Raw genomic sequence first — 449335 nt, forward strand, 5'->3', positions numbered from 1 at the left:
TACAGGAATCTCCTCTTGAACATTCCGGTTCAGTTCCAGGTCGTCGTCTTCGCCTTCATCGCAGCCTTCGTGCTGTTCCAGCTCTACAATGTGCTGGGCAAGCGGGTGGGCCGTCAGCCGCAGGAAGACGCCAAGATCGCGCCGCCCGGCCCGGCCCAGGCCGAGACGCCCAAGATCGCGGCGATCGACCCGGCGACCCTGGCCTCCATCGCCAGCCTGAAGGCGCGCGATCCGGCGTTCGACCCGGCCCGTTTCCTGGACGGCGCGCGCCAGGCCTATGAGACCATCGTTCGCGGCTACGCCGCCGGCGACCGGGCCGCGCTGAAGCCGTTGCTGAAGCCGAACGTCTTCGCCTCGTTCGAGACCGGCATCGCAGCGCGCGAGACACGCGGAGAGACCGAGACGGTCGAGTTCCTGTATCCGCCCCGGGCCGATCTGGAAGGCGCGGTCGCCGAGGGCGACAAGGCCGTGGCCAAGGTCCGTTTCCTGGCCGAACTGCGCAGCCGGGTGACCAAGGCCTCGGGGGAAACGGCGGACGCGACGACGGGCGAGCCGCTGGTGGAGGAACGCCGCACGGCCGAACACTGGACCTTCGAACGCACCCTGGGCGCGACGGACCCGAACTGGGTCCTGGCGCGCGTCGAGCCGGCCAACGCCTGATGGCGGTTCGCGGCTGGTCGGGCGGATTGGTGACGCTGACGGCCGCCCTGGCTGTCGCCGCCTGTTCGACCGGGCCGATGACGCCGACCGGCGCGACGGGGCCGCAGACGGGGCCTGTTCCCTATACGCCCTCGACCAATCCGACCCCGCCTCCCGCGCCGTCCGACGCCCTGAGCCCCGCCGTTCTGCCGGGGTGGAACCAGGAGGATCACCTGGCCGCCTTCCGGGCCTATGTGGACGGGTGCGGCGCGGCGCGTGACGAGGCCGCACGCCGGGTCTGCGGACGCGCCAAGGCCATGGCGACGACGATGACGATCACGCCGTCGCAGGCGCGCGCCTTCTTCGAAGCCAGCTTCAGCGCGATCCCGGCCCAGACGCCGGACGGGCGACCAGGGCTGCTGACCTCCTATTTCGCGCCCGAATATCCGGCGCGGCGACGGCCGGACGCCGAGTTCTCAGCCCCCGTCCTGCCCAAGCCCGCCAATCCCCGCGCCGCCGGCGACCGGGCCTATATCGAATCCGCCGCACGGCCGGAGCAGGCCCTGGCCTGGATGCGGGCCGAGGACCTGTTCTTTCTGCAGATCCAGGGGTCGGGGTATCTGACGTTCGAGGACGGCACGCGCGGCCGCGCCGCCTACGCCGCCGACAATGGCAAGCCGTTCGTGGGCATCGCCCGACCGATGGCGCAGCAGGGGCTGTTGCCGCAGAACGGCACCTCCGGCGACGCGATCCGGGACTGGCTGGCCAGCCATAGGGGCTATGAGGCGCAGGCGGTCATGGCGCTGAACCCGCGCTACATCTTCTTCCGGCTGGACCCCGACGATGACGGCCATCCGGCAGGGGCGGCCGGCGTACCCCTGACCGAGCGGCGGGCCATAGCGGTCGATCCGGCGCACTGGCGCTATGGTGAACTGGTCTGGCTGGAGGCCGACGGGGGCAATCTGCGCGGCGCCACGGCCAGCTATCGCGGTCTGGCCATGGCGCTGGACACCGGATCAGCCATTCGCGGACCGGTGCGCGCCGACCTCTATATGGGTCGCGGCGACCGCGCGGGGGCCGAGGCCGGGACCGTGCGCCACCCCTTGCGGATGTGGCGCCTGGTCCCGAAGGGTTAGGCCCCTGCCCGGCTAGGCCAGGTCTTCGATCTCGTCTTCGGTCAGTTCGCCGGGGACGATGGTGACGGGCAGTTTGCGGCCGCCGATCTGCGCGCCCTGTTTGATGATGGCCGAGACCAGCGGGCCGGGGCCGCGCGAACTGGTTCCAGCGGCCAGGACCAGGATCTTGATCTCAGGGTCGGCGGCGACGACTTTCTTGATCGCGGCCTGGGCCTCGCCCTTTTCGATCAGGAAGACCGGCGCGGCGCCGGAGCGGGTCTGCGCCTCCTCGCCCAGACGGTTCAGCAGGATTTCCGCCTCCTGGCGCTGCTGGCGTTCGATTTCCTCGCGCACGCCCGACCAGTGGGCGTCGCTGTCGGTCGGCAGGACGCGCAGCATGACCACGCGCCCGCCCGTCGATTTCGCCCGGCGCGAGGCGAACAGCAGGGCGGCCTCGAACTCCGGACTGTCATCGACGACGACGAGGAACTTTCTCGGCATTGCGGCCTCCCCAGCCTGATCAGCGGCTGAAGAGGCCGTGAGACGACGGCTTCGTCAAGCGATCACGTGCTCAAGCAGGCCGACGGCCGATAGCACGACTAACCATTCACCGCCGCCGTCGCCAGATCGCGGATCGTGGCGTTGGCGATGGTCAGTTTGGCGAAGGTCCAGCCCGAGCCGGACTGTTCGATCTCGTCCACCGAAGCGCGCACGCCCTCGACCGTCGCCTGTTTGGAGCCGATCCAGGCGTCCACGGCGGCCTCGGCCGCGTCCTCGCTGACGCCGACCGACGGATCGGAGGCGCGGGCGACGGCGCGGGTCAGGGCCGCCTGCTCGTTCATTAGATCCTCGATCAGACGACGGACGGCGAGACGATCGAAATGATCCGCAGACGGAATGGAGCCGGCGGCGGCGCGCAGACGGTCGAAATCAAAGGCGGCGCCGACCTGGTGATACAGGCGCGCCATGGCCGCGACCGGCCAGTTCGCCTCCTGCGCCAGGTCCCCGATGTCGGAGGCGGCGACGAGGGGGCGCATGATGGCGATGCTGCGGGTCAGATCCTCGGGCGCGCCGTGGTCGGCGAAGCGTTTGACGCGCGCATCCAGACGCCCCTGTTCGAAGCGCGACAGGACCGGCGCGCCCTCGGCCTGCAAGGCGTCGGCGATCGGACGATAGCGGTCGATCAGGGCCTGGACCGACAGACCGCCCTTGGCGCGGCGGGCCAGCCAGAAGGTCTGACGACGCAGGACGACGGCGATCTCCTGATACAGGGCGATCTGGGCCTCGGCCGAGATCTTCAGGTCCAGGGCCGACACAGCGTCCCAGGCCTCGTCCAGACGGAAGACGCGACGCGCCGCCTCGAAGGCGATGATCAGGGCGGTGGTGTCGCATTCCGCCGAGCCGCGCAGGCGGTCGGGGAAGGTCGGGCCGCACATGTTGACGACTTCGTTGGCCATGACGGTGGCGATGATCTCGCGCCGCAGACGGTGGCTCTTCATCTCCGGTTCGAACCGGGCCAGGGCCTCGGGGAAGTAGCGGACCAGGATCTGTTCGAAGAAGGGATCCTCGGGCGCCTGCGAGGCGACGATGTCGTCCGACAGCTCAAGCTTGGCGTAGGCCATCAGTACGGCCAGCTCGGGCCGGGCCAGCGGAATGCCCGCCGTCATCAGCTCCTTGACGCGGGCGTCGTTGGGCAGGCCCTCGACCTTGCGGTCCAGCTTTCCGCGCGCCGACAGGCTCTGCATGAACCGCTGCTGGGCGTCCAGGGCGCCGACGCCCTCGGCCTGTTGCAGCGTCAGGGCCAGGGTCTGGTCGTAGTTGTGGGCCAGCACCTTCAGGCCGACCTCGTCGGTCATTGAGGCCAGAAGCGGCGTGCGCTCCTCGGCTGGCAGGACGCCGTTGGTCACGGCCGAGCCAACCAGGATCTTGATGTTGACCTCGTGGTCGGAGGTGTCGACCCCGGCGGAGTTGTCGATGGCGTCGGTGTTGATGCGACCGCCGGCCTGGCCGAAGGCGATGCGCCCGGCCTGGGTGAAGCCGAGGTTTGCGCCCTCGCCCACCACCTTGACCCGCAGTTCGTCGGCGTTGATGCGCAGGGCGTCGGTGCCCTTGTCCCCGACCTGGGCGTCGGTTTCGGCCGCCGATTTCACATAGGTGCCGATGCCGCCCAGATAGAGCAGTTCGACCGGCGCCTTCAGGATGGCGCGGATCAGGCTGACCGGGTCCAGTTCGTCCTCGGCGATGTCCAGGGCCGCCTTGATCTGCGGCGTCAGCTGGATCGACTTGGCCGAGCGCGAGAAGACGCCGCCGCCCTCCGAAATCAGGACCTTGTCGTAGTCCTGCCAGGACGAGCGCGGCAGATCGAACAGACGCTTGCGCTCGACCCAGCTGGTTACATGATCCGGGTTCGGATCAATGAAGATGTCGCGGTGATCGAAGGCGGCGACCAGGCGCGTCGCCTTGGACAGAAGGACGCCGTTGCCGAAGACGTCGCCGGACATGTCGCCGACGCCGACCATGGTGAAGGGCTGGGTCTGGATGTCCTTGCCCATTTCGCGGAAGTGGCGCTTGACCGCCTCCCACGCGCCGCGCGCGGTGATGCCCATGGCCTTGTGGTCATAGCCGATGGAGCCGCCCGAGGCGAAGGCGTCGCCCAGCCAGAAGCCGTAGGAGGCCGAGACGCCGTTGGCGATGTCGGAGAAGGTCGCCGTGCCCTTGTCGGCGGCCACGACCAGATAGGGGTCGTCGCCTTCCCAGGCGATGACATTGGCCGGATGGGTCACCGAACCGTCGGCGGCGATATTGTCGGTGATGTCCAGAAGGCCGGACAGGAAGGTGCGATAGGCGCGGATGGCCTCGCCCTGAATGGCCTCGCGGTCGGTCGTGCGGGGCAGTTGCTTGGGATAGAAGCCGCCCTTGGAGCCGACCGGCACGATGACCGCGTTCTTGACCTGCTGCGCCTTGACCAGGCCCAGCACCTCGGTGCGGAAGTCGTCGCGACGGTCCGACCAGCGCAGACCGCCGCGCGCGACGGGACCAAAGCGCAGGTGCACGCCCTCGACGTGGGGCGCCCAGACGAAGATCTCGCGATAGGGTTTGGGCAGCGGCAGGTCGTCCAGCTCGCGCGAGGCGATCTTGATCGAAATGTGCGGCTTGGGCTGACCGTCGGCGTCCAGCTGGAAATAGTTGGTGCGCTTGATCGCGCCGATCAGGGCGGCGATGCGGCGCAGGGCCCGGTCGTGATCCAGACTCTTTACGTCCTGCAGCAGGGTGACGATCTTGGCGTCGAGCTCGGCGACGGCCGGCGCGCGGTCGTCGGCCGACCCCCCTTCCGGCGCGAACTTGGCCTTGAACAGCGACAGCAGGGCGCGCGCCACGTCGGGATATTCGCGCAGGGCCTCTTCCTGCACCGTCTGGGAGGGGTCGAGACCCGTCTGCTGGCGATAGTGGGCCAGGGTGCGGATCAGGGCGGCGTCGCGCCATTCCACGCCCAGTTCGATCACCAGGCGGTTGAAGCCGTCGCTTTCGTTGCGGCCGGTCCAGACGGCGGCGAAGGCGTCCTCGAACGGGCCCTTCACGTCATCGAAGACCAGCGCCTCTCCGCGGGGATCCTCCATCAGGAACTCGTGGACGTGGATCTCCTCCTCGCCCATCGGGCGGATCGGATAGCCGTATTCCTCCAGCGTCTTCAGACCCATATCGGCCAGGATCGGCAGGACGTCGGACAGGGGCACGGCCGGGCCGCGACGATAGAGTTTGAAGCGGAACTGCAGACGGCTGTCGTCCGGCGTGCGGAAGGCGCGCACGGCGACGGCCTTGCCCTCGCCCGGCAGGCCGGTCTCGTTCAGCCGGTTCACATATTGCAGGTCGGTCGCGGCCTCATCGGCGTCATAGCGATCGCGATAGGCGGCGCCGAAGGCGCGGGCCCATTGGGCGCTCAGCGGACCGACGGCGACTTCCTCGACGCCCGAGCGGCGCAGGGCGCCTTCGAAACGATCGACCCAGCCGCGACCAGCCTCGGCGACGTCGGCTTCCAGCTGGGCGGCGTCCGGGATTGGGTGGGCGCCGGGCTCGACGCCGATGATGTAGTGGATGCGCACCAGGGGCGCGTCGGAGAGCTCCGGATACCAGGCCGAGATGCGGCCGCCCCAGGCGCGGGCGATGATCTGGCCGATGCGTTCGCGTACGGCAGAGTCGAACTTCTCGCGCGGAATGAAGCACAGGACCGAGACGAAGCGGTCGAACGGATCCTGGCGCGAGAACAGACGGATGCGCGGCCGGTCGTAGAGGTGAAGGATGCCCAGGGCGATGGACAGCAGCTCGTCCTCGCTGACCTGGAACAGTTCGTCGCGCGGATAATTCTCAAGGATGTTCTTGAGGCGTTTCTCATTGTGGCTGCCGGGCGCCTTGTCGGCGCGGGCCAGGGCGTTGGCCACCTTGCGACGCAGCAGAGGCACCTCGGTCGTCAGCTGGTCGTAGGCTTCCGACGTGAACAGGCCGACAAAACGGGTCTCGCCGGTCGCCTTGCCGTCCGGGCTGTAACGCTTGACCCCGACATAATCCATGTAGGCGCGACGGTGGACGCGCGAGCGGGCGTTGGCCTTGGCCACCGTCACCGGTTCGCTGAGATCCAGCTGGCGACGCATCTGGCGTGTCAGGACGGCGGGCTCCGAGGCGCGACGCAGCACCGTGCGCTCAGGATCGGCCAGGATCCCCAGGCCGTCGGTGGACAGGCCCAGCGGCGCCTCGGCCTCATAGTCGCCGTCGGCGTTCAGCGGATAGTCGTAGTCACGCGCGCCCAGGAAGACGAAATGGTCGCTCTTCAGCCATTTCAGGAAGGCGATGTTCTCGGCCAGGACGGCGGGATCGACCGGGGGCGGGGTCTCTTCCAGACGCTGCACGGCCTGGCGCATCAGAGACGTCATGGGGTCGTGATCGGCGACGGCGGCGTGGACGTCCGACAGGCTCTGGGCCAGGCCTTCGCCCAAGGCGTCGCGGCGCTCCTGCGGCACGCTGTCGATGACCAGCATGATGATCGACAGGCGGCGGCCGTCCAGTTCGACCACCGGGTGGAACAGGGCGCGCACGGACACGCCGGCCTCGGCCAGGGCGCCCATGACGCTGTCGACCAGGAAGGGGGCGTCGGACTGGACGATACGCACCAGATCGTAATCAAGCACCTTGTCCGACGCGCCGTGCAGCGGGCCGACGGTGATGGCGGGAGCGGCCGCGTCGGTCGGATAGGCCTTGGCGGCGGTCCAGGAGGCGGCGAGCAGGGCGGCCAGATCCTCGCCGCTGAGCTCGGGCGTCTCATCGGCCGAATAGTCTTCGTGCGCCTGGGTCAGATAGGTCTGTTCGACTGCGCCGGGCCCGGTCCCCACGATCTTGGCGAAGGCCGCCTCCAGCGCGGCCTTGGTGATCGGCTGAACGGGTTGGCGCAGATCGTGGGCGGTCATGGACGAGCAGTCTCGAACGACGCGGCAGGGCCGCAAGGGATGCGGCGCGACGGGGCGCCACCCCCGCTGACTAGGCCAGGTCCGGTCGCTCGGGAAGCCCCTGGCGACCGTTCATTGTAATGATCAGTGATCAGGTTGGAATTATTGTGCAGCGCCACAAAGCAGAAAGCCGCCGGACTGGGGGAGTCCGGCGGCCTGCGCGAGCGGCGCCTGGAGGGGAGGGGAGGGCGCCGGCTTCGCTTCGCTGCGGTTCGGAGGGGGAGTGTCCCGCAGCGTCGAAATCGGAAATGGGAAGCCGCCTGCGCCGTTCAAGAGCGCATCGGGCGGAATCTTTCGCGACATTTTGGCGCCTCTGGTTGGCGCCTCTGGGCTCTGATGAAGACGTCGGCGAACGCGGGCGACAACGGATTTCGATGCTATGCGTTAGGGAGGGTCAACGGTGAAGCTGGAGCACCCGATTACATGCGTCGCTTTTTGATGGGTTCGATCGTGGCGGCCGTGGTCGGCCTGCTGCTCGCCGGCGCCGGATACTGGGCCTATTGGAACTTCTACTCGCGGTTCCAGCCGGTCACGATCAGCCGCAATCAGGCCGAGGTGCAGCAACTGCTGGACGAGGCGTCCTGGGTGTCGGACGGCAGCGGGGGACAGGCCCTGTATATCGTCACCTATCGCGACAGCGCCTCGGCCCTGCGTTACGCGCGCGACGAGGCGCCCAAGCTGAAGGCGGCGGGGATCGAGACGCGCTACATCCTGTTCGCTCGCCCCGATCTGGAGGGCGCGGCGCAATCGACGGCGGCGGAGCGGGCCACAGTCGCGGAACTGTGGCTGACCCGCGACTGGCCGCTTTATCAACGCTGGATGGCGACGCCGGCCAATAGCTGGACCGCCGCCGGTGTGCCGCAGGCGGACGGCAATCTGGCGCGCACCGCCGTGGTCGAGGCCGGCCGTCGTTTCAACGAGCGGCTGAGCCAGCTACTCAAGGAGTCCGGCGTCGACATCAGCTATCCGCTGATCCTGTGGCGCGACAAGCAGGGCTTCCTGAAGGCCTGCGGCTGCTCGGACCGGCAGGCCTGGGCCTTCATCCGCGACGATGTCGGCGCTCCCGACCGGTTGGGCCAGCCCGACGCAGGACCGATCGCGCCCGATGAAGCGGCGCCGGCGCAGGACGCCCGCCCTTCGGCCATGCCCTATCCGGACCTGCCGGCGATCCCTCCGGTCAATGCGCCGGCGGGAGGGACCACGCCGACGCCGCCCTCGCCTGAAGCCCGCCCGGCGACCCCGCCCGCAACGAACCGACCGGCGCCGTCGCCGCGCACGGCCCCGGCGCCCAGCAAGCAGGACGACACGACCTTCTACTGATCAGAGAGATCGGCAGGCCGCGATCAGGCGGTCGACGTCCTCGGCGTCCTGGTACAGGCCGAAGCCGAAACGGATGACGTCGTCGCGCACGTCGGTGACGATGTTCGCCGCCCGCAGAACGGCGCACCAGGCCTGGGCGTCGGGATGACGTAAGGCGAGGAAACGGGCGCGAGGCGCGTCGCCCTCGACCGGATTGAGGATTTCGGCCTGCGACAACACCCCGGCCTGTCCACCCTGGACGGCCTGCTGGAACCTGGTCGCCAGATCGCGGCCATGGGCGGCGATGGCGGCGGTGTCGAGCCCCTGCTGATCCAGCATTCGGCGCACGGCGTTGAAGCGATACAGCGGCGTGCAGTCGAAGGTGGCGCCCCAGAAGCGACCACCGTCGCTGCGATATTGGACGCCGCCGGGCGGACCCGACAGGTCGCCAAACTCCGCGAACCAGCCGGTGACGACAGGACGCGGGCAGAAGCCGGGCGGGGCGTGCAGGAAGCAGACGCCCTCGCCAGACATGGCGTATTTGTAGCCGCCGGAGACATAGAAGACCCGGTCGGCCACCGCCGACAGGTCGGTCGGGGTCGCCATAAAACCGTGATAGCCGTCGATCAGCACCCAGGGCCCTTCGGGTCTCGCCAGGGCGGCGAGCTCCTCGATCCGGTCGAACAGGCCCCCGGTGCGGAAGAAGACGTAGCTGACCACGATCCAGTCGTAACCGCCCCTGGACGCCTCGGCGACGAAGCGATCGGCGAAGGTGTCGAAGGGCGCCAGCGGAACGCGCGTGACCACCGCCGCCCCGATCTCTTCCCACCGTTCCGCCTGGCGACGGAAGGAGTGGAACTCGCCGTCGGTCGCCAGAATGCGAACCGGCCTGGTCTCCACGCCCGAAAATAGGCGCAGCAGGAAGTCGTGGGTGTTGGACGAAAAGACGATGCTGTCGGGCGAGGGCAGTCCCAGCTCGGCCGCGACATGGGCCTGGGCCTCGGGGATCACCTGACCGAAGACGAGGTCCCACTTGTGGTCGGCATGCAGATTGGCGTCGAGCCAGGTCTGCTGCTGCGCCTCGAAACTGGCGTCGGGCCACAAGTGATGGCTGTGCGCGGCGAAATGCAGCCGACCGGGCGCCGCCGACAGGGCGCGGGAGAAGAGGGACTTGTAGGTCATCCCCCTTCTTTAGGACATCTCACTCAGCGCTCAAGCAGCGAGCCGAAGCGCGGCGAGCGAGAGCTCCGCGCGGTGGCTCGCCTCTTAAACGAGAGCCCCGTGGCAGTGTTTGAACTTGCGGCCCGAGCCGCAGGGGCAGGGGGAGTTGCGGCCGGTCATTTCCCAGCCGGGCGGCAGAGCCTCGACGGGCAGTTTGGAGCGGTCGTCGCCGATCAGCGTGCCTTCGGGGTTCTGGGCCGACGGATTGGCCATCTCGTTCTCGCCGGTGCCGGGGTTCAGGTGGATTTCCTGGAACTCAGGCAGTTCGGGCGGCGCCTGGAAGCGGAACTCCACCGTCATCAGCCAGCGGGTCACATTGTGGCGCAGGTCGTAGAGCAGGTTCTCGAACAGGGAGAAGGCTTCGGTCTTGTATTCGTTCAGCGGGTCACGCTGGCCGTAGCCGCGCAGGCCGATGACGCCGCGCAGGTGGTCCAGGTGGACCAGGTGCTCGCGCCACTGCATGTCGATCATCTGCAGCATGAACTGCTTTTCCAGACCACGCGTCTGGTCGGCGCCGATCTGTTCCAGGCGTTCGGCGGCGCGGGCGTCGGCGGCGGCCAGCAGCCGCTCCTCGATCTCCTCGTTCGACACGCCTTCCTCGGCGGCCCAGTCGTGCAGCGGCAGCTCCAGACCCAGGGTCGAGCGGACCTTTTCGTCCAGGCCGTCGATGTCCCACTGTTCGGCATAGGCCTTGGGCGGCATGTAGCGTTCGACCAGGTCGGACACCACGTCGCGGCGGAAGTCGCCGACCAGTTCGGACAGGTCCTCGGAGTCCATGAACTCCTGGCGCTGTTCAAACACGGCCTTGCGCTGGTCGTTCACGACGTCGTCGTATTTCAGCAGGTTCTTGCGGATGTCGTAGTTGCGGGTCTCGACGCGCTTCTGGGCGGTCTCGATGGCGCGGTTCAGCCAGGGGTGGGTGATGGCCTCGCCCTCCGCCACGCCGAAGGTCTTCATGATCGAGTCGAGGCGGTCGCCGGCGAAGATGCGCAGCAGGTCGTCCTCGCAGGACAGGTAGAATTTCGAGGTGCCGGGGTCACCCTGACGGCCGGTGCGCCCGCGCAGCTGGTTGTCGATGCGGCGGCTCTCGTGGCGCTCGGTGCCCAGAACGAACAGGCCGCCGGCGGCCAGAGCCTTTTCTTTCTGGACAGCGATCTCGGCCTTGAACTCGGCCTCCTTGGCCGCTTCCATTTCCGGTGTGACCTCGACGGCCATGTTGCGTTGTTCCAGCAGCCACTTCTGCATCTTCATCTCGAGGTTGCCCCCGAGCTGAATGTCGGTGCCGCGGCCCGCCATGTTGGTGGCGATGGTCACCACGCCCGGCAGGCCGGCGTCGGCGACGATGTAGGCTTCCTGTTCATGCTGGCGCGCGTTCAGGACGCTGTGCGGAATGCCGCGCAGCTTGGTCTCGTAGGTGATGTCATAGGCGGCGTCACCGATCTTTTCGGCTTCCTTGGCCTTGCCCGCATATTCCGGCTTCAGCGTGCGCGAGGTCTCGACCTTGTATTCGAAGCGGCTCAGCAGGTCCGACAGCTGTTCCGAACGCTCGATCGATACGGTGCCGACCAGGATCGGCTGACCGGCGAGGTGGCATTCGGCGATCTGGCGCGCGATGGCCTGGTTCTTCTCGGCGTGGGTCCGATAGACCTCGTCGTCGTAGTCCTTGCGCTGGATCGGCCGGTTGGTCGGCACTTCCAGCACGTCCATTTTGTAGATGTCGCCGAATTCCTGGGCTTCGGTCGCGGCCGTGCCGGTCATGCCCGACAGCTTTTCGTACAGGCGGAAGTAGTTCTGGATCGTCACCGAGGCCAGGGTCTGGTTCTCGGGCTGGATCTTGACGTCTTCCTTGGCCTCGATAGCCTGGTGCAGGCCTTCGGACAGGCGGCGTCCGGTCATCATGCGGCCGGTGAACTCGTCGATCAGGACGATCTCGCCGCCCTTGATGATATAGTCCTTGTCACGCTGATACAGGGTGTTGGCCCGCAGGGCCTGGTTGGCGTGGTGAACCAGGCTGATGTTGGCGGCGTCGTACAGGCCGGTGGTGTCGGCGGCGAAGTGACCGCCGGCCTCCAGGGCCTCTTCCATCCGCTCGGAGCCCAGCTCGGTCAGCAGGACCTGCTTCTGCTTCTCGTCGAGCTCGAAGGTGTCCTTGTCCTTGATCAGGTCTTTGATCAGGCCGTCGAGGATCTTGTAGAGATCCGAACGGTCCTCGGTCGGGCCCGAGATGATCAGAGGCGTGCGCGCCTCGTCGATCAGGATGGAGTCGACCTCGTCGACGATGGCGAAGTTGTGCGGACGCTGCACCATCTCGCGCCGGTCATAGACCAGGTTGTCGCGCAGATAGTCGAAGCCGAATTCGTTGTTGGTGCCGTAGGTGACGTCGGCGTTATAGGCCTGCTGGCGCTGGCCCTGGCTGAGGCCGTTGACGATGACGCCGACCTCAAGACCCAGGAAGCGATAGACCTTGCCCATCGTCTCGGCGTCGCGGCGGGCCAGGTAGTCGTTGACGGTGATGACGTGCACGCCCTTGCCCGGCAGGGCGTTCAGATAGACCGGCGCCACGGCGACCAGGGTCTTGCCTTCGCCGGTCCGCATCTCGGCGATGCCGCCTTCGTGCAGGATCATGCCGCCGGCCAGCTGAACGTCGTACTGACGCTGGCCCAGCACGCGCTTGGAGGCTTCGCGCACGACGGCGAAGGCTTCGGGCAGGATCTTGTCCAGGGTTTCGCCGTTCGCCAGCCGATCGCGGAAGGCGTCGGTCATCATCCGCAGTTCGTCGTCGGACAGGGCGGCGAACTTGGGCTCCAGCGCATTGATGCGCTGGGCGTGGTCCTGGAAGGCCTTGACCTTGCGGTCGTTGGAAGAGCCGAAAAGTTTCTTGGCGAAGCCGAGCATATTGGATCCGGTAAGCGGTCGAGCGTCTGCGAGCTGAGCGGCTCTGAAATCCCGTGAGGGGCGGCGATACGGACGCCGTGAGAGAGGCCCTGACCGACCGCAGCCCCGGAGCGCCGCATCAGGCGCGCGCGAAGGGCCGCGCAGACGATCAAAACCCCTCGACTTGGGCGCAGGCGGGACTTAAGCACCGGCCTAACCCCTGTCAACGCGAGGGGTTTTCGGCCGCCTTCGACGGAGCGCCCCCTTGACCCCATTCCGGCGATCTTCACGCATCCTGACGGCGGCCTTGCTGACGGCGACGCTTTCGACCGCCGCCTGTTCGCGCGGCGGCGACAACCGGCCGCCCGAACAGGGCGACCAGGCCGTGGCCACTGTGCAGGACGAGACCATCTGGGCCTCGGACGTGAAGCGCGAGGCGGTGGCGCAAGGCCTGATCGGCGAGGACGAGACGCTGGATACGACGTCGGATCTCTTCCGCCGGGTGCTGGACGAGGTGATCGATCAAAAGCTGCTGGCCGGAGAGGCGCAGCGGCGTCGACTGGATTCCTCGCCTCTGGCGCAGCGGCGTCTGGAAGCGACGCGCGAACGCATACTGGGCGACATGCTGGTCGAGAGCGTGGTCAACAAGGCCGTCTCGGACCAGGCGGTGCAGACCCTGTATAATGAGCAGTTGCGGCTGGCGAAGACCTCGGAAGAAATCCGCGTGCGGCTGATCCTGTCGCGCACCAAGCCCGAGGCGGACGCCGTGATCGGCATTCTGGGTCAGGGCGCCGGCTTCGAGGCAGTGGCGGCGGAGCGATCGATTGACGAAGCGACGCGGTTTTCCGGCGGCGACCTGGGCTATTCGACGCTGGACGTGATGCCCCAAGCCTATGCCGACGCCCTGCGCGACAAGCCGGCCGGTTCGACCGTCGGGCCGTTCCAGACCGAGGGCGGCTGGGCTGTTCTGAGGGTCGAGGACCGGCGCAAGGAAAACCCGCCGACGCTGGAGCAGGCCCGGCCGCAGATCCTGCGCTATCTGACCTATGAGGGCGTTCGGCAACTGCTGGAACAACTGCGCGGCAAGGCCAAGGTCGATGTGCGCCTGCCCGCGCAGACGCCGCCCGCATCGCCTGCTCCTTCCGCTCCTCCGGGCGCCTGACATGACCAAGCCTCCCTCCACGACCGGCCAGAAGATCGAGCATGCGTTCGAAAAGGCGCTGGACCCGTTCGCCACGGCGCTGAAGCGCGCCACCCGCACGCCGGGATCGGATGGGGCCACGGCCGCCGCGCCTGCGCCCGCCGCCGCCGGCAAGCCGGGTCTGGCCATCTCGCCACTGGCCGTGCCGTTCCCGACCATTCCGCCGATCGGGGGGGTCGAGATCGCGACCGCGCGCGCCGGCTTCTACAAGCACGAGCGTGACGACCTTGTGGTGTTCCGGTTCGCGCGCGGGACCAGCTGCGCCGGGGTCTTCACCCGCCACAAGATCGGCTCGGCGCCCGTCGATTGGTGCAAGAAGCATCTGGCCGGAGCCGAGGGCGGCAAGGATGTGCGCGCCCTGGTGATCAACGCCGGCTGCGCCAACGCCTTCACCGGCAAGGCCGGCGCCGACGCCGCGCGGCGCACGGCCTCGGAGGTCGCCAAACGGTTCGGCTGTCGCCAGCGCGACGTCATGCTGGCCTCGACCGGGGTGATCGGGGTGGTGCTGGACGACAAGAAGATCGTCACCAAACTGCCCGAGATCGAGAATGGGCTGGAGGCGGACGCCTGGGCCCGGGCGGGTCGCGGCATCATGACCACCGACACCTTCCCCAAGGGCTCCTACGCCGAGGCCGAGATCGAAGGCTACAAGGTCCGGATCGCCGGCATCGCCAAGGGATCGGGGATGATCGCGCCGGACATGGCGACCATGCTGGCCTTCATCGTCACCGATGCGGACATCCATCCGAACGTGCTGCAGGCGCTGCTGGGCCTGCATGTCCGCACCACCTTCAACAGCGTGACAGTGGATGGCGACACCTCGACCAACGACACGGCGCTGCTGTTCGCCACCGGGACGTCCGGCGCGCCGCGCATCGGGCGGGTCGGGGATCGCCGGCTGAAGAGCTTCTCGGCCGCCCTGGACAAGGTGATGCTGGACCTGGCGCACCAGCTGGTACGCGACGGCGAGGGCGCGACCAAGTTCGTCAAGGTGACGGTGGACGGCGCCGCCTCGCCCGCCTCGGCCCGCAAGCTGGCCAAGTCCATCGCCGACAGCCCCTTAGTCAAGACCGCCATCGCCGGTCAGGACGCCAACTGGGGCCGGGTCGTCATGGCGGTGGGCAAGACCGAGGAGCCGGTCGACCGCGACCGCCTGGCCATCAAGTTCGGCCCGCACCAGGCCGCCGTCGACGGCGCCCCGTCCCCGACCTACGACGAGGCCAAGATGACCGCCTATATGAAGAACCCCGAGATCGACATCACCGTCGATGTAGGTTCGGGCCGGGCGTCGGCGACCGTGTGGACCTGCGATCTGACCAAGGGCTACATCGAGATCAACGGCGATTATCGCTCGTGACCGACACGGCGCTTCCCACTGTCTTGGTCGTCGCCGTCGCCCTGATCGATGTGGATGGGCGGGTGCTGATCGCCAAACGTCCCGAGGGCAAGAAACTGGCCGGCCTGTGGGAGTTTCCGGGTGGCAAGGTGGAGCCCGGAGAGCGGCCGGAACAGGCCCTGATCCGCGAGCTGAAGGAAGAGCTGGGCATCGACGTCAGCGAAAACTGTCTGTCGCCGTTCGTTTTCGCCAGTCACGCTTACGATTCGTTTCACCTGTTGATGCCATTGTATCTGTGCCGACGGTGGGACGGCGTGGTCACCGCGCGTGAACACGACGGCCTGGCCTGGGTCAAGCCGAGCAAGCTTTCGGACTATCCCATGCCGCCGGCGGACGAACCTCTGGTCGCCTGGTTGCGCGACCTGCTCTGACCACCGCCGACCAGGGAGGCCGGCCATGCGACGTCTTATCGGCCGGTTCCTGCGCAATGAGAGCGGGGCCACAGCCATCGAATACGGCCTGCTCTGCGCCCTGATCTTCCTGGCGATCGTGACTTCGATCAGCGCCTTGGCGAACAGCCAGAACGGCGGCCTGGCCGCCACGGTGAACAAGCTGAGCGCCGCCATACAGGCCGCGATCAGCTAGTCCGGCTCTTCGCCGGTCATTTCCTTGACGCCCAGGGCATCGGCCAGCCGCGTCTTGGCCGAGCCACGCGGCAGGGGCTTCTGCTGGCTGTCGTGGGGCTTCCAGCCGGCCAGGTGAATTATCTCGAAGGTCGCCGGGATGCGGCCGTCGTCGAGACCGTATCGCTCGGCATAGAGGGCGGCGGCGCGCGCCACGATGCGGCGGCTTAAGGGTCGAACGGGCCCGTACAGCACATTGGTCTCGCCCATGGCGCGCAGGTCGCGGATCAGGGCGAACAGGTCGGCGTAGCGGACGGTGAAGCGGTCCACGTCCGACACCGGCAGGGCGAACCCGGCGCGCTGTAAGAGGGCCGCCCCGTCATAGCCGTCGGCGAAAGGCGAAACCCGCGCCTGGGCGCCGCCGCGCTCTTCCAATTCGACCTCGGTCAGGACGGCGCGAAGTTCTTTCAGCGTGCCCGCACCGAACAGCGTGCCGATGAACAGGCCGTCCGGTTTCAACGCGCGCCGGATCTGGGCCAGGGCGCCGGGCAGATCGTTGGCCCAGTGAAGGGTCAAAAGGGAAATGATCAGATCGGTCGAGGCATCGGCCAGCGGCAAAGCGTCCCCCCCCGGCGCTGCGCGTTGGGCCAGAGAGACGGGCGTCTGGACGGGGCCGACCCGTCCAGCGGCGTCGCTTGACCGAACCGCCGCATCGAACACGCCTGGATGGGCGGACAGATCGACCGCAACGGGAAAATCGCGCAGTATGGCTTCAAGGCTCTCGGCGGCGTTGGCGGCGGCGCGGGCATGCAGGAAGTCGGCCTGGGGGAACCGGGCGGCGGACCGCACGAGCCGCGCCTGACGTCGAACGGCGTCGAAGATGCGCGGGGGGCCGTCGGAAGGGGATTGGGGCGCGGTCATGGACGCACAGGATGGGGGCTGGCGACGCGCCTGGGAAGGGGCGGGGCGTCACTTGCGCGGCGCGGGGCGGGGACTGGCCGACCTGATCCTGCCGCCGATGGCGCACGACAGCCGTGAGGCGACGGCCGCGGCCGGCCTGACGCCCGACGCCTGGAGCCGGATCAGATTTCTGGAGGCGCCGGTCTGCGACGGCTGCGGAGCGGCCTTCGACTTCGACGGCGGCGCCTTCGCCGAGGATCGCTGCGCCGCCTGTATCGCCAAGCCCTACGCCTTCGCGAGGGCGCGGGCGGCCTGCCTGTATGACGAGGCGTCGCGTGGCCTAATCCTGAGGTTCAAGCACGGGGATCAGCAGCAGTTCGCGCCCCTGTTCGCGCGATGGATCGGGCGGGCCGCCGCCGATCTGGTCGAAGACGCGGACGTGGTCCTGCCCGTGCCGCTGCATCGGTTTCGCCTGTTGTCGCGACGGTTCAATCAGGCGGCCGAAATCGCCCGGCCGCTGGCCCGGCACGCCGGCCGCGACTATTTGCCCGACGCCCTGGTCCGCACGACCCACACGACCAGCCAGGGCGGCAAGAGCCAGCGCGGGCGGCGGCTGAACGTCAAGAAGGCCTTCGCTGTGACCGAGGCCGGCCGGCGTCGGATCCGGGGACGACGCATCCTTCTGATCGACGATGTGTTGACCACGGGCGCGACCGGAGAGGCCTGCGCGCGCGCCCTGATCGACGCCGGAGCGCGCGCCGTGGATCTCGCCGTCATCGCGCGGGTGCGAAACGCCCGTGAACTTATTATGTAGGCCCTAGCGCTCGCCGCGCGGCGGTTCGCTGCTTTAGGGCGCCCTCATTTCTGGAGATCTGAATTTGGCCGACGTCGTCATCTACACCAAGCCTGGCTGCCCCTACTGCTTCAGCGCGATGTCGCTGCTGAAGAAGAAGGGCGTGGACTATACGGAGATCGTCGCCTCCAACGATCCCGACAAGAAGGCCGAGATGGTCGAGAAGTCGGGCGGCCGCATGACCTTCCCGCAGATCTTCATCGACGGCCAGCACGTCGGCGGTTCCGACGATATCCACGCGCTGGATCGCGACGGCAAGCTGGACGGACTTCTGGCCGCCTGATCCATGAGCAGCGGGCTCGACATCGCCCTGATCCAGACGCGCACGCCGGCGACGGCGCGAGCGGCGCTGGCCCATGTCGAGCCCCTGATCTGCGAGGCGGCGTCGGGCGGGGCGAAGTTCGTCCTGACGCCCGAGGGGACCAATGTCCTGGAGCAACGCCGCGACCGGCGTGATGCGGCGATCACGACCGAGGACGAGGACGCCGCCGTGCTGGGTCTGCGTCGTCTGGCGGCGGAACTGGGCGTCTGGCTGCTGATCGGTTCGGCCATCGTCCGGTCGGGCCAGGCGGGAGACGGCCGCGCCGCCAATCGGTCTCTGCTGATCGATGCGTCGGGCGGGATCGTGGCCCGATACGACAAGCTGCACGTCTTCGACGTGAATCTGCCCAATGGCGAGACCTATCGCGAGAGCGCGACGGTGCGGCCCGGCGACGGGGCGGCGGTGGCGGATACGCCCTGGGGTCGGCTGGGCCTGACCATCTGCTACGACATCCGCTTTCCCCATCTGCATCGCCAACTGGCCAAGGCCGGGGCGTCGATGATCGCCGTGCCGGCCGCCTTCACCGCCCCGACCGGGGAGGCGCATTGGGAAACCCTGTTGCGCGCCCGCGCCATCGAGACGGGCGCCTTCATCCTGGCCCCGGCGCAGGGCGGACGGCACGAGGACGGCCGTCGCACCTGGGGGCGATCCACCGTCGTCGGACCCTGGGGCGAGATCATCGCCAAGGCGGATCACGACGAGCCTTGCATCGTGCGTGCGAAACTGGACATGGAGGCCGTGGCCAGGGCGCGCGCCGCCGTGCCCAGCCTGACCCACGATCGCGATTTCCTGCCCGCTGTTTGACGCCCCATGATCCGCTACGCCCTGAAATGCGACCAGGCCCACGCTTTCGAAGCCTGGTTCGGCTCTTCGACCGACTATGACGATCAGGCGGCGCGGGGGCTGGTGGAATGCCCGTTCTGCGGTTCGCACGCGGTCGAAAAGGCGATCATGGCCCCGGCCGTCAACGGCGCCCGCAAGGCTGATCCCGCCTCTGACGTCGCCGCCAAGATGCAGACGATGATGATGGCCGCCGCCCGCGAGGTTCGCGCCCATGTCGAGGCCAACTTCGACTATGTCGGCGACGCCTTCGCCCGCGAGGCGCGCGACATTCACGAGGGCCGGTCCGAGAAGCGCGAAATCTATGGCGAGGCCACGCCCGCCGAGGTCAAGAAGCTGAAGGACGACGGCGTTCCGGTTTCCGCCCTGCCGGCTGCGCCCGTCGATCCGGCAAAGGTGAACTGATGACCCTGCAATGGCGGTCCATGCGGCCGACGGACATCGATGCGGTGGTGGAGGTGGCGCGGCTGTCGTTTCCCGATCATTTCGAGGATCGCGCCTGTTTCCAGAACCGGCTGGCGCTTTATCCGCGCGGCTGTTTCGTGCTGGCGGAGGGCGAGGGCGCCGCGCGGGGCTATCTCATCGCCTATCCATGGAAGACCGAGAGCGCGCCGCCGCTGAACACGGTGATCGAGGGTCTGCCGGCCCAGCCGGACCTGATCTATCTGCACGATCTGGCCCTGCACCCCGAGGCGCGGGGCGGGGGCGTGACTGGCGCCGTCGTCGAGCGTTTGGCCAAACAGGCGACGGAAGACGGCTGGCCCGCCATCGCCCTGGTCGCGGTCAATGACGCCGTCGGCTTCTGGTCACGACACGGTTTCGTCGAGCAACCCGCCGAAGCCATGGCGGCCAAGCTGGCCAGCTACGGCGCCGATGCCCGCTATATGCTTCGGCGGCTCTAGCGCCGATTGAGCGCGGTCTGTCCGCCCGCGCGCACGAAATGGATGCGCTGAGGACGGGGCAGGGCGACATAGGCCCGGCGTCTCATTTCACGCTCGCAGACGCTGGCGTCGCCAAGACTGTCAGGCGTCAGAACCGCGCGATGGACGGCGCACCAGTCATGGCTGGCGGCGCGAATGCGGCCGGCCAGGATCATCGCCTCGCCCGGTCGGGCCATGTTCAGCCCCTCGGCGTTCACATGCATGCCTGGCGCCTCGCCCGCGGCCAGGGCGGCGGCAAGCGCGGCTGCGATCATCAAACCCATAATCATCTCCCCTTCGGAATGGGCCTGCGTCAGGCCCGTCGTGGGAAGGAGGCGTCCGTCGGCGGCGTCGGATGCGGGATCGGGGATGAAATATCGGTAAGGCGGCGATCGCCGCGACGAACGCCCGCTCTGGTCTTTCTGTCCACATGCCTGTAAGAGGCGCGCGCCTCCCGCATGCCTTTTCATGACCAGCGGCCGCCCGTATGCCGGCCGCGCCTTTTCGCGATACTCAAATGAACCTGCGCAACGTCGCCATCATCGCCCACGTTGACCACGGCAAAACGACCCTGGTTGACCAACTGCTCGCCCAATCCGGCGTGTTCCGAGCCAATGAGGCGACGACCGAGCGCGCCATGGACTCCAACGACCAGGAAAAAGAGCGCGGCATCACCATCCTGGCCAAGTGCACCTCGGTGCTCTGGAACGGCAAGGCGGGCGAAACCCGCATCAACATCATCGACACCCCCGGCCACGCCGACTTCGGCGGCGAGGTCGAGCGCATCCTGGGCATGGTGGACGGCTGCGTCATCCTGGTCGACGCCGAAGAGGGCGTCATGCCCCAGACCAAGTTCGTGCTGACCAAGGCGCTGAAGATGGGCCTGCGCCCGATCCTGTGCATCAACAAGGTCGACCGCGCCCACGCCGATCCGGACCGCGTCCACAACGAAACCTTCGACCTGTTCGCCGCCATCGGCGCGACGGACGAGCAGCTGGACTTCCCGCACATCTACGCCTCGGGCCGCAACGGCTGGGCGACGCTGGACCTGAACCAGCCCAACGACAATCTGGCCCCGCTGTTCGACCTAATCGTCGATCACGTCCCGCCGCCCGCCGTTCAGGCCAACAAGGACAAGCCGTTCCGCATGCTGGACGTGCTGATCGAAAGCGATCCGTTCCTGGGCCGCCTGCTGACCGGCCGTATCGAGAGCGGCAAGGCCGTTCCCGGCATGGCGATCCACGCCCTGGACCGTGAAGGCAAGGAAATCGAACGCGGCCGCATCACCAAGGTGCTGGCCTTCCGCGGCCTGAAGCGTCAGGCCTTGGACGAGGGTTCGGAAGCGGGCGACATCGTCGCCATCGCGGGCATGTCCAAGGCGACCGTGGCCGACACCCTGTGCGCCATGGAAGTGACCGAGCCGCTGGACGCCCAGCCGATCGACCCGCCGACCATCTCCATGACCGTCTCGGTCAATGACAGCCCGCTGGCCGGTCGCGAAGGGGACAAGGTCCAGTCGCGCGTCATCCGCGATCGCCTGCTGAAGGAAGCCGAGGCCAATGTCGCCATCCGCGTCACCACGACCGAAGGCGGCGACGCCTATGAAGTCGCCGGCCGTGGCGAACTGCAGCTGGGCGTTCTGATCGAGAACATGCGCCGCGAAGGCTTCGAGGTCTCGATCTCGCGTCCGCGCGTCGTGTTCAAGGAAGGCGAGAACGGCGAGAAGCTGGAGCCGATCGAAGACGTCATGATCGACGTCGACGACGAGTTCTCGGGCATCGTCATCGAGAAGCTGTCGGCCCGTAAGGCCGAAATGACCGACATGGGACCGTCGGGCGCCGGCAAGACCCGCATCCAGCTGAAAGCCCCGTCGCGCTCGCTGATCGGCTATCAGGGCGAGTTCCTGACCGATACACGCGGTTCGGGCGTGCTGAACCGCGTGTTCAGCCACTATGAGCCGCACAAGGGCGCAATCGCCGGTCGTCTGAAGGGCGTTCTGATCTCGAACTCCGACGGTGAAACCGCCGCCTTCGCCCTGTGGAACCTGGAAGATCGCGGCGTCATGTTCGTCGGCGCGGGCGAAAAGACCTATCAGGGCATGATCATCGGCGAGAACGCGCGCTGGGACGACCTGGACGTCAACCCGATCAAGGGCAAGCAGCTGACCAACGTCCGCGCCGCCGGCAAGGACGAGGCCGTTCGCCTGACCCCGCCGCGCCAGATGTCGCTGGAACAGGCCATCGCCTATATCGACGACGACGAGCTGGTCGAGGTGACGCCCAAGTCCATCCGCCTGCGCAAGCAGGTGCTGAACCCGTCGTTCCGCAAGAAGCGCGTTCGCCCGGAGTAGTCCGCAATCCCTGACTGACGCGGGGTGGGATGGGGCCTATAGACGGCTGACATGAACGCCTCGCCCAGTCTGGATGACCGCCTTGATGAGGCCGCCCGCGCGGAAAACCCGCGCGCGGCGGTCTCTGTCGTTTTGCGCGAGACCTATGACGCCGCCCGCGCGCGGGCCGAGCGCAAGCTGGATGGCGGCATGAAGGGTCGCGACGTGGCGCGCCTTTACGCCGCCGCCGCCGACGAGATGCTGGCCGGCCTGTGGCGGGTGGCGACCCAGACCCTGTGGCCGACCTCGCCGGTCGAGGCCGAACGGCTGGCCCTGGTCGCGGTCGGGGGGTACGGCCGGGGGGTGCTGGCGCCGCATTCCGATCTGGACCTGCTGTTTTTGAGATCGTCCAAGGCGACGCCGCGCGGCGAGCAGGTGATCCAGTTCGTCCTCTATGTGCTGTGGGACCTGGGAGCCAAGGTCGGGTCGGCGGTGCGTTCGGTCGAAGAGTGTCTGAGCCTGTCGCGGACAGACATGACGGTGCGGACGACCCTGCTGGAGGCGCGTCCGCTGGCGGGGGACGAGGCGCTGGCCCAGCTGATGATCGGCCGGTTCCGCGACATGGTGTCGAAATCCGATCCGCGCCCCTTCATCGCCGCCAAGCTGGAGGAGCGGGCCGCCCGGCACGAGAAGGCCGGCTCGACCCGCTACAAGGTCGAACCCAACGTCAAGGACGGCAAGGGCGGCTTGCGCGACCTGAACACCCTGTACTGGATCGCCCGGTCCCTGGCGCCCGAAAGCCGGCTGGGCGCGACGGTGATGGACGAACTGTTCACCCCGCGCGAGCGCCGGACGTCGGACGAGGCGTTCGATTTCCTGTGGCGGGTCCGCATCCATCTGCATCTGATCGCGGGCCGGGCCGAAGAGAAGCTGACGTTCGACATGCAGCCCGAAGTGGCGCGGCGCATGGGCTGGCGTGGGCGCGGCGACGAACCGGCGGTCGAGCGGTTCATGCGGCGATACTTTCTGGTGGCCCGCGACGTCGGCGCCCTGACCCGCGCCATGTCGGCCAAGCTGGAGGCGCGCCACCAGAAGACGGCGCACGGCCTGTCGCGTCTGATGGCGCCGTTCCGACCCGCCCCCCGCCGCAAGCTGGAGGTCGAGGGGTTCTGGATCGATCAGGGCCGTCTGTCGGTCGAGGGGCCGGAGGTGTTCGCCGCCGATCCGGTCAAGCTGCTGACCCTGTTCGTCTGCGCCGACAAACATGACCTGGACCTGCATCCGGACGCCTTTTCGGCGGTGACGCGGTCGCTGTCGCTGGTGACGCCCCGGCTGAGGCGCGATCCGGCGGCGACGCGGGCGTTCCTGGACGTTCTGGCGCACGGGCAGCGGCCCTATCGCGTCCTGACCATCATGAACGAGACGGGTTTGCTGGGCCGGTTCCTGCCCGAATGGGGGCGGATCGTCGGCCAGACCCAGTTCAACATGTACCACGCCTATACGGTCGACGAGCACACGCTGCAGGCCATCGGCATCATCAACGACATCGCGCGCGGCAAGCTGAAGACCGACCACCCGATGGCCAGCGAGATCGTGCATCTGATCTCGGACATGGAAGCCCTGATGCTGGGCATGCTGCTGCACGACGTCGGCAAGGGCGGCGAGCGGGGGCAGCTGGAGGACGGCGCCATCGCCGCGCGTCGGGCGTGCGAGCGGCTGGGCGTCGATCCGCGCCGGATCGAACTGGTCGTCTGGCTGGTGCGCAGCCATCTGGCGCTGTCGGACTATGCCCAGAAGCGCGACTTGTCGGACCCGGCGACGATCCGCGCCTTCGCCGAACTGGTCGGCGATCCCGAGCGGCTGCGGATGCTGCTGGTCCTGACGGTCGCCGATATCCGGGCCGTGGGGCCGGGGGTGTGGAACGGCTGGAAGGGTCAGCTGATGCGCACCCTCTACAACCAGGTCGCCGCCCTGTTCCGGGGCGAGGACGTGACGCACGAGGACCCGCTGGCGGCGCATCCGGCCCTGGTCCAGCGGGCGCGCGAGACGGGCGCGGCGGCTGAAGCGGCGCCGACCGCGCCTGTGCAGGGGCTGACGGTCCAGACCACCGAAATCTCCATCGCCGCCGCCGACCGACCGGGCCTGTTCGCCGATCTGGCCCAGACGATGGCCGCCCTGGGCGCCGACGTGACCGACGCCCGGGTGGCGACCGAGGACGGTGTCGTCCTGGACGTGTTTCGCGTTCAGGACGGGGCGGGCCTGCCCTACGGCCAGGCCGAACCCCGCCGACTGAAGGCCCTGGTCGAGGCGCTGGAAAAGGCTGCGCGGGGCGAGGGCCGCATCGGCCAGGCGCCCGATCCGACCGGCAATGCGCGCAAGGCGGCCTTCGAAGTTCGGCCCGTGGTCATGGTCGATCACCACGCCAGCGAAGTCGCCACCGTGGTCGAGGTGTCCTGCGCCGACCGGCCGGGCCTTCTTGCGGACCTGTCGCGCGTGTTCAACGACGAGGGCCTGAGCATCCGCTCCGCCCACGTCGCCAGCTATGGCGAGCGGGCGGTGGACAGTTTCTACGTCGTGGATCGCAAAGGGCGGAAGATCACCTCGGAACAGCGGATCACCGAACTGCGCACGGCGCTTGAGGCCGTGCTGGACAGCCGCGCGCCCGCGCCCGCTGGACGCAAGGTCGCCTCGGCTCGCGCCAGCGCGCGCGACGTCTCCGACCTGGGCCGCCGCAGCCCGCGCGCAAAGCCCGTATCGCCCGGCGAACAAGCGCGCTAAGCGACAACCTTCCTCCGCGCCCTGTCGAATGTCCGCATGAGCCTCGCCCGAAACACCCTGGTGCAGTCGACCCTGACGCTGGGCAGTCGAATTCTCGGCTTCGTGCGCGACATGGCGCTGGCGGCGCGCTTCGGCCAGGGGCCGATGATGGACGCCTTCACCACGGCGTTGATGCTGCCCAACATGTTCCGCCGCCTGTTCGCCGAAGGCGCCTTCGCCCAGGCCTTCGTGCCGGTCTATGGCGGGGTTCGGGCGCGCGAAGGCGAAGAGGCGGCAGCCGTCACGGCGTCCGAGGCGCTCAGCTTCATGCTGGCGGTCGTCGCCGGCTTCTGCATCCTGCTGCAGGTCGTGATGCCCTGGATCATGCCGTGGCTGCTGTCGGCCTATCGCGACCAGCCGATGGTGCTGCGCGCGGCCGTGATCGCGACCCAGCTGGCCATGCCCTATCTGGCCTGTATGACCGTGGCCTCTCTTTTATCGGGCGTGCTGAACACCGGCGGTCGGTTCGCCCTGTCAGCGGCCGTGCCGGTGTTTTTGAACCTGTGCACCCTGGCCGCCTTGATTCCGCCGCTGATCCTGCCGATCCCACAGGAGACAGTGCTGCTGATGGTGACGGCGGCGGTGACGGCATCGGGCTTGATCCAGGCCGGTCTCTTGTGGTGGGGCGTGCGGCGTCTGGGCGTTCGGCTGAAGATCGGTTTGCCGCGCATCACGCCGAATGTGCGTCACACCCTGGCGCTGGCCGTGCCCGGCGCCCTGGCGGGCGGGGCGCTGCAGATCAACTCTCTGGTGTCGCAGTTCCTGACCGGGTCGGACGAGGGCGCGCGTTCGGTCCTGTATAACGCAGACCGCCTGTATCAACTGCCGCTGGGGCTGGTGGGCGTCGCCATCGGCCTGGCCCTGGTGCCGCGCCTGACCAGGGCGTTCGTCGATGGCGATCACGAGGGCGGGCAAAAGACTCTGGACGACGGCATCAACCTGGCGATGGCCTTCACCCTGCCAGCGGCCGTGGCCCTGTTCGTCATTCCCTTCTTCATCATCGACGCGACGGTGACGCGCGGCGCCTTCACCTCGGCCGACGCCGCCCGCACCGCCGACGTTTTGCGTCAGTTCGCCTGGGGCGTGCCGGCCTTCGTGCTGGCCAAGGTGCTGACCCCGCCCTTCTTCGCGCGCCAGGACACGCGCCGGCCGATGATCTTCGCCGTGGCCAGCGTAGTCATCACCGTCATCCTGGGCTCGGCCCTGTTCTTCTGGTTCCGTCGTCAGGGCTGGGACGGGGTGCTGGGCCTGGCCATCGCCACCAGCACCTCGGCCTGGGTCAATGTCGCTCTGCTGGGCGACGTCCTGATCCGCGAGAACAGCTGGCGGCCGTCGCCAGCTTTCCTTTCGCGCATCGCCCGCGTGATCGCCGCCAGCGCCATGATGGCCGCCCTGCTGTTCGCCGCCGACGTCTTCTATCCGCAGCTTAGCCGACTGTTCCTGGCCAAGGAGATCGCGGTCCTGGTGGTCTGCGGCGCCGGAGCCGGGCTTTACGGCTTCTGCCTGCTGGCTTTCCGGGCCGTCACGCTCTCGGAACTGAAGGCCACGCTGAGGCGCGAGCCCGGCGGCGGCGCAGTCTCCGGTCTGGACTGACAGGCGGCGAACCGATAAGCGCGAGGCCATGACGACCTCGGGCCTGATCCATGACCTGCGATGGCACGGCTGAACCGCCGCCTGCCTCGCCACGCCTGCCTTTCGACCTTCCGAGACCCGATCCCATGACCGACCAAACCCCGGACGTTGCGACCCCCTTCCCTAACTATGACGGCCCGCGCCGCATCCTGTCCGGCATCCAGGCCTCAGGCGCGCTGCACCTGGGCAACTACCTCGGCGCCCTGAAGCGGTTCGTCGAACTGCAGGACCAGGGCGCGCCGGTCTATGTCTTCGTCGCCGACATGCACGCCATCACGGTTTGGCAGGATCCGGACAAGCTGACCGCCCAGACGCGCGAGATCGCCGCCGCCTATCTGGCTTCGGGCCTGGATCCGGAAAAGGCGATCATCTTCCCGCAATCGGCAGTGCGCGCCCATGCGGAACTAGCCTGGATCTTCAACTGCGTCGCCCGCCTCGGCTGGCTCGACCGGATGACCCAGTTCAAGGAGAAGTCAGGCAAGCACAAGGAACGCTCGTCGGTTGGCCTCTACACCTATCCCGTGCTCCAAGCGGCCGACATCCTACTGTATAAGGCCACCGAAGTGCCGGTGGGCGAGGACCAGAAGCAGCATCTGGAGCTGACCCGCGACATCGCCGCCAAGTTCAACAACGACTTCGGCGTTCCCGGCTTCTTTCCCGTGCCTGAGCCGATCATCCAGGGGCCGGCGACCCGCGTCATGTCCCTGCGGGACGGAGCGGCCAAGATGTCCAAGTCGGACCCGTCCGATAACAGCCGCATCAATCTGACCGACGACGCCGACACGATCGCCTCCAAGATCAAGAAGGCCAAGACCGATCCCGAGCCGTTGCCGGAAACCCTGGACGGGCTGAACGAACGCCCCGAGGCCAAGAATCTGGTCGCCATCTATGCGGCGCTGGCGGGCCTGACCCGCGAACAGGTGATCGCGCAGTTCGGCGGTCAGGGCTTCGGCGCCTTCAAGCCGGCGCTGGCGGACCTGGCGGTGTCGTCGCTGGCGCCCGTGACGGCCGAGATGCGCCGCCTGATGGACGATCCGGCCGAGATCGACCGCGTGCTGAAGGCCGGCGCCGAGCGCGCCGCCGAGGTCGCCGATCCCGTGGTGGACGAGGTCAAGAAGATCGTCGGCTTCTGGAGGGCGTAATGGGCGTCTACGAGGCCAAGGTCGTCTGGAACCGGGGCGACCAGCCCTTCCTGGACAAAAGCTACAGCCGCGCCCATTCCTGGAGCTTCGACGGCGGGGCGGTGGTGCCGGGGTCGTCGGCGCCCTCCAGCGTGCCCGTGCCGATGTCCGATCCGGCCGGGGTCGATCCGGAAGAGGCGATGATCGCCTCCCTGTCCAGCTGTCACATGCTGTGGTTCCTCGCCTTCGCCGCCAACGCCGGCCTGGTGGTCGACAGCTACGTCGACGAGGCCTCGGGCAAGATGGGCAAGGACGATAACGGCAAGCGCTACCTCGTCGAGGTGACGCTGCGCCCCTTCACCAGCTTCACCGGCCGCGAGCCCGTTCAGGCCGAGATCGACGCCCTGCACCACCAGGCCCACGGCCATTGCGAAATGGCCCATTCGGTCCGCGCGACCATCACGGTCGAGGCGACGGTCGGCTAGGCGGCGATCGCCGTCTCTTCCTCGACCAGGGATCTGAACAGGGCGTGGGCGGCGATCATCCCGTCCGAGGTCGCCAGGGTGATGTTGGAGGCGGCGCGCGCCAGGTCGCCGGCGGCGAAGACGCCCGGCTGGGTCGTCTGCTGCATGGCGTCCACCTTGATCACCCGCCCCATCGGGGTGTCGGTCATCTCGCAGCCCAACCGCTCGGCGAAGGGGCTGGCGACGCGCACATTGGCGCCGACGAAGATGGCCTTCAGCTCGACGAACCGTCCGTCGGTCAGCCGCGCGCCGCTCAGGCCCGGCGCCTCGCCCTCCAGCCGCACGATCGGCGTGGCCTCGATGGTGACCCCGCGTCGATCCAGCAGATGGGCGTCCTCGGGCGACAGGCCCTGATCAAGGTCCATGAACAGGGTGACCTGGCCCCATTCGGCGACCGTCGCCGCATACGGAACCACGTGATCGCCGCGCCCCAGCACGCCGATGGGGCCGCCGCCGATCTCATAGCCATGGCACCAGGGACAGTGCAGGGCGGTGCGGCCCCAGCGTTCCTTCACCCCCGGGATGTCGGCCAGCACGTCCTCGACCCCGTGCGACAGCAGCAGCCGGCGACCGCGCGTACGTGTGCCGTCAGCGAAGGCGACCGAGAAACCGCCGTCGATCCGTTCGACCTCGACCGCCTCCGCCATGCGGAAGGCGGCGGTGGGATAGGCCGCGACCTGAGACCGGGCAGACGCCGTGATCTCGGCGCCGGGCTTTCCATCATTGGTCAGGACGCCATGGGCGCGGGCGGCGAACCGATTGCGTGGCCGGCCGTCATCTATGACCAGAACGCGGCGGCGCGCGCGGACCAGCTGCATCGCGGCGGACAGGCCGGCATAGGAGCCGCCGATGATCAGAGCGTCGTGCGGCATGGGCTCAGGACTTTCGGGCATGGGCATGGAGCAGGTCTCTCTTGGGATGTTCGGCCATGCGGCGCGAGAAGTCCGCCGCCAGATCGGCCAGGGTTATGTCGTTCAGGCGCGCGATCAGCAGGGCGCGGGCGGCGGCGTAGGTCTCGGCCAGAGCGTCATTGACCGCCGCCTCGACCAGGCAGCCGTCAGCCTCGATTGGCGGAGCGGCCGGAAACAGATCCGCACCGCCGAGAGCCGTGTTCACTTGGCCCAGGGTGACCTGATCCAGCGGTCGCGACAGACGCCAGCCGCCGCCATGCCCCTTTTCCGACGCCACCAATCCCTGCTCGCGCAGGCCGGCCATGGTTCGGCGCACCACCACGGGATTGGTGGACAGGCACACCGCCAGCTGGTCCGAGGTCATGGGCGAGCCGGTGCGTGTCTCATGCTCGGCCATGTGCAGCAGGGCGTGGAGAATGTTGGACAGACGGGAATCCCTTTTCATGTAACTGCAATTGTTACGTGATGGGTCGCCCGTCAAGAGCGCGGGAGAGTTTTCTTTTTCAGCTGTGTGGGACGGCGTCGGTCAGGAAGGCGCCGAAGCGGCGCAGGGCTTCGGTCGTTAGTTCCGGGTCGTGGCGCATGGGGCCGTTGTTGGTCGGTTCGTCGAAGGCGTGGGTGCCCCCGGCGATCCAGCTTTCGACTTCGGAGCCGCAGTTGCGGATCATGGCGTTGACCTGCTCGGCGTTGCGGACGGTGGTCAGGTGGTCGCGCTTGCAGGTGACGGCCAGGACGCGCGGGCAATGCCGCCAGGGCTTCAGCCGGTTGAAGGCGAACGGGCCGATATAGGGATAGGCCAGCCACACCGCCTTGACGCCGGACAGGTCGGCCTCGGCGGGATCGGTCACGCCAAAGGCGCCGGGCGTCGGCGCGCCGCTCATCATCTCCATGATCGACCAGCCCCCGTGGCTCCAACCGGCCAGGGCCAGCTTCGTCGCATCGACATCTGGGCGGGCCGAAACGCCTTGGATCGCCGCCAGCACGTCACCCACCCGCTCATAGCCCCGGAACGACAGGCCCGTGCAGACCGCCGCCAGGGTGAAGATCCGGCCCCAGCCGCGAGGGCCATAGGAATCGACGATGAAGGCGCGCCAGCCCGCCGCCTTGGCGACCTCGGCGTAGCGGGGCAGGTGATCGCGCAGGCCACCGCAGCCATGGAACATCAGCACGGCAGGACGGGGCCGGTCGTCGTCCGGGCCCACGACGGTGATGTGGGGCTCCAGCCGGGCCCAACGACGCTTCAGATCATCCATCTCCGACATACGCCGCAGCCGGACGGCGAAAGCCAGTCCAAAAATCCGATGCTCAACCGGCGCAGCGCAGCGTCAGGTTCAGCCGGCCGCCGCCGGGGATCAGGCGCGACGATCCGGCCAGCACGCGGTCGACGCCGTGACGGGCCAGGCGCGCGGGTCCGGTCAGGGCGCAGACATCGCCGCTGTCCAGCCTCAGCGTCGTGGTGCGTCCGCCCTCCGCCGCGCCGATGCGGAACGTCGCCGTGTCCCCTAGCGACACCGACAGGACGGGCGCGCCGAGGTCGGCCTCGTCCTTGTCCTGGTGCAGGCCCATCTTCGCCGCATCGCGATACAGATTGACCAGACAGGCGTCCGGCGGCGTGGGCCAGCCGACCGTGGCGTCCCACAGGTCAAGCAGCATAGTCGGGATCGCCGGCCAGGGTCGCCCGGTCTCGGGATGGGTCGACTGATAGCGATAGCCGCCCCGGTCGGAGACCCAGCCCAGCGGCCCGAAGTTGCTCATCTGAACGGAAAAAGGCCGCCCGCCCGGCGTGGTCGGCCGATAAAGGGGCGCGTCATCCAGCCGGCCGAACACCTCGGCGACCAGATCAGCCTGCGCCGCGGCGTCGAACGCGCCCGGCCAGAGCCGGAAGCCCTCGACGGCGGTCTTCACCTCAACGGGTGTAGGTGTATTCGCTGACCTCACAGACATTAATGCGCGACCGCGTCAGCTCCTGACCGTTGGTGAACTCGGCCTTGAAGTCATAGATGCAGGCGCCCGAGCCGTCATCGATGTTGATGCGCACATCCTGCCCGCTTTCCAGAACGTCCGAGCCCAGGATGTCCTCTTCCCAGTCGTCGCTGCGCGAATCCGACGCGTAGAAGCGCAACATGGTCCAGCCGGTGCGGTTCTTGATGGTGACGTGGCGATCATAGCCGTCACGCGACTGTATGGCCGGCGCCCCAGCAGGCGGCGCGGCGGCAGCCGCAGCGCCGACCAGAATGGCGGCGGCGACGGCCGCCTTGAGCATGGTCTTGATCATTGTTTCCTCTCCCTTCCTTCATCGCGGTCCCCTGGGCGCGATGGGAAATCTTATGCCCGACGATCGCTGTGTCCGCATCTTTGAATTTCAACGTTCTTCGAAAGCGTTGAATCGCAATAACGCCCTTGCGGGCGGGGGGGATTTTCCCATATCGGGGCCAGCTTCGGAGAAACCCCGCGAAACTTGGGGCTATCCAGCCTGATCCACGCCAACCCAACCGGGGGCGGTCACGCGCGGCGCTTCGTCGAAGGCCGCCGCATCGCCCGCCGAACCAGAGAGACTGAAGAACACATGGCCAAGATTATCGGCATCGACCTGGGCACCACCAACTCGTGCGTCGCCGTCATGGACGGCAAGACGCCGAAGGTGATCGAAAACGCCGAGGGCAACCGCACGACCCCGTCGGTCGTGGCGATCCAGGACGGCGCGGAAGTGCTGGTGGGTCAACCCGCCAAGCGCCAGGCCGTCACCAACCCGTCCAACACCTTCTTCGCGATCAAGCGCTTGATCGGCCGCAACTTCGATGATCCCGTCGTCGCCAAGGACAAGGGCATGGTGCCCTATGAGATCGTCAAGGGCCCGAACGGCGACGCCTGGGTGCGCGCCTTCGGCAAGGACTATTCCCCGCAGCAGATTTCGGCCTTCACCCTGACCAAGATGAAGGAAGCGGCCGAGGCCTATCTGGGCGACAAGGTCACCCAGGCCGTGATCACCGTGCCGGCCTACTTCAACGACAGCCAGCGTCAGGCGACCAAGGACGCTGGCAAGATCGCCGGCCTCGAAGTGCTGCGCATCATCAACGAGCCGACCGCGGCGGCCCTGGCCTATGGCCTGGAAAAGAACGACGGCCAGAAGATCGCCGTCTATGACCTGGGCGGCGGCACCTTCGACGTCTCGATCCTGGAGATCGGCGACGGCGTTTTCGAGGTGAAGTCGACCAACGGCGACACCTTCCTGGGCGGCGAGGACTTCGACCTGCGTCTGGTCGACTACCTGGCCGACGAGTTCAAGAAGGAGCAGTCGGTCGACCTGCGCCAGGACAAGCTGGCCCTGCAGCGCCTGAAGGAAGAGGCCGAAAAGGCCAAGAAGGAGCTGTCGACCACGACCCAGTACGAGGTCAACCTGCCGTTCATCACCATGAACGCCTCGGGTCCGCTGCACCTGAACATCAAGCTGACGCGCGCCAAGCTGGAAAGCCTGGTCGAGGATCTGGTCCAACGCACGATCGAGCCATGCAAGAAGGCCCTGGCCGACGCCGGCCTGAAGGCCTCGGACATCGACGAAGTGGTTCTGGTCGGCGGCATGACCCGCATGCCCAAGGTCGTGGAAGCCGTGAAGGCCTTCTTCGGCAAGGAACCGCACAAGGGCGTGAACCCTGATGAAGTCGTGGCCCTGGGCGCCGCCGTTCAGGCCGGCGTTCTGCAAGGCGACGTCAAGGACGTGCTGCTGCTGGACGTGACGCCTCTGACCCTGGGCATCGAGACCCTGGGCGGCGTGTTCACGCCCCTGATCGAGCGCAACACGACGATCCCGACCAAGAAGAGCCAGACCTTCTCGACCGCCGACGACAACCAGTCGGCCGTGACGATCCGGGTCTTCCAGGGCGAGCGTCCGATGGCGTCGGACAACAAGATGCTGGGTCAGTTCGACCTGATGGGCATTCCGCCGGCGCCGCGCGGCATGCCGCAGATCGAGGTGGCCTTCGACATCGACGCCAACGGCATCGTCAACGTGTCGGCCAAGGACAAGGCGACCAACAAGGAGCAGTCGATCCGCATCCAAGCGAACGGCGGCCTGTCGGACGCCGACATCGACAAGATGGTCAAGGAAGCCGAGGCCAACGCCGCGACCGACAAGGCCAAGAAGGATCTGGTCGAGGCGCAGAACGCCGCCGACAGCCTGATCCACTCGACCGAGAAGGCCCTGGCCGAGCACGGCGACAAGGTCGGCGCGGACGAGAAGACGGCCATCGAGACCGGCCTTGCCGAGCTGAAGACCGCGCGCGAAGGCACCGACCCGGAAGACATCCGCGCCAAGACCAACACCCTGGTCCAGGCCTCGATGAAGCTGGGTGAAGCCATGTACGCCCAGCAGCAGGGCGACGCCGCCGCCGAAGGCCAGCCGGCCGACGACGGCGTGGTCGACGCCGAGTTCGAGGAAGTGTCGGACACGGACGGCGACGACAAGAAGAGCGCCTGATCCGTCACAGGTCGCTGAAATGATACGGCCCCGCTTGTCTTGCGATAGGCGGGGCCTTTTCATGAAACTTGCATCATTGGTCCCGGACCCCATGTCAGCCGGGACATCGATTTCGACCAACGCTCGATAAGAGGCGAGGCGAAAGCGAACGGGGAAGTATGAGGACGAACGCCCGATGGCGCGTGATTATTACGAAGTTCTGGGTGTCGAACGCACGATCGACGCCCCCGGCCTGAAAGCCGCCTATCGCAAGCTGGCCATGGTTCACCACCCCGACCGCAACGGCGGCTCGGAAGAGTCGATGGCCAAGTTCAAGGAGCTTTCCGAGGCCTATACGGTGCTGTCGGACGACAACAAGCGCGCGGCCTATGATCGTTACGGCCATGCGGGCGTGAACGGCGGCGGGGGCGGCAATCCCTTCGGCCAGGGCGGCCAGGGCTTCTCGGACATCAACGACATCTTCTCCCAGGTCTTCGGCGACGCGTTCGGGGACGCGTTCGGCGGACGCCAGGGCCGGGGCCAGCAGGGCGGACCGCGCCGGGGCTCGGACCTGCGCTACGATCTGGAGATCACCCTGGAGCAGGCCTACAAGGGCGAGGACGTCGAGATCGACATCCCCTCGACCATGACCTGCGACACCTGCGAGGGGTCGGGCGCCAAGCCGGGCACCAAGCCCGTCACCTGCACCACCTGCCAGGGCGCCGGTCGTGTGCGCCAGGCCAACGGCTTCTTCCAGGTCGAGCGCACCTGCCCCCGTTGCCACGGCCAGGGTCAGATGATCGCCGACCCCTGCACCACCTGCCACGGGCATGGCCAGGTTCGCAAAACACGCACCCTGAACCTGAAAATCCCCGCCGGCGTGGACGACGGTTCGCGCATCCGGCTGTCGGGCGAAGGCGATGCGGGCCAGCGCGGCGGACCGCGCGGCGATCTGTACGTCTTCATCTCGGTCACGCCGCACGACCTGTTCGAGCGCGACAACCTGGACCTGCTGGTAACCGTGCCCGTGCCGATGACGGTGGCGGCCCTGGGCGGCGAGATCGACGCGCCCTGCCTGGTCTCCACGGCCTGCGACGGCAAGTGCAAGGCCTCGGTCGCCGTGCCGGCCGGCGCCCAGACCGGCAAGACCGTGCGCATCAAGGGCAAGGGCATGCCCCATCTGAACGGCCGCAACCGCGGCGATCTGGTGGTCGAGCTGTTCGTCGAGACGCCCACCGATCTGACCGCGCGCCAGCGTGAGTTGCTGGAAGAGCTTGCCCTGTCGTTCGGGGAGGGGCAGAACCCCAGGAATTCCAGCTTTGCCGGAAAGGCGAAGCGTTTCTGGGCCGACATCCTGGGCAATCAGGACGCGGACGGGTCGAAAGAGAACGCGGTTTGAGCGCAATCTTCCACGCCGGCATTTCCGGCTATCGCGGCCGGATGGGGCGTGCGGTCTCTCAGGTTCTGGACGCCCGCGAAGACGTGGTGGTCGCCGCCCGCTTCGATTGGGGCGAAACCGCCGACCTGTCGCTGTGCGACGTGATCATCGACTTCTCGACCCCGGCCGCTTCGGTGGCCCTGGCCCAAGGCGCAGCCGAGCGCGGCGGCCCGGCCCTGGTGATCGGCTCGACCGGCTTCACGGACGAGCAGGAGGCCGACCTGATGAAGGCCGCCGAAAAGGTCGCCATCGTCAAGAGCGGCAACTTCTCCTTGGGCGTCAACATCCTGATCGGCCTGGTCCAGCACGCGGCCCAGCGTCTGGACGCCCAGGACTGGGACATCGAGATCACCGAGGCCCACCACCGCCGCAAGGTCGATTCACCCTCGGGCACGGCCCTGATGCTGGGCGAAGCCGCCGCCGAGGGGCGGTTCGCGGATCTGGATGACCTGCGCTCCAAACCCTACGACGGGGTCCAGGGCGAGCGTGAGAGCGGCAAGATCGGCTTCTCCTCCATCCGCGCCGGCGGCATCATCGGCGAGCATACGGTGCTGTTCGCATCGGAAGACGAGGTGCTGACCCTGAGCCATTCGGCGATCGATCGGTCGCTGTTCGCCAAGGGCGCGGTCGCCGCCGCCGCCTGGGTGCGGACGCGAGGCCCCGGTCTCTATGACATGCAGGACGTGCTTGGCTTTCGGCAAGCCTGATATCTGAGGGCGCTTCGCGCCGCGCTACGATCGCGACGCGGTCGCTCACGACTTGAGCGCTTCTGAAGCGGGGGCTTCTGAAAACTAAGCCGCGTCTTCCTGAATGGGCAGGCCATAGGCTTCCCACAGCGACCGGTCCTTCAGCGCCTTGGCGAGGAAGGCGACGTGGGCGGCCTGTTCCTCGGGCGTGGAGCGCGGCGCCAGGGGGCGGGAACGCTGGCCGTAGGCGGCGGTTTCGATGACGCCGCCGGGACCGCGACCGACCGGCGCCGACGACAGGTCCAGCACCCGCTCCTTGCCGCCGCGAAGCTCCAGATAGACCTCGGCCAGCAGACGGGCGTCGATCAGGGCGCCGTGCAGCGTCCGCTCGACCAGCGACACCTTGTAGCGTTTGCACAGGGCGTCCAGCGAGTTGGGCATGCCCGGAAACCGCGTCTGGGCCAGTTTCAGAGTATCGATCCAGCGCGCCTCGCCGGTGATCGGCCGGCCGCATCGCGAATATTCGAAGTCGATGAAGTTGCGGTCGAAGGCGGCGTTGTGAGCGATCATCTGCGCATCGCCGATGAATTCGATCAGCTCGTCGGCGATCTCGGCGAACTTGGGCGCATCCTTGACCTTTTCGTCGGTGATGCCGTGAACCCGGATGGCGTCTGGCGGGATCAGCCGCTCGGGATTGACGAACCGATGGAAGGTCCGCCCCGTCGGCAGCAGATCCTGGATCTCGATACAGCCGACCTCGATCAGCCGGTCGCCCGTCTTGGGGTCGAAGCCGGTGGTTTCGGTATCCAGAACGATCTCGCGCGCCATTCGCCCTTAATGGCGGCATTCGCCTCAGCGCGAAAGGCTCGCCGCGCCGCGCCGGGGAGATATCCACGACGGGTCAAGAACGGCGGCCACGATCACCTCGACCTCGGCCCGCGCGGCCTCCAAACCCCGGCCGGTGTCGATGACGAAATCGGCGCGGGCGCGCTTTTCCGCGTCCGGCATCTGGCGCGCCAGGATGGCGTCGAACCGTTCGCGGGTCATGCCGGGACGAGCCAGAACACGCTCCGCCTGGATCGCCGGATCGGCGGTGACCACCACGACGGCGTCGACGGCCCTGTCTCCGCCCGTCTCGAACAGCAGGGGGATGTCCAGAACCGCCAGTTTCACACCGGCCGTGCGCGCCGCCTCCAGATCCGCCGCGCGCCCCTGGGCGACCAGGGGGTGCACGATGGCTTCCAGACGACGGAACGCCGTGTCGTCTTTCCCAAGCGCCTCGGCCAGACGCGTGCGATCGACCGCGCCGTCCACGACGACGCCGGGAAAGGCTTCGCCTACCGGACCAACCGCCGCACCGCTAGGCGCGTATAGGCGGTGAACCGCATCGTCGGCGTTCCAGACGACCGCGCCCAGATCGGCGAACATGGCCGTCGTCGTCGACTTGCCCATGCCGATGGAGCCGGTGAGACCGAGCAGGATCATGCCGTCTCGCCCAGATGGGTCATCAACAGGGCGCGAAGATCGAGAGGCGGCGGCGGGCGGCGGAACAGGGCTTCGAACGACGGCGCCGCCTGGCCGATCAGCATGGCCAATCCATCCACCGTCGGCAGGCCGCGTTCGCGCGCCGCCTTCAGCAAGGGCGTGGCCAGCGGCTTGTAGGTCATGTCCATCACCACCGTGCCGGGCGCGATCCGGTCGAAGTCGATGCTGGGCGGGACGCTCAGCGCATTGATGACCAAGGCTGCGCCGTCAAAAGCGTCATCGGCCGTCATGACCCGAACCGACGGCCCGAGATCGGCGGCCAGGGCCTGGGCGCGTTCGGGCGAACGGTTGACGATGCGCACCTTGGCGCCGGCCTCGACCAGGGCGCCGGAGCCTGCGCGGGCCGCGCCGCCGGCGCCCAGCATCACCACCGGCCGCCCCGCCACGTCCAAGTCCGGCGCCTGTTCCTTCAGGCCGCGCACCAGGCCAATCCCGTCGGAACTGTCGGCCAGCACCCGCCCGTTTTCGAACTGCAGGATATTGGCCGAGGACGTCAGCAGCGCCGCCGTCGTCGCTTGATCCGCCAGGGCGAAGGCCTGTTCCTTGAACGGGGCGGTGACGTTCAGCCCCATGATCAGACCGGCGCGCCCCGCGGCGACCAGGGCCTCGAAACCGTCCGCATCGGCAGGGGCGAAGGGGACATAGGCGCCGTCGATCCCGCCGGCCGCCAGCCAGGCGTTGTGGATGACCGGACTAAGCGAATGGGCGACCGGATTTCCGGCGATCCCGGCGACCATGGCGGCCCCGGTTATGCGGTGCGTGCTCATGCCGCGATCACCCGCGCCCGACGCAGCTCTTTCAACACCAACCAGAGCGGCAGACCCAGCACTGTGAAATAGTCGCCGTCCACCGCCTCGAACAGCTGCGAGCCCAGCCCCTCCAGCCGGTAGGAACCGACGCAGGACAGCAGGGCCTCGCCCTCGGCCGCCAGATAGGCGTCGAGGAAGGCGTCCGAGAAATTGCGCATCCGCATTTGAACCGTATCGACGCCAGACCAGACGATCTGGCCATTGGTCGCCAGCGCTGCGCCGGAATGCAGTTGGTGCGACTTGCCGCGCATGCCTTTCAGCCGCTCGCGCGCCGCGTCCAGCGACCTGGCCTTGGACACCAGGCCGCCGTCAAAGGCCAGGGTCTGATCCGAGCCCAACACCCAAGCGGTCTCATCATCGCGCGAGACGGCCAGGGCCTTGGCTTCCGCAAGACGAACCGCAAGGGCGGCGGCGTCCAGATCGGTCGAGACGGCCTTGATCGCGTCCTCGTCCACATCGGCGACGCGCACTTCAAAGACGACGCCGGCGTTTTCCAACATGGCGCGGCGGGCCGCGCTCTTGGACGCTAGGATGAGAGTTCCGCGCTCAAGCAGCCCGGAGGGCGATAGCGCTGCAGGAATGCTTTTCACCAAGTCGTCCCGATCTTGTGGTTGCGATGCTCGCTCAACAGATTGGTGATCGCCGCCGCCGTCTCTTCCACCGAGCGGCGGGTCACGTCGATGGTGGGCCAGCCACGCCGCTCGAAGGCCCGCCGGGCCTTGATCGTCTCGTCGCGCACGGCGTCCTGGTCGGTGTAGTTCGACGACTGGCTGGCGTTCAGATTGTCGATGCGGTTGCGCCGGATCTGAACCAGCCGATCGGGCGACACGGTCAGGCCGATCACCAAGGGATTCTTCAGCTTGGTCAGCCGCTCACCGTCCTCCTGACCCGGCACCAGGGGCACGTTGGCCGCCCGAATGCCCCGGTGGGCCAGATAGATGCAGGTCGGGGTTTTGGACGTCCGGCTGACCCCGCACAGAACGACGTCGGCGCCCTCCAGCTGGTCCAGCGAACCCTGGCCGTCATCGTAGGCCATGGCGAAGTCCAGCGCCGCGATCCGGTTGAAATAGTCGTGGTCCAGCGCGTGCTGGGCGCCGACGCGGGTGGACAGGGCCGCGCCGAGATAGCGCGACATGGCGCCGACCAAGGGATCCAGCGCGCCGATCTGGGGCATGTCGAGGCGACGGCAGCCCTCTTCCAACTGCTCGCGCAGATCGCGGTCGACCAGGGTGTGGAGAACGACGCCCGGCGCGGACTCCACCTCCTGCAGCACCCGCTCCATCTGCTTTGACGATCGCACCAGGGAATAGATGTGCTCGATCGGAATGACGCCGTCGAAACGCGCGGTCACCGCCTTGGCCATGGCGTTCAAGGTCTCGCCGGTGGAGTCCGACACCAGGTGAACGTGGAAATAGGTGGCCAGACGGGCCGGTCCCGAGGGTCTCGCAGGGCTCATGAGACTGTCTGTCTCCCTGTTGAAAGTTGGGGGACGGCGTTGGACCGTCGGGGCGCCGTTTTTCTTAGCCGCTGATCGATCCGCCCGCGAGCGGGGATGATGGTGGATCGCGTCAGCCGTCCGCCGCCGGATCATCCCAAGGCGGAAAACCGAATTTCCAACCGCTGTGGAAAATCCTAATGAAAGGTTAACGACGCTTAACCGCGTTCACAGCCGCAAGCCCCCGCAAACCCTTGCCCGTTAAGGTTTCGTTAGGGATTGTCCACCGGCGGGATCAGTCGTTTCGACATCCCCGTTAACGATAGGCCAGGCGTGGATATCCGCTTTTGTTCCGCCGCCGGCGATCGAGTCATCCCCGCCATTCCACCGCCCTACCTGCCACTTCGAATCTTTCAATTCTTAATCTGATTAGGGATTGAGAGCGGGGGGCTGTGACCTTAATCCTCCGGTATGACCGATCAGACCCAGACTGCCGATCCGACACCCTTGGTGCTTCGGACTCTCCGCGGGGAGACGTTGGAGCGTCCGCCGGTGTGGTTCATGCGCCAGGCCGGTCGGTATCTGCCGGAGTATCGCAAGCTGAGGGCCGAGGCGCCCGACTTCATCGCCTTCTGTCTGAACCCTGAAATGGCCGCCGAGGCGACGCTTCAGCCCATGCGCCGGTTCGGCTTCGATGCGGCGATTGTCTTCGCCGACATCCTGTTGATCCCGCGCGCCCTGGGCCAGGACGTCTGGTTCGAGACGGGGGAGGGGCCCCGCCTGGGAGAAATGCCGATCCCGGGTCGGATGGCCGAACTGGCCCCGGCGGCGGGCGAGCATCTGTCGGCGGTGGGCGAGACCCTGTCCATCGTGCGCGCGGCTCTGGAGCCGGAACGGGCCCTGATCGGCTTCGCCGGCGCCCCCTGGACCGTGGCGACCTATATGCTGGACGGCCAGGCGCGCACCATCGGCAAGGGTGAACGCGCCCAGGCCCGCTCCTACGCCTATGCCGATCCCGAGCGTGTCGACGAGACGCTGGAGGTTCTGGTCGAGGCCACCGCCCGATATCTGAAGATGCAGGCCGACGCCGGCGCCCAGGTTCTGAAGATCTTCGAGAGCTGGGCCGAGGGCTTGCCGGACGACCTGTTCGAAAGATTGGTCTTGAAGCCCCACCAAGCGCTTGTGAAGCGCACGCGGGAGCTGGGGGTCACCGTACCCCTCATCGGCTTCCCACGGGGCTCTGCGGCGCTTGCAGAGCGTTATGCCGAGGCGGTCGAGGTCGACGCCGTCGCCCTGGACACCGCCTGCCCGCTCGAGGTCGGTAAACGCGTGCAGCAGATCAAGCCGATCCAGGGCGCGCTCGACCCGCTGTTGCTGCGCGCTGGCGGCGATCTGCTGGACCGACGCGTCGACCAGCTGATGGAGGCCTGGGGGCAGGGGCCCTGGCTGTTCAACCTCGGCCACGGCATCCTGCCGGACGTGCCGATCGACCATGTCGAACAGGTTCTGAGACGGATCGGCGCCCAATGAGCGATGCGACCCCCGGCCGCCGCATTGCGGTGGTGTTGTTCAATCTGGGCGGGCCGGACGATCAGGCGTCGGTCAAGCCGTTCCTGTTCAACCTGTTCAACGATCCGGCCATCATCGGCCTTCCGGGGATCTTGCGCACGCCTCTGGCCAAACTGATCTCCAGCCGGCGCGAGACCAGCGCCCAGGCCAACTACGCCCTGATGGGCGGGGGATCGCCGCTGCTGCCTGAGACCCGTCGGCAGGCCGAGGCTTTGCAGGCGGTGCTTGGCGCGCGGCTGGGCGGCGATGAGGTCAAGGTCTTCATCGCCATGCGCTACTGGCATCCGCTGACCGAGGAGACGGCGGCCGAGGTCGCCGCGTTCGGACCCGACGAGGTCGTCCTGCTGCCGCTCTATCCGCAGTTTTCGACCACGACGACGGAATCCTCGTTGAAGGCCTGGAACGCTGCCTATCCCGGCCCGGGCGTCAGCCGCGCCGTCTGCTGCTATCCGGCTGCGACAGGTTGGGTCGAGGCCCAGGCCCAGGCGATCGGCGAGAAGCTGGACGAGGCGGTGGGCCAGCCGGTGCGGGTGCTGTTCTCCGCCCACGGCATCCCCGAAAAGCTGGTGACCGGCAAGGGCGATCCCTATCAGGAGCAGATCGAGACGACCGTCGCCGCCGTAGTCGCCGCCATCGAGGCCAGGCGCGGGCCGATCGACCACGCCATCTGCTACCAAAGCCGGGTCGGGCCGATGAAATGGCTGGGCCCGTCAACGCCCGAAGCCATTGAAACGGCGGCCAAGGACGGCGTCGGCGTGGTCGTCACGCCGATAGCCTTCGTCTCGGAGCATATCGAGACCCTGGTCGAGCTGGATATCGAATACGGCGAACTGGCCCACGAAAAAGGGGCCAGTCCGTATTTGCGGGCGCCGGCGGTCGGGATCGAGCCGCTGTTCATCGACGCCTTGGCCGATGCGGCGGTGGGCGCACTGTCCCACAAAGGCGTCGCGCCGTTCGGCCAGGGGTGCAAAGCGGACTGGAAGGCCTGTCCGCATCGCAAGGCAAGGCAGGCGGCATGAACACCTACGATCTCGCACGCGGGCTGCACATTCTGGCGGTGATCGCCTGGATGGCGGGTCTGCTGTTCCTGCCTCGGCTCTACGCCTATGACGCCGAGCAGAACGCCAAGCCCGAACCGCTGAAAGGCGAGATGCAGGGCCTGCTGCGCCTGTGGCAGACGCGGCTGCTGCGCATCATCCTGACCCCGGCGATGATCCTGGCCTGGGTCTTCGGTCTGTGGCTGATCCACATCGACGTCTCGGCGCGCGGCGCCGCCTTCCTGGCCGAGCCGTGGATGGTCGCCAAGCTGGCGGGCGTCTTCCTGCTCAGCGGTTGGCATGGCTTCCTGGCGGCCCAAAGGAAGAAGATCGCGGCCGGTACATCGAAATATTCAGGCAAATTCTGGCGCATGACCAACGAAGTGCCCTTCGTGCTGGCCATCGTCATGGTGCTGTCGGTGACGACGGAGTGGACGTTCCGTTAAGTTAAGCGGCTCCGCTTGACCTGACCCGCGGCCTGTGGTTCCGCTGGCGGCGAACTGTTCGGCGTCCCGCGTCGGCGGTCCCTCTCTTTCGTGACGCCTGCAGGCCTTGGAGCCAGCGGGAGCCCGTCGCATCTCCCTTCGGCCTTTCGGCCCGACATTTTCAGAGACCCGCGCCGCAGCCGTCTGGCCGCGCGCGCCCGCGAGCCTGCATCATGACCGACGTCCGCGACACTAATCCCGACACCCTCGAGAACGAAGGCGTGGAGGTTGAAACCCCCACCCATCACGGGGCCGCGCACGAAGCCGGCGAGGCGGCGGGCGCCGATTCCGGCGTGGATACGACGGCGGACGACGAAGAGGACGGCGAGCCCGTCGTCGCCAACGGCCGCATCACGCTCGCCGAACTGAACGAGAAGACCCCGGCCGACCTGGTCGCCTTCGCCGAACAGCTGGAGGTCGAGAACGCCTCCAACCTGCGCAAACAGGATTTGCTGTTCGCCATCCTGAAGGCCCTGGCCGACGAAGAAGTCGAGATCATCGCTGACGGCGTGCTGGAAATCCTGCCGGACGGCTTCGGCTTCCTGCGCAGCTCGGACGCCAACTATCTGCCGGGGCCGGACGACGTCTATGTCTCGCCGTCGCAGATCCGCCGCTTCGGCCTTCGCTCGGGCGATACCGTCCATGGGGCCGTACGGGCCCCGCGCGAAGGCGAACGTTACTTCGCCCTGCTCAAGGTCGACACGATCAATCTGGAAGACCCCGAAGCGGTCAAGACCAAGGTCCTGTTCGACAACCTGACGCCCCTCTATCCCGAAGAGCGGCTGCACATGGAAATCCAGGACCCGACGCTGAAGGATCGCTCGGGCCGGGTCATCGATATCGTCGCGCCGCTGGGCAAGGGCCAACGCTGCCTGATCGTGGCGCCGCCGCGCGTGGGTAAGACGGTGATGTTGCAGAACATCGCCAAGTCGATCGAGCGGAACCACCCGGAAGTCTTCCTGATCGTCCTGCTGATCGACGAACGCCCTGAAGAAGTGACGGACATGCAGCGCACGGTGAAGGGCGAGGTCGTCGCCTCCACCTTTGACGAGCCGGCCACCCGCCACGTCGCGGTCGCCGAAATGGTGATCGAAAAGGCCAAGCGTCTGGTCGAGCACAAGAAGGACGTGGTGATCCTGCTCGACTCCATCACGCGTCTGGGCCGCGCCTACAACGCCACCGTTCCGTCGTCGGGCAAGGTGCTGACGGGCGGCGTGGACGCCAACGCCCTGCAACGGCCCAAGCGCTTCTTCGGCGCCGCGCGCAATGTGGAGCAGGGCGGTTCGCTGACCATCATCGCCACGGCCCTGATCGACACGGGCAGCCGTATGGACGAGGTGATCTTCGAAGAGTTCAAGGGCACCGGCAACTCGGAAATCGTGCTGGACCGCAAGGTCGCCGACAAGCGCATCTTCCCCGCCATCGACGTGCTAAAATCCGGCACCCGCAAGGAGGACCTGATCACGCCGAAGGATCAGCTGGCCAAGACCTATGTCCTGCGCCGCATCCTGAACCCGATGGGGCCGCAGGACGCGATCGAGTTCCTGCTCGACAAGCTGCGTCAGTCGAAGAACAACTCGGACTTCTTCCAGTCGATGAACACGTAATACGTCTTCGGACGTTTCACGTGAAACAGGAGACCGCGCGATGAAGGTCAATGTGGAAGTCGAGTGCACACCGGCGGAGGCGCGCGCCTTTCTGGGCCTGCCGGACGTGACGCCGCTGAACGACGCCATGGTCGCGGAGATGCAGAAGCGGATGGAGGCCAATGTCGCCGCCATGCAGCCCGAGGAACTGATGAAGACCTGGACCAGCTTCGGCCTCCAGGCCCAGGACCAGTTCCGTCGCCTGATGGAAGCGGCGGTGAAGTGAGCCCGCGCTCGCTTCGGAGCCGCTCGGTCTGAGTCGATGATCGACACCATCTTCGCCTTGGCGACGCCGCCCGGCCGAGGCGCCATTGCGGTGATCCGTTTGTCGGGCCCCGGCGTCGAGACCGCGTTGACGGCACTGGGCGCAACCCGTCTGAAACCGCGCATGGCGTCCGTGCGTGATCTCAGCCATGCCGGCGACCACATCGATCAGGCGCTCGTCCTGCGTTTTGTGGCGCCCAACAGCTACACGGGAGAGGACGCGGCCGAGCTGCATCTGCATGGCGGTCGCGCGGTCGTTGAGGCCGCCAGCCGCGCCCTGATCGCGCTAGGCCTGCGGCCGGCAGAGCCCGGCGAGTTCACACGCCGCGCGTTTCAGAACGGCCGCATGGATCTGGCGCAGGCCGAAGCGGTCGCCGATCTGATCGACGCGGAAACCAGCGCACAAGCCAAACAGGCCTTGGGGCAGTTGGACGGCAAGTTGAGCGAGACCTACGCCGGTTTCCGCCGTGACCTTCTCCACGCCCTGGCCCTGGTCGAGGCCGAGATCGATTTTCCCGATGAAGAGGTGCCGGACAATCTGGCCCGTACGGCGGGGCCGGTGTTGGACCGACTTGGCGCCGACCTGCGACGCGCGGTTGATACCGGGCGGCGTGGCGAACGGGTGAGGGACGGTTATCGCATTGTCCTGATCGGAGAGACGAACGCTGGCAAGTCGTCGCTGTTCAATGCGCTGGTTGCACGTGAAGCGGCCATCGTGACGCCGATCGCCGGCACCACGCGGGATGTGCTGGATGCGGATCTGGTGATCGGCGGCTATGCCGTGACCTTATCGGATACGGCCGGCTTGAGAGATAGCGATGACCCGGTCGAGGCGGAGGGTGTGCGCCGCGCCCGGATGCGCGCCGAGCAAGCCGACTTGCGTCTTTGGGTCCGTGCGCCTGGCGACCCGGATGGGGTGGCTGCGGCCTACGTCAAGGATGGTGATCTGATCGTGGCGACCAAGTCCGACCTTGGCGTCAGTTTAGCACGCGGCGGCCATGAGACTCTGGCGGTCAGCACCACCACTAGCGATGGCTTGGCCGAGCTTCGGGACTGGATTGCTGCTCGTCTTGCGCAAGATCTGTCAGGCGCTGACTTTCCAGCTGTGACCCAGGAACGGCATCGGCTACGTTTGCTTGAGGCGCTGGAAAGCGTCGATGCCGCGCGCGTTGCGCTCAATGTCGCGCCGGAAATAGCTGGCGATGATCTGAGACGAGCTGCAGATGCGCTGGCACGTGTCACAGGTGCGATCGGTGTCGAGGACATTCTGGGCGAAGTCTTCTCGACCTTTTGCATCGGAAAGTAGGTCTAGCCATACCAGCGTTTCACGTGAAACAGAGCCGGTTCTCGGTCCGATCCGATTGCCCACCTCTGGCGGTCACACGCGTTCTGGCTTATGTGGCGGCGATGAATTCTCCCTGTGATCTCTTGTTCGACGTCGTCGTTATCGGCGGCGGCCATGCCGGCTGTGAAGCGGCGGCGGCTTCTGCGCGCGCCGGCGCCAACACGGTTCTGCTGACCCAGAAGCTGGAGACGATTGGCGAGATGTCGTGCAACCCGGCCATCGGAGGGCTGGGGAAGGGCCATCTGGTTCGCGAGATCGACGCCATGGACGGCGTCATGGGACGGTTGGCCGATGTGTCCGGCATCCAATTCCGCCTGCTGAACCGATCCAAGGGGGCCGCGGTTCGGGGTCCGCGCAGCCAGATCGACCGCCGCCTCTATCGCGAGGCCATGCAGGCCGAACTGCAAGGGACGCCCAATCTGACCCTGATGGCGGGGACGGCCGAGCGGCTTATTCTCGAAGGTGATCGGGTCGTCGGGTTCGTCACCGGCGCGGGAGAGACGGTTCGGGCTGCGGCAGTCGTCCTGACGACCGGCACCTTCCTGAACGGGGTCATCCATCGCGGCGACGAACGCATCCCGGCGGGGCGGCATGGCGAGGAGCCCTCGACTGGCCTGGCTGCCGATCTTCACGGCGCCGGCATGATGATGGGACGTTTGAAGACGGGCACGCCGGCACGCCTGGACGGCCGGACGATCGCCTGGGACCGTCTGGAAATGCAGCAGGCCGACGAGGCGCCGTCCGCCTTCTCCTTCCTGACCGACCGGATCGACGTGCCGCAGATCGCCTGCGGCGTAACCCACACGACCGAAGAGACCCACCGGATCATCGCGGAGAATCTGGGCGAGAGCGCCGTCTATGGCGGCAAGCTGTCGGGCCGGGGGCCGCGTTATTGTCCGTCGATCGAAGACAAGGTCGTTCGGTTCGCCGACAAGACCAGCCATCAGATCTTCCTGGAACCAGAAGGTTTGGACGATCCGACGGTTTATCCGAATGGAATTTCGACCTCGGTATCGGAGCCGACGCAACTCGCCTTCCTGCGTACCATTCCCGGCTTGGAAGCGGTTGAGGTTTTCCGATACGGCTACGCCATCGAGTACGATTACGTCGATCCGCGCGAGCTGACAGCGGCGCTGGAGGTTAAGAAGCGCCCCGGGCTGTATTTGGCCGGACAGATCAACGGCACCACGGGATATGAGGAGGCAGCAGCTCAGGGGCTGATGGCGGGGCTGAACGCCGCGCGGTCGGCGTCGGGGCAGGAGTCGGTGATCCTGGGGCGTGATCAGGCCTATATCGGCGTCATGATCGACGATCTGGTGACGCGTGGAGTCACCGAGCCGTATCGGATGTTCACCAGCCGGGCGGAATATCGGCTGACACTGCGGGCCGACAATGCCGACCTTCGGCTCACACCCCTTGCGATCGAGCTGGGCATCGTCGGCGAGGAACGGCGCGTTCGGTTTGAGTCCAAGGCTTCGGCGCTTGCGGCAGCGAGCGCTGTTTCACGTGAAACACTATTCACGCCCAATGAAGCCGGTGCGCTTGGCATTTCTGTCAATGCTGACGGTCGGCGACGGTCGATGCGCGAACTGCTCGCCTTCCCCGATGTGACTTTGGATCAATTCGTTTCGGCCGTGCCCGTCATCGCCGACTGGACCGACGACGTTCGGGAGCAGATTCAAATCGACGCTGCCTACGCCAACTATCTGGATCGACAGTCGCAGGATGCGGATGCGCTGAAGGCGGAGGAGGGGCTGATGCTTCCGACCGATCTCGACTATGGCGCCGTTGGCGGCTTGTCGAACGAGGTGAAGGAAAAGCTGGCGCGCGTTCAACCTCGCACCTTGGGCCAGGCCGGTCGGATCGAGGGCATGACGCCTGGTGCTTTGACGGCGCTCTTGGCCTATGTGAAGCGCGCGCCCAAGGCATCGGTCGCAGCTTGATGTTGGAGGCAGAACAAGAGGCGTTCCGCGCACGCGCCAGTGCATCTGCGGAACAGATCGCCGACCTCGAGGCCTTTCGGTTGCGGTTGGTCGAGGCCAATGCGGTGATGAATCTGGTCGGTCCGGACAGTCTGCCGGACTTCTGGAATCGCCATGTCTGGGATAGTGCGCAACTGCTTGATCTGGCGCCGGACGCGAAGACCTGGGCGGATCTGGGGGCAGGCGCCGGATTTCCCGGACTGGTCCTTTCCATCATGCTGAAGGGGCGGGACGGGGCGCATGTCTGGCTGATCGATAGCCTGGCGAAGCGCTGCCGATTTCTTCAGGAAGTGGTGGATGCGCTGTCTTTGCCGGCAACGGTCATCGTCGGTCGGGCTGAAGCGCAGTCTGTGACGTGTGACATCGTCACCGCCCGCGCCGTCGCGCCGTTGGACAAACTGTTGGGTTATGCACAGCCCTACTTCCAAAGAGGTGCACAAGGTCTGTTCCTGAAGGGGGAACGTGCCGATTCCGAGTTGATCGAAGCGCGCAAATCCTGGCATTTCGAGGCTGAACTGGCCCCGTCGCAAAGCGACGTGCGCGGCCGCATCGTGACAATCCGGAGCCTCCGCCGTGCCCGCTCAACGCGCTAGAAAGCCCGCCCGCGTCCTCGCTGTGTCCAACCAGAAGGGCGGGGTCGGCAAGACGACGACGGCCATCAATCTCGGCACCGCCCTGGCCGCCATTGGTGAGCGGGTCCTGATCGTCGACATGGATCCGCAGGGCAATGCCTCGACGGGCCTGGGTGTTCCACGTGAAACACGGCGCGTCACCATCTACGATGTTGTCGTGGATCAGCGCTCCATCGCCGATGCGTCGGTGCAGACGACGGTGCCGGGTCTGTGGATCGTGCCCGCCGACGCCGACATGTCGGGCGTCGAGATCGAACTGAGCCAGGCGGATCGCCGGTCTTATCGGCTGCGCGACGCCCTGCGCGCCCACGACGACGGACCTACCGCGTATGACTATGTGCTGATCGACTGCCCCCCGTCGCTGAACCTTCTGACGCTGAATGCTATGGCGGCGGCGGACGCGGTGCTGGTGCCGCTACAATGCGAGTTCTTCGCCCTGGAAGGCCTGAGCCAGCTGATGCGCACCATTGATATGGTCAAGCACAGCCTCAACCCATCGCTGGAAATCCAGGGCCTGGTCCTGACCATGTTCGACCGTCGCAGCGCCCTGTCGGGACAGGTGGCGAACGACGTGCGCGCCCACTTCGGCGACAAGGTCTATGAGAGCGTGATCCCGCGTAACGTCCGCGTCGCCGAGGCGCCGTCGTTCGGCAGGCCCGCGCTGATCTATGATCTGAAGTGCGCCGGCAGCCAGGCCTATCTACGGCTGGCCAAGGAAGTGGTGAAGCGCGAACGCCAGCGGCTGAAGCTGGCTGCCTGAGTTTTAATAGAACGGAACAGTATCTTGGCTGAACGACAAAGAGGTCTGGGCCGCGGCCTGTCGGCGTTGATGGGACAGGACGCCGAAGCGCCGGTCGCATCCGACGCGCCCGTGCCCGCCGGCGTGCGACGCGTGCCGATCGAAAGCCTGAAGCCCAATCCGGACCAACCCCGCAAGACCTTCCGCCAGGAGGATCTGGAAGAGCTGACCGCCTCGATCCGCGACAAGGGGGTGCTGCAGCCGATCCTGGTGCGGACTCAACCGGGCGAGGACGGCGTCTGGCAGATCATCGCCGGCGAACGCCGCTGGCGCGCGTCGCAGGCGGCGCGACTGACCGAGGTGCCGATCGTGGTCCACGAAATGGACGACGTCGAGGTGTTCGAGGTCGCCATCGTCGAGAACGTCCAGCGCGCGGACCTGAATCCTCTGGAAGAGGCTGAAGCCTACCGCGTGCTGATGGAGCGCTTCGGGCGGACGCAGGATGCGGTGGCGGGCGTGGTCGGCAAGAGCCGCAGCCATGTGGCCAACACCATGCGCCTGCTGCAACTGCCCGAGCGGGTGCTGTTCTATGTGCGCGAAGGCAAGCTGTCGGCGGGGCACGCTCGGGCCCTGATCAACACGCCCGATCCGGGCCAGTTGGCGGACATCGCCTTCGTGGATGGTCTGAGCGTCCGTGAGACCGAGGCCCTGGCGCGCCGTGCGGTGGAGGGGCCAAGGCCCACGAAGGTCAAGTCGGCGCCGGCGGCCGCAGGCGGGGAGGGGGCGGCCGATGTCGCCGCCCTGCAGCAGGACCTGGCCGATGCGCTGGGCCTGAAGGTCCAGTTGTCGGACAAGGGCGGCAAGGGCGAGCTGACGATCGGCTACGGCTCGCTTGAGCAGCTGGACGACCTGTGCCGCCGTTTGATGCGCGGCTGAGCGGCGGACTGTGATAGGGTGCCGATATGACTGAAGACACGACACCCACCGCCGCCGACAAGCTGAAACAGGCGCTCGCCGCCAAGAAGGCCAAGGCTGGACACGGATTCAACGCCCAGCCGGGCGCGAAGGCGGAAGAGAAGGCTGTGTCGGCGCGCAACGTCGCCATGGCCCAGCCCGCCTTCCGCAAGGCGTCCAAGCGCGGCTAGGACTAAAGCCCCAGCCGTCTGGCGCGACCAGCGATTTCCAGCAGCAGGCGTTCGGCGATCAGTTGGTCCGGCATTCCGGTCGTCTTGGTGGCGACATCGGCCGTGTTGATGCTGTCCAAGACTTCGTCCAGGGCTTCGAGCCGCCAGGACCGCGCCTGACGCAGCATTTCCGCCTCTTGTTTCCAGAAGACGCCGGCCGCCTTGGCAGCCTCCTTGGCGTTTGCGCCGTTGGCCTGCAAGATATTGATCCGGCGTAGCTTTCCGAGATGGATCGCCGCAGAGCGAACGGCGAGCACGGACGATTCGCCTTCGGCGAAGGCGCGCCTGAGCCCCGCCTGCGCCGGGCCGGGACGCGCGCCGAAGGCCTGGAGCGCCGCATCCGAAAGAGAGGCGTCCGGCTCGACGCCGAGATGATGCTCCAGCGCATCCATATCCAGCGTCTTGCCGGAGCCGGGGCCGATGAAGAGCGCCAGGCGCTCGATCTCTTGCCGCATCAAGCCGCGCTCGCGCGGCAGGCGCGCGACGAAGCGGTCCAGCGCGTCGGAGGTCAGGCCCACCTTGTCGGCGGCCAGGGCCTCGCGGACCATGCGGGCGACATCGCCGGTCTCGTCCTCGTAGCAGACGATGCCGACCGCGCCGTTTTCCTTCTCGGCCGCCTTTCTGAGCGTGGATTCGCGGCCCAGCTGGTCGGCCTCGACCACCATCATGGCGTCGGGATTATAGCCGCCGTCGGCGTGGATTTTCAGCGCGGCGGCGACCGCCTTGTCCACGCCGGGCTTCAGCGCCGACAGACGGATGCGCACCAGACGACGGCCGCCCATCAGGGACATGGCCGTCAGCGCCTCTTCCAGCTTCGTTTCATCGCCATCGATGTCGCTGTCGGTCAGGACGGTGACGTTGAAGGGGTCGTTCAGATCGGGCGTGACCGTCTTGCACAGCACCTCGGCCCGCTCGGCGACGCCCGATCGGTCCTTGCCGTGGATCACCGCCGCCCGGATCGCCGGATCGGGCGCCTTCAGAAAGCGATCGATCTCGGGGCGTTTGGCCAGGATCACGGGTTCGACAGCGCCTGCATCAGATCCAGTCGGATCAGGCGAGCCAGTTCGGCGGCGGCGCGCTCCTCGCCATCCTGCTGGGCGGCGATGGCGGCATAGGGCTGGTCGGCGGCAGCGTAGGTCGTGGTGACCGTTTCCGTGCCGCTGACGGGCGTTCCCCCGGCGGCCGGGGTCAGGGTCCAGGTCGCCTTGACCGTCAGTTCATAGCGGGTGGCGGTGTCGTCGATGCGGCGACCCAGCGAGCGGCGGTTCTGCTGGACCTCTGTCGTCAGGCGATACAGCGGCGTCGCGCCGCGATCCCAGGCGAGGACGTCTTCCAGCTGCTCGCGCAGCCGATAGCCCAGGCGGTCGTCCTGGGTCGTGACGGCGATCCGGCGCAGGGACGACCCCACGGCCGGCTCGGCGTACATGGGCGTGAAGCCGCAGGCGGAAACCGCCAGAGACGCGAGTAACGCGAGAGCCGCCGCAATACGCATCAGCCGGCCACCAGATTGACGATGCGGTCCTTGACCACGACGATCTTCTTCACGCTCAGACCCTCCAGCCGCGCCTTGACCGTTTCGTCGGCCAGGACCAGGGCTTCGACCTCGGACGGCTCCATGCCGCGCGGCACGCGGATTTCCGCGCGACGCTTGCCGTTGATCTGGATGGGCAGGACCACCTCGTCGTCGGCCGCGAGCGCAGCGTCCCACACGGGCCACGGCGCGTCCAGAACCATCCCGTGCTCACCCAGCCGCGTCCAGGCCTCTTCGGCCAGGTGCGGGGTGAAGGGGGCGATCAGACGGGCCAGCGCCGACAGGGCCTGACGCTTGGCCTCGCCGCCGGCCTGGGCATTGTCGCGGATGGTGGCGACGAAGGCGTAGAGCTTGGCGATGGCCGAGTTGAAGCGGAAGCCTTCGACCCCTTCGGACACGGCCTTGATGGCCTTGTGCGTCTCGCGCAGCAGCTCGGCGTTGGCCTTGTCCTCGCCCACGAAACCGGCGTCATAGGTGTCAAACAAGGTCCAGGCGCGCTGGACGAAGCGGCTGGCGCCTTCGACGCCGCCGGGGGTCCATTGCACGTCCCGCTCGGGCGGGCTGTCGGACAGGACGAACAGGCGACCGGCGTCCACCCCGTGGCTTTCCAGAATCTCGGCCGGAGCGACGACGTTCTTCTTGGACTTGGACATCTTCTCGATGTCGCCGATGACCAGGGTCTCGCCGGTCGAAAGCTGGCGGGCGGAACGCACGCCGTTGTCGTTCTTGAGCTCGACGTCGGTCGGCTCGACCCAGGCGCCGTCGGCGCGGCGATAGGTTTCGTGGACCACCATGCCTTGGGTGAACAGTCCGGCGAACGGCTCCTTCACCGACAGCATGCCGGCGTCGGACAGGGCGCGCGTGATGAAGCGGGCGTACAGCAGGTGCAGGACCGCGTGCTCGACCCCGCCGATGTATTGATCGACGGCCAGCCAGCGGTCGGCGGCGGCCTTGCCGATCGGCGCCTCGGCCGTCGGATCGGTGAAGCGGGCGAAATACCAGCTGGAATCGACGAAGGTGTCGAGCGTGTCGGTCTCGCGCGTCGCATCCGCGCCGCACGACGGGCATTTGACGTGCTTCCAGGTCGCGTGACGCGCCAACGGGTTGCCGGGCACGTCGAAGGTCACATCATCAGGCAGGACGACCGGCAACTGATCGGCGGGAACCTCGACGACGCCGCACGACGGGCAGTGGATGATCGGGATCGGGCAACCCCAATAGCGCTGACGCGAGACGCCCCAGTCGCGCAGGCGATAGATGGTCTCGGCGCGGCCCTGACCGGCGGCCTCGACTTTGGCGATCGCGGCGGCCTTCGCGGCCTCGACGTCCATGCCGTCCAAGAAGTCGGAGTTGAAGATGCGGCCGGGGCCGACATAGGCCTCGGTTCCGATCTCGACCGTGTCGGAGTCGTCGGGCTTCACCACCGGCGTCACCGGCAGATCGTATTTGCGGGCGAAGTCCAGATCGCGCTGGTCATGGGCCGGGCAGCCGAAGATGGCGCCTGAGCCATAGGTGGACAGCACGAAGTTGGCGGCCCAGACGGGCAGGGTCTTGTCCGGATCGAAGGGATGGCGGACGCGAACGCCCAAATCCACGCCCAGCTTCTCGGCCTTTTCAATCTCGGCTTCGCTGGTGCCGGTCTGAGCACAAGCCTTGATGAAGTCCGCCACGTCCGGCCGATGTTCGGCGATGGTCTTGGTCAGGGGATGGTCGGGCGCCAAGGCCAGGAAGCTGGCGCCGAACAGGGTGTCGGGGCGGGTGGTGTAGACCTCGATCGGATCGCGGGCGTGGTTCGGTTCGCCCTCGGGCGAGGCGGGCAGGAAGTCCGGCGCCTCGGCGATATCCCACCACAGGGTCGCGCCCTTGGACTTGCCGATCCAGTTCTCCTGCATCAGCCGGACCTTTTCGGGCCAGCGGTCCAGGGTCTTCAGACCGTCGATCAGGTCGTCAGCATAGTCGGTGATGCGCAGGAACCACTGGTTCAGCTTGCGCTTCTCCACCAAGGCGCCCGAGCGCCAGCCGCGTCCGTCGATGACCTGTTCGTTAGCCAGGACGGTGTTGTCGACCGGATCCCAGTTGACCACCGCATCCTTGCGATAGACCAGACCGCGCCGATACAGCTCCAGGAACCAGGCCTGCTGCTTGCCGTAGTATTCCGGATCGCAGGTGGCGAACTCACGCGACCAGTCCAGCGACAGGCCCAGCAGCTTCAGCTGCTCGCGCATGTTGGCGATGTTGGAATAGGTCCAGCCTTTCGGGTGGATGCCGCGCTCCATGGCCGCGTTCTCGGCCGGCATGCCGAAGGCGTCCCAGCCCATCGGGTGCAGAACGTCGTACCCTTGCGCGCGTTTGGACCGCGCCACCACGTCGCCCATCACATAGTTGCGGGCGTGACCCATGTGGATGTTGCCCGACGGATAGGGGAACATCTCCAGCACATAGTATTTCGGCCGACCGGTGTCCTTCGTGACGAAGGCGGAAGCCTTGGCCCATCGGGCCTGCTGGCGGGGTTCGGCGGTCTTGGGTTCGTAACGGGCCACGGTCGTCCTGAAAGTCGAAAGGGCGCTGACGCCCTCCCGGCTCAACTAGCCCGAAGGACGACAGCGCCCAAGAAGTAATGCGTTTCGACGGCTTCTAGCGGAAACGACGAAACGAGATCTAACGCGCTCAAGTAGCCCGCAGGGCGATAGCGCCTACAAAGACTCCAACGCAGGCCTAGCCTGCGTTGGACAGGTTCAGCTGGCGCGCCTTGGTCAGGATGGCGTTTTCAAGATCGGCCTCGGTCTGGGCGGCGACCGGGGCCGCGGTCCACTGACCATCGGCGCCCTTTACTTCCTTGGTCACCGTGACGTTCAGCGCGTCGGCGCGCAGACGGGTGTCCAGGATGAAGACGGTCGCCTTGAAGCGCTCGTTCGGCGTCTGGGGGTTGATGTACCAGTCGTAGTTGATGACGCCGCCCCACGGATCGGCGGTCAGCAGCGGCATGAAGCTGAGGGTGTCCAGCGAGGCGCGCCACAGGAAGGCGTTGACGCCGATGCCCTGTTGCACGTTCGTCTTGGGCGCAGACTTCTTGCCGCCGACGAAGGGAATGCTCGAGCAGGCCGACAGGGACGCGCCCAGGGCCACGCCCGAGACCAGCACGACCGCGACGTTCCGAACCAGGGCCTTGTTGAGGCTCATCAAGAGAAGTCTCCGTAAACTCAGGGACGTGAGAGCCCTCGCCCGCACGCGCGCACGGCATGAGAAATGCCGACTGCCAGGCTCTATAACACGGCGAAAAGGGGCGATGACAAGGCGAAGTCGGTTCCCGTCGCATCGCGCGTCGCGGTGTTTTGTGAAGGGGGCATGTGAGATTTCGCCGAAATCCGCCTGAATCCCGTGACGCTTGAGACACATACGCCGACAACAATGCGCGGGAACCTTGTTATCGCCGGCTCATTGCGTTGACCGCGCAGACACCCGGTGTCTAATCGCGGGGCTCACGACCATATAAGGTCGGTTCAGGGTTGAAACGTCGCCTCATGGCGGGGTTCGAAGGATTTGGTATGCGGTTCGGTGGTTTCCTGGCTGTGATGATGGCGACGACGGCGATGGCCGCGTCGACGTCGGCGCTCGCCCAAAGCACATCCACCGTTTCCCTCTCGGAAGCCCAGGCGGCGCAGCGCAATGCGCCGGCGCCGCAACGTCGCGGCCTGCGCCTGAACGACCGTGGCCGCTGGGGTCTGGATTTCAACCTGAACCAGCCCGTGGGTCGCGAGACCGACTGGGGTGATGTCGAGGCCGGCGCCTACTACCGCCTGAACGACCGTCTACGTGTCGGCGCCGCCGCCGCCGTCAGCACGCCGGAAGCCGATCCGGCCCGCGCGCCCGAAACCAACGGCCGGGCCCAGCCCCGCGTCCGTCTGGAAACCATCTTCAAGTTCTGATTTCGACCGGTCAGCGAAACGCCGACTGGATCGCATTCACCGCCGCCAGACCGCATGCGCCTGTGCGTGCGAGCGTTGCGGCGTTTTGTGGCGTGACGCCGCCCAGCGCATGAACCGGCAGGCGGGCGGCTTTCACGTTCTGCTCGAATGCCGCGACGCCCAGGACGGGTTTAGCTGCGGACGCGCCGCCCGCCGGAAACACCGGCGACAGGATCAGGGCGTTCAGGTCTTCGGGCGGGGGGGATAGACCGTGCCAGGCCGCCGTCAAAATCCAGCCGGGTCGGTCCGATCGAATGCGCGCCGCTTGGTCCGCCGCACGTTCGGGCAGGTGCAGCCCGTCGGCGTCGATCGCCTCGGCCAGATCGGGGTCCAGTCCGACCAGCAATTTCACGTCCCGACCGGCCGTCGCTTCCCGAAGCCGATACCCCGTCTCGACGGCATCGGAGGCGCCAAAGGCGCGATAGACCACCGCCGAGCCGGCGGGTAAGCGCGCCGCCGTCTCCCACGGTCGGGGCGTGCGATCGGGGTCGGTAAAGAACAGCATCGCCGGCAAGGCTGCGGCGGCCGGGCTGACAGCGGCGGCGGCGCGGTTTAGAGCGGTCGCGGCGTTCCAGAGCGCGCGCGCATCGTCGCTGTAACCGGCCGGCAGGATCATGACCTCTTCTTCCTCCGCTTTTTCCGCCCCGTCCATCGCCGAAAGGGTCGCCGAGGTGCAGGCGCGTATCGACGCTGCCTGCCAGGCGGCCGGTCGGAATCCAGCTGGCGTGACCCTGACCGCCGTTTCTAAGACGCAAGCCCCAGAGGCCATCGACGCTATCCTGGCGACGGGTCAGCGGATCTTCGGCGAGAACCGGGTGCAAGAGGCGCAAGGTCGTTGGGCCGAACGTCGCGGAGTCGTGCCGGGCCTGGAGCTGCGGCTGATCGGCCCCTTGCAGACCAACAAGGCCGAGGATGCGGTCGCCCTGTTCGACGTGATCGAAACCCTGGACCGTGAAAAACTGGCGCGCGCCTTGGCGCAGGCGGGCGAAAAGCGCGGCCGATCGCCGCGCGTTCTGGTCCAGGTCAACAGCGGTGCTGAACCCCAGAAGGCCGGCGTCCTGCCCGACGCCGCCGACGCCCTGATTTCGGCGGCCCGCAACACCTATAGGCTGACGGTCGAGGGATTGATGTGCATTCCCCCGGCGGATCAGGACGCAGAGCCGCATTTTCAGATGTTGCGGGACATGGCCGAACGCAACGGTTTGTCGGTCCTGTCGATGGGCATGAGCGGCGATTATGAAACCGCCATCCGGTGCGGTGCGACGCACGTCAGGGTCGGAACGGCCTTGTTCGGGGAACGAAATCGACCCGAAACGCCCTCTAGCTCGTAACCCGATGTGAATATTCGCACCCCCAAGCCTTGGCGCGGGGGCCAAGCCTCGCCATTGTCTGTCCCATGCCTACGCCCAAGACCATTCTGATTATCGACGACGACGACGACCTGCGCGAGGCCCTGGCCGAGCAGCTGAACCTGCATGAGGAGTTTCGGACCCAGCAGGCGTCGACCGCCACGGACGGGGTGCGGATGGGGCGCGAGATTCGCGCCGATCTGATCCTGCTGGACGTCGATCTGCCCGACATGGACGGCCGCGAGGCCTGTCGCCTGTTGCGCAAGGACGGGGTTTCGACCCCCGTGATCATGCTGACGGCGCAATCGGCGGACGCCGACGCCATCCTGGGTCTGGACGCCGGGGCCAACGACTATGTCACCAAGCCCTTCCGGTTCGCCGTGCTGCTGGCGCGCATCCGCGCTCATCTGCGCAGCCATGAACAGTCCGAAGACGCCGTCTTCACCATCGGCCCCTACGAGTTCCGGCCCGCCGCCAAGGTGCTGATGGACTCAAAGGGCAAGAAGGTGCGGTTGACCGAGAAGGAAACCAATATCCTGAAATACCTCTATCGCGCCGGGGCCAAGCCGGTGTCGCGCGAAGAGTTGCTGACCGAGGTCTGGGGCTACAACGCCGGGGTCACGACCCATACGCTGGAAACCCACATCTATCGCCTGCGGCAGAAGATCGAGCCCGAGCCGGGCCATGCGCGTCTGCTGCTGACCGATGCGGGCGGATATCGGCTTCAACCGTAGAACCGTCTGGACGACAGCGTTCGCGCAGGCGATGAAACGGCATGATCGCCGCCTTCGCTCTCGCCGCCCTGCTCCAGCAATCACCGATGCCGTCCGTGGCGCCGGACGGCGTGTTTCGATCGCGCGGCTATGGTCTGGTGATCGTCCGCGCCGGGCTAGACATCAGGGTCTATCACGAGGCCGGCGGGGCCTGCTGGCCGGACGCTGATGGCGAAGATCTGAAAGACAGCTTCGCCGCCGCCGTCCCTGTGGCTGACGGCATAGGCTTGACCGAAGCGCACGACGATCAGGCGAGCATCTATGTGTTCGACAGGCTGCCGGCTCTGCCCCCGGCCTGCCAACATCCAGATCAGAGCGACCGTGCCGCCGTCCTGGCCGTCGCGGATTTGATGCAGGCCTACTATCCCGGTTTCGAGACTCGAAAGATCGATTTCCAAGCCCGTCGCAGAGATGTGCTTGCGCGTCTTTCGCAGACGTCATCCCCCAGCCAGGCGTTCGCCGCCGCTGCCGAACTTCTGTCAGGACTGGATGACGCACATATCGAACTGAGCGCAGAAATCGAAGGCCGCGCGCAGGACCTTCAGGTGTCGAGCGGACGAACCCTGGACGCGGTAAACGCCCGCTCCGAGCCAAGGGCCGAGAGGGCGTGGCTGGGCGCGTGGCGCGAAGGCGTCCTTCAGACCATTCTTGACGGTGAAGGTCACGCCGTCGCCAACAACCGGGTCTTCTGGGGGTTGAACGACGGCGTAGGCTATCTGGCGATCGTGACCATGGGAGGGTTCGACGCCGAGGACGCCGCTTCCACAGAGCCGCTGGAAGCCGCGCTGGACGAAGCGATGATCGCTTTCGACGGGGCGCGAGCGGTCATCGTGGACGTGTCCAACAACCGCGGCGGCTATGACTCTGTCAGCCGGTTGATCGCGTCGCGTTTCGCCGACCAGCCGCGCGTCGCCTACACCAAGAGGGGCTGGGCATCGGGCGTCGCTCCGCAGGTCGTGGAGGTGCGACCCTCGGATCGGCCGAGCTATCACGGCCCCGTCTGGCTTCTGACCAGCGACATCACCGTCAGCGCCGGCGAGACATTCAGCCAAATGATGACGGTATTGCCCAATGTCACGCACGCCGGGACCCGAACGAGAGGCGCGTTTTCGGATCAGAGCCCCATCGTTCTCGCCAATGGTTGGCGCTTCGCCATGCCGATGGAGCTTTACGTCGATCCGCAAGGCCATCCGCTTGAAGGACGCGGGTTGACGCCGCAGGTCCGCATCGATCTCTATCCCGAGGGCGATCTAGACCATCGTCACGCCAAGGCCGTGAAGGCCTTGATGCGACGACTGTCGCATTAGGCCGCTTCACCTCGATCAAACCGGCGGACGGACCAAGGCTGACGGAATCTATCGGCGGATCGTGAAAAGCGGCAGGAAGACGTGCACCAGCGGGCCGATGGTCAGGGCGTACAGCACCGTCCCCAACCCGACCGAACCGCCCAACAGCCAGCCGACGGCGATGACGGTTAGCTCGATGGCCGTCCGCACCCATTTGACCGGCCAACCTGTGCGCGCGACGATGCCGGTCATCAGGCCGTCGCGGGGACCGGGACCGAGACCCGCGCCGATATAGGCACCGCTGGCCACGCCGTTCAGGACGATGCCGGCGATCAAAAGGCCGGCCCGGAGCGGTAGGCCCAGGTCGGACGAAATCCAGTCGAGGCCGAAGTTGGCGACTGTGCCGATGACCAGCACATTGGCCACGGTCCCGATCCCTGGTTTCTGGCGCAGGGGAATCCATAGAAGCAGCACAGCCATACCGATCAGATTGACCACTAGACCGAAGCTGACTCCGCTGGGTTTCGCGAGCCGCTCGAACACCCCTTGGTTCAGCACGTCCCACGGATCCAGACCGAGATCGGCGCGAACGATCAGAGCGATGGAGAGGCCGTAGAGAAATATGCCGATGAACAGCTGGATCAGGCGACGGGTCATAGATCGACCAGATGCGCCAAACTGGCTATCGGAAACAGAGCCAGTTATGCCATTCTGGCCTCATGTCTTCGCGGTCGATCGGTCTTGTTTCCCTGACACGCCATCTCGGCGCCTGGCGGTCGCCGGGCGCTGGCGCAGCCTATCGGCAGCTGGCGGGAGCGGTACGACTGCTGATTCTGGATGGCCGACTGCCCTTGGCGGCGCGGTTGCCCGGCGAACGGGAACTGGCCCAGGCGCTGGGCCTGAGCCGAACGACCGTCTCGGCCGCCTACAGACGCCTGCGGGATGACGGGTTCCTGACCGGCGGGCAGGGCGCCGCCGCGCGCACCAGCCTGCCAACCGGACCGGCGCCGCGTCATGAGACGACGCAAACGGACAGGTCTGGCCTGGTCGACCTGACCGCCGCCGTCCTGCCGGCCGATCCCAATGTGCATGCGGCCTATGTGCGGGCGCTGGAGCGGTTGCCCGCGAACCTGCCGGGACATGGGTATGAGACGGCGGGGCTGGAGGAACTGCGTGAGGCGGTGGCGGCCGGCTATCGGCGGCGCGGCCTGGCGACCTCGTCGGGGCAGATTCTGATCACGCACGGCGCGCACAACGGCTTGGTGCATCTTGTGCGCCTGACGACGCGCCCCGGCGCCCCGGTGGTGTTCGACCACCCCACCTATCCGCAGGCGATCGACGCCATACTGGCGGCGGGCGGTCGCGCTGTCCCCGTCGCCTTTCCGGACGGCGAAGGCGAGGAGGGTTGGGATGTCGAGGGTCTGATTGCGGCCTGCCGAAGCAGCAATGCGGCGATGGCCTATCTGGTGCTTGACCACAACAATCCGACCGGGCGGATGATGCGAGCGGCGGACCGGACGCGCCTGCTGGCGGGGCTGAAGGGGTCCGAGACCCTGCTCGTGCTGGACGAGACCCTGGTCGAGCTGACCTTGAGCGGACCGCCAGCGCTCAGCGCCTCCGCCGTCGATGCGCCGCGGATCGTCAGGCTGGGATCGATGTCCAAAAGCGTCTGGGGCGGTTTGCGCATCGGCTGGATCCGCGCTGACCGGGCGGTGATCCAGCGCTTGGCCCAAAGTCGCGCCAGCTTCGATCTGGGTGTTCCGATCCTGGAGCAGCTGGCGGCGGTCGAACTGTTGAACGACGGCGGCAAGGCTCTGGCGGTGCGTCGGCCCCTCTTGCGCGCCCGGCGGGATCATCTGCGGGCGCGGCTCGCTGAAAAACTACCTGACTGGGTCTGTCCGCGCCCGGCTGGAGGATTGTCCCTGTGGGCGCGGCTGCCCGGGCCGATCAGTTCCGCTTTGACGATCGCGGCCGAGGCCGAAGGCCTGCGCCTCGCCGCCGGTCCGCGATTCGGCGTCGACGGCGCCTTCGAACGTCGGTTGCGCCTGCCCTACACCTTGCCGGAAGATCAGTTGGACGAGGCGGTGGTTCGGCTGGGGCGCGCCGTCAGGAAGGTCGGCCGGGGTCGCAAGGCGCCGGGGTCAGTCAAGCCGGTCGCCGTCTATTGAAGATCAGACGTCCAGATCGACCGTGACCGGCGCATGGTCGCTCGGGCGCTCCCACTCGCGGACGTCGTCGTGGATGCGGGCGGTGTCCTTGACCACGGCGGGGGTCAGGCCGGGCGACGTCCAGATGTGGTCCAGGCGCAGGCCGCGATTCGATTTGCGGAAGTCGGCGGCGCGGTAGCTCCACCAGCTGGCCAGTTTCTGCGGCTCGGGGAAACGGTCGCGCAGCACATCGGCGAAACCGCCCGTCTCCTGAAGCCGGTTCAGGGTCTCGACCTCGATCGGCGTGTGGCTGACGATCTTGGACATATAGCGGTGGTTCCAGACATCGCCTTCGCCGGGGGCGATATTGAAATCGCCGGCCATGACCAGGGGACGAGACTTGTCCTGCTTGGCCACGATGGCGGTCAGCTGTTCATAGAAGTCCATCTTGTGATCGAACTTGGGGTTCAGCGCCCGGTCGGGAACGTCGCCGCCGGCCGGAATGTAGAAGTTCTGCACGTCGATGCCGGACACGCGGGCCGAGACGCAGCGCGCATGACCCAGTTTGCAGACCTGGAAGGTATCGCTGTCCTCAAGCGGCAGACGGCTGGCGATGGCGACGCCGTGCCAGCCCTTCTGGCCCGCCACGCGAAGGTGGGGCATGCCCATGTCCTCGAAAGCGCCCCGCGGAAACTGGTCGGTGGTGCATTTGATCTCCTGCAGCATCAGGACATCGGGCGCGCGTTCGGCGACGAAGCGGGCGACCTGGTCGATGCGCAGGCGGACGGAGTTGATGTTCCAGGTGGCGAGGCGAAGGGTCATGCCCCCGTCTAGCAGGCGTGCGGCGTAAAAAAAGCCCGGCCGCGACGGGCCGGGCTATGGGAGGTTCGTCTCTCTCGCCGCCGGGGAGGGGGATATTCCAGGGCGGTAGAACGGCCGCCGCCGTTCCTGTGCCCAAAGTGTCACTGGCGAGAATAAAAGTCAAACCGTCACAATCGACGCTTGCACGTGCTCATTATGAAACAGTCAGGGCGCGGATCAGTCTCGCGGCGTTTGCGCTTGCGGGGCCGTCGCCCATTCGCCGCGCCAGTCGTAGCTGAGCGTCACGCAGTGCCGATAGGCGCCGTCCGACCATCGACCCACCGCCTGCATGGTCAGGGAACGGGGCGCACGCACGCGGCCCAGGATCACCCAGACCTCGTCGGCGCCGGGACACAGGGCGCGCGACAGGCCGCGGCCGTCGCCGTCCTGATCGATCGCATAGATGTCGTTTTCCTCGGCGCCTTGCGGCAGGACGCGTCGCGCGGCGTCCGGTCCGCCACGCGTGAAACCGGCCGTGCCGCGCGCGGTGGTGGAGAACAGACGCTCCACCTGCACCGCGCCGAACAGACCGCGCCGCACCTGCAAGGTGACGCCCTTGGTCAGCGCCTGGGTGATCCGGTCCGACGCATTATAGGCCAGGTAGCGGGTGTCCGCATGGGCGGGCGCCGCCGCCGAACCGACGGCGATCAGGGCGAGAGCGGTGGCGGTGATACGGCGCATGCGTCTCTCTTCCTCAGGTTTTGCGGCGAGAACGGGGCTGATCCGATCAGTGCTCGCCAAGGCAGCGCAGCGCGACCTCGAGATTGCGCAGACCGTCTTCGCCGGTGACCGCCGGCGTTTCCCCGGTCGTGATGGCGCGGGCGAAGGCCTCCAGTTCTTTTTTCAGCGGTTCGGCCGGCCAGCTGTTCAACATACGGGTCGAATAGGAGCCATCCGGCTGCTGGCCGAAATATTCGGTGACCTGGCGCGTGATCAGATCGGCGACGATGAATTTGGTCTTGGTCGCGACCTGCAGCGTGCGGGTCTTGTAGGGGGTGACCCAGTTGGTGGTGATGTGGGCGATCACCCCGCTGTCCAGGCGGAATTGAAGCAGGGCCGTATCTTCGCGATCGGCGCGGGTGTGGGCCAGTTGCGGCTGGACCTCGACGATCTCCGAGCCCGTCAGGTGGCGGATGATGTCGATGTCGTGCACGGCCAGATCGATGACCACGCCAACCTCGCCCATGCGGGGCGGGAAGGGACCGACGCGGGTGATCTGGATCGAGATGATGTCGTCGTCGGCGACGGCGCGCTTGACGGTCTCGACCGCAGGATTGAAGCGCTCGACCTGACCGACCATCAGGACCCGGTCATTGGCCTTGGCCGCATCGATCATGCGCTGGGCGTCGGCGACGCTGGCGGCGATCGGCTTTTCGACCAGGACGTGGACGCCCTTTTCCAGCAGGGCGACGCCGATTTCGGCATGGAATCGGTTGGGCGTGGCGACGATGGAGGCGTCCAGACCGGCGTCGACGAAGGCCTGGGCCGTCGTGACGGGCGATGCGCCATAGGCGGCGGCGACGCCCTCGGCCGTCACCGCATCGGGATCGAAGACGGTGGTCAGGTCGAACTCGCGCATCTCGGCCGCGACGCGCGCATGGTTGCGGCCCATGACGCCGACGCCGGCGACGCCGATCTTGAGGGCGGGGGTGTTCGGCATCGGCTTAGCCCTTGTAGCTGGCGACGGCGACGACGACCTTGTCCTGGGTCGCCTCGTCCAGATCGGCGTGCATCGGCAGGCTGAGGACTTGGGTCCTCAGCCGTTCGGTGACGGGCAGGCCGCCCGCGCCCTGCGGGAAGCGCTGATAGGCCGGCTGCATGTGCATCGGCACCGGATAATAGACGGCGGTGGGCACGCCGTGATCCTTCAGGTGCGCGGCCAGACCGTCGCGATCCTCATGCTCGATCGTGTACTGCGCCCAGATGGAGACGCCGCCGTCGATGACGTGGGGCACGGCCGAGACATGGGGCGCGAGGCGTTCGTTGTAACGGGCGGCGATCCGGTTGCGCCATTCGATCTCCTGACCGAAGACCTTCAGCTTCTCGATCAGGATGGCGGCCTGGATGGTATCCAGCCGGCTGTTCATGCCGATGCGCATGGCCAGATATTTGGGGTCGTGGGCGAAGGCGGCGGCGCCGGCCTCCAGGTCCTTGGCGACGACCTTGCCGTGCACGCGCAGGGAATCCATTTCCTGCGCCAGATCGTCGTCGTCGGTCAGCACCGCACCGCCGTCGCCGTAGCAGCCCAGGGGTTTTGCCGGGAAGAAGCTGGTCGTGGTGACATCGGCCCACTTCAGCGGATGGTCGCCGTTCAGGGTGCAGCCGAAACCTTGCGCCGAATCCGAGATCAGCTTCAGCCCATGGCGGTCGCAGATGGCGCGGATGGCGGGATAGTCGGCGGGCTGGCCGAACAGGTCGACGGCGATGACGACCTTGGGCGTCAGGCGCCCTTCGGCCTTGACCGCTTCGATGGCCGCCTCAAGCTTGGCCGGGTCCATATTGTAGGTGTGGGCGTCGACGTCCACGAACACGGGCGAGGCGCCCAGCCACGGCACGACCTCGGCCGTGGCCGTGAAGGTGAAGCTGGGGCAGAAGACGGCGTCGCCGGTGCGGACGCCCCAGGCGATCAACGGCAGGATCAGGGCGTCGGTGCCATTCCCGCAGCCCAAGGCGTGTTTGGCCTGACCGAAGGCGACGAGGTCTGCCTCGAACTGACGGACCTGCGGACCCATGACCCAGGCGCCGCCGACGACGGCCTCCTGAACGGCGGCCTCGATCTTGCCGCCGAGGCGCTGGCGCTGGGCCTGAAGGTCGATGAAGGGGATCATGAGGGACGCTCTCCACGGGGGATCGGGGGCGGCGGCCGGACAGGCGGGCCGCGAATCTCGGGTCGTCCTAGCAAGATCGGGCGCGCGGGCCAAATCGCGCGGCGTCACATCGCGTTGCCCTTTGCTACCGCACACAGGCCTTGGCGCCCGTCGGCTTGCGTCCTAAGCCAGCGCCATGACGACACTTTCCGCCGCCCGGACCAGGGTCTCGAACTGGCTGTTCGACTATGCCCTGCCGCTGTGGGCCGAGCGGGGCGTGGACGCGCAGGGGCGCTTCTTCGAGCAGCTGGATTTCGATGGCCGGCCGGTGATTGGTCTTCGTCGTCGCACGCGGGTTCAGGCGCGTCAGGTCTATGTGTTCTGCGAAGCGGCGGCCTTGGGATGGGCGCAGGGCCGTGCGGTGGCCAAGGCCGGGCTGGATCAACTGATAGCCGACCGCCGACGTGACGACGGCCTTTGGGTCGCGGCGACCGATGACGACGGCGTTGTGGTCGATGAGACGCCTGATCTTTACGACCTGGCCTTCGTTCTGTTCGCGCTCGCGGCGGCGCACCGCGTCCTGGATGATGCGCGAGCGCGGCCCCTGGCGCTTGAGACGCTGGCCGCGATCGATCGGTTGATGGCGTCTTCGCAGGGAGGATGGGAGGAGGCCCTGCCGCCGCGCCTGCCGCGTCGTCAAAATCCCCACATGCATATGCTGGAGGCCATGCTGGCCTGGCAGGCGATTGCGCCCGATCCCGCGTTCGAGACGGCGGCGCGGGTGTCGCTGGACCTGTGCAAACACTGCTTCCTGATCGACGGCGCGATCCGCGAATATTTCACTGAGGACTGGTCCGCCGATACAGCGACGGGTCACGTGATCGAGCCGGGCCACCTCGAAGAATGGGCCTGGCTGTTGCAACAAGCCGGGGGCGGCTCTGATCTGGCCGCGGCGCTACATCGTCGAGCGGCGGCGCAGGGTTATCGCGACGGATTCGCCATCCGAGAGATCGGCCCGGCGGGAGAGGTGCTGGATGGCGGGCGGCGTCTATGGGCTCAAACCGAGGCCATTCGCACGGGGTTGAGTTTTGGCGACGCCGGCGTTTCGGCCCTGATCGCCGCCGTGTTCGACACGCATCTGGCGACCGCTGTGCCGGGCCTATGGGTGGACAGCTACGACGCCAAAGGCCGCTCTCACGATGCGGCGGCGCCCGCGTCCAGCCTCTATCACCTGATAACCGCCTTTTCTGAATTGCTACGGAGCGATGCATGACCGGCCGGCCCGCCGCCTTTCTGGATCGGGACGGGGTGCTGATCGAGGACAGCGGTTATCCGCATCGTCCGGAGCATCTGACGCTGATCCCCGGTGCGGCGTCGGCGGTGCGGCGGATGAACCAGGCCGGTTATCGCACCGTGATCGTGACGAACCAGTCGGGCGTGGCGCGAGGCCTGTTCAGCGAAGAGACGATGAACGCCTTCAACGATTTGCTGGTCGCGCGACTGGCCGAAGAGGGGGCGATCATCGACGCCGTCTATTCCGCGCCCTTCCATCCCGAGGCGATCGAGGCGCGCTATCGCCATCCCGACCACCCTGATCGCAAACCCAATCCGGGCATGTTGCTGCGGGCCATCGCCGAGCACGCTCTGGATCCGACCCAGTCCTTCATCATCGGCGATCAAAAGCGTGATCTGCAGGCCGGCGAGCGGGCCGGGGTGGCGGGCTATCTCTTCGAAGGCGGCGATCTGGACGCTTTCGTGCGCGATGTGGTCGGTCTCTAGGACCGGACGTCGCATTTCCTCGCCTGGTGAATTACTTTGAGCCAAAATCGGAGGACATCGCCAATGAGCGCGCCTTATCCATTCGTTGAACGCCGCTGGACCTCGCCGGATGGGCTCACGCTCTTTGCGCGGGATTATGCGCCCGCCGCCGGAACTGCGCGGCCGCCGGTGATCGCCATCCACGGCCTGACCCGCAACAGCGCCGATTTCGAAGCCATCGCGCCGCTGCTGGCCCAGAGCGGGCGGCGGGTGCTGGCGGTGGATGTGCGCGGGCGTGGCCTGTCGAACCGTGCGCCCGACCCCATGACCTATATGCCCGATGTCTATGCGCGCGACGTTCTGGCCCTGATGGAGCAGGCCGGGATCGACCGCGCCGTCTTCGTCGGCACCTCTATGGGCGGGCTCATCACCATGGCGCTGACGGCGATCCGGCCCAAGGCGGTGGTCGCGGCGATCCTGAACGACATCGGGCCGGAGGTGGCACCGGAAGGCTTGGCGCGGATCGCAGCCTACAGCGGCCAGCCGATCGAGATCGGCTCGTGGGCCGATGCGGCGGCCTATGCGAAGCGGATCAATGCGGTGGCCTTCCCCCATTATACGGATGCGGACTGGGACGCCTTCGCGCGACGCATTTTCCGCCAGCAGCCCGACGGCGAGATGGCGCTCGACTACGATCCCGACATCGCCGTGCCGATCCGCGCGGCGGGGGCCAAGGCGTTGGTCCCCAATCTGTGGCCCATGTTCCGGCGGCTGGCGAAGAAGAGGCCGACGCTGCTGGTGCGGGGAGCTAACTCTGACTTGCTGAGCGCCGACATCGCCGCGCGGATGAAGAAGGCGGCCCCGACGATGTCTTATGTCGAGGTTCCTGGCATCGGCCACGCGCCCATGTTGGACGAGGCCGAGGCCAAGGCGGCGATCTTCGAGTTCCTGGCCGAGGTCGATTAGTCCTTGGTCGGATCGACCCGTGACGTATCGCCGTAGGTCAGGGCCAGGAAGACGTCCTCCAGGTCCGGATCTTCGGTGGTGATGTCGGCGATGGTGACGCCGGCGGCGCGCACGGCGTTGATGACCTGCTCGACCGACGACTGCCCCTTCTTGTAGGCGACCGCGAAGGCGCCGCCCGGACGGTGCGTGACCTCGAAGCCAACCAGCACCGGCGGCGTCGCCTGGGGCGTTTCCGGGGTCACGACCACATTGCGACTGTCCAGACGGCGCAGAAGCTGCGGCGTCGGTTCGCAGGCCACCACCTCGCCCCGGTTGACGATGGCGATGGTGTCGCAAAGCTCTTGCGCCTCTTCGAGATAGTGGGTGGTTAGGACGATGGTCACCCCCTCCTCGTTGATGCGGCGGACGTAGGCCCACAGCTGGCGACGCAGTTCGACGTCCACGCCGGCCGTCGGCTCGTCCAGGATCAGGATGGGCGGATTGTGGACCAGGGCCTTGGCCACCATCAGGCGGCGCTTCATGCCGCCGGACAGGGCGCGGACATAGGCGTTGGCCTTGTCCGACAGGCCCAGCGCGGCCAGAAGTTCGTCGGACCGGCGCTCGTCCTTGGGCACGCCGTAAAAGCCCGCCTGCACCTCCAGTGATTCGCGCGGGGTGAAGAAGACGTCGGCGACGATCTCCTGCGGCACGACGCCCAGAGCGGCGGCGGCGTCGCGCGGCTCCTTGTCGATGTCGCGGCCCCAGATGGTCACCGAGCCCTCGGACTTCTTCACCACCCCGGCCAGGATGTTGATCAGGGTCGACTTGCCGGCGCCGTTCGGGCCCAGCAGGCCAAAGACGGAGCCGCGCGGAATGACCAGATCGACGCCGCGCAGGGCCGTCTTCGGGGCGGCTTTTTTCGACCCGGCATAGGTCTTCTTCAGGCCCCGCACCTCGATGGCGTTGTCGGGCAGGGCGGGGGTCTCAGACATGGTCGGTTATTCACTCGGACGGGACGGCGAGCGGCATAGGTAGGGCGAGGGATCGCAATCGCCAACCTGTCTCACCGACAGCATCAGACAAGCAGGCCTGTCCATGTGTCAATGATGCTTGACTTTAGCATTTTGCGTGTCTAGCTTGCTTGTCATAAAGACAACCAAACTTGATGGAGACCGTTGTGACCGCCGTTCAAAAAGCCAAGACGCCTCTGACCCGCACCCGCCTGATCGGCTTCGTCGCTATGGCGGTCTGCGCAATCGGCTACATCGGTGGAGGACTGGCGCTGCTGGCGGGCAAGACTGATCAGATCGAGATGACGCATGCCGCCATCGCCGGCGCCGCTCTGCTGCTGATCGGCGAGATCGGTCTGTGGGTCGGCGCGGCCTGTCTGGGCCTGACCCTGTTCAAGAAGCGCAAGGCGATGCTGAACCGTCTTCTGGGCCGTCGCCCGGCGGCGCCCAGCAAGGTTTGACCTTCGGGGCCGGTCCGCCTAGGAAGCCCGCAAGCCTTTCAGACCCGGACCGGACCATGCCTCCCCGCCATTCCGACGCCATCATCCCGCCGCCCGAAGAGATCGTCGTCTCGACCAAACGCGTGGCCTGCGACGGCGGCGGCGGGGCCTTGGGGCATCCGCTGGTCTATATGGACATGGGCGAGGACGACTTCATCGAGTGCGGCTATTGCGACCGGCGTTTCGTCCTGTCGGCCCAGGCCCACGACGAGAACGAATATCTGAGCCCCGCGGCCCGCGCGCCCGAGGCCCACTGAGACCGTAACCTCAGTTCAGTCGCGGTGTTGCGGCGGTTGGGTCTATAGACGGCTGACACGCTGTTCGGACGGAGACGAGCCTTGCGCTATCTGCACACCATGGTCCGGGTAAAGGACATCGACGCCTCGCTGCACTTCTATTGCGACCTTCTGGGTCTGCAGGAGGTGCGCCGCACCGAGAACGAGGCGGGCCGGTTCACGCTCGTGTTTCTCGCCGCGCCCAAGAATCTTAAACAGTCGGCGGCGGAACGCTGTCCCGAGGTTGAGCTGACCTTCAACTGGGATCCGGAAGAGTATCAGGGCGGCCGCAACTTCGGTCACCTGGCTTATAAGGTCGATGACATCTACGCCGCCTGCCGGACGCTGATGGATGGCGGGGTGACGATCAACCGTCCGCCGCGCGACGGCAACATGGCCTTCGTCCGCTCGCCCGACGGCATCTCCATCGAACTGCTTCAGGAAGGCGCGCCGCTGGCGCCGGCCGAGCCCTGGGCCTCCATGCCGAACGTCGGCGCCTGGTGATGACGGCGCGGACGGCGGCTCTGCTGACGGTTGCGGCGGTCGTGCTGTCGGCCTGCGCCTCGACCACCGAGAGCAACACCGGCCGCACAGCGACGGAGCAACTGCTCCTGGCGCGCGCCTCGGACCGGGCGGTCGAGGGGCTGGTCCTGCCGCTGCCGACAGGCGCTTCGGTCTTCATCGACGACGCCTATTTCCAGGGCGAGGGCACCCGCTACGCCGTCAGTGCGATACGCGGCGCGATCTCGGACGCCGGTTTCAGCCTGGCCCGCAACAAGGACGAGGCGAACGCCGTGTTCGAAATCCGCGCCGGCGCGCTTTCGCTGGAGCAGATGCGGCGCGTCTTCGGCATCCCCGAGATGCGGATCCCGATCAACGAGACCTTCAACGTCGTCTCCCTGCCGGAACTGTCGGTCTATAGCCACCGCGACCGGGTCGGGGTCGCCGAGTTTTCCGGCTTCCTCTACGAAGCCAAGACCGGTGCGCCGCTGGGCGCGGTGGTGCCGATGATCGGCACCTATCGTATCCGCAGCCACAAGGCTTTCATGGTCGTGTCCTGGGGCCAGCAGCAGGCCCAGCCGGGTCAACGCGATCCCGGATCGAGCTGGACCGAATTCTGACGCTGACGCGGGGGCGTAGGAGCCCTATGTTCCCGCCATGACCGAGACGACTGCGCCCGCAAATCCAGAGACCGAACGCCAGATGACGCAGGACGGCCCTGCGCTGCGGTTGTGGATGATCGACGCCTCGGCCTACATCTTTCGCGCCTATCACGCGCTGCCGCCTCTGACGCGCAAGTCCGACGGCCTGCCGGTCGGCGCGGTCCAGGGCTACTGCAACATGTTGTGGAAGCTGCTGAAGGACATGAAGGGCGCCGATGGTCCGACCCATCTGGTGGCCATCTTCGACCATTCGGAAAAGACGTTCCGAAACACCCTGTACGATCAGTACAAGGCCCATCGCCCGCCGCCGCCCGAGGATCTGGTCCCGCAGTTTCCGCTGGTGCGCGAGGCGACGGCGGCGTTCGGGGTGCATTGCGTCGAACTGCCCGGCTATGAGGCTGACGACCTGATCGCCACCTACGCCTGCAAGGCGCGCGATGCAGGCGGGGAGGCGGTGATCGTCTCGTCGGACAAGGATCTAATGCAGCTGATCGGCGGCGGCGTCGTAATGTGGGATCCGATGAAGGACCGGCGTCTGGCCGAGCCTGAGGTCTTCGAAAAGTTCGGCGTCGGCCCGGAGAAGATGGTCGATCTGCAGGCCCTGATCGGCGACAGCGTCGACAACGTCCCCGGCGCGCCAGGCATCGGACCGAAGACGGCGGCGCAGCTGCTGGACGAATACGGCGATCTGGACACCCTGTTGGCCAATGCCGGTGAGATCAAACAGCCCAAGCGCCGCCAGACTCTGATCGACTTCGCCGACCAGATCCGTCTGTCACGTGAGTTGGTGCGCCTGACCTGCGATGCGCCGGCGCCCGAGGCGATCGACGATTTCGCCGTGCGCGATCCCGATCCTGCGATCCTGTCGGCCTTCTTGGAGACGATGGAGTTCCGCTCGCTGCAGCGCCGCGTCGGCGACGGCAAGGCGGGACCCAGCGACGTCTCCGCCTTTGCGCCCAAGCGCGCGCCGAACCTGAGCGCGCCTGTCGCGACCCCTCGCTACGGCCAGGTCGTCGAAGGTCCGGCCGAGGTTCAGACCTTCGATCACGCAGCCTACGAATGCGTTCAGACTGAAGAGGCGCTGGATCGCTGGATCGCGCGCGCAACCGAGGTCGGCGTCGTCGGCTTCGACACCGAGACCGATACGTTGTCGGCGACCCATGCTGGCCTGTGCGGCGTGTCGTTGGCGGTGGGGCCGAACGAGGCCTGCTACATCCCCCTGACGCACGAGCACGAGCCGCAGGCCGGCGAAGGCGGTCTCTTTGGCGAAGCGGGCGAGGCGCCGGAGCCGATCCATCAGCTGGATAAGCCCATGACCCTGGCCAAGCTGAAGACGCTGCTGGAAGACCCGTCGGTCCTGAAGGTGCTTCAGAACGCCAAATACGACATCGCCGTCATGGCGCGTCGGGGCATCCGCGTCGCGCCCTATGACGACACGATGCTGATTTCTTATGTGCTGGAGGGCGGGCTTCACGGGCACGGCATGGACGAGCTGGCGCGCCTGCACCTGGGCCACGAGCCGATTCCGTTCAAGAGCGTCGCGGGGACCGGCAAGAGCCAGAAATCCTTCAAGCACGTCGCGCTGAAGCCCGCCTCGGAATATGCCGCCGAGGATGCGGACGTGACCCTGCGGCTGTGGCATATTCTAAAACCGCGTCTGGCGCGCGAGGGCCTGTCCACCGTCTATGAGACGCTGGAGCGCGGCATGCCGACGGTGCTGGCGGACATGGAGCTGAACGGGGTCCGCATCGATCCCGACCGGCTGAAGCGCCTGTCCAGCGAGTTCGGCCTGCGCATGGCCGAGCTGGAGGCTCAGGCCCACGAGATCGCCGGACGCCCCTTCAACATCGGCTCGCCGCGCCAGATCGGCGAGATCCTGTTCGGCGAACTGAACCTGCCGGGCGGCAAGAAGACCGCCTCAGGACAGTGGGGCACCGACGCCAGCGTGCTGGAGGAACTGGCGCTAAGCCACGATCTGCCGCGCGCGATCCTGGACTGGCGCCAGCTGTCCAAGCTGAAGGGCACCTATACGGACGCCCTGACCGCCGCCGCCGATCCCAAGACCGATAGGGTGCACACCAGCTATCAGCTGGCCGCCTCCACCACGGGCCGTCTGGCGTCCAGCGATCCCAACCTGCAGAACATCCCGATCCGCACCGAGACGGGCCGCGAAATCCGCCAGGCCTTCATCGCCGCGCCCGGCAATGTCCTGATCAGCGCCGACTACAGCCAGATCGAGCTGCGCCTATTGGCCCATATCGGCGACATCCCCGAGCTGAAGCGCGCCTTCAAGGCGGGACTGGATATTCACGCGGCGACGGCGTCCGAGATGTTTGGCGTGCCGGTCGAGGGCATGCCGTCCGAAACCCGCCGGCGCGCCAAGGCGATCAACTTCGGCATCGTCTACGGCATTTCGGCCTTCGGCCTGGCCAATCAGCTGGGCATCGATCAGGGCGAGGCGGGGGCCTATATCAAGACCTATTTCGAACGGTTCCCCGGCATCCGCGCCTATATGGACAAGACCAAGGCCGAGGTGCGCCAGAGCGGCTTCGTCTCGACCGTCTTCGGCCGCCGAATCCACATCCCGGCCATCCATTCCAAGTCCGGAGCCGAGCGCCAGTTCGGCGAGCGCGCCGCCATCAACGCCCCGATCCAAGGCGCGGCCGCCGACATCATCCGCCGCGCCATGATCCGCATGCCCGCCGCCCTGACGGAAGCGGGCTTAAGCACGCGCATGCTGCTTCAGGTGCACGACGAACTGGTGTTCGAGGCGCCGGAAGCCGAAGCCGACCGCGCCATCGCCGTCATCAAACGCGTGATGGAGAACGCGTCGGAGCCAGCTGTGGCCCTGACAGTTCCGCTCGTGGTTGATGCTCGCGCGGCGTCGAACTGGGACGCGGCGCACTAGGATCGGGCTAGGCGGCGATCATGCCGATGTCGTCTGGGAGTTCGCCACGGCCGAGCAGGCCGGTTTCGAAGTCCATGAAGATGTCCATCAGCTCCTCGACGTTCACCGGAGCGGCGGAGGGGCCGAAGCGGAAGCGCCAGTAGCTGACGATATGCTGGACGGCGCCCAGCTGGTCGCCCAGCTTTGCGAACATGGACGGGGCGTCCAGCAGGAAGTCACGGAAAGCGATAGGGCGGCCTTCCTGGGTCAATTTGGCGTAGGCGTCGTCATAGACGCGCAGGGTTCTGCTGACTTCGTCGCAGGTCTTGATGATGCGGCCGCGCAGGACATCGCGGCTGCGCGCCAGATATTCCTTGGCGGCGCGATCGACCTTGCCGACGGGCTTGATGGTGCGCACAGCCTCCGCGACCCCGGCGACCTCGCCCAGCAGGGCCGCCAGCGTCCACTTGTAATAGAGGAAGCCTTTCCAGCAGAAGACGCCCTCCTGATACTGTTCGGGCGCCAGGCGCAGCGTCAGTCTCAGGGCGTCCAGCTGATCGCCGGGCGTGTTCGACAGAATCTTGGACGCCATCCGCCCGGCGGAATCCGAATTCACGGCCACGGTATCCGCGCCCAGGCTCAGCGTCACCAGCGGCTCGATCTCGCTGCGGACGAAGGCCAGCATGCGCTGAAGGTCGCTGTCGCTGATCGAGAAGTAGCAGGGCGAGGGGTCCAGGCCGCCGCGACGCAGTTGCTCGCGCAGCAAAAAGGGGTCCAGCGACGGCAGTTTGTCGATCAGGCGCAGGGTCTCGATGTCGGGATGGTTGGGCGCAACACCGAACGCCTCCATCATCATCCGTTCGAAGCCGATCTGATTGACGAAGACGTATCGGCCGCCGGTCTTCAGGTCCGCATCGTCAATGGGGATGACGACCTTGGTCGCCACCTGGCGTCGGCCGGTGAACAGATCGGTCTCGTTGCGTCGCAGACGATGCTTGATGATCAGGGCGCGGTTCAGCGCCGCCGTACGGAAGATCGGACGCGCCGCCCAGTCGGGATTGCGCACGGCGCCGTCGGGTGCGCTGTCGCCGTTCTCTTCCCACACGCGCAGCAGGTTGAGCACGCGAGCGGTGGAAGCCGAGCTTTTGAGATGCTCCAGGTTGCGGACGGCGCGATCAGTCATGGGCTGACGCTACGCCAACAAATGTCACCAATGGCTTAGCTTGGCTGTTAAAAATATCCTTGGTCGTCGAATTTCAGCTCAATAGGCGGCTGAGCCCTGTCCTTCCGGCCCTTTGACGCGCCGCGCTGGCGCGTGACAGCGATCCGGGTCTAGAACGACGGCATGCAGATTTTCGACATTCTGATCATCCTCGCGATCCTGGCCGTGACGATCACCCTGGGCTTCGGCCTCTATTCGCTGTTCCGGGGCGGAGAGTATGCGCGCAGTCATTCCAACAAGCTGATGCGGCTACGCGTCGGGCTTCAGGCGGTCGCCGTCATCCTGCTGGTCGTCGGCATGATGTGGAAGGCGACGCAGGGAGCCTGATCATGGTGACGCTGAACAAGATCTACACCCGCACTGGCGACGACGGTCGCACGCGGCTGGCGTCCGGCGCGCCGGTGTCCAAGAGCGACGCCCGAGTCGAGGCCTATGGCGCGGTCGATGAGCTGAACGCGGTGATCGGGGTCGCCCGGCTGAACAGCGGCCAGAACGACCGGATCGACGCCATGCTTGGCCGGATCCAGAATGAGCTGTTCGACCTGGGCGCTGATCTTGCCACGCCGCTGGACCCGCCTCCGGCCTGGGAGGCCCTGCGCATCGTCGAAAGCCAGGTCGCGCGGCTGGAGCAGGAAATCGACTGGATGAACGAGAGCCTGAAGGCGCTCGACAGCTTCATCCTGCCGGGCGGCGCGCCCTTGTCTGCGCATTTGCATGTCGCGCGCACCGTCTGCCGACGGGCCGAACGCGAAGCGGTGCGCCTGATCGAAAGCGGCGAGGGCGTGAACGTCGAGGCGGTCAAATATCTGAACCGCCTGTCCGACCATCTGTTCGTCGCCGCGCGACGCGCCAACGCCAACGGCGCCAGCGACGTCAAATGGAAGCCTGGCGCGACCCGCTAGGTGAAACCGGTCAGGCGGCGGGACGCGCCGCCGCCAGTGCGGCTTTCTGACGCTCGGCCTCTGCGGCGCGGGCGCGGCTCTGGGCGGCGAGGTCCTGTTCGATGCGAACCAGCTCGCGGTTCTTCTCGGCCGAAGCCTCGGCGCGCGACACGCCATTGGGGCGGCCGGTGATCTGGGCGATGGAGATGGGCTGGGCGCAGATGCGGTTTTCCATGTCGTACCATTTGCCCGCCGCCTCGCAGCGTTTGCCGGGCGCGACCCAGTAGTCCTGCAGGGCGAAAATCCCGACGACCGTGATGCCGAACAGGCCGAAGAAGATCATCGCCAGGCGGGGAAAGGTCAGGAAACGCTTCATCTCGTGGTCCGTTGGATAGGGATCGAAGCCACAGCTTGACCCCACGTTACGTTGACAGGCCTTCGCGACCGCTCCATGTCCTGCCCACACATTCAGGCGATTTCACGGATAGACCCATGAAGGTACTCGTCCCCGTCAAACGGGTGATCGACTATAACGTCAAGGCCCGCGTCAAGGCGGATCAGTCGGGCGTCGATCTGGCCAACGTCAAGATGAGCATGAACCCCTTCGACGAGATCGCCGTCGAAGAGGCGGTTCGTCTGAAGGAAGGCAAGGAACACCATGCCGCCGGAACCGCGACGGAAATCGTCGTGGTCTCCATCGGCGTCACCCAGGCGCAGGAAACCATCCGCACGGCGCTGGCCATGGGCGCGGATCGGGGGCTGCTGATCCAGTCGGATACGGACCTGGAGCCGCTGGCGGTCGCCAAGCTGCTGAAGGCGGTGGTCGAGGAAGAAAAGCCCGATCTGGTCCTGATGGGCAAACAGTCAATCGACGGTGACAACAATGCGGTGGGCCAGATGCTGGCCGCCCTGCTGGACTGGCCCCAGGCGACCTTCGCCGGCAAGCTGGTGATCGATGCCGGCAAGGCCACGGTCACGCGCGAGGTTGACGGCGGCCTGCAGACGATCGCCGCCGAACTGCCGGCGGTGGTGACGGTGGATTTGCGGCTGAACACGCCGCGCTACGCCTCCCTGCCGAACATCATGAAGGCCAAGAAGAAGGAGATCGCCATGAAGGCGGTCGCCGACTACGGCGTCGATGTCGCCGACCGTTTGAAGGTCATCAAGGTCACCGAGCCGCCCAAGCGGTCGGCCGGCGTCAAGGTGGCCGATGCGGCCGAACTGGTTTCCAAGCTCAAGTCTGCGGGAGCGCTGTAATATGGCTGTCCTCGTCATCGCCGATCACGACGGTTCGACCGTACGCGACACCACCCACAAGACCGTGACCGCCGCGCTGGGCCTGTCGTCCGATGTGGACGTCCTGGTCCTCGGGCAGGGGGCGAAGGCCGCCGCCGATAGCGCCGCCAAGATCGCGGGCGTCCGCAAGGTGCTGCTGGCGGAGAGCGCCGGTCTCGGCAAGATGCTGGCTGAGGCGGTCGAGGCGACCGTCCTGCCGCTGGCCGGGGGCTACGACGCCATCCTGACGCCGGCGACCACGGACGGCAAAAACTTTGCTCCGCGTCTGGCCGCCAAGCTGGATGTCGCGCCGATCTCGGACATCATTGAGGTGGTGTCGGCCGACACCTTCGTGCGCCCCATCTATGCCGGCAATGCGCTGGAGACGATCCAGTCGTCGGACGCCAAGAAGGTGATCACGGTGCGCCCGACCGCCTTCGCCGCGGCGGCTGAGGGCGGTTCAGCTGCGGTCGAGAGAGTCGCCGGCGCAGATGCGCCCAAGACGGCCTTCGTGTCCGAGGAAATGGTCAAGTCGGACCGGCCCGAACTGGGCGCCGCCAAGATCATCGTCTCGGGCGGTCGCGCCCTGGGCTCGGCGGACGAATTCCATGCCGTGATGGAGCCGCTCGCCGACAAGCTGGGCGCCGCCATCGGCGCCTCGCGCGCGGCGGTCGACGCCGGCTATGCGCCCAACGACTATCAGGTCGGTCAGACCGGCAAGGTGGTCGCCCCGGCGCTTTACATCGCCATCGGCATCTCGGGCGCCATTCAGCACCTGGCCGGGATGAAGGACTCCAAGACCATCGTCGCCATCAACAAGGACGCAGACGCCCCGATCTTCCAGGTCGCGGACTATGGTCTGGTCGGCGACTACAAGACGGTGGTGCCGGAACTGATGGCCGCCTTGGGCTAGGCCCAGGTCGAATCGATCTGAAGAGGGCGCGGCGCCGATCGGAGCCGCGCCCTTTTTCCTGCCCGCAGAGGACCGCATGGCGAACTTGCCTGTAAGGCTGCAGCCCGGCGCTGCGGCCGAGCGCATTGATGGGTGGACGAGCGACGCCGAGGATCAACCCGTGCTCAAGGTACGCGTCCGCGCCCGCTCGATCGAGGGAGACGCTAACGACGCCCTGATCCGGCTCCTGGCCAAAAGCCTTGGCGTCCCGAAGTCGTCGGTCAGCGTCGGACGCGGTGCACAGTCACGTTTGAAGATGATCGTTGTGCAGGGCCTGGATGACGAAGAGCTGCGCTTGCGCCTCGTCGACGGTATTTCTGGCGATTGAGGAGAGCCATCCAGCTGATTGATGCGTTCTGTATCGGAACAGGAGACCAGCTCAATGACGATGGACGCCCGCATCCTCCACGCCCGCAGCGGCGTTACGCCCGAGCAGAAGGGCGATGCCTATGCGGTCTCGAGCCTGAGGCTGTCCGAGCCGGCGACCTTTAGCGAAGAAGCGGATGCCCAACGCGCCTTCGATGATGAGGTCGCGGCCTGCGAGCAGGATCCAGAACTGATGTCGCGTCTCGGCGGAGCCTGAGAAGGCGAAATGCCTGTATCTACGGGCTTCGGATAGGCTCGAGGATTACGATCCCTGATCGACGATCATGAGTCTGCGAGAAACTTCCCCTCTCGTGTCAGAATCCGCTTGCTGACAAATCAGCCTCTCCGTATAGAGCCGCCTCGCTCGGAAACGGGCTGGCCGACGGGGCCGCGGGGGTGAAGATCTCCTAGGTCCCACGGAAGAAAGAAGCGAAAAACTTCTTGCTTTCATCGGTTGGTTTCACTAGGTTCCGCGCTCCAATCGAATCGCCGACGGGTTTTTAGAGGTAAGCCTCGCTTTCCTCCGGTGGTTTCTTGCGGTCTGAAGGGTTCGCTCTTCTCTCCGAAAGATCTCTGAAAAGAGCGGTTGACACGGGGTTTGCGGTTCTCTAAATCGCCGCCTCCGCCGACGACACGGCGTTAAACGGTCGGGCCTCTCCGGAGGTTCCTGGGTCTTTGACATTGTTGATTTGGAAAGAGAAACGCAGGCGGCGGTGTTCTTGCGATGACCCTAGAAGGTCATCATACGACACTGACTATCTGCGGTCTTTTTGAAAAGATACCATGCGTCGGTCTTCGGATCGATGACGTGGGAACTCGTCAATAAAATACGTAGAACTAATGCCAAGGACGACTTCGGTCGATCCGATGCTTAGGTCAGAAGTCAACTCAACCTGAGAGTTTGATCCTGGCTCAGAGCGAACGCTGGCGGCAGGCCTAACACATGCAAGTCGAACGAACTCTTCGGAGTTAGTGGCGGACGGGTGAGTAACACGTGGGAACGTGCCTTTAGGTTCGGAATAACTCAGGGAAACTTGTGCTAATACCGAATGTGCCCTTCGGGGGAAAGATTTATCGCCTTTAGAGCGGCCCGCGTCTGATTAGCTAGTTGGTGAGGTAAAGGCTCACCAAGGCGACGATCAGTAGCTGGTCTGAGAGGATGATCAGCCACATTGGGACTGAGACACGGCCCAAACTCCTACGGGAGGCAGCAGTGGGGAATCTTGCGCAATGGGCGAAAGCCTGACGCAGCCATGCCGCGTGAATGATGAAGGTCTTAGGATTGTAAAATTCTTTCACCGGGGACGATAATGACGGTACCCGGAGAAGAAGCCCCGGCTAACTTCGTGCCAGCAGCCGCGGTAATACGAAGGGGGCTAGCGTTGCTCGGAATTACTGGGCGTAAAGGGAGCGTAGGCGGACATTTAAGTCAGGGGTGAAATCCCGGGGCTCAACCTCGGAATTGCCTTTGATACTGGGTGTCTTGAGTATGAGAGAGGTGTGTGGAACTCCGAGTGTAGAGGTGAAATTCGTAGATATTCGGAAGAACACCAGTGGCGAAGGCGACACACTGGCTCATTACTGACGCTGAGGCTCGAAAGCGTGGGGAGCAAACAGGATTAGATACCCTGGTAGTCCACGCCGTAAACGATGATTGCTAGTTGTCGGGATGCATGCATTTCGGTGACGCAGCTAACGCATTAAGCAATCCGCCTGGGGAGTACGGTCGCAAGATTAAAACTCAAAGGAATTGACGGGGGCCCGCACAAGCGGTGGAGCATGTGGTTTAATTCGAAGCAACGCGCAGAACCTTACCACCTTTTGACATGCCTGGACCGCCACGGAGACGTGGCTTTCCCTTCGGGGACTAGGACACAGGTGCTGCATGGCTGTCGTCAGCTCGTGTCGTGAGATGTTGGGTTAAGTCCCGCAACGAGCGCAACCCTCGCCATTAGTTGCCATCATTTAGTTGGGAACTCTAATGGGACTGCCGGTGCTAAGCCGGAGGAAGGTGGGGATGACGTCAAGTCCTCATGGCCCTTACAGGGTGGGCTACACACGTGCTACAATGGCGACTACAGAGGGTTAATCCTTAAAAGTCGTCTCAGTTCGGATTGTCCTCTGCAACTCGAGGGCATGAAGTTGGAATCGCTAGTAATCGCGGATCAGCATGCCGCGGTGAATACGTTCCCGGGCCTTGTACACACCGCCCGTCACACCATGGGAGTTGGTTCTACCCGAAGGCGCTGCGCTGACCGCAAGGAGGCAGGCGACCACGGTAGGGTCAGCGACTGGGGTGAAGTCGTAACAAGGTAGCCGTAGGGGAACCTGCGGCTGGATCACCTCCTTTCTAAGGATGCTTCTCCAGGCCGTCTCTCACGAGACTGTCTATTGAGGCTCCAATAAACGGCGGAACGCCGCCGTCTCCGTTTCTCTTTCCACTTTCGTCATCGACGCCTCGACCATACGGATCGTTGAGTTGGTGACGCGATCGCGAGCCTGGGTGTTTATGACCCGGCTGTCGCTGCCATAGGCCCGTAGCTCAGGTGGTTAGAGCGTACGCCTGATAAGCGTAAGGTCGGCAGTTCGAGTCTGCCCGGGCCTACCAGCCCTGCTGGACTCCAGCCTTGGACAGTATCGTATGACAGCTCTCCTGGGCTTCGCACCATTCCTGATGGAATGGGGCCATAGCTCAGTTGGTAGAGCGCCTGCTTTGCAAGCAGGATGTCGTCGGTTCGACTCCGTCTGGCTCCACCAGGATCTTGTGATCGCATTCAAGTTTGCCGTCGGCCTTCGGGTTGGCGTGCATTGATATCGTAAAGGAAGAACGTGACCGGCTCCCCTGAGCTTTGAGGTCTTGTTCGAGAAGAAGACATTGTCTGACAAAAATCAGGCTTGGTCCCCCGGCATCTTTCCAGTCGGGCGGAATAAACCAAGCATGAGTTTTGCTGAGAAACGATCAAACGTTGAAGGGCTTCTGACGGATGCCTTGGCGTAGAGAGGCGATGAAGGACGTGGCAAGCTGCGATAAGAACCGGGGAGGCGCTAGCACCCTTTGATCCGGTTATTTCCGAATGGGGAAACCCACCTTTACAGTCTTCCAACTCTGTTTCTTCGGAAGCAGCGATTGGCGGATTGTTGAAAGGTATAATGAGCTGAATACATAGGCTTCATTAAGCGAACCCGGGGAACTGAAACATCTCAGTACCCGGAGGAAAGGACATCAACCGAGACTCCCGTAGTAGTGGCGAGCGAACCGGGACCAGGCCAGTGCTCTTGTGAAATAAAGACGAACGATCTGGAAAGGTCGGCCATAGTGGGTGAAAGCCCCGTAGTCATCAAACAGCAAGAGACTCGAGTAGGGCGGGACACGTGAAATCCTGTCTGAACATGGGGGGACCACCCTCCAAGCCTAAGTACTCCTCTACGACCGATAGTGAACAAGTACCGTGAGGGAAAGGTGAAAAGCACCCCGACAAGGGGAGTGAAACAGATCCTGAAATCGGAAGCCTACAAGCAGTCGGAGCCGCCAAGCGCGGTGACGGCGTACCTTTTGTATAATGGGTCAGCGACTTCATGTGTCGAGCAAGCTTAAGCCGTTAGGTGTAGGCGCAGCGAAAGCGAGTCTGAATAGGGCGCTAAGTTCGACGTATGACGACCCGAAACCAGGTGATCTATCCATGAGCAGGTTGAAGGTTGGGTAACACCAACTGGAGGACCGAACCCGTGAATGTTGAAAAATTCTGGGATGACTTGTGGATAGGGGTGAAAGGCCAATCAAACCTGGACATAGCTGGTTCTCCGCGAAATCTATTTAGGTAGAGCGTCCGACGAATTCCTTGGGGGGTAGAGCACTGGATGGTTGCGGGCTGCGCGAGCGGTACCAATACTAACCAAACTCCGAATACCCAAGAGAACTATCGGGCAGACACACGGCGGGTGCTAACGTCCGTCGTGAAAAGGGAAACAACCCTAACCATCATCTAAGGCCCCCAAGTCACGGCTAAGTGGGAAACGATGTGGGATTGCTTTGACAATCAGGAGGTTGGCTTAGAAGCAGCCATCCTTTAAAGAAAGCGTAACAGCTCACTGATCAAGCGATCCTGCGCGGAAAATGTAACGGGGCTCAAGCCGTGCGCCGAAGATATGGGTTTGCAGTTTACTGCAAGCGGTAGCGGAGCGTTCCGTAGGCCGGTGAAGGTCAGGCGTGAGCCTGGCTGGAGGTATCGGAAGTGAGAATGCTGACATGAGTAACGATAAGAGTGTGAGAGACACTCTCGCCGAAAGACCAAGGGTTCCTGCGTAAAGCTAATCTGCGCAGGGTTAGTCGGCCCCTAAGGCGAGGCTGAAAAGCGTAGTCGATGGGAAGCAGGTAAATATTCCTGCACCAGCTGGAAGTGACGGATGGCTTAACTCGTACCCACTTATTGGATTGTGTGTGCGGGGGCGTTGTCCCAGGAAATAACTCCAGCAGAGACCGTACCCGAAACCGACACAGGTGGTCAGGTAGAGCATACCAAGGCGTTTGAGAGAACTATGCTGAAGGAACTCGGCAAATTGCACGCGTAACTTCGGAATAAGCGTGACTCACCTTGCGCAAGCAGGACTGAGTGGCACAAGCCAGGGGGTAGCGACTGTTTAGCAAAAACACAGGGCTCTGCGAAGCAGCAATGCGACGTATAGGGTCTGACGCCTGCCCGGTGCCTGAAGGTTAAAGGGAGATGTGAAAGCGTCGAACTGAAGCCCAGGTAAACGGCGGCCGTAACTATAACGGTCCTAAGGTAGCGAAATTCCTTGTCGGGTAAGTTCCGACCTGCACGAATGGCGTAACGACTTCCCCACTGTCTCCAGCATAGGCTCAGTGAAATTGAATTCCCCGTGAAGATGCGGGGTTCCCGCGGTCAGACGGAAAGACCCTATGAACCTTTACTATAGCTTCGCCTTGGCGTTAGCGACCGTATGTGTAGGATAGGTGGGAGACTATGAAACCGGGGCGCCAGCTCTGGTGGAGTCGTCCTTGAAATACCACCCTTACTGTCGTTGACGTCTAACCGAGGGCCGTTATCCGGTCCCGGGACATGGCGTGGTGGGTAGTTTGACTGGGGCGGTCGCCTCCTAAAGTGTAACGGAGGCGCGCGATGGTGGGCTCAGACCGGTCGGAAATCGGTCGTCGAGTGCAATGGCATAAGCCCGCCTGACTGCGAGACTGACAAGTCGAGCAGAGACGAAAGTCGGCCATAGTGATCCGGTGGTCCCGAGTGGAAGGGCCATCGCTCAACGGATAAAAGGTACTCTAGGGATAACAGGCTGATTTTGCCCAAGAGTCCATATCGACGGCAAAGTTTGGCACCTCGATGTCGGCTCATCACATCCTGGGGCTGGAGCAGGTCCCAAGGGTATGGCTGTTCGCCATTTAAAGTGGTACGTGAGCTGGGTTCAGAACGTCGTGAGACAGTTTGGTCCCTATCTGCCGTGGGTGTTCGAAGCTTGAGAGGATCTGTCCCTAGTACGAGAGGACCGGGATGGACATACCTCTGGTGTACCTGTCATGGCGCCAGCTGTGCAGCAGGGTAGCTAAGTATGGAATAGATAACCGCTGAAAGCATCTAAGCGGGAAACTAACCTCAAAACAAGGCTTCGCTGAGGATCGTGGAAGACTACCACGTTGATAGGCCAGGTGTGGAAGTGGGGCGACCCATGAAGCTTACTGGTACTAATAATCCGATCGGTTTGATCGTTTCTCAGCAAAACTCATTCGATGATTGCTCCTTGACCAGAGCAATCTAAGACAATGTCTTCTCATCCTTGTTCAGGCTATCGCGCTTCGCGCTGCTTGAGCTTGGATTTGCAATCCTTCTGTCCCCCTGGTTGACCTGGTGGCTATGTCGGAGGTTCCCCACCCGATCCCATTCCGAACTCGGTCGTTAAGCCCTCCAGAGCCAATGGTACTTCGTCTCAAGGCGCGGGAGAGTAGGTCGCCGCCGGGTCTACCAGGCGGACAGAATGATTGCGCAGCCCTAGCGGGCTCTTCTCGAACCGTTCTTCCTTCTCGATACACTACCGTTTGCCGCGGGATGGAGCAGCCCGGTAGCTCGTCAGGCTCATAACCTGAAGGTCGTAGGTTCAAATCCTACTCCCGCACCCAACTTCTCCTCACACTACGGCGGGAGGTCTCCAGAAGCCCCGGCCGAAACGGCGAGGGTCGCTGCTAAATGGGGCTCTCTCAACCCAAGCTATAAAGCCAAGCTGCCGTGGGTCTGTCTCGGGTGTTTCGATGGCAGCCCCAGGGCTGGCTGCCTTCTAGCATTGAGCCTACGCTGCGTGCTGATCAGGCAAGGGCGCTAGGCGAGTGACGTTTCAACAGGGACTGGCCTTTGGCCTTGTCGGGCTGACAATCGGCGCCTTCATCTGGGGTCGATTTCGTTACGACCTGGTCGCGGTCGTCGCGTTGGTTGCAGGATTGGCGATCGGCATCATCCCCGCCGAGGCTGCGTTTGACGGTTTCAAGAACGATGTCACCGTCATCATCGCCTGCGCGCTGATCGTTTCAGCGGCCTTCGCCCGGTCGGGGATCATTGAGCTCGCGATGCGGCGGGTGATGCCGCTGCTAAAGACTGAGCGCTCCCAGGTCCCGGTTCTGACCGGCGCCGTGACGTTGCTTTCCATGGCGACGAAGAATGTCGGTGCACTGGCGATCATGATGCCGGTCGCGCTTCAGGTGGCGCGCCAAACGAAGTCGTCTCCCTCACGGCTCCTGATGCCGATGGCTTTCGGCGCCATGGCGGGCGGCATGGTCACCCTGGTCGGGACCGCCCCGAACATCATCGTCGCTGAAGTGCGTCAGAGCATCGTCGGCAAACCCTTCGCCATGTTCGACTACGCACCCGTGGGCCTGGCGCTCACCCTGATCGCCCTGGCGTTTTTGGCGTTCGGCTATCGCCTGTTGCCCCGCGATCGACAGGGCGCGACGTCCATGAGCGCGGCCCTGGCCGCCAACGCCTATGCCACGGAAGTCAGGGCGCCTGAAGGCTGGGCTCCGCAATCTATGACCGTGTCCGCTCTCGGCGCCCTCGGCGACGGCGAGGTCAAGATCATGGCGTTGATCCGGTCGGGAAAACGGCGGCTGAATCCCAGAGGCAATGTCGTCGTCAAGGCGGGCGACGCGCTGCTGATCGAGGGCGAGCAGCAGGCGCTGGAGGGCTTCGTCAGTCGGGCTCAGATGAATCTCATCCGTGATGATCGCCCGGTTCCCATGGCGACCGCATCCGAGGAGATTGCGATCGTGGAGGCGGTGATCGGCCGAAACTCCCCGCTGCAAGGGCAGTCTGTTCGAAGCTCGGATCTGTACGGCCAGCACGGGATCAATCTGCTGGGCGTGTCGCGAAGCGGCTTTCAACTGACCCAGCATCTGCGGACGGCGAAACTGGCCCCCGGCGATATCATCCTGCTTCAAGGCGCCGAACAGGCGCTGCCGGTCGCGCTGAGAGCGCTGGATTTACTGCCCCTGGCGGAGCGTCAGGTTCAACTCGGAAGCGTGCGCAGGCGGTTCATGCCGGCTGTTGTTCTTGCGTGCGCCATGACGCTCGTCGGCCTTGGCCTGGTTCCAGTCGCCGTCGCCTTCTTCGGCGCCGCCGTCGTCATCGTCGCCTTGGGCGGCTTGAAGATGCGTGAGGCCTATGCCGCCCTCGATGGACCACTGCTGGTTCTGATCGCAGCCCTCATTCCCGTCTCAGACGCGATCCAATCCACGGGTGGGTCCGATCTGATCGCGGGACTGCTTCGCCACGTGTTCACAGGCTTGCCGGGCGTTGTCGCGATCACCGGCGTCATGCTCGCCTCAATGGCGGTTACGCCCTTCCTGAACAATGCGGCGACCGTTCTGATCGTCGCCCCGATCGGAGCGACGCTGGCCAAGCAGCTTGGCTACAATCCGGATCCATTCCTGATGGCGGTCGCGGTCGGCGCCGCGTGCGACTTCCTGACGCCCATCGGTCATCAGTGCAACACGCTGGTCATGGGACCTGGGGGCTATAAGTTTTCTGATTATCCCAGGCTGGGCGCGCCTTTGAGCGCGCTCGTTCTGGTCACGGGGCCATCGCTCATCTTGCTGTTTTGGCCTCTTTGATTGTCTCGAGGTCAGAAGATAGCGTTGGACCAGACAGATCAGGATTAACGCTACCGGGTATTGGCCGGTTTGATATCCCGAGCCGCTTCTGAGGGGCTGGCAGCCTCATAGTGCGGCTTCGAAGAGGCCGAAGTGTCACGCGGCTGCATCAAAAAGGCCAGGCGTTCGACAGCTTGAGCCATCGCCAGTCGTTCGCTGTGTGGAAGTTCCGCCAAGGCGGCGAGAAAGCCGTCGCCGAGCAGGCCCGGGGACGTATTCAACGCCTGCCGCCCAGCGTCGGTCAAACGCACATGGACGACGCGGCGATCGACGGTGGAGCGATAGCGGGCGGCCATGCCCTTGGCTTCGAGCTTGTCCAGCACTGCGACGACGGTCGGCGCCGACATGGAAACGTCCCGCGATATGGCGCTGGTGCTGACTTCACCCAATGCGCGGATGGATTGCAGCACGAGGAGTTGCGGCAGCGTCAGCCCGGTCAGACGCGAGATTTCTCGAGACCGAACATCAATCGCCTGGGCGATGCGTCGGACCGACCGGACAAGGGATGCGGTGGCGTCAACCGCCGCTTCAGGGCCTGGCTCATGGGAAATATCGGCCATTCGGGTTGAACTCTTTCGTGTCCTAACCATTTGTACCCGCTGCTTCCACAATTCAAGGAGGACCCATGTGCGGTCTTAGCGGCGAGATCAATTTCGACGGACGACCGGCCGATGCCGACGCCGTTCAACGCATGACCGATGCGCTCTCGCCCCGTGGACCGGATGGCTCGGGCATTGTTGTGCGCGGCGCGGTGGGACTGGGTCACCGACGCCTGAAGATCATCGACCTGTCGGAGAAGGCGCAGCAGCCGATGGTGGACGCCGACCTGGGCGTGACCCTGGCGTTCAACGGCTGCATCTACAACTATCCCGAACTACGCGAAGAGCTGCAGGGGATGGGATTCCGCTTCTTCTCGCACGGCGACACCGAGGTCATCATCAAGGCCTGGAAGGCGTGGGGCGAAGCCTGCGTCGAGCGGTTCAAGGGCATGTTCGCCTTCGTGCTGCATGAACGCGACACCGGCCGCACCGTGATCGCCCGCGACCGCTTCGGCATCAAGCCGCTGTATCTGGCCGAACAGGGCAAGCGTCTGCGGTTCGCCTCGACACTGCCGGCCCTGCTGGCGGCGGGCGACGTGGACAAGACCATCGATCCTGTCGGCCTGCACCACTACATGACCTTCCATGCGGTGGTGCCGCCGCCGCACACGATCCTGAAGGGTGTCAAGAAGTTCCCGCCGGCGACCATCCGCGTGATCGAGGCGGATGGGCTGGCCAAGGACCGCCTCTACTGGCAGCCCGACATGACCCGCCATCCCGAGGATGCGGCCCTGACGGCCGAGGATTGGCGCGACCGGGTCCTGGACAGTCTGCGCGAAGCGGTGAAGCGCCGCATGGTCGCCGACGTGCCGGTGGGCGTGCTGTTGTCAGGCGGGGTGGATTCAAGCCTGATTGTCGGTCTGCTGGCCGAACTGGGTCAGAAGGACCTGATGACCTTCTCGGTCGGTTTCGAAGAGGCCAATGGCGAGAAGGGCGACGAGTTCGCCTATTCCGACCTGATCGCCAAACATTACGGGACCAAGCATCACCAGATCTTCGTGCCGCACCAGCGGCTGATGGAGGCCCTGCCGGGCGCCATCGGCGCCATGTCGGAACCGATGGTCTCCTACGACAACGTCGGCTTCTACCTGCTGAGCCAGGAAGTTTCCAAACACATCAAGGTGGTGCAGTCGGGACAGGGCGCCGACGAGGTGTTCGCCGGTTATCACTGGTATCCGCCGATGCTGGGCGCGACCGATCCGGTCGGAACCTACGCCAAGGCCTTCTTCGACCGAAGTCACGACACGCTGAAGACCCAGTTGAACGGCGCCTATATGGCCGACACCGACGTCAGCCGCGCCTTGGTCGAGGCCCATTTTGCGCAAGGCCGCGCAGCGACTCCGGTCGACCAGGCCCTGCGTCTGGACAGCCAGGTGATGCTGGTCGACGACCCGGTGAAGCGGGTCGACAACATGACCATGGCCTGGGGCTTGGAGGCGCGCGTACCCTTCCTGGATCACGAACTGGTCGAACTGGCAGGTCGCATTCCGCCCGAGCACAAGCTGGCGCAAGGCGGCAAGGGCGTTCTGAAAGAGGCCGCGCGTCTGGTGATCCCCTCCGAGGTCATCGATCGCAAGAAGGGGTATTTCCCCGTGCCCGCGCTGAAATACATCCAGGGTCCATATCTGGAGATGGTGCGCGAGGCCCTGACCAATCAGGCCGCGCGCGACCGCGGCCTGTTCGACCGGGGCTATCTGGACACCCTGTTCGCCAATCCGACCGAGCACATCACACCCCTTCGCGGCTCCGAACTCTGGCAGGTCGCCGTCCTGGAAATGTGGATGCAGCAGCATGGCGTCTGATATCCGCTCCGAGCGATCAAAGGCGCATCGGCTCAAACGTCTGCGGCACGAGGGCCTGAAGCCCCCGGTGCAGTCGGGAGACGGACCGACCCCCGATGCGGTGCTGGACTGCGGCTGGGGCCGACTGCTGTTCGCCCAGACCTTCGAGACGGCCGAGCCGTTGGTCGAGGCCCTGCGCGCGGAGGGGCCGGACCGGCGCGACATCGCCTTCTATGTTCGCAATCCGCACGTCCTTTTGGCCTCGGCGCCGCAGGAGCTGTTCCTGGATCCGTCGCACACCTATCGGCTGGAATTGGCGACCTATCGCACCAGCCGACGCCAGCCCCGGGGCTTCACCGTGCGCCGGCTGACGTCGGAAACGGATGCGCAGGCGGTCAACGACATCTACGCCAAGCGCAAGATGGTGCCGGTTCCGCCAGACTTCTTCTGGTCGCATCGGGACGACCGAACCCTGACCTATTTCGTCGCCGAGGACACCGTGACGGGGGCTGTGATCGGCACCGTGACGGGCGTCAACCACGCCCGCGCCTTTCAAGATCCGGAATGCGGCTCTTCGCTGTGGTGCTTGGCGGTCGATCCGCAGGCGACCCAGCCGGGCGTCGGCGAGGCCCTGGTTCGGCGTCTGGCGGAACACTTCAAAACCCAAGGTCTGGCGCACATGGACCTGTCGGTCATGCACGACAATGACCAGGCCATCGCCCTGTACGAAAAGCTGGGTTTCCGTCGCGTCTCCTTCTTCGGTGTCAAACGCAAGAACCCGATCAACGAGGCGCTGTTCGTCGGCCCGACCGACGACCACGACCTGAACCCCTATGCCCGGATCATCGTCGACGAGGCGCGTCGGCGTGGCATCCATACCGAGATCATCGACGGTGAGGGCGGGCTGTTTCGCCTGAACTGGGGCGGCCGCTCGGTCCGGTGTCGCGAAAGTCTGTCGGAGTTGACCTCGGCCGTCGCGCTCAGCATCTGCGACGACAAGCGGATGACGCGACGCATCGTCGAGGCGGCCGGCGTACGCGTTCCCGAGAGGATCGATCCCGAAAGCCCGTCGGCCATCGATGCAGCGCTGAGCAAGTTCGGCGCCTTGGTCGTCAAACCGGCGCGCGGCGAACAGGGGCAAGGCGTCGCGGTCGGCCTGACGACGATGAGCGAGGTCCAGACGGCTCTGGTTCGGGCACGCCGCATCTGTTCCGAGGTTCTGGTCGAGGAACAGGTTCAGGGCGAGGACCTTCGGCTGGTGGTGATCGACTACAAGGTCGTCGCCTGCGCCCTGCGTCGTCCGCCGCGCGTCTTCGGCGACGGCCGCTCGACCTTGCGCGCCCTCGTCGAACACCAAAGCCGTCGTCGCGCCGCCGCCACCGGTGGGGAATCCACCATCCCGATCGACGCCGAGACCGAACGCACCCTGGCCGAGGCCGGCTATCGTCTCGACGACGTGGCGGCGGAAGGGGCCGAGATCTTGGTGCGCAAGGCGGCTAACCTGCACCTGGGCGGCACCATCCATGATGTGACGGATGAGGTGCATCCCGCCCTGATCCGCGCCGCCGTCGCCGCCGCGCGCGCCATCGACATTCCGGTCACCGGCATCGACCTGATGGTGAAGTCGCCGCGCGAACCCGACTACGCCTTCATCGAAGCCAATGAGCGACCCGGCCTGGCCAACCACGAACCCCAACCGACTGCCGAGCGTTTCGTGGATCTGCTCTTTCCACTGTCCGCACCGGCCGCTGCGCGGACATTTTCGCGACCCGAAGCCTGAAGGAGGCCCCTTGGCCCGCCCCGCGATAGACCTCGACTACCTGAAGGCCCGTTTGGCCGACCTGCTGAACACGCCCAGCCCGACCGGCTATACGGACGAGGCGGTCTGGCTCTTGTGCCGCGAACTGGAGCGGCTGGGCCTCGACTATGAGATGACCCGCCGCGGCGCCCTTCGCGCACGCTTGCCGGGCCGGACACCAAAACCGGCGCGCGCCATCGTCGCCCACGTCGACACCCTGGGCGCGCAGGTCAAACAGGTGAAGGCGAACGGCCGGCTGGAGTTGGTCGCGATCGGTCACTGGTCGTCGCGTTTCGCCGAGGGTGCGCGGGCGACGATCTTCTCCGAGGGCGGCGCCTATCGCGGCACCATCCTGCCGTTGAAGGCGTCGGGCCATACTTTCAACGAAGAGGTCGACACCCAGCCGGTGAACTGGGCCCAGGTCGAACTGCGCATCGACGCCGTGACCCACGGCCGCGAAGACACCCTGGCCCTGGGCGTGGATGTAGGCGACATCGTCGCCATCGATCCGCAGCCCGAGTTCATCGATACGGGCTTCGTCGTCTCGCGCCATCTGGACGACAAGGCGGGCGTCGCCACCCTTTTGGCCGCGCTGGAATGCATGATCCGCGAAGATCGCACGCCGACGGTCGATACCTGGTGGCTGTTCACGATCGCCGAGGAGGTCGGGTTGGGCGCCTCGTCCGTGCTGATCCCAGATGTCGCCGCCATGGTGACGGTCGACAACGGCACGACCGCGCCCGGCCAGAACTCGTCGGAGTTCGGCGTCACCATCGCTATGGCGGACCAGACAGGTCCCTTCGACTGGCACCTGTCACGCAAACTGGTTCAACTGGCCCGCGACCACGACATCCCGCACCAGAAGGACGTCTTTCGATACTATCGCTCGGACTCGGCCTCGGCTCTGGAAGCCGGCGCCGACATCCGGACCGCCTTGGTCACCTTCGGCATCGACGCCAGCCACGGCTATGAACGCATTCACGAAAGCGCGCTGGAAGACCTGTCGCGCCTGCTGATCGCCTATGCCGAAAGCGACGTCGAAATCAGCCGCGACGCCAAGTCTTTGAGCGGGGCAAAGGGCTTCACCCACCAGCCTGTCGGCGACGAGGTGGATTAGCGCTTAGGGGATCGCATCGCTCAACCCGTCTGTAAACTTACTTAAGGAATGTCGGCTTGTGGCAGCGTTCGACATGTCCGCTGCTGGCGCATCAGCGCTGTCTGAAACGTATGGTGAGGACGGTGCGTTGATCGTGAGAGGTGGCCATGAGCCAGCCCGATCTATTTTGTCTATCTCGTAAGCTCTGGACTGCCGGTCGGATGACTGGAGCCATGGGTCCGCTCAAGCCTAAGCACATCTTGGCGATCCGACAGCATCTCAAGTCGCTTGGATCAATCCGGGATCTCGCGATGTTCAACATCCCGCTGGACGCCAAGCTCTAGGCTATGACCCGATAAAGCTTCGTCTGGCGGATATCGCTCAAGTCGAAGCCATTCGCCAGCGATCGACCATCATTTAGCAAAAGACAGGTTGCCCGGTCCTGTTCGAGATAATTGAGGCCGCGAGGGAGGCGCTAGCGCATTGGCTGGGCGCCGTGGGCACCGGCGCGACGACAGGCTGTTTTCCAGCAGTAGCAAAGAGCGCGCACACAGGCACGCGCCAGTATGCTCAGCTGGCCGATACCTAGCTAAGAATGATCGATCTAAGCCGAAATGAGTATGGCACACACAGGCTTCGAGGGACAAAGGTAGTTGATTAACAAAAACACTGGTAACCTGCGCGCCTGTCAGCTTCTGCTCGGTCATAGGAAGCTGGAAAGCACCGTTAGATACCTAGGCATCGAAGTCGATGACACATTGGAGATATCGGAACAGATCGACTTCTGAGCCGGCTTTCGGGCAGTCCTATGGAAAGCGGACTGTTCAAGATTCTGCTTGGGGTGAAAGCGGGGCTACTTCTCCTCCTCATAGTGACTGATCACGAAGCGGTATCGGCGTGTTGAAACAGGCGCGGCTCTTCTGAGGGCCTCGTAAAGCAATGTTGGGAGGACTAGTAATCGCTCTCCTTATGGCTGCCGATGTAATTATGACGATTATGGCGTTTGGCCCCACCCGGCCCGCGACCGGCCAGATCGTATCGTTTGGACTATCGGAGGGGAAAACCGGCTCCCATCGCGTAGCGGTCGTCAATCTCGATGGTGGTGTCGCTAATATTCGGGTTCCGCCAAGCGATGGTTGTCAGATCGGGAACAAAATCGTGCTCATTCATCAACTGAGCCTGCTCGGCACAAGCTACGCGGCCGCACTCCGCCCTAGTCCTTAGCTGCTGAACTTCTGCAATGGGTCAGTTCGCGCCTTCGGCTCAGCGTCCGAATGCGGACCTTCGGCATCTGCGCAATGGTGCCTTCGCGGCTCGGCCCCAATGCCCGCTGTTGGCGCGTTCGAAACGAAGCGGAATGGCAGAGCGTGGCGCTTGCGGTCAGGCTGGGACATCCTTAATGCCAAATATACTGCTTCGGCAAGGGCGTGGTCCCGCACCCAAAACATCAAAGAGCCCCGCCGCCAAAGCCATGGGTCTTTTAGCTGTCTGGCGAACAGTCGCCGAGTCGCAGACTTCGCGCCCTGGACCGCAGACACCGCGATCCAACAAAGGTCTACTGCGGCTCCCTCCGCGCCGTCACGCCGATCGTGCGAGGTCGCAGTGGCGTTACGGCCTGCGCGTCGGAAAGGCGGAAAGGGTCTCTGTAGGCGAAGGTGTTGGGGTCCGTGTCGAACAGATTGTCCACGAAGACGGTCGCGGTCCAAGCCGACGCTTCGACGCCAAATACCAGTCTTCCTGTGGCGTAGTCGCCCATTCGATATTACTGACGTCCGTGAACGACAGGCGCGACGCGCCGAGATTGGACAGGCCGATGTCGCCCAGCAGCTTCAGATGCTTAGCCCAGCGGGCTACGCCAGCTTAAGCACACAGTCGCCGAAGCCCACGACACGCCGGGCTAAATCCGTATCACGACAGAAAACCGCATTGGGCCATGTGATACGTAGGTCGGCGACCAGCTCGTTGGCGAAAAGCTCGACTACTTCAGAGGGACGATGAGCAGACAGGTTTAACAGAGCCCGGCCCGCTGCGGGAACGTGGCTAAATCCCGCCGCTTCGGATGACGACGACCGCGATCAGTGTCAGGAAGACGACGGCTGCGGCGGCTATGGCGAGGGCTGTAATGCGAAAGGCGCCGCGTGTCGGCTTGTCGGGCCGGTCTTCGTAGCCGATCGGGACTTTGCGGGGTTCTTTTTCGGTCATGGGCGATCAACGCACAGAGGCGGTTCGCGTTCGCCGACGCGTGTCAGCCTTCGGCGCAACCGAGGCTGCGCCGAAGGCTCTTAAGTCTCGTCAGAAGCGGTAGGCGACGCCGACCCGAAGATTGCGGCCGGGCAGGGGGGCGATGTCCTTGAGGAAGGACACGTGTTCGCGGGCCTCCTCGTCCGTCAGGTTACGCGCCTCCGCGAAGAGGGTGACGTTCTGCTGGGCGAAGGGGCGGACGGCGACCGAGGCGTTGACCAGGGTGTAGTCGTCGGTCGGCAGTTCGAATTCGTTGGCGACCCGGTCCTGTTCGCCGACGTGGCGAACCTCCGCGCTGGCGTCGAACCTGGTCGATGTCCAGGCCAGGCGTCCGGTGACGGAGTAGGGCGGGATCCGCGCGGCAGGGCCGAAGTCTGTCTGGGCGTGGACATAGTCGGCCGCGCCTTCCAGCGACAGTTTGCGATCGCCGTCCTGCCAAAGCGCATAGGCGCCTTCCAGCTCGAAGCCATAGAATTTGGCGTCAGTCTGGACGAACCGATAGATGGGGAAGAACTCGTCCTCTTCCTCGAAATAGAACTGATCGCCCGTCGGCCGTTCGTCGATGAAGCCGTTGTACCAGGAGTGATAGACGTGCAGATCGCCGGTGAAACGGCCGCGATCATAGTGGGCGGTGCCTTCCAGCGTCGTCACCTTCTCGGAGTTCAGCGTCAGGTCGCCGGTCTCGTAGGCGGCGGTGGCGATGTGAACGCCATCGGCGAACAGCTCGACCTCGCTGGGCGCGCGCTCGTTGTGGGCCAGGCTTAGGCCCAGGAAAAGGCCTGCGGTCGGGCGGATGAAGGCGGCGGCGGACGCCGACCAATTGTCGAATTCGCGCGTGACTTCGCTCGCGTCCCCGATGGGCGTACCGCTGAGTTCGCGCCGGTCATAGCGCAGACCGCCCTCGAAGCCATGGTTGCCGAGATCCAGACGCTGCACCGTATAGAGGCCCAGTTCGTCGATCTTGACGCTGGGCACAAAGGCCTCCTCGCCGATGGCCTCGAAGTTGCGCGACAGGGCCTGAACGCCGACGGCGCCGTTCCAGCCGTTGCGTTCGCGCTGAACCAGGTCCGCACGGCCTTCCCAGCCGTCGGAGTTGAAGATGGTGCCCGGCTCGCCCACGGCCTCGAACTCGGTGTGGGTGTAGTCGGCATGGCCGTAGGAGCCGCGCAGAGCCGAGAAGGGGCCGCTGTCGAAACGGTACTCGCCACGCGCGTCCCACCGCTTCTGGTTCAGCTTGATGAAGACCGATTCCTCGGCGACCGTGCCGTATTCACTGTCGGTGTTCTTGTAGGAGACGCCGGCGAAGCCCTTGTCGCCGATGTAGGAACCGCCGACGCCCCAGGCTTCCAGATCGGTATAGCTGTTGGGCTGGGTTCCGGTGTCCTCGCGAGTGATGCCTTCGGCGGCGGCGCGCCTGGCGGAAATGGCCGGGGCCGGGATGTCGTAGTCGTCGGTCTTGCGCTTCACCCCATCGACGTTGAAGGCGAAGTTTCCACTGCCGACGGTCACGCGACCGAAGGCGCTGCGGCCGTCATCGACGTTGGAAGCCTGGGTGGAGACCACGCCGGACACGCCACCCTCGGGGATTTCGGTGGGGATGCGGTCGTCCAGAACATTGACGACACCGCCGATGGCCGAGCCGCCATAGACCAGTGTCGCGGGCCCGCGAATGATCTCGATACGATTGGCCTCGGCCGGATCGGTGGCCACGGCGTGGTCGGGCGAGACAGAGCTTGCGTCGATCAGGCCGATGCCGTTGGTCAGCACCTGGACGCGCGGGCCGCTGAGGCCGCGAATGACGGGTCGGCTGGCGCCGGGCGCGAAGTCGGTCGAACGGATGCCCGGACGCCCGCTCAGCATATCGCCGAGCGAGGCCGCCGGCGCCGTGGCCAGGGTCTGTTCGTCCACCACGTCCGTCGCGATCACCGAAGCCCGCTGGCTGATGCCATAGGGCGCGCCTGTGACGATGATATCGCCCAACTCCGCCGGGGCTTGCGGAGCCGACTGCGCGGCGGCGGCGCCGGCCAGAATCGTGGAGCCTGCGGCCGCCATGAGCAGGGATCGCGAGACGTTTGAGGGACGCATGGAAAAACTCTCAGCCTGGGGAGGAGGTAACTTGTTACGAGATAACGTCACATAGACTTTGCGCAATCAAGAACCCGACGACGAATTTGTGTCGGACGTGTCTTCGCGAGCATCGCGCGCCGGAGACGACGTCATGGAATATTTTGGAGGAGAATGGCGCACCCGACAGGATTCGAACCTGTGACCTCTGCCTTCGGAGGGCAGCACTCTATCCAGCTGAGCTACGGGTGCGTCGACCGGCGCGACGCCGGAACAGGCCGCTTACAGCATGGCGCAAGCGGCCTCAATCCCGAATGCGCGACGCACGCATGATGACGGCGCCGACCACTGCGTACAACGGCTTCAAGCAGCGCGAAGCGCGATAGGCCCCGAAGGCAAAGCAGTAGGGCGCTCGCGCCCTATTGCGCCGTCATGCCGCCGTCGATCTTGAACTCGGATCCCGTGACGAACTTGGATTCGTCGGACGCCAGATAAAGGACGCAGTAGGCGACGTCGTCGGGTTCGCCGATCCGCTTCAACGGAATGCCCCGCGCGAGGCGTTCGTGCGCCTTGTCCTCGTCCCCGCCGGCCATGGCGATGAAGGGATCCAGGATCGGCGTCTTGATGAAGACAGGATGGACCGAGTTGCAGCGCACGTTCCACTCGGCCTTGGCGGCCTCGAGCGCCAGGGTCTTGGTGTACATCCAGACCGCCGCCTTGGTGGCGTTGTAGGCGCCCATGCCGGGGGCCGCCGCGAGCCCTGCGATCGAGGAAATGTTGATGATCGAGGCCGGAGCCGAGGCGCGCAGATGCGGCATGGCGTGTTTGGCGCCCAGCATGATGGAGCGCAGGTTGATCTCATACTGACGCTGCCAGTTCTCGATCGTGTCCTGTTCGACGAAGGCCAGTGGGCCACCGACGCCGGCGTTGTTGACCAGCACCGACAGACCGCCGAGATCGGCCACGGCGGCGGCGATCACGCCTTCCCATTCGGCCTCGCTCGCCACGTCGTGGGCATAGGCGAAGGCGGCGTCCGGGATTTCCGCATTGATCCGGGTCGCCAAGGCCTGAGCGCGTGCGGCGTCGATGTCGGTGACGGCGACGCGGGCGCCTTCGCGGGCCAGCATGAAGGCCATGGCCTCGCCCAGGCCGCCGGCCGCGCCGGTGATCAGGGCCGTCTTGCCGGCGACGCGGCCGGGACGCGCGGCGCCGCTCACGACTTCACCCCCATGCCGACGGCGGCGGCGTCAATGAAGCGAGCCAGGGTCACGTCCTTGTCCGTCACGCCGTCGGCGTCGTGGGTGGTGAGCAGGATCTCGACGCGGTCGTAGACATTCGACCATTCGGGATGGTGGTCCATCTTGTCGGCCATCAGGGCGACGCGGGTCATGAAGCCGAAGGCGGCGTTGAAATCCGCGAACTTGAGCGTCCGCGTGATGGCCGGGCGATCGCCGTCATGCGCGCGCCAGGCGGGCAAATTCTTCAGCGTTTCCGCTACGTCAAGCCGTGTGTCGGTCATCGCGTTTCCTCTTTTTCTTTGGCGTAGGGCGCCGGATGGGTCGCGGCAAGCGGCGAAGCCGCGCGGATCCCCGTTCAGGGAACCCATGGTCAAGCTTGTGCATTGATCGAGCAATGATCGTCGCTCTTCGGCGTCATCGGTCGCCAGCGGGGTTAGGATGGAAAATCTCTGGATCGCCGCTCTGGATGCGGCCGACCGCAAGCGGATCGAACCGCATTTGAAAGAGTGCGAGATCACACGCGGCCAGATGCTCTATGACGCCGGCGAGGCGGTTGATCAGGTCTGGTTTCCGATCAAGGGCGTGGTGTCGCTGATGACCATCCTGCCGGATGACAAGATGGTGGAGACCGCCGCCATCGGGCGCGAAGGCCTGATCGGCGTCACCTGCGGACCCTTCAACGCGCGCGCGGCCAGCCGCGCCATTTCCCAACGCGACGGGATCGCAGCCTATTGCTCGGCCGAGGTGTTCGGCGAGGCGCTGGAAGACAGCGAGACGCTGCGCACGGCCCTGTCGCGCTTCACCGAAGGCTTGATGGCGCAGGTGCAGCAAGCGGCCGCCTGCAACGCCCAGCATCGGCTGGACGAACGGTTGGCCCGTTGGCTGTTGATGCTTCACGATCGGGCGGAGGACGACCGCATCGACCTGACCCAGGCCGATATCGCCGGCATGCTGGGCGTGCGTCGCGCCACGGTGTCGGAGGTCGGCACCGTGCTGGAGCGCAAGTCGCTGATCCAGCGGGGTCGAGGTTGGGTCAAGGTGCTGGATCGCGACGGCCTGGAGGCGGCGTCGTGCGGCTGTTACGGCCTGATGCGCGACGTGATGAAGGATTTGAAACTGCCGCAGCCCGAAGCGGCCTGATCGGGTGTCTCATCGGATGACGGGGGCGCTGCGACGCGCTAGACGACGACTATGACCGACGCCTCCTCCCACGGCCCGCATTCGTCGGGCGATCGATCCTCCTTCGGCTTTCGCGACGTGGATGCGCGCGAGAAGGTGAAGATGGTGCGCGGAGTCTTCGATTCCGTCGCCTCCAACTACGATGTGATGAACGACCTGATGAGCGTCGGCGTCCACCGCATCTGGAAGGACATCGCCGCCGCCAAGCTGAACCCGCGTCCGGGCGAGACCATTCTGGACGTCGCGGGCGGCACCGGCGACATGGCGCGGCGCTATTCCAAGATGGCGCGCGCAGCCCAGGAGCGGCGCGGCGGCGAGGACGCCAATGTCATCGTGCTGGACTACAACGCCGAGATGATCCTGGCGGGCGTCCAAAAGGGCGGCGAGCCGGAGATGCAGTGGAGCGTCGGCGACGCCATGAACCTGCCGCTGCCTGACGCCTCGGTCGACGCCTATTCGATCAGTTTCGGCATTCGCAACGTGGCGCATATCGACAAGGCTCTGGCCGAGGCGCGCCGGGTGCTGAAGCCGGGCGGCCGGTTCCTGTGCCTGGAGTTTTCGCGCCCCACGACCACGTCGATCCGGAAGGTCTATGACGCCTGGTCCTTCCACGCCATTCCGCGCATCGGCGGCTGGGTCGCCAAGGATCGCGACAGCTATCAGTATCTGGTCGAGAGCATCCGTCGCTTCCCCGATCAGAATACGTTCAAGGGCATGATCGAGGACGCCGGCTTCCGCCGCGTGTCCGTGACCAACCTGTCGGGCGGGATCGCCGCCATCCATCACGGGTGGGCGATCTGACCAGTCGGATCTATCGCACGGCCCCGCCGCCGCCCGCGACGGTCGCGGTCCAGAACCCGGTTGCGTCCTTCCTGCGCCTGCTGGGCTGGCTGTGGGTCCTGGCGCGTCATGACGCCCTGATTCCGCGCGAGGTGACCCATCTGCTGCCCGTCTGGACGCGCCCATTCGCCCGGTTCGTGCAACTGTTCTCCGGCCGCGCCGGGCGTCAGGGGCGGCCGGGCCAGAGGCTGGGCAAGGCGTTCGAGCATCTGGGTCCTGTGGCGATCAAACTGGGCCAGGTTCTGGCCACGCGCGCCGACATCTTCGGGCTGGAGTTCGCGCGCGACCTTGGCCGGTTGAAGGACGCCCTGCCTCCCTTCTCGCTGGAAGAGGCGCGTCGAGAAATCGAGAAGTCGCTGGGTCGTCCGGCCGAAAGTCTGTTCGTCGACCTCAGCCCGCCGGTCGCCGCCGCCTCCCTGGCCCAGGCGCACCGCGCGACCCTGGCCGATGGGCGGGCCGTCGCGGTCAAGGTGCTGCGGCCGGGGGTCGAGCGCCGTGTCGCCAATGGCCTGGATTCGATGCGGCTGGCCGCACGCCTGGTCTGGCGGCTCGTGCCGATGGCGCGGCGGCTGGAGCCGTCCGCCTTCGTCGAGACCATCGCCAACTCGCTGGACCTGGAGTTGGACATGCGGCTGGAGGCCGCCGCCGCCAGCGAGATGGCCGAGGTGCTGGCCAAGGACGGATATATGTCCGCACCGGCGGTGATCTGGGACGGGGTGGGCAAGCGCGTGCTGACGCTGGAGTGGGCCCAGGGCGTGCCCATGACCGATCCGGCGCTTACGGAGCTGCCGGGCATCGACACCGATCAGCTGGCCGACAATGTGGTGCGCGCCTTCCTGGTCCAGGCGTTGGACCACGGGGTGTTCCACGCCGACCTGCACGAGGGCAATCTGTTCGCCAGCGCGCCGGCGCATCTGACCGCCATCGACTTCGGCATCGTCGGGCGGCTGGGACCGGCGGAGCGGCGCTATCTGGCCGAAATCCTGTGGGGCTTCATCAGCCGCGACTACGACCGGATTTCGCGCGTGCATTTCGAGGCCGGCTACGTTCCGCCGCACCATTCGGTGGAGACCTTCGCGCAGGCCCTGCGCGCGGTCGGCGAGCCGGTGATCGGCCGCGCCGCCAGCCAGGTGTCGATGGGCCGGCTCTTGGGCCAGTTGTTCGAGATCACCGCCCTGTTCGACATGCGGCTGCGGCCCGAACTGATCCTGCTGCAAAAGACCATGGTCTCGGTCGAGGGCGTGGCGCGCCGGCTGCAACCCGATCACGATCTGTGGAAGGCCGCCCAGCCGGTGGTCGAACGCTGGATCCGCCGCGAACTGGGACCGCAGGCCCAGGCGCGTGATGCGATCAACGAAATGATCGCCGCCGCCCGCGCCATCTCGCGCCTGGTTCAGGAGTCTCCGCGCCCGGCGGCTGTGGTCATCGAAAAGTCGGGAACTCCGGCTTGGGTGGCGGCTTCAGTCACGGTCGCGGTCATCGCGGCCCTGGCGGCCCTGGGCCTTTCGCTCTGGCCCTATCTGACCTGACCGGAGCTTTCGCTATGAAGCCGACCCTGATGAATACCGCTATCGCAGCAGCCGTGCTGCTGGCGCCCGTGCCCGCCCTGGCTCAGGCCGCCGCCGGCGCCGTGCCGAACGCCTTCGACCGCCCGGCTCAAACCGCAGCGGCTCAAGCCCGCCCTGTTGCTGCGCCGGCAACGGCGTCCGCCGCCCAGGCTCCCGATATCGCCCGTTCGGAAGAGGCCTTGCGCGCCGTGATCGCCGGCGCCCAGGGGACCGGCTTCGACTATTCGGATTTCACGACGGGTCTCGGAACCCAGATCCGTCAGCAGGAGGCCCAAGTGGTCCCGCTGATCAAGGGCTTCGGCGCTGTCAAGACGGTCGAGTACGTCAAGCAGGAAGGCGAGGCTCAGATGTTCAAGGTCACCTTCGACAATCAGGTCACCGAATGGCTGATCGGCTTCGACGCCGAGGACAAGATCGCCGCCCTGCTGTTCCGCCCGGCCCAGAGCTGATCGTCAGTCCAGCGAAGGCTTGCCGCGCCCGGACTTGATCGAGGCGCGCGTCGTCTTGGCCTTGAGGCGGCGTTCCTTCGACGCCTTGGTCGGCCGGGTCGGCACGCGATAGACGGGGCGGATCGAGGCCTCGTCCACCATGGCCTGAAGCCGTTCGATGGCGTCGGCGCGATTGCGCTCCTGGGTGCGATGACGCACGGCGGTGATCAGGATCACCCCTTCCAGCGTCAGCCGGCTGCCGGCCAGCTTCATCAGCCGCGCCTTGACCGGATCGGTCAGCGAAGGCGAGTTTTTCACATCGAACCGCATCTGGACGGCGGTCGAGACCTTGTTGACGTTCTGCCCGCCCGGACCGCCCGCGCGGTAGAAGTGAAACTCCAGCTCGTCCTCGGGGATGACGGTGGTCATGTCGCCGCCTTGCGCGCCTTGACCACGGCCTGGTCCAGCGCCTGCAAGAAACGCGAACGATCGGCGGCCGAAAACGGCGGCGGGCCGGAGGTCGCCACGCCCATCGACCGCAGATGCTCGCCCACCATCCGTCCCGCCAGGGCCGAGCCGATGGAGTCCGGGGTGAAGGGCTGGCCGTTCGACTTCAGCGCCTGGGCGCCCGACTTCAGGCAGCGGTCGGCCAAGGGAATATCGGCGGTGATGACCACATCGCCCACGCCCGCCCGCTCAGCGATCCAGTCGTCGGCGATGTCGGGGCCGGCGTCCACCACCACCTGTTCGATCAGCGCCTCGCGCGGAACCTGCATCCAGTTGTTGGAGACGACGTAGGTCTTCAGCCCATAGCGACGCGCGACGCGATATACCTCTTCCTTCACAGGGCAGGCGTCGGCGTCGATGTAGAGCACGGTGGGCATACTTGGTTGGGCCTATCGCGCTTCGCGCTACTTGAGGCCCAGCATAGTGAGTTCGCACAGCGCCCCAACCAAAAAGGGCGGGACCGTGCGGCCCCGCCCTTTCCGTTCAGACCAAAGCGGTCCTCAGTTGCGATACGCCGGCGGCATCGGCGTCTGCTGGCGATAGCGGTCGCGCAACATCAGCGGGCGGCTGGTCAGGGGCTGTTCGACGCCATTGACGAAGACGGCCGACGGCTGGCTCAGCGGCTCCAGCGGATCGCCGGACCAGACCACCACGTCACCCGCTGCACCCGGTGCGATCTGGCCGAACTGACCGGCCATGCCGAAGATCCTGGCCGGATTGACCGTCAGGGCGGCGATGGCGGCGCCGTAGGGCAGGCCGTGCGAGACAGCGTTGCCGGCATTGTAGCGGGCCTCGCGGGCGCGGTGGGTCGAGCCTTCGTTGCCCTTGATGGCGATCAAGACACCCGCCGCATTCAGGGCCGCCGCATTCTCCGCCCGCGCCGCCCGCATCTCGAAATCGCTGGGCAGGTTGGAGATGGGATTCAGCAGCGCCGGCACGCCGGCGGCGGCGATGTCGCCGGCGACCAGCCAGCCCTCCTCGGCGCCATCCAGGATCAGCTTGATCCCTTCCTCGCGCGCCAGGCGCAGCACCTGCTGGATGTCCGAGGCGCGGTGGACGGTGACGATCAGCGGCATTGTCCCGTTGGCGACGGGGATCAAGGCTTCAAGATCGGCGCGCGACAGGCTGAGGTCGCGCAGGCCCGCCCGTTCATAGGCCGACTTGTTGCGGGCATAGAGGCGGACCTCGGCCAGGGTTTCCTTGAACAGGACGAACTGGGCACCACGCGCGCCGCCGGCGATGTCGGCGCCGGCCTCGCCGAAGGGGGCGACCATGGCCACGCGCGGCTTGACCAGGATGTTCGAGCCCTGACCCAGGTTGATGATCGCCGCCTGACCCGCGAACAGGCCCGGCGTCTGATAGCCGCCGTCGCCGGCGCCGGCCGTCTCGTCCTCATGGACGTGGCCGCCGGACGAGCCGGGATGCTGGGGCACGACGATGGCGCGGGTGATGCCGCCCAACCGCGCGACCGGCAGGGTGAAGGACCAGGGGTCCAGGCCGTACGAGATGTCGAAGGCGGCGCTGAGCGTATTGGCGCTGTTGCGCAGTTCGTTGGTGCCGCTGACCGAACTGACCTCGGTCCCGGCCAGGCCGGAGTCCACGGCGACGAAACCAGGGGCGACCGTCTTGCCCGCCGCGTCGATGACGCGGGCGCCGGACGGTGCGCCGCCGGAGCCCACCGAGACGATCTTGCCGTCGCGGATAACGACCGTGCCGTTCTCGATGACGGAGTCGCCGGTCAGGATGCGGCCGCCGACGATGGCCACGGTGTCCTGTGCAACGGCAGGAGCCGCGAGAGACAAAGCCGCGACGGCGCCCGCGAGGATGTGAGACAGGCGCATCAGCGGGCTCCTTCCGTGACGTTGGCGGCGGTCAGGCCATAGCCCGGCTGACCCAGTTCGAAGTCGCTGGTCGGTTGATAGGCGGGGTTGCTGCGATCAAAGGTCAGGGCGCCGTCGATGAAGACCTGATCGGCGCGGGCGTAGATTGAGAAGGGATCGGCGCTCCAGATCACCACGTCGGCGCGTTTGCCGGGCTCCAGCGACCCGGTCTGATCGGCGATGCCGATGGCCTTGGCGGCGTTGGAGGTGATCCAGCCGATGGCGTGTTCTTCGGAAATGTTCAGCCCGGCGCGGCGACCGGCCGACAGGGCGGCGGCGGCTTCCTGGTTCAACCGCTGGGTCAGTTCGGCGTCGTCGGAATGGATGACGGCGCACGATCCCTGTTGAGCGTCCACCAAGGCGGCGTTCTCCTCGATGGCGTCCAGGGCCTCCATTTTGAAGCCCCACCAGCCGGTCCACATGGCCGCGCAGATGCCGTTGGCGGCCAGTTGCGGCGCCAGTTTGTAGGCCTCGGTCGCGTGGTGGAAGGTCGTGATGCGGTAGCCGAATTCCTTGGCCATATCCATCATCAGCGCCATCTCGTCGGCGCGGTAGCAGTGGTTCTGGATCAGGATCGATCCGTCCAGAACGCCCATCAGGGTCTCGTTCTGCAGGTTGCGGGTCGGGGCGGCGCCTTCGCCGTCCTCGCGCCACTTGTCCCATTTGGCCTTGTAGTCGCGCGCGGCGATGAAGGCGGCGCGATAGCCGGCCATATTACCCATGCCCGTCGCCGGGCTCTGGTTGCGCCCGCCATAGACGCGCGACGGGTTCTCGCCGCAGGCCATCTTGACCGTATAGGGGGCGGCCGGGAACTTCAGCCCCTGCATGGTGATCGAGGGCACGTTGCGGATGGTCACGCCCCTGCCGCCGAACAGATTGGCCGAGCCGGGCAGGATGTGAAGCGTGGTCACGCCGCCAGCGCGGGCGGTGTTGAAACCAGGGTCCTGGGGCCACAGCGAATGTTCGGCCCAGACCTGGGCGGTGTTCGGGCTGGTCGCCTCGTTGCCGTCGCTCATGCCGCTGACGCCGGGCGACGGATAGACGCCCAGGTGGCTGTGCACGTCGATGACGCCGGGGGTGACATAGCGGCCGCGCGCCTCGACGACGCGATAGCCGGCAGGGACGGGGGTCGAGGCGTCGCCGACGGCGGCGATCTTGCCGTCCGTGACCACGACCACGCCGTTTTCGATCTTGCGATCCGTGCCGGTCAGGACGGTGGCGCCGACCACGGCGAAGTTCTCGCGCGGCAGGGGCTGATAGGTGGAGGGATAGGGATCCAGCGTCTTCGCGGGATCCAGGCCGGCGGCCAAGGTCCGGTCCCTCGACGGTTTCGCGGCCGTATCGTCAGGGGTCGAGCCGGTGGTGGCGCAGGCCGACAGGCCCAGCACGGCGCATGTAATGGCCGCGAGGCTGGCGCCCCGCAGATGATGTCCGATCATCGAAATCCCTCTCCCGCGATGCGTCAGCCCCGACGCCGCTTGTGACGGGCATAGAAGGGCGTTCGGCCGCGACCGTCAAAAGGTTTCGGCGTTCGTCTTCTGGACGCCTTGGCCCGCGACGGCTAACGGCAGGCGCATGAACGCCGATGACCGTCCCGAGGACGAAAACCCGCATCTCGACCGCCCGCTGCGATCGTTCGGCCGCATTAAGGCCCGCCCCATCAAGCCCCGCCAGGCGGCGCTGATGGAGACACTGCTGCCCGCGATCGCCGTGCCCGATCCCAAGGCCGGGCCGCTGGACCCTAGGACGATGATGCCCGAGGCGACCGAGGTCTGGCTGGAGATCGGCTTCGGCGGCGGCGAGCATATGGCGGCCCAGGCGGCGACGCGGCCCGACGCCCTGGTGATCGGCTGCGAGCCCTTCCTGAACGGCGTCGCCTCGGCCCTGCGCCATGTAGAAGAGGGCGGGCTGAAGAACGTTCGCATCCATGCCGACGACGCGCGCGACCTGGTCGACGCCCTGCCGGACGCTTCGGTCGACCGGGTGCTGATCCTGTTTCCTGACCCCTGGCACAAGGCGCGCCACAACAAGCGCCGCCTGCTGCAGGACGAGACGGCCCAAGCCTTCGCCCGCATCCTGAAGCCCGGCGGGACTCTGCGCTTCGTCACCGACTGGCTGGACTACGCCGAATGGGCGCTGGAGCGGCTGAACCGCACGCCGGGCCTGGAGCGGATCGGCGCTGCGGATCAGGATTGGTTCGTCCCGCCCGCCGACCACGTCGTCACCCGCTACGAAGAAAAGAAGCTGGGCGACACGACGCCCGTGTTTCTGGAGTTCCGCCGCCTTGCGTGAGGCGGCATGCGCGGCGTGGACCGAAAAAGGCTGACAAGTGCATGTGAAGCGCCTATATGGCGCTCACATCGTTAGACCGGCGTCCAACGGCGTCGTTCCAAGCGGCGGCCCGGACGGACCGCCGCTTTTGTTTTGGATACTCGTCGCTTGCGCGCAAGAACCGCCCCGGATCGCCAGCTGCTGGATCTGATTGACCCCATCGCGGAGTCGTTGGGTCTGGATGTCGTGCGCGTGCGCCTGATGACGGGCTCCAAGCGCCAGCGCCTTCAGATCATGGCTGAGCGGCCGTCCGACCACGACATCTCGGTCGAACAATGCGCCAAGCTGAGCCGTGCGGTGTCGGAAGTGTTCGACGCCGCCGACCCCATCCCCGGCGAATATATGCTGGAGGTGTCGTCGCCCGGCATCGACCGCCCCCTGACCCGTCCCATCGACTTCGACCTGTTCGAGGGCGAGGAGGCGCGTCTGGAAACCGACCGGATGATTGAGGGCCGCAAGCGGTTCAAGGGCGTGCTGGCCGGCTATGAAGACGGCAACGTCCTGATCGACCTGGACGGCGAGGACGACACCGCCCTGATCCCCTTCGACTGGCTTAGCGACGCCAAGCTGGTCCTGACCGACGCCCTGATGAAACGGGGCGCCGCCATTCGCGCCGCACGCGGCGAACCCGAAGACGACGGCCTTCCCGAAGGGGAAGCGTCCGACCTGACAACCGACACCACGACCCCTTCTGAGGACAACGCCTGATGGCCGTCACCGGTATTTCCGCCAACCGCCTCGAACTGCTGCAGATCGCCGACGCCGTCGCTCGCGAGAAGAACATCGAGCGCGAGATCGTTATCGAAGCGATCGAAGAAGCGATCCAGAAGGGCGCCAAGTCGCGCTACGGCGCGCACCACGACATCCGCGCCAAGATCGACCACAAGACCGGCGAACTGTCGCTGACCCGTCACGTCACCATCGTCGAGGACGACTGGATGCCGGAAGACGAACTGGAAGAGTTCAACGACAGCGCCATGGTGCGCCTGAAGGACGCCTCCAAGCGCGATCCGGAAGCCGTGGTCGGCAAGGAATACGTCGAGAACCTGCCGCCGTTCGAGTTCGGCCGCGTGCAGACCCAGATGGCCCGCCAGGTCGTGACCGGAAAGGTCCGCGAGGCCGAGCGCGCCAATCAGTACGAAGAGTTCAAGGATCGCGTCGGCGAGATCGTCAACGGCACGGTCAAGCGCGTCGAATACGGCAACACCATCGTCGACCTGGGCCGGGGCGAAGGCGTCATGCGCCGCGACCAGTCCATCCCGCGCGAAGTGTTCAACATCGGCGACCGCATCCGCACCTACATCTACGACGTCCGCCCCGAGGCCAAGGGCCCGCAGGTCATGCTGTCGCGCGCCCACCCCGGCTTCATGGCCAAGCTGTTCGCCCAGGAAGTGCCTGAAGTCTATGACGGCGTGATCGAGATCCGCGCCGCCGCCCGTGACTCGGGCTCGCGCGCCAAGATGGCCGTCCTGTCGAACGACAGCTCCATCGACCCCGTCGGCGCCTGCGTCGGCATGCGCGGCTCGCGCGTTCAGGCAGTCGTCGCCGAACTGCAGGGCGAGAAGATCGACATCATCCAGTGGAATCCGGACGAGCCGACCTTCATCGTCAACGCGTTGGCTCCTGCTGAAGTCTCCAAGGTCGTGCTGGACGAAGAAGCCGGCCGCGTCGAAGTGGTCGTGCCGGACGAGCAGCTGTCGCTGGCCATCGGTCGTCGCGGCCAGAACGTGCGTCTGGCCAGCCAACTGACCGGCTGGCAGATCGACATCATCACCGAAGCTCAGGACTCCGAGCGTCGTCAGCGCGAGTTCGCCGAGCGCACCGGCCTGTTCCAGGAAGCCTTGGACGTCGACGAAGTCATCGCCCAGCTGCTGGTCACCGAAGGCTTCGCCACGGTCGAGGACCTGGCCTATGTCGATCCGTACGAAGTCTCCGAGATCGAAGGCTTCGACGAAGAGACCGCTGAAGAGCTTCAGGCCCGCGCCCGCGAATATCTGGACAAGAAGGCCGCCGAACTGGACGCCAAGCGCGTCGAACTGGGTGTCGAGGACGGCGTGCTTCAGGTGCCGGGCGTGACCCTGCCCATGGCCGTCGCCCTGGGCGAAGGCGGTGTGAAGACGGTCGAGGATCTGGCTGACCTGGCCACCGACGAAATCCGCGGCGGCTATGAGGTCAAGAACGGCGAGCGGGTGAAGGTCCCCGGCGTTCTGGAAAGCTTCAACCTGGCGCAGGAAGACGCCGAGTTGCTGATCCTGCAGGCCCGCGTCGCCGCCGGCTGGATCGACACTTCGGAACTGCCGCAGCCCGAGCCGGAAGAGTACGAAGACGAGGGCGATTACGCCGAGGGCGAATACGATCCGGATCAGGTGTTCGGCGACGCGCCTGCCGAAGACGACACGGTCGAGGGCGAAGAGTCCGACGCCGAACCGTCGAACGCGTGATGGGAGACCTGGCCACATATGAGCTTGCGCGACGCAACGATCGATAGGGAACGCCGGGACCTCGTCTCTCACGAGGTCATGGACGAATCTCGCCTGATCCGTTTCGTCGCCGGGCCCGATGGCCAGGTGGTTCCCGACCTGGGCAGGAAACTGCCCGGACGCGGCCTGTGGGTCGAAGCCAGCCGGGCCTCGGTCGAGGCGGCGGTCAAGAAGAACGGCTTCACCCGCGCGGCCAAGACCAAATTGACCGCCCCGGCCGACCTGGCCGATGTCGTCGAACGGCTGCTGGCAAGGCGCTGTCTCGACCAGCTGGGTCTTGCCCGGCGCGAAGGCGTTCTTATATCCGGCTTCGAGAAAACCGCGGCGAGCCTGCGTGCGGGCAAGGCGGCCTGGGTGCTGGAAGCCGCCGACGGCTCGGCCGACGGGCGCGGAAAGATCCTCGCCCTGGCCCGTCATCAGACCGCCAAGATCTGCGGCGCGTTCACGGCGGACGATTTGAGTTTGGCCCTTGGGCTGGAAAATGCGATACACGCCGTCCTGCTTGCGGGCGGACGCGCCGATCGGTGGACCATCGAGGTCGAACGACTGGCTGGATTTCGGCCGCTTCGCCCCCCTCACTGGGATGTTTCCAGTGTCGAGGACGGATCGGCGGGAGCACCCCCTACAGGGGCGAGCTGAGGATTTTAGCGGCCGAGGGCCTGTCTCCAAGGGCGGAGACGGGCTCACGGTCGTTCATGGGTATTAGATGAGGACGGCGGGCCTTTCCGCCCCGAGTAAAGCGACCGGATGAGCGACGAAAACGACAAGACCAACCAAGGCCAGGGCAACACGGGCGGCACGCCGTCCCAGACGGGGCCGCGCGCTCCGCTGAGCCTGAAGCCGCGCGTTGTGGGATCGGTGCCGACCGGCACCGTGAAGCAGAGCTTCAGCCATGGCCGATCCAAGACGGTGGTGGTCGAGACCAAGCGCCGCGCCGGCGCCGGCGGGCCGCAACGCCCGCAGGGCTTCGATGTCGCACGCCCTCAACAGGCCGCTCAGGCGCCGCGTCCGCAAGGTCCGCGTCCGTCGCAACCCGCCGGCGGCGCCCTGTCGGCCGAGGAGCAGGAAGCGCGCCGCCGCGCCATCGCCCTGGCCACCCAGGCGAACGCCGCCAAGGCCGCAGCCGAAGCCGCCGCCAAGGCCGCTGCAGACGCCGCCGCCCGCGAGCAGGCCGCCGCCACCGAGCGCGCCGCCCAGGCCGCCCGTGACGAGGCCGCCGCCGCCAAGGCCGCCGCAGAAGCCGCCCGCGCCGAAGCCGCCAAGCTGACGGCCGCTGCGCCCGCCGCGCCGGCCAAGCCCGCGCCCAAGCCGGCCGCGCCGGTCGCTGCCGCGCCGACCCCCGCGCCCGCCGCGCCGGCTCCGACACCCGCTCCCGCTCGTCCGGCCGCTCCGGCTCGCCCGGTGGTCAACTTCGGCCAGCGCGTGCCCAAGCCCGGCAACCCCCAGCGCGCTGCGCCCGAGCGTCCGGCCTTCGGCGGCCGTTCGGCCCGCGAGCAGGCGATGGGCGGCGGCGATCGCGCCTATTCGGACCGTCCGCAGAGCGATCGCCCGCAAGGCGACCGTCCGCAGGGCGCCCGTTCGGGCCCTGGCGGCCAGCGTCCGCAAGGCGCCAAGCCCGCCGAGCCCGTCCGCTATTCGGCTCTGAACCCGCGTCCGGCGCCCGGCGCCGCGCGGCCCGGTGGTCCTCGCACCGGCCCCGGCGGTCGCGCCGCCCCGAACGCTCCGCCGGCCGAGGCCAATGTTCTGCGTCCGGCCCGTGCGCCCGGCGCCGGCTTCGGTCGTCCGGCCGGTCGTGACGACGATCGCGAGAAGCGTTTCTCCGACGCCGGCAAGGCGGTCAGCCGCACGCGCGGCGAGCCCAAGCGCCGTGAAGGCCGCATGACCATCCAGTCCGTGGTCGGCGACGGCGACGCCGCCGAGCGGATGCGCTCGCTGGCCTCGGTCCGCCGTGCTCGCGAACGTGAGAAGGAAAAGCGCAAGGGCGGCTCGACCGATGCGCCCAACCGTCCGCGTGAAGTCGTCATTCCCGACGTCATCACCGTGCAGGAGCTGTCCAACCGGATGGCCGTGCGCGGCGTCGACATCATCAAGTTCCTGATGAAGCAGGGCCTGATGATGAAGATCAACGACGTGATCGATTCCGACACCGCCGAACTGGTGGCCGAAGAGTTCGGCATGGCCGTCAAGCGCGTCTCGGAATCCGACATCGAAACCGGCTTCCTGGGCGAGGCCGACGATGCGGACGCCTCCGACACCCGTGCGCCGGTCGTGGCCATCATGGGCCACGTCGACCACGGCAAGACCTCGCTGCTCGACGCCCTGCGCACGACCGACGTCGCCGGCGGCGAAGCCGGCGGCATCACCCAGCACATCGGCGCCTATCAGGTTCGCCTGCCGGACGACCAGAAGGTCACCTTCCTGGACACTCCGGGCCACGCCGCCTTCTCGGCCATGCGGGCGCGCGGCGCCAATGTGACCGACATCGTGGTCCTGGTCGTCGCCGCCGATGACGGCGTCATGCCGCAGACCATCGAAGCCATCCAACACGCCAAGGCGGCCAACGCGCCCCTGATCGTGGCGGTCAACAAGATGGATAAGCCCGGCGCCACGTCGCAGAAGGTCGTCAACGAGCTGCTGCAGTACGAAGTCATCGCCGAAAGCCTGGGCGGCGACACCCAGATCATCGAGGTTTCGGCCAAGGAGCGGATGAACCTCGACGGCCTGCTGGAAGCCATTCTAATCCAGGCCGAGGTCATGGACCTGCGCGCCAACGCCGATCGTTCGGCCGAGGGTGTGGTCATCGAGGCCAAGCTGGACAAGGGACGCGGTCCGGTCGGCACCGTGCTGGTCAAGCGCGGCACGCTGAAGCGCGGCGATATCGTCGTCGCCGGCGGATCGTGGGGCAAGGTTCGCGCCCTGCTGAACGAGCGCAACGAGCAGCTGACCGAAGCCGGTCCGTCGGTTCCGGTCGAAATCCTGGGTCTGGACGAGGCGCCGTCTCCCGGTGATGTCTTCGCCGTGGTGGATTCCGAGGCCCGCGCCCGCGAGCTGACCGAATACCGTCAGCGGGTGAAGCGCGAGAAGGCCCAGGTCTCGGGCGGCTCGGTGTCGCTGGTCGATATGATGGCCAAGCTCGGCTCCAAGAAGATCAGCGAACTGCCGGTGGTCATCAAGGCCGACGTGCAGGGCTCGGGCGAAGCCATCTCCGCCTCGCTGGAGAAGATGGGCAACGACGAGGTCCGCGCCCGGATCGTCTATTCCGGCGCCGGCGGCATCACCGAGAGCGACGTCAACCTGGCCAAGTCGGCCGGCGCGCCGATCCTCGGCTTCAACGTCCGCGCCTCGAAACAGGCGCGCGATCTGGCCGAGCGTGAAGGGGTCGAGATCCGCTACTACTCGATCATCTACGACCTGCTGGACGACATGAAGGGCGTGCTTTCGGGCATGCTGGCTCCGCTGCAACGCGAAACCTTCCTGGGCAACGCCCAGGTGCTTCAGGTCTTCGACATCTCCAAGATCGGCAAGATCGCGGGCTGCCGCGTCACCGAAGGGGTCGTGCGCAAGGGCGCGCGCGTCCGCATCATCCGCGACGACGTGGTGGTGCTGGAACTGGGCGTGCTCAACACGCTCAAGCGCTTCAAGGACGAGGTCAACGAGGTGCCTTCGGGCCAGGAGTGCGGCATGCAGTTCCAGGGCTTCCAAGACATCAAGGAAGGCGACTACATCGAGTGCTTCACGGTCGAAGAGATCAAGCGCACGCTGGACTAGTTCCTGTCGCGAGCACGAAGAGACCAAGGCCCGGAACTCAGGTTCCGGGCCTTTTCTTTTGCAGCCCGGACACGACGCGGCGGGCGGTGTGCGTTCGCGCTTCGCCAACGCCCATGCCTGTTCATTCGCGAACAGCGACCGTGCATCGCCGCAAGCGCGGTGGCGGAGGGCAGGGGAGGCCGGCACGGTCTGGTCATCGAGGGCCGGTCGTTCGGTCCTCTCCCTGACAGGACACGCCGTCATGAAGACCGTCGCCGCCATCGCTCCCATTCTCGCTCTCGCCGCCGCCCTCACCGTTGCGGCGCCGGCCGCGCCCGCCTTCGCCGCCGACCTGACCGTCGCCTTCCCGAGCGCCGCGCCCCAAGGCCAGATCATGGTCGCCGTCTTCAACAGCGAGGCCAACTATGGCGGCGAGGGTCAGCCGGCCCAGGTCGCCATGCTGGATGTCTCCGCCGGCCAGACCAGCATCACCTTCGACGGCCTGCCCGACGGCGACTATGCGGTGCGCGCCTTCCACGACCTGAACGGCGACGGCAAGATGAACACCAATCCCTTCGGCATGCCGGTCGAGCCGTTCGCCTTCTCCAACAACGCTGTCGGCAACATGGGTCCGGCGTCTTGGGAGCGCGCCAAGTTCGCCGCCGCCGGCGCGACGACCCAGTCGATCGACCTGAAGTAAGCGACGAAAGCCGGAGTTCGATCATGATCCCTTCACGCCGTTCCTTCCTGATGGGCGCCGCCGCCCTCTCGGCCGCCGTGGCCACGCCTGAAATGGTCCGCGCCGCCGCCGCCCTGGACGCCGTCGCCGCGACGAAGGCCGACTGGGCGCTGGCGACCCAGGACGTCGAAGGCGACATCGCGCGCCGGACGATGCGCCTGGTCCACGGCCGGGCGCCGACAGGGCTGCAGGGCGCGCTCTATCGCAACGGACCGGCCAAGTTCCGGCGGCCGGGCGGGTCGGCGACCCACTGGTTCGACGGCGACGGCATGATGCGCGCCTTCCGCATCCAGGACGGACAGGCGACGCTGGAAGCGCGGTTCGCCGATACGCCCAAGCGCCGCACGGAGACGGAGTTGGGGGCCGTGGTTACGCCGGGCTTCGGCACCAAGGGCGACGGGCGGGCTCGCATCGGCTCGAACGACGACGCTAACGCCGCCAACACCGCCGTCATGGTCGCCGGCGATCAGATCTGGGCGCTGTGGGAGGCGGGATCACCCTTGGCCCTGTCGGCGTCGGACCTGTCGACGCGCAACTTCGTCACCCTGCGCGATGACCTGAAAGGCATGCCGTTCCAGGCCCACCCACGCTACGCCCCCGACGGCTCGATCTGGAACGTGGGGTCGGCGGGCGGTCAGGCCGTCATCTGGCATCTGCGCCCGGATCGCAGCCTGAGCGACGCCCAGGTCGTGCCCCTGCCGCGCGCCAGCTATATGCACGACTTCACCGCCACCGACCGGCACGTGATCCTGGTGCTCCAGCCCTGGGTGTTTGAGACCCACGCCATGCCGGTGACTGCAGGACTGGCCTGGCGACCGGAGATGGGGACCCAGGTTTTGGTGCTGGACAAGGACGACCTGTCCAAGCGCCGCCTCTATGAATTGCCGGGCTTCTTCCACTTCCATCTCGGCGACGCCTGGGCCGAGCGCTACGACACGATCCGTTTCGATGTCGCCGCCAGCGGCGATCCGCGCTTCGCGATCGATGGCGCGAGGGTTTTGGTGGACGGGCATGGGGTCGTTCCGGGCGATCCGGCGAAGCTGGCTCTGATCACCCTGCGGCCAGACGGTCGGGCCGACATGACCTACAGCGATGTGGTGGGCGAGTTTCCGAAAGCCGACCCGCGCCGTGCCGGGCTGAAGCGCAGCTTGACCGCCCATACATCGGGCGAGACTCGCGGCCGTCCGTTGCCGACGGGATTGGCGGTCCACGATTGGGACAGCGGTCGCAAGCACGCCTTTGAGTTCGGCGTACATCAGGTGGTCGAGGAAGCGGTCTTCGTGCCCAAGCCCGGCGCGACGGCGGAGCGGGACGCCTGGCTGGTCGGACCGTCGGTCAATCTGAAGGACGGGCGCACCGAACTGCACGTCTTCGACGTGGCGCGGATCGAGGACGGCCCGGTTGCGACCTGGCAGGCGGACGTGGCCCTGCCGGCCGGCTTCCACGGCGCGTGGGCAGGGTAGGGCCGCCCCGGGCACAACCCTTGCGGGCCTTCACGGTTCGAAAAGGCTGACGTGCCAAGGTGAGACCATGACCCCCGTCCAGACGCCCGCCGATCTTCGCCCCATCACCGCCCTGCGCTTCGGCGCGGCCATGTGGGTCGCCGTCTACAGCTTCTGGGAAAACCTGGCGGGCGCTGGTCAGTCGGGCCTCGTCGCCAAGGGCTACCTGGGGGTTGAGCTGTTCTTCGTCCTGTCCGGCTTCATCCTCAGCCACGTCTATCTGGCGGCGGCGGGCGAGAAGCGGTTCTCGTATCGCGGCTTCCTGTGGGCGCGGATTGCGCGCGTCTATCCGCTGCATATCGCCACCCTGATCGGCGTGGGGCTGCTGGCGGCCGCCGCCCTGTTCGCCGGCATGAGCGTGGACGCCAATGTGCTGAGTTGGGCCTCGCTGCCCGCCAATCTCTTCATGGTTCACGCCTGGGGGCTGGCGCCGGTCGCGGGCTGGAACCATCCGTCCTGGTCCATCTCTGCGGAGTGGTTCGCCTATCTGTGCTTCCCGCTGTTCGCCTTCGTCTTCTGGCGCCTGCGTCATCGGCCGATCGCGGCGGTGGTCGGCGCGGCGGCCTTCCTCGTCATCCTGTATTTCGCGTTCGAGCAACTGGCCGGCTTCGCCTTGACCGAGGCGACGATCCGTTGGGGCGCGCTCAGGATCGTGCCGTGCTTCGCCCTGGGCTGCGCCCTCTATCTCGTTTATCGACGTGCGCCGTTGAAGGCGCCGTGGCTGTGCGCCGCCGTTTCGTTCGGCCTGATGGTGCTCAGCGCCGCGCTCGGCCTATGGGACGGCGTCACGGTTCTGCTGGCCGGCGTCCTGATCCTATCGCTGGCCTCGCTGCCGAACGAACGCGCCGGATGGCTGGCCTCCAAGCCGGCCGTCTACCTCGGCGAAATCAGCTATTCGGTCTATATGGTCTGCGTGCCGTGGAAGCTTCTGGCGGTCGGTCTGGCCGCCAAACTGTTCGACGCGCCGGACAAGCAGCTTCAAATTTTCGTGTGGTTGGCGATCCTGGCCCTTCTGCCGATTGTCGCCGCCGTCTCCTATCATCTGGTCGAACGCCCGGCGCGTAAGGCTCTGAGGGACATGGCCGACAAGCGCGCCAAGCGTCACGAAAAGGTTTTGGAAGGACATATGAAGCACGGCGATATGCCGAAACAACTTGCGACAGGGCGTGATCCCGTGGCCTAAAGGGCACCTCCAAAGGCGGGTCGGGATACCCCAAGCATGCTGAAACGGCTCAAAGCCGCCGCGGTTGCGGCGACCCTCGGTTTTTTTGCGCTGGGCGCCGTTCCCTCCACCGCAAAGGCTGATGAGCCTTACTGGCAGTGCGTGACCTTCGCGCGCATGTTCTCCGGCATCAACATCTTCGGCGACGCCTGGACCTGGTGGCGCCAAGCCGCCGCCAACTTCCGCACCGGCAAGGCCCCGGAAACCGGCTCGGTTCTGGTCTTCCGCCCCGAGGGCCGCATGAGCCGGGGCCACGTCGCCGTCGTCTCCGACATCCTGACCGACCGGGTGGTTCGCGTGACCCACGCCAACTGGGGCGGCAGCCGCGGCAAGGTTGAAGAGAACGTCACCGTCGTCGACGTCTCGCCCTCCAACGACTGGTCGCAGGTCAAGGTTTGGTACAACCCGATCAACGATCTAGGCACGACGGTCTATCCGACCTACGGCTTCATCTACAAAGGCGCCCGCGACGCCTTCGACGCCGGCCGTCAGATCGCCGCCAACGTCTCGGCCCAAGGCCAGCATTAAGGGCCGGCGCCAAGCTTGCACCGCCCGCCATCGCGGGCGATAGGCGGGCATGACCCAATCCAGCGACATCACTTACGCCGGCTATCTGGCGTTGGACGACCTGCTTTCGACCCAGCATCCGCTGTCGGACCAGCACGACGAAATGCTGTTCGTCGTCATCCATCAGACCAAGGAACTGTGGCTCAAGCAGATCCTGCATGAGACGGCTCTGGCCCAGTCGATGGTGCGCGCCGGCGACCTCGTTCCGGCCTACAAGAGCCTTGCGCGCGTCAGCCGTATCCAGGCGGTGATGACCCACAGCTGGGACATTCTGTCGACGATGACGCCGTCGGACTATCTACGGTTCCGGGGGTCGTTGGGGTCATCTTCCGGCTTTCAGAGCGACCAGTTCCGACGCTTCGAGGCCATGCTGGGCCTGAAGGACGCCAGCTTCCTGAAGTTCCACGAGGACCGCCCCGAGGCCCTGACCGCGCTGCAGGCCGCCATCGCCGCGCCCAGCCTTTACGATGATGCCCTGGCTCAACTGGCCAAGGCCGGTCTGCCGGTGCCCGGCGAGGTGCTGAGCCGCGACGTGACCCAGCCCTATCAGCCGTCAGAAGCCGTCGAGGCGGCCTGGCTGGAGGTCTATCGCGACACGGAGCGGTGGTGGGTCCTGTATCAGCTGGCCGAGAAGCTGGTCGATCTGGACGACGCCCTGCTGACCTGGCGGCACAAGCATGTCGTCACGGTCGAACGCATCATCGGTCGGCGTCGCGGCACGGGCGGAACAGAAGGCGCGGCCTATCTGGCCTCGACCCTGACCAAGCGCTGCTTCCCCGAGCTGTGGTCGCTTCGCACCAAACTTTGATGTCGCAGGCGGCAACCTTCGCCGCGCCGGGCCATTTCGCCGTTTGACCGCAACAGCGGAAGGAATGGACGAGATGAGCAACCCCAACGCCCACGACATCAAGGTTCTGAACGGCCTGATCGAAACGACGCTGGACAGCGCGGACGGCTATCGCGAAGCCGCCGAACAGACGCAAGACCCGCACTACCGCACCCTGTTCGAGCGCCGCAGCAGTGAACGCCAGCAGGTTGTCGACGACCTCTCGGCCGCCGTGCGGGGCCTGGGCGGCGATCCCGAATCCGATGGATCGATCCTGGCCAAGGCGCACCGCGCGTTTCTGGATGTGAAACACGCCCTGCTGCGCAACGACGATTCCGTTGTCGGCTCGATCAACTCGGGCGAAGGATTCATCGCCGGCAAATATGAAAAGGCGCTGGAAGATACCGGCATTTCCGCCACGACGCGCGAGACGATCCGGCGGGCCTATGCGGCGGTGAAAACCGAGCATGAGCAGATGGAAGCCCTGAAACACAGCCTTGAAGGCCAGCGCGACGCGGCCAACCCCTTGTTCCCGCAGTAATCCCGGACCGACGGAATAGAAAAAGGCCCCGGCGTCACCGCCGGGGCCTTCGTCATTTGATCGTCTAGCCCACGCTCAAGCAGCGCGAAGCGCGTTAGCGCACCACAAAGTGGCCTAGGCTTCTTCGGTCTTGGCGGCCGAACCGGTTTCCGGAACGACGACGCCCTTGGCGGGACGAACCGTCTGGCGCTCGGCGATACGGGCCGACTTGCCGCGACGATCGCGCAGGTAATAGAGCTTGGCGCGACGCACGACGCCGCGGCGCTTCACTTCGATCGACTCGATGTTCGGCGACAGGATGGGGAAGCGGCGCTCGACGCCTTCACCGAACGAGATCTTGCGGACCGTGAAGGTTTCGCTGATGCCGCCGCCGTCACGGGCGATGCAGACGCCTTCGAAGGCCTGAACGCGCTCGCGCTCGCCTTCCTTGATCTTCACATTGACGCGCAGGGTGTCGCCGGGCTGGAATTCCGGGATTTTGCGTTCGCCCAGGACGCGGGCTTTTTCTTCGGCGTCCAGCTGTTGAACGATGTTCATGTCATTTCTCCTCGGGCTTTGCGCCCTTTAGCTGTGAGTTGGCGAGATGCGCCTGCCAGAGGTCCGGCCGCCGCTCCCGCGTAGTCGTCGCCCGCTGCGCCTCGCGCCATCCCGCGATCTTCTTGTGATCGCCCGACAGCAGCACCTCGGGTATCTCAAGCCCCTCGAACGTCCGCGGTCGCGTGTACTGCGGATGTTCCAAGAGCCCATCCTCGAAGCTTTCGGACGACAGGCTGTCGCCTGAGCCGAGCACGCCGGGGATCAGTCTTACGCACGCCTCGATCGCGACCATCGCCGCCGCCTCGCCGCCGGCGAGAACCGCGTCTCCGACCGAGACCTCCTCGAACCCGCGTGCGTCCAGCACCCGCTGATCCACCCCCTCGAAACGACCGCACAGCACGACGATCCCGTCGGCCTTGGCCCATTCCTTGACGCGCGCCTGGGTCAGGGGCCGACCCCTGGCGCTCATGTACAAAAGCGGCCGCTTGGGTCCCGGCAGGCTATCCACCGCCCGGGCCACAACGTCCGCCTTCAGCACAGCTCCCGGGCCGCCACCCGCAGGGGTGTCGTCCAGGAAGCCGCGCGTATCTGTGGAAAAGGCGCGAATGTCAACCGTTTCGAGGCTCCACAAGCCCTTCTCGCGCCAGGCCGTACCGATCAGAGACACCCCGAGCGGGCCCGGAAAGGCCTCGGGAAACATGGTCAGGACGGTGGCGGTGAACGGCATGGCGCGCGCCCTTTACCTCTCCGTGACCGGAAATGCGAGCCGAGTCAGGTCGTCGGCGCCCCGCCGCCCGCCGCGATCCAGCCGTCCACCTGATCCTCCAGCACGTCCAGCGGCACTGAGCCGGAGCCCAGCACGACCGCGTGGAAGTCCTTGATGTCGAACCGGTCGCCCAAGGCCGTCCGGGCCCGGTCGCGCAGTTCCTCGATCTTCAGCTCGCCGATCTTGTAGCTGGTCGCCTGGCCGGGATTGGTGATGTAGCGCTCGACTTCCTTTTCGATGTCGCGCTCGGACAGCAGGGAGTTCTGGCGGAAATAGTCCATCGCCTGTTCGCGGCTCCAGCGTTTGGCGTGCAGGCCGGTGTCGGTCACCAGACGCACCGCGCGCCACAGCTCGGTCGAGAGCCGGCCGAAGTCGGAATAGGGGTCCTGATAGAAGCCCATCTCCTTGCCTAGCTGCTCGGCGTACAGCCCCCAGCCTTCCGCATAGGCGCCATAGCCGCCGAACCGGCGGAAGCGCGGCAGGCCCTCGATCTCCTGCGCATAGGCGATCTGGAAGTGGTGGCCCGGCGCGCCCTCGTGATAGCTGATGCCCTCGATCTGGGGCTTCAGCACCTGGGTCATGTCCGACAGATTGACGTAGTAGATGCCCGGTCGCGACCCGTCCGGCGCAGGCGAGTTGTAGAAGGCGATCGAGGCCGTCGCCTCGCGGAACGGCTCCACCGCCCGCACCTCCAGCGCCGCCTTGGGCAGGGTCGAGAACCACTGCGGCGCCGCCGCCATGACCTGGGCGATGAAGCCGCGCGCGTCGGTCAGATACTGCTCCTTGCCCTCCGGCGTGTTCGGATACTGGAACCGCGGATCGGTCTTCAGGAAGACGAAAAAGTCCTGGAGCGAGCCGGTGAAGCCGACCTGGGTCTTGATGGTCTCCATCTCGGCCTGAATGCGGGCGACCTCGGCCAGACCGATCTGATGGATCTGGTCGGCGGTCAGGTCGGTGGTGGTCGAGAGCTGGAGCCGGGCGTTGTAATAGGCCTCGCCCCGCGGCAGGCGCCACACGCCCGCGTCGCTGTCAGCCTTGGGCTGCACCTCGGCCAAGGCCGTCAGCACGGTCTCGAACCCGGCCCTGTAGGGTCCGGTCAGAGCCGCGCGGCCTTCCGACAACAGCCGGCCCTTCGTCGCCTGATCCGTCTCCAGCGCCGCAACCTTCTTGTTGAAGTCGGCCCAGACCGGATTGTCCGTGCCCTCGTCGAACGGTGCCCCGGTGATGACGTTGCGGGTGTTGGCGATGGACGGCGCGAAGACGAAGCGCGGCGAGACGACGCCCGCCGCCGCGCGCTGTCGCAGTTCCTCGGCCACCTGATCCATCTGCGTCTCGGCGGCCTTGATCCGCGCGACATAGGCCTCGGCGTCGGCGACGCTGGAGACCCGGTGGTTGTTGATCAGAAAGACCGGCAGGCTGGTGGTCGGATTGCCGTTGGCGGCGAACTGAAAGCCCCAGTCGCGCCACTGGTTCGACAGCCGCGCCTGCTGGACGCCGTACTCGAACATTCGCCACGACAGCGCTGCCTGCGGCCCCAGCTTCTGCGGATCGAACTGGGCCTTCATCTGCGCCAGCTGCGCCTCCTGAAGCGCCAGAGCCCGGTCGGCGGCGGCGTCCGACACGTCGTCCAGCTTGTCGTAGTCGGTCTTGATCCCCAGAGACGTCATCTGCTGCGGGCTCAGCGCGATCCGCGCCTGGAAGGCCTGTTCAAAGAAGGCGTTCAGCCGCGCGTCCTCGCTTTCGGCCGCGGCTGTCTGTGCGGGGGCGGCGGTCTGCGCCAGCGCGGGCGCGGCGGACAGCACCGCCATCATGGCGGCGGACGAGATCAGAAGACGACGCATGAACAACCCCTCGTGAAACAGGGGGGCACCTTCGGGGTCGCGTGCGCGCGGCGCAAGCGCTCAGTGCCCCCGGCGTTGCGGCGATCGGACACGCCGACAGCAAAATTTTCGATACGGCGTCGCTTGATGCAACCCAAGTTCAGGGTCGGCGTTTCGACGAAACTTGACCATACCAACGAGGGTTCAAACCATGCGCAAGATCATCACCCTGTCCATCGTCGCCGCCGCTCTGGCCGTGTCGGCCTGCAACACCATCGCCGGCGCCGGCCGCGACGTCTCGGCCGCCGGTTCGGCCGTCACGCAAGGCGCCAACGAAGCCAAGAACTAAGGCTTTCTCAAAAGCCGAAGTCGAAAAGGCCCGCCGGATCCCGGCGGGCCTTTCTCGTATCCGTCGCATGACGGTGTTACGATGCGCCATCATTCAGGAGACGGCGATGGGCTTTCTGGACAATGTGGTGAAGGGTCTCGGCGACGACGCCGCAGGCGGTCTGAGCGATCTGCTCAAGGGTCAGGGCGGCGTCGGCGGATTGGCCGAAAAGTTCGGTCAGGCGGGCCTGGGCGATGTGATCGGCTCCTGGGTCGGCACAGGGCCGAACGCCAATATCTCGCCCGAGCAGATCACGGCCGTCCTCGGCCACGGCCCCATCGCCGACATCGCCGCCAAGATGGGCGTGACCCCCGAACAGGCCGGCGAAACCCTGGCCGGTCTTCTGCCCGAAGCCATCGATCGCCTGACCCCCGGCGGTCAGATCGACGGCGCCGACGACCTGCTTGGCAAACTGCCGGGTGGCCTGGGCGACATGATCGGCGGTTTCCTGAAGCGCTGAAGCCTCAGGACGGCTGACCTTCGGTCGCCGCGATCGCAGCCTCTTCTTCCATCGCGACCTTCTGGCGCGCCTGAAGCGCGGTCTGCTTGGAAGCCACGATGAAGGCCAGGACGATGGCGAAAACGCCGATGATCGTCGAATAGAGGAAGAAGACGACGTAGCCCGCGCCTAGCGCCGCCGGCGTCACGCCGCTGGTTGCCGCTCCCGCCGCCAACGACCCTTCGGGCAATCGCGCGAAAAGCGGCCGCAGACCGGCGAACGGACCTGTCCCCTCCGCGGCCCGCGCCGACGCCTCGACGATCCGGCCAGACTGCGATGCAATCAGCTTGCCGGGGAGCGCATAGAGCGAACTGAACAGGGCGTATTGCGTCGCGGTGAAGCCAATCGACGTCAGGCTGGACATATAGGCGATCAGGGCGGTCCCTGCGTATCCGGTGGCGACATTGTCCACCCCGATGGCCACCGTCAGGGCCGGGATGCTGGGGCCCTGGGTCGCCAGCCAGGCGAAGACCAGGTTCGACACCGGGCTCATGAAGGCGCCGATCACCATGGTGCGGATCAGGCCCAGCTTTGCCACCGACCAACCGCCCACGAAGACGCCCAGGGTGGTCATGACCACGCCAAACACCTTTCGCACCTCGGCCAGTTCCGTCTTGGAGAACCCAAGATCCAGATAGAAGGGGTTCATGATGTTCAGCACGAAATCCGCCAGGCGATAGACGCAGATCAGCGCCAGGATCAGCGTGGCGACCCCCGCGAACCGCTTGTAGAAATCCACCACGGGTTCGCCGAACGACCCTGCCAGATAGGCTCCAGGTCGGGTCTTCACGCCGGGCACGGGCCAACACGCCAGCACCATCACCGCCAGGCCAAGGAAGACCAGACCGACCTGCAGATAGACGCCTTCGGGCTTGGCCGAGAGGGCCGCCGCCACAGCCGCCTTGCCATCCGCGCCCAGGCCGAACAATCCAAACAGCGCATTCAGCGGGCCCGACTGGCCGGTCAGGCCCGACCCCAGCACCATCGCCGCCACGCCGATGACGGCCAGGCGCACGATCCACTCGATCACCTCGAACCCAGGGCGAGACGGCACGTCACCGACGGGGATGGCGCGGATGGAATGAGCCTTTTCCCGCGGGGCGAACAGAACGCCGGCGACGCCGAAGCCCATCAGAGCGGCCATCACGGCATAGGACAGGTTCCAGTTATAAAGATCAGCCAGGACCAGCGGCACGGCGCCCGCGACGATCATGGCGACCCGGTAGCCCATCTGATAAGCGGCGGCCATTGCGCCGTGGCGGCTGTCGTCGGCCGCCTCGATCCGCCAGGCGTCGATGACGATGTCCTGCGTCGCCCCGAAGAAGCCGACCAGGGCGGCGAATCCAGCCACTGCGATCAGGGCGTTGGCGGGGTTCAGGGTCGAGATCGACCACAGGCCGAACACGATCACGGCCTGCGTCACCAGCATCCAGGCGCGGCGGTGACCCAACAGACGGGTCAGTCCGGGCACGGACGTCCGGTCGATCAGCGGCGCCCAGACGAACTTCAGCGAATAGGACAGGGTGGCCAGGGCGAAGAAGCCGATCACTTCCAGCGTCTGGCCGCTCTCGCGAAGCCAGGCGGACAGGGTGTCGAAGATCAGCAGGTTCGGCAGGCCCGCCGAAAAGCCCAGCAGCAGCATAATGAAGACGCGCCGCTCGCCATAGACGGCGAGGCCGCCGAAACGGCCGGCGGGCTTGCCGTTGACGGGGGGGTGGGCTTGTTCGGTCATGCACGGCTCCGGCGCGGCGGCCGGAAACGCGGGCGCCTGTAACTCAGCCGACCTTGGCGCGGATGTCGCGCTTCGTCCAGCGGGCGAGCGCGGCGCGCAGGGCCTCGGCGTCCAGCGGCTTGACGATATGATCGTCCATGCCGGCTTCCAGACAGGCGCGGCGGTCCTCGGCGAAGGCATTGGCGGTCAGGGCGAGGATCGGCGTCGTGTCGCCCGCCGCGCGGATGGCGCGGGCGGCGGCGGGGCCGTCCATGCCGGGCATCCGCATATCCATGAAGACAACGTCGTAGCGCGCGCGTTTCAGCGCCGCGACGGCTTCGTCGCCGGTGGCGGCCGTCTCGACGGTGCAGCCCTCGCGGCGCAACAGGGTGCGGGCCAGAAGCGCGCCGACGGGATTGTCCTCGGCCAGCAAGACGCGGATGCCGGCGAACTGCACGGGGGCGACGCGGTCGTCTTCGATCGGCGCGGCTGAGTGGGCGCTGGCCTTGTCGGGCGTCTCGGCGCCGACGGCGGCCAGGACGCGCTCGGCCAGGGACGCGCGACGCAAGGGCTTGATCAAATAACCGTGGAAGCCGACGGCGCGGTAGCGGGCGATCAGATCGCGCTCGGCCGGTTTCAGCAGGATAATGCCGCGACCGCTCGAAGGCAGGGCCGCCAGAGCGCCCGCCGGGGCGTCGGCGTGATCGACCAGGGTCACCGGCGCCGTATCCGCCACGACGCCGCCCGAGGCCTCGATCTGCGCGCGAGCCGCCGACAGGACGAAGGGATCGACGGCGCGCACCGCGACCGTTTGGCCGCGCAATGGTTTGTCGCGCGCCACCGCGACGGCGGCGAAGGCGGCCTCGAAGCGGAAGCGGGCGCCCCCGCCGGTTGCGGTGCCGTCGGGCCGGCTTTCGACCTTCACCGAGCCGTCCATGGCGGCGGCCAGTTTACGCACGACCGCCAGACCCAGGCCGGCACCATCCTGACGGACCGCGTCGGAACTGTCTGCGTGGCCGAATTCCTCGAAGATCCGTGTACGCGCCTCGGGCGCGACGCCGGGGCCGGTGTCGTCGACCAGGAAGGCCAGACGCGGGCGCGCCGCGCTGCCGCCGACGCGCTCGACCGAAATGCGCACGCCGCCGGTTTCGGTGAACTTCACGGCGTTGCCCGCCAAGTTGAAAAGCACCTGACGCAGCCGGCCTTCGTCCGCCAGCACGTCGGGCGCGTCAGCGGCGACCGACCAGACGATCTCCAACCCCTTGTCGTGGGCGCGCGGGCTCAGCAACTCGGCGACGCCGCGCACCAGGCCTTCCAGATCGACGGGGGCCAGGTCGAACTCCAGCGCCCCGGCCTCCAGCCGCGCATAGTCCAGCAGGTCGTTGACCAGGCCAAGCAGATGTTCGGCCGACTGACGCGCGTTCTCAGCATAGGCGCGCTGGGCGCCGTCCAGCCGGGTCCGCTGCAACAGGTTGATCATGCCGATGACGCCGTTCAGCGGCGTGCGCATCTCGTGGCTCATAAGCCGCAGGAACTGCTGGGCGGGGTCGGCGGGTGCGCTCGTCCGCTCCTCGATCCGCTTTGTCGCCGTCCGTCGCGTCATGGCCGTCTCCCCAACAGGACAGAGCCTAAAGGCCGACGGTTAAGGATGTCTCCACCATGCCGCGGGCGCGTCGCGCGTGCAGGAAGGGCGTCTGCTCGTCGTCGCCCTCGCGCAGGCCGAAGCCTTCATGGCGCTGCGCCACGCGGCGGTCGAAGTCCGCCTCGGCCCCGATGGTGGTGCGGCGATAGATCAGGGCCTCGGCGATGTGGCGACGCAAAACGCCGGTGCTGCCATCCAGATCGGCGATGGTGCGCGCCAGGCGCAGGGTGCGGGTCCAGCCGCGCGCCGTCAGACCGCCGGCCTCGCCCGCCCGCATCAGCAGCATCCGGCCCGCGTCGTCCGGCGTGGCGAACCGATCCAGCGTGCCGCCGGAGGCGCGCGCGTTCAGGCCTTGGGCGGCGTCCAGCCCCGCCTCGCGCACCCGGTCCTCCTGCATGGCGCGGGCGGTCGCGACGCGCGCCCGCGCCTCGGCCGTGCCTTCGGCGGGCGGGGGCAGGGCCATGTCGGCGGCGGTGACCGGCGGCGTCTCGACCGTCAGGTCGATGCGGTCGAACATCGGACCCGAGACGCGGTTCTGATAGTCGCGCTGACAACGCGGCGCCTTGCCGCACGCCCCGCGTCCGGCGCCGCCCATGCCGCAGCGGCACGGGTTCATCGCCGCAACAAGCTGGAACCGCGCTGGATAGCGGATGTGGGCGTTGGCGCGGGCGACGACGATCTCGCCCGTCTCCAGCGGCGCCCGCAGCGAGTCCAGAGCCTGGGCGCTGTATTCCGGCAGTTCATCGAGGAACAGCACGCCGTTGTGCGCCAGCGACGCCTCGCCGGGCTTGGCGCGCAGGCCCCCGCCGGTCAGGGCCGCCATCGAGGCGGAATGGTGCGGGCTGCGGAACGGGCGATCGCGGGTCAGGGCGCCGCGTTCGATCAGGCCGGCGACCGACCAGACCATCGAGGTTTCCAGTAACTCCTGCGAGGTCAGGGGCGGCAAGAGGCCGGGCAGCCGCTGCGCCATCATTGACTTTCCCGACCCCGGCGGGCCGATGAACAGCAGGTTGTGGCCGCCGGCCGCCGCGATCTCCAGCGCGCGCTTGGCGCTTTCCTGACCCTTGACCTCGCGCAGGTCGGGCACGGCCTTGCCGTCCGCCAGCGGTCCGGGCTCGGGCGTGCGTAGAACTTGGGTTCCCTTGAAATGGTTGATCAGGCTGATCAGCGAGCGCGGCGCGAGGATGCGGGCGCCGCCGGCCCAAGCGGCCTCCGGGCCCGTCGCCTCGGGGCAGATCAGACCCAGGCCCATGGCGTCGGCGGCGACGGCGGCGGGCAGGGCGCCACCGACCCGCGCGATCTGGCCGTCCAGCCCCAGCTCGCCGATGGCGGCCCAGCCGTCGAGCGCATCGGGCGCGATCACGCCCATGGCCGCCATCAGCGCCAGGGCGATGGGCAGGTCGAAATGGCTGCCCTCCTTGGGCAGGTCGGCCGGCGCCAGGTTGGCGATGATCCGCTTGGCGGGCAGTGCCAAACCGATGCCGGCGAAGGCCCCGCGCACCCGCTCCTTGCTTTCGGCCACCGCCTTGTCCGGCAGGCCCACGATGTTGAAGATGGTCGGCCCATCATTGCCGATCAACTGGACCTCGACGTCCACACGTCGGGCTTCCACCCCGTCAAAGGCGACCGTGACAACCCGTGCGACCATGTCGTTCTCCCGCCTGAATGAAAGAACGAACCATGAACTCAAATCTAATTCAAGTGGCGATCACGCAACCTGTGCGGCGCGTTTGGCCTCGATGGCGTCCCACATCAGGGCCGTGGCGTCGATGCCGGTGAAGGCCTTCAACTGCTGGGCGCCGGTGGGGGAGGTCACGTTGATCTCGGTCAGATAGTCGCCGATCACATCGATGCCGACGAAGATCAGGGCGCGTTCCCTCAGCGTCGGGCCGATGGCGGCGCAGATTTCCAGGTCGCGCGGCGTCAGCTCGACCGGCATGGCCGTGCCGCCGACGTGCAGGTTCGAGCGCACCGCGCCTGCCGCCGGCACGCGGTTGATGGCGCCGACCGGCTCGCCGTCGATCAGCAGGATGCGCTTGTCGCCCTTGGACACGGCGGGAATGAACTTCTGGATCACCAGCGGATCGCGGCTGCCGGCGGCATGAATCTCGATCAGGGCGTCCAGGTTGGGATCGTCGGCGCGCAGCTTGATCACGCCCGAACCGCCATTGCCGTGCAGGGGTTTCAGGACCACCTCGCCGTGCTTCTTGTGGAAGGCGTCCAAGGCGACGGGGTCGGCCGAGATCAGGGTCGGCGGTTGCAGGCCGGGGAAGGCGGTGACCATCAGCTTTTCGGGGGCCGAACGCACCTGGGCCGGGTCGTTGACCACCAGGGTCCGGGGATGCACCGTCTCCAGCAGATAGGTGGCCGTCACATAGGCCATGTCGAACGGCGGATCCTGGCGCATCAGGATCACGTCCACGTCCTCGGCCAGATCCAGCTTTTCCCAATCGCCGAAGTCGACGTGGTCGCCGACCTCGCGCCGCACGGTGATCGGGCGGGCGCGGCAGTAGAGCCGGCCCTCCTCCAGCGCCAGGGTGCGGAAGTCATAGACCCACTGTTTGTGACCGCGCGCCTGGGCCGTCTCGGCCATCAGGAAGGTGGTGTCCCCGGCGATGTCGACGGCCTCGATCGGGTCCATCTGGATGGCGACTCTGAGGGTCATTTTTCTTGGGCCTATCGCGCGTTGCGCTACTTGAGGCCCGTTGGGCGCGCCGCGCTCCGGGCCAATGGATGTTCGGTGTTCTTGCGGCGGTCAGTCGAGCTGCCGCGCTTCTTCGGCCAACATGATCGGCACGCCCTCGCGGATCGGATAGGCCAGCTTGGCGCCCGTCGAGATCAACTCGTTGGCGTCGCGGTCGTAGGTCAGCTTGCCGCGCGTGACCGGGCAGACCAGCACCTCCAGCAGGCGAGGGTCGACGGAGACCGGGGTGTTGAAAGCATCACTCATGGCGGGTTCCTGAAAGCGTGGCCGCTTATTGCATGGACGGCGCGGCGTCGTCACCGCCGTCGGCGGCGTCGATGCGCATCAGGGCGGTCAGGGCCTCGGCGCGGGGCATCAGGCCCATGGCCTCCAGCAGCGCCTGTTTCTCGGCCGGTTCGAACGGCAGGGCCATCGACAGGCTGTTGACCAGGGCCTCCATCGGCGCAGTCTCGGCCGTCTCCCAATCGATATCCAGAAGCCGATGGGCCATATAGGCGCGCAGGGCGTCCAGGAAGGCGTCGCGGTCGAAGTCCGGCTCCTCGGGCGGGGAGACCAGATCGTCCTCATAGGCCTCGAACGCCGCGCGGACCTGGCGATAGGGGGTCTTGGACGGCATTTCGGCAGCGATGCGGAAACGCGACACGCCGGTCAGGGTGATCAGATAGCGCCCGTCGGAAGTCTCGGCGAAACTGGTGATCCGACCCGCGCAGCCGACCGGCGACAGGCCGGGCAGGGCCGGCGTGCCGCCCTTGGGCTGGACCAGGCCGATGATCCGGTCGCCGGCCATGGCGTCGTCCACCATGTTCAGATAGCGCGGCTCGAAGATGTTGAGCGGCAGCTGTCCGCGCGGCAGCAGGATGGTCCCGCCCAGCGGGAACACCGGGATCACCTGGGGCAGGTCGAGGGCGCGAACGTAACCCTGGGGCATCTTTTCTCCTTGGCCTATCGCCCTTCGGGCTACTTGAGGCCGGTGGCTCCGCGCTTACGAAAACAGAATGGACGACAGGCGGCGACGACCATCCTTGGATACGTCAGATGTCAGGCCCGCCGCCTCGAAGATGACCAGCAGCTGTTTGCGGGCCGCCTGATCGTTCCACTCGCGGTCGGCCTGGATGATGGCCAGCAGATTGTCGACCGCGCCCCTGAATTCGCCCGCCGCGCTCTGGGCTTCGGCCAGGTCGAAACGCGCCTGATGATCGTTCGGATCGGCGGCGACCTTGGCCTCGAGTTCGGCCGAGGCGCCGGAAGGGGTTTTAGAGGCCAGGGCAAGCTGGGCGCGCACGCTCTGGACCGTGGGTTCCTTGGAGTCCTGCGGCGCCATGGCGATGGTCTGGGCCGCCTGTTCGGCGTCGCCGCCCGCCAGATAGACCCGCGCCATGCCGGCAATGGCCTTCTCGTTCTCGGGCTCGATCGACAGGACGTGGGCGAAGGCCTGGGCCGCGCCGCCGAAGTCGTTCAGGCCCAGCGATTCCTCACCCAGCTCCAGCAGTTGCGCCGTCTCGGTCGAGCCGCCCTGACCGCCGGTCAGCTTGTCGATGAAGGCCTTGATCTGACTGTCGGGAATGGCGCCCTGGAAGCCGTCGACCGGCTGGCCGTTGACGAAGGCGTAGACCGTCGGGATCGACTGCACCCGCAGCTGGCCCGCATAGGCCGGGTTGGCGTCCACATCGATCTTGACCATCTTCACCGCCCCCTTGGCGGCGCGGACGGCCTTCTCCAGCGCCGGGCCCAGCGTCCGGCACGGCCCGCACCAGGTCGCCCAGAAATCGACGATGACCGGCTGATGCTTGGACGCCTCGATCACGTCGGTCATGAAGGAGGCGTCCGTGCCTTCCTTGATCAGGTCGCCGGCGGCGTCGGGGGTCAGGGTCGGGTCGAGCAGGGTCATGGGCGAAGTCCGCGCAGAGATCGGTCAGGTTCAACGGTTCAGATGGCGTCGGGATGCGTCGGCATCAAGCCGGGAAAAAGTCGCGCCGGGATTCTCAGACGGCAGCCGTGAAAAACACCGTCTAATTCGTCTAATTCGTCTGACTTCCCCCGCCGCTCGTCTGCCTCATTGTGGATTTTGCGAGATGGGGCCTGTGCGGCAAGGTTCAAGCGGTTGGCGACGACGATGGCGTAAACGCAACGCTGCCGCGTCCCACGCGAGATTCCCGAAGTCCGCCAGGAGAGGTGCACCGTCCGCTACGACATCGCCGCTAACCTGTTTGCGAGCACGCCTGTCTTATTCAGATTGAATGCTGGACAACCAAAACGGTCCCCTCAAAGAGCCGCTGCCGCTGGCGGAGCGTACTGCCGGTCGCAGGATGCGCTTTGGTGAGGTAATGTCGAACGCCCTCGGCAATGATCGGAGGGTCTTGGCGGCCGCCTTCGCGCCAGTGGACACAAAACGCAGCCTTTCGGAAGGCATAGAAGGCGGAAGCACAGCCGTTATTCCCTTGGGCATGGTTCACGGCTTCTTGGCCTTTGTCGCGCTTTTTACGGGCGACTGGTCCAGTCTGGTCGTGCATGGGGTGCTGACAGGATTTGTGATCCTGGCCTATTATGCCATCGTCTATGGACGCACGATCTGGCCGATCTGTTTTGTCCTCGCCTGGCTTGTGGTGGAAATCACCTGCGGCCGTTGGCTGTTCGACTACAACATGGGCGGTAGCTATCTGAACATCTTTGCCCTGCCGGTTGCGATCCTTGGCGTGCGGGCGTCGTGGAGAAGGGCGCGCTTGGCGGAGGTCTGATTTCGCCCTATGGGTTCACGCGCCCATCGCCCCGAAATCCACCACGATCGGCTCCCGCCCCAGCAGCGCCAGCACCCGTCGAAACGCCGACTGATCCAGGGCGGTGGTCGCCGTATTGGTCAGGGGGTGGAAGTTGACGATGTCGGCGTCCCACAGGAGACGGTCCAGCACGAAGGTGACGCGGCGGTCGATGTCGTTGATCAGGCCCAGCGCCGTGACCGAACCGGGGCGGACTCCCAGCGTCTCCCACATCAGGTCTTCGTTTCCGAACGACAGGCGGCCTGAGCCCATCGCCCCCGCCGCGCGTTTCAGGTCGATGATCGTGTCCTGACGCGCCGAGATCAGCCACAGCCGGCCTCTGTGATCCTTCAGGAACAGGTTCTTGGTGTGGGCGCCGGGCAGGTCGGCCTTGAGGTCCAGCCCTTCCTCGACGCGAAAGACGGCCGGGTGGTCGTGGGTCGTATAAGTCACGCCGTTCGCCTTCAGCCAGACGCTCAGGGTTTCGCGGTCGAAAGCGGGTGCGTCAGTCATGGTTGAGCCGTCGGGTTTCGGGCGTTAGGAAATGGTCATGGTCGATACCGTCAACACGCGCCCGCTGGAACTGGAATGCTACCCAATGACGGCCCGGCCGCCGGACCTGGTGCCCGGTCGCCAGTCGCGCAACTGGATGGACGCCTTCATCAGCCGCCATCCCTATCGGTGCCTGCCGTTGAACATGGCCAACACGACGGGGTGGGAAATCCTGTGCCCCTTCGGCTTCTCGGCCGAGTGGAACGGCGGTCCGCGCCAGGAGGACATCGTCATCACGCCGGATCGGCCCCAGCACGATCTGGCCCATTTCGTCACCTCGCACTTCTCGCGCGGGGTGCTGACCATGCATCCGCAATACCTGTTCCGCACGCCGCCCGGCTGGGGGATGATGTGTTCGGGGTCGCCCAACCATGTGAAGGACGGCATCCAGCCCCTGGTCGGCCTGATCGAGACGGACTGGCTGCCCTTCCCCTTCACGATGAACTGGATCTTCACCCGGCCGGGGCGGATCAGCTTCGAGAAGGGCGAGCCCTTCTGCTTCATCAATCTGATTGAGCACAAGAAGGTCGAGCAGTTCCAGCCGATCATCCGCACCCTGGAATCCAACCCGGTGATGAAGGGTCAGTTCGAGGCCTGGAACCGCGCCCGCACCGACTTCAACCAGCGTCTGGCCGGCGGCGATCCGGATGCGGCCAAGGAGGCGTGGCAGCGCTATTATTTCAAGGGCGAGGTGCCGGAGGATCTGGGCACGGCGCCGGCGACCCACTCCAACAAGCGTCGGCTGAAGTCGCCACGCGTGGGATGACCGTTTCTTACCATCGCGCCTGATCCGGCGGCGCTAGGCTTTGCCTTCATCGTTTGGAGGCAGGGCCATGATCGCCACGCGTCGCATCGCTTCTATGCTGATTTTCAACCTCGGTCTCGCGCTGGCCGCGACGCCCGTACGCGCACAGAATGCTCGCGCGCAAAGTCATCGCGGTTTCGTCACGGGCGCCGATGAAGACCGGACCCAGGCGCCGACGATGCTGTTCGGCGCCAGCCGCAATACGGTCAAGGTGTCCGCGGATGACACCGAAGGCCGGCTTTCCATGTTCGAGTACGAGGGCGCGGTTCGCGGCGGACCGCCGCTGCATGTCCATGACGATCAGGACGAAATCTTCTACGTCCGCGAGGGCGACTATCTCTTCCAGCTTGGAGACGCCCTGCACCGCCTGACGGCCGGCGACACGATCTTTTTGCCGCGCGGCGTTCCGCATGCCTTTTCTCAGCTCAGTGCGGCCGGTCGTCTGGTGTTCATGTTCACGCCGGCGGGCGACATGGAGGCCTTCTTCAGGGATCAGGCCGCGATGGGGGCCGGACCGCCGACGCCGCAGGCCGCTCAGGACCTGTTCTCGCAACACGGAATGCGGATTGTCGGGCCACCCCTTCCGGTGGAATGATCGCCGCTTCTGGAGGGAGGCGGCATGACGGCTCATTTCCACTTTGCACCGCCGGGACGCGCCTTGTCAGGCCTCGTCCGGCGCCACCAGATCATCCGCCTGCGTTTCGGTACGAGCGGGGACGAGACGCTGGCCCCCATCAAACCCTATTGGCCCAGACCTGCGGCGGCGTTGGCCTTCTATATGCGCGATCCTGAAATTCTGTGGTCCGCGAGGGAGGCGAAGCCGAGGGTCAAGGCGCGCGCGGTGGTGATCGGCCAGCCGACCACGCTGACCTGGCGACAGGGGGGCGGGGACTTCAGCGTCTATCAGATCGAGTTCGAGCCGGGCGCGCTGTATCGGCTAATCGGGCTGTCACTTGACGAAATCACGGACCACGACATCGATGCGGAAGCGGTGTTTCCGCGAAGCTTCACCAGTCTGATCCGCGAGATCGAGGACACCGAAGATCCCGCCGTCATGATCGCTGCGGCAGAGTCCTATTTGGAAAGGTTATGGGACGCGCGATCAGGCGATCCGTTGGCCGTCGATCAGATCGCGAATGTGTTGCTGCGCCATCCGGGGGCGAGCCTGGATCGTCTGGCGACGCGGCAAGGGCTGGCGCCGCGTCAGGTTCGCCGGGACTTTGCGCGAAGAATGGGCGTGTCGCCCAAGCTATTCGCGAGAGTGGCGCGATTCGACGCCCTGATCCGGCAACGCAATGCACGCCCGGATCAGGACTGGCTCGAAGCGGCATTGAATGCCGGCTACTACGACGATCACCACCTGAGACGTGATTTTCGCCTGTTCACCGGGATCAGTCCCAGCGCATTCCAGCTTCTGGAGGCGCAGTCTCCCGAGCGCCGTTTCGGCTATCGGGAGACCTAGATCAAGCCGCCGGGCGGGTGACCTGCGGGCCCAGGTTCTGGATCACCTCGCGGGCGTCGAAGGCATTGGGGTCGTTGGCGGGTTTGGGGCCGCGACCCAGGACGATCTCGGCATTGGCCTCGAAGCGGTCGACCTGGCGGACGTCGAAATCATTGACGCCCCACGGGCCGTAACGGTCCCACGGGCTCCAGAAGCCGCTGCGGTAGTAGCGCCACGACGGACCCCAGTAGGGGCTGTAGAAACGGTTATAACCCGAATAGAACGGGTCGGGCGTGCCGACGAAGCGGGTGTCGCGGTCGGTGGCGCGGTTGACGGTGGCGAACCAGTCATAGCCGCTCTCGACCGTCAGTTCGGCCGAACGCAGCAGCAACGACTGCTCGACCTGTTCGCGCGAGGTCAGCGAGTTGCCCGAGAAGCTGACCCGGAAACGGTTGTTCTCCAGGCGTTGCTCGGCATAGCCGCCACGCTGGCCGTTGAAGCCTGCGGGTTGATACGGGGTGGCGGTGGCGCAGGCCGCCAGGGCCAGACCGGCGGCGACGGTCGCCGCCAGGGTCTTCAGGGGGAGGGTTTTCATGACATCAAACTCCTTGATCGCCCATTCGGGCGCTCTGACGGCTGAACGGAGCATGAACGAAGGCGTTCCCGACCACTGTATGACGAAGCGTCGCGGCGTCTAGAGCCTGATCGGCTGAGGAGGAATCGCTTCGCGATTCCGCTGATGCCGTGAATCAGGCTCCAGATTCATGCTGGAGCGAAATCTGAGCCGAGTTGGACTGCGTCCAACTCAACTGATTTCGCTCTAGAGCCTAAGGACGATCAGGATCGCGGCGACCATCAGCAAAAGGCCGACGAAGACGCCAAAGCCTTTGCGAAAGCGCGGTTGCTGCATGCGGCGCGACAAGGCGGCGCCGGACAGGGCGTAGGTGCTCATCGACACCATATCCATGCCGATGGCCGCCATGGCGAACATCGCCATCTGCGGCGCGACCGGGCGGTTCACGTCGATGAAGGGCGGCAGGACGGCGGTGAAGAACAGGATAGCCTTGGGGTTTGCGATCTGAACGGCGAACCCGTCGATCAGGGCGCTTCGGCCTTTCTTGACGACGACCTCGTCGGGATCGGCGGCGGTGGCGAAGGCGCCGCGCAGCGCCTTGATCCCCAGCCAGGCCACATAGAGCGCGCCCAGGACGGCGATGACCTTGAAGGCGGCGGGAAAGGCCTTGACCAGGGCGCCCAGACCCAGGGCCGCGGCGCCGAACCACACCAGCGTCGCGGCGTTCATGCCCAGCACGCCGATCAGGGCCGAGGCGCGGCCCTTTTCAACGCCGGTCGCGACGGCGAACAGATTGGCCGGGCCGGGTGTGATCGCCATCACCGCCATGACGCCGAGGAAGGTCGAATAGAGGTGCGGATCGACTGGCAGGGCGGGCATGCGGCGCGATGTCGCTGCTTAGTCGGGCGCGGTCAAGCGCTCCTCCACCCTCGCGCGGCTGCTCTTTTCACTGAGGGCGAGAAAACGACAGAATCAGGCGGCCGGACGGGCCGGGGGCGCCGGCGCCTCGGGCGCTTCGGGAACCTCGGCGGCCGCTTCGTCCTCGACGACGGCGTCGGCGGCCTGGTCCAGCGCGTATTGAGCGACCAGGCTGTAGGTCTCCATCTGCTCGGGCGTCGGATTGGTCCAGGCGCTGTTGCGGGCGATGCCTTCGGCGGTGACGACGCCCTTCTGCATCCCCTCTTCCATCGCCTGCTTGACCTCGGGGTCGTTCAGGGCGTCGGCGACAATGGCGTCGACGTCGATGTCCTTCAGGGCCTGGGCGGCCATTTCGGTGGCGTGTTTCGTGGTCTCGGCGGTGAAGGCGGCGACATCGGGCGCATAGTCCGACCACAGGGCGGCGATGCGACGGCCGCGTTCGGCCTCGCTCAGGCTCTCGTCTTCGGAAATCGCCTCGGCGCGTTCGCCAAAGGTCTCCATGCGCGCTTCGAAGGCGTCGGCGGCGGCTTCCATGCGGGCTTCGGCGGCTTCAGCGGAAGCCGGAGCCGGCGTGGGCGCAGGCGCGGGGGTCTGCGCCAGGGCTGAGGAGAGGGGCGCGAGCGCCAGGGCGGCGGTCAGGCTGAGCAGGCGGATCATGGGACGGCTCCCGTTGAATGACCCGCGCAAACTCCGCTCTCAGCCGCCCCGTCTCAAGTGAAATCGCGGTAAGGCTTGGCTTACTGCGGTTGGGCGGGGGCTGCTCCGGCGGGCGCAGCGGCGACAGCTTCCTCAATCTTGGCACGGATCATCGCAGGGTAGGCTTTGATCTGCTGAGCGGCCGCGCCCATCTGGTCGGCGGGCGCGCCTTGGCTGACCACGAAGGCTAGGAACTCGTCTGCAAACGTGTCGGCGTCCGCCTGATTGCGCGCCTGGATCGCGTCGAGGTCAGTCTTGGCCTTGGCCTTGTCGGCCTGAGTTGCTGCCGCCTGCATTTCTTCGGCCATGGCTTCCATACGTTCGCCGAAGGCTTCTCCCTTCGCTTCGAAGGCGGCTTCCTCGGGGCTGTCCGCTTCTTGGGCGGGCGCCGGAGCGGCCTGGGGCGCAGGGGCAGGGGCGGCGGCCTGACCGGCGGCGAAGGCAGGCGTGGTCAGGGCCAGGACGGCGACGGCCGCGGCGGAAGACAGAAGGCGCATCGGAAACTCCACGACGGGCCGCCGTGCGGCCCCGAACGAGGCTGCATCCCAGCCCCGGCCGCACCCTCCTACAGTCCGATCAGATTTCAAAGACCCGATAGGGTTTGTCGCCCAGGGTCTTCAGCACCGGCAGGGCGACATTATAGACGGGCGTGCCCCTGGTGGTGCGCCCCTCCGGTCCGCCGCGGTGGGCGTGGCCGTGCACGACCAGACGGACGTTGTCGTAGCGGTCGATGGTCTCGGCCAGGCGCGACGAGCCCAGGAAGGCGTGGATTTCGGGCGGTTCGCCCATCACCGTCTCGACCACGGGCGCATAGTGCAGCAGCACGACCGAGCGTTCGGTGCGCAGCATGCGGATCGAGTTCTCGATCAGATTGGCGTCCTCGACCGCCTCCTGCACGAAGCGTTTGATCGAAGCCTCGCCGAACGAGGAGAGCATGTAGCGGCCGAAGCCGCCGACGAACCCCTTGCCGCCCGCAAAGCCGACGCCGTCGATCTCATAGGCATCGCCGGTCAGCATCTTGACCCCGGCGTCGGTCAGCATCTTCGTGACGATCTCGGGCTGGCCGCACTCGTGCTCGTGATTGCCCAGCACGCCGACCATCGGAATCTTGCAAAGCTTGAGATCCTCAAGCAGCCGCTCGACCTCGGGCGTCTTGCCGTAGTTGGTCAGGTCGCCGCACAGGCACAGGACATCGGCGTCGTCCGACACCCGCTCGAACAGGTCGCGATAGCGATGCTCTGTGGTCTCGCCGACATGAAGGTCGCCGACGGCGGCGACGCGCAGGGTCTTGGCGGGGCCGGGCTCCAGGCCGGGTTGGGTCGTCTGGGGATCGGGGACGGCGTCGGTCATGGCGGCTTACCTTTCAGTGGCCCAGGTGGACGGGGTCGTGGCGTTCCTCCAGCCCCTTGCCGACGACATCGCCAAAGCCCCATTCGGCGACGTCGGCGACATAGTCGCGCGGGCTGAACAGGCGGCCGCGGCAGACCTTCACACGCGGCGCCGGCAGATCGATCTGGGCCGTCAATCGCTGAACCAGCTCTTCCATCAGCCAGCGCGGAATCCGGTCGCGTTCGGTCGGATAGGCGAAGCGGAAGTTCAGCAGATGCGCCGCCAGCACCTCCCAATAGAGGTCCATCTGGTCCAGCAGACTCTTCCAGTCGATGGCGTCGGACTGTTTCAGGATGACGTGGTTCACGTCGGCCCCGTCATAGCGATAGCGGTCCTGGATGAAGACCTTGGACAGGATCAGGGCCGTGGGCGGAGTGATCTGCACCTGATGGCCGTAGACGGTGATCCGGTCCTCGCTGAACCAGCTGTCGGACACGGCGATGGTGCCGTTGGACATGGCGAAGATGACGTCGAAGAAGTGTTTCTCGTCCTTCCAGACCTTGGCGATCCAGCGCTCGTCCTCGACGTCGGTCCGGTAGCCGTGCTTCTGGAAGAAGGCCAGGATGCGGGGATAGTCGCCGGGCTTGCAGAAGACGTCCAGATCCTTGGTCGGACGACGGATGCCGGTGTAGGCCGTGACCGCATAGGTGCCCGACAGCAGGAAGGGGATGCCGCTTTCCTTCAGCAGACGCAGGCTCTCTTCATAGAAGGCCAGGGCGTCCGCCGGCGGCTCGAAGGTCGGTTCGGCGATCACGTCTGACATCGGCTGGGGCCCTTTGCTGGCAAGGGCGAGTAAACGGCGACGCTGAACGGCGGTTCCGCAATTCTACCTAGGTCGGCCGCTACGGGATCCTTAACCCCTGCATGTCACTGTTCCGTCATGGGACTGGAATTGGTGAACGCAGAACGCGGGCGCTGGCGGTTTTTCCGTCACGAGGCCGGCCGCGCGGCTGGACCGTCGCCCTACGCCTATGTGGCGCTGTTCGCCCTATGCCTGTCGGTCGCCCAGTGGAGCATGCATGCCTTCGGCGCCACGGTTCTGTGGCCGGCCAATGCGGTGCTTCTGGCCGCCGTCCTTCAGCTTCATCGTCGCCAGGCCATCGGAGTCATGCTCGCCTGCGCCGCCGTCAATCTGGTCAGCAACATCGTGCGCGGCGATCCCGGCGTGATGATGTTCACCAATGTCGCCCTGAACCTGACGCAGGTTTGCGTCGCCGCCGTGTTGGCGCGCCGGGTCTGCGGGGCCGCGCTGGACATGCGCCGGCCTTGGCGTCTGTTCCGTTTCGCCGTCTTCGCCGCCGTTCCGGCCGTCTTGATCAGCACCCTGCTGGCGGGCGCGTTCGCTGTGCTGATGAGCTGGAAGGTGCCGGGAACTCTGGCGTTCCGGATGCACCACCTGTTCGACATGGAGCTGCTGGCGATGATGATCGTCACGCCGTCCCTGCTGCTGCTGGCGCGCAATCACCGTTTCCGGGACGACGCCCAGGCCACGATGACGGAGGCGGCCGCCCTGCTGGTGCTGGTCGGCGGCGTCACGCTTTGGGCCTTCACCCAGTCGTCGGCGCCGGTGATGTTCGCGGTGTTTCCGCCGCTGATCCTTCTGGCCTTCCGGCTGTGCCCGCCCACGACCGCCTGCGCGGTGGTGCTGGTCGCGGCCATCGGCGGCGCCGCCACTCTGAGCGGGCATGGGCCGGTCGTGCTGACCCGCCTGCCGTCCGATCCGGTTCTCGCCGCCCTGCCCGAAGTGATGCGCCAGATGAATGTGTTTCATCTGTTCCTGCTGTGCGTCGTCGGGTCGGTCCTGCCCATCACCACATTGTCGACCGAGCGTCGGCGTCTGACGGCGCGTCTTAGGGCGCGCACGGCGGCGGCGCTGGACGCCTTGGCCCGGGCCAAGCGCGCCGACGAGGCGAAGTCGCGCTTCCTGGCCTTGATGAGCCATGAGATGCGCACGCCCCTGACCGGAGTCACGGGCTATGCCGACCTGTTGTCGCGCTCGACCAGCCTGGACGCGGAGGGCCATCGCCAGGTCAATGCGGTGCGCCAGTGCGGCGAATCCATGCTGCGTCTGGTCGAGGACTTGCTGGAGATTTCGCGCGGGGGCGACGAGGTCGTGCTGAAGCCCGCCGATCTGCGCGCCTTGATCCAAGACGCCGTGGCGCCGGCGCGCGAGTGGGCCGAGATCCGCGGCCTGACGTTCGATCTGCACATTGCGCCGGAGGCCGAGGGCTGGGTGCTGACCGACATGCGGCGCCTGCGTCAGATTCTGCATCATCTGACGCTGAACGCCTCGAAATTCACTATGCACGGGGGCGTGGGCGTCACGGTCGATCGGAGCGACGACCGGCTGCGCATCGCCGTTTCCGATACCGGCTGCGGCATGGACGCCGAGACCCTGGCGGGCGTGTTCCGCCTGTTCGAACAGGCGGACGCCTCCACCAGCCGCGCCCACGAGGGGGCGGGCGTCGGCCTGGCCTTGGCCAAGAGCCACGCCGAGCGGCTGAACGGGACCATCGCCGTCGAAAGCGTCCAGTGGCAGGGTTCGACCTTCACCGTGGAGATCGAGGCGCCCATCGTGGCCCCCGTAGAGACGGACGGCGGCGCGCCGCTGGACAGCCGCCGTATGCGGGTGCTGATCGTCGACGACCACCCGGCCAATCGGGATCTTCTGCGCATCATGCTGCGGGCCGCCGACTGCGACACCGCCGAGGCGTGCGATGGGCAGGAGGCGGTGAACGCCGCCTCGGCCGAGGCTTTCGACCTGATCCTGATGGATGTGCGCATGCCGGTGATGGATGGTCTGGCCGCCACCCGCGCGATCCGCGCCCTGGCCGATTCCGCCAGCCGGACGCCGATCCTGGCCGTCACCGCCGAGGCCATGCCCGAAGACGCCGCCCGGTGCCTGTCCGCCGGCATGGACGGCCATCTGGCCAAGCCGGTGACCCAGGCCAAGCTCTACGCCGCCATCGACGAGACGCTGAGCGCGGCCGCAACTCGCCTGAACGCCCAAGCCGCCTGAGCCGCCGGGCGCGGCGTCATCCCCAGGTGCGTCCCCAGGTGCGTCCCCAAGAATGTGCGGCACGGACACAACATCTAGCGGTCGAGATAAATCGTGATCGCAAAATAGACCTGTTTCGACTTGGCGCCGGGACCATCGCATCGCATGGTGAACGCCTGTTTGGAATCGCCCTCAGGTCCAGTTCGATGAACGCCATCACCCCGATCATCCTTCCCGAGCGCGCCGGTCTTCTGACCCCGTCGGCCGCCTACAAGCCGTTCCGCTATCCGTGGGCGTTCGACATGTGGAAGAAGCAGCAGCAGGTCCACTGGATGCCCGAAGAGGTGCCGCTGGGCGAGGACGTCAAGGACTGGGCCTCGACCCTGAACGACGGCGAACGCAACCTGCTGACCCAGATCTTCCGCTTCTTCACCCAGGCGGACATCGAGGTTCAGGACAACTACATGGAACGCTACGGTCGGGTCTTCAAACCGACCGAGGTGAAGATGATGCTGGCCGCCTTCGGCAATATGGAGACGATCCATATCGCGGCCTACGCCCTGCTGCTCGAGACCATCGGCATGCCCGAGAGCGAGTTCGGCGCCTTCATGGAATATGAGGCCATGCGGGACAAGCACGACTACATGGGCCAGTTCGGGGTCGATTCAGACGCCGACATCTGCCGGACCCTGGCCATGTTCGGTGGCTTCTCGGAAGGCGTTCAGCTGTTCGCCTCCTTCGCCATGCTGATGAACTTCCCGCGTCAGAACAAGATGAAGGGCATGGGCCAGATCGTGTCTTGGTCGGTGCGCGACGAGAGCCTGCACTGCGAAGGCATCATCAAGCTGTACCACGCCTTCAACAAGGAGACGGGCGCCGTCACCAAGTCGGTCGCGGACGACATCGTCGACTGCTGCAAGACGGTGGTGAACATGGAAGACAAGTTCATCGACCTGGCCTTCGAGATGGGCTCTGTGAACGGCATGACGCCCGAGGACATCAAACAGTACATCCGCTTCATCGCCGACTGGCGCCTGCGTCAGCTGAAGCTGCCGGAAGTCTATGGGGTGACGGAAAACCCGCTGCCCTGGCTGCAGTCGCTACTCAGCGGCGTCGAACACGCCAACTTCTTCGAGGCCCGCGCCACCGAATATTCCAAGGCGGCGACGCAGGGGAACTGGCACGGCGCCGACGGCGTCTGGACCGAGTTCGACCGCATGATGGCGCGCCGCGACATGAGCTTGGTCGCGGGCTGAACCCGCGACCAGGGGCGCGGCCTCAGACGGGGGCCGCGCCGATCTGTTTGAGGATGCCCAGCTCGTCGGAGCTGCCCCAACGTTCGACCATCTTGCCCTCCTCGAACCGGCCGATCTGCATCCCGCGAACCTCGATGGACTTGCCCGTAGCGGCTACGCCCTGGAAGTCGCCCTTGTGCGTGCCGGTCAGGGTGTAGGCGAAGGCCACCTGATCGCCTTCGCTGAGCATGGTCTGAGGTTCGACCTTCAGGTCGGGAAGGCGGTCCGCATCTCGGTGAAGAAGGCCTTGAAGCCTTCGGGCCCCGGTCCCTGACCCGGTGCGCGATCGTTGTCGACGCAAGCCTCCGCCACGACCTCGGGAAAGGCGTCCAGAGCGCCCGTGTTGACGATCTCGCCGAAGCGTTTGGTTGCGGCGATATTGGCGGTGGCATCGGCCATGAAGGGTCTCTTTCGCTTGGGGTTCGATAGAGACAACCGCCCGATCCCTCTATGGTTTCAGCCGGCACGGTTTATTGCGCTGGCCGGATCCAGGCCGTCGCGCGATGAGGCCTTGCGGAGGCCCGACCGGCATAGCCGCGCCTGTTCCTGCCAAGGGGCGTAGTCGCGATCATATTGCTCCGGGCTGGCGCGGTGTCGAGGGCGCCTGGGGCGCGTTCGATCGCATGATGGCGCGGCGCGACATGAGCCTGGCCGCGGGCTGACACATCTCCCATTTCGGGCGTAGGCTCTCTCGAAAGGGAGAGCACCCCATGAGCGAAGAGATCGTCTTCTACACCAACCCCATGTCGCGCGGACGCATCGTCCGCTGGATGCTGGAGGAGGCAGGTCAACCCTATCGCATCGTCGTGGTCGATTATCCGGCGATGAAGTCGCCGGACTATCTGGCGATCAATCCGATGGGCAAGGTGCCGGCCATCGCTCATCGCGGCGTCGTCGTGACCGAATGCGCCGCCATCTGCGCCTATCTGGCCGACGCCTTTCCTGACGCCGGCCTGGCGCCGGCGACGGACGATCCGCTGCGCGGCCTTTATTATCGCTGGATGTTCTTCGCCGCCGGACCGGTCGAGGCGGCGGTGACGGCAAAGTCGCTGGGTCAACTGCCGCCGCCCGAGAAGTCGGCCATGGTCGGCTACGGCTCGTTCGATCAGGTGATCGACGGACTGGGGCATGCGCTCGATCGCAGCCCGTGGATCCTTGGCGAGCGGTTCAGCGCGGCCGATGTCTATGTCGGCAGCCAGATCGCCTGGGGACTGATGTTCAAGAGCCTGCCCGAACGGCCGGCGTTTAAGGCCTATGCCGAGCGGATCACGACACGCCCGGCCGCCGTGCGTGCCCGCGAAATCGACGACGCCCTGATCGCCGAGGCGAAGGCCAAGGCGGACTGACGGCGTTCACTGCGCCGGTTCAACCCACGCCGGCCGGGCGGTGCAGGCGGGGCGGAAGCCCGTGCGGCACAGTCGCACCTGTTCCTGCCAAGCGGCGTAGTCTCGATCATATTTTTCTTGGGCCAAACGGGCGGTTTCGGCGGCGGCGCGCGCCTGTTCCTCGGCCTGACTGACCTCGATCTGATGACGGGCCAGGGCGGCGTCGTAGTCCAGCCGGTTGGCGGCGTCGGTCTTGTCGGCCAGGGCGTTCTGGGCGGCGATCTCGTCGTTGAGGGCGCGGGTGGTGCGCAGTTCCTCTTCGGTCTGCTGGGCGTCGCTGGCCCGGTGATAGGCCTCGCCCCGCGCCTTCAGCAGGGCGTCGCGGCTGGCGGGATCGGCCGGGTCGGGCAGGGCGCGCTGATCGCGATACGGGTCGGCGGTCGCCGGCGCCGGCCCCGTCGTCGTCTGGGCGGCGACGGGCGCGGTCAGGGCGGCGGCCAGCAGGGCGGCGGCGACGGCGGTGCGAACGATCATGACTGTCTCTCCCGAGGCCGAGGCGTTACCCGCAGCTTGGCCATTGTGATCCTGCTGCACAACGCCGCAGCGATGAAAAGGTGGCGAAAGGCTCGGCTTCGCGTCATGGTCGATCTCTCCCGACCGCAGCCTAGCCGAGAAGATCGATGATCCTGAGCACCGCGTCCGGCGACTTCCCCATTCCTGCGGATGTCGCGCGCCAGTTGCCGAACGTGCCGGCTCTGCCCGATACGACCGCCGCAGACGCCCGGCTTCAGATCGAGGACTTCTGTCACTGGCTGGACGCCTCGCCTGAACACGCCATCGACTATGAGCGGCTGCGGCGCTGGCATCTGGTTCAGGAGGAACTCGCGGCCCAGGCCAAGGCGGACAACCGGCCCTTCGTCGTGTCGGACGACGGTCTGGAATAGGGCGGTTCAGCCCGGCAGGCGCAGCTCGAACACGGCGCCCTTGCCGTCGGTTTCGACCAGACGCAGGTCGCCGCCGTGAAGGGCGGCCAGTTCGCGCGAGATGGTCAGGCCCAGGCCCGAACCGTCCGAGCTTTTTGAGCTGACGAAGGGTTCGAACAGGCGTTCGGCCAGACGCGGCGGAATGCCGGGGCCGTCGTCCGCGATGCGCACGACGCAGAAGCCGTCCTGACCAAAGGCGCTGACGGTGATGGCCCCCTTGCCGCGCCGCTCGGGCGGACGCGTCGGATCGGCCTCGATGGCCTGGCGGGCGTTGCGCATCAGATTGACCAGGATGCGATACAGCTGATCCGGGTCGGCCTCGACGGCGAACCGGGGCGGCAGCTGTTTGACCAGGCGTACGCCGTCAGGGTCAAGCCCGGCGTCCTCGGCCGCCAGGGTCAGGGCCTTGGTCAGGACGACGCGGGTCTTCTGGGGCGCGGGCTCCTCGCTCTTGCCGTATTCCAGCACATTGCGCGACAGGCCGGCGGCGCGGCTGAGCGCGCGCTCCAGCCGGGGCAAGGCCTTGGCCACCTGAGGATCGGCGGAGGTCGCCAGCCGCTCGGACGCCATCTGGGCCGAGGTCAGCATGTTTCGCAGGTCGTGGTTGATCTTGGCCACCGCCTCGCCCAGCGCGACCAGACGGGCGCGAGAGCGCAGGGAATGGCGCACCTCCTCCTGCATCCGGCTGAGTTCGCGCTCGACGCGGCCGATTTCGTCGTGACGGTCGGACGGCGCCTCGGCCTCGCTCTCGGGATCGGCGGCGAACCGCTCCATCGAGCGGGTGACGCGACGCAGCGGGCGCAGCACCAGCAGGGCCAGACCGCCATACAGCAGGGCGCCCGCCGTCACCGACACCAGCAGGGACACCAAAAGGCTGTTCAGCAGGAAGGCGCGCAGTTCCAGCTTCAACGGCTGAGCAGGCGTGACGATCTCGATGAAGTCGCCCGAGCGATAGCGCGGCTTGGCCTGAACCCGCAGCGAACGGTCCGGATGTCCGAACAGGGTGCGCCACGGGTCGGTCAGGCGCGACCAGCTGTCCTGACGCCTCAGGTCGATCAGTTCGGGCGCGCGGGGCAGGTTGGGGGCCTGAAGCAGCAGGCGGCGAACGCCTTGCTCTGTCAGGGCCACCGCCTGAACCCCGCCGATCCGCATCAGCTCGGCGGCCGTGTCGTCCTCGACCGCGCTATAGGGCAGGGCTTCGACCCCGACCGAGGCCAGTTCGGCGGCCTGGAGCCGGTCGCGCAGCCAGCGTTCATGGAAGGCCGCCAGGTTCGGGCCCAGGATCAGGGCCTCGACCGCCAGGGTGAAGGCGACGGTCAGCAGCAGCAGCCGCGCCGACAGGCCGTCTGGCGCGCGCGGGGTCAGGCGCTCGCGCCAGAGATTGGCCTGGTCCGGCGTCAGGTTCAGCCGCGCCGCGATCCGGTCGAACAGGGCGCTCATGCCGCCGTCGCTCCGATCCGGCGGGCGCGGATCATCTGGAACAGCTTGATGCCGATCGGCAGCAGCAGGGACAGGAAGACCACGCCCATCAACGGCCAGAAGAACTGTTGCAGCAGCATCGGCAGGTCCGGCCGCACGCCGGCGCGCAGCAGGTCGCCCAGCTGCGATCCGATCCAGGTATAGATGAAGGTGGACGGCAGCAGGCCGATGAAGGTGGCGATGATGTAGGGTCTCAGCGGCACCGCCATCATCCCCGCCGTCGCGTTGACCAGGACGAAGGGCACGCTGGGGATCACGCGCAGGGTGAACAGGGTGGTAAAGGCGTTGCGGTCGATACCCTTGGCCAGCCGATCCATGAAGCCGGCGTCGGCCTCGAACTTGGCGCGCAGCCACGAACCGATCGATGTGCGATAGACATAATAGATGACGACCGAACCGATGGTGGCCCCCGTCGACTGGGCCAGGGCCCCGACATAGGGGCCGAACATCATCCCGCCCAGCAGGGTCAGGAAGACGGGTCCGGGAATGGTCGAGGCGGTCGCCAGGGCATAGACGGCGATGAAGGCCACGAGCGCGATCCACCAGTTCTGTTGTGCATAGGCCTGAAGGTTCAGCCCGTGCTCGCGGATCAGATCCATCGACAGATAGCGGTTCCAGCCCAGGGCGAAGAAGGCGATCACCAGCCCGGCGATGGCCGCCAACGGCGCCAGCCGCAGGGCCCATTCCTTCGCCGTTCGTTTCGCCATCCGTTTCATCGTCCCGAAATGCCGTCCGAGCGTTGACTCACGCGGACATGCGACTTATACGCCCGCCCTTCCTGCGGCGGACGCCTCTTGCCCCGTCGCCCAACCTTTTAACGTCAGGAGCCGACCGTGAAGCGGACCTATCAGCCGTCGCGACTCGTGCGCAAGCGCCGTCACGGCTTCCGCAGCCGGATGGCCACCAAGAACGGCCAGAAGATTGTTGCGCGCCGTCGCGCCAAGGGCCGCAAGCGCCTGACGGCGTAAGCGGCTTACGCGTCCGGATCTTTTGGACGCATGAGCGACCCTTTACAGATCAAGCGTCTGTTGCGGCGGCCCCAGTTCCTGGCGGCCGCCAAAGGCGCTTCCGAGGCGCGCGGCGCCGTGGTGATCCAGCGGCTGGAGCGCGGCGACGGTTCGCCGCACATCGGCCTGGGCTTCACCGCCACCAAGAAGATCGGCGGGGCGGTCCAGCGCAACCGCGCCAAACGCCGTCTGCGCGAGGCCGCACGGGCCATGCTGGCCCAGCATGGCGTGCCCGGAAGCGACTATGTCTTCATCGCCCGCATGGGCACGACCGAGCGTGCGTGGGACCGTCTGCTTGACGACGTGAAATCGACGCTTACAAGGCTGGCGACACCCAAGGCTCACAAGCCTTCGCACGCCCGCGCCCCCTCCGGCCAGGACCGCCAGAATCCATGAAAAACGAAAACACGCGCAACACGATCATCTTCATCGTGTGCTCGGTCCTGATCATGGGGATCTACTATTTCGCCGTGCTGCGTCCGCAGGCCGAGCGTCGCGCCGTGCAACAGCAGGCCCAGGCCGAGCAGTCGCAGACCGCTGAAAACGCCGCGCGTACGGCGCTCAGCCCGCAGGGGCCGACCTTCGTCACCGACCGCAGCCAGGCGCTGAGCACGGCCGCGCGTGTGCCGATCCAGTCCGGCACGCTGAAGGGGTCGCTGTCGCTTCAGGGCGGCCGGATCGACGACCTGTTCCTGACCGACTACCGCGAGGTTCAGGACAAGCCCCAGCCGGTGGAGCTGTTCCGCCCGCAGGGCATGCAGAACGCCTATTTCGCCCAGTTCGGCTGGACCGGCCCCAATGTCGCCGGCGGCGTGCCCGGACCCAATACCGTCTGGCGCCTGACCAACGGTTCGACCCTGACGCCAACGACGCCGGTCACCCTGACCTGGGACAACGGCCAGGGCCTGCGCTTCACCCGCGTGATCTCGGTCGACGACAAATACGTCTTCTCGGTGCAGGACACGGTCCAGAACCTGGGCACGCAGGCGATCACAATCGCCCCCTACGGCAGCGTCCAGCGCCAGGGCGTGCCGCCCGCAGCCGGCTCGTCGCACATCGTCCACGAGGGCGCGATCGGCACCTTCGGCAAGCCGGGCGACTACCGGACCGAGCAGAAGAAATACAAGGACTGGCTGAAGGAGCCGCGGATCGAGAACGCCTCGACCGGCGGCTGGCTGGGCATCACCGACAAATACTGGCTGGCGGCCCTGCTGCCCCAGCAGAACGAGGCGGTCGAAACCGAATTCCGCGTCCGCGACCTGAACGGCGCCCAGCAGCTGGAAGCCAATGTCCTGGGCACCACCCGCACCATCCAGCCCGGCGCGACCGCGACCGAGACCCAGCGCCTGTTCGCCGGGGTCAAGCGCGCCGAGGTGCTGAAATCCTATGAGCAGAGCCTGAATCTCCCGCGCTTCGTCTATGCGATCGACTGGGGCATGTTCTGGTTCCTGACGCGTCCGATCTTCTGGATCCTGGAGAACGTCTATGGCCTGGTCGGCAGTTTCGGCGTCGCCATTCTGGCCCTGACCGTCATCGTCAAGCTGGTGATGTTCCCGCTGGCCAACAACGCCTACGCCTCGATGTCCAAGATGCGGAACCTCCAGCCCAAGATGGAGGAGATCAAGAAGAAGTTCAAAGACGACCCCCAGAAGCAGCAGCAGGAGACGATGGCCCTGTATCAGCGCGAGAAGATCAATCCGGTCGCCGGATGCCTTCCGTTGGTGCTGCAGATCCCGGTCTTCTATGCCCTGTACAAGGTGCTGACCGTGACCATCGAAATGCGTCACCAGCCGTTCCTGGGCTTCATCCATGACCTGTCGGCGCGCGATCCGTCGTCGATCTGGAACCTGTTCGGCCTGATCCCGTGGGATCCGGCGATGGCGCCGCTGATCGGCGGCCTGTTGGCCGGCCCGCTGCACCTGGGTCTGCTGGCGATCGCCTATGGCCTGACGATGTGGCTGCAGACGGCGATGAACCCGCCGGCGGCCGATCCGGTCCAGCGCCAGATCTTCCAGTTCATGCCGCTGCTGTTCACCTTCATCATGGCGCCGTTCGCGGCGGGCCTGCTGATATACTGGGCCTGGTCCAACATCCTGACCATCCTGCAGCAGTATGTGATCATGCATCGCTACAAGGCCGAGAACCCGATCGATACCTTCTTTGCCCGGTTCAAGAAGTCACCGGCGTGATCGACGAGACCGAGTTCACGCCCGAGGACATCGAGGCGGCGCGCATTCTGTTCGCGCGGCCTGCGACCTTCGTCATGGGCGCGGCCAAGATCGAGCAGTTGCCCGACCCCGACCTGCCCGAGATCGCCTTCGCCGGCCGCTCCAACGTGGGCAAGTCCAGCCTGATCAACGGGCTGGTCGGCATGCACAAGCTGGCCCGCGCCTCGAACGAGCCGGGCCGCACGCGCGAGGTCAACTTCTTCGATCTGGACGGCCGGATGCGTCTGGTCGACCTGCCCGGCTATGGCTGGGCCAAGGCATCCAAGACCACGGTAAAGAAGTTCCAGGATCTGGGCCGCGACTATCTGCGCGGCCGGGTGACACTGAAGCGGGTCTATCTGCTGATCGACAGCCGCCATGGGCTGAAGTCGGTGGATACGGAGGCGCTGGATGCGCTGGACCTGGCGGCCGTCAGCTATCAGATCGTCCTGACCAAGGCCGACAAGCTGAAGAAGGGCGAAGGCGAGGCCATGCAGGCCGCGACCCTGAAGGCCATCTCCAAACGCCCCGCCGCCTTCCCGGTGGTGGCCCTGACCTCGTCTGAAAAGGGTCTGGGCCTGCCGGAACTGCGCGCCGAGATCATGCGCACGACGGGCGCGACGTTGGACTAGAGGCCCTCATCGTCGGGCCAGGGCCCGAGCATGACGGCAGAAAAGAAAAGGCCCGGAGATCGCTCTCCGGGCCTTCGTCGTTTTGGTCTGTCGTCGCCCTATTGGGCGGCGGGGGCCGCCGCGCGGACCTCGACGGGGATGCCCAGGGCGTCCAGTTGCGGCTTGACCACCGAGGCGTCGCCGACCACGACCCAGACGAACTTGGACGGGTCGATGGCGGCCTTGGCGGCGGCGTCCAGCTGGGCTGCGGTCAGGGCGTTGGTGCGCGCCGCGATGGTTTCCGGATAGTCGTCCGGACGGCCCAGCAGGGCGTTGGAGCGCATGGCGCCGAGGACCGCGGCCGAGGTCTCGTAGCTGCCGGCCAGACGGCGGGTGTTGCCGTTGATCGTGCGTTGCAGCTCCTCAGGCGTCACGCCCTTGCCGCCCGACAGGAAGTCGTTGAACTGCTGGTTCAGGGCTTCGATGGCCGGGCCGGTCTTGTCGGCCTGGACCGGGGCGGTGATCAGATAAGGCACGCGTCCGGCGAACGGATTGACCGAGGCGTTGACGCCGTAGGACCAGCTCTTGGTCTCACGCAGGTCCGAGTTGATGCGCGACAGGAAGTCGTTGCCGAGCACATTGTTCGCCGCGTTCAGCACCAAAAGGTCGTCGGTGCCCGACAGGCCCAGAACCTCGCCGCCCATGATGTAGGACTGGGGCGATTGCGGACGGTCGATCAGAACGATCTTCGGCGTCGCGACCGGGATCGGGGCCGAGAAGTCCTTGACGGCCTTGGCCGATGCAGGCGGGACCCATTGACCGAAGGCGCTGTCCAGGATCGGCGTCAGCTCGGCCAGGGGCCGGTCGGAGACGACGAACAGCTTGGCGTTGTCCGGACGGATCCACTTGGCGTAGTCGGCGCGGATGTCGGCGTCGGTGATCGCCTTGACGCTGGCCTCGTCGCCATTGCCGCTGAACGGACGGCCATAGGGGCTGTTCGGTCCGTACATCAGTTCCGGCAGGGCGCGGCTGGCCAAGGCGGCCGGCTGGGTGCGCTCGGCGGCGATGCGCGACAGGCGGGTGGCGCGAAGGCGCTCGAGCTCGGCCGGGGCGAAGGCGGGATTGCGCACCACCTCGGCCATCAGATCGACCGAGGGCTTCAGGTTCGGCGTCACCGCCGACAGCTGGACGACCGAGCTGTCCATCGTCGCGCCGGTAGTGATGGTTGCGCCCAGGGCTTCCTGCGCCTCGGCCAGCTGCGTGGCGTTCAGGGTGCGGGTGCCCTCGTCCATCAGGTCCAGCATCAGGGTCTGCAGACCCAGTTTGGACCGGTCGTCGGCGGCCAGACCGGCGTCGAAGTCAAGCGCGATCTTCGTCGTCGGGGTGGCGTCGCGCTGGGCGTAGATCACCTCCATGCCGTTCGACAGGCGGGTGCGCTCGACGGCCGGGAAGTCGACGTTGGCGACCTGACCGATCTCGGGCTTGGGCATGCGCGGCTTACGCTCGATTTCAGGCGCCGGGGTGCGGTTGGCGCCGGACGGCGCGGCGGCCGCCTCCTGATAGGCTTCGCGCTGGCCGGGCAGGGTGGTCAGCGTATAGGCCGGACGGGTCAGCCACTTCTGCATCGCCGCCTTGACCTGGGCCGGCGTGACGGCGGCGTAGGCGGCCAGTTGCTTCTTGTAGAACTCCGGATCACCGGCATAGAGCTGGCCCTCGGCGAGCGCCGTGGCCTTGCCGCCGAAGCCGCCGACCTGTTCCAGGCCCTGGATGCGGCGCGAGGCGTATTGGGTGACGACGCGGTTGATCTCGTCCTGGGTCGGGCCGTTGGCGATCAGGCCGTTCAGGATCTCGCGCATGCGCGCCTCGACGGCGGCGGGATCTTCGCCCGGCTTGATCGTGGCGCTCATCTCGAAGATGCCGACGCGGTGGAAGGCGCTGTTGCCGGCGCTGGCCGAGACGGCGGTCTGTTCGCCGCGCACCAGCTCATTGTCCAGGCGCGAGGAGGCCAGGCCGCCCAGCACGGAAGCGGCGACGCTGAGCGGCACCGAATCCGGGTCCAGCATGCCGGGCACGGCCCAGCTGACCTCGACCTGGGCGTTCGAGACGCGGTCATGGGTGGTTTCGCTGAGCGGTGCGGACAGGGTCGGGACCGGGGCCTGGGCGGGATTGTTCACCGGACCCTTGGCGATCGGGCCGAAGTATTTGTCAGTCAGTTCACGCGCCTTGGCGGGGGTGATGTCGCCGGCCAGCACCAGAACGGCGTTGTTGGGGCCATAGTTGGAGGTGAACCAGTCGCGCACCGTCTGCATCGAGGCGGCGTCCAGATCGGCCATCGAACCGATGGTCGAGTGGCGATAGGGGTGGCCTTCGGGGAACAGGGCCTCCAGCTGCTTGTACTGGTTCAGACCATAGGGCTGGTTGTCGCCCTGACGCTTTTCGTTCTGGACGACGCCGCGTTGCAGATCGAGCGTTTCCTGGCTGATGGCGCCCAGCATATAGCCCATGCGGTCGCTTTCCATGAACAGGGCCTGTTCCAGCGCCGGGGTCGGGACCGTCTCGAAATAGTTGGTGCGGTCGAAATAGGTGGTCCCGTTCATGTCGGTCGCGCCCATGTTGCGCATCGGCGTGAAATAGCTGCCGGGCGCATTTTCCGAGCCGCCGAACATCAGGTGTTCGAACAGGTGGGCGAAGCCGGTCTTGCCGGCCGGCTCGTCCTTGGAGCCGACATTGTACCAGACCGAGACGGCGACGACGGGGGCCTTGTGGTCCTCGTGGACCAAGACGGTCAGGCCGTTGTCGAGGGTGAACTTGGTGTAGGGGATGTCGACTTCATTGATCAGCTGCGACACCGGCGCGGCCTGGACGGCGGGCCCAGCAGTCTGACCGGCGGCCTGGGCGGCGGGTGCGGCGGCCACGGAGGCCCAGACGGGCGTTGAAACCGCCAGAAGGGCGGCGGCGGCGACGAGAGAGCCAGTGCGGCGCATGGGATATCCTCGGGATTGCAGTTGGAGGGGACCATAACGCCGGTCTGCCGCCTGGCAACGCGACCAAATAGAACATGACGAAAGGTTCATGTTCTCCCCCGCGCGACCCGGAAAAGGTTGCATCGCCGGACCCCCGGTCTTATGCGCGCGTCAACTCCCCGACTGACCGCCCCTTGCTGAAAGAGCCGCCATGTCCGCCCCCGCCGACAAGCCCGTCAAAAAAGTCGTCCTCGCCTATTCCGGCGGGCTGGACACCTCGATCATCCTGAAGTGGCTGCAGACCGAATATAACGCCGAGGTCGTGACCTTCACCGCCGACCTGGGCCAGGGCGAAGAGTTGGGCCCGGCGCGTGAGAAGGCGCTGAAACTGGGCATCAAGCCCGAGAACATCTTCATCGACGACCTGCGCGAAGAGTTCGTGCGCGACTTCGTCTTCCCGATGTTCCGCGCCAACGCCCAGTATGAGGGCGACTATCTGCTGGGCACCTCCATCGCCCGCCCGCTGATCTCCAAGCGCCAGATCGAGATCGCGCGTCAGGTCGGCGCCGACGCCGTTTGTCACGGTGCGACCGGCAAGGGCAACGATCAGGTCCGGTTCGAGCTGGGTTACTATGCGCTTGAGCCCGACATCCGCGTCATCGCTCCGTGGCGCGAGTGGGAATTCCGCAGCCGCGAGGCCCTGCTGGACTTCGCCGAGAAGAACCAGATCCCGATCGCCAAGGACAAGCGCGGCGAGGCGCCCTTCAGCGTCGACGCCAACCTCCTGCACTCCTCGTCCGAGGGCAAGGTGCTGGAAGACCCGGCGGTCGAGGCGCCCGAGTTCGTCCACCAACGCACGATCAGCCCTGAAGACGCGCCGGATAAGGCCACCGTCATCGAGATCGGCTTCGAAAAGGGCGACGCCGTCTCGATCAACGGCGAGGCCATGTCGCCCGCCACGATCCTGACCGCCCTGAACCAATATGGCCACGACAACGGCATCGGTCGCCTGGACCTGGTCGAGAACCGCTTCGTCGGCATGAAGTCGCGCGGCGTCTATGAGACCCCCGGCGGGACCATCCTGATCGCGGCGCACCGCGGCATCGAAAGCATCACCCTGGACGGCGGCTCCATGCACCTGAAGGACCAGCTGATGCCGAAGTACGCCGAGCTGATCTACAACGGCTTCTGGTTCTCGCCCGAGCGCGAAATGCTTCAGGCCGCCATCGACAAGAGCCAGGAAAACGTCTCCGGCACGGTCAAGGTCAAGCTGTACAAGGGTAATGTCTCGGTCATCGGCCGCGAAAGCCCCAACAGCCTGTACGATCAGGACCTGGTGACCTTCGAAGAAGGCGTTCAGGCCTATGACCACAAGGACGCGGCCGGCTTCATCAAGCTGAACGCCCTTCGCCTGCGCGTCCTGGCCAAGCGCGACGCGCGCAAGAGCTAGGGCGTCTTGTCCGAGCGGGCGATCCTGAGGATCGCCCGGTTTCGGTCGTCCGTGACCCAGATCGATCCGTCGGCGGCGACGGCCAGCACGACCGGCGCGCCGCGCGGCTGGCGGCCTGCGACCGTGTCCCAGCCCGGCGTCAGCACCTTGCCGCGTAGGCTGGGCGCGCCGGCGGGATAGGACAGGGCGCCGCGCGGATAGATGGCGTAGCGGCCGCCGATATCGGTCAGGGGGCGGCCCTCGCCATCCGTCTCGGCCGCCACGATCCGGCCGCCCGCGCGACGATAGCCGTGCCAACTCATCAGCAGCCGGCCGCGCAGTTCGGGGAACATCGCCCCGTCGTAATAGATCAGGTCCAGCGGCGCGGCGTGGGGCGGCAGCAGGGCGGTCGGGCGGTCGCGCTGGTTGCATCGCGCCTGGCCCGCGCTCCAGCCCGGCAGGGGCGTCGCCAGATCGACGCAATAGGGCCAGCCGTAATGGCCGCCCTGACGCAGGACATTGATCTCGTCATAGGGATGGTCGGGCGTGGTCAGGTCGACCGAGTTCTCGCCTTGCAGGATCGTGCCCGACGGGTGCCGGACCAGGGCGATGGAGTTGCGCAGGCCCGAGGCGAAAACGGTGCTGTCCTCGGCCCAGCGGCCGTTGCCCAGATAGGCGTGACGCCGCACCTGGGCCGTCGCCGCGCTGTCGATGCAGGCGCCCGCCGCATTGGCGCGCGCTCTGCCCCGCGCATCCACGCAGCGGTCGCTGGGCGCGCCGACATTGACCAGCAGGTCGCCGTTCGCGTCGAAGACGAAGCTGGAAAGCGGGTGGCGATTGGCGTGCAGACGATTGTCAGGCAGGTCGCCGATCACGGTGCGCACCGTCGCCGCCGGATCGGCCGCGTCGGGATCCAGCGTCAGGATGCGGTTCATCTCGGACACATAGATGCGCCCGTCCGGCCCGCGCGCCGCCGTGTGCGGCATGCTCAAGCCTTGCGCCAGCCGGCGCCAGCGCGGCGCGCCGTCGGCGCCGAACGATAGCCGCCAGATAGCGCCGCGTCCCTGATCCCAACTGCCCAGATCCGTCACCAGCCAGTCGCCATTGGATAGCGCCAGCAGGCCGCGCGGCATTCGCGGCCCCTCGGCCCCCGTTCCCTGCCAGACCAGCCCCAGGCAGTAGCCGGGCGACATGCGCACGGTGGTCATCGGGCGGCCGCCGCAGTCGCCATCAGTGGCATAGGCGCCTTGTGCGCCTCTCGCGCTGACAGGCGCGGCGACGAGCAGGGACAGCAGGGCCATAAGGCGGACGGTCTTCATGACGCCAAAAGTCCCGACGGACGGCCCAAGATCAAGCGCGGCGTCAGATCAGACCCTGCTCGCGCGCCGCCGTCGTCAGGCTGTCGCGAAACTCGGGCGCGGCCAGGGCGATCAGGGCGCGTGCGCGCTCGCTGGACGACTTGCCCTTCAGATTGGTCCAGCCGTGTTCGGTGGCGACAATGTGGGTGTCGTTGCGCGGGGTGGTGACCGGCCCGTCCAGACGCGCGACGATGCGAGAGGCCGTTCCCTTCGCCGCCGTGGAATGACAGGCGATGATCGACTTGCCGCCCTCCGATCCATAGGCGCCGCGCACGAAATCCAGCTGGCCCCCGGCGGCCGTGAACTGGCGCCCGTTCAGAAACTCCGAGCAGCAGGCGCCGGTCAGGTCGACCTGAAGCGTGGCGTTGACCGAGATCATCTTCGCATTGCGCGCGATCACGGCGGGGTCGTTCACATAGGAGACCGGATGGGCCTCCATGCCGCGATTGCCGTCCAGAAACTCATAGGTGTTGAGGTCGCCCATCGAGAAGGCGAAGACGCCCACGCCCCGATGCAGGGTCTTGCGGGCGTGGTTGGCCACGCCGGCCTGCATCAGCTCGACCAGGCCGGGCGTCAGCATCTCGGTGTGAACGCCCAGATCGCGGTGATCGATCAGGGCGTCGCAGACGGCGTTGGGCAGGGCGCCGATCCCCATCTGAAGCGTCGCCCCGTCCTCGACCAGGCCGGCGATGATGCGGCCGATGGCCAGGTCCGCCGGCTGGGGCTCGGCGCGCGGCACGACCAGCAGGGGCGCGGCATGTTCGACGATGCCGGCGACCTGGGACACATGGACGGTGCAGTCGCCGAACACACGCGGCATGTGCGGATTGACCTCGACGATCACGGTCTTCGCCGTCTGCGACACCGGCTTGGCGTAATCGGTGTTGGTCCCGAACGAGAAGAAGCCGTCCGCATCCATGGGCGAGACGGTGCAGATCAGGGCATCCACCTTGACCTCGTCGCACAACAGGCGGGGCGACTGTTGAAAGCCCGTGGGGATGAACTGCACGGGGTTGGGGCGACCTTCCTCATACGCGCGCTGTTCCAGCCGGCGTTCGATGGCGCTGTGGAACAGGCTCCAGGGGCGGATCCGGTCCATCAGTTCATAGCGCAGCACCGTCTCCCCGGCGATGGCGGTCGAGAGCAGATAGTAGAGGTTCACATCCTCCACCTCGCCACGCGCGGCCCGTTCGGCCAGGGCCCTGAGCAGGGCGGGCGGCTGGGACACGCCGAGCCCCATGGCCACCTTGGCGCCCGAGACGATCAGGGCAGCGGCCTGGTCAGGAGTCTTTAGGCGTTCGGCGTAGAGGGCGGCGTGATCCATGGCGTGCGTCTCCGTCATGTCGCCAGACTAGCCTGCCGGGAGGCGGTCGGCGGGCCTAGACTTTGGTCGGGTTGGGCGCGGCTTCGATAGGGGAGGCTTCGTCCTGCAGTGCCGCGCGATGGCGCTTCTGCCAGCGCGCTACCCCATAGGCGACCAGCCACAGGGCCATGGCCCAGGCCGCGCCGACCGCCCAGCCGGCGAAGACGTCGGTGGCCCAATGGGCGCCCAGATAGATGCGTGTCAGCCCGACCAGCAGGGCCAGCAGAATGCCGACGCCGAGGACGAAGACCTTGAATCGCTCGCGCGGGAAGGCGCGGGTCAGCATGACGGCGACGCTGAGATAGAAGACAGTGGATAGCAGGGCGTGGCCGGAGGGGAAGCTGGCGTTGATCGTTTCCACCGCCTGCATGGCCGCGGGCGGACGGGCGCGTTCGAACACCGCCTTCAGGCCTTCCGAGAGCACGACGCCGCCGGCCAGGCCGATGACCAGCAGCAGGGACGACAACCATTTCCGTTGGCTCAGCAGGAAGACGATCACGATCAGGGCGAACAGCCCCAGCACCGAGATGCCGCCCAGCGAGGTGATGTCCGCCGCCGCCTCCTTCAGCCACCACGGCCCCCACGGTCGGCCAGGATCGTCGGCATAGGGCCGCATCAGCGCCAGGACATGAAGATCGAAGGCCTGGTCCTCGCCCTCGGTCATCTCATCGGCGAGACCGGCGAAGGTCAGAACACCGCCGGCAACGACCAGCAGGGCCAGAAGCGCGGCGATCTCCGTGCGGGCGACCGTCAGAGCGCGTATCAAAAAGGCACGTACGTCAGAAAGCGTCATGGGCGAGCCAACGGCCAAGCTGAACAGTCGTTCCGATCACGCGTTCGTGATCATGCAGTCGTGGGCGCGTAAAACGGACGTGCTGGCTTGCGTGCTGGCTTTTCCCCAGGCGGCTGGGACTTGTCCGACCGATTCGCCCACAATGGTCGGCGTCAACCCGTTGACGGGTCATTAGGCATATGCGCCCTATATGTGGGCTCGGGGAGCGCGGAGGCCACAAGATGATGTGGTCGCGGCGCGGGCGGCTCAAACGATTTTTTGTTCAGGACGCAGATGACCATGGCTGGCGGCGAGGCATTGAAGACGACGGAATTCCAAGGCGTTGCGGCGACGCCGACGCCGGAGCGCCCCCACCTGACCGTGGTCAAATCGGTCCAGGTCGACCGCTCGCGCGACGATCTGCTGACCGACTTCGGCAAGAAGACGCTGGAAGATCGCTACCTGCTGCCGGGCGAAAGCTATCAGGACATGTTCGCGCGGGTCTCGACCGCCTTCTCGGACGACGCCGAACACGCCCAGCGCCTGTATGACTATATGAGCCGCCTGTGGTTCATGCCGGCGACCCCGGTCCTGTCGAACGGCGGCGCGGATCGCGGCCTGCCCATCTCCTGCTTCCTGAACGCGGTGGGCGACAGCCTGGACGGCATCCAGAACGTCTGGAACGAGAACGTGGCCCTGGCCTCCAACGGCGGCGGCATCGGCACCTATTGGGGCGGCGTCCGCTCCATCGGCGAAAAGGTGAAGGGCGCGGGCAAAACGTCGGGCATCATCCCCTTCATCCGCGTGATGGACAGCCTGACGCTGGCGATCAGCCAGGGTTCGCTGCGCCGCGGCTCGGCCGCCGTCTATCTGGACATCCACCACCCGGAAATCGAAGAGTTCCTGGAAATCCGCAAACCGTCGGGGGACTTCAATCGCAAGTCCCTGAACCTGCACCACGGCATCAACGTCACCGACGCGTTCATGGAGGCGGTCAAGATCGGCGGCACCTTCGATCTGAAGTCGCCCAAGGACGGCGCGGTCATGAAGACCGTCGACGCCCGTTCGCTGTGGACCAAGCTGCTCGACATCCGCATGCAGACCGGCGAGCCCTATCTGATCTTCTCGGATACGGTGAACCGCCAGATGGCGCCACACCAGCGCGACCTGGGCCTGAAGGTCAAACAGTCGAACCTGTGCGCCGAGATAATGCTGCACACCGGCCGCGACCACCTGGGCGTGGATCGAACCGCCGTCTGCTGCCTGTCGTCGGTCAACGCCGAGACGTTCCTGGAATGGCGCGAGGAGCCGCGCTTCGTCGAGGACCTGATGCGGTTCCTGGACAATGTGCTGGAAGACTTCATCCGCCGCGCCCCGCCCGCCATGGCCGCCGCCGTCTATTCGGCCAAGCGCGAGCGTTCGGTGGGTCTGGGCCTGATGGGCTTCCACTCCTTCCTGCAGGGGCAGGGCGTCGCCTTCGAAAGCGCCATGGCCAAGTCGTGGAACATGCGCCTGTTCAAGCACCTGCGTCGCGAGGCCGACAAGGCCAGCCGCCTGCTGGCCGAGGAAAAGGGCCCGTGCCTGGACGCCGAGGAGCGCGGCGTGATGGAGCGGTTCAGCCACAAGCTGGCCATCGCCCCCACCGCCTCGATCTCGATCATCTGCGGCGGCACGTCGGCCGGCATCGAGCCGATCCCGGCCAACATCTACACGCACAAGACCCTGTCGGGCTCGTTCGCGGTGAAGAACCCCTATCTGGAGCGCCTGCTGGACGAGAAGGGCATCAACACCGAGGCGGTGTGGAGCTCCATCCTGGAGAACGAGGGTTCGGTCCAGCACCTCGACGCCTTGAACGAGGACGAAAAGGGCGTGTTCAAGACCGCCTTCGAACTGGACCAGCGCTGGGTGATCGAACTGGCCGCCGACCGCGCGCCGGAAATCTGCCAGGCCCAGTCGCTGAACCTGTTCATCCCCGGCGACGTGAACAAGTGGGACCTGCATATGCTGCACTGGTCCGCCTGGGAGCGCGGCGTGAAGTCGCTGTATTATCTACGCTCGAAGTCGGTGCAGCGCGCCGCCTTCGCGGGCTCCGAGGACAAGGCCGAGGCCGAGATCGATCCGAACCAGCCCGATCTCTTCTCCATGCCCAAGACCGACTACGACGAGTGCCTGGCCTGCCAATAGGGCCATCCGCACCGAACGATCCGAAGGGCTCCGCGACAGCGGGGCCCTTTTTCGTTCGGGAACCCCGGCTGGTCGTCCTCGTTCAAAAGCGACGAAACCATGACCAAAAGCCGTTGGACTCTTGCGCCTGAGGGTTGCAGTGTATGTCCAGCGGATCGGTGGGGAGACCGGATGCGATTGAAGGCCTGTATTCTCGGCTTTGGGGGCGTGTTGGCGATGGCCGGCGCGAGCGCCGCCTGCGCACAGACCTGGGCCCCCAACGCCTTCGACGCCTCGCCCGATGTCGAGGCGCGCCTGACCGAACAGACCAGTTTCCGCGTTGCGCCGGACGCCCGGTTCGGCGCCCAGATCGAAATCCCGACGGCCTTCCGTCCTGACGACCGGTCCGGCCTGTCCGCCAGCACGCGCAACGACGTCTGGATCGATCGCACCGACTTCACCGACCGGGTGACGCTGGAGACGGCCGGCCGTCTGCGCCGCGCCGACGGCTCGCCCCTGCCAGTCACGCCCGTCGATCGGGCCGAACTGGACCCCGACGCCTATGACCTGCGCTATGTGCGCGGTTTCCGTGGCGCGCGCGGCCATACCGCCTCGGGCCTGGAAGTCAGCCTGACGCCCCACGCCGGTCTGGGCGTCGGCAGCGAAGGCCGTTCGGCCGAAGCCGGGGTCACCCTCAAGATCGGCGAGGGGCTGGATCGTCTGGCCCCCAACGGCCGCGAACGGTTCGGCGAGCGGCCGCGCTGGTATCTTTACGCCGCCGGATCGGGCCGGGCCGTCGGCTATAACTTCGCCCGCACTCGCGACGGCGACTACGCCCGCTCGGGCTACACCCAGGACAAGGGCAGTTTCCTGGGCGACGCCTCAATCGGCGTGGCCTATCGCAAGGGCGACATGCAGACCTCATTCGGCGTCGTCTATCGCGAGATCGACGCCGGCAAGGGTCTGCGCGGCATGAACGGCCTAGACACCGACGTCAGCGAAGGCCTGCTGGCCTTCCAGCTGTCGATCCGTCCCGGCCGCTGAGCCTTTAGCGAACCTCCGAGACCGCCACGCCCTCGCGACGCGGATCGGCCCCGCCGTCCCAGCGCCCGTCGCGCCAGATCGCGCCATGCAGCCCCGAGGTTTCGGTGGCGTTCGGCCTTAACGCCATGCCCGCCGCCGCCAGGGCGTCGCGGATATCGGGCGCGATCAGGTCGGTGTCGGCCCCGACCATCTCGCCCCGCACCACCAGATTGGGCAGGGCGATCGCCTGCTGCATCGACAGGCCCCAGTCCATCGTCCCGACCAGGGCCTTGGCCACATAGGCCAGGATGCTGGACCCGCCCGGCGAGCCGATGGCGCCGACCAGCCGTCCCTGACGATCCAGAATCAGCACCGGCGTCATCGACGAGCGCGGCCGCTTGCCCGCCGCCACCGCATTGGCGGCCGGATGCCCGTCCTCCTGCGGCGTGAAGGAGAAATCCGTCAGCTGATTATTCAGGAAGAAGCCGTCGACCATCCGGCCATTGCCGAAGATGCTCTCGACCGTCGTGGTCATGCTGACCGCATTGCCCCAGGCGTCCACGACGACCATGTGCGAGGTGCCGCCTGGCTCGGCCGTCTGGTCGGCCCCGCGCGGCGGCGATCCCGTCGGGGCGCCGGCCTCGACCGGCCCGTTCACCTGCGGGGCCAGGGCCGCGCGCGCCGCGACATAGTCCGGATCCAGCAGACCGGCGATCGGCACGCCGACGAAGTCGTTGTCGCCGATGTATCGGTCCCGGTCAGCATACATCAGCCGCTGCAACCGCCCGAACGCGACCCAGGCCTCAGGGCTCCTGGCACCCTTGTCCAGATCGGGCGTTTCCTCGGCCATGGCCAGGAACTGCAGCAACGCCGCGCCGCTGGACGGCGGCGGCGGCACGCAGATCACGTAGACCTGATACGGCCGGCAAAGGGCGTCGCGGCGCAAGGGGCGATAGCCGGCGATATCCGCCTCGGTCAGACCGCCGGGACGCGGTTCTTCGCGAACCGCCGCTGCGATGTCTCGCCCGATCGGTCCGCCATAGACGACGCCCGGCCCCTGCTGCGCCAACCGCGCGACCGTGTCGGCGTAGGCGGGATTTTTCAACGTATCGCCCGCCTGATACCGCGTCCCGTCCGGCCTGGTGAAATAGGCGCTGGCCCAGCGGGTCCGCGCCTGCGGACTGCGCCCATTGATCATGCCGGCCAGACGCGGGCTGACCGTGAACCCGTCGCGCGCCAGCCGTTCGGCGTCCCCGAACAGATCGCGCCAGGCCAGCTTGCCGTGATCCTTCTGCGCCATCGCCAGCATGGCCACCGCCCCCGGCGCCCCGGTCGAGCGGCCCGACAACACCGCGTCGATGAAGGGCAGGGGCTTGCCGTCCTCATAAAACAGTTCGGGCGTCGCCGACGCCGGCGCCGTCTCGCGCCCGTCATAGGCCGTGACGGTCCCGGTCTCGGCGTCATAGCTCATCAGGAAGGCCCCGCCCCCCAGGCCCGACGACTGCGGCTCCACCAGACCCAGCACCGCCTGGATCGCCACCGCCGCATCCACGGCCGATCCGCCGCGCCGCAACACGGTCATCCCCGCCTCGGCCGCCAGCGGATTCGCCGCCGCCACAAACGGCCCCCGAGCGGGCGATGCGGCCGGCGACGGGGCCTGCGGCGACGCTGTCGCCGGCGAGCGTGCGCCTTGGCTGGCTGTCGCGGTCTGGCATCCCGCCATCAGGACGGGAACCAGCACAGCGGCGATCTGGCGACGGAAGGAACGCATGGAAGATCCGAAAGTAGGGGAGCGTCAGACAGGCCTAAGCCGTCGCAGCCGCCACGCCAACCGCTTCAGACGCAGAAACTGCATTCCCCCGCTTGCGTCCGCCCGATCCACCGGCTAAAGACCCGCCCTCGCCGCAAGGCAGCCGCACCCGTAGCTCAGCTGGATAGAGCATCAGACTACGAATCTGAGGGTCGGGCGTTCGAATCGCTCCGGGTGCGCCATCTTTTTCAACGACTTGGTGGGCGAGGCGCGTGTTTTGATCCGCGCTGTTACAGTCGTTTTACACCCTTCGTTACAGTCTGCGTTCACGTCCCGTTCGAAGACCGTTTTCTCTCTGCCTTGAGCGCTACGACATTATCGACTCGGTCCTGCCCGCTGTCCGCCATGCGGCGACGCTGCGCCTGCCGGCGGTAAATCCGCGCCGCTCGTTCGGTGGTGTGTTCAAGCTGCGCCATGATTTCGGCATCAGATGCACCTGCGTACGCGAGTTCAAGCCCACGGGCATGGCGCAGGCCATGAGGTGTAAGATTGGGACGGGCGCGCTTAGTCTTAGCCAGCGCAATGGCCAGGCGGGTGACAGCCTGATTAAGAGCGCGCACCTTCCAGGGGTGGCCGCGTTGGTTGTATGCGATGGTAAGAGCTTTGGTGGGCGTGCTCTCCAAAAAGGCAGAGAGGCGGCTGTCTTCACGTTTGTCGCACAAAACCTTACGCTTCTCGGTCGTCCAGTAGAGCCGGCGCTGGGGCAAACCGTCATCATCTTGCGCGATGATCCGAGCGCTCAGCGGGATGTTGCAGATTGTACCCCGACGGAAGCCGCCCCAGCGCCCTAGAGCCACGGCACGGGCCAAGCCCGGCATGTTGCGCCCAAGAGCTAGCGCGATGAACGCGTCCACTACCTCGTCTGTCCAGGCAAGGTTCACCTCATCAGCGTCATGAGGCGGAGCCAGCTTTTTCAGCCCCAAAAAAGGGTTGGTCTTTATGCGGTCGTCATCAATGGCCGGCTTCAGGGCGTTTTTGAGCATCTGAACGCGGTCATTCGTGGCTTTATGGCCACGCGGCGCCCAAAGATCACGCAGGTCTCTGACCCAACCTTTATCAACTTCAGCGAGGCGAACGTCGCCGACATCGACCTCGATCTTGACGTGACCCCCTGAAACTCCTCCAGGAATAGCTAGAGTCCGCCCAACGAAGGACGGACAGAATGAAGCGATCAAGGTTCACGGAAGAGCAAATCATCGGGATCTTGCGGGAGCAGGAGGCCGGTGTGGCGACGGCAGAGGTGTGCCGGCGACACGGTGTCAGCTCGGCGACCTTCTACAAGTGGAAGGCCAAGTTCGGAGGCATGGACGTGTCGGAGGCCCGGCGGCTGAAGGCGCTGGAGGACGAGAACACCAAGCTGAAGCGGATGCTGGCGGACGCGATGCTGGACAACGTCGCGCTGAAGGATCTGCTGGGAAAAAAGTGGTGACGCCCGCCGGCTATCGCGAGGCGGCTAGCCATCTGCAGGCCGCCTACGAGATGAGCGAACGGCGGGCGTGCCGTGTGCTGGGCGTCGATCGGACGAGCGTGCGCTATCAGGCGACGCGCCCGGACGACGGCGCGCTGCGCGACCGGCTGAAGGCTCTGGCCCAGGAGCGTCGCCGGTTCGGCTATCGCCGCCTGCACGTGCTGCTGCGGCGCGAAGGCCATGCGGTCAACAGGAAGCGGATCCAGCGGATCTATCGCGAGGAGCGACTGACGGTCCGTCGACGCGGCGGTCGGAAGCGCGCCATCGGCACCCAAAGACCGCTGGAGTTGCCACTGGTGGCGAACCAGCGCTGGTCGCTGGACTTCGTGGCCGACCAGATGACTGACGGGCGGCGCTTCCGCATCCTGACGGTGATCGACAACTGCACGCGTGAATGCCTGGCGCTGGTGGCCGACACCTCGCTGTCGGGCGCGCGGGTCGTGCGGGAGTTGGACGCCGTCATCCGGCAGCGGGGCCGGCCCGACACCATCGTCAGCGACAACGGGACGGAATACACCTCGAACGCGGTCCTGGCCTGGGCCGACAGCACCGGCGTCGGCTGGCATTACATCGCGCCCGGCAAGCCCCAGCAGAACGGCTTCAACGAGAGCTTCAACGGACGCCTGCGCGACGAGCTGCTGAACGAGACGCTGTTCCGATCCCTGCCGCACGCCCGCGCAGTGCTCGAAGCTTGGCGGCGCGATTACAACGAACGGCGTCCGCACTCGAAGCTCGGGTGGCTGACGCCGCAGGCCTATGCAGAAGCGCTCACCGGACAGATCGGCCGGTCCGCTGCGCTGGTTGGGGGCTGCGCTGACCGGCCTCTTGCCAACCCCGACAACCCCAGCTCAGATCACCAAAGGACTCTCGTTATGGCTGGATGAGAAATGGGGGTCACGTCACGTAGAAGCGTAACCTTCTCGGACCAGCAAACCGACCTAAGGTCCTGAAATCAAATGTGACGGACAGATCGAGTTGGGACGGCCCAGCCCTGTCAGACATCCGAATCTTGCCGTCATATCCTATTCGATATCGGGCAAACGACTGTGCGGCCGCCAGCCACTTGGTGTTGAAGAAGCACGGGCTAGGTCTGACTAAGATCGTTACAACAGGCATGAAGGCGATCATGCAGCCCCTTTAGCGGCCACACGAACGCTTAACCGCGCCTGATATACAACCCAAGCGAGCAATCGTGAGGTTGGCATGCGGACGTTTGGACCCATTCCTGCTGGAAGGCGACGCGGGCGCGAGGGCGTGGCGGCGGTGGAGTTTGCGCTGGTGGGGCCGATCCTGGTCCTGCTGCTGATCGGCATCGTCGTCTATGGCGGCTGGTTCCTGATGGCCCAGTCGGTTCAGGCCCTGGCGTCGGAGGGGGCCAGGGCGGCGATCGGGGGGCTGGACGCGGCAGAGCGTGACGGCCTGGCGCGGCGCGAGGTCAGCGAGGCGGTGCGGGGCGTGGCGCTGAACCCCGATAACACGACCATCGAGGTGAGGGAGGACGCCGGCCGCCTGCGGGTCGTCGTCGTCTATGACGCGAGCGACAGTCTGATCATGGCGCTGGGCGGGATGCTGCCGCGTCCGCCGTCTGTCATTCGGCGTTCGGCGGTCATCCATGTGGGGGACTATTGATGAGCGTCCGGGCGCCTTGTCTGCTGCCCCGGTTCGGCGCCGATCGGCGCGGCGCGGTGGCGGTGATCGCGGCGGTCGCGGGCGGCCTGTTGTGTCTATTCACGGCAGCGGTGATCGATCTGGGCGTTCTGGTGCTGCACACGCGCCGGGTTCAGGGGGCGGCGGATCTCGCAGCGCTGTCGGCGGTGCGAAACCTGGCCCAGGGCGAGGGCGCAGTTTCGCGCGCGGCCCAGGCGACGGTCGAGGCCAATGTCGCGCCCGACGTCTCGGTCACGGTGGCGACAGGGCTGGGCGTCTACACGCCCGATCCGGCCAAGGCGCGCAATGACCGGTTCGTGACGGGCGGGGTGAAGCCGAACGCCGCGCGGGTCGAGGTCACCAGTCGCGCGCCGATGTTCTTTACGCCGTTGTTGCTGGGCCGCGATCAGGTGCGGGTCACTCGCCGGGCCACGGCGACGACGGGCGGGGCGACGCCCAAGGCCATGATCTCGATCGGGTCGCGCCTGGCGCGGCTGGACGGCGGCGTGGCCAATCAGGTGCTCGGCGGCCTGACCGGGTCCAAGCTGTCGCTCAGCGTCCTGGACTATCGTCGTCTGATCGATCTGGACGTTAATCTGCTGGGGTTCACCGACGCCCTGGCGACCGATCTGGGCGTCCAGGTCGGCGACTACGACCGGCTTCTGGCGACCCAGGTCGACGCCGGCCGTGCGTTGAGGGTGCTGGAGCGGGTGGCGGGCGGCCAGGACGGCGGGGCGCTGGGCAAGCTGGCCTCAGCCTCGGTTGGCACGAAGGTCCGGCTGGGCGATCTGATTGGGGTGGAGGCGCGCGCGCCGGACGGGATCCGCGAAGGGCTGGACGCCTCGGTGTCGGCCATGGATCTGATCATGGCCATGCTGGAGGTCGGGGGCGGGGATCGACAGATCGCGCTGAACCTGGGCGTGCCGGCAGGGCTGGCCGATCTGAAGACCAGCCTGGCGATCGGCGAACGCCCCAATCGCTCCCCGTGGCTGACGGTGACGGCCGACGGCCAGCCGATCATCCGCACGGCCCAGGCCCGGCTCTATGTGCGGGCCAGGACGGCGCAATCCCTGTCGGGTTTGGCGCGGGTCGAACTGCCGATCCTGATCGAACTGGCGGCGTCCGAGGCGCGGCTGAAGTCGCTGTCCTGCGATCCGGCGCGCGCGGTTGAGGTCGATGTGCGGCCGGGCCTGGCGCGCGCATCGATCGGTGTGGTGGAGGAGGCCAGGCTGGGCGACTTCAAGACCCCGCTGACGCCCCAGCGCGCGACCCTGTTGTCGGTCCTGGGCCTGGTCAGCATTACCGGCAAGGCGGATGTCGAGGCGGCGGACGCCGGTTTCAGATCGCTGAGGTTCGACGCGGGCGACATCGACAATCAGCGCACAAAGACCATCGCGTCGCGCGGCTTCGCCAGCGGTGCGGTGGCCAGCCTGCTGGCGCGGCTGGACGTGGATGTGAACGTGATCGGCCTGGGCCTGGGACTCGGCGATCTGACCAAGGCCCTGGGGCGGCTGCTGGAGCCGCTGGGGCCGGTGCTGGACGGCGCGCTCAATCCCGTGCTGGACCTGTTGGGGCTGAAGCTGGGCGAAGCCGATGTGACCGTCCACGGCTTGTCCTGCCCGACGCCGGGGCGCGCCACCCCGCGTCTGGTCGGCTGACTCTTAGCCGCGGGCGGGCCGCAGGCCTTCAGCCGAGGCCTGCTGCATGGCCGGACGCTTTTGACCGCCCGAGGCGATGATGCGGTCGATGCGGGCCTTTTCGGCGCGGAAGGCGGTCAGGTCGGCGCCGGCGAGTTCGGTGCCTTCCTGGGTGCGCACGCCGGCGGGATTGATCCGCTGGCCGCCGCGCCACAGCTCATAGTGCAGGTGCGGACCGGTCGAGGCGCCGGTCGAACCGACATAGGCGACGATCTGACCCTGGCTGACCCGCTGGCCGGCGCGGATGCCCGAGCCGTAGCGCGACAGGTGACCGTAGCCGCTTTCCAGGCCGTTGTTGTGGCGGATGCGCAGCCAGTTGCCGTAACCGCCCCAGCGGCGGGCCTCGACCACCACGCCGTCGGCGGGGGCCACGACCGGCGTACCGGTTCCGGCGGCGAAGTCGATGCCCTGGTGCATCTTCTTGTAGCCCGAGATCGGGTGGGTGCGGAAACCGAAGTTGGACGACACGCGGCGGAAGGTCTGCAGCGGCGTGCGCATCATGGCCGAGCGCAGGTTCTTGCCGTTCGAGTCGAAGAACTGAGCGTCCTTCGCACCGGCGGGTTTGAAGCGATAGAAGGTCACGCCGCGCAGTTCGGCATACATCAGGTCGCCCACGTCCACCGTGCGGCCGGCCTCGGTCACTTCACGGTCGAAGACCATGGTGAACTCGTCGGAAGCGCGAATGTCGCGCTGCATGTCGAACTTGGTGGCGAACAGGCGGCTGGCGGAACGGACGATGGAGGCGGTGGCGCCCAGTTCACGCGCGCTGGCGGACAGGCTGCGCTCGACATCGCCCTTCAGGACGACGGTCTCATGGGTGACTTTTTCTTCCAGCGAACGCAGGCGCAGGGCCCCGTCGAAGCTGCGCGATACGGTCAGTTGCGACGCCGGGCCGGTGCGCATGGTCAGGCCGATCAGGCGGACGTCGCCCCGGCCGTTGCGCGGTTTGGCGATGGCGGTTTCGAACTTCAGTCCGGCGCGTAGATCGGCCAGGTCGAAGGCGTTGGCGACGGTGGCGGCGACGGCGCTGGCTTCTTCGGGCGCGACGCCGGTACGGCGCACGGCCTGCTCAAAGGTTTCGCCACGGCGGATCTGGACGTTGACGGCCTCGGGCGCGGTCAGGCCGGCGGGCGCGTTGGCGGCGGCGAAGGCCTTGGCTTCCATGGCCGCCATCTGGGCCGAGGTCAGGGCGGGAACTTCTTCGGCCTGAGCGGGTTGATAGGCTCGACCAGCGAGCATCGCCACCGAGATTGCAGCGGCCGCCGTGAGCATGTGCGGCGCGAGCCGCGTCGGCTGGCGGCGTGGGTCGAACTGAGCCATCGGTCCCCGTCGTATTGCGACGCCTTCGGCGCCAAAGCTTTACTCGTTCTCGAAGATCGCGCCGTATCGCCCGTGGCGCGAAGGCGGTCCTATACCGCGCTTGTTTCATTTTGGAAAGCAGACCGTTACAAACGGTTAACGTGCGTCAGACAAAGCTCGACGATGCAGGGATCCCGACTGGTCGATTCGCCGTTATCTGGCCCAGCTTGACCGGCAGGAAGCGGGCGCCGAAAACCGACCGTCACGCTTTGATCTTGTGCTGGGGGCAAGGATGACCAAGGTGGACGGCCCGCTGTTTCAATCACGCGATCGATCCGTTTGACCGACACACCGTCCAAGCCGAAGCCAAAGCCGCAGGCCAAGACCCGTCGCATCCTGCGCGCCGTTGGCGTCGGCGTTCTGATCCTGGCGCTGCTGATCGGCGTGGTGGCGGCCCTGATCTATCTCAATCGCCGTGCGGTGGCTCGCAATGTCCTCGTCGGCTGGCTGGACCAGCGCGGGATCCCCGCCGATGTCGAGGTGGAGCGGATCGAAATCGACGGCTTCGTCGGCCGCATCCGCATCGGCGATCCCGACAATCCGGATGTCGTGGTCGAGCGAGCCGAGGTCGATTACGCCGTCGCCCTGCCGTGGTCCAGGTCGGGCCTGGGCTTGACCCCCAGCCGCATCCGCCTGCTGCGACCGGTCGTCCGGGCCAGCTTTAAGGGCGGAAAGCTGTCGTTCGGCTCGCTGGACCCGCTGATCAAGGAGTTCACCGGCGGACCGCCGCGCCCGGATTCGCGCGGCCCCCTGGTCATCGTCGAGGGCGGCCGTGGGCGGTTGAATACGGAATACGGGCCGGTCGATCTGTTGGCTGACGCCCGGATCGACGACGGCAAGCTGATGCGGCTGGCGGCGCGGCTGCCGAAGGCTGCGCTGAAGAGCGGCGAGACGCAGGCCCGGGGCCTTTCCGGCCTGCTGGATCTGACCACGACCGGCGACCGGATGGCGATCAAGCTGTCGGCCGCCGCCGACAGCTTCGCGACACCGGCGGCGCGGGGGCAGGGGGCTGCGCTGACGCTGACCGGCGATCTGCCCTATCCGGATCTGAAGACGCGGCGCGGCGACGGCCGGGCGGTTCTGGACGCCCGCCTGACGGGCGACCGCCTGGGAACCTCGACGCTCAGCGCCCGCAGCGCCGATGTCGCCGCCCGCTTCGACGGCGTCGTCTCCGGCTGGATCGAAACCTTCCGGCTGGACGGCGAAGCCACGACCGCCCTGAAGGCGGCGGCCGTCGAGGGCGCGGACCTGCGTATCTCCGATGTCGCCGCGACGGCGACGCGCGGCAAGCTTACGGTGTCGCGCGACGACGCTGTGCGCTGGCGCATGCAGGGGCCGCTGGGCCTGACCGCCGGTTCGGGACGGACGGGTCAGACGACGATCGGCGGACTGTCGTTGACGTCGCGCGACCTGGCCTTGGGCGGCAAGGATGCGGCCTTCGAGGCGACCGGGCCATTGAGCGCGACCTTCGACCGTTTCGGTTTCGGCGACCTGGCGTTGAAGCGCGGCCGCGCCGACCTGGATCTGGACGTGGTCAGCGACGGCGGGGTTCAGATTGCGGCGAACGGCGCCCTGCGCGCCGCCGACGGGGCCTGGCCCCTGTTCGGCGCGGTCGGCCGCGACGACATCGCCGAACTGGCCGAGATGAAGCGCGCGCTGGGACGCTTCGCCCTGAACGCGCCCGCCCTCCGCTTCGCCACGGGCGCGGCGGGCACGACCGTTTCACTGTCGCGTCCCGTGACCTTGACGCCCGCAAACGGCGGCGTCCTGACAGTGGCTCAAGGTCAGGGCGCCGCCTATCAGGCCGAGCCGGGGCGGCTGGGCGGCGGGGCGCTGACCCTGAACGCAACGCGCGGCAAGGGCCTTCCGGAAATGTCCGTCGCGATCCCGAACTGGCGTCTGACCGAGGGCGGGTTCGAAGCCATGCTGGACGGTCGCGCCCGACTGGATTTCGACCTGGCGCGCGGCATCGACGCCCGGACGCGCGGCGTCCTGGCTCTGAACGCCGGCCGGCTGACCTATGCGACATCGGACTGCGTCGATCTGACGGTCGAGCGGCTGGAGCTGGACGAGAACGATGTCCATCAGGTCGCCGGCAAACTGTGTCCCCAGGGCGGTCCGCTGTTGACGTCCAAGGACGGCGTCTGGCGCGTCGCGGGCGGGTTCAGTCAGGTCTCAGCCCAGGCGCCCTTCCTCGGCATGCGGTTCGCCGACGCCTCGGGCCGTGTCACCGTCGACGGGACCAAGGCGGGGATCGGCCTGATTGCCAATGTGGCGGCCGCCCGCGTCATCGACGCCCTGACGCCGGAACGTTTCGAACCGCTTTCCGCCACAGGATCTGCGACGCTAGCCAACGAACGCTGGAGCGGCGCCTTCGATCTGAAGGGCACGGGCGCGGCCGCCGCCTATGGTCTCGGCCGACTGACCCTGGCGCACGACGGTCGCACCGGATCGGGCGGCATCGTCATCACCGCCCCGAAGGTGACCTTCGCCGAGCATGGGCTTCAGCCGGCGATGCTCAGCCCGCTCGCCGCCGATTTCCTGCAGTCGCCGGTCGAAGGCGCCGTCAGCTTCGACGGCCGCTTCGACTGGACCAAGGACGCCGAACCGACCTCCAGCGGCCATCTGGTCACGCCGGGCCTGGATTTCGTCAGTCCGGTCGGGGCCGTGAAGGGTCTGCGCGGCGACATCGTCTTCAGCAGCCTGACCCCCCTGATCACCGCTCCGAACCAAAAGCTGACGGCCGACAGTCTGGCCGTCGGCACGGCGGTCACGGCGCTGGATGTGACCTTCTCGATCAACGAGGCCGGGGTGCTGATCGACGGCGCCCAGGTCGTCGCCGGTGGTGGGACCGTCTCGGTCGAGCCCTTCACCGTCCCGCTGGACGCGAGCCAGCCCTACAGCGGCGTGACTGTGCTGGACCGGGTGCAGCTGGGCGATATCGTCGCCGACACCGGCTTTGACGACAAGGTTCAGCTGGACGCCGTCGTCTCGGGCCGCCTGCCCTTCATCATGGACCCCAAGCGCGGGCTCAAGATCACCGCCGGCAAGCTGGAGGCCGTTCAGCCGGGCCGCCTGTCCATCAAGCGGGACGTCCTGACCGACGTCGCCGCCAGCGGCGGGGGCGGCGAGGTGTCGGAAAACGTCGTCGAGGACCTGGCCTATCAGGCGATGGAAAACCTGTCCTTCGATCAGCTCAGCGCCGATGTGAACAGCCTGGACGGCGGCCGTCTGGCGGTCCTGTTCCACATTCGCGGCCGCCACGATCCGCCCAAACGCCAGGAGCTTCGCCTGACGATCGGCGAACTGATCAGCCGCCAGTTCCTGAACCGCAAACTGCCGTTGCCGTCGAACACCCAGATCGATCTGACGCTGGACACGACCCTGAACGCCAACCAGCTGATCTCGGATTTGCTGGCCGTCAATCGCGCCCGTCAGGGTCAGCAGGAGGCGACGCCCGCGCCCGTCCCGGCGCCCAACGCCACGCCCATTCCGGCGCCTGCCGATTGAACTTCACCATTCAGCGCGCGTTCATTGGACGGCGTGCTATTAGAGACATCACCCTCGGCCGAACCGGAGCCCTCGTCATGATCCACAAGCGCCAACTGGCCGGCCTCGGTTTCGGAGCCGTCGTCGTCGCCCTCGCGGCCTGCGCCCCGACCATCCGTCTCGAGGTCGCGCCGATCCAGATCTACGCCAAGCTGGACGCCGACGTGCGCGTTCGTCTGGACCAGGAGCTGCAGCAGCTGTTGCAGCAGAACCCCAACCTCTTCTGATTTCCCGCTTCTCTCTGAAAGGGACAGGCTGACATGACCTTCCGCAAACTCTTCGTCATCGGCGCCGCCGTTGCGGCCCTGGGCGTCGCGGGCGCCGCCCTCGCCCAGACCAGCGCCCAGAAGGCGCAGATCGACCAGGCCAAGGCCGCCGGCACCGTGGGTGAGCAGGCCGATGGTTATCTGGGCTTCCGCACCCCGACCTCGGACGCCAGCCTGCGCGCCGCCGTCGACGCCACCAACGCCGGCCGCCGCGCCGCCTACGCCCGCAGCGCCGCCGACGCCGGCACCTCGGCTGATGTCGCCGGCGCCCGGATGTTCGAGGCCCAGCTGCTGCCCCGCATCTCCTCGGGCCAATGGTACCGCAACGCCCAGGGCCAGTGGGTCCAGCGCTAAATTTAAGGTCTCGCTGTTTGAACAGTCCGGCGCACTATCCAGTGCGCCGGGCTTCCGATTCATGCGTCGGACGCCATCAGCAGATGGTGAATCGATTTTGCCACATCTGGCGTCATCTGCCCAACTTGAGGCATTTTCTCCGCCAGATGCCTTGCATCCGTGCTATGAGCGGAACATAGGGCGAACGAGCTGAGCACACGTATGCCGACATTTTATGAATTTTTTGCCGGCGGCGGCATGGCGCGGGCCGGCCTTGGTAAGGCTTGGAACTGTCTCTTTGCCAATGATTTCGATTCGAAGAAGGTCGAGTCGTATACGGAAAATTGGGGTTTTGACGAGGTCGTTCGTGATGACGTGAATAATGTCGATGTGAACGATCTTCCCGGGCGGGCCGATTTGATTTGGGCGTCTTTTCCTTGTCAGGATTTGTCCTTGGCCGGCGGTGGTGCGGGTCTCAAAGGTGCTCGCTCGGGCACTTTCTGGCCCTTCTGGAACAAGGTGCAGGGCTTAGCGGCGCAGGGGCGCAAACCCAATTTTGTTGTGCTGGAAAATGTGACCGGCATGCTTTCGTCTCATAAGGGAAAAGACTTTCAAGCAATCTGTCAGGCCTTGCACGACGGGGGGTATCACTTTGGCGCTGTTGTCGTAGATGCTGCTCATTTCGTGCCGCAGTCACGCAAGCGCGTATTTATCGTGGGCGTAGCCACTGAGTTCGGCTTGGGCGTCGATTTTGTTCAAGATGCGCCAGACGATACCTGGCATCCCAAACCCCTTCGGACGGCCTACTCCCATTTAAATGACGACCTGCGCCGCGAATGGGTATGGTGGCGACTTCCCGAGGTCGCTCCACGTGCTGACCAATTTATAGATTTGTTTGAAGAATCGCCTGCAGACGTAGCTTGGCATTCCAAGGCAGAAACGGCGAAACTTCTCGGGATGATGTCGGATCGTAACCGACGGAAATTAGAGGAAGCCCGGCGTAAGGGTGAGCGTGTAGTGGGCACCCTCTATCGACGTACTCGTCCTTCGGCTGACGGCGGTGTTCAGCGCGCGGAGATCCGTCTCGATGGCACAGCGGGTTGTTTACGCACGCCAAGCGGCGGTTCGAGCCGCCAAATCGTCGTTTGTGCTGACGCGCAAGGGGTGCGATCGCGTCTGATTTCCTCTCGCGAAGCAGCTCGTTTGATGGGGCTGCCAGACACCTACAAGCTGCCGAAGAACTACAACGACGCTTACCATCTACTCGGTGATGGTTTGGCCGTGCCTGCCGTAGCATTCATAGCCAACGGCCTAATTCTCCCGATGACAGAGGTAGATTTGGCTAATGCTGCCTGAGGCAGAATGAGTCAGGAGTTCAGAGATCGTGCCCTTAGAGGGCTCACCAATCAAACCGGCGTTTACGCATTGGTCGATCTTGATGGTGTGCCGATCTACATTGGCCAGTCCATTGATGGAATTCGGGCGCGCGTACGCCGTCACCTGACATCTGCGCGTTCCGACATAATCGCCAACCGTCAAATCGATGTTTGGGAAGTTGCTGAAGTCTGGGCTTGGCCTGCCCAAGGGCAGGAAGCAATCAATGCTCTGGAAGCGGCGCTTTTCGCCAAGTTTGATGGCCAAAGTCCGCTCATGAATGGCTCGATACCACTGTCGATCGTGCAAGTTCAGCCGGTTGACCCAGTTCAAACACTCGCCGTGATGGATGCCGCTGAGCGCGATCGCCGGAAAGACCCCGCGGTGCGGCTACCTCGCCAGATTGAGCATTATCAACGGTTAGTGGATTACATCCTCGTTGTAAAAGATGCGCCGCATCTGAGGCGCTCGGTAGATGCGCACTATGCCCGGCTCAGCCGTTATCATCGTGGGTTCCTGCACCAAGATGTCGTACCTATCGGCTCGGACGATAAGGCAGACGCCCCTTGACCGAGGGCGGCGGGGACCTCACCTGCGCCCGAACCAAAAGGAGCCGTCATGCGCCTCATTCCGTTCGCCATCGCCCTTGCCGGCCTTTCGCTCAGCGCCTGTTACGACCGCGAGGATTCCAAGCCCAAGCCGGCGCCCCAGCCCCAGGCCGCCGTCACCCTGGGCGGCGTCGATCTGGGCCAGCCGGTGCGGGCGCTGGGGACCGAACCCTTCTGGGGGGTGGAGATCACGCCGGACGCCCTGATCTACACCCGTGTCGATCAGCCGACCCAGCGCGCGCCGAACCATGGCGCGACGGTCCAGGGCACGGTCGCGACCTTCGCCAGCTCGACCAATCTGAACAAGGCGCTGAACGTCGTGCTGATCGCCACCGAATGTTCGGACGGCATGAGCGACCGCACCTATCCGCTGACGGCCAAGGTCGAGATCGGCGACGACAAGTTGACCGGCTGCGCCGCGCCGGCGTCGATGCTGACGACCCAGCCCGCGCCCTAGCGCGTGATCGTTTCGGATCGGGGCGCAACGCGGCCCCGTCCGAAGCGTGAATCATGCGCTCAAAGAGAGCGTCACCACCATTCGGCGTCGCGCAGCATCCGGGCGTAGCGGCGGCTGACCGGGGCCGACAGGCCACCGTCCAGCGTCAGGGTCGCGCGCCCGTCGCCGCGTTCGACGGCGCGCACCGCCTCGCGCGCCACCCACCAGCTGCGGTGCGTCTGGGCGCCCTCCAGCCCCTCCAACTCTTCCACGGCGTCCGACAGCCGCATCAGGATCAGGTCCGATCCCCGGTCGGTGTGGATGCGCAGATAATGGTCCTCGGCCTGCACCGCCCGGATCGTCGCGCCTTTCAGCTTCATGGGCAGACGATCCAGAAACCGCACCGGGCGGGCCGCTGTCTCGGGCGGCGCCGCATGGGTCTGGACTGGCACGGCCCGCCCCAGAAAGACGTTCAACGTCGTCACCGCCGCCGTGATGACCACGACGGGCACGATCAGCTGCGGCAGGACCGCCAGCGGATAGAGCTTCTGAGCGAAGAACAGGCCCGTCGCCGCCCAGACGATGACGCACAGCGGCCCGGTGATCACGACAACCATGACCGCGATGGTCAGCCACGGCCGCTCGTCCGAATCCAGGAACCGGCTGACCAGCGCCCCGCACAGATGCCCCCACAGTCCGCCCAACACCATGACCAGCACCCAATAGGCCAGCCGCACGGGCAGCGATGCGCCCGCGCTGCCGAAGGCGCCGGTCACCGCCAGAAAGACGCCTGCCAGAACGGCGACGATGAGGCCGCGCAAGAAGGCGCGGCGGCGGTCGGCGGCAGGGGCGGTCATCGGGGCTTTCGCAGTCGGAAGATCGCGCCTTGAAACCATGATTTTCGGCCGGGCGAAAGCCGGGCGCGCAACGGCCGGTCGGCGTGAACGATCAGCCCTGGCGCGGGGTCATTCCCGCCACGGCGCGGAACCCGGCCGCCGCGAACCGGACCATATAGTCGCCGGCCGTCTCCAGATCGCCGGACCGCGCCCGCCCGTTCGACAGCCGGTCCAGGCGCCCGGTCTCGCCCAGCGTCAGGGTCAGGGCGCCCGACAGATTGTGATAGCCCCAGTACAGATCGACCTCGCTGGCGCCCGGCAGCACCTTGGCGATCAGCTCGATCAGCCGGTGGATGGCCGGGTCGAAATAGCGCGCCATCGTCTCGCCGCCGAAGCTGGGGTTGGCGTTGGTCTGGGCGACCAGGGCGGAATAGTGTTTCCAGCCCGGCCCGCCCTTCAGCGACCATTCGAACGGCGGCCGCAGGAAGGCTTCCAGCAAGCCCTCCAGCGTCATGTCGTCGCCCGCCGTCTCGGCATAGCGATCAATGGCGGCGACACGGTCGTCGTTCCAGACCTCGGCCCGGCGCAGGAAGACGGCGTCGAACAGCTCGCGCTTAGCCCCGAAATAGTAGTGGACCAAGGCCGTATCGACGCCCGCCTCGCGCGCCACCTCGCGGATGGTGACGCCGTAGAAGCCGTGTTTGGAAAACAGATCCTCGGCCGCATCCAGGATCAGATCGCGCGTCTCGCCCGCCGCCTTGGCCTCGGTCTTGGGCGGCCGGCCGCGCCGCGCCGGGGCAGCGCCCGCCGCCTTGCGGCGCGCGGCGGCGACGGGGCGGGAAAGGGTGGCGGCGTCCGGCTTGCTCATCCGGCAAGGCTAGGCCCACGACCGCGACGGTGCAACGGCGCCACGGTCGGGGAGCCAAGTGACGCTGCGTCAGTCCAGTGTTTGACAGATGGCCGAAACCGGGTAGGTTCCGTGAAAATCATTGAACGCTGAATAAAAGCGTCCATCGGGCTGGAAACGACAAAGGGGTCGAGGATCATGAACCGTCATGTGAAGTGCGCGCTGCTGGCCGGCGCGGCGTGGGGCGTGCTTGCGGGGGCCACGTTTGCCCAGGACGCGGAGGCGACCGCTCAGGCCGCGAACGCTCAGGACGCCGCAACCGTCGACGACATCGTCGTCACCGCGCGCCGCCGCGCGGAAAGCCTGCAGGATGTGCCGGTCGCCGTGACCGCCGTCACCGGCGAACAGCTTGAGGCGCGCGGCGCCCTGGACATCACCGAACTGGCGCGCTCGACGCCCAGCCTGACGCTGAACGCCGCGCGGGGCTCGAACTCGACCCTCATCTCCTTCATTCGCGGCGTGGGCCAGCAGGATCCGCTGTGGGGCTTCGATCCCGGCGTCGGCCTGTATATCGACGACGTCTATGTGGCCCGTCCGCAGGCCGCCGTTCTGGACATTTTCGACGTGGAGCGGGTCGAGGTGCTGCGCGGTCCGCAAGGCACGCTTTACGGCCGCAACACCATCGGCGGCGCCATCAAATATGTGACCAGCCGCATCAATGCGGACGAGCCCGAGGGACGCCTTCGCGCCTCCTACGGCAGCTATAACCAGCGCGACGTGATCGCCAGCGCTCAGCTGCCCTTCAGCGACGAGTTCAAGGTCTCGGCCGCCCTGGCCCGCTATCTGCGCGACGGCTACGGCAAGAACCTGAACACCGGCAACGAACACTACAACAAGGACGTGACCGCCTTCCGCGCCAGCGCGGAATGGAGCCCGACCGACAGCCTGTTCTTCCGTCTGGCCGGCGATCTGGTGAATGACGATTCCAACGCGCGCCACGGCCACCGCGAGTTCGCCCCGTCGCCTGCCGATGTCTATGACACCAACGCCGGCGCCGGCGACAAGAACCGCGTCCAGACGCGCGGCGTGTCGCTGACCGGCGAGTGGGAGATGAGCGACATGTTCACCTTCAAGTCGATCACCGCCTATCGTGAAGGCCTGACGCGCGGCAACATCGACTTCGACAACCTGCCCCAGCCCATCCTCGACATCCCCGCCGCCTATGACGACGACCAGTTCAGCCAGGAGTTCCAGGTTCTGGTCAGCGCGGGCCGCCTGAACGGCGTCGCCGGCGTCTTCTATATGGACGCCAACGCCTCGGGCGCGTTCGACACCGTCGTGGGTCTGGCCAATCTGACGACCCTGACCTCGGGTTCTGTGGCGACCAAGAGCTACGCCGCCTTCGCCGACTTCTCGTATGACTTCACCGACGCCCTTTCGGTCTCGGTCGGCGGTCGCTTCACCAAGGACGAGAAGGAAGGCACCGTCTTCCGCCAGCAGTATCTGGGCATTCGCAGCCCCTATTTCGGCAACAACGCCGCCGTGCCGCTGGGCGCGCCGCGCACCAACTACACGCGCACGCGCGAGTTCGAGAAGTTCACGCCGCGCGTCTCGGTCAACTACAAGTTCGGCCCCGATCTGACGGCCTATGCCTCCTGGGGCGAGGGCTTCAAATCGGGCGGCTTCGACATGCGCGGCGATGCGGTCCTGTATCCCGCCACCGTCAACGGCTATGCCCCGGAAACGGTCGAAACCTATGAGATCGGGCTGAAGGGGTCGCTGCTGGATCGTCGCCTGACCTTCGCCACCGCGATCTTCGATTCCAGCTACGAGAACCAGCAGATCACGACCCAGTATCCGGCCGGCGCGACCGTCGCCTCGGTGGTGGACAATGTCGGCTCGTCCTCGATCCGCGGTTGGGAGTTCGAAGGCCGCCTGCGCGCCACCGACGCGCTGACGTTCAACGCCTCGCTGAGCTACATCGACGCCAAGTTCGACCAGTTCCTGGCCTACATCCCGACGGCCTCGGGCAATACGTCCTGCCCGACCCTGCCGGGCTGCGTCGTCGACGTATCCTCGCAGCGCGACTTCCAGAACACGCCGGAATGGACCGGATCGATCTCGGCCAACTACAACTGGGTCATGGAGAATGGCTCGTCGATCGCCTTCATTCCGTCGGTCGCGTACCGCGGCGCCTATCAGCAGTTCGAGACGCCCGCGCCGCTGCTCGATCAGGACGCCTACTGGATGTATGACGCCAGCATCGTCTGGACCTCGTCCGACGACCGCCTGACCTTCGGCGTCCACGGCAAGAACCTAGGCGACGAACGCTATCGCGTCGGCGGCTACACCTTCCCCGGCGCCCTGACCGGCAACTCGATCATCGGCTTCTACGGCCCGCCGCGCACCGTCACGGCGACCCTGGGTCTGAAGTTCTGATCCACATCCATAACGCCTGACGACGAGGGGCGGCGGTCTCCGGGCCGCCGCCCCTTTTCGCTCCGCCAGGCCTATTTTGCACAGGGCGGACTTGCGGCTAGGCTCGCCTCAACAAACAACAAGACGCCGAGGGGAAACGCCGATGACGACGGAGACGCTGACGGTCCAGGAGGCGCGGCCCGAGCGGCCCGAGCGGCCTGAGCGGCCCGGCTACCGCTACTATGTGCTGGCGGTTCTGATCCTGATCTACATGCTGAACTTCCTGGATCGCCAGATCATCGGCATCCTGGCCGCGCCGCTGAAAGAAGAGTTCGGCATGTCCGACAGCCAGTTCGGCCTATTGGGCGGCATCGCCTTCGCCTCTGTTTATTCGACATTGGCCATTCCCCTGGCCTGGCTGGCGGATCGGTTCAGCCGGGTCTGGATCATGACCGGCGCCCTGGCCGTCTGGTCGGGCTTCACCGCCCTGTGCGGCATGGCCGGGTCGTTCGGCCAGCTGTTCTTGTGCCGGATGGGCGTGGGCATCGGCGAGGCGGGCGGCGTGGCTCCGGCCTATTCGCTGATCGCCGACTATTTCCCGCCCCATCAGCGCGCGCGGGCCATGGCGGCCTTCGCCTTCGGCATTCCGCTGGGCATGGCGGCGGGGACCCTGGTCGGCGGCCTGCTGGCGGCGACCTATGGCTGGCGCACCGCCTTCATCGTGGTCGGCCTGCTGGGCGTGCTGGTCGCACCCCTGTTGCGTCTGACGGTGCGTGATCCCAGGCGGGGCGGCACAGACGCCATCAAGACCGAGGCGCAGGTCGCGGCCCTGGCGGCCGTGCCCGTCGGCACGGACCGGGCCGGCAAGATCGCCGCCCAGATCATGCTGGGTCTCGGCGCCGGTCTGCTGGTCCTCGGCGCCTTGAGCTGGCTGATGGGTCTGTCGCTGGGCAATCCGCTGGTGCTGGCGTTCGGCGGTCTGCTGGCGGTGGTGATCGGCGTTTCGCTGATGATCGCGCGGCGCACCGCCTCGGTGGTGATCAAGAAGCCCAGCTTCTGGCTGCTGGGCCTTGGCGCCGCCTCGTCGTCGGTGTGCGGCTATGGCGTCGCCGGCTGGCTGCCGCTGTTCTTCATGCGCAGCTTCGACCTGACCCTGAAACAGACCAGCATCTACTATTCCGGCATCGCCCTGATCGGCGGCATCCTGGGCATCTGGCTGGGCGGCATGATCGCCGACAAACTGTCCAAGAAGGGCAAGGGCGCCTATCCGCTGACGCCCGCCGTCGCCTTCCTGATCTCGGCACCGTGCTTCATCCTGGCGATGAACTCGCCCTGGCTGATCGGCCTGGTTCTGCCCGGCGGCGGCAGCCACGTTCAGCAACTGACCCTGGCCTTCCTGATCTTCCTGTTGCCGACCGGATTGAACCTGGCCTGGCTGGGCCCCATCACGGCGGCGGTCCAGCATCTGGTGCCGGCGGCCATGCGCTCGACGGCCTCGGCCCTGTTCCTGTTGCTGAACAATCTGCTGGGGATCGCGGTCGGCTTCTACTATTTCGGCTGGATGAGCGACCTGCTGGCGCCGCGCTTTGGCGAGGAGAGCCTGCGCTGGGCCATCTATACCGGCATGGGCTTCTATGTGCTGGCCGCGATCCTGCTGATCGGGGCGTCGCGAACCCTCAAGAAGGACTGGGTCGACTAAAGGGGGCCTGTGGACGCTCGCACCTGCGAAGGCGAAGCGCTCAAGCAGGCCGAAGGCCGGTAGCGCAATGCAAAAGAGCGGCCTATAAGCCCCGCAACTCTCCCAGCAGCGGTTGCGACGGTCCCCCATGAACATTCACGAATATCAGGCCAAGCAGGTCCTCAAAGGCTTCGGCGCACCCGTAGCCGAAGGCGTCGCGGTGACGTCGGTCGATCAGGTCGAGGCGGCCGCCAAATCGCTGCCCGGCCCGCTCTATGTCGTGAAGTCGCAAATCCACGCCGGCGGCCGTGGCAAGGGCAAGTTCAAGGAACTGCCGGCCGACGCCAAGGGCGGCGTTCGCCTGGCCTTCTCGGTCGAGGAAGCCGTCGCCCACGCCAAGGAAATGCTGGGCAACACCCTGGTCACCGCCCAGACGGGCGACGCCGGCAAGCAGGTCAACCGCCTCTACATCGAGGACGGCGCCGACATCGAGCGTGAACTGTACTGCTCGCTGCTGGTCGATCGCGCCTATGGCCGCATCGCCTTCGTCGTCTCGACCGAAGGCGGCATGGACATCGAAACCGTCGCCCACGACACGCCCGAGAAGATCCAGAACATCGTCATCGACCCGAGCGCGGGCGTGACGGACGCCGACGTCGCCGCCATCGTCGCCGCCTACGGCCTGACGGGCGCCGCGGCCGAAGACGCCAAGTCGCTGTTCCCCGCCCTGTACAAGGCCTTCGTCGAGAAGGACATGGACATGCTGGAGGTGAACCCTCTGATCGTCATGAAGGACGGCCACCTGCGCGTTCTGGACGCCAAGGTCAGCTTCGACGGCAACGCCCTGTTCCGCCACGACGACATCAAGGAACTGCGCGACGAAACCGAAGAAGACGCCAAGGAAATCGAAGCGTCCAAGTGGGACCTCGCCTACGTCTCGCTGGACGGCAACATCGGCTGCATGGTCAATGGCGCAGGGCTCGCCATGGCGACGATGGACATCATCAAGCTGTACGGCAAGGAGCCGGCCAACTTCTGCGACGTCGGCGGCGGCGCCGGCAAGGAGAAGGTCGCTGCGGCCTTCAAGATCATCACCGCCGACCCGAACGTCCAGGGCATCCTGGTCAACATCTTCGGCGGCATCATGAAGTGCGACGTCATCGCCGAGGGCGTGGTCGCGGCTGTGAAGGAAGTGGGCCTGAAGGTGCCGCTGGTGGTGCGTCTGGAAGGCACCAACGCCGAACTGGGCAAGAAAATCCTGAACGAGTCGGGCCTGACCATCCAGGCCGCCGATGACCTCGACGACGCCGCCCAGAAGATCGTCGCGGCGGTCGGCTAAGGCTTCGGCCTTACTCGCCACCGCCCCGCTGACACATCGAATTCAGAGCACAGACCCATGTCCATTCTCGTCGACAAGAACACCAAGATCATCGTCCAGGGCCTGACCGGCAAGACCGGCGGCTTCCACACCGAACAGGCGCTGGCCTATCACGGCACCCAGATGGTCGCCGGCGTGCACCCCTCCAAGGGCGGCACGAACTGGACCGGATCGCACGGTGAGAGCCTGCCGATCTACGCCTCGGTCGCTGAAGCCAAGGACGCCACGGGCGCCGACGCCTCGGTGATCTACGTCCCGCCGTCGGGCGCGGCCGCCGCGATCATCGAAGCCATCGACGCCGAAATCCCCTTCATCACCTGCATCACCGAGGGCATCCCGGTGATGGACATGGTCAAGGTCAAGCGTCGCCTGGAAGGCTCCAAGTCGCGTCTGCTGGGCCCGAACTGCCCCGGCATCCTGACGCCGGACGAGTGCAAGATCGGCATCATGCCGGGCAACATCTTCAAGAAGGGCTCGGTCGGCATCGTGTCGCGTTCGGGCACCCTGACCTATGAAGCCGTGTTCCAGACTACCAATGAAGGCCTGGGCCAGACTACGGCTGTCGGCATCGGCGGCGACCCGGTCAAGGGCACCGAATTCATCGACGTGCTTGAGCTGTTCCTGGCCGACGAGGAAACCACCTCGATCATCATGATCGGCGAAATCGGCGGCGGCGCGGAAGAAGACGCCGCCCAGTTCCTGATCGACGAGGCCAAGAAGGGCCGCAAGAAGCCGATGGCCGGCTTCATCGCGGGCCGCACGGCGCCCAAGGGTCGCACCATGGGCCACGCCGGCGCCGTCGTCTCGGGCGGCAAGGGCGATGCGGAATCCAAGATCGCGGCGATGGAAGCCGCCGGCATCCGCATGTCGGAATCGCCCGCGCGCCTCGGCAAGACCTTGGTCGAAGTCCTGAAGGGTTAAGCCTTTCCAAGTGCGCGCTGCGCGCGGGCGCTATCGCTTGCCGCGCGGCGGCTCGCTGCTTGAGCGCCTTTTCGGCATCAAAAATGCCGTGTGACGCATCGATGGACGCCCTCGGCTCAGGCCGGGGGCGTTTTTTCTTGGGCCTGCGACCAATTTCCTACCAAATTGCCCCGTTTCGGTCATGACCCGTCAGGAAACGACGCCTATATGACAGGCGCGCCCCTCACGGAGATGTGTCCGTCGGGGCCCAGGGATTGCGAAACGATGGCGGACGATGCCGGTCGGCTGAACCAGGTCTTTGCCGAGACCTCATTCCTTTACGGGTCCAATGCGGCCTACGTCGAGGAGCTTCAGGAGAAGTGGGCGAAAGACCCCGGCTCCGTCTCCGCCGAATGGAAAGCCTTCTTCGACCAGCTGCGCGACAACGCCGCGCTGGTGACCGCTTCGGCCGGCGCCGGCAGCTGGGGCCGCGGCACAGCGACCGAACCGACGGAGGAGACCGGCGTCTTCGATGGCCGTTGGCCGGCGCCTAAGCCCGATCCCAAAAAACCCGGCGCTGCGCCGGCTGCTGCGCCCAAGGCCGCGCCCGCCGACGTCTCGGCCGATGTGATCCGCGCCGCCGCCCACGACTCCATCCGCGCCCTGATGCTGATCCGCAGCTATCGCGTGCGGGGCCACCTGCAGGCCAAGCTGGACCCGCTGGGCATCGAACAGCCGGTCGAGAACCCCGAGCTGACGCCCGAATTCTACGGCTTCACCGGCGCCGATCTGGATCGTCCGATCTTCCTGGACGGCGTGCTCGGTCTTCAGACCGGCACGATCCGCGAAGTGCTGGAGATCCTGAAGCGCACCTACTGCGGCAATATCGGCATCCAGTTCATGCACATCGCTGAGCCGGAAGAGAAATCCTGGCTGCAGCAGCGGTTCGAGGGCGCCGACAAGTTCGAGCAGAACGCCTTCTCCAAGGAAGGCAAGCTGGCCATCCTGTCCAAGCTGGTCGAGGCCGAAGGCTTCGAACGCTTCCTGCACAAGCGCTTCCCCGGCACCAAGCGCTTTGGTCTGGACGGCGGCGAGGCCATGGTCCCGGCGCTGGAGCAGGTCATCAAGCGCGGCGGTTCGCTGGGCGTCGACGAGGTCGTGCTGGGCATGGCCCACCGCGGCCGCCTGAACGTGCTCGCCGCCGTGATGGGCAAGCCCTACAAGGTCATCTTCCACGAGTTCCAGGGCGGCTCGGCCGTGCCGAGCGACATCGAGGGCTCGGGCGACGTCAAATATCACATGGGCGCCTCGTCGAACCGCGAGTTCGACGGCAACCACGTCCACCTGTCGCTGACCGCCAACCCGTCGCACCTCGAGATCGTCAACCCGGTCGTGCTGGGCAAGGCGCGCGCCAAACAGGCGTTCGACATTCGCGAGGCCAACGAGGGCGTGCCCGAGGGGCAGTGGGCGTTGGACCGCTCGAAGGTCGTGCCGCTGCTGATCCACGGCGACGCCGCCTTCGCCGGCCAGGGCGTGGTCGCGGAATGCTTCGCCCTGATGGGGCTGAAGGGCTACCGCACCGGCGGCACGCTGCACTTCGTCATCAACAACCAGATCGGCTTCACCACCAGCCCGCGCAACTCGCGCTCGTCGCCCTATCCGTCGGATGTGGCCCTGATGGTCCAGGCGCCGATCTTCCACGTCAACGGCGACGATCCCGAAGCGGTCGTCTTCGCCGCCAAGGTGGCCACCGAATACCGCCAGAAGTTCCACAAGGACGTGGTGGTGGACATGTTCTGCTACCGCCGCTTCGGCCACAACGAAGGCGACGATCCCACCTTCACCCAGCCGCTGATGTATTCGAAGATCCGCGCCCAGCCCTCGACCCGCGAACTGTATTCGCAGCGTCTGGTGGCCGAAGGCGTGATCAGCCAGGCCGAGGTGGACGCCGAGGTCGAGCGGTTCGAGAAATTCCTCGACGAGCAGTTCGAGGCCGGCAAGACCTGGTCCGCCGAGAAGGCCGACTGGCTGGACGGCCAGTGGCAGGGCTTCCAGTCGCCCAAGGACGAGCTGCGCGGCGACACCGCCGTGCCGCTGGCCAAGCTGACCGACCTGGGCCACCGCCTGACCACGATCCCCAACAGCGTCGACATGCACAAGACGCTGAAGCGCGTCATCGACGGTCGCCGCGAAGCCATCACCTCGGGCCAGGGCCTGGACTGGGCCACGGCCGAGAGCCTGGCCTTCGCCTCGCTGGTCGATGAAGGCTTCCCGATCCGTCTGTCGGGTCAGGATTCGGTGCGCGGCACCTTCTCGCAGCGTCACTCGGGCATCATCGATCAGACGACCGAAGAGCGCTACATCCCGCTGAACAACCTGCGCGAAGGCCAGGCCAATTTCGAAGTCATCGACTCGGCCCTGTCCGAAGAGGCGGTGCTGGGCTTCGAGTACGGCTATTCGCTGGCCGACCCCAATACGCTGGTCATGTGGGAAGCCCAGTTCGGCGACTTCGTGAACGGCGCCCAGGTGGTGATCGACCAGTTCATCAGCTCTGGCGAACGCAAGTGGCTGCGCATGAGCGGCCTGACCATGCTGCTGCCGCACGGCTATGAAGGCCAGGGGCCCGAACACTCCTCGGCCCGTCTGGAGCGCTTCCTGCAGGCGTGCGCCGAAGACAATATGCAGGTCGCCAACTGCACCACCCCGGCCAACTACTTCCACATCCTGCGTCGCCAGATGCACCGGCAGTTCCGCAAGCCGCTGATCCTGATGACGCCCAAGTCGCTGCTGCGCCACAAGAAGGCGGTATCCAGCCTGGCCGATCTGGCCGAAGGCTCGTCCTTCCACCGCGTCCTGCACGACGACGCCCAGACGCGGCCCGAGATCGCCGGCATCACGATCAAGGCGGACAAGGACATCCGCCGCGTCATCCTGTGTTCGGGCAAGGTCTATTACGACCTGCTGGACGCGCGCGAGAAAAAGGCCAAGGACGGCCAGGCGGTGGACGACGTCTACATCCTGCGTCTGGAGCAGTTCTATCCGTGGCCGATCCAGTCGCTGCGCAAGGAACTGGCCCGCTTCCCCAACGCCGAACTGGTCTGGTGCCAGGAAGAGCCGAAGAACATGGGCGGCTGGACCTTCGTGGATCCGTGGCTGGAGCTGACGCTGGACAAGCTGGACGTGAAGGCCAAGCGCGCCCGCTACGTCGGCCGTCCTGGATCGGCCTCGACCGCCGCCGGTCTTATGAGCCGCCACTTGAAGGAACTCGAAGCCTTCACGACCGAAGCCTTCGCCTGATACACGTATAAAAGACCGACTAGAGACGAGCTGGACCTGACATGGCCGATATTCTGACCCCCGCCCTCGGTGAATCCGTCACCGAAGCCACCATTGCAAAGTGGACCAAGAAGGTCGGTGATCCGGTCAAGAAGGACGAACTGCTGGTCGAGCTGGAGACCGACAAGGTCTCGCTGGAAGTCGTCTCGCCCGCCGACGGCGTGCTGGGCGACATCAAGGCGGCGGAGGGCGACAATGTCGTTCCCGGCACGGTCCTGGGTTCTGTGACGGAAGGCGCGTCCGCCGGCGCCGCTCCGGCCGCTGCGCCCGCCGCTGCCCCGGCCAAGGCCGCCAAGGCTGACGCCAAGGCCGCGCCGGCCGCCGCTGCTCCGGCCGTCGCCGCGATCGACATCACCGTGCCGGTCATGGGCGAGAGCGTCGCCGAAGGCTCGATGGGCAAGTGGGTCAAGAAGAACGGCGACGCGGTCAATAAGGACGAGCTGCTGGTCGAGATCGAGACCGACAAGGTCGCGGTCGAAGTCTCCGCCCCGGCTGACGGCGTTCTGACCATCGCCGCCGACGAAGGCGCGACCGTCACGCCGGGCCAGAAGATCGGCTCAATCTCAGGATCGGGCTCGGGTTCGGGCGCCGCCGCCTCGGCTCCCGCCGTCGCCGCCCCGGCCAACACCGGCTCGGCCCAGGTCTCGGCCGCCAAGAACGAAACCCTGTCGCCCGCCGTCCAGCGCGTGGTCGGCGAGAACAATCTGGATCCCAAGGCCATCAACGCCACGGGACCGAAGGGCAACATCACCAAGGCCGACGCCATCGCCGCCATCGGCCAGGCCTCGGCGCCGGCCCCTGCCGCCGCCGCTGCTCCGGCCGCCCCCCGCGCCGACCAGCCGCGCGAAGAGCGGGTGAAGATGACGCGCCTGCGTCAGACCATCGCCCGCCGCCTGAAGGAATCGCAGAACACGGCCGCCCAGCTGACCACCTTCAACGAGGTGGACATGACCAACGTCATGGCCCTGCGCGCCCAGTACAAGGATGTGTTCGAAAAGCGCCACGGCGTGAAGCTGGGCTTCATGTCCTTCTTCACCAAGGCCGTCGTCGCGGCCTTGCATGAGATCCCGGCCGTCAACGCCGAGATCGACGGCACGGACATCATCTACAAGAACCACTACGACATCGGCGTCGCCGTCGGCACCGACAAGGGTCTGGTGGTTCCGGTCCTGCGCGACGCCGACACCCTGTCGCTCGCTGGCATCGAAAAGGGCATCGGCGCCCTGGGCAAGGCCGCGCGTGACGGCTCGCTGACCATGGATCAGCTGCAGGGCGGCACCTTCACCATCACCAACGGCGGCACCTATGGCTCGCTGATGTCGACGCCAATCCTGAATGCGCCGCAGTCGGGCATCCTGGGCATGCACAACATTGTCCAGCGCCCGATGGCCATCAACGGCGAGGTCAAGATCCGCCCGATGATGTATCTGGCCCTCAGCTACGATCACCGCATCGTGGACGGCAAGGAAGCTGTGACCTTCCTGGTCCGGGTCAAGGAACTGCTGGAAGATCCGGCGCGAGCCCTGTTGGACCTCTGATTTCCTGAAAGGCGGCGATGATCTCGCCGCCTTTTTCTTTGCTGCGAGGCGCGACCATGCTGACCCTCTACGCCGCGACCGGATCCTGCAGCCGGGCCAGCCATATCGCGCTGGAAGAGTCGGGGCTCGCCTATGAGGTGCGGTTGGTCGACTTCGCCAGGGCCGAACAACGCGAGCCGGCCTATCTGGCGATCAATCCCAAGGGGCGCGTTCCTGCGCTCGCGACCGATCAGGGCGTCCTGACCGAGAGCCCGGCCATTCTGGCGCACATCGCCGCCCTGTCGCCGCCCGGCTTTCTGGCGCCGACCGATCCCTTCGCCTTTGCGCGGATGCAGGCGTTCAACCTCTTTCTGGCCACCACCATCCACGTCGCCCACGCCCACGGTCGACGCGCCGCGCGCTGGAGCGACGATGCCGCCGCCCAGGCGTCGATGGCGGCCAAGGTCACACAGAACATGCGCGACGGCTTTGCGTTGATCGAGGCGGACCTGACCGGCGAATGGGCGATGGGCGACGCCTATACGGTCGCGGACCCCTATCTGTTTACCTTCGCCGGCTGGCTGGAAGGCGACGGCGTGGACATCGCCGAGTTTCCGCGCGTCCAGGCGCACTTCGAGCGCATGTCGGCGCGTCCGGCGGTCCAGCGCGCCCTGGCCGCCAAAGCTTAGCGGGCGCGCTCGCAGACCAACGGTTGTGTCTAATTTGCGCCGGTCGTTAACGATCCGAATCGGCGTCGCATTTTCCCTGATTACAACCGCAGAAATTGGCGCCTTATTTCGGACATGGAGTGGGCGGCGCGCGCGATAGGGATATTCTACGTCTTGGGCGGACTGATGCTTTTGTATCAGGCCTGGCTCAACTGGCGTCTGCAACGGGCCCTGTCCGGCGTCATCGCCGTTCCCGCAAACGATCAGATCGCCGACGGGGTGATCGCCCTGGGCGGCGTGGTGGTGCTGATGTCCGGCCTCGCCCTGGCGGCGCTCAGCGCCTGGGCCGTGGTCGCCTTCCTCGCCGGTTGGGCGATCCAGGCCGCCTATCTGCTGTGGGTCAACCGCGCCGATCTCGACAGCCCCCTGGCCAGCGGCCGGTTGAAGTCGGTGCATGCCTTCGCCGCCTACACCGCCGTCACCGGCGTGGTGCTGTGGCTGCCGCTGACCGGCGTCCTGGGCTGATCAGCCGAACTCGGCTTCCAGATCGGCCAGACGTGCGGCCTGGTCCTCGGCGATCAGGGCGTTCAGCAGCGGATCGATGTCGCCTTCCATGATCTGGGGCAGGCTGTGCAGGGTCAGGTTGATGCGGTGATCGCTGACCCGCCCTTGCGGATAGTTGTAGGTGCGGATCCGTTCGGACCGGTCGCCCGACCCGACCTGGGACTTGCGGCTGTCCGAGCGGGCCAGGTCCTTGGCCTGGCGCTGCATGTCGTACAGGCGCACGCGCAGGTTCTTCATCGCCTTGTCGCGATTGACGTGCTGGGACTTCTCCGACGACGTCACCATGATGCCGGTGGGCAGGTGGGTGATGCGCACGGCGGAATCGGTCGTATTGACGTGCTGACCGCCCGAACCTGACGCGCGGAAGGTGTCGATGCGGATGTCCTTGTCGTGGATTTCGATCTCCACGTCCTCGATCTCGGGCAGGACCGCCACCGTCGCTGCGGAGGTGTGGATGCGCCCCTGCGACTCGGTCGTCGGCACGCGCTGGACCCGGTGAACGCCGCTCTCGAACTTCAGCCGGCCGAACACGCCTTCGCCCGTCACCGTGGCGATGATTTCCTTATAGCCGCCGGCGTCGCCTTCGGTCGCCGAGTCCAGTTCGATCCGCCAACCGCGCGTGGAGGCGTAGCGCGAATACATGCGGAACAGATCACCTGCGAACAGGGCCGCCTCGTCCCCGCCGGTGCCGGCGCGCACTTCCAGAACGGCCGAGGCGTTCTCGTCGGCGTCGCGCGGGGCCAGCAGCAGCGCGACCTCGCGTTCCAGCTCGGGCAGCCTGTCGGTCAGCGCCCGCAGCTCCTCCTCGGCCATCGCCGCCATTTCCGGATCGGCCGTCATGGCCTCCAGGTCCGCCATTTCGGCGCGCGCCCGGGCCAGTCCCTGGACCGCATCGACGACGGGCTTCAGCTCGGCGTGCTCCTTGGACAGCCGCACGATCTCGGCGCCGTCGGTCGCCGAACCCATGCGCGCCTCCACCTCGTGGAAACGGTCGAGCACCTGATCGAGACGGGCCTGGGGCAGTCGCAAGAGGGGAAGGTCCTGAGAAAAAGCGGAGCGCCGTCCTTACCCGCCGGGGGGCGTCGTGTCGATTGCAGCCGTGTCGGGACGTGGACCGGCGCCGGCGCCGCGCTTGTGATCGGCGATCACGGGCGGGTCACGATGGCGTCAGTCGCGGTGACGCAATGGGCTCAAAGCCATTAGGTGAGGCCGAACAACCGTGAGGAGGACGCCATGTTCGATCGCCCGCCCCCGTCGCAGCCGGACGCCGCCGAGGTCGCCGAAAGCGTCGATCGCCTGTGCCGCCTGTACGACAGCCGTCTGGCCGAGACCGGCGGCGACCTGTCGCCCGAGGACGCCCGCGAACTGAGGGCCATGGCCGCCATCTACGATCTGGACACCGACCGCCCCTCGACCGAGGTCTGGCGCGACCTTCGCGCCGTGGTCACGCGCCAGGCGCCGCTTGACGCCACGGCGCCGGCCGAGGTCGATGCCCTGACCCTGCTGGTGGTCGAGGACGATCCCGACGCCGCCGCCTCCCTGACCGAACTGCTGACCGAGGCGGGCCACAATGTCGTCGGCCCGTTCCACAGCGCTGCCGCAGCCGAGGCCGCCGCTGCGCTGCACAGCATCGATGCGGCCCTGCTGGACATCAATCTGTCGGGCGAGATGACCGGGGTGGAACTGGCCCGCGTCCTGACGGACCGCTGGGCCGTACGGGTCATCTTCATTTCCGGCGATGTCGCCGTCGCCGCGAAGAATGCGGACATGGCCGAGGCCCTGGTGCTGAAACCCTACAACGGTGCGCAAATCCTGGAGGCCTTGGCGCGCCTGGCCTGAGAGTCGGATCCAGATCCCACAGCTTGCGTCTAAGGCGCAGCCGGGCGATCACGGATCATGCTGTCGAACCGGTCCCGCTATGCCCTGCGCGCCATGGTGCATCTGGCCGGTCTGCCGGACGGCGGTCCCGCGACCATCGCCGAGATCGCCGAGGCGGCGGCGGCCCCGCGAAAGTTCCTGGAGGCCATCCTGCTGGATCTGCGCCGTCAGGGTCTGCTGGCTTCGAAGCGGGGCAGGGCGGGCGGCTATGCGCTGGGCGCGCCCGCCGACGCCATCAGCTTCGCCGACGTCATCCGCGCGCTGGAAGGCCCGCTGGCCCTCGCGCCCTGCGCCTCGCGCACCGCCTATGGTCCATGCGAAACCTGCCCGGATGTCGAGACCTGTCCGTTGCAGCCTGTGCTTCAGGACGGCCGTGACGCGATCGCCGCCGTCTTCGAGGCGCGAACCCTTCTGCAAGCCGCCGTCACTTCTTCTCCTATTGACCGACTAGGGAAATAGCCCGCACCGTTCGCCCCCTATTGCAGAGGCCGCCATGCAAGATTTCCTGCTCTTCCTCGCCGTCGGATTTCTGGCCCAGATCGTGGATGGGGCGCTGGGCATGGCCTATGGCGTGATTTCCTCCACCGTCCTGCTGTCGTTTGGCGTGCCGCCCGCGACGGCGTCCGCCAGCGTCCATGCCGCCGAGGTCTTCACCACGGCGGCCTCGGCCGGGTCGCATACGGTCAACAAGAACGTGAACTGGAAACTGTTCGTGCCGCTGGCGCTCGGCGGCGTCGTCGGCGGCGGCTTCGGCGCCTTCGTCCTGACCAGCATCGACGGCGATCTGCTCAAGCCCTTCATCACCACCTATCTGGCCATCATGGGCGTCGTGATCATCTGGCGCGCCACGCGTCAGACGCGTGAGCGGATCTTCCCGCGCAAGTTCGCCGGCCCCTTGGGTCTGGTCGGCGGCTTCTTCGACGCCATCGGCGGCGGCGGCTGGGGACCCACGGTCACCACCACCCTGGTCGGCACGGGCCAGGATCCGCGCGTCTCGATCGGCACCACCAATACGGCGGAGTTCTTCGTCACCTCCGCCATTTCCGCGACCTTCCTGGTCGCCCTGCTGACCGGCCACTGGCAGGAGGCCGAGGGCTTCTCCACCCACGCCATGGCGGTGCTGGGCCTGATTCTCGGCGGCCTGATCGCCGCCCCCTTCGCCGGCGTCATCGCCCGCATCGCCCCGCGCCGCGCTCTCACCTACGGCGTCGGCGCCGTGGTGCTCCTGTCCGCCGGCTATCAGGCCCTGCGTCTGTTCAAAGTGATCTGAAACGAAAAACGGCGGCGGGTTCGCACCCGCCGCCAATCCGACTTCGACTCTGATTTCCGAATACCGCCGGCATCGCCACCCTGCACAAGCGGCTTCCGCAGCCTACTCCGCCGCCTGAAGCTCCGCCGCGCGGGCGGCATCCAGTTCGGCGGCCTTCTGTTCGACCAGATCGACGATGTGGTCGATCATGCCGTCGTTGGCCTGTTTGTGGGCGATCTTGCCGTTCAGATAGATCATGCCCGCGCCCTTGCCGCCGCCGGTGAAGCCGATGTCGGTATAGAGCGCTTCGCCCGGTCCGTTCACGACGCAGCCGATCACCGACAGGCTCATCGGCGTCGAGATATGGGCCAGCTTCTCTTCCAGCACCGCCACCGTCTCGATGACGTTGAAGCCCTGACGCGCGCAGGACGGGCAGGCGATGATGTTGACCCCCCGGTGGCGCAGACCCAGCGACTTCAGGATGTCGAAGCCGACCTTGATCTCCTCGACCGGATCGGCGGCCAGCGACACGCGGATGGTGTCTCCGATCCCGGCCCACAGCATCGACCCCAGGCCGATGGCGGACTTGATCGTGCCGGTGCGCAACGGACCTGCCTCGGTCACGCCCAGATGGAGCGGGCAGTCGATCGCCTCGGCCAGCTGCTGATAGGCGGCGACGGTCAGGAAGGGATCGGACGCCTTCACCGAGATCTTGAACTCGTGGAAGTCGTGGTCCTGAAGGATGCGCGCGTGGTTCAGGGCGCTCTCGACCATGGCGTCGGGGCAGGGCTCGCCATATTTTTCCAGCAGTTCCTTTTCCAGAGAGCCGGCGTTGACGCCGATCCGCATGGAGCAGCCGTTGTCCTTGGCCGCCTGGATGACGTCGCGGACGCGGTCGGCCGAACCGATGTTGCCCGGATTGATCCGCAGGCAGGCGGCGCCCGCCTCGGCCGCCTCGATGCCGCGCTTGTAGTGGAAGTGGATGTCGGCGACCAAGGGGACCTTGGCCTCGCGCACGATGGTCTTGAAGGCGGCGGTCGATTCCACGTCGGGGCAGGAGACGCGCACGATGTCGGCGCCGGCCTCTTCCAGCTGACGGATCTGGTTGATGGTCGCCGCCGCGTCCGTCGTGGGCGTATTGGTCATCGACTGGACGCTGATCGGGGCGTCGCCGCCCACCAGGACGGAACCGACGCGGATCTGACGGCTCTTGCGACGCTCGATGTGGCGCCAGGGTCGGACGTGGGTGTGGTCGCTCATGGGAGCATCATATAGGCCGATGATGGCGGCGGGACCACGGCCGACGTATCAGTTCGGCGCAGGGGCGGGTGAAGAGGACGCGGGCGCAGGGGAGGGCGTCGCCCCCGCCTGGGTCCGGGCTTGAGCCTGAGCCTGGGCGCGCGCCTGACTGGCGGCCAGCGCCTTGGCCGCCTGATCCGCGCGGCTGTTCAACTGGGCCAGCGGCGTCAGCACGCCGGCCAGGGGTCCGCCGTACTCGCCATTCAGGAAGACGTCGAAGGCGGCCGGGTCGGACACGTCCACCGTCGCCGCCACGCCGATGGGCGCGCGCCAGGCCTCGCCCGGCGCCATCTGGCGCGCGAACAGGGCCTGTCCGTCGCCCAGCCGCACGACCAGGGCGCCGGCCGTCTTGGCCTGGATCACCACCATCGAGGCGTTGGCCGAGGCGCCATAGACGGCCCCGCGCGGGTTGAACGCCTTCTGCACCGGCTCCGGATTGGCGGCGGCGGCGATCACGGCCGGATCGGTCGGATCGACCCCGGTCAGTTCGGCTTCCAGCCCTGGTGTGATGTACAGCGCCGGCGTCGTCTGGTCGGGCGGGGCGGACATGGGCGCGCTGAGCGCGACCTGCGGATCGGGATCGGCCGCCCCGGTCCAGGCCTTGGGCACGGCGGCGATGTCGGACGGATGGGCGGTCCGATGTAGGCTGGCGCGCTGGAACACGTTCCAGCCGATGACGGCGACCACCACGGCGGCGACGCCGGCGACGATGCGCGGAGAATGGCGTTTCACGTCCTCGAAGGCGATGCCGATGGGCGCCTTCAGCGGCACGGAGGTGTCCGGGCTCTCGCGCTTGAACCGCTCGACGGCGGTCTGTTCGTCCAGCGCCAGGGCCGAGGCATAGGCCCGCACATAGCCCAGCGCGAAGACGCGCGAGGGCAGGGATGACCAGTCGTTCTGCTCCAGGGCGGTCAGGAACCGGCGATGGACCTTGGTCTCGGCGGCCAGTTCGGCCGGCGACTTGCCCGACCGCTCTCGGGCGGCCCGAAAGCCGTCGCCCAGGGTCGCGGCGTCGACGAAGGCGGCCGTCGGATCCGGCCGGTCAGCAAGGCTTTCGATCGCCTCGGGGACGCCCCCCGCATTCAGCGTCATGACGCCTGACCCCATGTCCGGGAAACACAGCGCCGACGCGCCGTTCACAGGGCCCGAGATAGACGATTGCGCGCCGACCAGCAACGCCGCCCGTGCGTGCAGACGTCTGCGATCAGACCGCGACGTTCAGCTTGCGCGCCAGGGATTCGATCTCGTTGCGGACCGAGCCGGTGGACAGGTTCAGCAGATTGGCCATGCCGCGCCGGGCCGCATTCAGGTCCGCCGACAGGATCATCCGCTTGACCGGCCCGACCCCGCCCGCCGGCGCCGACAGTCGGGTGAAGCCCAGCACGATCAGGGCGAAGGCCTCCAGCGGCCGCCCCGCCAGTTCGCCGCAGATCGACACCGGCGTGCCGGTGTCGGCGCAGGCCTTCTGGATGGTCTGGAGCGCCCTCAGGGTCGGCGGCGACAAGGGGTCGTAACGATCCGACACCAGCGGATTGGTCCGGTCGGCCGCGTACATGTACTGGAACAGGTCGTTGGTGCCGATGGAGACGAAATCCGTCAGCGGCAGCAAGGCGTCCAGATGCCACAACAGGGACGGGCATTCGACCATCGCCCCGACGCGTAGCAGGGCGGGCAAGGCGCGCCCGCGACGCCGCGCCCAGGCGCATTCGATATCCACCAGCTCGCGCGCGGCCCGGAACTCATCCACCGTAGCGATCATCGGGAACATGACGCGCAGTTCGCGCCCCGCCCCGGCGGCCAGCAGCGCCCGCAGCTGCATCCGCAACAGCGACGGCCGGTCCAGACCCAGGCGGATGGCGCGACGGCCCAGCGCGGGGTTCTCTTCGCGCTCGGCCTCCAGATACGGCAGGACCTTGTCGCCGCCGATGTCCAGGGTGCGGAAGGTGACGGGTTTTTCGCCCGCCGCGTCCAGCACCAGCTTGTACAGCGCCGTCTGGGCGTCCAGCCGGGGCAGTTCGTCCGAGACCATGAACTGGAACTCGGTCCTGAACAGGCCGATGCCCTCGGCGCCCGTCTCGATCATGTTTTCCAGATCGACCGCCAGGCCGGCATTGGTCAGGACCGTGATCCGTTGCCCGTCCAGGGTCACGGCCGGCACGTCGCGCAGCTGGGCGAACTCGGCCTGGCGCTGTTCGCGCACGGCCATGCGTGACTGCACGGCCTCCAGCATGTCGGGGCGGGGGCGCAGATAGGTCTCGCCGGTCTCGCCGTCGGCGATGACCATGTCGCCTTCCGACAGTCGGTCGCGCAGGCCCATCAGACGGCCGACGCACGGGATCTGCAGCGCGCGCGCGACGATGGCGGCGTGGCTGGCGGCCGAGCCCTCTTCGAGCAACAGCCCCTTCAGCTTGTCGCGCGGATATTCCAGCAGGTCGGCGGGGCCCAGGTTTCGCGCCACCAGTATGGCGTCGTCGGGCAGTTCGCGCTCGCCCGGCTTGTCGCCCGCCAGCACCCGCAGCAGCCGGTTGGCCAGATCCTCGAAGTCGTGCAGCCGTTCGCGGATATAGGGGTCGCGCGCCTGGGCGAAGCGGGCGCGGTGTTCGTTCCTGACCCGGTCCACCGCCGCCTCGGCCGTCAGACCGTTCCTCACCGCCTCTTCCAGCGACCGGTTCCAGCCCCGGTCGTCGGCGAACATCCGATAGGTTTCCAGAACCTCGAACGACGGACCGGCCAGGCCCTGGCCCTTGTCCAGCATGACGTCCAGACCGCTCTTCAGCGTGGCCAGCGCCAGCTTCAGCCGCGCCTCCTCCATCGCCGGGTCATCGGAAAGCAACTTCTCGGGCGCCAGCGGCGCCTCGTGCAGAACCACATGGCCGAAGGCCAGGCCGTCGGCGAACTTCTGGCCCTTCAGCCGTTCGGGCCGGTGCGGCGCCAGCTCCACGTCGCGCAGCTCGTCCAGCGCCAACAGTTCGCCCGACGACACCGTCTCGGACAGGACCATGGCGATGGTCTGGATGTCCTCGACCTCTTCCTCGTCATAGCGCCGCTCGGTGCGGTTCTGGACGACCAGGACGCCGATGGCCCGGCCGCCGCGCAGCAGCGGGGCGCCCAGGAAGGCGTGATAGGGGTCTTCGCCCGTCTCGGGGCGATAGGAGAAGGACGGGTGCGACGGGGCGTCCGACAGGCTGATGGGCTGTGCCATCCGCGCCACCTCGCCCACCAGGCCCTCGCCGGGCCGCAGCCGGGTGTTGTGAACGGCGTCGGGGTTCAGACCCTCGGTGGCGAACAGCTCGAGCTCGCCCGACGCGCGACGCAGATAGATGGAGCAGACCTCGGCGACCATCGACCGGGCGATGATCTTGACGACCATGTTCAGCCGGTCCTGCGCCGGCGTCACGCCTGCGCCGGCCCCGCCCAGAGCCTCGCGGATCTGGCGCAGGAGGATCCGGGGTCCTCTGGTCATCGCGCCGCCTGCCGGCATCATGTCTCCCGCGCCCCGGCGCCTAGGCGCCTTCTGAAATCACCCTATACCGCGTCCAGCCCATATGCCGAATGCAGGGCGCGAACGGCCAGCTCGGCGTAGGCGGCGTCGATCAGCACGCTGATCTTGATCTCGGAGGTCGAGATCGCCTGGAACTTCACGCCCTTGTCAGCCAGGGCCTTGAACATGGTCTGGGCGACGCCCGCATGGCTGCGCATGCCGACGCCGACGACCGAGACCTTGGCCACGTCCTCGTCGACGCGGATTTCCTCGAAGCCGAGCTGCTCCTTGGCGGCGGTCATCAGGTCGGCGGCGCGTACGGCGTCGCGGCGGCCGGTCGTGAAGGTCAGGTTGACCGTTCCAGCGGTGCGCGACTGGCTCTGCACGATCATGTCGACGTTGACGTTGGCCTCGGCCAGGCGCGTGAAGACGTCGGCGGGCGCGTCCACTCGGTCGGACAGGCCCAGCAGGGTGATGCGGGCCTCGTCACGGCTCATGGTCACACCGGACACGATACGTTTTTCCACGATCTCCTCCTCGTCGCAGATCAGGGTTCCACCCTTGTCGGGCATGACGCCATTCGCGTCGGGTTCGATAAAGCTTGAAAGGACGCGGACCGGGACCTGTTTGGCCATGGCCAGTTCGACCGAGCGGGTCTGCAGCACCTTGGCGCCCAGGGACGCCATTTCCAGCATCTCTTCGTAGGACACCTTGGCCAGACGGCGCGCGCGGTTCTCGATACGCGGGTCGGTCGTATAGACGCCGTCCACGTCGGTATAGATGTCGCAGGGGCAGCCCAGGGCCGCCGCCACGGCGACCGCCGAGGTGTCCGAACCGCCGCGTCCCAGGGTCGTGATCTTGCCGTCCGCCGTCACGCCCTGGAAGCCGGGCACGATGGCGATCTCGCCGGCGTCGACGGCGGCGCCCAGCTTCTCGCCGGGGATGTCGATGATGCGGGCGCGGGCATGGGCGTCGTCGGTCAGGATCGGCACCTGCCAGCCCATCCACGAGCGCGCGTTGAAGCCCATGTTGCGCAGCGTCGCGGCCAACAGGCCCGAGGTCACCTGTTCTCCCGAGGCGACCACCACGTCATACTCGTCGTCGCTGAGCGGCAGGCCCGCAGCGGCCGGTCCGGCGCCGTCCGTCCAGGCGACCAGTTCGTTGGTCTTGCCCGCCATGGCGGAGACGACGACGGCGACCTGTTTGCCCGCCGAGACTTCGGCCGCGACGATCCGCGCCGCACGGCGAATGCGTTCGAGGTCGCCCATCGAGGTGCCGCCGAACTTCATCACCAGTCGTGTGGTATCGGGCCGCGTCATCGTGGCGTTCCGCCCCCTGCTTGCGTGAAAGGGCGCGAAGGTTCATCCCTCGCGTCATGACCGCTTCTAACGGCGCCGCTCCGTCTCGCCTACCCCAACAGGGGCATGGTTTTTCGCAAAATTCGCCCGAAACGGCGTTCGGCGCATCGATCGACCCCGCCGACGTGGCGCGCTTCTCGGCCCAGGCGGCCGAATGGTGGGACGCGCACGGGCCGTTCGCGCCGCTGCACCGCTTCAACCCGGCGCGGTTGGCCTTGATCCGCGAACAGCTTTGCACGCGGCTGGGCCGCGACCCCAAGGCGCGGGCGCCCTTCGAAGGTCTGACACTGCTGGACGTGGGGTGCGGCGGCGGACTGATCGCCGAGCCGATGCGGCGGATGGGCTTTGACGTCACCGCCATCGACGCCTCGTCCGAGAACATCGGCACGGCCCGCGCCCACGCCGACATGGTCGGCCTGGATATCGCCTATCGCGCCGCCACGGTCGAACAGATCGAGGCGGAAGGGGCGGGGCCGTTCGACGTGGTCCTGACGATGGAGGTGATCGAACACGTCGCCGATCCCGAGGGCTTCGTGCGCGCCTGTTCGCGCCTGGTCCGGCCGGGCGGGGTGATGATGGTCGCCACCCTGAACCGCACGCTGAAGTCGCTGGCCCTGGGCAAGGTGGCGGCGGAATACATCCTGCGCTGGGTTCCGGCCGGCACCCACGACTGGCGCCAGTTCCTGAAGCCCGAGGAAATCCGCACGATGCTGGCCGCCGAACCAGTGACGGTCGAGGGGCCCTACGGCCTGAACTACGACCCGCTTCAGGACCGATGGAGCCAGACCGACGATGCGGGCATCAACTACATGATGGTCGCCACGCGCAGCGCCGCCTGACATGCAAAAGGCCGCCCCGAAGGGCGGCCTTTCTTTCTTTCTGATTAGGCTTTGCCCCTAGACCTTCGAAGCCCGGCCGCGCGTCCAGGCGTACAGGCCGAACACTGCGACGGCGAAGCTGACGACGCCCGCCAGCATGGCCGGCCAGGCGGAACCCTCGGGCAGCATGGCGAAGGGCGCGTCGTCCCGGGTCGCCACGATCACCCCGGCGGTGAAGACGCCGAACAGGCTTTCACCCACGATCAGGCCCGAGGCCAGCAGCACGCCCATCCGACGCGCCACGTCGGCATAGCGGGTGGACGAGACCGCCTTGTCGTAGATCCAGCCGGCGACGGCGCCGATGACCAGCATGGTGGTGACCGCAGCCGGCAGATAGAAGCCGATGCCGACGGCCAGCGGCGGCAGCTTGACCTTGCCCTTGGTCGCCTTCGACACGACCGCGTCCAGCACGATGATGACCACGCCGATCGCGGCACCCAGACCGATCAGGTCCCAGCGCAGATCGCCGCCGATGACGCCGCGCGCCAGGGCCGAGATCAGGGTGGCTTGCGGGGCGGCAAGGGTCTTGGCGCCTTCCACGATGGCGGGCGGGCCGCCTTCGAAGCCGAAGGCCTGGTTCAGCAGGTTCAGGATGAAGGGGATCACCAGGGCGCCGGCGCCGACGCCGACGATCAGCGCCACCTGCTGGCGCCACGGCGTTGCCTCGACCAGCTGGCCGGTCTTCAGGTCCTGAAGGTTGTCATTGGCGATGACGGCGACGGCGAAGACCACCGCCGTCACGATCAGGGCGAAGGCGATGATCGACGGATCGGCCGGCACGCCGGCGACGGCCATGACGCCCAGCATCAGCAGCGAGGCGATGACGATGGCCAGAATGCCGACGCCCGACACGGGGCTGTTCGACGAACCGATCAGACCGGCCATGTACCCGCAGATGGCCGCCACGGCGAAACCGATCAGCACCACATAGACCAGGCCGCCGATCACCAGAAGCGGCGTCGAGCCCGCCAAGGCCGGGGCGCTCTGGGCGAACCAAGCCAGAAGGCCGGCGATGCCGACCAGGCAGGCGACCGAAACGCCGCCCATCAATTTGATGGGCAGGTCCTGTTCGGTGCGCTCAAGCACTTCGCCGTGGGCGCGTTTGGCGTTGGCGGCCAGCGCCGAGGTCAGGCCGCCGATCAGCGGACCGGCCAGTTTGATCAGGGTCCAGATGGCTGCGACGCCGATGACGCCCGCGCCCATGAACCGCACCTCGCGCGCCCAGACGGTGGTCGCCAGCTCCTCTGCGCCTACGCCGGCGGGCAGGGTCGAGGCGATCGACGGGATGCCGTGCGCCGTCAGCCAGGCGACGGTGTCCGGGCTGGTCAGGATTGGCACGGCGATGGCCCAGGCCAGCACCAGGCCGAACAGCTGAGCCAGACCGACCGTCAGGCCGATCAGGTGACCGGCGCCCAGCAGGGCGAACTGCATGCCAAAGCCCATGCCCGTGGCCCCGCCGCCCAGCGCGGCCGGCAGCTTGAAGAACTTGGCCGCCTCGCCCGCAAAGACCCGACCCGCGACCAGCAGGGCGTAACCGGCCGATACCACGGCGCCGGCGACCACGACCCACAGGCCCGACTTGTTCTCGCGCACCGCGCTTTCGGTCTGTTCGGCCCCGCGCGAGCCGACCTTCAGCACCTCGGCGGCGGCGACGCCTTCGGGGTAGGGCAGGCCGCCGCCCGTGACCAGCGCCCGGCGCAGCGGGATCGAGAAGGTCACGCCCAGCACGCCGCCCAGGATGCAGATCGCCACCGACTGCCAGAACGGAAACTCCAGCCACCAGCCGATCATCACCAGGCCCGGCAGGACGAAGATGATCGAACTCATGGCCCCGCCGACCGAGGCCACGGTCTGGACGGTCATATTCTCCCAGATGGTCGAGGTGCGGAACGCGCGCAGCACCGCCATCGAGATCACCGCCGCCGGAATGGCCGAGGCGAAGGTCAGGCCGACCAGCAGGCCCAGATAGGTGTTGGCGGCGGTGAAGATCACCGCCAGCAGGCAGCCCAGCACTAGGGCGCGGAGCGTAAGTTCTAGCCGGCCCTTCGGGGCGGCGGCGGCGTCTGTCATATGCGAGGTCCCACGTTTGCGCGGACGTAAGCGCATTCTGTCGCAGGCGGCAACTGGTCGCGGTCAGATGCGAGCGCCCCCGCCGCTTGGCCCCGCGACCCTGACGGGCTAGGACCGGCCCATGCCCGAACTTCCCGAGGTCGAAACCGTCCGACGCGGCCTGACGCCTGTGCTGGAGGGCGCGCGGCTGTCGCGGGTCCGGATCAACCGGCCCGACCTGCGATTTCCCTTCCCCGAGCGCTTTGTCGAACGGCTGGAGGGGGCGACGGTGATGCGGATAGACCGGCGGGCCAAATATCTGCTGATGCCGTTGTCCACCGGCGAGACCTGGATCACCCATCTGGGCATGACCGGCCGGTTCACCCTGGACGGAACCCTGCTGGGCGAGTTCGAGGAGGCCGCGCCCATCGCCGGCAAGCACGAACATTTCAGCGGCTGCGCCCTCCGCGATGGGGCGGCGACACGCATCGGATACGCCGACGCGCGCCGGTTCGGCTTCATGGGCCTGATCCCCAGCGACCAGATCGAGACCCATCCCTGGTTCGCCGGCCTGGGGCCCGAGCCGCTGGGCAACGGCTTCTCCGGCGCCCATCTGGTCGAGGCCTTCGCGGGCAAGAAGCAGAACATCAAGGTCAGTCTGCTGGACCAGCGGATCGTCGCCGGCCTGGGCAATATCTATGTGTGCGAGGCCCTGTACCGCGCCCGCATTTCGCCCCTGGTCGCGGCCGGATCGGTGTCGAAGGCGCGGCTCGAGCGTCTGGCGACCGAGGTCCGCAATGTCCTGAACGACGCCATCGCGGCGGGCGGCTCGACACTTCGGGACTTCGCCAACGCTGAGGGCGGCCAGGGCTATTTCCAGCAGCGGTTCGACGTCTATGGCCGCGAGGGCGAGCCGTGCCGTGGTGAGAAATGCACCGGCGTGGTCGCGCGCATCGTCCAGGGCGGCCGCTCCACCTTCTACTGCCCCTCCTGCCAGAAGCGATAAGCCTCCGAGGTCCGACCCATGCGCAAAATCCACCTGTGGATCAGTCTGATCGTCGGCGTTCTGGTCTGGGGCGCCTATTTCGTCCACTTCGTCCAGGGTTTGCGCGCCGGCGATCTCGGCGACCTGATCTGGTGGTTCGTCGCCGCCCTGGTCGTCGCGGCTGTCGCGGAGGCCGCTGCCACCGGCCTGATCGCGCGTCTGTTGCGCCGCCGCGCCCGCGTGCTGGACGAGGGGCCGACGCTTCAGGCGGCGCTGAAGGCGGGTCACGTCGCCCTGATGCTGCTGGTCGGGCTGATCCTGCTCGCGGCCCTGGTGCTGGCCCTGTCGTCCGTCTTCGGCTGGACGCTGGACCTGTCGGGCGCGCGGGGTCAGGTGATCGCCGCCAATCTGCTGCTGGCCATGGTGGTCGTCGCCGAACTGGTCCGCGCCGCCTTGACCCTGGCGCTGATGCCCCGACGATAGCGCCGGCGCTAGCGGGCCCCGCCGCGCGCCTGTATGACCGCCGTCAAAGGAGACCGACCATGGCCGACGCCTATTCCAACCTGCTGATCGAACGCCACGCCGACGGCTATGCGGTGGTGACCCTGAACCGGCCCGAGGCGCTGAACGCCCTGAACGCGGCTCTGTTCAAGGATCTGGCCGACTTCCTCGACAGCGTCGAGCACGACGACAGCGTGCGCTGCCTGATCCTGACCGGCGCGGGTGAAAAGGCCTTCGCCGCCGGCGCCGACATCAAGGAGATGGCGGACCAGACCTATGCCCAGATGTACACGGGCAACTATTTCGCCCTGGGCCACGACCGCATCACCCGGTTCAGAAAGCCGATCATCGCTGCGGTCAACGGCTTCGCCCTGGGCGGCGGCTGTGAGCTGGCCATGCTGTGCGACTTCATCGTGGCCTCGGACAAGGCGAAGTTCGGCCAGCCCGAGATCAACCTGGGCGTCGCGCCGGGCATCGGCGGCTCCCAGCGCCTGACCCGTCTGGTGGGCAAGTCCAAGGCCATGGACATGGTCCTGACCGCCCGGATGATGGATGCGGCCGAAGCGGAACGCGCCGGTCTGGCCTCGCGCGTCTTCCCGCACGAGACCCTGCTGGAGGAGACCCGCAAGATCGCCGCCAAAATCGCCTCGCAAAGCCCGCTGGCGATCATGGCCAACAAGGAGATGGTCAACGCCGCGCTCGAGACGACCCTGACGCAAGGCGTCCAGTTCGAACGCCGCCTGTTCCACTCCCTGTTCGCCTTCGAGGATCAGAAGGAGGGCATGTCCGCCTTCGTCGAAAAGCGCAAACCCGAGTTCAAGGGGCGATAGGTCGCAGGCGCGGGTCAACCGATCGCCGTGATCGGGCGTTAGGGGCGGATGATGATCCGCCTTTTCGCCTCGCTGCTTGCGACCCTGTTCGTCCTCGCCCCGGTCGCCGTCCAGGCCAAGGTGCAGTCACAGGCCGCCCCGGCCTTCAGCTCCAACCGCATCATCGTCGAGACGCGCGGGCGGGGGCCGGACATCATCTTCATCCCCGGCCTGGGTTCGACCGGCTCGGCCTGGCGCTCGACGGCGGATCGGCTCGATAACCGCTACCGGGTGCATCTGGTCACCCTGCGCGGCTTCGGCGAGACCCAGATCGGCGACAATGTCAGCGGCGGTCTGGCCGGCGCCGCCGCCAGCGAGATCGAACGCTACATCCGCGAGCAGCGCATCGACCGGCCCGCCGTGATCGGCCATTCTCTGGGCGGCCAGATCGCCCTGCGCGTCGCCGCCGATATGGGCGACCGGATCGGGCGCGTCATGGTGGTCGATTCCTCGCCCTTCTTCCCGTCCCTGATCGACGCGCGCACCACATCGGATCAGGTCGAGCCCCTGGCCCGGCTGGGCTATCAGGCCCTGCTCCTGTTCGGCGATCAGGCGCTGAAGTCCCAGGTCGCGGCCTTCGGCGTGGACATGGGTCTGGCCGGCGACATGGTGTTCGAGGGGCTGGGACTTCAGGGCGGCGACCGGCGCGTCCTGGCCCAAGGCCTGTATGAAGCCCTGACCGTCGATCTGCGTCCCCGCCTGTCTGAGATCACCGCCCCGGTCACCGTCGTCTATGGCTGGACCCGCGATCCCGACGCGCCGCGCAACCGGCTGGAAGGCCTGTATCGCTACGGCTTCGAAGGCTTGCCGCGCACGGCCCGGTTCGAGCGGATCGAAGGCGCCGAACACCAGGTGATGATGCAGCAGCCGCAGCGGTTTCTAGCGGCGGTGCAGCGGTTCCTGAGCTGACGCTCAATCCTTCAGCGCATCCACGACCACGCCCTCGGTCAGCAGTTGCGGCAGGATTTCCGGCTCGGCTCGACCCGGTCGATACAGCAGATACAGCGGCACGCCCGAACGCCCATGCGCCTGAAGCTCGCGGGTGATGGCGTCGTCGCGCCGGGTCCAGTCGCCGACCAGATAGGCGGCGTTCGCCTCGCGCATCGCCTTGGCGACACGGGGCGAAGACAGGGCCGCGCGTTCGTTGATCTTGCACGTCACGCACCAGTCGGCTGTCAGATTGACCAGCACGGGGCGTCCCGACGTGGTCGCTGCCTTCACCGCCGCCGCCGACCAGGGCTGGGTCGCCAAGGGGCCGCTGTCGCCTTGCGGCGTGGCGTCCGCCTGTCGCGCTGCCCCCGCCGCAACGCCTGCCAGGCCCAGCGCCAGAACGCCGACGACGATCGCGCAGATCGTGGTCAGGATCAGCCGCTCATCACGCTGGCGCGCCGCTTGCGCCAGACCCGTCAACCAGGCCGCCAGGGCCAGCAGCAGCGCCGCCGTCAGCAGCAGGCCCAGGGCGTCGACGCCGCCCTGTCGCGTGAACACCCACAGCAGCCACAGCGCCGCCCCATACATGGGAAAGGCCAGAAGACCCTTCAGCCGCTCCATCCAGACGCCGGGTCGCGGCAGGCGTGACAGCAGGCCGGGCGACAGGCTGACCGCCAGATAGGGCAGGGCCAGACCCAGCCCCAGCATCAGGAACACGGCCAGCGCCATCGGCCAGGGCAGGACCAGGGCCGCCCCGAGCGCTGCGGCCATGAAGGGCGCGGTGCAGGGCGCTGCGACCACCACGGCCAGAACGCCGGTGAAGAAGGCGCCCGCCGATCCGGGCAGGCGCGACAGGGGGGCGGACCCCGCGTTCTGCAATCCGGCGCCGACATGGAAGACGCCCGACAGGTTCAGCCCGACCAGCAGCATGACCAAAGCCAGGGCCGCGACCACGCCCGGCGACTGAAGCTGGAACCCCCAGCCGATCGCCTGACCCGCCGCCCTCAGCACCAGCAGGGCGCCGGCCAGAACCAGGAAGCTGACCAGCACCCCGGCGGTGAAGGCCAGGCCGTCGCGCCGGGCCCGCGCCGGATCATGCGCCGCCGCCGACAGCGACGCCGCCTTCATCGCCAGAACTGGGAAGACGCACGGCATCAGGTTCAGCACCAGCCCGCCCAGCAGCGCTAGGCCCAGCGCCTGAAGAAAGACCCAGGCGCCGGTCTTCGCCGCAGTCTCGGCGGCGTCGTCCAGCGGCTTAAGCGCTGCGCCGCCCTGGGCGCCCGCCAGAGGCGCGCCCGGCTCCGCCGTGATCTCCCACGCGCCCTTGTCGGTGGCCAGCACCCCACTCAGCGCCGTCGTCGCCGTTTCCTTGCCGGGCGCCAGCGTCAGGGTCAGACCGTTGGCCCCCCGCTGACCCGACTGGGCCGCCGCATGGTCGATGCGCCCGCCGTCGAAAGGATAGAAATAGACCTGTCCGATGTCGGCCCCAATCAGCGGCCCGGCGGTCGCGGTCAGGATCAGCTGGCCACCCTGACGCGTGACGCGCGCCTCGATCCCGGCCGGGCGCGGGGCGGTTTCGACCAGCCGCTCGATCTCCTCACCCCAGGGTTTGGCCAGGGGCGCTGCGCCCTCGCGCACAGGCAGGGCCAGTGACAGGGTCATCGGCTCGGGCACGCACATCTGGTCGCTGCACACCAGGAACAGCACGTCCGTCGTCAGGGTCAGCACTTCGCCCGGCCGCGCCGTCGGCGGCACATGGATCGGCACGGGCAAGAGGACCGCGCCCGAGTAGCCATAGTTCATCAGGCTCATCAGCCGCTGGCGGCTGGGCAGGGGCCACAGGATCGGATCGGCGGTCACCCCGGCGGGCAGGGTCCAGATCAGGCTGGTCGCCCCTCCGCTGTCGCCCGGATTGCGCCAATAGGTGTGCCAGCCGGGCGCAATCTTCTGGCGCACCGCCACAACGGTGGTCGAACCGGGCGCGACCCATTGCGACATCGGGACCAGTTCGGCCTCGATCCGCTCGGTCCGCTGCGGCCCGAAGGCGACGACGCCCGTTGGCTGGCTCTGCACCGGCTGGGCGACGGCCGCCGAAACGCCCGTCAAACTGAACAGCAGGCCGAGGAGAAGGGCGAAGAGGCGCAAACGCGTGTTCCGGCAGGCGAGGGGAGCGCCGCAACCTAATGCGTCACGCGTCCCCGCGCCATCGCTGCGCCCGCCCCCGCGTCGATCAGCGCGGATAGGCCTCGTAAATCACTTCCGCGCGGCGCCGCAGCGGTTCGTCATTGCCGGCTGCGGTCGTGGCGCCCGCATCGCCCGCGGCGTTCAGCTCGAAGATCGGCGCCGGCATGCCCGCCTGGGTCAGCGCCTCGACCACGGTCCGCGCGCGCCGCTGCGACAGGTTCAGATTGGCTTCGGGCGTTCCCGTGGCGTCGGCCAGGCCCACCACGCGCACCTTGCGCACGTCGCAATCCTTGGCCTTCGTGGCCGCCGCCTTCAGCACCATCGCCGCCGGCTCGGTCAGCCGCGCCTGGTTCTCCAGGAAATAGATATCGAAACGCCCCGGCGCGCACGGCGATTCGCCCACCACCAGCGCCTCGCGCTTGGGCATAGGCGCGCACGCCGCCAGCACGCCCACGGCCGCCACGGCCAGACCCATCGATCGCTTCATCTCAGCCCTCCTCCGGCTCGGCCGGCCCATTACGCAAAAGAGGCGGTCCGTCGTCCGACAGGCCGCCTCTTCAACCTAACGCCGGTCGCGGACCTTCACGACCGGCATTTGATCACTGATCAATAACGGCGCTGACCGTTGTCCCAGTAGCACTCGTCCTGACGGTTGTCGTAGCAGTAGTAGTAGCGACCTTGGCTGTCGCGGTAGCGCTGCTGGTTGTTGCGGTCCTGGTTGGAACCGCGGATGGCGCCGGCCGTGCCGCCCAGGGCGCCGCCAATCAGGGCGCCGGTCGCAGCGTTGCCGCCGCCGACGTTGTTGCCGATGATGGCGCCGGCGACGGCGCCCAGGCCGGCGCCGACGGCGCCTTGGCGGACGGTTTCGTTCGAGCCATTGTTATAGCCGTACGGGTCGCTGGCGCAGGCCGAAGCCAGCAGGCCGGCGCCGGCAATCGCGATAATCGCCTTTTTCATTGTGAATTCCTTTGTCCCTGGGTGTTGGCCCCTGTGGGCAGCAAACGTGTCCTCGCGGCATAGGTTCCGCGTCGGCAAACCGTATCGGCAAATATGGTGACGCTTGGGCGGAACGACGGCGCGTGCGGGGCGTTCGGCCGCCATGACCGACGTCGCCCAACCCCCCTGCGATGCAGACGACAAAACTGCGTTGACGCCACACGCCCAGATCCGGCACGCCGTGATGCTGGTCAATCCGCTGTCCGGAAGCGTGGGCCCACGCGCCGCCGGCGAGGCCGAAGCCCTGTTGGGGCAGTATGATCTCAAGGCCGAGGTCGTATCGTTCGAAGGGGGCAACTTCGACCAGATCATCGCCGACGCCTTCGCCGCCAAGCCTGACGTGATCTTCGTTCTGGCCGGCGACGGCACGGCGCGCTCGGTCGCGTCGAAGGCCAAGCCGGACGGTCCGATGATCGCGCCTCTGCCGGGCGGCACGATGAACATGTTGCCCAAGGCGCTTTACGGCACCGCCGACTGGAAGCTGGCGCTGAAGCGGGCGCTGGAGGAGGGCGAGCCTCAGGCCGTTTCCGGCGGCGAGGTTCAGGGCGAATACTTCTATTGCGCCGCCATTCTGGGATCGCCCGCGCTGTGGGCCCCGGCGCGCGAGGCGATGCGGACCGGCAAGATCAAGCTGGCCTGGCAATATGGCCGTCGCGCCCTGAAACGCGCCTTCTCGGGTCGCCTGCGCTTCACCCTGGATGGCGGCGAGAAACGCCGGACCGAGGCGCTGGTTCTGATCAGCCCGATGATCTCCAAGGCGATGGAGGATCCCATCGGACTGGAGGCCGCGGCCATGGACCCCAGCGACACGACCCAGGCCTTCCGCCTGGCCGCGACGGCGCTGTTCAGCGACTGGCGTCAGGACCCGGCCGTCTCGACCCGCCCGGCGAAACGGATCGACGTCCGCGCCCGCTCCAAGATTCCGGCCGTCATCGACGGCGAGCCGCTGCTGCTCAAGCCTGAGGCCGTGATCCGTTTCGTGCCTAAGGCTTTCAAGGCGCTGGCGCCCAAGCCGCCCTCGGCCGAGGACAGCATCTGATGGGACGCGTTCTTCAGTTCTCCGACGTCCATTTCGGCTGCGAGCACAAACGCGCCTGCGCCGCCGCCCTGGACTACGCCCACGCCACGCCGAACGATCTGGTGCTGATCACCGGCGACATCACCCAAAAGGGGTTTCCCGACGAGTTCAAGGCGGCAGGCGAATGGATGCGGGCCATGCCCGAGCCGCGCTTCGTCATCGTCGGCAATCACGACGTGCCCTATTGGGACGCCATCGCGCGGGTCTTTCATCCCTGGCGGGCGTTCGAGACCGCGACCGGCTTTCCGGCCCACGACGGCCAGTTCTGCAGCGATGCGGTCATGGTGCGCGGCGTTGTCACCGCGCGCGGCTGGCAGGCGCGGCCCAACTGGTCCAAGGGCGTCATCGATCTGGATCAGACGCGGCGCGCGGCCGAGGCCCTGCGTCAGGCGCCGATCGGCGCGCTGCGGATATTGGCCTGCCACCATCCGCTGATCGAGATGGTCGGCACGCCCATGACCGGCGACGTCAAGCGCGGCGACGAGGCGGCGCTGATCTTCGCGGAGGCCGGCGTCGATCTGATCATGACCGGTCACGTCCATGTGCCGTTCGCCATGCCGATCCCGCTGGCGGATCGCTGCTCCTACGCTGTCGGCTGCGGGACGCTGTCGCACCGCGAGCGCGGCGCGCCGCCCGGCTTCAACCAGATCGACTGGGACGCCAAGACCATCACCGTGACGGCCCTGGCCTGGGATGGAACCAGCTATCGCTCGCACCAGGTCTGGCGCCTGCCGCGCCGTCAGGACACCCGCAAGGCGAACACCGCGCCCAGCCCGGTCGAGCCCGGCGAACTGGAGAAGGCGGCGGTCTGAGTCTTCTCCCCATTTTATGGGGAGGTGGCCCGAAGCGTAGCGGAGAGACGGAGGGGTTTCTTGCCGCGCTACAGGCGTTGGTGGGATCCCAAGACCCCCTCCACCACGCTACGCGCGGTCCCCCTCCCCACGATGTGGGGAGGAGACGGCTGGGATCAACGGAACGGCGGCTCGTCGAAGGCGCGCAGTTTGCGTGAGTGCAGCTTGGAGCCTTCGCTGCGCATCAGGTCGACCGCCTGGATGCCGATCTGCAGGTGTTCGGAGATCGAGCCTTCGTAGAAGCGGTTGGCCTGACCCGGCAGTTTGATCTCGCCGTGCAGCGGCTTGTCCGACACGCAGAGCAGCGTGCCGTAGGGCACGCGGAAGCGATAGCCTTGCGCGGCGATGGTGGCGCTTTCCATGTCGATGGCGACGGCGCGGCTCTGGTTGAAGCGCAGGGCCGACTTGGAATAGCGCAGCTCCCAGTTCCGGTCGTCGGTGGTGACGACGGTTCCGGTGCGCAGGCGCAGCTTGACCTCGTCGCCCGGCATGCCGCTGACCGACTTGGTGGCGTCATAGAGGGCGCGCTGGACCTCGGCGATCGACGGGATCGGAATGTCGGGCGGCAGCACCGCGTCCAGCACGTGATCGTCGCGCAGATAGGCGTGGGCCAGCACATAGTCGCCGATGGTCTGGCTGGCGCGCAGACCGCCGCAGTGACCGATCATCAGCCAGACGTGCGGACGGGTGACGGCCAGGTGATCCGTGATCGTCTTGGCGTTGGACGGGCCGACGCCGATGTTGACCAGGGTCACGCCCTTATGGCCCGGCGCGGTCAGGTGGTAGGCCGGCATCTGGTGCTTCTTCCAGGCCGTGTCGCTGATCGCCGCTTCGGGATTGGGCGTGTCGCGCGTGATCACCACGCCGCCGGCGCAGGACAGGGTCTGATATGGCGAGCCGGGCGTCCGAAGCTGCTCGATGGCCCAACGCACGAACTCGTCTACATAGCGATTGTAGTTGGTGAACAGGACATAGGACTGAACGTCGTCCACCGGCGTGCCGGTGTAGTGCTTCAGCCGCGCCAGCGAGAAGTCGGTCCGCAGGCCGTCGAAGTGCGACAGGGGGAAGTCACCGCCCATTTCGAACAGGCCGTCGGCGATCTCGTCGCCGATATGGGCCAGGTCCGTGGTGGGGAACCAGCGCGCCAAAGCCGCCGTCATCGACCGGTCCAGCGCGACCTCCAGCCCGTCGGTCACATAGGGGAAGGGGATTTCCTGGCGCGAGACGCCGACCTCGAAGGTCGCATTATATTCCTGCTCCAGCAGGCCCAACTGTTCGGTCAGATAGGGGCGGAACAGGTCCGGTCGCGTGACCGTGGTCGAATAGCTGCCCTGTCTCGACAGCCGGGCGTAGGCGCGCGGCTCAAGGTCCTGGGGGCGATCCCCGTCCCAGCGGATGCGAAGTTCGGGATAGGCGAACACCCCTTCGGCGCGTTTGACCGGATCGGGCCGCGCGCCGGTGTTGACGAAATCCCGCACGGCGTCGCGCAGGTTGGTCACGGATTGTGTGTAGAGGGTTTCGAGGCGGTCCAGCGCCGCCTGTGCTGTCATCTGTTCTGTCATGACTTCCTCTAGCGAAGCTTCGCGGCTTTGGCGAGGCGCCGCCCGTTCAAACCCGATTTCGCTGCATTGCAGCAATTTATGACGGGCGTGCGGTTGCAGATCGGAGCGTGACGGCGCATCTGGCCCGGATGTCTTCTTCCCTTGCGTCAGCGCCCGCCAAGAAGGAGCTCGGCTTCGTCGAGTTCGTCTGTCTTATCGCTCTGATGATGGCGCTGAATGCGCTGGCGATCGATTCCATGCTGCCGGCCCTGCCGCACATCGGCGCGGACCTGAAGGTGGCGACCGACAACGACCGGCAATGGGTGGTGACGGCCTATCTGCTGGGCTTCGGCGGGGCGCAGCTGTTCTATGGCCCGTTGGCGGATCGGTTCGGCCGAAAGCCCGTCCTGCTGTTCGGCGTCGGCGTCTATGTAATGTTCAGCCTGCTGGCGACCCTGGCGCCGACCTTCGAGACGCTGATCATGGCCCGCGTCGGTCAGGGCCTGGGCAGCGCCTGCACCCGCGTGCTGGCCGTTTCCATCGTGCGCGACCGGTATGAGGGGCGCACCATGGCGCGGGTCATGTCGTTCAGCTTCCTGGTCTTCCTGGGCGTGCCGATCCTGGCGCCGTCGCTGGGTCAGATGATCATGCTGGTCGGGCCGTGGCGCTGGATCTTCGCCGGGCTGGGCCTGATCGGGGTCGGCCTGATCGTCTGGGCGTCGTTGCGTCTGCCCGAGACGCTGAAGCCCGAGGATCGCCTGCCGATCCAGGTCAAGCGGCTGGTCTCGGCCTACAAGATCGCCCTGACCGATCGCACCGCCGTCGGCTACACCCTGGCCATGACGGCGATCACCGGGGCCCTGTTCGGCTTCATCAACTCGTCGCAGCAGATCTTCGCCGACGTCTTTCACGCCGAGGCGGCGTTCCCGGCCATCTTCGCCCTGATCGCGGGCGGCATCGCCGTAGCCTCGATCGTCAATGCGCGTCTGGTGGTGAGGCTGGGGTCACGCAGGATTTCGCACACCGCCCTGATCGGCTTCACCAGCATCGCGGCCATCCATGCGGTGGTGGCGATCAGCGGCCATGAATCGATCTGGACGTTTGCGGTGTTGCAGACCTTGACCATGTTCTGTTTCGGCCTGATCGCGGGCAATTTCGGATCGATGGCCATGGAGACGATGGGCAAGATCGCGGGCACGGCGGCCTCGATCCAGGGGTTCGTCTCCACCATTGTCGGCTCTCTGCTGGGCTTTGCGGTGGGCCAGCAGTTCAACGGCACGACCATACCGATGTCGGTCGGCTTCACTGTCTTTGGCTTGGTCGCCCTGGGCTGGGTGCTGTTCGCTGAGCGGGGACGGCTGTTCCGGGCCCATCACGCGCCGGTCGCCGCCAAGGCTTGATCTTTTTCGCGTTTCCGCGCGTTCTCCGGGCCAATCGTCAAGATCAGCCCAGGAAAACCTCGATGACGCGCAAAGCGCTCGGTCTCGTCTCCGCCCTCGCCCTGGCCGCCGCCATGGGCCTGAGCGCCTGCTCCACCACGACGGGAGGGTCGGCCATGACCCCGCCCGCCATCGCTCCGGCGCCCGGTCCCGAAGCGGTGGACGTCCACACCCACGCCCGGCCCGAGATCGCCCGCGTCGTCGATGTGGCCCTGGACCTGACCGCAGACTTCAACGCCAAAACCCTGGCGGGCACGGCGACCCTGGACATCCTGGCGATCCCGGGCGCCAACGAGATCGTGCTGGATATCCGCGACCTGGACATTCAGGACGTGCGCGACGCGGCGGGCCAGCCGCTGCGCTATGTGGTGGGCGACAACGACCCGATCCTGGGCCAGCCGCTGACGGTCTATTTCCCGGCCTTCGCCGCCAATGAGCGACGCAAGATCACCATCCGCTATTCCACCCGCCCGAATGCGGCGGCGCTGCAATGGCTGAACCCCAGCCACACGGCGGGCGGACAAAAGCCCTATCTGTTCAGCCAGGGCCAGGCGATCCTGACCCGCACCTGGGTGCCGACCCAGGACAGCCCCGGCATCCGTCAGACCTATTCGGCCCGCATCACCGCGCCCGAAGACCTGACGGTGGTCATGAGCGCCGATCATCTGACGCCCAACGGCGAGCGAGCCGCAAACGGCATGAAGACCTGGCGCTTCCGGATGGACAATCCGATCCCGCCCTATCTGATCGCGCTGGGCGTCGGCGACATCGCCTTTGCACCGTTCGACGGCCGCACCGGGGTCTGGACCGAGCCCAGCCGCCTGCGCGCCGCCCAGTGGGAACTGGAACCGACCGCCCAGATGGTGACGGCGGCCGAGAAGCTGTACGGCCCCTATCGCTGGGGCCGCTACGACCTCTTGGTCCTGCCGCCCTCCTTCCCGTTCGGCGGCATGGAGAACCCGAAACTGACCTTCGCCACCCCGACCATCATCGCCGGCGATCGCTCGCTGGTGTCGCTGGTCGCGCACGAACTGGCGCACTCCTGGTCGGGCAATCTGGTCACGAACGCGACCTGGAACGACTTCTGGCTGAACGAGGGCTTCACCGTCTATTTCGAGAACCGGATCATGGAGTCGGTCTATGGCCATGACCGCGCCATGCAGGAGCAGGTGCTGGGCTGGGACAGTCTCCAGGATACGCTGAAGTCCCTGCCGGCGGCGGACACCCGCCTGCATCTGGACCTGAAGGGCCGCGATCCCGACGACGGCATGAACGATATCGCCTATGAGAAGGGCGCCCTGTTCCTGCGGACCATCGAACGCACCGTCGGGCGGGATCGGTTCGACGCCTGGCTGCGCGGCTATTTCGATCGCAACGCCTATCGTCCGATGACCACGGCCATGTTCCTGCAAGACATCCGCGACAACCTGATCAAGGGCGACGCGGCGCTGGAAAGCCAGCTGCAGATGGACGCCTGGGTCTATCAGCCCGGCCTGCCGTCCAACGCCGTTGCGCCGGTCTCGCACGCCTTCGAGCCGGTGGATGCGGCCGCCGTCGCCTTCTTCAAGGACAAGGGACCGGCCTCGGCCATTCCATGGGCGGACTGGAACACCCAGCAGCGCCAGCGCTTCCTCGGCTGGCGTCCCGAGGGTCTGCGGACGGGCGCCGACTGGCTGACGGACGCGCAGCTGGCCGATCTGGAGCGCACGCTGAACCTGGCGAACGAAGGCAACGCCGAACTGACCTTCGCCTGGCTGCAGATCGCCCTGGCCCATCGCTATCAGCCGTCGGTCGCCACGGCCGAGACGTTCCTGACCAGCCAGGGCCGTCGCAAGTTTGTCCTGCCGCTGTTCCAGACCCTCTGGAACGAGGGCGACTGGGGCCGCGCCAACGCCCGTCGCATCTACGCCGAGGCCCGGCCGCTCTATCACCCGGTCACCAGCGGTTCGGTCGATCAGTTGGTCGGACGGCCGTAAGCCTAGAGGTCCACGACCACCACGCCGGTTTCCGCCGACAGTCGTTCCGCCAGGACGGCGCGGTGGCAGCCGGCGTGGTCGGCCTCGAAGCACAGCAGGGCGACGCGTTTGTCGGCCGCCAGCGCCTTCAGTCGCTCGTACTCGATCTGCGCCTGGGGTTCGGCCAGGTGATCGGCGAAGATGGCGCGCATCTCGTCGACACGGCCCTTGCGCGCCGCGTCACGTCCCGCCTTGGGCGTGCCCAGCCCGCGCAGGTGGACATAGTCGATCCCTTCGACCTTCAGGCTCTCGCCCAAGATCGTCTTGGAAAAGCCGGCGCGGCGGGATGCGGCGACCGCGCGGACATCGACCAGGGTCTGCACGCCGGCCGTCTTCAGCCGCGCGATGACGTCGGCCTGGGTCGCGCCTTCGTAGCCAATGGTGAAAAGCTTCATTCGCCTCAGATGGGCGGCCGCGCGTGGAACGCCAGCGTGACCGTGAAGGCCCGCGTTGCGGTGCGGCGCCCTATCGTCTATCCCGCCGAAACGGATTTCGACTGGAGCTTTCCCCATGGCTGACCTCGCCCCCGGCGTCGTGACCCTCTTCGGAGGTTCGGGCTTTATCGGGTCGCAGGCGGTGCGCGCCCTGGCGCGTCGCGGCTGGCGCATTCGGGTCGCCGTGCGCAACCCGGTCCTGGCGATCGAAATCCAGCCGCTGGGCGATCCCGGCCAGATCCAGTTCATGCGCTGCGACATCACCAACCCGGCGGATGTGGCGCAGGCCGTGCGCGGCGCGGACGCCGTCGTCAATCTGGTCGGCGTGCTGCATGACGCAGGCGGCAAGCGCGGCTTCGACGCCGTCCATACCGAAGCCGCCAAGACCATCGCCGAGGCCGCAAAGGCGGCGGGCGTTGAGCGGCTGGTCCAGATCTCGGCCATCGGCGCCGACGCCGCCAGCCCTTCGGCCTATGGTCGCACCAAGGCCCAGGCCGAGGCGGCCGTTCGCGCCGTCTATCCGAATGCGGTGATCCTGCGTCCGTCGCTGGTCTTCGGCGCGGGCGACAGCTTCCTCAATCGCTTCGCCGCCATGGCGACGATGGCGCCGGCCCTGCCGCTGATCGGCGGCGGCGAGACCCGGTTCCAGCCGGTCTATGTCGGCGATGTCGCCGAGGCCATCGCGCGCGGCGTGACCCGCGCGGACGCGGCCGGCCGCACCTATGAACTGGGCGGGCCGAGCCTCTATACCTTCCGGGAGGTGCTGGAGCTGGTGCGTCGTGAAACGGGCCGTGACCGGATGCTGGTTTCGATGCCATTCATCGTCGCCAAGCCCCTGGGTTCGCTGCTGCAACTGAGCCGGTTCGTCGGCCTGACCCCGCCGCTGACGCGCGATCAGGTGCTGATGCTGGAGAAGGACAATGTGGTCGCCGCCGATGCGTTCGGCCTCAGCGATCTGGGCATCGACCATCCGGCCGGCATGGCCGCGATCGCCCCGTCCTATCTGTGGCGCTACCGCGTCGGCGGCCAGTTCGCCGAAGCGCCCGCCCACTAAAACCCTCCCCTATGACGCCGCCGCCGGTCGCCTTCGCGGCCGGCGGCGTCTTCTGTTCGGGAACAAAGAGTGCACAGCTTAAGGATGCCGGCCACGCGCCCCCAGTTCTCCACCACCGATACGCCTGACCTGAACGACGCGCGCGCGTTGCTGGCGCGCGTCTGGGGTCACGCCGACTTTCGGGGGCTGCAGGGGCGGGTGGTCGAGCAGATCCTGTCGGGCGGCGATGTGCTGGCGGTCCTGCCGACCGGCGGCGGCAAGAGCGTCTGCTATCAGATCCCGGCCATCCTGCGCCCCGGCCTGGGGCTGGTGGTGTCGCCGCTGATCGCCTTGATGACCGATCAGGTCGAGGCGTTGAAGCAGCAGGGCGTCGCGGCGGCGCGGCTGGATTCCGGCGTGTCGCTGGACGAGCGTTCGGCCATCTGGGCGGCGGCGCGGTCGGGGAAGCTGGACCTGCTCTATGTCTCGCCGGAAGGCCTGGCGGCGGGGGCCATGATGGACCGGCTGGCCGAACTGCCGCTGAGCCTGATCGCCATCGACGAGGCGCACTGCGTCTCGCAATGGGGCCACGACTTCCGCCCCGACTATCGCAACCTGGGTCTGCTGGCCGAGCGGTTCCCCGACGTGCCCCGCATCGCGGTGACGGCGACCGCCGACGCCCGCACCCGCGACGACATTCTGCGCTCGCTGCGGCTGGAAGAGGCGACGGTCTTCGTCGACAGTTTCGCGCGTCCTAACCTGCAGTTGTCGGCGGAGCGCAAGGAGAGCGCGTCTCGGGCCAAGACCGATGCGCGCGTCATCGAACTGGTGCGCGAACGGCGGGGCAAGTCGGGCGTCGTCTATTGCGGCAGTCGCGACGGCTGCGACCGCGTGGCCCAGGCGCTGCGCGACGCGGGGACCAACGCCATCGCCTATCACGCCGGCATGGATACGAAGGAGCGCGACCGCCGGCTGGAACGCTTCCTGGCCGAAGAGGGCGCTGTGATGGTCGCCACCATCGCCTTCGGCATGGGCGTCGACAAGGCCGACGTCCGCTTCGTCATCCACGCCGATCCGCCGGGCAGCCTGGAGGCCTATTGGCAGGAGATCGGGCGCGGCGGTCGCGACGGCGAACCGGCCGAGGGCATCACCCTGTATGGGCCGTCCGACATCGCCTGGTCCTTGCGTCGGCTGGACAGCCGTCCGATGGCCGAGGAGGTCAAATCGGTCCAGGTGCGCAAAACCCGCCAGCTGTTCGCCATGCTGGACGGCGCCGTCTGTCGGGCCCAGGCCGTGCGGCGATACTTCGGCGAGCATGACGCCCAGCCTTGCGGCGTCTGCGACATCTGCGGCGACCCGCCCCAGCTTTATGACGCGACGGTCCCGGCCCAGAAGGCGTTGGCGGCGGTGCAGCGGCTGGGCGGCCGGTTCGGGAGGGGCCGCGTCGTCGATCACCTGACCGCCCGCACCAAGGACGTGCAGCCGTGGGAGCAGCAACTGTCCACCTGGGGCATCGGGCGCGAGATTTCGCTGAACAGCTGGCGCGAGATCGTCGATCACCTGCTGTTCGAAGGCCTGCTGGCCGAGGATCCCAATGACGGCAAGCCACTGGTCGGGCTGGGCGATCCCGAGGCGGTGCGCGCCGTCTATCGCGGCGAACGCCAGATCGAGGTGCGTCGCGCGCCTTTGAGGGCCGATGCGGCCCCGCGTCGTCGTGACCGATCGGGCGAAGGGCGTAATGCGGCGCTGGAGACGATGGACGCCGATGTCCGCGCCCGGTTCGAGGCCTTGCGCGCCTGGCGCCGCGACCGCGCCTCGGAACAGCACGTCCCGCCCTATGTCATCTTCCAGGACCGGACGCTGCTGGAGATCGCCCACGCCGAGCCGGGCGACCTGAACAGTCTGGGCGCCATTTCCGGCGTCGGCCAGTCCAAGCTGGATCGCTACGGCAAGGGCGTGCTGGAGGCGCTGGCCGCCCTCTAGAAGCCGTCAGACTTCCGGCTTGGGCGGGGCGGTGATGACTTCGACGTTGTCGTTCAGCAGATAGGACAGTTCCGACAGGGCGACCGCGCGTTCGGCCGGGTTGGCGGCGGCCTGCACGGCCTGAACCTTCTTGGGCATGTCCTCGGAAATGCCGCGCAGGATGCATTTCAGATCGCCGTCGGTGCCGCGTTCCTTCAGGATCAGGTGGCCCTGCATGTCCAGGGCGGCCAACTGTTCCGCCTCGGCCTTGAAGCCGGTGAAGGCCTGGCTGGTGAAGAAGGCGGCGTCGTCGGCGGCCTTGGCGGCGGCCCAGCCGTCCACCACGGCCTTCAGGCTGGCCGAGCGCGAGATGATGTCGGCGAACAGCGGCTCGCCCGCCACCGAGACAGGCGCGCCGGGCGCGGCGGCCGGCTGTTCGGCGGCCAAGGCCACCGAGGGATTGGACATCGCCAGGGCGATCGTGAGAGCAAGGCCGCAGGACATGGAGGTGACTTCCTGTTTCAGCGTCCGCTGGGACGTTGAACCTGAATACGCCCCAGCCGTAAACGAGTGTTTACCCTGTCATTCCCGATGGAGACGACGATGACCCGCGACGCCGCCTGGACCGCCTTCGACCAAGCCGCCGCCGAGGCCGCCTCCGCGCGGATCGTGGATCAGTTCGCCGCCGATCCCGAGCGGCTGGCGCGGATGTCGGTCGAGGCGGCGGGGCTCTATCTGGACCTGTCGAAACAGAGCTGGACCCGCGCAGCCTTCGACGCCTGTCTCGATCTGGCGCGCGCCAGCGACGTCGAGGGACGTCGCGCGGCCCTGTTCGCCGGCGAGGCCGTCAATCTGACCGAAGGGCGGGCGGTGCTGCACCCGGCCCTGCGCGCCGCGCCGGGCGCCGACTTCAAGGCCCTGGGCGAGCCGGTCTCGGCCGAGGTGGACGCCGTGCGGGCGGACATGAAGGCCTATGCCGACGCCGTGCGATCGGGCGCCGAGGCGGGCGCGACGGGGCGCAGGTTCGAGGCGATCGTCCATGTCGGCATCGGCGGGTCGGACCTGGGGCCGCGCGTGGTGTGGGACGCGCTGCGTCCGCTGGACCCGGCCATCGATCTGCGCTTCGTCGCCAACATTGATCCGCGCGACATGGCCGAGGCGCTGACCGGCCTTGATCCCGAAACCACCCTGGTCGTGGTCGTGTCCAAGACCTTCACGACCCAGGAAACCCTGGCCAATGCCGAGGCGGCCAAGGCCTGGCTGGCGGCGTCGCTGCCGGCCGAGGGGATGACGAAACACTTCATCGGGGTGACGGCGGCGCCGGACAGGGCGGCCGCCTTCGGCTGCGGTCGGACCTTCGCCTTCCGGGACTGGGTCGGCGGGCGCTATTCGCTGTGGTCGGCGGTCAGCCTGTCGTGCGGCATCGCCCTGGGCTGGGACGTGTTCGAACGGATGCTGGCGGGCGCGGCGGAAATGGATGCGCATTTCGTCTCGGCGCCGCTGGAGCGGAATGGGCCGATCCTGCTGGCCCTGGCCCAGGTGTTCAACGTCGATGGCCTGAACCGGCCCGCCCGTACCGTCGCCCCCTACGCCCACGCCCTGCGCCGCCTGCCGTCCTTCCTGCAACAGCTGGAGATGGAGTCGAACGGCAAGCGGGTGCATCGCGACGGCACGCCGGTGACGCGCCAGACCTGTCCCGTCGTCTTCGGCGAGCCGGGCACCAACGGGCAGCACGCCTTCTTCCAGCAAATCCACCAGGGGCCGGAGGTCGTGCCGGCGGAGTTCGTGATTGTCGCCAGGACGCATGCGGATGCGCCGGAATCGCCGCTCTGGTCCAATGCCCTGGCCCAGGGGCAGGCCCTGATGCTGGGCAAGACGACCGAGGCGGCCAGGGCTGAAGGTCTGGCTCAGGGTCTGTCGGAGGAAGAGGCGACGCGCCTAGCGTCCCACCGCACCTTCACCGGCAACCGTCCGTCGACGGCCATCGTCATGGAGCGGCTGACGCCCGAGGCCCTGGGCGCGCTGCTGGCCCTGTATGAGCACAAGACCTTCGTCGAGGGCGTGATCTGGGACATCAACAGCTTCGACCAATGGGGCGTCGAACTGGGCAAGGTCCTGGCCAAGGCGATCCTGAAGGACGTCGACGCGGGCGGCCCCTCGGCGGACCTGGATCCGTCCACGGCAGTACTGATGACGCGGTTGATGGGCTGACGCGAAAAGAGCCCGTCCTTGCCGGACGGGCCCTGCCGATCATCTAGACTGTCAAACGCTTACCAGCGGCGGTCGTAGCGGTAGTCGCGATCATTGCGGTAGTCGCGGCGGTCGTAGCGCGAGTCGTAACGGCGGCCGTCGTAGCGGTAGTCGTAGCCCGAGCGGCTGCGGTCGATGCCGTGCTCGCGCTCCCAGTGACCCTGGTTACGGTAGCACTGGCCGCCCCGGTAATATTCGCAGCCCGAGCCGCGGTTGGAGGCCACCGCGCCCAGCGCCGCGCCGGCGAGCGCGCCGCCTGCGATATAGCTGCCGTCGCCGTTGCCATAGATGGCGCCGGCCAGACCGCCAACGGCGGCGCCGATCAGGGCGTTACGGCCGGTATTGTCGCGATCGCGCGATTGGGCGGAAGCCGGAGCGGCCATCAGGCTCAGGGCCACGACGGGGGCGGCGGCGACCGCAGTAATCTTCAGCAGCTTGGACATTTTGGTCTCCTTCTTGGCTTGCCGATCTGCGTTTCCGGGGCGGGAAGGCATCCAGCGTTGAGACCGTTCTATCGCTCCCAGTTTGAACGACCCCGGAGGTGGGCGTTCATTTTCGGTTCATTGTCACAGAGAATTCGCGCGGCGATCGAGCCGCGCCGCTTGACGATGCCAGCGCCTCTGCCTAACTCCCGCCCGCGTTAGCACTCTCGCTGGTCGGCTGCCAAAACGGCGATCGCGAGAGCGCCGCACACCGTTTCAAAAACGCCCCGATCCGGGGGTTCTAGAGGGAGAAGTCCGATGGCGTTCCGTCCGCTCGGCGACCGCGTGCTGGTCAAGCGCGTTGAAGAAGAATCCAAGACCAAGGGTGGCATCATCATCCCCGACACCGCCAAGGAAAAGCCGCAGGAAGGCGAAGTCGTCTCCGTCGGCCCTGGCGCCCGCGACGACACCGGCAAGGTCAATGCTCTTGAGCTGAAGGCCGGCGACCGCATCCTGTTCGGCAAGTGGTCGGGCACGGAAGTGAAGATCGACGGCGAAGACCTGATCATCATGAAGGAATCCGACGTCCTTGGCGTGCTGTCCTAAGCACCCGACGTCCGACGTTCCTCAATCAATCCATATAGATAGGAGCTGCCCGCATGGCTGCTAAAATCGTACAGTTCAACACCGACGCGCGCGACAAGATGCTGCGCGGCGTCAACGTCCTCGCCAACGCCGTCAAGGTGACCCTGGGTCCCAAGGGCCGCAACGTCGTGATCCAGAAGTCCTTCGGCGCCCCGCGCTCGACCAAGGACGGCGTGTCGGTCGCAAAAGAGATCGAGCTGGAAGACGCCTTCGAGAACATGGGCGCCCAGATGATCCGCGAAGTCGCTTCGAAGACGAACGACAAGGCGGGCGACGGCACCACCACCGCAACCGTTCTGGCTCAGGCCATCGTGCAAGAGGGCCTGAAGGCCGTCGCCGCCGGCATGAACCCGATGGATCTGAAGCGCGGCATCGACAAGGCCGTCGGCCTGGTGCTGGAAGAGATCAAGTCGAACTCCAAGCCCGTTTCGAACAACTCGGAAATCGCCCAGGTCGGCACCATCTCGGCCAATGGCGATAGCGAAATCGGTGAGCTGATCGCCCAGGCGATGGCCAAGGTCGGCAACGAAGGCGTCATCACCGTCGAGGAAGCCAAGACCGCCGACACCACCGTCGACGTCGTCGAGGGCATGCAGTTCGACCGCGGCTACCTGTCGCCCTACTTCATCACCAACGCCGACAAGATGGAGGCCCAACTCGAAGAGCCGCTCATCCTGCTGTTCGAGAAGAAGCTGACCTCGTTGCAAGCCATGCTGCCGATCCTGGAAGCTGTGGTTCAGTCGGGCCGTCCGCTGCTGATCATCGCCGAGGACATCGAAGGCGAAGCCCTGGCGACCCTGGTCGTCAACAAGCTGCGCGGCGGCCTGCGCGTCGCCGCCGTTAAGGCTCCGGGCTTCGGCGACCGCCGCAAGGCCATGCTGGAAGACATCGCCATCCTGACGGGCGGCCAGGTCATCTCGGAAGACCTGGGCATCAAGCTTGAGAGCGTCACGCTCGACATGCTCGGCAAGGCCAAGAAGGTCTCGATCACCAAGGACGACACCACCATCGTCGAAGGCGTCGGCGGCAAGGACGAGATCGAAGCCCGCGTGGCCCAGATCAAGCGCCAGATCGAAGACACGACCTCGGACTACGACAAGGAAAAGCTGCAGGAACGTCTGGCCAAGCTGGCCGGCGGCGTTGCAGTCCTGCGCGTCGGCGGTTCGACCGAAGTCGAAGTGAAGGAAAAGAAGGACCGCGTCGACGACGCCCTGAACGCCACGCGCGCCGCGGCTGACGAAGGCATCGTTCCGGGCGGCGGCATCGCCCTGCTGAAGGCCTCCAAGATCCTGGCCGACGTCAAGGGCGACAACGCCGACCAGAACGCCGGCATCGCCATCATCCGTCGCGCCCTGCAGGCTCCGATCCGTCAGATCTCGGAAAACGCAGGCGTCGAAGGCTCGATCGTCGTCGGCAAGGTGCTGGAAAACGAGCAGTCCTCGTTCGGCTTCAACGCCCAGACCGAAGAGTACGGCGATCTGGTGCAGATGGGCGTCATCGACCCGGCCAAGGTCGTCCGCACGGCTCTGCAAGACGCCGCTTCGGTCGCCGGCATCCTGATCACGACGGAAGCCGCCGTCGCCGACGCCCCCAAGAAGTCGGGCGGCGCTGCGGCTCCCGACATGGGCGGCATGGGCGGCATGGGCGGCATGGACTTCTAAGCGGAAGGGCGGCCTTCGGGCCGCCCGGACGCCCCGGCGAAGGCCGGGGTCCAGCCTCATCGCTGAAATGCAGAAGGGCGGGACCGCAAGGTCCCGCCCTTTTTGTTTGCCTATCCTCTCTGCGAAGCGGGGAGGGTGTGGCTGTTTCAGAACTCCGAAATCGCGCCCGGCTTGCGGGACCGCGTCTTCAGCCACATCACGCCCAGGAGGTCCGAGACCGAGGCGCGCAGGCGGCCCCAGTTGGTGTATTTCGACCGACCGACCTCGCGATGGCGGTGGTCCACGTCGAGATACTGGTTCTTGAACCCCTCGCGGATCATCAGGGCCGGCAGATAGCGGTGGATGTGATCGAAGTAGGGCAGGCGCAGGAAGACGTCGCGGCGGAAGGCCTTCAGCCCGCAGCCGGTGTCGTCGGCGTCGTCGCCCAGCAGTTTGCGGCGGATGCGGTTGGCCCAGATCGAGGCCTGGCGTTTGGCCTCTGTGTCCTGGCGTTTGGCGCGACGACCGCCGACCAGGCCGACGTCGCCGGGGGCGGCCAGAAGCGCATCGACCAGGCGGGGCGCATCGGCCGGCGGGTTCTGACCGTCGCCGTCCATCGTCACCACCACCGGCGCGCGCGCAGCCAGGACGCCGGTGCGAACCGCGCGGCTCTGGCCCGCATTGGTCCCGTGGGCCAGGACGCGCAGCGCCGGCAGTTCGGCCATGGCGGCCTTCAGCTCGGCCAGGGTCGCGTCCCTGGACGCATCGTCCACGAAGATCATCTCGTACGAACGGCCGGCGAAGGCGGCGGCGATCTCGCGCGCCAGGGGCACGGCGGCGCCCGCCTCGTCATGGACGGGAACGACGACGGAGATTTCGGGCGTTTCGGGGGTCATCGGCGCTCCATAGAGGATAACGACGGCTTAGGGGAGACGGCTGACGACGGCGTAGTCGCCGTGTAAGGAGTCTGGAATGAAGACTTTCGATCTGGATGGCCGCATCGCCGGCTGGCGCGGGCCGGTTCTCGCGGCCCTGCTGACGCTGATCGCCGGCCTGCCGGGCCTGCTGCTGCTGCCGCCGCTGGATCGCGACGAAAGCCGGTTCGCCCAGGCCACGTCCCAGATGCTGGAAAGCGGCGACTATGTGGACATCCGCTATCAGGACGAGCCGCGCTGGAAGAAGCCGGTCGGCATCTACTGGATGCAGGCGATCGCCGTGGGCCTGACCTCGGATGTCGAGGACCGCGAAATCGCGCCCTATCGTATTCCGTCCCTGCTGGGCGCCATGCTGGCGGCCTGGGCCGTGGCCTGGGCGGGCTCGGCCATGCTGGGCAGCCGGGTCGGCTTCTTTGGCGGGGCCATCATGGGCGCGACCTTCCTGCTGTCGACCGAGGCCGGGATCGCCAAGACCGACGCCATGCTGTGCGGGGCGACGACCTTGGCCATGGCGGCGCTGGCGCGCATCTATATGGCGACGAAGGCGGGCGAACGGCCGATCCGGCCGCACAAGCTGCTGTTCTGGATCGGGATCGGGCTGTCGATCCTGATCAAGGGACCGATCGGGTTCCTGGTCGTGGCCCTGGCGATCATCGCCCTGTCGATCTGGGATCGAAACATCAAATGGCTGTATCGCCTCGGCTGGGGGTGGGGTCTGCCGCTGGTCGCCCTGATGGTCGGGCCGTGGGCCATCGCCATCACCATCGCCACCGACGGCGGTTTCTGGCGCGAGGCCATCGGCGGGGACCTGGCGCCCAAGATCGCCGGTGCGCATGAGAGCCATTCGGGCTTCCCCGGCATGTATCTGCTGCTGGCGCCCCTGCTGTTCTTCCCTTCGACCCTGTTGTTGCCCGCCGCCGTTTCGACGGGCTGGAGCCGACGCGCCGAGCCGGCGATCCGGTTCCTGGTCTGCTGGCTGGTCCCGGGCTGGCTGATGTTCGAACTGGCCCCGACCAAGCTGTGGCACTACACCCTGCCGACCTTCGGGACGCTGGCCCTGTTGGCGGCCGCCGCCCTGGCCCAGCCCATCGGCAAGGTCTCGCGCATCACCGGCGCGGTGCTGGGCGCGTTCGCGGCTCTGCTGATCATCGGCATCACCGTCTATGGCTTGACCGTCTATGGCACCTCGACGGCCCAGACCTGGGCGGCGTTGACGGTGGTGATGGCGCTGGCGGCAGGGGCGATGGGGGGCTTCCTGTTGCTGAACCGGGCGCCGGTCGCGGCGCTGGTCGCCTCGTTGGCCTTCGGCATCGTGGCGCACGCGGCCCTGTCGGGCACGATCCGCCAACTACGGCCCCTGGCCATCGCACCCCAGCTTGAAAAGGCGCTGGAGGCGGCGGACCTGCATCCGCGTCAGGGGCGCACGCCGGGGCCGGTGGCGATCACCGGCTTCCATGAACCCAGCTTCGTCTTCCTGACCGGGCGCGACACCGACCTGACCGACGCCCAAGGCGCGGCCGAGGCCTTGGCCGAGGGGCGGCCCGCCATCGTCGAAGGACGCGACGCGGACGCCTTCCGTGCGGCCGCCGCGCGTCTGGGCGTGTCCGGTCGCGCGGTCGGGACGGTCAACGGCTACAACTATTCGGCGGGCGATCCGGTCAGCCTGACCATCTATGCGCCGCCGCCCCGAAACGGGAATGGCGCCGCCGCTGCGGGAGGCGAGTGATGGGCCGTTTCATCCAGATCGTCGAAGTCGGGCCGCGCGATGGCTTGCAGAACGAAAAGGCCGTGCTTGAGCCCGCGGTCCGCGCCGATCTGGTGCGACGGCTCGAGCAGGCGGGGGCGAGACGGATCGAGGCCGTCTCCTTCGTCCATCCCAAATATGTGCCGCAGATGGCCGGCGCCGAAGAGGTCATGGCCGCCCTGCCGCACGAGGCGGGGTGCAGCCGTATCGGCCTCGTGTTGAACGGCAAGGGCTATGACCGGGCGCTGGCGACCGGGGTGGACGAGGTCAATGTCTCGGTCGCCGCCACCGACGGTTTCGGCCTGAAGAACCAGGGCCTGGCGGTGAAGGATCAACTGGCCATGCTCGGCGAGATCGTCGCCCGCCGGCACAACGCCGAGGCCAGCGAGGGCGCGCCGTCTCTGTCGGCCATGATCTCCTGCGTCTGGGGCTGTCCGTTCGACGGCGAGGTGTCGGTCGATCAGGTCGCGGACATGGTCGGCGCCATCGCCGATATGGGCGTCGGCGAGATCGGGCTGGCCGACACCATCGGCGCGGGCGATCCCTGGGCGGTGACGAAAAAGGTCGAAGCGGCCAGGGCGGCCGCGCCGAACGCGACCCTGCGCCTGCATTTCCATGACACCCGCAACACCGGCCTGGCCAATGCCTATGCCGGCGTCGAGGCGGGGATCGACGTGCTGGACGCCTCGGTCGGGGGGATCGGCGGCTGCCCGTTCGCGCCGGGCGCCACGGGAAACATCGCCACCGAGGACCTGGTCTATATGCTGGCGCGGGCCGGGTTCGAGACCGGCTATGACCTGGACGCCCTGATCGCGACGGCGCGCTGGATCGGCGAGGCCATCGGCCGGCCGGCGCCGTCGGCGCTCAGCCGGGCCGGCGGATTTCCCAAGCGCTGAACCCTTGTGGCGGCGTTTCGCAAACGGCGCTAAATCGAGGTGAACAGGCGTAGCCGTTTGGACCGGCTGCGAAGAGGACCGTCCATGCTGCTCGCCATTCCGCTGCTGCTGATCCCGGTAGTGCTCTACAATATCGTGGTGCTGTTCGGCGCGCCGAGCGGGGCGGGGATGGTGCAGGCGGACGTGCTGCTGCGCGATCCGCTGTTCTCGATCACCATGACCTCGGGCGCGCAATGGACGATCGGGTCGGGCGACCTGATCCTGTTCCTCGGCCTGATCCTGCTGTTCTTCGAGCTGGTGAAGTCCACCTCCAGCCAGCGGATCGCCATCGTCAATCACGCCCTGTCGATGATCCTGTTCATCGGCGTGCTGGTGGAGTTCCTGCTGCTGCCGGGTTTCGCGACCTCGACCTTCTTCCTGATCGTGATCATGATCCTGCTGGACGTCCTGGCCGGGTTCATCGTGACCATCATCGCGTCGCGCAAGGATTTCGATTTCGGCGGAGCGTGAGCCCAACGGCTCCCCCGACAGCGGCCTCAAGCAGCGCGAAGCGCGGTAGGCCCCAAGAAACATGCGCTCAAGTCGCGCAAAGCGCGGTAGGCCCTAAGAAACACGCGCTCAAGCAGCGCGAAGCGCGGTAGCGCCTACGAAAATGCCGTGAAGATCAGGGCGACGACGGCGACGTCGAAGGCTTTGGCGAAAAGGGCGAAGACGGCGGGCATGGGCGGGTCCGGCTGAGAGCGTTCTGCCTCGCCCCCAGCAAACCCCGTGCCGCACGAGCGGCGTCAGTTCAGATGTCGGTCTTGGCGGTCTTGCCTGTTTTCGGACGACGCTCGGCCGCGCCCGAATATTCGGCTCCGAGGTAGGCGGAGCGGGCCGCATCCAGAACCGGCGAGCCGCCGCGCAGGCCCCGTTTCTGGCCGCTCTGGCCCATCTGCTGGGCGACGAAGGCGGCGGCGCCGGGCTCGGGCGTCGGCAGGACGGCAGCTCTTGCCGGGGCCGGTTGGGGTTCGGCGGTCTCAGGCGCATCGACGGGGACCAGGGCGCGCGAGGCGGATCGGGCGCGCCGCTCGCGCTCGCGGCGTTCGCCTTCGCGGCGATCCACCCTGTCCGGTCCGCCGACGGCCTGGATCCGGTCGGTCATTTGCCCTTGCCGCCTGCCAGTTTCTCGATCTGACGGCGCATCTCGTCCATCTGGCGACGCATCTCGTCCAGGGCGTCAGGCGCCTCGGGCGGCGGAGCCGGCTCGGCCTTGTCATCGGACGCGGCGGGTGTCGGTTCGGCGCGCGGATAGGTGAAGGCCGGGAACATCTGCATGGCGCGCTCGAACATCGCCATATTGGCGCGCGCGGCGTCCTCCATCAGGGCCGCGCCCGCGCCGGTTCCGAAGGCGCGGCCCATCTGACTGGCGAACTGTTCCTGCTGGCGACCGAAGTTGGCCAACGACATCTCCAGATAGGAGGGCAAGACGCCCTGCATCTGACCGCCGTAGAAGCCGATCAGCTGGCGCAGGAACTGAACCGGCAGCAAGGCCTCGCCCCGGCTCTCTTCCTCGAAGATGATCTGGGTCAGGATCTGGCGGGTCAGGTCGTCGTTGGTCTTGGCGTCATAGACGACGAACTCGGTCCCCTCGCGCACCATGGTCGCCAGATCTTCCAGCGTCACATAGGCGCTGGTCCGCGTGTTGTAGAGCCTGCGGTTCGCATACTTCTTGATGACGACCTGAGCGCTGTCGCCGGTCTTTCCACCCTTGGTCTTTTCGTCAGCCACGCTTGTTCTCGCGATGTTGCAACGCGTCACTATCCTCCGTTGCGACGCGATGCGCCAGAGGGAGCGCCAGAGGGGGCGAAACCGCCGGGAACGGACGATCGATCAGTGGCTCATCGCCGGGGCCAGCACGACGCCGACCAGCACCGCCGTCCAGTGGACTGTCGCGCCGGTGACGACGAAGCCGTGCCAGATGGCGCGGCGGAACTTCACGCGCGGGCTGATGAAGACGAAGACCCCGGCGGTATAGATCAGGCCGCCGATGACCAGCAGGGCCAGGGCGATCGGATGCACCGTCTCCACCATCGGCTTCAGCGCCGCGACCGCCAGCCAGCCGAAGACGACATAGACGCCGCTCCAGAACTTGTCCGAGATGCGCGGCGCGAACAGCTTCACCCCGGCGCCTAGGAAGGCCAGGGTCCAGATCAGGGTGGTGAACCCGATGGCCCACAGACCCTCGAACCGCTGGGTGGTGAACGGGGTGTAGCTGCCGGCGATCATCAGGAAAATCGCCGCCTCGTCCAGTCGCCGCAGCACCGGCCGCGCAGCGCAGGGGTTGGTCCAGTTATAGATGGTCGAGGCCGTCAGCATGGCGACGAGACACAGGGCATAGATGGCGGTCGCCATCACGCCGCCGATCCCCGCATAGACCCCGGCCAGACCCGCCAGAATAATGCCGCCGACCGCCGCCAGCATCAGGCCGACGACGTGGACCCACAGATCCGCCAGCTTCTCCGCGCGCGTCGGATAGTGCTCGATCATGTCCAGCTCGTCCGGCGTGCAGACGTGGGTGACAAGACGTTTCAGCGTGCGCAGCATGGACCTTCCAATCCGTCGATCGCCTCTATCGTTCCGCGACAATGCGCCGACAGGGTGACGATTGGCTGAATCGCGCCCTGTCGATGTCGTCGCAGGTGACGAACGCGCTGCAATGCGGCAAAACGGTCACGCCGAGTTATTCTCCAAAGAGTGAAATCCCATGACCGACGTCGTCATCGTTTCCGCCGCGCGCACCCCGGTCGGCTCCTTCCTGGGCGCCCTGTCGTCCCTGCCGGCGTCCAAGCTGGGCGAGGTCGCCATCAAGGCGGCGCTGGAGCGGGCCGGCGTCTCCGGCGACGAGGTCGATGAGGTGATCCTGGGTCATGTGTTGCAGGCCGCGGCGGGTCAGGGCCCTGCGCGCCAGGCCGCTGTCGGCGCGGGCGTTCGAAAGGAGGCCGCCGCCTGGAGTCTGAACCAGATCTGCGGCTCGGGCCTTCGCGCCGTCGCCATCGCCGCCCAGCAGATCGCTTTGGGCGATGCGAAGATCGTCGTCGCCGGCGGTCAGGAGAGCATGAGCCAGGCGCCGCACGCCCAACAGCTGCGCAACGGGCACAAGATGGGCGACGTCGCCTTGGTCGACACCATGGTCAAGGACGGCCTGTGGGACGCCTTCAACGGCTATCACATGGGTCAGACGGCCGAGAACATCGCCGAAAAATGGTCCATCAGCCGCGAGGCGCAGGACGAATTCGGTCTGGCCAGCCAGCACAAGGCCGAGGCGGCCCAGAACGCCGGCAAGTTCGATGAGGAGATCACGCCGGTCGTCATCCCCGGTCGCAAGGGCGATGTGACGGTCGACAAGGACGAATACATCCGCCACGGCGCGACGCTGGAGCTGATGCAGAAGCTCAAACCCGCCTTCACGAAGGACGGCAGCGTCACCGCCGCCAACGCCTCGGGTCTGAACGACGGCGCCGCCGCCCTGGTGCTGATGAGCGCCGACGAGGCCAAGGCGCGCGGGCTGGAGCCGCTGGCCCGCATCGCCTCCTACGCCACCGCCGGCGTCGATCCGTCGATCATGGGCACGGGACCGATCCCGGCGTCGAAGAAGGCGCTTGAGAAGGCCGGCTGGGACGTTTCCGATCTGGATCTGGTCGAGTCCAACGAGGCCTTCGCCGCCCAGAGCCTGTGCGTGGTCAAGGAGCTGGGTCTCGACCCGGCCAAGGTCAACGTCAACGGTGGCGCCATCGCCATCGGCCACCCCATCGGCGCCTCGGGCGCGCGCATCCTGACGACACTTCTGTTCGAGATGAAACGGTCGGGCGCGAAGAAGGGTCTGGCGACCCTGTGCATCGGCGGCGGCATGGGTGTGGCCCTGTGCGTGGAGCGCGCGTGAGCCGGTAAGAAGAAGGGGCGAGATTTTCCTCGCCCCTGAACTCTTAGTCCGCCGCCGGATATTCGAACGGATCGCTCGGCGTGGGCTGGGTCGGTAGCGGCATGCGCGGCAGGGGCTCGTCGCGGTTGGCGGCGTTCAGCAGGAAGCTGGCCAAGATGATGGCCGCCTGACGCAGGTCCTCGGCCTTCAGGTGGTCGTAGCTGTCGATGCTGGTGTGGTGCAGGCGGCTGGAATAGTCGAGCGGGTCCTGAATGAACTGATACCCCGGCACGCCGACGGTCTGCATATAGACGTGGTCGGTGCCGCCCGAGTTGCGCAGCCAGACGGTCGTTGCGCCCATACTGGCGAACGGCGCCAGCCATTCCTGGAAGATCGGGGCGGCGGCGACATTGCCCTCGGCGTTGATGCCGCGGATTTTGCCCGAGCCGTTGTCCAGATTGAAATAGGCGACCAGATCGCGATAGCCGGCGCGCGGCTCGATCGGCCAGCGGCTGCGCCAGGTGCGGTTGTCCGGCAGTCCCGCCAGCGCCGGATCGTTCGACGCAGCGCGCGTCGCCAGATGACGGTCGACATAGGCCAGCGAGCCCAGGATGCCCTGCTCCTCGCCGTTCCACAGGGCGAAACGGATGGTGCGCTTGGGCCTGACGTTCAGGGCCTTCAGGATGCGGGCGGCCTCCATGACCACCGCGCTGCCGGCGGCGTTGTCGACAGCCCCGTCCGAGGCGACCCAGCTGTCCAGATGGGCGCCGGCCATCACGTATTCGGTTCCGCGCGCCGTGCCGGGGATGTCGGCCAGGATGTTGTAGGCGTTGACGTCCTCGTCGTGGAAGCGGACCTCGCTCATCAGCTCCAGCGTCGGCGGCGCGTCGGTCAGGGCCAGGCGCGCCAGACGGCGATAGTCCTCGGCCGCCAGCTCCATCCCCGCCAGCTTGGGCGTGGCGCCGACCTGATAGGTGTAGCCCGTGCCGTGCAGCAGGCCGCCGTCGCGCTGGGAAATCCGCACCCAGGCCAGGGCGCCCTGTTCGGCCAGGAAGGCGTCCAGCTGATTGGCGAAGTTGACGGTCTTCAGCGAGCGTTCGATGGCCGCCGGCGAATGCTGGGGCTGATTATAGGTGTTGCGCTCGGCCAGTTCGGCGCTGGTCCAGCGGCGGAAGGCCGGCTCTGTCGGCTCCGACCCCGTGCCCGGCTGGGACAGCATGACGATCTTGCCCGACAGCTTGCCGCGCCATTTGTCGAAATCCTCGACCTTGGAGATCGGGGCCACGATCACGCCGCCGCTGATCACGCCATTGGTCGAGGGCGTCCAGGCCACCGGGATGGCGCGCAGATCCAGCGGGCGCGGCGCGGTCATGCGGGCGCTGGAGCGGACGATGGACCAGCCCCGGCCGAACTCGAACCCTTCGGCGCGCACGTCGGACAGACCGTAGTCGCGGAACTGCTGCTGCGCCCAGCGTTCGGCCTCGCGCATCTGGGGCGAGTTGGTCATCCGCCCGCCGATCCGGTCGGTCAGATAGGCGGCGGTCTGCATCACCTGGCTGTGGTTCAGCCCCTGATCGATGATGCCGTTGACGGCGACGCGGTCCACCGACTGGGCGGCGACCGGCGTGGCGAAAAGAGCGGCGGCGGAGACGAAGGCGAGCAGACGCGACATGGATTTCCCCAAGAAAGCCCGATGGCTGAACAGGGGCGCATCTGATGTGATCCGGTCGCGGAGTGCAAACCGCAAACGGCGTCCAGGCCGCGACGATCAGCCCCAGGGACCGGGCGGCTCGTTCGGGGTGGTCGGGACGCCGGTGGTCGTGAAACCGGCGGCCGGTCGCGGCTGGGTCAGGTCCGGCGTGCGGGGGCGGGCCTGCATGCCCATCTTCGCGCCCAGCTCCATCAAGGCCCGGACGCGGTTTCCCGTCGATGGATGGGTCGAGAACAGATTGTCCGCGCCACGTCCCGCCAGCGGATTGATGATGAACATCTGGCCTGAGGCCGGATTGCGCTCGGCCGTCTGATTGGTGATCCGTCGGGCGTAGGCGTCGATCTTCTGCAGGGCCGAAGCCAGGGCCTGGGGATCACCGGCGATCTCGGCGCCGACGCGGTCGGCCTCATATTCGCGGCCCCGGCTGATGGCCATCTGCACCAGACCGGCGGCCATGGGCGCCAGCAGCATCAGGGCGATCGTGCCGATAACGCCGCCCGGCCGCTCGCGGTCGTTGCCGCCGAAGAACAGGGCGAAATTGGCGAGCGCGGCGATGGCGCCGGCGATGGTCGCCGTCACCGTCATGATCAGGGTGTCGCGGTTTTTCACATGGGCCAGCTCGTGCGCCATCACCCCGCGCACCTCCTCACGCGTCAGCATGTCCAGCAGGCCGGTGGTGGCGCAGACGGCGGCGTTCTCGGGGTTTCGGCCCGTGGCGAAGGCGTTGGGCTGATCATTGGGAATGATGGCGACCTGCGGCTGAGGCAGGCCGGCGTCGCGGGCCATCTGACGCACGTCGGCGACATAGTTCCTGACCACGGCGTTTGGATGCTGCTCATCGACCGGCTGGGCCCGGTACATCTTCAGCACGATCTTGTCGGCGTTCCAGTAGCTGAACAGATTCATCCCGCCCGCGAACAGCAGGGCGATCGCCATACCGGGGCCGCGACCGATCATATAGCCGACCCCTGCGAACAGGGCCGTCATCGCCGCCAACAGAATGAAGGTCTTCAGATGGTTCATCGCGGTTCCATTCCCGATCCGTCTGGCGTCCCGGGCTTGAACCTCTATTTGAGAGAAGGCGCATCAAGCCTCAAGGGAGCCGCCCTGTGACCGAACATCCCACCCTCGCGCCGAATGACGCCGACGAAACGGCGGCTGCGGCGCCTGTTTTCAATGCCGACGTGCCCCACGCCACGCCGGAACGGCCGCTCAGCGAGGCCGCACGGCGCGCGCTTCAGGAAGCGGCGGATCGTCGCGCGGCGGAAACGACCGTCCAGGCGGACACGGAATATGGCGGCCCAACCGGTCCCGAACCGACCCGTTTCGGCGACTGGGAGAAGAAGGGTCTGGCGGTCGATTTCTGACCCGCCGAACCTGCTGCGACGGGCGCAAAGGTTAACCACGCCTTAAGAAACAGGCGCCGGACTTGCCAGTCATGGGACAACTCAGAGGAGTCTGTCCCGTGACGATACAGTCGATACTTACCGCCGCGTCGGCGGCTCTGCTGCTCTCCGCAGCGCCCGCTCTGGCCGGTGGTCCCGGTCACGGGGGTTATGGCGGGGGCCACCCCGGCGGCGGCTGCGGCGGGGGATGCGGCGGCGGCGGTCACTATGGCGGCGGCAACTACAACGCCAACCACAACGTCAATGTGAACGTGAACGGCGGCGCCTACGCCAATGCCAACGCCAACGCCAACGCCTATGCGAGCGCCTCCAGCTATTCGGCGAGCAGCGCCCGGTCCTATTCCAGCTCGTCCAGCTTCCAGCGCGGCTATGTCGGCGGCGGCACGACCTACGTCGGAAGCGGCGGCTATTCGGACGGCTATTACGGCGGCGGCTATGCCGGCGGCGTCAGCGCGACCTCGGTTCTGGTCGGCCGTCCTCCGGTCAGCGCTCCGGTCGGCTATCCGGTCTATGGCTTCGGCCGTGACTATATCGGCTGGCGTCCGTATCCGGGCCGTCCGGTCGACTGCAACTGCCGTCCGCCCGTTCGCCCGCCGGTTCGCTACGAACACCGCTATGAGCAGCGTTACGAGCAAAGCTACGTCGATCAGCCGCCGGTGTATGTCCAGGCGCCGCCCGTCCAGATCGCGCCGCAGCGCATCTATGTCGCGCCTTCTCAGGTCAGCCTGGCCCCGCCCCAGATCGAGATGGGACCGCCTACCTATATCGAACAGCCGCCCATCTATGTGCAGGCGCCGCCGGTGAACATCGGGCCGCAACGCGTTCAGGTGGCTCCGTCGCAGGTGAATTTGGCTCCGGCCCAGGTCGATGTCGGCCCGCCCGTCTATGTCGATCAGGCCCCGGTCTATGTGCAGTCGGCGCCCGTCAACATCGGCCCGCAACACATCCAGGTCGCCCCGGCCCAGGTCAATGTCGCGCCCGCCCAGGTCGAGGTCGGCGGCCCGGTCTATGTCGATCAGTCGCCGGTCTATGTGCAGTCCGCGCCGGTCAATGTGGCCCCAGCCCAGGTCTATGTCGCGCCGCCGGAAGTAAACGCGGCCCCGCCGCCGCCGCCTCCGCCCCCTCCGCCGTCGGGCTACTACGGCGACCTGCCGCCGCCCGAGGCGCCTGCGCCCCACGCCCCGCCGCGTCACGGCTACGCCCAGGAGCCGGGCGAGCGCGGCTGATCGCCTCGCGCTGGAACAACTGAAGACGAACGGTCGCCCTGGTCTGTCTCAGATCAGGGCGATCTGCTGTGCGATCTCTTGCGCCGCCGCGCGGGGATCGGTCGCCGCCGTGATCGGCCGACCGATGACCAGATGGGTCGCGCCGGCCTGAAGGGCCGCCTGTGGCGTCGCCGCCCGCGCCTGGTCGTCCAGCGCGGCGCCGACCGGTCGCACGCCGGGCGTGACGATCAGAAAGTCGGGCCGGCCCGCCTCGACCGCCAGAGCCCGAGCGCGCGCCGCCTCATGCGGGCTGGAGACGACGCCGTCGATCCCGGCCTCAAGCGCTTGCCGCACGCGCCGCTCGACCAGATCGGCCGGCGACAGGCTGTGATCGTCGGCGGTCAAATCCTCGGCCGTCAGGCTGGTCAGGACCGTAACCCCCAGCACCTTCATCTTCGAACCCGCCGCGCCGCGCGCCGCCGCCGCCATGACCTGGGGGCGCGCATGGACCGTCAGCAGGTCGCAGTCGGCGCCCGCCAGATTGGCCGTCGCCTTCTCCACGGTCGCGCCGATGTCGTGCAGCTTCCAGTCCAGGAAGATTTTTCGCCCCTGCGCCTTCAGTTCCCGCGCCAGCGCCATGCCGTCGACCGCGAACAGTTGCAGTCCAACCTTGTAGAAGCCGATCGCGTCGCCGATCCGCTCGGCCAGGGCGGCCGCCTCGGCCGTGGTCGGGACATCCAGGGCGCAGATGATCCGCTCGTCGGGCGCACGATCGGAGGAGGTTTGGGGATCGGTCATCGACGGACTCGCGCTGAGCGGCTATGCCGGACACGAGGGTGCGTCGGCAGGGCGGCGTGATGGATTGAGGGCGAGGGCAGGCGATGAACGCAGTCGATTTGGGTGTCAACCTGTTCGTGACCCTGTTCGCCCTGCTGGACCCGATCGGCAATCTGCCGATCTTCGCCGCCGCGACGGCCGGGGCGACCCTGCGCCAGCGGATTTCGGTCTCGGCCCTGATCTGCGCCTTCGCCGCCGTTTTCCTGGCCTTCTTCCTGTTCACGGGCCTGGGCCTGTTGCAGTTCTTCGGCATTTCGCTGGCGGCGTTCCGCATCGCGGGCGGCATACTGCTGCTGTTCCTGGGGCTGGACATGGCGCGCGGCGACTTCCTGGCCATGTTCGCCGACAAGGATGCGCTGGCCGATTCCAAGGATGTGCGCGGCTATGCCCGCAGGCGTTTCCAGCGTCTGGTCGTGCCCTTCGCCATTCCGTTGATGATCGGCCCCGGCGCCATTTCGGCGGTCATCATTCAAGCGGGTGAGGCGGCCAAGCTAGGCTATGCCGGGACCATGGGGTCGCTGGTCGCGATCGCGGCGGCCTGCGCCGTCTCCTTCGTCTGTTTCGCCCTGACCGGGTCGCTCAGCCGCCTGCTGGGCGAGGTCGGCATGGCGATCATCGTCAAGGTGCTGGGCCTGATCCTGTGCGCCCTGGCGATCCAGTTCATCCTGCTGGGCTTGGGCGAGGCCATCCCCGGCATGATCTCCGGCGCGGTGACGACGCCCTATCCGGCGACGAAATAGGTCGGCTTCAGTCCGCGTCGTCCTCGATGGCGTGGATGTCGTCGTCGGTCAGGCCCAGGTGGTGGCCGATCTCGTGGATCAGGACGTGGGCGATCAGTTCGCCGATCCCCACGTCGCCGCGCTCGCACCATTCGTCCAGGATGGGGCGGCGATAGAGGAAGACCCGCGACGGCTCGGCCGCCGGGCCCAGGCTGTCGCGCCGGCCGATGTCCACGCCATGATACAGGCCCGTCAGCTCGAACGGATCCTCGATTTCCATCTCGGCCAAGGTCGCCTCGTCGGCGAAGTCGTCGATGCGGATGACCACCTCGCCCGCCGCGTCTTTGAACGGTCCGGGCAGGGCGTCGAACGCCTCCTGCGCCAGGCGGGCGAAGTCATCGAGGGAGGGGGCGATCGGGTCGGTCATGCCCGCGATATCGCCGCCCCGACGCTCTGTCGCAACGGGGCGCGATGACGCGATCACGAGACTGCCGCTTTTTCGCGCGCTTGGAGTATGGTTAGCGAATCGGGGCTGAGACTCTTCTCCAGGGACACGAATGGCCGAGGCCGACATCGCCTATGTCGCCACAGCGGGCGCAGCCGGATTGGCCATGGCCGTCAGCGCCTGGGCCTTGCTGCTGCGTGGGCGGTTGCATGAGACCGCCGTCGCCGCCGAGCGCGAGCGGGTCGAGGCCCTGGCCGACCTCAGCCGCCATGACGCCATGTTGCGCGCCTTCGACGACGTCAGCCTGGCCCTGACGCCGGATGGGCAGGCGGCCGGTCTGCCGATCGGTTCGGCCGAACTGATCGCGCGGCTGGCGGGTGAGGACGCAGAGGCCGGGGCCGCCGTCCTGAACAAGCTCCGGATCACCCACGGCGCGCTGATCGACGCCCTGGTTCACGAGGGTCAGGCGTTCGAAGGTCTGGTCGCGCTGGACGATGTGGAGCCCTGGCGGATCGAGGGCCGGGTCGCGGGCGGTTCGGCCTGGCTGCGGCTGTCGCCCGCCTCGCGCTTCACCCTGACCGGGGCGGATGCGACGGAAAGCGGCCTGGCCCTGCTGGGCGACGCCTCGCCGACCCCGACCTGGGTCGTGGACGGGACCGGCAAGCTGGCCTGGGCCAACCGCGCCTGGCTGAACGAGACCAATGCCGAGAGCATCGACCACGCCGTCGAAAAGGGCGTGTCCTTCGACCGCGGCGCCGACGCCCTGGTCGCCGAGGCCGCGCGGCTGGGCGTGCGCCAGGAGGGCTTCCGCTGGACGACCGGCGGGGGCGCGCGGCGCGCCTGGCGTATCATCGCCGAGCCGGCGGGCGGCGGGGCCGTCACCGCCTTCGCCATCGAGGTGACCGAGGCGGAAGAGACGCGCGACACCCTGCGCCGCCACGTCGACGCCCATGACGAGACGCTGAACCACCTGGCCGACGCCGTCGCCATCTTCGGCCCGCAAAAGCGGCTGGCCTTCCACAACACCGCCTTCCAGGCCCTGTTCGACATCGACGCGGCCTGGCTGGACGAACGTCCGACCCATGCCGAACTGCTGGACCGTCTGCGCCAGCGCCGCAGCCTGCCGGAGGTCGTCGACTATGCCGGCTGGAAGGCGCGTGAGCTGGAGTTCTATGGCGCGTCGGAGGCTTCGCCGGACGACAGTTGGTCCCTGCCGGACGGGCGCACCCTGCGCGTCGTGCGCCAGCCGCACCCGCTGGGCGGCATTCTGCTGATCTTCTCGGACATCACCGACGAGCTGAAGCTGCGCAGCCGCTTCAACGCCCAGATCCAGGTCCAGCGCGCGACGCTGGACAAGCTGAACGATGCGGTCGCGGTCTTCGGTTCGGACGGCCGGCTGCGGCTGCACAATGAGGCGTTCGAGACCTTCTGGAACCTGTCGGCGGACAAGATCGCCACGGCCTCGGACTTCGACGCTCTGGCCGAACTGTGCAAGGCCGTGCTGCCCGATCCCGCCCTGTGGCTGGGGCTGAAGGCGCGCGTCGCCGATCCCGATCCCGAGAGCCGCGTCGCCATCTCCGGCGAGGGCCGGACCGTGGACGGTCGCGTCGCCGCCTGGCAGACCCGCCCCCTGCCGGACGGCGCGACCCTGGTCGCCTTCTCGGACGTGACCGCGCGGCGCGGGCTGGAGCAGGCGCTGGTGCAGCGCGAACAGGCCCTGGCCGAAAGCCAGGCGCTGAAGCGCGAGTTCGTGGGCAGCGTCTCCTATGAGCTGCGCACGCCGCTGACGACCATCGTCGGCTATTCCGAACTGCTGGAGACGATGGGCGACCTGCCCGAGCGCAGCCGCCAGCACGCGGGTGCCATCCGCATCGCCGCCAGCCAGCTGGCCCGCTCCATCGACGATGTGCTGGACATGGCCCAGATCGACGCCGGCGAGATGGAGTTGTCGCTGGGCGACCTCAGGGTCTGCGACCTGTTGAGCCAGGCGGCCGAAAAGGTCCGGGCGCGGGTCGAGGGGCGCGGCGCCACCCTGACCGTGTCCTGTCCCGCCGATCTCAAACCCATCCGCGCCGACGAGCACCGCATCGGCCAGGCGCTGGATCATCTGCTGGAGAATGCGGCGCGCGCCGTGTCCGAAGGCGGGGCGGTGGAGCTGAAGGCCGAGACCGGCCCGTCCGAAATCCGCCTGACGGTCTCCGACACCGGGCGCGGCATTCCCTATCACCTGCAGGCCCATGTCTTCGACCGCTTTGTCCGGCGCGAGCGCGGCGGCCCCGGCGTGGGTCTGGCCCTGGTCAAGGCCCTGGTCGAACTGCACGGCGGCTGGGCCGAGGTCGAAAGCGAGCCGGGCAAGGGCGCCGCCTTCATCCTGCATCTGCCGCTGGGCGCCGCGACCACCGCCGCCGCGCCAGAGCTTCAGCTGGAACTCTAGCGTCGCGACGCTTTCGAGGTGTCCCGCGCCGGACCGAACTCGGCGCCCGCATTCCATTCCGGCCATTGGTCGCCGTCCGCCAGATCGCGGCCGACGGCGTAGATCAGGGCCACATCGGCGGCGGCGGCGTCCATCGTCCAGGTCGAATCCCATTCGTCCGTCGGCTGATGATAGCGGTTTTGAACGTAGTCGCGGCTGGCCGCGCTGGCGCCGGTGAAGCCCGCCGCCGGGAACAGAGCCGGCACACCTTTAAGCGCCAGCGGGAAGTGGTCCGAGCGATAGAAGGCCCCGGCCTGGGGCGCCGGATCGGCGATCAGGGTGCGGCCCGTCTCGGTCGCATGGCGGGCCAGAATGTCGTCCAGTTGGTTCTTGCCCTTGCCGATGACGACGACGTTGGGGTCGATCTCGGTCCCCGGCAGCAGGCTGTCGACGTTGATGTTGGCGACCGTGGTCTCCAGCGGCCAGACCGGATTGGCGGCGTAATAGGTTGAGCCCAGAAGGCCCGCCTCCTCGCCCGACCAGGCGGCGAAAACGACCGATCGTTTGGGGCGCGGACCCTCGGCGAAGGCGTGGGCCAGTTCCAGCAGGGCCGCGACGCCGGTCGCATTGTCCACCGCCGCATCATAGATCTTGTCGCCCTGGGCGTTCGGCGTGCCGACGCCGTAGCCGTCCCAATGGGCGCCGTACATGACGGTCTCGTTCGGGCGTTCCGAGCCGGGAATGCGGGCGATGACGTTCTTGGTCTCCACCTTGTCGGCGATCTGGCCGAAGTCGACGCTCATCGTCAGGCCGGGCAGAACGACGGGTTTGAAATCGGCGCTGCGCGCACTGTCCTTCAGAGCGGCGAAATCCAGGCCGGCGGCGGTGAACAGCTCTTCCGCCTTGGCGCGCTGAATCCAGCCCTGGAACGCCGCACGCTCGGCGTCGGGGTTGGCGCGCACGATGTCGAACTTGGGCGCGGCCGATGAGTTTTGCAGCGTCGACCAGGGATAGCCCGCGCCGGCCGTCTCATGCACCACCAGCACGCCCGCCGCACCGCGACGACCCGCCTCCTGGAACTTTTAGGTCCAGCGGCCATAGAAGGTCATGGCGTTTCCGTCGAACTTGCCCGCGACCGGATCCCCGTCGGGCGCCTGGAAGTCGGGATCGTTGACCAGGACGACGATGACCTTGCCGCGCACGTCCACGTCCTTGAAATCGTCCCACTGGCGCTCGGGCGCCGTGGCGCCATAGCCGACGAAGACCACGGGGGCGTCGGTCACGGTGATATGGTCGGTGGGCCGGTCGCTGGACACAAGGACATCGGGACCGCGCTCCAGGCTGATGGTCTTGCCGCCGACGGTCGCGGCGACGGTGGCCGGACCGTCCTGGCGTGTGCGCGACAGATGGGCGACCTGGACGAAGGCGCCGTCCGGCCCGCCGCCCTCGGCCCCCGCGGCCTTCAACTGTTCGACGAGCCAGGCGACGGTCTTTTCCTCGCCGGCCGAGGCGGGGGCGCGGCCGTCGAAATCGTCCGACGCCAGAACCCGAACCGATTCATTCATCCGCGCGGCGTCGATGTTCGGCGCCGTCTCCTGCGCCAGGGCCGGCGAGCAGGCCATCATCAGGGCCAGGATGGAAACAGCGGGGAGGGCGTGGCGCATCGGATACTCCTGATCGAACCGCGCGACCCTGCCTTTCTCAGTCCCGGCTGTCGAGCCAGTCGATGACGCCCTCGGCCGCGACGACGGCGGAGGCGAAGCTGGCCTGAAGCAGATAACCGCCGGTCGGCGCCTCCCAATCCAGCATCTCGCCGGCGACGAAGACCCCCGGCCGCGCAACCAGCATCAGCCGTTCGTCCACACCGTCCAGTTTGACGCCGCCCGCCGAGGAGATCGCCCGTTCCAGTCCCTGAACGCCGGTCAGGGTCAGCGGCATGGCCTTGATCCGTTCGGCCAAGGCACGCGGCGAGGCGGGCAGGGGGCCGGCCTCATACAGCAGGGCGACGGCGGCCGATTCCAGTCCGACCACCTTGCGCAAATGGTTCGACAGGCTGGCCTTACCGCGCGGTTTCGACAGACGGTCGGTCAGTTTTCCGATCGCCACATCGGGCTTCAGGTCGATCTGGATCTCGGCGCGCCCTTCCGTCTCGACCGTCGTCCTCAGCGCCGCGGACAGCGCATAGACGGCGCCGCCCTCGATGCCGTAGCGGGCAATCATCACCTCGCCCCGCGTCGTCCGGTCGTCATGGGTGACAGCGACGCCTTTCAGCGGTTGGCCCGCGAACCGATCCCGCAACAGAGCCGACCAGGCCACGTCGAAGCCGACATTGGCCGGTCGGAACGGCGACACGGCGCCGCCCTGCGCTTGGAGCCACGGCGCCCAGGTGCCGTCCGAACCCAGGCGCGGCCAGCTGGCGCCGCCCAGAGCCAGGACCACGGCGTCGGGCCGTTCCAGTTGCTCCCCGTCCGGCGTCTCAAACACCAGCGCGCCGTCGCGCCAACCGGTCCAGCGCGAGCGTGTGCGGATCTCGACGCCCTGCGCCTCCATCCGCGCGAGCCAGGCCCGCACCAGGGGCGAGGCCTTCATGGCCTTCGGGAACACCCGCCCGCTGGAGCCGACGAAGGTCTCCTGCCCCAGGGCCCCGACCCAGGCGGTCAGGTCAGCAGGCGTGAAACGGTCGATCCAGGCGGCGGCCGTGGGCTGGGCGGGACCATAGCGCGTCAGGAACCGGTCCAGCGGTTCCGAATGGGTCAGGTTCAGCCCGCCGCGCCCGGCCATCAGCAGCTTGCGGGCCACGGACGGCATCCGGTCGTGCACCACGACCGTCGTCCCTGCCTGCGCCAGCCGTTCAGCCGCCATCAATCCGGCGGGACCGGCGCCGATCACGTGAACCTGACGGGGCGATGTCATCATCGACCCGCTTTGCCCGGTTGCTGTCGCGCTGGCTATAGGCGCCGTCATCGCTATGTTCCCGACCATGAGCGTTGCCTTCACCCGCGAAGAAGATCTGGAAGCCACCGCCGCCGACCTGGCGGACCGCCCGATCTCGCCCCATCCCAATCTGGTCACGCCCGAGGGGCTGGCCGCGATCGAGGCCGAGCTGGCCTCGGCCCGCGCCGCCTATACCGCCGCCCAGGTGCAAGGCTCGATCGAGAGCGACCGCACCGCCATGGCGCGCGCGACGCGAGATCTGCGTTACTGGTCGGCGCGCCGCGCCTCGGCCCAGTTGGTCGAGCCCACTGAAGACGACGGGGTCGTGCGGTTCGGGGGTTCGGTCTCCATCGAACGCGAGGACGGGCGCGCCCAGACCTGGCGCATCGTCGGCGAGGACGAGGCCGATCCGGCCGCAGGCTCGGTCAGCCATGTCTCGCCCCTCGCCCGCGCCGTCATGGGCAAAAGGGTCGGCGACGAGGTGACGGTGGCCGGTCAGTCGGCCGAGATCGTCGCGGTCGGCTAGACCTCAGTTCTGGGCGTCCTCGTCGCCCAGCATATCCCGCATCATGTCCAGGATCAGCTTCTGCTTGCGCGCCGGCAAGCGCGGCGCCAGGCGGGTGATCTCGACGCTGGTCTTGGTGGGGCGATGCTCATGGTCGAAGGCGGGCGCCTCTTCGGCGACGCCGACCGTCGCGCCGCCGTAGCCGTCGAAGAAGAAGGGGATGCCGACCTTCATGAACTCGGCCATTTCGAACAGTTTCGAGGCCGAGATGCGGTTCGTGCCCTTTTCGTACTTCTGCACCTGCTGGAAACTGACGCCAACGGCCTTGGCCAGGGCGGTCTGGGTCAGGCCGAGGTGGAGACGCTTTTCCTGAACGCGACGGCCGACATGGCGATCGACGGGATGCGGCTCCTCGTGCTTTTCACGCGCCATAACGTCCCCCGAAGTGCTCAAATCGCCGCGCCGTTCGAGCGAACCCTAGATCGTAAAAACGACGGCCACAAGGATAGAACGAGCGCTGCCGTAAGGCCGATGAAGAACAGCAGATCGCCGAACCGACCATAGGGCGTGATCCCCGTCGGACGCGGCAGGGGGGCGTCGATGACGCCCATGACGCCGGGCTCCAGCCGCTGACCGTCCACGATTCGTCCCCATGGGTCGATCATGGCCGAAATGCCGGTCGGCGTGGCCCGCGCGATGGGCAGGCCGGTCTCGATCGCGCGATAGCTGGCCAGGTTCAGATGCTGGCGCGGGCCCGAGGTCGCGCCGAACCAGGCGTCATTGGACGCATTGACGATCCACTCGGGCCGTCCGGCCGCGCCGGGCGTGAAGCCGGGATACAGGCTCTCATAGCAGATCAGAACCTGGGCCGGGGGAGCGCCCGGAACCGAAATCGGGGCCGGCGTCGGTCCGGCGGAAAAGTCGCTGGGCATATGCACCAGGCTGCGCAGGCCGATGGAGGTCATGATCGACCCCAAGGGCAGGTACTCGCCGAACGGCACCAGCCGGTGCTTGTCATAGACGGCGGCGACCCGAAGACCCGCTCCGCCTTCGTCGGCCAGGGCGAACAGGCTGTTGTAATAGCGCGCGCCCTCGGGCGCGGTCAGGTCCGGCTCGCCGCGCGCCAGACCCATCAGCAAGGTCTGTCCGGGACGCAGGGCGCCCGCGATGGCCTGGGCGTCCGCGGAGGCAAAGACGTCGTTGGCCGAGGCGGGCAGGGCGCCTTCGGGCCAGACCACGACATTGGGCGTCCGCGCCGCCGCCTGACCCGTCAGGGCGACGTAGCGATCGACGATGGAGCGATAGGCCTCGGGCGACCATTTGGTCTCCTGCTTCACATCGGCCTGAACCAGGCGGACGACCGTGTCGGTGAACTGAAGGTCCGACTGCGCCAGCCTGAAGGCGCCGAAGCCGCCGACGGCGATCAGGGCCAAGGCGCCCAGGCCTGCGGAGATCAGGCGGCTGCGCTTGTCGCCCGGCCCGATCAAAGGCGCGAAAGCCGCCGTGGCCGCGACCGTGACCAGGCTCAGCCCATAGACTCCGACGACCGAGGCGAATTGGGACATGCCGCCGCCCGCGCGCCAGGTCGCGCCGGCCGGATTCCACGGAAAGCCCGTCAGCACATGACCGCGCAGCCATTCGGCGGCGCAGAACAGGGCGGCGAACAACAGCACCCGCACGGCGCCAAGCGGCGCGAACCGGCGATAGAGGGCGCAGGCCGTCCCCCAGAACAGACCCAGACCCGCCGGCAGCAGGCTGGCCGCGAACGGCGCCATCCACGCCTGTTCTGGATTGACGAAAAACGCCTCGGCCACCCACCAGCAGCCGACGAAGAAATAGGCGAACCCCGCCAGCCAGCCCATCCACAAAGCGCCGCGCGTCGTGTCGGACCGCTCCGACAGGATCATCAGCAGCGGATAGCCCAAAAGCCCGATCAGCACGCCGAACGGCGGATGGGCGAAGGCCGTCCCGGCGCCGGCCAGCAGCGCCAGACCAATACGGATCAGCCGCCATGTCAGGGCGCGTTTCCTGTCGGGCAGGGCGCGGATCGGGGCCGCGAAAAGGTCCAGCAGGGCGTCGGGGAACATCGGGTCAGTCCTGCTCGGCAAGATAGGGGTCGGCGACGCCGATCTGGGCCAGGATTTCGCGCTCCTCGGCCTCCATCTCCTCGGCCTCGGCGTCATCTTCGTGGTCGCGGCCCAAGAGGTGCAGCACGCCGTGGACGACCAGATGGCTCAGATGATCGGCGAGGGTCTTGCCCTGCGCTTCGGCCTCGGTCGCGCAGACGCCGTAAGCCAGGACGATGTCGCCCAGATGCGGAAAGGCGTTCTCCGGCGCGGGGAAGGACAGGACATTGGTCGGCTTGTCCTTGTCGCGAAACCGACCGTTCAAGTCGCGCACGGCGGCGTCATCGGTCAGCAGGACGACGATGTCGCCCTCCACCGTGCCAAGCGCGGCCTGAGCCGCGCGATCAACGACGGCCTCGGCGTCCCGCAGGGCGCCGGTCCAGGCCTCGGCCTCGACTTCAATCTCGATCATGCGGGGTCTTCGAGGTCCGTGGCGGGGCGTCCGCGCGCGGCGTCGGCGTCATAGGCGCGCACGATCCGCTCGACCATGGCGTGACGCACCACGTCGGACGCCTCGAACTTCAGGATGCCGACGCCCTGGACCCCGTCCAGGATCCGCAGGGCGTGGGCCAGGCCGGAATCGCGCGGGTTCAGCAGGTCGATCTGCGACGGGTCGCCCGTCACCACCATCCGCGCGCCCTCGCCCAGGCGCGTCAGCACCATCTTCATCTGCAGGCGGCTGGTGTTCTGGGCTTCATCGACGATGACGAAGGCGTGGCTGAGCGTGCGGCCGCGCATGAAGGCGATCGGGGCGGCTTCGATCTCGCCCTTGTCGCGGCGACGTTGCACGTCCTCGGCGCCCAGAATGTCGTTCAGCGCCTCCCAGATCGGGGCCAGATAGGGATCGACCTTTTCGTTCAGGTCGCCCGGCAGGAAGCCCAGCTTCTCGCCCGCCTCGACCGCCGGGCGGGTGATGACCAGCCGGTCCACCTGCCCCCGCCGCAGCAGCGATGCGCCATAGGCCGCCGCCAAAAAGGTCTTGCCGGTGCCCGCCGGGCCGACGCCGAAACTCAGTTCGCACCGTCCCAGCATGTCCAGATAGGCGGCCTGCGCCTTGGTCTTGGGCACAATGGCGCCGCGCTTGCCGCCCGGCAGAGACACGCCCGCCGCCGCCATGCCCGGCGTGCCGCGACCGCCGCGCGCCTGTCCCAGGGCCGCGCGCACGTCGGCCTCGGTGACTTCGGCGCCCAGGGCCGCGCGCTTGGCCAGGTCCTCGATCACCTGGCGGGCGTCCGTGCGGTCGCGTGCGCCGCCGTTGACGGAGACCCCGCCGCCCGGGGCCTCGACCAGCACCTTGAAGGCGTCCTCGATCAGGGCGACGTGGCGACTGTTCGGCCCGATGACCGCCCGCAGTTCGGCATCGTTCAAGGGGACGAATTCAGACTCACGCGCCATCAAGCGGCCTTTTCTTTTTGGGCTATCGCCGAGCCCGCGGGACCCGGCTGCTTGAGCCCGTCTGCTATGAGCCGGCCTGACAGACTGTTCTGCTGGCCGGCGATGATCTCGACCGGAACGATCTGCCCGATCAGATGATCCGCGTCATCGACGTGGACCGATTGAAGATATGGGGATCGACCGACCGCTTGGCGACGGTGGCCGTGCCGTCCCGGCTTGTCGAACAGCACGTTCAGCGTTCGGCCCGCCTGCGCAGCGTTGAAGGCGGTCTGCTGTTCCGTCAGCAGGGCGATCAGGCGATGCAGTCGATCCTTGACGACCTCCGGCTCGACCTGTTTGCCCATGCCCGCCGCCGGCGTGCCTGGTCGCGGCGAATAGGCGAAGGCGAAGGCCCCCGCGTAGTTCACACGCCGCACCAGATCCAGCGTATCCTCGAACTCCCGATCCGTCTCACCCGGGAAGCCGACGATGAAGTCGCCCGCGATGGCGATATCCGGCCGCGCGACGCGGATCCGGTCGATCAGATCGAAATATTTCTGACGCCCGTGCTTGCGGTTCATCGCCCGCAAAATGCGATCCGACCCCGCCTGAACCGGAAGGTGCAGATAGGGCATCAAGGCGTCCAGATCGCCATGCGCGGCGATCAACTCATCGGCCATGTCGTTGGGATGGCTGGTCGTATAGCGGATGCGGTCCAAGCCAGGGATCTCGGCCAGGGCATAGGCCAGTTCGGCCAGCGTAGCCTTGCGCCCGTCCGGCCGCTCGCCGTCATAGGCGTTGACGTTCTGGCCCAGCAGGGTGACCTCGCGCACGCCCCGATCCGCCAGCTGACGCGCCTCTTCCAGCACCGCCGCCATCGGCCGCGACCATTCGGCGCCGCGCGTGTAGGGCACGACGCAGAAGGTGCAGAACTTGTCGCAACCCTCCTGAACCGTCAGGAAGGCGGTCGGCCCCGCGGTGAAGCGGGCCGCGGGCAGGGCGTCGAACTTGTCGTCAGGAGCGAAGTCGGCGCCGATCCGCTCGCCCCGCGCCCGCGCCGTGCGGGTAAGAAGCTCGGGCAGCTGGTGATAGGCCTGGGGGCCGACGACGATGTCGACCGCCGGCTGGCGACGCATGATCTCCTCGCCCTCCGCCTGGGCGACGCAGCCGGCGACGGCGATGGTCAGGTCCCCGCCGGTCTCGCGGCGGATGTCGCGCATCTCGCGCAGCTTGCCGAGCTCGGAATAGATCTTCTCGGCCGCCTTTTCGCGGATGTGGCAGGTGTTCAGGATGACGAAGTCAGCGGCCTTTACGTCGTCGGTGACGCCATAGCCCAGCGGGCGCAGCACATCGGCCATGCGCTCGGAGTCATAGACGTTCATCTGACAGCCGTAGGTCTTGATGAACAGACGCTTTTGGGGCGCCGTCTCGACTTGAGGAACCAGGGTCTCGGTCATCGTGGGCTTATGATCGCCCGCAAGCGTCGCGACAAGCCGAGCGTCAGCCCGCATCCAAATCGGCGGGATCGACGCGCGCCGCGTGCCGGGTGAAGATCAGACCTTCGCGCTTGGACGGCTCGGCGCCCTCGATCGCAACGCCGTAGAGCTCCAGCTTGTGGCCGATCAGCTGGAAGCCCAGCCGTTCCGCGATCTCGTTCTTCAGCCGCTCGATCTCGGCATCGAAGAATTCGATCACCTCGCCCGATTTGGTGTCGATCAGGTGGTCGTGGTGATCGTCGCCGGCCTCTTCATAGCGGCTGCGGCCGTCGCCGAAGTCGTGCTTCTCGACCACGCCCGCCTCTTCGAACAGGCGCACGGTGCGATAGACGGTGGCGATCGAGATGTGCGGATCGATGGCCGAGGCGCGGCGATACAGCTCTTCCACATCCGGGTGGTCCGCAGCGTTGGACAGCACCCGGGCGATCACCCGGCGCTGTTCGGTCATACGCATGCCGCGCTCGGCGCAGAGTTTTTCGATCCGGTCCATGCGCCTAGAATAGGGGCTTGGATCGCATCAGGGAAGCGTCAGGTTGCCGTCAGGCGCACAGAGGTCGCGGCTCATCACCACGGCATCGGTCCGCGATCCGTCGGCGCCCGCATAATAGGCTTTGCGGCGACCGATCGGGGCGAACCCGGTCCGTTCATACAGGCCGCGCGCGGCGACATTGTCGTCGGCGACCTCCAGGAACAGACGCGTCGCGCCGGCCTGGACCGCAGCGACGGCCGCCGCCTCGACCAGACGTCGTCCCAGTCCGTGGCGGCGCGCGCTCGGCGCCACGGCCAAGGTCAGGATTTCCGCCTCGTCGACGACGGTCCGGATCAGGATGAAGCCGTCGGGCTCGCTGACCGCCAGCACGCCCGGCTGCGACAGCAGATCGGCGAAGGTGTCGGCGCCCCACGGCGCGGCAAAGGCCTGGGCGTGCAGGGCGGCGAGAGAGGCGGGGTCCGCCGCCGTCATGGCGCAGGCTGGCGCGGCTGGCCCGGCAGGCGGCTGGGCGGCGTGGCGTCGGGCGCGCGCAGATAGAGCGGACGGGGCGGATGGGTCGCCGGATCAGCGGCGGCGGTCAGGCGCGCCAGCGCCTGCGGCGACGGCGCGACCCGATCGTCCAGATGCGTGAAGGTCAGGTCGGGAAAGGCCTGGGTCACGACCGCCGCGCCATTGCCGACCAGCGCGACGCCCGGTCCGATGTCGGCGATCCGCCGCCCGGCCTCTTCCACCGACAGCGCTTCTTCGGGGCCAAGCGGCCCGCCGTCGGCGAAGAGGCGCGCATAGACCTGACCCCGCCGCGCATCGATCAGGGCTGCGATGGGGCCGTCTTGATTGGCGAGCGAGGCGGCGAGGGCGTCCAGCGCCGACAGACCGACGACCGGCCGGTCCAGCGCCGCGCCCAGACCCTGGGCAAAGGCCAAGCCGACGCGCAGACCGGTGAACGAGCCCGGTCCGACCGTGACGCCGATCCGGTCCAGGCTGTCGAAACCGCCGCCCGCCTCGGCCATGACGTCGCGCACCAGGCCGCCGATCCGTTCCTGATGTCCCTTGGTCATTGGCTCGAAGCGCACGGCGAGCGCGCGATCGTCCTCGAACACCGCCGCCGTGCAGGCGCCGAGCGCCGTATCGATCACCAGAAGTCTCATGGGCGTCTTCTAGGCGGCGCGTCGCAGAACCGCCACCGCGTCCGGATCAGAGGGTCTGCTCGACCCGCGTCACCTCGGGCACATAGTGGCGCATCATCTGTTCGACCCCGGCCTTCAAGGTCGCCGACGACGACGGACAGCCGGCGCAGGCGCCGCGCATCCGCAGGTTCAACACGCCCGTCGCCTCGTCGAAGGAATCGAACAGGATGTCGCCGCCGTCCTGGGCCACGGCGGGGCGGATGCGGCTGTCCAGCAGGGCCTTGATCTCGGCGACGATCTCGCTGTCGTCCTCGGCATGGCCGTCGGTTTCGCCGCCGGCGCCGCGCGTCAGCGCCTGACCCGAGACGAAATGATCCATGACGACGCCCAGGATCGGCGCCTTCATCTCCGACCATTCCGGACCCTGAGGCTGGCGGGTCACCGAAACATAGTCGGCGCCGAAGAAGACGCCGTCGACGCCTTCCAGTTCGAACAAGGCCTCCGCCAGCGGAGAGGCCGTCGCCTCGTCGATTGTGCGATATTCCAGCGCGGCGGTCGGCGACACGTCGCGGCCGGGCAGGAACTTCAGCACGTTCGGGTTGGGCGTGGGTTCGGTCTGGATGAACATGGGCGGGAGATGCGCTCGCCCCCGCCCCGTTGCAAGACCCGAGCGGAACCTAGCGCCGCTTCAACCCGCCCAGCAGGCCGCGCATCAGCTCGCGGGTCAGGGTCGATCCGGCCGTGCGCAGGACCGATTTGGTCAGCGCCTCGACCGGCGTTTCGCGGGTGGACCGACGCGCAGGCTTCGCCGCCTCGCGCGCCGCCCGCGCCTCGGCCTGAGCTTGAGCCTTGGCCCGGGCTTCGGCGGCCTTCTGATCGGCCTTGGCCTGAGCGGCGGCGGCCTTGTCGGCCTCGGCCTGCGCCTTGGCCTGAATTTGAGCCTGATAGGCGGCGCTGTGGCGGTTGGCCAGGATTTCCGCGGCGGATTCGCGGTTCAGCACCTGCTCGTAAAGGCCTCGCACCGGACTGGCGGCCATGACGGCGGCGCGCTCGGCATCGGTGGCGGGACCCAGGCGCGAAGCCGGCGGGCGGATCTTGGTGCGGGCCACGATGGTCGGCGCGCCCTTTTCGTCCAGCACGGAAACCAGGGCCTCGCCCACGCCCAGACCCTGAATGGCCTCGGCCGTGTCGAAGGCGGCGTTGGCGCGGAAGCTCTGCGAGGCGGCCTTCAGCCCCTTCTGCTCGGACGGCGTATAGGCGCGAAGCGCATGCTGAATGCGGTTGCCCAGCTGGGCCAGGACGCTGTCGGGAATATCGGCCGGGTTTTGCGTCACGAAATAGACCCCGACGCCCTTGGATCGGATCAGGCGCACGACCTGTTCGACCTTTTCCAGCAGGGCGCGCGGGGCGTCGTTGAACAGCAGGTGCGCCTCGTCGAAGAAGAAGACCAGGCGCGGCTTTTCTGGATCGCCCACCTCGGGCAGCTGTTCGAACAGCTCGGACAGCAGCCACAGCAGGAAGGCTGCATACAGGCGTGGACTGTTCATCAGCCGGGTCGAGTCCAGCACATTGACCTGGCCACGGCCGTCCAGACCGACTCGGATCATGTCTTCCAGCTTCAAAGCCGGCTCGCCGAAGAAGGCGTCGCCGCCCTGCTGCTCGACCTGCAACAGCGCGCGCTGGATGGCGGCGATGGAGGCGGGGGCGACATTGCCGACCTCGCGCCCGATCCGCTCGGCGTTCTCGCCCACATAGACCAGCAGGCTCCTCAGATCGTCCAGGTCCAGCAGCAGCAGACCTTCCTTGTCCGCGACGTGGAAGACGACCGTCAGCACCCCCTCCTGCACCTCGTTCAGGTTCAGCATCCGCGCCATTAACACGGGGCCGATTTCCGACACGGTGGTGCGGATGGGATGGCCTTTCTGCCCATACAGGTCCCAAAAGACGGTGGGGGCGGCGCGCGGCGTCAGGGTCAGGCCCATCTCGGCTGCGCGGGCGATCAGCTTCTCGTTCGGCGCGCCGACCTGAGAGATGCCTGACAGGTCGCCCTTCACATCGGCGCAGAAGACCGGCACCCCGGCGTCGGAAAAGCCCTGGGCCATGATCTGCAACGTGACCGTCTTGCCGGTGCCGGTCGCGCCGGCGACGACGCCGTGACGGTTGGCGCGGTTGAACAGCAGATTTTCCGGCTGGGCGGCGTCGGACTGGCCGAGGAACAGGCCGGGCAGGGCGTCGGGCATTGGGGTCTCCGATGGCGTCTCCGGCAAAGGTCTAGCGCGTTCCCCGCGCGCTCGGAACAGCGATTGACGGCGACGGCGGGCGGTTCGACAACACGACCATGAAAAACCCTATCGCCACGCCCTCTTCGGTCGCCGCTCGCAATGCCCTGGGCGTCATCGCCACGGTCGCGGCCGGGGCGGCGATCTACTGGCTGCGGGACATCCTGACGCCGCTGGCGATGGCCATCTTCCTCTTGATCATGATCGATGGGGTGAAGCGGTCGGTCGAGGCGCGCACGCCGTTGAACAGCCGCATGGCCGGGATCGCGGCCCTGACGCTGGTGGTGCTGGCCTTCTTCGCCTCCATCGCCATCATCGTGAACGGGGCGGCGGGCTTCTTCGGCGAGGCGTCCGGCGTGTCCCAGAACATCGGTCCGCGCATCGATCAGATCATTCGCGACGCCTATGGGCTGGTGCGTCTGGCCAATCCGCCGACGGCGCAGGATCTGATCAACGGCGTCGATGTGCGCGGCTGGCTGACCTCCATGGCGTTCCAGGTGCAAGGCATAGCCTCGGGCGCCTTTTTCGTCCTGATCTATCTGGGCTTTCTGCTGGCCTCGCAGGTCGGCTTCCGGCGCAAGATCGTCGCCATGTTCCCGTCGGAGGCTCAGCGCGACGAGGCGGTCGCGGTGTTCCAGCGCGTGCGCGGCGGGGTCGAGGGCTATATCTGGGTGCAGTCGGTGACCGGCGCGATGATCTGCGTCGTCGCCTGGATCCTGATGCGGGCGGTCGGGCTTCAGAACGCCGAGTTCTGGACCTTCGTCATCTTCATCGTCGGCTTCATCCCTGTTCTGGGCGGGGCGGTGGCCGGTCTGGCCCCGCCGCTGTTCGCCCTGGTCCAGTTCGAAAGTTACTGGCCCGCCGCCATCCTGCTGGTCGGGTTGCAGGTGATCCTGTTCGTCGTCGGCAACTTCATCCAGCCGCGCATGCAGGGCGACAATCAGAACATCGACCCGGTCGTGGTGCTGCTGGCCCTGGCCTTCTGGGGCAAGCTGTGGGGCGTGGTCGGCATGTTCCTGTCGACGCCGCTGGCGGTCATGGCCATGGCGATCCTGGCCGAATTCAAGGGCTCGCGCTGGATGGCGATCCTGCTGTCGGGCGACGGCGAGCCCTATGCCAACGAGGGCAAGACGACCGACAAGCCGAAATCGACCCGCCGCAAGCCCAATCCGAAGCCCGCAGTGGAGGCCTGATCAGGGCTGCCAGCCGCTGATCTGATCCGGCTCGCCATCGCCGGCCAGGGCGCCGCGCGTCTTCTTCACCTCGGCCCAAGCCGCGCGCAGAAGGGCGGGCACGCCCTCGCCCGACACGCCGGACACCAGCATGGGACGGCGACCGGCGACGGCCTCCAGCTCGGCGGCCTTCTCCTCGCGCGCCTCGGGCGTCAGGGCGTCGATCTTGTTCAGGGCCAGGATCTCGGCCTTGTCCGCCAGACCCTCGCCATAGGCTTCAAGCTCGCCCCGAATGATGCGGTAGGCCTCGACGACATCGTCCTGGGTGCCGTCGATCAGGTGGATCAGGCTGGCGGAGCGTTCGACGTGGCCCAGGAACCGCGTGCCGAGGCCCGCGCCCTCGCTGGCGCCCTCGATCAGGCCGGGAATGTCGGCGATGACGAACCGCTCGGACGGCGACAGGTCCACCATCCCCAGGTTCGGGGCCAGGGTGGTGAACGGATAGTCGGCGATCTTGGGCTTGGCGGCGCTGGCGGCCGACAGGAAGGTCGATTTGCCCGCGTTCGGAAGACCCGCCAGACCGATGTCGGCGATCAGCTTCAGCCGCAGCCAGATCCAGCGCTCCTGACCTTCCTGGCCGGGATTGGCGTAGGTCGGCGCCTGATTGGTCGGCCCCTTGAAGCGCACATTGCCCCAGCCGCCGTTGCCGCCCTTCAGCAGCAGCTCCACCTTGCCGGGCGTGTCCATGTCCAGCAGGACCGTTTCCTTGTCCTCATCCAACACCTGGGTGCCGACCGGCACCTTCAGATGCACGTCCTCGCCCTTGCCGCCATGCATCTGGCGCCCCTGGCCGTGGTGGCCGGTCTGGGCCTTGAAATGCTGCTGATAGCGATAGTCGATCAGGGTGTTCAGACCCTCGACCGCCTCGATCCAGACATCCCCGCCCTTGCCGCCATCGCCGCCGTCGGGACCGCCGTTCGGAATGAATTTCTCGCGTCGAAACGACACGGAGCCCGCGCCGCCGTTGCCGGAGCGGATATAGATCTTGGCCTGGTCGAGGAACTTCATCGCGGGCTTATGCCGCAGAAGCGCGGCGAATTACAGGCCCGGCGACCCGGCGCTATTTCAGCGCCAGCGTCACCGTCTTGACGTCCACATATTCGTCAATGCCGTGGATCGAGCCTTCGCGGCCATAGCCCGACTGCTTGACCCCGCCGAACGGCGCGACGGCGGTGGAGATCAGGCCCGTGTTGACCCCGCACATCCCCGCCTCGATCCGCCGGCTGAACCGCATCGCACGGTCCAGGTCGCGGGTGAACAGATAGGAGGCCAGGCCGTAGTCGCTGGCGTTGGCCTTCTCCAGCGCCTCGTCCTCCGTGTCGAAGGCGAAGACGGGGATCATGGGGCCGAACGTCTCTTCCTCGCGGAACAGGGCGTCGTCGCCGCCCAGGGTCACGGTCGGCTGGAAGAAGCGGCCGCCCAGATCGTGGCGCGACCCGCCGGTCAGGACCTGGCCGCCGTCGGCCTTGATCGCCGCCACATGCTTTTCGACCTTGTCGATGGCCTTGTCCTCGATCAGCGGCCCGACCTTCACGCCGTCGTCGAAGGCGGGACCGACCACGATCTTGGCCACCTCGGCGGCCAGTTTCTCGGCATAGGTCTCCGCGACCGACCGCTCGACATAGACGCGGTTCGGACAGACGCAGGTCTGGCCCGAGTTCCTGAACTTGCCCTTGATGGTTTCGGCCACCGCCAAATCCAAATCGGCGTCGACGAAGACGATAAGCGGCGCCGCGCCGCCCAGCTCCATCGACACCCGCTTCAGCGTTCCGGCGCATTGCTCGGCCAGCTTGCGGCCCACGCCGGTCGAACCGGTGAAGGACAGTTTGCGAATGTCCGGGCTATCGGTCAGCGCCTTGCCGATAGTGGCGGCATCCCCGGTGACGATCGACAGGGCGCCTTTCGGCAGGCCGGATTCATAGGCCAGTTCGGCCAGGGCGATGGCGGTGAAGGGCGTCTGGCTGGCCGGCTTGACCACGGCGGTGCAGCCTGCCGCGAACGCCGGCCCCAGCTTTCGCGTCAGCATGGCGGCGGGGAAGTTCCAGGGCGTGATCAGGGCGCATGGCCCGACCGCCTCGCGATAGGTCAGGATCAGATGACCCAGCGGACTGTCCTGGGTCTCGCCGATCAGCCGCTCAGCCTGACCCGCGAACCATTTCAGGAAGCCGTTGGCGTAGGTGACCTCGCCCTTGGCCTCCTCGAACGGCTTGCCGTTCTCTAGCGCCATCAGGGCGCCCAGGCCCTGCAGATTGTCGTCGATCAGCGCCGCCCATTTGCGCAGGAAGGCCGCGCGCGCGTGCGGATCGGATCGCGACCAGGTCTTGAACGTCTCGCTCGCCGCCACGATGGCCTGTTCGGTTTCGGCGGCGCCCAGATCGGGGACATGGCCGATCACATCGCCGGTCGCCGGATCATCGACGGCGATGCCGCCGCCATTGGCCGGAACGGCCTTGCCGGCGATCAGGGCGTGCTGTCGCAAGAGTTTGAGGCCGGCGTCGCGGGCGGTGTGGTTCACGGGATGGCTCCTGTCGCGGTCCTGAAACGAACAAGGCCCCGACGATGCGGGGCCTTGCCGGTCGAATGCTGCAGCCTGGGCTGCGGCCGTCGATTAGTTCTTGGCGTCTTGGGCGGCGCCGGTCACGGCCTGGCCGGCGGCCTGGGTGTCGCGGCCCACGCCCTCGATGGTGTTGCAGGCGGCGGTGGTCAGGGCGGCGGCGGCGGCGACCAGAACGAAAATCTTGCGCATAGGGGAAGCTCCAGGGTTGGCCGGGGTGAAACTGTGCCGGTCTCGCCTCATCAACGCGACGCCACCGCTGCGGTTCCGGGCGTCTTGTCCGCCGGATCGATGGGCGCGAGGGCTTCCGGGGTGGCGAAGATCATGCGAGCGATGGCGCCGCCACCGGCAGGAGTGTCGAACTCGGTCTCGCCGCGCAGCTGTTTGGCGAAGGCGCTCATCAGGGTGCGGCCCACCCCGACCTCGGAGCCGGCTTGGGCGCCCCGGCCATTGTCCTCGACTTCCAGAACCGATGTCTCGCCCTGGACGCGGAAGCGCACCTTCAGCTCGCCGCCGCTGTGGGCGAAGGCGTGTTTCTGCGCATTGCTGACCGCTTCGACCAGCCACAGCGCCAGGGGCGCCAGCTTGTCGGGATCGACATGCAGGGAATCGGCGTCCACCGAGCTGATGACCACCGGTCCGCGCCCGGCTTCGCTGGCGATGAGCTGTCCCACCAGTTCGTTCAGGAACTCGCGCGCATCGGCGTGGCGGATGTCGTTGCTCTGATACAGTGTGCGGTAGATCAGGGCCAAGGCCGAGATGCGCTGGCGCGTATCGCCCAGCGCCGCCTTGGCCGGCGCATCGGTCAGGGCGCGCTGCTGCATCGACAACAGGGACGAGATGATCTGGAGGTTGTTCTTCACCCGGTGATGGATCTCGCGCATCAGCGCGTCCTTCTCCGCCAGAGCATCCGTCAGTTCGCGGTCGCGCAGGGTGATGGCCTCGGCCATCTCGTCCAGGGTGCGCGCCATGGTGCGGATTTCGGCCGGCGCGTTCATCGCCTGCAGCGGACGCACCGAGAACCGGCCCTTGGCGTAGATGGCCGCGACCCGCTCCAGATAATCCAGCCAGCGGATGAAGATGCGTTCGGACAGCAGCATCACCGCCGCGAACGCCGTCAACCAGGCGCCCAGAGGCAGCAACAGGGTGCCGATCGGATTGAGCCGCGCCCATGACAGCCACCCGGGCGCCGGGGCCGACAACAAGGCGTAAAGATCGCCGCCGGCCAGGGCCGCGCCGGCATAGTCGCGGCGCTGGTTCTGCGCATCCCTGGCCTCGAACACCGCAGAGCCCTGATCGCGCGCCCGGTCGACCCAGCCCGCGATATCGTCGCCGGCCGACAGTTTGAACACGTCGGGATCACTGGCCGTCAGAATGCGGCCTGCGCCGTCGGTCAATGCCGCTTGTGCGCCCGAGGGCAGGGCGGGGTCGGCCACATCGGGTTGCAGGGCGGAGAAGGGGATCACGGCGACCATGGCGCCGTCGAACCGGCCCATCGGCCGCTCGGCGCGGGTAGCCACGATCAGCGCGCCTTCGTAGCCCGCGCCATCGGGGGCGCGCATGACGACCATTTCTTCGCCGTTGCGCAGCCGCTGGAACCACGTCGCCTGCGCGGCGGGAGCCACGCCGGACCTCATGCCGTCCGCCCGGCCTGAGGCGCAGACCGCCTCGCCCGTCGGACTGATGCGATAGAGACCCTCGTAGCCTTCCAGACGTCCGACCAGAGCCGTCAGGCGCGGTGCGCAATAGGGACCGACCGCATCAGGGCTGAGCGCGCGCAACAGCACCTGGGCGCTATCCAGCTGGGCCTTGGCGCTGGAGGCGCTGCGCTCGGCCGCCAGTTGCAGATCGATCTGCCGGTCGTCGGCCTGTCTTTGGAAGTCCGCCTGGGTCTGGATCAGGCTGAGGACAAAGATCGGCAGCAGGGCCATGGCCATGGCCGCCCCCAGTCGAAACCGGATGCCTTGAAAGCGATCCGATTTCCACGTGCGACCGAGCCGCGACCGGGAGGCCTCCCTGCTCGTCTCATCCACCGCAGATCAGCTCCGGGCGCCGGCCAGCCTGTCGGCCTCGCCCAGGATCGTGCGCATGGCGTCGCCGGCCGCTTCACCGTCACGGCCATAACCGCCCCGCTCCAGGGTGGCTTGCAGCGCACGCCGCGCGCGGCTGACCCGGCTCTTCACCGTGCCGACGGCGCAGCCGCAGATTTCGGCCGCTTCTTCATAGGCGAAGCCGCCGGCGCCGACCAGGATCAAGGCCTCGCGTTGTTCTTCCGGAAGGGTCTTCAAGGCTTGACGCAGCTCGTCCAGGGCGACGGGCGCCTCGGGATCGTCCACGGCGACCAGAGTCCGCTCGGCGGCTTCCTGATCCAGCTGCGACTGACGCCACGAGCGGCGCTTTTCGGAATAGAACTGGTTGCGCAGGATCATGAAGGTCCAGGCCTTCATGTTCGTGCCCATCTGATAGCTGGCGCGCGCGTCCCAGGCCTTCATCATGGCGTCCTGCGCCAGATCGTCGGCGGCGGTCGGATCGCCGGTCAAGGTCCGGGCGAAGGCGCGCAGATGCGGGATCAGCAGGACCAGTTCGCGCTTGAAGCCCTCGTCGTCGGCCGACGCGGGTTTGGGGGCAGCCCCCAGGCGTGAGGTGCTCATGCGGCGCTGTCCGAAGACTTGGCGTCAGCGCGTTTCAGGATATCGAGAAACTCATCGGGCACGGGTTCGTTGACAACCTCGTCGAACATGTGCCGCAGCTTGACGCCAATGGCCTGCTGGCGAAGGCGAGCTTCTTCAAGCCCTGCCTCCCCCTTTTGGTCGCCTTTTGGACGAGAGGAGTCCGGAGAATCGATCATAGACAGAGCCAAGCCCACCCAACTGTCATCGCGAGAAGATGTCGGTCTCAAACGTCATCAGACCGGCCGGGTTCCTGCATGACCGGTTTTTAATGCTAAAGCTTGCTGACGTAGGCGGAACCGTGATGCGAATGTGACGTTTATGGCTGATGTAGCGCCCCGCCCTGCCGGCCGGGCTGTGATTTGTCGGGGACTATCTGAATGAGCCTTCTGGCCAGACTCGCGCCGCACCTTCCTTATGTGCGCCGTTACGCACGCGCCCTGACCGGCGATCAATCCACGGGCGACAACTATGTCCGTGTCGCTCTGGAGGCCCTGGCCGCCGGCGAGCAGCAACTGTCGGCTGATATGACGCCGCGGGTCGCTCTTTATCATGTCTTCCACGCCATCTGGTCCTCGACCGGCGCGCAGCTGGAAACCGGCACGCTGGAGACCACGGGCAGCGACGCTTCGCAACGTCTGCTGCGCATCGCGCCGCGCTCGCGTCAGGCCTTCCTGCTGACCGCCCTTGAAGGCTTCACCCCTTCGGAAGCCGCACAAATCCTGTCCGCCGATCCGCGCGACGTGGAGCGTCTGATCGCCGACGCCCAGGCCGACATCGACGCCGAACTGGCCACCGATGTTCTGGTCATCGAGGACGAGGCCATTATTTCGGCCGACATCCAGAGCCTGGTGACCGAACTGGGTCACCGCGTCACCGGCACCGCCACGACCCACGACGAGGCGATCGACGCCGTCGCCCGTCACAAGCCGGGTCTGGTTCTGGCCGACATTCAGTTGGCCGACGGCTCGTCGGGCATCGACGCGGTCAAGGATATCCTGAAGACCATGGACGTGCCGGTGATCTTCATCACCGCCTTCCCGGAACGCCTGCTGACCGGCGAGCGTCCCGAGCCGACCTTCCTGATCACCAAGCCCTTCCAGCCGGAGACGGTGAAGGCGGCGATCAGCCAGGCGCTGTTCTTCCACCCGTCGCGCCAGAAGGAAGCCGCTTAAAACGCGATCTTTCGTTGACGACAAGATCGGCCTCGGTCCCTCGGGATCGAGGCCTTTTCTTTGATTTGCGCCGGCATTGATGGGCCAAGGTACGAAAGCGCAAAAAAAGCGATCGAGGACGGGAACCGGCTTCGGGCGCCGCCGTTATCGGTCCGTGGAGGCGGCGACGCCCCCCGACTTGATCTGCGAAAGCTGATCATGCCGCCTCCGCGCCTCATTCTCGATGATGCCACTTCAAAGCGATCCGAAAGGGTCGCTTTTTTCTTGGCGCGCACCTCGACCGAAGCCGCCGTCGCGGCCAAGATGGTGGTCAAAGAAAACGCACGGAGAGACGCCAATGGCTTCCACAAGCGGCAAGATGAACCGTCAATGGGTGCTGCGCCAGCGCCCCAAGGGCCTGATCCAGCCCGGCGATCTGGAACTGGTCGAGACGGCCATCCCTGATCTGAATGAGAACGAGGTGCTGGTCCGCACGGTCTATCTGTCGCTGGACCCGACCAATCGCACCTGGATGAACGATTCCGAGGGCTATCTGCCGCCGGTCGGCCTGGGCGAGGTCATGCGCGGCCTGACGCTGGGCGTGGTCGAAGACTCGCGATCCAGCCGCTTCAAAACAGGCGATGTCGTCATGCCGACCTCGGGCGGCTGGGCCGACTATGCAGTCGTGCCGGAAGGCGGCCTGCGCCCGGTGCATCGTGCGCCCGGCCTGCCGCTGACCGCCAATATGTCGGTGCTCGGCATGACCGGTCTGACCGCCTATTTCGGCGTCACCGATGTGTTGAAGGCCAAGGAAGGCGAGACCATCGTCATCTCGGCGGCCGCCGGCGCGGTCGGCTCCATCGCGGGGCAGATCGCCAAACAGCGCGGCTGCCGCGTCATCGGCATCGCGGGCGGTCCGCAGAAGTGCGCCTGGCTGACCGACGAACTCGGCTTCGACGCGGCCATCGATTACAAAAACGAGGATGTCGGCGAGGCGCTGGATCGTTTGGCCCCCGAAGGGATCGATCTGAACTTCGAGAACGTCGGCGGCGACATCATGATCGCGGTCTTCAACCGTCTGAAGGTCCACGGGCGGATGGCGGTCTGCGGCCTGGTGTCCTCCTACAATGCGACCAAGGCGCCGCCTTCGCCGAACTTCGCGCGCATCATCACCCATCGCCTGCACGTCCAGGGCTTCCTGGTTTTGGACTACGCCCCACGCGCCCGCGAGATGGTCGCGGAGATGGGCCCATGGCTGGCGGACGGCCGGGTGAAGTGGAAGGTTCACGTCGACGACGGGCTGGAAGGCGCGGTGGGGTCGTTGAATCGCTTGTTCACCGGCGATCACGACGGCAAGCTGCTGGTTCGCGTTTCCGAAGAACCCGCCTGAACCCAAGGTCTGCGCATGAGCGATCCGCTGCACGTCCATTTCGAAGACCTGGAGGTGGGGCAGGTCGTGCCGCTGGGCGCCTGTGCGGTCGATCAGGGGGCGCTGGACGTCTTCATCGAGCGGTTCTCGCCGGGCTGGGACGTGGCCTACGGCGCGCCGGACGCCATGGTCTATGTGCTGTGGAGCCGACTGGCGGCCGACAAGTCCGGCGGCTGGGCCCAGACCAAGGTCCTGGCCGTCGATGGGCTGCGTTACATGCGCAATCCCCCGGCGGGCGAACTGCTGCGGGGCCGCATGACGGTCATGGGCAAGGATCCGGTCGGCGACGACAAGGGCATCGTCATCGCCTCGCATGACCTGCTGGACGAGGCGGGGCGTCTGGTCTTTTCCTGCCTGACGCGGGCGCTGTTCTCGCGCCGCTGAAACGAAAAACGCCCCGCCGGCGAACCGGCGGGGCGCTGATCGATCTTCGATAGACCGGGTCTTAGTTGACCGAGGTCGGGGCCTGCGCCTGACGCATCACGGCCATGGCGATCAGGCGATCCCAACCGACCAGCGACACCAGGTGGGCGTAGATCTGGCCCAGGGCGCCGTTGTCGCGCAGCTCGACCAGCTTCTCGGCGGGCAGGGCGCGCAGCTTGTCTTCCGACACCGCGTAGTATTCGGCCAGCTTCTGCGGCTGACCCGGGCTGCCGTCGGGATTGCGCGGCGTGAAGTGGGCTTCGCGGATGTCCAGCAGGTCCAGGTCCTTGATCAGGGCGACGAAGCCCTCGGTGCGCTGGCGCTCCTGTTCGAAGTTGTTGCAGAACTCCATCGCCATGTTCGTGTAGTCGCTGGGCTGGCCGTCGACGAACAGCGGGTTCTGGCCGCCTTCGGCGACGATCGAGGCGCCGCGGTCGATGCACAGGATCAGGCGCTGGTTCTGCTTGTCGTCGGCGAAGACGAACGGATAGCGGCGCACATAGGCCGGCACGTAGGCGTCGGCGCGGAACTCGCCGTCGGGCGCGACGAACAGGTTCTCGTTGGAGCTCAGGCCCATCACGGCGACCGGCTGGCGGTTCTCGCCGGTGAAGATGATCGGATAAGACAGGGCGGCGGCCGAGAATTCGGTGACCGTCAACGGCACGATATTGGTCTGGGCCACGAAGGCGTAGGGCTTGTCGCTCGGGTTCACGCCCAGGCCGCCGTGGACGCTCTGATCCAGCGGTTCGGGGTTGGTGTAGAAGAGGACGTTGCCTTCAAGCGGCGAATTGTTCGTGTCGGTCATGAAGCGAGGACGCTCTGGTTAAAGATCGGAGGCGCGCCTTCTAGCCCAACGCCGCGCAACCGGCAAACCCGCGATGCGTCGGTTGCAGTGGGGGGCGCCAGCCATTAGCTGTGGCGTATGGGTTCCGCCTGCGATCACGACCATGACCACTCCGGCCTGAACGGCGGGGCGCTGGACCGCGCCCTGGCGGCGGCTGAGGCGCGCGCGGTCCAGCAGGGCGAGCGGATGACCGCCCAGCGTCGTCGCGTCCTGGCCCTGCTGCTGGAAAGCGGCGAGCCGGTGAAGGCCTACGATCTGATCGCCCGCTTCGGCGAGGACGGCCAGGCCGCGAAGCCGCCCACCGTCTATCGCGCGCTGGAGTTTCTGGAACGGCTGGGCATGGTGCACCGCATCGCTTCCATCAGCGCCTATGTCGCTTGCACCGACGATGGCGAGGCCGCCCACGCGGCCGCCTTTCTGATCTGCGACTGCTGCGGCGCGACGCGCGAGGTCAGCGGCCCGGACCAGAGCGCCATGAACGCCGCCGCCTCGGCCGCCGGCTACGCCATCGTCCGCACCACGATCGAGGCGCACGGTCGCTGCGCCGCCTGTCGCGACGTCGCATGACCATGGATGCGGCGTTGATGTCCCCACCGCGTCGCCTGTCCGTGCCGATCGACAATCGCTGGGGCGCCGGCGAAATGGCCGTGCTGGATTTCGGCGATCCGAACCGGCCGGTCGATCTGATCTTCTCTCACGCCAACGGTTTCAACGCCGCCACCTATCTTAGCCTGTTGTCGCCGCTGTCGGCGTCCTTGCGGATATGGGCGCCGGATCTGCGCGGCCATGGCCGGTCTGCGCTGCCGACCTTCGCGCGACCCAAGACGAGCTGGCTGGACCATCGTGACGACCTGCTGGCGCTGCTGGAGGCCATCGACGGCCCGCCCGTGGTCATGGCCGGCCATTCGATGGGCGGCACGGCCTCGCTTCTGGCGGCCGCCATCCGGCCGGATCGGGTGTCTAGCCTGGTGCTGTTCGATCCGGTGATCTGGAAACGCTCGGCGGTCTTCGCCTTCAATCTGCCCTTCGCCCACAAGCTGATGAAGGCGATCCCCATCGCCAAGGCCACCCTGCGCCGTCGCAGCCAGTTCGACAGCCGCGAACAGGCCATGGCCGCCTATCGCGGGCGCGGCGCCTTCAAGGGTTGGCCCGACATGGTCTTGGCCAACTATCTGTCCGAAGGCCTGAACGAAGGCGACGGCGGGTTCAGCCTGACGGCGGCGCCGGCTTGGGAGGCGGCCAACTACGCAGCCCAGGCGCACGATCCGTGGCGGGCCATGAAACGCTATCCCGGACCGGTTCGCATCCTGAAGGCCGAACACGGCGCCCTGACCCATGTGCCGGTCCAGCCCCGAGGGCTGCCCAATGTCTCGGTCGAGGTCGTGTCCGGCGGCGGGCACCTGTTCCCCATGACCCATGCCGACGTGGCCCGCGACGCCCTGTTTGACGCGGCGGTCTGAGAACGAATTCTGTAGGCGGAACATTGGCGCGCGCTATAAGGGCGCCGCTGAGCATAACGCCCGCCGCCCGAGACGCCGCTTGTCCTTCTTCCACGCCGGTCCCGCGCCCAAAGGCGCCGGCCCCCGTTCCGGGGCGCTGCGCGACGGTTTGATCCTCGCTCCAGGCATGAAGGTCGGTCTGTTCGGCGGCTCCTTCAATCCCGCCCATGACGGTCACGCCCATGTCGCCGAGACCGCCATGCGGCGTCTGGATCTCGACCGGGTCGTCTGGCTGGTCTCGCCGCAGAACCCGTTGAAGGACGCCCGTCACAGTGCGCCGCTGGAGGACCGCATGGCCTCGGCGCGCCAGCATGCGCGCGGTCCGTCGATGATCGTCTCGGGTTTCGAAAGCCGGGCCGGCGTCGTTTGGACCGTGGACACCCTGCGCCTTCTGGTCGCGCGGCATCCCGGCGTGCATTTCGTCTGGCTGATGGGGTCGGACAATCTGGCCAGCTTCCACCGCTGGAGAGGCTGGACCGACATCATGCGGCTGATGCCGGTGGCGGTCATCGCCCGGCCGGGTTCGTTGCTGGACAGCCGCACGGCGCCGGCCGCCGCCCGCTTCGCCGGTTTCCGCATTCCCGCCCAGCAGGCGGGGCTTCTGCCGACGCTTCAGGCGCCCGCCTGGACCTATCTGACGGCGCCGCTCAACCCCCTGTCGTCCACAGCGATCAGGACCGGCACGGGCGTGCGCGCGACCTCGTGATCGCCCGATGATTCGGGCGGAGGTTCACGTTGCGGCCCATCCGTGCTAGAGGGCTTCTTTAGTCAACGCTCCCGGAGCCCTCCGCTGACCCCCTCGCCCGCGTATGATACGCAAGACGCCGCCGTCTCGAATACGGCGCACGAGATGGACCCTATCGAACCTCTCCATTCCGAAGACGGCTTTGAATCCGACGCCTCCCCGCGCGGCTTCGACGATTCCGCTCCCCGCCCCATCGGCTCTACGCCCCTGGAAGAAGCCCTGCTGAGCCGCCTCGACGAGGACAAGGCCCAGGACATGGTCCTGATCGACCTGAAGGGCAAAAGCGCCATGGCCGACACCATGATCGTGGCGTCCGGTCGTTCGCACCGTCACGTCGGCGCCATCGCCGACCACCTGCTGCGCACGCTCAAGGAACAGGGGCTGGGCAAGGCCAAGGTCGAGGGCCTGCCGCACTGCGACTGGGTTTTGATCGACGCCGGCGATGTGATCGTGCACCTGTTCCGCCCGGAAGTGCGCACCTTCTACAACATCGAAAAGATCTGGGCGGTCGATTCCGCCCACCGCATGGTCCGCGACTGACAAGATGAAGCTGAGCATCGTCGCCATCGGCCGACCGGGCCGGGGGCCTGAAGCGACGCTCGCCGACGACTACGCCAAGCGCGCCACCCTGTCGGGACGCGCGCTTGGCCTCGGTCCCCTCGAACTGATCGATCTGGAAGCCCGCAGACCCGGCAAGGCGCCGGAGGCTGAGCTGATCTTGGCTGCCGCAGAGGGCGCGCACCTGATCGCCTGCGACGAGCGCGGCAAGACCTATTCCTCGCGCGCCTTCGCCGACCACATCGCCAAATTGCGGGATCAGGGCGAGCGCCGTCTGGTTTTCGCCATCGGCGGGGCGGATGGGCTGGACGCCAGCGTGCGCGAAGCCGCGTCTTCGACCCTGGCCTTCGGTCCACAGACCTGGCCCCACGCCCTGGCGCGCGCCATGCTGGCCGAACAGCTGTATCGGGCCGTGACCATCCTGGCCGGATCGCCCTATCATCGCGACTGACATGCGTCGCGCCATACCCTTATCGCTGGCCCTGCTGACGGGTTTCGTCTGCGCCGCCCCGGCGATGAGCCGCCCAAGCTTTGGTGGGCAGGCGCCCGAGAGCGAACTCTCGCGCATCCAGGCCGAATACCGCGACGAAACGGTTCGCGCCCGCCGTCTGCGCGCCGACGCCGACGCCGCCAAGACCGAACTGGCTCAGTTGGAGCGCCGCCTGGCCTCGCTGCGCGCCGACGAACAGACCGGCGACCGTCAGATCGACGATCAGCGCGCCCGCCTCCAGCAACTGACCGAGCGTGAGGCCGAACTGGTCACGGACCTGGCGCGTGAGCGCGGCGCCCAGGGCCGTCTGCTCAGCGCGCTGCAGATGATGAGCCGCCGGCCGCCGCCGCCCCTGCTGGTGCCCGCCGACAAGGCCATCGACACCGTGCGCGCCTCCATCCTGCTCAGGGCCATGACGCCGGATCTGGAAGGCCGCGCCAAGGTGCTGGCCGCCCGTCAGGCCGAGATAATGCGCATCCGCCGGCTCGCCGTCCTGTCCTCGGAGCGACTGCTGACGACCGAGAGCGAGCAGGGCGACCGGCGCGGCGAGATCGAGGGGCTGACGGCGCGCAAGACCGCCCTGACCGCCGTCCTGAACGCCGAGGCCCGCGCCGCCGAACGCGCTGCGGCCGTGCTGGAGCGTCGCATCCGCGAACTGGGCGGCGCGGTCCCGATCCCCCAGGCCGAAGAGACGCCGACCGCTCGCCTTCCGGCCGGACGCGGCCGCCTCAGTTCGCCCGTCGCCGGCGCGCCCAGCCAGACCTGGGGCGCCGGAACCTCCGGCTGGCGCTGGCGGGCCGACCGCGCGGCCGTCACCGCCCCCGCCGACGCCAAGGTCGCCTACGCCGGGCCGCTGACGGGGTGGGGCAATGTGGTAGTGCTGGACCTCGGGCCCGGCTGGCGCGCCGTCATCGCCGGCTTGGAAAGCGTCGAGGTCGGCCCCGACGCCCGGGTCTCGGACGGCCAGACCCTGGGGCGCAGCGGCCCGGACGGCGACGTCTATTTCGAACTGCGCCGCGACGAACGGCCGATCGATCCGGGACCGTGGTTGCGGTGAACCCGCAATAGTCCTTTGCATTCTCGTCTGACGCTGATTTTATCGGCGGGACGCCGCGTCGCCACGATTTGGTCGTGAGGACGGGGCCTTAACCTTCCTACGGGCGCCCACAGTGATCGGCCCGACCGAAAGAGACCGAATGCGTAAACTGCTCCTCGTCGGCTGCGCCGCTCTGGTGCTCGGCGGATCCGCCGCGGCTGTCAGCAGCCAGACCCCGCGAAACGAAACCTTCCGCATGCTGGAGCTGTTCGGCGACGTGGTCGGCATCGTCGAGCAGGCCTATGTCGTCCCGGTCGACAACAAGAAGCTGATCGAGACCGCGCTGGCCGGCATGATGACGGCGCTGGACCCGCACTCCAACTATCTTCCGCCCTCCAACTATGACGATCTGCGCGAGCGCACCGAGGGTCAATATTCGGGCGTCGGCCTGACCATCAGCGCCGACGGCGGCATGGTGAAGGTCATCTCGCCGATGGACGACAGCCCCGCCGCCAAGGCCGGGGTCCAGGCGGGCGACGTGATCTCCTCCATCGAGGGGCAGAACGCGGCGGGCCTGACGGTCAGCCAGGTGTCCGAAAAGCTGCGCGGCGCCGTGGGCACCAGCGTCAAGGTGACCTTCCTGCGCGACGGTTCAGACCCGCTGGAAGTGACCCTGACCCGCGAGGTCATCAAGGTTCAGTCGGTCACCGGTCGGGTCGAAGGCGACTTCGGCTATCTTCGCGTCTCGACCTTCAACGAAAACACCGGCCGCGAGCTGAACGAGGCCATCGCCAAGATCAAGGCCGAGAAGCCGGGCGTGAAGGGCTATGTCCTGGACCTGCGCAACAACGGCGGCGGCCTGCTGAACGCCGCCATCGACGTCTCCGACGCCTTCCTGGAACGCGGCGAGATCGTCAGCCAGCGGGGCAGGAAGCCCGAGCAGATCCAGCGCTATTCCGCCAAGCCCGGCGACGTGACCGGCGGCCTGCCGCTGGTCGTTCTGGTCAACTACGGCTCGGCCTCGGCGTCGGAAATCGTCGCCGGCGCCCTGAAGGATCACCAGCGCGCGACCATCGTGGGCCTGACCAGTTTCGGCAAGGGTTCGGTCCAGACTGTGATCCCGCTGCGTCAGGGTCAGGACGGCGCCCTGTCGATCACGACCGCGCGCTACTACACCCCCTCGGGCGCCTCGATCCAGAAGATCGGCATCGAGCCGGACCTGGAAGTTGCGCGTTCGGAGGCAGAGGCCCGCATCGTCTCGCGCTCCAGCTTCATCTATTCCGAGGCCGCCTACGCCACGGCCCTGGACGCCTCCATCGGCGCCGAGCGCAAGGGTCCGCACACCCCGCGCGAAGCTCCGGGCGACAAGTTCGACAAGGAAAAGGACTATCAGCTTCAGCGCGCGCTGGATGTCCTGCGCGCCGGCGGCGACCTGTCGAAACTGCCGCCCCCGCCCGAAGGCATCGTCGTCACCGAACCGGGCTCGACGCCCAAGCCCGACGCCGAATCGACGGCGGACGAACCGAAAGACGAATAGGTCAGGGAAGGGCGGCGCGAGCCGCCCTTTTCGTTGCGATCAGGACAATCGGTCGCGGAAGGCCGAATAGTCGAAGTCACGCACCGTTCTCAGCGCATCCGTCTGGGAGTTCCACAGCACGATGGACGGCAGCGGCACGCCGTTGAAGGTGTTGGTCTTCACCATCGAATAGTGGGCCTGGTCCAGAAACGCGATCCGCGTTCCGGGCGTCGGCCGCTCGGCGAAGACGTAGTCGCCGATGATGTCCCCGGCCAGGCACGACGGCCCGCCCAGCCGCACCGTCACCCCATGCTCAGGCTCCTTCAGCAGCGCGGGGCGATAGGGCGCCTCGATTACATCGGGCATGTGGCAGGTGGCGGAAATGTCGGTGATGCCGATGGGCATGCCGTTGTCGAACACGTCCAGCACCTCGCCGATCAGGATGCCGGCGTCCAGCGCCACCGCCTCGCCCGGCTCCAGATAGACCTGAACCCCATGCCGGGCCTGCAGATCGCGCACGAAGGCGATCAGATCGTCGGTCTGATAGTCGGCGCGGGTGATGTGGTGCCCCCCGCCCAGGTTCAACCATTTGATCCCGCCCAGCAGCGGCGCCAGCTTGGGCTCCACCGCCGCCCAGATGCGCGACAGCGGCTGGAAGTCCTGCTCGCACAGCGCATGGATATGCAGACCATCGACGCCGACCAGATGGTCGGCCGTCAGTTGCGACACCGGAAAGCCCAGGCGCGAACAGGGCTGGGCCGGGTCGTATTTGGCGACCTCGCCTTCGGAATGTTCGGGGTTCAGCCGCAGGCCGATCTCGAACACCTGCCCTTCAGCACGCGCCTTTGCGATCAGATCGGCGAAACGGGCGATCTGGGCCGGGTTGTTGAAGATGACGTGATCCGACAGACGCAGGATCTCGGGCAGGTCCTGCGCCGTATAGGCCGGCGAATAGGTGGTCAGCTCGCCCTTGTAGAACTCGCGCGCCAGCCGCGCCTCCCACAGGCCCGAGGCGCAGACTCCGTCGAGGTATTCGCCGACCACATCGGCCAGCGACCACATCGAAAACGCCTTCAGCGCCAGAAGCACGCGCGCCTCCGCCCCGTCGCGCACGCCCTTCAGCACGGACAGATTGCGACGGATGGCCGCCTCGTCCACCACGAAGGCGGGCGAGGCGACGCGGTTCAGGTCGAAATGCGCAAAGGCGCCCGGATCGCCGGCCTGGGTCTGCATTCAGTCGGTCCGATCAGAAGTCCAGAGGGGCGTCCAGGTCCTGAACCTTCCACGGCAGGCCGTGCTTGTTCAGCATGTCCATGAAGGGATCGGGGTCCAGCTGCTCCATGTTGAACACGCCGTCGCCCTTCCACTGGCCGGTCACCATCAGGGCCGCGCCGATCATGGCCGGCACGCCGGTGGTGTAGCTGACGGCCTGGTTGCCGGTCTCGGCAAAGGCCTCTTCGTGGTCGCAGATGTTGTTGACGTAGACCGTCTTCTTGACCCCGTCCTTCAGGCCGGTGGCGATGACGCCGATGTTGGTCTTGCCCTTGGTGATCGGACCCAGCGAGGCCGGCTCGGGCAGCAGGGCCTTCAGGAACTCGATCGGAATGATCTCGCGGCCCTGGAATTGCATCGGCTCGATCGAGGTCATGCCGATGTTTTCCAGCACTTCGAGGTGCTTCAGATAGCTGTCGCCGAACGTCATCCAGAAGCGGATGCGCTTGATCTCGGGATAGAACTTCGCCAGCGATTCCAGCTCCTCATGGTACATGAGGTACATGTTCTTCGGACCCACGCCTTCGAAGTCGAAGGTCTGTTTGTGGCTCAGCGCCGGGCCTTCGACCCACTGGCCGTTCTCCCAATGACGCGAGTTGGCGGTCACTTCGCGCAGGTTGATCTCGGGGTTGAAGTTGGTCGCGAAGGGCAGGCCGGTGTCGCCGCCGTTGCAGTCCAGGATGTCCAGCGTCTCGATGGAATCCAGCAGATGCTTCTTGATGTAGGTGGTGAACACCGAGGTCACGCCGGGGTCGAAGCCCGAACCCAGCAGCGCCATCAGGCCGGCGTTCTTGAAACGATCCTGATAGGCCCACTGCCACTTGTATTCGAACTTGGCCTCGTCGCGCGGCTCGTAGTTGGCGGTGTCCAGATAGTCGACGCCGGCCGCCAGGCAAGCGTCCATGATCGACAGGTCCTGATAGGGCAGGGCCAGGTTCACGACCAGTTCGGGCTGCACCTTCTGGATCAGCGCCGTGGTCGCCGCCACGTCGTCGGCGTCGATGGCGGCCGTGTCGATGTCGACGCCGAAGCGCGACTTCACGGACTGGGCGATCGCGTCGCACTTGGACTTGGTCCGGCTCGCCAGGGTGATATGCGAGAAGATGTCCGCGTTCATCGCCATCTTGTGGACGGCCACCGAACTGACGCCGCCTGCGCCGATAACCAGCACCTTGCTCATCTGTGCTTCTCCCGAAGTCTGAAACCCTGGCGACAGCGCCGCCCCTATAAAGGGCGCGGCTCTTAGCACGATGATGACAATCCGCTAAATCCCTGCGCCGATATTGGCTCTTATAGCGTGACCGGATCGCTCCGGTTGCCTTTGTAAGGTTTTTCCGCCATAAGCCGCCGCTTCCGACGCAAGTGAACCTGCGTCTCCACCGGGACGACCCTCATTTCGATGAGACGAGCCCGGCGAGAACCCTCCGCCGACGTGATCGTCGCCGGGGGCCGTTGTCGTATGGAGCCGTTTCACCTGCGCCACACGAGGTAGTGAATGTTCGAGGCTCTGAACGAGCGGCTGACAGGCGTCTTCGACCGGATCACCGGGCGCGGCGCCCTGTCCGAAAAGGATGTCGCCGAGGCGATGCGCGAAGTGCGCGTGGCCCTGCTCGAGGCCGACGTCGCCCTTCCGGTCGTCAAGGAATTCATCGCCTTCGCCACCGAGCGCGCGACGGGCGAAGAGGTCATCCGTTCGGTCAAGCCGGCCGATCAAGTGGTCAAGATCGTCTATGACGGCCTGATCGAGATGCTGGGCGGTGAAGAGCCGGTCCCGCTGAACACCAACGCCAATCCGCCCGCTGTGGTGCTGATGGCCGGCCTTCAGGGCTCGGGCAAGACCACGACCTCGGCCAAGCTGGCGCTGCGCCTGACCAAGTTCGATCGCAAGAAGGTCATGATGGCCTCGCTGGACACGCGCCGTCCGGCCGCGATGGAACAGCTGGCCACCCTGGGCAAGCAGATCGAGGTCGCCACCCTGCCGATCGTGGCGGGCGAGAGCGCGGTTCAAATCACGCGCCGGGCGCTGCAATCGGCCAAGCTTCAGGGCTTCGACGTCCTGATCCTCGACACCGCCGGCCGCATCACCTTGGACGAAGGGCTGATGAATGAGGTGGCCGAGGTCGCCGACATCGCCAAGCCCGTCGAGACCCTGCTGGTCGCCGACAGCCTGACCGGCCAGGACGCGGTGCGCACCGCCAAGGCCTTCCACGAGCGCCTGCCCCTGACCGGCCTGGTCTTGACCCGCGCCGACGGCGACGGTCGCGGCGGCGCCATGCTGTCGATGCGCGCCGTCACCGGCCTGCCGATCAAATATCTGGGCGCCGGCGAAAAGGTCGATGCGCTGGACGTGTTCGACGCCCGTCGCGTCGCCGGCCGCATCCTGGGTCAGGGCGATATCGTCGCCCTGGTCGAAAAGGCCAGCCAGGATCTGGACCAGGCCAAGGCCGAGAAGATGGCCCGCAAACTGGCCAAGGGTCAGTTCGATCTGGATGACCTGGCCGGCCAGCTTCAGCAGATGAAGCGGATGGGCGGGCTTCAGGGCATCATGGGAATGCTGCCCGGCGTGGCCAAGATGAAGGGTCAGATGGCCGAGAGCGGCATCGACGACCGCATGATCCTGCGTCAGGAAGCGATCATCTCCTCGATGACCAAGGCCGAGCGCAAGAAGCCCGACCTGCTGAACGCCTCGCGCAAGAAGCGGATCGCCGCCGGCGCCGGCGTCGATGTGCAGGACGTGAACCGGGTTCTGAAACAGCACCGCCAGATGGCCGATGTGGTCAAGTCGATGGCGCGCGGCGGGCCCAAGAAGATGCAGCAGATGGCCGCCATGCTGGGCGGCCTTGGCGGCGGCGGCATGCCCGGAATGGGCGGCGGCGGCCCCGACATGGCCCGCCTCAAGGCGCTGGGCAGCGGCAAGATGGCCGAACCCTCCGCCGACGATCTGAAAGCCATCCAGGACCGGCTCGCCGGACTGGGCGGCGGACAACTTCCGGGAGGTCTTCCTGGCCTGCCGGGCTTCCCTCCCAAGAAATAACGACTTCCTAGAAAGAGACCTGAAATGCTGAAGATTCGTCTGGCCCGCGGCGGCGCCAAGAAGCGCCCCTACTACCACATCGTCATCGCCGACTCGCACTCGCCGCGCGACGGCAAGTTCATCGAGAAGGTCGGCAGCTACAACCCGATGCTGCCCAAGGACGGCGCCACCCCGCGCGTCGCCCTGAAGGTCGAGCGCATCGCCGAATGGCTCGGCAAGGGCGCCCAGCCGACCGACCGCGTCGCCCGCTTCCTGTCGCAGGACGAGACCCTGGGCCAGAAGGTCAAGTGGACGCAGTCGAACAACCCGAACAAGGGCGCTCCGGGCAAGAAGGCGCAAGAGCGCGCCGCCGAACGCGCCCAGCGCGAAGCCGACCGCCTGGAAGCCGAAGCCGCCGCCAAGGTCGAGGCCGCTGAAGCCGCCGCCCGCGCCAAGGAAGAGGCCGCCGCCGCCGCCGAAGCCGCCAAGAACGCTCCCGCTGCTGAAGAAGCGTCTGCCGAAGAGGCTCCGGCCGCTGACGCCGCCGCCGAGGAAGCCCCGGCTGCTGAAGCGACCGAGGAAAAGGCCGAAGGCTAAGCCTTTCGGTTTGACGATGATCAGGGCGGCGTCTTTCGACGCCGCCTTTTTCATGGGTTAAGAACACGCATGACCACGGACAGCAGATTGATCCTCGTCGGCCAGGTCGGCGGCGGCTTCGGCGTGCGGGGCGAGGTGCGGGTGACCGCCTTCACGGCCGATCCCCTGGCCCTGACCGCCTACGGCCCTCTGCTGCGCGCCGATGGGACCGTAGCCCTGACCCTGACTTCGACGCGGCCCGACAAGAACGGCGTCGTCGGCCGGGCCAAGGAGATCACGACCAAGGAACAGGCCGACGCCCTGCGCGGCCTGAAGCTGCACGTCCCCCGCGACCGGTTCCCCGAGCCGGATGAGGACGAGTTCTACCTCGCCGACCTCTTGGGCGTTCAGGTCCGCGACACGGCGGGCGCCGTCATGGGCACGGTGAAATCGGTCCAGAACTTCGGCGCCGACGATATGCTGGAGATCGCACCTGCCGCCGGCGGCCCGACCTGGTATCTGCCCTTCACCAAGGAAGCGACGCCGGAACTGCACCTGGCCGACGGCTGGCTCATGGCCGTTCCGCCGACCGAGGTGGGCGAGCGCGAGCCGGACTGAAGTTTCGTCACCGCTCCCGTCGGTGTTGCGGATGGGCTGGACGGCGCCGACATAGGCCTATCGCAATAGCCGAGGCCGCACCCATGACCGACCTGTCCGCCTTCCCGATCACGCAACGCTGGCCGGCCCAGCATCCCGATCGCATCCAGCTGTATTCCCTGCCGACGCCAAACGGGGTGAAGGTTTCGATAATGCTGGAAGAGGTCGGCCTGGCCTATGAGCCGCACCTGATCGACATCACCAAGAACGAGACCTGGGGGCCGGAGTTTCTGTCGCTGAACCCCAACGGCAAGATCCCCGCCATCCTCGATCCGAACGGCCCTAACGGAAAGCCGCTGGCCCTGTTCGAATCCGGCGCCATCCTGATCTATCTGGCGGAAAAGACCGGCAAACTGCTCTCGGCCGAACCGGCGACCCGCTACGAGACGATCCAGTGGGTCATGTTCCAGATGGGCGCGATCGGCCCGATGTTCGGCCAGCTGGGCTTCTTCCACCGCTTCGCGGGCAAAGAATACGAGGACAAGCGTCCGCGCGACCGCTACGTCGCCGAAAGCCGGCGTCTGCTCGGCGTGCTGGAGACGCGGCTGGCCAATGACGGGGGAGAGCACCGCGAGTGGCTCGTCGGCGACTACTCCATCGCCGATGTCGCCACCCTGGGCTGGGTCCGCAACCTGATCGGCTTCTACGAAGCGGGCGAGATCGTAGGCTTCGCCGACTTCCCGCGCGTCGCCGCCTGGCTGGAGCGCGGCTTGGCCCGCCCCGCCGTCCAGCGCGGCCTCAACATCCCGGCGCGCGATTGATCTGAACCTCGCCCCGTCGGTCGCGTTGTCTGCTCGCAACCAACAGGAGCGCGACCGATGGGCATCTTCTCTTCGATCTGGAACAAGATCACGGGCCACAAGCCGAAGGCGGCCACAGTTCCGCCGCCGGCCTCGACGGCTGGAATCCCGGCGCCGAACGCAGCGCCGGCCCCGACCGCCGCGCCGGCCTTGCCGCCCGTCGATGTCGAGGCGGTCCTCAGCGATCTGGCAGCGTCCAAGGGCGGCGGCGGCAACTGGCGCACCTCGATCGTCGATCTGCTGAAGCTGCTGGACCTGGATTCCAGCCTGGCCGCCCGCAAGGAACTGGCCGAGGAACTGAACGTCCACGCTGGCGAGCACGGCTCGGCCGAACAAAACATCGCCCTGTCCAAGGCCGTCTGGAAGAAGCTGGCCGACAACGGCGGCCAAGTCCCGGCCTCGCTGCGCGACTAGCCCCCTCCGCTGGATCAGGCCGACGGTCTGATCCAGCGCATCGCGGCCAGAGCGGCGAAACCCACGACCAGACCCCAGAAGGCCGATCCGACGCCGAACAGGGTCAGGCTCGAAGCCGTCGCCGCAAACGTCAGCACGGCCGCCTCGCGCGATCCGATCTCCGTCATCATGGTCTGCAGCGCGCCGGTCAGCGGCGCGATCAGCGCCAAACCCGTCACCGCCGCCAGCACGGCCGGCGGCATGGCGATGAACAGCCCGGCCAGCGGCGCGGCGAACAGGGCCACGACCAGATAAAGACCGCCATAGATCACCCCCACGATCCAGCGCCTGGCGGGATCGGAATGGGCGTCCGGCCCTGTGCAGATCGCCGCCGTGATCGCCGCCAGATTGACCCCATGCCCGCCAAATGGCGCGATCAGCAGGCTGGCGACGCCGGTCGACAGGATCAGTCGGTTGGCGGGCGGCGGATAGCCGGCGCTCTGCAACACCACCAGTCCGGGCAGGTTCTGGGCCGCCAGCGTCACCAGAAACAGCGGAAAGCCCAGGCTGACCGCCGCCTTCCAGTCGACGACGGGCGCGACCGGCTCCAGATGGCCGAACAGTCCGGTCCCGGCCGGCAGGGCCAACTGCCCCCGCATCGCCAGCACCGCAAAGGCCCCCGCCAGCACGGCGGGCAAGGCCCAGGTCGGCCATAGCCGTCTGAAGATCAGGAACACCGCGATCAGCCCGACAACCAAGGCCGTCTCGTCCGGCGCCACCTTGAACAGTCTCAGCACGAAGGGCAGCAGCACCCCCGCCAGCATGGCCGAGGCGATGGCGTCCGGTATCCGCGCCGCCAGCCGCTCCAGCACCGGGATCAGGCCGGTCAGGCTCATCAGCAGGGCGGCGAAGACGAAGGCGCCGATCGCCGTCGGCCAGGACAGGCCCAGCGTCGAGGCCGCCAGCAGGGCCGCCCCCGGCGTGGACCAAGCCAGCACCACCGGGATCTTCAGCCGCCAGCTCAGCAAGACGCCCGGCGCCCCGATGCCCGGGCACAGGGCCGTCACCATCGACCCGATCTGGCCCGCGTCCGCGCCCAATGCCTGACCCGCCTGCACCACCAGGGCCACGGTGCCGCCAAACCCGATCACCGTCGCCACCGCGGCGGACGAAAAGGCCGAGGCGGGCACGGCGCGCATGGAAAAGGCCGGAGCAGTCATGCCCCGGCCTTAAACCGTCGCTTCAGATGGCGGAAGGCTGGGATCCAGCCCTCCTAAATCAGCCTTCGATGTCTTCCGGCAGGCCCACAGCGTGGAAGCCGGCATCGACGTGGACGACTTCGCCCGTGGTCGACCGGCCGAGGTCCGAACACAGCCACAGGGCCGCGCCCGCGACGCCCTCCATCGAGGTCTCTTCCTTGATCAGCGAGAACTGCGCCGACTTGGAGTGCAGGCCGCGCCCGCCCGAGATGCCCGCCAGCGACAGGGTGCGCATGGCCCCGGCCGAGATGGCGTTCACGCGGATGTTCTTGGGACCCAGGTCGCGCGCGATATAGCGGGTCGCGGCTTCCAGCGCGGCCTTGGCCACGCCCATGGTGTTGTAGTTCGGAATGACCCGCTCGGACCCCAGATAGGTCAGGGTGATCAGGCTGCCGCCGTTCGGCATCAGCTTGGCGGCGCGCTTGGACACGTCCACGAAGCTGAAGGCCGAGATATTCATGGCCAGAAGGAAGCTGTCGCGCGTGGTGTTGTCCACGAAGCTGCCCTTCAACTCATCCTTGTTGGCGAAGGCCACCGAATGGACGACGAAGTCGATCGTGCCGAAGGTCTTTTCCAGCTCGGCGAAGGCCGCATCCATCGAGGCGTCGTCGGTGACGTCGGCCGGGATCAGCAGCTTGGCGCCGACGCTTTCCGCCAGCGGACGCACGCGACGCTCCAGGCTGTCGCCCAGATAGGTGAAGGCCAGCTCGGCGCCCTGGGCGGCCAGCTGCGAGGCGATTCCCCAGGCGATGGAGCTGGAGTTGGCCACGCCCATGATCAGGCCCTTCTTGCCCTTCATGAGGTCGCCGGTCGGCATGTCCCAGCCTTCGGAAGTCGCCATGGTTCGTCTCCTGATGATTTGCGCGGAGGTTTAGCAGGGGCGGGCGTAAACCGGAACCCCCGCCGCCTTCCCTGGCGTCAGAGCAGACCCGCGATCGCCTCGCGCGCCGCATCGCCCAGGTCGGGGCGTTTCAGGGCCAGGGCGACGTTGGCGCGCAGCAGGCCGATCTTGTCGCCGCAGTCGTGGGTGACTCCTTCGTATTCGACGGCGGTGAAGCTCTGGTCCGCCATCAGTCGCGCCATGGCGTCGGTCAGCTGGATCTCGCCGCCCGCGCCCTTTTCCTGCGTCGCCAACAGGTCGAAGATTTCCGGCTGCAGGATGTAACGGCCCGAGATCGACAGGTTGGACGGCGCGGTTCCGGCGGCGGGCTTTTCGACCATGCCCTTCATGACGATGCGCGAACCGTCTCGGCTGACCGGATCGACGATGCCGTACTTGTGGGTCTGATCTTCCGGGACGGATTCCACGCCGATGATGTTGCCGCCGGTTTCGGCGTAGACCTCAGCCAGCTGCTTCAGGGCGCCGGGCTGAGAATCCACGATGACATCGGGCAGGATGACGGCGAAGGGCTCATGGCCGATGATGTCGCGCGCGCACCAGACGGCGTGGCCCAGGCCCTTGGGCTGCATCTGACGGGTGAAGCTCATCTCTCCGGCCGAGGCCAGTTCGGCGTTCATCATCTCCAGGATGTCGGTCTTGCCCTTGGCCTGAAGCTGGGCTTCCAGCTCGATCTGATGATCGAAATAGTCCTCGATGGCGCCCTTGGAGCGGCCGGTGACGAAGACGATGTGCTCGATCCCGGCTTCGCGCGCCTCTTCGACGATGTAGGACAGGATCGGCCGGTCAACGACGTTCAGCAGTTCCTTGGGGGTCGTCTTGGTTCCGGGCAGGACCCGGGTGCCGAGGCCCGCGACGGGCAGTACGGCCTTGCGCAGGCGCGCGGGCGTGGTGGTCATCAAATCATCCTGACAGCTATCCCGCCCCTTCTACGGCCTCGTGCGCTTCAGTTGAAGCGCTTCGCGCTTCAACGGGGCGAACCGGTGAAAGAAGGGGCGGAACGCGGTCGGGTTCCGCCTTATTTGGCGGGGCGGGCCATCGGCGTCATGGCGGCGATGGTCGCGCGCTGGGCCAGCAGTTGGTCTTCCGGCAGCGGGATCAGGCCGCGGTCGGCCAGATAGCCGCCCTTGCCGGCGGCGCCCTCCGACAGAAACTCCTGCACGAACTGCTGCAGGCCCGGAATGACGCCGATATGGGCCTTCTTCACATAGATATAGAGGCTGCGCGACAGCGGATACTCGCCGCTGGCGATGGTGTCGGCGGTCGGGGCGACGCCGTCGATGGTCTCGGCCTTCACCGTATCCAGGTTCTGCTCCAGGAACGAATAGCCGAACACGCCCAGCGAGCCCGGCGTGCGGGTCAGGGTCTGGACGATGGCGTTGTCGTTCTCGCCGGAATCGATCCAGGCGCCGTCCTCGCGCAGGGTGTGGGCGATGGCTTCGAACCGGTCTTTGTCGCCCTCGATCGCCTTGACCGCCGGCACCAGTTTGGCGCCCGGCGTCATGCCCAGCTCCAGGAAGGCGTCGCGCGTGCCCGAGGTGGGCGGCGGGCCATAGACCTGGATGCGCTGGTTCGGCAGGCCGGCGTTGACCTGGTCCCAGGTCTTGGCCGGATTGGCGACGAACTGACCGTCAGCGCCCGGCACTTCCTTGGCCAGGCCCTCGTACAGGTCGTTCAGTTCGAAGTTGAAGCCGTTGCCGTTACGGGCCGTGGCGATGACGATGCCGTCGAAGCCGATCTTGATCTCGACGATGTCGGTGACGCCGTTCTTGGCGCACAGGTCGAACTCGGACTGCTTCATCTGACGCGAGGCGTTGGCGATGTCCGGGGTGGTCGGGCCGACGCCCTGGCAGAAGGCCTGGATGCCGCCGCCGGTGCCCAGCGATTCGACGCGCGGCGCCGCGCCGCCCGAACCGCGCGCGAAGGTCTCGGCGACCCGCGTGGCGAAGGGGAAGACGGTCGACGAACCGGCCGCCCAGATGCCGGAGCGCGCGCCCGAGGCGGAGCCGCCCCCGCCGTTGTCGCCACAGGCCGCCAGGGCCAGAAGGGCGGCGGCCGAAGCCGCCAGTTTCAGTGTGCGGATCATCCAAGGCTCTCCCTGAGCATCGATTTCGCGATGCTTAGAGCAGAGGATTATGACAGTCCCGCGAAGGGGACCGCCGCCGCTACAGCAGGCGGCGGCGCATCACCTGCGACAGGGTGTCGATCAGGGTCACGGCGACCACGACGACGATCACGATGGCCGAGACGGCGCGGAAATCGAACGCGTTCATGCTGTCGAACAGCACCTGGCCGATGCCGCCCGCGCCGATCAGACCCAGCACGGTCGCGGACCGGCTGTTGGATTCGAAACGGTACAGGGCGAACGAGGTCCACAGCGGCGCGACCTGAGGCAGGACGCCCCAGACGATCTCGTGCAGCTTGCCCGCGCCGGTGGCGCGCACGCCCTCGACCGGACCCTTGTCGATCGACTCGACCGCTTCCGAGAATAGCTTGGCCAGAACCCCGGCCGTATTCAGGGTGATGGCCAGGACGCCCGCCAGAGGCCCCAGGCCCACGGCGGTGACGAACAGCAGGCCGATCACCAGATCCGGCACCGAACGCAGCAGGTTCATGATCCAGCGCACGGGCGTCACGACCCAGACGGGCGCGATGTTGCGCGCCGCCGCCAGACCCAGCGGAATGCCCAGGATCACGGCCAGGAAGGTGCCCCACAGGGCGATCTGCACCGTCTCCCACATCTTGGCGACGAACATCTTCCAGTCGCTGAAATCGGGACGAAGCAGGTCGTGGACGAACAGCTGGGTGCTGTCGTTGCCGGCGAACAGGCGCGAGATGTTGCCCAGGTCGACGGCGTCGATGCTGTACAGCAGGACGGCGGCGACGCCGCCCCACACCAGGACGTCGGCGACCCAGGCGAGGACGGACTTCTTGGGCGCCGCCGGAATCGCGACGGCAGGAGACGCGACTGCGGTCAAGGCCGGACCTCACGCAGGCTGCGCAGGCGTTGAAGCTCGCGCTCGGCGGCGGCGGCGGCGGCCGTGTCGCCCTTGGCGCGGGCCTCGCCCAGTTTCTGGTCGGCGATCATCTCGCGGATCGGGTCCAGATAGCTGTCGTCGGCGGCGGTGAAGCGGGAATATTCCAGGTCCGCCAGAACCTTGCGCTGGCGCTCGGCCTCGGCGCCTTCGCCCTGGCCATAGGTCAGGAAGAAGCTGCGGATCTTTTCCTTCAGCGCCGGATCCAGGTCCTCGCGCACCACGATGCCGCTCTCGGGGATCGGCGGCGAGGTCCAGATTTCCTCGATCTGGCCGGCCAGCTGCGGGTTTTCCTTGCGCATGAAGATGGTGTTCACGCTGTTGGAGGTGGCCACGTCGATCACGCCGGTCGCCACGCCGAAGGCGTTGGCCTGGTGGTTGGCCGAGCGCACGGTCTTGAAGCACTGGCTGGGGACCACCCCGCGCGGATTGAACAGGAAGGTCAGCGGGGCCAGGGTGCCCGACGTCGACTGGGCGTCGCCGATGCCGAAGTTGTATTTCTTGCCGCACGCCATGACCTGATCCAGCGTGATGCCCGATCCCTTCTTGACGATCAGCGTGGACTGATAGCTGTCCAGACCCTCGCGGTTGACGGTGCGGGCGATGACCTCGGCCTTGGCGCGGTCGATGGCCTCGACCTCAGGCTTGGCCGAGAACCAGCCCACCTGGGTGTGGTTGCCGCGCATGGCCTCGACCAGGACGGTGTAGTTCGAACCGAAGTAAGGCTTCACCGGCACGCCTATGGCCTTGGACATGTCGTCCAGCAGCGGCTGCCACAGAGGGCCGGCCGAGGCCTGGCCTTCGGCGGACAGGATCGAGAAGGTGATCTCGCTCGCGGCGCCGCCCGCAGCCTTCTTGTCCTCGCCGCCGCCGCAGGCCGCCAGGCCCAGGATCATGACGGCGGCGCCGGCCGCAGCGAACAGGCGGCGAGTAGGGGAAATTCGCGACAGGCTCATGCCTTGGTCTCCCAGAACGCGTCCTCGAACTCGGGACCGTAGATTTCGATCAGGCGCTTTTGGTCCAGCGCCGTGGACGGGCCGTCATAGACGATCTTGCCGCCTTGCAGGGCGATGACGCGGTCGCAGTAGCGGATGGCGTAGTCGACCTGGTGCAGGGTGACGATCACCCCCATGCCGTCGCGCTTGTTCAGCTCGACCAGCAGTTCCATCACCTTGCGGGCGGACACCGGGTCCAGCGAGGCGACGGGTTCGTCGGCCAGGATGGCCTTGGCGCCCTGCACGATGGCGCGGGCGATGGCGCCGCGCTGCTGCTGGCCGCCGGACAGGGTGTTGGCGCGCTGGGCGGCGTAGTCGCTGACGCCGACGCGGTGCAGGGCCGCCATGGCCTTGTCCTTGTCCGCCTGGGGCCACAGGCCCAGCAGGCCCTTCCATCCCGGCAGACGCCCCAGCGCGCCCAGCATGACGTTGGAGAACAGGCTCAGGCGACCGACCAGATTGAACTGCTGGAAGATCATGCCCAGCTTGCTGCGCGCCTTGCGCACGGCGCCGGTGACCCGGCCGTCCTTCTGCACGGTCTCGCCGAACACCTGGATGGTGCCGGCGCCGGCGTCGATCGACTGCAGGCCGGTGATGGAGCGGAGCAGGGTGGACTTGCCCGAACCGGACGGACCGATCAGGGCGACCATTTCGCCGGAGGCCACGGAAATCGAGACGCCGTCCAGCGCCTTTCGCGATCCGAAGGTCTTCGACACGTCACGCGCCAGGACTAGCCCAGGGGCGGCGGCGGCTGCGGATGAACTCATGAACTCGCTAGGAGGCTATGGCGAAGGGGCGCCGCAATAAGCTGAAATCACGCTCGGGCAAGCCCTAATCGCACGTCGGGCGCAATCTCGTCCAGACCCGAGCCGTTCAGGAGCCTTCCGCCGCACCCCTCACCCGGGCGTAGTCCGCCGGAATCGGCAAGGCAACGCGCGATCGCTCCAGCGCCTGATCGGCCATCGTCCGGACCGGCGCGGCCAGACAAGGGATCGAGGCCAGCGCCCTCAGCCCCTTTTGCAGTCTGATGGCGACCGCAACGTCGCCGGCCCCGTAGCGGGCGATCGGGCCGAACAGATCGTCGAGCAGGTCATCGTCGGAAACGCCCGGCATCATCAGACGATCACGCAGGGTCCGCTTCTCGTCTTCCCCGCCGTCTCGGGCCCAGATGTCCATCAACCTGACGCCGGTCGCCACCACCTGAATGGCCGTTCCGGGATCGTTGACGCCAGGCGACAGGGCCTTGGCGGCGATCTCGCCCAGAACGATCAGGCCGAAACGGGGGTCTTGATCGTAGGAGCGCGAGTCTCCGATCGCGAAGGCGGAGCGGAAGGCGTCCTGGGCTTCTTTGTCGCAGGCCGGCAGGCTGATCCGGGCGAGGATTTCCCCGCGTCGCACGAAGGCGCCGGGCGCGGCGACCACCTCGACCTGGCAGTCTCGTTTCTCAGCCATGGCCTGCAGGCGATCGGGATCGACGTTCTGGACATAGCCGGTTTCCGGCGCCGTCACGTCCGCGCCGTTTTGCAAATGCCCCTCTCGCCCGCCCATAAACGGATGGTCGCGCCGCTGTTCCAGCGCCTCGCGCGCCCGGGCCTCGACCAGATCGATCATGTGACCGACCCGCGCCAGGCTGGACAGGCGGTTGATCCAGGCCAAAAGGCGAAACGCCACCAGACCCACCATGACGAGGCTGACCAGGAACAGGATCGCCCGACCGTTCTGGCCGTAATAATGGGCGTTGATCGCGGTGACGGCGACGATGGCGTAGAGGAAGGCGCCGACGAAGGTCGCCAGCGACTTCTGGGTTTCGTCATCGCTGGTCACCAGGGCCGCGACGCGCGGACTGGCCGCCGACGACACCGACGTATAGGCCGTGACCATGGCGCCGACCGAGAAGGTCGCCACGCCCAGCAGGCTGGACGCCAGAATGGTCAGGATCGATTCCACAGACTCGCCGCCCAGACGCTCGGCCATCTCCTGCGGCACCCAGGGTGCCAAGGCGGCGGCCAGCAAGGCTGCGGCGACGCCCGCGACGGCATAGGCCGTGGCGCGCACCCACAGCTGACGCAGCATCTTGCGCCAAAAGAACAGCCAACGGTTCATCAAACCCTCCGACCATCGCAACGGCGCAGAACGGTCAAGGTTGCCGTCGGATCGTGTCTTGGAGGGCGCAGAGCGGATTTGTGACAGCCAAACCTAGGCCCCGCCACGAAAAAACCTCTTTACATGACAGTCGCGCGTCCCCATATCGCGCTCTCCGGCGGACCCCGTAGGTCCTGTCTGCGCCGCTAACGCCGGTCTGGGTTTAACAATTAGCAGGGGGTTACGTGAATTGCGCACGTATCAGCTTCCCCTGGACCTGGTCCGTGAGCGGTCCCCTGAACGTCCCGTCGCCCTCGTGCGGCCGCGTTCGGTTTCCGTAGCGGCGCGCTGGTTCCAGGATAATCTAAAGGCCGACGTCTTCTACGCTGTGAAGGCCAACCCTTCGCGCTGGGTCGTTGAAACCCTGATTGAGGCCGGCGTTCGCGGCTTCGACGTGGCGTCCATCGCCGAGATCGAGCTGGTTCGCTCGGTCAGCCATGATGTGCGCCTGGCCTTCATGCACCCGGTCAAGAGCCGCTCTGCGATCACCAAGGCCTATTTCGATCACGGCGTGCGCACCTTCTCGCTCGACTGCATCGACGAGCTGAACAAGATCCTCGACGCCACCGGCGGGGCGGACGACCTGAACCTGATCGTGCGCATGGCCGTCTCGGCCGACGGCGCCGCCTACACCCTGTCGGGCAAGTTCGGCGTCTCGTCGGATCAGGCGCCGGCCCTGCTGATGGCGACGCGCCAGGCGGTCAAGGACGGCCTGATGGGCGTCTCCTTCCACGTCGGCAGCCAGTGCATGCGCCCGACCGCCTATCAGGCCGCCATGGCCCAAGTCGGCCGGTCGATCAGCCGTGCGGGCGTGATCGTCGATATCGTCGATGTCGGCGGCGGCTTCCCGTCCGTCTATCCGGGCATGGTCCCGCCGGACATGAGCGAATACGCCGACGCCATCCATCGCGGCTTCAACGAGATGCCGGTGTCGGAAACGACCGAGCTGTGGTGCGAGCCCGGCCGGGCGCTGGTCGCCGAATCCTCGTCGATCCTGGCCCGCGTCGATCTGCGCAAGGGCGACGCCCTTTATCTGAACGACGGCTCCTACGGCTCGCTGTTCGACGCGACCCATTCGCGCTGGCCCTTCCCGACCAAGCTGGTGCGGGACGGTGAAAGCGCGGGCGAGCTGAAGGCCTTCCAGTTCTACGGCCCGACCTGCGATTCCATCGACCATATGCCGGGACCCTTCTGGCTTCCGGCCGATGTGCGCGAAGGCGACTTCATCGAGATCGGCATGCTGGGCGCCTATGGCGTCGCCATGTCGACGGGCTTCAACGGCTATGGCGAACACGACATCGCCGCAGTCGAGGACGCCCCGATGGCCTCGCTGTACGGTCTGGCCCCGCGTTCCATCCCCACCGTGCGCACCACGGCGGAAGAGAACGCCCGCAAGGTTGTGCGCCTTTCACGCCCCAAGGGTAAGGCCGGTCAGCGCAAGTCGCGCCGGAAGTAGGACGCTGCGCTGATCGTGAGAAGTGAATCGTGAGTCGTGGTTGGCAACCATGAGCGACTTGCGAACCCACCGCGATCTCGATGTTTGGAAGCTGTCGCTCGACTGGGCCGAGGCCATCTATCGCTGTTCGGCCTCGTGGCCGTCGGATGAGCGGTTCGGCCTCATCAGTCAGGTTCGCCGAGCCGCAGTCAGCGTCGCCGCAAACATCGCGGAGGGCGCAGGCAGAAAAGGTACTGGCGAGTTCATCCAGTTTATCGGTGTCGCTCGCGGATCGCTGGCCGAGGCCGAAACGCATCTCCTAATCGCTGGGCGTCTGGGCTATCTAACGCCTGATCAACTTCAGTCCTCGCTTGCCGAGATGGAGCGGATTGGACGCATGCTTTCCGCCCTCTCGACGCGACTGAAGCAACGGCAGAATCCCTGACCGTATCCTATTCACGCCTCACGATTCACGAGTCACCCATGACCTCCAACACCAAGGCCCAGCTGCTGCAGAACGTGGTCGAGCATGTGGACATCACGTCCTTCGATGCCCGCCCGATCATCGACTCGATGCGCAAAATGTCCTTCTCGTCGCGCGACACCGCCCGCGCCGCTGACATCTTCTCGATGGCCATCGAGGACAAGGACTGCTCGCCCTGGCTGATCCTGGCCGGTTCGACCTCGGCCGGCGGCTGCATGCACGTGTACCGCGACATGGTGAAGTTCGGCATGGTGGACGCCGTGGTCGCCACCGGCGCCTCGATCGTCGACATGGATTTCTTCGAGGCCTTGGGCTTCAAACACTATCAGGCCGCCGGCGATGTGGATGACAACGTCCTGCGCGAAAACTACATCGACCGGATCTACGACACCTATATCGACGAGGAAGAGCTCCAGGCCTGCGACCACACCATCCTGGAGATCGCCAACCGACTGGAGCCGCGCGGCTATTCCAGCCGCGAGTTCATCTGGGAAATGGGAAAGTGGCTGAGCGAGGGCAATGCGAAAAAGCCCGGCTCGCTGATCCAGACCGCCTATGAAGAAGGCGTGCCGATCTTCTGCCCGGCCTTCGTCGATAGCTCGGCCGGCTTTGGCCTGGTCAAACACCAGAAGGAACGCGCCGCCGCCGGCCAGCCCTATCTGATGCTGGACGCCATCGCCGACTTCCGCGAACTGACCGACATCAAGATCGCCGCCGGCGCCACCGGCCTGTTCATGGTCGGCGGCGGCGTGCCCAAGAACTTCGCCCAGGACACCGTCGTCTGCGCCGAAATCCTCGGCGTCGAGGCCGAGATGCACCGCTATGCGGTCCAGATCACCGTCGCCGACGTGCGTGACGGCGCCTGCTCGTCCTCAACGCTGAAAGAGGCGGCCTCGTGGGGCAAGGTCCAGACCACCCACGAACAGATGGTCTTCGCCGAGGCCACCACGGTCGTCCCCCTGATCGGCTCCGACGCCTACCACCGCGGCGCCTGGAAGGCCCGCGACAAGCGCCGCTGGAACAAGTTGTTCGAGAAGTAAGACTTACTCGTCGGTTTCCTTCTCCCCTCGGGGGAGAAGGTGGCCGGCGGAGCCGGTCGGATGTGGGGGCTGTGTCCGCATGCTCGCATGTCGCCGTATCGCGTTCAGCACAACCGCCGGGTTTTTCGAAAAGTCAGCGTTCCTGAATCGCATGACCGTATAGCCCGCGATGGGAAGCCGCTCGTCCCGCACGGCGTCGCGCGCCTCGTGCAGATCGTGCACGCCGCCGTCCAGCTCTATGATCAGTCTGATCTCATGACAGGCGAAGTCGGCGATCGCGCCCGCGACCGGCGCCTGCCGCCTGAACTTCAGGCCATCCAGCTGCCGGTTCCGCAGCATCGACCATAGGATCGCTTCCGCGCCTGTCATGTCGGCGCGAAGACGGCGTGACTGTCGGGTTCTCGGCGGCGTCTGCCACATTCGTATCCAACGGCCCCCTCATCCGACCCGCGCTGCGGGCCACCTTCTCCCCCGAGGGGAGAAGGAACGACTTAGGCGGCGCAGGCCTCGAAGCCGGCCTTCAGCGCGGCCTCGTCCAGATCGCGGCCGATGAAGACCGCGCGGCTCCAGCGGCGTTCGGCGGCGCCCCATTCGCGTTGTAGGTCGCCTTCCAGGATCATGTGCACGGCCTGGAAGACCAGGCGTCGGTTCTCGCCCTTCACGTCGATGATGCCCTTGGCGCGCAGGATGTTCTGACCCTGCTCGCCCAGCAGCCGGTCCAGCCAGGCGGTGAATTTCGCCCCGTCCAGCGGCCGATCCAGCGACAGGGAGATGCCCTTAATGTCGTCCTGGTGGGCGTGGCCTCGCGCGCCGTGGGCGTGATCATGCGCGTGGTCGTGGTGATGATGATCGTGCTCATGGTCGTGGTCGTGATGGTCATGACCGCAGTGTTCGTCGTGGACATGGCCGTCCGCGCCGTGCGGCGGGTTCACGAAGTCCGGCTTGACCTCGAGAATGCGCTCCAAATCGAAGGCCCCCAGGCCCAGCACTTGATCGAGAGGCACGTTCGACCGCTCGGCCCGCACGATGGGCGCCAGCGGGTTCAGCGCCCGCAGACGCGCCTCGACCGCGTCCAGTTCGTCGGCGGTCGCCAGATCGACCTTGTTCAGGATGATCCGGTCGGCGAAGGCCACCTGCTCGCGCGCCTCCTTGGAGTCGTCCAGGCGCGCCATCACGTGTTTGGCGTCGACCAGGGTCGTGACGCTGTCCAGCTGGGTCTTGGCCTTGACGTCCTCGTCCACGAAGAAGGTCTGGGCCACCGGGCCTGGGTCGGCCAGACCGGTCGTCTCCACGATGATGGCGTCGAAGGCGGGCTTTCCGGGGCGCTGGCGCTTCATCAGGCCGGCGACCACGCGGATCAGGTCGCCCCGCACCGTGCAGCAGACGCAGCCGTTGTTCATTTCGAACACGTCCTCGTCGGCGCCGACCACCAGGTCGTTGTCGATGCCGATCTCGCCGAACTCGTTGACGATGACCGCGTAACGCTTGCCGTGATCCTCGGTCAGGATTCGGTTCAGCAGCGTCGTCTTGCCCGCGCCAAGATAGCCGGTCAGGACAGTGACGGGGATCTTGCTGTTGGCGGAAGCGGTCGAGGTCGGGGCGGCGAGGGTGTCGGTCATAGGCCGCTAGATGGCGGCTGCATCGCGCGAAGGGAAGAGGGTCAGGCCTTCTTCACGAACTCGGTGCGCAGCACCAGGCCGCGCACCTTCTCCACATTGGCCTCGATCTCGTCCGGATCGTCGGTCAGGCGGATGGTCTTGACCAGCGTCCCGCGCTTCAGCGTCACCCCGCCCGATCCCTTGACCTTCAGATCCTTGATCAGGGTCACGCCGTCGCCATCAGCCAGGATGTTGCCGTTGGAATCTTTGGTCACGTCGTCGGTCATGGCCAAGCTTCTAGGGCCGCGTCTCCGTCCCATGCAATGGGGAGGAGGCGGTCAGTCCGGCACGTTTGCGTCCAGCTCGTCCAGCCACACCCGCGCATTGCCGTCCGACGGCGCGCGCCAGTCGCCGCGCGGCGACAGCGATCCGCCGGTGACGACCTTCGGCCCGTTCGGCAGGGCCGAGCGCTTGAACTGGGCGGTCTGGAAGAAGCGGATCAGGAACTCCCTCAGCCAGCCCTTGATCGTCGCCAGATCGTATTCGACCTTCTCGTCGTCCGGCGTATTCGCCGGCCAATGCCCTGCGCCCACATCGCTCCAGGCCTGATGCGCCAGGAAGGCGACCTTGGACGGCGTCATCCCGAACCGGCTGATGTAGAACAGGAAGAAGTCGTTCAGCGCATAGGGGCCGACGGTCCCTTCCGTCGACTGGATGACCCCATCCTTGGCCGGCACCAGCTCGGGCGAAATCTCGGTGTCCAGAATGGCGTGCAGCGTGTCGCGCGCGCCAGCGCCGATCAGGTCGCCTGCCGCCACCCAGCGGATCAGGTGGCGGATCAACGTCTTCGCCACCCCGCCGTTGACGTTGTAATGGCTCATATGGTCGCCGACGCCGTATGTGGCCCAACCCAGCGCCAGTTCCGACAGGTCCCCGGTCCCCAGCACGAAGGCGTTGTGCTGATTGGCCAGCCGGAACAGATAGTCGGTCCTCAGACCCGCCTGCACGTTCTCGAAGGTGATGTCGTGCACCGGCTGACCCTCGGCATAGGGGTGACCAATGTCCTTGAACATCTGTGCGGCGGCGGGGCGGATGTCGATCTCTGCGCCCGTGACGCCCAGCGCCTTCATCAGCGCCCAGGCATTGGACTTTGTCCCGTCCGAGGTCGCGAACCCCGGCATGGTGAAGCCCAGGATATTGGTTCGCGGCAGATCCAGCCGGTCGAAGGCGCGGCACGCGACCAGCAGGGCCTGGGTCGAATCCAGCCCGCCGGACACGCCGACCACCAGCGACTTGGCGCCCGTCGCCGTCATCCGGCGCATCAGCCCCTGGACCTGGATATTGAACGCCTCATAGCAGTCCTGATCCAGCCGCCCGGCGTCGTCCGGCACGAAGGGGAATCGGTCCAGCGGCCGGATGAGCTCGCTGGCCTCATGATCCTCGCGCGCCATGAAGGGGACGACGGTCGCCGGCTCGCCTTCGTTTCTCGCGCACTCGGCGAAGGTGCCGTTGCGCAACCGGTCCAGCCCGATCCGGTCCACGTCCACGTCTGCGATCGTCAGATGGCTGTCCAAGGCGAACCGCTCGCCTTCCGCCAGCTTGGACCCCAGTTCGTGGATCGTCGCCTGGCCGTCCCAGGCCAGGTCGGTGGTGCTCTCGCCCCAGCCCGAGGCGGCGAAGACATAGGCCGACAGGGTGCGCGCCGAATGGCTGGCGCTCAGCATCGCCCGCTCGTCCGCCTTGCCGATGACGATGTTGGACGCCGACAGGTTCAGCAGGATTCGCGCCCCCGCCAGCGCCGCCCGCGTCGAAGGCGGCAGCGGGGCCCAATAGTCCTCGCAGATCTCGACCGAGAAGACGAAGCCCGGCCGATTGACCGCCTCGAACAACAGACCCGGCGCGAAGTCCACCGTCTCGCCGTTCAGCGCGATCACGTCCTCGGCGCGCGCCGTCGCGGGCGCGAACCAGCGTTTCTCATAGTATTCGCGGTAGTTGGGCAGATAGGTCTTGGGCACGACCCCCAGCACCTCGCCCGCCCCGATCACCACCGCGCAATTATACAGGGCGTCGCCGTTGCGGATCGGCGCCCCGACCACCGCCACGACGTCCGCCTCGGCCGTCGCCTCCGCGACGACGGCGATCTGCCGCTCCACCTCGTCCAGCACCGCCGCCTGCATATGCAGATCGTCGATTGCATAGGCCGACAGCGACAGCTCGGGAAATACCATCAGGTCCACGCCCTGCTCGCCCGCCTGACGGATCAGCGCGACGTGCTCTTGCCCGTTCGCCTTGGGGTCGCCCACGTGGCTGACCGGCGTCGCCGCCGCCACGCGCACGAAGCCGTGGGTCTTGGGAGAATGGAACAGAGCATCAGCCATCGGATCGTCCGCATCACCCGGCCCGCGCCGGTCGTCGGCCTTCATATAGGCGCGAATGATGAAGGGACGGAAACTCTCCTTCGCGCCTGTATTCCTTCGTCATCCTCCGACGCGCAGCGACCGTGGGGACCCAGCGGCGCGCGTGAGCGCGAACCTGTCGCGCACGCCAGGCTTCAAACATTCGCCCAGCCGACGCATCGCCTTCGGCGCTGCTGGGTCCCACGGTCTGCGTCGTCAGCGGCTTGCTGGAGGATGACGAAAGAGAAATGACGACAGCCATCCTAACCGCAGGCTCGAAACCTCGCGCTTTCAAAGGCTTGCCGATTTCTAGCGGCCTTCCGCCATCGTCGATTTTGCGCGGGTCTATACTCCTCGCCTTCGCACTCACGCTGACAGGGAGGTCTCGATTTCAGACCAATTAGACGAATTAGACGGTGTTTTTGTCCCCGACCGTCCGAAACGTCGCGGACGACCTTCGCGAATGCGGATGACGTTGGCCTTCGTCCCCGCTAAAGCCACTGCATGAACGACACGCCGAAAAAGGGCTGGTTCCAGCGCCTGTCCGCTGGGCTCTCGCGCTCCTCCAGACAGATGACCGATCAGGTCGTCGCCACCTTCGTCAAGGAGCCTCTGTCCGAGGCGTCGCTGGAGCAGCTGGAAGAGCATCTGCTGGAGAGCGATCTCGGCCCGGCCGCCTCGGCCCGGATCGTCGAACGCTTTCGCGCCCTGAAGTTCGGCAAGGACGCGCCCGAGCGCGAGGTCAAGGAAGCCCTGGCCGAGGCGGTCGCCGCCGAACTGTCGCCGCGCCAGGCGACCTTCGACCCCCTGTCCGGACCCAAACCCTATGTCGTCCTGTTCGTCGGGGTGAACGGATCGGGCAAGACCACGACCCTGGGCAAGATCGCCGCCGATCTGACGGGCAAGGGCGCCAAGGTGATGATCGTCGCCGGCGACACCTTCCGCGCCGCCGCCCGCGAACAGCTGAAGGTCTGGGCCGAGCGCTCGGGCGCCGACTTCGAGAGCCGTCGCGACGGCGCCGATGCCGCGGGCCTGGCCTTCGACGCCTATACCAAGGCGCGGGCCGAAGGCTATGACGTGGTCCTGATCGACACCGCCGGCCGGCTGCAGAACAAGTCCGCCCTGATGGACGAACTGCTTAAGATCGTCCGCGTGCTGAAGAAGGTTGATCCCGAGGCGCCGCACGACACCCTGCTGGTGCTGGACGCCACCGTCGGCCGCAACGCCCTGGCCCAGGAACAAATCTTCGGCCGGACCGCCTTCGTGACCGGCGTGGTCATGACCAAGCTGGACGGCACCGCGCGCGGCGGCGTGCTGGTCCCCGTGGCCCAGGCGTCCGACGCCCCCCTGATGCTGATCGGCGTCGGCGAAGGGGTCGAGGACCTGCAACCGTTCGACGCCCGCGCCTTCTCCCGCTCGTTGGTGGGACTGGAAGACTGACATGACCGAGACGCCGAAAAAGGCTTCCAACATCCGCCAGGCCGTCGATTTCGGCGCGCTGGTGGCCTTCATGGCCGCCTATGCGATCAACCGATTCGCGCGCGGTCTGGACGGGCAGGAAGCCCTGGTCCAGGCGACCTGGGTTCTGGTCGGCGCCTCGCTGATCGCCCTGATCGTCGGCTATGTGGTCGAGCGTCGTCTGGCGCCCCTGCCGCTGCTGACCGGCGGCTTCGCCCTGATCTTCGGCGTGCTGACCATCGTCTTCCATGATCCGAATCTGTTGAAGATCAAGCTGTCGATCCAGAACGGCCTGCTGGCGGTCGTGCTGCTGGGATCGCTGCCGCTGAACCGCTATCCGTTCAAATATCTGCTGGGCGAGGCGATCCGCATCACCGACGCGGGATGGCGCGGGCTGACCATGCGTTACGGCCTGTATTTCGCGGCCGTCTGCATCGTCAACGAGATCGTCTGGCGCACCCAGTCCGATGATACCTGGGTCGCCTTCCGCGGCGGCCTGTGGATCGCCTCGGCCGTGTTCGGCGTCTGGCAGGTCTTCTTCATCATGAAGCACCTGATCAAGGACGACGAGCCGGCCCCCGTCTCGCCCGACACGGGGCTCTAGGGCGCGAGCGGAACTGTCACGGAACCGACGCGCTTTCCCCGTCAAATCGTAAAGCAGAGCTGATACGTGTTCGGACGAAACTTCAGGGGAGCGGCGCGATGGTGAAGGCGGGAAAAGCGGCAAGGAAGGTCGGGCCCCTGGCCACCTCGCCCAGCCACCTGATGCACCGCGCCCTTCAACTGGCGCTCGACATCTATGCCGAGGAGACCGGCGCCGACGGCCTGACCCAGCGCCAGTTCGCGGTGCTGGAGGCCGTGTCGCTCAAGGCCGGCCTGACCCAGACCGAACTGGTCCGCATGACCGGCATCGACCGCTCGACCCTGGCCGATCTGGTCACGCGCATGACGACCAAGGGCCTGCTGGAGCGGGAACGCTCGACCCTGGACGCCCGCGCCAAGGCGGTGCGGCTGTCGGCTGAGGGCGCCGCCCGTCTGGAAGCCGCCCGCCCGCTGGTCGAGGCTGCCGACAAGCGGATCATGGCCCTGCTGCCCAAGGGGCAGCGCGAGACCTTCCTCAATCAGCTGGCCGATCTGGCCGCCGCCGCCGACGCCGCCCCCGACGCCGCCAAGGCCGAGGCCAAGGCCGCCAAGAAGGCGCTGAAGGCGGCCGAGAAGGAAGCCAAGAAGGCCGAGAAGGCCGCTAAAAAGGCCGAGCGTCCGGCCAAGCCCGCCAAGGTCAAGAAGCCAAAGTTGAAGCTGGTGGAGCCGGCCTAGCGCGTCTTGCGCAGCCGTTTCGCGTTGGCGGTCGCCGTCTTGTGGATGGGCGCCAGCGCTTCGGCCTGGGCCTTCAGCAGTTCGCCGTTCAGGGTCATGGCCTGGGTCGCCGCCCGACTCCACCAGCCCATGGCGTAGCTGAACTGGGCCTCGGCCGCCTGGGCCGGGGTGCTGGCCTGGGTCACGGCCGCCGCCGCGCGCAGGGCATGGGCGCTTTCGTCCAGCGCCACGCGCCCCAGCCGCTGGCCGATGGCCCCGGCGCTGGCGGCCATGGCTTCGGCAGAGGCGGACATCGCTTCGGTCTTCTCGGAGCTCATAAGCGACAGCTCCTTGAAGTCCTGCCCCTTGGCGCTGGTCAGGCCCTGCGCCATCAGGCCGGTGCGGGCCGCGATCACCTCGGCCGAGGCGGCCAGGATTTCGGCGCCGACGACGGCTGCGCTGGCGGCTGTGGGGGTTTTGCGGGTCAGTGAGGACCTCCAGGTTGGGTCTCTGCGGCGAAGGCCGCGATGTCGCCGAGCAGGGCGGGGATCGCCGCGTCGATGATCTGTTGGCCCTTCTCGGGGCTGGCCTGGGCCGGGTCCGAGCCGATCCGGCCGTCGGGGAAGCGGGCGCGATAGTCCAGGGCATCGCGGATCGGCCCGTTTGGCGCGATCTGCGGGCTGTAGTCGGCGGTCTTGATCCGCTCGGGATAGGCGGCCTGCGTCACCGCGATCTCGGACGGGGTGGCGTGCATGCCGTGGCCGGTCGGGAACAGGCGGTTGCACAGGCCATGGACGCCGGGCAGGTCCCACCAGTTCTTCAGCTTCAGGATGAAGGGCGGGCTGTCCCCGACGAAGCTCCACTCGGCGTAGATTTCCGAGATGGTCGCCTCGATGGTCGCGACGTTCCCGCCGTGCCCGTTCAGGAAGTAAATCCGCTCGAAGCCGTGACGGCTCAAGGACGACACCCAGTCCGTGATCGCCGCCATGAAGGTCGAGGGGCGCAGGCTGATGGTGCCGGCGAAGGCCAGGTGATGCTGGGCCATGCCGATGTTGAAGGTCGGGGCCACGATCAGGTTGGCGTCGGTCTTTTCGGCCGCATGGGCGATGATCTCGGGGCACAGCCAGTCGGTGCCCAGAAGCCCCGTCGGCCCGTGCTGCTCGTTGGAGCCGATGGGCACGACCACCGTCTTCGACAGCGGACCGCCGTCGTCCAATCGCGCATCGATTTCGGGCCAGGAGGACAGGTGGATCAGCATGAAGGCGGTCTCAAGCGACAGGGTGGGGCGACTGTAGCGCGCCGGGCTCAGGAAGTCTTGGCGGCCGTAACGGGCGGATGGGCGGCCATGAAGATGCGCGCGGCCTCTCTGGCGCGGCCTGCGCGTTTTTCGGCCTCCAGCTGCGGCACGTCCAGCATGGCGCGCAGGTGGCCGTGGCCGAGCACAAGGCCGGCGAACATCTCGGCCGCCTCTTCCGGATCGGCGACGCTCATCCGGCCCAGCCGCGTCTGTTCCGCCAGCCAGGCGCCCAGTTCGCGCAGGCTGCGACGCGGGCCGGCCTCATAGATGGCGTGGGCGATGTCAGGCGCCTCGACCGAGACCAGAGCGACCCCGCGCATCGAGCCGACCTTGTCGCCGCTGCACACCCGGTTCAGCAGCGTCAGGGCCAAGTTCTCGAGCACCGTCTGCGGATCGCCGGCGCCGCGCAGGGGGGCGACGATATCCTCGACCCGCTTGGTGGCCAGGGCCTGGGCGATCTCCAGCTTGGAGGCGAAGCGGTTGTAGACCGTCTGTTTGGAGACGCCGGCCAGTTTGGCGATCTCGTCCATCTTGGCCTGCAAGCCCTTGTCGGCGAACAGGGTGGCGGCGGCGTCCAGGATCGCCTCGCTCTTTCGTTCATCGACCTGCCCGAGACGGCGCGCCATCAGTGGACGTCCGAGGGCGGGGCGCCGGCCTGGGCCTTCACCGGCTGGGCGGCCAGGGTGACGAAGGCTGCGCCTGCGCACAGGATGGCCAGCAGGGCGAAGGCGTCGCCGAAGGCCATCGTCGTCGCCTGCTTCTGCAACATCCCATAGATGGCCTTCATCGCCGAGGCGGCCGGGTCGATGGAGCCGGCGAACCGATGCGCCATGCCGGCCATCATGTTCCGCATCGCCTGGTCGCCCTGACCGATGGCGCTGGTCAGTTCGCTCATGTGCAGGGCGGTGTTGGACGTCAGGCTGGTGTTCAGGATCGCCAGGCCGAAGGCGCCGCCGACGTTGCGCGACAGGTTCACCAGCCCCGAGGCGTTCTTGACCATGTGCGGCGGCAGGGTCGCCATCGTCACCTGCTGCGACGCGATCATGGCCAGCATCACGCCGACGCCGCGGAAGGCCTGGACCGAGGCGAAGTTCCAGAAGCCCCAGTCGTCGGTGACGACGCGCGCCTCCCACATGCCCCAGGCGCACAGCATGAAGCCGCCGAACATCAGCACCCGCGCATCCAGCTTGCGCACCAGTCGCCCGGCGAAGGGGCCGGTGGCGAACATGGCCAGGCCCGACACGACCATGGTGGTGCCGACCTCTGACGACGAATAGCCGAGCACGCGGCCCAGGAAGAGCGGCAGCAGGAAGGTGCCGCCGAACAGGGCGAACCCGACAATGAAGGTCATGATGAACCCGACCAGGAAGTTGCGATTGCCGAATGCGCGCAACTCCACGATCGGCTGGCGATAGGTCAGGGAACGCCAGATGAAGATCGGTCCGGCGACCGCCGCCACGACGGTCAAAAGCAGGATGTGGGTGTCGTCGAACCAGTCGTTCTTGGCGCCTTCTTCCAGCACGAACTGCATCGACATCAGAAAGGCGGCCATCAAGCCCAGGCCCCACCAGTCGAAGCCCTTGGCCAGCGAGGGATCACCCTTGTCGAAGTTGCCGTAGCGCCCGACCAGAAACAGCACCAGCAGGCCCGGTCCCACGTTGATGAAGAACAGCCAGCGCCAGCTCAGCCACTCTGTCAGGTGGCCGCCCAGCGTCGGCCCGACGGTCGGCGCCAGGGTGACGATCAGGCCCATGACCACGCTGGCGGTGACGCGCTTGTCGGGCGGAAAGGCGGTGAAGGCGACGGCGAAGACGGTCGGGATCATGGCCCCGCCCACGAAGCCCTGGACGGCTCGGAACAGGATCATCATGTCGATCGACGACGACAGGCCCGTGGCGACGCTCATCAGCACGAAACCGGCACAGGAGACTAGGAACAGCCGCTGTGTCCCCCACAGCCGCGACAGGAAGCCGGACAGGGGGATCATCACCACCTCGGGGATCAGATAGGCGGTCTGGATCCAGCTGATCTCGTCGGCCGAGGCCCCGACGCCGGCCTGGATCTGGGGCAGGGAGGCGGCGACGATCTGGATGTCCAGAATGGCCATGAACTGGCCCACCACCATGCCGGCGAAGCCCAGCAGCAGCATGGTCCAGTTGATTTCGGGATGGCCGGCGACGGGACCCTTTTGCGCGACAGGGCCCCCGCCATTCGCGGCGGGGTTGGCGGCGGTCACTGGCCTGCGGCTCCGGTCGTCGTGGCGGCTTCGGCGAAGCTCTGGCCGCCCTGGCTCTTCAGGTCGATCTTGACGTCCACCGACAGGCCGGGACGCAGGGCCAGGCTGCGGTCTGCGCCGCTGACGACGATGCGGACCGGCACGCGCTGGGTGATCTTGGTGAAGTTGCCCGTGGCGTTCTCGACCGGGATCAGGGCGAACTCGGACCCGGTGGCGGGGGCGAAGCTGTCCACGCGGCCCTCGATCTTGCGGCCGGGGAAGGCGTCGGCCGAAATCTCGACCGTCTGGCCCAGGCGCACCTTGTCCAGCTGCGTCTCCTTGAAGTTGGCGACGATGTAGGTGTTGGTCAGGGGCACGACCGACAGCAGTTGCGTGCCGGCGTTGACATATTGGCCGGGCCGCACGCTGCGGGCGCCGACGACGCCGGCGACCGGGGCGCGGATGACGGTGCGCTCCAGCGCGATACGGGCCTGTTCGACGACGGCGCGGGCCTGTTCGACGGCGGCGACGCTCTGCTGACGGGTCGAGCCCAGCACGCCGGCGGTGCGTTGTTCGGCGACCAGGGCGGCCTGGGCCTGCTGCACGCTGGCGGCGGCGGTGGCGGCCGAGGCGCGCTCGGTCTGGATGCGCTGCTGCGAGACCCAGCCCTGTTCGGCCAGCTTGCCGTAGCGATCGACCTCGGCGCGGGCCAGGCCGGCCTGGGCGTTGGCCTGGGCGACGGAGGCGGCGCGGGCGGCGATGGTGGCCTGTTCCTGCTCGGCCTGGGCGTCGACATGGCCGACGGCGGCGATGGCGGCGGCCAGATTGGCCTCGGCCTGAGCGAGCTGGGCCTTCTGGTCGGAATCGTCCAGCTTGACCAGGATCTGGCCTGCTGCGACCCGCTGGTTGTCGCCCACCAGAACCTCGGTGACCCGACCGGACAGTTGCGGGCTGACCAGGGTGGTGTCGGCCTGGACGAAGGCGTTGTCGGTGCTTTCCCAACGCTGGCCGTTCACCCACCAGACGATGCCGCCCACGATCAGGGCCAGGCCGACGAGGGCGGCCGCAAACAGCGGCAGGCGTTTCTTGAGTTCAGGCGACATGGAATATCCGGGGGAGGTGCGGCGTTTTGAAGCGGCGCTAAAATGGACCGCGCCGTCCAAAAATCAATAGGCGACCGGACGGCGCCGATCACGACCTGTTTTCGTGTATGTCCTGACGCCATGAACGCCCGCATCTCAGCCTCCCAGCCGCTGCCGTCTCAGGTCGATGTCGTGGTGATCGGCGCAGGCTCAGCCGGCATCGCCGCCGCGCGTCGTCTGCTGCGGCCCGGCCTGTCGGTTCTGGTGCTCGAGGCTCGCGACCGGATCGGGGGGCGCGCCTGGACGGTTCGGGCCGAGGGCGAAGGGCTGGATATGGGTTGCGGCTGGCTGCATTCGGCGGACGACAATGTGCTGGCCGGACGGGTCGAGGCCGAGGGGCTGACGCTGGACCAGACCCCGCCGCCCTGGCGCACCCAGGCCTTCGACCACGAAATGACCCGCGCGGATCAGGCCGCGTTCGGCGAGGCCTTCGCCGCCTTCGATCAGCGGGTGAGAGAGGCGGCGTCGCTCGTCCGCGCGGGTGTGGGTGAGGATCGCCCGGCGTCGGACTTCTTCGATCCCGACAGTCGCTGGAACCCTCACATCGACGCCATCTCGGGCGCCTTGAACGGCGCGCGGTTCGCCGAGGTGTCCAGCCTGGATTACGACGCCTATGGCGACACCGGCGTGAACTGGCGGGTGCGCGAAGGCTATGGCCGGCTGATCGCCCGGCTGGGACAGGCTGTTTCGTCCATCACGGTCACGGACTGCGCTGTCAGCCGCATCGACCGTTCCAGACCGGTGCTGCGGCTGGAGACCAATCGCGGTGAACTGACGGCGCGGATCGTCATCCTGACCGTGCCCAACAGCCTGATCGCCGGCGAGACGATCCGCATCGATCCGCCGGTTCCAGCCCTGCTCGAGGCGACGGCGAGCGTGCCGCTGGGCCTGGCGTCCAAGGTGCATATGACGGTGCGCGGCGCCGGCGATTTCCAGCCCGACACCCAGCTGTGGACCCGCACCGACACGGCCGAGACCGGCGGCTATCACCTGCGGCCGTTCGGGCGGCCGATGATCGAGGCCTATTTCGGCGCCGACCTCGCCTGGGGGCTGGAGGCGCAGGGGCCGGCCGCCCTGTTCGACTTCGCCGTGTCCGAACTGGTCGCGGCCCTGGGGTCGGACATGCGCCGGCGGCTGGAGGCGGTCTCGGTCAGCGGCTGGGGCGTCGATCCCTGGTCGCGCGGGGCCTATTCGCACGCCTTGCCGGGCCATGCGGCGGACCGGGCCAAGCTGCGCACGTCGGTCGAGGACCGCATTTTCCTGGCCGGCGAGGCGACTGCGCCGGTCTATTACGGCACGGCACACGGCGCATGGACGGAGGGCGAGCGCGCCGCCGACGCAGCCTTGACCGCCCAAGCGCTCAAGGGCCTGGGTCTTGACCCGCGTCGCCCCGGGGACGACAGCGAGGCATGAAGCCCGCCAAGGCCAAAAAGCCCGCCGCCAAGCCTGCCAAACGCCCGGCCGTGATGACCGGTGCGGCCATCCCCGTGCTGCGCTGGCCGCCTGACGAAGACCGTGTCGAGGCGATCTTCGAACGCCTGTCCGGCATCATGCCGGAACCCAAGACCGAGCTGGATTTCTCCAATCCCTTCACCCTGGTCGTCGCCGTCGCCCTGTCGGCCCAGGCGACCGACGTCTCGGTCAACAAGGCGACCGAGCGACTGTTCAAGGTCGCGGACACGCCGGAGAAGATGCTCGCCCTGGGCGAGGAGGGGCTGATCCCTTACATCGCCTCCATCGGCCTTTATCGCGGCAAAGCCAGGAACGTCATCGCGCTGAGCCGCATCGTGCTGGACCAGCATGGGGGCGAGGTCCCGCTGAACCGCGCCGATCTTCAGGCCCTACCCGGCGTGGGGCGAAAGACGGCCTCGGTGGTTCTGAACGAACTGGGGATAGAGGCGGCCATCGCCGTGGACACCCACGTCTTTCGCGTCTCGCATCGGCTGGGCTTGGCCAATGCCGGAACGCCGGACAAGGTCGAGGCCCAGCTGTTCAAGGTCGTGCCGGAGGACTGGCTGCCCAAGGCGCACCACTGGCTGATCCTGCACGGCCGCTACACCTGCACGGCGCGCAAACCCAAATGCCTGTCCTGCATCATCGCCGACCTGTGCCCGTCGCGGGCGGGCCTGATGGCGCTGGGCGAGGCGGCGGGCTAGATCCCCGGAGCGGCGTCGGGGCCGTGGGTCAGCTTCTCGGCCAGGGCCTTCAGCACGCGAAGTGCGGCAGCCATATCCTCGTCCGAAACGCCTTCAAACATTCGTTCGCGCATGGCTGCGGCATGGATCTCGAACGCCTCGATTTCGGCGCGCCCGGCCGGCTCCATCTGGATCAGCCATGACCGGCCGTCTCCAATCATTCGACGCCGGCTGACCATGCCGTCTTTCTCGAGTCTTTGCACCAGACGGGTCAGGGACGCGCCGGACAGCTCCATCCTGTTCGCCAACTCCGAAAGCGTCAGGCCCTTGGGCTCGTCCGCCAGGAAATAAAGCACCAAGGTCGGCGCGCCCGTGTGTCCGGACTCTCGGAACAGATCGGCGACACGTAACCTCCATCGCTTGGCCGTCACCATCAGCGTCATGGCGACGTCGAGCTGAAGGGCGCTGCGCTGATCTGACGACAGCAGGTGGGGGCGTTGCGACAAATATGACCTCATGGAACCAGCGGGCGGCGTAACGGCTTTAAGGCGGCTAAAGCTAGACCGCAGAGGAATATTCTCCCCCAGGTTGAGCCTTTAGCGCGCTAACCATGCTGACACCTGATTTAAAGTGTTGATGTGGCATTAACGTTCATCTCAGCACGAAAGATTTTTGCATTGCGCCTTTTCGCCAAAACCAGAGATGACAAGACGCTCAACGAGCTGCGCAACATGATGGCTGCCGTCAGTCGCTCTCAAGCAGTCATCCAGTTCGATCTGGATGGCGTCATTCTGGAGGCCAATCAGAACTTCCTATCGGTGGTTGGATATGAGCCGGCTGAGATTGTCGGACGTCACCACAGGATGTTCGTCGATCCGACTGAGGCGCAGACACCGGCCTACGCCGAGTTGTGGCGAAAGCTGAACGCCGGCGAGTTCGTGGCGGACAAGTTTGTGCGCTACGGCAAGAGCGGCCAGCGGGTGGTGATCGAGGCCAGCTACAACCCGATCCTGGACAGCGACGGGCACCCCTACAAGGTCGTCAAGTTCGCCACGGACGTGACCGCCGTGGAAGAAGAGCGTGAGCGCCGCGCCGAGGCCGATCGTCGGGCCGCCCAGGTCCAGGCCGCCGTCGTTGAAGGCACGGCCAGGGGCTTGTCGGCCATGGCCGCCGGCGATCTGTCCTATCGTATCCAGGACGACTTCCCGGGCGACTACGCCGTCCTTCGCGACAATTTCAACCAGGCCATGGCGACGCTGGATCAGGCGCTGGGCGTAATCGGTGTCAACGCCGGGTCGATGCAGTCGGGCGCACAGGAGATCGGCAGCGCCGCCGAGGATCTGTCACGCCGCACCGAACAACAGGCCGCCAGTCTGGAGGAAACCGCCGCCGCGCTGGACCAGATCACCGCCACGGTGCGCAAGACGGCTGAGAACGCCCAGGCTGCCGATACTGTCGTGACCCAAGGCCGGACCCAGGTCGAGACCGGCGGCGCGGTGGTACAGAAGGCCGTCGCGGCCATGGGCGAGATCGAACGCTCGTCCAACGAGATCAGCCAGATCATCGGCGTGATTGACGAGATCGCCTTCCAGACCAATCTCCTGGCGCTGAACGCCGGCGTCGAGGCCGCCCGTGCGGGCGAGGCCGGCCGTGGCTTCGCGGTCGTGGCCTCCGAAGTGCGCGCCCTGGCCCAGCGGTCGGCGGAATCGGCCAAGGAAATCAAGACGCTGATCTCGGCCAGCTCCACCCAGGTCAAGGACGGGGTGGTTCTGGTGCGGCAGTCGGGCGAGGCCCTGACGGGTATCGCCGGCCGCATCGAGGAGATCACGACCTTGATGAGCGAGATCCGCGCCTCGACCCAGGAACAGGCGGTGGGTCTGGCCGAGGTCAACACCGCCGTGAACCAGATGGACCAGGTCACCCAGCAGAACGCCGCCATGGTCGAGCAATCGACCGCCGCCAGCCTGAGCCTGAGCCGCGAGGCCGCCGAACTGGCCGAACTGGTCGGCCGCTTCGAAACGAGCAAGGTCGCGGCGGCGCCGACGCCGATTCACTCCGCCCCCGTCCAGCAGATGAAGGCGCGCGTCGAAAGCTTCGCCCGCGCCCACGCCGCGCCTGCGCGCGCCCGCATGGCGGCCGGCGGCGGCGGGCGGGCCGCTGCGGCCGCCGTTCAGTCGGACTGGGAAGAGTTCTGAGCTCCAGGCCCGGTTCGGCCGCGGTTCAGCACGAGGCGGCCTAGGTCTCCAGTCGCGCCTTGACGGCCTCGGCGAAGCCGGCGCCGTTCGCAGGGTCGTGGTCCAGATAGAAGTCCGGCTCGATCAGTTCGGCCTCCATCAGCACCCATCGGCCGGCGTCGTCGCGGGCCATGTCGATGCGGGCATAGAGCAGCGGTTCGTCGATGGCGGCCAGCACCTGCTCGGCCAAGGCCATCGCCGCCGCGTCCGGCGTCACGGCCCTGTACAGGCCGCCGAACTGGACCTGGATGCGGAAGTCGCCGGCCACGGGCCGCTTATTGACCGCATGGCTGAACCGGCCGCCGAAGAACAGCAGCGAGGTCTCGCCCTCGGTCTCGATCGATTTCAGATAAGGCTGGATCATCGCCGCGCCCTCGGGCGCATCGCTCAACACCTCGCCCGGCGTCAGGCGCAGGGTGCGAAACGCCCCGGCCGACACCGTCGGCTTGACGACCAGCACCGGCGCGCCCGTCTCGGCGAAGGCGGCGTCCACCTGATCCTGGGTCACGCGGTCGGTCCAGCGCGTCTGCGGGATCGGCACGCCCTTGTCCGCCAGCCGCGCCAGATAGGCCTTGTCCGAGTTCCAGCGCAGCACCTCGGCGGGATTGGCGACCGCCAGATCGGCCTCGCGCCACGTCGCGCAGGCCTTCAGCCAGCGCCCATGATCGCGGTGATAACCCCAGGCGATGACCGGCAAGATCAGGTCATAGGCCTTGAGGCCCGACGCGTCCTCGACATGATCGCTCCAGGGCGTGGCCGTGACCGTCGCGCCCGTGCTCTCCAACGTCGCCTTCAACCGCTCCAGCACCTCTGGCCAGCGCCCGACATAGGTCTTGTCGGCGGGATCGGGGGTGAGGACGGCGATCTGGGTCATGCGGTCCTCATAGCGAAGCGACGCAAAGCATATAAGGGCTTCCTTATGTGATTTCGGGTGACGTGCGGGCGTTGACCGGCTAAGGCGCGACCATGACCCAGAACACCGCCCAATATGATGTCTGCGCCGTCGGCAACGCCATCGTCGATGTCCTCAGCCCCTGCGACGCCGCCTTCCTGACGGCCCAGGACCTGGCGCCCAACTCCATGCAGTTGGTCGACGCCGAACGCAGCGCCGCCCTGTATGACGCCATGGCGCCGGGCGTGGAGGCCTCGGGCGGATCGGCCGGCAACACCGTGGCGGGCGTCGGCTCGTTCGGCGGCCGCGCGGCCTATATCGGCAAGGTCGCGGACGACACCCTGGGCCAGGTCTTCACCCACGACATCCGCGCCGCCGGCGTCCACTTCGACACGCCTGTCCTGACGGGCGGGGCGGACCAGGGCTTCGGCACCGGCCGTTGCCTGATCAACGTCCTGTCGGACGGGGCGCGCACCATGGCGACCTTCCTGGGCGCCGCGAACCAGCTGTATGCCGACGACATCGACGAGGCCCTGATCGGCGCCAGCGAGATCGTCTATCTGGAAGGCTATCTGTTCGATCCGGCGCCCGCTCGCGCCGCCTTCGAACGCGCCGCCGCCGCCGCGCACAAGGCCGGCCGCAAGGTGGCCATCACCCTGTCGGACACCTTCGTCGTCGCCCGCTGGCGCGCCGAACTGCTGGACTTCATCACCCAGTCCGCCGACATCGTCCTGGCCAACGAAGCCGAACTGGGCGCCCTGTTCGAAACGGATGATTTCGACGCCGCCGCCGCGAAACTGGCCGCCATCGTCGAGATCGCCGCCGTCACGCGCGGCGAGCACGGCTCGGTCGTGATCAAGGGCGACGAGCGCGTCTTCGTCGCCGCCTATCCCGTCGCCAAGGTCATCGACACCACCGGCGCCGGCGACCAGTATGCCGCCGGCTTCCTCCTGGGCCTCGCGCGCGGCCTCACGCTGGAAGAGGCCGGCAAGCTGGGCTCGCTGGCGGCGTCAGAAGTCATCGCCCACTGGGGCCCCCGCCCGATGATGAAGCTGGTCGATCTGGCTTCCGAGCACGGGCTGAAGCTGTAATAACCCGATGTCTCCTCCCCACGATGTGGGGAGGAGGCGTTCGTCTTCAGCTTTTCCACCTCAGCGTCACAGGCTGGATCGGATTGACGAACGGCCGATGCTCGGCGCGGCTCCTGGCCCATTCGCGCTTCAGCTGCTGATACCATTTGGCCTGTTTGTCGGCGTCGTCGATCCAGATCAGGGCGGGGTCGTAGCGCAGGCCCTCGTTCTGCAGGTTCACCATGCCGCCGTCCTGTTTCAGAAAGGCGACGACCCCCATGCGCAGGAAGGGTTTGGCCAGGCCGAACACCCAGTGGTCGGACCAGAAGATCTGGGTGATCCGCGTCTTGGTGTCGGTGATCGGCGTCAGGCAGGTCAGGGCCAGCACCTGTTTTTCGCCCACCTGAATATGCTCCCAGCGGAAGCCCGGCAGGCGGAAGGTGATCTCGGTCGCGGGCGCCCCGCCCAGGATCTTGTAGAGGCGGCTGTTCGACGAGGGCGCATGGCGCACCATGGCCCAGCCGAATTCGGTCGGGGCGAAGGCCTTGGATTTCTCGTGCATCGAATGCTCGGACCGCCACCACCATTGCTGGTGGACGTAGGGGCCGTGGGCGGGGTCCATCAGGCCCACGACGGCGTGGTCGATATGGCTGTCGAAATCCATCGCCTCGACCAGCTTGGCCTCGCCGCCGACCACGCCGGGGAAGACCGGCGGCTCATGGTCCGGCTCCATCGGATTGCGGGCGTCCGACGCCATCCAGACGAAGACGATGCCCTGGCTCTCGCGCACCGGATAGGACCGTACGCGGATGCGGTTCGCCTCGAACGCCTGATCCTCGACCAGCGAAGGAATGGCGGCGCAGACGCCGTCGGGACGGAAGCGCCAGCCGTGATAGGGACATTCGACCGTCTCGCCCTCGCCGGGCTTTTCGACCAGCTTGCCCGCCGACAGGGGCGCGGCGCGGTGGGGACAGATGTCGCGCATCGCATAGACCTGGCCGGCGCGGGTGCGGCCGATCAGCACCGGCTCGCCCATGATCTCATAGCGTTTCAGGCTGGCCGGGGCGACGTCGCGGCCCAGGGCGACGAAATACCAGGCGTCGGTGACGAACCCCTTGCCGAACGGCTGCGCGCCGGCTTTTGAAGGGGCGGGTTCGACCTGGGGGGACTGGACGGGAGCGGCGTCGGCGGGCTTCATGCCGACTGTCTATCAGAGCCGCGCGGCGCCTGTCTCATGTCACCTGACAGAGAACTTTACATATCAAAGTCTGCGCGGCATAAGCGGGCGTCAAAGGGGAGTTTGATCATGACCATCGCATCCATTCTGAACCGCACCGTCGGCGCCGCAGCGGCCGCCGCCCTGCTGTGTGTCGCACCCGCCGCCCTGGCGCAGGACGGGCATGGCGTCCACGCGGAGGCGGGTCACGCCCACGGCCACCAGCATGCCGATTTCCAGTCCGACCGCATCCATGTCCGCGTCGATGGCGACATGGATGGTCGCGACATCATCCTGATCCCCGGCCTCAGCTCGTCGCCCGAGGTCTGGCAGGGGACGGTGGATCATCTGACGGCGCAGGACGGCGTGGGTTGGCGTGTGCACCGCATTCATGTGCAGGGCTTCGCCGGTGCGCCGGCCGAGGGCAATGCGCAGGGCGCGACCCCTTCGCCCGTTGCCGCGCCCGTCGCCGAAGAGATCGCCCGCTACATCCGTGAAAAGGGCCTGACCAAGCCCGTCGTCGTCGGCCATTCGATGGGCGGGACCATCGGCATGATGCTGGCCGCGCGCCATCCCGATGCGGTCGGCAAACTGATGGTCGTGGACATGATTCCCTTCATGGGCGCGATGTTCGCCGCGCCGGGCGCCTCGGCCGAAAGCGTGACCCCGGTTGCGGACCAGATCTGGGCTGCCCAGGCCAACAGCCCGCGCGAGGCCTACGTCGCCCAGGCGACCGCCAGCATCAACGGCATGATCAACACCGAAAGCCGTCGCGCCGAGGCGTTGGAAGACATGCGCGAAAGCGACCAGAAGGTCTCGGCCGCCGCCTTCCACGAACTGATCACGACGGACCTGCGTCCCGAACTGTCCAGGATCACCGCCCTGACCGAGGTGGTGTACGCCAAGTTCAACGATCCGCGCATGACGCCCCAGATCACCGACAGCATCTATCAGATGTCCTATGCCGGCCTGCCGGGCGTGACGCTGAAACGGATCGACGACAGCGCTCACTTCATCATGTTCGACCAGCCCCAGGCCTTCTACGCCGACCTGGACGCCTTCGTGGCGAAATAGGCCGTCGTGACCCATCCGTCCGCGAAACGCATCGTCGGCCTTTATCGAAACAAGGCCGACGACTGGATCCGGGATCGGGGCGCGACCCTGTATTCCGGCGACGGCGGGTTGGACGAAGCGATATGGCTGGACCGCTTCGTTGCGGACTTGCCTGCAGGCGCATCTACTCTGGACGTCGGCTGCGGTTCGGGCTGGCCGATTGGGGCCGCCCTGCTGGAGCGGGGACATCAGGTGACGGGCATGGATGCGTCGCCGGGCCTGATCGCCCATGCCCAGGCGACGCTGCCGACAGGCGTGTGGTCCGTGGCGGATATGCGCGATGCCTTTCCGCCGGGTTCGTTCGACGGCGTTCTGGCCTGGCACAGTCTGTTTCATCTCAGCCCAGATGATCAGAGCAGGGTGCTGCCGAAGCTGGCCGCGGGCGTCGCCGAGGGCGGGCGGCTGATGTTCACCTCTGGTCAGGCGCACGGCGAGACCATCGGACAGTGGCGGGGCGAGCCGCTTTATCACGCCAGTCTGGACCCGGAGGCCTATCGCGCCCTGCTGGCCGACGCCGGATTGCGCGTCGAATACGATGGGGCGGAAACCGGCGTGTGGCTGGCCCGGCGCGCCTTTCTTTCGGCGAAATAGCCGCTCACGATCCCGTGAAGTCGGCGGGACCGTTTCGGCGGGCGTTCATACGCGATACACAGCCGATGAACGAGAAACTCGCCCAGCGCGGCATCTGAAGGACGGACATGGCGGGACCGGTGAATGCGGGCGGACCACAGGCGCAGGGCAAGCCCCGTCGGTCGGCCCTGGGACGGTTGTTCTACTGGAGCGCCGTGCTGGCGGTCTGGGGGCTGATCTTCCTGGTCGTCTTCTTCGCCGTCTTCGCGCGCGGCCTGCCGGACACCTCCAGCCTGTATCAGGTCGATCGCCAGCCCTCGATCACCTATCTGGATCGCAATGGGGCGCTGATCGCGACGCGAGGCACCCAGATGGCGCCGCCCGCCGATCTGGACGCCCTGCCGGACTATGTGCCGGCCGCCTTCATCGCGATCGAGGACCGGCGCTTCTATCACCACCCCGGCTTCGACCCCGTCGGCATGATGCGGGCGATGGCGACCAACGTCCGCGCCGGGCGGGTGGTGCAGGGCGGCTCGACCCTGACGCAGCAACTGGCCAAGAACCTGTTCCTGACGCCCGACCAGAACATGCGCCGCAAGGTGCAGGAGCTGATGCTGGCCGTCTGGCTGGAGATGAAATTCTCCAAGAAGGAGATCCTGGCCCTGTATCTGAACCGGGTCTATTTCGGCGCCGGCGCCTATGGGATCGAGGCGGCGTCGCAACGCTATTTCGACAAGTCGGCCAAGAACCTGACGGTCGGAGAGGCCGCGCTGCTGGCGGGCCTGCTGAAGGCGCCCTCGCGCTATTCGCCGGTGTCCGAGAGCGAGCGCGCCGCCGCCCGCGCCACCGTCGTGCTGAACGAGATGGAAGAGGCCGGCGTCATCACCGCCGCCCAGCGCGAACAGGCCGTGACCCAGCCGGTCATCGTCTCGCGCACGCTCGCGACCCAGCACGCGCAGTATTTCATCGACTGGCTGGACAAGTCGATCCGCAGCCTGGTCGGCGAACCGACCGAGGACATGGTGGTCGAAACCACCCTGGACCTGACGCTGCAGACGGCAGCCGAGCGGTCGGTGCGCCGCATCCTGGATCGTGACGCGGGCAAGGGCGTGCAGCAGGCGGCCCTGGTCGCGCTGGACGGCGACGGCCGGGTGCGCGCCATGATCGGCGGCTCCTCCTATGCCGACAGCCAGTTCAACCGCGCCGTCGACGCCAAGCGCCAGGCGGGTTCGGCCTTCAAGCCGTTCGTCTATCTGGCGGCGATCGAGGCCGGCTATACGCCCCAGACCCCGGTGGTCGATCAGCCGATCACAATCGGCAACTGGTCGCCCCGCAACTATTCCGGCACCTTCAGCGGAAACATGACCCTGGCCCAGGCCGTGGCCCAGTCGACCAATACGGTGGCGGCCTATGTCGCCGATCAGGTCGGGCGCGACAGCGTGGCGCGCGCCGCGCGGCGTCTGGGCATCGAAAGCCGCATCGGTCTGGAGCCGGCGATGGCGCTGGGCGCGGTCGAGGTCTCGCCGATCGAGATGGCCACCGCCTATGACGCCTTCGCCAATGGCGGCCGCCGCGTCGACGCCTATGGCATCAGCCGCATCCGCACGCCCCAGGGCCGCGTCATCTATCAGCGCCAGTCGGGCCAGAGCGGCCAGGCGATCAACAATCCGTCGCTGTACTACATGAACCAGATGCTGCGCGGCGTGGTGACCAGCGGCTCGGGTCGGTCGGCGGCGATCTCGGGCCGCGACCTGGCGGGCAAGACCGGCACGACCTCGGATTACAAGGACGCCTGGTTCGTCGGCTATACCGGCGGCTTCGTCACCGCCGTCTGGGTGGGCAAGGACGACAACACCGCCATGCGCGGCGTGACCGGCGGCTCGTCGCCCGCCGCCATCTGGAAGGGCTTCATGGAGGCGGCCCTGCCGCGCCTGGACGCCCCCGCCATCCCCAACGGACCGCCGATGCCCGAGGGCTGGGTCGCGCCCGATCCGGTCGGCGATCTGATGAGCGGGCTGGACCAGAACGGCCTGCCCATCGAACCTGTCGATCCCTTGGCTGGCGAACCCTATGTCCCGGACGACCAGGCGCCGATGCAGCCGCCGTCGCCGCAGCCGTCCAGACCGGCGTCCCCCAAGGGCAGCTATCGCGATGCGCCGAACCCGCAGCAGCCCGAAGGCCGTCCAGCGCCGGAGCGAAAGGGCGACGCCCTGTTCTTCTGATCGCGACGCCAACGGCGCAAAAAAGGGAGGCGACCCGGCGGTCGCCTCCCTCTGCATTTCAGGCGTGGGTCAGCGGGGGCAGGACAGGTCGCCTTCCTGACATTGGCTGAGGGTCCGCAACTGGCGTGTCCGCTCCGTCGTCAGACGCGCAAGGCAGGTCGAATGCACCATCGGATAGGCGGAACCGCCCTGAACGCCGGAGGCCTCAAACCGGCATTGCTGGTCGCGGAAGCTGATCCAGGTGCGTTGGGCGGTGCGCAGCAGGGTGCGGCTGGCGGGCGACAGTCGTCCCATCGTCGTCGTGTACTGGCTGTTCAGCGCCCGATCGGCGCGCTGCAGTTCCTGAGCGGCGTTGGCGTTCATCGTGGCCTGCGACTGGGCGCTGGCGGACGAGGCGGCGGCAGCGGCGAGGCCGAGCGCGATCGATAGGGTGATCATCGTTTTCATGGGGCGTTCCTGAGTGGACGGGCCATGCTGAAACGCGCCCGGACGCCGGGGTTTCCGCCTAGCGCCCCACGGCGTGAAGGGCGGCGCCGTAATCCTTCAGCCATTTGCGCCAAGGCTTGTGATCCCCGACCAGACGTTGGACCACGGACCAATAGGCCGGGCTGTGGTCGGCGTGGACCAGGTGGGCGACCTCGTGGGCGGCGAGGTAGTCGATGACCGGGGGCGGGGCCATGATGACGCGCCAGGAGTAGCGGATGGTGCGGTTGTGCGGGCTGCACGAGCCCCAGCGCGACCGGGTGTCGGCGATGCCCATCTTTACCGGGCCCTGGCCCAGCGCGCGCAGATGGTGGTCGGTGCGTTCCAGAAGCGTATCGCGCGCCTCGCGCTTCAGCAGATTCTCGACGCGGCGGGCGTAGGCCTCGCCCTCGCCGCCCGAGCGGATGATCGTCCCGTCCTCGACCAGGCGTGCGGCGCCCGCGCCGGGCACGGCCTCAAGCCGCACGGGCCTGCCGCGCAGGGAGATGACCTGGCCCGGTTCCAGCGGGCGGCTCTTGGGGCGGACGGCCAGGCGTTCGCTGATCCAGACGGCCTTGGATCGGGCGAAGGCGACAGCCTGGCTCAGGCCGCGCTCGGTCGGGGCGATGACCACGGCCTCGCCGGCGCGCGCGTCGATCCGCACCGACAGACGCCGGGCGCGCGGATTGACCGACAGTCTGAGGACGGGACCGGCGCCGGCCCCGCTTTCGTCAAGCGGCAGCCGCTGACCGTTGCGGTACGCCACCGGCGGCCTCGTTCTGGGCGATGAAGTCGCGCACGCGGGGATAGATCTCGTCACGGAATCGACGGCCGTTGAACACGCCGTAATGGCCCACGCCCGGCTGGACGTAGAGGACGCGGCGATCCTCGGGGATATTGGGGCACAGGCCGTGCGCGGCCTGGGTCTGGCCGACGCCCGAGATGTCGTCCTTCTCGCCCTCCACGGTCATCAGGCCGATGTCGGTGATCCTGGACAGATCGACCTTGCGCCCGCGATGCTCCAACAGGCCCCGCGCCAACAGATGCTGCTGGAAGACGATGTCGATGGTCTGGAGATAGAACTCCTCGGTCAGGTCCAGCACCGACAGATATTCGTCGTAGAATTCCTCGTGCTTTTCGACCTCGTCGCCGTCGCCCGCGATCAGGCTGGTGAAATAGTTCCAGTGGGCGTCGCGGTGGCGATCCTCGTTCATCGACATGAAGCTGTAGAGCTGGACGAAGCCCGGATAGACGCGCCGCCCGAAGCCCGCATAGGGCAGGGGCACCGTGTGGATCATGTTCGACTTGAACCAGGTGAAGGGCTTTTCCTCGGCCAGCTGGTTCGTCACGGTCGGCGACAGGCGCGCGTCGATGGGCGACCCCATGAAGGTCATCGACAGGGGACGGTTTTCGTCCTCGTCCTCGGCCATGACCGCGCCGGCGGCCAGAACGGGCGGGCCGGGCTGGCACACGCCGACGACGTGCGCGCGGCCGCCGATCTCGGCCAGCATCAGCCGGACGTGGTCGATGTAGTCGAAGAAGTCGAACCGGCCCTCAAGCATCGGCACTTGGCGGGCGTTGACCCAATCAGTGACATAGACGTCGTGGTCCTGAAGGAAGGCCTCGACCGTGCCGCGCAGCAAGGTGGCGTAGTGGCCCGACAGCGGGGCCACGATCAGGACTGCCGGGCCAGAGGCGGGCTTTTTCGCGCGCTTCAGATCGCCGATGTTGCGGGCGAAGCGAACCAGGCGGCACCATGGGCTCTGCCAGATCACCTGTTCGGTGGTGCGCACCGGCTTGCCGCCGATGTCGATGGTTTCCAGCTTCCAGGCCGGCTTGCCATAGCGCCGCGTCACGCTCTCGAACAGTTCGGCCGAGGCGTAGGCCGTGCGGCCGATGGCGGTGTCGGCCGCCGGGTTGAAGGGCGAGGTCCAGAAGCTGCGGGCCAGTTGCGCGCCGACCCGGAACGGCAGGGCCGACTGGTAGGCGAGTTCATGAAAGGCGTAGAGCATGACGATCCGATACGGCCGAGCGCCGTTTGTGCAGGGCAACATATAATGCATCACCCTGCAAAAGGATTATGGGATCGCCGCTAACCCCGCGCCATCGCCTGTTCGATGATCCTGGTCGTCTTGTCCGGCCCCATTCCATAGGCGACGGCGGTGCGGAACTTTCCGTCAGGGCCCATCAGATAGACGGTCAGGGAATGGTTCATCGTATAGCCCTCGCCCTCGCCGACCTTCTGATAGAAGGCGCGGTAGGCCTTGGCGGCCGTCGCCACCTGTTCGGGCGTGCCCGTCAGGCCGATGGTCCCCTTGGGAAAGCCGTCGGACGACAGATAGTCCTTCAGCGCCTGGGGCGTGTCGCGTTCAGGGTCAATGCTGACGAAGACGATCTGCAGATTGTCCGCCTTGTCGCCCAGCCGCTGCTGCACCGCGCCCAACTCGGCCAGGGTGGTCGGGCAGAACTCGGGGCAGTAGGTGAAACCGAAGAAAACCAGGCTCCATTTGCCGTTCAGCATCGTCTGATCGACGGGCCGCCCATCCTGATTGACCAGTTTGAAGTCGCCGCCGACCAGGGGTTGGCCGGTCGACGTCACCTCGGCGCCGTCTGACGTGGACGTCCTGCCGCTGACCACCACGACGGTGATGATGGCGAGCGCCACGGCGATGGCGATGCAGGCGCCCGCGAACAGCAGGATGGAACGACGCGGCATGACGGCCCCTCACGAAACGGATGTGATCGGTCTATAGAAGGCGTGTGACCTCGACAGAAGCCCGCATGGCGCCGCATGGCGTATCCTCTTCGGAGCCGTTGAACGGCTGGAGCGATGCGCCGCGTCGCGGTCGGGGGTTTTCGCTGCGGACCCTGATCGTTCTGCGCTGGCTGACCATCATCGGCCAGAGCGCGGCGATCCTGACGGCGCATCAGGGGCTGCATTTCCCCCTGCCGCTCTGGCCCTGCCTGATCGTGATCGCCATCAGCGCGGCGGTGAATGTGGGGGCCATGGCGCGGGTGCGCCGACTGGAGGCCAGCCTGCCGGACGGGCGCACGACGGCGATCCACCTGGGCTTCGACATCTTCCAGCTGGGCGTGCTGCTGGGTCTGACCGGCGGGCTGGAGAACCCGTTCTGTCTGCTGCTGGTGGCGCCCGTCACCATCGCGGCGGCGGCCCTGCCGGCGCGTCAGGCCCTGATGCTGGGCGTGCTGGCCCTGATCGCCGTCGGAGTGCTGTTCTTCTGGTCCGAACCCCTGCCGTGGCGGCCGCACGAAAACTTCCACCTGCCGACCCTGTATCGCCTCGGCATGGCCATGGCTTTGGTGACCGGCGTGGTCTTCACCGCCGGCTACGCCTGGCGGGTGGCGGCCGATGCGGAGAAGCTGGAACTGGCCCTGGCGACCACCCAGGACGTGCTGCAACGCGAACAGAGGCTGGCGGCGCTGGGCGGACTGGCGGCGGCGGCGGCGCATGAGCTTGGCACGCCGCTGGCGACCATTCAGGTGGTGGCCAAGGAGCTTCAGCGCGCCTCGGCCCCCGACAGCGACGCGGCCGAGGATGCGGCTCTGATCCTGCAACAGGCTGAACGGTGCCGGGGCATCCTGACCCAGCTGTCGCAGCAGCCCGAAGGCGATGACGCCCTCTATGCCGACGTCTCGCTGAAGGCTCTGCTGGAAGAGGTGGTGGAGCCGCACCGGGGCTTCGACCTGGCCTTTGACGTTCTGGTCAAGACGCCGCCGGGTCAGCCCGCGCCGCGCGTGCGCCGGATGCCCGAGGTGATCCACGGCCTGTCCACCCTGGTCGAGAACGCCGCCGATTTCGCCAAGACGACGGTGCGGGTCCAGGCGGTGGTGGACGCCGGCTGGATCGAGATCGAGATTCTGGACGATGGGCCGGGCTTCGCGGGCGACATCCTGCCCCGGCTGGGCGAGCCCTATGTGACCAGTCGGCCCCAAGGCAAGGCGCGCCAGGCCCTGGCCGCCCAGATCGCCGCCGCCGCCCGACCCTCCAAGCCTCGCGCCCCCGTATCTGGAGTGATCGAGCCGCCTATCGCTCCCAGCCAGGGCGGCATGGGCTTGGGCTTCTTTATCGCCCGCACCCTGCTGGAACGGACAGGGGGCTCTGTCAGCGTGGGTCAGGGCCTGCCGCAATCGGACGCCAAGGGTTCACTGCGCGGCGCGCGCGTGGCGGTGCGCTGGGCGCGGCCGGCGCTGGAGGTCGCGGCATGAGCGGATTGGGTCGAAGCGTCGCAGGCGGAACCTTGGCCTTGACCCGCGCGCTACCCGTCCCGACTTGAAGCGGCAGGAGAGAGAAACGCATGTCAGAACTCGAAGCCCGCATCGCCGCCCTGCCCGACAAGTCCCTGCTGCTGCTGGATGACGACCAGGCCCTGCGCACTCGGATGGGGCGGGCGCTGGAGGCGCGCGGTTTTCAGGTGACGACCGCTGAATCCGTGGCCGAGGCGATGCAGCTGTTGCGCGACAAGGCGCCGGCCTTCGCCGTGCTGGACATGCGGCTGGAGGACGGCAACGGCCTGAAGATCGTCGAGGCGGTGCGCGAAAAGCGCGAGGACGCCCGCATCGTCATGGTGACCGGCTACGGCGCCATCGCCACGGCGGTCGCGGCGGTCAAGGCTGGAGCCGTCGACTATCTGTCCAAGCCCGCCGATGCGGACGACGTGGTCAAGGCCCTGCTCGCCACAGGCGATTCGCCCGAACCGCCCGAAAACCCCATGAGCGCCGACCGCGTGCGCTGGGAACATATCCAGCGCGTCTATGAACTGTGCGACCACAATGTCTCGGAGACGGCGCGCCGCCTGGGCATGCACCGCCGCACCCTGCAACGCATCCTGGCCAAACGCGCGCCGCGATAGGCCGAACCCTCAGTCCTCGTCGTCGTCCTCGACCACGTCGGGGATTTCCGGGGTGACCACGGTCGGGGCGATAGTCTTGATCTCGCCCAGCTTGGCGCCGGGGAAGGCCTGGAGCACCGCTTGGACGAAGGGATTGGCCTCGACCTCGGCCCGTTCGGCGGCGCGGGCCTTTTTCTGAATCTCGATGACCGTCTCGGCCCCGCCCTGGCCGTTGGCGGCGATCAGCCAGGTGCGGCCGGTCCATTCGCGCAGGCGGGCCGACAGCTTGCGCGCCAGTTCGATGGGCGCGCCCTGGACGCTTTCATAGACGATGGCGCCGGGCTTGAACGAGACGGGCTTCACATACCGCTCCACATCCATCTGAAGCCCGACCTCGCGCTTCTCGCCGATCAGGGCGACGACCTGTTCGAAGGTCTGCGGATCGGGCAGGGCAGGCGCCATCACCGGCCGCGCGGCCAGCTGCGCCGAGGGTCCCCCGCCGCCGCCTCCACCGCCGCCACGCGGGGCCGATCCGCCGCCGATGGGTTCGCCGGACTGCAGCCGCTTCAGCGCTTCTTCCGGTCCGGGCAGGTCCGCGGCATAGGCCAGGCGCACGATCGCCATTTCCACCGCATCGGCCGGATTGGGCGCGCGCCGCACCTCGTCCAGCGCCTTCAGCAGCATCTGCCAGGTGCGCGACAGGGTCGCCGCTGGAATGGCCGCGCCGAGGGCCGCCAGCTTCTGCGCCTGATCGTTGGGCAGGCGCGTCGCGTTCGGACCCAGCATCTTGGCGACCGAGGCGGCGTGGCAATGTTCCAGCAGGTCGTTGGTCACCTGCACCGGATCGGCGCCGAAGCCATACAGGGTGCGGAAGCTCTCCAGCGCCTCGGGCGTGCGGCCGGCCATGACGCTTTCGAACAGGGCGATGGTCTGGGTCCGGTCGGCCAGGCCCAGCATGTCGCGCACCGTCTCGGTCTTGACCGTCTCGCCGCGCTCGGCCTGGACCAGGGCCTGATCCAGCAGCGACAGGCCGTCGCGCACCGACCCCTCGGCCGCGCGCGAGATCAGGGCCAGGGCGTCGGTCTCGATCTTCATGCCTTCGCGGTCGGCGATCCGGCCCAGATGCTCGACCAGGATCTCCGGCTCGACCCGACGCAGGTCGAAGCGCTGGCACCGGCTCAGGATCGTCACCGGCACCTTGCGGATCTCGGTGGTGGCGAAGATGAATTTGGCGTGGGGCGGCGGCTCTTCCAGCGTCTTCAGCAGGGCGTTGAACGCCTGCGTCGACAGCATGTGGACCTCGTCCAGCACATAGACCTTGTAGCGCGCCTCGACGGGCGCATAGCGGACGCTTTCCAGAATGTCGCGGATGTCGTTGACGCCGGTGTGCGACGCCGCGTCCATCTCCATCACATCCATATGCTGGCCGGCCATGATGGCGGCGTCGTGCCGGCCGTGGGCGGTCAGGGTCAGCGACGGCTTGTCGATGACGTCGGTCTCGTTGTTCAGGGCACGGGCCAGAAGGCGGGCGGTGGTCGTCTTGCCGACGCCGCGTACGCCGGTCAGCATGAAGGCGTGGGCGATCCGGCCCGTGGCGAAGGCGTTGGTCAGGGTGCGCACCATCGCCTCCTGACCGATCAGATCCTCGAAGGTGCGCGGCCGGTATTTGCGCGCCAGCACCTGATAGGCGGCGCCGTCATCGACGTGGGCCGCGACTTCAGCCGGGGCCGGCTTGACGACAGGCGCGGCGACCGGCTCTGCCGCTGCGGCCGGCGCGCCGAACATGTCGTCGGTGTTCTCGTCGCGCGAGGCGACGTCGTCCTCTTCCCAGGGCGGGCCGTCGAGATTCGTATCGCTGTCCGTCATGAGCGGAAGTCTTACAGCGGCTGAGGGGCGGGAAGAAGCGATTCCCATCAGCCTTCTCCACTTGGGGAAGAAGGAAGGCGCACGCCCGCGCTCAAGCAGCGAGCGACCGCGTCGCGAGAGTTAGCGCACAAGAAAGGAGAAAGTAGAGACCGCGACCCGAAGGGGAATTCGTTGTGGCTGCTGCCTTCCGGCCCTGACCAGATTGGCGAAGCCTTCGCCCGCGATCTCCAAGCGGAGATATGACGGGTGCGAACGCCGGAATCAAGAGCTACAAACCCGCATGGCCCATCAGAACACCTTCGCCGGCAATCCGCTCGATCGGGCCGGCGACCTGAGGAATGATCCCGACTGGCTGGCCGAGCAGGCCGCCAAACCCTACGCCCAGGCCCTGGCGCTCTGGGAAGGACGGCCGCTGATCGAGGAGACGGGCGAGGGGCCGAGGCTGGCATGGCTGCAGATGCGCCATGCGCGCACCCTCGTGCGGGATCGCGAGGCGTTTCTGGGCCTGTGGAACGACGAACCCGTCTTCGCCATCGAGTTCGAAGGCTCCATCGATCCGACCGAAGGGCCGCTGGCCGGGCTGGGCGCCTTTCAAGAGATGCGTGCGGCGGCGGCGATCCTGCCGGCGGCGGATGCGGCCATGGCCGGCGGGGCCAAGAGCCTGTTCGACTGGCGACGCAAGCATGGCTTTTGCGCCAACTGCGGCACGCTGAGCGAGACGGCGTCGGGCGGCTGGAAGCGGATCTGCCCGGCCTGCGGGACCGAGCATTTCCCGCGCGTCGATCCGGTCACCATCATGCTGCCGGTCTACAAGGGCGGGGCGGAGCCCATCTGCCTGCTTGGCCGTCAGGCGGCCTGGCCTGCCGGGCGGATGTCGGCCCTGGCCGGGTTCCTGGAACCGGGCGAATCCATCGAGGAGGCCTGCGCCCGAGAGGTGAAGGAGGAGGCCGGCCTGACCGTGATTTCCACGGCCTATCACTCCAGCCAGCCCTGGCCCTTTCCGTCGCAACTGATGATCGGCCTGATCGCAGAGGTGTCGGACGATCAGGCGCAACCGGACCAGACCGAGCTGGAAGCCGTCGCCTGGCTGACGCGGGCCGAGGCGCGCGCCGTGCTGGCGGGCGAGCATCCGAGCATTCAGGCCCCGCCGCCCTTCGCCATCGCCCACAGCCTGATGCAGGCCTGGGTCGAGGAGGCCTGACGACTGCCTCACCCTTCCCGCAACGGGGAGGGAGGGCATTCAATGACTTTCCATCCTAACCCAGAGAACGAATCGGCGTCGTTTCAGGGGTTTACGGCTTCGCGTCGACCGTCTGCCATACAGGGCCCCGGCCCGGCCTATGATGCCGACGGGTCTTTGACATCGTCACGCGACCAGCGTCGCAAAAGGAATTGCACCGGTACAATTCGGCGCAAACTATTCCTGAATAAAAACAGTCTTGTCTGCCAAAATTGCACGCCATTGCACCATTTTCGCCGGGTGCAATTCCGGCGTCAGACCAGCGCCCGCGCCGCCTCCAGGTCCGCCGGATTGTCGACGGACAGGGGCGCTTCATCGATGACGGCGGCCCAGATCTGCATGCCCATTTCGAGCGCACGCAGCTGCTCCAGCTTCTCGCGCTTCTCCAGCGGCGACGGCGGTTCAGCGCAGAAGCGGTTCAGCGCCTCTCGGCGATAGCCATAGACGCCGATGTGGCGCCAGACGGGCGCGTCGCCATACAGGGTCGAGCGCGTGAAATAGAGGGCGCGCGCCTGGCGTTCGCCTTCGCCCAGGGCCAGCACCGCCTTGACGACGTCCGGATTGGTCCGGTCCGACGGCTCGGCCTCGGCGGCGACCAGGGTGGCGATGTCGCAGGTCGGCTCGCCGTGCAGAATGGCGGCGCAGGCGACGGCCAGACCCGGGCTGGCGAAGGGCATGTCGCCCTGAACGTTGATGACGGCGTCGAAGTCGCCCTCTGGGTCGATGGCGTCCACGGCGGCGCGGATGCGGTCCGAGCCCGACGGCAGGGCCGGGTCGGTCAGGACGGCGCGGCCGCCTGCGGCTTCCACCGCCTCGACGATCTCGGGATCCCCGGCGGCGACCACGACCGGCAGGCCCGAGGCCTCGGCCTGGCGATAGGCGCGCACGATCATCGGCGTGTCGCCGATCAGGGCCAGCGGCTTGTTCGGCAGGCGGGTGGCGGCCATGCGAGCCGGTATCATTATCAACGGATTCATCGGCTTCCCTGACGCCTGTCTGGCCCGTCGCGCGTTGGGCCGGTTGCGAAGGCGGCGCTACCGTGCCAGAGACGCCAAAGCAAGATTATGTCCGGGGCGTGTTTTCGAGGGGCCCGGCCGGCAGAGGGAAACGACCAGGCGTATGAGCGGCGATCTTAAGTGGAACAAGATTTTCGGCGCGGCTCTGGGGACGGCGTTCGTCATCCTGGTCGTCCAGCAGGCCTCGGGCCTCGTCTATCATTCGGAAGCGCCCGAAAAGATGGGCTATTTCGTCGATGCGCCGGAAGAAGCCGCCGGGGGTGAAGCCGCCGAACTGGCGCCCGACTGGGGCACGGTGCTGCCGACCGCCGATCTGGCCGCCGGCGAGGCCGCCTTCGCGCGTTGCCAGGCCTGCCATGACGCGCATCAGGGCGGCGCCGACAAGATCGGTCCGAACCTGTGGGGCGTGGTCGGCGGTCCGGTCATGCACCGTCCGGGCTTCGCCTATTCCGACGCCATGGCCAAGCATAAGGCCGAGGCGCCGACATGGGGCTATGACCAGATCAACAGCTTTATCACGGCCCCGGCCAAATATGTGCCCGGCACCAAGATGTCCTTCGCCGGCATCCGCGACACCCAGACGCGCATCAATCTGATCGCCTGGCTGCGCACTCAGGGCTCGGGCGGCTTCGCCATCCCGGCGCCGGATCCCACCCGTCAGCCTGGCGCGGCCGCGCCGGCCGCCGGCGCGCCTGCGACGGGCGAGGCCCCGGTGACGGAAGGCGCTGCGGCGACCGAAGCGACCGGCACCACCCCGGCTGCCGGCGCGCCCGCCGCGTCTCAAGCGACCCCGGCGGCCCCGCCCGCCGCGACGGCGTCTGCGCCCCCCAACACCTGATCGTTCCGGCGATGAACGACTAAAGGGCGGCCCGACGGGCCGCCCTTCTTCGTTTCGGGCCGACAGTTCGGCTCAGAGAATCTGCGCGGCCTCGTCGAACGACAGGCGCGGCGAGCGTGGAAACAGGTTCTCGTCCGAGCCATAGCCGAGATTGAGGATATAGTTCGGCTCGACATGGCTGTCGGGGAAGAACTCGGCCTTCACGCCGGCGGCGTCGAACCCGGACATCGGCCCGACATCCAGGCCCAGGGCGCGGGCGGCGATGGTCAGATAGCCGCCTTGCAGCGAGGCGTTGCGGAAGGCGGTCTCACGCCTGGCGGCCTCGTCGGCGAACCAGGCCTTGGCGCCCGGAGCGTGGGGGAACAGGGCCTCGAGATGATCGTGGAAGTCCATGTCCTGACCGACGATCACCGTCACCGGGGCCTGCTGCGTCTTGTCGCGATTGCCCTCGCTCATCAGCGGAATCAGGCGGGCCTTGGCCTGGGGAGACGTGATGAAGACGAAGCGGGCGGGCGACCCATTGACCGCCGTGGGCCCGAACTTGGTCAGGTCATACAGCTTGTGCAGCAGTTCCGGCGCGACGGGGCGGTCGGTCCAGCCGTTGCGCGTACGCGCCTCGGTGAACAGTTGCGACAAGGCGGCGTCCGACAGCGGGACGTCGCGTTGATGAGTAGCGTCATAGGCCATGGGGTGCGTTCCTGACTTAAATAGCAACGAGTACGGGTGCTAATTAGGGTGTTTTGAAACAGCCGCAAGCGCCAATCCCGAAAGGCTGGGTTTCGATATCGCGCACCGCGCACAACCCCTCTGTCGCACGGACTTGGTTCGCCCTATCTAGAGGGCATGAAAGATCTGACCCAACTGATGCAGCAGGCCCAGGCGATGCAGCAAAAGCTGCAGGACGCCCAGGCCAAGATGGCGGAAACGATCGCCGAGGGTTCTTCCGGCGGCGGCCTCGTCTCGGTGTCCCTCAAGGGCCCTGGCGAGATTACGGCCATCAAAATCGACGACAGCCTGCTTAGCCCGGGCGAGGGCGAGATCCTGGCCGATCTGATCGTCGCCGCCCATGCCGACGCCAAGCGCAAGCTGGATGAGCAGAACAACGCGCTGATGCGCGAGGCCGCAGGCCCCATGGCCGGGATGAACATTCCCGGAATGCCGAAACTGTTCTGATGGCCGCCTCCGCCGGGCCGGAGATCGAACGGCTGATCTCCCTTCTCGCCAAACTGCCGGGCCTGGGTCCGCGCTCGGCGCGGCGTGCGGCGCTGGCGCTGTTGAAGCGACGCGAGCAGTTGCTGGTCCCGCTGGCTGCGTCGCTGGCCGAGACGGCCGAGAAGGTCGTGTCGTGCTCGGTTTGCGGCGCGCCGGATACGCGCGACCCCTGCGCCATCTGTTCAGACGGATCGCGCGACAATGGCCTGATCTGCGTGGTCGAGGAGGCCGGCGCCCTGTGGGCGATGGAGCGATCCGGCGCCTTTCGGGGCAAATATCATGTGCTGGGCGGACTGCTGTCGGCTCTCGACGGTGTCGGGCCCGAGCATCTGCGGGTTACCGAACTGGTCGGGCGCGTGAGGGGCGGGGGCGTGCGCGAGGTCGTGCTTGCCCTGCCGGCCACGGTCGATGGCCAGACGACCGCCCACTATGTCGCCGAGCGGATCGCCGGTCCGGATGTGGAGATCACCTCGCTGGCGCGCGGGGTGCCGGTCGGCGGCGAACTGGATTGGCTGGACGACGGCACCATCGTCCAGGCCCTTCGCGCCCGCCGCCCGGCCTGACCGAGTTAGTTCGAAGGAACCGTCGGGGCGTTGACGTTCGGCGCTTCGCCCGTCGGGGTCGGCACGGCGCGCCCCGTTTCATCCGTCGGCGCATCGGCGGCCGGCGGCGTCTGGCTGTCGCCGACGAAGGCCTGGGTTTCGGCGGCGGCCGCATCGGGCCCGGTCTCCGCGTTCTTGGAATCGAACGCGCCGTTGGTCACGAACCACAGGCCCAGCAGCAGAATGGCCGCCGCCAGCGTCGAGATCGCCAGGATGACGGCGATGCGCGGGTTCTTGCGGCCGCTGCGCACCAATTCGGCGTCGACCGGCCGGCCGTCGTGCACCGCATCGGCGGCGGTGTCGTGGCGGTGGGGCTTTTCCGGGGTCATGGGCGGGTCCTTCGTGCAAATGGCTGAGACACCAACGTCATCGCAACGGCGACGTTCCGGACAGGCGGCGCCGGACCGGCCCCGCTTCTCATTGACGGCGACTCCCGCTAGGAACGGAGCATGAACATGCTCGTGCCGATCCTCACTGTCCTGGCCGCCGCCTTCGCGGGCGGTTTTCTGTGGGCCTATATGGGCTGGCAGAAGACGAGCGGCGCGCTGGCGGCGGCCGAGGCCCGCATCGATCTGGTCGAGGAAAGCCGTGTGACCATGGGCGAACTGCTCAAGGCCCAGGCCGCGCAGTCGGCCCAGGTCGTGGCGGATCAGATGGTCAGCCGCGCGACCGAGACCTTCCGCGCCCAGGACCAGCTGGCGCGCGAGCGGATGGCCGCCCAGCTGAAACCCGTCGCCGACACCCTGACCAAGTTTCAGGAGCATGTCGCCGCGCTGGAGAAGACGCGGTCAGAAGAGACCGGGGGCCTGCGTGAGCAACTGGCCCAGCTGATGACGGCCTCGTCCGCCACGCGCGACGAAGCGCGCAAGCTGACCGAGGCCCTGCGCGGCAATACGGGCCGTCGCGGCCGCTGGGGCGAGCAGACCTGCCGCAATGTGCTGGAGGCCGCCGGCATGGCGGGTCGGTTCGACTTCACCGAACAGACCTCCAGCGCCGACGACGAGGGCCGTCAGAACCGACCCGACTTCATCGTCCGCCTGCCCGGCGGCGGCATGTTCGTGATCGACGCCAAGGTCCCGCTGGCCTTCGACGACGGGGAGGGCGACGAGGAGGCGCGCGCCCGCTCGGTCGGCCTGCGCACCGCCGCCAGCCTGAAGACCCATGTGCGCCAGCTGTCGTCCAAGGCCTATCAGGACCAGTTCAAGCCCAGCCCGGATTTCGTCGTCCTGTTCGTGCCCGGCGATGCGTTCCTGGCCACGGCTCTGGACCACGAGCCGGACCTGATGACCCAGGCGATGGCCTCGCGCGTCGTCATCGTCACCCCTTCGACCCTGTTCGCCCTGTGCAAGGCCGTGGCCTATGGCTGGCGCGCGGAAGAGCAGGCGGCCAACGCCGACAAGGTCGCCGCCCTGGGCCGCGAACTCTACAAGCGGCTGTCGGTCATGGGCGGGCATGCCTCGGCTGTCGGGCGCGCGCTCGATCAGGCGGTCGGCAAATACAATCAGTTCGTCGGCTCGCTCGAGAGCCAGGTCATGGTCTCCGCCCGCCGGTTCGAGGACCTGCAGGTCGATCACGAGGGCAAGGCCTTGCCGGATCTGACGCCGGTCGAAACCGCGCCCCGCGCCATCGCCCGTCCCGAACTGATCGCCGCCGCCAAGGTCGAATAAAAAGTCTCGGCGTGGAAAGGGCGCTTGACAGCGTCCGAGCAGGAATGTCAATGTAGCTTGTCAATAGGACAAGGGGTGTTGACTGATGCGCAAGTGGCGGCCGGTAATCAAGGCGACGGTGATCACGTTCGGCGGCGGCCTGCTGTTCGCCTTCCTCGGCGGTATCGCGGTCGGCTACGCCTCCAGTTCGGGATGGATCGCGCCGGAGATGGGCGAACTGATCGTGACCGCAGTCTTCGCCGCCGCGATCATGGCCGGCGCCCTGTGGATCGGCGCCGAATGGATGCGCGTGATCGACGAGGCTGCGCGTGAGGCGCACAAGGCCGCCTGGTACTGGGGCGGCACGGCGGGCATGTGCGTCAGCGGCGTCGGCCTGATCCTGTCCTCGGCCGGACCGTGGCGCGACATCATCGCGCGTGAGATCGGCTCGGGCGGCTCGCCCATCGACTATGTGTCCGCCGGCGCCGCCTTGATGATCGCCCCCATGCTGATCGGCTACACCGTCGTCTGGGTGTGGTGGTGGCTGGCGCGGATGCGGGGCTGAGCCATGAACAATCGTCTCAAGGTCCTGCGCGCCGAGCGCGACTGGAGCCAGGCGCAGCTGGCCGAACATCTGGGCGTGTCGCGCCAGACCGTGAACGCGCTGGAGACCGGCCGTTACGACCCCTCCCTGCCGCTGGCCTTCAAGATCGCCCGCGTCTTCGGCCAGCCCATCGAATCCATCTTCTCGGACGATCAGGCCTGATCGGTCCTTCTTCTCCTTCATTTTCGACAACAACGAGACTTCTCATGACCTTCACTGATCGCCTTCTGTCGTCCGTTTCCAGCCTGGCGCGCGGCGCCGTGGGCGTCGCCGGCGGCCTGGCGCTGTTCGTCGTCATCGCCGGCGTCCCGGCCGACGCCCTGGCCCAGACCGCCGCGCCCGCCGTCCCTGCCGCCCCTGCGCCGATCCAGGGCGAGGGGCCCGCCCTGTGGGTGGTCAAGGATGCGGATTCGACCCTGTATCTGTTCGGCTCGGTCCATGTCTTGCGTCCGGCGACCGGCTGGTCCAGTCCCCGTGTCGAGGCCGCCTTCGACAGCGCCTCGGACATCTGGTTCGAGATCAGCAACCCCGACGACCAGGCCGCCATCATGCCGCTGATCCAGCAGCACGGTCTGTCGCCCGAGACCCCCCTGTCCAGCCGTCTGACGCCGCAAGAAAACGCGGAACTGGACGCGGCCGCCCAGGCCATGGGCGCCTCGGCCGCCCAGCTTCAGCCGATGAAGCCCTGGCTGGCGGCGCTCAGCCTGTCGGTCGCGCCGCTGATCAAGGCCGGCTACGATCCCAAGTCCGGCGTCGAACTGGTGCTGAAGGCGCGGGCCGAGGCGGCCGGCAAACCGATCCACGGCTTTGAGACCATCGACAAACAGATCGGCATCCTGGCCGGCCTGCCCGACGACGTGCAACTGGTCTTCCTGCGCGAGACGCTGAAGGACTACGAGAACGCCGCCACCAAGCTGGATGAAATGGTCGAGGCCTGGGCCCGAGGCGATGTCGCCACGCTGGACCGCGTCACGATCACGGAAATGAAGGAGGCCTCGCCGGCGCTGTATCAGGCCGTTCTGGTTGATCGGAACACCGACTGGGCCAACCAGATCCAGACCCTGCTTGAAGGCTCCGGCACCGCCTTCATCGCCGTCGGTGTCGCCCACCTGACCGGCGACGACAGCGTCCAGGCCATCCTGCAAAAGCGCGGCGTCACCGTCGAAGCGGCGCAATAGCCTCTGCCTTGAGCGCGGCCGCTGCGGCGGCTAAGACAATCAACGCCGGAGCGCGCTCACGCCGCTCCGGCGTTTTTTCTGTGCGGGTGTAGTTCAGAGGTAGAACGTCAGCTTCCCAAGCTGAATGTCAGGGGTTCGATTCCCCTCACCCGCTCCAATCCCGATCCTTGACGCGTTGCCGCATTGGCCGTGAAGCGGCGCCATCGCCCGCGGCCACTCTATTTTGTGTGCCATTGTGAAACAGTGCGCTAGCGGTTGTTGTCCCGCGATAGGACGCTAGGGACGCGCGCGATCGTCGCCGAAACATCCTGCCTAACGTCGGCGCCCGAGCCCCACCTAACACGATGACGAAGTTGGTCGAACGCCACGCCCTTGCGGCGGCCTGACGCACAACGCCGTTCAGCAAACGCATTGCATACCGCTGCTCTTAGGCGTAAAGCGGCCACCGTTAACTGATTGTTAACCAAAGCCTGCCCGTCGCCGAGCGTCTCGATTCGGAGTGGCACGGCTTTTGGAAGGGGTGGGGCGAACCGTCGGGGTGACGGGCCGTCCTGGGGACGGAAACGGGATTGGGGCAATGCAAAATTCGTCAAGGCCGTTGCGTGCGTCGGTCCGCCGCCTGAGCGGCGCCATCGCGCTGATCGTCACCGCCATCGCGTCGCCGGCTCTGACCAAGCCTGTCGCCGACAACCTCGACGTGGGCAAGACGCTAAATGTCGCCGTCACCGGCCGCATCGTCCCGCGCTGCGAGATCCAGGGCGGGGGCGACATCGACTTCGGCGAACTGACGGGAGGCGAGCGCGCCACGGCCCTGTTCGGCCTGGACTGCAACGTGCCGTTCGACCTGGGCGTCACCTCGGCGCGCGGCGGCCTGGCCCATGCGACCAAGCCCCAGGGCGAGGGTCCCTTCTCGGGCGTGCTGCCCTATGACGTGACCCTGACCGTCCCGACCCTGCGGCCCGAGCCGCGCACCGTTCGCGCCATCTTCAGCAGCGTCGACCATACCGGCGTGCTGTCCAGCGGCGACGGCATCGCCGCCGGCGGCGGCAAGATCGAATTCCGCACGCGACAGCCCGCCGGGGCTGGACTGCTGGCTGGACAGTATTCGGAAACATTGACTGTGACGGTGACGCCGCGCGTCTGACAGGTTCCGTACATCTCGTCACAATATTGAAGAGTTAAGTTTGGCTTATGCTGCAAGCCGAACGGCTTATGCTTGACTAGAATAAAAGTGCGTACTCGCCTTACTGGGGAATCGTTCCGAATTCATCCCTAACGGCGTTTTTTATTGTTGACTAACTTGTTAACAGGGCGTTAAGTCCCAGCCGATCGGACGGGGAGGGATAACCGCCTCGATCGACTTTTTTTCGCGAAATCCTTCGCTTGGAGAGACTGCTATGAAGAAGTTTGCTGCTCTGATGGCCGGCGTCGCCGCCATCGCCATGGCCGGCGTCGCCTCGGCCGACACCGTCTATCAAGGCTCGACCGGCGCTGCCGGTGTGAACGTTAACGGCACGGGCGCCGTCATCGCCGCCAACACGGCCAACGCGCTTGGCCTTCTCGGCCCGAACGTGTCGCTGTACACCGTCTCGGGCGGTTCGTTCGGCAACATCGGCAATGAGTCGAACTCGGACGGCGCGACCTTCACCCTGAAGGGCAACGTCACCACCGACTGCGTCTATTACACCGGCAACGGCTCGCAGACGATCGACTTCCAGGAAATCGGCATCTACGCCTCGGAGAACGCCGGTCCGGCCGCCGCCTTCGACATGGTCGCCCCGGCGTCGGTCGACATCAACACCAACCTGGCCGGCTGCAACACCCGCAACCGCGTCACCCTGTCCAAGAATGACATCCGCGGCCTGGTGAACAACTCGGGCGCCGGCTACGACTCGAACGTCTTCCAGGCGAACCTGCCCTACCGCGTGGTCGGCAACTACACCGCCGGCGCCGTGGGTTCCACCCTGGTTGCTTCGCAGGGCGACAAGATCACGCTGCTGGAAGGCGCCAACGCCACCCAGGCCGAGCATGGCGCCTGGAAGTCGCCGATGCGTCTGCGGGTCACCATCCCGACCCCGTCCAAGGCGCTGCTGGCCGGCAACTACGAAGGCCAACTGACCCTGGCTATCACCGCCTTCTGATCAAAGCCTGATCAGAACTCGGTGCAGGGGGGCCTTAGCGCCCCCCTGTTTGCGTTTCGGTCACCATTGTTACGCCATGCTGGGGGTCGGCTGGCGCGACGCTTGCAAAGGATTCGGCGCGACGGCTCGCGACGGGATTCCAAAAGCCGGCGCCAGATCGGCCTTCGGGGGAAAGACTGCCATGTTTTCATTGCTGAAGCTTCGTTTCGGCCGCGCGGCCGTGACGGCGGCCTGCCTGCTGGGTGCCGGGATGGTGATCCTGGCCGCCGCCGGCGCCGCCTGGGCCATGCGCGTCTCACCCATGGTCTCGGAACTGACCACCACAGGCGTCGGTTCGGCCGCCCGGATCGAGGTCGGAAACATCGGCTCGGCCGCCCTGCCGTTCGAAACGCGCATCACCCGCATGGACGTGGACGCCGACGGCAACATCGTCGAAACCGACGCCGACGAGGACTTCCTGGTCTTCCCGCCGCAGGGCGTGGTGCCACGCGGCGGCCGACAGGTTGTCCGCGTGCAGTGGGTCGGCAGTCCCGACATCGACACCTCTCACGCCTATTACCTCTGGGTGCGACAACTGCCCGTGGCCACCGATCCGGACGCCATACCCGAGGACGGCGGCGCTGTTTCGGTTCAGGTGCTCTACACCATGAAGGCGCTGATCGTCGTCGCCCCGCCAGGCGCCGAACCCAAGGTCGAGATCGTCTCGATCAAGCCGACCATGGTCGCGCCGCCGGCGCCCGAGATCGACCCTGCATTGACGGGCGACGAAGCACCGCCTCCGCCGCCCGAAGAGCCAGGCGTCGAAGTTGTGGTCGGAAATAGCGGCAAACGCTACGCCTTGATGAGCGGCGCTACGTGGATCCTGGACGGTACCGACATTTCCGGCCAGCCGTTCACCCGCGAATACAAGAGTGAAGAAATCTCGCAACTGGTCGGCGTCGGCTACCTGGCTCCCGCTGGTGGACGTCGGACCTTCAAGCTGCCCACCGGCGTGGCCCTGGATCCGGCCAAGCCCGTCACGCTTCGGTTCGGACGATGAGACGCCTCGGGGGAAGTGTCTCGGCATTGGTCCTTGCCTGGGGGCTGGCGTGCCTGCCGAACACGACCGCCCAGGCGGCGGGCCAGGGCATGGGCCAGGCGGTCGACGACGCCGCACAGACCGCGCGTGACGCCACCACCGCCCTGAACCGCGCCAGCCTGGCCTCCGCCCAGGCCGCCGTCGCCGCCGTTGAGGACGCCCCGGCGCCGGTCCAGCCGACTTCGCCGACGCCCGAGCCCGCCCCGGTCCCGGCCGAAACGCCGGCGCCGCCCGCGACCCCGACGCCGGTTCCCGCCGCCGCGCCCTCGGCCCGTCGCGACATCAACCCCTACGACCGCGACATCCCGATGACGGTGCCGCTGAACTTCAACAGCCGCGTGCTGGGGGAACTGCCCGTCGTCCTGACCCGCGACGACCGTTTCATCGTCGAAAGCGCGGGTTTCAAGACGCTGATCGATCCGCTGCTGACGCCCGAGGCCCAAGCCGAATTGGCCGCCCGCCTGCAGGAGGTGGAGTCGTTCGCGCCCGAAGAGATCAACAATACAGGCATCCAACTGGACTATGATCCCGAACAGTTGGCGGTGCTGGTCCTGCGCATTGATCCGACGAAGCGCTCGATCGAGGCTTTGTTTCAGGGCGGTCGCCCTGAGGAGCCAGGCCTGCCGCCCCAGACCTTCAGCGCCTACCTGAACAGCAGCATCGCCCTGCAGCGTTTTCAGTCTAGCGGCGACTTCAGCAAGCCGAGCGTGTTCCTGAACGGGGCGGTCCGCTTTGGCAGCGTGGTGTTCGAAGCCGATGTGCAAGGCCGCGAGGACCTGTTCTCTGGCGAGTATGAGGTGGAGCGTCGCTACGCCCGCTTTGTGTACGACCAGCCAGAGGCCTATCGCCGCTGGTACGTCGGTGACCTTGAGCCAGAGATACGGGGCCGACAAGGCTTCGCCGAACTCGGCGGCGTCGGTGTGTCGCGTCAGCGTCAGAGGTTTGATTCCTTCCGCAACAACATTCTTTCCGGTGGCCGCGAGCTGGTGCTGCAGGAACCATCGACGGTCCGAGTTCTAAGAAACGGCATATTCGTGCGGGAATTCCGCCTCGACCCTGGTCAGTACGACCTCTCGCAGCTGCCGCTCGAGACCGGCTCCAACGACATCCAGATTGAAATTCAGAACGATTCCGGCCGAGTGCAGACGGTGGCCTATAGCGCCTACCTCGACGCCATCGATTTGGAACCCGGCGACTATGAGTACGGCGCCTACCTCGGAGCAGTCGACACCAGCGTGCTGGGCTCGCCCCGCTACGACGGCGGACAGTTGGCCTTCACCGGCTTCTGGCGTAAGGCTTTCGTGGGTCGACCGGCCTTGGGGATCGGGATCCAAGCATCGGAGGACGCCCAGACTCTGACGGGCCAATCGCAACTCATCTTGAAGAATGGCGCACGGGCGCGCCTGGATGCGGCGGTCAGCAACAGCGATCAGGGCGGCGGATACGCTTTTGCGCTCGGCTTCGACCATTTCATCGATCTGGGCGACACCTACGACAGCTGGACGGTCGTGGCCGACTACACGTCCGAAGATTTCGCCACCATCAGCGATCCGCTCGCCCAGAACGCGACCTCATGGATCTTTTCCGGTGGTTACTCGCACCAGTTCTCAATGGACTGGCTGGCGAACCTCAGCGCTTCCTACCGGATGAGCCGCAGCGCACTGGCTGGCGATTCCTATTCAATCGCCGCGACGTCGACCTATCGCTTCGCTCCGCAATGGAGCGCCCAAGTGGGCCTTGAGTACACCGATTTCGGCGCGACGGCCGGCGGCTTCCGCTCCGACGGGTTTGGAGCGACTTTCGCTCTTATCTGGCAGCCGCGTTACGATCGGCGCGCCGAAGCCCGCTACAGCTCCGCCCGCAACAGCGGCAGCGCTCGGTTCCAGCAGTCCTCAGAGAACCGCGTCGGCGCGCTAGGCTATTCGATCGCTTCCACCTACGATGACGGCCCAGCGACCCTTTCGGGCCAAGTCGATTACATCGCCAATCGCTTCGACGCTACCGTCAGCCACACGGCCTTCGGTTCCAGCTTCTCGAACATCAGCGACGAGCAGGTCACCACTCTGCGGGTGGGGTCATCGATCTCGACCGCAGGTGGAAAAACCGCGATCGGCCGCAACATCTACGACAGTTTCGCCATCGTTTATCCGCACGAAAGCATCGAAGACCATTCCGTCATCGTCGGGGACAGCTTGCAGGGCGGCCGGTATACGGGTCGCAGCGGACTGCTCGGCGGCGCCGTCGCCAACAACCTCGGTTCGTACGTCAACCAGTCGATCCGCTACGACGTGATCAATCCGCCACGCGGTTATAATATTGGCGACGGCGTTGCGCGCGTGCATCCCGCTTATCGTAGCGGCTACGCCATCGAGGTCGGCAGCGCCAAGTTCGTCAGCGCCCTGGGCCGCCTGGTCGGCAACGCCGGCCGGCCCGTGGCCCTGATGTCCGGGCGCATCCGCCCCGCCGACGATCCGACGGCCGCGCCGGAGCTGTTCTTCACCAACTCCGTCGGCCGGTTCGCCATGCAGAACCTGGAGCCGGGCAAGCGTTATCGCGTCGAGCTGTTCTCGACGCCCGCCCTGGGCTTCGAATTCACCGTTCCCGCCGACAACGAGGGCCTGCTCGACCTGCAGGTCGTCAATGTGCCGCTCGATGTGTCCGAAGACTGAAACAACGGCCGAGGAGGCTGAAATGTCCCGTAATCGTACATCCGCCCTGCTCCTTGCCGCTGCTGCTGCGACCGCGACCTTGATGGCGGCCGCGCCTAGCGAAGCCGCACCGGGTTGCCAGTTGGTGATCGAATCCGGCGCCGATCAATGGATGATGCGCTACGAGCCGTTTGATCAGGACGTAGCCGTTCAGGAATTCGATGTCGCCGTGGTGAACCAGGGCGACGGACCCTGCACCGCCGTCAGCCGCGTCGAACTGCGCGGCGAGCAGTTCGGCCTGGTCAACGAAGCCGGCGCCCAGCGCATGGCCTACGCCCTGGTCGACGAGCGAGGCGGCGCGGATGTCACCCCGCGCGCGGGCCAGAGCGCGCGCCGCATCGGGGTGCGGCCGCTGAACCTGGCGGCCGGCGAGCGGGGTCTGATGCGCTTCTCCTTCACCGCCGCCCCGGCTGAAACCCTGTCGGCGGGCCTCTATTCCCAGAACGCCTTCATCAATCTGGAAACCCCGGACGGCCGACCGCTGGCGGAAAAGCCCGTCACGCTCAGCCTTCAGGTGCCTTCGGCCGCCGTCATGGGTCTGAAGGGCGAGTTTCGTCGCAACGGCGGCACACCGACGATCGACTTGGGGGAACTGACCCAAGGCGTTCGGCAGTTGCGCACGACCCTCTATGTTCTGAGCACTGCGGGATACAGCGTCTCGGTGGCGTCGCAGAACCAAGGCCGCCTGCGTCAGGGCGCCAGCGAATGGTATGTGCCCTATGGTCTGGTTCTGGGCGATCGCGACATGGACCTGTCGCGCGGCGGTCGGGTCGATGTGGTGTCGCGCCGCGCGCGACTGGACGACTATCCGCTGACGATCAGCGTCGGCAGCACGACCGGCAAGCGCGCCGGCGATTATTCCGACATCCTGACCTTCACGGTCGCCGCGCTATAAGCGTCAGCGCCAAACAAAAAGAGGCGGAGACGTCGCGCGTCCCCGCCTCTTTTTCAACTGGGATGGATATGGTCGGCGATCAGATCGGCTGAATCGTCAGGGCCAAGATCAGCGGCTGTTCCAGTTCGACGTCGTCGAACCGATAGGACACAGAACGGATCGTCGCGATGCTGGAGCGGCGCAGGGTCTGCATGCCGGACTTGTCCAGATCGAACGTTCGGTCGCCGTAGAACATCACCGCCTTTTCGGTCAGCGACAACGGCCGATACTGGGCCGAGACGGTGAAGCCGCCGGGGCTGTTGCAGGCCTCGACCACCTCTCCAGAGCGACCGGCGGCCGCCAGGACGGGCGAGGTGGGCTTGACCCAACAGGCGACAGGAACGGTGGCGCGAAGGCGATAGGTGCCGCCTGCGGTCGGCCCGGCGAAGGCGGGAGCGGCGGCGGCGACCAGGCCGAGCCCGAGCGTGGCGGCGGCGAGAGCGCGAAGGATACCTTTGGTCATCTGCGGTTCCGATCTGCACATTGCAGAGGAACACTAGATCGCCGCTCGTTAAGGTCACGCGAGCGAATACGCCTAATGCGGCTTAACCTTGATCGCTGGCGTTAATGCGTCGGCAAGCATGATGATATGCACGGGAATACTGAGAAGTGATCTGCCGTGATCTCAGGTTAAGCTCGCGCCCCGCCAGACTTTATGCGGTCTGTTCGATGACCGCGGTCTCTTCATTCTCTCTTGCATAGCGCTGGGCGATGATCGTGCAGGCGAACAGTTGGATCTGATGGAACAGCATGATCGGCAGGACGATCAGGGGCACGGCGTGACCGGCGAAAAGGATGCCGGCCATGGGGATGCCGGTGGCCATGCTCTTCTTGGAGCCGCAGAACAGGATGACGATCCGGTCGGGGCGGTCGAACTTCAGCGCGCGGCCGGCGAACAGGGTCAGGGCCAGGACGATGGCCAGCAGGGCGATGTTCAGGCCGATGACCTTGGCCAGATCCAGCGGAGCGACCTGGGACCAGACGCCGGCGACGACGCCTTCGCTGAAGGCGGCGTAGACGATCAGCAGGATGGAGCCGCGATCCACGAGGCCGGTCAGTTTGGCGTGGCGGGTCAGCCAGTCCTTCAGCAGGGGGCGGCACAGTTGGCCTACAGCGAAGGGGGCCAGGATTTGCAGACCGATGTCGATAATGGACTGCAGATGGATGCCGCCATTGGCGCCGCCGATCAGCAGGGCGACCAGCAGCGGCGTCACGATCACGCCCAGCAGGTTCGACAGGCTGGCGCTGGTCAGGGCGCCCGCGACATTGCCGCCGGCGATGGAGGTGAAGGCGATGGACGACTGCACCGTGGACGGCAGCAGGCACAGATAGAGCATCCCGGTCAGCAGGTCGGGCTGCAGCGACCCGCGCATCAGGAAGACCAGCCCAAGCCCCAGCAGCGGGAACAGCAGAAAGGTCGACAGAAAGACCGTGCCCTGCAGCCGCCAGTGCAGCAGGCCCGCGCCGATGGCCGCCGGCGACATCCGCGCGCCATACAGAAAGAACAACAGGGCGATGGCGGCCTTGACCACCCAATCCATGACCACGGCCGCCTGTCCGCTGGCGGGGAACAGGGCCGCCAGGATCACCATGCCGATCAGGGCCAGCAGATAGCCGTCGATCGGCAGGCGGGACAGAAAACGAGGCATGGAGGGCTCAGGCTGCGGCGGGCTGACGCACAGATAGGCGCATCAGCCCGTGCATAGAACCCGCGTCTTCAGGCCCCGGCGCGGTTCTTGACCAGATCGTCCACGACCGACGGATCGGCCAGGGTCGAGGTGTCGCCCAGCGCGCCGATCTCGTTTTCGGCGATCTTGCGCAGGATGCGACGCATGATCTTGCCGGACCGGGTCTTGGGCAGGCCCGGCGCCCACTGGATCACGTCGGGCGCGGCGATGGGGCCGATCTCGTGGCGGACGTGGGCGACCAGCGTCTTGCGCAGCTCTTCCGTCGCCTCGACCCCGTTGTTCAGGGTGACATAGGCGTAGATGCCCTGGCCCTTGATGTCGTGGGGATAGCCGACGACCGCGGCCTCGGCGACATCGTCGTGCAGGACCAAGGCGCTCTCGACCTCGGCCGTGCCCATCCGGTGGCCGGAGACATTGATGACGTCGTCCACCCGGCCGGTGATCCAGTAATAGCCGTCCTCGTCCCGGCGGCAGCCGTCGCCGGTGAAATACCGGCCGGGATAGGTCGAGAAATAGGTGTCGAAGAACCGCTGGTCGTCGCCATAGACCGTCCGCATCTGGCCCGGCCAGCTGTCGGTGATGCACAGGTTGCCGGAGACGGCGCCTTCCAGCGGCTGACCCTCGGCGTCCACGATCTCAAGCTCGACGCCGGGCAGGGGCAGGGTCGCCGATCCGGGTTTCAGGTCGGTCGCGCCGGGCAGGGGGGTGATCAGATGGCCGCCCGTCTCGGTCTGCCACCAGGTGTCCACGATGGGGCAGCGGCCGTCGCCGACCACCTCGTGATACCAGCGCCAGGCCTCGGGATTGATCGGCTCGCCCACCGTGCCCAGCAGGCGCAGCGAGGCGCGCGAGGCGGCCTTCACCGGCGCATCGCCTTCGCGCATCAGGGCGCGCAGGGCCGTGGGGGCGGTGTAGAAGATCTCGACCTTGTGCTTGTCCACCACCTGCCAGAACCGGCCGGCGTCGGGATAGTTGGGCACGCCCTCGAACATCAGGGTCGTCGCCGCATTCGCGAGCGGCCCATAGACCAGATAGGAATGGCCCGTGACCCAGCCCACGTCGGCGGTGCACCAGAAGACCTCGCCGGGGCGATAGTCGAAGACGATCTCGTGCGTCCAGGCGGCCCAGAACAGATAGCCCCCCGTGGTGTGCAGCACGCCCTTGGGCTTACCCGTCGAGCCAGAGGTATAGAGGATGAATAGCGGATCCTCGGCGTTCATCGGCTCGGGCGGGCAGTCGGCCTCGACCTTGGCGGCCTCCTGCCCATAGTCGAAGTCGCGGCCCTCGATCATCGGCACATCGGCGCCGGTGCGACGGATGACCAGAACGGTGTCGACCTTCACCTTCGTCAGGGCCTCGTCGACATTGGCCTTAAGCGGAATATGCTTGCCGCCGCGCAGACCCTCGTCGGCGGTGATGACCAGGTTGGAGCCGCAGTCCTCGATCCGGCCGCACAGACTGTCGGGCGAGAAGCCGCCGAAGACCACCGAATGCACCGCGCCGATCCGTGCACAGGCCAGCATGGCGTAGGCGGCCTCGGGGATCATGGGCAGATAAAGGGTGATCCGGTCACCCTTCCTGGCCCCATGCGCCTTCAGCACATTGGCCATGCGGCACACCTCGGCGTGCAGTTCGCCGAAGGTGATGTGGCGGCTGTCGGCGGGATCGTCGCCTTCCCAGATGATCGCCGTCTGGTCCTTGCGGTGGGGCAGGTGACGGTCGATGCAGTTCGCCGAGACGTTCAGGACGCCGTCCTCGAACCAGCGGATGCGGAAGTCTTCCTTGTTGAAGGAGACGTCCTTGATCTTCGTCGGGGGGGTGATCCAGTCCAGCCGTTTGGCCTGTTCGGCCCAGAAGGCGTCGGGGGTTTCGCGCGCGGCGATCCGCGCCGCCTCATACGCCTCCCGGTCCATATGGGCCTTTTCGGCCCAGTCGGCGGGGACGGGATAGAGGGCGGGATCAGGCACGCGAGACGTCTCCGGCATCAAATCAGAATCCGTATTTGGCGAACAGGATCAGACGGGTCATGTCGCCGCTGGCGCCGGTTTCGATCTCGCGGTCTGCGAACATCAGCTCGGCCCCGACATCAAACGCCGTAACCGGCGACCAGATCAAGTTGGCGTGGAAGCTCTGGGCCGAGCGGTTGGCGGCCAGGCCCGTGAAGGCCAGGTCGTTGTCCACCTTCTGCGCCGACCAGATCAGGCTGGAACGCCAGCCGGGCGCCCAGACGTGGCGATAGGCGGCGAAGCCGGCGACGACGCCGATCGCATCCAGGTCGCCCGAGCCGTTCAGCACCGCATCGTTAGAGAAGTTCAGACCGACATAGCGGCCGATGCCCTCGCCGCCCGTCACCATCAGGCGCAGATCGTCCTTGGCGCCGACCTTGATCTTGGTCGAGGCCGACAGACCCCAGCCGGTCGCGGTGGAATCGATGTTCGTCGCGGGGTTCTGGTATTTCAGCTGACGCAGCAGGCCGGCGAACTGGAAATCGCCCCAGGGCCTGGACACCGCATAGCGGGCGGTGAAGTCCGGCAGGCTGTTGTCGTCGGCGACGATGCGCGCGCCACCGCCGAAGGGCGTCACCGTCGTCTCGGGGTTCTCGACCGAGACCGAGAAGGGCCCGCGCGTGTAGCGGACCTGGACCTGGCGGGCGAAGACCGTGCCCTCGGCCGCGCCGATGAAGTCGGCGGATTCGGGCAGGACGGCGGTGTTCTGGAAGTTGGTCCACTCCTGGCCGATCAGCCAGTTGTCGATGGTGATGAAGGCGCGACGCAGGGCCGGGTTGGCCGGACTGGTGGTGCGCTGGTCGCCGGCGCCGGGCAGGGTCTGGAAATCCATCTCCATCCGGGTGCCGATCTTGTGACCGCCGACCATGCCGTCGGTGGTCAGCCAAAAGCGGGTCTGGCGGGCGTTGAAGTCAGTCGCCGTATCCTCATCGGCCCCGCCGATCGGGATGGAGCCGGGAATGTGGAATTCACGCAGCGCATCGCCGTTGACCGGATCGCCGCCGGAATAGCGGGTGGCGTAGGCGTCTACCTTGACGAAACCGCCGAACTTGACCGTGTGGTCGCCGATGCGGAACCCTTCGCCGGGCGCCGCCGGCGCCGACGCCTGCTGGACCGGGGCGGACGCGGCGGGGCGGGTCTCCAGGCGGATGATGTCCTGCTGTTGCGCCGCCTGCTGGGTTCGCGCGGCGACGACCTCGGACTTCAGGGCGTTCAACTGGGCTTCGAGCTGAGCGATGCGCGCCTCGAGCGCGGCCTGGTCCTGGGCCGAGGCCAGGCCGGGCGTCGCCATCAGCGCGACGGCGGCGGCTCCCGCCATCAGGCTTTTCGTGATCATGATGAACCTCCCGCGCCCGTCTGGCGCGGGCGTCCCTTTGGCGACCTTTCCGCCTCCAGCCTCGGGGAGCCATTGGCCATTGGTCTAATTTCGACCAAAGTCGAACCGCGCCATGATGGCGACGACGCGGCCGGTCAGACGCCGCGCACGGAAGGAAGGCCATGGATCGCATCGTCGTCGCCGACGACCATCCCCTTTTTCGCGCCGCCCTGCGCTCGGCCGTCGACAAGGCGGCGCCGGGCGCGGAGGTGGTGGAATGCGCCAGCCTGGTCGAGGCCCGGGCCGCGATGGTCGCGGGACCCGTCGATCTGTTGCTGCTTGATCTGAAGCTGTCGGACAGCGAGGGGATGGCGGGCCTCGCAGCCGTGCGAGCCGAACAGCCGACCGTGCCGGTGGCAGTGGTCTCGGCCAGCGAGGATGCGCCCGTTGTGCGCCACGCCCTGGGTCTGGGCGCCGCCGGCTTCATCCCCAAGTCTTCGTCCCTGCCGCAGATGGTCGAGGCGATCGCGGCCATTCTCGCCGGCGACAGCTGGGCGCCGGATGTGCCTGAGGCCGAAGACGATCTGGCCGGCCGGGTCGCCAGTCTGACGCCGTCGCAACTGCGCATCCTCGAAGGGCTGAAGGCCGGCCGGCTGAACAAGCAGATCGCCTTCGACCTCGGCGTGTCCGAAGCCACCATCAAGGCGCATCTGACCAGCGTGTTCCGAAAGCTGGGCGTTCACAACCGGACCCAGGCGGTGATCCTGGCCAAGTCGCTGGACCCGGCTTAACTCGCCAACCCCTAGCTCGACAGGAACGCCTTCAGCGCGGCCGGCTTGATCGGCTTGGGCAGAAGGACGGCGCCGGCAGCGGTCGCCTGTTCGTTCAGCCCGTCGCGGGTGTCGGCGGTGACCAGGGCGATGCGGCGCACGCCCTGGGGCCTCAGCCAGTCGATGACGGCGAACCCTTCGGGCCCGTCGCCCAGATGCAGATCGACCACGGCGGCGTCGAACGGGCCGATCGCCGCCTTGGCCGCCTCGACGCTGGCGACCAGCGTCGGCCGCGCGCCCCAGCGGGTGAGCAGGGCGTTCAGTGCGTCCAGGATCACCGGTTCATTGTCCACGCACAGCACCCGCAGGCCCGCCAGCGGCAGTCGCGCCTCGCGCAACGGCGTGGCCTCGGCGGGCAGGTCGGCTGCGCTGCGCGGCACGGTGATCCGGAAGGTCGTGCCGCGCCCGACACGGGAACTCAGCTCAAGCGGGTGATCGAGCAGGCTGGACAGGCGGCGTACGATGGCCAGGCCCAGGCCCGCGCCCGGCTCGTCCACGGCGCCCGGCAGACGCACGAACTCGCCGAAGACGGTTTCGTGGTCGGTGTCGGGAATGCCGCGTCCGGTGTCGCAGACGAACAACTGCACCGTCTCGCCCCGCCGACGCGCCCCGACCAGCACACGGCCTGCATCCGTATAGCGGATGGCGTTCGCCACCAGATTTTGCAGCATGGAGCGCAGCAGGTCGCGGTCGGACGCGACCCACAGCCGGCTGGACATCACGGTCAGGTCCAAACCCTTGGCCTCGGCCACGGGCGCGAACTCGCGGCGCAGTTCGTCGAACAGGCCGCCCAGCGACAACCGCGCGACATTGGTCCGCACGCCGCCGGCCTCCAGCTTGGACAGGTTCAGCAGGGCGGTCAGCAGACGGTGGGCGCTGTCGATGGCGCGGTCCGCGTTGACGGCCAAGGTTCGGCTGGTCGCATCCTCAAGCGCCGGCTCCTCCTTCAGGGCGGCGATGAACAAGCGGGCGGCGTGCAGCGGTTGCAGCAGGTCGTGGCTGGCGGCGGCCAGGAACCGAGTCTTGGAGGCCGTGGCGTCTTCGGCCACACGCCGGGCCTCATCCAGTCGGGCGGTGCGGTCCGCCACGCGCGCCTCCAGCCGTTCGTTGGCCTCTCCCAGCTCGCGCGCGGCTTGGCGCAGGGCGGTGATGTCGGTGTAGCTGGTGGCGTAGCCGCCGCCGGGGATCGGCGCACCGGAGGAGCGCAGCACCCGGCCGTCCGGCTGCTGGCGTTCGTGGTCATGGGGGATGCGGCGGCTCAGCGCCTCCAGCCGCCGCTCGACCCAGGCCTCGATGTCGTCGGGGCTCTCGCCGCGCTCGGCGTTCAGGCGATAGATGACGGCGATGGGCAGGCCGACGTGGACGAAGCCGGCGGGCAGGTCGAACATGGCGACGTAGCGCCGGTTCCAGGCGGTGACGCGCAGATCCTCGTCCACCACGATCACGCCCTGGTCGATGTTGTCGAGCGTGGTCTGCAGCAGGTCGCGGTTGAACTGAACCGCCTGGGACGCCTCGTCCAGCATCCGCACCACGTCCTCGGGCGCGCGTCCGACGCCGGCCAGCGCCGCTGAGATAACCCGACGCGCAGAGGCCGCGCCGATGGCGCCGGCCAGCATCCGCTCGGCTGCGCGGGCCAGGGCCGCATCGGCCGGATCGGCGTCGCGGAGCTTTGTGTCCGTCTCATCGCCCCAGGCGGTGAAGGCGCGCTCGGCCCGCTCGTCGCCGATAAAGCGGGCGACCAGGGCGCGCAGATCGCCGACCGAGGCGCCCGACGGCGCGGGCCGGGCCTCCATCCAGTCCGGTCCCAGCCGATCCACGAAGGCGCGGGCCTGGACCCGGTCGATCAGGCGGGGCTGAGCAAAGCGCGACACGCCGACATAGGCCGCCAGGTTCAGCGCCAGGCTGACGAAGACGCCGAGCGCCAACGGATCCTTGACCCCCAGCATGACGTGCAGGTGCCAGGGCGCGCCGGGCGACAGCTGGGGCATGGCCAGCATGACGATCCAGACGCCCATGCCGACTGTCATGCCCGCTAGCGCCCCTTGCGCATGGCCGCCCCGCCAAAGGACCGCGCCGAACAGGGCCGGCGCCAGCTGGGCCATCGCCGCGAAGGACACCAGCCCCATCGCCGCCAGGCCGCGCGACTGGTCCGTCGCCTGATAGTAGAGCCAGGCCAGCAGCAGGACCGCGACGATGGCCCCGCGCCGGACCTGGAGAATGGTCCCCGCCATGTCCGAGGCGTCGCCGCGCACCCGCCAACGCTCGCGCGCCAGGAAGGGAAGGATCAGGCTGTTGGACACCATGGCCGACAGGGCGACGGCCTCGACGATGACCATGGCGGTGGCGGCCGAAAAGCCGCCGACGAAGACCACGGCCGTCAGTAGGGTCTCGCCCCGCTGGAACGGCAGGGCCAGCACCAGCAGGTCCGGATTGACCGACGGCGCGAACAGGGCGCCCGCCGCCACCAGCGGCAGCACCGCCAGACTGGTCAGCAGTAGATAGAGCGGAAAGATCCAGCGCGCCCGCTTCACGTCCGATGGCTGACCGCCTTCGACGAAGGCGACATGGAACTGGCGCGGCAGGCAGAAGACGGCCAGGGTCGACAGCAGGGTTATGGCGGTGAAGCGCGGCGTGACCTCGGGCGGCGCAGCCAGGGCGCCCAGACCCTCTATGATGCGCGGGGGCGAGCCTTCGTTCAGCAGCAGGACCAGGGCGAAGACGGCGACGAACAGCAGGGCGCCCAGCTTGACCATCGACTCCAGCCCGATCGCCTGGATCAGGCCGCGATTGTGCTCGGTCAGGTCGGGACGGCGCGCCCCGAACAGGATGGCGAAAAAGGCCAGGACGCCAGCCAGCACCAGAACCGTCAGACCCTCGGATCCCGCCACCGGCGTGCCGGCGGTCAGCAGGGCGCCGGCCATCGACAGCGACTTCAGTTGCAGCGCGATATAGGGCAGCGATCCCAGGATGGCGACGACGGTGACCGCCGCGCCCAGGGTCTGGCTCTTGCCGTACCGCGAGGCCACGAAGTCGGCCATGGAGCCCACGTTCTCGCGCCGGGCGGCCGCCGCGATCCGGCGCCATAGCGGAAACAGCAACGTCAGACCGATCACCGGGCCGATGTAGATGGGCAGATACTCCCACCCGTCGCGCGCCGCCGTGCCGACCGCGCCGTAGTAGGTCCATGAGGTGCAGTAGATGGCCAAGGACAGGGCGTAGACCGACGGCCCCAAGCCCTTGCCGCGCGCGCGCGCCGACGGCCGTTCCTGAGACCAGGCGACGGCGAACAGCACCGCCATATAGGCGGCGACCAGACCGAGGATCGTCAGGCTGAACATCGGGGCATCTGAACCGGGCACGGGGTGTTTCACAAGCGAAAGGCGGGCCGTCTTGCGACGACCCGCCCTCCATTGCGCCTGAAAGCAGGATCAGGCGTTCAGATCGACGTCCTTGCCTTCCTTGACCAGCAGGAAGCCCAGAACGACCGTCCCCAGGGCCACCACGATCGGGTACCAGAGGCCGGAGTAGATATTGCCCGTCGCCGCCACGATGGCGAAGGCGGTGGTCGGCAGGAAGCCGCCGAACCAGCCGTTGCCGATGTGATAGGGCAGGGACATGGAGGTGTAGCGGATGTTGGTCGGGAACATCTCGACCAGGGCCGCCGCGATCGGTCCGTAGACCATGGTCACATAGAAGCCGAGGATGAACAGGATCAGCACCACCATCGGCTTGTTGACCAGGGCGCTGTCGGCCTTGGCTGGATAACCGGCGGCGGTCAGGGCCTCGCCCAGGCTCTTGTCCCAGGTCTTCTTCTGGGCGGCGAAATCGGCCGGGGCCATGGCGTCGCCCCGGAAGCTGGGGATGACGACTTGATCGCCGATGCGGACCTCGGCGACCGTGCCCGCCGGCGCCGCGACGTTGGTGTAGGTCACGCCCGCCTTGGCCAGGTAGGATTTGGCCACGTCGCAGGAGTGGTTGAACACCGTCTTGCCCACCGGATCGAACTGCAGATTACAGTCTGCCGGATCGGCGTAGACCGTGACCGGCGCCGAGGCGGCGGCGGCGGCCAGTTTCGGATTGGCGGCCTGGGTCAGGGCGTTGAACAGCGGGAAATACGTCAGGGCCGCGATCAGGCAGCCGGCCAGGATGATCGGCTTTCTGCCCACCTTGTCCGACAGCCAGCCCCAGAAGATGAAGAAGGGCGAGGCGGCGAGAAGCGCGATGGTCAGCAGCACATAGACCAGGGTGGCGTCGACCTTCATGACCCGTTCCAGGAAGAACAGGGCGTAGAACTGACCGGTGTACCAGATGACGGCCTGACCGGCGGTAAGGCCAAGAAGGGCGATCAGCACCAGCTTCAGGTTGGGCCATTTGCCGAAGCTGTCCTTCAGCGGGGTCTTGGAGCCCTTGCCCTCGGCCTTCATCCGCTTGAACGACGGGCTTTCGGCCAGCTTCAGGCGGATCCACAAGGAGACGCCCAGGAGCAGGATCGAGACCAGGAACGGGATTCGCCAGCCCCAGGCGGCGAAGGCTTCCTCGCCCAGCGTGTAGCGAACGCTCAGGATCACCACGAGGCTCAGCACCAGGCCGGCGGTCGCGGTGATCTGGATGAAGGAGGTATAGTAGCCGCGTTTGCCCTGCGGAGCATGCTCGGCGACGTAGGTGGCCGCGCCGCCGTATTCGCCGCCCAGGGCCAGCCCCTGGATCAGGCGCATCAGCACCAGGATGATGGGCGCGGCGATGCCGATCACCGCATAGGGCGGCAACAGGCCGACGACGAAGGTCGACAGACCCATCAGCAGCATGGTGACAAGGAAGGTATTCTTGCGTCCCCACAGGTCGCCCAACCGCCCGAAGACGATGGCGCCGAAGGGCCGCACCGCAAAGCCGGCGGCGAAGGCCATCAGCGCGAAAATGTAGCCGGTGGTCTCGTTGACGCCCGAGAAGAACTGGACGGTGATGATCGCCGCCAGAGAGCCGTAGAGATAGAAGTCGTACCACTCGATAACGGTGCCGACCGATGAGGCGAGGATGACCAGGCGATCGCTGCGATCGACGGTGTGCTCCTCTCCTCCGGACGCAAGGGGTGCGTCGGTTGCCATGATCCATTTCCTCCCGTGTCGCCGTTTATCGGCCGTTATGCGCGGCCTGCCGGACGCGTGGACGGCGACATTGACCGAGAGGAAGGCGGCTGAAGAGACCGACTTTGGTCGAGGATCGTCGGTCGCCCAGGTCAGTCAGCCGTCGATGGAGATGACCGGGCCGAGCTTGGGCTGGGCCTTGCCGCGACGGGCGCTGCGACGCTTCAGCCAGGCGCGGATGCGGGTCTGGATCGGATTGTCGATCGCGAAGTGAAAGGCGAAGGCGAAGGCGACCGCCGCCATGACGCCCAGGCCCCACAGGCCCCATTGAACGAAGAGGGGCAAGCCAACGCGCGCCTCGACCGCATTGACCACGCCGAACCAGACGATGCGGACCACCTCGTTGGAGATGAACATGGAGAAGGAGACCATGGCGGCGGTCTCGACCCACTTCGAGGGCTTGGTCACAGGCACGGCGCCGGCGGCCAGGATGATGATCGAGATCAGGGTCAGGGCGACAAGGGCGTGCTTGTCGTGAAGCTGAAGCGCGAAGAAGCCGACGGCGGCCAGCACCCCGGCCCAGCCGGCCAGGCGCGGGGCGATCCAGACCTTCTGGGCGAACCAGGCCAGGCACATGCCCAGGAAGAACAGCGGCAGGGCGCGGATGATGCCGTAGCGCATCGGCATCTGATAGACGGGATAGCCGAGGAACGACCAGCACAGCTGGTTGGCGATCAGATAGACGCCGACGCCGACGGCCAGAGCCGACCACGGACCCAGACGCATCAGGCCGCGAATGATCCAGGGGAAGGCCAGGTAGCAGCCGATCAGGGCCGAGATCGACCAGGTCGGAGCATTCCAGCCAAGGCCGCCATGCACGCCATAGGATTGCAGCAGCAGCAGCTGGGCCGGCAGCTGATCCCAGGCGAACCATTCGGGATTGCGGGGCGGCGAGCCGGCGGCGGTGGCCAGAAGCACGAAGCCGACCAGCGACAGACCCATGATCAGATGCGCGGGCACGACGCGCAGGAACCGCTTCAGGAAGAAGTCGCCGGGCGACATCCGGCCTTTGTCCACCGCCGCGCCATAGACGCGCATCAGCACATAGCCGCTGTCGATCAGGAAGAAGTTGGTAAGCAGGAAGCCGCCGCGTTCGAAGATCGGATTGATCAGATGGGCGAGCGGCTCGGGCCCTGCGGCCTGGAAGTGATGCAGGATGATCAGGAAGGCCACGATGAAACGCAGCGCGTCCAGCCAGCCGCCGCGCGCGATCTGAACTGTCTCATTGCGGGTCGAAATCAGGGACCAGGGCATCGTCAGCGCCTCCTTTGATCCCTTTACCGCAAGCGTCGGGCCAGTTCGCCTGTCAGGCGAACGTCACGACAGCACCAGACGCATGAACTCTTCGCGGGTGCGGGGGTCGTCGCGGACGACGCCGATCAGGTGGCTGGTCGACAGGCTGGCGCCCGGCGCATTGACGCCGCGCAGGGTCATGCAGCTGTGTTCGGCCTCGATGACCACGCCGACGCCGTGCGGCTTCAGTACGGTCTGGATGGCCTCGGCGATCTCGGAGGTCATCTTCTCCTGGATCTGCAGGCGCCGCGCGAAGCCGCGCACGACGCGAGCCAGTTTGGAGATCCCGACGACGCGGTCCGTCGGCAGATAGGCGACGTGCGCCTTGCCCACGACCGGCAGCATGTGGTGCTCGCAGAAGCTGACGAAGCGGATGTCCTTCAGCACGACCAGCTGGTCGTAGCCGCCGGTCTCCTCGAACGTCTTCTCCAGATAGGAGAGGGGATCGACCTCATAGCCCTGGAAAAGCTCGCGGTAGCTCTTGGCGACGCGGGCGGGGGTTTCCAGCAGACCTTCGCGGTCCGGGTTGTCGCCGGCCCATTCGATCAGGGTGCGGACGGCGGCTTCGGCGTCGGCCTGGGAGACTTTGGAGGCGGGGGCGTCGGTCATGGCGGCCTAGATAGCGGAGCGCTTGAGGGAAGGGGAGAGGGCGAGCCGTCCCATTACGAGGCGGACGCACGTTCAGACGGCGAAGTCGGAAAAAGAGAGTCTAATTCGTCTAATTCGTCTGAAATCGAATGGCTGGCGCTCCCCGAGGCGAAGGCGGGGAAGTCGGCATGGAAGCGGCGCCGTTCAAGGCCGCACGCGAGATTTTTCCGTGGTCAGGTCTGGACGAAGACGCGTCTGGTTAGCGGCCTGTTAACCATCCTGTCGGCATTTTCTGCCCAGTAGTTTCTGGAGTGGGCCGATGAACGGCGCGGAAGTTCTGGACGTCGGGCGCGACGCCATCTGGCTGACGATCCAGCTGTGCCTGCCGGTGCTGCTGGTCGGTCTGGTCGTCGGCGTGGTGATCGGCCTGTTCCAGGCCCTGACGCAGATTCAGGAACAGACCCTGATCTATGCGCCCAAGATCATCGCCATCTTCGTTTCACTGATCCTGTTCCTGCCGCTGATGGGCGCCCTGTTGGGCGGCTTCATGCGCCAGATCGCGGCCCGCATCGCGGGGATGTAGTGGACGCTTATGCGACCGCCGATCAGGTCTGGGCCGGCGGGCTGATCTTCGCCCGGATCGGGGCGATCCTGATGCTGATCCCCGGCTTCGGCGAGGCCTATGTGCCGCCGCGCGTGCGACTGTCGCTGGCCCTGGTCATCAGTCTGGCGCTGTGGCCGGTGGTGCGCGCATCGCTGCCGGGGCTGCCGGACAGCATGGGTTTGATGGTCGGGTGGATCATCCGCGAGGTGGTCGTCGGCCTGATGATCGGCCTTCTGCTGCGCATGTTCATGAGCGCCCTGGCGACGGCGGGCGAGATCGTGTCGTTGCAGACGACGCTCAGCTTCGCCCAGACCGCCAATCCGATGCAGGCCCAGCCCGGTTCGACCATCGCCGCCTTTCTGGCCCTGCTGGGGGTGACGCTGCTGTTCGCCACCGACACCCATCACCTGTTCATCGCCGGCATGGTGGGCTCGTATCGGCTGATCTCGCCGGCGCAGCCGCTGATGATGGCCGACTTCACCCAGATGGCCGTGCGGACCTTGGGCGACAGCTTCCTGCTGGGCGTGCAGTTGTCGGCGCCGGTGCTGGTCTTCGCCTTGATCTTCAACCTGGCGTCCGGCCTGGTGGCGCGGGTCATGCCGTCGTTCCAGGTCTATTTCGCCGCCGCGCCCTTGAGCGTCATCCTGGGCCTGTCGATCTTCGCCCTGAGCCTGGGTGCGCTGGGCACCCTCTTCATCGACCGCTACCGCCGTCTGGCGGAGTATTTCGTGCTGGGAGGCCCTGGTGGCTGAAGGCGCGGATCCCGAGTCGAAAACCGAAGAGGCGACCCCGCGAAAGCTTGAGGACGCCCGAAAGAAGGGCGATGCGGCCAAGTCGCCCGACGTCGCCCAGGTGCTGTCGCTGGCTGGGGCGGCGGCGGTGATCCTGATGGGGGGCGGCTGGTTCGCCTCGTCCATCGCCGAACAGATGCTGCCCTTCATCGCCGCGCCGCACGAGATGCTGGGCGTGCTGAACTCGGGCGCGGGCAACCAGATCATGGTGCGCGCCGTCTGGGCCGTGGCGCCCTTTCTGGGAGCCGTCATGCTGGCGACCATCCTGGGGGGGGTCGGGGGCAACGTCGCCCAGTCCGGCCTGATCTTCACCGCCGAAAAGCTAAAGCCCAAATGGTCGGCGGTCAGTCCGATGCAGGGGTTCAAACGCATCTTCGGGCCCGACGGTCTGGCGCAATTCGTCAAGACCTTCCTGAAGCTGATCGCCGTCTGCGCCGTCTGCTGGATGGTGTTGAAGCCGCACCTGCGCGAGTTCGAGAACATGGTCTCGATCAGCCCGCTGGCGATCCTGCCGCTGGCGCGCGACATGGCCATTTCGCTGTTCGTGGCTTCGATCATCCTGCTGGGCGCCACGGCCGGGGCCGACTTCATCTGGCAGAAGATGCGCTTCGCCAAGCGGATGCGCATGACCAAGGAAGAGCTGAAGGAAGACTTCAAACAGTCCGAAGGCGATCCGCACATCAAGGCCAAGCTGAAGCAGATCCGCATGCAGCGCAGCCGCCAGCGGATGATGGCCAATGTGCCCAAGGCCACCGTCATCGTGACCAACCCGACCCACTATTCGGTCGCCCTGCGCTATGAGCCGGATCAGGGCGACGGGGCGCCGATCTGCGTGGCCAAGGGCGTCGACGCCCTGGCCCTGCGCATCCGCGAAGTGGCGACCGAGCACGGCGTGCCGATCGTCGAGAACGTGCCGCTGGCGCGCGCCCTGTACGCCACCGTCGAGGTGGACGAGGTCATTCCGCGCGAACATTTCGACGCCGCCGCCAAGATCATCGGCTTCGTCTTCCAGTCCCGCAAGCGCCGGTAAGGCGGCGTCAGGATTTGGGCGTATGATCGCAACACTGATTCGCGAGGCTGTATGACGTCCACCCGCCGCCCTTCGTTCGACCTGTTGTCCGGCGTGATGGCGTTCGGGGTCGTCGTGGCGATCGCGGCCCTGGCCTATCCGGCGTTTCGGGACAATCCGATTTCGGCGCCGGGACTGGTGCTGATCCTGACCGTCGGCGCCATCGCCCTGATCGGTCTTTTCGGCTTCCGCCGGGCGGCGGACGCCAAGCCGAGCAGCGATGCGGCCATCGAGGTGTTGGACGCCATGGCCGAACCGGCGGCGCTGGTGTGGGATTCAGGACAGATCCTGGCCTTCAACGCCGCCTGGTCCGAGGCCAACGGCGCGACCGGCGCCCTGCCGCGCGGCAAGTCGGCGCAAGCGCTGTACATGGCCTTCGCCCAGGCGCGCAAAGGCGAGCCGGGCCGCGCCATCGTCATGATCGGACAGCGCGAGGTCGAGGTCGTGATCGGCCAAGCCGGCGAGGGGCGGTTCCTGATGCGCGCGGCGCCGGACGCCGTCCTGCCCATCGCCGCCGCGCCCGTTCACACGCCCGCCGCCGCGGCGACCGGCGAGGCGCGAGCCATGGCCGCTGGGGCGCCGTTCGGATCGGCCGTGATCGGCGGCGAAGACCTGTTTTCCGGCCGCGCGGAAGAAGCCAATCCGGCGCTCGCGGTCCTGACCGGACCGGGGGCGGCGCGCGATGCAGCCTTTGGGCATCTGTTCGATCCGGGCGGCATCGCCGAGGCGCGGCTGAAGCTGGCGGGCGGATCGTCGGGCCCGATCGAACTGGTCGCACGGGCCTATCCCGACAAGATGCTGCATCTGTATGTGGCGCCCGAGGGCGACAAGCGGCGCATCTGGCTGTTCGACGTCTCGGGTCAGAAGTCGATGGAGCTGCAGCTCAACCAGGCCCAGAAGATGCAGGCCGTGGGCCAGCTGGCCGGGGGCGTGGCCCACGACTTCAACAATCTGCTGACGGCGATCCAGCTTCAGCTTTCGGGTTTGCTGGAACGGCACCCGGTGGGCGATCCTTCGTACGAGGGCCTGAACGAGATCCGTCAGACGGCCATTCGCGCGGCCGATCTGGTGCGCAAACTTCTGGCCTTCTCGCGCAAGTCGACGGTGCGGCGCGAGCGCCTGGACCTGGGCGAACTGGTCGGCGAGTTCGCCATCCTGCTGCGGCGGCTGCTGCGCGAGGACGTCCGGCTGGAGACCGACTACGGACGCGACCTGCCAGTCGTGCTGGCGGACAAGTCTCAGCTGGAGACGGCGGTGATGAACCTGGCCGTCAATGCGCGCGACGCCATGCGCGGCGTGGTCGAGCCGGGCGCCGGCGTCGTCACCATCGCCACGCGCCGCTTGACGGGCGACGAGGCGCGAGCCCTGGGCTGGGTTGATGCGCCGACGGACGAGGTGGCCCTGATCGAGGTGTCGGACACCGGACCCGGCGTGCCGCCCGAACTGGCGGACAAGATTTTTGAACCCTTCTTCACCACCAAGGCGGTGAACGAGGGTACCGGCATGGGCCTGGCCACCGTCTACGGCATCGTGCAGCAGGCGGGCGGCCACATCACCGTCAGCAATATCGAAGGCGCGGGAGCCGCCTTCCGCATCTTCCTGCCGGCGGCGGGCGAGGCGGAACTGGCCGAGGTTCAGCCCGTCGAGGTCAAGGCCAAGGCGCCGCGCGACCTGTCGGGCGCCGGACGCATCCTGTTCGTCGAGGATGAGGACGCCGTGCGCGGCATCGCCGCCCGGCTGCTGCGTCAGCGCGGCTATGAGGTCATAGAGGCCGCCGACGGCGAGGAGGCCCTGTTGCTGGCCGAGGAACACGCCGGCCAGATCGACATGATGATCTCCGACGTCATCATGCCGGGGCTGGACGGGCCGTCCTTGCTGAAGAAGGCGCGCAAATATCTGGGCGACGCGCCGGTCATGTTCATCTCGGGCTATGCCGAGAGCGACTTCTCGGACCTGTTGCAGGACGAGACGGGCGTGTCCTTCCTGCCCAAGCCGCTGGACATCAAGACGCTGGCGGAGCGGGTGAAGCAGGAACTGCACGCGGGCTGACCGCCCGCATGAAGGGCGGGTTCAGGCGGCGCGGCGAAGCGCGGACGGCGCCTTTACATACAGGCCCCGGCGGCCGTTCACGGCGCGGAAGGCTACCGTCTCGCCTTCCAGACTTTCGTCCACGCCCAGAAGAAGGCAGCCGTCATCGACCAGGCGGCGTTCCAGTCCGTCGAGAAGACGCGCGCGTCGTGACGGGTCCATATCGGTCATGACATTTCGGCAGAAGATGACGTCGAAACGGGCGTCATCGGTCGGTTCGTCCAGCAGGTTGGCGCGACCGAAACGCACGGCGTCGGCCAGTTCGGCCTTGACGATCCACTGGTCTTCCCGCGGTTCGAACCAGCGCAGCATGGTTTTGGCCGTAAGCCCGCGCTGGATCTCGAAGCCGGTGTAGAGGCCCGAGCGCGCCTTCTCGATCGCGCGCTGCGACAGGTCGGTGGCGACCAGATCGACATCGACGCCGATCTCCCTGGCCGTCATGGCGATGGACCAGGCTTCCTGGCCGGTCGAGCAGCCGGCCGACCAGATCTTGATCCGTCCGTCGGGCCGCGCCTTGGACAGGGCCGGCAGCAGTTCGGTTTCGAGAATGCGGAAGGGGGTGCGGTCGCGACGGAACCAGGTCTCGGCGTTCAGCAGGGCCTCGATCACCGACCAGGCCAGCGAGGCGACCGGATTGGCCCACAGGTTCGTCAGCAGAGCCTCGACATTGGCGTAGCCCTCACGCCGCGCGATCGGACCCAGCCGGTGTTCGGCCAGGTGGATGCGATCCCGCGACAGCCGATAGCCGGCGCGGGTGGCGAGAAGGGACTGCAGCTTGTCGAAGTCCTCAGGCGTCATGCGGCGATCGCTCCGACCTCCGTCAGCTTGGACTGCAGGATTTCGCCGTCGAACGGCTTCATCACATAGTCGTCGGCGCCGGCGGCCAGGGCTTCGGCGATCCGCTCGGGGCGGGTCTCGATCGTGCAGAACAGCACCTTGGGTTGCTTGCCGCCCGGCATGGCGCGCAGCCGACGCAGGAAGGTGATGCCGTCCATCACAGGCATGTTCCAATCCACCAGCAGGACGTCGGGCATGGCGCCGGTGCAATAGGCCAGGGCCTCGGAGCCGTCCGCCGCCTCATCGACCTCATAGCCCAGGCCCTCGACGATGCGGCGCGCAACCTTGCGGATGATGCGGCTGTCGTCGACGATCAGGCAGGTTCGGAAGTCCAAGGTCGATCCCTCAATGACACGACGGCTTTCGCCCGTGGCGCATGGACTGTTTTTATCTCAAACGCCAGTTAATGAGTCGTTTGGAAACGCCTCACGCAGGCATTCGCGCGACCAGTGCGACCTTTCCGTCTTCAACCTTGACGCGTAGAGCGCCGCCGGCCTCGTTCACGGTCAGCCACAACCAGTAGGGCTGGATCCACTGGCCGGCCAGGCCCTCGACCAGGCGTTCGCCGGCCAGACCCGTGACGACCTCGGGCTTCAGCCGGGCGCGGGCGCCCTCGGCGAAGCCTTCCAGATAGAGCAGGCCGTTTTCCAGGCGCGACTGAATGGTTGCGACGCCGCCCATCGGCAGGGCGCCGACGGTCAGATAGGCGAGGTTGGTCAGGGCGCGGGCCTGGGGCTTGGTGAACTCGCCGTCGGCGATGCGCCAGTCGAGCGAGGCGCGGCCGCCCTGGACCATGCCGGACACCAGGCCTTCGATCTCGCGGGCGGTGAACTTCTCGCTGGTGGTAGCGGCGCCGAAGGCGACGCGGGCGAAGTGAACCAGGGCGACCATCTTCCTGGCGCTCTGCTCGATCAGGGCCAGGGCGTCGTCGCGCATGTCCTGAGCTGTCGGGTCCTGCATCAGGTCGAGGCCCGAGACGATGGCGCCCGACGGACTGATGAAGTCATGGCACAGCTTGGCCGCGATATGGGTCGCCAGCTCCGTCCCATCGACCGGAAGGTCCAGCGGAGCGGCGTCTGTGTCGTGGGGGGAGGTCATGATGTCTGGCGCGCTCAGGTCACAGTTCGTGTCGCGCGCGAAGTTGGAGTGATTTGCCGGTTCATGGAACCGCCCGGATGGTCTATCGACCCGCCAATGACGACCTCTTTGACACCTGCTCTTGAGCGCGATCTGACGTCCGGCGCGCTGTCCCTGGCCATCGCCGAGATCGCAGAGGAGGCTGCGCGGCTGATCCTGCCCTATTGGCGCGCAGGCACGGCGGTCGAGACCAAGTCCGACGACAGCCCGGTGACGCAGGCGGACCGGGCGGCCGAGGCCCTGATCCTGGAACGGCTGGCGGCCCTGTATCCGGGCGTGCAGACGGTGGCGGAGGAGGCCGTGTCGGCCGACGGCGCGCCGGAGGCGGCCGAGGACTGGTTCTGGCTGATCGATCCGCTGGACGGCACGCGCGGTTTCGTGCGCGGCGGCGAGGCCTTCACCGTCAATATCGCCCTGATCCATGACGGCTATCCGGTCGCGGGCGTGGTGACCGCGCCGGCGACGGCGACGACCTGGCGCACCGACAAGCCCGAGGGCGGCGCCTTCCGGCGTCAGTTCGGCGCTCTTCAGGCCGGCGAGGCCCATGCGGGCGAGGACTGGCGTCCGATCCGGGTGCGCGACCGGCCGCAGGAAGGCATGGCCCTGCTGAGCCACAGCGTCACCGACGAAGAGGCGACGCGTCTGGCCGCCCGTCACGGCTGCTCGCGTTGGCAGGGGACGGATTCGTCGCTGAAGTTCTGCCTGATCGCCGAGGGGCGGTTCGATGCCTATCCGCGCACGGGCCCGACCTCGGAATGGGACACCGCAGCAGGCCAGGCGGTGCTGGAAGCCGCCGGCGGGCGGGTTCTGGCCGATGACGGGCAGCGGATGGCCTATGGCAAGACGCGGTTCCTGAACGGCGCCTTCGTCGCCATGGGCGGCTGAGGTCTAAGACCTCAACAACGCCTCGGCGCGGTCGGCAAGGGCGTCGACGCCCATTTCCCGCGCCGTCATCGCCGCCTCGCCCAGGATCAGCCCCAGATCGGTCGGGACGACGCCGCCCAGCCGATGCCGCGCCAACATGATCTCGGCCATGCCGATCTGATCGGCGGCCCAGTCGAGCGGCGTCGCGGCCGCCATGCGCGCGCGAAGGCGGGTTTCCAGCGTCATCAGGGCGGTCAGGTTCTTGACCGCCTCGGCCAAGGCCACCTCACGCGTGATGCGCCGCTCGCGCGCCAGGGCGCCGATGATCAGTTCGCCGCCCTGCGTCAGGGCTTCCGCCTGGGCCAGCAGCATCAGCGGCTGGGCGTCGTCGCCGACACGCAGCACCTGGATCGCGGCCCAGTCCAGCGGGCTGTGATCCGGGGTGAACTGGTCGGTGGCAGCGTCGAACATGGTCCGCCCCTGGTTGCGGGCCTCGTCATGCCCCGCGATGGCGGCCAGGGCCGACAGGCCAGCGCCGCACAGAGCCAGGGCCCGAGCGCGGGTCAGGGGGCGATGGTCGGGAGATGCGGTCTCGACCAGGGCGCCCAGGTCTCGGCCGGCCTGATCCAGAAGATGCACGTCGCGCTGGACCACGCCCATTTCCAGCGACAGGGCCGCGCGATCCATGCGCAGATGCATGTCCTCGGCGTCGTTCCTGCGCACCGCCTCATCCATCAAGTCAGCCGCCTGATGAAGGCGGGCGATGTCGCCGCTCAGCCGAGCCGTGCGGACCGTCAGCCGCGCGTGAAGCGCGGCCATGCCGATGGCGATGCGTCGGCTGCGCGGCTGCCCGATCGCCGCAAGGGTCGTCGCCGCGCGGTCAAGACGGGCGGGATCGCCGCACAGATCAAAGCGCAGCATCAGCACCGCCGCCTTGGCCATGGCGGCCCGCGTGATCTGATCCTCGCCCACGGCTGAACGCACCAGGCTGTCGGCGCAGCGTTCGGCCCGGTCCAGACTGTCGGCGGCGCCGGTGCGCCGGGCGTGTTCGCGCCACAGGGCGCAGGCGCGGTTCTCGGTCTCGAAGGGACGGGCGCAGGAGACGCGTCCGGCGTCCGTGGCCTCGCGTCGCGCCTCGGCGCGCAGCAGATCTGCGCCGATCAGTTCGACCCACCCCAGGTCTTCGCTCTCTCGCGCCTGGGCGAAGAGTTTTCGAAGATCACGGCCGAATTCGAACATGCTGGACCTCGGTTATCCCGCTTCGGGACGCAGACTGCGTCACCTGCGGCGTCCAATGCAAACGCAGCGCCGGAAATGCGGTTCGGCTTGGCCTTAAGCCGGGGCCCTAGTCGAGTTTCGGCGTCTTCTGCTGGCAGCGTTGCAGATTGGCGCGCGCCTCGGGCGCCTCGGCGTTGAGCTGACGCACCGCAGTGATGCGCGCGCGGGTCTGATCGGCCTCGGCGGTCGGCGCCGCCTTGCCCGCCGCCGTCGCGGCCTGCATGGCCGCCAGTGACCAATAGAGCGCGGCGTCATACAGCCGACGCCCTTGCGCGCTCTCTCCGCCTTCAAGCTCCGACGCGGCCTGGGTCAGGCCCGCACAGCGCACCGCCTCCTCATACGAAACCAGCCCCACGGAAGGGGCGGCCTGCAGCATAAAGACGGTGCTGGCGAGGGCGAGAAGCGTCGACATGACCTCAGAATGGCTCAGCCACGTGACCAAAGGAAGTCGTTTGCGGCGCCGGCCTTAGCCGCGTTCCTTCGTCTTGGTGAAGGCGATCTTGGGGAAGCGTTCGCCGACATAGCCGGTCTCCCAGCTCGACTTGGCCAGGAAGACCGGGGCCTGGTCGATGTCGCGGGCCATCTGGGGACGATATTTGCCGCTGAAGTCCTCGACGTCCGCGTCGGAGCCGTCCGAGCCCGGAGCGATCCAGCGCGCCTCGGCGTAGGGGCTGGGTTCGAAGACGACGTCCAGACCGTACTCCTCGCCCAGACGGTCGGCCATGACCTCAAACTGCAGCTGACCCACGGCGCCGACGATGAAGTCCGAGCCGATTTCGGGACGGAACAACTGGGTCACGCCTTCCTCGGCCAGACCTTCAAGCGCCTTTTTCAGGTGTTTGGCCTTCAGCGGATCCTTCACGCGAACCCGTTGCAGGATTTCCGGCGCGAAGTTGGGCAGGCCCGCGAAACGGACCACGCCGCTCTCCGACAGACTGTCGCCGACGCGCAGCACGCCGTGGTTCGGAATGCCGATCACGTCGCCGGCGAAGGCGTCGTCGGCCAGTTCGCGGTCCGAGGCGAAGAACATGATCGGCGCATTGACCGACAGGGACTTGCCGGTGTTCTGCACCTTCAGCTTCATGCCGCGCTTGAAGGCGCCCGACGCCATGCGGAACATGGCGATCCGGTCGCGGTGGTTGGGGTCCATATTGGCCTGGACCTTGAAGACGAAGCCGGTGACCTCGTTCGATCCCGGTTCGACCTCGGTCTCGACGGGGGGCGGGGCGTTGCGTGTCTCGGGCGGCGATTCCTTCTTCGCCTTCATCACCTTTGGCGCCGGGGCCCAGTCGCCGATGGCCTTCAGCAGTTCGTCGATGCCGAAGTGGCGAAGCGCCGAGCCCCACAGCACCGGCGTCATGTGACCCTCAAGGAAGGCCTGGCGGTCAAAGGCCGGGTAGCCGCCCTCGACCAGTTCGACGGCCTCGGCGAGATTGTCCTGCTCGCCCGCCTCGAAATACTGCGCCGCCTGGTCAAGCGGCAGGGCGGCGGGGTGTTCGGGATCCTCGGCCGAACCGGCGGCCTTGCGGGTATAGGGCTGGAATCGGCCGGTTCCGACCTCGACCATGCCGCGCAGGCGGTTGCCGCTCTCGGCCGGCCACCAGATCGGGGCGGGGTCCAGCTGAAGGCGCGACGCGATGTCGTCCAAGAGGGCCATCGGGTCCTGGGCCTCGCGGTCCAGCTTGTTGATGAAGGTGATGATCGGAATGTCGCGCAGGCGGCAGACCTCGAACAGCTTCAGCGTCTGCGGCTCGATGCCTTTGGCGGCGTCCAGCACCATGATGGCGCAGTCGGCGGCGGTCAGGGTGCGATAGGTATCCTCGGAGAAGTCCTCGTGTCCGGGGGTATCGAGCAGGTTGAACATCTTGCCGTCGTGCTCGAACGTCATGACCGAGGCCGAGACCGAGATGCCCCGCTCCTTCTCGATCTTCATCCAGTCCGAACGGGTGCGCCGGTTCTCGCCGCGCGCCCGCACGGCGCCGGCCGCACGAATGGCGCCGCCGGCCAACAAAATGTGCTCGGTCAGGGTCGTCTTGCCCGCATCCGGGTGGGCGATGATGGCGAAGGTCCGGCGGCGCGCCGCTTCTTCAGGCAGGGTCAATGAGGACATGGCGCGCGACTAGCGCGGACACGCCTCAAAGTCACGGGATTGCGCCGGACGAAATAACCCCTCGCCACGAAGGGCTATCGGAGTCATGCTCGGTTCTGGAGGAGACGATCAGGCCGTCAGAGTCCGACGCTCCCCTCCCGGATCGATCCGGGATCATAGGGAAAGGACAAGGACGATGGCTGTCATCCATCCGCAAGACCGTATCGCCCATGCGCCGCGTGACCGGGCGCCGCTGCATCCGGCGGTGGGGCTGGTCGTCGGTTTCGGCTTTATCGTAGCCGTGGCGACGCTGGTCCATGTGGTGTTCAACGCCGTCCTCTGACGGCGTTTCAGGTCGCGATCAGGCGGCCAGACGATTCCAGACGGCGCGGTCTGCCGAGACGGCGTCGAGACGACGGCCCTTGGCCTGAAGCTGGCGCATCACCTGCTCGGGCAGGGTGCAGAAGCGCGGCTCGACCAGGTCCGGATTACAGGCGGCGGCGGGCGCCGCGAACAGGGCGGCGTTCACGTCCGGGCTGCGCTCGGCGATCAGCCAGGCCAGGCGACGGGCGCGCTCGGGATCGTTGCGGTGAAGCAGCGGGTCCTCGGCGAACAGTTCGCAGCCCAGTTCCAGCAGATAGTCCAGGCCCAGCTTCTCGAACCGGCGCGCCTCGGCGGGCGTGATCGGGCAGGCCTCGTCCAGGTCGAACACGACGTCGTTCAGAAGAAACAGCATGGGCGAGACGCTCGACTGACCGGACGCGAGTTCGTCCGTAAGCTCACAATAGGCGCCGTCGCTTGCGGTCCCGTTCACGGACGCGGTTAAGCGTTTGTGACCAGCCGGCTGTCGCGCTGGACGAAAAGCGACGGCGATGACGCGACGTGACCCTTGCGCCGGTGTCCGGCCTCGGCTTACCTGATCACGCATTGTTACAGGCCGGCGTCGCGCCGGAGAGAGGCCGTCATGACGACCCATGAAGATCGCGCCGGGCTGAAGGTGGCGGGCGAACTGATCGCCCTGATCGAGCAGGACGTGCTGCCGGGGCTGGGGCTTGATGCGACGGCCTTCTGGAGCGGGGTGGCGGCGATCTTCGAGCGGTTCGCGCCCGAGAACCGGGCGCTGCTGGCGCGACGCGACGCCTTGCAGACGCAGATCGACGACTGGCATCGGGCGCGGCGGGGCCAGCCCTATGACGTGGCGGCGTCGCAGGCCTTTCTGAAAGAGATCGGCTATCTGGTCGAGGAGCCGGCGCCGTTCACGATCGGGACTGAAGGCGTGGACGCCGAGATCGCGCGCATGGCCGGGCCGCAGCTGGTCGTGCCGGTGCTGAACGCCCGCTTTCTGCTGAACGCCGCCAATGCGCGGTGGGGCAGCCTTTATGACGCGCTTTACGGCACGGATGCTTTGGGCGACCTGCCGGCCGGCGGCGGCTATGACGCGGCGCGCGGCGCGCGGGTTGTGGCGCGGGCCAAGGCCTTTTTGGACGAGGCGGCGCCGCTGGCGGAGGGATCGCATACGGATGTCGCCGGCTGGTCGGTGATCGACGGCGCGTTGTCGCCCGCGCTGAAGGATGCGGGACAGTTCGTCGGCTTTACGGGCGAGGCCAGCGCGCCCGCCTCGATCCTGCTGGTCAACAACGGTCTGCACATCGAACTGGTGATCGACCGCAGCCATCCGGTGGGGCGCAGCGATGCGGCGGGGCTGGCGGACGTGGTGCTGGAATCGGCCCTGTCGACCATCGTCGATCTGGAGGATTCCGTCGCGGCCGTCGATGCGGCGGACAAGGCCGAGGCCTATCGCAACTGGCTGGGTCTGATGCGCGGCGACCTGTCGGCGACGTTCAAGAAGGGCGGCGAGACCCTGACCCGCGCTCTGGAGCCGGATCGCCAGTGGACGGCGCCGGACGGGTCGTCGGTGATCCTGAAGGGGCGCAGCCTGCTGTTCGTGCGCAACGTCGGGCATCTGATGACGACCTCGGCCATTCGTCTGGCCGACGGGTCTGAGGCGCCGGAAGGGATCATGGATGCGATCATGACCAGCCTGATCGCGCTGTATGACATCAAGGGTCTGGGCGGGCTCGGCAACAGCGCGACGGGCTCGGTCTATATCGTCAAACCCAAGATGCACGGGCCGGAAGAGGCCGCCTTCACCGACCGGCTGTTCGATGCGGTCGAGGATCTGCTGGCCCTGCCGCGCCATGCGATCAAGGTCGGGGTGATGGACGAGGAACGGCGGACCTCAGCCAATCTGGCGGCCTGCATTCAGGCGGTGAAGGGCCGGATCGTCTTCATCAACACCGGGTTCCTGGATCGCACCGGCGACGAGATTCACACGGCCATGGAGACCGGGCCGGTGGTCCGAAAAGCGGACATCAAGTCCAGCGCCTGGATCGCGGCCTATGAGGCGAGAAACGTCGCCATCGGCCTGAAATGCGGCCTGTCGGGCAAGGCCCAGATCGGCAAGGGGATGTGGGCGGCGCCGGACCGGATGGCGGACATGCTGGAGCAGAAGGTCGGCCACCCGAAGACGGGCGCGAACACTGCCTGGACCCCCTCGCCGACGGCGGCGACCCTGCACGCGCTGCACTATCATGCGGTCGACGTGTTCGCGGTTCAGAAGGATATGGCCAGGCGCGAGACGCCGGGGCTGGAGGCTTTGCTGACCCCGCCGCTGGCGAATGGCGTCAACTGGTCCGAGGACGAGGTGGCGGCCGAGTTGGACAACAACGCCCAGGGCATACTGGGCTATGTCGTGCGCTGGATCGATCAGGGGGTGGGGTGTTCCAAGGTGCCCGATATCCACGACATCGGCCTGATGGAGGATCGGGCGACGCTGCGGATCAGTTCGCAGCATATCACCAACTGGCTGCTGCACGGGGTCTGCACGGCCGATCAGGTCGAGGCCGCCTTCCAGCGCATGGCGACCAAGGTGGATGGGCAGAATGCGGGCGATCCGCTGTATCGGCCGATGGCGACGGACCCGGATAACAGTCTGGCCTATCAGGCGGCGCGGGCGCTGGTGTTCGAAGGCGTCGAGCAGCCGAACGGCTATACCGAGCCGTTGCTGCATGCCTGGCGGTTGAAGGCGAAGGCGGCTCAGTCCGTCTGACGCGCCTTGGGCGGAGCGGGCGGCTCAGGCATCTCGACCTCTTCGTCGGCCATGACGTCGTCGGCGGCGTCGTTGGCGGTTCGGGCCGGACTTTGCGGGCCGGTCGGTCGCGGCGATGCGCCGACGCCGTAGCCGAGGCGCTTCAAGGCCTCCTCGCCGTCCAGGCCGAAGGCGGTGCGCAGGCGAAGATCGGTCTGGGGCACCGGCACCTCGACGCCCGCCGCATCCAGGGCGTCGGCGATCAGCCAGGTGTAGGCGGCGTGCATGGCCGCCGGACGTTTGACGGCGTCGCGCGTCGGCCAGACCACCAGTTCGAACGACAGGCCCCGATCGCCGAAGGCCACCAGCCAGACCTGGCTTTTGCGGGCCTCCGTCTCCGGCAGGGTGAAGGGGCTGGCGCGGGCGGCGGCCAGAACCGCGTCGCGCACCTGTCCCCGGTCCGAGCCATAGGCGACGGTGAAGGGCACATGTATGCGGCGTGTGTCGCCCTTCATGGTCCAGTTGGTGACGGGCTGTTCGATGAAGCGCGAGTTGGGCACCAGGACATTGACGTTGTCGTTGGTGCGGACACGGGTGGCGCGAGGGCCGATCTCCATGATGGCGCCGCGGATGCCGATGTCCTCGATCTCGATATAGTCGCCGACCGACACCATCCGGTCGAAGATCAGGAACAGGCCGGAGACGAACTCCTTGACCACCCCCTGAAGCCCGAGACCCACGCCGATGCCCAGCGCGCCGGCGAAGACGGTCAGGGAGGACAGGTTCAGCCCCGCCGCCGACAGGGCTGACATAATCCCCACGACGATGATGCCGTAGCCGGCCAGCCGCTCCAGCAGATAGATCGCCTGACGGCTGCGGTCCGAGCGCTCGCGCACCCGGCGCAGCGACCGCGTCACCAGCCAATGGGCGGCGAAGGCGATCAGGAGGATCACGCCCGCGCTGACCAGACCGCCCAGCGTCAGATTGATCCCGGCGATGCGGGCGATCTGCGACTGCTCGATGGTGTCGAGGCCCAGCTTCTGGATCGGATTGGTCATCGCATTCTAGAGCGTCCGGCGAACGGTCAAGGTTCCGAACCTAGATGGCGAAGTCCTCGGTCGAGAAGCGCCCATCCAGCCAGGCGACGATGCGCTCGGCGGCGTCCTCGGGCGACATGGTGGTGGTGTCCACGACGATCTCGGGCGTCTCGGGGGCTTCGTAAGGGCTGTCGATGCCGGTGAAGTTCTTGAGCTCTCCCGCGCGGGCCTTCTTGTACAGGCCCTTGACGTCGCGGGCCTCGGCGACCGCCAGCGGCGTGTCGACGTGGACCTCGACGAACTCGCCCTCGCCCAGCAGGTCGCGGGCCAGACGGCGTTCGGCGCGGAAGGGCGAGATGAAGCTGACCAGGAGGATCAGCCCGGCGTCCACCATCAGTTTCGACACCTCGGCGACGCGGCGGATGTTCTCGACCCGGTCCTCTTCGGTGAAACCCAAATCGCGGTTCAGGCCGTGGCGGACATTGTCGCCGTCCAGCAGATAGGTGTGACGACCGTCGGCGTGCAGCCGCTTTTCCACCAGATCGGCGATGGTCGATTTGCCCGCGCCCGACAGGCCGGTCAGCCAGACGACGCGGCCCTTCTGGTTCTTGATCGTGGCGCGCGCCGCCTTGTCCACCGACAGGGCCTGCCAGTGGATGTTGTGGGCGCGGCGCAGGGCGAAGTGCATCAAACCCGCCCCGACCGTCCGGTTCGAGATCCGGTCAATCAGGATGAAACCGCCCAAATCCTTGTTCTCGGCATAGGGGGCGAAGGCGACGGGAGCGTCCAGGGACAGGTTGCAGACGCCGATTTCGTTCAGCTCCAGCCGCTTGGCCGGCTGCTGTTCCAGGGTGTTGACGTTCACCTTGTGCTTGGGCTCGGTGATGGTGGCCCCGACCAGCTTGGCGCCGATCTTGAGCAGGTAAGGCCGGCCCGGCAGCAGGGGTTCGTCGTCCATCCAGACCACGGTGGCCTCGAACTGGTCGGCCGCCTCGGGCGGGGCGTCGGCGCTGGCGAGGACGTCGCCGCGCGAGACATCGATCTCGTCGGCCAAAGTCAGGGTGACCGACTGGCCGGCGACGGCCAAGCTCAAGTCGCCGTCGGCGGTGACGATGCGGGCCACGGTCGAGGTCTTGCCGGACGGCAGGACGCGCACCGGATCGCCGGGGCGCACGGTCCCGGCGGCGATCTGGCCGGAGAAGCCGCGGAAGTCGAGATTGGGCCGGTTGACCCACTGCACCGGGAGGCGGAACGGATCGGCCTGAAGATCGTCCCCGACCTCCAGCGTCTCCAGCAGGCTCATCAGCGGCGGCCCGGCGTACCAGGGCGAATGGGCGCTGGGTTCGGTGATATTGTCGCCGCGCAGGGCCGACATCGGGATGGCGTCGAAGGCCTGAAGCCCGATCTGGTCGGCGAAGACCCGAAAGTCTGCGACGATGGCGTCGAACACAGCTTGAGACCAGCCCATCAGGTCCATCTTGTTCACCGCCAGAATCGCGTGACGGATGCCCAACAGGCTGACCAGATAAGCGTGGCGCCGCGTCTGGGTCAGAACCCCGCGACGGGCGTCGATCAGGATGACGGCGGCGTCGGCGGTCGAGGCGCCGGTGACCATGTTGCGCGTGTACTGCTCGTGGCCCGGCGTATCGGCGACGATGAACTTCCGTTTCTCGGTGGAGAAGAAGCGATACGCGACATCGATGGTGATGCCCTGCTCCCGCTCGGCGGCCAGGCCGTCAACCAGCAGGGCGAAGTCGATGTTGCCGCCTTGGGTGCCGACGCGGCGGCTGTCCGCCTCCAGCGCCGCCATCTGATCCTCGAAGATCATCTTGGAATCGTAGAGCAGCCGCCCGATCAGGGTGGACTTGCCGTCGTCCACGCTGCCGCAGGTGATGAAGCGCAGCAGGCTCTTGTGCTGGTGGGCGTCCAGATAGGCGTCGATGTCGTGGGCGATCAGATCCGATTGGTGGGCCATCAGAAATAGCCCTCCTGCTTCTTCTTCTCCATCGAGGCGGACTGGTCGTGGTCGATCATCCGGCCCTGCCGCTCGGATGTGGTGGTCAGAAGCATTTCCTGGATGACCTCGGGCAGGGTCGCGGCCGTACTCTCGACGGCCCCGGTCAGGGGGTAGCAGCCCAAGGTGCGGAAACGGACCGATTTCATCTGCGGCGTCTCTTCGGGACGCAGTCGGAACCGGTCGTCATCGACCATGATCAGGGCCCCGTCGCGCTCGACGACCGGCCGCTCAGCGGCGAGGTACAGCGGCACGATGGGGATCCGCTCCAGGTGGATGTATTGCCAGACATCCAGCTCCGTCCAGTTGGAGATCGGGAAGACGCGGATGCTCTCGCCCGGCCGTTTGCGCGTATTGTAAAGCCGCCAAAGTTCGGGGCGCTGGTTCTTTGGATCCCAGCGATGCTCGGCGGTGCGGAAGGAAAATATCCGCTCCTTGGCGCGCGACTTCTCCTCGTCGCGCCGGGCGCCGCCGAAGGCCGCGTCGAAGCCGTAATGAGACAGCGCCTGTTTCAGCCCTTCGGTCTTCCACAAGTCCGTGTGCAGGGCCGAGCCATGGTCGAAGGGATTGATGCCGCCCGCGAGGGCGTCCGGGTTCTGGTGGACCAGCAGCTCAACGCCCAGATCGGCGGCGGCCTTTTCCCGCATCGCGTACATAGCGCGGAACTTCCACGTCGTGTCGACGTGCAGCAGCGGGAAGGGCGGTCTGGACGGATAGAAGGCCTTCTTCGCCAGATGCAGCATGACGGCTGAATCCTTGCCGATCGAATACAGCATGACCGGACGCTCGGCCTCGGCCGCCACCTCGCGCAGGATGTGGATGCTCTCGGCTTCCAGCCGCTGAAGGTGCGTCAGTCGCGGCGCGGACAGGCCGGCGGGTCTTCTGGTCAGGGTGGCGGTGGTCACCGGGGCGTCTCCGTCGAACGCCATGTGACAACGCCAATGCGCGCGAGGGAACAAGCGAGTGTTCCTGCTCCCCGCTAGGAGATTTTCGGCCCGCAGCGTCCGATTTCGTCGTCGAAGCGTAACGGAACCAGGGTCGCTGAAAGCGGCTTATGGCATCAAAACGGAAACGCCCATGTCCAGCCTGAAATCCCTCGCCGCATCCGCCGCCGCCGCGATCGCGCTGGCGGGATGCGTGACCGCGCCGTCTCCATCCGAATATCGCGCGCCGCAGCCGGCCAAGCCGGTCGATGTGCAGCGTCTGTGGTCCGGGCGCTGGCACGAGATCGCGCGCCTGCCGGATCGGCTGACCGACGGCTGCGTCGCCGGCGCGTCGATCTATACGCCGGTGGAGGGCACGCGCGTCGATGTGCGCGACACCTGTCAGGTCGGCACGCCGGACGGCAAGGAAAAGGCTATCGGCGGACGGGGCGAAATCCTCGATCCGGGCACGAACGCAAAACTCAGGGTGAGATATCTGGCCGGGTTCGTGACCTGGGACTATTGGGTGCTGGACCGGGCGGATGACTACAGCTGGTTCATCTCGGCCGATCCGACCTTCAATCGCCTGTTCATCTACACGCGCGACCTGCCCAGCGAGCAGCAGGTGCGCGCCTTGACCGAACGGGCGCGGGCCCTCGGATACGACGTCAGTCGACTGGAGTTCCCGGCCCAACCGGCGCGTTAAGGATCAAAGGCCATGCGCTCGACACGGACGGTCTTGTTCGCCTCGACACTGCTCGCGACGGTGATCGGTCTGGGGGCCTGCGCGGGCGGGATAGCCTTGCCCGTCGCGGCAGGGTTTGGGCCGGACCCGCAACTGCCGGCGCCACGTCAGGGCTTGTTGCCGACCGTCAATATCGCCCCGGCGTCGAGCTGGCCCGAAGGCGCGACGCCGGTCGCGGCGGCGGGATTGCGCGTACAGGCGTTCGCGACAGGCCTGGATCACCCGCGCTGGCTCTATCGCCTGCCCAACGGCGATATTCTGGTCGCGGAGTCGAATGCACCGCCCAAGCCCGAAGACAAGAAGGGCGGTCTGCGTGGCTGGGTGATGAGCAAGGTCATGGCCAAGGCCGGCGCCGGTGTCCCGAGCCCCAACAAGATCGTCCTGCTGCGGGACGCGGACGGCGACGGCGTAGCGGAGATCAGGAGCGATTTCCTGACCGGACTGAACTCGCCGTTTGGCATGGTTCTGGTCGGCGACCGCCTCTACGTCGCCAACGCCGATGCGGTGGTGGCCTTTCCGTATCAGAGCGGCCAGACGCGGATCGACGCTGTGGCGACCAAGGTCGCGGACCTGCCCGCTGGCCGCAATCACCACTGGACCAAGAGCCTGGTCGCCAGCCCGGATGGTCGCCGGCTTTATGTCGGGGTCGGCTCCAACTCCAACGTCGGCGAAAACGGCCTGGACGAGGAAGTTGATCGCGCCACCATACTGGAGATCGATCCGGCGACGGGCGCGCGGCAGGTCTATGCCTCCGGCCTGCGCAATCCGGTCGGCATGGACTGGAACCCTCAGACCGGCCAGCTTTGGGTGGCGGTCAACGAGCGTGACGAGATCGGTGACGATCTGGTGCCCGACTATATGACGTCGGTGACGCCGGGCGGCTTCTACGGCTGGCCGTGGAGCTATTACGGCCAGACTGTCGATACGCGCCCCCCCGCCAATCCGGCGATGGTCGCGCGCGCGATCCGGCCGGATTACGCCTTGGGCGCGCACACGGCGTCGCTGGGACTGACATTCGGCGAGAGCGCGAGCCTGTTGCCGCCAGCCTTGCGCTCTGGCGTTTTCGTCGGCCAGCATGGATCGTGGAATCGCAGCGTGCGCAGCGGCTATAAGGTGATCTTCGTGCCGTTCGTCGATGGGCGTCCCGCCGGGCCGCCGCAGGATGTTCTGACCGGATTTCTGAACGCTCGGGGTCAGGCTCAGGGCCGGCCCGTCGGGGTGCAGATTGATCGGCAAGGCGCGCTGCTGGTCGCCGACGACGTGGGCAATGTGATCTGGCGCGTCAGCGGCGCCTGAACGTCGATATAGAAAAAGCCCCGGCCGAAACCGGGGCTTTCCAATATTCTGCTGAGATCAGTTCAGCGGCTGGACCGTGATCGCGGGAGCGGCGGGCGTGGTCACGACCGGAGCCGGGGTCGAGGCTGCAGGCGCGGTGTTCAACCGGCTGGTGCTCGCCGTCGAGGCGGCCGGGGCGGTGTAGGGTTGCGGACCCGAAGGCGTAGCCGGCGTCTCAACACGGGCAGCGGCAGGCCGTTCAACGGCCGGCGCAGCGCGACGGGCCACGGGTTCGGCGCGGCGAGCGACCGGCTCAGGCGCGGAGGCAGGCGTTTGAGCCGCAGCCAGCGTAGGCGCGACCTCGACCGGGGAGGGCGTGACCGGCGTTTGGGCGGCCGTCATTGCGGCGGGCGCGGTCTGCATGGCCGGTGCGGCGGTCTCAGCGGGCTGGGCGGGAGCGGCCTGTTCGCCGCCCATCATCATGGCGACGCCGCTGCCCAGCAGCACCACCGCGCCGATCGGGGCCAGGATCATCCAGGTCTTCACCGACTTCTTGGACTTGGTCGTGCGAGCGTAACGCGGGACGAAGGTCGTGTCGTCAGCGCGAGCTTCGGCATTGGCGTTGGCATAGGTCATAGACATTGTTTCTGTCCTCCATAACGTCGATCAACCAACCCGCCGTTCCGCAACGGCGTTCCGCGTAAAGCGCAAAAGCCCCGAAGAAACACCGTTTCCGCCCGGAATGGGGCGAAGACCGTGCGCGCGGCCGCCGCATTTGCCGTCAATGCGGCAATAAAAAGCAGGGCGGTGCTCTGGATTTCCGCCGCGTCAACCGAACAAATGGATCACGGCTGGACGGCAATTCGTCAGGTTCGCGAAGGATTGCGGACCCTATGGTTGACCCGACCGGCCGCCTTCGTCCATCACCGGACCGGGTGGAACACGCATTGACCGGAGTACGGCGCGCATGGGTTTTGTAGCCAATATCCGTAGGGATGTCCGGTTCGCGCGCGGCCTGTTCCGTCTGTTGAAACGCATCAAGCCGATCGAACTGGACAGCGACGTCCTGCTTTGTGACGACTTCGAAGAGGCGGTGGACAAGTTCGCCGACAATATCGCCATCGACGACGGTCAGCGCACCCTGACGTATCGCGACCTGGACGCCATGGCCAACCGCTTCGCCCACTGGGCCAAGAACCGGGGCCTGCGTCGCAGCGACACCATCGCCCTGATGATGACCAACCGGATCGAGTATCTGGCGGCGTGGATCGGCTTCTCCAAGGTCGGCATCGCGACGGCCCTGATCAACACCAATCTGAACGGGCAGGGGCTGGCCCACTGTCTGGCCATCTCCAAGGCGTTCAACGTCGTCGCGGACGAGGATTGCTGGCGTCAGATCGAGGAGGCGCGGCCTCTGGTCGATCACAACCTGGCGCTCTGGGTGCTGGGCCTGACCGACGATCTGGAGACCAGCGACCGTCGCGGCCTGGACAAGCCCGTGCGCGGCGGGTCTTCGGTGCGGCCGTCCAAGTCGGCGCGCGAAGGCCTGACCAACCGCGACACCGCCCTTTATATCTACACCTCCGGCACGACCGGTCTGCCCAAGGCGGCGCGCATCCCGCATTCTCGCGCCCGGACCTATATGCGCGCCTTCGCCGGCGCCACGCGTTCGACGCCCGAAGACCGGATCTTCAACGTCCTGCCGCTGTATCACTCGACCGGCGGCTTGGTCGGCGTGGGCGCGGCGTTGCTGAACGGCGCGCGGCTGGTGATCCGCAAGAAGTTCTCGGCCAGCACCTTCTGGCCCGACGTGCGCTCGTCGGGCGCGACCATGTTCGTCTATATCGGCGAGCTGTGCCGCTATCTGGTCAACTGCCCGCCGCACGAGGACGAGACCAAGCACAAGCTGCGTCTGGCGTTCGGCAACGGCCTGCGCGCCGACGTCTGGCCCGACTTCCAGAGCCGGTTCAAGATCCCCGACATCCTGGAGTTCTACGGCTCGACCGAAGGCAATGTCTCGCTGTTCAACTTCGACGGCAAACAGGGCGCGATCGGTCGGGTGCCGAGCTTCCTGAAGTCGCAGATCAACATTCGCCTGGTCGAGTTCGACGTGGAGACGGAACAGCCGATCCGCGGCTCGGACGGCCTGTGTCGCCTGGCGCGCGTCGGCGAGGTCGGCGAGGCCATCGGCTTGATCGGCAACGACATCCGCCACGACTTCTCGGGCTATGCCGACAAGGACGCCTCGCAGAAGAAGATCCTGACCGATGTGTTCAAGAAGGGCGACCGCTGGTTCCGCACCGGCGACCTGATGAAGCAGGACAAGGAAGGCTATTTCTACTTCGTCGACCGGATGGGCGACACCTTCCGCTGGAAGGGCGAGAACGTCTCGACCTCAGAGGTCGAACAGGTGCTGATGGACGCGCCGGGCGTAACCGAAGCCATCGTCTATGGCGTGCCTGTGCCGGCCCAGGACGGCAAGGCCGGCATGGCGGCCCTGGTGGTGGACGGCAAGTTCGACGCCCAGGCCTTCTCCGACCATGTCGAGGCCAAACTGCCCGCCTATGCCCAGCCGGTGTTCGTGCGGCTGATCAAATCGGCCGAGACGACCGGCACCTTCAAATACCGCAAGGCCGATCTGGTGGTCGACGGGTTCGATCCGTCCAAGACCGGCGCCGCTCTCTACGTGCGGGGCGGGGCGACGGGCTATCAGAAGCTGACGGCCGCCGGACGCAACGCCATTCTGAAGGGCGAAACGCGTCTGTAACGACTGGGAAGGCGGCGTTCGCGAAACGCCGTCTTAATGATTAATGGCGATAGTCCCGACCTCTCGCGTCAGGATTGTTCGCCTCCATGTTCCAGATCATCGGCATCGTGCTGCTGTTCGGCCTCGTCTTCGGCAGCTACGCCATTTCGGGCGGCAAGTTCGAAGTGATCCTGCACGCCGCGCCGCACGAGCTGATGGCGATCGGCGGAGCGGGCATTGCCGCCTTCCTGATCTCCAACTCCATGCCGGTGATCAAGGGGGCCATGGGCGGGCTGGGCAAGACCTTCGCCGGGCCGAAGTGGAAGAAGCAGGACTATAAGGACCTGCTGTCGCTGCTGTTCCAGCTGACCAAGACGATGAAGTCCAAGGGCGTGGTGGCGCTGGAAAGCCATATCGAAAAGCCCAAGGAATCGACCATCTTCCAGAAGTACCCCAAGGTGCTGAAGGACCATTTCGCCGTCGACTTCATCTGCGACACCCTGCGGATGATGACGATGAACCTGGAGGATCCGCACCAGGTCGAGGATGCGATGGAAAAGCAGCTCGAAAAGCATCACCACGAGCATCTGGAAAACGCGCACGCGCTTCAGAACCTGGCCGACGGCCTGCCGGCGCTGGGCATCGTCGCGGCCGTGCTGGGCGTCATCAAGACCATGGGTTCGATCACCGAGCCGCCCGAGGTTCTGGGCGGCATGATCGGCGGCGCCCTGGTCGGCACCTTCATGGGCGTGTTCCTGGCCTATGGTCTGGTCGGTCCGTTCGCGGCGCGCCTGACGGCGATCATCAACGAGGAAGCCGCCTACTATAAGATCATCCAGTCGGTGCTGGTCGCCCACCTGCACGGCAACGCCGCCCAAATCTCGGTCGAGATCGGCCGTGGCGACATTCCCTCTTCCTCGCAGCCGTCGTTCAGCGAGATGGAAGAGGCGTTGAACAGCATCACCGCCGACTGATCCCGGCTTTCCTGATCTTAACTTGCCCTGCCGCGCGCGGCGGCCCTATCGTTTGCGCCAAGAGACGTTCCGGTCTCGCAAGCTTCGGAGACATCTTCATGCGTATCAAAGCCCTCGTCGCCGCATCCGCCGCGTTCCTGGTCCTGGCCGCCTGCAGCAAGGCCCCGGAAGAAAAGGCCGAAGCGCCCGCCACCGATGCGGTCGAGGCCGCCGGCAGCGCCGAAGAAGCCGCCCTAACGGTCGATCAGGCCGCCAAGGACGCCGAAGCGGCGGCCAATCAGGCCATTCAGGAAGACACTGCCGCCCAGGCCGCCACGACGATGCAGGGCGCCGACGCCTCAGCCGCCGCGCCCGCGCCTGTCGCGCCGGCCGAGCCTGCGCACGGTCCGGCCGCCGCCCACTAGGCTGCGTCGAAACCAAGGCTTGAAGAGGCCGCTCCGACCGGGGCGGCCTTTTTCATGTCGGCGACGAAGGTGCTAGAGCCGCGCGATGACGCCTGATGACGACGCCTCGCCCCTGCTGACCTGGACCGAAGAAGGCGAACCCCGCTCCGGCCGGTTCGGCGATGTCTATTTTTCGCGAGACGACGGCCTGGCCGAGACGCGGGCGGTGTTTTTGGAGGGTTGCGGCCTGCCGAACGCCTGGAGGGGGCGGGATCATTTCTCGGTGGCCGAGCTCGGGTTCGGCACGGGGTTGAACATCGCCGCCCTGCTGGATCTGTGGCGACGGACCCGGCCCGAGGGCGGGCGGCTGCACATCTTCTCTGTCGAGGGGTTCCCGCTGACGGCGGCGGAGGCGGCGCGGGCGCTGGGCGCCTGGCCCGAATTGTCCGAGGCGACCGAGGCCTTGATCGCAAACTGGCCGGCCGCGACGCCGGGCTTTCACCGGGTGGATCTGCCGGGCTTCGACGCCGTGCTGGACGTGGGCGTAGGCGATGCGGCCTGGGCGTTGGAGCAGTGGTCGGGATCGGCGGACGCCTGGTTTCTGGACGGTTTCTCGCCGGCGCTGAACCCGGGCATGTGGTCGCCCGAAGTGATGGCCTTGATCGCCAAGCGCTCGGTGCCGGGCGCGCATCTTGCCACCTTCACCGTCGCGGGGGCCGTGCGGCGGGGCCTGGCTGAGCAGGGTTTCGTCGTCGAAAAGCGCCCCGGCCATGGCCGCAAACGCGAGCGGCTTGAGGCCCATCTGCCCTCGGCTTTCGAGCCGTCGCCGCAGCCCACCGTCGCCGTGATCGGCGCGGGCATCGCCGGCGCATCGGTGGTGCGCGCCCTGAAGGCGCAGGGCGTCCGGGCGATGATGTTCGAGGGCGAGCGTCCCGGCGCGGGCGGCTCTGGCTTTCCGGCGGCCCTGGTTACGCCGCGCCTGGATGCCGGCGACCACGGCATCGCCGCCCTGCACGCCCAGGCGCTGGAGCGGGCGGGCGATCTTTATGCCGCGATCCAGGGCACCATAACGGGCCACGGCGTGCTGCAACTGCTCCAGGCGCCGCGCGATGCCGCCCGGTTCGAAAAGATCGCTCGCCAGCCGATCTGGAATGACGATGACATGGTGGTGCTGGACGACGGGGCGGCGTCAGCCGCCGCCGGCGAAGCGACGGGGCAGGGCGGTTTGCTTATGAAGGGGGCGTTCGCGCTACGCCCTGCGGCGGTGCTCTCGACCTGGCTTTCGGACATTGAGATGCGCCCTGAGCGCGTGAAACGGCTGGAGCGCGCCGCCGGCTGCTGGCGACTGATCGGCGAAAACGACGCGGTGCTGGGCCAGGTCGATGCGGTGGTTCTCGCCGCCGGCTGGGGATCGGCCGCACTGCTGGACGGGTTCGACCAAACGCCGCGCCTGTCGCCCGTTCGGGGGCAGGCGGACTGGATCGACGGGGACGTGCCTGTGCACCCCATGGCCTGGGGCGGCTATGCGGTTCCGACGGGCCAAGGGGTACTGTTCGGCGCGACCCATGATCGTGGCGACACCGACACGGCGCCGCGCGAGGACGACAGCGCGCGAAATCTGGCGACCTTGGAAGCGCGCCTGCCAGCGTTGGCCAAGCGCATCGCGGCGGCGGGGGCTGTGCAGAATCGGGCGGCAGTCCGCGCCACGACGCCGGATCGCCTGCCTGTGGCGGGCGCTCTCGATGACGGCCTCTATGTGCTCGGCGGCCTGGGGTCGCGCGGCTTCTGCGTCGCGCCTCTGCTAGGCGAGCATGTCGGCGCCGTGATCCTGGGTCAGCCCTCGCCCCTGCCGTGCGATCTGGCGGCGCGCGTGTCGCCCCGTCGGTCTTCGGTGCTGGCGGAGGCTCTTGCATCGTCCTCGACGACGCGCGCAGGATGAAGCGGGGCCTGTTCAGGAGTTGACTATGCATCGTCTCATTCTGTCTTCGGCGGCTCTCCTCGCCGTGTCGGCCTGTGCGCCCTCGCCGGGCGTGGCGACGTCCAGCCGCGCCGACGCCGGCCAGTGTTTCCGGCCCAATCTTGTGCGCAACTTCACCGCCCCGAACGACCAGACCCTCTACGTCCGAACAGCCGACGCCGGGGTGTTTCAGATCGAGACCCCCTTCTGTCGCGACATGACTCGCGCCCTGTCGATCGCGCTGGAACCTGTCGCCGGATCCAGCCGGCTGTGTCCCGGCGATCAGGCCTCACTGCTCAGCCCAGCGACGGGCCCTCAGCCGTGCCGTGTGCGCATCGCAAAGAAGCTGACGACCGCAGAGATCGAGGCCCTGCCGTCTCGCGATCGGCCCTGATCGAAAACGCGTTCGGAGCCTTCGGGAGAGATTGAATTCTCGCGCGCGCGGGTATGAAATGATCGTCTTGCCTGGGGAGGGAAGAGAATGATCAGAACAATCGGCGTGGCGGCGATCCTGGCGACGGCGGCGATCGCATCGCCATCGGCGGCCGAAAGTTGGGCCGCTTTTTCACGCAGCGACGCCACCGTCTATCTGGTGGATGTCGATGCGCTGGCGCCGGTGGATGGCGTGGCGACGACACGGATGGCGCGGGTGCCCGTGCGCGGCGAGGCGACCAATCTCAGCCATGAGACCGAAGAGGTCATGGTGCGGTGCTCGGACGGCCAGTCGCGTTCGGGCGCGACGGTGACCTATGGCGCGGATGGGGCGGAAACCGATCGCTATTCCGAGGACACGCCGTGGGAAGCGACACCGGCCGGCGGCATCTATGGCGCAATCAAATCCTTCGCCTGCGAGGACATGCGGCCCCAGACGGCGGCCTTCCCGACCATCCAGGCCTTCATCGCGGGCGGACGCGGCCAGTAGGCCGCTGGTCCGCGTCATAATTGACGAGAAACCCACCATGAAAAGAAACGGCTTTTTCAAGCGCGTTTCAAAATGCTTGAGATCGACCAGTCACAATTTCTGAGAATATGAGCTGCTTGGTTCATAGTTTCTGAGACTGGGAATCTTCAGCCAAAAATTGTGAGAGCGGGAGCTTGGCGATAAGGCTCGGTCGCCGATCAGTGGCAGTCGGTCGGTCCCTGCCTGTAGCGCGCAGTGATTTTGCATCGGCGCGCGACTAGGCTGTTAGAAGCAGCTCCATCCCTCAAACATCCGCCGGTTGGTGCCAAAAATCGCGCTGGAGTGTTGATGGTCGTCGTCGTGTCCCCGACAACGAAGCATCGGGAGTCACCCATGTCTTGACCGGTTCATTAGCCCACGTGCGCATGCATGCGACACGTGAACGTGTTGAATTAGGTCCAGCACAGCTTGTGTTTAGGTGCAGCTTGATGGGGTAATCTGTTTACCTCAAGTTGTGAATCGGTGACCAAGCTTCCAGTTCTGGAGGACTGACTCATGATCAACGCTATGGCCGAAGGGCTCGCGCGATCGGGGGAAGCAACCGGCGTCTCAAGCGGCTTCGATCGCGACTGGATGATCCACGCGGTCGAGTCGATGCTGCGCCAGGCGTTTCCAACCCTCATCATCGTCGGCGCCGGGGCGTCCATCTATTTCAACGACGCATGTCGCGCTTTGCTGCCCCTGTCGGCGGTGCAGGGCGGCGTATTCACTGAAATGGCGCCGTCGTTATCGACGCAACTTGCAGCAACTGTAGCCAAGGCTTGGGGCGGGGACGCAGGAACGGCGGACGATATCAAGATTCATATCGACCGACCCGAGGGTGCTCGAGAGGTGTGGGTGACTGCCGCTGTCACCCCTATTGCTCGAAACGGCAAGGTTCACGCTGTGCTTTGTGTTCTTCGTGACGTCACCGAAGAAAGAAGTCTAAGAGCGCGTCTGCTGACTGCAGAGTCCACACTCGATTCTTTGGCGAGGCTTGCTCCCCTGTTGCTGTGGCGTTTGGATAGCCGCGGTGTAATCCGATGGATGAATGAGCGGTGTCGGACGTATCTAGGTGCTGATCTGCGCCAAGCGCGGACAGACGGATGGATGGACTGGCTGCACCCCGCTGAGAGAGACCGTATCATCGCCGACTGGGCTCGCGCTCTCACCTTGGCCAGACCCTTCGAAAGCCGGCATCGACTCCGCAGCGCAGACGGCGCTTACCGCTGGTTCACTGTCCAGACGCTTCCCCAGTTCGACGCGGAAGGGGATTTGTCCGAGTGGCACTCAGCCGCCCTGGAGCTGCTGGATGGAGATACCGCCGGCCCCGAGCGCCGTCTGCTATGGACCGTCGACGTCGCCGACTGGACCCGTCGTTTTCTCAACATCGACACCCAGATCGCCTGGCCCGGGGATCGCCCCTCCGTCGTCGCCTGGAACGACCAACTCGCTGCGGTTCTGGAAGAGGACCGCCCCGCGTTTCGGGCCGCGCTCGAGACGCTGATGACAGGCAGGTCCGCGGAGGCCGCTTATCGCGTCCGTGGCAAAAGCGGGAGCCTGCTTTCGGTCGAAGACACGGCCTTCCCCCTGATCGAAGCGGACGGGACCATTAGTCGGTTCGTCGGCGAGTCCCGAATCCGCACCCAAGCTAGCAGGGCGGTTCTGTTCGTGGACCCTGCTCGTCGGGGTTGTCAGGTGCGCCGCGCGCTCGAGCTTGATGAGATCCGCGTGGATGTGACGGGCGCGTTGGATCAGACGCTCAGGACACACAGCGGCGTCCAAACCATCGTTTACTGTTCCGACTCGACCGTCGTGGATATTCTGCGTGCGACCGAAGTGGTTGGGCGCGAACTGCCGCATATTCCGCTGGTCATACTGGGCGATCCTCTGGCGACACCGCGAGAGATCATCGCTCTGCACAACGCTGGGGTGGCAGACCTGCTGTCTTACGCCGATGGCGATGACGCCAACGTCGCCGCGATTGTGTCCCATTGCAGTTTGCCACGTCTAGACAATGACTTAACGCTACCTGGTAGGCCTACTAGGCAAGCCCTGACACGGCTTTCCCACCGTGAACAGGAGATCCTGGAACTGGCCGTCGAGGGCGGTACGTCCAAGACGATCGGGAGAGCGTTGGGGATCAGCCCCAGGACCGTGGATTACCATCGCGGCAAAGCGCTTGATAAGCTGGGTTTGAAGACAGTCAGCCAAGCGTCTGACCTTTTCACCCCCACTCCAGTCCGACTCCAGCGCCGATACTAAGCAGGAAAAGTATGTCCCTCGCGCAAGCGCCAGGGAATCGCAAACACGTCACGATTGTGTCGAAGCCCGCATTAGCCTCTCCGTTCGGGAGCCGTTGATGCGTCTCCCGTCGCTGGGAGGATCACGATGCAACCCCGTCCGAAGACCGACCGACTGCCGTCTATCAGCAGCGCCACCTTGGCCACGCGCCTGCTGGTCGCCGCCGTCTACGCAATAGGCGCGTTGGCGCCCCTGGGCATATTCGCCGCTGCTGCACCGGCGCGCGCGCAGACGAGCATTGTGGACGTTTGCACTGGTGTCGCCCTGCCCCGATCCGCAGTGACGGACATCATGCGGCCGGTGATCACGGGGATCGCCACCCCGTTGGAAACGTCGATCAACAGTCTGCTGAACATTCTCGCGCCGCGCCTCAACCTCAACGCGACCACTCTGCTGAACAACGCGGCCAGTGGTCAGGACATCCGCCTGAGCGTCCTCGATGTGAACGGCAACGTCGTCAATCTCCCCGACGCCTGCATCAACCAGGCCGACGCCTTCACCCTCGAGACCGAGCAGGGGATTTCCATCGGCGGCAACCGCATCACCGGCTTGGGGTCCGGCGGGACCGTCGCCATCGCCGGCGAATTGAACTCCATCGCCTTCGGCAATGGCGCCCTGACGGCCGCCACGGCGGTCGATGCGATCGCGCTCGGTCGCGAAGCGGAGATTCTCGGCGGGGCCTCGGGCTCCATCGCTCTGGGCGCGGACGCGTCGGTTGCGGTCGCCAACAGCCTGGCCCTCGGCGCCGACAGCGCCGCCCTGCGCGGCGCCTTGGCTAACTATGCCGCCCTCGGGCTTTCGACGCCGCAGACCTCCGTCGGCGAGGTGTCCTTCGGCGCGGTCGGAGCCGAGCGCCAACTGACCAATATAGCGGCCGGTTCGGCTTTGACCGACGCGGTCAATGTCGGCCAGCTTCAGGGCGTCTCCACGAGCCTTCAGGCCCTGGCAGACCTGGCCGTCACCTATGACGACGCCACGGCCGCCACCCTGACCTTGGGCGGGACAGGAGGCACGCGCATCACCAATCTTTCGTCGGGCCTTCTGGCCCTCGGCTCCGCAGACGCCGTCACCGGCGGCCAGCTCTTCGGCCTGGGCTCGAGCCTGGCGGCCGAGATCGGCGGCAGCACCCTCTTCAACCCCGCGACCAGCACGATCGACATCGGCCTCACCTACGACGGCGTGGTGTACAGCAGCGTCCAGGAGGCGTTGGACGCCATCTTCACGACACCGGGCGGCGGGACGCCCTTCCTGTCAGTTAACTCGGCTCTGGGCGGCGCCTTGGCGGGCGGGGTGAACTCGACCGCCGTCGGCCCCGCCGCCTCGGCCAGCGCCGACAACAGCATTGCCATCGGCACCCTAAGCACGGCTGAGCGAGGTGCCTCGATCGGCTATGCCGCCCTCGGCTTGGATGCGGCTCAGACGTCGGCGGGCGAGGTCTCGATCGGGGTTGCGGGCGGCGAGCGTCAGTTGACGAACGTCGCGGCCGGTTCGGCCCTGACCGACGCGGTCAATGTCGGCCAACTGTTGGGCGTCTCCGACGATCTTCAAGCCCTTGCGGATATCGCCGTCGCCTATGACGACCCTACCGGGTCCAGCCTGACGCTGGCGGGTCTGGGCGGCACGGTCATCGTCAATGTGGCGGCGGGCGACCTCAGCGCCGGCTCCACCCAGGCCGTCAACGGCGACCAGCTGTTCGCCACAAACACCCAGGTCGGCTTGAACACCACGGCCATCACCAACCTCACGACGGACCTCGGCGTCCTGTCCGATACGGCTGTCATGTACGACGATGTGCTGGCCGGTCGTGTGACCCTGGCTGGCGTAGACGGCACCGTGATTGGCAATGTCGCCGCCGGCGCCCTGTCGGCGACGTCGACCGAGGCCGTCAACGGATCTCAGCTGTTCGCCACCAACACTCAAGTCGGCATCAACACCACGGCGATCACCAACCTTACGACCGACCTCGGCGCGCTGTCCGACACGGCGGTGATGTACGATGATCTGCTGGCCGGTCGCGTGACCCTAGCCGGCGTGGATGGCACGGTCATCGGCAACGTCGCCGCCGGCGATCTGTCGGCGACGTCCACCGAAGCCGTAAATGGCGCACAGCTGTTCGCCACAAATGCCCAGGTCAGCATCAACACTAATGCCATCACCAATCTGACGACGAACCTTGGCGAACTGTCCGACACCGCCGTCATGTACGACGATCTTCTGGCCGGCCGAGTCACCCTGGCCGGCGTGGACGGCACCGTCATCGGCAACGTGGCCGCCGGCGCGCTTTCGGCGTCATCGACCGAAGCCGTCAACGGCGCGCAGCTGTTCGCCACAAACACCCAAGTGGCCGTCAACACGACGGCGATCGCCGACATCGCCGCTGCGTCGGCCCTGGCGGTCGTCTATGATGATCCCAGCTTTGAGACCCTGACACTGGCGGGCGCTGCCGGCACCACGATCAGAAATGTCGCGGCCGGGGACTTGAGCGCGGCCTCGACCGATGTCGTCAACGGTGCCCAGCTGTTCGCCACCAACGCTCAGGTCGCAGACAACACCGCCAACATCATCACCAATATGACGGCGATCACCACCATCACCAACAACCTGAACAATGGCGCGATCGGCGTGGTTCAGTATTCGAACCCCGCAAACCCCACCGTTCCGAACGGCGGCGTGGCGTCCAATGACGTGACCCTCGTCGGCGCACTGACCGGTCCGGTCGGTCTGCACAACGTGGCTGCCGGCCTGATCGCGTTTGGGTCCACCGACGCCGTCAACGGCGGCCAGGCCTTCGCGCTCGGCCAGAGCCTTGCCGCCGGCTTCGGCGGTGGCTCCGCCTTCAATCCGCTGACCCACACCCTGGGCGTCGCCATCACCTATCAGGGCGTCCAATACGCCAGCATCCAGGCCTTCCTGAACGCCCTGTCGGCGGCTCCGGTCGGCGGCGGCTCAAGTGTCTATCTGGCCGTCAACTCGAACCTGTCGCCGGCGACCGCTCAAGGTCAGGACGGCGTCGCCGTCGGCCCTGAAGCCCAGGCCATCGCCGACAACAGCATCGCGCTTGGCGCAGGCAGCGTCGCCGATCGCGCCGCCCAAACGGACTATGCGGCGCTGGGCGTCACGGGCCTTCAATCGTCGGTCGGTTCGGTCTCGTTCGGCTCGGTCGGAGCCGAACGGCAGTTGACCAACGTCGCTGCGGGCACGGCCGCGACCGACGCCGTCAATGTCGCTCAGCTGCAAGGTGTCTCCGACAGAGTGAACGTCTTGGCTGGGACCGCCGTCTCCTACGACACGACGCGGCGCGATACTCTGACCCTGGCCGGCGCCAACGGCACGACCATCACCAATGTCGCCGCAGGACAGGTCAATGCGACCTCGACCGACGCCGTAAACGGATCGCAGTTGTACGCGACCAACACTCAGGTCGCGCTCAACACCACGGCGATCACCAATCTGACGAACAACATCGCCAACGGCAGCCTGGGCCCCGTTCAATACAGTGATGGCGATGACTCCGAGACCCCGAACGGCGGCGTGCGCTCCGACGACCTCACCCTGGTCGGCGCCAGCGGCGGCGCGGTAGGTCTGCACAATGTCGCCAACGGCCGGATCGCCGCCGACTCGACCGACGCCGTCAACGGCGGCCAGATCTACGAGCTGGCCTTTGCCGCGACCAATGCGGTGCAGTACGACACCGACGCGAATGGTGCACGCACGAACAGCATCACCTTCCAGGGCGGCGACGCCTCGGCGCCGGTGACGCTGAACAATGTCGCGGCCGGCGCGGTGACAGCCGCGTCCACGGACGCCGTCAACGGATCGCAGCTGTTCCAGACCAACCAGGCCGTCGCGACAGCCCAGACCACGGCCGACAACGCCTTGGCCCTGGGTCAGAACTCGCTCCAGTACGCCGACCAGGGCCAGACCCGCGTCGTCCTGGGTCGCAGCAACGGGCCGGCGGTCACCGTCAGCAACGTCGCCGCCGGGGTCGCCGATACCGACGCCGTCAATGTGCTGCAGCTGCGCGAGAGCATGAACGAAGCGATCCAGCAGTCGAACACCTACACCGACATGCGGCTGGCGGCGGTCAACTACAACGTCCAGGAAGTGCGCAAGCTGGCCTTCGCCGGTACCGCGGGCGCTCTGGCGGCGGCCGGGATGCCGCAGATCGCCGAGCGCGGGAAGTCGATGTTCGCGGTCGGCTACGGAACCTACGAGGGCCAGTCGGCCATGGCGATGGGCTACTCCCGCGCTCTGGGTGACGGCTCCATGGTCTTCCGGGCCGGCGCCACATTCGACACTCAAAACCATGTCGGCGCCAACGCCGGTATCGGCTGGAGGTTCTAAACCGGAGCGGAGGAGCGAAGGCTCCCCCACTTTACTGGCGACACCCTCTTGATCGCACACGTAATGCCGATTTGCCGTTCGCCATTGATCAACAATGACGCTTTTGATGCGATAAGCTCGCTTCAGCTCGCGGCAGATGTCGTGCTGCGATTCTCAATCGTGAACCCAACCAGCGTAGCCGCGCCGCCCTTTTCGCCATCAGACGTCGACGGCGGCGTCCAAGGCGTTGTCCTGGATGAACTCGCGCCGGGGTTCGACCACGTCGCCCATCAGTTTGGCGAACAGGTCGTTGGCGTCTTCCTCGTGTTCGACCGAGACCTGCAGCAGGGTGCGGGCGTTGACGTCCAGCGTCGTCTCCCACAGCTGCTCGGGGTTCATCTCGCCCAGGCCCTTGTAGCGCTGGATCGACAGACCCTTCTTGCCGGCGTCCAGCACGGCGGTCAGCAGGTCCAGCGGACCGCGAATGGTCGTCGACTTGTCCTTGCGGCGGTAGGTGGCCGGGGCGCTGAAGACGCCGTCGAAGGCGCCGGCGCGTTCGGCCAGACGACGGGCGTCCAGCGAACGGATCAGGGTCTCCTCCAGCACGATCGTCTCCTGCACTGCGCGACGGGTGCGGCTGAAGACCACGGCGCCCTGTTCGCCCGGCGCGCCCGTCCACTCCCCATCGCCCTCTTCAGCATAGAGGTTCAGGCGCACGGCGGCGGCGGCCGAGGCGGCCGTCATGTCCGAATGCTCGGCGAACAGACCGGCGAGAGCCGCCTGTTCGATGGCGAAGGCCGGGGCGCGCTGGCTGAGGCGATCGACGCCGGCGCTGAAGGCCTTGGCCTCGCGCACCAGGGATTGCAGGTCCAGACCCAGGCGACGCTCGCCCGTGGACAGGTCCAGCTCGGCCTCTGACGAACCTTCCTCGATCAGATAGGCGTCCATCTCGGCCTGATCCTTCAGGTAGCGCGACTGCTTGCCCTTGGAGACCTTATAGAGTGGCGGCTGGGCGATATAGACGTGGCCGCGCGTGATCAGCTCGGGCATCTGGCGATAGAAGAAGGTCAGCAGCAGGGTGCGGATGTGGGCGCCGTCGACGTCGGCGTCGGCCATCAGGATGATCTTGTGATAGCGCAGCTTGTCGGCGTTGAAGTCGTCGCGGCCAATGCCGGTGCCTAGCGCCAGGATCAGCGTGCCGATCAGATCCGACGACAGCATCCGGTCAAAGCGCGCGCGTTCGACGTTCAGAATCTTGCCGCGCAGGGGCAGGACGGCCTGGTTCTCGCGGTTGCGCGCCTGTTTGGCCGAGCCGCCGGCGGAATCGCCCTCGACGATGAACAGTTCGGACTTGGCGGGATCGCGTTCCTGGCAGTCGGCCAGCTTGCCGGGCAGGCTCGAGATTTCCAGCGCGGACTTGCGCCGCGTCAGATCGCGGGCCTTGCGCGCGGCCTCACGCGCCGACGCCGCCTCGATGATCTTGGCCACGATCTGCTTGGCCTCGACCGGGTGTTCCTCGAACCAGGTCGCCAGGCCTTCCGAGCACAGGCTTTCAACGGCCGGACGTACTTCGGAGGAGACCAGCTTGTCCTTGGTCTGGGAACTGAACTTGGGATCCGGCACCTTGACCGACAGCACGCAGGTCAGGCCCTCGCGGGCGTCCTCGCCGGTGACTGAGACCTTCTCCTTCTTGCCGGCGCCCGAGCTCTCGATATAGCCGCCCATGACGCGGGTCAGGCTGGCGCGGAAGGCCGACAGGTGGGTGCCTCCATCCCGCTGGGGGATGTTGTTGGTGAAGCACAGCATGGTCTCGTGGTAGCTGTCGTTCCACCACAGGGCGAGATCCAGCTCGATCCCTTCCTTCTTGCCGCGAATGACAATGACGTCCTTCAGGATCGGCGTCTTGGACTTGTCGAGGTGACGCACGAAGGCCTCGACCCCGCCCTCGTAGTGCAGGATCATCTCGATCGGCTCGGCGTGGCGCTGGTCGGCCAGCTTGATGACCACGCCCGAGTTCAGGAAGGCCAGTTCGCGCAGGCGGTGCTCCAGCGTCTTCAGATCGAAGTCGATGTGGCTGAAGGTCGTGACGGACGGGAAGAAGGTGACCTCGGTCCCGCTCAGCGGCTTGCCGGTGTCCTCGCGGATCGGCGCGACGCCCGTGACTTCCAGCGACTTGACCGTGTCGCCGCGCTCGAAGCGCATCTCGTGCTGCTTGCCGTCGCGATAGATCTTCAGCTGCAGCCAGTCGGACAGGGCGTTGACGACCGACACGCCCACGCCGTGCAGACCGCCGGACACCTTGTAGGAGTTCTGGTCGAACTTACCGCCGGCGTGCAGCTGGGTCATGATGACCTCGGCGGCGGATACGCCTTCCTCGGCGTGAATGTCGGTGGGAATGCCGCGCCCGTTGTCGGTCACGGTGACCGAGCCATCGCTGTTCAGGATGACCTGGACCAGGTCGGCGTGGCCGGCCAGGGCCTCGTCGATCGCATTGTCGACCACCTCATAGACCATGTGGTGCAGGCCCGAGCCGTCGTCGGTGTCGCCGATATACATGCCAGGGCGTTTGCGCACGGCGTCCAGGCCTTTGAGAACCTTGATGGAATCGGCGCCGTATTCGGGCAGGTCGGCAATCGGATCGGTCATGAAGTCATTGGCTCTAAAGTCCCGACCGGGACGGGGATGGAGCGCCGGACCCGGCGCTCGAATCGACGGCGGGATCGCACCGCGCCGAAGCCTGCAATATATAGGAAATTCGGACGAAAAAGCGAGGATTTCCGCGATTGGAGCCTAGTCGGTTTCCAGCGCGCCGCCGGCCACGCGGACGAACTGGGCGCGGCCTTCCAGACCGGCGAACAGGTCGCGTTCGGTGCCGGTCATGAAGGCCTGAAGATCCAGCGCCGTGATCTCGTCGAACAGGGCGGTGCGGCGCGCTTCGTCGAGGTGGGCGGGGGCTTCGTCCAGCAGCAGGATCGGGCGCGCAGTGTGATCGGAAAGCCGCGCGATCTGGGCCAGGATCAGGTTCAGGACCAGGGCCTTCTGCTCGCCCGAAGAGCCCTCGGCCGCAGGGCGCTGTTTCTCGCGGTGAAGCGCGGTCAGATCGGTGCGGTGCGGCCCGAACAGGGAGCGGCCGGCGGCGCCGTCTCGGGCGCGCGCCTTGGCCAGGCCGTCGCGGATGGCGGCGGCGATCTCGTCTTCCTCGGCGCCCGCTTCGGCCATCTGTTCGGCGGCGCCGTCCAGACCCAGGTCGGCCTGGGGGAAGGGACGATCGCTGCGGGCGTCGATGGCGGCCTGGAGCGCGTGCAGGGCGGCGACGCGGGCCAGGGAGGCGCGGGCGCCGGCCTCGCCCAGCCGAACCTCCAGGGCGTCCAGCCAGACGGGGTCGGCCTCGCGACCGTCCTGGGCGTCGTTCAGCAGGCGCAGCCGCTCGCGCAGGGCCTTTTCATAGGCCGAGACGCTGGCGGCGTGGTCGGGATCGGCGGCGAAGACCAGCCGGTCGAAGAACTTCAACCGCTCGGCGCGCGCGTCGGAGAACAGCCGGTCCTGTTCCGGCGTGGCCCATACGGGACGCAAGTAGTCGAGCAGCCGCCCCGGCTGGGCCGTCTCGCCGTCGATCCGCACGATGCGCCGCGCCGCGCCCGCCGTCTGCACCCCGGTGCCCAGCCGCGTTTCGTCGTCCAGTTCGACCATGACGGCCCAGGCGCGTCCGGTCGCTTCGCCCGGCTCACGCCGGCCCATCTCGGCGGCCGTCGCGCCCCGCAGCCCCTTGCCGGGGGTCAGCAGGCTGATCGCCTCCAGAAGATTGGTCTTTCCCGCCCCGTTCGGCCCATGCAGCACCACAGGCCCGGAGGTCATCTCCAGCCGCGCACCCGCATAGGAGCGGAAATCGGTGAGGGTGAGGGAGGTTATCACAAGTGGCGAGTGGCGAGTGGCGCGTGGCGAGTCAATGCGAAGCTGATCCTGCTCGCCACGCGCCACTAATCACTCGCCACTGACTAGACCCGCAACGGCATCAGCACATATTGCACGCCCGGATCGCCCGGATCGAGCACCAGGGTCGGGGAGGCCGGGTCGGCGAAGCGGAAGGCGGCGTTTTCGCCGGTGATCTGGCCGGCGACGTCCAGCAGGTAGCGGGCGTTGAAGCCGATCTCGAACGGTTCGTCGGAATAGCCGATCTCGACCTCTTCCTCGGCCTGGCCGGCTTCCATGTTGCGCACGGTCAGCTTCACGCGGTCGTTGTCGAACGCCAGCTTCACCGAACGGCTCTTCTCGGCCGAGATGGTGGCGACGCGGTCGACGGCCTTGGCGAACAGGGCGTTGTCGATGTCGGCCTGTTTGTCGTTGCCGCGCGGGATCACGCGCAGATAGTCGGGGAAGGCGCCGTCGATGACCTTGGACGTCAGGGACGCCTCGCCCATCTGGAAGCGGATTTTCTGGGCCGAGACGGTGACCTCCACCGCGCCGCCGGCGTCGTCCAGCAGGCGACGGACCTGGTCCACCGTCTTGCGCGGCACGATGACGCCAGGGCCGCCGGCCGCACCCTCGGGCGCCGGCGTCTCGGCCAGGGCCAGGCGGTGGCCGTCGGTGGCGACGGCGCGCAACAGGGGAATGCCGGCCTCGGCGACCGTGTGCAGATAAAGGCCGTTCAGATAGTAGCGGGTTTCCTCGGTCGAGACCGCGAACCGGGTCTTGTCGATCAGGCGGGCCAGATCCTCCTTGGGCAGGACATAGGAGGCCCCGGCGCTGTCGGTGGACATGACGGGGAAGTCGCCCGCCGGCAGGACCGGCAGGTTGAAGCGCGACCGGCCGGCCGAGACGACCAGGCGCGGATCGTCGCCGGAATAGAGCAGCGAAACCTCGGCGCCTTCCGGCAGCTTGCGCACGATTTCGTACAGGGTGTGGGCGGGGGCCGTGATCTGACCCTCGACCTGAACCTGGGCCTCGGCCTCGTCCACCATCTCCATATCCAGATCGGTGGCGGCGAAGGCCAGCCGATCGCGGCCCGCGCTCAGCAGGACGTTGGACAGGATCGGAATGGTGTTTCGACGTTCGACGACGCTCTGCACGTGGCCCAGGGCCTTCAGGAGCGCGGATCGTTCGATGGTCAGCTGCATGTCGTCTCGCCCGGCGCGGCCGACTCGCAAGGCGGCTGCGGTTAAGTGACCTGGGACACTAGCGGATTGCGCGGCGGGAGCAACGGGTCAGACCCGCTGCTCCACAGCTTCAGCCCCGCAGCTTGCGTGTCAGGGCCTCGACGTCGCGGGCGATCTGATCGTCCTGCGGCATCAGCTCCTCGATCTTGCGCACGCCGTGCAGGACCGTGGTGTGGTCGCGCCCGCCGAAACGACGACCGATGTCGGGATAGGAGCGGGTCGTGTGCTGCTTGCACAGATACATGGCGATCTGGCGCGGGCGGGCGACCGAACGGGTGCGGCGCTCGCTCAGCAGGTCGGCCTGTTTCATGTTGAAGTGGTCGGCGACCGTCTTCTGAATCTCGTCCACGGTGATGCGGCGCTCAGGACCGCCGCGCATGGCCATGCCCAACAGGGTCGAGGCTTCGTCCACCGACACCGACGACAGGCGCGCGCCCGCAGCGGCGGCCAGGGTGTTCACGGCGCCCTCGAGCTCGCGCATCGAGCCGGGTGTGCGGTCCACCAGCTGGGCCAGGACTTCGGGGTTGGCTTCGCCCTGCACGACGCCCAGGGCCGACAGGGCCTTCAGACGGTTCTGGGCCACGGCGATCTTCAACTCGCGGTCGCCCGCCTCGACCGGGCAGGTCAGGCCGGCGGCGAGGTGGCTGCGCAGGCGCGGCTCGACCTCGGTCAGGGCCATCGGCGCACGGTCGGCCGAGAAGACGATGCGTTTGCCGTCCTCGATCAGGGCGGTCAGGGTCGAGAGCAGCTCTTCCTGGGTCGAGGTCTTGCCGCCCACGAACTGGACGTCGTCCAGCAGCAGCATGTCGGCCGAGCGCAGGCTTTCCTTGAAGGCGGCGGTCGAGCGATCCTGCATCGCCTTGACGAAGGTGGACAGGAAGCGTTCGGCGGTCAGATAGACGACCTTGGCCTCGGGCCGCAGACGCTGGGCCTCCCAGGCGATGGCGTTCAGCAGGTGAGTCTTGCCGTAGCCGTAGGGGCCGCAGAAGAAGACGGGGTTGAAGTGTCCGTCGGCCCAGCTGGCCACCTGTTTGGCGATGGCCAAGGCGAAGGCGTTGCCTTGGCCCTCGACGAAGCTGTCGAACGTCAGGCGATCCTGCAGACCGGCGGCGCGTACGGCGCGGGCGCCGTCAGCGCTGATGGGGGCGGCGGGCGCCATCTGCGGCGTCGCGGCGAAGGCGGCCAGGCGCGGGGCGGCGTCCACCACATTGCCCGGCATCACGGCCGAGGCCGGCGGGGCCGAACCCACTTCGGCGCGGCAGCGCACCTCGAGACGGCGCGACAGGCCGTCCAGGCCCAGCCACAGCTCGTTCATGCGACGCAGGGCGTTCTTGCGCACCCAGTCGCGGGCATAGGCCGTCGGGGTGACCAGGATCAGATGGCCGGCGTTGTCCAGGCGGACGGCCGACGGGGCGATATAGGAGGAGAAGGGGCCGTCGCCGATTTCAGCGCGCAGGCGCACGGACGCCTCGCTCCAGATGCGGTCCGGATCCGTCAGTCCCGACGTCTTCGTTCCGCCTGCCATCGCCGCTGCGCCCCCAACCATCTTTGCCCGCCCACCTTAGAAGAACCATTCCGACCTTCCGCGCTTCAGGGCGATGGTTCAGGGACGACTTCTCCTGCGCCGAAAAGCAGTGCTTTTCGGACGGGGTCTAACCTCTGAACAGACATCTCCCGCCGACGCGAAACATAGGCCTCGCGCCGTCTTCATCCGTGCTGGGATGGAAGTGCGTTAGAGGCCAAAACTTACGCCGCGAGCCGGGTGGGTCAACGCTGATTCGTTGGTCGATTCGCAGTTAAATTGTTTGACTCCGCCAAACCCTGACACCGCTTGGAATTTCGGCCGGATCATGGCTCGACGATCGGCGTTTTCGGATTTGACAGTTAGCGACACAACGCAAAACGGCGAAGGAGCTTGCGCGCCTTCGCCGTTGATATTGCTTTATAATCCCACAACGAAACAGCGACAGCTGTTCCGTCCGCTGTTGGATTAATTTTGGCTCAGGCGGCCGACAGCTTCTTCAGCTGGGCGGCCAGGCGCGAAACCTTGCGCGAGCCGGTGTTCTTGTGAACGACGCCCTTGGAGACGGCGCGCATCAGCTCGGACTGGGCCTCGATGAAGGCGGTCTTGGCGACGGCGGCGTCGCCGCCGGCCAGAGCTTCCTGGAACTTGCGCAGATAGGTGCGGACGCGCGAACGGCGCGCCTTGTTCACTTCGGTACGCGCTTCGATCTTGCGGATCGCCTTGCGGGCGCCGGGGTTGTTGGCCATGTCAAACCTTCGAACGGAAAACGCCGCGGAGCACACGTCCACGGCGCGGAAATCTCAAGAGGGCGGGCCTATAGCCGAAAGCCCGGAGGCGGTCAACGCGGAGTCTTCATCGCTTGACTCCGAGGTTAGGCCAAGACGCCGGTTCGAGCGTGCCTTGCGCGCTATCATCCAAACGCAACCCAACAGGCTTTAACGCGCTTTGGCGGACTTTCCGTCGCAGGTTTTTGCGTCGTGTTGAAAGTGCGCAACGCTTTCACTTTGTTCATGAATTGTGTCGTTTTACGGCCATGTTTGTCCCGTCCTGACAAGGGCTGAAATCATCTCCCGGATCGTCGTTCCATGACCCAGACCGCGCTTCTCCTGCTTGCGCTGGCCCCCGCCGCCGGTGTCGTCCAGCCTGTTCAGGCCCAAACAAATGAGGCTCAACCTGTAGAAGCCCAGGCGCAGGTCCAGCAGGAGGAGCCGACGGTCGTTCTGCCGGACGTGGAGGTGACGGCGGCGCGACGCGGGGTGGCCCTGGGCGGGCAGGAACCGATCGTCTCTTACGACACCGCCCAGATCCAGGCGTTCGGCGCGACCAACATCGGCGAACTGATCACCCTGCTGGAGGCCCAGACCCGCAGCGCGCGCGGCGGGTCTCCGGTCTTCCTGGTCAACGGACGGCGCATCTCGGGCTTCCGCGAGATCCGCGGCATTCCGCCCGAGGCCATCGAGCGGTTCGACGTTCTGCCTGAAGAGACCGCGTTGTCCTATGGCTACAGCGCCAATCAGCGGGTGGTGAACATCGTGCTGAAGGCGGACTTCAAGTCCCTGACCGCCTCGGTCAACGTCAGCCGGCCTGAGCAGGGCGGTCGCACGACCACCGCCAGCGAGAACAATATCCTGCGCATCGCCGGCTCCGATCGCTGGTCGGTCGATATCAACGGCACGACCTCCAACACGCTGTTCGAGACCGAGCGCGACATCGACCGCAGCACGACAGCCGGCGGCGACAGCGAACTGGCCAACGCCTATCGCACACTGTTGCCCAAGACGGACGAACTGTCGGTGTCGGGAACCTACAAGCACGACCTGAACGACAAGGTCGGCATGACGCTGAGCGGCAGCGTGGAGGACTCCAACAGCTTCAGCTATCAGGGCCTGCCCAATGTTCAGCTGACCGTGCCGGGGACCAATCCGTTCTCGCCGACCGGCCAGGACGTCAATCTGTTCAGCTATCTGGACCTGCCCGGGGCTCTGACGCGCAAGACCGATACGCGCACCGCCGAACTGGGCACGGTGTTCGACGGCTATGTGGGCGATTGGCGCTGGACGGCGACGGGGGAATACAGCCGCGTCGAGACCGACACCACCACGGGACGAGGTGTGAACGCGACGGCGTTGCGGGCCCTGATCGCAGGCGATCTGACGGTCGATCCGTTCGGCGACCTGACCGACCGGGCCATCGTCAATCCGCGCGACACCGCCAACTCGGTTGCCCAGACGGCGACGGCGGAACTGGTGTTGAACGGGCGTCCCTATGAACTGCCGGCCGGCGACATCACCTCGACCTTCAAGGTCGGGGCCGGCTATCAGTCGCTGGATTCCGAGAGCCTGCGGTTCTCCGAGAGCCTGGGTTCAAGTGTTGCCGTGGATCGGTCGCAGTCGCGCAACTCGGGCAGCGTCCAGGCCAACTTCGATCTGCCCATCTCCAACGTCGAGCGCGGCGTCCTGCCCAAGATCGGCGATCTGTCGGCCAATCTGAACCTGGCCTATCAGGAGCTATCCGACTTTGGCGGCGTGTCCTCGGTCGGGGCCGGGCTGAACTGGTCGCCGGTCGAGCGGTTGTCCTTCTCGGCCAACTATTCCGACGAGGGCAAGGCGCCGACGGTCCAGCAGTTGAACGACCCGACAGTATCGACGCCGAACACGCCGGTCTTCGACTTCCGCACCGGTCAGACCGTCGAGATCAACCGCATCACCGGCGGCGATCCCAATCTGCAGGCCGAGGATCGGCGCATCCTGAAGCTGGGCATGAACTGGCAGCCGGTGTCGGACAAGGATTTCCGCCTGAACCTGGCCTACACCCGCACCGAGGCGGACAACGAAATCTCCAGCTTCCCGGCCATCACGCCGGATTTGGAAGCGGCCCTGCCGGATCGGTTCGTTCGCGATGCGGACGGCAATCTGGTGTCCATCGACGCCCGTCCGCTGAACTTCTTCCAGCGCGAGCAGCAGGACGTTCAATGGGGCTTCAACTTCTCGCGCCCGTTCGGCAAGCCGAACCCCGCGGCGGCGGGCAGTCGTGGGCCGGGCGGACGCGGCGGTCCGGGCGGCGGCGGCATGATGATGATGGGCGGACCGGGCGGCCCCGGCGGCCCTGGCGGCGGCGGGCGGATGCGCGGGGGACGTGGATCGGGAATGCAGCCTGGCCAAGGCATCTTCAACCTGTCGCTGACCCACACCTGGCGCGTCCAGGACGAGGTCACCATCCGCGACGGTCTGGCGCCGCTGGATCTGCTGGACGGCGATTCCATCTCGGGCTCGGGCGGTCAGTCGCGCCACGAAGTCCAGCTTCAGACCGGCCTGTCCAGAAACGGCGTGGGTGCCTTCGTCAACGCCAACTGGCGCTCGGGCACGACGGTCAATGGCGACGCGCTGGGCTCGCCCGATCTGGACTTCTCGGGCCGGACCACAGTCAATCTGTTCGCCTTCGCCGACCTGACCCAACGTACGTCATGGGTCGAGCGCTTCCCGTTCCTGAAGGGCACGCGGATCGGCTTCGGCGTTCAGAACATCTTTGACGACCGCGTCTCGGTGACCAGCAGCGACGGTCAGACGCCGGTCAACTATCAGCGCGACTATCTGGACCCGCAGGGGCGCGTCTTCCGCATCAATCTGCGCAAGATCCTCTTCTAGAGGATCAGGGCCAGACGGTCGCCAGCGCGATCATCACGACGGCGGCGGCGAGCGCCAGGGGAAAGAAAAGACGGTCGGACATCGATCTGACCGTCACCCCGACCTGCGCGGCGCCACAAGCGATGGCGAGGCCCGCGAGCCTTGACCGACTTCGGAGGGCGTCCTACCCCGAAAGGCCGTATTTCGAAGGACCGACCGAATGCCGCGCCTGATCCTGCTCCGCCACGGCCAGAGCCAGTGGAACCTCGAGAACCGCTTCACCGGCTGGGTCGATGTCGATCTGACGGCGGAGGGGGAGGCCCAGGCGCGTCGCGGCGGCGAACTGATCGCCGAGGCCGGGTTCAAGCCGGCGGTGATGTTCACCTCGGTCCTGACGCGCGCCCAGCGCACGGGCGCCCTGGCGTTGCAGGCGGCGGGCCTGACCGACGTGCCGGTGATCGAGGACTGGCGGCTGAACGAGCGGCACTATGGCGGTCTGACGGGGCTGAACAAGGCCGAGACGGCCCAGAAGCACGGCGAGGACCAGGTCAAGATCTGGCGCCGCAGCTACGACGTGCCGCCGCCTCCGCTGGCGCCCGGCGGCGAGTTCGATTTCAACGCCGATCCCCGCTACGCCGGCAAGGCCATTCCCGACACCGAAAGCCTGAAGACCACGCTGGACCGGGTGAAGCCCTATTGGGACGCCGAGATCGCGCCGCGTCTGAGGGCGGGCGAGGACGTGCTGATCGCCGCCCACGGCAACTCCCTGCGCGCCATCGTCAAACTGCTGTTCGGCGTGCCTGACGATCAGATCGTCGGCGTCGAAATCCCCACGGGCAATCCGCTGGAGATCGATCTGGACGCGGATCTGAAGCCCACCGCCGCCCGCTACCTCGACGCCGCTCGCGCCGAGACATTGCCGACCGCATCATGAGCTGGAGCGAAGCCGACCAGGCCTTCATGGCCCAGGCGATCGCCCTGGCGACCGGCCGCATGGGCGAGACCTGGCCCAATCCGGCGGTCGGCTGCGTCATCGTCAAGGACGGCCGGGTCATCGCCCAGGCCGCCACCGCGCCGGGCGGTCGTCCCCATGCCGAGGAGCAGGCCGTGCCCGCCGCCGGCGCGGATGTCGTCGGTTCGACCGTCTATGTCACGCTGGAACCCTGCGGCGCGCGGTCGTCGGGTCGCAAGTCCTGCGCCCACTTCCTGACCGAGGCGGGCGTGGCGCGGGTCGTGATCGCCTGTATGGATCCGTCGCCGTTTGCGGCCGGACGCGGCACCGAGCGCCTGCGCGCGCAAGGGTTGACCGTTGAAACCGGCCTGATGTGCGAAGAGGGCGCGGCCCTGTGCGAAGGCTTCCTGCACCGGCTGGAAACCGGCCGCCCGATGGTGCGCATCAGCGAGGATGGCTCGGGCTTCGACGGCCGTTTCGTCGCCTCGCCCAAGGCCGATCTTGTCACCGAGCTGAAGCGGCTGGGCGAAGCGGGCTATACGCGGCTGTGGACCGGGCCGGGCGAGCTGGCCGAGGCCCTTCAGGCCCAGGGGCTGCTGACCGCCTGAGGCGGCTTCGCCGTTCAAAGGTTTCTTAAGTCAGGGCGCGTAATGTGTTCCGATGGCCCTCGCCGCTGAACCCCTCGTGAGAAAGCGCCTGACGCAGGCGGAGCTGGACGTCATCTGCGCCCGGCACGATCGGCTGTTCCAGGCCCGACCCGGCGGCGCGCGCGCCGTCTTCGCCTGGATGGACCTGTCGGGCCTCAGCCTGAAAGGCCGCAATCTGGCCGATGCCGATTTCGCCGCCGCCTGTTTGGAAGGCTGCGATCTGACCGGGGCCAAGCTGGACAACGCCAACTTCTTCGGCGCGGACATGCAGGACGCGATCCTGGCCGAGGCCAGTCTGCGCCGTTCCGACCTGCGCGGCGCCTGTCTGCGCGGGGCGGACCTGTCGGGCGCCGATCTGTTCGAGGCCGACCTGCGCGAGGGCACCATCGCGGCCGCCGACGCCAGACTGGGCTTCAAGGTCATCGAACCGCGCCACCGCGACGAGACCGAGGCCAGCGGGGCCTGCCTGGCCGGCGCCAATCTTCAACGCTCCAAGATGGCCGGCGTCATTGCTGTGAAGGCCGACTTCTCCGGCGCGGTGATGAAGGACTGCAAGCTGGTGCGGGCCAATCTGAAACAGGCGGATTTCCGCGGGGCCGACCTCGCCGGCGCGGATCTGTCAGGGGCGGACCTGTCGGGCGCGGACCTGCGCGACGCCATTCTGGTGGGCTGCAAGACGACCATGTGGCGCGCCGACGGCGCCGACATGCAGGGCGCCCTGACCGACAACAAGTCGTCCTGCGAGTCCGTGGAAAAGATGCCCGCCGCCGAGATGCTGCGCGAACACGCGCGCTGGTGCGAGACCGGCGGCGCTGAGGGTCAACCGTCGGTCTTCAACGGTGTCGATCTGCGTCCGCTGAAGTCGATCACGGGCCTGAACCTGACGGCCCTGTCGGCCAAGGGCGCGGTCTTCTACGGCCTTGATATGGAGGGGGTGCAGTTGCAGGGCGCCCAGCTCGACAACGCCGACCTGCGCTCGGCCAAACTTCGTCGCGCCGATCTGCGCGGGGCGCGTCTGCGGGGCGCGCGACTGAACGGAGCGGACATGCGCGAGGCGCAACTGGGCCCGCTTCTGATCGCCGCCGACCGGCTGATGCCTGCGGATCTGACGGGGGCCGTGCTCCGCGGCGCGGACCTGTCGGGCGCCGACCTGAAGCGCGCCGTCCTGGCCGGCGCCGATCTGGGCCGTGCAACGCTGCACGGCGCCCAGACCCGTCAGGCCGACCTGACCGACGCCAATCTGGCGGGTGTTCGCGGCCTGACCATCGATCAGGCCGCTTGAAGCCTTAGGCCAGTGCCTTGAGCTGATCGACCAGATCGGTCTTTTCCCAGCTGAAACCGCCGTCTGCGTCCGGCTCACGGCCGAAGTGACCATAGGCGGTCGTGCGGGCGTAGATGGGCTTGTTCAGGCCCAGGTGCTGGCGGATCGCACGCGGCGTGGCGCCGCCGATCAGGTCCAGAATCTTGTCTTCCAGCACCGCTTCGGAGATTTTGCCGGTGCCGTGCAGATCGACGTGGATCGATTGGGGCTTGGCCACGCCGATGGCGTAGGAAATCTGGATCGTGCAGCGGTCGGCCAGACCGGCGGCGACGACGTTCTTGGCCAGATAGCGGCACGCGTAGGCGGCCGAACGGTCCACCTTGGTCGGATCCTTGCCCGAGAAGGCGCCGCCGCCGTGGGGCGCCGCGCCGCCGTAGGTGTCGACGATGATCTTGCGGCCGGTCAGGCCGGCGTCGCCGTCCGGTCCGCCGATCTCGAAGATGCCGGTCGGGTTGATGTGCCAGACGGTGTTCTCGTCGGTGAAGCCCTCCGGCAGCACTTCGAGGATATAGGGTTTGACGATCTCGGCGACCTGTTCGGAGCTCAAGCCCTTGGCGTGCTGGGTCGACAGAACGATCGAGGTGGCGCGGACCGGCTTGCCGTCCTCGTATTCGATCGTGACCTGGCTCTTGGCGTCGGGCTCAAGTTGCGAGCCGCCGGCGTGACGAACCTCGGCCAGGCGCTTCAGGATGTTGTGGCTGTACTGGAGGGTCGCCGGCATCAGCTCCGGCGTCTCGTTCGACGCATAGCCAAACATGATGCCCTGATCGCCCGCGCCCTCGTCCTTCTCATTGGTCGAGTCGACCCCGACGGCGATATCGGCCGATTGGGCGTGCAGGAAGCAGGAATAGTCTGCCGTCTCCCAGTGGAAGCCCTCCTGCTCATAGCCGATGTCCTTGACCGCGGCGCGAACCAGCGGCTCCAGGCTGTCGATGATGCTCTGGGTGAAGGCCTCATTCTGTTCCTTGGTGTTGCCCGGCTGGGTGGCGCGAACCTCGCCGGCCAGCACGATGCGCTGGGTCGTCACCAGGGTCTCGCACGCCACGCGCGCCTCGGGATCCTTGGCCAGGAAGGCGTCCACGACGGTGTCCGAGATGCGGTCCGCGACCTTGTCGGGGTGGCCTTCGGAAACGCTTTCCGAGGTGAAGAGGAAGGAAGAACGAGCGGCCAAGAGAGGCTCCTGTCAGTGTCAGACCGACAGGCATATAAAGATATGCTTATATGTTCAAGTGATCTGACGCGGCGCCCAGCCGCCAGAAACTGCTTCGCGGCGTAAGCATATCGGCTGACTCCCCCTCATTTTAGGGTAAACAGGCTTCAAGGGGGTCCCCATGCCTGACGGCCTGACGACGAGAGAAAGCGAATGCGTCCGCCTGGCCGGCCAAGGTCTGGAGGACAAGGAAATCGCTGCGCGCCTGCGCATCTCGCCGCGCACGGTCGGCAACCATCTGCATCGCGCCTATGCCAAACTTGGCGTTTCGGACCGCAAGCTGGCGGCCCGGCGACTGAGTATTGGCTACTCAGAGGCGTCAATACTCATTCCCGGCGCAGGCCCCGATGCGCTCAATGATCCCACGTCGGCCGAACAGTCGGGCGATGCGGTTTCCGACCCAACGACATCCTGGCTTCTGCCTGCGCCTCCTCGGGGCGCTCTGGCGAGAGTGGGGATCATCGTCGCCGGGGCCGCCATCGCCCTTCTGTTCGCCATCGGGATCGTGACGGCGGGCATGGTGGTTCCATCCCTTTTCGACCGGCTTGCTCCCGCTGAAATGCGCTGACCAAACGGCTTGAAGGAAGGTGAGCCAATGAAGAACATGCACGTCGGCGTCCGCGTGGCGCGGCAGGTCAGAACCGCAGAACACGCCGTCGATCAGGCGATGATCGAGATCAGTCGCTTGGTTCAGACCGCGTTGCAAGGTCGGGTCGAGGCGCGTCTGGCGGCCGAGGTTGGACAGGAAGCGCTGGCCAATATGGTGCGCGGCCTAAGCCAAATGGCCGAGGTTCGTAGCGCCGTCATCGCCAGTCACTGCGAACTGGCCCAGGTCGCCGACGACCATCAGGTCGGTTGGCATATGGATGGCGCGCAAGAAGACAAGACGGTCAAACCCACTGGGTTCGCCCCGGTTCTCGCCGTCGCCGCTTGATCGCGGCCATCGGAATGGGGTCGCCGCTGTCCTTGTTTCTGGTGGGTCTGACCTACGGCGTCATGGCCCTTCTGCTCTGGTAGGGTCGTATGCCGGAGCGGATCGCCTTGGTCGCTCTGGTCGTCCTCAACTGGGGCACGCCATTGGTCGATCACCTGTTCATCGGGCATTTCCGGTGGGGGGTGGCGATCCTGTCGGTGTCCATGTTCTGTCTGCTGGTCGGTCTGGCGCTCCGTTACGACCGATGGTGGCTGCTTCTCGCGGCCGGCGCCCAGCTCATCGCGGTTTCGACCCATCTGGCCGGCATCGCCGGTTCCGACGCTCTGCTGTGGTCGATCGTATCGACCCGAATGGTCGTCTGGTTCGAGCTCCTGCTTCTCGCCCTCTTCGGCGTCTGGGAGGCCCAATGCGCCCCCTACGCCCGTCCCAAATCAGCGCCCGGATCGATCCGGGCGCTGCAGAAAGTCTGAATGTCATGAACACCCAAACCGCAACCGCCTTCATGCCGCTTTTCCGCTCGTGGCTGGAAACGGCCAATCTCGCGAAACAGGTCGGATCGTCATCGCTGTCCGCCAGCGGCGAGAATCTGCTCGTCGAACTGGATTTGGCGCCGATGGAAGCGGCGGAAACCACGCTTCTCGATCACGCCCCGACCTCGGCCGTCGAAGCGGTCTGCATGATCGAGATCATCCGCCAGAGCCTGTCCGACGCCGGTCGTTCGGACGGCCGCGATGCGCGCGCGCTGGATGCCATCCAGTCGTGGTTGGCAGGCGCGGCTCTCGACGGAGCCCACCATCGCGATGAGGTTGAGCAGTTGCTGAAAAGCGCCAGCAACCGGGCCTGATCAGCCGCGCAGGCCCTTGGCCACGGTCAGAAGGGCGTCGCGTTGAGCGGCGTCCTTGATGCCGCGGAAAGCCGCCAGCAGTTCAGCGACGCCGGGTGCGGCCAAAGCCAGTTCGTCGCCCTCGGCCGTTTCAAGTTCGCCCAACAGGGCTGCGCCGGTCGATTTCAGCACCGAAGCGATCTGCAGCAGACGGGCGGCCGAGACGCGGTTCACGCCCCGCTCGTACTTCTGGATCTGCTGGAAGGTCACGCCCGCGCCGGCGGCCAGCTGCGCCTGGGTGATGCGCAGTTCCTCACGACGGGTGCGGATGCGTCCGCCGATGGCGATGTCTACGGGATCAACTGCGTCGTTCATGTCGGCCTGCGGGCATAGATAATGCGGCGCCATGGCCCCAAAACACCGATCCCGTCAAGCCAAAGCTGCTCAGCTAGGGATTGCTACGTGCGCCATAGCTGACGATTCAACCTTGAGGATATATTTCGGCGATCCAGACGCCGCCTCCCGCGCGAATCGCGCTCGGAGAAGTGGTGCCGCTTAGGTGACTCGAACACCTGACCCCATCATTACGAATGATGTGCTCTACCGGCTGAGCTAAAGCGGCCCGGTTGCGACGGACGAAGCTGTCCGCGCGAGACGGGGTGTTTATACGGCCGGATCGCGCTTGCCAAGCGCTGCGTTCAAGATCGTGAGCAATGAGGTCTCGTCGGGCGATTTTGCCACAACGGGCGTCAGGCCCAGCCCGATGAGCGGGGCCGCGGCGGCGGGAGAGATGCAGGCGAGGACCGCGTGCGCCAGGGCGTTATGACCACGTTTGGCGAGGGCGTGTCCGGCGCGGGGGGAGTGGATCAGACTGGCGTCGAACAACGCGGGCGCTGCGGCTGACGTTTCGATGGCGCGATACACCGTCAGCGACTGGATCGAGACGTTGCGGGCGCCGGCGGCGGCGAGGGCGGCGGTGAAATCGCCGGCGGGAGTTTCCGCTTGAGGGACCAGGACATCGGCGTTGGCCACAGCGCCGGCGATCAGACGGGCGAGGGCGTGCAGGTCGCCCGCGGCGGAGCGGACATCGGCGAAGCCCGCATCGTGGGCGGCCTGGGCGGTTGCATCGCCGACGGCGAAGACCGGCAGGTCGCGGCCGGGCGTTAGGGCGGCGAAGGCTGAGACGCCGTTGACGCTGGTGAAGGCCAGGGCGGCGAACGGCGCCAGATCAGGAACCGGCGGCGTCAGATTCTCGATCGCCAGCAGGGGCGCGACGATCGGTTCGAACCCCATGTCGCGCAGGCGGGCGGCGGTGCGCGCGGCGCCCGGTTCGGCGCGGGTGATCCAGACGCGTTTCGGTGCGACACTCATCCGTCCAGGGTCGCGGGATCGATTTCCTGATCGCCGGCCGAGGCATGCACCTCGCCGCCCAAGCGTTGGCCCAGAGCGCGGGCGTCAGCTTCGTTCGGCTGGAAAAGATCGCCAACGCGGCGCCAGCGGGCGGAGCCGTTCGGGCTGAGCATTTCCGTGGTCAGGTGCAGGGTGCCGTGTTCGATGCGGGCATAGGCGCCGACGGCGGTGCGGCACGATCCTTCCAGCGCCGTCATGGCGCCGCGCTCGGCGGCGATGCACAGGGCGGTCTCGGGGTGGTTCAGGGCGGCGACCCAGTCTGAGTCCATGTCGGCGGCGCGGGTCTGGATCGCCAGGGCGCCCTGGCCCGGCGCGGGCAAAAAGGCGTCCAGCGACAGCTTCTCGCGGATGTGTTCGGTCACGCCCAGGCGCGTCATGCCCGAGACGGCCAGAAGGATGGCGTCGAAGTCGCCATCGGCCGCGCGGCGCAGCCGGGTGTCGATATTTCCGCGCAGCATCTCGACCTTCAGGTCCGGCCGCAGGGCCAGCGCCTGGGCCTGGCGACGCAGGCTGGCGGTGCCCAGGCGCGCGCCGAAGGGCAGGGTGTCGAAGCTGTCGAAGTCGCGGCTGATGAAGGCGTCGCGGGCGTCCTCGCGTTCGGGGATGGCGGCGATGCATAGGCCTTCGGGTTGTTCGGCGGGGACGTCCTTCATCGAATGGATGGCGATGTCGATCCGGCCGGCCAGCAGGGCCTCCTCGATCTCCTTGGTGAACAGCGCCTTGCCGCCGACTTCCAGCAGGCGGCGATCCTGGATGCGGTCGCCGGTGGTGACGATCTCGACCAGGGGAACGGCCGTCTCGATCTCGGCCTCGGGCACGTTCAGGGCGCGGCCGATGGCGCGCTGCATCATGCCGGATTGGGCGAGCGCCAGCTTGGAGCGCCGGGTGCCGATGCGGAGAGGAAAGGTCATGAGCGTTGCGCACCGGTCGCCGGGTCGCTACCTCGACCCGATGGAGATGTCCGCCGACTATAGCAGCGGCGCCAAGTCAGCAACTGGACGGGATGTCCTCCCTCGTCCCGGTCCGCTGACGGTGCTGGGCCTGGAGACCAGTTGCGACGAGACCGCCGCCTCGGTCGTGCGCCTGACGGATGGTCGGGCGGAGGTGCTGTCCTCGGTCGTTCACAGCCAGATCGACGACCATGCGGCCTATGGCGGCGTGGTGCCAGAAATCGCGGCGCGCAGCCACGTCGAGATGATCGACGAGGTCACGCGGCGCGCGATGGCTGAGGCCGATATGGACTATGACGGGCTGGACGGGATCGCGGCGACGGCCGGGCCGGGTCTGGTCGGCGGGGTGATGGTGGGCCTCAGTTTCGGCAAGGCGGCGGCGCTGGCGCGCGGCCTGCCGCTGGTGGCGGTCAACCATCTTGAGGGCCATGCGGTGTCGGCCCGGCTGGGGGCGGAGGTGGCCTATCCCTTTCTGCTTTTGCTGGTCTCGGGCGGACACTGCCAGCTTCTGGAGGTGCGCGGCGTCGGCGACATGAGCCGGATCGGCGCCACCATCGACGACGCGGCCGGCGAGGCCTTCGACAAGATCGCCAAGGCCCTGGGCCTGGGTTATCCGGGCGGGCCGGCGCTGGAGCGGCTGGCCATGCAGGGCGACGGGTCCAGGATCGATCTGCCGCGTGCCCTTCTGGGCCGCAAGGATTGCGACTTTTCGTTCTCGGGTCTGAAGACGGCGGCCTTCCGCATCGCCCAGACGTGCGAGACCGAGCAGGACAAGGCCGATCTGGCCGACGCGGTGCAAAACGCCATCGCGCGCCAGCTGTCGGATCGGTCGGAACGGGCGCTGGCCGCCTATGCAGAGACGCATGACCACAAGCTCTTCGTTGTCGCGGGGGGCGTTGCGGCCAACAAGACCATCCGCGCGACCTTGCAGGCGACGGCGGCGAAACATGGCTTCGACTTCCTGGCGCCGCCGATGGCCTATTGCACCGACAATGCGGCGATGATCGCCCTGGCCGGGGCCGAGCGGCTGGCGTTGGGCCTGACCAGCGACATTGACGTCGTCGCCCGGCCGCGATGGCCGCTGGACGAAGCGCGCGCCCTGTCCGATCCTTCGCACAAGCCGGGCCGTAAAGGCGCCAAGGCGTGAACGATAAACAAGCCTCGGGAGGGCGTATGGAATTCCGCACGGCAGGGGTCATCGGCGCGGGCGCGTGGGGCACGGCTCTGGCGCAGGTCTGCGTTCGCGCCGGTCTGGACACGACCTTGCAGGCGCGCGAGCAGCAGTTGGTCGAGACGATGCGGGCGACGCGGGCCAATGACCTGTATCTGCCCGGCGTGCCGCTGGCCGACGAACTGAAATTCACCGCCGATCTGGCTGATCTGGGCGACTGCGACGTGATCCTGGCCGTGCCGCCGGCCCAGCACATGCGCGCGACGCTGACGGCGTTTGCGCCCCACTATCGCGCCGGCGTGCCGGTGGTGCTTTGCTCCAAGGGGGTCGAGCGCGGCACGATGAAGCTGATGACCGAGGTGCTGGCCGAGACCCTGCCGGACGCCCCCGCCGCCGTCCTCTCCGGTCCCAGTTTCGCGGGCGAGGTGTCGCGCGGCCTGCCGACCGCCGTGACCCTGGCCTGTGCGGATCAGACGCTGGGCGAGGCCCTGCTGAACACCCTGTCGGCGCCGGGCTTCCGACCCTATCTGGCGACCGATCTGGTGGGCGCCGAGGCGGGCGGCGCGCTGAAGAACGTGCTGGCCATCGCCTGCGGCATCTCCGAGGGGCGTCAGTTGGGACGCAGCGCACACGCCGCCCTGATCACGCGCGGCTTTGCGGAAATGACCCGTCTCGCTGTCGCCATGGGCGGCCAGGCCGAGACGGTGGCGGGCCTCTGCGGTCTCGGCGACCTGGTTCTGACTTGTTCCAGCCCCCAGTCGCGCAACATGAGCCTGGGTCTGGCCCTGGGTCAGGGACAGACGGTCGAGCAGGCCCTGGCCGGCAAGCGGTCGGTGGCCGAAGGCTATGAGAGCGCGCCGGCGGTGCGCGAACTGGCCGCGCGTCTGGGCGTGGAAATCCCGATCTCCGAAGGGGTCGCGGCCCTATTGGCGGGCGAGATCGATGTCGATGGTCTGATCGATGGTTTGCTGTCGCGCCCGCTGAAGGCCGAACGTGTCTGAAGCGGCCGAGGCGCCGGCCGAGCGCAAAAGGGTCTGGAAGACGCCGCCGGGCGTGGCCCTGTGCGCCGAGGGCGACATCGCCGATCCCGGCTCGCGCGGGTTCGTGTTGCAGATCGGCGAGGCCTTCTTTCACGGTTTCGTGGTCCGGAAGGACGGTCAGGTCGCGGGCTGGGTCGATCGCTGCCCGCACGCCGGCTTTCCGATCGCCATGGAGATCGACCGTTATCTGACGCCGGACGGCGCGCTGATCCTGTGCGGCTGGCACGGGGCGGTGTTCGAGCCGCTGACCGGCGAATGCAAGGGCGGCCCCTGCGCGGGCGGGCGGCTGACGTCCTGGCCGGTGGCGGCCTCTGGCGGGATCGTCAGAACGGCCTGAGGCGCTTCAGCGCGCCAATCTCCCCTTGGCCTTGCCGGCGCTGAACACGACGTCGGGATCCGGTTTCTTGATGTCGATGCTGGTGTGGCTCAGCACCGACAGGATGTAGCGGCCGATGTTCAGGCGCGCCGTCTTCTTGTCGTCGGTGGCGACGACGGTCCAGGGCGCATAGTCGCGGTCGGTCTCGTCCAGCATCCGGTCGCGGGCGTCGGAATAGGCGTCGAACCGCGCCTCGGCCTCGGCGTCCAGCGACGACAGCTTGAACTTCTTCAAGGGATCCTCGCGGCGTTCCTTCAGCCGCTTCGCCTGCTCCTTGCGCGAGATGTCCAGCCAGATCTTGATCAGGATGATCCCGTCGTCCGTCAGCATCCGCTCGAAGCGCGGGGCGTCCGTCATGAACTGGGCGTACTGCTCGGGCGTGCAATAGCCCATGACCGGCTCGACCCCGGCGCGGTTGTACCAGGACCGGTTGAAGATCACCGTCTCGCCCGCCGCCGGCAGGTGCGGGACATAGCGCTGGAAATACCACTGGCTGGTCTCGCGGTCGCTGGGCTTGGGCAGGGCGATGACGCGGGTCTGGCGCGGCGACATATGTTCAGTCAGGCGCTTGATCGCGCCGTCCTTGCCGGCGGTGTCGCGCCCCTCCAGCACGATGACCACGCGCGAGCCATGCTCGATGCTCCAGGCCTGGGTCTGGACGATGGCCAGCTGGATCTGCTCCAGCTCGGCGTCATAGGCGTCGGATTTCTTTCCCATGGGAAGAGAGTGGGCCGAGGGGCGGCACAGAGCAAGGGCGAGGGAGCCGACTGCGAAGCTGGGCGTTAAGGCGCCGGGCCCGTCCGGCCTGCGAGGGGCCGAATGAAGCGCGATCTGGCGGACATGTGGAATCTGGTGTGGGAGCTGGCGCTGCTGGTCTGCGCCGGCTTTGCCTTGTTGAACGCCTTTGCCCCGCCCCAGGACCTGCCTTGGAAGCCGCTGGATCTGGATCGTCCGCTGGGCCGCGCGACCACCGCAAAGGTCGCCGCCTTCGATGTGCCGACCGCCGCCACCCCCGAGGCTGTCGAGGGCGCGACCGAGGCCTGTATGCAAGCGCTGCGCAATGCGGGGGTTCAGGTCGAACGCGCGCCCGACCGCGACGACGGCGGCTTCTGCGTGGTGCGCGGGGCGGTGCGGATCACGGGCGGCGAGGTGACGCCTCTGGCGCCCGCCGACGTCGTCATGCAGTGCCCGCTGGCGGTCCGCTACGTCATCTGGGATCGACAGGTGCTGCGCCCGGCCTCGCGCGACATTCTGGGCTCGGCGCCCGCTCGGGTGGACAACTACGGAACCTATTCGTGCCGCCGCATCTACGGCTCGCAGGACGAGGCCGAGAGGCCCAGCGAACACGCCAAGGCCAATGCGCTGGATGTCGCAGCGGTGACCTTGAAGGACGGCCGGACCGTCAGCGTGCTGAACGACTGGCGCGGCGACGGGCCGACGGGCGAGCCAGGCGGCCGCTTCCTGCACGCCTTGCGAGACGGGGCCTGCCAGCTGTTTTCGACGGTGTTGACGCCCGACTACAACGCCGCCCACGCCAACCATCTGCACATCGACGGGGCGGCGCGGGGCCTCTGTCGTTAAGCCTGAATGCGTCTAGTGCGACTCGCTTTGCTGTTGACCGTCTGGAAAAGCCGGGTGACAACATCGCTGCAGTCCGGATTTCGCGTGGGGTCCAAACCCGCGTTTCGCTCCTTCGCCTGAACGAGCTGTCCAGATGGACTGTCGGGTCACCTCGAGAGGGATCCGCCTGGAAAAGCGCGTTTACGGAGACGCAGACATGGCGACCGGCACGGTCAAGTGGTTCAACCCCACCAAGGGCTACGGCTTCATCCAGCCCGATAGCGGCGGCTCCGACGTGTTCGTTCACGTCACCGCCGTTCAGAAGGCCGGACTTCAGGGCCTCGATGAGAACGCCAAGGTCGAATACGAGCTGGAAAACCAGCGCGGCAAGACTTCGGCGATCGACCTCAAGGTTCTTTAAGTCGATCCAGCCTTCAAGGCTTAGAGGCGGGCGCGGGAGTTTCTCCCGCGCCCGTTTTCTTTGTGGGCTATCGCGCTTCGCGCTACTTGAGCCCGTTTGATGCGTCCTGCGGCTCGGTCTCGGCGGCTTGGACGGTCTTGGTGCGTTGCGACCGCTGCGCCAGGACGATGGCGCCCAGCACCAGGGCGCCGCCCAGGGCTTGGATGGGCGTCAAGGTCTCGCCGAAGATCCACCAGCCCAGCAGGCCCGCGACGACCGGTTGGATCAGGATGGTCACGGCCGTGACCGAGGCCGGCAGTTTGCCCAGCGCCCAGGCCACGCCGCCTTGTCCGAAGACGTGCATCACGCCCATGGCCACGCAGGCGGCCCAGCCGGCGGGCCCGGCGGGTATAACGTCCTCGCCCAGCGCCAGGGCGACGATCAGTAGCAGGGGCGCGCCCAGCAGGGTCGCCCAGAAGGTCACCCGCATCGCCCCAGCCGTGCGCCGCGCCGCCTGCACCGCCAGAAAATAGCCCGAGTACCAGACCGCCACCGACAGCGAAAACAGGTCGCCCAGCATCGGATTGGTGCCCTGTCCGCCGTCCGCGCCCGCCGCCATGGCGAAGGCGCCGCCCATGGCCAGGGCGAGGGCCAGGATGAACAGTCGGTGCGGCCGCTCCTTCAGCACGAACCAGCCGAACAGGGTCACGACGACCGGCGTCAGGTTGCACAGCACCGTGGCGTTGGCGACCGAGGTCATGACGATGCCGTAGTGCCAGAAGCTGAGGTCTAGGGCGAAGAACAGGCCCGCCAGCAGCGCCCATTTCGACGGCGCGCCAACGCCGCCCGGCTCGCGCGTCGCCAGGATCGTCAGCAGGGGCAGGGCGAACAGGAACCGCCAGAAGCCCGCCGCCGCCGGCCCCGTCTCGGTCAACCGCACCAGAATGGGCGCCAGGCCCAGCACGCTGGCGGCGATCAGCAGAACGATCAGCGCAAAGGCGCGCGAGGAGGGGCGAAAGGCCAGGGCGGACATGGCCCGGCTCTTACGGCGCCCTGCGACCTGACGCCACAGGCGCCGTCAGGCCACGCCTTAAACGAGCGGGTCGATCCGCGCCCGCAACACGACGCTGAGGCCCGGCGCGCGGTCGCGATAGTCGATCGTTCCGTCCAGCTGACCGACCAGGCTCTTGATCATCATCGAGCCGAAACCCTTGCCGGCCAGATGCCCGCCGGCGCCCTCGTCCTCCACCGTCATGCGGAAGAAGGCGCCGTCTTCTTCGAATCGAATGCAGAGCGGGCCCGGCTTGCCGCCATAGGCGTACTTCTGGGCGTTGATGATCAGTTCGGTCAGGATCAGGCCGATGGTGATGGCGCGGCCGGGCTCGATGCAGACGGGATCCAGGTCCGTCTCCAGGGCCGCAACCCAGTCCGGCCCCATGCTGGAGCCCAGATCGCCGATCAGCTCGCCGATGTAGCGGCTCATGTCGATGGTCGTGACCTGATCGCTCAGATACAGCCGACTATGGACCGCAGACACGGCGCGCACCCGTCGCCGCGCCTCGTTCAGCGCGGTCGCGGCCGAGCCGCCCGCCTGTTCTCGCGCCTGAAGGCCCAGGAAGCTGGACACCAGCGTCAGGCTGTTCTGTACCCGGTGGTTCACCTCGCGGATCAGATACTGCTGCTGCTCCAGCCGCAGATCGCGCTCGGACAGGCGATCCTGCAGCGATCGGTTCAGCCGGCGGATCTGATGGACGGCGGCATAATCGGCCAGAGCGTCCCTCAGCCGCGCGGCGGACTCGACGGCGGCCGGGCCCCAGCGGTGCGCGCGGCCCGAGACGGTGTCCGACCAGCTTTCGAACGAGGCGCGCGGCGTCAGAATGGCGTTGGGGCCCGTCTTCTCCGCCGTTGCGGGATTGCCGGCCCAGCGCACTGTCTCCAGCACCTCCGAGCGGAACCACAGCAACGAAACCTGCTGATCCAGAGGCAGGGTCACGGCCAGCAGCCCGCTGGCGTGCGTCTTCCACGCCTCGGCGGCCGGCAGGATCGAGGACAGGTGATGCGACGAGACGGGGCGCAGGCCCGGCCGTCCCGCGACCCAGGCGGCGATGGCGCGCACGCCGTCTTCGGGCGGCGTATGGCCGAAGGTCTGGATGTCGCCCTCGCTGACGATGGCCAGACCGGCGGCGCTGGTCAACTGCATCAGGGCGTCGGCTTTTTCGCCCAGCGCCTCTCGCATCGGCCGGTCCGGCGACAGCCGCGACAGCAGTTCGTCCTCCATCCGCCGCAGGCGCGTGCGCTCGCGATAGAGGTCGGCGTCGCTTCGGGACTTCAGCTGTCGCGCCAGATTGCGCGCCAGGGCCGTGCACCCCACGCGCAGCTCATAGGGCAGCAGTTTGGGCGAGGCGTTGTGGCAGGCCACCAGCCCCCACAGGGCGTCATCGACGATGATCGACACGGAAGCCGAGGCCCGAACGTCCATGTTGCGCAGATATTGCAGATGGATCGGCGACACCGAGCGCAGGCCGCTGTCGCTCATGTCCAGCGGCGCCTCGCCGGGCGCAATGGGGCGCAGCGGCTGGGGCGTATAACGGCTGTCGGGAATGACCCGCACCGGGTTGCGAAGATAAAGGGCGCGCGCCTGCTGGGGGATGTCAGTGGCGGGGAAATGGTGGTTCAGGAAAGAGCCGGACCCATCGGCGCGGCTTTCGGCCACGACCTGACCCGCCTCGTCGTCCTGGAAGCGATAGATCATCACCCGGTCGAAACCGGTCAGGCGACGGAAGGCGTCCGCCGCCCGCTCGCACACCGTCTGGATGGTCACCGCCCGTTCCAGCGCGGCGCCAGCGGCGTCCAGACTGGCGATCAGATCGACGCCGAGCCGAGCCTGCTGTGAGCTCTGCTCGACCTCGATGATCATCAGATCGTTGATCGCCCCAGCGGTCGTGCCGGGCGCGCGGTGCACGACGACGTCGTATTCCAGGCGATTGGTCGCGCGCCAGCGACAGGCGAAGCCGGCCTCCTGATGCGCGGCCATGGCGCGCACGGCCCGGTCGGCGACATCGCCGAGCACGTCGGCGACGGTGCGGTCCATCCAGACCTTGCGGCCGGTCAGCTCCTCGATGGCACCCGCCCCCTGCCGAATGGTCAGGGATTGCAGATCCAGCACCAGCATGAAGCCGTGCGGCTGGATCGATTGAGGAATATGGATCGGCTCGCGATCACACTCGTTCAGCGCGGTGTCGGCCGGGTCGAGCGTCTCGGTCATGCCGCGACCTCCTGCGGCTGGGGTTGCAAGGTGCGGTGGGCGAAGGCGAAACCGTCGATGCCGCCCTTCACCACCTGATCGATCGTGACAAGGCCGCTAGCGCAGGCCCGGTCCAGCAAATCCATGAAGGCGCGCCAGCGTGCGCCGGTCTCTTCGCCATAGGGATCCAGAAAGCCGAGGCCCTCCAAATCGCGACCCTCGGCGGCCAGCCGCCGTCGAATGATCCGACCGCCCAGCATCGACCCTTCGGCCACATAGACCCATCCCAGGGCTTCGCCGGCTGAGGCGGGCGCCGCCGGACGCGCGGGCGAGGGAACGCGCTGGCCCAGTATGGTCAGGTCCTGGGCGATCCCATGCGCGCGTGATCGCGGTTCGAAATCGGCGTCCAGTTCGCTGTTCAACGCCGCTGTCAGCGGATGGCTGAGCGGCTCCAGTCCGGCATGGAAGCGGTAAAACGCCGCCACGGTCGCCCCACGCGTGGCGGGGTCCGACAGACGCGGCTCGATCCGGGCCTGGACTTCCAGGGTTTCGTGCGCTGAGGCGGTGGCTTCCCGAAGGGCGAGAAGGGCAGGGGAAGCGATCATGGGGTTCAGATTAACACACTGTCTTGTCTTGTCGATTTGCACAGGCCAGAAGGCGCGAACCAACACGGAACGGCCCGGATCGCGTGGCGTTCACCAGCGACCTTCTCATCTCCCTTTGATCGGCGGATTTTCATGAAACTGCGCGTCCGCGCCGAACTCGTCTATCGTTTCGATCCGCCGACGGACGCCATCTACAAGATCCAGGTCGCCCACTGGCCGGGCCAGGACATCCTGGAAGAGACCCTGACCTTCGACCCGCCGGTCGATTTTCACGAGGACGAGGACATCGACTTCGGCGCCCGCACCCTGCGCTGCCACGTCGAGGGCGAGGTCAAGCTGACCTATGAGGCGGTGGTCGAGAACGGCGTGTTGAAGGGACTGCCGCCCAGCGTATCCCAGCATGATTGGGGCGAGTTGCCCGCCGAGGTCCTGCCCTATCTCCAGCCCAGCCGCTATTGCCCGTCGGACCAGTTCGGCCGCTTCGTGACGCGCGAGTTCGGCGACACGGCGGGCGGCGCGCGCGTGCTGGCGATCCTGAACTGGATCGGCGAGAACGTCGATTACGAGCACGGCGTGTCGGACACTGAAACCACGGCGGCGCGAACCTTCATCGACCGGGCCGGCGTGTGCCGCGACTTCACACATCTGGGCATGACGCTATGCCGGGCGTCGGGCATTCCTGCGCGCGCGGTCAGCGCCTTCGCCCACCAACTTAGCCCGCCCGACTTCCACGCCATCTTCGAGGTCTGGCTGGACAACGGCTGGTGGCTGGTCGATCCGACAGGCTTGGCGCCGGTCGAGGGTCTGGTGCGGATCGCCTGCGGGCGCGACGCGGCGGACATCGCCTTCCTGACGACGCAGGAGCGCTGTCAGATGGTGCGCCAGTCGGTGACGGTGGCCGAGGCCTGACCGGCCGCTACTTCGCCTTCTGCGCCGCCTTGTAGGCCTGAAGCGCGTCGATCACGTCCATCTGGCGCAGCACCTTGTTCTGCGGATCGATCAGGACGTGGGCGCCGGCCGGAACCGCGATCTGGCCGCGCCCGCCCGTCATGACCACGGTCTGAACGCGCCCGTCGATCTCGACCTCCAGCGGCATCGGTAAGACACCGCCGTCGCCCGTCGTCCACTCCAGCTTCAGCGCGCCGCCGTCGCGGTTCTGGGTCAGCATCGGCAGGGCGGCGTTGTAGAGATAGCCGCGGAAGAACCAGCCATAGTCCTGGCCCGTGACGTCGTTGATGATCGTCAGGAAGTCGCCGGTGGACCGGTACAGCGGCGCGAAATTGCCCGGCCGGGGGTCGGGTCGTCCGTAGACCAGACGGGTAATCGCCTCGTGAAAAGCGGCGTCGCCGATCAGCATCCGCAGCGAATGGCTGATCAACGAGCCCTTGTTGTAGATGTCGAGGCCCGGCCCGACATCGCCCTTGCAGACCTCGTCTTCCGTCTTGGGCGTGCCTGAAACGACGGGATATGTGTTGATCAGCCCCTCGCGCTGATTGGCCAGTTCGCGCTGCATATAGCGGTCGCCCAGCAGCCAGCGGGCGTAGAGCGGCTGCATGTACGACCCCAGCCCTTCATGCAGCCACATGTCGTCGGCGTTCTGATTGGTCAGCTGATTGCCGAACCATTCGTGGGCGAACTCGTGCTGCAACAGCCAGTCATAGCCGCGCCCGTCGATCTTGTAGCCGTTGCCATAGGCATTGATCGTCTGGTGCTCCATGCCCAAGTGCGGGGTCTCGACCACGCCCATCTTCTCGTCGCCGAAGGGGAAGGGGCCGACGGTGGCTTCGAAGAAGTCCAGCATCTTGGGGAACTGGGCGAACAGGCCATGGACCTGTTCGGGCGTGTCCGATTTCAGATGCCAGTAGCGCATGGGGATCGTGTTGCCGAACCGGCTGGCGTACTCGCCCGACACCTCTTCATAGGGCCCGACGTTCAGCGCGATGGCGTAGGTGTTGGGCGATTTCGCCGACCAGTTCCAGGTGGTCCAGCCATCGCCGTGATCGACCTTGCCCAGGAAGCGGCCGTTGGACGGCGCAGACAGCTCGGATGGGACGGTGATGTGCAGATCGACGCGGGCCGGCTCGCCGTGCGGGCTGTCGATGCAGGGCCAGAAGATGTCGCAGCCCTCGCCCTGAACCGCCGTGGCGATCCATGGCTCGCCCGACGGCGCGGTGGACCAGACGAAGCCGCCGTCCCACGGCGCACGGGGCGCCACGCGCGGCTGACCGGCGTATGCGACGCGCAGGGAAACCGACCGGCCCGTGGCCAGGGTCTCGGGCAGTTGCACCGTCAGCCGGCCTTCGGGGTTGGACCAACGATCGACAGCCACCTCGACCCCGTCGATCTGGACCGAGGAAATGGTCAGCAGCGTGTCCAGCTCGACGACCAGAGCGGTTAGGGGCGCCTTGGCGGTGAAGTCCAGCACGGCGACCGCGTCGATGGCCTTGTCGTCAGGCAGGACCTTGATCGACAAATCGGCCTTGTCGAACTGCATCGCCTGCTGTTCCGGCGTCAGCGGCTGATCGGTGGCCAAGGTGAAGGCGGTCGACTCGCGCGGCGTCGGCGCCGGCTGGGCCACGGTGGCGCAGGCCGACAGGGTCAGGGCGCTGGCTGCGGCCAAAAGCAAGATCTTGATGCGCATGAAGCCGTCCCTCTCTGAGGCGACAGGCTAGCGCGGGCGGGCAATGGCGCAAAGAAAAAGGCCGGTGTTTCCACCGGCCTCTTCCAGAACTCTATGTCGCGGTCGCCGATCAGGCGGCGGCTTGTTCGGCCAGCTTGGCGCGAATCTGGCGCTTGATGCGCTGAGCGGCGATCGACAGCTGCTCGTCGCGAGCCTTGACGATGAAGACGTCCAGGCCGCCCTTGTAGTCCAGGGTGCGCAGCGCGGCGTTCGAGATGCGCAGGCTGAACGTCTGGCCCAGGGCTTCCGACGTGACCTTGACCGTCTTCAGCGACGGCAGGAAGCGGCGCTTGGTCTTGATGTTCGAGTGGCTCACGTTGTGGCCGACCATGGGGCCGATACCGGTGAGTTCGCAACGACGCGACATCGTCAGATCCTTAAGGTGCGGCGTCCAGCCCGAGCATGGGAGAGGACGCATGAAACAGTTGCGCGCGGGAACCAGCCCGCGCGAGAGGGGGCCGTATAAGGGAAGAGGCGGTTCGGCGTCAAGCCGAGTCTGGACCCATCGTCCCACGCCTCGTTCAGCCGTCATTCAAATGCCGCCCTGTATGGCCCATATGATGACGACCTCAAAAGAGACCCAAGCAGAACAGAAGGCTTCCATGTCCCGTCCGTCCTTGATCGATCGCCTGCCCAAGCGCGCGCTCGCCGTCCTGGCCCCGGTGATGGCCGGCGGCTTCATGCTGGCCTCGCCCGCTATCGCTCCGGCCCAGACCGCGGCTCAGTCCGAAGTCCTGCCCGGCTACTGGGAATACACCACCAGCGCGGTGGGCCAGCGCGACACTGAGCAAAAGTGCGTGCGGCCCAGCGAGATCAACCGATTCTTCGGCGGCCTGTCGACCAACAAATGGCGTTGCACCTATCCGACCCGCGTGGTCGGCAACGGCAACGCCCGCTTCGAGGGAACCTGCCAGGATCGCAAGGGTCGCCGCATCGCCGTTCGCCTGAACGGCACCTACACCGAAACCAGCTTTAGCTTCCGTGGCGGCGCCCAGATCGTGCGTGGCACCCCCTATATCCCCGCCAGCATCACGGCGCGCCGCATCAGCGCCCAGTGCCCGGCCAACGCCGAATACTTCTGACGCGGCTCTGCGACACGCATCAAAAAAGGCCCCGGATCGCTCGGGGCCTTTTCTTTTGTTCGAGGTCGAAGCTTAGGCGGCTTCGGCGGTCGGGACCGGCTTCTTGGCGCTGAGCGACTTGGCGAGCAGCTCAACGGCGGCGTCCTTGTCGATCTTGTTGGCGGCGGCGACTTCGCGCGCCATGCGGTCCAGGGCCGATTCATAGAGCTGGCGCTCCGAATACGACTGTTCCGGCTGGGTGTCGGCACGGTGCAGGTCGCGGACCACTTCGGCGATGGAGATCAGGTCGCCCGAGTTGATCTTGGCTTCGTATTCCTGGGCGCGACGTGACCACATGGTGCGCTTGATGCGCGCGCGGCCCTTCAGGGTGGTCAGGGCCTTGGTCACGACGTCGTCGGCGGCCAGCGAACGCAGACCGGCCGTCACGGCCTTCTTGGTCGGGACGCGCAGGGTCATCTTCTCGTGGTCGAAGGTCACGACATAGACCTCCAGCGACATGCCCGCGACTTCCTGGGTCTCGATCGCCGCCACCTTGCCAACGCCGTGCGCCGGATAGACGACCGCGTCGCCAACCTTGAACTCCAGACCAGTCTTGCTCGTCATAATCGTCCTTTCCCGGTCAGGGCCGGGCGAAACGAAGGCGCAGGAAACGCAAACAGGATCTCATCCGCCGGATCGCTCCGTCGGAGGGGATGATGTCAGGCGTCAAAAGCGGAAACGGATCACCAAACCTCTGGCCGATCCCGTCTAGGGCGGGATTCTGTCGCAAACACGGGCGGCGCGAAGATTTCGCGGACCGCCCGATCCAATGAAACAGAACCTATCACAAATCTGCGGAATTTCAAAACGTCCACAGGGCGGACGTGCAAATACGGCAAGGCTTGAGCGCCGCCAGTCCTGAAATCAGGAACCCTTGCCCGGCTTGGGGCTGAAGTATTTCTCGTATTTGCCGGTTTCGCGCTCGTACTGCTCGCGGTCGGCGGGAGGCGTGCCCTTGACGGTGATGTTCGGCCAGACCTTGGCGTATTCCGCGTTGACCTGAAGCCATTTGCCGTCGGGCTCGTCCTCGGTGTCCGGCACGATCGCGTCGACCGGGCATTCCGGTTCGCACACGCCGCAGTCGATGCATTCGTCCGGCGCGATCACCAGAAAGTTCTCGCCCTCGTAGAAGCAGTCCACCGGACACACCTCGACGCAGTCCATGAACTTACATTTCACGCAGGCGTCGGTGACGATGTAGGTCATTGGGCGAAAAACGGGTGTCGGTCTGTGGGCGGGAGGCCTGCGACATGGCGGCCACGCAACCAACTGTCAACAGCGCGGCTTAAGGCGAGAGCCATTCGCAGCGCCTTGACAGAACAGCGCCTAATCGCAACTGTATTGATTGCATATCCGCCCCATCGACAGGAACTCCCCATGCGCACCCCCTTCATGAAATACGCCGTCGTCGGCGCGGCCGCTATCAGCCTGGTCGCAGGCGGCGCGGTCGTGGCTCAGGCCGCTCTGACCAAGAACCCCGCCGAAGTCACCGCCGGAAACTACGATCTGGATTCCGGCCACGGCAAGATCACCTGGTCGGTCAATCACTTCGGCCTGTCGACCTATACGGGCCAGTTCGTGAACGTGAAGGCGGTGCTGAAGCTGGACCCGGCCAACCCGTCGGCCTCGACCCTGACCGCGACCATCCCGCTGACCGACGTCGCGCCCAACGACGATCGTCTGAAGACCCACCTGCAGACCGCCGACTTCTTCGACACCGCTAAATATCCGACGGCGACCTTCGTCTCTCGCTCGGTCACGGTCGACGCCGATGACGCCAACGAGGCGACAGTGGTCGGCGATCTGACCCTGAAAGGCGTGACCAAGCCCGTCACCATCGAGGTCGAGTTCAACGGCGCCGGAACCGTCATGGGCGCCTACAAGGCGGGCTTCGACGGCGAAGCGACCGTCAAGCGCTCGGACTTCGGCATCAACTACGCCCTGCCGGCCGTCTCCGACGAGGTGAAGCTGCACATCGAAGGCGAGTTCGTCATCCAGAAGTAGGGCCTGCCGCGCTGCGCGCGACTTGAGGCGGTTCTTTTGGGCCTACCGCGCTTCGCGCTGCTTGAGGCCTTTTAGACCGTAAGCGAATACAGGGCGCGGGCCTCTTCGGCGGGTCCGCGCCTTTCGCCCAGCCCCTCGACCTTCAGGCTGGTGACGCGTCCGTTCTGGGCGAAGGTCAGCAGGTCGCCGACGTGAACGCACCGGCTGGGCTTGTCGAGCCGCGTCTCGCGCCCCTGATGCGTCAGCCGCACCGCCCCCCGCTCCACCAGACCGGCCGCCAGGCCGCGCGTCTTCACGAACCGCGCGCGCCACAGCCAGATGTCGATGCGACAGGCGTTCTCGTTCAAGCCTTCGCCTTTCGACGCGGACGACGACGCTTGGGCCGCGCCGGGGGCGCCTCCGTCAGGGCGGCGAGGGCGGCGAAGGGCGAGTCCTTCACGATCTTCGGCGCTGCGCCCGGCTTGTCGGGCAGGCGGGCGCGTTCGACCTTCAGGGCGGCGATGATCTGTTTCGCCTGATCAGAACGCCAGCCCAGATCCGTCAGGGCCTCGTCGGACAGCCGACCGTGATTGGCGGCCCGCAACTCGGCCATCTTCTCCAGCGTCTCGACCGGCGCCAGCCACCGTCCCGCCAATCGCAATCCGTGCGCGGACAGCAGACGCGCCGAGGGCGGCTCCACGGGCGCGGGGATCAGATCGGGCGTCGCCGGGATCAGCGGCGCGGCGACGAAGGCTTGGGCGAAATGGCGCGCGCGCGGCTTCTGAAGGCCGGGCAGCCACACCGAATGCACCCCGATGCGGATGGCGAAACTGCGCAGGGTGCGGCGCTCGACCTGGCTGAGCGCGGCCAGATCGCGCTCGACCTCGCGCCGGTCGATCACGCCGCCGGCCTCGATCAGACGGAAGGCGATACCGCGCGGCAGGCCCTTCAAGGTCCCCGACTCCACCGCCTGACGCAGCCGTCGCAGATCACGCAGCGCACGGCCCGCTTCCGCCGCCAGCCACGCCTCGATCCGGCGCTGGGCGCGCTCGCGGGCGGGCGTCGGCCCCAGATCGCCCAGCAGGCGCACGGAGGGCGTAAAGGGATCGACCCCTTGCGGCGTCGCATTGATCTGCGCCGTCAGCACGCCGCGCCACAGCACCGCCCCGTCCGGCGTGACCGAAAAGCCGTCGTCGGTCTCGGCCGCCAGACGCCCCAGCCGCCGATTGATCTCGGGCGTCACCGCACGCACGGCGGCCTGACGCAGGGTGCGGTCTTCCAGGGCCGACAAACCCTTCTCCATCTGGAACCGAACGCCCTCCAGCTGGCCGACGACCTGACCCTCGACCGTGACCTCGCCGTCATCGGCGACGCCGGCAAACGTGTCTTCGCGCACGTTCAGCGCCCGCATCAGGGCGGTGGTGCGGCGATCCACGAACCGGGCGGTCAGCCGCTCGTGCAGCACATCGGACAGCCGGTCTTCCAGCGCGCGGGTCTTGTCGCGCCAGCCTTGCGCGTCATGGACCCAGTCCGGCCGGTTGGCGATGTAGGACAGGGTGCGCACCGCCGACAGCCGCGCCGACAGCTGGTCGATCTGACCGTCGTCGCGATCCACGAAGGCGAATCGCGGCGCCATCCAGTCGTCGGTCAGCCGGCCTCGCTTGCCGGTCAGGGCGTGGAAGACGTCCTTGGCCAGCCGGGCGTGTTCATCCAGCGTCGTCTTCTGGAAGTCGGGCAACTGGCACGCCTCCCACAAACGCATGACCGCCCCGCGCGAGCGCCCCACGCGCGCGATTTCCTCGTCCTTGATCAGGCGACGCAGCAGGGTCTCGTCCAGCGCCTCCGCCGTCAGGCTCAGCCCCGAACGCTGCGGCGTCACCGTCAGCGAACGCAGCAGATCGGGCAGGGTGTCGAAATCCAGCCGGGCGTTCCGCCACTCCGCCGCCTCGATCGGATCGAACCGATGCTCGACCACCTGTTCGACCAGATCGGGATCCAGATCCTCGGCCTCGGCCGTGACGCCGAAGGTGCCGTCACGCAGATGTCGGCCCGCCCGCCCGGCGATCTGGCCGATCTCATGGGCGTAAAGCCAGCGGGTGCGCCGCCCGTCGAACTTTCTCAGGCCCGCGAAGGCGACATGGTCCACGTCCATGTTCAGCCCCATGCCGATGGCGTCGGTGGCGACGAGGAAATCAACCTCGCCCGACTGATACAGCGCCACCTGGGCGTTGCGGGTGCGAGGGGACAGGCTGCCCATCACCACCGCCGCGCCGCCGCGCTGACGCCGGATCAGTTCAGCGATGGCGTAGACGCGGTCGGTCGAGAAGGCGACGATGGCGCTGCGGCGGGGCAGGCGGGTCAGCTTCTTGGAGCCCGCATAGGACAGGGTGGACAACCGGTCGCGCGTCACGATCTCAACGTCCGGGACCAGGCGGCGGATCAGCGGCTCCATGGTTCCGGCGCCCAGGAACATCGTCTCGAACCGGCCGCGCGCGTGCAGCAGCCGCTGGGTGAAGACGTGGCCGCGTTCGGGGTCGGCGACCAACTGGATTTCGTCGATGGCCAGAAACTCGACCGATCGCTCCAGCGGCATGGCCTCGACGGTGCAGACGAAATAGTGCGGGCGCGGAGGGACGATCTTTTCCTCGCCGGTGATCAGGGCGACGGCCGCCGCGCCGCGCTGTTTGACGATCCGCTCATAGATCTCGCGCGCCAGCAGACGCAGCGGCAGCCCGATCATGCCCGAGGCGTGACCCAGCATCCGCTCGACCGCCAGATGGGTCTTGCCGGTGTTGGTGGGCCCCAGAACCGCAGTCACGCGGGACGGGGCGAGGCCTGCGGACCGGTCGCTCATGTCGAGACTAAGGTGGCGACGAATCTCGTCCGGCTCAAGCGTCGCCGGCGCGCATTCCGATCCGGACCAGGGTGGACAGGTTCGCGGCCTGCATTTTCGTCATCACCTTGGCGCGAAAGATTTCCACCGTGCGCGGGCTGATCTCCAGCCTCTGCGCGATCTCCTTGTTGGAACAGCCGTCGATCAGGGCGTCGAAGACCTGCCGCTCACGCGGGGTCAGGGTGTCCAGTCGGGCCTTGGCGTCCTCGCGCGCGATCCGCTCGGCCTCCAGACTGGTCAGGGAGGCCAGGCAGCTGGAAACCGCGTCCAGCATTCGCTGCGGATCGAACGGCTTTTCGACGAAATCTACGACGCCCGCCTTCATCAACTGAACCGCCAGCGTCACCTCCCCATGACCCGTGATGACGATCACCGGCCAGGTGTCGCCGCGCAGGCTTTTCAGACGCCCGACCAGCTCGGAACCCTGAAGTCCCGGCATCCGCACATCGGTGATGACGCAGGCGCTGCGGTCTTCGGGCAGATTGTCCAGAAAGTCGTCGGCGCTGACGAAACTGCGCGCCCGGTAGCCCGCCCCGCGCAGCATCAGCACCAGGGCGTCGCGCATGGCAGGGTCGTCGTCGATGATGAAAACGGAGTGCGGGCTCATCAGATTTCGGACTCCGTTGGACGCGGCAGACGAAACGAAAAGGTCGCTCCACCCTGAGAATTCCGGCTGACGACCAGGGTCGCGCCATGGCTCTCGACGATTGAACGCGTGACCGACAGCCCCAGACCCATGCCGCCGGCCTTGGTCGTCGCCATCGGGTGAAAGATGCTGTCGATTCTGTCGTCGGGGATGCCGTCGCCATTGTCGCACACCGCGATCTCATAGCCGTCCGCGCCCAGCGTCCGGCCGGTCACCGTCACCCGCGCGCCCTCGCGTCCGATGACGGCGTCCACGGCGTTGCGTACCAGATTGGCCAGCGCCTGCTGAATCTGGATGCGGTCGGCCAGAACCTGGTCGTCGTTCTCTTCGACATCTAGAGCGATCGTCGTGTCGGTGTCCTGTCCCGTCAGGGCGAAGACCGGCGCCAAGTCCAGGACGATCAGCGAGGCGCGCTCTTCGGTGAAGGACCGCGAACCTGTGGCGACCTGTTCGCGCATGCGCCGAATGATGTCACCCGCGCGCAGCAACTGGGTCTTGGCCAGATCGATGGTCTTGGCCGGCCCTTCCGCGACCGTTCCCAGCCGGGTCAGTTCGGCCTGGCCGGCATGCAAATAAACGGTGGCGGCGGTCAGCGGCTGGTTCAGTTCGTGGGCCAGGGTCGCAGCCATTTCCCCCATTGAGTTCAGACGCCAGACGCTGCTGAGCTTGTCGTTCAGGTCGCGCTCGCCCTTGCGGATCGTCTCGGCCTGGCTTTGATCGCCCAGCGTCAGCACGATGTGTTCGGGAGCGATGTCGTCGGGCAGGACATTGGCGTGAAGCGTCAGCGGCGGCCCGGGTGTATTTATACTCCCGCTCGTCCAAGGGCCGGAGGAGGGGCTCAGCACCTCGCCCCCTTGGCGAGCCTTCGCCAGGGCCGCGTCGTCGAAGCCGGGCAGCAGAGATTCGAAAGGCTGCGCCATCGCCGCCTCTCGATCCACGCGCAGCAGATCGGCGGCGGCCGGGGTCACGCGGCGCGTCCGCCCCTCACGATCCAGCGTCACGATCGGCGTCGTGGCCACGATGGTGTCGAGCAGCATCTCGCGCAGCGCTAGGTCGCGCGTCAGGGCGCGGGCCTGTTCCAGGGCGTCGATCAGCCGACGACAGACCTCGGCGATGACCCAGGCGATGACCGCGAAAAGCGCGGCGTTGGTCGCCGCATCCAGCACGCTTTCGCGATGCACCAGCCACAGATTGGCCCCGATGGCCAACAGGATCGCCAGCGCAACCGCTCCTCTTTGCGCCAGCAGAGCCGTAACAATCACCGCCGGGACCAGCGGCAGATAATAGAAGTTTCCAAACGGTTCGAGCGCGCTACGAACCAGTGTCGCCACAAGGACAGCCAGGCACGCGATCAAGACCCCGCTCCACCATGTCCTGGACCTGAAGATCATGTCTTCGTGCTGTTCCTGGGTCGCTGGATATATTTCACCGGAGTGTGAAATCGGATGCGAAAACTCGCCTGACCTTTAGCCAACAGGCGTCGCCGCTTTTTTGACAATTTTTGTATAGGCGCATTTCGACTACGTGAACATACGTATTCGCTCAAATTCGGTTTGGAGTGGCTCGCCCCCTGCCACCGACGCGGCTTGGACGCCGCGCGACACACCTCATGGGTTACGCAATCCTACATACGCTCCGGTTCAGATTTAATATTAATCATCGCCTCATCCTTGGGCTTCAGAATGCAGAAGCTTCAGGGATCACCATGTTTCGTTCGTCAGCCTTCTTTGTTGTCGCGGCAGTAGGCCTCGCAGCACCGATTACCTCCCAGGCCCAATCGTTCGGCCTCGATGTCGGTGTCGCCAGCCAGTATGTCGGCAAAGGGCTGGGCAAGAGCAATCAGGACGTTGCGCCTTTCGCCAAGGCCGAAGCCGGCTTCGGCGAAGGCTACGCCAGCGTCTTCGTCTCTGACGCCGCCGGATCGCAAGGCTACGACATGGAAATCGTCAGCATGGTCGGGTGGCGACCCAAGGCGGGCGGTTTCACCTTCGATCTGGGGGTCATGAACCGCGACCTGCCAGGGTCGCGCGCCGGCGTCGACAAAAACTACTGGGAATATCAGGCGGACGCTTCACGCAAGCTGGACCCCGTGGCGACGCGCCTGCGCGTCAACTATTCGCCCGACGGCTTTGCGGCGACGAAAGAGGCTTGGTGGCTGGAGTTGCAAGGCACGGTCGCCGTCGCCGCCAAGACGAAGATTTCGGCCGCAGTCGCCAACCGCATGGCCGACGGCGGTGTCGATTACAACGCCTGGAACGTCGGCGCCAAACAGAAGCTGACTGACGCCTTGGCCGTCGATCTGCGCTGGTACGACACCGACCGCCACAGCGCAGGCGAACCCTACGAGGGTCGTCTCGTCGCCGCCGCCACCTATTCGTTCTGAGTTACCGATCCATCGGGGGATGCTGAGTTGAAGTTGATTGAAAATATGCCCGTCGGCCGCAAGCTGTTCGCGGCCTTTGGTCTCGTTCTGGCGGCGATCGCCGTCATGGGCGCCGTCGTCATCGCCAGCCTGCTTCAGCTGGAGAAGGCCGGCGAAGTCCGCACGGTGGAAAACCAGGCCAATCGCACCACGGCGACGGCCGAGTTCTACATGGCCCGCCAGGAGAACGCTTTCCGCGGCTACCTCCTGTCTCAGGATCCCTACTATATCGAGCGCGTCGATGCGCACCGCGCCAAATTCCTGGCGGCGATGGACGAGCTGCGCGGCGAACTGCCCGCCGATCGCGCCGCCCTGGTCGACAAGGCCGTGGAAGGCAATGCGACCTGGTACAAGAACGTCGTCGAAACCGGCTCGGCGATGGTGCGCGATGGCCGCGCGGCCCAGGCCGTTCAAATGGTCGGCCGCAACGGAACGGCCGACAACTACGTCGCGCCGGTCGAAGACACGATCGACCAGATCAAGACGGCCAACGATGTGGCGCGCAAGGCCTCGACCGAAGCTCAGGCCGCCGCCAGCCGCACCGCGCTGATCGCCACGATCGTCGGTTTGATCGCAGCCTTGGTGATCGCCGTCATCGCCGGTTTCGTCGCGACGCGCTCCATCGTGCGCCCGATCTTCACGATGATCGGCTATATGCAAAAGCTGATGGCCGGCGACACCGACATCAGGGTCGCCAGCGCCGAGCGCAAGGATGAGTTCGGCAGGATGGGCCAGGCCATCGTGGCCTTCCGCGACGCCGCGATCGAAAAGGTCCGCGTCGAGCGGGACGCCCTGTCGCAGCGCTCGATGTCCGAGCAGGAACGCGCCGAACGCGAGGCCGAAAAGGCGCGCGAGGCCGCCGAGGACGCCCAGGCCATCGGCGCCCTGGGCCAGGGTCTGTCGGCCATGGCCAATGGAGACCTGACCTATCGGATCGAAATCGACTTCAACGCCAAGACCGAGCAACTGAAGTCCGACTTCAACGCCGCCATCTCCCAGCTGCAGCAGGCCGTCTCGGTCGTGGTCAACAATGTCTCGGGCATCCGTTCGGGCGCCGGCGAAATCTCGCAGGCCGCCGACGATCTTTCGCGCCGCACCGAACAGCAGGCCGCGTCGCTGGAAGAAACGGCTGCGGCCCTGGATGAAATCACCGCCACGGTGAACAAGACCGCCTCGGGCGCCCGCCAGGCCTCCGACGTGGTTCAGGCCGCGCGCGGTGACGCCGAAAAGAGCGGCATCATCGTCCGCGACGCTGTCCAGGCCATGACCGCCATCGAAGGCTCGTCCAACCAGATCAATCAGATCATCGGCGTGATCGACGAGATCGCCTTCCAGACCAACCTGCTGGCCCTGAACGCGGGCGTCGAGGCCGCACGCGCCGGCGAGGCCGGTCGCGGCTTCGCGGTCGTCGCCTCGGAAGTACGGGCTCTGGCCCAGCGTTCGGCCGAGGCCGCCAAGGAGATCAAGACCCTGATCTCGGCCTCGACCGGCCAGGTCGGCTCGGGCGTCAAACTGGTCGGCGAGACCGGCGAGGCCCTGCAACGGATCGTGGACCGGGTCGCCGAGATCGACAGCCTGGTCACGGAGATCGCCGCCTCGGCGCAGGAACAGGCCGTCGGCCTGGCCCAGGTCAACACCGCCGTGAACCAGATGGATCAGGTCACCCAGCAGAACGCCGCCATGGTCGAGCAATCGACCGCCGCCAGCCATTCGCTGGCCCAGGAAGCCGAGAGCCTGCAAGCCTCGGTGGCCCAGTTCCGCGTCGGCGCCTCGTCGCCGCGCGCCGCTGCGCCTGCGCCGGGTCGCGCGCCTGCGCCCGTCGCCAAGCCCGCTGCTCGCTCCAGCCACATGGTGGCCGCGCTGAAGACCATCGGCCGTGGCGGCGCTGCGCCCAAGCCTCAAGCCGCCGCCGTCGAAGACGGTTGGGAGGAGTTCTGATGACCGAAACCCTGATCCTGTCCGACGTGCTGGACCTGAATGCGGCCGAACCGCTGAAGGCGGAACTGCTGGCTCTGCGCGGTCATCCGGTGATCCTGGACGCCTCTGCGGTCCAGCGCCTGGGCGGCCTGTGCCTGCAGATCCTGATGTCGGCGCGAAAGACGTGGGCGGCAGACGGCGTCAACCTAAGTTTAGGGTCTGTGTCCCAATATTGGACGGAACAATGGGCGGCCTATGGCGCGCCGGACTTCAACACCGAGGGGGCGTTGGCATGACCAAGACCGTTCTGACGATCGACGATTCACGCACCATGCGCGACATGCTGCTGATGGCGCTGGAAGACGCGGGCTATACCGTGATCCAGGCGGTGGACGGCGTGGACGGTCTGGAGACCCTGGCGTCCAAGGGCGCGGACGTCATCATCACCGACATCAACATGCCGCGCATGGACGGCTTCGGCGTCATCGAGGGCGTGCGCGCCGATCCGAACCACCGCACGACCCCGGTGCTGGTGCTGACGACCGAGAGCGACGTCGAGAAGAAGGCGCGCGCCCGCGCCGCCGGCGCCACCGGCTGGATCGTCAAGCCGTTCGACCCCGCCAAGCTGGTGGACGCCGTCCGCCGCGTCGCCGCCTGATCGCCTAACTCTGATCGCTGAAGCCCGCCGGACCCCGACCTAATGGACGCCTTCGAAGCCATCAAAGCCACCTTCTTCCAGGAATGCGACGAACTGCTCGCAGACCTGGAAGCCAAGCTGATGCTGCTTGAACAGGGTCAGACCGACCTGGAGACGATCAACGCCGTCTTCCGCGCCGTCCATTCGGTCAAGGGCGGGGCAGGGGCCTTCGGCCTGGAGGCCTTGGTCCGGTTCGCCCACGTCTTCGAGACCCTGATGGACGAATTGCGCGCGGGCCGTAAGCCGTGCGACGCGATCACCATCAAGACCCTGCTGCGCGCCTCCGACGTGCTGGCCGACCACATCCAGGCCGCGCAAGGGTTGATCCCGCCGGTGGACGAGGCGCGGTCCGCCGCCCTGGTCGCCGAAATGCAGGTCCTGACCCATGGCGGCGAGGCGCCGGTCGAGGTCGAGGAAGACGAAGACGACTTCGGCTTCACCCCCATGGCCTTCGACATGGCGCTGGATGAGCCCGCGCCCCTGCCCATCGCGGACCTGGGCGTCGATCTGGGCGCCGACGCGCCGTCGGTCGGCTGGCGCATCGTGTTCAAGCCGATGGGCCGGATGTACGTGAACGCCAACGAGACCAGCCTGCTGCTGCGCGAGCTGGGTCGTCTCGGCCCGGTCACGGTCGTTGTGGACGACAGCGAGACGCCGACGCTGGACGCGCTGTCGATCGAGGACGGCTGCCTGACCTGGACGGTCGATCTGGCCGCCGCCGTCGATGAGGCGGCCGTGCGCGAGGTCTTCGACTTCGTCGAAAGCGACTGCGACCTGACCATCACGCCACTGGGCGCCGGTGGTGACGAACTCGCTGCGTTCGAAGACGAACCGGCCGCCGTCCTGCCCGCCAGCGACGACCTGGATATCGCCGCCCTCCTGGCCAAGGCCTCCGGCGCCGCCGCCGAACCGCCGGCCGAGGTCGTGCCGTTCGCTCCCCTGGAGCCCGAGCCGGCGCCGGCCCCGATCGCCGCTGCGCCGGTCGTCGAGCCGGTTGCTGTCCCTGTCGCCGCACCCGTGGCGGCGACACCCGCGCCGGCTTCTGCTCCCGTTGCGCCTGCGCCGGTGACGATCCGCGTCGATCTTGATCGGGTTGATCGCCTGATCAACGTCGTCGGCGAACTGGTCATCCAGCAGGCGATGCTGTCGCAACGCGTGTTGGAAAGCGGCCTGGCCCGCTCGTCGGGCATCGCGCTCGGCCTCGAAGATCTGGAACTGCTGACCCGCGAGATTCAGGACAGCGTCATGGCCATCCGCGCCCAGCCGGTGAAGTCGGTGTTCCAGCGTATGCCGCGCCTGGTCCGCGAAGTCGCCGACATGGTTTCCAAACAGGTCCGTCTGGTCACGGCCGGCGAGGACACCGAGGTCGATAAGACCGTGGTCGAACGCCTGGCCGAGCCCATCACCCATATGCTGCGCAACGCCATCGACCACGGGCTGGAAACGCCCGAAGAGCGCGTCGCCGCCGGCAAGCCGGCCGAGGGCACGGTGCGTCTCGCGGCCCTGCACCGCTCGGGTCGGATCGTCATCGAAATCTCCGACGACGGACGCGGCATCAACCGCGAACGCGTCAAGAAGATCGCCGTCGACAAGGGTCTGATCGCCGCCGACGCGCCCCTGACCGACGAGCAGATCGACAATCTGATCTTCGCGCCGGGCTTCTCCACCGCCGCCGTCGTGTCCGACATCTCGGGGCGGGGCGTGGGCATGGACGTGGTCAAACGCTCGATCCAGGCCCTGGGCGGCCGCATCTCCATCAGCTCGGTTCCGGGCAAGGGCTCGACCTTCACCCTCAGCCTGCCGCTGACGCTGGCGGTGCTGGACGGCATGGTCGTCGCCGCCGCCGAACAGACGCTGATCGCGCCGCTGCCGGCCATCGTCGAGAGCCTGACTCCGCAAGCCGTCGACCTGCACTTCGTCGGCGGGGTGGATCCGGTGATCCGCTTCCGCGATCGCTTCCTGCCGCTGATCGACGTGGCCCTGATCATGGGCTTCCGCGAACAGCCGATGAACCCGACCGAGGGCGTCGCCGTGGTCGTCGAGACCGAAGGCGGCCAGCAGGCGGCCCTGCTGTTCGACGCCATCCAGGGCCAGCGCCAGGTGGTCATCAAGAGCCTGGAAACCAACTACCAGCAGGTCGAGGGCGTCGCCGCCGCCACCATCCTGGGCGACGGGCGCGTCGCCCTGATCCTGGATGTCGATGTGCTGGTCACCGACATGCGCCGCAAATCCGTCCGTCCCGACTTCAAGCTCGCGAGCTGAACCATGACCGAAGCCAAAGATCTCCAGCGTGAACTGATCGCCTTCCGCATCGGCAGTCAGGAATTCTGCGTCGACATCATGTCGGTGCGCGAAATCCGCGGCTGGACGCCGGCGACGCCTCTGCCCCGTTCGCCGGGATACATGAAGGGCGTCATCAACCTGCGCGGCACGGTCCTGCCGATCATCGACCTGGGCGCGCGCTTCGGCCTGACGACCTCGGAACCGACGGCGCGCCACGTCATCATGGTGGCCCACATCGGCGGCCGCATGGTCGGCCTGCTGGTCGACGCCGTGTCCGACATCCTGCAGATGAGCGAGGCCTCGGTCCAGCCGACGCCCGACGTCGCCAGCGATCAGGTGAAGACCTTCGTCAAGGGCATCTTCTCGATCGACGGCCGCATGATCAGCCTGATCGAACTGGATTACATCCTGCCGCAAGTCGAGGCCGAAGCCGCATGACCGCCGCCGCCGGCCGGGGATCGATCGTCGAGGGCGAGTTCGTCTTCACCGCCGAGGATTTCCGCCACATCGCCCAGATGCTGCACGCCCACGCGGGCATCGCCCTGAACGAGGGCAAGGCCGCGCTCGTGTATTCGCGCCTGGCCAAGCGCCTGCGCACCCTGGGTCTGACCAGCTTCCGGGACTACTGCGCCCTGGTCGAGGGCGTGGACGGCGTGGACGAGCGTCAGAAGATGACGGCGGCCCTGACCACCAACGTCACCCGCTTCTATCGCGAACCGCACCATTTCGACGACCTGCGCGACCGGGTCATGCCCGAACTGGCGGCGCGCGCCCGCGCCGGCGGCCGGGTCCGTCTGTGGTCGGCGGCCTGCTCGAACGGGCAGGAGCCCTATTCGATGGCCCTGACCGTGCTTCAGGCCCTGCCCGAGGCGGCCGAGCTGGATGTGCGTATCCTGGCCACCGACATCGATCCCAACATGGTCGCCCAAGGCCATGACGGCGTCTATTCCGAAGAGGCGCTGGAGCCCGCGCCCGTCACCCTGTGGCGCAAATATTTCGACCGCGCCGATCGCGGCCAGTGGGTCGCCGGCCAACAGCTGAAGCGCCTGGTCAGCTTTAAGGAGCTGAACCTGATCGGCGACTGGCCCATGAAGGGCAAGTTCGACGTCATCTTCTGCCGCAACGTCGTCATCTACTTCGACGACGCGACCCAGGAGCGGGTTTGGAAGCGGTTCACCCCGCTGATGAACCCCGGCGCGACCCTCTACATCGGTCACTCCGAACGCGTCTCCGGCCCGGCGACCAGCCAGCTTCAGACCGCCGGCCTGACCACCTATCGCCTGGGTGGCGCATGAGCCCCGTCCGCGTCCTCGTCGTCGACGACAGCCTGACCATGCGCGGGCTGATCTCGGCCGCCCTGAAGTCGGATCCTGAGATCGAGGTCGTCGGCACCGCCGCCGATCCCATCGAGGCCCGCGCCGCGATCAAGGCCCTGAACCCCGACGTCATTACCCTGGACGTCGAAATGCCCAACATGAACGGGCTGGAGTTCCTGGAAAAGATCATGCGGCTGCGGCCGATGCCGGTGGTCATGGTCTCGACCCTGACGGCGGCGGGCACGGACGTCACCCTGGCCGCGCTGGAAATCGGCGCCGTGGATGCGGTCGCCAAGCCGGTGGTCGCCAGCGTCGACGCCTTCCACGACCTGATCGGCAAGGTGAAGACGGCCGCCCGTTCGCGCGTTCGCGCGCGCGGCGACACGCCCGCCGCCGCCGAGGCGCCGCGCGCCTATCACGCCGACCCCAATCAGATCCTCGCCATCGGTTCGTCCACCGGCGGGGTGGAGGCGCTGCTGACGGTGCTCAGCGGCTTCCCGCTGGATTGCCCGGCGACCGTCATCACCCAGCATATGCCGGCGACCTTCACCGCCAGCTTCGCCGCCCGTCTGGACCGCGTCTGCGCCCCGACCGTGACCGAGGCGGTGGACGGCGCGCCGCTGAAGCCAGGCCACATCTACTTGGCCCCCGGCGGCGCAACCCATCTTGAGGTCTCGGGCGGCCTGACGCCCCGTTGCCGCCTGATCGCCAGCGATCCCGTCAACGGCCACCGTCCGTCGGTCGATGTGATGTTCGACTCCGTCGCCCGGCTGAAGCGTCCGATGACCGGCGTCATCCTGACCGGCATGGGCCGCGACGGCGCCAAGGGTCTGCTGGCCATGCGCCAGGCCGGCGGCCGCACCCTGGGCCAGGACGAGGCGACCTGCGTCGTCTACGGCATGCCCAAGGCCGCGCACGAAATCGGCGCCGTGGAGCGGCAGTTGCCGCTGCACCGCCTGTCCCCCGCCATTCTTGAACTGTGCGCCGATCCGGCTGCGCGGTCTGTCGCCTAATCGGGAGCGTAACCTATGCCCGCCGCCGCCTCACTTCACTGCCTGGTCGTCGACGATCAGATGACGATGCGCTCGCTGGTCCGCACCAGCCTGCAACAACTCGGCGTGCGCGAAATCCGCGAAGCCGCCGACGGAGAGATCGCCTTGCGCGAGATCGTGTCCAAGCCCGCGCACCTGATCATCTCCGACTACAATATGCCGAACCTGGACGGCCTGGGTCTGCTGCGCGCCGTGCGCGCCCACCCGCCGACCTCCAAGACCGCTTTCATCATGCTGACGGGCCGCGCCGACCGCGAGCTGGTCCAGCGCGCGGTGCAGTTCGGCGTCAACAACTACCTGGTCAAGCCTTTCACCGTCGCCCAGCTGAAGGGCAAGCTGGAAGCCGTCTTCGGTCCCCTGACATGAGCTACGCCGCCCTGAAGGACACGGTCGAAAAGCGCGTTCACGTCGGTCAGGGCGAGCACTTCATCACGTCCGATCCGAATGTCGTGCTCAGCACCATCCTGGGGTCCTGCGTCGCCATGTGCGTGCGCGATCCGCTGGCGGGCGTCGGCGGCATGAACCACTTCCTGCTGCCCGAAGGCTCGGGCGCAGGCACCGACGCGGGACGTCGCTACGGCGCCTATGCGATGGAGCTTCTGATCAACGACATGCTCAAGGCCGGCGCTCGTCGCGACCGGCTGGAGGCCAAGCTGTTCGGTGGCGGCCGTATGTTCGACAGCCTGCGCGACGTGGGCCGCAGCAACGCCGACTTCGCCGAGAAATTCCTGCGCGACGAAGGCATCCCCGTCGTCGGCGGCAGTCTGCGCGGCGACGGTGGACGGCGCCTGCACTACTGGCCCGTCACCGGCCGCGCCATGCAACGCGCCGTCACCGATGTCGTCGCGCCCAAGCCCGTGCCCGTCATGGCCCCGGTCGACACCGGCGCCCTGGAACTGTTCTGAGCATGAGCGCCCCTCCCGAACACGCCGATCTGCTGGCCGCCGTCGCCGACGAGCTGATGCTGGTGCGCGAAGGCATCGACGGGATCGAGGCCCTGGTCAGCGATCTGGTCCGTCGCGCCCCGCCCGAGGAACGCCCCAACGCCCTGACCCAGGCCCAGGCCCTGGACGCCCTGACCCAGCGTCTCGAGGCTCTGTCCGGCGTCCTGCGCATGCTGGGCGGCGGCGCCAGCCCGTCGGAGGCCGTCAGCCGCCTGTCGCTGGCCGACATGGCCGGCCGCCTTCGCCCCGCCGCCGGCGAACATCGCCCGCAATCGACCGCCGACGCCGGCGACCTGATGCTGTTCTGACGCCATGGCCAAGAGCGATCGGGTCAATCTGGCGCACACGACGGTCCTTCTGATCGATGACCAGCCCACGTCGCTGGATATGCTGGGTTCCATCGTCCAGGGGTTCGGCTGCAAGGAGCAGATCAAATGCGCCTCGGCCCAGGCGGCCGTCGAACTGCTGGCGCGCCGCTCGGTCGATCTGATCCTGATCGACTGCATCATGCCGGACATGGACGGCTATGACTTCGTGCGCTGGCTGCGGCGCGACGCCCCCACGCCGACCCGCTATGTGCCCGTCATCATGATCCTGGGTCACGCCTCCCAGGCCAAGGTCCACCAGGGCCGCGACTGCGGCGCCAGCTTCATCGTCGCCAAGCCCCTGTCGCCGTCTCTGCTGCTGAAGCGGATCATCTGGCTGGGCGGCGAGGACCGGGATTTCGTCGAGTCCGAACACTACATCGGCCCCGACCGCCGGGTGCACAACTATGGGCCGCCTCCCGGCACCGATGGTCGTCGCGAAAGCGACCTGACCGGTGATCTGGGCGAGGCGGTCGAGGAAAACATGGATCAGGACGAGATCGACATGCTGATGAAGCCGATGAAGGTCAGCCTGTGACCGAGCCTGTCGCCGCGCCCAAACCCTCCACCGTCCGCCGCGTCCACACCTCGCTCCAGCGTCAGATGGCGCGGCCCGGCGGCCGTCTGATCGTCGAGGCCGAGTCCCGCGCCAACCAGGCGCTGGATGAACAGCGCGACCATGTCTTCACCCTGCTGACGGCCAACGTCGACGCCATCGAGGCCCTGTGCGCGACCCGCCCCCCGGACGCCCCGGCCCAGGTCTACGCCTTCGCCTCCGCCATGGTCGATATGGCCGGCTATCTGGACGTCCCGACCTTCTTCGAGGCCGCCTTCAGCCTGTGCGAGATCGCCGACCGGATGAAGAGCGCCGGCAGCTGGTCCTGGCCTTCGGTCGAGGTTCACGTGCGCGCGCTACGCCTGACCCTGGCCGCCCAGGGCCAGACCAGCGCCGATTCCGACCGCCTTCTGGAGGGTCTGCGCGCCCTGACGGCCCACGTTCCGCCCGTCGGTTAACGGCCGCTCCATTCTCGCGGAACAAGGGCGAAACGAATCAGGACCGAATCGCTTACATCGCCCCTTTCGTCCTTTGTTCACCGCGATATCTTGTAGGTTAAGACCCCTTAACCACAAACGCCCGACGCCGCAGTCGCCCGGCCGCCGCTCGACTTTTTCGCCGCCCCGACTTCCCCCCGCCGCCCCGACCCGCTACGGCGTCGGGTGTGGCCCCGTAGCTCAGCTGCATAGAGCAAGGCTTTCCTAAAGCCGAGGTCGCAGGTTGGAGTCCTGCCGGGGTCGCCATCGCTGTCGCGCCCACTTAAGAGTGGGTACGAAACCACCTAAAGTTGGCCGATACACAGTTTGTTTGTATGCGCCACGGAAACGACCTCCCGATCGAAGCGGCCCCTTTTCGATGACGATATGACTCTCAGGCGTCAGGAACAGACATTCATTCCGGGCCGGAGACCCGTCATTAGGCGACCCACTTGATCGCAAACACACACGCTGATCCAGCTCAGCGCGAAATCGTATTCCCGATATTTTGGCCGCTTCCTCTAATCCCCTTTTAGGAACTCGATGGGGAAGCTGTAGCGTTCCGCGCCGACGTCGATGGTAATCCAGCCGTTTTGGTCCCTGCGACTTGAGGGTGGAGCCAGTGATGCATCAGAAGACGTCGCGCGCCCGTCAGCATCGAACTTGAGAGTGCGCTGATTATCTCCACCAGAAATGATAACATCGGCGGAGCCGTCTAGCCGGCGCAAGACGCCTGCTCGGCAGACTGTCTGCCCTCGTCCATTGAGCCCCGAGCACTGGATTTCTGCGACGGCATTGAATGTCGTCCCAGCCACGCGAGCGTCTTGTTCTGGGGAGAGCTGGGCTGACTCCTCTTTAGCAGAACCATCGGCAGGCCCTAACGGCGTCGAGGGGGCGCCGCATCCCGTCATAGTCAACAAGGCCGCAGCAGCAATGACTGTCTTCTGCATTCGGGATATCCAACAGAGTTGGAAGACATTGGAGGGAAGACGATGACGTGCCCCTGAGAATTTCCTCCACGCGGAGCTAGAGTCCGGCCCTTGAAAGGACGGACGGAATGAAACGAGCGAGATTCACGGAAGAGCAGATCATCGGGATCCTGCGGGAGAACGAGGCCGGCGCCAAAGCGGGCGAGCTGGCGCGCAAGCACGGCGTGTCGGAGGGCACGATCTACGCCTGGAAGGCCAAGTTCGGCGGGATGAGCGTGTCGGACGCCCAGCGCCTCCGGGCCCTGGAAGACGAGAACGGAAAGCTGAAGCGCCTGCTGGCCGACGCCATGCTCGACAAAGCCGCGTTGAACGATCTGCTGTCAAAAAAGTGGTAGGGCCCGCGGCGCTGCGCCAGGCCGTCGCCCATCTGAAGGCGGCGTTCGGCGTCAGCGAGCGACGGGCCTGCTCCATCATCAAGGCGGACCGTAAGTCGGTGCGCTATCGCTCCTGCCGACAGCCGGACACGGCGCTGCGGGAGCGGCTGCGCGCCCTGGCTGTCGAGCGGCGACGGTTCGGCTATCGGCGGCTGTTCGTGCTGCTGCGGCGTGAGGGAGAACCCTCGGGCAAGAACCGGATCTACCGGCTCTATCGCGAGGAAGGCCTGACGGTGCGCAAGCGCCGCTCACGTCGTCGCGCCATGGGCACGCGCGCGCCGATCCTGGTCGAGGCCAGGCCGAACGCCCGCTGGTCGCTGGACTTTGTGCACGACCAGTTCGCCACGGGCCGCCGCTTCCGCATTCTCAACGTGGTCGACGACGTCACCCGCGAGTGCCTGGCGGCGATCCCCGACACCTCGATCTCGGGACGCCGCGTCGCGCGAGAGCTGACAGCGCTGATCGCTCGGCGGGGCCGTCCCGCCATGATCGTCAGCGACAACGGCACGGAGTTCACGTCCACCGCCATCCTGGCCTGGGCGCAGGATCATGGCGTCGACTGGCACTACATCGCGCCGGGCAAGCCGACCCAGAACGGGTTTGTGGAATCCTTCAACGGCCGGATGCGCGACGAACTGCTCAACGAGAGCCTGTTCTTCAGCCTGGATCACGCCCGCCAGAAGGTCGCCGCCTGGGCGCTGGACTACAACACCCGCCGGCCGCACTCGTCGATCGGCTACCTCACCCCGGAGGCTTTTGCCGCCAGTCTGACCGCAACAGGCCGACCCGCTGCGCAGGATGAAAGCTGCGCGGCCCGGCCTGTTGCTCACCCCACGCTGCGAGGCGTAACTAACCCAAGGACTCTGGTCGCCGCTGGATGAAAACTCAGGGGCACGTCAATAGCTCCAACACTGGACTGCAAGAGATTCATACTCGACCCTACGCGGCAAGTTTCGACTTTGAGTTGAGACTATTGGCGCAGCGGTTCAGCGGCAATGTCGTCGATGGAGAGCACCAAGCATGTGGCTAACGACGGTTGCCCTTCTAATCCTGACACAAGCGACGCCTCCTCCTATCGAGCAGACGACAGCCGATTGCATCAATCCGGTTTACGCCACCGATCATTACATCTGCGCCGACGCCGCGCTTTCCGGCCAAGAGCGAGAGATCGCCGATCTTTGGCGTGCGGCGAAAGCGGACTTTCCCCAGAGCCCCTGGTTCGAAACTCAGACCGCGTGGTTCAAGCGACGAGCCATGTGCGCTTTTCAAACAGACCAAGGTGCTTGCGTACGAGGGGCGAATGAAGAACGGCGGAGCGTTCTCACAGCCTTACCGATTCCGGACGTCTCATCACTACGGCCGGCGACCTGCACAAGTGAGGGCAGGCGCGCTAGCTCTAACCTTGTGGTGGGACGTGACAGCGTCACTGCTTATGAAGATGGTGCTCCCATCTGGTCAGCATTTCCACGGTCGCCGGCGTGGACCCCGTTCGTCACCTTTAGTCGGGGCCGCTCCATACAGTTGCGACGCATGGACGGAGCCAAGATGATGTGCAGAACGGCGCGATGAAATTTAGCTGACGGGCTTCTTGGGCGCCGAAACGAGGATAACGCCCTCATATTCCCCCACGACGCGGCCAGCCGCTCTTACGCGCGGATCATCCATTGCGTTACGCGGACAACCAAGAAGATCAGCGCTGTCATCCAGAAGTTCCGACGTTGCGAACGTCTCCCCCAGCAATCTGCAGGGTCCGCCTTGGTAGGGATATCCACCCTCCATCACCTGGAGGCCGGCGGGAAAGACAAACGTCTCAGCCGTCGTTGAAGCAGGGGAAGACGCGCAGGCGCCCAAGGCCGTAACCACAAATCCGGTCATGAAAAGTTGGCGCATAAACATCCTCACTCAGGCACTGCTGCCGCACGTCGGGCGACCTTTACCATACACACTCACAGTTGATGCGCTACTGCGCTGGTTCGATGAACAGGGCCCGGTCGAAACAGAGGACGGACCGGGCCATCGGGATGCGGCTTAGCGCCAGGAGCGGACATCATGCCCAGTCCGGAAAGAGGACATTGACCCGAAGAGCCGACTGTCCAACGCTAAGGCTATGCTTATTGCTCGGGCCCTGACCTCAACGCCAGATGCCTCGGGCCGATTTCTCTATCATTGAGAGCGGAATATGGATCTCCAGAGCTTCATCGGCGAGATCGCCACCGAAACCCCAATAGCGCGACGGTGATTGTCTATCGCGGTCACGCCAATCAGACCCACCTTCTGAAGCCTGCGATTTTCCGAAACTTGGCGCAGATTGAGAACGAGCATCTTCTTCTGCGTGATCTGGTCGCCATGCATCCTGCCCAGTTCGAGGCCGATAGTAGCGCGTTGGAAATGTTGGTCCGGATGCAGCATTACGCTCTGCCAACGCGTTTGTTGGACGCATCTTGGAACCCGCTAGTGGCGCTCTACTTCGCCTGCCAACCCAAGAAAATCCGGGTTAGCAAACCGGGCAGCAAGGTCCGCGTCACGAAGCTAGTGCAGTGCGTCCTAGACTGTCCGGGACAAGATCGCCGTCTCGCTCAGATTCTCTGTCAGGTATTTTGCGGCGCGTTCGATCTCGGGGAACATCGTACGTTCGTTGATCGAAACCCGTTTCAACTGATTCAAGATGCCGCCCTTGTCCTTCGCAGGTATCGATATCCGCTCGATCTGGACGCCGGGAAATCCTTTCGGGGGCAAAGCTTCTTCCAAGCCGAAGGCGAAGAAACAGCCTTCCTGCGCCAATATGCGGCGATTGCTCAGCTTGGGTTTGACCAAGAAAATTTGGGATAGATGTGAGGGCACGATGTCAGGCGCGAACGCTGGCTCCTCCATACTAATGAAATGGAGAAGGCGTTTGACCGGACGGTGAGCATTGAACCACTCTATACCTGCGTCGCTGTCATTGCAGTTTGGGTCGTCCAATAGCGCCTTGATCTGCGCTTTCAGCTCAGTGTCGCAGCGAGCCAGATTTGTCAGACAGCTGACGGTGTCGCTATCGAAATAACGAACCAAGTTTTTGTCGACGATGAGCCGAACGACCTCGCCGTCGGCCTCCTTAGCCCACCGTAGCTCGAGCGCATGCTTCTTTTCGGTCAATGTTTATGCGTGCAAGCGCATAATGTGGCTCATTCCCGGAGCGCTTAAGGTAGATTGTAGCGACGCCCAGCGCCGATACGCCTGTTTGAAATCGTGAAACTCCGACAGCGCTTGATTATCCAGTTCGTTGAGCTCGCGCACCGCGTCTGAGCGGGCCGTCAAGAGCGCGGACACCGTGCTAGGCCGGCCGAGCCGCGACTGAATGATGTGCGACCAGATTGTGCGCTTGGAAAATCCGGCACTTCCAAGGATGGACTGCAGGGACTTGTCACGGTGAGAGATGGAGGTTGTGTCTCGCAGCAGGCGAACCGCTTCAATCTCTCGCGACGGCCAGTTCGATACCGCGTTGCAGGCCGAGACGAACTTAGCAGCTTGTCGGCTGAGCGCTGCGATCTCTTTCAAGGTCGTGCTGGCCGCTAGGCGCCTCTGGAGCCCAAACCATGGTTCGAACTCCTCAGCGCAGCGCTCGATGAGTGATTGATCTTCACACGCTGGAAGCTTTTCCGGAGATGAAGTCGGCGAGAAGCCGGGTTGTAGTTTTTCCCAGAGCGCAAAGCCGGCACCCAACATCGTAGAGGAGGGGAGGACCTCAAAGCCGCACGACTTCATCATTCCGTACATGCTTGATGCCGCTCCTAGTCGTCGGAAGGCTTACTCGACGTCAATCTGATACGCGCTCCAACGTTCAGGATCGATTAGGCGTTCGCTGACCTCAAATCCGTGGCGATAGAATATCGCATATCCGATCTTTTGATTGCCGTTTCGGGCCTCCACTTCGATGCGGTCTCTGCGAATCTTCGTCGCGGGAGGTACGTGGCGGGAGCACTCTCTCCAGCCACGCAGAGAAATCTGGATTGACCCTGTCCGTGTTTTGAAGCGGGCAAACGCAAACCGTGTGCCGGTCTGCTCCTTCATAAGTGCGGTGCGCACCTCGGGTTCCGCCGCTCGCGCCGGATCGAGATGGCCCTTGCTGAGGCTGTAGGGACGACGCCGGACAGACTCTGGCCGGCACGTTACAGGCTGCAAAAGGAGGGCGATTTGATCGTGACCTAAACCCCTCTTCCTCCACGACCGGAAAAGGCAAAGCCCCAGGCGTTGGCGCGCCCAGGGCTTAGTCCGAGAGATCACTCGGTGTCTGATGTGACCCCGCAACTCTCTCCCCACGCAGCACGCATGTCAACCGCCCAAGCGCTTTGGGCGGCCGCGAGCGCGCGTCGGTTTTCCGTCTCAACGGCAAACCTACCGAGAGATTTGAAACCATGAATAACTCAGTTGCAGTGTCGGCAACGCCGACATCCGCCCACTACCAGCGCGGGCAAATGCCCAGCTTAGATGCCGCTATTCGCGGCGCGCTTGTGAAGCCGAAGCCAGGACCGAACGGAACTGCTCTGCTGGCTGCTGGTCGATTGGTGATGACCGAAGACGGCCGGCCCATTCGCTCGATCGTGACCGGGCGCCGACGCATCGTCACAGGAAGTTACGCCAGTCGAAAGGCGGGACGAGCGCAAATGTTCGAAAGCATGAATGAGCACGCTCACTTCATGCATTGCGAGGTCGATCCTTGGATTGTGGACTACCGAGCCCAGCCGTTTCGATTTGAAATGGTCCTGGACGGAAGCAAACGGATCTACATCGCCGACTGCGTGAGGCTTACGGCGGCCGGGATCATTGAGGTGGTCGAAGTTAAGGGCGATCCCCGTTTTCTGCGTGATCCGGACTACGTCGCAAAGTTGGGGCGTGTGCGGCAGCTGTGCGAGCTGGTCGGGTGGTCTTTCGTCACGCTTACGCGCCAGCAGATCATCGAGCCCCAGGCGCACGGTGAAGTTCAATCACGCCTTGGAGCTTATCTTGGATGACAGGCTTGGTAATCAGTCGCGCGATGGAGCGGCGCTGCCTTTGCTTGAGCTCCGGTGCCATAGTTTCGATTTTGCGCGCTAGATCGGCCTTCGCCTGAAGGCGTTCCATCTCAGAGCTGAACGCCAGGCCCCGCAGCTTGGTCCACTCTCTCAGGCGCTGATGGTGCCAGAGGGATATGCCGCAAGCATACCGCTCGTCGGTGCACGGCAGCGTGACGTAACGATTTCGGCGACTATTCCAGACATGGATCTCCGCAAGATTTGCGGGATTGAACTTCACCTTCACCTTGGCTGTCGCCGAGCCCGTCCTTCGCTGCGCTTTGACGGGTTCGCCAGCGATCAGGTCATGCAACAGCGCCCCGACCTTCGCTTGATCGTGAAACTGCAACCCTAGCATTCGGACCCCGGAGCGGCTGAGTTCACACCCCTTGCGAACCGCGCCTAGCATCTTGTCGAGCTCCGTCACGTCGCCAATGACCGCGACGCCGTGCGCCCGCGCGTCGCGCTGCCAGACTAGCCCGGGCGGCTGTTCTAGACCTCGATGAAGGTCGAGATGGTACAGTCCGACCGCTTCCCAGATGAGCTCGTCGAGCTCCTCAATCGTAAGCACGGCTTCTTTGTAGGGATCATAGCCAAGCTCTCTCAGCAGCTCAGGCTTCAGGGTCGCACCAGGAAGTTTCCGGTTTAGGCGGGTGTTCAGCGTACCGAAGAAGCGCTCGACGATGGCCTTGAAGGTGGGAGACGCGATCGGCGCCCATCGGACCGATGTCCCCAAATCCGCCATGGCGTCTTCAAAGGAGACGCCCGAAAACTCCCATCCGTTATCGACGACGATCTCATCGAAACGACCGTGTATGCCGACGAATTGTTCGTAGCGAGAGTGCCCCAGGAGCCTAACTTTGGGCTGGTTCGCCCTCTTGACGCACTCCATTGCCGAATAGATCGAGGGCGGCTCATACCCCAGAACGAAGCCCACCACGCAGCGGCTCTTCACATCTGCAAGCGCGGTGAGCCACGGGCGTCCAAGCGGCAGCATCGCGTCAGCGTCTATAACGGCCACGCCATCCAGAAATGTGTGGTCTATGCAACCCAGCCGAAGAATACGAGCCGCCTCCAGGCCTCGCCCCGTGGGCTTGAACCGAGCAGCCGCTTTCTTCTCTCCGAACTTGGCAGCGTAGGTGTCGTAACACTCCAAGGTCTTCAACCGCCGCCGGAATAGCTCCTTGGCTGGCAGCTTCAACTCAGCCCCGCCAGAGGCATATCGGCAGGCGCGCGCATTCAAATATTCTATGAGACAGGCCATCATCGCGTAGGCGTCAGACTGGGACCAACCCCGACGCGACCAATAACGAAGAGCAAAGCGATCCATGAGGCGATGGATCTCCGGCCTCAGACGCCGCCGACGTGGCACCCTTCCGGTCATCGACACCATGTGCTTCAGGCGACGGTCGCCGGGCTCACCCCGCTCAGACATCCACCGTGCAACCGAGCTTGGCGACGGCTTTCGACCGAACCGTGCAGCGTCGTCCGGACTGTTCAGCCAAAGCTCGCGAAGCGCTTTAGTTATTCCAGCTCTGGTCGTGGGCGACGCGCAGGCGGCGTCGAACCCACGGAGGACAAACAGGCGCAGCCTCGCGCGCTTGGGTGCCTGGCGCCGGCACGCCGACTTCAGCGTCTCCAACACGAAGCGTTCCTGGGCCCCGGGGAGGGCGTGGAACAGGGTCAGATGGGCCGGGATGAAGTTGCGGTGGCGGGGAAAGTGCGCCTGGCGCAAGCCGTCGAACCAGTCGAAGGCGCCGTCGTCCAGGGCTGCGGTGATGATGAGCGGCGCCGGGTCTGCCACGATCAAGCCTCCCGCCGGGCCAGACCGCGCCGCCAGGCTTGGGCGGCCGCGCGATGCAGCGTCGCATGGCGACGCGCCAGACGATCAATATCGTGGTCATATCCACCGCCGATGACGCCGACGAGCGGCGCGACCGCCAGACAGGCTTCAAGCACATAGGCGTCGCGCTCAGCCAATCCCTCGTCGCTGAGCGACAGCCGCCCAAGCCGGTCGCTTTCGTGCGGATCGACGCCGGCGATGTAGAAGACGAGATCCGGCGCAACGCGTTGAAGCAGGTCAGGCAGAACCTCTTTGAGCCGGGCGACATAGGCTGTATCGCCGGTTCCGTCGGGCAGGTCGATGTCCAGATCGCTGGGCCCCCTGCGCACCGGAAAGTTCTTTTCGCCATGCATGGAAAAGGTGAAGACGCGGGGCTCGTGCTCGAAGATGAAGGCGGTTCCATCGCCCTGATGGACGTCCAGATCGACCACCAGGACCTGTCCGACTTCGCCACTGTCGATCAGGGCTCGCGCGGCCACGCCGATGTCGTTGAAGACGCAGAAGCCTGCGCCGCCCATGGGGCCGGCGTGATGGCTGCCGCCGGCCGTGTTGCAGGCGAGCCCATGGCGAAGGGCGAGACGGGCCGCCGTCAGCGTGCCGCCGACGGCGGCCTGCGTGCGCTCGACGACGCTTTGCGTGATGGGCAGGCCGATGACCCGTTCGACTTTCGGCGGAACGCAGGCGTCCAGCACCTGGCGCACATAGTCGGGATCATGCACGGCGGCGAGCAGCGAGTAATCCGCAGGTTCGGGCTCCCAGAGCCCCTCCGGTCCGATCAGCCCTTCCTCTCTCAGCGCCTCGACCAGGCGCGCATACTTCTGCATCGGAAAGCGATGACCCGATGGCAGTTCGGCGCTGTAGGCCGGGTGATAGACGATCGGGGGGAGGGGGCCTGGATTAGACATGGGTTCCGCAGACAACGCGCCGGCCATTATGAGGCTGCATCTGAAAGGACAGCCTAACCCTTTCGCCGAAGGCCTCAGTCCGCCAATCGGTATCCGACGCCCGGTTCGGTCACGAGAAGAACGGGCTGGGCCGGGTCGGCCTCGAGCTTGTGCCTGAGCTGGCCGACGACGACGCGCAGATATTGAACGTCGTCGGCGTGGCCGGCGCCCCAGATGGTCTTGAGCAGGTCGGCGTGACCCAGGACCTTACCGGCGTTGCGGGCGAGGTAGGCCAGGACATCGTATTCCTTGGGGCGCAGCTTCACCCGCTCGCCGGCGCGGGTGACGATGCGGCGGTCCAGATCAATGATGACATCGCCGGCCGTGACCACGCCGCCCGCGACAGGGGTCAGCGCGCCCTGACGCAGACCCGCGCGGATGCGCGCCAGCAGTTCGCCGACGCCGAACGGCTTTTCGACATAGTCGTTGGCGCCCAGGTCCAGGGCCGTGATCTTCTCGGCCTCGCGGTCGCGAGCGGACAGAACGATGATCGGCCCCTGATAGAAGTCGCGCGCGCGCGTCAGAACGTCCTTGCCGTCCATGTCGGGCAGGCCGAGGTCCAGAACCACGGCGTCGGGGCTCCACAGGGCGATGGCGCGCAGGCCCTCCTGACCGCTGTCGGCGCGGCGGGGTTCATAGCCGGCGGCGTCCAGGGCGGGCGCCAGGAAGCGGTGGATTTGGGGCTCGTCGTCGATGACCAGAACCTGGGGGCGAACGGCGGACATCACAGCAGATCCGGGTGTGTGGCGATGGACTTGGGCAGGCTGATCAGGATGCGGGTGCCGCGTTTCCCGTCGGCGTCGTCCTGGATCGGGCTGGCGGCGGCGATGCGGCCGCGCATGGCCTCGACGAACCCCTTGGCGATGGCCAGGCCCAGGCCGGCGCCCTTGGCCCGATCGGTGGATTCTTCCATGCGGCGGAACTTGTCGAACACCCGTTCCAGCTCGGCGGTCGGGATGCCGCGTCCCTCATCTTCGATAGAGATGACGACCGCGCCGCGATCCTCATAGGCGGCCAGTTCGATGGTCCTGCCGTCGGGACTGTAGGCGATGGCGTTTTCCAGGATGTTGACCACCGCCTGTTCCAGCAGGCCCGGATCGGCCTCAACCATGCTGAGTTGGGCCGGAAAATCGCGCGTGACCTTGCGCCGGCCCAGGCGGCGCGACACCCGGTCGGCGGCGGCGTTCAGGATGTCGCGCACATCGGTCCAGTCGGTGCGCACGTTCAGGCCGCCGCCTTCCAGCCGCGTCATGTCCAGGAGGTCGCCGACATAGCGCGACAGGCGTTCGGCCTCTTCGCGGATGCTGAGCAGCAGGTCGTCGCGGACCTCGGGCTTCAGGGTCGCGCCATAGTCGATCAGGGTCGTCGCCGAGCCCAGGACGGTGGACAGGGGCGTGCGCAGGTCGTGACTGACCGAGTTCATCAAGGCCGCCCGGAAGCGGTCGGCGCGGCGCAGGGTCTCGGTCTCCAGCGCCTGACCGGCCAGATCCGCGCGCTCCAGCGCCACGGCACCCTGGTCCAGCAGGGCCATGGCCAGGCGTTCCTCGTCCGAACCCGCCGCCACGGCCGAGGCGTCGACGCCCGCCACCCCGGCCCGGCCGCGCACGCCTTGCAGCGGCTGAAACCGCCAGTGGGTTTGCGGCAAGGTGCCCGTGCCGTGGCCCGTCACCTCGCCGTGGGTCCAGGCCCAGCGGGCGGCGGCCATGGCGTCGGGGGCCAGGATTACGCCCTCGGGACTGGCAGCGGTCAGCACGATGTCGTCGCCGTCGGGCAGCAGGACGACGGCGCCCGCGCCGGCGGCGGCCGAGGCCTGTTCCGCCAGGCTGCGGGCCGTGGTCGCACGATCCTGGCCGGCCGACAGGGTCTGGCTGGCGGCCAGCAGGGCCGAGACGGCGGCGGCGCGCCGCTGGGCCGCTCTGGCCTGTTCGCGCACCCGTCCCGCCAGGGCGCCCGTGCCCAGGGCCACGCCCCAGAACAGGAGCAGCGTCAAAAAGTCGGTCGGCGAACCGATCAGGAAGCTGTAGCGCGGCTGAAGGAACAGGAAGTTGTAGGTCAGAAAGGCCAGGGTCGCCGCCGCCAGTGCGGGTCTGAGGCCGTTCAGCACCCCCGCCGCCACCACCGCCGCCAGATAGATGACGCCGAGGTCGACCCGCTCGAACCGGGTATCGAGCAACAGGGCCGCCCCCGTCGCCGCCAGGACGAACCCCGCCCCGGCCGGATAACCGCGCCAGTCCAGCGCCGCCCGGACGCCCGACTTGGAAGCCGGTTCGGGCGCGGCCAGATCGCCCTCGGTCACGACGTGGACCGCGACGCCCTGCGCCTTGCGCAACAGTTCGGTCGCCAGGGCCCGGCCGGTCCATTCGGCGAACCGCCCGCCGCGCGTCTTGCCGATGACGATCTGGGTGACGTTGTTGCGATGGGCGTGATCCAGAACGGCTCGCACCACGTCGTCGCCGCTGATCGTCACGGGCCGTCCGCCCAGTTGCTCGGCCAGTTTGAAGGCTTCGGACAGTCGGCCGGCCGAGCGGGCGTCGGCGCGCGATCCGCTGGGCCGCTCGACATGGGCCACCGACCAGGGGGCGTCCATCATCATGTCCGACATCCGACGACCGGTCCGCACCAGGGAAGCGGTCATGGCGTCGCCGCCGACCAGGACCAGGATCCGTTCGTTCGCCGCCCACGGCCCCGACACGCCCCGCTCGCGCAGGTGGGTCAGAAGCTGGTCATCCACCGTCTGGGCCGCCCGCCGCAGGGCCAGTTCGCGCAGCGCCGTCAGGTTCTCGATCTTGAAGAAGTTCTCGGAGGCCACCCGCGCCGTCTCGGGCACATAGACCTTGCCCTCGGCCAGACGCGCCCGCAGGTCTTCGGGCGTGATGTCGATGACCTCGATGTCGTCGGCGCCGGTGAGGGCGCTGTCGGGCACCGCCTCGCGCTGGCGCACGCCGGTGATGCGCAGGATGACGTCGGACAGACTTTCCAGATGCTGGATGTTCAACGTGGTCCAGACGTCGATACCGGCGTCGCGCAGTTCCTCCACATCCTGCCAGCGCTTGGGATGGCGCGAGCCCGGCGCGTTGGAATGGGCGTATTCGTCGACCAGCAGCAGTTCGGGTCGCCGCGCCAGGGCGCCGTCGAGGTCGAACTCCATCAGGGCGCGGTCGCGGTGTTCGATGGGCGCGCGCGGCATGACGTCCAGCCCGCGCAGCAGGCTCATCGTCTCCTTGCGGCCGTGGGTCTCGACCACGCCGACGACGACGTCCAGCCCCTCGGCCTTTCGACGGCGTGCGGCGCGCAGCATCTCATAGGTCTTGCCCACGCCGGGCGACATGCCCAGAAACACCTTCAGCCGCCCGCGCTTGCGGCGCGGAACGGCTGAAGTCGCGGGCGTTTCGGGCACCGTTTCGGGCAATCAGCCCTCCGCCCCGAAGCGGGCGTCCAGCGCGCGATTGGTCAGCAGGACATTGACGTGCGGCTGGCCGATGAAGCCCAGGAAGGCCCCCTCGATGTGCGCGTCGATGATGCTCTGGACCTGTTGCACGGGAACGCCTCTGGCGCGGGCGATCCGCGCGGCCTGAAGCCGAGCGTAGGCCGGAGACACGTCCGGGTCGAGGCCCGAACCCGAGGCCGTCACCGCATCGGCCGGGATGACGCCAGGGCCGTCCTCGGCGCGGATCGTCTGCGCGCTTTCGGCGACGCGCGCGATCAGGTCCGGGTTCAGCGGCCCCATGTTGGAGCCTGAAGAGGCGGCGGCGTCATAGCCGTCGCCTGCCGCCGATGGGCGAGGATGCAGATAGGGGGCGCCGACGAAGGGCTGGCCGATCAGGGACGAGCCGACGACCCGTCCGCCGGCGTCGCGCACCAGGCTGCCGTTGGCCTGGTCCGGGAAGGCGACCTGGGCGATCCCGGTGACGGCCAGCGGATAGGCCAGCCCCAGCAGCAGGGTGAACAGGGCCATCATGACGAGGGCCGGGCGAAGTTGGTTGACCATGGTCGTCGCCTCAGAAGGTCGCCTTCAGCGTGGCTACGGCGCGCGCGCCGTAGATGTCGCCGAAGTCGTGTTGGTCGGTGTCGTGATAGCGCAGGTCCACCGCCAGAGTGTCGGTCAGCTGGTAGGCCGCGCCCAGGTTCCAGGTGGTGTAGTCCAGGTCCGACGACACCCACTGATGCCCGACGGCGCCCGAGACAGTCCATTTGTCGGCCGGGCTGACCGCGCCGTTGACCTCGGCATAGGTCGCCTCGTCCTCGGCTGCGCCGAAGAAGTCGGGCGAATAATAGACGGCGGCGCCCAGGGTCGCGGGGCCAAAGGCGCGCGAGGCGGCGGCTTTCAGCTCGACATAGTCATAGTCCGCGCCGTCGGGCTGACCGGCGTAGAGATAGCCGATCACGCCGAAGTCCAGCGCATAGCCGGCGACCTCCGGCCGATAGCCGGCATAAAGATCGACCTCGGCGTCCGTGTCGTCGCCGAAATCGACGTTGGAGGCCCAGCCGCCGGCGTAGAAGCCGTTCCTGGTCAGATCGACGCCGGCCGAGATGGCGGGGTTTTCTTGGGTCTGGCTGACGCCGCGGAAGACGTAGTCGGAGGTGACGGCGACGTTCGCCGACACGTCCTGGGCCTTGGCTTCGCTGCATAGGCCGAGACCAGCGAGGCCGACGATACAGGCGGCGGCGAACCAGGCGTCGTTGCGGCCCGAGGCCCTGGAGAAGGATTTACGCATTGGATTTCTCTATTCGAACAGGATGGATGGCCATGGGATTGGAGCGGGTGCGCGGATCGGTCTGCTGCAGCGTCGCCACGCCCCACATCACGGCGATGACCAGCACCGCCACGACGAGCTGCAGGATGCGAGAGACCTCCCGACGCATCACGCCAGACCCAGGCCGGAGATGAGCAGGTCGATCAGCTTGATGCCGACGAACGGGGCGATCAGGCCGCCCAGGCCGTAGATCAGCAGGTTGCGACCCAGAAGCGCGCCGGCGCCGATGGCCCGGTATTTGACGCCCTTCAGCGCCAGCGGGATCAGGGCGACGATGACCAGGGCGTTGAAGATCACCGCCGACAGGATGGCGCTCTCGGGGCTGTGCAGACGCATGACGTTCAGCGCGCCGAGCGACGGCAGGGCCACCACGAACATCGCCGGGATGATGGCGAAATACTTGGCCACGTCGTTGGCGACCGAGAAGGTCGTCAGGGCGCCGCGCGTGATCAGCAGTTGCTTGCCGACCTCGACGATCTCGATGACCTTGGTCGGGTCGCTGTCCAGATCGACCATGTTGCCGGCCTCGCGCGCGGCCTGGGCGCCGGTCTGCATGGCCACGCCGACATCGGCCTGAGCGAGCGCAGGGGCGTCGTTGGCGCCGTCGCCGCACATGGCGACCAGACGACCCTTGGCCTGTTCGGCCTTGATCAGGCGCATCTTGTCCTCGGGCGTGGCCTCGGCGAGGTAGTCGTCCACCCCGGCTTCCGAAGCGATGGCCGCGGCCGTCACCGGATTGTCGCCGGTGATCATGACGGTGCGCAGGCCCATCCGGCGCAGGTCGGCGAAGCGCGCCTTCACGCCCGGCTTGACCACGTCCTTCAAGTGGATGACGCCGACCAGCACGCCGTTCTGGGTCACGGCCAGGGGTGTGCCGCCCGAACGGGCGATCCGGTCCACGGCCTGGCGGAACTCGGCCGGAGCCGCGCCGTCGGTCAGGTTCAGATCCTTCAGCACGGCATCGACCGCACCCTTGCGCCAGCTGTCCTTGCCGACGTCCAGGCCCGACTGGCGGGTGACGGCGGTGAAGGGAATGGCGACGGCCCCGGCGGGCTGATCGACCGAGACCCCGGCGTTGCGGCCCAGCTCGACGATGGAGCGGCCCTCCGGCGTCTCGTCGGCGAGCGACGCCATGACGGCGGCGGCCAAGGCGGCCTCGGGGCGCACGCCGGGAACCGGGATGACCTCGGTCGCCATGCGGTTGCCAAAGGTGATGGTGCCGGTCTTGTCGAGCAGCAGGGTGTCGACGTCGCCTGCCGCCTCCACCGCACGGCCCGAGGTGGCCAGCACGTTCACCTTCAGCAACCGGTCCATGCCGGCGATGCCGACGGCGGACAGCAGGCCCCCGATCGTGGTCGGGATCAGGGTGATGAACAGGGCGCCCAGCACCATCGGATCCAGATCGACGCCGGAATAGGCGCCCAGGCCCACCAGGGTCACGACCGCGATCAGGAAGATCAGGGTCAGGCCGGCCAGCAGAACGGCCAGGGCCAGCTCGTTCGGCGTCTTCCTGCGATCCGCGCCCTCGACCATGGCGATCATGCGATCGAGAAAGGTCGAACCAGGCTTGGCGGTGATGCGCACCTTGATCCAGTCCGAGACGACGGTCGTGCCGCCGGTGACAGCCGATCGGTCGCCGCCGCTTTCGCGGATCACCGGGGCGCTCTCGCCGGTGATGGCGGCCTCGTTGACCGAGGCGACGCCCTCGACGATCTCGCCGTCCGAGGCGATCACATCGCCGGCCTCGACCAGGATGATCGACCCGACTTCAAGCTCCGAGGCGTTGGTCGGGACCACGCTGCCGGTCTTCGGATCGACGATCAGCTTGGCCTTGGTCGTGACGCGGGTGGCGCGCAAGGAATCGGCCGCCGCCTTGCCCCGCCCTTCGGCGATGCTTTCGGCGATATTGGCGAACAGGACCGTGGCCCACAGCCACAGCGCCAGCTGCACCGCAAAGCCCGCCGACTGACCGCCCGCGATGGCCGCCGCCGCCGAGAGCGTGGACAGCAGCGCCACGATCCAGGTGGTGAAAATGACTGGGTTGTTGATCAGCTTGACGGGGTTCAGCTTGACGAAGGCGTCGCCGACGGCGCGTCCGATCATCTGTCCCGAGAGGCCGCCAGCAAGAGGCGACGCACGGCCGCCCTCGCGCGGATCCAGAGTTACTTGTGTCATGTCAGGATGTCCGAAGGATCAGGCGCCGGCGACCGCCGCGAGCACCTGGAAGTGCTCGACGATCGGTCCCAGGGCGAGGGCGGGCAGGAACTGCAGGCCGCCGAGGATGAGGATCACGCCGATCAGCAGGCCGATGAACAGGCCATTGTCGGTCGGCAGCGTGCCGGGGCTGGGCGCCAGCTTGGGCTTGACCACCAGACTGCCGGCGATGGCCAGGACGGCGACGGCCGGAATGAACCGCCCGAACAGCATCCCCAGACCCAGGGTCGTGTTCCACCAGGGGGCATTGGCGGTCAGACCCGCAAAGGCCGAGCCGTTGTTCGCCGCCGCCGAGGTGTAGGCGTACAGGATCTCCGACAGACCGTGCGGTCCCTTGTTCAGCAGGCCCGCCAGCGCCGTCGGGAAGACGGCCGACACGGCGGTGAAGCCCAGGATCGCCAGCGGCAGGATCAGCACCGCGATCATGGCGAACTGGATCTCGCGCGCCTCGATCTTCTTGCCCAGATATTCGGGCGTGCGCCCGACCATCAGGCCGGCGACGAAGACCGACAGCAGGGCCATGACGACCATGATGGCGATGCCCGAACCGACGCCGCCGGGCAGGATCTCGCCCAGCTGCATCAGGAATATCTGCAAGCCGCCGCCCAAGGGCATGAAGCTGGCGTGCATCGAGTTGACCGAGCCGTTCGAGGCGCCGGTCGTGACCACCGACCAGACGGTCGAGGCGGGCGCGCCGAAGCGGACCTCCTTGCCTTCCATATTGACCGAAGCGTCGACCTGGGCCGCGACCAGGGCCGGGGCCGGCTGGGTCTCGATCACATACATGGCCGCGCTGGCGGCGCTCAACAGGATCAGGGCGGCCGCCACCAGGGCGCGGATGTCGCGTCCCGCCATGGCGGTACGGCCGAAGGCGAAGAAGGCCGCCCAGCCCATGACGTTGATCGCCACCGCGGTCAGCAGATTGGTGATGGCGTTCGGGTTCTCGAACGGATGGGCGCCGTTGACGTTGAAGACGCCGCCGCCGTTGATGCCCAGCTGTTTGATCGCCACCTGGCTGGCCGCCGGGAACAGCGGCAAGGTCTGAGATCCGCCCTCGACGCCGGTCGCCGTCACATGGGCCGCCAGGCTCTGGACGATGCCCAGACCCGACAGGGCCACGGCCAGGATCAGGGCGGCGGGCAGCAGGACGTACAGGGTCGTGCGTGTCAGATCGGCCCAGAAGTTGCCGACGCCCTCGCCGCGATTGGCGACGAAGGCGCGCGCCAGGGCCGCTGCGATTGTCGCGCCCGTCGCCGCCGAGACGAAGTTCTGCACCGTCAGCCCGACCATTTGGGTGAAGGTCGACAGGGTCGCCTCCCCACCATAGCTCTGCCAGTTGGTGTTGGTCACGAAGCTGACGGCGGTGTTGAAGGCCAGATGCGGCGACACGCCGGCGAACCCTTGCGGGTTCAACGGCAGAACGCCCTGCAGACGCAGGATCGCATACAGCAGGACAAAGCCCGCCAGGTTGAAGGCCAACAGGGCGCCGGCGTATCCCAGCCAGCCCTGGCTGCGTTTCGGATCGACGCCGGCGGCGCCGTAGAAGACCGCCTCCACCGGCTTCAGCACCGGATCCAGCCAGGTCCGCTCGCCATTCCAGACGCGCGACATATAAACGCCGATGGGCCAGCCGAGCATTACGGCCAGCCCAAGGGTCAGGGCGATCTCGCCCCATCCTTGCATGTTCATGAAATCCGTCCCGGTTCCTCAGAACCGCTCGGGCCGCAGCAGCGCCGCGACCATGTAAACGGCGACGACCAGCGCCCCCGCCCCCCAGAGCATGGCGATCATCGTCATACCCGTTTCAACGCTGTCGCCAGCAAGGCGAAGACGGCGAACGCCCCCGCACCCACCGTCAGAAAAATCACATCGGCCAATCCGGCCTCCTCGCTCAAGTTCGAGCGGGAACAGACCACCGGGCGGCATAATGGCGCGATGCGAGTCCGGGCCGCCGACCTAAAGGATTCATAAAACCAGAGAAGCTGGGTCGGTCGCAGCGCGGGCGACGTGTGAAGGGCCGGCGGGCGGACGTTCTAATGCAAGGACGCGCTTGAGGATGCGCCGCGCAGGCCCCGGCCATGCGGCTTCAGATCAAATGAGAAAAGCGCGGCCTTGCGGCCGCGCTTCCAACTGTCTTTGTCGAGATGATCAGCCGCGACGGTTGTCGTAATCGCGGCGTTCGTAGCGGATCTGGGCCGAGAGGCGGTCGAAGCGACGGTCCAGGTCCTGGCGTTCCCAGGCGGTCAGGCCGCCGCGGCGGTAGTTGGCCTCCAGGCGCAGCAGGCTGTTGAACTCTCCGCGCAGACGGGTGGCTTCGCGGCGGCTCAGTTGGCCGTTGCGGACGCCCTGATCGATGCGGCGATCCAGGTTGGCCTGGCGGGCGTTGATCGACTGCCACGAGCCATAGCTGGCGTGATGGGGCGGGGCCGGGCGGTGGTAGGACTGGGCGAAGGACGGCGCGGCCACCGAGGCGGCGGCCAGGGCGATGGCGGGGACGATGAGCTTGCGCATGGCGATCTCCTCAAATGTTCTGCCGGTCGGGGTGACCAGCGATGAGGCGATTTGAGCACCCGGCGACTGAGCCGGTTCTGAACAGGATCGATCAGGTTCGGTTCATCTGGATGAAAAAGACGTCACACCGCCGTCTTCTGATTAGGCCTCTGGTTTGGAGCAGCGTTCGCTTTAAACTATACGACGTATTCAGCGCCCGTTCAGATGATCGGGACTAGATCGGTCGCCATGTTTCGTAAACCCGCCCCTCTCCTGATCGCCCCTCCGGCCTTGGCTCTGGCTCTCGGTCTGGCCTTTGCGCCCGTCATGACCACGTTGGCGCACGCCCAGTCGCGCGACCAGGATCAGCGCTCGCAGGACCGTGGTCCGCGCGTCAGTCCCGACGAGGCCCGTCGTCGTGGCGGCGAGGCCGGCGGCGGTCGCCCGATCGACACCCAACCGCGCCGCGACGGCAACTATTCCGTCCTGGTCGAACGCGACGGTCGCGTGCGCGAGGTCGTGGTCGACGGCCAGACCGGACAGGCGCGTCCCGACAACAACAATCAACGTCGCAGGCCGAACTGATGCGCGTGCTTCTGGTCGAGGACGACGCGGATCTGTCGCGTCAGCTTAAGGCAGCGTTGGGCGACGCGGGCTATGCCGTGGACCATGCGCCGGACGGCGAGGAAGCCCATTATCTGGGCGAGAACGAACCTTATGACGTCATCGTCCTGGATCTGGGCCTGCCCAAGATCGACGGCGTGTCGGTGCTGGAGCGCTGGCGGCGTGAGGGCAAGACGACGCCGGTCCTGATCCTGACAGCGCGCGGCGCCTGGTCGGACAAGGTGGCGGGCTTCGACGCCAGCGCCGACGACTATCTGACCAAGCCCTTCCATACCGAAGAGCTGCTGGCGCGTCTGCGGGCGCTGCTGCGCCGTTCGGCGGGCATCGCCTCTGCGACCCTGTCGTGCGGCGGCTTGCGGCTGGATCCGCGCGCGGCGCGGGCCAGCGTCAATGGCGAGCCGCTGCGCCTGACCTCGCTGGAATACCGGCTGCTGCACTACATGATGATGCATCAGGGCCGGGTCATCAGCCGCACCGAGCTGGTCGAACACCTTTACGATCAGGACTTCGACCGCGATTCCAACACCATCGAGGTGTTCATCGGCCGGGTGCGCAAGAAGGTCGGATCGGACCGGATCGAGACCGTGCGGGGCCTCGGCTATCGGCTGACGCCGCTGGCGGGCGAATCCGACCCGGCGTGACCGAGGCGACGGCTTCGAAACCCAACGCCGACGCGCTCCACGACTGGGGTCGCTGGTTCGGTCGCCCCGGTCGCTCCCTGACGCGCCGGCTGATCTGGCTGGCCTCGGCCTGGATCCTTGTCGCTCTGGTCATTTCCGCGCTTGTGCTGACCCAGGCGTTTCAGGAATCCGCCCTGCGGCGCCTGGGCGCCATGCTGAACGAGACGATCGACGAGATCGTGGTCGGCGCCAGTCGCACGCCGCAAGGCGAGGCCATTCCGCAGATCCAGGACGCCAGAACTCTGCGTCTGCTGTCGGGCAAATACTGGCAGATCATGGAGGTTCGCCCTAATGGTCAGTTGGTCAGCCTGGCGCGTTCGACCTCGCTGTGGCGTTATGACCTGGCCCTTCCCGCCGACCTGCCCGCGCGTCTGGATGCGGCCTTCGGCGACGTCATCACCTTCAACACCACCGGCCCGAAGGACGACGCCGAGACCCGCGAGCCGCTGCGCGTCGCCGCCAGCATGAAGTCCATTCCCCGGCACGAACATCCGGTCATCTTCATCGCCGCGCTGGATCGTTCCGACGTCGACGCCGACACGCGCCAGTTCGCGCGCGTGACCTGGATCGCCTTCCTGATCCTGGGGCTGGGACTCGTATCGGCGGTCTTTATCCAGGTTCGCATCGGCCTGCGCCCCCTTTTCGACCTGCGCAACGAGATCGCGGACGTGCGCAAGGGCAAGTCCGCCCGGATCGGTCGCTCCTATCCGCAGGAAATCCAGCCGCTGGCCGAGCAGGTCAATCGCCTGCTGGATCACAATCAGGAGGTCGTGGATCGCCAGCGCACCCACGTCGGCAATCTGGCCCATGCGCTGAAGACGCCGATCTCGGTCATGCTGGCCGAGGCGGGGACGAGCGAGGGCGATCTGCCCGAACTGGTGCGGCGCCAGACCAAGATCATGCAGGGCCAAGTCGATCACCACCTACGCCGCGCCCGCGCCGCCGCCCGCGCCGCCCACGGTCTGGGCGAGACGACGCCCGTCGCCGAGGTGCTGGACGAGCTGGCGGTGATGATCGAACAGGTGTTCCGCGACAAGAATGTCGAGATCGACTGGCGTGCGCCCGACAGCCTGTCCTTTTTGGGTGAGCGTCAGGATTTGCAGGAAATCCTGGGCAATCTGATCGAGAACGCCGCCAAATTCTCGAAACGTCGGGTGCGCGTTTCGGCGGGCGGCAGCGGTCTGGGGCAGATGATACTGGTGGTCGAGGACGACGGGGCGGGGCTGCCGGCCGACCAGCGCGACACGGTCATGCAGCGCGGCGCGCGGCTGGACGAGAGCGCGCCGGGGTCGGGGCTGGGCCTGTCGATCGTGGACGACCTGACGCGCGCCTATGGCGGGCTGCTGATGCTGTCGGACAGCGACATGGGCGGGCTGAAGGCGGTGCTCGAACTGCCAGCCGCCCAGGTCGACTAGGGCTGCAGGCGATCGCCCTGGCGGTAGCATTCGCACGCCGCCCGCTCCAAGGCCGCCCGATCCAGCACCGTGATGCGACCGCGAGAGTAGGCGATGGCGCCCGCCTTCTGAAGCCCCTGCGCCGCCTCGTTCACCGTCGTGCGCTGCGAGCCCAGCATGGAGGCCAGATACTCCTGCGTCAGGTTCAGGGTGTCGCCCTCGACCCGATCGTGGCAGCGCAGCAGCCATTTGGCGAACCGCTGCCCGGCGTGATGCAGGGCGTTGCAGGCGGCCGACTGCTCCAACTCGCCCTGAAGTCGCGCCATGTAGTCGGCGACGGCGTCGCGCACGCCCGGCCGTTGGGCCGACAGGGCGCGGAACCTGGCGGCGTCCACCCGGCGTGCCGTCCCGGCGACCTGAGCCACGCTGCGGGTATGGGCATGGTGCGGCACGACTGAGGCGACGACGCCCAGCACGCCCTCGCGCCCGATCATGACGGTCTCGACGGTCCGGCCGTCCTCCAGCACCGCGACCGACGAGCAGAAGCCGCTGTCGATGAAATGCAGATGTTCGATGGGGTCGTCAGGCTCGCTGAACACATGGCCGGGCGCGAATTCCACCGGCGTGGCTATGGCGAGGAGTGCGTCGCGATCGTCGGGGTTCATTCCCTGGATCAAGCGGTTGCCGGACGAAAGGCGGTTCATGAGTTCGCGCATAAGGCGATCTGAGCGTGGCGTCTGTCGAATCTCGACACAGCGTTGCTATATATCACGCGGCTTTCTGGGGAAAAGTCGTGTCTTTACCGCGTTGTGTACGCGATCGGGCAGAGCGCGACGGAGGCTCAGCGGGTGACGCGGCCGACCAGGCGCCCGGCTTCCAGCACTTCGACGCCCGTGCAGGAGGCGTGACGCGACAGTTGAGACTGCGCGGCTTCCAGCGCCGCCGCATCGTCGGCGCCGTCGAAGAAGTCCAGCAGCGGACGGCGATCCGCCTCGTCGAAGAAGTGAAACTCGTAGATGTTCAAGCGAACGGCTCCCCAAGGGCGCGAACCCTAGCGGCATACGCCCGTCGGAGTCTGTCAGATGTCGACACAGGGTCGAAGCGGAGCCTTTGCCTTGGCCGGCGCGTTGAGGGCGTCCTGACGTGGGAGACATCATGAACGCCGCCAAGACGCTTCGCCTGCCGCCGCTGGCGACCCTGATCGAATGGGCGGCGCGGGTCGGCTATGGGGCGCGAGGCTTCGTTTACCTGTCGGCCGGTGCGCTGACCCTGCTGGCGGCGACGGACCGGATCGGCGATGCGGTGGGGACCAGCGGGGCGGCGGGCTGGCTGGCCGAGCAGCCGTTCGGCAAGGTCTGGCTGGTGCTGCTGGGACTGGGCCTGTGGGCCTTCGTCGGCTGGCGGGTGTTGCAGGCGGTGTTCGACGCGGATCACGAGGGCAGCGATCTGAAGGGCTGGACGACGCGGGCGGGCCAGGCCGTCAGCGGCCTGTTCTATGGCGTGCTGGCGTCGGGTGTGTTCGAATATCTGGACGAGTTCGGCGAGGCGACCAGCGCATCCTCCGCCCAAGCCGAGAGCGTGGCCGAGAACCAGGAGAAGGCGGCCATGCTGCTGGGGATGCCGTTCGGCGAGGTGTTGCTGATCGGGGCGGGGCTGGTGGTGCTGGGCGTCGGCGTCGGCAATATCGTCAGGGCCATTCGCGACGACTTCGACGACGCCCTGGCCTGTCCCAAGGCCTTCTGCGGCACGGCGACGGCGCTGGCGCGGGCGGGCTATGCGGCGCGGGGGTTCGCCTATCTGCCGCTGAGCGTGTTCGTGGTTCTGGCAGGGCTGCATGCGCGCTCGGGCGAGGTGACGACGACGGCGGCGGCGCTGGACGCGCTGGAGGCCCAGCCGGGCGGATCGTGGATCCTGGGGCTGACGGCGGCGGGGCTGATGGCCTTCGGCGCCTTCGCCTTCGTGGAGGCGCGCTGGCGCCGCATTCGTCCGCCCCGAGATTTGAGCCTGGGCTAGGCCTTGCCGGTCGGCGCAGCGTCGCCATATCCGGAAAGCAACACACGCTGTTCCAGAAGGCCGCGCCATGAACGCTCCGCTCAAGACCCTGAAGATCGATTTCGTCTCCGACGTCGTCTGCCCTTGGTGCGTGGTGGGCCTAGGCGGGCTGGACACGGCGCTGGACGCCCTGAAGGACGAAGGGATCGCCGCCGACATCGCCTTTCAGCCGTTCGAACTGAACCCCCAGATCGCGCCAGAGGGCGAGAACATCGTCGAACACATCGGCCGCAAATACGGCGCGAGCCCTGAGCAGTCCGCCGCCAACCGCGCCATGATCCGCGAGCGGGCGGACGAGGTGGGCTTCGACATGCGCATGACCGACGACAGCCGCATCTGGAACACCTTCGACGCCCACCGGCTGCTGCACTGGGCGCATGAGACGGCGCCGGAGAAACAGAAGGCCCTGAAACAGGCGCTGTTCACCGCCCACTTCACCGAGAACAGGAACCTGACCGACGCCGGGGTCCTGACCGCAGCCGCCGAAAAGGCCGGGCTGGACCGGGCCGAGGCGGGCGAGGTGCTGGCCTCGGGCCGCTACGCCCAGGCCGTGCGCCAGGCCGAAGACCTGTGGCGCGCGCGCGGCATCACCTCGGTCCCGGCCGTTGTGGTCGAGGGCAAATATCTGATCTCGGGCGGCCAGCCGGCCTCGGTGTTCGAAGAGGCCCTGCGCAAGATCGCGTCGGAGGTCTAGGCCGTCTCCTCCCTGCGCAGCGGGGAGGTGTCGCGGCGCCGCTTGGCGCCGTGACGGAGGGGTTCCTTCTGTAAAATCGACGTCTGTGGGTCCTCAAGAGCCCCTCCACCCCGCCCAGTGGGCGCGGTCCCCCTCCCCATCGCAGGCGATGGGGAGGAGACGGTCAGTCCGGCGGTCGGGCGACAAAAACACCGTCTATTTCGTCTAATTCGTCTGATCTTGGGGCCGGTTTCAGGTCGTCCAGCGCCTCGAGGCGGGCCATCAGGGCGTTGCGGCCGGCGTAGTCGCCGCGTTTGAGGGCGCAGGCTTCGCGGGCGATCAGGCCGACCTGTTCGGCGACGGCGGCGGCGCGTTCGCCCAGGTCGGGTTCCT

426 protein-coding genes, 8 tRNA genes, 3 rRNA genes, 1 other RNA gene and 2 pseudogenes (1 of these 440 only partly in view) are annotated in these 449335 nt (G+C 66.8%); 240 read left to right on the top strand and 200 right to left on the bottom strand.

Going from position 1 to position 449335, the window contains the following annotated elements:
• Window positions 1–21: 21 nt before the first annotated feature.
• On the top strand, window positions 22–660 hold the full coding sequence (timA, locus tag Q9R14_RS13160; protein ID WP_306004157.1) for a TIM44-related membrane protein TimA: 639 nt from the start codon (window positions 22–24) through the stop codon (window positions 658–660).
• On the top strand, window positions 660–1775 hold the full coding sequence (locus tag Q9R14_RS13165) for an MltA domain-containing protein (protein WP_306002682.1): 1116 nt from the start codon (window positions 660–662) through the stop codon (window positions 1773–1775). Before timA ends, Q9R14_RS13165 begins: the two co-directional genes overlap by 1 nt.
• 12 nt (window positions 1776–1787) lie before the next feature.
• Here the strand turns inward: Q9R14_RS13165 and Q9R14_RS13170 are convergent, their stop codons facing one another.
• Window positions 1788–2255: a universal stress protein gene (locus tag Q9R14_RS13170; protein WP_306002683.1), complete on the bottom strand. Its 468-nt coding sequence runs from the start codon at window positions 2253–2255 to the stop codon at window positions 1788–1790.
• Window positions 2256–2353: 98 nt separating this feature from the next.
• Window positions 2354–7210, bottom strand: coding sequence for an NAD-glutamate dehydrogenase (locus Q9R14_RS13175; protein ID WP_306002684.1), 4857 nt, complete (start codon window positions 7208–7210; stop codon window positions 2354–2356).
• A gap of 462 nt (window positions 7211–7672) precedes the next feature.
• Between Q9R14_RS13175 and Q9R14_RS13180 the strand changes: the two genes are divergently transcribed.
• Entirely contained in the window at window positions 7673–8569 is an 897-nt protein-coding gene (locus Q9R14_RS13180) for a hypothetical protein (protein WP_306002685.1), read from the top strand.
• Here Q9R14_RS13180 and Q9R14_RS13185 read toward each other — a convergent pair whose 3' ends face one another.
• Both Q9R14_RS13185 and secA read right to left on the bottom strand, forming a co-directional pair.
• A complete protein-coding gene (locus tag Q9R14_RS13185) occupies window positions 8570–9730 on the bottom strand; it encodes an aminotransferase class V-fold PLP-dependent enzyme (protein WP_306002686.1) in 1161 nt (386 codons plus the stop codon).
• Between the two features lie 84 nt (window positions 9731–9814).
• On the bottom strand, window positions 9815–12664 hold the full coding sequence (gene secA, locus Q9R14_RS13190) for a preprotein translocase subunit SecA (protein ID WP_306002687.1): 2850 nt from the start codon (window positions 12662–12664) through the stop codon (window positions 9815–9817).
• A 244-nt stretch (window positions 12665–12908) separates the two neighbouring features.
• On the opposite strand from secA, the gene Q9R14_RS13195 reads away from it, so the two are divergent.
• The 4 genes from Q9R14_RS13195 to Q9R14_RS13210 are packed head-to-tail and all read left to right on the top strand — an operon-like array spanning window position 12909 to window position 15825.
• The gene (locus tag Q9R14_RS13195) at window positions 12909–13805 is read left to right on the top strand and encodes a peptidylprolyl isomerase (protein WP_371929725.1); all 897 of its coding nucleotides are present in this window, start codon (window positions 12909–12911) and stop codon (window positions 13803–13805) included.
• 1 nt (window position 13806) lies between these two features.
• Window positions 13807–15201 carry a bifunctional glutamate N-acetyltransferase/amino-acid acetyltransferase ArgJ gene (gene argJ / locus Q9R14_RS13200; protein ID WP_306002688.1) on the top strand — a complete coding sequence of 465 codons (1395 nt, stop codon included), beginning with the start codon at window positions 13807–13809 and terminating at the stop codon, window positions 15199–15201.
• Complete coding sequence (locus Q9R14_RS13205) at window positions 15198–15611, top strand: (deoxy)nucleoside triphosphate pyrophosphohydrolase (RefSeq protein WP_045810978.1); 414 nt, start codon at window positions 15198–15200, stop codon at window positions 15609–15611. The genes argJ and Q9R14_RS13205 overlap by 4 nt, the downstream gene beginning before the upstream one ends.
• Before the next feature lie 25 nt (window positions 15612–15636).
• Window positions 15637–15825, top strand: coding sequence for a Flp family type IVb pilin (locus Q9R14_RS13210; RefSeq protein ID WP_039246696.1), 189 nt, complete (start codon window positions 15637–15639; stop codon window positions 15823–15825).
• Here the strand turns inward: Q9R14_RS13210 and Q9R14_RS13215 are convergent.
• Window positions 15822–16724, bottom strand: coding sequence for a methyltransferase domain-containing protein (locus Q9R14_RS13215; RefSeq protein WP_306002689.1), 903 nt, complete (start codon window positions 16722–16724; stop codon window positions 15822–15824). The genes Q9R14_RS13210 and Q9R14_RS13215 overlap by 4 nt on opposite strands.
• On the opposite strand from Q9R14_RS13215, the gene Q9R14_RS13220 reads away from it, so the two are divergent.
• The 5 genes from Q9R14_RS13220 to Q9R14_RS13240 all read left to right on the top strand — a co-directional run bounded on the left by Q9R14_RS13220 (window position 16723) and on the right by Q9R14_RS13240 (window position 19620).
• Complete coding sequence (locus Q9R14_RS13220) at window positions 16723–17517, top strand: ComF family protein (RefSeq protein ID WP_306002690.1); 795 nt, start codon at window positions 16723–16725, stop codon at window positions 17515–17517. The two genes, Q9R14_RS13215 and Q9R14_RS13220, sit on opposite strands and share 2 nt — an antisense overlap.
• Before the next feature lie 64 nt (window positions 17518–17581).
• Window positions 17582–17839 carry a glutaredoxin 3 gene (gene grxC, locus Q9R14_RS13225; RefSeq protein ID WP_055755096.1) on the top strand — a complete coding sequence of 86 codons (258 nt, stop codon included), beginning with the start codon at window positions 17582–17584 and terminating at the stop codon, window positions 17837–17839.
• Window positions 17840–17842: 3 nt separating this feature from the next.
• Entirely contained in the window at window positions 17843–18682 is an 840-nt protein-coding gene (locus Q9R14_RS13230; RefSeq protein ID WP_306002691.1) for a carbon-nitrogen hydrolase family protein, read from the top strand.
• Between the two features lie 6 nt (window positions 18683–18688).
• Window positions 18689–19123: a DUF1178 family protein gene (locus Q9R14_RS13235; RefSeq protein WP_306002692.1), complete on the top strand. Its 435-nt coding sequence runs from the start codon at window positions 18689–18691 to the stop codon at window positions 19121–19123.
• Window positions 19123–19620: a GNAT family N-acetyltransferase gene (locus Q9R14_RS13240; protein ID WP_306002693.1), complete on the top strand. Its 498-nt coding sequence runs from the start codon at window positions 19123–19125 to the stop codon at window positions 19618–19620. The genes Q9R14_RS13235 and Q9R14_RS13240 overlap by 1 nt, the downstream gene beginning before the upstream one ends.
• On the opposite strand, the gene Q9R14_RS13245 is transcribed toward Q9R14_RS13240, so the two are convergent.
• Window positions 19617–19922: a UrcA family protein gene (locus Q9R14_RS13245; RefSeq protein ID WP_306002694.1), complete on the bottom strand. Its 306-nt coding sequence runs from the start codon at window positions 19920–19922 to the stop codon at window positions 19617–19619. The genes Q9R14_RS13240 and Q9R14_RS13245 overlap by 4 nt on opposite strands.
• Window positions 19923–20155: 233 nt before the next feature.
• Here Q9R14_RS13245 and typA point away from each other — a divergent pair, with 233 nt between their 5' ends.
• From typA to Q9R14_RS13270, 5 genes are all read left to right on the top strand, one after another.
• The gene (gene typA, locus Q9R14_RS13250; RefSeq protein ID WP_306002695.1) at window positions 20156–21988 is read left to right on the top strand and encodes a translational GTPase TypA; all 1833 of its coding nucleotides are present in this window, start codon (window positions 20156–20158) and stop codon (window positions 21986–21988) included.
• Window positions 21989–22039: 51 nt separating this feature from the next.
• Window positions 22040–24745 (top strand): [protein-PII] uridylyltransferase, encoded by a 2706-nt coding sequence (gene glnD / locus Q9R14_RS13255; RefSeq protein WP_306002696.1) that lies wholly within the window; start codon window positions 22040–22042, stop codon window positions 24743–24745.
• A gap of 36 nt (window positions 24746–24781) precedes the next feature.
• Window positions 24782–26377 (top strand): murein biosynthesis integral membrane protein MurJ, encoded by a 1596-nt coding sequence (gene murJ, locus Q9R14_RS13260; protein WP_306002697.1) that lies wholly within the window; start codon window positions 24782–24784, stop codon window positions 26375–26377.
• A 125-nt stretch (window positions 26378–26502) separates the two neighbouring features.
• Complete coding sequence (gene trpS / locus Q9R14_RS13265; RefSeq protein WP_306002698.1) at window positions 26503–27558, top strand: tryptophan--tRNA ligase; 1056 nt, start codon at window positions 26503–26505, stop codon at window positions 27556–27558.
• Window positions 27558–28022, top strand: coding sequence for an OsmC family protein (locus Q9R14_RS13270; RefSeq protein WP_306002699.1), 465 nt, complete (start codon window positions 27558–27560; stop codon window positions 28020–28022). Before trpS ends, Q9R14_RS13270 begins: the two co-directional genes overlap by 1 nt.
• Here Q9R14_RS13270 and Q9R14_RS13275 read toward each other — a convergent pair.
• The 5 genes from Q9R14_RS13275 to Q9R14_RS13295 are packed head-to-tail and all read right to left on the bottom strand — an operon-like array spanning window position 28019 to window position 31247.
• Window positions 28019–28960, bottom strand: coding sequence for an NAD(P)/FAD-dependent oxidoreductase (locus tag Q9R14_RS13275; protein ID WP_306002700.1), 942 nt, complete (start codon window positions 28958–28960; stop codon window positions 28019–28021). The genes Q9R14_RS13270 and Q9R14_RS13275 overlap by 4 nt on opposite strands.
• Window positions 28938–29417, bottom strand: coding sequence for an Rrf2 family transcriptional regulator (locus Q9R14_RS13280; protein ID WP_205682050.1), 480 nt, complete (start codon window positions 29415–29417; stop codon window positions 28938–28940). The genes Q9R14_RS13275 and Q9R14_RS13280 overlap by 23 nt, the downstream gene beginning before the upstream one ends.
• Window positions 29418–29475: 58 nt before the next feature.
• Complete coding sequence (locus tag Q9R14_RS13285; protein ID WP_306002701.1) at window positions 29476–30234, bottom strand: dienelactone hydrolase family protein; 759 nt, start codon at window positions 30232–30234, stop codon at window positions 29476–29478.
• 43 nt (window positions 30235–30277) lie between these two features.
• Complete coding sequence (locus Q9R14_RS13290; RefSeq protein WP_306002702.1) at window positions 30278–30916, bottom strand: alpha-ketoglutarate-dependent dioxygenase AlkB; 639 nt, start codon at window positions 30914–30916, stop codon at window positions 30278–30280.
• Window positions 30879–31247: a hypothetical protein gene (locus Q9R14_RS13295; RefSeq protein ID WP_161642993.1), complete on the bottom strand. Its 369-nt coding sequence runs from the start codon at window positions 31245–31247 to the stop codon at window positions 30879–30881. The genes Q9R14_RS13290 and Q9R14_RS13295 overlap by 38 nt, the downstream gene beginning before the upstream one ends.
• Window positions 31248–31505: 258 nt before the next feature.
• On the opposite strand from Q9R14_RS13295, the gene dnaK reads away from it, so the two are divergent.
• The 3 genes from dnaK (at window position 31506) to dapB (ending at window position 35570) form a co-directional block, all read left to right on the top strand.
• The gene (gene dnaK / locus Q9R14_RS13300) at window positions 31506–33446 is read left to right on the top strand and encodes a molecular chaperone DnaK (protein WP_255353582.1); all 1941 of its coding nucleotides are present in this window, start codon (window positions 31506–31508) and stop codon (window positions 33444–33446) included.
• A gap of 175 nt (window positions 33447–33621) precedes the next feature.
• Entirely contained in the window at window positions 33622–34824 is a 1203-nt protein-coding gene (gene dnaJ / locus Q9R14_RS13305; protein WP_045810964.1) for a molecular chaperone DnaJ, read from the top strand.
• On the top strand, window positions 34821–35570 hold the full coding sequence (gene dapB, locus Q9R14_RS13310) for a 4-hydroxy-tetrahydrodipicolinate reductase (RefSeq protein ID WP_045810963.1): 750 nt from the start codon (window positions 34821–34823) through the stop codon (window positions 35568–35570). Before dnaJ ends, dapB begins: the two co-directional genes overlap by 4 nt.
• Window positions 35571–35654: 84 nt before the next feature.
• Here dapB and dnaQ read toward each other — a convergent pair whose 3' ends face one another.
• Genes dnaQ through Q9R14_RS13335 form a run of 5 tightly spaced genes read right to left on the bottom strand, consistent with a single transcriptional unit; the run spans window position 35655 to window position 39359 of the window.
• Complete coding sequence (gene dnaQ / locus Q9R14_RS13315) at window positions 35655–36377, bottom strand: DNA polymerase III subunit epsilon (protein ID WP_306002703.1); 723 nt, start codon at window positions 36375–36377, stop codon at window positions 35655–35657.
• A 24-nt stretch (window positions 36378–36401) separates the two neighbouring features.
• The gene (coaE, locus tag Q9R14_RS13320; protein WP_306002704.1) at window positions 36402–37034 is read right to left on the bottom strand and encodes a dephospho-CoA kinase; all 633 of its coding nucleotides are present in this window, start codon (window positions 37032–37034) and stop codon (window positions 36402–36404) included.
• Window positions 37031–37861 (bottom strand): shikimate dehydrogenase, encoded by an 831-nt coding sequence (locus tag Q9R14_RS13325; RefSeq protein ID WP_306002705.1) that lies wholly within the window; start codon window positions 37859–37861, stop codon window positions 37031–37033. Before Q9R14_RS13325 ends, coaE begins: the two co-directional genes overlap by 4 nt.
• Window positions 37858–38457: a nucleoside triphosphate pyrophosphatase gene (locus Q9R14_RS13330; RefSeq protein ID WP_371929791.1), complete on the bottom strand. Its 600-nt coding sequence runs from the start codon at window positions 38455–38457 to the stop codon at window positions 37858–37860. Before Q9R14_RS13330 ends, Q9R14_RS13325 begins: the two co-directional genes overlap by 4 nt.
• A gap of 32 nt (window positions 38458–38489) precedes the next feature.
• Window positions 38490–39359 (bottom strand): pyruvate, water dikinase regulatory protein, encoded by an 870-nt coding sequence (locus tag Q9R14_RS13335; RefSeq protein WP_045810959.1) that lies wholly within the window; start codon window positions 39357–39359, stop codon window positions 38490–38492.
• Between the two features lie 450 nt (window positions 39360–39809).
• Here Q9R14_RS13335 and hemE point away from each other — a divergent pair, with 450 nt between their 5' ends.
• The 11 genes from hemE to Q9R14_RS13390 all read left to right on the top strand — a co-directional run bounded on the left by hemE (window position 39810) and on the right by Q9R14_RS13390 (window position 50182).
• Window positions 39810–40868: a uroporphyrinogen decarboxylase gene (gene hemE, locus Q9R14_RS13340; protein WP_306002707.1), complete on the top strand. Its 1059-nt coding sequence runs from the start codon at window positions 39810–39812 to the stop codon at window positions 40866–40868.
• Window positions 40865–41926 carry a ferrochelatase gene (gene hemH / locus Q9R14_RS13345; protein WP_306002708.1) on the top strand — a complete coding sequence of 354 codons (1062 nt, stop codon included), beginning with the start codon at window positions 40865–40867 and terminating at the stop codon, window positions 41924–41926. Before hemE ends, hemH begins: the two co-directional genes overlap by 4 nt.
• Window positions 41923–42390, top strand: coding sequence for a CopD family protein (locus tag Q9R14_RS13350; RefSeq protein WP_306002709.1), 468 nt, complete (start codon window positions 41923–41925; stop codon window positions 42388–42390). The genes hemH and Q9R14_RS13350 overlap by 4 nt, the downstream gene beginning before the upstream one ends.
• Window positions 42391–42602: 212 nt before the next feature.
• Complete coding sequence (gene rho, locus Q9R14_RS13355; RefSeq protein ID WP_306002710.1) at window positions 42603–44036, top strand: transcription termination factor Rho; 1434 nt, start codon at window positions 42603–42605, stop codon at window positions 44034–44036.
• Between the two features lie 40 nt (window positions 44037–44076).
• Window positions 44077–44301 (top strand): DUF6489 family protein, encoded by a 225-nt coding sequence (locus tag Q9R14_RS13360; RefSeq protein ID WP_137720449.1) that lies wholly within the window; start codon window positions 44077–44079, stop codon window positions 44299–44301.
• A gap of 36 nt (window positions 44302–44337) precedes the next feature.
• Window positions 44338–45645, top strand: a complete 1308-nt coding sequence (gene mnmE / locus Q9R14_RS13365; protein WP_306002711.1) for a tRNA uridine-5-carboxymethylaminomethyl(34) synthesis GTPase MnmE — start codon at window positions 44338–44340, stop codon at window positions 45643–45645.
• A 101-nt stretch (window positions 45646–45746) separates the two neighbouring features.
• On the top strand, window positions 45747–47627 hold the full coding sequence (gene mnmG / locus Q9R14_RS13370) for a tRNA uridine-5-carboxymethylaminomethyl(34) synthesis enzyme MnmG (RefSeq protein WP_306002712.1): 1881 nt from the start codon (window positions 45747–45749) through the stop codon (window positions 47625–47627).
• On the top strand, window positions 47627–48259 hold the full coding sequence (rsmG, locus tag Q9R14_RS13375) for a 16S rRNA (guanine(527)-N(7))-methyltransferase RsmG (protein ID WP_306002713.1): 633 nt from the start codon (window positions 47627–47629) through the stop codon (window positions 48257–48259). The genes mnmG and rsmG overlap by 1 nt, the downstream gene beginning before the upstream one ends.
• On the top strand, window positions 48240–49058 hold the full coding sequence (locus Q9R14_RS13380; protein WP_306002714.1) for a ParA family protein: 819 nt from the start codon (window positions 48240–48242) through the stop codon (window positions 49056–49058). Before rsmG ends, Q9R14_RS13380 begins: the two co-directional genes overlap by 20 nt.
• Window positions 49059–49082: 24 nt before the next feature.
• The gene (locus tag Q9R14_RS13385) at window positions 49083–49973 is read left to right on the top strand and encodes a ParB/RepB/Spo0J family partition protein (RefSeq protein WP_306002715.1); all 891 of its coding nucleotides are present in this window, start codon (window positions 49083–49085) and stop codon (window positions 49971–49973) included.
• Window positions 49974–49999: 26 nt separating this feature from the next.
• Entirely contained in the window at window positions 50000–50182 is a 183-nt protein-coding gene (locus tag Q9R14_RS13390) for a hypothetical protein (RefSeq protein WP_055755069.1), read from the top strand.
• Between the two features lie 2 nt (window positions 50183–50184).
• Here the strand turns inward: Q9R14_RS13390 and holA are convergent, their stop codons facing one another.
• The 4 genes from holA to Q9R14_RS13410 all read right to left on the bottom strand — a co-directional run bounded on the left by holA (window position 50185) and on the right by Q9R14_RS13410 (window position 54932).
• Entirely contained in the window at window positions 50185–51237 is a 1053-nt protein-coding gene (gene holA, locus Q9R14_RS13395) for a DNA polymerase III subunit delta (RefSeq protein WP_306002716.1), read from the bottom strand.
• Window positions 51234–51713, bottom strand: coding sequence for an LPS assembly lipoprotein LptE (gene lptE / locus Q9R14_RS13400; protein ID WP_306002717.1), 480 nt, complete (start codon window positions 51711–51713; stop codon window positions 51234–51236). The genes holA and lptE overlap by 4 nt, the downstream gene beginning before the upstream one ends.
• A complete protein-coding gene (gene leuS, locus Q9R14_RS13405; protein WP_306002718.1) occupies window positions 51713–54292 on the bottom strand; it encodes a leucine--tRNA ligase in 2580 nt (859 codons plus the stop codon). The genes lptE and leuS overlap by 1 nt, the downstream gene beginning before the upstream one ends.
• 175 nt (window positions 54293–54467) lie before the next feature.
• Entirely contained in the window at window positions 54468–54932 is a 465-nt protein-coding gene (locus tag Q9R14_RS13410) for a DUF3576 domain-containing protein (protein ID WP_017505409.1), read from the bottom strand.
• Window positions 54933–55258: 326 nt separating this feature from the next.
• Between Q9R14_RS13410 and Q9R14_RS13415 the strand changes: the two genes are divergently transcribed.
• Window positions 55259–55678, top strand: coding sequence for an NtrZ family periplasmic regulatory protein (locus Q9R14_RS13415; RefSeq protein WP_306002719.1), 420 nt, complete (start codon window positions 55259–55261; stop codon window positions 55676–55678).
• 10 nt (window positions 55679–55688) lie between these two features.
• Here Q9R14_RS13415 and Q9R14_RS13420 read toward each other — a convergent pair whose 3' ends face one another.
• A complete protein-coding gene (locus Q9R14_RS13420) occupies window positions 55689–56333 on the bottom strand; it encodes a thiamine phosphate synthase (RefSeq protein ID WP_306002720.1) in 645 nt (214 codons plus the stop codon).
• Between Q9R14_RS13420 and Q9R14_RS13425 the strand changes: the two genes are divergently transcribed.
• From Q9R14_RS13425 to Q9R14_RS13435, 3 genes are all read left to right on the top strand, one after another.
• Window positions 56332–57048, top strand: a complete 717-nt coding sequence (locus Q9R14_RS13425; RefSeq protein ID WP_306002721.1) for a YggS family pyridoxal phosphate-dependent enzyme — start codon at window positions 56332–56334, stop codon at window positions 57046–57048. The genes Q9R14_RS13420 and Q9R14_RS13425 overlap by 2 nt on opposite strands.
• Before the next feature lie 65 nt (window positions 57049–57113).
• Entirely contained in the window at window positions 57114–57800 is a 687-nt protein-coding gene (locus Q9R14_RS13430) for a response regulator transcription factor (RefSeq protein WP_039246636.1), read from the top strand.
• Between the two features lie 41 nt (window positions 57801–57841).
• Complete coding sequence (locus Q9R14_RS13435; protein ID WP_306002722.1) at window positions 57842–59146, top strand: S41 family peptidase; 1305 nt, start codon at window positions 57842–57844, stop codon at window positions 59144–59146.
• Between the two features lie 48 nt (window positions 59147–59194).
• Here Q9R14_RS13435 and Q9R14_RS13440 read toward each other — a convergent pair whose 3' ends face one another.
• On the bottom strand, window positions 59195–59782 hold the full coding sequence (locus Q9R14_RS13440; protein ID WP_306002723.1) for a hypothetical protein: 588 nt from the start codon (window positions 59780–59782) through the stop codon (window positions 59195–59197).
• Between the two features lie 62 nt (window positions 59783–59844).
• On the opposite strand from Q9R14_RS13440, the gene Q9R14_RS13445 reads away from it, so the two are divergent.
• Entirely contained in the window at window positions 59845–61293 is a 1449-nt protein-coding gene (locus Q9R14_RS13445) for a PLP-dependent aminotransferase family protein (RefSeq protein WP_306002724.1), read from the top strand.
• 3 nt (window positions 61294–61296) lie between these two features.
• Here Q9R14_RS13445 and Q9R14_RS13450 read toward each other — a convergent pair whose 3' ends face one another.
• From Q9R14_RS13450 to Q9R14_RS13465, 4 genes are all read right to left on the bottom strand, one after another.
• A complete protein-coding gene (locus Q9R14_RS13450; RefSeq protein WP_306002725.1) occupies window positions 61297–62094 on the bottom strand; it encodes an exodeoxyribonuclease III in 798 nt (265 codons plus the stop codon).
• 216 nt (window positions 62095–62310) lie between these two features.
• On the bottom strand, window positions 62311–62814 hold the full coding sequence (locus Q9R14_RS13455; RefSeq protein ID WP_306002726.1) for a hypothetical protein: 504 nt from the start codon (window positions 62812–62814) through the stop codon (window positions 62311–62313).
• Between the two features lie 46 nt (window positions 62815–62860).
• Complete coding sequence (locus Q9R14_RS13460; protein WP_306002727.1) at window positions 62861–63793, bottom strand: Gfo/Idh/MocA family oxidoreductase; 933 nt, start codon at window positions 63791–63793, stop codon at window positions 62861–62863.
• A gap of 4 nt (window positions 63794–63797) precedes the next feature.
• Window positions 63798–64961, bottom strand: a complete 1164-nt coding sequence (locus Q9R14_RS13465; protein WP_306002728.1) for a DegT/DnrJ/EryC1/StrS aminotransferase family protein — start codon at window positions 64959–64961, stop codon at window positions 63798–63800.
• Window positions 64962–65136: 175 nt separating this feature from the next.
• Here Q9R14_RS13465 and Q9R14_RS13470 point away from each other — a divergent pair, with 175 nt between their 5' ends.
• The 3 genes from Q9R14_RS13470 (at window position 65137) to Q9R14_RS13480 (ending at window position 67664) form a co-directional block, all read left to right on the top strand.
• A complete protein-coding gene (locus Q9R14_RS13470; RefSeq protein ID WP_306002729.1) occupies window positions 65137–66213 on the top strand; it encodes an AGE family epimerase/isomerase in 1077 nt (358 codons plus the stop codon).
• Window positions 66210–66719, top strand: a complete 510-nt coding sequence (locus Q9R14_RS13475; RefSeq protein ID WP_306002730.1) for an HAD family hydrolase — start codon at window positions 66210–66212, stop codon at window positions 66717–66719. The genes Q9R14_RS13470 and Q9R14_RS13475 overlap by 4 nt, the downstream gene beginning before the upstream one ends.
• A gap of 63 nt (window positions 66720–66782) precedes the next feature.
• Complete coding sequence (locus Q9R14_RS13480) at window positions 66783–67664, top strand: alpha/beta hydrolase (protein ID WP_306002731.1); 882 nt, start codon at window positions 66783–66785, stop codon at window positions 67662–67664.
• Here the strand turns inward: Q9R14_RS13480 and Q9R14_RS13485 are convergent.
• Complete coding sequence (locus tag Q9R14_RS13485; RefSeq protein WP_306002732.1) at window positions 67661–68635, bottom strand: ABC transporter ATP-binding protein; 975 nt, start codon at window positions 68633–68635, stop codon at window positions 67661–67663. The genes Q9R14_RS13480 and Q9R14_RS13485 overlap by 4 nt on opposite strands.
• Before the next feature lie 185 nt (window positions 68636–68820).
• Between Q9R14_RS13485 and Q9R14_RS13490 the strand changes: the two genes are divergently transcribed.
• The 5 genes from Q9R14_RS13490 (at window position 68821) to polA (ending at window position 73499) form a co-directional block, all read left to right on the top strand.
• A complete protein-coding gene (locus Q9R14_RS13490; RefSeq protein ID WP_306002733.1) occupies window positions 68821–69114 on the top strand; it encodes a hypothetical protein in 294 nt (97 codons plus the stop codon).
• A gap of 56 nt (window positions 69115–69170) precedes the next feature.
• Complete coding sequence (locus Q9R14_RS13495; protein WP_017505425.1) at window positions 69171–69410, top strand: zinc-finger domain-containing protein; 240 nt, start codon at window positions 69171–69173, stop codon at window positions 69408–69410.
• Between the two features lie 81 nt (window positions 69411–69491).
• Complete coding sequence (locus tag Q9R14_RS13500; protein WP_306002734.1) at window positions 69492–69932, top strand: VOC family protein; 441 nt, start codon at window positions 69492–69494, stop codon at window positions 69930–69932.
• The gene (locus Q9R14_RS13505; protein ID WP_017505427.1) at window positions 69932–70549 is read left to right on the top strand and encodes a DUF6655 family protein; all 618 of its coding nucleotides are present in this window, start codon (window positions 69932–69934) and stop codon (window positions 70547–70549) included. Before Q9R14_RS13500 ends, Q9R14_RS13505 begins: the two co-directional genes overlap by 1 nt.
• A gap of 37 nt (window positions 70550–70586) precedes the next feature.
• Window positions 70587–73499 carry a DNA polymerase I gene (gene polA / locus Q9R14_RS13510; protein ID WP_306002735.1) on the top strand — a complete coding sequence of 971 codons (2913 nt, stop codon included), beginning with the start codon at window positions 70587–70589 and terminating at the stop codon, window positions 73497–73499.
• A gap of 7 nt (window positions 73500–73506) precedes the next feature.
• Here the strand turns inward: polA and Q9R14_RS13515 are convergent, their stop codons facing one another.
• Window positions 73507–74661 (bottom strand): hypothetical protein, encoded by a 1155-nt coding sequence (locus Q9R14_RS13515; RefSeq protein ID WP_306002736.1) that lies wholly within the window; start codon window positions 74659–74661, stop codon window positions 73507–73509.
• A gap of 162 nt (window positions 74662–74823) precedes the next feature.
• On the opposite strand from Q9R14_RS13515, the gene Q9R14_RS13520 reads away from it, so the two are divergent.
• Complete coding sequence (locus Q9R14_RS13520; protein ID WP_295216457.1) at window positions 74824–75027, top strand: twin transmembrane helix small protein; 204 nt, start codon at window positions 74824–74826, stop codon at window positions 75025–75027.
• Between the two features lie 2 nt (window positions 75028–75029).
• Complete coding sequence (locus Q9R14_RS13525) at window positions 75030–75602, top strand: cob(I)yrinic acid a,c-diamide adenosyltransferase (protein ID WP_306002737.1); 573 nt, start codon at window positions 75030–75032, stop codon at window positions 75600–75602.
• Window positions 75603–75612: 10 nt separating this feature from the next.
• Here the strand turns inward: Q9R14_RS13525 and Q9R14_RS13530 are convergent, their stop codons facing one another.
• Window positions 75613–75957 (bottom strand): hypothetical protein, encoded by a 345-nt coding sequence (locus tag Q9R14_RS13530; protein WP_295195578.1) that lies wholly within the window; start codon window positions 75955–75957, stop codon window positions 75613–75615.
• Between the two features lie 116 nt (window positions 75958–76073).
• Here Q9R14_RS13530 and Q9R14_RS13535 point away from each other — a divergent pair, with 116 nt between their 5' ends.
• From Q9R14_RS13535 to Q9R14_RS13585, 11 genes are all read left to right on the top strand, one after another.
• Window positions 76074–76838: an electron transfer flavoprotein subunit beta/FixA family protein gene (locus Q9R14_RS13535; RefSeq protein ID WP_017505433.1), complete on the top strand. Its 765-nt coding sequence runs from the start codon at window positions 76074–76076 to the stop codon at window positions 76836–76838.
• Window position 76839: 1 nt separating this feature from the next.
• Entirely contained in the window at window positions 76840–77769 is a 930-nt protein-coding gene (locus tag Q9R14_RS13540) for an electron transfer flavoprotein subunit alpha/FixB family protein (protein WP_306002738.1), read from the top strand.
• Window positions 77770–77845: 76 nt separating this feature from the next.
• Complete coding sequence (locus tag Q9R14_RS13545; protein WP_306002739.1) at window positions 77846–78136, top strand: DUF167 family protein; 291 nt, start codon at window positions 77846–77848, stop codon at window positions 78134–78136.
• Between the two features lie 54 nt (window positions 78137–78190).
• Window positions 78191–78391: a hypothetical protein gene (locus tag Q9R14_RS13550; RefSeq protein WP_306002740.1), complete on the top strand. Its 201-nt coding sequence runs from the start codon at window positions 78191–78193 to the stop codon at window positions 78389–78391.
• 672 nt (window positions 78392–79063) lie between these two features.
• Window positions 79064–80524, top strand: a 16S ribosomal RNA gene (locus tag Q9R14_RS13555).
• Between the two features lie 181 nt (window positions 80525–80705).
• Window positions 80706–80782 (top strand) — tRNA-Ile (locus Q9R14_RS13560).
• Window positions 80783–80855: 73 nt separating this feature from the next.
• A tRNA-Ala gene (locus Q9R14_RS13565) sits at window positions 80856–80931 on the top strand.
• Window positions 80932–81131: 200 nt separating this feature from the next.
• Window positions 81132–83912 (top strand): 23S ribosomal RNA (locus Q9R14_RS13570).
• A 134-nt stretch (window positions 83913–84046) separates the two neighbouring features.
• Window positions 84047–84161: ribosomal RNA gene (gene rrf, locus Q9R14_RS13575) — 5S ribosomal RNA — on the top strand.
• Together the 16S, 23S and 5S rRNA genes with 3 tRNA genes alongside form the textbook arrangement of a ribosomal RNA operon.
• Before the next feature lie 81 nt (window positions 84162–84242).
• Window positions 84243–84319 (top strand) — tRNA-Met (locus tag Q9R14_RS13580).
• A 204-nt stretch (window positions 84320–84523) separates the two neighbouring features.
• Window positions 84524–86299, top strand: coding sequence for an SLC13 family permease (locus Q9R14_RS13585; protein ID WP_306002741.1), 1776 nt, complete (start codon window positions 84524–84526; stop codon window positions 86297–86299).
• Between the two features lie 50 nt (window positions 86300–86349).
• Here Q9R14_RS13585 and Q9R14_RS13590 read toward each other — a convergent pair whose 3' ends face one another.
• The gene (locus tag Q9R14_RS13590; RefSeq protein WP_306002742.1) at window positions 86350–86898 is read right to left on the bottom strand and encodes a MarR family winged helix-turn-helix transcriptional regulator; all 549 of its coding nucleotides are present in this window, start codon (window positions 86896–86898) and stop codon (window positions 86350–86352) included.
• A 65-nt stretch (window positions 86899–86963) separates the two neighbouring features.
• Between Q9R14_RS13590 and Q9R14_RS13595 the strand changes: the two genes are divergently transcribed.
• The 4 genes from Q9R14_RS13595 (at window position 86964) to Q9R14_RS13610 (ending at window position 91956) form a co-directional block, all read left to right on the top strand.
• Window positions 86964–88739 (top strand): N-acetylglutaminylglutamine amidotransferase, encoded by a 1776-nt coding sequence (locus tag Q9R14_RS13595; RefSeq protein ID WP_306002743.1) that lies wholly within the window; start codon window positions 86964–86966, stop codon window positions 88737–88739.
• The gene (ngg, locus tag Q9R14_RS13600; protein WP_306002744.1) at window positions 88729–90498 is read left to right on the top strand and encodes an N-acetylglutaminylglutamine synthetase; all 1770 of its coding nucleotides are present in this window, start codon (window positions 88729–88731) and stop codon (window positions 90496–90498) included. The genes Q9R14_RS13595 and ngg overlap by 11 nt, the downstream gene beginning before the upstream one ends.
• Window positions 90499–90508: 10 nt before the next feature.
• Window positions 90509–91633, top strand: a complete 1125-nt coding sequence (locus tag Q9R14_RS13605) for an osmoprotectant NAGGN system M42 family peptidase (protein WP_306002745.1) — start codon at window positions 90509–90511, stop codon at window positions 91631–91633.
• A 146-nt stretch (window positions 91634–91779) separates the two neighbouring features.
• Complete coding sequence (locus Q9R14_RS13610; RefSeq protein ID WP_306002746.1) at window positions 91780–91956, top strand: hypothetical protein; 177 nt, start codon at window positions 91780–91782, stop codon at window positions 91954–91956.
• A 1211-nt stretch (window positions 91957–93167) separates the two neighbouring features.
• Here the strand turns inward: Q9R14_RS13610 and Q9R14_RS13615 are convergent.
• The 6 genes from Q9R14_RS13615 to Q9R14_RS13640 all read right to left on the bottom strand — a co-directional run bounded on the left by Q9R14_RS13615 (window position 93168) and on the right by Q9R14_RS13640 (window position 97436).
• Window positions 93168–93368 (bottom strand): hypothetical protein, encoded by a 201-nt coding sequence (locus Q9R14_RS13615; protein ID WP_306002747.1) that lies wholly within the window; start codon window positions 93366–93368, stop codon window positions 93168–93170.
• A gap of 284 nt (window positions 93369–93652) precedes the next feature.
• Window positions 93653–93814 (bottom strand): hypothetical protein, encoded by a 162-nt coding sequence (locus tag Q9R14_RS13620; protein ID WP_306002748.1) that lies wholly within the window; start codon window positions 93812–93814, stop codon window positions 93653–93655.
• A gap of 90 nt (window positions 93815–93904) precedes the next feature.
• Window positions 93905–95938 carry a TonB-dependent receptor gene (locus tag Q9R14_RS13625; protein WP_306002749.1) on the bottom strand — a complete coding sequence of 678 codons (2034 nt, stop codon included), beginning with the start codon at window positions 95936–95938 and terminating at the stop codon, window positions 93905–93907.
• A gap of 154 nt (window positions 95939–96092) precedes the next feature.
• Window positions 96093–96169 (bottom strand) — tRNA-Arg (locus tag Q9R14_RS13630).
• Window positions 96170–96336: 167 nt separating this feature from the next.
• Entirely contained in the window at window positions 96337–97134 is a 798-nt protein-coding gene (locus Q9R14_RS13635) for an SDR family oxidoreductase (protein WP_306002750.1), read from the bottom strand.
• Window positions 97131–97436: a 4a-hydroxytetrahydrobiopterin dehydratase gene (locus Q9R14_RS13640; protein WP_306002751.1), complete on the bottom strand. Its 306-nt coding sequence runs from the start codon at window positions 97434–97436 to the stop codon at window positions 97131–97133. The genes Q9R14_RS13635 and Q9R14_RS13640 overlap by 4 nt, the downstream gene beginning before the upstream one ends.
• A 157-nt stretch (window positions 97437–97593) precedes the next feature.
• Between Q9R14_RS13640 and Q9R14_RS13645 the strand changes: the two genes are divergently transcribed.
• Genes Q9R14_RS13645 through Q9R14_RS13660 form a run of 4 tightly spaced genes read left to right on the top strand, consistent with a single transcriptional unit; the run spans window position 97594 to window position 101191 of the window.
• Window positions 97594–98295, top strand: a complete 702-nt coding sequence (locus Q9R14_RS13645; protein WP_306002752.1) for a Crp/Fnr family transcriptional regulator — start codon at window positions 97594–97596, stop codon at window positions 98293–98295.
• A 51-nt stretch (window positions 98296–98346) separates the two neighbouring features.
• On the top strand, window positions 98347–99135 hold the full coding sequence (locus Q9R14_RS13650) for a class I SAM-dependent methyltransferase (protein ID WP_306002753.1): 789 nt from the start codon (window positions 98347–98349) through the stop codon (window positions 99133–99135).
• Complete coding sequence (gene ubiB / locus Q9R14_RS13655; RefSeq protein WP_306002754.1) at window positions 99123–100703, top strand: 2-polyprenylphenol 6-hydroxylase; 1581 nt, start codon at window positions 99123–99125, stop codon at window positions 100701–100703. The genes Q9R14_RS13650 and ubiB overlap by 13 nt, the downstream gene beginning before the upstream one ends.
• 14 nt (window positions 100704–100717) lie before the next feature.
• Complete coding sequence (locus Q9R14_RS13660; protein ID WP_306002755.1) at window positions 100718–101191, top strand: hypothetical protein; 474 nt, start codon at window positions 100718–100720, stop codon at window positions 101189–101191.
• Between the two features lie 3 nt (window positions 101192–101194).
• Here Q9R14_RS13660 and arfB read toward each other — a convergent pair whose 3' ends face one another.
• The 4 genes from arfB to Q9R14_RS13680 all read right to left on the bottom strand — a co-directional run bounded on the left by arfB (window position 101195) and on the right by Q9R14_RS13680 (window position 104996).
• Window positions 101195–101599, bottom strand: a complete 405-nt coding sequence (gene arfB / locus Q9R14_RS13665) for an alternative ribosome rescue aminoacyl-tRNA hydrolase ArfB (protein WP_017505001.1) — start codon at window positions 101597–101599, stop codon at window positions 101195–101197.
• On the bottom strand, window positions 101596–102054 hold the full coding sequence (locus Q9R14_RS13670; protein ID WP_306002756.1) for a YaiI/YqxD family protein: 459 nt from the start codon (window positions 102052–102054) through the stop codon (window positions 101596–101598). The genes arfB and Q9R14_RS13670 overlap by 4 nt, the downstream gene beginning before the upstream one ends.
• 123 nt (window positions 102055–102177) lie before the next feature.
• On the bottom strand, window positions 102178–103518 hold the full coding sequence (locus Q9R14_RS13675; protein ID WP_306002757.1) for an amidohydrolase family protein: 1341 nt from the start codon (window positions 103516–103518) through the stop codon (window positions 102178–102180).
• Window positions 103518–104996, bottom strand: a complete 1479-nt coding sequence (locus tag Q9R14_RS13680; protein ID WP_045811815.1) for an amidohydrolase — start codon at window positions 104994–104996, stop codon at window positions 103518–103520. Before Q9R14_RS13680 ends, Q9R14_RS13675 begins: the two co-directional genes overlap by 1 nt.
• A gap of 136 nt (window positions 104997–105132) precedes the next feature.
• Here Q9R14_RS13680 and trmB point away from each other — a divergent pair, with 136 nt between their 5' ends.
• The 11 genes from trmB to Q9R14_RS13735 all read left to right on the top strand — a co-directional run bounded on the left by trmB (window position 105133) and on the right by Q9R14_RS13735 (window position 117512).
• Window positions 105133–105849 carry a tRNA (guanosine(46)-N7)-methyltransferase TrmB gene (gene trmB / locus Q9R14_RS13685; RefSeq protein ID WP_306002758.1) on the top strand — a complete coding sequence of 239 codons (717 nt, stop codon included), beginning with the start codon at window positions 105133–105135 and terminating at the stop codon, window positions 105847–105849.
• A 147-nt stretch (window positions 105850–105996) separates the two neighbouring features.
• A complete protein-coding gene (gene rimP / locus Q9R14_RS13690; RefSeq protein WP_306002759.1) occupies window positions 105997–106596 on the top strand; it encodes a ribosome maturation factor RimP in 600 nt (199 codons plus the stop codon).
• A complete protein-coding gene (nusA, locus tag Q9R14_RS13695; RefSeq protein WP_306002760.1) occupies window positions 106596–108329 on the top strand; it encodes a transcription termination factor NusA in 1734 nt (577 codons plus the stop codon). The genes rimP and nusA overlap by 1 nt, the downstream gene beginning before the upstream one ends.
• 18 nt (window positions 108330–108347) lie before the next feature.
• Window positions 108348–109007 (top strand): RNA-binding protein, encoded by a 660-nt coding sequence (locus Q9R14_RS13700; protein ID WP_039247141.1) that lies wholly within the window; start codon window positions 108348–108350, stop codon window positions 109005–109007.
• Window positions 109008–109115: 108 nt separating this feature from the next.
• Window positions 109116–112136, top strand: coding sequence for a translation initiation factor IF-2 (infB, locus tag Q9R14_RS13705; RefSeq protein ID WP_295167142.1), 3021 nt, complete (start codon window positions 109116–109118; stop codon window positions 112134–112136).
• Window positions 112137–112377: 241 nt separating this feature from the next.
• Window positions 112378–112815, top strand: a complete 438-nt coding sequence (locus Q9R14_RS13710) for a DUF2141 domain-containing protein (protein WP_306002761.1) — start codon at window positions 112378–112380, stop codon at window positions 112813–112815.
• 23 nt (window positions 112816–112838) lie between these two features.
• Window positions 112839–114317 (top strand): carotenoid oxygenase family protein, encoded by a 1479-nt coding sequence (locus Q9R14_RS13715; RefSeq protein ID WP_306002762.1) that lies wholly within the window; start codon window positions 112839–112841, stop codon window positions 114315–114317.
• Window positions 114318–114384: 67 nt separating this feature from the next.
• Window positions 114385–115539, top strand: a complete 1155-nt coding sequence (locus tag Q9R14_RS13720; RefSeq protein WP_306002763.1) for an acyltransferase — start codon at window positions 114385–114387, stop codon at window positions 115537–115539.
• 36 nt (window positions 115540–115575) lie between these two features.
• Window positions 115576–116106, top strand: a complete 531-nt coding sequence (locus Q9R14_RS13725) for a CHAP domain-containing protein (protein ID WP_017505014.1) — start codon at window positions 115576–115578, stop codon at window positions 116104–116106.
• Between the two features lie 49 nt (window positions 116107–116155).
• Complete coding sequence (locus Q9R14_RS13730; protein ID WP_306002764.1) at window positions 116156–116953, top strand: tryptophan 2,3-dioxygenase; 798 nt, start codon at window positions 116156–116158, stop codon at window positions 116951–116953.
• Window positions 116954–117026: 73 nt separating this feature from the next.
• Entirely contained in the window at window positions 117027–117512 is a 486-nt protein-coding gene (locus tag Q9R14_RS13735; protein ID WP_242077560.1) for a PA2169 family four-helix-bundle protein, read from the top strand.
• Window positions 117513–117626: 114 nt separating this feature from the next.
• Here the strand turns inward: Q9R14_RS13735 and rplS are convergent, their stop codons facing one another.
• From rplS to Q9R14_RS13750, 3 genes are read right to left on the bottom strand one after another with little or no spacing between them, the layout of a single operon-like run.
• Window positions 117627–118049: a 50S ribosomal protein L19 gene (gene rplS, locus Q9R14_RS13740; RefSeq protein WP_017505017.1), complete on the bottom strand. Its 423-nt coding sequence runs from the start codon at window positions 118047–118049 to the stop codon at window positions 117627–117629.
• Between the two features lies 1 nt (window position 118050).
• Entirely contained in the window at window positions 118051–118776 is a 726-nt protein-coding gene (gene trmD / locus Q9R14_RS13745) for a tRNA (guanosine(37)-N1)-methyltransferase TrmD (protein WP_017505018.1), read from the bottom strand.
• A gap of 44 nt (window positions 118777–118820) precedes the next feature.
• Window positions 118821–120656, bottom strand: a complete 1836-nt coding sequence (locus Q9R14_RS13750; RefSeq protein WP_306002765.1) for a DUF885 domain-containing protein — start codon at window positions 120654–120656, stop codon at window positions 118821–118823.
• A 190-nt stretch (window positions 120657–120846) separates the two neighbouring features.
• Here Q9R14_RS13750 and Q9R14_RS13755 point away from each other — a divergent pair, with 190 nt between their 5' ends.
• Together Q9R14_RS13755 and Q9R14_RS13760 are read left to right on the top strand one after the other, a co-directional pair.
• Window positions 120847–120984, top strand: coding sequence for an entericidin A/B family lipoprotein (locus Q9R14_RS13755; protein WP_017505021.1), 138 nt, complete (start codon window positions 120847–120849; stop codon window positions 120982–120984).
• 106 nt (window positions 120985–121090) lie between these two features.
• Window positions 121091–121483 (top strand): YidB family protein, encoded by a 393-nt coding sequence (locus tag Q9R14_RS13760; protein WP_039247128.1) that lies wholly within the window; start codon window positions 121091–121093, stop codon window positions 121481–121483.
• A 4-nt stretch (window positions 121484–121487) separates the two neighbouring features.
• On the opposite strand, the gene Q9R14_RS13765 is transcribed toward Q9R14_RS13760, so the two are convergent.
• From Q9R14_RS13765 to trxA, 7 genes are all read right to left on the bottom strand, one after another.
• Window positions 121488–123254, bottom strand: a complete 1767-nt coding sequence (locus Q9R14_RS13765; RefSeq protein ID WP_306002766.1) for a permease — start codon at window positions 123252–123254, stop codon at window positions 121488–121490.
• A 43-nt stretch (window positions 123255–123297) separates the two neighbouring features.
• A complete protein-coding gene (locus Q9R14_RS13770) occupies window positions 123298–124836 on the bottom strand; it encodes a response regulator (protein ID WP_306002767.1) in 1539 nt (512 codons plus the stop codon).
• 25 nt (window positions 124837–124861) lie between these two features.
• On the bottom strand, window positions 124862–126523 hold the full coding sequence (locus Q9R14_RS13775) for a YifB family Mg chelatase-like AAA ATPase (RefSeq protein ID WP_306002768.1): 1662 nt from the start codon (window positions 126521–126523) through the stop codon (window positions 124862–124864).
• Window positions 126524–126583: 60 nt separating this feature from the next.
• A complete protein-coding gene (gene gshB / locus Q9R14_RS13780; protein ID WP_306002769.1) occupies window positions 126584–127540 on the bottom strand; it encodes a glutathione synthase in 957 nt (318 codons plus the stop codon).
• 90 nt (window positions 127541–127630) lie between these two features.
• On the bottom strand, window positions 127631–127825 hold the full coding sequence (locus Q9R14_RS13785; RefSeq protein WP_242077553.1) for a Trm112 family protein: 195 nt from the start codon (window positions 127823–127825) through the stop codon (window positions 127631–127633).
• Window positions 127826–127850: 25 nt separating this feature from the next.
• The gene (locus Q9R14_RS13790; protein WP_026108391.1) at window positions 127851–128507 is read right to left on the bottom strand and encodes an LON peptidase substrate-binding domain-containing protein; all 657 of its coding nucleotides are present in this window, start codon (window positions 128505–128507) and stop codon (window positions 127851–127853) included.
• 54 nt (window positions 128508–128561) lie between these two features.
• Entirely contained in the window at window positions 128562–129467 is a 906-nt protein-coding gene (gene trxA, locus Q9R14_RS13795; RefSeq protein WP_306002770.1) for a thioredoxin, read from the bottom strand.
• A 349-nt stretch (window positions 129468–129816) separates the two neighbouring features.
• Between trxA and Q9R14_RS13800 the strand changes: the two genes are divergently transcribed.
• Window positions 129817–130314 (top strand): hypothetical protein, encoded by a 498-nt coding sequence (locus Q9R14_RS13800; RefSeq protein ID WP_306002771.1) that lies wholly within the window; start codon window positions 129817–129819, stop codon window positions 130312–130314.
• Window positions 130315–130329: 15 nt separating this feature from the next.
• On the opposite strand, the gene Q9R14_RS13805 is transcribed toward Q9R14_RS13800, so the two are convergent.
• Window positions 130330–130845 carry a prolyl-tRNA synthetase associated domain-containing protein gene (locus Q9R14_RS13805; RefSeq protein WP_306002772.1) on the bottom strand — a complete coding sequence of 172 codons (516 nt, stop codon included), beginning with the start codon at window positions 130843–130845 and terminating at the stop codon, window positions 130330–130332.
• Between the two features lie 37 nt (window positions 130846–130882).
• Between Q9R14_RS13805 and Q9R14_RS13810 the strand changes: the two genes are divergently transcribed.
• From Q9R14_RS13810 to Q9R14_RS13820, 3 genes are all read left to right on the top strand, one after another.
• A complete protein-coding gene (locus tag Q9R14_RS13810) occupies window positions 130883–131650 on the top strand; it encodes a DUF6065 family protein (RefSeq protein ID WP_306002773.1) in 768 nt (255 codons plus the stop codon).
• A 67-nt stretch (window positions 131651–131717) separates the two neighbouring features.
• Window positions 131718–132284: a cupin domain-containing protein gene (locus Q9R14_RS13815; protein WP_306002774.1), complete on the top strand. Its 567-nt coding sequence runs from the start codon at window positions 131718–131720 to the stop codon at window positions 132282–132284.
• A gap of 24 nt (window positions 132285–132308) precedes the next feature.
• Complete coding sequence (locus tag Q9R14_RS13820) at window positions 132309–133151, top strand: helix-turn-helix domain-containing protein (RefSeq protein ID WP_306002775.1); 843 nt, start codon at window positions 132309–132311, stop codon at window positions 133149–133151.
• 1 nt (window position 133152) lies between these two features.
• Here Q9R14_RS13820 and Q9R14_RS13825 read toward each other — a convergent pair whose 3' ends face one another.
• From Q9R14_RS13825 to Q9R14_RS13850, 6 genes are all read right to left on the bottom strand, one after another.
• The gene (locus tag Q9R14_RS13825) at window positions 133153–133725 is read right to left on the bottom strand and encodes a hypothetical protein (RefSeq protein ID WP_039246594.1); all 573 of its coding nucleotides are present in this window, start codon (window positions 133723–133725) and stop codon (window positions 133153–133155) included.
• 225 nt (window positions 133726–133950) lie between these two features.
• Window positions 133951–134583: a LysE family translocator gene (locus tag Q9R14_RS13830; protein WP_265150746.1), complete on the bottom strand. Its 633-nt coding sequence runs from the start codon at window positions 134581–134583 to the stop codon at window positions 133951–133953.
• A 93-nt stretch (window positions 134584–134676) separates the two neighbouring features.
• On the bottom strand, window positions 134677–135279 hold the full coding sequence (locus Q9R14_RS13835) for a hypothetical protein (RefSeq protein WP_306002776.1): 603 nt from the start codon (window positions 135277–135279) through the stop codon (window positions 134677–134679).
• Between the two features lie 80 nt (window positions 135280–135359).
• Window positions 135360–135815 carry a translation initiation factor IF-2 gene (locus tag Q9R14_RS13840; RefSeq protein ID WP_306002777.1) on the bottom strand — a complete coding sequence of 152 codons (456 nt, stop codon included), beginning with the start codon at window positions 135813–135815 and terminating at the stop codon, window positions 135360–135362.
• A gap of 79 nt (window positions 135816–135894) precedes the next feature.
• On the bottom strand, window positions 135895–136668 hold the full coding sequence (locus tag Q9R14_RS13845) for a metallophosphoesterase (RefSeq protein ID WP_306002778.1): 774 nt from the start codon (window positions 136666–136668) through the stop codon (window positions 135895–135897).
• A gap of 13 nt (window positions 136669–136681) precedes the next feature.
• On the bottom strand, window positions 136682–137470 hold the full coding sequence (locus tag Q9R14_RS13850; protein WP_039246573.1) for a nucleotidyltransferase family protein: 789 nt from the start codon (window positions 137468–137470) through the stop codon (window positions 136682–136684).
• Between the two features lie 132 nt (window positions 137471–137602).
• Here Q9R14_RS13850 and Q9R14_RS13855 point away from each other — a divergent pair, with 132 nt between their 5' ends.
• Together Q9R14_RS13855 and Q9R14_RS13860 are read left to right on the top strand one after the other, a co-directional pair.
• Window positions 137603–139726 carry a response regulator gene (locus Q9R14_RS13855; protein ID WP_306002779.1) on the top strand — a complete coding sequence of 708 codons (2124 nt, stop codon included), beginning with the start codon at window positions 137603–137605 and terminating at the stop codon, window positions 139724–139726.
• 185 nt (window positions 139727–139911) lie between these two features.
• On the top strand, window positions 139912–140961 hold the full coding sequence (locus tag Q9R14_RS13860; protein WP_112862969.1) for a ribonucleotide-diphosphate reductase subunit beta: 1050 nt from the start codon (window positions 139912–139914) through the stop codon (window positions 140959–140961).
• 22 nt (window positions 140962–140983) lie between these two features.
• On the opposite strand, the pseudogene Q9R14_RS13865 reads toward Q9R14_RS13860, so the two are convergent.
• A pseudogene (locus Q9R14_RS13865) lies at window positions 140984–141399 on the bottom strand (ester cyclase).
• A gap of 311 nt (window positions 141400–141710) precedes the next feature.
• Between Q9R14_RS13865 and Q9R14_RS13875 the strand changes: the two are divergent.
• Window positions 141711–142346, top strand: a complete 636-nt coding sequence (locus Q9R14_RS13875) for a glutathione S-transferase family protein (RefSeq protein ID WP_306002781.1) — start codon at window positions 141711–141713, stop codon at window positions 142344–142346.
• A 6-nt stretch (window positions 142347–142352) separates the two neighbouring features.
• On the opposite strand, the gene Q9R14_RS13880 is transcribed toward Q9R14_RS13875, so the two are convergent.
• On the bottom strand, window positions 142353–142859 hold the full coding sequence (locus tag Q9R14_RS13880) for a hypothetical protein (RefSeq protein ID WP_185225517.1): 507 nt from the start codon (window positions 142857–142859) through the stop codon (window positions 142353–142355).
• A gap of 146 nt (window positions 142860–143005) precedes the next feature.
• Between Q9R14_RS13880 and Q9R14_RS13885 the strand changes: the two genes are divergently transcribed.
• Window positions 143006–143269 carry a hypothetical protein gene (locus Q9R14_RS13885; protein ID WP_306002782.1) on the top strand — a complete coding sequence of 88 codons (264 nt, stop codon included), beginning with the start codon at window positions 143006–143008 and terminating at the stop codon, window positions 143267–143269.
• 6 nt (window positions 143270–143275) lie between these two features.
• Here Q9R14_RS13885 and Q9R14_RS13890 read toward each other — a convergent pair whose 3' ends face one another.
• Window positions 143276–144748, bottom strand: a complete 1473-nt coding sequence (locus Q9R14_RS13890) for a sensor histidine kinase (protein WP_199060094.1) — start codon at window positions 144746–144748, stop codon at window positions 143276–143278.
• Entirely contained in the window at window positions 144745–145494 is a 750-nt protein-coding gene (locus Q9R14_RS13895; protein ID WP_165114511.1) for a TVP38/TMEM64 family protein, read from the bottom strand. Before Q9R14_RS13895 ends, Q9R14_RS13890 begins: the two co-directional genes overlap by 4 nt.
• A 126-nt stretch (window positions 145495–145620) precedes the next feature.
• Between Q9R14_RS13895 and rpmH the strand changes: the two genes are divergently transcribed.
• The 4 genes from rpmH to yihA are packed head-to-tail and all read left to right on the top strand — an operon-like array spanning window position 145621 to window position 148633.
• Window positions 145621–145755: a 50S ribosomal protein L34 gene (gene rpmH, locus Q9R14_RS13900; protein WP_003164000.1), complete on the top strand. Its 135-nt coding sequence runs from the start codon at window positions 145621–145623 to the stop codon at window positions 145753–145755.
• Window positions 145756–145785: 30 nt separating this feature from the next.
• A complete protein-coding gene (gene rnpA / locus Q9R14_RS13905; RefSeq protein ID WP_306002783.1) occupies window positions 145786–146190 on the top strand; it encodes a ribonuclease P protein component in 405 nt (134 codons plus the stop codon).
• Window positions 146187–147983: a membrane protein insertase YidC gene (gene yidC, locus Q9R14_RS13910; protein ID WP_306002784.1), complete on the top strand. Its 1797-nt coding sequence runs from the start codon at window positions 146187–146189 to the stop codon at window positions 147981–147983. The genes rnpA and yidC overlap by 4 nt, the downstream gene beginning before the upstream one ends.
• Window positions 147980–148633: a ribosome biogenesis GTP-binding protein YihA/YsxC gene (yihA, locus tag Q9R14_RS13915; protein WP_306002785.1), complete on the top strand. Its 654-nt coding sequence runs from the start codon at window positions 147980–147982 to the stop codon at window positions 148631–148633. The genes yidC and yihA overlap by 4 nt, the downstream gene beginning before the upstream one ends.
• 98 nt (window positions 148634–148731) lie before the next feature.
• On the opposite strand, the gene Q9R14_RS13920 is transcribed toward yihA, so the two are convergent.
• On the bottom strand, window positions 148732–151596 hold the full coding sequence (locus Q9R14_RS13920) for a pitrilysin family protein (RefSeq protein WP_265150780.1): 2865 nt from the start codon (window positions 151594–151596) through the stop codon (window positions 148732–148734).
• A 190-nt stretch (window positions 151597–151786) separates the two neighbouring features.
• Here Q9R14_RS13920 and Q9R14_RS13925 point away from each other — a divergent pair, with 190 nt between their 5' ends.
• A complete protein-coding gene (locus Q9R14_RS13925; protein WP_045810901.1) occupies window positions 151787–153025 on the top strand; it encodes an argininosuccinate synthase in 1239 nt (412 codons plus the stop codon).
• Here the strand turns inward: Q9R14_RS13925 and Q9R14_RS13930 are convergent.
• The 3 genes from Q9R14_RS13930 to Q9R14_RS13940 are packed head-to-tail and all read right to left on the bottom strand — an operon-like array spanning window position 153022 to window position 156491.
• Complete coding sequence (locus Q9R14_RS13930; RefSeq protein ID WP_265150781.1) at window positions 153022–154323, bottom strand: sorbosone dehydrogenase family protein; 1302 nt, start codon at window positions 154321–154323, stop codon at window positions 153022–153024. The two genes, Q9R14_RS13925 and Q9R14_RS13930, sit on opposite strands and share 4 nt — an antisense overlap.
• A 43-nt stretch (window positions 154324–154366) precedes the next feature.
• Window positions 154367–155704 (bottom strand): acetyl-CoA hydrolase/transferase family protein, encoded by a 1338-nt coding sequence (locus Q9R14_RS13935; protein ID WP_306002786.1) that lies wholly within the window; start codon window positions 155702–155704, stop codon window positions 154367–154369.
• A gap of 37 nt (window positions 155705–155741) precedes the next feature.
• Entirely contained in the window at window positions 155742–156491 is a 750-nt protein-coding gene (locus tag Q9R14_RS13940; RefSeq protein ID WP_306002787.1) for a phosphatase PAP2 family protein, read from the bottom strand.
• Window positions 156492–156797: 306 nt separating this feature from the next.
• On the opposite strand from Q9R14_RS13940, the gene Q9R14_RS13945 reads away from it, so the two are divergent.
• On the top strand, window positions 156798–158681 hold the full coding sequence (locus Q9R14_RS13945) for a ribonucleoside-diphosphate reductase subunit alpha (protein WP_371929792.1): 1884 nt from the start codon (window positions 156798–156800) through the stop codon (window positions 158679–158681).
• Between the two features lie 171 nt (window positions 158682–158852).
• Window positions 158853–159704: a lipid A deacylase LpxR family protein gene (locus Q9R14_RS13950; protein ID WP_265150785.1), complete on the top strand. Its 852-nt coding sequence runs from the start codon at window positions 158853–158855 to the stop codon at window positions 159702–159704.
• Window positions 159705–159708: 4 nt separating this feature from the next.
• On the opposite strand, the gene Q9R14_RS13955 is transcribed toward Q9R14_RS13950, so the two are convergent.
• A complete protein-coding gene (locus tag Q9R14_RS13955; protein ID WP_306002789.1) occupies window positions 159709–161454 on the bottom strand; it encodes a gamma-glutamyltransferase family protein in 1746 nt (581 codons plus the stop codon).
• Between the two features lie 144 nt (window positions 161455–161598).
• Here Q9R14_RS13955 and Q9R14_RS13960 point away from each other — a divergent pair.
• Window positions 161599–161675 (top strand) — tRNA-Arg (locus tag Q9R14_RS13960).
• 84 nt (window positions 161676–161759) lie between these two features.
• On the opposite strand, the gene Q9R14_RS13965 is transcribed toward Q9R14_RS13960, so the two are convergent.
• Window positions 161760–162476 (bottom strand): site-specific integrase, encoded by a 717-nt coding sequence (locus tag Q9R14_RS13965; protein ID WP_265150788.1) that lies wholly within the window; start codon window positions 162474–162476, stop codon window positions 161760–161762.
• Between the two features lie 179 nt (window positions 162477–162655).
• On the opposite strand from Q9R14_RS13965, the gene Q9R14_RS13970 reads away from it, so the two are divergent.
• The 3 genes from Q9R14_RS13970 (at window position 162656) to Q9R14_RS13980 (ending at window position 166266) form a co-directional block, all read left to right on the top strand.
• A protein-coding gene (locus tag Q9R14_RS13970; protein WP_306002790.1) for an IS3 family transposase occupies window positions 162656–163845 on the top strand; the annotation gives its coding sequence in 2 pieces (ribosomal slippage) (window positions 162656–162914 and window positions 162914–163845; 1191 coding nt in all).
• Window positions 163846–164164: 319 nt separating this feature from the next.
• On the top strand, window positions 164165–164590 hold the full coding sequence (locus Q9R14_RS13975; RefSeq protein ID WP_306002791.1) for a pilus assembly protein: 426 nt from the start codon (window positions 164165–164167) through the stop codon (window positions 164588–164590).
• Entirely contained in the window at window positions 164590–166266 is a 1677-nt protein-coding gene (locus Q9R14_RS13980) for a TadG family pilus assembly protein (protein WP_306002792.1), read from the top strand. The genes Q9R14_RS13975 and Q9R14_RS13980 overlap by 1 nt, the downstream gene beginning before the upstream one ends.
• Before the next feature lie 3 nt (window positions 166267–166269).
• On the opposite strand, the gene Q9R14_RS13985 is transcribed toward Q9R14_RS13980, so the two are convergent.
• Window positions 166270–167625, bottom strand: coding sequence for a M23 family metallopeptidase (locus Q9R14_RS13985; protein WP_306002793.1), 1356 nt, complete (start codon window positions 167623–167625; stop codon window positions 166270–166272).
• A 318-nt stretch (window positions 167626–167943) separates the two neighbouring features.
• Here Q9R14_RS13985 and Q9R14_RS13990 point away from each other — a divergent pair, with 318 nt between their 5' ends.
• The 6 genes from Q9R14_RS13990 to Q9R14_RS14015 all read left to right on the top strand — a co-directional run bounded on the left by Q9R14_RS13990 (window position 167944) and on the right by Q9R14_RS14015 (window position 174251).
• Window positions 167944–171174 carry a YdbH domain-containing protein gene (locus tag Q9R14_RS13990; RefSeq protein WP_306002794.1) on the top strand — a complete coding sequence of 1077 codons (3231 nt, stop codon included), beginning with the start codon at window positions 167944–167946 and terminating at the stop codon, window positions 171172–171174.
• Between the two features lie 77 nt (window positions 171175–171251).
• A complete protein-coding gene (locus Q9R14_RS13995) occupies window positions 171252–171440 on the top strand; it encodes a YnbE family lipoprotein (protein WP_055754620.1) in 189 nt (62 codons plus the stop codon).
• A 33-nt stretch (window positions 171441–171473) separates the two neighbouring features.
• Complete coding sequence (locus Q9R14_RS14000; protein WP_174085432.1) at window positions 171474–171833, top strand: DUF1318 domain-containing protein; 360 nt, start codon at window positions 171474–171476, stop codon at window positions 171831–171833.
• A 201-nt stretch (window positions 171834–172034) separates the two neighbouring features.
• Entirely contained in the window at window positions 172035–173168 is a 1134-nt protein-coding gene (locus tag Q9R14_RS14005) for a DNA cytosine methyltransferase (protein WP_265150008.1), read from the top strand.
• Window positions 173169–173174: 6 nt separating this feature from the next.
• A complete protein-coding gene (locus tag Q9R14_RS14010) occupies window positions 173175–173756 on the top strand; it encodes a GIY-YIG nuclease family protein (protein ID WP_265150007.1) in 582 nt (193 codons plus the stop codon).
• Window positions 173757–173804: 48 nt separating this feature from the next.
• On the top strand, window positions 173805–174251 hold the full coding sequence (locus Q9R14_RS14015; protein ID WP_265150006.1) for a COG3650 family protein: 447 nt from the start codon (window positions 173805–173807) through the stop codon (window positions 174249–174251).
• Between the two features lie 71 nt (window positions 174252–174322).
• Here Q9R14_RS14015 and Q9R14_RS14020 read toward each other — a convergent pair whose 3' ends face one another.
• Both Q9R14_RS14020 and Q9R14_RS14025 read right to left on the bottom strand, forming a co-directional pair.
• Complete coding sequence (locus tag Q9R14_RS14020) at window positions 174323–175087, bottom strand: LytTR family DNA-binding domain-containing protein (RefSeq protein ID WP_265150005.1); 765 nt, start codon at window positions 175085–175087, stop codon at window positions 174323–174325.
• A 91-nt stretch (window positions 175088–175178) separates the two neighbouring features.
• The gene (locus Q9R14_RS14025; RefSeq protein ID WP_066553876.1) at window positions 175179–175934 is read right to left on the bottom strand and encodes a TetR/AcrR family transcriptional regulator; all 756 of its coding nucleotides are present in this window, start codon (window positions 175932–175934) and stop codon (window positions 175179–175181) included.
• 177 nt (window positions 175935–176111) lie between these two features.
• Between Q9R14_RS14025 and Q9R14_RS14030 the strand changes: the two genes are divergently transcribed.
• From Q9R14_RS14030 to Q9R14_RS14065, 8 genes are all read left to right on the top strand, one after another.
• On the top strand, window positions 176112–178352 hold the full coding sequence (locus Q9R14_RS14030; RefSeq protein WP_265150003.1) for a TonB-dependent receptor: 2241 nt from the start codon (window positions 176112–176114) through the stop codon (window positions 178350–178352).
• A 142-nt stretch (window positions 178353–178494) separates the two neighbouring features.
• Window positions 178495–180030, top strand: coding sequence for an MFS transporter (locus tag Q9R14_RS14035; RefSeq protein WP_265150002.1), 1536 nt, complete (start codon window positions 178495–178497; stop codon window positions 180028–180030).
• 127 nt (window positions 180031–180157) lie between these two features.
• On the top strand, window positions 180158–181348 hold the full coding sequence (gene sucC, locus Q9R14_RS14040; protein WP_055808784.1) for an ADP-forming succinate--CoA ligase subunit beta: 1191 nt from the start codon (window positions 180158–180160) through the stop codon (window positions 181346–181348).
• Window positions 181349–181405: 57 nt separating this feature from the next.
• On the top strand, window positions 181406–182308 hold the full coding sequence (gene sucD, locus Q9R14_RS14045; protein WP_045809475.1) for a succinate--CoA ligase subunit alpha: 903 nt from the start codon (window positions 181406–181408) through the stop codon (window positions 182306–182308).
• 264 nt (window positions 182309–182572) lie between these two features.
• Window positions 182573–185584, top strand: coding sequence for a 2-oxoglutarate dehydrogenase E1 component (locus Q9R14_RS14050; protein ID WP_306002795.1), 3012 nt, complete (start codon window positions 182573–182575; stop codon window positions 185582–185584).
• A gap of 41 nt (window positions 185585–185625) precedes the next feature.
• Entirely contained in the window at window positions 185626–187161 is a 1536-nt protein-coding gene (gene odhB, locus Q9R14_RS14055) for a 2-oxoglutarate dehydrogenase complex dihydrolipoyllysine-residue succinyltransferase (protein WP_306002796.1), read from the top strand.
• 56 nt (window positions 187162–187217) lie between these two features.
• Window positions 187218–187829, top strand: coding sequence for a glutathione S-transferase family protein (locus tag Q9R14_RS14060; RefSeq protein WP_306002797.1), 612 nt, complete (start codon window positions 187218–187220; stop codon window positions 187827–187829).
• A gap of 165 nt (window positions 187830–187994) precedes the next feature.
• Window positions 187995–188333 (top strand): hypothetical protein, encoded by a 339-nt coding sequence (locus tag Q9R14_RS14065; protein ID WP_306002798.1) that lies wholly within the window; start codon window positions 187995–187997, stop codon window positions 188331–188333.
• On the opposite strand, the gene prfA is transcribed toward Q9R14_RS14065, so the two are convergent.
• Window positions 188334–189401, bottom strand: a complete 1068-nt coding sequence (gene prfA, locus Q9R14_RS14070) for a peptide chain release factor 1 (protein ID WP_306002799.1) — start codon at window positions 189399–189401, stop codon at window positions 188334–188336.
• Window positions 189402–189605: 204 nt separating this feature from the next.
• Between prfA and Q9R14_RS14075 the strand changes: the two genes are divergently transcribed.
• From Q9R14_RS14075 to Q9R14_RS14085, 3 genes are read left to right on the top strand one after another with little or no spacing between them, the layout of a single operon-like run.
• On the top strand, window positions 189606–190211 hold the full coding sequence (locus Q9R14_RS14075) for a response regulator (RefSeq protein ID WP_306002800.1): 606 nt from the start codon (window positions 189606–189608) through the stop codon (window positions 190209–190211).
• Between the two features lie 57 nt (window positions 190212–190268).
• Entirely contained in the window at window positions 190269–190709 is a 441-nt protein-coding gene (locus Q9R14_RS14080; RefSeq protein ID WP_055808795.1) for an Rrf2 family transcriptional regulator, read from the top strand.
• A gap of 34 nt (window positions 190710–190743) precedes the next feature.
• Entirely contained in the window at window positions 190744–191520 is a 777-nt protein-coding gene (locus Q9R14_RS14085; protein ID WP_137720337.1) for a sulfite exporter TauE/SafE family protein, read from the top strand.
• A gap of 102 nt (window positions 191521–191622) precedes the next feature.
• Here the strand turns inward: Q9R14_RS14085 and ispG are convergent, their stop codons facing one another.
• The 4 genes from ispG to Q9R14_RS14105 all read right to left on the bottom strand — a co-directional run bounded on the left by ispG (window position 191623) and on the right by Q9R14_RS14105 (window position 197598).
• On the bottom strand, window positions 191623–192759 hold the full coding sequence (gene ispG, locus Q9R14_RS14090) for a flavodoxin-dependent (E)-4-hydroxy-3-methylbut-2-enyl-diphosphate synthase (RefSeq protein WP_306002801.1): 1137 nt from the start codon (window positions 192757–192759) through the stop codon (window positions 191623–191625).
• A gap of 48 nt (window positions 192760–192807) precedes the next feature.
• On the bottom strand, window positions 192808–193890 hold the full coding sequence (locus tag Q9R14_RS14095) for a RodZ family helix-turn-helix domain-containing protein (RefSeq protein ID WP_306002802.1): 1083 nt from the start codon (window positions 193888–193890) through the stop codon (window positions 192808–192810).
• 112 nt (window positions 193891–194002) lie between these two features.
• Entirely contained in the window at window positions 194003–196261 is a 2259-nt protein-coding gene (ptsP, locus tag Q9R14_RS14100) for a phosphoenolpyruvate--protein phosphotransferase (protein ID WP_371929726.1), read from the bottom strand.
• A gap of 62 nt (window positions 196262–196323) precedes the next feature.
• Window positions 196324–197598, bottom strand: a complete 1275-nt coding sequence (locus Q9R14_RS14105) for an aspartate kinase (RefSeq protein WP_017505449.1) — start codon at window positions 197596–197598, stop codon at window positions 196324–196326.
• Between the two features lie 56 nt (window positions 197599–197654).
• Here Q9R14_RS14105 and ubiG point away from each other — a divergent pair, with 56 nt between their 5' ends.
• On the top strand, window positions 197655–198476 hold the full coding sequence (ubiG, locus tag Q9R14_RS14110; protein ID WP_306002804.1) for a bifunctional 2-polyprenyl-6-hydroxyphenol methylase/3-demethylubiquinol 3-O-methyltransferase UbiG: 822 nt from the start codon (window positions 197655–197657) through the stop codon (window positions 198474–198476).
• 57 nt (window positions 198477–198533) lie between these two features.
• Here the strand turns inward: ubiG and Q9R14_RS14115 are convergent, their stop codons facing one another.
• Window positions 198534–200585: an OPT family oligopeptide transporter gene (locus Q9R14_RS14115; RefSeq protein ID WP_306002805.1), complete on the bottom strand. Its 2052-nt coding sequence runs from the start codon at window positions 200583–200585 to the stop codon at window positions 198534–198536.
• Between the two features lie 121 nt (window positions 200586–200706).
• Between Q9R14_RS14115 and mutM the strand changes: the two genes are divergently transcribed.
• Genes mutM through Q9R14_RS14135 form a run of 4 tightly spaced genes read left to right on the top strand, consistent with a single transcriptional unit; the run spans window position 200707 to window position 203828 of the window.
• On the top strand, window positions 200707–201570 hold the full coding sequence (gene mutM, locus Q9R14_RS14120; RefSeq protein WP_306002806.1) for a bifunctional DNA-formamidopyrimidine glycosylase/DNA-(apurinic or apyrimidinic site) lyase: 864 nt from the start codon (window positions 200707–200709) through the stop codon (window positions 201568–201570).
• Between the two features lie 18 nt (window positions 201571–201588).
• The gene (locus Q9R14_RS14125; RefSeq protein ID WP_306002807.1) at window positions 201589–202032 is read left to right on the top strand and encodes a hypothetical protein; all 444 of its coding nucleotides are present in this window, start codon (window positions 201589–201591) and stop codon (window positions 202030–202032) included.
• Between the two features lie 59 nt (window positions 202033–202091).
• A complete protein-coding gene (locus Q9R14_RS14130; RefSeq protein ID WP_306002808.1) occupies window positions 202092–202880 on the top strand; it encodes an enoyl-CoA hydratase-related protein in 789 nt (262 codons plus the stop codon).
• 51 nt (window positions 202881–202931) lie between these two features.
• Complete coding sequence (locus tag Q9R14_RS14135) at window positions 202932–203828, top strand: alpha/beta hydrolase (protein WP_306002809.1); 897 nt, start codon at window positions 202932–202934, stop codon at window positions 203826–203828.
• A 3-nt stretch (window positions 203829–203831) separates the two neighbouring features.
• Here Q9R14_RS14135 and Q9R14_RS14140 read toward each other — a convergent pair whose 3' ends face one another.
• From Q9R14_RS14140 to Q9R14_RS14150, 3 genes are all read right to left on the bottom strand, one after another.
• A complete protein-coding gene (locus tag Q9R14_RS14140; RefSeq protein WP_371929727.1) occupies window positions 203832–205994 on the bottom strand; it encodes a protein-disulfide reductase DsbD family protein in 2163 nt (720 codons plus the stop codon).
• An 85-nt stretch (window positions 205995–206079) separates the two neighbouring features.
• Complete coding sequence (locus tag Q9R14_RS14145; protein ID WP_306002810.1) at window positions 206080–206520, bottom strand: OmpA family protein; 441 nt, start codon at window positions 206518–206520, stop codon at window positions 206080–206082.
• A gap of 119 nt (window positions 206521–206639) precedes the next feature.
• Window positions 206640–206990: a glycine zipper domain-containing protein gene (locus tag Q9R14_RS14150; protein WP_265149985.1), complete on the bottom strand. Its 351-nt coding sequence runs from the start codon at window positions 206988–206990 to the stop codon at window positions 206640–206642.
• 142 nt (window positions 206991–207132) lie between these two features.
• Here Q9R14_RS14150 and Q9R14_RS14155 point away from each other — a divergent pair, with 142 nt between their 5' ends.
• Window positions 207133–208068 (top strand): diacylglycerol kinase family protein, encoded by a 936-nt coding sequence (locus tag Q9R14_RS14155; protein ID WP_265149984.1) that lies wholly within the window; start codon window positions 207133–207135, stop codon window positions 208066–208068.
• Complete coding sequence (locus Q9R14_RS14160; protein ID WP_306002811.1) at window positions 208068–208919, top strand: metallophosphoesterase; 852 nt, start codon at window positions 208068–208070, stop codon at window positions 208917–208919. Before Q9R14_RS14155 ends, Q9R14_RS14160 begins: the two co-directional genes overlap by 1 nt.
• Before the next feature lie 155 nt (window positions 208920–209074).
• Here the strand turns inward: Q9R14_RS14160 and Q9R14_RS14165 are convergent, their stop codons facing one another.
• A complete protein-coding gene (locus Q9R14_RS14165) occupies window positions 209075–210520 on the bottom strand; it encodes an AMP nucleosidase (RefSeq protein WP_017505461.1) in 1446 nt (481 codons plus the stop codon).
• 128 nt (window positions 210521–210648) lie between these two features.
• Between Q9R14_RS14165 and Q9R14_RS14170 the strand changes: the two genes are divergently transcribed.
• Window positions 210649–211899 (top strand): multidrug effflux MFS transporter, encoded by a 1251-nt coding sequence (locus Q9R14_RS14170; RefSeq protein ID WP_265149982.1) that lies wholly within the window; start codon window positions 210649–210651, stop codon window positions 211897–211899.
• Between the two features lie 62 nt (window positions 211900–211961).
• Window positions 211962–213914: a M1 family metallopeptidase gene (locus Q9R14_RS14175; RefSeq protein ID WP_306002812.1), complete on the top strand. Its 1953-nt coding sequence runs from the start codon at window positions 211962–211964 to the stop codon at window positions 213912–213914.
• Between the two features lie 2 nt (window positions 213915–213916).
• Here the strand turns inward: Q9R14_RS14175 and Q9R14_RS14180 are convergent, their stop codons facing one another.
• Complete coding sequence (locus Q9R14_RS14180; RefSeq protein WP_265149980.1) at window positions 213917–214348, bottom strand: DUF488 family protein; 432 nt, start codon at window positions 214346–214348, stop codon at window positions 213917–213919.
• Window positions 214349–214463: 115 nt separating this feature from the next.
• Between Q9R14_RS14180 and Q9R14_RS14185 the strand changes: the two genes are divergently transcribed.
• Both Q9R14_RS14185 and recQ read left to right on the top strand, forming a co-directional pair.
• A complete protein-coding gene (locus Q9R14_RS14185; protein WP_306002813.1) occupies window positions 214464–215441 on the top strand; it encodes a complex I NDUFA9 subunit family protein in 978 nt (325 codons plus the stop codon).
• Between the two features lie 84 nt (window positions 215442–215525).
• Window positions 215526–217403: a DNA helicase RecQ gene (gene recQ / locus Q9R14_RS14190; RefSeq protein WP_306002814.1), complete on the top strand. Its 1878-nt coding sequence runs from the start codon at window positions 215526–215528 to the stop codon at window positions 217401–217403.
• Window positions 217404–217409: 6 nt separating this feature from the next.
• On the opposite strand, the gene Q9R14_RS14195 is transcribed toward recQ, so the two are convergent.
• Complete coding sequence (locus Q9R14_RS14195; RefSeq protein ID WP_306002815.1) at window positions 217410–217886, bottom strand: hypothetical protein; 477 nt, start codon at window positions 217884–217886, stop codon at window positions 217410–217412.
• A gap of 99 nt (window positions 217887–217985) precedes the next feature.
• On the opposite strand from Q9R14_RS14195, the gene pgi reads away from it, so the two are divergent.
• Window positions 217986–219593 carry a glucose-6-phosphate isomerase gene (gene pgi, locus Q9R14_RS14200; RefSeq protein WP_306002816.1) on the top strand — a complete coding sequence of 536 codons (1608 nt, stop codon included), beginning with the start codon at window positions 217986–217988 and terminating at the stop codon, window positions 219591–219593.
• 59 nt (window positions 219594–219652) lie between these two features.
• Here the strand turns inward: pgi and Q9R14_RS14205 are convergent, their stop codons facing one another.
• A complete protein-coding gene (locus tag Q9R14_RS14205) occupies window positions 219653–220075 on the bottom strand; it encodes a hypothetical protein (RefSeq protein ID WP_165114280.1) in 423 nt (140 codons plus the stop codon).
• A gap of 297 nt (window positions 220076–220372) precedes the next feature.
• On the opposite strand from Q9R14_RS14205, the gene groES reads away from it, so the two are divergent.
• Window positions 220373–220660, top strand: a complete 288-nt coding sequence (gene groES / locus Q9R14_RS14210) for a co-chaperone GroES (protein WP_055808823.1) — start codon at window positions 220373–220375, stop codon at window positions 220658–220660.
• 53 nt (window positions 220661–220713) lie between these two features.
• Window positions 220714–222360: a chaperonin GroEL gene (gene groL, locus Q9R14_RS14215; RefSeq protein ID WP_306002817.1), complete on the top strand. Its 1647-nt coding sequence runs from the start codon at window positions 220714–220716 to the stop codon at window positions 222358–222360.
• Between the two features lie 146 nt (window positions 222361–222506).
• Here groL and Q9R14_RS14220 read toward each other — a convergent pair whose 3' ends face one another.
• Window positions 222507–223235 carry a glycosyltransferase family 2 protein gene (locus tag Q9R14_RS14220; RefSeq protein WP_039245802.1) on the bottom strand — a complete coding sequence of 243 codons (729 nt, stop codon included), beginning with the start codon at window positions 223233–223235 and terminating at the stop codon, window positions 222507–222509.
• A gap of 76 nt (window positions 223236–223311) precedes the next feature.
• Here Q9R14_RS14220 and Q9R14_RS14225 point away from each other — a divergent pair, with 76 nt between their 5' ends.
• The 3 genes from Q9R14_RS14225 to Q9R14_RS14235 all read left to right on the top strand — a co-directional run bounded on the left by Q9R14_RS14225 (window position 223312) and on the right by Q9R14_RS14235 (window position 226424).
• On the top strand, window positions 223312–225000 hold the full coding sequence (locus tag Q9R14_RS14225) for a glycosyltransferase family 39 protein (RefSeq protein WP_306002818.1): 1689 nt from the start codon (window positions 223312–223314) through the stop codon (window positions 224998–225000).
• The gene (locus Q9R14_RS14230; protein WP_306002819.1) at window positions 225000–225914 is read left to right on the top strand and encodes a hydroxymethylglutaryl-CoA lyase; all 915 of its coding nucleotides are present in this window, start codon (window positions 225000–225002) and stop codon (window positions 225912–225914) included. Before Q9R14_RS14225 ends, Q9R14_RS14230 begins: the two co-directional genes overlap by 1 nt.
• An 84-nt stretch (window positions 225915–225998) precedes the next feature.
• A complete protein-coding gene (locus Q9R14_RS14235; protein ID WP_306002820.1) occupies window positions 225999–226424 on the top strand; it encodes a hypothetical protein in 426 nt (141 codons plus the stop codon).
• A gap of 280 nt (window positions 226425–226704) precedes the next feature.
• Here Q9R14_RS14235 and Q9R14_RS14240 read toward each other — a convergent pair whose 3' ends face one another.
• The 3 genes from Q9R14_RS14240 to Q9R14_RS14250 all read right to left on the bottom strand — a co-directional run bounded on the left by Q9R14_RS14240 (window position 226705) and on the right by Q9R14_RS14250 (window position 228500).
• Complete coding sequence (locus Q9R14_RS14240) at window positions 226705–227058, bottom strand: hypothetical protein (protein WP_265149968.1); 354 nt, start codon at window positions 227056–227058, stop codon at window positions 226705–226707.
• Window positions 227055–227684, bottom strand: a complete 630-nt coding sequence (phaR, locus tag Q9R14_RS14245) for a polyhydroxyalkanoate synthesis repressor PhaR (RefSeq protein ID WP_306002821.1) — start codon at window positions 227682–227684, stop codon at window positions 227055–227057. The genes Q9R14_RS14240 and phaR overlap by 4 nt, the downstream gene beginning before the upstream one ends.
• A 102-nt stretch (window positions 227685–227786) precedes the next feature.
• On the bottom strand, window positions 227787–228500 hold the full coding sequence (locus Q9R14_RS14250; RefSeq protein WP_306002822.1) for a hemolysin III family protein: 714 nt from the start codon (window positions 228498–228500) through the stop codon (window positions 227787–227789).
• 160 nt (window positions 228501–228660) lie between these two features.
• On the opposite strand from Q9R14_RS14250, the gene Q9R14_RS14255 reads away from it, so the two are divergent.
• Window positions 228661–229836: an acetyl-CoA C-acetyltransferase gene (locus Q9R14_RS14255; protein WP_306002823.1), complete on the top strand. Its 1176-nt coding sequence runs from the start codon at window positions 228661–228663 to the stop codon at window positions 229834–229836.
• 43 nt (window positions 229837–229879) lie between these two features.
• Here the strand turns inward: Q9R14_RS14255 and Q9R14_RS14260 are convergent, their stop codons facing one another.
• Both Q9R14_RS14260 and htpX read right to left on the bottom strand, forming a co-directional pair.
• The gene (locus Q9R14_RS14260; protein WP_306002824.1) at window positions 229880–231487 is read right to left on the bottom strand and encodes a M20/M25/M40 family metallo-hydrolase; all 1608 of its coding nucleotides are present in this window, start codon (window positions 231485–231487) and stop codon (window positions 229880–229882) included.
• A 96-nt stretch (window positions 231488–231583) separates the two neighbouring features.
• Window positions 231584–232549, bottom strand: a complete 966-nt coding sequence (gene htpX, locus Q9R14_RS14265) for a zinc metalloprotease HtpX (protein ID WP_371929728.1) — start codon at window positions 232547–232549, stop codon at window positions 231584–231586.
• A gap of 86 nt (window positions 232550–232635) precedes the next feature.
• Here htpX and Q9R14_RS14270 point away from each other — a divergent pair, with 86 nt between their 5' ends.
• Both Q9R14_RS14270 and Q9R14_RS14275 read left to right on the top strand, forming a co-directional pair.
• The gene (locus tag Q9R14_RS14270; RefSeq protein WP_306002825.1) at window positions 232636–232893 is read left to right on the top strand and encodes a DUF1674 domain-containing protein; all 258 of its coding nucleotides are present in this window, start codon (window positions 232636–232638) and stop codon (window positions 232891–232893) included.
• Between the two features lie 98 nt (window positions 232894–232991).
• A complete protein-coding gene (locus Q9R14_RS14275) occupies window positions 232992–234158 on the top strand; it encodes a hypothetical protein (protein WP_306002826.1) in 1167 nt (388 codons plus the stop codon).
• A 48-nt stretch (window positions 234159–234206) separates the two neighbouring features.
• On the opposite strand, the gene pyrF is transcribed toward Q9R14_RS14275, so the two are convergent.
• Complete coding sequence (pyrF, locus tag Q9R14_RS14280; protein ID WP_306002827.1) at window positions 234207–234935, bottom strand: orotidine-5'-phosphate decarboxylase; 729 nt, start codon at window positions 234933–234935, stop codon at window positions 234207–234209.
• A gap of 83 nt (window positions 234936–235018) precedes the next feature.
• On the opposite strand from pyrF, the gene Q9R14_RS14285 reads away from it, so the two are divergent.
• Complete coding sequence (locus tag Q9R14_RS14285; protein ID WP_017505485.1) at window positions 235019–235714, top strand: MarC family protein; 696 nt, start codon at window positions 235019–235021, stop codon at window positions 235712–235714.
• A gap of 7 nt (window positions 235715–235721) precedes the next feature.
• Here Q9R14_RS14285 and Q9R14_RS14290 read toward each other — a convergent pair whose 3' ends face one another.
• On the bottom strand, window positions 235722–236120 hold the full coding sequence (locus Q9R14_RS14290; protein WP_292076215.1) for a metallopeptidase family protein: 399 nt from the start codon (window positions 236118–236120) through the stop codon (window positions 235722–235724).
• A 130-nt stretch (window positions 236121–236250) separates the two neighbouring features.
• Between Q9R14_RS14290 and Q9R14_RS14295 the strand changes: the two genes are divergently transcribed.
• The gene (locus Q9R14_RS14295) at window positions 236251–238572 is read left to right on the top strand and encodes a PAS domain-containing sensor histidine kinase (RefSeq protein WP_306002828.1); all 2322 of its coding nucleotides are present in this window, start codon (window positions 236251–236253) and stop codon (window positions 238570–238572) included.
• Here Q9R14_RS14295 and Q9R14_RS16400 read toward each other — a convergent pair.
• The 3 genes from Q9R14_RS16400 to Q9R14_RS14305 are packed head-to-tail and all read right to left on the bottom strand — an operon-like array spanning window position 238569 to window position 241467.
• On the bottom strand, window positions 238569–239597 hold the full coding sequence (locus Q9R14_RS16400; RefSeq protein ID WP_371929729.1) for a M28 family peptidase: 1029 nt from the start codon (window positions 239595–239597) through the stop codon (window positions 238569–238571). The two genes, Q9R14_RS14295 and Q9R14_RS16400, sit on opposite strands and share 4 nt — an antisense overlap.
• 36 nt (window positions 239598–239633) lie before the next feature.
• Window positions 239634–240215, bottom strand: a complete 582-nt coding sequence (locus tag Q9R14_RS16405; RefSeq protein WP_371929730.1) for a hypothetical protein — start codon at window positions 240213–240215, stop codon at window positions 239634–239636.
• A gap of 37 nt (window positions 240216–240252) precedes the next feature.
• Window positions 240253–241467 carry a TIGR03862 family flavoprotein gene (locus Q9R14_RS14305; RefSeq protein ID WP_306002829.1) on the bottom strand — a complete coding sequence of 405 codons (1215 nt, stop codon included), beginning with the start codon at window positions 241465–241467 and terminating at the stop codon, window positions 240253–240255.
• Window positions 241468–241531: 64 nt separating this feature from the next.
• Between Q9R14_RS14305 and greA the strand changes: the two genes are divergently transcribed.
• Window positions 241532–242011, top strand: coding sequence for a transcription elongation factor GreA (gene greA, locus Q9R14_RS14310; protein WP_306002830.1), 480 nt, complete (start codon window positions 241532–241534; stop codon window positions 242009–242011).
• 3 nt (window positions 242012–242014) lie between these two features.
• Here greA and Q9R14_RS14315 read toward each other — a convergent pair whose 3' ends face one another.
• Genes Q9R14_RS14315 through Q9R14_RS14360 form a run of 10 tightly spaced genes read right to left on the bottom strand, consistent with a single transcriptional unit; the run spans window position 242015 to window position 250843 of the window.
• On the bottom strand, window positions 242015–242422 hold the full coding sequence (locus Q9R14_RS14315) for a helix-turn-helix transcriptional regulator (RefSeq protein WP_306002831.1): 408 nt from the start codon (window positions 242420–242422) through the stop codon (window positions 242015–242017).
• Between the two features lie 17 nt (window positions 242423–242439).
• Window positions 242440–244077, bottom strand: coding sequence for an apolipoprotein N-acyltransferase (gene lnt, locus Q9R14_RS14320; RefSeq protein ID WP_306002832.1), 1638 nt, complete (start codon window positions 244075–244077; stop codon window positions 242440–242442).
• A gap of 4 nt (window positions 244078–244081) precedes the next feature.
• A complete protein-coding gene (ybeY, locus tag Q9R14_RS14325) occupies window positions 244082–244528 on the bottom strand; it encodes an rRNA maturation RNase YbeY (RefSeq protein WP_265149953.1) in 447 nt (148 codons plus the stop codon).
• The gene (locus Q9R14_RS14330; RefSeq protein WP_265149952.1) at window positions 244525–245511 is read right to left on the bottom strand and encodes a PhoH family protein; all 987 of its coding nucleotides are present in this window, start codon (window positions 245509–245511) and stop codon (window positions 244525–244527) included. The genes ybeY and Q9R14_RS14330 overlap by 4 nt, the downstream gene beginning before the upstream one ends.
• Window positions 245511–246947, bottom strand: coding sequence for a tRNA (N6-isopentenyl adenosine(37)-C2)-methylthiotransferase MiaB (miaB, locus tag Q9R14_RS14335; protein WP_306002833.1), 1437 nt, complete (start codon window positions 246945–246947; stop codon window positions 245511–245513). The genes Q9R14_RS14330 and miaB overlap by 1 nt, the downstream gene beginning before the upstream one ends.
• A 43-nt stretch (window positions 246948–246990) precedes the next feature.
• Entirely contained in the window at window positions 246991–247476 is a 486-nt protein-coding gene (locus Q9R14_RS14340; RefSeq protein WP_184279641.1) for a Fur family transcriptional regulator, read from the bottom strand.
• A 27-nt stretch (window positions 247477–247503) separates the two neighbouring features.
• Window positions 247504–247947, bottom strand: a complete 444-nt coding sequence (gene rimI, locus Q9R14_RS14345) for a ribosomal protein S18-alanine N-acetyltransferase (protein ID WP_306002834.1) — start codon at window positions 247945–247947, stop codon at window positions 247504–247506.
• Entirely contained in the window at window positions 247944–248624 is a 681-nt protein-coding gene (gene tsaB, locus Q9R14_RS14350; protein ID WP_306002835.1) for a tRNA (adenosine(37)-N6)-threonylcarbamoyltransferase complex dimerization subunit type 1 TsaB, read from the bottom strand. Before tsaB ends, rimI begins: the two co-directional genes overlap by 4 nt.
• A 46-nt stretch (window positions 248625–248670) precedes the next feature.
• The gene (locus tag Q9R14_RS14355; protein ID WP_055808867.1) at window positions 248671–249231 is read right to left on the bottom strand and encodes a NifU family protein; all 561 of its coding nucleotides are present in this window, start codon (window positions 249229–249231) and stop codon (window positions 248671–248673) included.
• 49 nt (window positions 249232–249280) lie between these two features.
• Entirely contained in the window at window positions 249281–250843 is a 1563-nt protein-coding gene (locus Q9R14_RS14360) for a helicase HerA-like domain-containing protein (RefSeq protein WP_306002836.1), read from the bottom strand.
• A gap of 98 nt (window positions 250844–250941) precedes the next feature.
• On the opposite strand from Q9R14_RS14360, the gene Q9R14_RS14365 reads away from it, so the two are divergent.
• Window positions 250942–252075: an AI-2E family transporter gene (locus Q9R14_RS14365; protein ID WP_295209081.1), complete on the top strand. Its 1134-nt coding sequence runs from the start codon at window positions 250942–250944 to the stop codon at window positions 252073–252075.
• On the opposite strand, the gene obgE is transcribed toward Q9R14_RS14365, so the two are convergent.
• From obgE to Q9R14_RS14395, 6 genes are all read right to left on the bottom strand, one after another.
• Complete coding sequence (gene obgE, locus Q9R14_RS14370; RefSeq protein ID WP_306002837.1) at window positions 252076–253122, bottom strand: GTPase ObgE; 1047 nt, start codon at window positions 253120–253122, stop codon at window positions 252076–252078. It lies immediately after the preceding gene.
• 52 nt (window positions 253123–253174) lie between these two features.
• Window positions 253175–254629: an NAD-dependent succinate-semialdehyde dehydrogenase gene (locus tag Q9R14_RS14375; protein WP_265149941.1), complete on the bottom strand. Its 1455-nt coding sequence runs from the start codon at window positions 254627–254629 to the stop codon at window positions 253175–253177.
• Window positions 254630–254722: 93 nt separating this feature from the next.
• Window positions 254723–254860 (bottom strand): entericidin A/B family lipoprotein, encoded by a 138-nt coding sequence (locus tag Q9R14_RS14380; RefSeq protein WP_265149939.1) that lies wholly within the window; start codon window positions 254858–254860, stop codon window positions 254723–254725.
• Window positions 254861–254910: 50 nt separating this feature from the next.
• Window positions 254911–256605 carry a sensor histidine kinase gene (locus Q9R14_RS14385; RefSeq protein ID WP_306002838.1) on the bottom strand — a complete coding sequence of 565 codons (1695 nt, stop codon included), beginning with the start codon at window positions 256603–256605 and terminating at the stop codon, window positions 254911–254913.
• A 102-nt stretch (window positions 256606–256707) separates the two neighbouring features.
• The gene (locus Q9R14_RS14390) at window positions 256708–257319 is read right to left on the bottom strand and encodes a sigma-70 family RNA polymerase sigma factor (protein ID WP_017505508.1); all 612 of its coding nucleotides are present in this window, start codon (window positions 257317–257319) and stop codon (window positions 256708–256710) included.
• On the bottom strand, window positions 257316–257516 hold the full coding sequence (locus tag Q9R14_RS14395; protein ID WP_045809524.1) for a NepR family anti-sigma factor: 201 nt from the start codon (window positions 257514–257516) through the stop codon (window positions 257316–257318). The genes Q9R14_RS14390 and Q9R14_RS14395 overlap by 4 nt, the downstream gene beginning before the upstream one ends.
• Before the next feature lie 201 nt (window positions 257517–257717).
• Here Q9R14_RS14395 and Q9R14_RS14400 point away from each other — a divergent pair, with 201 nt between their 5' ends.
• From Q9R14_RS14400 to Q9R14_RS14410, 3 genes are all read left to right on the top strand, one after another.
• On the top strand, window positions 257718–258512 hold the full coding sequence (locus Q9R14_RS14400) for a response regulator (protein ID WP_026108480.1): 795 nt from the start codon (window positions 257718–257720) through the stop codon (window positions 258510–258512).
• Between the two features lie 337 nt (window positions 258513–258849).
• Window positions 258850–259881 (top strand): NADP-dependent oxidoreductase, encoded by a 1032-nt coding sequence (locus Q9R14_RS14405; protein ID WP_265149936.1) that lies wholly within the window; start codon window positions 258850–258852, stop codon window positions 259879–259881.
• 15 nt (window positions 259882–259896) lie between these two features.
• Window positions 259897–260304 (top strand): acyl dehydratase, encoded by a 408-nt coding sequence (locus tag Q9R14_RS14410; RefSeq protein WP_017505512.1) that lies wholly within the window; start codon window positions 259897–259899, stop codon window positions 260302–260304.
• A gap of 61 nt (window positions 260305–260365) precedes the next feature.
• On the opposite strand, the gene Q9R14_RS14415 is transcribed toward Q9R14_RS14410, so the two are convergent.
• Entirely contained in the window at window positions 260366–261148 is a 783-nt protein-coding gene (locus Q9R14_RS14415; RefSeq protein WP_265149933.1) for a SapC family protein, read from the bottom strand.
• A 117-nt stretch (window positions 261149–261265) separates the two neighbouring features.
• Here Q9R14_RS14415 and Q9R14_RS14420 point away from each other — a divergent pair, with 117 nt between their 5' ends.
• From Q9R14_RS14420 to Q9R14_RS14450, 7 genes are all read left to right on the top strand, one after another.
• Entirely contained in the window at window positions 261266–261754 is a 489-nt protein-coding gene (locus Q9R14_RS14420; RefSeq protein ID WP_066625374.1) for a Fur family transcriptional regulator, read from the top strand.
• Between the two features lie 2 nt (window positions 261755–261756).
• A complete protein-coding gene (locus Q9R14_RS14425; protein WP_371929793.1) occupies window positions 261757–262647 on the top strand; it encodes an alpha/beta fold hydrolase in 891 nt (296 codons plus the stop codon).
• Window positions 262648–262726: 79 nt separating this feature from the next.
• Window positions 262727–263392, top strand: coding sequence for a nicotinate-nucleotide adenylyltransferase (locus tag Q9R14_RS14430; protein ID WP_306002839.1), 666 nt, complete (start codon window positions 262727–262729; stop codon window positions 263390–263392).
• 144 nt (window positions 263393–263536) lie between these two features.
• Entirely contained in the window at window positions 263537–263971 is a 435-nt protein-coding gene (gene rsfS / locus Q9R14_RS14435; protein ID WP_091751131.1) for a ribosome silencing factor, read from the top strand.
• A 4-nt stretch (window positions 263972–263975) separates the two neighbouring features.
• A complete protein-coding gene (rlmH, locus tag Q9R14_RS14440) occupies window positions 263976–264440 on the top strand; it encodes a 23S rRNA (pseudouridine(1915)-N(3))-methyltransferase RlmH (RefSeq protein WP_066554030.1) in 465 nt (154 codons plus the stop codon).
• Between the two features lies 1 nt (window position 264441).
• A complete protein-coding gene (locus Q9R14_RS14445) occupies window positions 264442–265536 on the top strand; it encodes a murein hydrolase activator EnvC (protein WP_265149928.1) in 1095 nt (364 codons plus the stop codon).
• 139 nt (window positions 265537–265675) lie between these two features.
• On the top strand, window positions 265676–267052 hold the full coding sequence (locus Q9R14_RS14450; RefSeq protein ID WP_265149927.1) for a S41 family peptidase: 1377 nt from the start codon (window positions 265676–265678) through the stop codon (window positions 267050–267052).
• A gap of 39 nt (window positions 267053–267091) precedes the next feature.
• On the opposite strand, the gene Q9R14_RS14455 is transcribed toward Q9R14_RS14450, so the two are convergent.
• Both Q9R14_RS14455 and Q9R14_RS14460 read right to left on the bottom strand, forming a co-directional pair.
• Window positions 267092–268264 carry a carboxynorspermidine decarboxylase gene (locus tag Q9R14_RS14455; RefSeq protein ID WP_265149926.1) on the bottom strand — a complete coding sequence of 391 codons (1173 nt, stop codon included), beginning with the start codon at window positions 268262–268264 and terminating at the stop codon, window positions 267092–267094.
• Between the two features lie 13 nt (window positions 268265–268277).
• On the bottom strand, window positions 268278–269483 hold the full coding sequence (locus Q9R14_RS14460; RefSeq protein ID WP_265149924.1) for a saccharopine dehydrogenase family protein: 1206 nt from the start codon (window positions 269481–269483) through the stop codon (window positions 268278–268280).
• A gap of 315 nt (window positions 269484–269798) precedes the next feature.
• On the opposite strand from Q9R14_RS14460, the gene ffh reads away from it, so the two are divergent.
• From ffh to Q9R14_RS14485, 5 genes are all read left to right on the top strand, one after another.
• Entirely contained in the window at window positions 269799–271337 is a 1539-nt protein-coding gene (gene ffh, locus Q9R14_RS14465; RefSeq protein ID WP_265149922.1) for a signal recognition particle protein, read from the top strand.
• A gap of 24 nt (window positions 271338–271361) precedes the next feature.
• On the top strand, window positions 271362–271913 hold the full coding sequence (gene rpsP / locus Q9R14_RS14470; RefSeq protein ID WP_265149921.1) for a 30S ribosomal protein S16: 552 nt from the start codon (window positions 271362–271364) through the stop codon (window positions 271911–271913).
• Window positions 271914–271982: 69 nt separating this feature from the next.
• Entirely contained in the window at window positions 271983–272510 is a 528-nt protein-coding gene (gene rimM / locus Q9R14_RS14475) for a ribosome maturation factor RimM (protein ID WP_137720281.1), read from the top strand.
• An 83-nt stretch (window positions 272511–272593) separates the two neighbouring features.
• Complete coding sequence (locus tag Q9R14_RS14480; protein ID WP_265149919.1) at window positions 272594–273310, top strand: glutathione S-transferase N-terminal domain-containing protein; 717 nt, start codon at window positions 272594–272596, stop codon at window positions 273308–273310.
• Window positions 273311–273367: 57 nt separating this feature from the next.
• The gene (locus Q9R14_RS14485) at window positions 273368–273763 is read left to right on the top strand and encodes a DUF3597 domain-containing protein (RefSeq protein WP_265149918.1); all 396 of its coding nucleotides are present in this window, start codon (window positions 273368–273370) and stop codon (window positions 273761–273763) included.
• 14 nt (window positions 273764–273777) lie between these two features.
• Here the strand turns inward: Q9R14_RS14485 and Q9R14_RS14490 are convergent, their stop codons facing one another.
• The 8 genes from Q9R14_RS14490 to Q9R14_RS14525 all read right to left on the bottom strand — a co-directional run bounded on the left by Q9R14_RS14490 (window position 273778) and on the right by Q9R14_RS14525 (window position 282032).
• Complete coding sequence (locus tag Q9R14_RS14490; RefSeq protein ID WP_306002840.1) at window positions 273778–274962, bottom strand: benzoate/H(+) symporter BenE family transporter; 1185 nt, start codon at window positions 274960–274962, stop codon at window positions 273778–273780.
• A gap of 58 nt (window positions 274963–275020) precedes the next feature.
• On the bottom strand, window positions 275021–275818 hold the full coding sequence (locus tag Q9R14_RS14495) for an enoyl-ACP reductase (protein ID WP_184279748.1): 798 nt from the start codon (window positions 275816–275818) through the stop codon (window positions 275021–275023).
• Between the two features lie 101 nt (window positions 275819–275919).
• Window positions 275920–276798: a UTP--glucose-1-phosphate uridylyltransferase GalU gene (gene galU, locus Q9R14_RS14500; protein ID WP_265149917.1), complete on the bottom strand. Its 879-nt coding sequence runs from the start codon at window positions 276796–276798 to the stop codon at window positions 275920–275922.
• A 119-nt stretch (window positions 276799–276917) separates the two neighbouring features.
• Complete coding sequence (locus tag Q9R14_RS14505; protein WP_265149916.1) at window positions 276918–277985, bottom strand: substrate-binding domain-containing protein; 1068 nt, start codon at window positions 277983–277985, stop codon at window positions 276918–276920.
• Between the two features lie 79 nt (window positions 277986–278064).
• Window positions 278065–278877, bottom strand: a complete 813-nt coding sequence (gene phnE, locus Q9R14_RS14510) for a phosphonate ABC transporter, permease protein PhnE (protein ID WP_185224399.1) — start codon at window positions 278875–278877, stop codon at window positions 278065–278067.
• Window positions 278874–279890, bottom strand: coding sequence for a phosphate/phosphite/phosphonate ABC transporter substrate-binding protein (phnD, locus tag Q9R14_RS14515; RefSeq protein ID WP_039245970.1), 1017 nt, complete (start codon window positions 279888–279890; stop codon window positions 278874–278876). Before phnD ends, phnE begins: the two co-directional genes overlap by 4 nt.
• Window positions 279887–280696 (bottom strand): phosphonate ABC transporter ATP-binding protein, encoded by an 810-nt coding sequence (phnC, locus tag Q9R14_RS14520; RefSeq protein WP_017506638.1) that lies wholly within the window; start codon window positions 280694–280696, stop codon window positions 279887–279889. The genes phnD and phnC overlap by 4 nt, the downstream gene beginning before the upstream one ends.
• Window positions 280697–280802: 106 nt before the next feature.
• A complete protein-coding gene (locus Q9R14_RS14525) occupies window positions 280803–282032 on the bottom strand; it encodes a DUF2254 domain-containing protein (RefSeq protein ID WP_306002841.1) in 1230 nt (409 codons plus the stop codon).
• A 229-nt stretch (window positions 282033–282261) separates the two neighbouring features.
• Between Q9R14_RS14525 and Q9R14_RS14530 the strand changes: the two genes are divergently transcribed.
• From Q9R14_RS14530 to Q9R14_RS14540, 3 genes are read left to right on the top strand one after another with little or no spacing between them, the layout of a single operon-like run.
• On the top strand, window positions 282262–283527 hold the full coding sequence (locus Q9R14_RS14530) for a type III PLP-dependent enzyme (protein ID WP_039245976.1): 1266 nt from the start codon (window positions 282262–282264) through the stop codon (window positions 283525–283527).
• Window positions 283528–283576: 49 nt separating this feature from the next.
• The gene (locus Q9R14_RS14535) at window positions 283577–283951 is read left to right on the top strand and encodes a four helix bundle protein (protein WP_306002842.1); all 375 of its coding nucleotides are present in this window, start codon (window positions 283577–283579) and stop codon (window positions 283949–283951) included.
• A 38-nt stretch (window positions 283952–283989) separates the two neighbouring features.
• Window positions 283990–285030 (top strand): deoxyhypusine synthase, encoded by a 1041-nt coding sequence (locus Q9R14_RS14540; protein WP_306002843.1) that lies wholly within the window; start codon window positions 283990–283992, stop codon window positions 285028–285030.
• A gap of 3 nt (window positions 285031–285033) precedes the next feature.
• Here the strand turns inward: Q9R14_RS14540 and Q9R14_RS14545 are convergent, their stop codons facing one another.
• The 4 genes from Q9R14_RS14545 to Q9R14_RS14560 form a co-directional block, all read right to left on the bottom strand.
• The gene (locus Q9R14_RS14545) at window positions 285034–285450 is read right to left on the bottom strand and encodes an endonuclease domain-containing protein (protein WP_265149911.1); all 417 of its coding nucleotides are present in this window, start codon (window positions 285448–285450) and stop codon (window positions 285034–285036) included.
• Window positions 285451–285521: 71 nt separating this feature from the next.
• Window positions 285522–286649: a GTP-binding protein gene (locus Q9R14_RS14550; protein ID WP_265149910.1), complete on the bottom strand. Its 1128-nt coding sequence runs from the start codon at window positions 286647–286649 to the stop codon at window positions 285522–285524.
• 41 nt (window positions 286650–286690) lie between these two features.
• Window positions 286691–286915: an alkylphosphonate utilization protein gene (locus tag Q9R14_RS14555; RefSeq protein ID WP_306002844.1), complete on the bottom strand. Its 225-nt coding sequence runs from the start codon at window positions 286913–286915 to the stop codon at window positions 286691–286693.
• Window positions 286916–286966: 51 nt separating this feature from the next.
• Window positions 286967–289006 carry an NAD(+) synthase gene (locus tag Q9R14_RS14560; RefSeq protein ID WP_306002845.1) on the bottom strand — a complete coding sequence of 680 codons (2040 nt, stop codon included), beginning with the start codon at window positions 289004–289006 and terminating at the stop codon, window positions 286967–286969.
• A 522-nt stretch (window positions 289007–289528) separates the two neighbouring features.
• Between Q9R14_RS14560 and ftsY the strand changes: the two genes are divergently transcribed.
• The 3 genes from ftsY to Q9R14_RS14575 all read left to right on the top strand — a co-directional run bounded on the left by ftsY (window position 289529) and on the right by Q9R14_RS14575 (window position 291799).
• Window positions 289529–290464 carry a signal recognition particle-docking protein FtsY gene (gene ftsY / locus Q9R14_RS14565; protein WP_045809545.1) on the top strand — a complete coding sequence of 312 codons (936 nt, stop codon included), beginning with the start codon at window positions 289529–289531 and terminating at the stop codon, window positions 290462–290464.
• 1 nt (window position 290465) lies between these two features.
• Window positions 290466–291086: an inner membrane-spanning protein YciB gene (locus Q9R14_RS14570; protein WP_306002846.1), complete on the top strand. Its 621-nt coding sequence runs from the start codon at window positions 290466–290468 to the stop codon at window positions 291084–291086.
• Between the two features lie 98 nt (window positions 291087–291184).
• Window positions 291185–291799, top strand: a complete 615-nt coding sequence (locus tag Q9R14_RS14575) for a MarR family winged helix-turn-helix transcriptional regulator (RefSeq protein WP_265149907.1) — start codon at window positions 291185–291187, stop codon at window positions 291797–291799.
• Here the strand turns inward: Q9R14_RS14575 and Q9R14_RS14580 are convergent.
• From Q9R14_RS14580 to Q9R14_RS14600, 5 genes are all read right to left on the bottom strand, one after another.
• Entirely contained in the window at window positions 291796–292194 is a 399-nt protein-coding gene (locus tag Q9R14_RS14580; RefSeq protein ID WP_265149906.1) for a phasin family protein, read from the bottom strand. The genes Q9R14_RS14575 and Q9R14_RS14580 overlap by 4 nt on opposite strands.
• A 68-nt stretch (window positions 292195–292262) precedes the next feature.
• On the bottom strand, window positions 292263–293036 hold the full coding sequence (locus Q9R14_RS14585; RefSeq protein WP_265149904.1) for a creatininase family protein: 774 nt from the start codon (window positions 293034–293036) through the stop codon (window positions 292263–292265).
• Between the two features lie 47 nt (window positions 293037–293083).
• Window positions 293084–293701, bottom strand: a complete 618-nt coding sequence (locus tag Q9R14_RS14590) for a TetR/AcrR family transcriptional regulator (protein WP_265149903.1) — start codon at window positions 293699–293701, stop codon at window positions 293084–293086.
• Window positions 293701–295311 carry a DHA2 family efflux MFS transporter permease subunit gene (locus tag Q9R14_RS14595; RefSeq protein WP_306002847.1) on the bottom strand — a complete coding sequence of 537 codons (1611 nt, stop codon included), beginning with the start codon at window positions 295309–295311 and terminating at the stop codon, window positions 293701–293703. Before Q9R14_RS14595 ends, Q9R14_RS14590 begins: the two co-directional genes overlap by 1 nt.
• Complete coding sequence (locus Q9R14_RS14600) at window positions 295308–296393, bottom strand: HlyD family secretion protein (RefSeq protein WP_295209015.1); 1086 nt, start codon at window positions 296391–296393, stop codon at window positions 295308–295310. Before Q9R14_RS14600 ends, Q9R14_RS14595 begins: the two co-directional genes overlap by 4 nt.
• A gap of 120 nt (window positions 296394–296513) precedes the next feature.
• Here Q9R14_RS14600 and Q9R14_RS14605 point away from each other — a divergent pair, with 120 nt between their 5' ends.
• Together Q9R14_RS14605 and nth are read left to right on the top strand one after the other, a co-directional pair.
• Window positions 296514–297845: an NAD(P)/FAD-dependent oxidoreductase gene (locus Q9R14_RS14605; RefSeq protein ID WP_306002848.1), complete on the top strand. Its 1332-nt coding sequence runs from the start codon at window positions 296514–296516 to the stop codon at window positions 297843–297845.
• Complete coding sequence (nth, locus tag Q9R14_RS14610; RefSeq protein WP_371929731.1) at window positions 297842–298588, top strand: endonuclease III; 747 nt, start codon at window positions 297842–297844, stop codon at window positions 298586–298588. Before Q9R14_RS14605 ends, nth begins: the two co-directional genes overlap by 4 nt.
• Here nth and Q9R14_RS14615 read toward each other — a convergent pair.
• Window positions 298585–299073 carry a MarR family transcriptional regulator gene (locus tag Q9R14_RS14615; RefSeq protein WP_306002849.1) on the bottom strand — a complete coding sequence of 163 codons (489 nt, stop codon included), beginning with the start codon at window positions 299071–299073 and terminating at the stop codon, window positions 298585–298587. The genes nth and Q9R14_RS14615 overlap by 4 nt on opposite strands.
• A 225-nt stretch (window positions 299074–299298) precedes the next feature.
• On the opposite strand from Q9R14_RS14615, the gene Q9R14_RS14620 reads away from it, so the two are divergent.
• Window positions 299299–300762, top strand: coding sequence for a methyl-accepting chemotaxis protein (locus tag Q9R14_RS14620; RefSeq protein ID WP_306002850.1), 1464 nt, complete (start codon window positions 299299–299301; stop codon window positions 300760–300762).
• A gap of 40 nt (window positions 300763–300802) precedes the next feature.
• On the opposite strand, the gene Q9R14_RS14625 is transcribed toward Q9R14_RS14620, so the two are convergent.
• Entirely contained in the window at window positions 300803–301675 is an 873-nt protein-coding gene (locus tag Q9R14_RS14625; protein WP_306002851.1) for a transporter, read from the bottom strand.
• A 92-nt stretch (window positions 301676–301767) separates the two neighbouring features.
• On the opposite strand from Q9R14_RS14625, the gene Q9R14_RS14630 reads away from it, so the two are divergent.
• Window positions 301768–302784, top strand: a complete 1017-nt coding sequence (locus tag Q9R14_RS14630) for an adenosine kinase (protein WP_306002852.1) — start codon at window positions 301768–301770, stop codon at window positions 302782–302784.
• A gap of 46 nt (window positions 302785–302830) precedes the next feature.
• Here Q9R14_RS14630 and Q9R14_RS14635 read toward each other — a convergent pair whose 3' ends face one another.
• Entirely contained in the window at window positions 302831–303961 is a 1131-nt protein-coding gene (locus tag Q9R14_RS14635; RefSeq protein ID WP_306002853.1) for an aromatic ring-hydroxylating dioxygenase subunit alpha, read from the bottom strand.
• Window positions 303962–304069: 108 nt separating this feature from the next.
• Between Q9R14_RS14635 and Q9R14_RS14640 the strand changes: the two genes are divergently transcribed.
• The 3 genes from Q9R14_RS14640 (at window position 304070) to Q9R14_RS14650 (ending at window position 307884) form a co-directional block, all read left to right on the top strand.
• Entirely contained in the window at window positions 304070–305053 is a 984-nt protein-coding gene (locus tag Q9R14_RS14640; RefSeq protein WP_306002854.1) for an alpha/beta hydrolase, read from the top strand.
• A gap of 6 nt (window positions 305054–305059) precedes the next feature.
• The gene (locus Q9R14_RS14645) at window positions 305060–305683 is read left to right on the top strand and encodes a class I SAM-dependent methyltransferase (protein ID WP_306002855.1); all 624 of its coding nucleotides are present in this window, start codon (window positions 305060–305062) and stop codon (window positions 305681–305683) included.
• A 107-nt stretch (window positions 305684–305790) separates the two neighbouring features.
• Window positions 305791–307884 carry a PBP1A family penicillin-binding protein gene (locus Q9R14_RS14650; protein ID WP_306002856.1) on the top strand — a complete coding sequence of 698 codons (2094 nt, stop codon included), beginning with the start codon at window positions 305791–305793 and terminating at the stop codon, window positions 307882–307884.
• 69 nt (window positions 307885–307953) lie between these two features.
• On the opposite strand, the gene Q9R14_RS14655 is transcribed toward Q9R14_RS14650, so the two are convergent.
• The 4 genes from Q9R14_RS14655 to Q9R14_RS14670 form a co-directional block, all read right to left on the bottom strand.
• Window positions 307954–308331 (bottom strand): lysozyme inhibitor LprI family protein, encoded by a 378-nt coding sequence (locus Q9R14_RS14655; RefSeq protein ID WP_055808962.1) that lies wholly within the window; start codon window positions 308329–308331, stop codon window positions 307954–307956.
• Between the two features lie 58 nt (window positions 308332–308389).
• Window positions 308390–309112: a M48 family metallopeptidase gene (locus Q9R14_RS14660; RefSeq protein WP_088582653.1), complete on the bottom strand. Its 723-nt coding sequence runs from the start codon at window positions 309110–309112 to the stop codon at window positions 308390–308392.
• Window positions 309078–310358, bottom strand: coding sequence for a polyhydroxyalkanoate depolymerase (locus Q9R14_RS14665; RefSeq protein ID WP_039244043.1), 1281 nt, complete (start codon window positions 310356–310358; stop codon window positions 309078–309080). Before Q9R14_RS14665 ends, Q9R14_RS14660 begins: the two co-directional genes overlap by 35 nt.
• Before the next feature lie 80 nt (window positions 310359–310438).
• Window positions 310439–311062: an SCO family protein gene (locus Q9R14_RS14670; protein ID WP_088582654.1), complete on the bottom strand. Its 624-nt coding sequence runs from the start codon at window positions 311060–311062 to the stop codon at window positions 310439–310441.
• Between the two features lie 44 nt (window positions 311063–311106).
• Between Q9R14_RS14670 and Q9R14_RS14675 the strand changes: the two genes are divergently transcribed.
• On the top strand, window positions 311107–312573 hold the full coding sequence (locus tag Q9R14_RS14675) for an ActS/PrrB/RegB family redox-sensitive histidine kinase (RefSeq protein WP_306002857.1): 1467 nt from the start codon (window positions 311107–311109) through the stop codon (window positions 312571–312573).
• Window positions 312574–312662: 89 nt separating this feature from the next.
• Window positions 312663–313217, top strand: a complete 555-nt coding sequence (locus Q9R14_RS14680) for an ActR/PrrA/RegA family redox response regulator transcription factor (RefSeq protein WP_055754444.1) — start codon at window positions 312663–312665, stop codon at window positions 313215–313217.
• A gap of 9 nt (window positions 313218–313226) precedes the next feature.
• Here the strand turns inward: Q9R14_RS14680 and Q9R14_RS14685 are convergent, their stop codons facing one another.
• Complete coding sequence (locus Q9R14_RS14685) at window positions 313227–315062, bottom strand: DNA polymerase III subunit gamma/tau (RefSeq protein WP_306002858.1); 1836 nt, start codon at window positions 315060–315062, stop codon at window positions 313227–313229.
• Window positions 315063–315199: 137 nt separating this feature from the next.
• Window positions 315200–315295, bottom strand: an RNA gene (gene ffs, locus Q9R14_RS14690) — signal recognition particle sRNA small type.
• A 47-nt stretch (window positions 315296–315342) separates the two neighbouring features.
• Between ffs and nudC the strand changes: the two genes are divergently transcribed.
• Window positions 315343–316263: an NAD(+) diphosphatase gene (gene nudC / locus Q9R14_RS14695; RefSeq protein ID WP_306002859.1), complete on the top strand. Its 921-nt coding sequence runs from the start codon at window positions 315343–315345 to the stop codon at window positions 316261–316263.
• A 293-nt stretch (window positions 316264–316556) separates the two neighbouring features.
• Here nudC and Q9R14_RS14700 read toward each other — a convergent pair whose 3' ends face one another.
• Window positions 316557–317279, bottom strand: coding sequence for a 3-deoxy-manno-octulosonate cytidylyltransferase (locus Q9R14_RS14700; protein WP_306002860.1), 723 nt, complete (start codon window positions 317277–317279; stop codon window positions 316557–316559).
• 142 nt (window positions 317280–317421) lie between these two features.
• Here Q9R14_RS14700 and Q9R14_RS14705 point away from each other — a divergent pair, with 142 nt between their 5' ends.
• Window positions 317422–318156 (top strand): cytochrome c family protein, encoded by a 735-nt coding sequence (locus Q9R14_RS14705; RefSeq protein ID WP_039244051.1) that lies wholly within the window; start codon window positions 317422–317424, stop codon window positions 318154–318156.
• Between the two features lie 72 nt (window positions 318157–318228).
• On the opposite strand, the gene Q9R14_RS14710 is transcribed toward Q9R14_RS14705, so the two are convergent.
• Window positions 318229–318843, bottom strand: coding sequence for a malonic semialdehyde reductase (locus tag Q9R14_RS14710; RefSeq protein ID WP_306002861.1), 615 nt, complete (start codon window positions 318841–318843; stop codon window positions 318229–318231).
• 156 nt (window positions 318844–318999) lie between these two features.
• On the opposite strand from Q9R14_RS14710, the gene Q9R14_RS14715 reads away from it, so the two are divergent.
• A complete protein-coding gene (locus tag Q9R14_RS14715; protein WP_039244052.1) occupies window positions 319000–319329 on the top strand; it encodes a YbaB/EbfC family nucleoid-associated protein in 330 nt (109 codons plus the stop codon).
• Window positions 319329–319931: a recombination mediator RecR gene (gene recR, locus Q9R14_RS14720; protein ID WP_091751010.1), complete on the top strand. Its 603-nt coding sequence runs from the start codon at window positions 319329–319331 to the stop codon at window positions 319929–319931. The genes Q9R14_RS14715 and recR overlap by 1 nt, the downstream gene beginning before the upstream one ends.
• Before the next feature lie 5 nt (window positions 319932–319936).
• Here recR and Q9R14_RS14725 read toward each other — a convergent pair whose 3' ends face one another.
• Entirely contained in the window at window positions 319937–320299 is a 363-nt protein-coding gene (locus Q9R14_RS14725; protein WP_306002862.1) for a hypothetical protein, read from the bottom strand.
• Between the two features lie 120 nt (window positions 320300–320419).
• On the opposite strand from Q9R14_RS14725, the gene Q9R14_RS14730 reads away from it, so the two are divergent.
• The 10 genes from Q9R14_RS14730 (at window position 320420) to Q9R14_RS14775 (ending at window position 330220) form a co-directional block, all read left to right on the top strand.
• The gene (locus Q9R14_RS14730; RefSeq protein ID WP_306002863.1) at window positions 320420–321637 is read left to right on the top strand and encodes a DNA recombination protein RmuC; all 1218 of its coding nucleotides are present in this window, start codon (window positions 320420–320422) and stop codon (window positions 321635–321637) included.
• An 85-nt stretch (window positions 321638–321722) separates the two neighbouring features.
• On the top strand, window positions 321723–322181 hold the full coding sequence (locus Q9R14_RS14735; protein WP_055808990.1) for a hypothetical protein: 459 nt from the start codon (window positions 321723–321725) through the stop codon (window positions 322179–322181).
• Between the two features lie 3 nt (window positions 322182–322184).
• Entirely contained in the window at window positions 322185–322382 is a 198-nt protein-coding gene (locus Q9R14_RS14740; RefSeq protein ID WP_055754453.1) for a helix-turn-helix transcriptional regulator, read from the top strand.
• Window positions 322383–322426: 44 nt separating this feature from the next.
• A complete protein-coding gene (locus tag Q9R14_RS14745; RefSeq protein WP_306002864.1) occupies window positions 322427–323398 on the top strand; it encodes a TraB/GumN family protein in 972 nt (323 codons plus the stop codon).
• 82 nt (window positions 323399–323480) lie between these two features.
• Window positions 323481–323555: transfer RNA gene (locus tag Q9R14_RS14750), tRNA-Gly, on the top strand.
• Between the two features lie 420 nt (window positions 323556–323975).
• Window positions 323976–324542, top strand: a complete 567-nt coding sequence (locus tag Q9R14_RS14755) for a hypothetical protein (protein ID WP_306002865.1) — start codon at window positions 323976–323978, stop codon at window positions 324540–324542.
• Between the two features lie 253 nt (window positions 324543–324795).
• On the top strand, window positions 324796–325539 hold the full coding sequence (locus Q9R14_RS14760; RefSeq protein ID WP_306002866.1) for a hypothetical protein: 744 nt from the start codon (window positions 324796–324798) through the stop codon (window positions 325537–325539).
• Between the two features lie 181 nt (window positions 325540–325720).
• Entirely contained in the window at window positions 325721–326578 is an 858-nt protein-coding gene (locus tag Q9R14_RS14765; protein WP_306002867.1) for a hypothetical protein, read from the top strand.
• On the top strand, window positions 326575–329286 hold the full coding sequence (locus Q9R14_RS14770) for a hypothetical protein (protein ID WP_306002868.1): 2712 nt from the start codon (window positions 326575–326577) through the stop codon (window positions 329284–329286). The genes Q9R14_RS14765 and Q9R14_RS14770 overlap by 4 nt, the downstream gene beginning before the upstream one ends.
• A gap of 22 nt (window positions 329287–329308) precedes the next feature.
• A complete protein-coding gene (locus tag Q9R14_RS14775; protein WP_242077404.1) occupies window positions 329309–330220 on the top strand; it encodes a hypothetical protein in 912 nt (303 codons plus the stop codon).
• Between the two features lie 79 nt (window positions 330221–330299).
• Here Q9R14_RS14775 and Q9R14_RS14780 read toward each other — a convergent pair whose 3' ends face one another.
• From Q9R14_RS14780 to Q9R14_RS14795, 4 genes are all read right to left on the bottom strand, one after another.
• Window positions 330300–330722, bottom strand: a complete 423-nt coding sequence (locus tag Q9R14_RS14780) for a hypothetical protein (RefSeq protein ID WP_242077403.1) — start codon at window positions 330720–330722, stop codon at window positions 330300–330302.
• Between the two features lie 190 nt (window positions 330723–330912).
• Window positions 330913–331908, bottom strand: a complete 996-nt coding sequence (locus Q9R14_RS14785; protein ID WP_306002869.1) for a bile acid:sodium symporter family protein — start codon at window positions 331906–331908, stop codon at window positions 330913–330915.
• Window positions 331909–331976: 68 nt separating this feature from the next.
• On the bottom strand, window positions 331977–333932 hold the full coding sequence (gene acs / locus Q9R14_RS14790) for an acetate--CoA ligase (protein WP_306002870.1): 1956 nt from the start codon (window positions 333930–333932) through the stop codon (window positions 331977–331979).
• A gap of 4 nt (window positions 333933–333936) precedes the next feature.
• The gene (locus Q9R14_RS14795) at window positions 333937–335289 is read right to left on the bottom strand and encodes a DcaP family trimeric outer membrane transporter (protein ID WP_306002871.1); all 1353 of its coding nucleotides are present in this window, start codon (window positions 335287–335289) and stop codon (window positions 333937–333939) included.
• A 161-nt stretch (window positions 335290–335450) separates the two neighbouring features.
• Here Q9R14_RS14795 and Q9R14_RS14800 point away from each other — a divergent pair, with 161 nt between their 5' ends.
• A complete protein-coding gene (locus Q9R14_RS14800) occupies window positions 335451–336059 on the top strand; it encodes a response regulator transcription factor (protein ID WP_306002872.1) in 609 nt (202 codons plus the stop codon).
• Window positions 336060–336070: 11 nt separating this feature from the next.
• Here Q9R14_RS14800 and Q9R14_RS14805 read toward each other — a convergent pair whose 3' ends face one another.
• The 4 genes from Q9R14_RS14805 to folE form a co-directional block, all read right to left on the bottom strand.
• Window positions 336071–339457 (bottom strand): PAS-domain containing protein, encoded by a 3387-nt coding sequence (locus Q9R14_RS14805; protein ID WP_306002873.1) that lies wholly within the window; start codon window positions 339455–339457, stop codon window positions 336071–336073.
• 69 nt (window positions 339458–339526) lie between these two features.
• Window positions 339527–341200, bottom strand: coding sequence for an MFS transporter (locus Q9R14_RS14810; protein ID WP_017505637.1), 1674 nt, complete (start codon window positions 341198–341200; stop codon window positions 339527–339529).
• A gap of 135 nt (window positions 341201–341335) precedes the next feature.
• The gene (locus tag Q9R14_RS14815) at window positions 341336–342493 is read right to left on the bottom strand and encodes an acyltransferase (RefSeq protein ID WP_295217726.1); all 1158 of its coding nucleotides are present in this window, start codon (window positions 342491–342493) and stop codon (window positions 341336–341338) included.
• Window positions 342494–342556: 63 nt separating this feature from the next.
• A complete protein-coding gene (gene folE, locus Q9R14_RS14820; RefSeq protein WP_055753859.1) occupies window positions 342557–343141 on the bottom strand; it encodes a GTP cyclohydrolase I FolE in 585 nt (194 codons plus the stop codon).
• 298 nt (window positions 343142–343439) lie between these two features.
• On the opposite strand from folE, the gene fliQ reads away from it, so the two are divergent.
• The 4 genes from fliQ to cckA are packed head-to-tail and all read left to right on the top strand — an operon-like array spanning window position 343440 to window position 347633.
• Window positions 343440–343703, top strand: coding sequence for a flagellar biosynthesis protein FliQ (gene fliQ, locus Q9R14_RS14825; RefSeq protein WP_017505641.1), 264 nt, complete (start codon window positions 343440–343442; stop codon window positions 343701–343703).
• Entirely contained in the window at window positions 343703–344476 is a 774-nt protein-coding gene (gene fliR / locus Q9R14_RS14830; protein ID WP_039246288.1) for a flagellar biosynthetic protein FliR, read from the top strand. Before fliQ ends, fliR begins: the two co-directional genes overlap by 1 nt.
• Complete coding sequence (gene flhB / locus Q9R14_RS14835; RefSeq protein ID WP_306002874.1) at window positions 344469–345545, top strand: flagellar biosynthesis protein FlhB; 1077 nt, start codon at window positions 344469–344471, stop codon at window positions 345543–345545. Before fliR ends, flhB begins: the two co-directional genes overlap by 8 nt.
• A gap of 51 nt (window positions 345546–345596) precedes the next feature.
• Window positions 345597–347633, top strand: coding sequence for a cell cycle histidine kinase CckA (gene cckA / locus Q9R14_RS14840; protein WP_306002875.1), 2037 nt, complete (start codon window positions 345597–345599; stop codon window positions 347631–347633).
• Between the two features lie 21 nt (window positions 347634–347654).
• Here the strand turns inward: cckA and Q9R14_RS14845 are convergent, their stop codons facing one another.
• From Q9R14_RS14845 to chpT, 3 genes are all read right to left on the bottom strand, one after another.
• Window positions 347655–348470: a protein-glutamate O-methyltransferase CheR gene (locus tag Q9R14_RS14845; RefSeq protein WP_153925452.1), complete on the bottom strand. Its 816-nt coding sequence runs from the start codon at window positions 348468–348470 to the stop codon at window positions 347655–347657.
• Window positions 348467–348844: a response regulator gene (locus Q9R14_RS14850; protein ID WP_017505646.1), complete on the bottom strand. Its 378-nt coding sequence runs from the start codon at window positions 348842–348844 to the stop codon at window positions 348467–348469. The genes Q9R14_RS14845 and Q9R14_RS14850 overlap by 4 nt, the downstream gene beginning before the upstream one ends.
• A gap of 91 nt (window positions 348845–348935) precedes the next feature.
• On the bottom strand, window positions 348936–349607 hold the full coding sequence (chpT, locus tag Q9R14_RS14855; RefSeq protein ID WP_306002876.1) for a histidine phosphotransferase ChpT: 672 nt from the start codon (window positions 349605–349607) through the stop codon (window positions 348936–348938).
• Window positions 349608–349703: 96 nt separating this feature from the next.
• Here chpT and cysQ point away from each other — a divergent pair, with 96 nt between their 5' ends.
• Complete coding sequence (gene cysQ, locus Q9R14_RS14860) at window positions 349704–350531, top strand: 3'(2'),5'-bisphosphate nucleotidase CysQ (RefSeq protein WP_306002877.1); 828 nt, start codon at window positions 349704–349706, stop codon at window positions 350529–350531.
• Between the two features lie 3 nt (window positions 350532–350534).
• Here cysQ and Q9R14_RS14865 read toward each other — a convergent pair whose 3' ends face one another.
• The 3 genes from Q9R14_RS14865 to Q9R14_RS14875 form a co-directional block, all read right to left on the bottom strand.
• On the bottom strand, window positions 350535–351749 hold the full coding sequence (locus tag Q9R14_RS14865) for a hypothetical protein (RefSeq protein WP_306002878.1): 1215 nt from the start codon (window positions 351747–351749) through the stop codon (window positions 350535–350537).
• A gap of 106 nt (window positions 351750–351855) precedes the next feature.
• Entirely contained in the window at window positions 351856–352200 is a 345-nt protein-coding gene (locus tag Q9R14_RS14870) for a hypothetical protein (RefSeq protein ID WP_045811588.1), read from the bottom strand.
• Window positions 352201–352254: 54 nt separating this feature from the next.
• On the bottom strand, window positions 352255–353898 hold the full coding sequence (locus Q9R14_RS14875; RefSeq protein WP_306002879.1) for a peptide chain release factor 3: 1644 nt from the start codon (window positions 353896–353898) through the stop codon (window positions 352255–352257).
• 175 nt (window positions 353899–354073) lie between these two features.
• Here Q9R14_RS14875 and Q9R14_RS14880 point away from each other — a divergent pair, with 175 nt between their 5' ends.
• Window positions 354074–354220 carry a hypothetical protein gene (locus tag Q9R14_RS14880; protein ID WP_306002880.1) on the top strand — a complete coding sequence of 49 codons (147 nt, stop codon included), beginning with the start codon at window positions 354074–354076 and terminating at the stop codon, window positions 354218–354220.
• Window positions 354221–354238: 18 nt separating this feature from the next.
• On the opposite strand, the gene Q9R14_RS14885 is transcribed toward Q9R14_RS14880, so the two are convergent.
• Window positions 354239–354613, bottom strand: coding sequence for a hypothetical protein (locus tag Q9R14_RS14885; protein ID WP_306002881.1), 375 nt, complete (start codon window positions 354611–354613; stop codon window positions 354239–354241).
• 228 nt (window positions 354614–354841) lie between these two features.
• On the opposite strand from Q9R14_RS14885, the gene Q9R14_RS14890 reads away from it, so the two are divergent.
• Window positions 354842–356986, top strand: a complete 2145-nt coding sequence (locus Q9R14_RS14890; protein ID WP_306002882.1) for a malate synthase G — start codon at window positions 354842–354844, stop codon at window positions 356984–356986.
• Here the strand turns inward: Q9R14_RS14890 and Q9R14_RS14895 are convergent.
• The 3 genes from Q9R14_RS14895 to cysD are packed head-to-tail and all read right to left on the bottom strand — an operon-like array spanning window position 356974 to window position 360945.
• Entirely contained in the window at window positions 356974–358023 is a 1050-nt protein-coding gene (locus tag Q9R14_RS14895) for a mechanosensitive ion channel family protein (RefSeq protein WP_306002883.1), read from the bottom strand. The two genes, Q9R14_RS14890 and Q9R14_RS14895, sit on opposite strands and share 13 nt — an antisense overlap.
• Before the next feature lie 40 nt (window positions 358024–358063).
• Window positions 358064–359977, bottom strand: coding sequence for a sulfate adenylyltransferase subunit CysN (gene cysN / locus Q9R14_RS14900; RefSeq protein WP_306002884.1), 1914 nt, complete (start codon window positions 359975–359977; stop codon window positions 358064–358066).
• A complete protein-coding gene (gene cysD, locus Q9R14_RS14905) occupies window positions 359977–360945 on the bottom strand; it encodes a sulfate adenylyltransferase subunit CysD (RefSeq protein WP_306002885.1) in 969 nt (322 codons plus the stop codon). Before cysD ends, cysN begins: the two co-directional genes overlap by 1 nt.
• A 148-nt stretch (window positions 360946–361093) precedes the next feature.
• Between cysD and Q9R14_RS14910 the strand changes: the two genes are divergently transcribed.
• Window positions 361094–361645: a lipocalin family protein gene (locus tag Q9R14_RS14910; RefSeq protein WP_137720215.1), complete on the top strand. Its 552-nt coding sequence runs from the start codon at window positions 361094–361096 to the stop codon at window positions 361643–361645.
• Window positions 361646–361657: 12 nt separating this feature from the next.
• On the top strand, window positions 361658–362980 hold the full coding sequence (locus Q9R14_RS14915) for a sorbosone dehydrogenase family protein (RefSeq protein WP_306002886.1): 1323 nt from the start codon (window positions 361658–361660) through the stop codon (window positions 362978–362980).
• Between the two features lie 57 nt (window positions 362981–363037).
• On the opposite strand, the gene Q9R14_RS14920 is transcribed toward Q9R14_RS14915, so the two are convergent.
• Window positions 363038–363601 carry a hypothetical protein gene (locus tag Q9R14_RS14920; protein ID WP_306002887.1) on the bottom strand — a complete coding sequence of 188 codons (564 nt, stop codon included), beginning with the start codon at window positions 363599–363601 and terminating at the stop codon, window positions 363038–363040.
• A 325-nt stretch (window positions 363602–363926) separates the two neighbouring features.
• Between Q9R14_RS14920 and Q9R14_RS14925 the strand changes: the two genes are divergently transcribed.
• The 8 genes from Q9R14_RS14925 (at window position 363927) to Q9R14_RS14960 (ending at window position 376607) form a co-directional block, all read left to right on the top strand.
• On the top strand, window positions 363927–365726 hold the full coding sequence (locus tag Q9R14_RS14925) for a long-chain-acyl-CoA synthetase (RefSeq protein WP_306002888.1): 1800 nt from the start codon (window positions 363927–363929) through the stop codon (window positions 365724–365726).
• Between the two features lie 86 nt (window positions 365727–365812).
• Window positions 365813–366679, top strand: a complete 867-nt coding sequence (motA, locus tag Q9R14_RS14930; protein WP_039246359.1) for a flagellar motor stator protein MotA — start codon at window positions 365813–365815, stop codon at window positions 366677–366679.
• A 98-nt stretch (window positions 366680–366777) separates the two neighbouring features.
• Complete coding sequence (locus Q9R14_RS14935; RefSeq protein ID WP_306002889.1) at window positions 366778–367083, top strand: hypothetical protein; 306 nt, start codon at window positions 366778–366780, stop codon at window positions 367081–367083.
• 85 nt (window positions 367084–367168) lie between these two features.
• Window positions 367169–369001 carry an FAD-dependent 5-carboxymethylaminomethyl-2-thiouridine(34) oxidoreductase MnmC gene (gene mnmC / locus Q9R14_RS14940; RefSeq protein WP_306002890.1) on the top strand — a complete coding sequence of 611 codons (1833 nt, stop codon included), beginning with the start codon at window positions 367169–367171 and terminating at the stop codon, window positions 368999–369001.
• 25 nt (window positions 369002–369026) lie between these two features.
• Entirely contained in the window at window positions 369027–369413 is a 387-nt protein-coding gene (locus Q9R14_RS14945) for a DUF6491 family protein (RefSeq protein ID WP_306002891.1), read from the top strand.
• An 87-nt stretch (window positions 369414–369500) separates the two neighbouring features.
• Window positions 369501–369941: a hypothetical protein gene (locus Q9R14_RS14950; protein ID WP_306002892.1), complete on the top strand. Its 441-nt coding sequence runs from the start codon at window positions 369501–369503 to the stop codon at window positions 369939–369941.
• A 534-nt stretch (window positions 369942–370475) separates the two neighbouring features.
• Window positions 370476–372224, top strand: coding sequence for a PAS domain-containing protein (locus Q9R14_RS14955; protein WP_306002893.1), 1749 nt, complete (start codon window positions 370476–370478; stop codon window positions 372222–372224).
• A gap of 126 nt (window positions 372225–372350) precedes the next feature.
• Window positions 372351–376607, top strand: coding sequence for a YadA-like family protein (locus tag Q9R14_RS14960; protein WP_306002894.1), 4257 nt, complete (start codon window positions 372351–372353; stop codon window positions 376605–376607).
• A 198-nt stretch (window positions 376608–376805) separates the two neighbouring features.
• On the opposite strand, the gene gyrB is transcribed toward Q9R14_RS14960, so the two are convergent.
• From gyrB to rpsT, 5 genes are all read right to left on the bottom strand, one after another.
• A complete protein-coding gene (gyrB, locus tag Q9R14_RS14965) occupies window positions 376806–379232 on the bottom strand; it encodes a DNA topoisomerase (ATP-hydrolyzing) subunit B (protein ID WP_306002895.1) in 2427 nt (808 codons plus the stop codon).
• Window positions 379233–379376: 144 nt separating this feature from the next.
• Window positions 379377–380498, bottom strand: coding sequence for a DNA replication/repair protein RecF (gene recF, locus Q9R14_RS14970; protein ID WP_306002896.1), 1122 nt, complete (start codon window positions 380496–380498; stop codon window positions 379377–379379).
• Between the two features lie 83 nt (window positions 380499–380581).
• Window positions 380582–381700, bottom strand: coding sequence for a DNA polymerase III subunit beta (dnaN, locus tag Q9R14_RS14975; protein WP_055806769.1), 1119 nt, complete (start codon window positions 381698–381700; stop codon window positions 380582–380584).
• Between the two features lie 109 nt (window positions 381701–381809).
• Entirely contained in the window at window positions 381810–383285 is a 1476-nt protein-coding gene (dnaA, locus tag Q9R14_RS14980; protein WP_370451926.1) for a chromosomal replication initiator protein DnaA, read from the bottom strand.
• A gap of 455 nt (window positions 383286–383740) precedes the next feature.
• Window positions 383741–384010, bottom strand: a complete 270-nt coding sequence (gene rpsT / locus Q9R14_RS14985; protein ID WP_017505938.1) for a 30S ribosomal protein S20 — start codon at window positions 384008–384010, stop codon at window positions 383741–383743.
• Window positions 384011–384349: 339 nt separating this feature from the next.
• Between rpsT and Q9R14_RS14990 the strand changes: the two genes are divergently transcribed.
• The 4 genes from Q9R14_RS14990 (at window position 384350) to Q9R14_RS15005 (ending at window position 389768) form a co-directional block, all read left to right on the top strand.
• On the top strand, window positions 384350–386908 hold the full coding sequence (locus Q9R14_RS14990; protein WP_306002897.1) for a TonB-dependent siderophore receptor: 2559 nt from the start codon (window positions 384350–384352) through the stop codon (window positions 386906–386908).
• A gap of 199 nt (window positions 386909–387107) precedes the next feature.
• Window positions 387108–387821 (top strand): 2,3-diphosphoglycerate-dependent phosphoglycerate mutase, encoded by a 714-nt coding sequence (gpmA, locus tag Q9R14_RS14995; protein ID WP_306002898.1) that lies wholly within the window; start codon window positions 387108–387110, stop codon window positions 387819–387821.
• On the top strand, window positions 387818–388447 hold the full coding sequence (locus Q9R14_RS15000; protein ID WP_306002899.1) for a bifunctional diaminohydroxyphosphoribosylaminopyrimidine deaminase/5-amino-6-(5-phosphoribosylamino)uracil reductase RibD: 630 nt from the start codon (window positions 387818–387820) through the stop codon (window positions 388445–388447). Before gpmA ends, Q9R14_RS15000 begins: the two co-directional genes overlap by 4 nt.
• Before the next feature lie 52 nt (window positions 388448–388499).
• Window positions 388500–389768, top strand: a complete 1269-nt coding sequence (locus tag Q9R14_RS15005; protein ID WP_137722504.1) for a pentapeptide repeat-containing protein — start codon at window positions 388500–388502, stop codon at window positions 389766–389768.
• A gap of 4 nt (window positions 389769–389772) precedes the next feature.
• On the opposite strand, the gene metK is transcribed toward Q9R14_RS15005, so the two are convergent.
• A complete protein-coding gene (metK, locus tag Q9R14_RS15010) occupies window positions 389773–390978 on the bottom strand; it encodes a methionine adenosyltransferase (protein WP_295166855.1) in 1206 nt (401 codons plus the stop codon).
• 160 nt (window positions 390979–391138) lie between these two features.
• On the opposite strand from metK, the gene Q9R14_RS15015 reads away from it, so the two are divergent.
• From Q9R14_RS15015 to Q9R14_RS15030, 4 genes are all read left to right on the top strand, one after another.
• Window positions 391139–391585 carry a helix-turn-helix transcriptional regulator gene (locus Q9R14_RS15015; RefSeq protein WP_306002900.1) on the top strand — a complete coding sequence of 149 codons (447 nt, stop codon included), beginning with the start codon at window positions 391139–391141 and terminating at the stop codon, window positions 391583–391585.
• Window positions 391586–391612: 27 nt separating this feature from the next.
• Window positions 391613–391951: a hypothetical protein gene (locus tag Q9R14_RS15020; protein ID WP_306002901.1), complete on the top strand. Its 339-nt coding sequence runs from the start codon at window positions 391613–391615 to the stop codon at window positions 391949–391951.
• An 89-nt stretch (window positions 391952–392040) separates the two neighbouring features.
• Window positions 392041–392421, top strand: coding sequence for a hypothetical protein (locus tag Q9R14_RS15025; RefSeq protein WP_306002902.1), 381 nt, complete (start codon window positions 392041–392043; stop codon window positions 392419–392421).
• Window positions 392422–392426: 5 nt separating this feature from the next.
• Window positions 392427–392795: a hypothetical protein gene (locus Q9R14_RS15030; protein WP_306002903.1), complete on the top strand. Its 369-nt coding sequence runs from the start codon at window positions 392427–392429 to the stop codon at window positions 392793–392795.
• On the opposite strand, the gene Q9R14_RS15035 is transcribed toward Q9R14_RS15030, so the two are convergent.
• From Q9R14_RS15035 to hemC, 4 genes are all read right to left on the bottom strand, one after another.
• Entirely contained in the window at window positions 392796–393149 is a 354-nt protein-coding gene (locus tag Q9R14_RS15035; RefSeq protein ID WP_039246365.1) for a helix-turn-helix domain-containing protein, read from the bottom strand.
• A 171-nt stretch (window positions 393150–393320) separates the two neighbouring features.
• Window positions 393321–393396 (bottom strand) — tRNA-Thr (locus tag Q9R14_RS15040).
• A gap of 41 nt (window positions 393397–393437) precedes the next feature.
• Window positions 393438–394145 carry a uroporphyrinogen-III synthase gene (locus Q9R14_RS15045; RefSeq protein WP_306002904.1) on the bottom strand — a complete coding sequence of 236 codons (708 nt, stop codon included), beginning with the start codon at window positions 394143–394145 and terminating at the stop codon, window positions 393438–393440.
• Window positions 394142–395095, bottom strand: a complete 954-nt coding sequence (gene hemC / locus Q9R14_RS15050; protein WP_306002905.1) for a hydroxymethylbilane synthase — start codon at window positions 395093–395095, stop codon at window positions 394142–394144. Before hemC ends, Q9R14_RS15045 begins: the two co-directional genes overlap by 4 nt.
• Before the next feature lie 46 nt (window positions 395096–395141).
• Here hemC and tsaD point away from each other — a divergent pair, with 46 nt between their 5' ends.
• The 3 genes from tsaD to Q9R14_RS15065 are packed head-to-tail and all read left to right on the top strand — an operon-like array spanning window position 395142 to window position 397682.
• Window positions 395142–396281 (top strand): tRNA (adenosine(37)-N6)-threonylcarbamoyltransferase complex transferase subunit TsaD, encoded by a 1140-nt coding sequence (gene tsaD / locus Q9R14_RS15055; RefSeq protein WP_371929794.1) that lies wholly within the window; start codon window positions 395142–395144, stop codon window positions 396279–396281.
• A gap of 26 nt (window positions 396282–396307) precedes the next feature.
• Window positions 396308–397306: an NAD(P)H-dependent glycerol-3-phosphate dehydrogenase gene (locus Q9R14_RS15060; RefSeq protein ID WP_306004161.1), complete on the top strand. Its 999-nt coding sequence runs from the start codon at window positions 396308–396310 to the stop codon at window positions 397304–397306.
• Window positions 397299–397682 (top strand): Rieske (2Fe-2S) protein, encoded by a 384-nt coding sequence (locus Q9R14_RS15065; RefSeq protein ID WP_306002907.1) that lies wholly within the window; start codon window positions 397299–397301, stop codon window positions 397680–397682. The genes Q9R14_RS15060 and Q9R14_RS15065 overlap by 8 nt, the downstream gene beginning before the upstream one ends.
• Window positions 397683–397688: 6 nt before the next feature.
• Here the strand turns inward: Q9R14_RS15065 and ppk2 are convergent, their stop codons facing one another.
• Window positions 397689–398438: a polyphosphate kinase 2 gene (gene ppk2 / locus Q9R14_RS15070; RefSeq protein ID WP_295174452.1), complete on the bottom strand. Its 750-nt coding sequence runs from the start codon at window positions 398436–398438 to the stop codon at window positions 397689–397691.
• A gap of 102 nt (window positions 398439–398540) precedes the next feature.
• On the opposite strand from ppk2, the gene Q9R14_RS15075 reads away from it, so the two are divergent.
• Both Q9R14_RS15075 and Q9R14_RS15080 read left to right on the top strand, forming a co-directional pair.
• On the top strand, window positions 398541–399302 hold the full coding sequence (locus Q9R14_RS15075; RefSeq protein WP_306002908.1) for an extensin family protein: 762 nt from the start codon (window positions 398541–398543) through the stop codon (window positions 399300–399302).
• A gap of 196 nt (window positions 399303–399498) precedes the next feature.
• Window positions 399499–399702 (top strand): cold-shock protein, encoded by a 204-nt coding sequence (locus Q9R14_RS15080; protein WP_017505920.1) that lies wholly within the window; start codon window positions 399499–399501, stop codon window positions 399700–399702.
• An 82-nt stretch (window positions 399703–399784) separates the two neighbouring features.
• On the opposite strand, the gene Q9R14_RS15085 is transcribed toward Q9R14_RS15080, so the two are convergent.
• The 3 genes from Q9R14_RS15085 to Q9R14_RS15095 are packed head-to-tail and all read right to left on the bottom strand — an operon-like array spanning window position 399785 to window position 403530.
• Window positions 399785–400714, bottom strand: a complete 930-nt coding sequence (locus Q9R14_RS15085) for a DMT family transporter (protein WP_306002909.1) — start codon at window positions 400712–400714, stop codon at window positions 399785–399787.
• Between the two features lie 57 nt (window positions 400715–400771).
• Window positions 400772–402946, bottom strand: coding sequence for a histidine kinase dimerization/phosphoacceptor domain -containing protein (locus Q9R14_RS15090; protein WP_306002910.1), 2175 nt, complete (start codon window positions 402944–402946; stop codon window positions 400772–400774).
• Window positions 402943–403530, bottom strand: a complete 588-nt coding sequence (locus Q9R14_RS15095) for a biliverdin-producing heme oxygenase (protein ID WP_306002911.1) — start codon at window positions 403528–403530, stop codon at window positions 402943–402945. The genes Q9R14_RS15090 and Q9R14_RS15095 overlap by 4 nt, the downstream gene beginning before the upstream one ends.
• A gap of 132 nt (window positions 403531–403662) precedes the next feature.
• Between Q9R14_RS15095 and Q9R14_RS15100 the strand changes: the two genes are divergently transcribed.
• The gene (locus Q9R14_RS15100) at window positions 403663–404439 is read left to right on the top strand and encodes a transglutaminase family protein (protein WP_306002912.1); all 777 of its coding nucleotides are present in this window, start codon (window positions 403663–403665) and stop codon (window positions 404437–404439) included.
• 7 nt (window positions 404440–404446) lie between these two features.
• On the opposite strand, the gene Q9R14_RS15105 is transcribed toward Q9R14_RS15100, so the two are convergent.
• Complete coding sequence (locus Q9R14_RS15105; RefSeq protein ID WP_306002913.1) at window positions 404447–406171, bottom strand: M1 family metallopeptidase; 1725 nt, start codon at window positions 406169–406171, stop codon at window positions 404447–404449.
• A 109-nt stretch (window positions 406172–406280) separates the two neighbouring features.
• A complete protein-coding gene (gene rpmB / locus Q9R14_RS15110) occupies window positions 406281–406577 on the bottom strand; it encodes a 50S ribosomal protein L28 (RefSeq protein ID WP_026108540.1) in 297 nt (98 codons plus the stop codon).
• A 235-nt stretch (window positions 406578–406812) separates the two neighbouring features.
• On the opposite strand from rpmB, the gene Q9R14_RS15115 reads away from it, so the two are divergent.
• Window positions 406813–407292 carry a DUF3617 family protein gene (locus tag Q9R14_RS15115; RefSeq protein WP_038294089.1) on the top strand — a complete coding sequence of 160 codons (480 nt, stop codon included), beginning with the start codon at window positions 406813–406815 and terminating at the stop codon, window positions 407290–407292.
• Between the two features lie 72 nt (window positions 407293–407364).
• Here Q9R14_RS15115 and Q9R14_RS15120 read toward each other — a convergent pair whose 3' ends face one another.
• A complete protein-coding gene (locus tag Q9R14_RS15120; RefSeq protein ID WP_017505911.1) occupies window positions 407365–407895 on the bottom strand; it encodes a CarD family transcriptional regulator in 531 nt (176 codons plus the stop codon).
• A 300-nt stretch (window positions 407896–408195) separates the two neighbouring features.
• On the bottom strand, window positions 408196–408537 hold the full coding sequence (fdxA, locus tag Q9R14_RS15125) for a ferredoxin FdxA (protein ID WP_017505910.1): 342 nt from the start codon (window positions 408535–408537) through the stop codon (window positions 408196–408198).
• 171 nt (window positions 408538–408708) lie between these two features.
• On the opposite strand from fdxA, the gene Q9R14_RS15130 reads away from it, so the two are divergent.
• Complete coding sequence (locus tag Q9R14_RS15130) at window positions 408709–409335, top strand: YceI family protein (protein ID WP_306002914.1); 627 nt, start codon at window positions 408709–408711, stop codon at window positions 409333–409335.
• Between the two features lie 71 nt (window positions 409336–409406).
• Here Q9R14_RS15130 and Q9R14_RS15135 read toward each other — a convergent pair whose 3' ends face one another.
• Genes Q9R14_RS15135 through Q9R14_RS15150 form a run of 4 tightly spaced genes read right to left on the bottom strand, consistent with a single transcriptional unit; the run spans window position 409407 to window position 414208 of the window.
• Window positions 409407–409682, bottom strand: a complete 276-nt coding sequence (locus Q9R14_RS15135; protein WP_039246231.1) for an RNA-binding S4 domain-containing protein — start codon at window positions 409680–409682, stop codon at window positions 409407–409409.
• A complete protein-coding gene (locus Q9R14_RS15140) occupies window positions 409679–412168 on the bottom strand; it encodes a helicase-related protein (RefSeq protein WP_306002915.1) in 2490 nt (829 codons plus the stop codon). Before Q9R14_RS15140 ends, Q9R14_RS15135 begins: the two co-directional genes overlap by 4 nt.
• Before the next feature lie 34 nt (window positions 412169–412202).
• A complete protein-coding gene (gene fixJ / locus Q9R14_RS15145) occupies window positions 412203–412814 on the bottom strand; it encodes a response regulator FixJ (RefSeq protein ID WP_039246224.1) in 612 nt (203 codons plus the stop codon).
• On the bottom strand, window positions 412814–414208 hold the full coding sequence (locus Q9R14_RS15150) for a nitrogen regulation protein NR(II) (protein ID WP_306002916.1): 1395 nt from the start codon (window positions 414206–414208) through the stop codon (window positions 412814–412816). The genes fixJ and Q9R14_RS15150 overlap by 1 nt, the downstream gene beginning before the upstream one ends.
• Window positions 414209–414558: 350 nt before the next feature.
• On the opposite strand from Q9R14_RS15150, the gene Q9R14_RS15155 reads away from it, so the two are divergent.
• The 14 genes from Q9R14_RS15155 (at window position 414559) to Q9R14_RS15220 (ending at window position 425148) form a co-directional block, all read left to right on the top strand.
• Window positions 414559–415236 carry a TorF family putative porin gene (locus tag Q9R14_RS15155; RefSeq protein ID WP_306002917.1) on the top strand — a complete coding sequence of 226 codons (678 nt, stop codon included), beginning with the start codon at window positions 414559–414561 and terminating at the stop codon, window positions 415234–415236.
• Window positions 415237–415263: 27 nt separating this feature from the next.
• Complete coding sequence (locus tag Q9R14_RS15160) at window positions 415264–417213, top strand: methyl-accepting chemotaxis protein (RefSeq protein WP_371929732.1); 1950 nt, start codon at window positions 415264–415266, stop codon at window positions 417211–417213.
• Window positions 417213–417488, top strand: coding sequence for an STAS domain-containing protein (locus Q9R14_RS15165; RefSeq protein WP_306002918.1), 276 nt, complete (start codon window positions 417213–417215; stop codon window positions 417486–417488). The genes Q9R14_RS15160 and Q9R14_RS15165 overlap by 1 nt, the downstream gene beginning before the upstream one ends.
• Window positions 417485–417850: a response regulator gene (locus Q9R14_RS15170; protein WP_039246220.1), complete on the top strand. Its 366-nt coding sequence runs from the start codon at window positions 417485–417487 to the stop codon at window positions 417848–417850. The genes Q9R14_RS15165 and Q9R14_RS15170 overlap by 4 nt, the downstream gene beginning before the upstream one ends.
• A 42-nt stretch (window positions 417851–417892) precedes the next feature.
• The gene (locus Q9R14_RS15175; RefSeq protein WP_306002919.1) at window positions 417893–420151 is read left to right on the top strand and encodes a chemotaxis protein CheA; all 2259 of its coding nucleotides are present in this window, start codon (window positions 417893–417895) and stop codon (window positions 420149–420151) included.
• A gap of 3 nt (window positions 420152–420154) precedes the next feature.
• A complete protein-coding gene (locus Q9R14_RS15180) occupies window positions 420155–420610 on the top strand; it encodes a chemotaxis protein CheW (RefSeq protein WP_039246217.1) in 456 nt (151 codons plus the stop codon).
• Window positions 420607–421467 carry a protein-glutamate O-methyltransferase gene (locus Q9R14_RS15185; protein WP_306002920.1) on the top strand — a complete coding sequence of 287 codons (861 nt, stop codon included), beginning with the start codon at window positions 420607–420609 and terminating at the stop codon, window positions 421465–421467. Before Q9R14_RS15180 ends, Q9R14_RS15185 begins: the two co-directional genes overlap by 4 nt.
• Window positions 421464–422501, top strand: coding sequence for a chemotaxis response regulator protein-glutamate methylesterase (locus tag Q9R14_RS15190; protein WP_306002921.1), 1038 nt, complete (start codon window positions 421464–421466; stop codon window positions 422499–422501). Before Q9R14_RS15185 ends, Q9R14_RS15190 begins: the two co-directional genes overlap by 4 nt.
• Before the next feature lie 15 nt (window positions 422502–422516).
• Window positions 422517–422906 carry a response regulator gene (locus Q9R14_RS15195; protein ID WP_039246211.1) on the top strand — a complete coding sequence of 130 codons (390 nt, stop codon included), beginning with the start codon at window positions 422517–422519 and terminating at the stop codon, window positions 422904–422906.
• Window positions 422903–423445, top strand: coding sequence for a chemotaxis protein CheD (locus Q9R14_RS15200; RefSeq protein ID WP_306002922.1), 543 nt, complete (start codon window positions 422903–422905; stop codon window positions 423443–423445). Before Q9R14_RS15195 ends, Q9R14_RS15200 begins: the two co-directional genes overlap by 4 nt.
• A gap of 2 nt (window positions 423446–423447) precedes the next feature.
• The gene (locus Q9R14_RS15205; protein ID WP_039246206.1) at window positions 423448–423792 is read left to right on the top strand and encodes a hypothetical protein; all 345 of its coding nucleotides are present in this window, start codon (window positions 423448–423450) and stop codon (window positions 423790–423792) included.
• A 4-nt stretch (window positions 423793–423796) separates the two neighbouring features.
• Window positions 423797–424387, top strand: a complete 591-nt coding sequence (locus Q9R14_RS15210; RefSeq protein WP_045811566.1) for a response regulator — start codon at window positions 423797–423799, stop codon at window positions 424385–424387.
• Window positions 424384–424863 carry a hypothetical protein gene (locus Q9R14_RS15215; RefSeq protein WP_306002923.1) on the top strand — a complete coding sequence of 160 codons (480 nt, stop codon included), beginning with the start codon at window positions 424384–424386 and terminating at the stop codon, window positions 424861–424863. Before Q9R14_RS15210 ends, Q9R14_RS15215 begins: the two co-directional genes overlap by 4 nt.
• A gap of 208 nt (window positions 424864–425071) precedes the next feature.
• Window positions 425072–425148 (top strand) — tRNA-Arg (locus Q9R14_RS15220).
• Window positions 425149–425402: 254 nt separating this feature from the next.
• Here the strand turns inward: Q9R14_RS15220 and Q9R14_RS15225 are convergent.
• Window positions 425403–425831 (bottom strand): hypothetical protein, encoded by a 429-nt coding sequence (locus Q9R14_RS15225; protein ID WP_306002924.1) that lies wholly within the window; start codon window positions 425829–425831, stop codon window positions 425403–425405.
• Between the two features lie 107 nt (window positions 425832–425938).
• Here Q9R14_RS15225 and Q9R14_RS15230 point away from each other — a divergent pair, with 107 nt between their 5' ends.
• Window positions 425939–426205, top strand: coding sequence for an IS3 family transposase (locus Q9R14_RS15230; protein WP_003170335.1), 267 nt, complete (start codon window positions 425939–425941; stop codon window positions 426203–426205).
• A pseudogene (locus tag Q9R14_RS15235) lies at window positions 426190–427125 on the top strand (IS3 family transposase); the annotation flags it as partial. The gene Q9R14_RS15230 and the pseudogene Q9R14_RS15235, both read left to right, overlap by 16 nt.
• Window positions 427126–428407: 1282 nt before the next feature.
• Here the strand turns inward: Q9R14_RS15235 and Q9R14_RS15240 are convergent.
• Window positions 428408–428653: a hypothetical protein gene (locus Q9R14_RS15240; protein ID WP_306002925.1), complete on the bottom strand. Its 246-nt coding sequence runs from the start codon at window positions 428651–428653 to the stop codon at window positions 428408–428410.
• On the opposite strand from Q9R14_RS15240, the gene Q9R14_RS16410 reads away from it, so the two are divergent.
• Window positions 428543–429073 carry an FRG domain-containing protein gene (locus Q9R14_RS16410; protein ID WP_371929795.1) on the top strand — a complete coding sequence of 177 codons (531 nt, stop codon included), beginning with the start codon at window positions 428543–428545 and terminating at the stop codon, window positions 429071–429073. The genes Q9R14_RS15240 and Q9R14_RS16410 overlap by 111 nt on opposite strands.
• 309 nt (window positions 429074–429382) lie before the next feature.
• Here the strand turns inward: Q9R14_RS16410 and Q9R14_RS15250 are convergent, their stop codons facing one another.
• Window positions 429383–430000, bottom strand: a complete 618-nt coding sequence (locus Q9R14_RS15250) for a hypothetical protein (RefSeq protein ID WP_306002927.1) — start codon at window positions 429998–430000, stop codon at window positions 429383–429385.
• 282 nt (window positions 430001–430282) lie between these two features.
• On the opposite strand from Q9R14_RS15250, the gene Q9R14_RS16415 reads away from it, so the two are divergent.
• Both Q9R14_RS16415 and Q9R14_RS15255 read left to right on the top strand, forming a co-directional pair.
• The gene (locus Q9R14_RS16415; protein ID WP_371929796.1) at window positions 430283–430432 is read left to right on the top strand and encodes a helix-turn-helix domain-containing protein; all 150 of its coding nucleotides are present in this window, start codon (window positions 430283–430285) and stop codon (window positions 430430–430432) included.
• Between the two features lie 206 nt (window positions 430433–430638).
• On the top strand, window positions 430639–431235 hold the full coding sequence (locus tag Q9R14_RS15255) for a hypothetical protein (RefSeq protein ID WP_306002928.1): 597 nt from the start codon (window positions 430639–430641) through the stop codon (window positions 431233–431235).
• Here the strand turns inward: Q9R14_RS15255 and Q9R14_RS15260 are convergent.
• From Q9R14_RS15260 to Q9R14_RS15310, 11 genes are all read right to left on the bottom strand, one after another.
• Window positions 431177–433084: a hypothetical protein gene (locus tag Q9R14_RS15260; RefSeq protein WP_306002929.1), complete on the bottom strand. Its 1908-nt coding sequence runs from the start codon at window positions 433082–433084 to the stop codon at window positions 431177–431179. The genes Q9R14_RS15255 and Q9R14_RS15260 overlap by 59 nt on opposite strands.
• Window positions 433081–434022: a histone deacetylase gene (locus Q9R14_RS15265; protein WP_306002930.1), complete on the bottom strand. Its 942-nt coding sequence runs from the start codon at window positions 434020–434022 to the stop codon at window positions 433081–433083. Before Q9R14_RS15265 ends, Q9R14_RS15260 begins: the two co-directional genes overlap by 4 nt.
• Before the next feature lie 74 nt (window positions 434023–434096).
• Window positions 434097–434786 carry a response regulator transcription factor gene (locus tag Q9R14_RS15270; protein WP_306002931.1) on the bottom strand — a complete coding sequence of 230 codons (690 nt, stop codon included), beginning with the start codon at window positions 434784–434786 and terminating at the stop codon, window positions 434097–434099.
• Window positions 434786–437470 (bottom strand): DUF4118 domain-containing protein, encoded by a 2685-nt coding sequence (locus Q9R14_RS15275; RefSeq protein WP_371929733.1) that lies wholly within the window; start codon window positions 437468–437470, stop codon window positions 434786–434788. The genes Q9R14_RS15270 and Q9R14_RS15275 overlap by 1 nt, the downstream gene beginning before the upstream one ends.
• Entirely contained in the window at window positions 437471–438049 is a 579-nt protein-coding gene (kdpC, locus tag Q9R14_RS15280) for a K(+)-transporting ATPase subunit C (protein ID WP_306002932.1), read from the bottom strand.
• 10 nt (window positions 438050–438059) lie between these two features.
• Window positions 438060–438776 carry a TorF family putative porin gene (locus tag Q9R14_RS15285; RefSeq protein ID WP_306002933.1) on the bottom strand — a complete coding sequence of 239 codons (717 nt, stop codon included), beginning with the start codon at window positions 438774–438776 and terminating at the stop codon, window positions 438060–438062.
• Window positions 438769–438924, bottom strand: a complete 156-nt coding sequence (locus Q9R14_RS15290) for a hypothetical protein (protein ID WP_153923133.1) — start codon at window positions 438922–438924, stop codon at window positions 438769–438771. The genes Q9R14_RS15285 and Q9R14_RS15290 overlap by 8 nt, the downstream gene beginning before the upstream one ends.
• Window positions 438924–440990, bottom strand: a complete 2067-nt coding sequence (gene kdpB / locus Q9R14_RS15295) for a potassium-transporting ATPase subunit KdpB (RefSeq protein WP_306002934.1) — start codon at window positions 440988–440990, stop codon at window positions 438924–438926. The genes Q9R14_RS15290 and kdpB overlap by 1 nt, the downstream gene beginning before the upstream one ends.
• A gap of 18 nt (window positions 440991–441008) precedes the next feature.
• A complete protein-coding gene (gene kdpA, locus Q9R14_RS15300) occupies window positions 441009–442718 on the bottom strand; it encodes a potassium-transporting ATPase subunit KdpA (RefSeq protein ID WP_306002935.1) in 1710 nt (569 codons plus the stop codon).
• Window positions 442719–442736: 18 nt separating this feature from the next.
• Window positions 442737–442826, bottom strand: coding sequence for a potassium-transporting ATPase subunit F (locus Q9R14_RS15305; protein WP_105625212.1), 90 nt, complete (start codon window positions 442824–442826; stop codon window positions 442737–442739).
• Window positions 442827–443177: 351 nt separating this feature from the next.
• A complete protein-coding gene (locus tag Q9R14_RS15310) occupies window positions 443178–443540 on the bottom strand; it encodes a hypothetical protein (RefSeq protein ID WP_039244144.1) in 363 nt (120 codons plus the stop codon).
• A gap of 228 nt (window positions 443541–443768) precedes the next feature.
• On the opposite strand from Q9R14_RS15310, the gene Q9R14_RS15315 reads away from it, so the two are divergent.
• From Q9R14_RS15315 to Q9R14_RS15325, 3 genes are read left to right on the top strand one after another with little or no spacing between them, the layout of a single operon-like run.
• The gene (locus tag Q9R14_RS15315) at window positions 443769–444104 is read left to right on the top strand and encodes a hypothetical protein (protein ID WP_306002936.1); all 336 of its coding nucleotides are present in this window, start codon (window positions 443769–443771) and stop codon (window positions 444102–444104) included.
• Window positions 444104–444784 carry a response regulator transcription factor gene (locus Q9R14_RS15320; RefSeq protein WP_306002937.1) on the top strand — a complete coding sequence of 227 codons (681 nt, stop codon included), beginning with the start codon at window positions 444104–444106 and terminating at the stop codon, window positions 444782–444784. The genes Q9R14_RS15315 and Q9R14_RS15320 overlap by 1 nt, the downstream gene beginning before the upstream one ends.
• Window positions 444781–446238, top strand: a complete 1458-nt coding sequence (locus Q9R14_RS15325; RefSeq protein WP_306002938.1) for a sensor histidine kinase — start codon at window positions 444781–444783, stop codon at window positions 446236–446238. Before Q9R14_RS15320 ends, Q9R14_RS15325 begins: the two co-directional genes overlap by 4 nt.
• Here the strand turns inward: Q9R14_RS15325 and Q9R14_RS15330 are convergent.
• Both Q9R14_RS15330 and Q9R14_RS15335 read right to left on the bottom strand, forming a co-directional pair.
• Window positions 446235–446921: a Crp/Fnr family transcriptional regulator gene (locus tag Q9R14_RS15330; protein ID WP_306002939.1), complete on the bottom strand. Its 687-nt coding sequence runs from the start codon at window positions 446919–446921 to the stop codon at window positions 446235–446237. The two genes, Q9R14_RS15325 and Q9R14_RS15330, sit on opposite strands and share 4 nt — an antisense overlap.
• 137 nt (window positions 446922–447058) lie before the next feature.
• The gene (locus Q9R14_RS15335; protein WP_306002940.1) at window positions 447059–447241 is read right to left on the bottom strand and encodes a hypothetical protein; all 183 of its coding nucleotides are present in this window, start codon (window positions 447239–447241) and stop codon (window positions 447059–447061) included.
• 131 nt (window positions 447242–447372) lie between these two features.
• Between Q9R14_RS15335 and Q9R14_RS15340 the strand changes: the two genes are divergently transcribed.
• A complete protein-coding gene (locus Q9R14_RS15340; RefSeq protein ID WP_306002941.1) occupies window positions 447373–448230 on the top strand; it encodes a DUF1206 domain-containing protein in 858 nt (285 codons plus the stop codon).
• A 67-nt stretch (window positions 448231–448297) separates the two neighbouring features.
• Window positions 448298–448963: a DsbA family oxidoreductase gene (locus Q9R14_RS15345; RefSeq protein WP_306002942.1), complete on the top strand. Its 666-nt coding sequence runs from the start codon at window positions 448298–448300 to the stop codon at window positions 448961–448963.
• A gap of 163 nt (window positions 448964–449126) precedes the next feature.
• Here the strand turns inward: Q9R14_RS15345 and Q9R14_RS15350 are convergent, their stop codons facing one another.
• Window positions 449127–449335: the 3' end of a hypothetical protein gene (locus Q9R14_RS15350; RefSeq protein WP_306002943.1), read on the bottom strand. The gene runs 658 nt beyond the window's last position; 209 of the gene's 867 nt are visible here — the last part of the coding sequence; its start codon lies beyond the right edge, outside the window — the gene reads right to left on this strand; it ends in the stop codon at window positions 449127–449129.

This window comes from Brevundimonas sp. C43 (assembly GCF_030732185.1).
In the GTDB taxonomy this organism is placed as follows: Bacteria; Pseudomonadota; Alphaproteobacteria; order Caulobacterales; family Caulobacteraceae; genus Brevundimonas; species Brevundimonas diminuta_C.

What these genes read in the sequence shown, in the direction of transcription:
- Q9R14_RS13165 (WP_306002682.1), top strand. Translation starts at nt 660, where the DNA reads ATGGCGGTTCGCGGCTGGTCGGGCGGATTGGTGACGCTGACGGCCGCC.
- Q9R14_RS13170 (WP_306002683.1), bottom strand. Translation starts at nt 2,255, where the DNA reads ATGCCGAGAAAGTTCCTCGTCGTCGTCGATGACAGTCCGGAGTTCGAG.
- Q9R14_RS13175 (WP_306002684.1), bottom strand. Translation starts at nt 7,210, where the DNA reads ATGACCGCCCACGATCTGCGCCAACCCGTTCAGCCGATCACCAAGGCC.
- Q9R14_RS13180 (WP_306002685.1), top strand. Translation starts at nt 7,673, where the DNA reads ATGCGTCGCTTTTTGATGGGTTCGATCGTGGCGGCCGTGGTCGGCCTG.
- Q9R14_RS13185 (WP_306002686.1), bottom strand. Translation starts at nt 9,730, where the DNA reads ATGACCTACAAGTCCCTCTTCTCCCGCGCCCTGTCGGCGGCGCCCGGT.
- secA (WP_306002687.1), bottom strand. Translation starts at nt 12,664, where the DNA reads ATGCTCGGCTTCGCCAAGAAACTTTTCGGCTCTTCCAACGACCGCAAG.
- argJ (WP_306002688.1), top strand. Translation starts at nt 13,807, where the DNA reads ATGACCAAGCCTCCCTCCACGACCGGCCAGAAGATCGAGCATGCGTTC.
- Q9R14_RS13210 (WP_039246696.1), top strand. Translation starts at nt 15,637, where the DNA reads ATGCGACGTCTTATCGGCCGGTTCCTGCGCAATGAGAGCGGGGCCACA.
- Q9R14_RS13220 (WP_306002690.1), top strand. Translation starts at nt 16,723, where the DNA reads ATGGACGCACAGGATGGGGGCTGGCGACGCGCCTGGGAAGGGGCGGGG.
- Q9R14_RS13215 (WP_306002689.1), bottom strand. Translation starts at nt 16,724, where the DNA reads ATGACCGCGCCCCAATCCCCTTCCGACGGCCCCCCGCGCATCTTCGAC.
- Q9R14_RS13230 (WP_306002691.1), top strand. Translation starts at nt 17,843, where the DNA reads ATGAGCAGCGGGCTCGACATCGCCCTGATCCAGACGCGCACGCCGGCG.
- Q9R14_RS13235 (WP_306002692.1), top strand. Translation starts at nt 18,689, where the DNA reads ATGATCCGCTACGCCCTGAAATGCGACCAGGCCCACGCTTTCGAAGCC.
- Q9R14_RS13240 (WP_306002693.1), top strand. Translation starts at nt 19,123, where the DNA reads ATGACCCTGCAATGGCGGTCCATGCGGCCGACGGACATCGATGCGGTG.
- Q9R14_RS13245 (WP_306002694.1), bottom strand. Translation starts at nt 19,922, where the DNA reads ATGGGTTTGATGATCGCAGCCGCGCTTGCCGCCGCCCTGGCCGCGGGC.
- typA (WP_306002695.1), top strand. Translation starts at nt 20,156, where the DNA reads ATGAACCTGCGCAACGTCGCCATCATCGCCCACGTTGACCACGGCAAA.
- glnD (WP_306002696.1), top strand. Translation starts at nt 22,040, where the DNA reads ATGAACGCCTCGCCCAGTCTGGATGACCGCCTTGATGAGGCCGCCCGC.
- murJ (WP_306002697.1), top strand. Translation starts at nt 24,782, where the DNA reads ATGAGCCTCGCCCGAAACACCCTGGTGCAGTCGACCCTGACGCTGGGC.
- trpS (WP_306002698.1), top strand. Translation starts at nt 26,503, where the DNA reads ATGACCGACCAAACCCCGGACGTTGCGACCCCCTTCCCTAACTATGAC.
- Q9R14_RS13270 (WP_306002699.1), top strand. Translation starts at nt 27,558, where the DNA reads ATGGGCGTCTACGAGGCCAAGGTCGTCTGGAACCGGGGCGACCAGCCC.
- Q9R14_RS13275 (WP_306002700.1), bottom strand. Translation starts at nt 28,960, where the DNA reads ATGCCCATGCCCGAAAGTCCTGAGCCCATGCCGCACGACGCTCTGATC.
- Q9R14_RS13280 (WP_205682050.1), bottom strand. Translation starts at nt 29,417, where the DNA reads ATGAAAAGGGATTCCCGTCTGTCCAACATTCTCCACGCCCTGCTGCAC.
- Q9R14_RS13285 (WP_306002701.1), bottom strand. Translation starts at nt 30,234, where the DNA reads ATGTCGGAGATGGATGATCTGAAGCGTCGTTGGGCCCGGCTGGAGCCC.
- Q9R14_RS13290 (WP_306002702.1), bottom strand. Translation starts at nt 30,916, where the DNA reads ATGTCTGTGAGGTCAGCGAATACACCTACACCCGTTGAGGTGAAGACC.
- Q9R14_RS13295 (WP_161642993.1), bottom strand. Translation starts at nt 31,247, where the DNA reads ATGATCAAGACCATGCTCAAGGCGGCCGTCGCCGCCGCCATTCTGGTC.
- dnaJ (WP_045810964.1), top strand. Translation starts at nt 33,622, where the DNA reads ATGGCGCGTGATTATTACGAAGTTCTGGGTGTCGAACGCACGATCGAC.
- dnaQ (WP_306002703.1), bottom strand. Translation starts at nt 36,377, where the DNA reads ATGGCGCGCGAGATCGTTCTGGATACCGAAACCACCGGCTTCGACCCC.
- coaE (WP_306002704.1), bottom strand. Translation starts at nt 37,034, where the DNA reads ATGATCCTGCTCGGTCTCACCGGCTCCATCGGCATGGGCAAGTCGACG.
- Q9R14_RS13325 (WP_306002705.1), bottom strand. Translation starts at nt 37,861, where the DNA reads ATGAGCACGCACCGCATAACCGGGGCCGCCATGGTCGCCGGGATCGCC.
- Q9R14_RS13335 (WP_045810959.1), bottom strand. Translation starts at nt 39,359, where the DNA reads ATGAGCCCTGCGAGACCCTCGGGACCGGCCCGTCTGGCCACCTATTTC.
- hemE (WP_306002707.1), top strand. Translation starts at nt 39,810, where the DNA reads ATGACCGATCAGACCCAGACTGCCGATCCGACACCCTTGGTGCTTCGG.
- hemH (WP_306002708.1), top strand. Translation starts at nt 40,865, where the DNA reads ATGAGCGATGCGACCCCCGGCCGCCGCATTGCGGTGGTGTTGTTCAAT.
- Q9R14_RS13350 (WP_306002709.1), top strand. Translation starts at nt 41,923, where the DNA reads ATGAACACCTACGATCTCGCACGCGGGCTGCACATTCTGGCGGTGATC.
- rho (WP_306002710.1), top strand. Translation starts at nt 42,603, where the DNA reads ATGACCGACGTCCGCGACACTAATCCCGACACCCTCGAGAACGAAGGC.
- Q9R14_RS13360 (WP_137720449.1), top strand. Translation starts at nt 44,077, where the DNA reads ATGAAGGTCAATGTGGAAGTCGAGTGCACACCGGCGGAGGCGCGCGCC.
- mnmE (WP_306002711.1), top strand. Translation starts at nt 44,338, where the DNA reads ATGATCGACACCATCTTCGCCTTGGCGACGCCGCCCGGCCGAGGCGCC.
- mnmG (WP_306002712.1), top strand. Translation starts at nt 45,747, where the DNA reads ATGAATTCTCCCTGTGATCTCTTGTTCGACGTCGTCGTTATCGGCGGC.
- rsmG (WP_306002713.1), top strand. Translation starts at nt 47,627, where the DNA reads ATGTTGGAGGCAGAACAAGAGGCGTTCCGCGCACGCGCCAGTGCATCT.
- Q9R14_RS13390 (WP_055755069.1), top strand. Translation starts at nt 50,000, where the DNA reads ATGACTGAAGACACGACACCCACCGCCGCCGACAAGCTGAAACAGGCG.
- lptE (WP_306002717.1), bottom strand. Translation starts at nt 51,713, where the DNA reads ATGCGTATTGCGGCGGCTCTCGCGTTACTCGCGTCTCTGGCGGTTTCC.
- Q9R14_RS13410 (WP_017505409.1), bottom strand. Translation starts at nt 54,932, where the DNA reads ATGAGCCTCAACAAGGCCCTGGTTCGGAACGTCGCGGTCGTGCTGGTC.
- Q9R14_RS13425 (WP_306002721.1), top strand. Translation starts at nt 56,332, where the DNA reads ATGACCTCTTCTTCCTCCGCTTTTTCCGCCCCGTCCATCGCCGAAAGG.
- Q9R14_RS13420 (WP_306002720.1), bottom strand. Translation starts at nt 56,333, where the DNA reads ATGATCCTGCCGGCCGGTTACAGCGACGATGCGCGCGCGCTCTGGAAC.
- Q9R14_RS13430 (WP_039246636.1), top strand. Translation starts at nt 57,114, where the DNA reads ATGCCTACGCCCAAGACCATTCTGATTATCGACGACGACGACGACCTG.
- Q9R14_RS13435 (WP_306002722.1), top strand. Translation starts at nt 57,842, where the DNA reads ATGATCGCCGCCTTCGCTCTCGCCGCCCTGCTCCAGCAATCACCGATG.
- Q9R14_RS13440 (WP_306002723.1), bottom strand. Translation starts at nt 59,782, where the DNA reads ATGACCCGTCGCCTGATCCAGCTGTTCATCGGCATATTTCTCTACGGC.
- Q9R14_RS13445 (WP_306002724.1), top strand. Translation starts at nt 59,845, where the DNA reads ATGTCTTCGCGGTCGATCGGTCTTGTTTCCCTGACACGCCATCTCGGC.
- Q9R14_RS13450 (WP_306002725.1), bottom strand. Translation starts at nt 62,094, where the DNA reads ATGACCCTTCGCCTCGCCACCTGGAACATCAACTCCGTCCGCCTGCGC.
- Q9R14_RS13455 (WP_306002726.1), bottom strand. Translation starts at nt 62,814, where the DNA reads ATGCGCCGTATCACCGCCACCGCTCTCGCCCTGATCGCCGTCGGTTCG.
- Q9R14_RS13460 (WP_306002727.1), bottom strand. Translation starts at nt 63,793, where the DNA reads ATGCCGAACACCCCCGCCCTCAAGATCGGCGTCGCCGGCGTCGGCGTC.
- Q9R14_RS13465 (WP_306002728.1), bottom strand. Translation starts at nt 64,961, where the DNA reads ATGATCCCCTTCATCGACCTTCAGGCCCAGCGCCAGCGCCTCGGCGGC.
- Q9R14_RS13470 (WP_306002729.1), top strand. Translation starts at nt 65,137, where the DNA reads ATGACGACACTTTCCGCCGCCCGGACCAGGGTCTCGAACTGGCTGTTC.
- Q9R14_RS13475 (WP_306002730.1), top strand. Translation starts at nt 66,210, where the DNA reads ATGACCGGCCGGCCCGCCGCCTTTCTGGATCGGGACGGGGTGCTGATC.
- Q9R14_RS13480 (WP_306002731.1), top strand. Translation starts at nt 66,783, where the DNA reads ATGAGCGCGCCTTATCCATTCGTTGAACGCCGCTGGACCTCGCCGGAT.
- Q9R14_RS13485 (WP_306002732.1), bottom strand. Translation starts at nt 68,635, where the DNA reads ATGTCTGAGACCCCCGCCCTGCCCGACAACGCCATCGAGGTGCGGGGC.
- Q9R14_RS13495 (WP_017505425.1), top strand. Translation starts at nt 69,171, where the DNA reads ATGCCTCCCCGCCATTCCGACGCCATCATCCCGCCGCCCGAAGAGATC.
- Q9R14_RS13505 (WP_017505427.1), top strand. Translation starts at nt 69,932, where the DNA reads ATGACGGCGCGGACGGCGGCTCTGCTGACGGTTGCGGCGGTCGTGCTG.
- polA (WP_306002735.1), top strand. Translation starts at nt 70,587, where the DNA reads ATGACCGAGACGACTGCGCCCGCAAATCCAGAGACCGAACGCCAGATG.
- Q9R14_RS13515 (WP_306002736.1), bottom strand. Translation starts at nt 74,661, where the DNA reads ATGACTGATCGCGCCGTCCGCAACCTGGAGCATCTCAAAAGCTCGGCT.
- Q9R14_RS13520 (WP_295216457.1), top strand. Translation starts at nt 74,824, where the DNA reads ATGCAGATTTTCGACATTCTGATCATCCTCGCGATCCTGGCCGTGACG.
- Q9R14_RS13525 (WP_306002737.1), top strand. Translation starts at nt 75,030, where the DNA reads ATGGTGACGCTGAACAAGATCTACACCCGCACTGGCGACGACGGTCGC.
- Q9R14_RS13530 (WP_295195578.1), bottom strand. Translation starts at nt 75,957, where the DNA reads ATGAAGCGTTTCCTGACCTTTCCCCGCCTGGCGATGATCTTCTTCGGC.
- Q9R14_RS13535 (WP_017505433.1), top strand. Translation starts at nt 76,074, where the DNA reads ATGAAGGTACTCGTCCCCGTCAAACGGGTGATCGACTATAACGTCAAG.
- Q9R14_RS13540 (WP_306002738.1), top strand. Translation starts at nt 76,840, where the DNA reads ATGGCTGTCCTCGTCATCGCCGATCACGACGGTTCGACCGTACGCGAC.
- Q9R14_RS13545 (WP_306002739.1), top strand. Translation starts at nt 77,846, where the DNA reads ATGGCGAACTTGCCTGTAAGGCTGCAGCCCGGCGCTGCGGCCGAGCGC.
- Q9R14_RS13550 (WP_306002740.1), top strand. Translation starts at nt 78,191, where the DNA reads ATGACGATGGACGCCCGCATCCTCCACGCCCGCAGCGGCGTTACGCCC.
- Q9R14_RS13590 (WP_306002742.1), bottom strand. Translation starts at nt 86,898, where the DNA reads ATGGCCGATATTTCCCATGAGCCAGGCCCTGAAGCGGCGGTTGACGCC.
- Q9R14_RS13595 (WP_306002743.1), top strand. Translation starts at nt 86,964, where the DNA reads ATGTGCGGTCTTAGCGGCGAGATCAATTTCGACGGACGACCGGCCGAT.
- ngg (WP_306002744.1), top strand. Translation starts at nt 88,729, where the DNA reads ATGGCGTCTGATATCCGCTCCGAGCGATCAAAGGCGCATCGGCTCAAA.
- Q9R14_RS13610 (WP_306002746.1), top strand. Translation starts at nt 91,780, where the DNA reads ATGAGCCAGCCCGATCTATTTTGTCTATCTCGTAAGCTCTGGACTGCC.
- Q9R14_RS13615 (WP_306002747.1), bottom strand. Translation starts at nt 93,368, where the DNA reads ATGGGCGACTACGCCACAGGAAGACTGGTATTTGGCGTCGAAGCGTCG.
- Q9R14_RS13620 (WP_306002748.1), bottom strand. Translation starts at nt 93,814, where the DNA reads ATGACCGAAAAAGAACCCCGCAAAGTCCCGATCGGCTACGAAGACCGG.
- Q9R14_RS13625 (WP_306002749.1), bottom strand. Translation starts at nt 95,938, where the DNA reads ATGCGTCCCTCAAACGTCTCGCGATCCCTGCTCATGGCGGCCGCAGGC.
- Q9R14_RS13640 (WP_306002751.1), bottom strand. Translation starts at nt 97,436, where the DNA reads ATGACCGACACACGGCTTGACGTAGCGGAAACGCTGAAGAATTTGCCC.
- Q9R14_RS13645 (WP_306002752.1), top strand. Translation starts at nt 97,594, where the DNA reads ATGGAAAATCTCTGGATCGCCGCTCTGGATGCGGCCGACCGCAAGCGG.
- Q9R14_RS13650 (WP_306002753.1), top strand. Translation starts at nt 98,347, where the DNA reads ATGACCGACGCCTCCTCCCACGGCCCGCATTCGTCGGGCGATCGATCC.
- Q9R14_RS13660 (WP_306002755.1), top strand. Translation starts at nt 100,718, where the DNA reads ATGAAGCCGACCCTGATGAATACCGCTATCGCAGCAGCCGTGCTGCTG.
- arfB (WP_017505001.1), bottom strand. Translation starts at nt 101,599, where the DNA reads ATGACCACCGTCATCCCCGAGGACGAGCTGGAGTTTCACTTCTACCGC.
- Q9R14_RS13670 (WP_306002756.1), bottom strand. Translation starts at nt 102,054, where the DNA reads ATGCCCACCGTGCTCTACATCGACGCCGACGCCTGCCCTGTGAAGGAA.
- Q9R14_RS13675 (WP_306002757.1), bottom strand. Translation starts at nt 103,518, where the DNA reads ATGCGCCTGTCTCACATCCTCGCGGGCGCCGTCGCGGCTTTGTCTCTC.
- Q9R14_RS13680 (WP_045811815.1), bottom strand. Translation starts at nt 104,996, where the DNA reads ATGATCGGACATCATCTGCGGGGCGCCAGCCTCGCGGCCATTACATGC.
- trmB (WP_306002758.1), top strand. Translation starts at nt 105,133, where the DNA reads ATGAACGCCGATGACCGTCCCGAGGACGAAAACCCGCATCTCGACCGC.
- nusA (WP_306002760.1), top strand. Translation starts at nt 106,596, where the DNA reads ATGGCCGTCACCGGTATTTCCGCCAACCGCCTCGAACTGCTGCAGATC.
- Q9R14_RS13700 (WP_039247141.1), top strand. Translation starts at nt 108,348, where the DNA reads ATGAGCTTGCGCGACGCAACGATCGATAGGGAACGCCGGGACCTCGTC.
- infB (WP_295167142.1), top strand. Translation starts at nt 109,116, where the DNA reads ATGAGCGACGAAAACGACAAGACCAACCAAGGCCAGGGCAACACGGGC.
- Q9R14_RS13710 (WP_306002761.1), top strand. Translation starts at nt 112,378, where the DNA reads ATGAAGACCGTCGCCGCCATCGCTCCCATTCTCGCTCTCGCCGCCGCC.
- Q9R14_RS13715 (WP_306002762.1), top strand. Translation starts at nt 112,839, where the DNA reads ATGATCCCTTCACGCCGTTCCTTCCTGATGGGCGCCGCCGCCCTCTCG.
- Q9R14_RS13720 (WP_306002763.1), top strand. Translation starts at nt 114,385, where the DNA reads ATGACCCCCGTCCAGACGCCCGCCGATCTTCGCCCCATCACCGCCCTG.
- Q9R14_RS13725 (WP_017505014.1), top strand. Translation starts at nt 115,576, where the DNA reads ATGCTGAAACGGCTCAAAGCCGCCGCGGTTGCGGCGACCCTCGGTTTT.
- Q9R14_RS13730 (WP_306002764.1), top strand. Translation starts at nt 116,156, where the DNA reads ATGACCCAATCCAGCGACATCACTTACGCCGGCTATCTGGCGTTGGAC.
- Q9R14_RS13735 (WP_242077560.1), top strand. Translation starts at nt 117,027, where the DNA reads ATGAGCAACCCCAACGCCCACGACATCAAGGTTCTGAACGGCCTGATC.
- rplS (WP_017505017.1), bottom strand. Translation starts at nt 118,049, where the DNA reads ATGAACATCGTTCAACAGCTGGACGCCGAAGAAAAAGCCCGCGTCCTG.
- trmD (WP_017505018.1), bottom strand. Translation starts at nt 118,776, where the DNA reads ATGCCGTTCACCGCCACCGTCCTGACCATGTTTCCCGAGGCCTTTCCG.
- Q9R14_RS13750 (WP_306002765.1), bottom strand. Translation starts at nt 120,656, where the DNA reads ATGCGTCGTCTTCTGATCTCGTCCGCCGCCATGATGGCGGTGCTGTCC.
- Q9R14_RS13755 (WP_017505021.1), top strand. Translation starts at nt 120,847, where the DNA reads ATGCGCAAGATCATCACCCTGTCCATCGTCGCCGCCGCTCTGGCCGTG.
- Q9R14_RS13760 (WP_039247128.1), top strand. Translation starts at nt 121,091, where the DNA reads ATGGGCTTTCTGGACAATGTGGTGAAGGGTCTCGGCGACGACGCCGCA.
- Q9R14_RS13765 (WP_306002766.1), bottom strand. Translation starts at nt 123,254, where the DNA reads ATGACCGAACAAGCCCACCCCCCCGTCAACGGCAAGCCCGCCGGCCGT.
- Q9R14_RS13770 (WP_306002767.1), bottom strand. Translation starts at nt 124,836, where the DNA reads ATGACGCGACGGACGGCGACAAAGCGGATCGAGGAGCGGACGAGCGCA.
- Q9R14_RS13775 (WP_306002768.1), bottom strand. Translation starts at nt 126,523, where the DNA reads ATGGTCGCACGGGTTGTCACGGTCGCCTTTGACGGGGTGGAAGCCCGA.
- gshB (WP_306002769.1), bottom strand. Translation starts at nt 127,540, where the DNA reads ATGACCCTCAGAGTCGCCATCCAGATGGACCCGATCGAGGCCGTCGAC.
- Q9R14_RS13785 (WP_242077553.1), bottom strand. Translation starts at nt 127,825, where the DNA reads ATGAGTGATGCTTTCAACACCCCGGTCTCCGTCGACCCTCGCCTGCTG.
- Q9R14_RS13790 (WP_026108391.1), bottom strand. Translation starts at nt 128,507, where the DNA reads ATGCCCCAGGGTTACGTTCGCGCCCTCGACCTGCCCCAGGTGATCCCG.
- trxA (WP_306002770.1), bottom strand. Translation starts at nt 129,467, where the DNA reads ATGACCCTGCTCGACCCGACCCTGACCCCCGACGCCGCCGGCGACCTG.
- Q9R14_RS13800 (WP_306002771.1), top strand. Translation starts at nt 129,817, where the DNA reads ATGCTGGACAACCAAAACGGTCCCCTCAAAGAGCCGCTGCCGCTGGCG.
- Q9R14_RS13805 (WP_306002772.1), bottom strand. Translation starts at nt 130,845, where the DNA reads ATGACTGACGCACCCGCTTTCGACCGCGAAACCCTGAGCGTCTGGCTG.
- Q9R14_RS13810 (WP_306002773.1), top strand. Translation starts at nt 130,883, where the DNA reads ATGGTCGATACCGTCAACACGCGCCCGCTGGAACTGGAATGCTACCCA.
- Q9R14_RS13815 (WP_306002774.1), top strand. Translation starts at nt 131,718, where the DNA reads ATGATCGCCACGCGTCGCATCGCTTCTATGCTGATTTTCAACCTCGGT.
- Q9R14_RS13820 (WP_306002775.1), top strand. Translation starts at nt 132,309, where the DNA reads ATGACGGCTCATTTCCACTTTGCACCGCCGGGACGCGCCTTGTCAGGC.
- Q9R14_RS13825 (WP_039246594.1), bottom strand. Translation starts at nt 133,725, where the DNA reads ATGAAAACCCTCCCCCTGAAGACCCTGGCGGCGACCGTCGCCGCCGGT.
- Q9R14_RS13830 (WP_265150746.1), bottom strand. Translation starts at nt 134,583, where the DNA reads ATGCCCGCCCTGCCAGTCGATCCGCACCTCTATTCGACCTTCCTCGGC.
- Q9R14_RS13835 (WP_306002776.1), bottom strand. Translation starts at nt 135,279, where the DNA reads ATGATCCGCCTGCTCAGCCTGACCGCCGCCCTGGCGCTCGCGCCCCTC.
- Q9R14_RS13840 (WP_306002777.1), bottom strand. Translation starts at nt 135,815, where the DNA reads ATGCGCCTTCTGTCTTCCGCCGCGGCCGTCGCCGTCCTGGCCCTGACC.
- Q9R14_RS13845 (WP_306002778.1), bottom strand. Translation starts at nt 136,668, where the DNA reads ATGACCGACGCCGTCCCCGATCCCCAGACGACCCAACCCGGCCTGGAG.
- Q9R14_RS13850 (WP_039246573.1), bottom strand. Translation starts at nt 137,470, where the DNA reads ATGTCAGACGTGATCGCCGAACCGACCTTCGAGCCGCCGGCGGACGCC.
- Q9R14_RS13860 (WP_112862969.1), top strand. Translation starts at nt 139,912, where the DNA reads ATGAACGCCATCACCCCGATCATCCTTCCCGAGCGCGCCGGTCTTCTG.
- Q9R14_RS13875 (WP_306002781.1), top strand. Translation starts at nt 141,711, where the DNA reads ATGAGCGAAGAGATCGTCTTCTACACCAACCCCATGTCGCGCGGACGC.
- Q9R14_RS13880 (WP_185225517.1), bottom strand. Translation starts at nt 142,859, where the DNA reads ATGATCGTTCGCACCGCCGTCGCCGCCGCCCTGCTGGCCGCCGCCCTG.
- Q9R14_RS13885 (WP_306002782.1), top strand. Translation starts at nt 143,006, where the DNA reads ATGATCCTGAGCACCGCGTCCGGCGACTTCCCCATTCCTGCGGATGTC.
- Q9R14_RS13890 (WP_199060094.1), bottom strand. Translation starts at nt 144,748, where the DNA reads ATGAGCGCCCTGTTCGACCGGATCGCGGCGCGGCTGAACCTGACGCCG.
- Q9R14_RS13895 (WP_165114511.1), bottom strand. Translation starts at nt 145,494, where the DNA reads ATGGCGAAACGAACGGCGAAGGAATGGGCCCTGCGGCTGGCGCCGTTG.
- rnpA (WP_306002783.1), top strand. Translation starts at nt 145,786, where the DNA reads ATGAGCGACCCTTTACAGATCAAGCGTCTGTTGCGGCGGCCCCAGTTC.
- yidC (WP_306002784.1), top strand. Translation starts at nt 146,187, where the DNA reads ATGAAAAACGAAAACACGCGCAACACGATCATCTTCATCGTGTGCTCG.
- Q9R14_RS13920 (WP_265150780.1), bottom strand. Translation starts at nt 151,596, where the DNA reads ATGCGCCGCACTGGCTCTCTCGTCGCCGCCGCCGCCCTTCTGGCGGTT.
- Q9R14_RS13925 (WP_045810901.1), top strand. Translation starts at nt 151,787, where the DNA reads ATGTCCGCCCCCGCCGACAAGCCCGTCAAAAAAGTCGTCCTCGCCTAT.
- Q9R14_RS13930 (WP_265150781.1), bottom strand. Translation starts at nt 154,323, where the DNA reads ATGAAGACCGTCCGCCTTATGGCCCTGCTGTCCCTGCTCGTCGCCGCG.
- Q9R14_RS13935 (WP_306002786.1), bottom strand. Translation starts at nt 155,704, where the DNA reads ATGACGGAGACGCACGCCATGGATCACGCCGCCCTCTACGCCGAACGC.
- Q9R14_RS13945 (WP_371929792.1), top strand. Translation starts at nt 156,798, where the DNA reads ATGGCTGGCGGCGAGGCATTGAAGACGACGGAATTCCAAGGCGTTGCG.
- Q9R14_RS13950 (WP_265150785.1), top strand. Translation starts at nt 158,853, where the DNA reads ATGCGATTGAAGGCCTGTATTCTCGGCTTTGGGGGCGTGTTGGCGATG.
- Q9R14_RS13955 (WP_306002789.1), bottom strand. Translation starts at nt 161,454, where the DNA reads ATGCGTTCCTTCCGTCGCCAGATCGCCGCTGTGCTGGTTCCCGTCCTG.
- Q9R14_RS13965 (WP_265150788.1), bottom strand. Translation starts at nt 162,476, where the DNA reads ATGCTCAAAAACGCCCTGAAGCCGGCCATTGATGACGACCGCATAAAG.
- Q9R14_RS13975 (WP_306002791.1), top strand. Translation starts at nt 164,165, where the DNA reads ATGCGGACGTTTGGACCCATTCCTGCTGGAAGGCGACGCGGGCGCGAG.
- Q9R14_RS13980 (WP_306002792.1), top strand. Translation starts at nt 164,590, where the DNA reads ATGAGCGTCCGGGCGCCTTGTCTGCTGCCCCGGTTCGGCGCCGATCGG.
- Q9R14_RS13985 (WP_306002793.1), bottom strand. Translation starts at nt 167,625, where the DNA reads ATGGCTCAGTTCGACCCACGCCGCCAGCCGACGCGGCTCGCGCCGCAC.
- Q9R14_RS13995 (WP_055754620.1), top strand. Translation starts at nt 171,252, where the DNA reads ATGATCCACAAGCGCCAACTGGCCGGCCTCGGTTTCGGAGCCGTCGTC.
- Q9R14_RS14000 (WP_174085432.1), top strand. Translation starts at nt 171,474, where the DNA reads ATGACCTTCCGCAAACTCTTCGTCATCGGCGCCGCCGTTGCGGCCCTG.
- Q9R14_RS14005 (WP_265150008.1), top strand. Translation starts at nt 172,035, where the DNA reads ATGCCGACATTTTATGAATTTTTTGCCGGCGGCGGCATGGCGCGGGCC.
- Q9R14_RS14010 (WP_265150007.1), top strand. Translation starts at nt 173,175, where the DNA reads ATGAGTCAGGAGTTCAGAGATCGTGCCCTTAGAGGGCTCACCAATCAA.
- Q9R14_RS14015 (WP_265150006.1), top strand. Translation starts at nt 173,805, where the DNA reads ATGCGCCTCATTCCGTTCGCCATCGCCCTTGCCGGCCTTTCGCTCAGC.
- Q9R14_RS14020 (WP_265150005.1), bottom strand. Translation starts at nt 175,087, where the DNA reads ATGACCGCCCCTGCCGCCGACCGCCGCCGCGCCTTCTTGCGCGGCCTC.
- Q9R14_RS14025 (WP_066553876.1), bottom strand. Translation starts at nt 175,934, where the DNA reads ATGAGCAAGCCGGACGCCGCCACCCTTTCCCGCCCCGTCGCCGCCGCG.
- Q9R14_RS14030 (WP_265150003.1), top strand. Translation starts at nt 176,112, where the DNA reads ATGAACCGTCATGTGAAGTGCGCGCTGCTGGCCGGCGCGGCGTGGGGC.
- Q9R14_RS14035 (WP_265150002.1), top strand. Translation starts at nt 178,495, where the DNA reads ATGACGACGGAGACGCTGACGGTCCAGGAGGCGCGGCCCGAGCGGCCC.
- sucC (WP_055808784.1), top strand. Translation starts at nt 180,158, where the DNA reads ATGAACATTCACGAATATCAGGCCAAGCAGGTCCTCAAAGGCTTCGGC.
- sucD (WP_045809475.1), top strand. Translation starts at nt 181,406, where the DNA reads ATGTCCATTCTCGTCGACAAGAACACCAAGATCATCGTCCAGGGCCTG.
- Q9R14_RS14050 (WP_306002795.1), top strand. Translation starts at nt 182,573, where the DNA reads ATGGCGGACGATGCCGGTCGGCTGAACCAGGTCTTTGCCGAGACCTCA.
- odhB (WP_306002796.1), top strand. Translation starts at nt 185,626, where the DNA reads ATGGCCGATATTCTGACCCCCGCCCTCGGTGAATCCGTCACCGAAGCC.
- Q9R14_RS14060 (WP_306002797.1), top strand. Translation starts at nt 187,218, where the DNA reads ATGCTGACCCTCTACGCCGCGACCGGATCCTGCAGCCGGGCCAGCCAT.
- Q9R14_RS14065 (WP_306002798.1), top strand. Translation starts at nt 187,995, where the DNA reads ATGCTTTTGTATCAGGCCTGGCTCAACTGGCGTCTGCAACGGGCCCTG.
- Q9R14_RS14075 (WP_306002800.1), top strand. Translation starts at nt 189,606, where the DNA reads ATGTTCGATCGCCCGCCCCCGTCGCAGCCGGACGCCGCCGAGGTCGCC.
- Q9R14_RS14080 (WP_055808795.1), top strand. Translation starts at nt 190,269, where the DNA reads ATGCTGTCGAACCGGTCCCGCTATGCCCTGCGCGCCATGGTGCATCTG.
- Q9R14_RS14085 (WP_137720337.1), top strand. Translation starts at nt 190,744, where the DNA reads ATGCAAGATTTCCTGCTCTTCCTCGCCGTCGGATTTCTGGCCCAGATC.
- ispG (WP_306002801.1), bottom strand. Translation starts at nt 192,759, where the DNA reads ATGAGCGACCACACCCACGTCCGACCCTGGCGCCACATCGAGCGTCGC.
- Q9R14_RS14095 (WP_306002802.1), bottom strand. Translation starts at nt 193,890, where the DNA reads ATGACGCTGAATGCGGGGGGCGTCCCCGAGGCGATCGAAAGCCTTGCT.
- ptsP (WP_371929726.1), bottom strand. Translation starts at nt 196,261, where the DNA reads ATGACCAGAGGACCCCGGATCCTCCTGCGCCAGATCCGCGAGGCTCTG.
- Q9R14_RS14105 (WP_017505449.1), bottom strand. Translation starts at nt 197,598, where the DNA reads ATGACGCGGCCCGATACCACACGACTGGTGATGAAGTTCGGCGGCACC.
- ubiG (WP_306002804.1), top strand. Translation starts at nt 197,655, where the DNA reads ATGACCGCTTCTAACGGCGCCGCTCCGTCTCGCCTACCCCAACAGGGG.
- Q9R14_RS14115 (WP_306002805.1), bottom strand. Translation starts at nt 200,585, where the DNA reads ATGACAGACGCCGCCGCCGCCCCGAAGGGCCGGCTAGAACTTACGCTC.
- mutM (WP_306002806.1), top strand. Translation starts at nt 200,707, where the DNA reads ATGCCCGAACTTCCCGAGGTCGAAACCGTCCGACGCGGCCTGACGCCT.
- Q9R14_RS14125 (WP_306002807.1), top strand. Translation starts at nt 201,589, where the DNA reads ATGCGCAAAATCCACCTGTGGATCAGTCTGATCGTCGGCGTTCTGGTC.
- Q9R14_RS14130 (WP_306002808.1), top strand. Translation starts at nt 202,092, where the DNA reads ATGGCCGACGCCTATTCCAACCTGCTGATCGAACGCCACGCCGACGGC.
- Q9R14_RS14135 (WP_306002809.1), top strand. Translation starts at nt 202,932, where the DNA reads ATGATCCGCCTTTTCGCCTCGCTGCTTGCGACCCTGTTCGTCCTCGCC.
- Q9R14_RS14145 (WP_306002810.1), bottom strand. Translation starts at nt 206,520, where the DNA reads ATGAAGCGATCGATGGGTCTGGCCGTGGCGGCCGTGGGCGTGCTGGCG.
- Q9R14_RS14150 (WP_265149985.1), bottom strand. Translation starts at nt 206,990, where the DNA reads ATGAAAAAGGCGATTATCGCGATTGCCGGCGCCGGCCTGCTGGCTTCG.
- Q9R14_RS14155 (WP_265149984.1), top strand. Translation starts at nt 207,133, where the DNA reads ATGACCGACGTCGCCCAACCCCCCTGCGATGCAGACGACAAAACTGCG.
- Q9R14_RS14160 (WP_306002811.1), top strand. Translation starts at nt 208,068, where the DNA reads ATGGGACGCGTTCTTCAGTTCTCCGACGTCCATTTCGGCTGCGAGCAC.
- Q9R14_RS14165 (WP_017505461.1), bottom strand. Translation starts at nt 210,520, where the DNA reads ATGACAGAACAGATGACAGCACAGGCGGCGCTGGACCGCCTCGAAACC.
- Q9R14_RS14170 (WP_265149982.1), top strand. Translation starts at nt 210,649, where the DNA reads ATGTCTTCTTCCCTTGCGTCAGCGCCCGCCAAGAAGGAGCTCGGCTTC.
- Q9R14_RS14175 (WP_306002812.1), top strand. Translation starts at nt 211,962, where the DNA reads ATGACGCGCAAAGCGCTCGGTCTCGTCTCCGCCCTCGCCCTGGCCGCC.
- Q9R14_RS14180 (WP_265149980.1), bottom strand. Translation starts at nt 214,348, where the DNA reads ATGAAGCTTTTCACCATTGGCTACGAAGGCGCGACCCAGGCCGACGTC.
- Q9R14_RS14185 (WP_306002813.1), top strand. Translation starts at nt 214,464, where the DNA reads ATGGCTGACCTCGCCCCCGGCGTCGTGACCCTCTTCGGAGGTTCGGGC.
- recQ (WP_306002814.1), top strand. Translation starts at nt 215,526, where the DNA reads ATGCCGGCCACGCGCCCCCAGTTCTCCACCACCGATACGCCTGACCTG.
- Q9R14_RS14195 (WP_306002815.1), bottom strand. Translation starts at nt 217,886, where the DNA reads ATGTCCTGCGGCCTTGCTCTCACGATCGCCCTGGCGATGTCCAATCCC.
- pgi (WP_306002816.1), top strand. Translation starts at nt 217,986, where the DNA reads ATGACCCGCGACGCCGCCTGGACCGCCTTCGACCAAGCCGCCGCCGAG.
- Q9R14_RS14205 (WP_165114280.1), bottom strand. Translation starts at nt 220,075, where the DNA reads ATGTCCAAGCTGCTGAAGATTACTGCGGTCGCCGCCGCCCCCGTCGTG.
- groES (WP_055808823.1), top strand. Translation starts at nt 220,373, where the DNA reads ATGGCGTTCCGTCCGCTCGGCGACCGCGTGCTGGTCAAGCGCGTTGAA.
- groL (WP_306002817.1), top strand. Translation starts at nt 220,714, where the DNA reads ATGGCTGCTAAAATCGTACAGTTCAACACCGACGCGCGCGACAAGATG.
- Q9R14_RS14220 (WP_039245802.1), bottom strand. Translation starts at nt 223,235, where the DNA reads ATGACCCCCGAAACGCCCGAAATCTCCGTCGTCGTTCCCGTCCATGAC.
- Q9R14_RS14225 (WP_306002818.1), top strand. Translation starts at nt 223,312, where the DNA reads ATGAAGACTTTCGATCTGGATGGCCGCATCGCCGGCTGGCGCGGGCCG.
- Q9R14_RS14230 (WP_306002819.1), top strand. Translation starts at nt 225,000, where the DNA reads ATGGGCCGTTTCATCCAGATCGTCGAAGTCGGGCCGCGCGATGGCTTG.
- Q9R14_RS14235 (WP_306002820.1), top strand. Translation starts at nt 225,999, where the DNA reads ATGCTGCTCGCCATTCCGCTGCTGCTGATCCCGGTAGTGCTCTACAAT.
- Q9R14_RS14240 (WP_265149968.1), bottom strand. Translation starts at nt 227,058, where the DNA reads ATGACCGACCGGATCCAGGCCGTCGGCGGACCGGACAGGGTGGATCGC.
- Q9R14_RS14250 (WP_306002822.1), bottom strand. Translation starts at nt 228,500, where the DNA reads ATGCTGCGCACGCTGAAACGTCTTGTCACCCACGTCTGCACGCCGGAC.
- Q9R14_RS14255 (WP_306002823.1), top strand. Translation starts at nt 228,661, where the DNA reads ATGACCGACGTCGTCATCGTTTCCGCCGCGCGCACCCCGGTCGGCTCC.
- Q9R14_RS14260 (WP_306002824.1), bottom strand. Translation starts at nt 231,487, where the DNA reads ATGTCGCGTCTGCTCGCCTTCGTCTCCGCCGCCGCTCTTTTCGCCACG.
- htpX (WP_371929728.1), bottom strand. Translation starts at nt 232,549, where the DNA reads ATGAACCATCTGAAGACCTTCATTCTGTTGGCGGCGATGACGGCCCTG.
- pyrF (WP_306002827.1), bottom strand. Translation starts at nt 234,935, where the DNA reads ATGACCGATCCCCAAACCTCCTCCGATCGTGCGCCCGACGAGCGGATC.
- Q9R14_RS14285 (WP_017505485.1), top strand. Translation starts at nt 235,019, where the DNA reads ATGAACGCAGTCGATTTGGGTGTCAACCTGTTCGTGACCCTGTTCGCC.
- Q9R14_RS14290 (WP_292076215.1), bottom strand. Translation starts at nt 236,120, where the DNA reads ATGACCGACCCGATCGCCCCCTCCCTCGATGACTTCGCCCGCCTGGCG.
- Q9R14_RS14295 (WP_306002828.1), top strand. Translation starts at nt 236,251, where the DNA reads ATGGCCGAGGCCGACATCGCCTATGTCGCCACAGCGGGCGCAGCCGGA.
- Q9R14_RS16405 (WP_371929730.1), bottom strand. Translation starts at nt 240,215, where the DNA reads ATGCGCCACGCCCTCCCCGCTGTTTCCATCCTGGCCCTGATGATGGCC.
- Q9R14_RS14305 (WP_306002829.1), bottom strand. Translation starts at nt 241,467, where the DNA reads ATGATGACATCGCCCCGTCAGGTTCACGTGATCGGCGCCGGTCCCGCC.
- greA (WP_306002830.1), top strand. Translation starts at nt 241,532, where the DNA reads ATGAGCGTTGCCTTCACCCGCGAAGAAGATCTGGAAGCCACCGCCGCC.
- Q9R14_RS14315 (WP_306002831.1), bottom strand. Translation starts at nt 242,422, where the DNA reads ATGGCGCGTGAAAAGCACGAGGAGCCGCATCCCGTCGATCGCCATGTC.
- lnt (WP_306002832.1), bottom strand. Translation starts at nt 244,077, where the DNA reads ATGTTCCCCGACGCCCTGCTGGACCTTTTCGCGGCCCCGATCCGCGCC.
- ybeY (WP_265149953.1), bottom strand. Translation starts at nt 244,528, where the DNA reads ATGATCGAGATTGAAGTCGAGGCCGAGGCCTGGACCGGCGCCCTGCGG.
- Q9R14_RS14330 (WP_265149952.1), bottom strand. Translation starts at nt 245,511, where the DNA reads ATGGCGCGTGAGTCTGAATTCGTCCCCTTGAACGATGCCGAACTGCGG.
- miaB (WP_306002833.1), bottom strand. Translation starts at nt 246,947, where the DNA reads ATGACCGAGACCCTGGTTCCTCAAGTCGAGACGGCGCCCCAAAAGCGT.
- Q9R14_RS14340 (WP_184279641.1), bottom strand. Translation starts at nt 247,476, where the DNA reads ATGGACCGGATCGAAAAACTCTGCGCCGAGCGCGGCATGCGTATGACC.
- rimI (WP_306002834.1), bottom strand. Translation starts at nt 247,947, where the DNA reads ATGACGGCGGCGGACCCCGCCTCTCTCGCCGCCCTGCACGCCCAGGCC.
- tsaB (WP_306002835.1), bottom strand. Translation starts at nt 248,624, where the DNA reads ATGAGACTTCTGGTGATCGATACGGCGCTCGGCGCCTGCACGGCGGCG.
- Q9R14_RS14355 (WP_055808867.1), bottom strand. Translation starts at nt 249,231, where the DNA reads ATGTTCATCCAGACCGAACCCACGCCCAACCCGAACGTGCTGAAGTTC.
- Q9R14_RS14360 (WP_306002836.1), bottom strand. Translation starts at nt 250,843, where the DNA reads ATGCCCGACGCCCTGCCCGGCCTGTTCCTCGGCCAGTCCGACGCCGCC.
- Q9R14_RS14365 (WP_295209081.1), top strand. Translation starts at nt 250,942, where the DNA reads ATGAAAAACCCTATCGCCACGCCCTCTTCGGTCGCCGCTCGCAATGCC.
- obgE (WP_306002837.1), bottom strand. Translation starts at nt 253,122, where the DNA reads ATGAAGTTCCTCGACCAGGCCAAGATCTATATCCGCTCCGGCAACGGC.
- Q9R14_RS14380 (WP_265149939.1), bottom strand. Translation starts at nt 254,860, where the DNA reads ATGCGCAAGATTTTCGTTCTGGTCGCCGCCGCCGCCGCCCTGACCACC.
- Q9R14_RS14385 (WP_306002838.1), bottom strand. Translation starts at nt 256,605, where the DNA reads ATGGCCATGGCCCTGCTGCCGATCTTTGTCCTCAGCCTGATCCAGACC.
- Q9R14_RS14390 (WP_017505508.1), bottom strand. Translation starts at nt 257,319, where the DNA reads ATGAGCACCTCACGCCTGGGGGCTGCCCCCAAACCCGCGTCGGCCGAC.
- Q9R14_RS14395 (WP_045809524.1), bottom strand. Translation starts at nt 257,516, where the DNA reads ATGATCGATTCTCCGGACTCCTCTCGTCCAAAAGGCGACCAAAAGGGG.
- Q9R14_RS14400 (WP_026108480.1), top strand. Translation starts at nt 257,718, where the DNA reads ATGAGCCTTCTGGCCAGACTCGCGCCGCACCTTCCTTATGTGCGCCGT.
- Q9R14_RS14405 (WP_265149936.1), top strand. Translation starts at nt 258,850, where the DNA reads ATGGCTTCCACAAGCGGCAAGATGAACCGTCAATGGGTGCTGCGCCAG.
- Q9R14_RS14410 (WP_017505512.1), top strand. Translation starts at nt 259,897, where the DNA reads ATGAGCGATCCGCTGCACGTCCATTTCGAAGACCTGGAGGTGGGGCAG.
- Q9R14_RS14415 (WP_265149933.1), bottom strand. Translation starts at nt 261,148, where the DNA reads ATGACCGACACGAACAATTCGCCGCTTGAAGGCAACGTCCTCTTCTAC.
- Q9R14_RS14420 (WP_066625374.1), top strand. Translation starts at nt 261,266, where the DNA reads ATGGGTTCCGCCTGCGATCACGACCATGACCACTCCGGCCTGAACGGC.
- Q9R14_RS14425 (WP_371929793.1), top strand. Translation starts at nt 261,757, where the DNA reads ATGGATGCGGCGTTGATGTCCCCACCGCGTCGCCTGTCCGTGCCGATC.
- rsfS (WP_091751131.1), top strand. Translation starts at nt 263,537, where the DNA reads ATGGACCCTATCGAACCTCTCCATTCCGAAGACGGCTTTGAATCCGAC.
- rlmH (WP_066554030.1), top strand. Translation starts at nt 263,976, where the DNA reads ATGAAGCTGAGCATCGTCGCCATCGGCCGACCGGGCCGGGGGCCTGAA.
- Q9R14_RS14445 (WP_265149928.1), top strand. Translation starts at nt 264,442, where the DNA reads ATGCGTCGCGCCATACCCTTATCGCTGGCCCTGCTGACGGGTTTCGTC.
- Q9R14_RS14450 (WP_265149927.1), top strand. Translation starts at nt 265,676, where the DNA reads ATGCGTAAACTGCTCCTCGTCGGCTGCGCCGCTCTGGTGCTCGGCGGA.
- Q9R14_RS14455 (WP_265149926.1), bottom strand. Translation starts at nt 268,264, where the DNA reads ATGCAGACCCAGGCCGGCGATCCGGGCGCCTTTGCGCATTTCGACCTG.
- Q9R14_RS14460 (WP_265149924.1), bottom strand. Translation starts at nt 269,483, where the DNA reads ATGAGCAAGGTGCTGGTTATCGGCGCAGGCGGCGTCAGTTCGGTGGCC.
- ffh (WP_265149922.1), top strand. Translation starts at nt 269,799, where the DNA reads ATGTTCGAGGCTCTGAACGAGCGGCTGACAGGCGTCTTCGACCGGATC.
- rpsP (WP_265149921.1), top strand. Translation starts at nt 271,362, where the DNA reads ATGCTGAAGATTCGTCTGGCCCGCGGCGGCGCCAAGAAGCGCCCCTAC.
- rimM (WP_137720281.1), top strand. Translation starts at nt 271,983, where the DNA reads ATGACCACGGACAGCAGATTGATCCTCGTCGGCCAGGTCGGCGGCGGC.
- Q9R14_RS14480 (WP_265149919.1), top strand. Translation starts at nt 272,594, where the DNA reads ATGACCGACCTGTCCGCCTTCCCGATCACGCAACGCTGGCCGGCCCAG.
- Q9R14_RS14485 (WP_265149918.1), top strand. Translation starts at nt 273,368, where the DNA reads ATGGGCATCTTCTCTTCGATCTGGAACAAGATCACGGGCCACAAGCCG.
- Q9R14_RS14490 (WP_306002840.1), bottom strand. Translation starts at nt 274,962, where the DNA reads ATGACTGCTCCGGCCTTTTCCATGCGCGCCGTGCCCGCCTCGGCCTTT.
- Q9R14_RS14495 (WP_184279748.1), bottom strand. Translation starts at nt 275,818, where the DNA reads ATGCCGACCGGCGACCTCATGAAGGGCAAGAAGGGCCTGATCATGGGC.
- galU (WP_265149917.1), bottom strand. Translation starts at nt 276,798, where the DNA reads ATGACCACCACGCCCGCGCGCCTGCGCAAGGCCGTACTGCCCGTCGCG.
- Q9R14_RS14505 (WP_265149916.1), bottom strand. Translation starts at nt 277,985, where the DNA reads ATGATCCGCACACTGAAACTGGCGGCTTCGGCCGCCGCCCTTCTGGCC.
- phnD (WP_039245970.1), bottom strand. Translation starts at nt 279,890, where the DNA reads ATGAGCCTGTCGCGAATTTCCCCTACTCGCCGCCTGTTCGCTGCGGCC.
- phnC (WP_017506638.1), bottom strand. Translation starts at nt 280,696, where the DNA reads ATGAGTTCATCCGCAGCCGCCGCCGCCCCTGGGCTAGTCCTGGCGCGT.
- Q9R14_RS14525 (WP_306002841.1), bottom strand. Translation starts at nt 282,032, where the DNA reads ATGAACCGTTGGCTGTTCTTTTGGCGCAAGATGCTGCGTCAGCTGTGG.
- Q9R14_RS14535 (WP_306002842.1), top strand. Translation starts at nt 283,577, where the DNA reads ATGAGCGACTTGCGAACCCACCGCGATCTCGATGTTTGGAAGCTGTCG.
- Q9R14_RS14540 (WP_306002843.1), top strand. Translation starts at nt 283,990, where the DNA reads ATGACCTCCAACACCAAGGCCCAGCTGCTGCAGAACGTGGTCGAGCAT.
- Q9R14_RS14545 (WP_265149911.1), bottom strand. Translation starts at nt 285,450, where the DNA reads ATGTGGCAGACGCCGCCGAGAACCCGACAGTCACGCCGTCTTCGCGCC.
- Q9R14_RS14550 (WP_265149910.1), bottom strand. Translation starts at nt 286,649, where the DNA reads ATGACCGACACCCTCGCCGCCCCGACCTCGACCGCTTCCGCCAACAGC.
- Q9R14_RS14555 (WP_306002844.1), bottom strand. Translation starts at nt 286,915, where the DNA reads ATGACCGACGACGTGACCAAAGATTCCAACGGCAACATCCTGGCTGAT.
- Q9R14_RS14560 (WP_306002845.1), bottom strand. Translation starts at nt 289,006, where the DNA reads ATGGCTGATGCTCTGTTCCATTCTCCCAAGACCCACGGCTTCGTGCGC.
- ftsY (WP_045809545.1), top strand. Translation starts at nt 289,529, where the DNA reads ATGAACGACACGCCGAAAAAGGGCTGGTTCCAGCGCCTGTCCGCTGGG.
- Q9R14_RS14570 (WP_306002846.1), top strand. Translation starts at nt 290,466, where the DNA reads ATGACCGAGACGCCGAAAAAGGCTTCCAACATCCGCCAGGCCGTCGAT.
- Q9R14_RS14575 (WP_265149907.1), top strand. Translation starts at nt 291,185, where the DNA reads ATGGTGAAGGCGGGAAAAGCGGCAAGGAAGGTCGGGCCCCTGGCCACC.
- Q9R14_RS14585 (WP_265149904.1), bottom strand. Translation starts at nt 293,036, where the DNA reads ATGCTGATCCACCTGTCCTCCTGGCCCGAAATCGATGCGCGATTGGAC.
- Q9R14_RS14590 (WP_265149903.1), bottom strand. Translation starts at nt 293,701, where the DNA reads ATGGCGCGCCGTCTCGGGCAGGTCGATGAACGAAAGAGCGAGGCGATC.
- Q9R14_RS14600 (WP_295209015.1), bottom strand. Translation starts at nt 296,393, where the DNA reads ATGTCGCCTGAACTCAAGAAACGCCTGCCGCTGTTTGCGGCCGCCCTC.
- Q9R14_RS14605 (WP_306002848.1), top strand. Translation starts at nt 296,514, where the DNA reads ATGAACGCCCGCATCTCAGCCTCCCAGCCGCTGCCGTCTCAGGTCGAT.
- nth (WP_371929731.1), top strand. Translation starts at nt 297,842, where the DNA reads ATGAAGCCCGCCAAGGCCAAAAAGCCCGCCGCCAAGCCTGCCAAACGC.
- Q9R14_RS14620 (WP_306002850.1), top strand. Translation starts at nt 299,299, where the DNA reads ATGATGGCTGCCGTCAGTCGCTCTCAAGCAGTCATCCAGTTCGATCTG.
- Q9R14_RS14625 (WP_306002851.1), bottom strand. Translation starts at nt 301,675, where the DNA reads ATGACCCAGATCGCCGTCCTCACCCCCGATCCCGCCGACAAGACCTAT.
- Q9R14_RS14630 (WP_306002852.1), top strand. Translation starts at nt 301,768, where the DNA reads ATGACCCAGAACACCGCCCAATATGATGTCTGCGCCGTCGGCAACGCC.
- Q9R14_RS14635 (WP_306002853.1), bottom strand. Translation starts at nt 303,961, where the DNA reads ATGAAGCCCGCCGACGCCGCTCCCGTCCAGTCCCCCCAGGTCGAACCC.
- Q9R14_RS14640 (WP_306002854.1), top strand. Translation starts at nt 304,070, where the DNA reads ATGACCATCGCATCCATTCTGAACCGCACCGTCGGCGCCGCAGCGGCC.
- Q9R14_RS14650 (WP_306002856.1), top strand. Translation starts at nt 305,791, where the DNA reads ATGGCGGGACCGGTGAATGCGGGCGGACCACAGGCGCAGGGCAAGCCC.
- Q9R14_RS14655 (WP_055808962.1), bottom strand. Translation starts at nt 308,331, where the DNA reads ATGAAAACGATGATCACCCTATCGATCGCGCTCGGCCTCGCCGCTGCC.
- Q9R14_RS14665 (WP_039244043.1), bottom strand. Translation starts at nt 310,358, where the DNA reads ATGCTCTACGCCTTTCATGAACTCGCCTACCAGTCGGCCCTGCCGTTC.
- Q9R14_RS14670 (WP_088582654.1), bottom strand. Translation starts at nt 311,062, where the DNA reads ATGCCGCGTCGTTCCATCCTGCTGTTCGCGGGCGCCTGCATCGCCATC.
- Q9R14_RS14680 (WP_055754444.1), top strand. Translation starts at nt 312,663, where the DNA reads ATGTCAGAACTCGAAGCCCGCATCGCCGCCCTGCCCGACAAGTCCCTG.
- Q9R14_RS14685 (WP_306002858.1), bottom strand. Translation starts at nt 315,062, where the DNA reads ATGACGGACAGCGATACGAATCTCGACGGCCCGCCCTGGGAAGAGGAC.
- nudC (WP_306002859.1), top strand. Translation starts at nt 315,343, where the DNA reads ATGGCCCATCAGAACACCTTCGCCGGCAATCCGCTCGATCGGGCCGGC.
- Q9R14_RS14700 (WP_306002860.1), bottom strand. Translation starts at nt 317,279, where the DNA reads ATGAATCCGTTGATAATGATACCGGCTCGCATGGCCGCCACCCGCCTG.
- Q9R14_RS14705 (WP_039244051.1), top strand. Translation starts at nt 317,422, where the DNA reads ATGAGCGGCGATCTTAAGTGGAACAAGATTTTCGGCGCGGCTCTGGGG.
- Q9R14_RS14710 (WP_306002861.1), bottom strand. Translation starts at nt 318,843, where the DNA reads ATGGCCTATGACGCTACTCATCAACGCGACGTCCCGCTGTCGGACGCC.
- Q9R14_RS14715 (WP_039244052.1), top strand. Translation starts at nt 319,000, where the DNA reads ATGAAAGATCTGACCCAACTGATGCAGCAGGCCCAGGCGATGCAGCAA.
- recR (WP_091751010.1), top strand. Translation starts at nt 319,329, where the DNA reads ATGGCCGCCTCCGCCGGGCCGGAGATCGAACGGCTGATCTCCCTTCTC.
- Q9R14_RS14725 (WP_306002862.1), bottom strand. Translation starts at nt 320,299, where the DNA reads ATGACCCCGGAAAAGCCCCACCGCCACGACACCGCCGCCGATGCGGTG.
- Q9R14_RS14730 (WP_306002863.1), top strand. Translation starts at nt 320,420, where the DNA reads ATGAACATGCTCGTGCCGATCCTCACTGTCCTGGCCGCCGCCTTCGCG.
- Q9R14_RS14735 (WP_055808990.1), top strand. Translation starts at nt 321,723, where the DNA reads ATGCGCAAGTGGCGGCCGGTAATCAAGGCGACGGTGATCACGTTCGGC.
- Q9R14_RS14740 (WP_055754453.1), top strand. Translation starts at nt 322,185, where the DNA reads ATGAACAATCGTCTCAAGGTCCTGCGCGCCGAGCGCGACTGGAGCCAG.
- Q9R14_RS14745 (WP_306002864.1), top strand. Translation starts at nt 322,427, where the DNA reads ATGACCTTCACTGATCGCCTTCTGTCGTCCGTTTCCAGCCTGGCGCGC.
- Q9R14_RS14755 (WP_306002865.1), top strand. Translation starts at nt 323,976, where the DNA reads ATGCAAAATTCGTCAAGGCCGTTGCGTGCGTCGGTCCGCCGCCTGAGC.
- Q9R14_RS14760 (WP_306002866.1), top strand. Translation starts at nt 324,796, where the DNA reads ATGAAGAAGTTTGCTGCTCTGATGGCCGGCGTCGCCGCCATCGCCATG.
- Q9R14_RS14765 (WP_306002867.1), top strand. Translation starts at nt 325,721, where the DNA reads ATGTTTTCATTGCTGAAGCTTCGTTTCGGCCGCGCGGCCGTGACGGCG.
- Q9R14_RS14770 (WP_306002868.1), top strand. Translation starts at nt 326,575, where the DNA reads ATGAGACGCCTCGGGGGAAGTGTCTCGGCATTGGTCCTTGCCTGGGGG.
- Q9R14_RS14775 (WP_242077404.1), top strand. Translation starts at nt 329,309, where the DNA reads ATGTCCCGTAATCGTACATCCGCCCTGCTCCTTGCCGCTGCTGCTGCG.
- Q9R14_RS14780 (WP_242077403.1), bottom strand. Translation starts at nt 330,722, where the DNA reads ATGACCAAAGGTATCCTTCGCGCTCTCGCCGCCGCCACGCTCGGGCTC.
- Q9R14_RS14785 (WP_306002869.1), bottom strand. Translation starts at nt 331,908, where the DNA reads ATGCCTCGTTTTCTGTCCCGCCTGCCGATCGACGGCTATCTGCTGGCC.
- acs (WP_306002870.1), bottom strand. Translation starts at nt 333,932, where the DNA reads ATGCCGGAGACGTCTCGCGTGCCTGATCCCGCCCTCTATCCCGTCCCC.
- Q9R14_RS14795 (WP_306002871.1), bottom strand. Translation starts at nt 335,289, where the DNA reads ATGATCACGAAAAGCCTGATGGCGGGAGCCGCCGCCGTCGCGCTGATG.
- Q9R14_RS14800 (WP_306002872.1), top strand. Translation starts at nt 335,451, where the DNA reads ATGGATCGCATCGTCGTCGCCGACGACCATCCCCTTTTTCGCGCCGCC.
- Q9R14_RS14810 (WP_017505637.1), bottom strand. Translation starts at nt 341,200, where the DNA reads ATGGCAACCGACGCACCCCTTGCGTCCGGAGGAGAGGAGCACACCGTC.
- Q9R14_RS14815 (WP_295217726.1), bottom strand. Translation starts at nt 342,493, where the DNA reads ATGCCCTGGTCCCTGATTTCGACCCGCAATGAGACAGTTCAGATCGCG.
- folE (WP_055753859.1), bottom strand. Translation starts at nt 343,141, where the DNA reads ATGACCGACGCCCCCGCCTCCAAAGTCTCCCAGGCCGACGCCGAAGCC.
- fliQ (WP_017505641.1), top strand. Translation starts at nt 343,440, where the DNA reads ATGAACGGCGCGGAAGTTCTGGACGTCGGGCGCGACGCCATCTGGCTG.
- cckA (WP_306002875.1), top strand. Translation starts at nt 345,597, where the DNA reads ATGACGTCCACCCGCCGCCCTTCGTTCGACCTGTTGTCCGGCGTGATG.
- Q9R14_RS14845 (WP_153925452.1), bottom strand. Translation starts at nt 348,470, where the DNA reads ATGACGCCTGAGGACTTCGACAAGCTGCAGTCCCTTCTCGCCACCCGC.
- chpT (WP_306002876.1), bottom strand. Translation starts at nt 349,607, where the DNA reads ATGACCTCCCCCCACGACACAGACGCCGCTCCGCTGGACCTTCCGGTC.
- cysQ (WP_306002877.1), top strand. Translation starts at nt 349,704, where the DNA reads ATGACGACCTCTTTGACACCTGCTCTTGAGCGCGATCTGACGTCCGGC.
- Q9R14_RS14865 (WP_306002878.1), bottom strand. Translation starts at nt 351,749, where the DNA reads ATGTTCGAATTCGGCCGTGATCTTCGAAAACTCTTCGCCCAGGCGCGA.
- Q9R14_RS14870 (WP_045811588.1), bottom strand. Translation starts at nt 352,200, where the DNA reads ATGTCGACGCTTCTCGCCCTCGCCAGCACCGTCTTTATGCTGCAGGCC.
- Q9R14_RS14875 (WP_306002879.1), bottom strand. Translation starts at nt 353,898, where the DNA reads ATGTCCTCATTGACCCTGCCTGAAGAAGCGGCGCGCCGCCGGACCTTC.
- Q9R14_RS14880 (WP_306002880.1), top strand. Translation starts at nt 354,074, where the DNA reads ATGGCTGTCATCCATCCGCAAGACCGTATCGCCCATGCGCCGCGTGAC.
- Q9R14_RS14885 (WP_306002881.1), bottom strand. Translation starts at nt 354,613, where the DNA reads ATGCTGTTTCTTCTGAACGACGTCGTGTTCGACCTGGACGAGGCCTGC.
- Q9R14_RS14890 (WP_306002882.1), top strand. Translation starts at nt 354,842, where the DNA reads ATGACGACCCATGAAGATCGCGCCGGGCTGAAGGTGGCGGGCGAACTG.
- Q9R14_RS14895 (WP_306002883.1), bottom strand. Translation starts at nt 358,023, where the DNA reads ATGACCAATCCGATCCAGAAGCTGGGCCTCGACACCATCGAGCAGTCG.
- cysN (WP_306002884.1), bottom strand. Translation starts at nt 359,977, where the DNA reads ATGGCCCACCAATCGGATCTGATCGCCCACGACATCGACGCCTATCTG.
- cysD (WP_306002885.1), bottom strand. Translation starts at nt 360,945, where the DNA reads ATGGCGTTCGACGGAGACGCCCCGGTGACCACCGCCACCCTGACCAGA.
- Q9R14_RS14910 (WP_137720215.1), top strand. Translation starts at nt 361,094, where the DNA reads ATGTCCAGCCTGAAATCCCTCGCCGCATCCGCCGCCGCCGCGATCGCG.
- Q9R14_RS14915 (WP_306002886.1), top strand. Translation starts at nt 361,658, where the DNA reads ATGCGCTCGACACGGACGGTCTTGTTCGCCTCGACACTGCTCGCGACG.
- Q9R14_RS14920 (WP_306002887.1), bottom strand. Translation starts at nt 363,601, where the DNA reads ATGTCTATGACCTATGCCAACGCCAATGCCGAAGCTCGCGCTGACGAC.
- Q9R14_RS14925 (WP_306002888.1), top strand. Translation starts at nt 363,927, where the DNA reads ATGGGTTTTGTAGCCAATATCCGTAGGGATGTCCGGTTCGCGCGCGGC.
- motA (WP_039246359.1), top strand. Translation starts at nt 365,813, where the DNA reads ATGTTCCAGATCATCGGCATCGTGCTGCTGTTCGGCCTCGTCTTCGGC.
- Q9R14_RS14935 (WP_306002889.1), top strand. Translation starts at nt 366,778, where the DNA reads ATGCGTATCAAAGCCCTCGTCGCCGCATCCGCCGCGTTCCTGGTCCTG.
- mnmC (WP_306002890.1), top strand. Translation starts at nt 367,169, where the DNA reads ATGACGCCTGATGACGACGCCTCGCCCCTGCTGACCTGGACCGAAGAA.
- Q9R14_RS14945 (WP_306002891.1), top strand. Translation starts at nt 369,027, where the DNA reads ATGCATCGTCTCATTCTGTCTTCGGCGGCTCTCCTCGCCGTGTCGGCC.
- Q9R14_RS14950 (WP_306002892.1), top strand. Translation starts at nt 369,501, where the DNA reads ATGATCAGAACAATCGGCGTGGCGGCGATCCTGGCGACGGCGGCGATC.
- Q9R14_RS14955 (WP_306002893.1), top strand. Translation starts at nt 370,476, where the DNA reads ATGATCAACGCTATGGCCGAAGGGCTCGCGCGATCGGGGGAAGCAACC.
- Q9R14_RS14960 (WP_306002894.1), top strand. Translation starts at nt 372,351, where the DNA reads ATGCAACCCCGTCCGAAGACCGACCGACTGCCGTCTATCAGCAGCGCC.
- gyrB (WP_306002895.1), bottom strand. Translation starts at nt 379,232, where the DNA reads ATGACCGATCCGATTGCCGACCTGCCCGAATACGGCGCCGATTCCATC.
- dnaN (WP_055806769.1), bottom strand. Translation starts at nt 381,700, where the DNA reads ATGCAGCTGACCATCGAACGATCCGCGCTCCTGAAGGCCCTGGGCCAC.
- dnaA (WP_370451926.1), bottom strand. Translation starts at nt 383,285, where the DNA reads ATGGTTGGGGGCGCAGCGGCGATGGCAGGCGGAACGAAGACGTCGGGA.
- rpsT (WP_017505938.1), bottom strand. Translation starts at nt 384,010, where the DNA reads ATGGCCAACAACCCCGGCGCCCGCAAGGCGATCCGCAAGATCGAAGCG.
- Q9R14_RS14990 (WP_306002897.1), top strand. Translation starts at nt 384,350, where the DNA reads ATGACCCAGACCGCGCTTCTCCTGCTTGCGCTGGCCCCCGCCGCCGGT.
- gpmA (WP_306002898.1), top strand. Translation starts at nt 387,108, where the DNA reads ATGCCGCGCCTGATCCTGCTCCGCCACGGCCAGAGCCAGTGGAACCTC.
- Q9R14_RS15000 (WP_306002899.1), top strand. Translation starts at nt 387,818, where the DNA reads ATGAGCTGGAGCGAAGCCGACCAGGCCTTCATGGCCCAGGCGATCGCC.
- Q9R14_RS15005 (WP_137722504.1), top strand. Translation starts at nt 388,500, where the DNA reads ATGGCCCTCGCCGCTGAACCCCTCGTGAGAAAGCGCCTGACGCAGGCG.
- Q9R14_RS15015 (WP_306002900.1), top strand. Translation starts at nt 391,139, where the DNA reads ATGCCTGACGGCCTGACGACGAGAGAAAGCGAATGCGTCCGCCTGGCC.
- Q9R14_RS15020 (WP_306002901.1), top strand. Translation starts at nt 391,613, where the DNA reads ATGAAGAACATGCACGTCGGCGTCCGCGTGGCGCGGCAGGTCAGAACC.
- Q9R14_RS15025 (WP_306002902.1), top strand. Translation starts at nt 392,041, where the DNA reads ATGCCGGAGCGGATCGCCTTGGTCGCTCTGGTCGTCCTCAACTGGGGC.
- Q9R14_RS15030 (WP_306002903.1), top strand. Translation starts at nt 392,427, where the DNA reads ATGAACACCCAAACCGCAACCGCCTTCATGCCGCTTTTCCGCTCGTGG.
- Q9R14_RS15035 (WP_039246365.1), bottom strand. Translation starts at nt 393,149, where the DNA reads ATGAACGACGCAGTTGATCCCGTAGACATCGCCATCGGCGGACGCATC.
- Q9R14_RS15045 (WP_306002904.1), bottom strand. Translation starts at nt 394,145, where the DNA reads ATGAGTGTCGCACCGAAACGCGTCTGGATCACCCGCGCCGAACCGGGC.
- hemC (WP_306002905.1), bottom strand. Translation starts at nt 395,095, where the DNA reads ATGACCTTTCCTCTCCGCATCGGCACCCGGCGCTCCAAGCTGGCGCTC.
- tsaD (WP_371929794.1), top strand. Translation starts at nt 395,142, where the DNA reads ATGTCCGCCGACTATAGCAGCGGCGCCAAGTCAGCAACTGGACGGGAT.
- Q9R14_RS15060 (WP_306004161.1), top strand. Translation starts at nt 396,308, where the DNA reads ATGGAATTCCGCACGGCAGGGGTCATCGGCGCGGGCGCGTGGGGCACG.
- ppk2 (WP_295174452.1), bottom strand. Translation starts at nt 398,438, where the DNA reads ATGGGAAAGAAATCCGACGCCTATGACGCCGAGCTGGAGCAGATCCAG.
- Q9R14_RS15075 (WP_306002908.1), top strand. Translation starts at nt 398,541, where the DNA reads ATGAAGCGCGATCTGGCGGACATGTGGAATCTGGTGTGGGAGCTGGCG.
- Q9R14_RS15080 (WP_017505920.1), top strand. Translation starts at nt 399,499, where the DNA reads ATGGCGACCGGCACGGTCAAGTGGTTCAACCCCACCAAGGGCTACGGC.
- Q9R14_RS15085 (WP_306002909.1), bottom strand. Translation starts at nt 400,714, where the DNA reads ATGTCCGCCCTGGCCTTTCGCCCCTCCTCGCGCGCCTTTGCGCTGATC.
- Q9R14_RS15090 (WP_306002910.1), bottom strand. Translation starts at nt 402,946, where the DNA reads ATGACCGAGACGCTCGACCCGGCCGACACCGCGCTGAACGAGTGTGAT.
- Q9R14_RS15095 (WP_306002911.1), bottom strand. Translation starts at nt 403,530, where the DNA reads ATGATCGCTTCCCCTGCCCTTCTCGCCCTTCGGGAAGCCACCGCCTCA.
- Q9R14_RS15100 (WP_306002912.1), top strand. Translation starts at nt 403,663, where the DNA reads ATGAAACTGCGCGTCCGCGCCGAACTCGTCTATCGTTTCGATCCGCCG.
- Q9R14_RS15105 (WP_306002913.1), bottom strand. Translation starts at nt 406,171, where the DNA reads ATGCGCATCAAGATCTTGCTTTTGGCCGCAGCCAGCGCCCTGACCCTG.
- rpmB (WP_026108540.1), bottom strand. Translation starts at nt 406,577, where the DNA reads ATGTCGCGTCGTTGCGAACTCACCGGTATCGGCCCCATGGTCGGCCAC.
- Q9R14_RS15115 (WP_038294089.1), top strand. Translation starts at nt 406,813, where the DNA reads ATGTCCCGTCCGTCCTTGATCGATCGCCTGCCCAAGCGCGCGCTCGCC.
- Q9R14_RS15120 (WP_017505911.1), bottom strand. Translation starts at nt 407,895, where the DNA reads ATGACGAGCAAGACTGGTCTGGAGTTCAAGGTTGGCGACGCGGTCGTC.
- fdxA (WP_017505910.1), bottom strand. Translation starts at nt 408,537, where the DNA reads ATGACCTACATCGTCACCGACGCCTGCGTGAAATGTAAGTTCATGGAC.
- Q9R14_RS15130 (WP_306002914.1), top strand. Translation starts at nt 408,709, where the DNA reads ATGCGCACCCCCTTCATGAAATACGCCGTCGTCGGCGCGGCCGCTATC.
- Q9R14_RS15140 (WP_306002915.1), bottom strand. Translation starts at nt 412,168, where the DNA reads ATGAGCGACCGGTCCGCAGGCCTCGCCCCGTCCCGCGTGACTGCGGTT.
- fixJ (WP_039246224.1), bottom strand. Translation starts at nt 412,814, where the DNA reads ATGAGCCCGCACTCCGTTTTCATCATCGACGACGACCCTGCCATGCGC.
- Q9R14_RS15155 (WP_306002917.1), top strand. Translation starts at nt 414,559, where the DNA reads ATGTTTCGTTCGTCAGCCTTCTTTGTTGTCGCGGCAGTAGGCCTCGCA.
- Q9R14_RS15165 (WP_306002918.1), top strand. Translation starts at nt 417,213, where the DNA reads ATGACCGAAACCCTGATCCTGTCCGACGTGCTGGACCTGAATGCGGCC.
- Q9R14_RS15170 (WP_039246220.1), top strand. Translation starts at nt 417,485, where the DNA reads ATGACCAAGACCGTTCTGACGATCGACGATTCACGCACCATGCGCGAC.
- Q9R14_RS15175 (WP_306002919.1), top strand. Translation starts at nt 417,893, where the DNA reads ATGGACGCCTTCGAAGCCATCAAAGCCACCTTCTTCCAGGAATGCGAC.
- Q9R14_RS15180 (WP_039246217.1), top strand. Translation starts at nt 420,155, where the DNA reads ATGACCGAAGCCAAAGATCTCCAGCGTGAACTGATCGCCTTCCGCATC.
- Q9R14_RS15185 (WP_306002920.1), top strand. Translation starts at nt 420,607, where the DNA reads ATGACCGCCGCCGCCGGCCGGGGATCGATCGTCGAGGGCGAGTTCGTC.
- Q9R14_RS15190 (WP_306002921.1), top strand. Translation starts at nt 421,464, where the DNA reads ATGAGCCCCGTCCGCGTCCTCGTCGTCGACGACAGCCTGACCATGCGC.
- Q9R14_RS15195 (WP_039246211.1), top strand. Translation starts at nt 422,517, where the DNA reads ATGCCCGCCGCCGCCTCACTTCACTGCCTGGTCGTCGACGATCAGATG.
- Q9R14_RS15200 (WP_306002922.1), top strand. Translation starts at nt 422,903, where the DNA reads ATGAGCTACGCCGCCCTGAAGGACACGGTCGAAAAGCGCGTTCACGTC.
- Q9R14_RS15205 (WP_039246206.1), top strand. Translation starts at nt 423,448, where the DNA reads ATGAGCGCCCCTCCCGAACACGCCGATCTGCTGGCCGCCGTCGCCGAC.
- Q9R14_RS15210 (WP_045811566.1), top strand. Translation starts at nt 423,797, where the DNA reads ATGGCCAAGAGCGATCGGGTCAATCTGGCGCACACGACGGTCCTTCTG.
- Q9R14_RS15225 (WP_306002924.1), bottom strand. Translation starts at nt 425,831, where the DNA reads ATGCAGAAGACAGTCATTGCTGCTGCGGCCTTGTTGACTATGACGGGA.
- Q9R14_RS15230 (WP_003170335.1), top strand. Translation starts at nt 425,939, where the DNA reads ATGAAACGAGCGAGATTCACGGAAGAGCAGATCATCGGGATCCTGCGG.
- Q9R14_RS15240 (WP_306002925.1), bottom strand. Translation starts at nt 428,653, where the DNA reads ATGCTGCATCCGGACCAACATTTCCAACGCGCTACTATCGGCCTCGAA.
- Q9R14_RS15250 (WP_306002927.1), bottom strand. Translation starts at nt 430,000, where the DNA reads ATGTACGGAATGATGAAGTCGTGCGGCTTTGAGGTCCTCCCCTCCTCT.
- Q9R14_RS15255 (WP_306002928.1), top strand. Translation starts at nt 430,639, where the DNA reads ATGAATAACTCAGTTGCAGTGTCGGCAACGCCGACATCCGCCCACTAC.
- Q9R14_RS15265 (WP_306002930.1), bottom strand. Translation starts at nt 434,022, where the DNA reads ATGTCTAATCCAGGCCCCCTCCCCCCGATCGTCTATCACCCGGCCTAC.
- Q9R14_RS15270 (WP_306002931.1), bottom strand. Translation starts at nt 434,786, where the DNA reads ATGTCCGCCGTTCGCCCCCAGGTTCTGGTCATCGACGACGAGCCCCAA.
- kdpC (WP_306002932.1), bottom strand. Translation starts at nt 438,049, where the DNA reads ATGGTCAACCAACTTCGCCCGGCCCTCGTCATGATGGCCCTGTTCACC.
- Q9R14_RS15285 (WP_306002933.1), bottom strand. Translation starts at nt 438,776, where the DNA reads ATGCGTAAATCCTTCTCCAGGGCCTCGGGCCGCAACGACGCCTGGTTC.
- Q9R14_RS15290 (WP_153923133.1), bottom strand. Translation starts at nt 438,924, where the DNA reads ATGCGTCGGGAGGTCTCTCGCATCCTGCAGCTCGTCGTGGCGGTGCTG.
- kdpB (WP_306002934.1), bottom strand. Translation starts at nt 440,990, where the DNA reads ATGACACAAGTAACTCTGGATCCGCGCGAGGGCGGCCGTGCGTCGCCT.
- kdpA (WP_306002935.1), bottom strand. Translation starts at nt 442,718, where the DNA reads ATGAACATGCAAGGATGGGGCGAGATCGCCCTGACCCTTGGGCTGGCC.
- Q9R14_RS15305 (WP_105625212.1), bottom strand. Translation starts at nt 442,826, where the DNA reads ATGACGATGATCGCCATGCTCTGGGGGGCGGGGGCGCTGGTCGTCGCC.
- Q9R14_RS15310 (WP_039244144.1), bottom strand. Translation starts at nt 443,540, where the DNA reads ATGCGCAAGCTCATCGTCCCCGCCATCGCCCTGGCCGCCGCCTCGGTG.
- Q9R14_RS15315 (WP_306002936.1), top strand. Translation starts at nt 443,769, where the DNA reads ATGTTTCGTAAACCCGCCCCTCTCCTGATCGCCCCTCCGGCCTTGGCT.
- Q9R14_RS15320 (WP_306002937.1), top strand. Translation starts at nt 444,104, where the DNA reads ATGCGCGTGCTTCTGGTCGAGGACGACGCGGATCTGTCGCGTCAGCTT.
- Q9R14_RS15330 (WP_306002939.1), bottom strand. Translation starts at nt 446,921, where the DNA reads ATGAACCGCCTTTCGTCCGGCAACCGCTTGATCCAGGGAATGAACCCC.
- Q9R14_RS15340 (WP_306002941.1), top strand. Translation starts at nt 447,373, where the DNA reads ATGAACGCCGCCAAGACGCTTCGCCTGCCGCCGCTGGCGACCCTGATC.
- Q9R14_RS15345 (WP_306002942.1), top strand. Translation starts at nt 448,298, where the DNA reads ATGAACGCTCCGCTCAAGACCCTGAAGATCGATTTCGTCTCCGACGTC.